Below are 458,869 nucleotides of genomic sequence, written 5' to 3'. Positions count from 1 at the left end.
TGCCGGTGGGCATGGCCTTTGCCTTCCTCGGAGTCCAGTTGGCGGTGTTCGGCGTCTACATGGGTGCTTCCTTCGCTCCCAACCACAAGGGCATGCCGATCCTCCCCAAGGACTCCAAGGTGGACTTCCTCTCCCGCCAGGTCCTCACGTCCCGCAACATCAAGGGCAAGGGCATGAACACGCTGATGGGCGGGCTCAACTACCAGATTGAGCACCACCTGTTCCCGAACATGCCCCGCCCGCACCTGGCGCGCGCCTCGGAGATCGTCAAGGCATACTGCGCCGAGCACAAGATTCCGTACACCGAAACGTCCCTGACGCAGTCCTACGGGATTGTTGTGCGGTACCTGAACACGGTGGGCCTTTCGGCGAGGGATCCCTTTGACTGCCCCATGACTTCACAGTTCCGGCGCTGATCTGCAGCCGGCAGAAACCGGCAGTGCTGTCTTCGGACGGTGCTGCCGGTTTTCTTTTTGTCTGTTCCCGCCCCGACCAGCCGCACGGCCGGGTGCTTCGGCGGGCGACAGCAGCCGGCGGCCGTGTCTGACAGACTGGAGCCATGTCGTCTACACCCTCAGACCCGTCAGCCAGCCCCTCCGCGTCCGCCGGTGCTGCTCCTTCCGTCAAAGAGCAGGCCAGCCACATTGGCATGCGTCTGGAAGATGCCCTTCACAGTTACCGCGAAGGCAGGGCCCGCAAACGCGGTGAAATCCAAACCGTCCTGCCGTTCACCGGATATGGAACCACCGAGTGGGTCCGTGTCCTGGGACGGGTCATCCTCGCCAAGCCGGGTTATGCCTCGCCCGATGAGAATTCGGCCGGTGCCAAAGCGATCCGTGACGGCATCCGCGGCTGGCGCAACTTCATGAGCCCGCCCATCAATAAGGCGTCGGTCACGGTGGAAATCGGCGATGAGTGCTATCCCGTGACCGCTGACCGCGGGGGTGTCATCGACGTCGTAATTCCCGTGCAGCTGACGCCGGGCTGGACCACCGTGACGCTGCGCTCGGAAGACTCCGAAGCCGCCGCCGCGCCCGTCTACATTGTGGAGCCGTCCGCCCGGGTGGGTGTGGTGTCCGATATTGACGACACCGTCATGGTGACCGCCCTGCCGCGGCCGTTCCTGGCGGCATGGAACACTTTCGTGCTGGATGAGCATGCGCGCACGCCCACTCCGGGAATGGCTGTGATGATGGACCGGCTGTCCCGGGAAAATCCCGGCAGCCCGGTGCTGTACCTGTCCACCGGCGCGTGGAACGTGGCAGCGACGCTGACCCGATTCATCACCCGCAACCTCTATCCGGCCGGTCCGCTGCTGCTGACCGACTGGGGTCCCACCCGGGACCGCTGGTTCCGCAGCGGACCGGAGCATAAGAAGACGCAGCTGGAGCGGTTGGCGAAGGAGTTCCCGCAGATCAAATGGCTGCTGATCGGGGATAACGGCCAACACGACGAAGCGATCTATGCTGAATTCGCCAAACGGCATCCGGAGAATGTCCGGGCCATCGCCATCCGCCAGCTTTCAGCCGGGGAGGCCGTCCTGGCCGGCGGCCGCTCGCCGTCGCGGTCGGGCGAGCGGCCGGCCGAGATTCCCTGGATCTACGCTCCGGACGGTGCAGGCATGACCCGGCAGCTGGCGGAGCTGGGCTTGCTGCCCGAGGCCGGTTAGCCGCTGGTGGGAACCGGCGGCGCTGTCTTCATCCGCTCGCTGCCGGAGACCGTCAGGGCCCAGGTTGCCAGTCCAGCGGCTAGGGCTGGTCTTCTTCGGTTCTAATCGTGCGCAGAACCCGGCGCATACTCATCGCCAGGGATGCCGTGACGTCCACGGGACTGTCCGGGGACGCCGCGGTGTTCATATCGGTCTGGAGCTTGAGCACCGCATCCCGTGCTGCTGAGTATTCCTCGCTGTCCGCGTCCCAGTTTTCCACGGCGTCTCCGCAGGCCAGCATGGCCTCGGAAAGCTGTTCGGAGAGCTGATCGGGCACCGGCATGTCCTTCGGACTGGTCCAGATGGCGGTGGCAAGGACTTCCGTCATGTCCTCCACGTACAGGGTGACGCGCTCCATGGCACGCAGTGCCCGGTAATCAGCATCCAGGTCGTGGTTGTGGCGGCGGCTGCGCAGGTTGCCGTGGCGGCTGCTGTCCGCCAGCTGGACGGACTCCCGCACCTCCCTGCTGAAGGAGATGAGTTCTGTGCGCCTGTTGGACCAGTCCTCGTGTTTCGGCGGCCAGGACTCGGAGATGGCCTGGCCCATGTCCTTGAGCTGGCGCGCCAGCGACAGGCGCAGCGAGGCAAGACCGTCCACGGCGCCGCTGAGATGCAGCGGAGGGAAGACGACGGCGTTGATGGTCAGGCCCACCACAACCCCCACCAGCATCTGCACGGTGTAGCCCAGGGAGTAGCCGTCCGGATCGTCAATCCCAACCACCAGCACAAACAGGGCAGCCATGGGCAGATAGTCCCGGCCCGCACCCAGCTTGGGGATGCCTGCGAGCAGGACTCCGAAGCCGACAACCAGGGCGATGGTCCAAGTGGTGGGGCTGCCCAAGAGTAGGCCCGCCAGGGCCAGCCCAATGCCCGCAACGAGCCCTGCCAGGGTTTGAAGGCCTGCCTTTACCGAACCTGAGATGGTGGGGTACATGCTGACCAGGGCGCCCAACGGAGCGTAGTACGGGTACTGCGCGGCGACACCGGGCACGAAGGGTGCAACGGTCCAGGCGATTGCCACGGCCATGGCAGCTTTGATGGCCAGCTGGACACGGGTGTACCGCAGTATGCCGGCGAAACGCGTCGGGAGGGCAGTGAGCGAGGTTCCCCGCAGCAACTGGCCGGTTCGGCGAAAGAGGTTTCCGGTAGAGGGCATCAGCTCAGTATGGACCGAGCCCCGCCCGCGAGCCGATTTCAGCAACGCAGATCACACAGGCGCCGGTGCCGGTTCGGTTCAGAGTCCCGCCGCCGTTCGCGGCGCGATGCTCTGGGTCCTCAGTACTTCGGCCAGCTGATGCAGGAACAGCCGGACTTGCGGGTTTTCCTGTTCATTGATGAGCAGCGCGAAGATGCTGCGGGCAAGACGGATTTCGGGCACATCCAGAACCACCACGTCGTCGTGCCGGTTGAGCATCGCCAGCTCCGGGACCAGTGCCGCTCCGAGTCCTGCGGCGGCCATCTCCAGGCTTGCGTTGAAGTCATCGCAGTACGCAGCGACGCGGGGATGCAGATTGCAGCTGGCGAAAAGCCGTTCAATGACCAGGGCATCGGGCGTCCCCGGGTGGTGCATGATCCATGGCATGTCCGAGAGCTGCTCGGCGGAGACCTGTGATCCCTCCCGGATACCCCAGGCACGGGGGAGGACCACCCGGAAGTCGTCGTCGCCGAGCCACTGCCGGCTCATCGTGGAGGGCCAGGCCAACCCGCCCTGCCCCACCTGGTAGATGAGTGCGACGTCGAGCTCGCCTCCGGTGCGCAGTCCCTGAATGGTCTGGCCCGGTTCAGCGACGTGGATTTTGAGGTTGATGCCCAAATCCTGCCAGCCGGGGGAACGGATCAGGCGGGGCAGGGCAAAGGTGGCGAGGCTGGGAAAGATGCCCAGGCGCAGCTCGTGGCTGGTTCCTGCCTCAGCCCGGGCCGAGGCTGCCATTAGCGCTTCCATATCGGTGAGAACCTTGGCTGCGTGGCGGGCCATGACGACGGCGGCCTCCGTGGGCACCGCCGTTCGGGCCGAACGTTCGAACAGGCGGGTGCCGGTGGCGCGCTCCAGCGCCGACATCTGCTGGGAAACGGCAGAAGCGGTGTATCCGAGCCGGAGGGCGGCGGCGGCAAAGGACCCCACCCGGATGACTTCCAGGAGGGTCTTGAGGTGGATCGGGTTTACCACTGGTGCCGCCTTTCAGGGCCAGGGCGCGGCTACGGGGGATGCCGCCGTCGACCACTTTATCCGCGCCGGACGCGACACGCCGTCGTACCGCGACACGCGATGAAATTGTGGCCTTCGCTACGCCGCCTAAACTGTGCGTTCGCTCTGCACAGGCTGTGGAGAACCCTCGGCCCTCCGGCGGGAATTCACGGAATTTTCCTGCCAGCCCTGTGCATTAGCTGTGGACGACGGGCCGGGGGAATGACATACTTGTAATACATCATCTTGGGGTTCCCGCTGGAGCTGCGCACTAGATGTAGTGTCTGGATGTAGTATCAATGGACAGACTTCAAGGCTTCACATAGGGGAGACCAACCATGACCGTTACGGTTTACACCAAACCTTCCTGCGTTCAGTGCAACGCTACCTACCGGGCGCTGGACAAGAAGGGCATCACGTACCAGATCGTGGATATGTCCCAGGATGCCGAGGCCCTGGAACGGGTCCGCGCACTGGGCTACATGCAGGCTCCCGTCGTCGTTACCGAGCAGGATTCCTGGTCAGGTTTCCGGCCGGACAAGATCGACGCGCTGGCTCAGGCATCGGTAACCTCGGTCGCCTAAAACGGCTTCCGCAGCACCCGCACCACACCGCAATACCCGCACCGTCAGGAGCGCAGGAACCATGTCACTGGGGATAGCAGACCGCACCGGGCTTGGCCCGGAAGTGGGATCCGCAGCAGATGAGCATCCGATGACCGATGCGCCCCTGATTTTCTTTTCATCGGCATCCGGTTACACCGGGCGCTTCGTCGAAAAACTGGACACGCAGGCGGGAAGAATCCCGCTGCACACCTCCGAACCCACCCTGCTGGCCCAGCGGCCTTTTGTCCTGCTGCTGCCCACCTACGGGGGCACCGCGGCGCAGCCCGGTGCAGCAGCACGCGGCGCCGTTCCCAAGCAGGTCATCAAGTTCCTTAACAACGAACGCAACCGCTCCCTGATTCGGGGAGTCATCGGCGCCGGAAACACAAACTTCGGGGAATCCTATTGCCTGGCGGCGGACATCGTCTCCGTGAAGTGCAGGGTCCCCGTTCTCTATAGATTTGAACTCATGGGCACGTCCGACGACGTCGCCAAAGTTAACGAAGGATTGGAAGAGTTTTGGACGCATCAGTCGCAGAAGCCGGCATGACGGACTCCAAGGAGCTCCCCGCGGCCTATAAGGACCTCGGTTACCACGAGCTCAACGCCATGTTGAACCTGTACGGCAAGAACGGCGAGATCCAGTTCGACGCCGACCGCGCTGCTGCGCGCCAGTACTTCCTTGAGCACGTGAACAACAACACCGTGTTCTTCCATGACCTGGAAGAGAAGCTGGAATACCTGGTCAAGAACGAGTACTACGAGAAGGAAACTCTCGACCAGTACTCCATGAACTTCATCAAGGACCTGTACCAGCGCGCCTACAAGAAGAAGTTCCGCTTCGAAACCTTCCTCGGTGCCTTCAAGTTCTACACCTCGTACACGCTGAAGACCTTTGACGGCAAGCGTTACCTGGAGCGATACGAAGACCGTGTGTGCATGGTTGCCCTGCACCTGGCCCGCGGCGACGAGAAGCTTGCCACCCAGATGGTGGACGAAATCATCGGCGGCCGCTTCCAGCCGGCCACCCCCACCTTCCTGAACGCCGGCAAGGCCCAGCGCGGCGAGCTCGTTTCCTGCTTCCTGCTGCGCATCGAAGACAACATGGAGTCGATCGGCCGTTCCATCAACTCCGCCCTGCAGCTGTCCAAGCGCGGCGGCGGCGTGGCCTTCGCCCTGACGAACATCCGCGAAGTCGGCGCGCCGATCAAGCAGATCGAGAACCAGTCCTCCGGCGTCATCCCCGTTATGAAGCTCCTCGAAGACAGCTTCTCCTACGCCAACCAGCTCGGCGCCCGCCAGGGTGCCGGTGCCGTATACCTGCACGCCCACCACCCGGACATCAACCGGTTCCTGGACACCAAGCGGGAAAACGCCGACGAGAAGATCCGCATCAAGACCCTCTCCCTCGGCGTCGTCGTTCCCGACATCACCTTTGAGCTGGCCAAGCGCGACGAGGACATGTACCTGTTCTCCCCGTACGACGTCGAAAAGGTCTACGGCGTGCCGTTCTCCGACATCTCGGTCACCGAGAAGTACTACGAGATGGTGGACGACGCCCGGATCAAGAAGACCAAGATCAAGGCCCGCGAGTTCTTCCAGACCCTGGCGGAAATCCAGTTCGAGTCCGGCTACCCGTACATCATGTTCGAGGACACGGTGAACCGGGAAAACCCGATCGACGGCAAGATCATCATGTCCAACCTGTGCTCCGAGATCCTCCAGGTTTCCGAGCCCACCACGTACAACGATGACCTGTCCTACGCCGAGACCGGCAAGGACATTTCCTGCAACCTCGGTTCGCTGAACATCGCCAAGACGATGGATTCCCCGGACTTCGGCCAGACCATCGAGACGTCCATCCGCGCCCTGACCGCTGTGTCGGACATGAGCCACATCGGTTCCGTACCGTCCATCGCCAAGGGCAACGACGCCTCGCACGCCATCGGCCTGGGCCAGATGAACCTGCACGGCTACCTGGCACGGGAGCGGGTGTACTACGGCTCCGAAGAGGGCATCGACTTCACGAACATCTACTTCTACTCCGTGGTCTACCACGCGGTGCGGGCCTCGAACCTGCTCTCGATCGAGACCGGCCGCAAGTTTGCCGGCTTCGAGCGCTCCAAGTACGCCACCGGAGAGTTCTTCGACAAGTATGTGAACCAGGAGTGGGTCCCGAAGACGGAGCGCGTGCGCGAACTGTTCCAGGGCATCCACATTCCCACCCAGGAAGACTGGGCTGCGCTGCGGGCTTCGGTCATGGAGCACGGCATCTACAACCAGAACCTGCAGGCTGTGCCGCCCACGGGTTCCATCTCCTACATCAACAACTCGACCTCCTCCATCCACCCGGTGGCCGCGAAGATCGAGATCCGCAAGGAAGGCAAGCTGGGGCGCGTTTACTACCCGGCTCCGTACCTGACGAACGACAACCTGGAGTACTACCAGGATGCGTACGAAATCGGCTACGAGAAGATCATCGACACCTACGCTGCTGCCACGCAGCACGTGGACCAGGGCCTGTCCCTGACGCTGTTCTTCAAGGACACCGCCACCACGCGTGACATCAATAAGGCGCAGATCTACGCATGGCGCAAGGGCATCAAGACCATTTACTACATCCGCCTGCGCCAGCTCGCGCTTGAGGGCACTGAGGTTGAGGGTTGCGTCAGCTGCATGCTGTAGCGTTTCCGCCTGCTGTGACTGCCTAACCCCTCGCACTCTTTTCAAGACAAGGAATCATTCATGACCGAGAAGCTGAAGCTGATCGACAGCGTCCAAGCGATCAACTGGAACAAGATCCAGGACGATAAGGACGTGGAAGTCTGGAACCGCCTGGTCAACAACTTTTGGCTGCCGGAAAAGGTGCCGCTGTCCAACGACGTGCAGTCGTGGAACACGCTTACCCCGGAAGAGCAGCAGCTGACCATGCGCGTGTTCACCGGCCTGACCCTGCTGGACACCATGCAGGCCACTGTTGGCGCCGTCTCCCTGATCCCCGATGCGCTCACCCCGCACGAGGAAGCGGTTTACACGAACATTGCGTTCATGGAATCCGTACACGCCAAGAGCTACTCCTCGATCTTCTCCACCCTGTGCTCGACCAAGGAGATCGACGAGGCCTTCCGCTGGTCCACCGAGAACGAGAACCTGCAGAAGAAGGCACACATCGTCACGGATTACTACCGCGGCGATGACCCCCTGAAGCGCAAGGTGGCCTCCACACTGCTGGAGTCCTTCCTCTTCTACTCCGGCTTCTACCTGCCGATGTACTGGTCCTCGCGGGCCAAGCTGACAAACACGGCAGACCTGATCCGCCTGATCATCCGCGATGAAGCCGTACACGGCTATTACATCGGCTACAAGTTCCAGAAGGGCCTGGAAGGCGCCTCCGAGGAGCGCAAGGCTGAGATCAAGGACTACACGTTCGAGCTGCTTTTCGAGCTGTACGAAAACGAAGTCCAGTACACGCATGACCTGTACGACGGCGTCGGCCTGGCCGAAGACGTCAAGAAGTTCCTGCACTACAACGCCAACAAGGCACTGATGAACCTGGGCTACGAAGCCATGTTCCCGTCCACCGTGACGGACGTGAACCCGGCCATCCTGTCCGCACTCTCCCCGAACGCGGATGAGAACCACGACTTCTTCTCCGGGTCCGGTTCCTCCTACGTGATCGGCAAGGCCGTGAACACGGAAGACGACGACTGGGACTTCTAGTCTTTATGTAAATGTGCACCATTACAGCAGCATCGGACCCACAGGTCCGGTGCTGCTGTCTTTAATGCCGAGCCGCAAACGGCCAACTTGCGAAGTGCGCACCCCGGATGGAGGAACTACTGGTCTTTTATGCTGGCCCGGGATTCCCAAAACTGCTAGCCTCGGGCTCGGTCACGGGGAATGAAGACTTCGATGTGCACGGATCCCAACGAGAAATGGACACCCATGTCGGTGGAAAGAATGTCGCTGTTTGCTCAGGGCGACAACGGTGGTGGCGGCAACATGATTCTTTTCGCGGCACTTATTGCAGTGGTGCTGCTGGTTGTCTTTATCTGGAAGTCTTTCAAACCGAAGAGGACGCCGGATGGTATGGCAGAGCCTCAGGAGAAGCCCAGACCGACGTCAAGGATGAAACAGACCATGACTGCTGAGGAAGTTGCCTCCAAGCGGTTCCAGCCGGTGAAACTCGGGGAGGGATACGACGGGCTGGAGGTTAATGCCTTCCTTGACAGAATAGTTCGGGAATTCCAGCGGCTCCAGGACGAAAACGAACGCCTGCACCTGAAGAAGGCGAACCCACTGAGCGAACCTGTCACTATTACCGAACCCATTCTCACGGCAAAACAGGTGGTCTTACACGACTTCCCTCCCAACAAACTCCGCGGAGGTTATTCGCCGGACGAGGTTGACGACTTTCTCGACCAGGTTGTTATTGGGCTCAGGCAGTGGACCTCTGAGAATGAGGAGCTCCGGGCCGAGCTGGCCGGAAACATAAGCCCGGCATGACCGACAACAACTCGGCCGGCCGCATTGAGCCGCCGCTGGCCGGGACCGAAGCGGAAACCCTTGCCGGTTCCCTGGACCGGCAGCGGGCAACTTTCGCATGGAAAACAGCGGGTCTGGATGCCGAAGCACTGGCCGTGAAACTGGGCTCCTCTGCCATCACACTCGGTGGGCTGCTCAAGCATCTGGCCGGGGTGGAGGATATCTACTTCTCCTGGCGGCTGTGGGGCCGGGACCCTGGTGCTCCGTGGAACACCGTGGACTGGGAGAACGATCGAGACTGGGACTGGCACACTGCCGCCAACGACAGTCCCGAGGATCTCTACCGCCTGTGGAACGATGCCGCAGCGCGTTCCCGAATAAGCCTTGCCGAGGCGCTGGACAACGGAGGGCTCGACCAGTTGCTGCCGGCGGCTGGCGGGGAGGTGGGGAGCCTCCGCCGGATGCTGATTGACCTGATCGAGGAGTATGCCCGCCATGTGGGGCACGCAGATCTGATCAGAGAGTCGATTGACGGGCTGGTGGGGGAGGACCCTCCGACCGAAACGTAAAGTCCGGCGCTAGGGCAACCGGCCGGGGCGGAGCATCGAGGGCACATGCGCCTGGGCGGGATCCAGCGGAACAGGACTGATCAGCTGCGCCGGACCCCGCTGGAGGATTCCGCTGGTCAGTGGCCGGCAGCGCAGGCCGCCCCGGCCACGCATCGCCTTGTGTGCGCCGGGGGCCAGGACCGTATCCATCCAGGCACAGGGGTGTGCATGCCGGCCTCCATGGACGTCAACGCTGCCGGCGGCTGATCTGAGCGTGAAGTCCTGCCCGATAAGAGGTGCGAGTTCAGCGCCGCGGAGCACCACGTTGCGGCGGGGGAGCAACGGATCGAACTGATCAGCGCCGAGGTCCGCGGCGATGGCCTCCAGGGACTCGACGGCGAACAGGGTGACGGCAGCATCCATGTGGGCCGCCTTGCCGAAAAACCGGTCACCCACAATTCCCTTCCCCGCTACTACCTCCACCCGCTCGGCATCGGTGGTGGCGACGTCGGCTGCACCGTCCCGGGCGCGGCCGAAATAAGCGTGGGCGCCGGAGACGAGCAGGTGGAGGATCTCGACGTCGTACTCGTAGCTCATGCTCTCTACGTTAACCGTCCATGAGTCGCATGACGTGTCGAGCTAGTCGCACGCAGCTCGCTTACCGATGCGAATTCGAGGGACGTTGACCCGGGCTGAGACCAGGTTCATCCTTGAGGGAGATCTTCCGTAGAGGGGGGAGCAACGTCGTGGATGATGGTTCCTCGTGGGAGCTAGCTATCGCTTTTCTGCCCGCGTTAATGACTGCAGGCCTGACAACGGCTGGGTTCTGGTTCTCTGAGCGACGCAAGGATAAGGACGCTGTACAACAAAGAATGAAAGCGATCTCCGAAGAGCGAAATCGCGTTTTGTACTTGCGGACGTGGCTTGAGACCTATGGCTTAGTCGTTGAAGCCGATAACGACAACGACGGGGCCTCTAGTGTGCGCCGCGAGGTTTCCAGAGATTTGGTGGACTCCCGCGACCGCCTGTCTCATGCCCTCCAGCCAAGGCTAACCAATGAGCAGACTCCATCTGTGAGTTACCGAGCTTTGAGAAGGGCGTTACTTCTGCCTCTGAAAAGTCCAAGTGCCCGTGCATTTCGGTGGGGATACTGGCTCTTCTTAGCGCTCAGCGTCCTCTTCACCTTGGCGATTGTGACAAGTGGATACGAATCGAGTGATGGCACTCCAGCCGGGCCTGCGACTGTCTTGGCCACCGGCTTTGTCATGTTCTCAATGTTTTTTGCAATTGCCTTGATCTTCCGCGCAATGGCGGCATGGTTGGACCGGCGTTACATGGTTCGAAAGAAAGAGAGACTCGGCTCGCAGTTCCACGTTGGAGCGAGCAATCTTGACTTCCCAATCACGTTCAACTCCGCTGCCTACCGATATGGGCCATAGCATTCGACTGTGAGCACTCAGTTTGCCCACGTACTCCGCCAGGAGCAGGGGGCTGGGCTTTCAGTGAGTGATACCTGCAAGGAATGCTTAGCGCGGGTCCTGTCGCTACAGGGGAGTGAGGCGGTCCCGCAGGTTCATGGTGGTGTTCCAGCTGCGGATGGTCATGGACTTGTACAGCGGCGATGCAATGACCGCGCTCAACCGGCTCTTGGTTAGTTCAGCACTGAGGCGCTGTGAATAGATGACGCCGTCGCCCGGCCAGACCCGGTCCACGCCTTCCCGCGGTCGAAACGCCGTCATGGCCGTTTCCGCATCGATGCCCATCAGGAAAATGGCGTCGGAGTGGTACTTCTCCGGCTGCTCACCGAACCCCTCCGGCCTGGAATCGATCACGCTGTGCAGCTGGTCGGGACTGAGCACCAGCACCTTGATGAGGTCATCATCCAGGTCGAAGTTCTCCACCAGAGCCGCCTCAACTTCCCTTCCCACTTGTTCCGGGGAATCGGGTGAGGCAAGCAGGACGTTGCCGCTCGCAATATACGTGGACACCTGCTGGTATCCCATATCCTCAAGATGCTCCCGCAACGGTTTCATGGGGATCTTGTTCCTGCCGCCCACGTTGATGCCGCGCAGCAGGGCCAGATAGGAATTCATTTCACGTCCCCGTCCCCTTCGCTTGGTGCAGCCGGTCCGTCGGCAACAGAATGTCGATGGACGTGGTCATATCGGCGGCCTTGGCGATGGCACCGGAAGCAGTGAAAGCCACGGACACCCCGTCACGCCGGACTTCCCGGATGAGGACCGGTACCTGTTCGCCGTCGAGATCGAGCCACCAATCCTCCACGAACATCGCCAGGCCGAGGTCATCCAGGAGATTCTCGGCCTCCTCCAGTTCCAACGCCTCCGCCCGCTGCCGGTGCAACAGATCAAACGGTATGAAGCCACCAGCATCTGTCATATGGATGTACCCCACATGCTCGCCGTCACCGGAGCGGCGGTGATCAAAGGTATTGTCCGGCGGGAGTTGCTGCAGCATGCAAGGACACTAACACCGCTGCTGGCCGGGGAACATCGGTCCGAGTCGCTGCCACACACGGCACGGCCGTTATGGAACAGTCGGGAGTGGAGGTAGGGATGCCACGACAGCGCGCCAGGTTATTGAGGACTGTGATCGTCTGCGTCTTTCTCGGCCTGCTGATCTATCTATTCTGGCCCGGCTCCAAGGAGCTCCCGGCCCAGTCAGCGCAGCCCGCTGCGGCCGCCGTGCTGGACTTCGATTCCCCGGACAGCACGCTGGTTGTAGTTAATAAGAAGCGCCCGGTGCCTGCGGACCACGCTCCGCAGGACCTTGCCGACGCCGGCGGCGTGCCGCTGCGGGCCGAGGCTGCAGGGGCCTACCGGGAAATGGCCGCGGAAGCGGGCGCCGCCGGAGTTCCCATGTCCGCGGTGAGCGGCTTTCGGACCGGAGCAGAGCAGGACCAGCTGTACGTCTCCTACACGGAGAACTTTGGGCCGGAGGCAGCCGACGCCATTTCGGCCCGTCCCGGGTACAGCGAGCATCAGACGGGGCTGGCAATCGACATCGCCAACCCGGACGGAACCTGCGCCCTGGAATCCTGCTTCGCCGAAACCTTGGCGGGTTCGTGGGCAGCCGCCAATGCCCAGCACTACGGCTTCATCATCCGTTATCCGGCAGGAGCCGAGCACATCACCGGGTACGCCCATGAACCGTGGCATCTGCGGTACGTGGGGACGGAACATGCCCGGACAATGCACGACGCCGGCACCACCTTGGAAGAATATCTGGGACTTCCTGCCGCGCCGGGTTACTGACCTTCGTCCTTGGCGCCGTTGAACCGCTCCAAAGCGGCGGCGAAATCCCGAAGCTCGGCTTCGCTCCACCCGTCCAGACGGTTCCGCACGGCCTCACGGTGAATGGCCAGGGACCGCTTAAGCCGGTCTGCTCCCTCCTCCGTCACGGACAAGGCCCGGCCGCGGCGCGGCTGGCTGTCACTGTCGCCCTCAACCACCAGGCCAAGTTCCGACAGGGCGTGGATCTGGCGCGAGACGGTGGAGCGGTTCAGTGAGAAGGCGGAAGCAATATCCGTGGCGCGGCACCCGGGGTTGCCGCCGATGAAGGCCAGGAGGGACTGTTCGACCTGCGTCAGCGGGGCGTTGATCCGCCGTGATCGGGCCACGGCCCGCCGGTAGATCGCATCGATCTGGTCGTAGACGCTTCCCACTGCAATGTCCCTGGATCTGTCCTGTTGTGCCACTCCTCCAACTTACCTTCTGGGAAGGATGACACGCCGCGGTATCGAAGTGATGTTGCACTATGCAACAATGGAACGTTGCATAGTGCAACTTACGGAAGTCTCCGTCCTGTTTCCTGAAAGGTCCCATGCCTGACCCGTTCCTTACCGCACCGTCACCTGAATCAGTCCGTCCGGAGCCCATCGTGCAACCAACCCGGCCCGGGCGCGGGGGTTCCGTTCCTGGGGTTTCCTTCTGGAAGTCCCTGGGAATGCACCTTCTGATTCCGTTCTTCCTTGCCGCGGGAATGGGACTGGCCTATCTGGGCGCGTTCCATGAGCCCGAACCCAACCATCTGTCCCTCGGAATCATCGGTACCGGGACTTCGGCGGAGGTTTTCGCCCAGCAGCTCAATGACGCGGAGCCCGGGCGTCTCGATACCCGGGTGGTGGCCGACGCCGAAACGGCCCGCCAGCTGATGGTCGACCGCGAAATCTCCGCGGCCTACGAGCCCGGCGACGCTGAGGCGACGCTGTACGTTGCGTCAGCGGCCTCCGCGACGACGGCGGAGGTGGCCAAGAAGATTTTCCAGCCCGTCGCTTTTGACCAGCATCTGCCGTTGGACATCGTTGATGTGGTACCCACCAACGAACATGATCCGACCTCCCAGGGGCTGTTTTTCCTGCTCGTCGGGCTGAGCGTCGGAGCATACTCGAGTGCGGTGGCAATCTCCGCCGTTGCCGGACAGGTCTCCGTTCCATGGCGGGCCGCCGCCGTCGTCGGCAGCTCTGCGGTGATTGCGGGGATGGGCGTGATCATCGCCGGCCCCATTTACGGGATCCTGGAAAACGGGCTCTGGAGCATGTGGCTGTTGTCCTGGCTCTATGTCACCACGATTGCACTGCTGGGCGTCGCCCTGCATCCGGTGCTGCGGAAATGGACCACGCCCACCCTCACGATGCTGTTTGTCATGCTCAACTTCACCAGCAGCGGCGGCATTTTTACGTCGGAAACACTGCCGCCGTTCTTCGCCGCGCTGGGGACGTTCTGGAACGGTGCGGCCTGGCTGCACGCCGCGCAAAGCATGGTGTATTTCCCGGGCCAGCCGTTCGGCATTGACGGGCTAAAGCTGGCACTGTGGCTGGTTGCTGCCGGAGTCCTGCTGGTCCTGACTCATCGGTGGAGCGTGCGGAGGATCCGCTTGTCCGATGAACGCGCACGGGTGCGGGAAGAGGAAGGCATCGTAGCTGCCTAGTTCTGGTCCGGACGGCCCTCTCCCGAAACGCCGCCGCGGGTGCTGCCGCTCAGAGGCCGGACCAGGTGAACCTGCCGCCGAGCAGCGTTGCCGAAACCGGCATGGTGCGCAGCTGCTCACCGGGCGTGGTCAGGGGATTCATCTCGGTGACGGCAAGGTCGGCCGCCTCGCCCACCCGCACCCCCGACCGGCCGCAGGCGCTCGCGGCCAGGGCAACCTCCGCCGGCACGCACTGCTCGGGATGCCACGGCTCCCGGCCGTCCCGGCTCCGGCTGACCGCTGAGGCCAGCGCAAACCAGGGATCCAGGGGAGCCACCGGGGCATCGGAACCCAGCCGCAGGTTTGCCCCGGCACGGTGCAGGGAGGCCAGCGCGAACGCCCGCTCGGTGCGTCCGGGCCAGAACTTATCGGCCACATCCCGGTCATCCATGGCGTGCTCGGGCTGGACGCTGGCGGCCAGGCCCAGCTCCTCGAAACGGGCAAAGTCCGTCTCCCGCACCAGCTGTGCGTGCTCGATCACACCGGTCATGCCCAGCTTTTCGAAGATATCCAGGACCTCCGTGTTGGCCCGGTCGCCGATGGCGTGAATTGCGGCACCGATACCGGCGTCGCGCGCGGCAGCCATAAGCATCCGCAGCTCATGCATCGGGACTGTGTTTTGGCCGCAGGAGTGCTTCCGGCCCGCGGGGAGCCCCGGATACGGGTCCCAGCACCAGGCTGTGCGGGTGTTCAGTGACCCGTCCACGATGACCTTGAGCGGACCCATGGTGATGAGCCCGCACTCGTCCAGCACGTCGCCGGTTTTCACTCCGAGTTCGATGGCGCCGGCCAGCCGGTCCGGCCACACCGAGACCTCAACCCGCAACGCATCAACACCGTGACGGACGCGCTCAGGCCAGAGCTGCAGGTTGTCGGCGTTTTCAAAGTCCACAATGCCGACGACGCCGCGGCGGGCTGCCGCTTCAGCGGCCCGCCGGCAGGCCTCGAACGAGATGGTGTCCGGATCCTCAAGTTTCTCCAGTGTCCGGAAGCACTCCGCTTCCCGGACCAGGCCGCCGTCGGCCCCTGTGATGCCCAGAGTGCGGACTGCCGCCGTGTTGACCCAGAGACAGTGCAGGTCAGCGCTGATCAGGACCACCGGCGTCGTGCCTGAGGCGGCGTCCAGGCCGGCGCATGTTGGGCTGTCCGGCCAGAGGGCATCGCGGAAACCGAAGCCCACCAGGGGTTCCCCGGCGGATCCGGTCGGAATGGCTGCTGCCACCAGTGCAAGGACATCCGCGGCGCTGCCGCTGCCCGTCAGGTCCAGCCGCTGCTGCCGGATCACCCACTGGGTGAAGTGAACGTGGTTGTCCCACAGGCCGGGGAGAACAAAGCGTCCGTCGAGGTCGTGGACCTCATCAGTGCCCCGCCCCGGTGCAGTTCCCCGCGCCGGACGAATGGCCGCGATGCGTCCGGCGTGCAGCGCGACATCGTGCAGTCCCGGGAGGGAAGGAAACGAAGCGTTCCTCAGCAGGATGCTGTGCGGGTCCATGAGTGTCCTTTGTGGATGCAGGGCGTTCATTGGCTGGACGGGCGGGTTCCCGGCAGCTTGTCAGCCAAGGGTTTCGGCGTTGATCTGCCGCATTCGCACGGCCAGCGGCGGATTGGCGTAGGGTCCCGGCCGCTCCAAGTGGTCGATGACGCTCCGGACTGTTTCGGGGCTCTTGCCCTGGCTCATCTTGTCTTTGCCCTCCATCCGGGTGACCCGCAACCGGAAACCGACGGTGCCGTGGACAATGCGGCGGGCATACTCGATGTTCTCGCTGGTTGCGTGCAGCAGATGCGGCTCGGGCAGCGGCTCTTCGAAGTGTTCCACCAACCGGTCCAGAACTGCCAGGTTTTCGGCATCCGACAGGATTTCCGGCGTGCCCCAGAGATGGGCGACGGCGAAGTTCCAGGTGGGGACGCCGGGACCGCCGTCGTACCAGCCGGGGGAGATGTAGCCGTGGGGACCCTGGATGATCGCCAGCATTTCGTGCCGCCCCAGCTCGTGTATCTCCTCGTCGGGCCGGCCAACATGGCTGAGCAGGACTATCCCCTCGGCGTCCTCGTCCAACAGGACCGGATAGTGGGAGGCGACCAGTCCTCGGCCGTCCACCTGGCTGATGAAAGTGCACCAGGGATTGCTGCGGACCAGGTCCTTGATGGCCTCTGCATCATCAAGTGCATAGCTGGGGTTGTCTCTCATCGGTCCTTCCTTAGCGCGTGCCGCGTTCGGGCCACCCTAACAGGAGGCTGAACAGGCCGTGGCTGCGCACCGGCGTCGACACGTGCATACTTCGTTTATGACGGCTCAGACCCCCGTACCGGAACTGTGGCGCAGCCTGGCACCGTTGCTTCCGGATGATTTTGAACCAGCTGGCCGGACCGGAGTGCGGTGGTGGTGGGCGGGCCCGCTCGACGTCGAAGGCCTCGGGTTAGGGGCGCTGCAGGCGCTCGCAACTGCGGTCTCCGCTTACGCGTCTTCCGCCGGCCGCCGGGACCAGGTTGGTTTTGCGTCCGACGGCGCAGCGGCGTCATTTGCTTCATTTGCCCACCTGCGCGTCAACGGCGATCCGGTCAGGGGATTCGCTCCGCTTTCCGGGTTCCGGCGCAGCGCCGACGGCTGGGTTCGGCTGCACGCCAATTATCCGCACCATGAACGTGCCCTGCTGGCGGCTCTGAATATCAGCAGGCCTGAGGAGGTGGACGCCGAGGTGCGCCGGCGCACCTCGGCGGATGTGGAGGAAGCGGTCACGGAACACGGAGGTCTGGCCGCGGCGGTGCGCACCCCTGAACAGTGGGCAGCCTCCGAGCCGGGGCGCGCCGTACTCCACGAACCCTGGCTCCGGTTGAACCTCGAAGCAGTGGAGGCGGCATCCCTGCCGAGCGGCCGCGGCGGCATCCTGGCGGGACTGCGCGTTCTGGACCTGACCCGGGTCATTGCCGGCCCGTCGGGCAGCCGGATCCTCGGCTCACTGGGTGCTGACGTGTTGCGCGTGGATCCGCCGGCCTTCCCGGAACTGGAGGACCAGTATGTGGACACCGGGTTCTCCAAACGCAGCGCCGTCGCGGACTTTGGCGACCCGGACGCCTACCGGAGGCTGCGCGCGCTGCTGGAGAGGGCCGACGTCGTCCTCACCGCCTACCGTTCAAGGGCGCTGTCCCGCTTCGGGCTCGAGGCAGCGACGCTGCGTGCCGATCATCCCGGGCTGGCGGTGGTCTCGCTGGACGCCTGGGGGGACCGCGGCGGGTGGGCCGGCCGGCGCGGTTTTGACAGCATTGTGCAGGCTGCCGCGGGTATCTCCCACCTCTACGGGAGCACGGGCGGGGACGGCCAGTGGCGCCCGGGTGCACTTCCGGTGCAGGTTCTGGACTACGCCACCGGGCTGGGGATGTCTGCCGCCGCCGTCGCCCTGGTGGCTGCCCGTGCACGTGGACTGAGCGGATCCGCTCATTTGTCGTTGGCGCGGACGGCTCTGGAACTGATGCGGTTCCCCGGCCCGCCGCCCGGCACCGAGCCGGTGGTGCTCGAGCCGGTGCTGCGCGGCTGCCGGAGCGACTACGGTGACCTGATCTACGTGCCCCCGCCGCTGCTGATCAACGGAGCACAGCTTGAGTACCGTTGGCCACCGCCGCGTTACGGCAGCGCCGCATTGGTTTGGAATGGATCGGACCGAGTGGATTGAGGCCGGGCGCTAACCAGCCACGCGTGCGCGCTGCGCGGTGTCGACGGCGGCTACCACACCGCCGTCGACCAGCAGGTCCATGCCGGTGAGGAAACTGGCATCGTGTCCCAGCAGGAAAGCCGCCGCGTTGGCGATGTCTGCCGGTGTGCCCACGCGCTTGGTGCCCGAGCCTTCGATCATGGCCCGCATCTGGGCACCCGATTCACCGGCGAGTTCCTGCTGGCCCATGGGCGTGGAAATGACGCCGGGGCTGATGCTGTTAACCCGTGCCCCGCGGGCGCCCCAGGCAAGGCTGGCGGCCTGCACCCGCACCTGGTTGGCGCGTTTGGCGATGCCGTAGGCGTATCCGGGGTTGTCGATGCCGGCGAGGAACGGGACCAGAAGCAGATCATCCGTCGGCACTGCGGCAAGGCTGGCCAGAACGTCAGCAGGAATCTGGCCGCCCACCATGTACGCCGACATGCTGGAGATGAAGACGCCGGAGCCTCCCGGGGCAATGACCTTCTGGAATTCGTCCAGGACCACCGCGGTACCAAACAGGTCAACCTTCCAGATGGCCTCCACCGGCGCTTGGACGGGAGAAAGCCCCGCGGTATGCACGACGCCGGTGACCGTTCCCAGTTCCGCGGCCGTTGCCGCCAGCGCCGCCACGGAATCGCGGGAGGAAACGTCCACCCGCTGGGAAACGACGTCGTACCCGTCCCCCAGCGCGGTGGAAACGACAGTCTCCAATAGGGATTCGTCAAAATCGGCCAACAGGACCTTGCGGCCGGCGCCCGAACGGCGCAGGACGGCCTGTCCCATGCCGCCCATTCCAACAATTACCAGTACGTCCGTTGCCATGATGCTCCAATGCCCATCGGATTCCGGCAGGGGAGCCTGCCGGATAATTCTGACAGTACCCGCTGATGTGCAGCAGGTGGCTGGTTTCCCCAAAGGCCAACACCTCAGTGCTGACCGGGAAACATTCTGCGGCAGAGGTTATTCGGATGGCGGCTCCGGCTGCCAAGGCAATGAACTTCAAAAATGTGAGTATGTAACGATTTACCTGCAAAGTACTCTAGTCGGCCCGTGCAACCTGACGTCCGGAATTATCTTGGCCTACCGTAATAGCAGGCTCCGGGAATCAATCCCCTCGCCGCGACAAACGGTGAATCAGTTCTCCATTCCCATCATTTCCCGGGAGAGGCGGCTGCATCGGGGACCGGAACAGCCGAACGGCAAGGCTGGGGGGCTGTGCAGTGCGGCAAAACGGTAATCGAAAACCTTTGTGGTTTTTCACATCTGCGTAATGCGCGGGAACACCAACAACACCATCCAGGAAATAAATGAAAACGACGACGCTTTCCACAGGCCTCACATCGGCAGCGCTGGCAGCCTTGCTGGCCGTCACCTGCTTGGCGGGTCCGGCCGCGGCTGCCGTCCCCGCCATGGGCACTGACATGCCTGCCTCCAGCCTCAGTGAGGCCGAGCAAGCCAAAATCATTGGTGAGAACGGTGCACGGATGGGCCAGGGTATCCACCGCCTCACCGTGTCCGGCGATGCCCAGCTGCCGGCCCCCTATGAGATGCTCGAAACGCCCGGAGCCGGCGACCCTTCGGCGTCGGATCCCGAGGCGGGGACATCGTCGCCTACCGGATCCGAACCGCAGACTGCTGCGCCTGACACTGCTGCTCCTGACGCGGCCGAACCCCTGGGCGGAAACTGGCGTCCCCCAGGAATCCAGGGCATGGATGTCTCCAGCCACCAGGGCAACGTCGATTGGAACCGTGCCTGGGCTCAGGGAGCCCGGTTTGCCTACGCAAAGGCCACCGAGGGAACGAGCTACAAGAACCCGAACTTCAACCAGCAGTACGGCGGATCGTACAACGTGGGTATGGTCCGCGGCGCCTACCACTTTGCGCTGCCCAGTGTGTCTTCAGCTGTTGATCAGGCCAACTACTTCGTCAACAACGGCGGAGGCTGGTCAGCGGACGGAAAGACACTTCCGCCCCTCCTGGACATCGAGTACAACCCCTACGCTTCCCTGGGGAATACCTGTTACAACATGAGCGCAACCCAGATGGTCAATTGGATCAAGGCGTTCTCCAACCAGGTGAAGGCCCGCACCGGCCGCACCCCGATGATTTATACGACCACCGACTGGTGGTCACGGTGCACCGGCAACAGTGCGGCCTTCGGGGACAACCCCCTGCATATTGCCAGCTACAACGAGGTGGGCGCCGGTCCGCTCCCGGCGAGCTGGAGTTACTACAGTGTGTGGCAGTACAGCAGCACCGGACCGTTTGTGGGGGATTCAAACGTTTGGAACGGGACTCAAGCCGCATTGACCGCTTTCGCCCGGAACGCGCCTGCCGCGGCGGGACCGTTCAAGGATGTACCGGCCAATTCACAATTCGCCAAGGACATTACCTGGCTTAGGGATGCCCGGATTACCACGGGATACGCGGACGGGACCTACCGTCCCCTGGAACCGGTCAGCCGCGAAGCCATGGCAGCCTTCCTGTACCGGGTTGAGGGCAGACCCGCCTACACCCCGCCGGCCCAGTCCAAGTTCAAGGACATCGCGGGAAGCGAGTTCTACAAGGAGATCAACTGGCTTCGTGCAAAGGGCGTGGCCACCGGCTGGAACGGCACCCAGTTCGGACCGAAACTAGCCATCAACCGGGACGCCATGGCCGCCTTCCTCTACCGGTTGGCGGGAAGCCCCGCCTACAGTGCTCCGCGGGTCTCGCCGTTCAAGGATGTTGCGGTCAGCAACATGTATTACAAGGAGATCAGCTGGCTAGCCGCCACCGGGATCTCCACCGGCTGGAGCGACGGAACTTTCCGTCCCTACGAACCGATTAAGCGTGATGCAATGGCGGCTTTCCTGCATCGCTACGACACCAAGTTCTAGACCGCTCCGCACGGCACCCGGCGGAGGGCCGCTTCATGCACCGTTCGCCGGGTACCGGGTGCCGGATGCCGGGTGCCGCCGAGGGGTGACGTAATGAACTCCGGATCGGTCACCCGGGGTCTGCGGCGCCGATACGATTTAACGCATGAACATTGAACTGCGGATCCCGCCGAAACTGGGACGGGAGCTGGAGGAGCTGGCTGAAGAACAGGGGGTTCCCGTGGAAACCCTCATGATTAACGGAGCCCGGCTGCTCCTGGAACACCGCAACCGCCGGAATCACCTCGCCTAACCGCATTCCAATAACCAGCGGACAGGGTTTCCGGCATTCCTGCCTTCCGGCTGGGACAATAGATTCCAGCGGATTCTTGCGGCATCAAACGCTGAAGTGTCGGACGATAAATCCGGCAAATCCATTTATCGTCCGGACGATGGACTAATATCGCAGCGTGCCGCTACGATAAACCCAATCATGAAAAAGAATACCTCCTTCCGGACTGCTGCCGTCCGTGTCATCTGTGCCTTAGCCCTTGCGTCCGTTGCCGTTCCGGGAAGTGCTGCAGCCGCTGCGCATCCGGCGCGCGGAACTGTTGCCGTACCGGCGGTTGAGGTGCAGCAGCCGGAGGTTCCCGACATTCCTCCCGTGGCTCCGGATACCCCGAAACCTGACCCCGGTCTTCTGTCTCCCGAAGCGGCTCAGGCATCCGTCGATGCGGCGGCCGCTGCGGCCGGAGTATCCGGCGCGGGTGCAGCCGTTCCGGATGCCTCAGCGGAAGCGGTCCGGAGCGACGCCTTCGCTTCAGCGGTGTTTGACCTGATGAACGCCAAGCGCCGGGCGGCGGGGGTTCCCGCACTGATCTGGAACCAGCAGATCGCTGACGGTTCCCAGGGCTGGGCGAACCATTTGCGGGTTGCCACAGCAGATCCGAACTTTGACTGGAACGGCATTCACCGCCCCGATGCCGGCCTGTCCGTCATTCCTTCCGGCGCCAACTGGTACGGGGAAATCATCGCGTTCAACTTTTCAGCGGCGTCCGTGGTGGATTGGTGGATGAATTCTCCAGCCCACCGGGCTGCGATGCTGGATCCGCGGGAGACGCATGCCGGGGTGGGCTACGTAGTGCCCACCAGCGGACCGTACAAGGGATGGCATCTGGTGGTCTCCAACCTGGCCGGTTACCCCAAGGCCGCTCCGCCGGCTCCGGTGTCTCCCTTCAGCGATCTGCAGAGCGGACAACAATTCCTGTCCGAGATGAACTGGATGCACGCCAAGCGCGTCTCCACCGGGTGGACGGAAAAGAACGGGACCAAGACATACCGTCCTTTTGAAGCGGTGTCCCGGGAAGCAATGGCGGCTTTTATGTATCGGCTTTCCGGTTCACCCGCATACACGCCGCCGAAGAAATCCCCCTTCGCGGATGTTAAAACTTCGCATCCTTATTACAAAGAAATAGCGTGGTTGTCGGCCAAGAAAATATCGACGGGCTGGAAGCAGAAAAACGGCACACAAATATTCCGTCCCGGTATTCCGGTGTCCAGGGACGCCATGGCCGCCTTCCTGTACCGGCTGAAGGGGTCTCCAAAATACACGGCGCCCAAAACATCGCCTTTCACCGACGTTACGAAATCCCACCAGTTCTACAAGGAAATCTCCTGGCTCGCGGCCAACGGGGTATCCACCGGCTGGCCCGCCGCAGGCGGCGCTTCGGAGTACCGGCCAGGACAAACCATCGCCCGGGACGCCATGGCCGCATTCATGAAACGCTGGGCTTCCTAGCACGTTCTGCGGTGCAGGAACCTTTCGGATCAGCCCGCCGCGGCGGCCAGCTGGTCCGAAAGGGCCATGAATCCCGGGTCAATCTTCTGTTCCGCGGGGTGGGCGTCGTACCAGGCGAGGATTTCCGCCGCACCCTGGACGAAGGGGATTTGGGCGGCGAACCCCGGTACCAGCGACTTGATCTTGGTGTTGTCGAAGATGACCGAGTGGGACTTGTCGCCCAGCAGGCCCGGCCCGCGTCCGGGATCGTGGGCGGCAATGGTGTCCGACGAGACATGCACCAGCCGCGGTTCGGGCACACCCGCCGCCGCCGCCAGAATCCGGTAAATCTCATTCCACGGCAGGAACTCATCCGAGGTGATGGTGTAGCTGTCGCCCACGGCCGCGGGCCGGCCGAGCAGGCCGGTGAACGCACGCGCAAAGTCGCGGCTGTGTGTCAGGGTCCACAAGGAGGTGCCGTCCCCGTGGACGAGGACGGGCAGCCCCGCCCGCATCCGGTGCAGGTCCGTCCATCCTCCCGTGAGCGGAATCATGGTTTGGTCGTAGGTGTGGGAGGGGCGGACCACGGTTCCGGGAAAACCCTCGTCCCGGTAAGCGGCAGTGAGCAGTTCCTCGCAGGCAATCTTGTCCCGCGAGTACTGCCAGAAGGGATTGCGCAGGGGAGTGGACTCCAGGATGGGCAGCCGGGCCGGTGGTTTCTGATAGGCCGAGGCTGAGCTGATGAACACATACTGGCCGGTGCGGCCGCGGAAGAGCTCCATGCTCGCCGCCAGCTGCTCCGGAACAAACGAGATGAAGTCCGCAACGGCGTCGAACTCGCGGCCGGACAGGACTTCGGCAGCCGCCCTCGGATCACGGATGTCCGCGTGCAGAACCTCGGTTCCGGCGGGAGCCGGCCGCGAGGTTGAGGCTCCGCGGTTGAGGAGGGTGACCCGGTGGCCCAGTTCAGCCGCATGCCCGGCCACGGCGGAGCTGATGACCCCGGTTCCGCCGATGAGAAGAATGTCCATGTGTGCTCCCTGCTCGGATCCAACGGCTGCCGGAGCCCAGTCTACGGAGTCTCGGTTTCTGCGCCACCGGTGCGCTCGCCAAGGCCCGTCTTTCGGCCGCCGCTGGTGCGCCGGGTGACGGCTGATGCCCACACCCACGTGGCGCGCCGGATGCCTGCGTCAGTCCACAGCACCTGGACCGCCTTGGCATTCCAGGTGCAGGCTTCGCCCTTGACCCGCTCGGCGGAGCTGGGAAACCGGATCCAGGCCCAGACAGGAATCCCCGGCACCGACGTGGCGGCGGGGTGGTGTTCGAAGTCCAGCTCTTCGGGGGTGAGTTCAATCGGCTCCGCTCGCCGGGCGTAGCGGGCGGCGATCCGGGCTGCCGCATCCTGATCCATACTTAAAAGTAGAACACATATTCGAATAAGGCCTGCTCTGGAGTTCTCCGCTGCGGCGGGCACAATGGGAGCATGTGCGGACGATATGTGATGGCCAAGGCAACATCTGACCTGGTGGCAGCCTTCGCCGCGGAGCAGGCTGTGGGGGAGGACATCGCTCCGTCCTGGAATGTGGCCCCCACCGACAATGTGCGCATCGTCACCGAGCGTTTCCACCGCAGGGGAGAGCACGACGACGACGGCCGGCCTGCCGTGGTCCGCCGGCTGGCCACGGCCAAGTGGGGTCTGGTGCCGGTATGGGCGAAGGATCCGAAAATCGGATCCCGGATGATCAATGCCCGCCGGGAAACGGTGCTGGAAAAGCCGGCGTTCCGCAAAGCCGCCGTGAAGCGCCGGGCGCTGGTGCCGGCCGACGGCTACTACGAATGGGAAAAGTCCGGCAAGACCAAAATCCCCACGTACCTGTATTCGCCGTCCGAGGATCCGCTGGCCTTTGCCGGTCTGTATGAGTTTTGGCCTGATCCTTCCCTGCCCGAAGACCATGAACACAAATGGCTGCTGAGCTTCACCATCATCACCACCGAAGCCAGCGATGCACTGGGCCATATTCATGACCGCACACCGCTGATCGTGCCCCCGGACCTCTACTCGGACTGGCTGGACCCGGAACTGACGGAAACCACGGGTGTGCAGCAGCTGCTGGATGCCATCCCGGAACCGGTGCTGACCCCGCGGGTGGTGTCCAGCCAGGTCAACTCGGTGCGCAACAACGGGCCGGAGCTGATCCTCCCGGCGCAGGAGGCATAGCGGGCGAAAGACGAGTCCATTGAATCTTCCGCCCGCTTGCCCTTCACCAGGCGTAGTCCTCCGGCGCGGTGCGGTGGCCGGGGAAAATGGTGTCGAGCTTGGCGAGCGCCTCGGCGTCGAGCTCCGTGTCCAGCGCCTTGAGTGCGTCGTCGAGCTGTGCCTGAATCCGCGGACCGACAATTGGGGCTGTGACGGCGGGCTGGTGCAGCAGCCAGGCCAGGGCCAGGACGCCGGGGGCAACACCGAGCTCGTCGGCGAAGTCCTCGTACTGGACCAGCGCTTCCCGGTGGGTTTCCAGCGCTTCCTTCGCCCGTCCCTCCGTGCGCCGGCCACCCTCCCCGGTCTTCTTGATCACGCCGCCGAGCAGGCCGCCTTCCAGCGGCGACCACGGCAGCAGTCCCAGACCGTACTGCTGTGCCGCCGGGATCACTTCCAGCTCCACGGCACGGGTGATGAGGTTGTAGATGCTCTGTTCACTGACCAGCCCGGTGAAATTCCGGCGCTGGGCAGCCTCCTGGGCGCGGGCGATGTGCCAGCCGGCAAAGTTTGAACTGCCGTTGTAGATGATCTTGCCCTGCTGCACCGCCACGTCCATGGCCTGCCAGATCTCGTCCCAGGGAGTGTTCCGGTCAATGTGGTGGAACTGGTAGAGGTCAATGTAGTCGGTTTGCAGCCGTTTCAGGCTGGCATCCAGGGCCCTGCGGATATTCAGTGCCGACAGGAACGTGTCATTGGGGCGTTCACTCATGGATCCGTACAGCTTGGTGGCAATGACCGTATCCTCGCGCCTGCCGCCGCCCTTGGCGAACCAGCGGCCCACAATTTCTTCGGTCCAGCCCTTCTTGTCCCAGCCGTAGACGTTGGCGGTATCAAAAAAGTTGATGCCTGCCTCCCGTGCGGAGTCCATGATGGCATGGGCGTCCGCTTCCTCGGTCTTGGGCCCGAAGTTCATGGTGCCCAGGCACAGGCGGGAGACACTGAGGCCGGAACGGCCCAGGTGGGTGTACTGCATGGAGGAATCCTCACGTAGTGGACGGCTGAGCACCGGCCCCGGGCAGCGGGACCGCGGATGCAGGACCCATTCTGCTCGTCCGGGCACTCCCGGGCTAGGGGTATCCAACAGTTCCCGCGGGAAATAGGGTGGAGGCCAAACGCACTGAAAGGCACTCAATGACGCATGAACATGTCCCGGGACTGGATCTGAACAATGGAGTCCGTATTCCGCAGCTGGGCTACGGAGTCTTCCAGATTCCCCCGGAGAGCACCCAGGAAGCCGTGGAAAGTGCCCTCGAAGCCGGCTACCGCCACATCGACACGGCAGCCGGTTACAAAAACGAAGCAGCGGTGGGAGCCGCCGTCGCAGCGTCCGGGATTGCCCGCGAGGATCTCTTCATCACCACCAAGCTCCGCAACGGGGACCAGGGCCGGGCACGTGCCGCGTTCGAGGACAGCAGGGAAGCGCTGGGCCTTGAGCACGTGGATCTGTACCTGATCCACTGGCCGGTTCCCTCGCAGGGGCTGTACCTGCAGGCCTGGCAGGACCTGGAGCAGATCTACGCCGACGGGCTGGCGCGCGCCATCGGCGTTTCCAACTTCCTGCCGGAGCACCTGGACGAACTCACCCAGGCCGCAGACGTCCCGCCCGCCGTCAACCAGATCGAGCTGCACCCCACCTTCCAGCAGCGGGCGCTCGCGGATGCGTCCCGCCGCCACGGCATGGCGGTTGAGGCGTACAGCCCGCTGGGGCAGAGCCGGGATCTGACGACCAGCGCTGTAGTTGATATTGCGCGGCGCCACGATGCAACACCGGCCCAGGTGGTGCTGGCCTGGCACCTGGCCTCCGGGAACATCGCCATCCCCAAAACGGCCACTCCGGAGCGGATGCGGGAAAACCTCGCCGCCGTGAGCCTGGAGCTCGCTCCCCGCGACATGGAACAGATCAACGAGCTCGACGCCGGCTCAAGGATCGGCGCTGACCCCGCCACCGCCGCCTTCAGCCAGTACTGACTCAGGCACCCCGGAGCCGCCGCTGATGTAGCCTGAGACACAAACCTGAACCACAAGGAGGGCACATCTGTGGCCGAGTCGTATTACCGCGCCCTGGGCGAGGAAACCTTTGAATCCACCATCCATACGCAGGGCGCCTGGAATGAGCACGAGCAGCACATGGCACCCGTGGCCGGCCTGCTGGCCCACGCGCTGGAAACCTGCAGTCCGCGTCCGGACATGCGCGTGGCACGGATCAGCTACGACATTCTCGGCGTCATCCCACGCGGCACCTTCGACGTGCGGACCAAGGTCCTGCGCCCGGGGCGCACCATTGAACTGCTGGAAGCGGAACTGATTGCCGGCGGTCGGGCGGCGGTGCGGGCCACTGCCTGGCGTCTGGCCCTGGGATCCACCGGCGAAGTGGCGGCCCTGGAGGACGCTCCCATGCCCGGGCCGGACGGCCTTGAAGAAGCCCGCGGAATGACCGAGTGGCCGGGTGAGTTCATCGGATCACTGGACTTCCGTGCCGTGCCGGGCCTGCGCCCGGGCCGGGGCCAGGTGTGGATCCGCACGCCCTACTCCATGCTGGAGGGGGAAACGACGTCGGACCTGGCGCGGATGGTGGGCCTGGTGGACACCGCCAACGGCATCGCGGCCCGGGTGCCGCCGGGCGGGGACAGCTACATGTTTCCCAACGTAGACCTGCAGATCCACCTTCACCGGACGCCCCGGGGGGAGTGGCTGGGGCTGGACACCCGGGTCACGTTTGGAACCGACGGCATCGGACTGACCTCCTCCGTGCTGCACGATGAGCAGGGGCCATTCGGCCGCAGCGAGCAGATCCTGACCGTGCGCCGGCTCGGCGGGCAGGCTTAGGAACCGTGTCCGCTGACACCTTCCTCTCCACCGGCGGAGCCGCTGCTTCAGAGCCGCTCACCGTGGTGCGACAGGAACAGAGCCTGGGTGCGGCGGCGGATCTGCACTTCGCGCTCGGAATGCTGGACTCAGCCAAGCGGGGGGAACTGGGGCCGACGCTCCGCCTCTACCGTCCCCGCCCCACCGTGGCGCTGGGCCAGCGTGACGCCCGCCTTCCGGGGTTCGATGACGCCGTGCGGGCCTGCCGTGCGCAGGGATTTGAGCCGCTGGTGCGCAAGGCCGGAGGGCGTGCAGCGGCCTACCATCAGGGCTGCCTCGTGGTGGACCACGTGGAGCCCGGGACCAATGCAGTGGCAGGCTCCCGGGCACGGTTTGCCGCCTTCGGTGACATGTATGCCTCGGTGCTGCGGCGGGCAGGTGCTGATGCCGCAGTGGGTGAGATTCCCGGAGAATACTGTCCGGGCGAGTTCACTGTCCACGGCACCACGGCCGGCGGTCGGAAGATCAAGCTCGTCGGCACGGCGCAGCGTGTGGTCTCCGGTGCCTGGCTCTTTTCCTCGGTGTTTGTGGTGCAGGATGCCGCGCCCCTGCGGCGGGTACTGGACGAGTGTTACGCGGCACTGGGCCTGGACTGGAACCCGGACACGGCCGGCGCCGCGGAGGACACCGGCACCGTTGACCTGGAAGGTGTCGAAGCGGCCCTGATCGAGGCATATGCTGCCCGCACTTCGCTGGGCTTTGGCGATTTCGACACGGTGGCACGGTCCCTGCAGCCCGCCGCCGCGGTGTCCGGCGCCACTGTAAGCCAGCGATCCCTGCTGTGATCAGTAAGCTGGGTGATGGATCTGCACGTGAGAAACGAAGGAGAGACGTTGGCAAAGAACAGCATTGAAAATACGGCACTGAGGCTGAGGGCAGTTTTGGAGGTCCTGGCAGCGGAAGATCCCTCCGCCGAGCGCCGGATCAGCAGGGGAGAAGTCCTCTCTGCCGCCGTGACCCGGGTGCCCTTGACCGGCAGCGAGGCGGAACTGCTGGCCAGCGGGTCGGCACGCGGAGAACGTGCCCTGTCCAACGCCAGCAGCAAACTGGTCAAAGCCGGCTGGATCACCAAGGAAGGCCGGGCCGGCTGGAGCATCACCGCCTCCGGCCGCCGGGCACTTCAGGATTTCCCGGATACCGCCGATCTGCTGGCTGCCATGAACGGCAAGGCTCCGGCCGCCGCACCGCCCGCAGCGTCCGCTGACGTGGAGGAAGTCATTGAAGGAGCGCTGCAGGAAGCTGCGGCAGTTCCCGGAATTCCACCGGAACACCACGGTGCCCACGAGGGGGCCGAACTGCCCGAACCCTCCTTTCCGCAGCCGGACGCCGTCGTTATTGCCGGCAACATGGGCAGCGCCCTGGGCCGGGCGGACTGGGACCCCGCCGGTCTGCAGCTCACTTTTGACCGCAGTGACGAGCTCTGGAAGCTCACTGCGGACCTGCCCGCGGGCCACTACGAATACAAAGTGGCGCTGGACGGATCCTGGGACGAAAACTACGGACAGCACGGACACCGGGACGGCGCCAACATGAACATGGTGCACGACGGCGGCCCGCTGACGTTCCTGTACGACCATGCAACGCACACGGTGGTCACCAAACCGGACGTCAGCGCCTAATCAGGTACCAGCCTGATCGGGTACTAACCGTCCGCCGGTTCCGGCGAGAGCCCGTGCCGGTCCAGGAACCCCAGCACGGCTTCGGCCAGAATCTGCCACCCGTGGTCGATCACCAGGGAATGGCCGCTGCCTTCCAGTTCCGCGTACTCGGTGACTGACGCCGAGGAACGGTAGCGGCGCGCAGCTGCCCGGACCACCGAGGCCGGAACCACGCGGTCACGGCCTGCACCCACCAGCAGCAGCGGACCCCTGGCCGCGGCGGTGTCCACCCGGACCGCCGTGCGCGGATTAAGGTTCGCCGCCGCGGCCTGGAACAGCGGCCGTCCCGGTGCCGGCATCACACAGGTGGCGTGCAGGTCATAGGATTCGCGTTCGGAAACGGCATTGGCGAAGTTCCGGCGGAAGCGCTGCGGGGTTTGGCGGACGATTGTGTGGACGTTCCGCGGGTTCCGCAGCACAGGCAACAGGGACGCCAGCTGGACAGGCGGCAACCGCAGGACACCCCGGAACTGAACGGGAGCAACCGCAACTGCCCCTGCTGCCAGCCCGCGGGCCAAAAGCTGCTGGGCCAGCAGCCCGCCAAAGGAGTGGCCCACCAGCACCGGAGGGCGGGGCAGCCTCCTGATGAGTCCCTCATAATGGCTCAGGGCTTCGGCCACTCCGGTTCCGGCCATCGGTTCCGGAAAGGCATTGGCGGCAGGAAGGCTATCGGGTTCGCCCGGCCAGCCCGGAGCCCATGGCGCATAACCGTGCTCCTGAAAGAGCTCCAGCCAGGGGTCCCAGCTGGTGGAGTGGAGCCACAGTCCGTGGATGAACACCACGGGGGTGCGGTCCTCGAACTCCGGGGCGTCCGAATCCAGGGCAGCGAAGGGAATGGGCGGGCTCCCCACTGGGGTCATGGTCAGGGCTCCTCGCATCGGCGGTAATCCGGTCCGCAGGCTGGGTGGTAACTGGTAAGTCTGCCATTGCCGGGTTTCCCGGCGGTAGGTGTCAGGGAACGATTCTCCGGACCGGATCGATGAGAAAGCCCGCTGGCTCGCGGACCCACCACACCCCGTCGGCCCGGCGTTCCGCAGCCGTGGAAAAACGGTAGCGGTACACCCGCGCACGCACCCACCGGGGAGGTGCGCCGGCAAAGGGATCGGTGCGCAGCAGGGCCAGGGTGCGGCGGTCGCCGTCGAGCAGTCTCTGCAGCAGCACGGGAAACCAGGATCCGCCGGAAGCACCCAGCGCCAAAAACCACATCAGCCAGTCCAGCCTCAGATGGTACGGAGCGAACTGGCGGGGCATCCTGCCCGGATCGCCGGGCTTCCCCTTGAATTCGTACTCCCGCCACTGGGCATCGGGACCCGGCTCGTCCAGTGTCCCCTCGATGACCACCTCGTTGCGGGACCGGGTGATGCTGCCGAACGCGCCGTACGCGTTGGACAGGTGCCAGCGGTTGAAACTGGCGTTCATCAGCTGGTTTTTGCTGAACAGATTCCGCAGCGGCTCCCACGCCCAATAGAGCATCAGCAACGTCACAGCCAGCACGACGACGGCGAACCAGACAGGGGTTGCCTCAGCGGGCGGGGTGCTGAAGGCGGCTCCGGGCAGCAGCGCCTGGAGGTTCGAATCTGCGACTGCGCTGAAGGCGAGCAGGACGGTGAGCACGTTCAGCCAGGCGAAGTTGCCGGAAAGGATGAGCCACAGCTGGGTGATGATGACGATGAGCGCCGCAACTCCGGCCACCGGCTGCGGAAAGAACAGGAAAAAGGGCACCACCAGCTGCGCGAAGTGGTTGCCGAGCACTTCGGCCTTGTGCAGCGGTTTGGGCAGGTGGTGGAAGTACCAGCTGGCCGGGTTGGGCATCGGCTGCGTCTCGTGGTGGTAATACAGTGCGGTCAGATCCCGCCACACCCGGTCCCCGCGCATCTTTATCAGTCCGGCGCCGAATTCCAGCCGGAACACCAGCCAGCGGAAGAGGAAAAGAATCGTGACCGGGGGAGCCACCTCGTTGGAACCCAGGAACGCGGCCAGGAAGCCGGCCTCAAGAAGCAGCGATTCCCAGCCGAAGCCGTAAAACGTCTGGCCGATGTTCACGATGGACAGGTACAGCCCGAACAGCAGCAGGAAGGCCAGCATCGGCAGCCACGGCGGTCCGCTCTGCGGCAGCCCGGCCACCAGCAGGGCTGCGACCGCGGCGCCGGTCCAGGCCACCGCCAGCAGGAAACGGTCCGAATAATGCCAGCGGAACAGGGTGGGAATGCGGCGTCCGGCGGTCCGGGCCAGATACCGCGGTGCCGGCAGCAGTCCGTGTTCACCCAGCAGTGCCGGGAACTGGTTGGCGGCGGAGATGAAGGCGATCAGGTAGACGGCGGCGATGCCGCGCTGGAGCACCTGGCGTGCAAACTCGTATCCTTCGGCGTTGAGAAGATCCATGGCACGTCAGCCGTTGCGCTCAGAGGGCGGCGTTCGTTGGACGATGCGGTACACCGTGCTGCGGGCGACCTTGAAGAGTTCGGCAATCTCGGTGGTGGTGTGTTGTCCCGCGTTATACAGGGAGACCACGTGTGCTTCCTGCGCTTTGGAGAGTTTGGGCTGCTTGCCGCGAAGCCGGCCCTTTGCCTTGGCGATTTGCATGCCTTCCCGGGTTCGGGCCCGTATAAGGTCGGATTCGAACTCGGCAACCATGGCCAGGACGTTGAACAGCAGGCGGCCCACGGGGTCCGACGGATCATGGATGGATCCGCCGATACTCAGCTTCACATTCTTTTTCGTGAGTTCTTCGAGGATGTCCCGGGCATCGGGCAGAGAGCGGGCGAGGCGGTCCAGCTTGGTGATGACAAAGGTGTCCCCGTCACGGACCGCAGCCAGGGCCTGACGCAGTCCTGGCCGGTCACGGTTGGTGCCGGTCAGCCCATGGTCGGTATAGATCAGGTCCTCGGGGACACCGAGAGCTGCGAGCTGGTTCTGCTGAACAGTGAGGTCCTGCTCGCTGGTGGAGACGCGGGCATAACCGACAGTGTGGGCGCTCATGGATCCGAATGTAGCGGTTGCGCTACCTTCACCGGGAATACGAGTGGGCGGGGTATACGCGAATTCGCAGGTCAAACAGGTATATGGACATTCCGGGACAGGTAAGTTAGGGCGGATGCGCCCTGGTGGGGGACCGGCTTGCGGGCCTCAAGCACGGATGTGATCAGGCACCTCTTGTATCGCTGCCTTGACACAAGGCTTTGCCTTCCGTTTGTATTGTCGTCAAGATACAAGCAGTCCTAGGAGGACATTCCATGGGGTCGATGGCGGTAGTGTTAGCGGTTGCTGTAGCAGCCTTGCTCGGAGCCGGCTTGTGGGTTCTCGTCCGACGAGCCATCCGGGGCTCCCAAGTGACACTCGTACCTGTTCCTGCATCTGCATCCGGGGACCGTGACCATGCTCCGGTATACCGCAGCGAGGTGCGGGCATCACTGACAGCTTTACTCATCGGGGTGTCCGCCACTGTCCTGACGTGGCAGGTCGGCATTTGGTGGCCGCAGGGGTACGGGCTCCCATACGCTCTCGCCGCGTCAGTAGGCGCTCTCGCAGGACTCATCACTTACAACCTGCATCGAAGGACACTCTGGGACTCACCTCCAGGGGAGCGGACTCATGCGGAGCTCACACCCAGGGGGCCCGCCTCGTTTGCCCGTCAGTGGGTATTCGCCCTTCCACTTGCTACGGCACTCACCCTCATTCTCGGACTGGTACTCACCGGGTTGTACTCATCGACCGACGAAAACGGGCTGCATCGCATCTACCAGCGCCGCGGGCTCTCAGGCTGGGGTATCGAGGACGGACTGGTAGTGGACGTGCAGTACAACCTGTCCTCGACTGGTCCTTTCCCCGGCTGGTACTACGGCGTCCCCGTCATGATCAGCACGGTCCTGCTGATCATCGTCGTGTACTGGTCGCTACGCCGCATCGCCGCCGCAGCCAGACCGACCTCACCGGGTCTTTTCCACGTGGATACGACTCTCAGATCACTAAGAACCGTGTTCGTCATGGCCACCTCCAGTGCAGCCCTCGCTTTCCAAGTCGCAGGACTCCTGGCCGTAACCGGCAACGTCTTACGGGTCAGTCACCTCGACGCAGTCCCTACTGCCGATACCTTCGCAACTGCTAACACGGTCCCGGTCGAGCCTGGGCACACACTCGCACTGATTGCGATCTTGTCCTCCCTGGCCGTCGCCGTGGCCGCGGTTATCCTCCTCATCAAAGCTCTTACCGTAGTAGCGGACCTTTGGTCCGCTGAAAGAACAGCACGCGCCTCTAACCATGGGCCAGAGCGATGATCAGCATCGACTCCTCATCATCAGTGTCCCCTGTGGAGCAAATCCGTTCCCAAATAGCCGCTCGGATCCGCGCCGGCCAGTTAGCCGCCGACACACGGCTGCCCCCGGTCCGCCAGCTCGCCGCTGACCTTCGAGTAGCACCAGGATCCGTGGCAAAGGCCTACAAAGAACTCGAGAAAGCAGGGCTCATCCGCACCAAGCGGGCAGCAGGCACCCGGGTCAACCCCGGTCACACCAGCACAGAACCCCTCATCAAAACAGTTGGAGACCTTGCTCATCGGGCAATCCAAGAAGGACTCAGCCTTCGAGAGACACAAGACCTTCTCGCCCATGCCTGGACACAGCTACACCAGGAACCCAGTTCACGCCCGAACCCAGACGACCCACCTACCCCATCGCGGTAAGAAAAGCGCCCGTTGAGGGATCCCTAAAACAGAAATCCTGACGTGCGTCGTCCGACGCTGCTAGGCGTCGCGACGAACGACCGGCGCCGGGCAGTCGGACATGCATTAACCACTTGCAGTGTCCATAATTGTCCTCATTGGACCCGGTAAGCACTGATCCTCGACCGTTGTATTGGTCGCTCCGTGTATTTGCAACCCATCAGCGCTCTTTTGTGAAATCTTTGTCCGGAACGTTGGGACACTAGAAACGCTGATCGAGTGTCGTCAAAAGGCTGCTTAGGTATCGAACATTTTGGCTGTCGTCTCCGAGTGTGTGCGACGCCTTCAAAGGCCAGCAGCATTAGGACGTTGGTAGGCCAGCACTCATTTCAAGAATCTATAAGAGTGATCGGCTGGGCTGTTCTCTAAATTAGTCAACCGTACGTCGACCGTACCCGAAAGAGATTATGACAGGGCAATGAGTACCCCATTTCGAGACGTTAGCGGAAAAAGATGGTCATGTGTGGCTCTGGTGCCCGCGCAACTTCATATATTATCGTGTGACGAGGACTGCTAATTAGGTTGCGCGGGCGTTAATATTCGTTTAGACAGCTCTGCAACTGACAGTCCCGAAAAAATTCTTTGTAATGCTGTCTTTGGGGGAAATATGCATGAAGTTACTGTTGCGGTCGTTGATGACCACAGACTTTTTCGCGAGGGGCTTACCGCCCTGCTCTCTGCGGATGCGAGGATTGGAGTAGGAGGGAGCGGTACGGACGGGTTTGATGCAATGAAGCTTGCCGGGAACCCGTTGCTGGACGTGATGCTTCTTGGAACGGAGGTAGGGGGAATTTCCGTCCTCGATGTGATGACCGAGATAGCTCGGTTGGCACCTAATTTGAAGGTCATTATTCTTGCGAAAAGTTCCGAGCTGACCCTTATGGGGGAGCTGCTACAGAGAGGGGCATCCGGATACTTCGTCAAGAACGTTGAAATTGAAGAGATCACCGCGGCGATAATTGCAGCTAGTAGGGGGATGGACGGATTCGTTAGTTTGAAGATTCCTCGCAGCGAGTTCCTCTTCACATACAACGCGGTTCCGGCCTCTACAGCGGAGCTAGTTTCTCTACTCTCACAGCGTGAAGAAGAAATTCTCGCGTTGGTCGCGAAAGCGCAGTCAAACGCTCAGATTGGGCGTGAATTATTCATCGCGGAAGCAACTGTGAAACGTCACCTTTCGAACATCTTTCGGAAGCTTGGAGCCGTTTCCAGGATGGATGCAGTACAAAAGATATCACCGTCGAAGGACAGAAAGTTTGGCTTCAACGAACTGAAGACGGGCAAAGTATCCGAGGCGACTAAAGATTCTTCGGCGCAGGCATATGAGATGGCCCTTCAGCAAACGTTTTTATCGTCCGGGCCGTGACAACGATAAAACAAAGCCCACACAGGACGCCATAAAGTGAGAAGAAATTTTCCGCAAACACCAGCATCCAGACAGAAACCAAGGTTTGCACGACGGCTAGAGATGCTGCTGCATATGCGAGGACGCGGCGTCCGGGGGATGGAGCAGCGGGTGGTGTGTCGCCGTCGTGGTCTTTAGTAAGTTGTTGCCCCGAAATAACCATCAGCTGAACTGCGTATACCAGAAAAACGCCACCTAAGATGAGGCAAATCAAAAGAGCCGGCTCGGTTGAAGTGAAGTAGCCCACGATTATGGCGCCTACTAGAGCCCCTACGAGCGGTTCGTTTCCCATGGTGATTCCCTTTCAACGTGCTTGGAGGGTGCTGGGTCTCCAGCACCCTCCAAGACTACGTCAGCTTAGTTGCCGCCAACATATGAGGTGTGGCTGTTGGCTGAGACTGAGAGCCACAATTCTGGATTCTGAGTCTGTAGTCCATTCCAGGATTTGTACCTCGCTGCCGCATATGCCGTTGCTGGGTTACCGGTTTTGGCCACCACATGCAAGGTGGGAAAGGTAATGGAACCATACTTGGAACTAGAGCTTGCCCCCCAGACCGAAATAATGTTCCCGTAGCCACCAGAATAGCGCTCAAATGTAGCCTTGTACGCCATACTGATTGTGCCGTTGCTGATGTTTACACTGCAGTTCGACCAGTTACCCCAGCCAGATCCGCCGGTGACAGAGCATCCGTCAATGCTCCTGATGGAAATGACGCCTGGCTTAACCTCGGCAGGTTTTTCCACCTCCGAAACATTTATAGAACCATCAGCGAAAGTCTCGATAGTAGTGATCGCTTTGGCGGACTCGTTTGTAGTTGTTTTGACTGGAGTTTCACCCTCCATTGCGTCATAGCTGCCTTCTGTTTCGAGCTTCTCGATCAGCAGGTCCTGGGTAGGTTCACTGATACCGTACTGGTCGAACCAGCTGCGGAGGCTAGATTCATCCTCCGACATAGCCGCATGTGCGGGTGCTCCTGCTAGGAGCGCTCCAACGACCAGTGGTACGACGGCCAATGACTTCAGCCTAAACAGTCTTTTCGTCATGTCTGACATGTTTTCCCCGTTAGTTGTAGTTACGGCTGGACCAGGCGCTGTCTCCGCCGACGTTCAGGTAGGCATACCCGGTGTAGGAGTTAAGACCGCCGTACGCGTCGAACTGGGCGCCAATCTGTGCCTGAGCAGGCGAGCCCGATTCGGTGCGGCGGATGATTGAAAGGTTCGCGGCGGATGCGGATCCCCAGCTCGACGATGCACTTGCATTACCTACCCAACTGATGTAATCTGCCGCACCATTGACCATGGTGTAATTTGCCCGAAACTGCAGGTGGAGATAGCCGTTGGACTCCTTGATCAAACAATTGGACCGGCTTGCGTAGCCGCTTCCGCTCACGGCAGTGCAACCGCTTATGGACCTTGGAGAAATGCCGTTCGGATTCTGAGCTTGTTCTCTTTCCGAGACGCTTATTGAACCGTCGGGGTAAGTCGAAATAATGGTGATAAACCCCCCGGCCGTTTTCTCTTCTTCAGTGAGGGGCGCCATATCAGCCTTCATGGAATCGAGCATTTTGCCACTCAGCAACTTCGCATGCAAGCGATCCTGCGTCTGCTCCGAAACGCCATGCTTGTCAAACCAAGAAGAAATTTCCTCCCGATCTTCAGCGGACGCGGCTTGGGCTGGCTGAATTGCCCCGAGACTAAGTAGTGCTCCTGCCACAATGCAGGTCAGTGCCTTCTTGAATTTCATGCGTTTTCCCATCTGAGGACGAGGCTGCTCTGGAACAGAAATACCGTTCCTTGTCAGCGGGGGATACCCTCTAAACATCTCAAGTTGAAGCCATGCAAAAGTCAACGGAAATTTAGGTCAGTGGAAAAAGCTGCATCGAAGGTGGTTCTTTGGTGCAAATGATATGAGAGGAAAGTTGTAGCCGGAACTACTTGTGGATGTGCCAGATGTCCCTCACAACCTCACCAGTTTGGACAGTTGGACCCACCCGGCTCCCGTTCTGGCAATCGCACCGGCCATCGAAAAAGGCGCGCCAATGACGGGCGTAAAGATAGGAGCTTCCCTCGACAAATCGGGATCGCCGCCGCGAACCCTCTTTGTGGGGACCGCGGTCGGCGAATGGCCGAACTCGATGACCGGAACTGGATGGCGTCGAGGCCCTGAATCCTGTTCTGGGCACCAAAACAACCAGATTTCTCAGTCAGGCCAAAAACCGGTTGCTGTCAGCCGCCACAGGTTCCCGACCGAATACGCGTGCTCCTGGTCAGGGCTCATTGGGCTGGTCAGACCCATCTAGAAGGCGTCGGGATGTAGCGCCCTTTCATAGCTCGATGACTTGGTTGCAGCGAGACTTAATGTGCCTATGGGGCTGGCTCGCTCATACTTATAACTTGTGATTCAGGACATCCCATGGGGAAATATTTGCAGCAATAGAGTCACTCCGACCGTGACTGTGATTGCCACGGTGGTAGAGCTTGTCGTGACTCTCGGTCAGCTGACTGCTGGAGGAAGACTCCCAAAAGAAACTGAGTTCTGGAAGCAAGAGTTTGTCGACGCTGAACTCGCTCATGACAAAGTCGTGTATCAGAGTCTTCACCGTCTCGCGATGGGGAAGCTCATCGCAAGAAGCGCTGTACCCCTTCGACGTATAGCAATGGCTTTAGGAGCGCTTGTGCCTGGCCAGTTCCTTCTCATACTTGGAAGCCAACAGCTGGTGCTCCACCCAGGTGTTGCAGCTAATGGATGGTTCGGCGCCTGGAACAGCTGCCCAGCGATGAGGCCGCATTGGGGCTCTTGGCCTGGGCGGCTTCGCGGATTATGACCCCCAGAAGCTGGCCGGGATTGCTAGAGCTGCACTGGAGCAAAATGGCGGCTACGCCATGGAGGGCTTCTTGCGGGGTACCCGCTAGGGGATCGGCTTGCGGAAGTCTTACGCTCTCAGCGCTGACCTCCTCTAGCTATTGTTGGCGCATGGAAATTATTCCCGTCGTCGACACAATTCAGTGCTGCAGCGCTTGAAGGAACCCCCCGACCAGCGCCCGTAAGCCGATCCTTCACCGTCCCGCAGGGGGATCCCTCAGCGCGTTTTGGGCCGTCGTGCATTGGTGATCGTTCCCAAGAGACAGGGAAGGCTGATTACTAGACCGATGAGTCCTGCACCAAATACAGACCATAAGGAGTTGAAGTTGCCTGTCAAGTTATTTTCATCAGCCGCAATGCCCGCATTCCAGAGAGCAACCCCGCTACTCACCAGCAGTGCGATGCTCACCGCTAGAGCGAGCATCCAGACTGCTACTGATTTCTTGATCACGCTGACCCCCAAAGCCTTAGTGGAAACTGTTCGATGCTAACTGGCTGAACCTGCGGGCCAGGTGTGAAACAGCACAGAGCATACATCAGCGCCCGCAGGCCGATCCGCTAAGCACTGGGTGAAGCTGTTCTACAGCGCCTGCAGCAGCCGGATGGGGGCCTATGCAAAGATGACTCCATGACACCCGATCAACCTGTTTTCCTCGTTCCGAGCCGCTACTCCGAATGGACGGGAATGGCGGCTGAAATGATGGACAAGATCCGTCAACAGGTCCACGGTGTCCACCTGGAGCACATTGGTTCCACTGCCGTTCCTGACCTTCCTGCAAAGGATGTTGTGGACATTCTTGTTGGTGTCGAAGCAGATAGAGTCAGCAGCGTGTCACGGCATCTCGCCACGATCGGGTTCGATCTTGAAGGTGAACGCGATCGCCATTGTTGGCTTAGTCATCCTTCCAGATCATCCCGTTCCTACATTGTTCATGTAGTGGAATTCGAAAGCCTGCCGTGGTGCAGGCGCATTAGCTTTCGTGATCTACTCAGGTCCGACGAAAGCGCCCGTACTGAATACCTTCATACCAAGGTCCGCGCAGCGGAAGCAGCAAGAAACTGGGATGACTACACGCAGTCCAAGACCTCTGTTGTTTCCAACTTGCTGTCTGGTAGTGCCTCCGAGAAAAGCTAATTACTCAATCAACACAGCTGTTCCGGGAAGAAATGACCACGTTGATCCTGCGGACGACGAGGGCGGAGCGGTGGAGGATCCGCTTAGGGATTTGCTCTGTTGCGACTGAATCACGTTCTCCGGCCATCGGTCACGTGCCGCCACCTGGATGTCTACCGTGTAAAGCATGCGCATATCTGAGACTGTCCATGCAGAAAACCGATACACCGTCGATTCACCGTTCTATCGCGTCAACTTCTGGGAACAAGCATCACCGCCGCGCGGCTGGATGCTCGATGCCTACATCCTGAGTGAAGTCGAGGATCTGACGGAGGTGTACCAGTGGATAGAAGAAAACGCTCGTGGACGTCGATTTGAGCTCTTCGTTGAGATGCAGGAGGAGCCCCTGGGTCCTTTCACCAGTCCGCGTACGAGTGACCTTATCCGGCTGCTCGGAAGGAATCCCAACGTCGGAGAATCTGTCCATATCGCCACCTTCGTCCCGATCTGAGGAGACGTTGCGGTCAACCACTCGCACCGGTCATCGCGCACGCTGAGGGATCCTTCACCGCGCCAGCTCAGACGCTCCAGGCACGGCAGTTCCCATGGGTCGCATGTTTCTGACCTGTCTCCCCCTGCTCAGATGTGGTCTATGCAATTACGAACCGAACTCCCACTACCCGCGAGCCGAAAAAAAGAGGACCGCTCCAGCACCGATCATGAAGAACATGCCTATCGTTGCCAAACCCAGAGTGGACGCCCTTGAGGGTGGATTCTCCTTGCGAACTCTGACCTGAATCAGAGCGAGAGCTCCAAAGCCGAGTGCGACGATCACCAACACAATGAACACCGGACTCATAGACATCTTCCTGGCTTGAGTTTCATTTCATCACGCCCGCGAGCGAGAGAATTATCATTGCCCCACCCATCGCCATTCCACCGAACAGGGGCAAAATCAGGTTTGCCTTTGTTCGCTCCGCATCGGATGTGAGCTTCTCGGCTGCCCTACGACCTATGATCATGCTGGAGTTTACATCAACGGTTTTGGTAAGGGCGTCTCGTTTGATGTATCCAAAAATGCACGCAGTCAGAATCAGTAGGCCGATAATTAATCCTGGCCAGGATATTTCCATGTAATACTCCAATTGCTTATCGTCTGATAGTTGCTTAGTCAAAATGTGTATGGAGTACCTGCACTGCACCTCACACATATCCCGGACTCGGCTCGGTCTCTGCTGCGATAGAACCTGAACTGTCTGTTGAACGTCCAATGTAACTGCCTGCGCCGTATTTGGCGCCGACTCCCACAACTCGATCCCTCAGTGGTCGTCCAGTGACGAGTAGTTTCGAGTGATTGCGGCAACTTGCAAGCTCGGCTCTGTGTGGAGCCTGATCCAATGCAGAGGTTTCTTCGGCGATAGACACAACGTAATGTGCGGACAACAACGTCAGAGCTGCAGGCCTCGTCGGGAGGAAATCGTGTTCAAGCGGGGGAAACGTCGTTTCGTCTTCCTACTTGCTGCCATTGCGGCGGGGATTGGAGGCGTTGTGGAAATATTCTCGCGGTCGGGCACCTGTACTGAATTTGTTGCCGTGGCGGGTGAATGCAGTTTTGGGCCCGCGCTGTCCACCATCATTGTGGCGGTACTTCTTTGGGGCCTGGCGGTATCGCTTGTCTACATATGGTGGAGCGACGATCGGCGAGCATGAAGGCGAGCCCTGGAAAGTGGTGAGTGCCGAGACGAGCCGGTGACGCGTCCGGTCAGGGGTGGTTCCTCGGACGCTCTGGCGTCCGACTGGGATCCCTTAACGCCACATCTACTGGCTGCCCTCGATCGCAGCCCATAGGGGCAATACTCCCTAGAGGTTTCATACCTACGGCTAGTCATGAGTGCCTCTAGGTATGAAAGGTGCGCGTCTACGGCTCGCGGGCTGCGCCCCACCCGTACGGTAAATCTATGAATAACCACCGCTTGGCCTTAGACCGTTTTGTCTCGCCCGTTGTGGGGCTTGTTTTCACCGTGTTAAGCCTTTTGTCATACCTATCGTCCGGCGCCGAGGGGGCGTCTCTTTTTCTCCTCGTATTCTCCGGAATTCTGTTGGGCATGACCGTTGCGGCGGCATCACGCTTCCCACGGGCTGCCCTGTGCGTCGTGGTGGGTTTCTTGGTGGTGCAGTTGGGTTTTCCGTTTGGTTTGTCTGCGGCCAGTGACTGGCTTGTTTATCTCACGCCAGCGGTTGTGGTGTTTTTCGCTGCTACGAATCCGTCATCCCGTGTGCGACTGCAGGCTCTGGGCGCAACCCTAGTGCTGGTGATCGTGTCAGCTTTACTCTACGGAATGAGGCTTCAGCAGGCGGGCAGGCAGTTTCTATTCATGACCGAGGCGGGGAGTCGTTCCCAGGGAGACATCGTCCTTTTCTGGGCATACCTGGCATTGGAGTTTTCAATTCTATTGGTGGGTGCATGGCTAATAGGTTTTGCCGTCAGGATGACGATCGAGCGGTTCACCCTGATGCGCGAGCGAACTCAGACGACGGAGGCGGCTAGACAAGCGGAGCTGCAGCTTGCTGTCGCTGGGGAAAAGAACCGTATATCCCGGGAGCTGCACGACGTACTGGCCCACTCATTGGCAGTTATTGCAGCACAGGCGGACGGTACCCGGTATTTGAACAAGGACCAGCCACCGATGGTTACAGAAGCATTGGAGAACATTTCCGACGCAGCCAGGGCAGCGCTTATCGACGCTCAGCGTGTCATCGAGAACGTGTCCATCAGCGCGGATCTTGAGGCTCCGGAGATGATGGATGTTGATGCCTTGATCGACCAAATGCGTCAGGGTCACCTTAGTATCGACCGGACCGATATGGGTGCGCCTCAAGCTTTGACCCGGGACCAGGAGCTCACCGTATACCGGATTGCACAGGAATCGCTGACGAATGCGCTCAAGCACGCAGGGTTCGGGAGCACAGTAACCCTTCGGTTCAACTGGGATGGCCCGGGGATGACCCTGCACATTACTTCGACACCCGATGCTGCAGCCACTTCAAGCACCGCGCCCGAAGTCGCCGGCAGCGGCCGCGGTATCCGCGGTCTGCGCGACCGAGCCGAATCGACCGGAGGATGGCTAACCGCGGAGGCCGATGGTCACTCATTCGTCACAACCGCGTTCATTCCTTATCTGACGGCCAACGCCGTAACAGCTGGCCATCGCTCGAAGAATCTCGACTCATGACGGAATTCCAACTGCCCACCATCATCGGAGTGGCGATCGTCGATGACCAGACACTATTCAGGGCAGGGCTGCGAATGCTCATCCAATCCCAAGATGACATGCGGTTCCTAGGGGAAGCGGAAGACGGCGAGACCGCGATGACACTGGCCAAGGAAGTACGCCCAGACATCATGCTCATGGACGTCCGCATGCCGATCCCGCCACGGACGCAGGAGCGTCAGGTGACCTTTGATCCACCACAGGCTACGGGACGCACTTAAGGAAGGTGGGCTGGGGATGCCGTAACCGATGGCTAGACTGTCGCCATGAAGATTGGGAAACCTGCGGAACGGCGATATGAAAGAGTATCGCTTAGCAGGTCCCGTTACGTCGCTGGCCTGCTGACTCTTTTTGCCTTGGCTGGATGTTCGCCGAAGAGTGCTCCAATGCCGCCGGACGGACATGTCTTTCTGACTGTTGTAGTTCTGGAAAATAGTGGGTCTTCTGTCGTGCCGGACTGTCAGGTACAGCTAGAACCCTTATTTGGTGAGCCAGCCACAGTAACGGCGTCATCTGGAACTTCGGACCAAAACGGCCGTGTTGAGTTTGTGCAACCGCATGGGTTGTACGAAATATCCACACAGTGCCCTGGGACGAGTCCGAGTGGCCCTGACCTAGCTGATCTGGAAGGCCCAGGGATCACGTATGCGGACTATCAGGTCATCGCAGGCATTCCCCATCAATGACAATGCCCTGCCAACTTCTAGGGGTCGGCTTGAACTTTGACCGCTCAAACATGAGGGAGCAACGCAGGGCACCCGCTGAAGGATCCTCATTCGACCCAAGACGCCGAGGGGCAGCTCTTCATTACCGATCAAGATCGAGCTGTTTGGTGAACATCAGGGTCGTGTTGTCGTCCAGAGCCACGGTTCGACCGGCTGAGACCGGCTGGTTTGCATACATCACGCCGCGCCCGTCCGGCAGGTAGCCGCGGCGTACATAGATTCGCTGGGCCGCTCCGTAGTCCGCATACAGCCCGACGCCGAGGCCGACCGTGGGCGAGCGTCGCGCCGCTATGCGCTCGAGATAATCCAGTAAGTTCGTCGCGACCCCTAACCTGCGGTACCGCTGGAGCACGTTGAGATCGGAGACCTCTGGTATGCACTGCTCGGTAAACGGTGGATACTTCGAACCGTTCTTCATCGGAATTACCCGGAGCGGCGAGTGGAAGTCTTGCGACGGCCCGGATACCGACTGGGAGAAAGGCAATGGCAAGGCTGTTGTATTGTCCCCGGATCGAAGTCACCGGGGACTGCTTGTTTTGGACCAGGGGAAGTACGAGTCCATTGATGTGGACGTGGTGTTTCCCGTCCTGCACGGCAGGCAGGGTGAGGACGGCGCGATGCAGGGTTTGCTGGAACTCACCGGCATCCCTTATGTGGGATGTGACGTCCTACGCCGTGGCCGGAAGTGCAGGGATTGCCACGCCCGGTTTCTGGGTTGTCCTACCGCAAAGCAGCATTGATCCGGACCGGTTTACCTACCCCGTCTTTGTGAAGCCGGCCCGTTCGGGCTCCTCCTTCGGAGTCAGCAAGGTGTCGGATAAGGAAGAACTGCTCAGCGCTGTGGAAACAGCGCGGCAGTATGACTCGAAGGTCCTCATCGAAGAGTCCGTCGTCGGCAGCGAAGTGGGATGTGCCATCCTGGGTGGCAAAATGGACTTGACGGCCGGCGAGGTGGATCGGATTGCCCTGTCCCACGGGTTCTTCAGGATCCACCAAGAAACTGAGCCTGAACGCGGTTCGGACAATTCAAAGGCTATTGTTCCCGCAGACATCACGCCGGAATCCCGTGCACTGGTCCAGGCGACCGCAAAGGCCGTATACCGAGCGCTGGGATGCACCGGGCTGGCACGCGTGGACCTGTTCCTTAAGGAGGACGGAAGCGTGGTTCTCAACGAGGTCAACACCTTGCCGGGGATGACCTCATTCAGTCGCTATCCGCGAATGATGGCGGCGGCAGGACCGCCGCTGACCGAAGTCATTGACCGGGTCATTTCGTCGGCCTTGGCAGGGGAAAAACGATGAAGGGTGACTTCGTTTTCGTTGATGAGTGTGTTCCAGGAGTCCGCTGGGATGCCAAATACGCCACATCGGACAACTTCACCGGCAAACCGGTGGAGGGATATCTGGCCAACCGGATTGTCGGGACCAGGGCTTTGTGCTCAGCGCTGGAAAGCGTGCGGCAACGGGCTGCATCCCGCGGTTTCGGGTTGCTGCTGTGGGACGGCTACCGCCCGCAGCGCGCCGTGGATTCGTTCCTGCACTGGGCGAAACAACCAGAGGACGGCGCAACTAAACGCCGCCACTATCCAAATATTTCCCGAGCGGAAATGTTCGAAAGAGGATACGTAGCCTCCAAGTCCGGCCACAGCCGGGGCAGCACCGTCGATTTGACCCTGTATGACCTGGTTACCGGTGACCTCGTTCCCATGGGCGGCGGCCACGACTTGATGGATGAAATTTCGCATCACGGAGCGCCCGGCATCACCCGGGCCGAGACCGGCAACCGCCACACGCTGCGTTCGCTCATGGAGGCCTGCGGTTTCAGTTCCTACGATTCTGAGTGGTGGCATTACACCCTGAAGAACGAACCCTATCCGGACACTTATTTCGATTTTCCCGTTACGGATCCGCTTCCATCAGACGCCGCAACGGCCAGGGACCTTGTCTTCCAGAATGCATAGGGAACGTTCCGCCAAAGAAAAGGGATTGTCGATGAGTGTTTCGATAGTCGCGCTGCGCCGGCTCGAGCCGGATGCAGTGATCACCGCCCTGGGCACAGTCCGAGGCCTGGACACCCGGCTGATCCCGGGACGTGGATACCCGCTTGAGTTGATTCCGCCCGTGCCCCTGCCGCGGCAGATCAACAGTGAGCTGCTCAGGGTGCCGGTCCGGCTGTGAACAGCGGTCCGTGCGGCGGAGAAAGTGCTCGCCGAAGTGCAGGCCGACGTCGTCGTCGGTTTTGGCGGCTACGTTGCGCTGCCTGCCTACCTGGCCGCCCGGAAACAGAAGGTGAGGATTGTGGTGCACGAAGCCAATGCCCGTCCGGGAATCACGAACAGGGTCGGTGCGCGGCTCACGGCCAACGTGCTTACCGCATCGGCCGGAGTCGGCCTCGCACACGGCGTGCCGGTCGGCATTCCGCTCCGACCGGAAATTGCCCACCTCGACCGCACCCGGATGCGCCACCGAGCCTGTGCCGATGAATCCCTCGCGGGCATTAGTGACCCGGACAGCGGCGGCACCGGGGCGGCGTACCGGCAGCTGCCTTTCGTTGAACATATGGAACTGGCCTACGCTGCGGCGGACTTTGTTCTCTGCCGATCCGGAGCGATGACGTGTGCCGAATTGTCGGCAGTGGGGCTGCCGGCACTATACGTTCCGTTGCCGCTGCGCGGGGGCGAGCAACACCTCAACGCGGAGGCTATTGTGCGGGCCGGCGGCGGCCTGCTCGTCAGCGACGAGCAGCTCAGCGTGGAATGGATCTCCAGGACCCTGCTGCCGTGTCTGCTCGATCCGGCACGGCGAGCGGGAATGTCAGCTGCCGCGCTGAGGATGGCCAGGCCGGACGCCGACGTCGTCATCGCCCGGCACTGGCTGGCGGTCGCCCGTAACCGCCGGCCGGTGCCGGACGTGAAGCTGGACTCTGAGTAGAACTGCTTACCGGTCCACCGGGTATAGAGCTGCCGAAAGATCCGCTCTCCCGCCAGCACCCATACCTTGTATCGCACCGGGCCGACCGGCAGGTCCCAGCAGCCAACATAATCCGTCACCGTCTTGTTGAAGCTGGTCTTGAACAGCCCCAGGCCATAGTGGGGATGGGAGGTGTCCTTCAGCCGGTCCGACGGCGGTGTGCCGCAGAAGTCGTACAGTCACCCCCATGGCCTTGACCTCATTGATGGCAGTCCAACCCCGAAGAGGCTGATAGGAGAGAGGATGCGCTCTTCGTGTTCGCGCCGTCGTAACCGTCTTTCCACCGCTCGAGGAGCCGGTGGAGACCCGATTTATCGTCGGCTTATGCACCCGGGGACGTTGTCGGCGCGGAACCAAGAATCGCTTCTTGGTTTGAGCTGGTGCTCCGGTGTCCGAGTGTCGTCATCAGTAGGATCACACCCAGCACGGCGCCCCATACGGTGAGGGTATCGAAGGCGAGGCGCTCGGTAATGCCAAGGCCCAGTGAAATCGATGGCCCACCGCTGATCGCATCGATGAAGAGGACAAAGCCGGCTATCGAGAGTGTGACACTCGCCAAGGTCAGGGCTGACGCCCATCGTGCTGCCGTGCTGCCTTTAAGCGCGAAGACGAGGAAGGCCATTCCGATCCACTGCATCAGGGCCTGGGCAAGGGCCACGGCGTCATGAGCCTCCGGGTAAACATCCCAGGCTAGGAAACCGACCAGCATCACAAGCACACCTCCCGCTGCGACGAATGACATCGCGGTTTTCCCCGTCCGCTGCCGAGGCCAGGCCGACCACAGAAGGACGGCTCCGACAGCCATTAATGCTCCGTTGGCAACCGTGGAACCGTTGGCCAGCAGATGGCCGGGGGAGCAGATGTAACGCTCAACGCGCGTGCCGGCGTCGAACGTCCTGCAAGCGGTCACGCCGAGATCGCTGATGAAATTTGAGGACCAGGAGTACGGGTTCGGCCACTGCGCCGCCGCAATTACCTGAGCCGGAAAGGTCAGCAGGCACAGAGTCCACAGCGCGGCGCCCCAACGAAGTCGTGTCATGCCCCCGAGCATACAATACGAACGTATGGTTTGGTTCGGAGTAATCTCAAACCATGACTTCGGCGGGCGCGCAGCGCATTCTTACGGCTGTGCAGGACATTCTGGTTGAGCGGGGCCTTGAAGAGGTGACGATCCGCAACGTCGCTGCAGCCGCCGGCCTCTCGATAGGTGCCGTACAGCATCACCATAAGACGAAAGACGATTTGATCATGGCGGCCATGAACGAGGTCTCCAGGAACTTCATCGAGCGGGTGGGCTCCGCAGTGCACCCGGAGGCATCAGCGCGGCAGAATCTGGACGCAGTGTGCAGGATTCTCGGGGGAGTGGACGACGAATCCCGGACCGCTTCGGTCATTTGGTTGTCCTACGCCTCGAAGGCGACAACCAGCAGCGCAGTTGCCAGCGCCCATCAGGAATCCTGGCGCCTTATGGAAGAAGGCCTGACAACTCTGCTCCGGCAATGGAACCCAGACCTCACCCGGGATGACACCGCCATGCTCATGGCACTGCTCGATGGCCTAGCCATTGCCAGGGTAACCGAGACCGACCGAATGACATCCGAGCGGGCTCAGCGACTCATCGACCAATACCTCAACAGGCTCGAACCTCGGTCCCGCTAAAGGATAGGTCAGCGTGCGCCTAGCTATATGTTTGGTGAGCCCAGGAGGGCCAAGAATCGGCGTCCGTGTCTAAATCGATTCCTTGCAAGCGGATAAGGCAAACTTCGCCCGGAGATCGTGTGCTTGCCCAGAGGCTGTGCGATCGGCCTCTGGCGCGGGTGGGTATCCAAGTGAGCACCTCGTGAAGGTCTGCTCCTGACAGTTCCCACTCTTCCTTGTTCCCGCCGTCGTTCGCCCAGAAGTACACCCTGTAGGTCGGATCATCGACCTGCGTGGTCTGATCCCGTGGATCAATGAGTTCTGCTCGCATCTACCGACCGTACTCCGAGACGCAGCACCTTGGCGTAGCGAAAGCCCATCATTCTGCGGGACACCAGCTGACCGGGTCGGGTTATCGGGTCTTATGAAAGATGGCTTCTGATTCCACGGGCTTGAACCCAAGATCGGTATTGATAGATCGCATCCATGTGTTCTGGTCGTCGTTGCTTGTCCTCACGCGGCTTACTGCTCCGAGCTTCTTCGCCTCGTACAGCGATGCCAGTTTCACCGCAGCTCCCAATCCGTGGCCGCGATGTTCCCGAAGGACGAGGGTCCCCTCGATGTCCGCCGGCCGCTCATCGGTCGCAGCGTTTACGAGGCAAGTCCAGGCCGCCACGTCGTCGTTCTCGGTCACCGCAATTGACTCCACTGCCGCTGATCCCTGTGCGACCCACCTGTCGATCTCACTCGCGTATTCTGCTGGCGACACGGCAGTCTCGCTCCATCCGAGTTGACCACTGGGAGCTTCCGCGTCCACCAGACCTTTGATCTGACCTACCTGCTCGCGGTATCGGACGGGCACCCCATTGAGGTGTGTGGAGATGGTGTAGCCCTCTACTGCTGGAATCGGAGGCAGATCCGCGGCTTGAAGGTCCAACTCGACGACCGTCTCGGTCGTCGCGACCGTGTAGCCGAGCGGGTTGAGGAACCGCTTCGCAAGGGCAGCGATATTCTCCACTGTCGGCCGGTAAGCACTGGTGACGAACCGTGTGGTTGTTGACGGGGAGTCAGCTTCAGCGGCAACTATCAGGGCACTACCGATGCCGTTGTCCTGGTACTCCGGGTGCACCCAGATGAAAATCCACGTCGTCTCCGGTTCGTCTTCGGAGGTCATGCCCGCAACAAACCCCTGCAACGTCGAGCCGTCCCATGCCCCAAGGAGGCGCTTGCCCCAACCGTCCTCAGCACGCCACCCGAGGATGCGGGCATCTAAACCCCGACCTACCCAATCAGGCCGCGACTTGAGGTTCGCTGCACGCTCAACCTCATACGCGTCTGCCAGTGCTTGGTTATCGGCAAGATCTAAACGGTGAATAATCACACGTGCCAACCTAACGTGGAAAGGTGAAACAGGAGCACAACTGGAATGCCTTTGATCAATCCGTGCACCAATCATATGGAAAGGTGGAACCCACCTATACTTAGGTGTTTGCGGGCGAGCACGTCCAGTGAGGGACCGGCTTACGGGACAGTCACAGAAGTCCACACAGAACGACGATTTCGGGGCGGTTATGCCCAGGCAACAAAACACTAGGTCCAAATTCTGGCGGAAGCGGGCCTCAGCTCGCAGCCGGCGTCTTGTAGTGTTCTCGATACTCGCTAAAAAGACGGTCAGCGTATTTCCGTGTAAATCGGGTCAAGGAGTAGCAGGTCTCCGCCAGTGTTGTAGTCGGCGACTTTTGCAATGATATGGAGGTTGTCGCCTTCACGGATAGTGTCAGGGATCCTTGAGCCGGTGAGATTTAGGTCAGAGACTATGTTGACGTCGTTGAACTGAAAAGAGGGACCACGAGAATCGTTGAAATCACCGGCATAAATCAAGATATCATATCTTGTCTTGTACGTGCCATGATTCCCCATTTTGGCTATGTTTCCATCGAACTCAATGGTTCTGCCCTCATATTTTTCGACAAACTCTTTGCCCAGGTCGAAGGGATCACCAGTAGATAGAAGTGCTGCAAGATCGCTGTTATTTGCTACTGTCAGAGATTCCATTTCTGCGTCTTGGCTGGAGGGCGGTTCGGCAGAAACGGAACTCGTCTCGGAGGCAGTCGCAGTCGCGGACTCTGAAGGCTTGTCAGGATCTGCCTTGAACGAGTGATACGAAATGACTATTTCCGCATCCTTGGGGAAATTGTCGTCTGTAGTGAAAATAGAGTCCCGGTTAACGGAAATCGTTTCCACCGAACCCTCTTTGGTTATCCAACCAGTGATCAAGTCGTCCAGTGCTTTCGGCTCGACGTTGGTGAAGCCGGCCTTTGTTAGATCATCGACTACCTCTTCGTAGCCGTTGCCTTCGAATTCTTTTGACGACGAAGGCATGTTAAGCATATTGGCCGGGTCAGTCGAATTCCCGCAGGCTGATGTCAGTACCAGCAGTGCCACCGTGAGCGTGCCGGTAAGAAAGCGTTTGACCATTTCAGAAGACCCCTCGAGAATTCGATTCTTGCTCGGCGCGCCGAGCGACGCCCGCCGTCGTGGCGCTTGCTCAATATATATCCCATGACTACGCCGAACACCTTATCCGAGACTTGTGGCCCAGCGACATTAGCTAACAATAACTCGATCCGATGGGCGTGTTTTCCTCTGGCCACGTTATGCGGAGTGTCGTAGACCCTGAGATCGTGGGCTTGGCTTGGGTTTTCAAACGCTCGTGAACCAACTGAACTTAAAATACGGAAAATTACGACGGAACATGTGCTGCCGCCGCCCATGCACAGACCCGGCTTCTCAGCCGGCGAACCCTGTCCGCAGGAGGTTCCACAGTGGGGACCCGGCTATCCGACACTGCCCACTACGAGCAGAGCCGTCTCCTGCTGACTCCTTCTGGATTTAAGGAATGGGAAAAATCCCCCAGCAAGTAGGCTTCAAATATGCCAAACTTTGACGTTGTGATTTTCGATTGGAGCGGCACATTGGTGCACGACCCCAGTCATGAAGAGCGTTTGACCTTATCCTTTGAAAAGCTCGGTCGTATAAATGTTCACGGGATAGATGGTGTGTGTGAATCTGTGCGACGTTGGGAGAAGGATCCTGAGGTAGTCGCCGCGCAAGTTGGTTCCGATACAAGCGCCAGTAGGTACTACGAAGCAGAGTCACTGTATTTCCAACGGGCAGGGCTGGATCAGGAACTTGCAGAGGTCTTACGGCACGCTGACGAGTGGCCGGAAACCGGCCAATGTATCCCGATGCACTTGGAACGCTCCGAAATTTGAAGGAGCAAGGGTGTCGTGTTCAAGTCCTCAGCGACATCCGCCCGCTTTTACTGGATCAAGGGGCGGGCGAGTTTATAGATGCGCCCCGTTAGTGTGGACGCGACCTCCCCCCACTTTGTACTTGAATCCGCGATGCGACCCAACAAATCCCAGGCGTTCATAAAAGCGGTGCGCGTCGTGCCGTGCCTCATCAGAGGTGAGCTGCACGAGATCAGCCTCGATCATGGGTGCTGCTGTGCCGGTAACCCAGTACATCATCGCGGATCCCACCCCGGTTGATCTGCTGTCACTTCGCACTCGAACTGCCTCGACAAGAAGCCGAGTTGCACCGCGTCTTGCCATTCCAGGAATACGGGTCAGCTGCATGGTCGCCAGAAGCTCGTCCTCATCGTCGACGACAACGATGATCTCGTTGGATAGATCTTCGATGATCGCCGTCAGAGCAGAAAGGTATGCGGGAGCATCAGAGTTCAAAGCCTTGTCACCTCTACCCGTGCTAATCGGATCATCGGCGAGTAGAAGCATGAGTGCTTCGAGATCATCTTCGGAAGCTCTCCGCAGAGTGAAATCCCGGCCCTTAGCACTCAGGGTGACTGGCAAGTTCAAGGTTCTGATCATCCTCGTAGTGTGCCAGTACCAATCCGACAACCTGTCCGCACACGGATCCCCAGGGCGTCGTGGCGAGAGACGGAGTTACGCCCAATTAGTGAGAGCAATCAGCTGGGCCGCCACCTCTGACGGTTGGAGCTGGCCGGTACCGATCCGGTGCACGGAGGCCGGAGCTTCCTAATCGAGCAGGTTCGCCATAAAGGTACTATGACCGAGCAGAGCGGGGTCGATTGCTCCGTGATTTCGGCGCTCCAACCGTGGACAAGCGTATTCGTCGCTGCTGCGCAGCAGAACCGCCGTGACGAGTGGATCATCATCGCCCAGAGCTGCCACCAAGCTGGACAGTGTGAGGACGGCCGCCGTATTGGTGTAGATGAGTCGGTGGTAACCCAGTGATCGGTAGGCGGTCCACATCGCGGCCAGGTTCTGCTCGGCGAGGCTGTCAGCGGGAAATGCCACGTGTGGTGCGGGATGGGCTAGGTCGAGGTAATCGCCCTCGATGACGGCGTGCTGGATGTCGTGTCCAATGAGTTGTTCGTGCAGGGCCAATGCAGCGGTGGACTTGCCGACGCCGGAACGGCCGCTGATGAAACGGACGTGGGAGCGCATTCGCCTAACTGTTCTATCCGATGCCTCGCAAATGCAAGGACCGTCCGATCTAGGATCGGCCTACGGGCGCAACGTTTAGGCATGTCAAGTGTGCTGCCGAGTCTTGCGCCCTCGTGCCTGCTATTCAATCCCCATGCATACTGTCGCGTTACGGCTCCGCCTCACGGCGGGGGATAGACGTCTCAAAGGCTGCTCGGTGAGATGGCTTCCTCTATCGGAACGCATGGACGTGCTCTTGCTCTCACACGGTCTCATTCCCTTTGAACCTTGGCGCCAATAGGGTGACATCATGACACTCAAATTAGACATGGTCACCATCAACACCACAGACGCCGAACCGCTCGCTCGCTGGTGGGCCGAGCAGACCAATGCGGAGATCACCCAAACCAACGGGGGTTGGTTCGTGGTCCTCGAGGGCGGTGGGCTGCCAGTGATGCTGGCTTTCCAGAAGGTTGACGACCAGTCCGTCGCAAAAAACAGCATCCATCTCGATCTGGCTGCTCCCGACCTCGACGCCGAGGTCGATCGCTTGCTCACTGCCGGGGCCACCCTCATTGAGCGCCGGGGCGACGAAAGCTTTCGGTGGGTCACGCTCGCTGACCCTCAGGGCAACGAGTTCGACGTAGCCGAGCACGTCTGAGTGCTATAGGCCCGGTCCGCGTCGGTCATCGCATCAGACACCGCAACCCCACTTCGTGCCTCGGCTGGTAACGGCACAAGGTGAATCTTTAGCGGATGTATGTATTCAGTCGAACCTGATGAAGGCTCGGGCCGGTCCTCCTTGGAACTCCTCGGTCTGGGTTTAGCCGAGCGATTCCTAGAACGCTTTCAGCTTCGGCTCGTCATCGGTGATTAGTCGTTCAGTGATGACTCGTCCTATACCTCGTCTGTGATGCGACGGCCGGACGTGGATGCCAGGGATCTGGGCCAAGTCGCTGAACAGTCAGGACGGTAGCGGGACCCGGCTGCGTGCAGCGAATCTATGGGAGTCAACCGCCGCTGTCTGGTCTGCCCTGCGGCCATTGAGTGGAATACCGCAGTCGTATGTGACGTGACCGCGCGCCTCAAGCCGGTCGGCCCATTCACATCGCCAGGAAGACGACCGTTACGGGCGCACGATGATGTGCGGACGGAAACGATGTGGTCTTCGTTTTGGCCTCCGCCGAACTTCTGTGCTTATATATCAATCATGGATACATCGTTGATTGATACTCTGCCATTGTGCGGGCATGGCTCGTAGCTCGGGTTTTGAGAGCGGAGATCTCGCTGACGCTGCGCTGCACGTCCTGCTCGCCCTGGTCAAGCCGCGTCATGGCTATGCCGTGATGCAGTTCCTTGAGCAGGAGAGTAGGGGGGCCATCACGCTCGGGCCCGCCTCGCTTTACACGACGCTCAAAAAGCTCGTCGGGGCTGGCCTCATCGAGGAACTCGATGGCGATGATTCTCGGCGCGTCTATCACCTTAATGCGAAGGGCCACGAGGTCCTGGTCCGCAACATCCAACGCCGTCGCCAGTTGCTGGCCATGGCCGACCACATCATGGAGGAAGCTTGACCACCACCAGCAGGATGGGCAGTGGCCTGGCCTTCAGTCCCGAAAAGGACCTGGCTATGTTCGCGGAAATGGCACTGCAGGGAAAACACCTGAACGGTGTAGCGAAGCTGGGTCACGGATGGAGCTTCGTCGACGGAGCTCCCGAAGAGGCTGTCTTCGACCTAGCCTATGAAAGCAGTCCGTCGCCGGACTACTTCGACATCTTCCAAGCGGCTGGCTGGGCACCCGTCCTCTCGCTGGGAGACGCGCACATTTTCAAGGCAGTGCCGGGAACGGCGCCGGTTCACACGGGCTTCGAGTCACGGCGAGACGAACTTACCCGAAATCGAGATCGCTACCTTCGCTACAGTGCGATCACCCTGATTGCCTTCCTGCTCTTCGGTCTGGGAATCCGTGCGGCATCGTGGAATGAATGGGCAGAACTGGTTCTGTTGGCGGTGTTTATATTGCCCGTCGTCTACACCGTCATTCCTCTGGTCGGGTACTGGCATAATCTCAACAAGCTGAATCACTCGAGCTGATCACCCAGGTTCGATTGATCATTCCGCTCGACTGAGGAACGGGCTGTTGTGACGGCTCTGACCGACTGACACGGCTCTGACCGACAATTGTCAGTTTCGACCGGGGCTCGGTAGTGTCTGGTTCATGCTGTGCTGCTGAGCCTTTCCCCGGACAGCGCGGCGACCTACACCGCAGGGCCCCGTCCCGCTTATTGATCGTTGAGCGCACCAAGGAAGGATTGGACACTGCTCGCAGCCGTGGCAGGTCCAGCGGGAGGAAGCCGGGGATGAGCCGCACACGGATCATCCAGGCACGACATGATCGAGGCCAGCACTCACACGAACAAGCAGATTGCGCAGACGTTCAACGTCTGACGCGCCACGCTGTACCGGAGCTTAGCTGAGACATCAGAAGGCCGGTTGAACTAGATCAGCTCAAAACCCGAATGAGTTGTGAGGTTCTGGGTCAGTTCTGAACATCCGGGAAAGTTTCTCAATGGACGAGGTTTGATCGGAGCGAATCCGCCCCGCAGCGGCGAGCAGCTGAGCCGACATTCCACCTAAGTAGAGGGCACCGAGGGCTTGAATGTCGAGCGTGAGATCCGGTGCATCGTTGGTACGCACGCAGGAGGCACCGGTAACGTCAGCTTCTAGACGCCAAGTGCCGACATTATTAGGAACCATCTCGTCGGTTTGGACGGAAAAAGCTATGGTATCGGGCGTGGAATAAGTGCGGGCTGCTAATGCGGCGGGAACGTCCAGTATGCGCATCCAAAGGTTGTCTGACTGTCGAGTGATACGCATTGCACGAGGGTTTCTCAACATCTGGCGAAGGGGTTCATCGCGCGGACGTGAATGCGCAACGACTTTGCGTGTCAGGTCGAAGTCAAGAAGGAGATGCCACAGCGCCCTATAAGCACTGGGATTGGTGGCTTCGAGGGCTTCAACGACTAGCGTGCCAACATCATCAACCGTGCGGGACCAAGGCAACTTGAAGTTGGCAATACCGTCCACCGTTCCGGTGCTATCCCGGTGCACGAGATAGCGAAGAGGGCTATCGGTTCCGGATGCCGTGTCAGAGAGTCCGTTCCATCTGCCTGGCTGAGCTGATAGCTCGCCCACCCGAGAGTGACGTACACGCTCATGTAGCACGGGCCATATCGCGCGCGCTTCTGATGCGCCGATGAGTTCGAGTGAACCGATGGTGTCCTCTAAAGGGAAAAGTTCTGCTTGTGAGCGTTCAATCTCCCACCGGGTGCGGTACGTCGCGGGGGAGAATCCGAATCTTCCATAGATGCTGCCTTCACTGGCGCTGAGCATCGAGATTGGTTCGCCCCGTTCGATTGCAGCGTCGAACATGGTCTGCATCATCTTTCGAAGCAGGCCCCGCCTGCGGTGTGTAGCGAGGACTCCTGTACCAGTTACTCCTGCCATGGGTAGCTGAAGTGAACCAGGTACCGTGACCTCAAACGAGAGCATCGCGGAGGCGCCGACCAGTCGCCCGTCAGCAAACGCAGCTACCGGATGAAAGTTCTGGTTCTTCTCGCTACTGTCGGCCCACGCTTCCAATTGTTCAGCAGTGGCGGGCTGACGAGGCTGAGGCCAGGGTTCGCTGCCACCGTGCCATGCCGCTGGCGCTGCTTCCCAGCTAGGAAGCCCATTCCCGCTTGGAAGTGCTTTGTAGTAGTTGGACATTTCGGCACGAGAGGGAGGGCGAACGTTGATCTGCATTTAGTCAGCTAACCAGACTGTCTCCCACGCCGACGGTAACCTCGTTCAACGCTGAGTAAGCGTCCCGCTCGAGGATCCCTACAGCGGTTAGGCTGCGGACATGACTGCATGGAGCCGCCACTGTTTTGGGTCTCGATTGTGTTCGGGGTGGGCACGATGATGCTCGCTGAGAAGCTGCCGGAGTAGTGCGGGCCGGTGTCGATCCTCGCCATGGTCCTTGCTGTTTCTGCTTTCCTAACGTGCTCCGTTCTGGAGTATCGACGTCGGAGCGCAGCAGGCGGCACTTTGGAGCAGCAGCTTTGCCCCTAACTTCTCTCTTCGGACGAGGCAGTGCAACCCGGCGTCGATGCGCTCGGTGTTCGCTGAGGGACCGTGTAACGGCGCAGCATCGATGCTGGTTGTTGGGTCAATACACGCAGGTACGATAACTGCTGTGGTGAATGACGAGACAGCCTCAGTTAGCTTGGTTCCTGTCGACGACGTCGTGCTCCGACAGTTGGTCCGCGCGGCAGTTACTGATGCAACGGCTGATGAAGTGACGCCTCCGCTGACACCTGGCCCGTCGTGGACTGTGGCACGAGTGGATTGGCTGCGGGCCTACCACCAACGCTGTCGTGACGGATTGACTGGAGCTGCCGGCGGGCCACATGGGCTGTAGTCGTCAACCAGAACATCGTTGGTTCAGTCCGTCTGAAAAAAACGGGTGTAGAAGGGGCGCTGGAAACAGGAATTTGGCTCATCCGCAAGACGCGCGGTCAAGGCATCGGGAGGATGGCAATCGCCGAAGTGCTGCGCAAAGCTCGCTTATTGGGAGCACATGAAGTGCAAGCAAAGACCACCGCGCGTAATACAGCAGCCCAGAGAGTGTTACGTAGCCTCTCCTTCAACATCACAACCCCCGTCGATGGAAGCGAAATTATGGGTTCATTCACGATTCGCCCTGCACCTCAACACTGATCTGTGAGCTGCAGCGGTTTGTGGCCTGGTTTTTGCAGCGGTTTGTGGCCGACCAGTCTCCGTGAGCCTATTGGTGTCCGGGCAGTCTCAATCATGTCGTGGGTACTTGCCGCCTACTAAGGTGAAGACATGCCAACGTCCTGGACGAGTTTCGAAACGAACAGTACTGATGAGTGGTGGGACGTCGTGGATGCCGAAGGGTCTCCGACGGGTAGAACCTATCGCAGGGGCGCAGCGAACTGGCCGTCCGGGTTTTTTCATTTGATCGTCGCAGTTTGTATCCAGCGTGAGGATGGAGCTGTCCTCCTTACCCAACGTGCAGCAACTAAGGAATCTCCCTTCGGATGGGAGTTCCCCGGTGGAAGCGCTCTCAGCGGTGAGACAAGTCGTCAGGCGGGGATTCGAGAACTGGGGGAGGAGACGGGGGTAGAGATTCCGCCGTCCGCGCTGACGCCGATTGATCGATTTGCTGAAGCAGCAGCTCTTCTTGATTTCTATACTGCCCACGCGCCGGCGAACACCGAATTGAGATTGCAGCAGAGCGAAGTCATGGCCGCCGAGTGGGTGTCGCTTGAGGAAGTCGGCCGCCGGCTGTGTGCGGGCCTCATGGCTGACCCCTGGTCCGCCCGCCTCGACGCGCTCTGGCCGCTTGCGAGGCAGGCACTGCGTATCGTCCGGTGACGGATACCCAAATGACGACGGTCTTCCATATCTGCACGGCCAGAAGGTGGCAGTGCCCAAGAGGAGTAATCGAACCGTTATATCTCTTTGTGACGAATATATAGATTGTCTGAGTATCGTTCCTTCCATGAGTAAGCACGAAATGCGCGAGCCCACCTTCCTGGTCCTCTCAGCGCTGGCCGATGGCCCCAAGCACGGTTACGCGCTCATCGCCGAAACTAAGGAGCTCTCCGGCGGCAGGGTAAAACTTCAGCCCGGAACGCTCTACGGTGTTCTGGACCGGTTACGCGATGAAGCCCTGGTGGAAGTCTCCGGAGAGGAGATTGTTGACGGGCGTGCCCGCCGTTACTACCGGATCACGGACGAAGGGGCCACGACATTAGGACGCGAAGCAGACCGGCTGGCAGCCAACGCACGACAGGCCATGTCAAAGCTCAGGCTCCGCGCGGCAGTTGCCGGCGCATGAACACTTCCGCTTCCGAATTGGAGACCACCTATCAGCGGGCCCTGTCCGCTTATCCCCGGCGTTGGCGGGAGGAACAGGGCGACGAGTTCATCGGGGTGCTGCTTGACGTGGCTCGGAGCGAACATCGAAGCGCTCCGACCGCCTCCGAGCTGCTGAATATTGTTGGCAGCGGTCTAATAGCCCGCGCCATGCACCTGCTCGGCCGGGTCAGCCGAACGCGCCGGAGCGTTCTGGCCTTCACCGCCACCGTTCTGACCTTCTATCTCGCTGTCACCATGATGCTGCTGGGAGAGTGGGGCCCCTGGGTTCGTCCCGGTACGCTGCGCTGGCGGCCCACCGGGCAGGGATTCACGGAACAGGCTCTTTCCCTCGGCCCGTTCACCACCGGCGCTTCCCTGATTTATCTGCTACTCATAGCGGCATTTTTATGCACTTTGCTGCAGCGGACAGCGCTGCGCCGGTCCTTGTTCTTAAGCGCGGCTGCTGGCGCTCCACTGGTCAGTCTGGCAGGCCAACTGACAGGTACTCTGGCGCCGCCGCTGCATACGATGCTGACCCTTAGCTTTCTGGCCATTGTCGCGTTGGTCGGTACTCCGCCGGCCACACGCCCAGGCCGGGTACTGCTTGCTGCCGCCGCGGTGTGTTTCACCTCCGCAGGGACAGCTTTGGCCGTTTTTCGACTCTCCGGAGAGCAAGCCCTCTTCTTCTACAACCCGTTGAGCGTCGCTCCGGTGGATGCCCACACTCTGACACTGGCCGCCGCCGCATCAATGCTGGTCGTAGTCGTGCTGCTGCTGAGCACCACCAGACAGCTGCCGTGGACCACCATAGTGGTTGTCATGTTCGCTCCAGCGATAGCGTTCCTGTGGAGCGGACCCTTGGCTGGGTATGCTCCGGTGCTGCCCCCTGGCCAGAGCGGCCTCTGGCAGTGGAACACGCCGCTGCTTATCTCCGCTTTGAGCGCGGGAGCGATTACCGCTTTGATCCTGCGACCCTTCAAGAAGAAGACGCTCCGCCCAGCCTAATCCTGCAGCAGCAGCTCTCTTTTCTCCTGTAGTACTTCACGGCCATGCCTGACAGGCATCTCCGGCACTGAACGACACCCAAAAACCAGTCTCACAAAGGACCCTCATGCACCGGAACTCTATGCTCCCCACATCTTTGCAAGCCGTGATCCGAGATGCCGGACGGTCCATGGCAACTGTTCCCGGTGCCGGCAACCGACGGCACCGCGGACTCTACGCGGCTGCGTTGTTCACTGCAGCGGCAGCGCTCGGCGGCTGCGCGGCGGAAACGGCTGTGGGCCCTGCCGAAGCTGGTGCTGATGCCTATGACATTTACCTCGCGGAGGAGGTGGACACCATCGAATTTGGGCAGGATGTCCTGCGTTTTCATTGCCTTGTGGACAACGGGTACAGGGAGTTCGAAGCATTCGTTCCGAAAAGCCCGACGGAGCGCGCCCGTCAGGACGCAGATCAGATCACCACGGACAATGCCTTTTTCGCCAGCGAACAGGACGCCATGACCCGGGGGCTGCGGGAGGAATCGGCCGGCCCGGCTCCCGCCAAGGTCATCGGTCATGACAGTTCCTTAGGCGCCATCAGTGAGGCGTGCGATGCCACCGCGTGGGATGCGCTCGGCCCGGATGCCCATCAAATCCATCTGGAGTACAGGCAGCTCGGCAACGCATTCGGGGCACTTGGCACGGCCCTTTCGGAAGACTTGGTCCGGTTGCAGAACACCGTGGCCCAGTGCCTCGTCGATGCCGGCGAACCGGTAACCGTCGCGCAGGACCAGCTCTTCGGTATTCGGCCGGACATCGAACTTGGACAGCCGGTGGTGTCCCCGGAACGAAGCGGCCCCAAACAGACCCGGGGCGTGGAGATCATTCCGGGCGACGTCGAGGTGGCCTACGTTCCGACACCGGCTGAGTCGGATCTGGCCGTGAAGTACTACGAGTGCTCCCGGCAGACAGGTGCCCGCGAGGAATTCGAGACTCTGCTGAGCGAAGCAAAGACAGAAATTGTTGCCGAACACGAAGCTGAGTTGGGCGAGCTCAATCCGAAAATCCAGGAGTTGGCGCGGAAGGCAGCTGATCTCAGTGGCCGCTGAACCCGGAACGGCCCGGCCCCACCGAAAGTACCGTCGAGGCACCGTAGCCCTCGCGTTGTGTGTGGCCACACTGATCCTGGGAGCGGCAGGCGGAACCTTCCTGGTCGCACCACAGCTCAAAACGGCCGAACAGGCGGCCGCCGATGCCCTGCCCCCGCCGGCACGGCCGGTCACTGCGTCAGTGGAACAGCGGGTACTGACCGAGGAGACGGTGCTGCGAGGCATCATCAGCTCCGGCGACAGCACCCCTGTCGTGCCCTCCGCCGCGCTGGCGGCAACTTCTCCGGTAATCACAGCTGTCCCGGTTACCGCCGGTAGCAGCATCAGCCCGGGGACAACGGTATTGGAGGCCAACGGCGAACCGGTGTTTGCCATGGACTGGAATTTCGCTCCCTACCGGAACATTACCGGCGGCAGCCGGGGTCCGGACGTCGTTCAGCTGCAGAACACCTTGGCTGATCTCGGTTACGCCACCTCGTTGAACGGGGTTCTGGATCCCCTCACCCAGAGCGGTCTGAGCATGTTTTATACCGACCGCGGCTACACCGCGCCCGTTGCCGGAACCGACAACGCCCTCGCGGCGTCCGGGTCAGGAGCGAAGATATCGGGCACCGCAGTGCCGGATGTCGTCGCGGATCCGGATACCTCGGCGCCATCCTCTGGAGGGGCTTCCCTTCCGGCTGCCAGCGTTGTCCTGATTCCGTCCGGACTGCACACCGTGACACAGGTACTGCCCGGCGTCGGGTCATATCTCGCCGAACCCGCACAGCCGCTGTTGCGCCTGAACGCCGGCGCGAACATCGCCGTCGCCGTCTTGGACGCCGGAACTGCGGCGACCTATGCCGCCGGCGACGAGGCAGTGTTGACAGACTCACGGGACGACACCGAGCATCCCCTTGAAGTTTCCTCGGTCGGCACTGAACCGATGGAAGTGCCAGGCGTTGGCAACGGGATCAAGGTGGTCTTCAGCTTCAGCGGCACCGCTCCGGCCCCAACTCCCGAGGGAAGCACCCTGCTGATCCGCGTGACCCTGGCAGGGGATCCAGAACCGGTCGTGGCAGTACCAGTGACCGCTCTTTATGCCCGCAGCGACGGAACCTCATTTGTCACCGTCGCTGCAGACCCGCAGGCCGGTACGGATTCCCTGGATGTGACAGTGACTCCCGGCCGCGATATCGGGGGCTGGGTCGCAATTGCTGCCGAAAACGCTGAATCCCTGCCTGTGGGCAGCATCGTCGTGGTGGGTATGACCCATGAGCAGTGACCTGGTTGCTGAGCAACCGGTGCTGGAAGTCCGGGACGCCTCAAAGACCTTTGGGAACGGCCCCGCCGCGGTCACCGCCCTCCGTGCCGCCAGCTTCACTGTCTACCGCGGCGACTATCTGGCCCTCGTGGGACCGTCCGGCTCGGGAAAGTCCACGTTGCTGAATCTGCTGGGGTTGCTGGATTCCCCCAGTACCGGTTCCTACCGGGTGGAAGGGATCGAAACCACGACGGCGGCCAACCCCGACATTCTTTCCCTGCGCGGGCACAAGTTCGGTTTCGTCTTCCAATCCTTCCATCTGCTCGACGGCCGCAGCGCCTTGGAGAACGTGGAGCTGGGCATGTTCTTCACCGGGCACAGCCGGGCCGAGCGGCGGGACCTCGCGGCGCAGGCACTGCACCGCTTCGGACTTGACCGGCGCATGCATGCAGATCCCCGGGAACTCTCCGGCGGGGAACGCCAACGGGTGGCCATCGCCCGTGCCGTCGCCAAGCAGCCCAGCGTGCTGTTTTGTGACGAACCGACCGGCAACCTGGACAGTCGTAACACCGGGGTGATCTGCGATCTGCTTGAGGAACTTAACGCCTCCGGTCTGACCATCCTGACGGTCACCCATGACGATTTTCTGGCTAGGCAGGCCCCACGGAGGCTGGACGTGCATGACGGTGTTGTCAGCGAGCTGGACCAATGACCGGATCCAGAAACAAGGCCTTGCCGGCAACCCGGCTTCGCACCGCCGACCTGCTCACTGAAGCCTGGCGGTCCATTGCACGAACGCCTTGGCGGTCCATGCTCACCGCAGTGGGAACCCTGCTCAGCGCGGCGGCGTTCGTCGCGACGCTGGGCATCTCCGGAACTATCAACCAGCAGGTGTCGGCCACTTTTGACCTCCGCCGAGCCACCACCGTGACGGTGGAAGCCGGCAACGGCCAGCGCGCTGGCCTCGAGACTGACTCCTTCCTGCCGGAATGGGCCGAACCACAACGGCTGGACCATGCCAGAATGCTCAGCGGCGTTACCGCGGCCGGTGTGCGCCTTGGCATTGACGGACACACCATTGCCCGGGGACCCAACACTTTCGACACTGCTGAGCCCGTTCCGCTTATCGCCCTGGATGACGGCGCACTGGCGGCCATGGATCCGCGCGTCGTCCTGGGACGCAGTTTCGATGCAGGCCATCAGCAGCGCGGTGACCACGTCATTATGCTGGCGGCCGGCACAGCCGAGAGGCTTCGGGTAGCCCGCACCGGCGTTGCTGTATACGTGGGCGGACGAGCGTACACCGTGACGGGGATTTATGATGACGTGGCTCGCGGCCCCGACGCTTTGGCGGCAGCTCTGGTCCCTCTGTCTTTGGCACCGGAACTCGCAGTCGAGGGAGCGCAGCGGCCTCAGGCAGTGGTCGCGACCCTTCCGGGAGCGGCCGCCCAGGTGGGGGCGCAGATTGCTTTGGCTCTGCAGCCAAATGCACCGGAAACACTGGCGGTTGTAGCACCGCCGGATCCAAAAACCCTGCGCCAGGAGGTTGAGGGCGGGGTCACCCAGCTGAGCCTGCTGGTGAGCGTCATTGCTTTGGTGGTCGGAGCGGTGTCCATTGGAAATGCGGCAATGGCTGGCATTGCCCAGCGGACTGGGGAGATTGGGCTCCGGCAGGCACTCGGCGCACGGCGCAGGGACATATTCGCTCAACTCCTTGGTGAGACAACCGCTCTTGGCCTGCTGGGCGGGGCTGCCGGGGCGGGGGTCGGCATCCTCGTCACCGTTGCTGTGAGTTTGTCCAACCGGTGGCAGCCGATCCTGGATCTGCGACTGGCTGTGGCTGCCGTAGCAGCCGGGGCTTTAGCGGGGGCCTTGGCAGGGTTCTGGCCTGCTCTCACTGCAACACGCATTCCGCCCGCCCAGGCTCTGAACCGGTAACGCCGGAACGTCCAAGACCTGGGACGTTGGTCGGCACTGCACTCCTCCCTGCGGGAGGTATCGCGGTGAAGGATCCACCAGGGTGCAGGGTGCAGGGAGCCCAGGCCCAGGGTGATCTACTGTCAGAGCGAATGGGTGAATTACTCGAAGACACCGCAACTGGAAGGGGTTCTGGTATGGATCTAACGAAGTACGGTCATGCTTGTGTTCAGCTCACAGAGGGCGCAACTACGATCGTGATCGATCCGGGTGCTTTGACCCCGGAGCCCGAAGCCTGCCATGGCGCCGAGGCAGTACTAATTACTCATGAGCATTTCGACCACCTCGATCAAGGCATCCTTGAAGCCGCTGTAGCGGCCAGGTCAGATTTGCGGATTGTTACATGTGCAGGCGTTGCCCAGAAGCTAGAGGCATCCAAGCGCGTTCGAGAGCATGTGGAAGTGATGGAGGACGGCCAAACGGTCTCCATCGGTGACTTTGAGATAGCAGCCGTTGGATCATTGCATGCTTACAGCCACCCTGACGCTAGCCCTGTGAACAACATCGGGTTCCTCATCAATGACACAGTTCTGCACCCCGGAGACGCGCTGACGGATGTTCCCGCACCCGTCCTTCTGGCTCCCGGGCAAGCTCCCTGGCTGACAGTTCCTGCCCTGGTCGAGTACATCCGTACACGGCAACGGGATCATGTGTATGCAATTCATGACGGGTTGCTCAACCATTGGGGGCTGCAAGTATTGGACTCCGTCCTCGATATCGAAGCCCGACGTGCCGGACTTGATATCAGACGCCTCCTCGTCGGCGAAACCGTTCATCTCTGACCTCGAATTAGAACTCCCGACCGAGACATCGCTCGTGGTCGTGGTCCCATGAGCCCAACCGGGGAAGGCAGAGCTACCAATCTCCAGCCAACCCCGCTGCTCCCGGCTGGAACTGTCCACGACCCACCCGGGGCGGTAGAAACTGAGGTGGAAGCACCAACCGTCGCAGCGACTGATCCTCCCACCTTTGCGAAGACGACACCTGCATCCACGCTGGCGGTGGTCTGACGCGAAGCGTTGGCGGCATCTCACGGCTTGGTGGGGGCGGCCAAAGCCGGCACCCCGGGTGCGATGAGCAGTGCGCCGGCAGCTAGCGACGAGGTGAGGACTGTACGGAATACTTGCGACATTTCAGAGCCCTCGTATGGCCTGGAAGTGGCGTGGAGTCTAGGCAAGCTCGCCGTAAACAGTGAGGGTGTATTCGGTATCTTCAGGGACTTCAACGCGTAAGCTCACGATTGGGCCGTTGTTGAACGGAATGGTTCCATGATTGAAAAAGCCCGGGCCGCAGGTATCGCTACCGTACGAGTACTGCTCAGCATCGGTTTCTGTTCCTGCTCGAACTTCGTAAGGTGCGTCATTTGCGCACGTCACAAATATGGTTATGTTGCTGTACACGGATGTAGCTAACTCAGCGAAATCTTGTGTACCTATTCCTGAATACTGACCGACAAGTTCAGAGGCCCGAACGACGGCCGTGTTCTGTCGGGGTATTCCTCGTAATATTCAACGGGGTCAGTAATAAGAATGTTTGACTCAGAAGGGTTGGATTCAGAGTCTGCTGCTGACTGAGCGATAGCGGGAGTTGGTGCATCGTCAGCCTCGTCGATGTTGGCGCCGCTGCATGACACAAGTCCCATTGATAAGCCCCCCACGATTGTCAAGCCCATCAACAGTGAGGTACTGTCCGCTTCTGCGACTAACTTTTTCCCGACCGGCCGTTTCAGCACATCAACTCCATCTGAATTCCTACTAGTAGAACCTTCCGTTTATTTCGGAATTATTCCAACTAGGGGAGGATCGGCAGGAAGGCCAACCCGATTAAGGATTTTTTTTACTTTTCTATCTCGCGGCAAAATATCAAACGTATTGGTATTTATAAAGTGACTATTGAATTACGGCCCTGGATACTCGGAGATGCTCCCACCCTTTGCACCGTGTACCAGGAAGATACAGATCTCCACGTGCAGTTCGGGGGTGCAAACCTCTCCACGCTCGAACTCGCGCGTCATCACATCAGTGAGCAGCTTCCCTTCAGTGAATCATTCTGCAATTGGGCGATCAGCGTTGACGGCGTTGCGGTAGGCAACGTCGGCCTCTCAGCGATCGACCGATGCCATAGGACTGCCTGGGTGTTCTACTGGCTTGCCTCCGCAGCTCGAGGAAACGGGTATGCCTCCCGCGCACTTGCGACCGTCGCAGACAAAGCCTTTGAGGACGGTCTCTTCCGTCTTGAGCTAGGACATCGCGTCAATAATCGGGCATCCTGCACAGTAGCTACCCGGGCCGGGTTCATCATCGAAGGACTTGAGCGACAGAAGCTGCAGTACGGAACTGAGCGATTCGACGTCGAGACCCACGCCCGACTCCAGACCGACCCACGGCCAGAAACGGAACCCATCCCGACTGCCCGCTGAACGCTGCCTGACTGGGACGACGACGGGTGTCAGCAGTCGTATCGCTCTAGAGAAAGCGTTGCTTACTCAACTTGCTCCGCATCGTCGTTGGAGTAGCGATACTCATAGCGAAGGCTTCTGATCTGTCGGATCGCCATAAAGGCCAGAAGGGGCCCGAGAATAATTGCTACAACGGCTACGACAGTTGCTTGATTCGAGGGTTTCCAGAAGGCGAGAAACACCAAGGCGACAGTGAGCCCGCTGTAAGCCATGGCTTGCAGCGTCCACCAAATAGTGCCACGACGTACCGTCGGATGGGCTCGTTCATTCATGTCATCTCCAACTTATGGTGAAGCCTCACAGTTGAGGCTTTCGATCTCGAGCTTAGTCTTAGTAAACGCAGACTCAATTGCTTTCAGCATCGAGCGATGAAGGATCCTTTACCAGGAATCCTCAGCGGGCGGAGTACGATCTCAGGTATGAATGCTTGCGTTGTCCTGCGAAGGCGCCGACATGAATAATGATGCAGTTGATTTCCTCGCCATCTTGATTCCGCTTGTCTTAGTTCTTCTGATAATTGCGTTCGTACTTTGGAGCAACCGGAACAGAAGAACAGAGCGGAAGGCGGGCGAGCCCTGGATTCGAATAATTCGAGATAAACCTGACGAGAGTCCAAACACACGTCCCCGCTAGTACTTTGTTGCGCCATCGATGAGGTCAGTGCAGCTCCGTCTTTGGCTGTCCAACCGAACACGATGTGGCGGTGGGGGACCCTCAATGCGCATGGCCGATCCCATCATCCCGGGTACGCCAGCTTGGGCTTGCCGACGGTAGGCAGGCACACTGAAAGCAAAAGCTAGTTACTTTACGAACGGAACTCCGCGTATGAAGAACTGGAAAGCGCCGACCAGGATCCTTCTCTTATTCGGAATCTGCCTCGCTGTATTTTTCGTGCTGCGCTTCCTCGTACCAACCGAGTACTCACTACTGGTTCTTGGCATTCCTGGAGCTATTTTTGTCAGTTACATGGCGAATCTTGGTGCGAACATGGTCCGCAATCCACCACCTCCGCCCGGCAAGTCTGATGATGTAACAAGGGTGGACCCGCAGTAAGTCCCGAGACGGAGTTCCCTCGACGGATCCGCTTACGGATAAAAACCGTGCCTCTTATTCTCGGTTACGCTCAAGGAATGTACTCCGAACTGAATCCGCAGGTAATCGTGCTGAACGGAGGCTCGAGCTCTGGAAAGTCGTCAATCAGTCGAGCTCTTCAGGAAATGCTTCCAGGCCTGTGGCTGACATTCGGTGTTGACACGTTTATTGAGGCACTTCCCAACCGTGGTGATAGTCCACGGGCGGGAATTACTTACGTACACGACGGCACGATCACCTTTAGTGCTGCGCACCGTGCTCTGGAGCTCAGTTGGTACACGGGGCTGAGCAGTATGGCCAGGGCGGGGGCGCACTTGATTCTTGATGAGGTAATGCTCTCCGGCGGAACCGGACAGGAGCGTATACAGTCGACGTTTGCCGGCGTGAGCATGGTGTGGGTGGGAGTGCGCTGTGCTCCTGAGGTTGCCGCGTCCCGAGAAGCACAACGGCCCGATCGGGCGGAAGGAATGGGACGGGCACAGGCTCTGAGCGTGCACAACGGAGTGATCTACGACTTTGAGGTCAGCACCACAAATCGCTCGACTGAAGACTGCGCGCGCGACGTCGCAGGCTGGCTCGCGCTATCAGCGGGCCTTGAATAGGCCCGCAGAGACTGAGGTCAGTCTATTTCCTCGAAAGAGAAGACTTCAGTGGTCATGCCAATGCGAACCGTGAGCCAGCGCAGGCTTTGGGCGCCCTCTCCGATTTCGAAATTAAACCGTGAACCCGGTGTCAGCTCTGATTCCAAGGCTTCGTTGTTGGACTCATCAACGCCTCTGATCAACAGCAGCTGGCTACAGTCTGAGGTTTTGATGGTCACTCCCCAAAATGACGGGGTCTTTGAACTTCCATGTTCATATCTTCCATCCGCCTCGGTGACGGTGCATGCAATCAATGCCCGATGACTGTCACTGCTGTCCCAGGCGGCGATCGTGAGGGGACCAGCAACGAGCAGCAGGCCCAGAAAAACGACACCGAGGATCACCGTCCGGAGAAACCAGACCTTCCCCCGTCCCAGCACCGGAGGCTTGCCCGTTGGATGATGCCGACCAGCGTGCCCGGCTGACGGTGAATTGTTCATTTCATTTTCCCGGTTGGTGTTCCGAAGCGCGGAGTTCGCTCTCGGGATGGTGAGCCTGCAGGGGATTCTGTTGGGTTCATGTTCAGTATCCTTCCAGACGGGATGCGGTCAGCGGGCCATAGTCGCTGCAATCAGAGACCGGCTGGTAAACCGTTTCTTGCGAGAGCATGACGCCAAGTGAGCCCCCGAATCCAGTTGCTAGAACCTGTGCATTTGTGAGCTGTATCCATCAGCAGATCCAACTGATGCTCTCCTCACCATGTGATGAGTTTGTTTTCCTGCTGGCCATCGCTCCGCCACATCCGCGGCGGCATAATCAGTTGGACGTCGTGCCGCATGGCTATCTCGTTCGGGCCGGCCTCAAGTCGCAGTGCTGAATACCGACACCGCGTACTAGGTAGCTCGACGTGCACCTCTGCGGTCGGCAGGACCATGTCACCGGATACGAGGACGGGTGGAAACTCCGAGACCACTACGCCCGGGGGACGTACGCGATCCTTGATGCCGCCGGCCACAACGCCCATCTCAAGCGCCCGGATCTTACTGCAGCACTGATAAAAGATTGGCTCGCCCGCGTTACGGCTCCGTCTCACAGCGGGGATAGACGTCTCAAAAGCTGCTCAGCGAGATGGCTTCCTCTATCGGAACGCATGGACGTGCTCTTGCTCTCACACTGTTTCGTTCCCTTTGAATCCTGGCGCCAATAGGGTGACGTCATGACACTCAAATTAGGCATGGTCACGATCAACACCACAGACGCCGAACCGCTCGCTCGCTGGTGGGCCGAGCAGACCAATGCGGAGATCACCCAGACCAACGGGGGTTGGTTCGTGGTCCTCGAGGGCGGTGGGCTGCCGGTGATGCTGGCTTTCCAGAAGGTTGACGACCAGTCCGTCGCAAAGAACAGCATCCATCTCGATCTGGCTGCTCCCGACCTCGACGCCGAGGTCGATCGCTTGCTCACTGCCGGGGCGACCCTCGTCGAGCGCCGGGGCGAGAAAAGCTTTCGGTGGGTCACGCTCGCTGACCCTCAGGGCAACGAGTTTGACGTAGCCGAGCAGGCCTGAATGCTATAGGCCCGGTCGGCGTCGGTCAGGCTCGTCTCGGCACGCCCATTGCCCGGCCTCATGCTCGCCGATCGTCGCTCCACCAGACGTAGAGAAGCCACACCGCCAAGCCCCAAAGGAGTACCACCAAGATGATGGTGGACGGCGACGGCCCAAGACTGCATTCACCCGCCACGGCAACAAAGTCAGTACAGGTTCCCGACCGCCAGAACATCGCCACAACGCCTGCAATCGACGCTGCAATGGCAGCAAGTAGCCAGTTGAAACGACGTTTCCCCCGCTTGATCACGATTTCCTCCCGACGAGGCCTGCCGCTCTGACCTTGCTGTCCGCACACTACGTTGTGCCCGCCGCAGGGTCCACGCAGTCGACCTTGCATGTTTCCGAGATCGCTCGAAAGTAGTCGTTCTAGATAACCACCGAGAGACCGGCTTACGGGCAGGACCGGGGCCGTGACCAGTAGGATCAAGCGGTAAATATGGCCGAGAAAAGTTAAGGTGCCGTGAAAGGTTTGGGTCATGCGTGTTGAGCTAACTAGATTCCGTGTTCAGGCTGGGAAACAGGAAGAGGTAGCTGAATGGATGGAGTTCTTGCGGTCGCATATGGAGGCTGTGCAGGAGACCCTCGAGCCAGAGCAAATGTACGTGGAAACGATCTTCTCGGAGACTCTCGACGGCATCGACTATCTCTATTGGTACAGCGTGCGGGGCGAGGGCGGTACTGACCTTTATGAGTCTTCGCACTGGCTTGATGCCAAACATATCGAGTTCTGGAAGTCCTGCATTGATCCTGCTTTTACTCCTGTCGACCTCACTGCGCAGGTGACGATGATGCCCGCCCGTGTCATCGACTCCATGCATCCGCTGCCGCAGAACCAATCTCCTGGGTCCTTACCAAAGCGGAAACACTGAGCGTATGAGCCGTTCGCAGGCCTGCGTCTCGCTGGAGGATCCATGCCGGACAAGCGGATATCCCAAGCGGTCGCTTCTATGAATCGTGAGAACATCACTGAGTGATCGACGACACTACGCTCCAACTGCCGCCCCTGTATGAGTCCCTGACCTGGCTCACCCCGCTTTCCGAGGAACGTGCCGCACACCTTGTAGCGTTCTTGTCCGACCCGGCGCCGGCTGAGGTTCTGGACATGGGGTGCGGATGGGGTGAACTGCTGCTTCGGGTTTTGACGTCCGCCCCGCAGGCACGGGGACGAGGAGTGGACAGTGCTTCGGCATCCATCGAACGGGCGAGGCAACAGGCATTGACTCGTGGGCTGCTCAACAGGGTGACGTTTGATTTGATGCCCGGGGTAGAAGCTCAGGATCGCCCCGCAGACGCTGTCATCTGTGTCGGCGCGAGCCAGATCTGGGGGCCGCCGGTAGAGGACGCGCAGCCGCTCGACTACGCCGCAGCCCTGCGCGCCCTTCGAGCTCTGGTGCTCCCCGGCGGCCGACTCGTCTACGGCGAGGCGATATGGTCAGCCCCACCTCATCCGGCTGCTACGGCCCCTCTGGCGGGACGTGATGACGAGTACCTGACAGCTGATGCGTTACGCGAGCAGATCAGCGGCGCTGGTTTCGAGGTGGTGGATGCCGACCACGCCAGCGTTCAGGAGTGGGACGTCTTCGAGGCCGGATATCGCGACAGGTTCACCCGTTGGCTGGAAGCACATGATGCCCACCATCCCGCCGCTGGGCAGGTCCGTCGGCAATATGAGGAACAACGCGCTGCATATGAAGAGGGCTACCGAGGCGTACTCGGGATGGCGTATTTCTGCCTAAGGGGGTAGGAGTCCGGGTCGTCCGCCTCAGATAGCTCCCGACGGCAGTTGTAGCATCGTAGCTTCCGAGCGGCACCTGGGCATTCAATCCGTTGAAATGCAATTCTTCAGCTGCCCTTCAAAACCGGCACTGAACACAATTGTGTTTCTGCAGCTTCCCCTCACCGGAGCGGTCGAGCATTGAAACGAAAATATGGCACCGGTACTGAGATTTCCAAAAAGAGCTGGCATGGTAATCCCGGTCCGGGCAAATACAGAATTGTCGTTAGGATTGGCAGGTTCGCTCCCAAGTACCCGGATTGAGTCAATGAGCCGCAAAAGCAATCAGCTGGTCCGACCCCGTAACAGGCCGGACTTCGGCTTGCCTTGGATCCCTGTTTTTCTCGGAATTACCTCCCTCCTTATTGGAATCACCGGACTCGTGGTGACCACGCTGCAACCGGCCTCCGAGGTCAAGATCATTGTTGAAGGCCAGCAACCCTGGAATATCTCTCAGGAAACGGTCGAAGCGGCGCTTGATGAACCGGTTGCTTCCTGGCGGCCGCTCACCCTCGTGGTCACCGACCGGACATTGAGCCTTGAGGAACAGCAGGGGAACCTTGAACCGGGCACCGATATCCTGCTGAGCACCCGGCTCCCGGAACCCAACAAGGAACGTGCCCCCTACGACACGGTCAGGCAGATACAGGCCGTCGGCAAGGTGGGAATCCGTCCGGTCTTCGATGACCCGGACCAAAACCTTGTCGCAGGCCAGGACATCCACGATGCCTACCAGACCAACGTAGGGCTGGGCCACGGGCCGCTGGCCGTGGTGGCCGCGGCGCAGGAAGCCTCCCTGGAACTCTCCGACCGGTCTGACCAATCATTCTGGCCATGGCTCCTGGGTACCGTTCTGGGTCTGCTGCTGACGGCGTTCGCCATGTCAAAGGCTCTGAAGCGCCGCTCCCTGTGGGAAGCCCGCTTCCGTCGGCTTACCGCCGCTCAACGTCGTCTAGCCGGGGTGGTCCTGGATCTTGAAGCTCTGGAAGTCACCTACCGTGCCGTCGATCCGGAACAACGCCCGCCGGGGTTCACCGAAGCGTGGACCAAGGTGCGCGATGCGTCTTTAGACTTGGCCCGCACCGAGAAAGAAGTTGTTGCGGCTGTGCGCGGGCGCAGCAGCGGCATGACGGCGCGGACCGCCAAAAAGGTGGAAAAGTTCGAAACCCAGGTCTCGGACTTGGTGGCAGCAGCCGACGCTGTGATGGAGGCCGGCACCGTCATTGGAGATTTCGGCAGTGGTGAAACTACTTTTCAGCGACTGGGCGCACCGCTGGCATTCGCCGCCAGGGAACTGTTGACGCGTCTGCGCGCTGCCCCGGCCAGCGCCGTCGAGCCCCAAATGATCACCAGCCTCGAATCTGCGCTGGACTCACTGCTTGAGGCCGGTGCCGGCACGGCGGGCGGCACCGAGCCGGCTGTGCATACCTGGGAACGGGCGGAGCGCGGACTCAAACGCCAAGCGCAGACCCTCTCCCGAATGTTGCGCCATATGCTGCCCCGGCGCAGGCTGCGCCGCATGCCGGCGCGTCCCGTCGTGGTCCCGCGGCCCACCGAAGACCTGAGCGTGTTGCGCACGAGCCTCGGCCTGGCCCCCCAGGGGTCCCGCCGTTCCCTGGATGCGCTGGATGCAGCAAACGCCATGGCCCGCGAAGTTTTCGGCAGGCTACCTGAATTCGATGATGCTCAGGAAGAGGCACAGACACGGCGCAGGCTCCCGGCGAATCCCAAGCTCCGCAAGGGCATCGGCCTGGGTGTCAAGGTGCTGGCCGGGCTCGTTGCGGGGTTCGTTGCGCTCCTCCTGAGTTTGACGGCCATGTTCAGTATCGATGATGCTTCCGGAACCTTGCCGACCGGATCCAGGCCTTTGGAGGCGTTGCGCTTTGAGCCGGACGCCGGCGGGTTTGATGTGGAAAAGATCCGCCGCGACGTAGAAGACAATTTCATGGAAGACCTGGAAGTGATGGTGGTTGCCGGAGACGCGGAGGACGACCTGCTGCTCAGTATGGATTATGCGGTGAATGCCCGGAAGTACGACCCTGAGGATCCCATGGCGAGCTCGCGCGTCGACGCCAACCATCTGCTGGAAACCATGTGGAAGCTCAAGGCCCAATACCCCCACTTGGTTGACGAGAGCACCGGAGAACTGCTCCCCGGGCAAGCGGTGGTGCCCGTATATTTCTTCGATAACGGGTACACGACGGTGCCAGCGTGGTTGACTTCGGAGGTCTATTACGCAGATGCCCGCCGGATGGGTCGATTCAACTGGGATACCAGCGAATTCTTCATTAGTAAGCCCGAGGAAGCGGTGTCCGAATCTCTGGAGCAAATCTCCAAAGCCCAGCAGTGGAACGGCTACACGTGGCAGATTCGTGACTCGGACCCCCTGTTGCTGCTCCTGTTCCCGATCATGGGGATTGTCCTGTTCATCGGTTACCAGGTGCTGCGCTACGGCGGCAGCATGTCCATGCGTCTGGGCCGCTTCGGCAAGGACGCTGCCAGGTTGCGCACCGTCCGTAAGGATCTGGAGGCATTGACCATGGGGCTGGACGATTCGCGGCTCAACGCGGTGTTAATGTTCGATCGCGGGTCGGCACCGCTGGCGGCCGATAGTGACCAACGGCTTTTCGAAAGTGCGTTGGCCGTGGCTTGGCGGATGGCCGAGGAACTCGCGTCCCGCCCGTTGGCCCAGCGCCTCGGTCCGGATTACACGGATCAGATCCGCAGGTTCGAATACCTGGTCTCGGTGCTCTCGGTGCGCGATACCGATGTTGCCTGGCGCGCCCAAGCCCTGCTCGATGCCGAACGCGAGGCGTAGAACGGAACTAAGCCCGATCCTCTGCGTCCGGACGAGCACAGTTGATATCCCGGCCCGAAACCAAGGTTTGCGGGCGGCCTGTAGCGTGTAGGCCATGAAGAATCTACCGCTGTCGCTCACACTTGCCGCTTTCTCGGGTGTGCTCACCCTGAAAAGCCCGGCTGACTTCTCCCCGGGGATGCGCCGCGCCTACGTCCTCGCCCCCGGCGCCGCCCTTGGCATCATCGCAGCCGCTGCCCTGCGGAGGGGCGTCAAGAAAGGGCGGAAGTTGGCTGCTGCCGGGCGAGTCGACCTCGTCACCCCGGCCGTTGCCGGCTCCAACGACGACGACGACGGCAGCACCGCACCTGTCCCTTCCTATGTGCGCGCAGATGTAGGCGCGGCGCGGGTTCCGGCTTGGACCTTGACCTCACTGGCGGCGACGGTGGGCGTTGCCGTGAGCGGGTTCCTGGCACTGAGCCTGGTGCTGGACAAGCGGATCGAAACGTGGTTGGTCCGGCGCGGGGTGGCACGGCCGCGCCTGGTGATGGCGGTCGTCACTGCCGCGAGCTCCCTGGTCCTGGACCAGGTGGCGGATTCCAAGGATTCCGGGGGCGCCCGCCAGTAGACCCGCCGGATGGTGTCCCTGACCGGGCGAGGCTGAACCGCACAGGGCTTAGTTCAGCGATCAACTGAGGATTCGGATGACGACTTCCTGAGTCGATCCAGAATCCAGGCTGGGGTCATGGCCATAGGTAGTCAGGTGACTGGCCCGTTCGACGCGGTGCCGGGTGGATCTGCTTCAGAGGATCCGGGTGCCGCTGCTCGGAGCTTCGCCCAGTGGGCCAGCCGTTCGGCAATGGCCCGCTCGTACCCGCGCGCGGTGGGTTGGTAGAAGGTTTCCCTTGGCATGCCGTCGGGGAAATAGTTCGCACCGGAGAATCCGGTCTCCGTGTCGGGGTCGTACTGGTAGCCGTCGCCGTAGCCGAGGTCTTTCATCAGCCGTGTCGGGGCATTCAGGATGTGCGCCGGCGGCGTCAATGACCCGGTTCGTTTCGCCGCAGCACGCGCCTTGCTGAAGCCGCGGTACACGCCGATGGACTTCGGTGCGGTGGCGAGGTAGACGACGGCCTGCGCGATGGCGAGTTCGCCTTCGGGCGAGCCGAGGCGTTCATACACGTCCCAGGCTGCGAGGGCCTGTTGCACGGCCTGCGGGTCGGCCATGCCAACATCTTCGTTCGCGAACCGGGTGATGCGGCGGGCAATGAACAGGGGGTCCTCACCGCCGTCGAGCATCCGCGCCACCCAGTACAGCGCCGCGTCCGGGTCCGAACCCCGCATGGCCTTGTGCAGGGCGGAGATCAGGTTGTAATGACCTTCCTGCCCCTTGTCATATAGCGGTGCCCGTTTCTGCACCGCCGCAGCAAGCGCCGCCGTGTCCACGGGTGCAGGAAGGGCATGGATCTGTTCGATCATGTTCAGCAGATAGCGGCCGTCACCGTCCGCCATCGCAACCAGCGCCTGCCGGGCATCATCTGTCAGCGGCAGGGGCGCGCCGAGGAGATCCTCTGCCCGGTCGATGAGGGTCTCCAGCGCGGCGTCGTCGAGGCGTTTCAACACGAAGACCTGGGTTCGGGAAAGGAGCGCCCCGTTGAGCTCAAAGCTCGGGTTTTCCGTCGTCGCACCGACGAGGACGATGGTGCCGTCTTCGACATAAGGCAGGAACGAGTCCTGCTGGGCACGGTTGAACCGGTGAATCTCATCGACGAACAGCATCGTGCCCTGGCCGACCTCACGCCGGCGCTGCGCCGCGGAGAACACCTTGCGGAGGTCAGCGACGCCGGAGAAGGTGGCGGAGAGCGGTTCGAACGCCAGATCCGTCTGCTCGGCGAGGAGCCTGGCGATCGTGGTCTTCCCGCACCCCGGGGGACCCCACAAGACCATGGACACAAGCCGGTGCGCATCCACCATCCGGCCGATCGGAGCATCCGGTGCGAGCAGGTGGTCCTGCCCGACGACGTCGCGCAGGGTGCGGGGCCGAAGCCGGTCGGCCAGGGGCCGGGAGGCGTCGTCGGCCTCGAACAGGGATGGTGTGTCGTTCACGAGCGCTCCGGTTTCAGGCCACCTGCGAGGTCGTAGGAGGTGTAGATGAGGTCCTCGATCAGCTCCGGCGTGATCCCGGCCCCGGGGCCAATGGAGATCCAGTGCTGCTTGTCGAGGTAATGCCCGGGGACGATCGTCGCGTGGTCGCGGCGGAGTGCGTCACCGTAAGGCGGGTCGATCTTCACAGTGATGATCTGCAGATCAGGGTCGTCCTCGGTGACGATGAGAAAGACCTTGCCGCGCACTTTCCACACGTCCAGATGCGGGGTGAACGGACGGCCGCGGCTCACATCGTTAAGCGATGCCGCTGTGTCGCGGGCAATCTGCTGCAGCCGCGCTCCGGAGAGCGTCATCGCTTGTCCCGCACGTTGAAGACCTCCTTGTCAGGCCTGAACGGATGCGTCCAGAGGCGGATTGAACCTGATACGTAACGAGTGTACGCACGCCCGGTCGTCGAGCAGGGACCCAGTGATGGCGCCGCACCCTGGAGTGAAGCCGCTACCCCAAACTGCCTTCTGCCGAGCGGCCGCGGCGGTACTCAAGAACGGAGCAGGTTAGGAACCCAGCTGCAGCCAGGACCATGCAAAGGAGCGACGCCGGCCCCCACCATTCCGGCAGCTGTTCAGCCAGCAGCACCGCGCCCACACCGAAAACGATCGAGGCAGCGAACAGGCGGCGGCTCCAAGCAGTCATATGCACAGCCTAACCGCAGCATCTTCTGGTCTTGCCATTCTCCGGCGATCGGGGGACAACCAAGAGAAAGTCTCCGCTCTGGCTAGACTCGGGGCCATGACAGCTTCCGTTCTACTGCAGCCGCTAGCCGGTGCCACACAAGGAATCCGGGTGACGTGATGGCACTGCCTCATGGACAACTGGGCTCGTCCACGATGGGTCTGGTGGCGGGTCTCGGACTTGCAGTCGCCGGCTGGTTCGCCATCGGACCCGATCACCTCGTCTACGCGTTTGTTGTCCAGGGCGCCTTACTCTTCATGGCGCTCCTGACTGGTCCGGTACTGGTGGACGTTGCCCGCCAGCGCTACCGGGTCAGACCATTCGAGCCACGGATTTACACCCTGCTGGGAGCGGAGGCATTCCGGCGCTTGCTCGGCGTCGTCGGCTGGAACAGGATCATTATGCAGATGCGTCGGACAGAGCAAGGAGCGTCAGGAACAGCCCGCTTCCTTCGAGGGACCGAGCAGTCCGAAACCGGTCACATTCTCGGCTTCTCCGCTACCGCAGTACTGGCCATCATGGCCGTGGCGACATCACACCCTGGAGGTGCTGCACAGATTCTGTTGATCGGGGTGATCCTGCACTTGTATCCCGTCATGATCCAGCGCATCACCCGCTTCAGAATCACGAACCGTCGAACCAACATCAAGGAAGGCGGACGCTGAAGGATTAATCCGTGGCCGCATGCACAGCGGATTTACGTCGGATGAATTGGGTTACTCAGCGGCTACGGTCACTTCTCGACCGAGGATCATTGTTATGAGGTCGTCCAGAGTTCCGTGGCACTTCTCCAATTCAGGGAGGTGGTAGAACGTGCTGGTGGTCCCGGGGTCATCTATGACTCCGGCCGGGGAATGCAGGATTATTCTTCTGCCTTGAGCAATCGCGACGCCAAGCTCAACATGCGTGCCCCGAAGATTTCTGCCTCCTGGTTGTCTACAGTCACTCACATGGATTTCATGGATATTGACGGGGCAAAGATAGCGTTCAGGGTCACGGGTTCCGGTCCTGCCTTGCTTGCACCGGAATGTAACTACACGTGGTTTCCCGAGTTGGTGGAACTGATGGCGCGTCGATTCACCGTCATCATTGCCTCGCCCCGCGACTTCGGAGCCAGCACGCGAACTCGTGGACCATACAATCCTGACCGCTGGGCCAGCGACTTGCGCCAAGTGGCTCTAAACCTGGGGTTTCCACGCTTCCTGTTTTTCGGTTATTCGTTCACTGGTGCATTCGGCCCTTGGCTGGCACAGCGGTTAGCCGAGCATGGGTCTGTAGTGGCCGTTGCCGCGGGTGGTTTCCCCCTGCTTGGAGACTACGGAATCACTTCCCGCGACGTTGATGTGCAGATGGCGGAAATGGAGCAGGACGAGTCCCTCTGGGCGCAGATTGATCACAGGTTCGATCCTGTGGCGGGTGCCATTTTCTACCGTGAGCTCGCCAGCCTAGCCCCGAATTCCCTGATTGATAGTGCTCCCAGTCCGCTCTATTGCTTCTGGGGCGACCAGGATCATGATGCTGTCGGGATGGTCCTGCCTCATGATGAGTTGGCCGACGGTTTGAGTCGGCGGGGTGTCCCGTGGAAGCAGTATCCAGGGTACGACCACGAGGGCCTCAACGGTGAGTTGCAGGTTGCATGGCCAGATGTCGAGACATGGCTCCTGGAACAGGCCGGCGAACAGGGCCTTTGAAGGGGTGGGCAGCTGGTTGACACCCGCCCACCCGGAAAACCAAGATTCGTCCCATGACAATCCGAGTACACAGCGAACCCAACTGCGGCAACGCACCTCGCCACGAGATCACCCGCCGCTTCGCTGTTGCCCTCGCAAGCATCGACGCAACAGATCTCGAATCGTTGCTCTCTCCCGACGCGGAGTGGGACGTTCTCGGAAGAACGGTATGCCGCGGTCTACCTGCCATTCTTGAGGCTGTTGCGTTGACTACTGCGATGGTTACTAAGATTCGGACCTATCACGCTTCTTCAAACTAACGATCCTTACCTCGGACGCCGGCTGCATCGTGGTGACCACGAGTCCAGTGATTCCGATAACCAAGGTGACAACCCCGAGAAAGATAGGAATCCAAGGCCGACCGACCAAAACTACGTGCCTGGTCACCAACCTTCCTCACATGAACTGTTAGACAGAATAAGTGAAGTCGCGTGCCGCGCAATGAGAATATGACGGCCGAGCCCGAATTAGTGTGACAAGGATGGCCCACAGTGACAGACTCTCGACTGTCAGTCCGCTGATAATGCGGGACCTCAGCAGTTGTCTCGATGAAGACCGGGAGTAAAACATGTCACCAACACCGAGCGATGCAACGCTTGAGGAAATTACCAGGCTGATCAATTTTGAGACAGTCAGCCGGGACAGCAACCTTCCGCTGATCGAGTATGTGGGTGAGCGCCTCAAAGCCCTGGGCATCGAATCCAAGCTGGTTCACGATGCAACCGGTCAGAAGGCAAATTTGCTCGCCACCATTCCTGCGGGCGACGGCACACGGACCGGTGGCATTGTGCTTTCCGGACACACCGATGTTGTGCCCGTCGACGGACAGGACTGGGGCTCTGACCCTTTCACCCCTGAAATACGTGATGGCAAGCTTTATGCCCGCGGCGCCTGTGACATGAAATCCTTTGTTGGCGTGGTGATGGCCAAACTCGACTCCATCGTTGCTGCCGAACTCAGCGAACCCATCCATCTGGCCTTCTCCTACGATGAGGAAGTTGGCTGCATCGGTGCGGTTGGCCTGGTAGAGGCCATCACGGCCGAGGGTCTGAAGCCGCGCGGTGCCATTGTGGGGGAGCCAACCTCGATGCGCGTGGTGCGGGGGCACAAATCGGTCAATGTCATCAAGGTGGATTTTCACGGTATTGCAGCACATTCCTCACTGACCCCGCAGGGAGTCAATGCGATTGCTGCCGCCGCCGATTTTGCGGCCTTTGTTGATGCCAAGGCTGAGAAGTTCGCCGGTGCCGGTGCGTCTGATGAAGCCTTCATTGTCCCCTACACCACTGCCACTGTGAACCAAATTCAGGGCGGTATCGCGGTAAACACCATACCGGCAGCATGCACGCTTCACTTTGAATTCCGTTCCATTGCGGATGATGACCCGGTGGAACTCATTGAAGAATTCCGTGCCGAAGCGCTGCGCATTGAGGCGCTCATGAAGGAGCGGAACCCAAAAGCCCGCGTTGATTTCACGGTGCTGGCCCAGACACCGGGGCTTGATACTCCCGAGGAGGACTCCATAGTCTCCCTGGCATCCGAACTGGGTGGAACGCCAAGCCCGGATAAGGTGACCTACGGTACCGAGGCGGGACTGTTCTCGAATGCGGGCATTCCCACGGTAGTTTGCGGCCCCGGCGACATTGCCCAGGCTCATGCACCTGACGAATTCATCGCACTGGAGCAGATTGCCGCGTGCGAATCATTCATCGACAACCTTGTGGAAGCACTCACCGCACAGTCTGCCAACCCTCAGCCCACGCCCACCGGGAGCCTCTCATGAGCGCAGCGTCAACGATAACTCCGAAGCAATTCAAAGATGCTAAGAAGGCGGTGATCAGCAGCTCGATTGGTGCCGCCCTTGAATGGTTCGACATCATCGTCTACGCAACCTTTGCAACCGTCATTGCCAAGAACTTCTTCCCGGATTCGGACCCGGTGTTCGCACTGATTCTCACCTTTGCCACTTTTGCGATTTCCTACCTGATCCGCCCTCTGGGCGGCCTGGTGCTCGGTAGTTACGCGGACCGCAAGGGGCGCAAGAGTGCACTCTCACTGACCCTGCTGCTGATGATGGTCGGCACGTTGATCATGGCAGTGGCGCCCACCTACGCCCAGGTTGGCATGTGGGGCGGGGTAATTATCCTACTCTCACGCCTCATCCAGGGTTTCTCCGCAGGCGGCGAATTTGGCACTGCAACTGCATTTCTGATCGAGACGGCACCGCACAAGAAAGCGTTTTATTCGTCTTGGCAGGTGGCAAGCCAGGGCGCCTCAATGCTGCTGGCCTCAGCCTTTGGCTTCGCGCTGACTGAAGGACTCTCCGAAGAGGCGCTGAACAGCTGGGGCTGGCGTGTGCCGTTTTTCGTCGGCCTGCTTATTGGTCCGGTGGGACTCTACATCCGCGCCAGGCTTTCGGAGACCGAGGATTTCATTCACAGTGAAAAGGAATCTTCTCCGGTCAAGACCTTGATCGTGAACCATTATGGGCGCCTGCTTGCCGGTTCAGCTGTCATTGGTGTGGCGACAATCTCCGTTTACATGATTCTCTACATGCCCACATTTGCCGTGACAAACCTGGAAATCCCGGCAACTGCGGCATACCTCGGCGGCGTGGTTGCCGGCATTGTTACCCTCGTGGGCGTGCCGTTTGTTGGTCACCTCGCGGACCGGGTGGGACCCGCAAAGGTGATGACTTATGCGGCAATCGGTGCGCTGCTCCTGGCTTGGCCGCTTTTCCAGCTCTTGGTCACCAATCCAACGGTGCCAACACTTGTCATGGTTATCGGCATACTCGGCGTGATCATGGCGTTCTACTTTGGACCGCTTCCTGCCTTGCTCTCCTCGATGTTCCCGGCAGCGATTCGGGGAACCGGGCTGGCAGTCACCTATAACGTTGGTGTGACGTTGCTGGGGGGTATTGCACCGCTGGTGCTGACCTGGCTGTTGAGTGTCACCGGGTCGTTGAGCGCACCGGGGTTTTACTACATGGCCATCGCGGTGATTTCCCTCGTTGGCTTGTACTTCGTGAGAACACGTTACGGCCGGCCCTAAGCCTCAACGATTGGTTCACTTCCAATCCCCCGGAAGGCCCCGTCTCTCTGCCAATTAGCAGAGACACGGGGCCTTTGCCATGGGGTTACAAAGCTATGACGCTGCAGCTCAGCGGGCGTCCACTCGCTCCTGGTGTTTGCGTCCGGCCCGGGCCGCGAGGAACAACAGGGAACCGATCACTACATACACGGCGGCGCTGAGCCAGATGGTCGCGGATTGCTGCGTGAGGAGTGCGATGCTCGCAATGATCGCGAGGACCGGCAGGATGCGGGGGGCGGTGAAGTGGTCGTGGTCGACCTTGTCCTTTTTGAGGACGAGGACGCTGACGTTGGCAGAAAGGAACACCAGGAGCAGGAGCAGCACCGTGGTTTCCGCCAAAGTGGCGACATTTCCGGTGAGGGTAAGGACGATCGTCAAACCGGCAATGACCACGATGGAGACCCAGGGAGTGCGGCGGCCGGGCAGCACGCGGCTGAAGGCACGGGGGAGCAGCTCGGCTTCGGCTAATCCGTAGCCGACACGGCTGGCCATCACCATGAACAGCAGCGCACCGTTGGAAATGGCGATCAGAGCGATAATGCTGAAGACTCCCGGCGGGATTCCGACGCCGCTGGCGGAGACAACATCGAGCAGAGGTCCGGTGGATTCGGCCAGATCAGCCGGCGGCAGGACGATGACCGCCCCGACGGCGATGAGGAGATAGACGACCCCGGCGGTGCTGATGGCGCCGAACAAGGCGCGGGGGTAGGCCTTGGACGGGTTGCGTACTTCCTCGGCCATGTTGGCTGCGGCCTCGAAACCGAGGAAAGAGAAGAAGGCGACGATCGATGCGGCGAAGGCGCCTTGGAGGGGCGGTACGTCCGGTGCGAACTCAAGGAGGCGGGACGGGTCTCCGTTGCCGGAGGTGAAGACGATGGCGGCGACAACGATGACGATGACGAGACCGGTTACCTCGATGATGGAGGCGACGAGGTTCGCCCCGAGGGACTCCCGGACGCCGCGAAGGTTGATCAGGGTCAGCAGGATGATGAACACGATTGCCGCGGGGGCGGCCGGAACATCGATGATCGCTGTCAAATAATCGCCCGCGAAAGCGTTAGCAAGGGCAGCGGCTGTGGTGATTCCTGAGGCCATCATCAGGAAGCCGACGAGGAATGACACATAGGGGATGCCGAAAGCCCGGTCGGCGTAACGCGCGGCACCGCCGGCGTGGGGATATTTGGTGATCAGCTCCGCGTACGTCGCGGCGGTGAGCAGAGCAACGACCAGCGCAATCAGCAGGGGTATCCAGATCGCGCCGCCGACATCGGCGGCCATGGTACCCACCAGGGTGTAAATGCCGGCGCCGAGGGTGTCGCCCACAATAAACGCGAACAGCAGCGGCGCACCAATTGCCCGCTTCAGCCCGGTTGGTGCTTTGGAGGTGGCTGTGCCGGTATCTTTCGTCATTGGACTATTGGAGTCCGCTTGCCGCCCGATGGCAACTACTTGGCCGAAATTCAGAATGTGGGTAGTTAGCGCTGGTAGGGGGCGGACTAATTCAAGCCGTTCTTACCCTTGTGTTGTTCGTCCGCGCCGGAGCTGGCTGACGCCTACTACCGAGCGGGCGTTGCAGGCGACCCGGAGGCGCACAGTATCCCCGCCGATCCAACATCGTCGCCGTCGGCAACCCTGCCCGTGTCATCCGCACGAGTGGATAGTTCTGCGTCCTGACACTACGCCTCCTGATCAGGGAGCTGCGCGATGAGGTTCTGCATTTTCTTCCGGCGGCGGGGAGTCCATATCGGGTACCAGGCTGCCGCCACGGTGAAGAACACCGTGGCAGCCACCCAGAACCACGGATGGTCAGGGTTGTCGATAATGAGAAAAACACCTAACCCGGCGAAACCAATGAACACGAGCATTCCGAGCCAGGCCATAAGGCGCTCGTGCCGAATTGCCTTTGTCAGTTCCGGAAGCCATTGCTCCGCCCTTGCACCTTCCGGAAGTTCGCCGGAGGACAGGGCTGTCCGGAAGTTGGTGGCCGTGGGCCAGCCCGCAGGCTTCCGGCGCTCTCGCGCCCGCTGCCATTTCACAAACCAGAGGATGAAGGCGCTGAGGGCAATGCCCGTGACAGCAGTGAAGGCGATGCGCCCCGGTTCCAGGATCTCTCCTGTGAGGTAGTCCATGCCGAGCAGGACAACCGTGTAGAGAACTGCGATGAGGAGGAAGAGGCCCCAGCTTGGCAGCCGGCGCAATTTCCTGATCAGGAAGCCTTCCGTGTGCTGTGGTGCTGTGGGGTTCTTGGTGCCGGGGCTGGATCCGCCCGGACTCGCGGCACCTTTGGAGCTGTTCACTTGATGAGCCTAAACGGTGCAGCGGGCGATACGGGCCAGGCACGGGACCGCTGCTTCCGCGCGCCGGGGCTGATGCCTCCTCGGAAGGAAACACCAGCCCCGCAGAACAGCAGGTTAGTGCCCGCGGGCGATCCATTCCTCCAGGTGCGGTGCCTCCGCACCGATGGTGGTGGAGTCGCCGTGACCGGTCAGCACCCGGGTCTCCGACGGCAGGGTCAGGAGGCGTTCGCGGATGGACTTGATGATGGTGGGGAAGTCGCTGTAGGAGCGCCCCGTGGCTCCGGGGCCGCCGCTGAACAGCGTGTCACCGCTGAACACCACCGGTGAACCGTCGCCGGGTGCATCGGCAGCCAGCAGGAAGCACACGGAGCCGGGGGAGTGCCCCGGCGTGTGGATGGCCTGCAGGGTAATGCCGGCCACCTCGAAGATGTCGCCGTCCTCGATGTCGTCGTCGGGTCCCTCATCCGGGAACACGGCGTCCCAGAGCATCCGGTCCGCAGCGTGCAGGAACACGGGAGCGCTGAAGCGGTCCCGTGCCTCGCCCACGGCGCGGATGTGGTCATCGTGTCCGTGCGTGAGCAGGATCCCCTGGACCTCGCGGTCGCCGACGGCGGCAGCCACGGCGTCGACGTCGTGGGCCGGGTCAATGATGATCACCTGCGCGTCGTCACCGACGATCCACACGTTGTTGTCCACGTCCCAGGTGCCGCCGTCCAGCGAGAAGGTGCCGGAGGTGACAACCTTGTCGATGTTCGCGCCCATCTAGAGGACCACCACCGAACGCAGGACCTTACCGTCGTGCATCTTGGTGAAGGCTTCCTCGATGTCTTTCAGGCCGATGCGCTCGGACACAAAGGCGTCCAGGTCCAGGCGGCCCAGCTTGTACTGCTCCACCAGCATCGGGAAGTCGCGCGAGGGCAGGCAGTCGCCGTACCAGGAGGACTTCAGTGATCCGCCGCGGCCAAAGACGTCTGCCAGCGGCAGTTCGATTTTCATTTCCGGGTTGGGCACGCCCACCAGGACAACGCGTCCGGCGAGGTCGCGTGCGTAGAACGCCTGCTTGTAGGTTTCGGGGCGGCCGACGGCGTCAATCACCACGTCTGCGCCGTTGCCTCCGGTGAGGGCGCGGATGGCCTCGACCGGGTCTTCTTCCTTGGAGTTGATGACGTGTGTGGCGCCCTGGGCCTTGGCCAGTTCCAGCTTCTTCGCGTCAATGTCCACCGCGATGATGGTGGTGGCTCCGGCCAGCTGTGCCCCGGCAACAGCGGCAATGCCCACGCCGCCGCAGCCGATCACGGCTACGGACTCGCCGCGCTTGACCTCTCCGGTGTTGATGGCGGCGCCGATGCCGGCCATGATGCCGCAGCCGAGCAGGCCCACCGCTGCGGCGTCGACGTCGTCGTCCACCTTGGTGCACTGGCCGGCGGCCACGAGGGTCTTCTCCGCGAAGGCGCCGATGCCCAGGGCAGCGGTGAGCTCGGTGCCGTCCTCCAGGGTCATCTTCTGGGTGGCGTTATGGGTGTTGAAGCAGTACTGCGGCTCGCCTTTGCGGCAGGCCCGGCACTCACCGCAGACGGCACGCCAGTTCAGGACCACGCGGTCACCGGGGGCAACCTCGGTGACGTCGGGGCCGACGGCGGAAACCACGCCGGTGGCTTCGTGGCCGAGCAGGAACGGGTAATCGTCGTTGATAGCGCCCTGCTTGTAATGCAGGTCGGTATGGCAGACGCCGCAGGTGAGGATGTCCACCAGGGCTTCTCCGGGGCCGGGATCCGGAACCAGAATGGTCTCCAGTGAAACGGGGGCGTTCTTTTCCTTGACGACTACGGCCTGAACCTTATGAACCATGAGTGCTGCCTCTCGGGGGTGTCCGGGCGGGACGCCGATGTCCGGCGCTCCGCATCCATCCTATGAAGCGGGACGGATGTGCGCGAAGTTGACGTGAGTGAATGAATCAGTGAAGAAGGACAGACCCTGCGGCCGGGTCCCGGCACTTGAATCACATAACCGGTGACCTTACCGCGAAAGCGGCCGCCGGGCCTGCGTATTGAGAACTGGCGCCGCGGGGTTTGCCGGAATTCGTTGTACAGGTAACGGGGTTTGCCGCACTCCGTTGTACAGGTAACGGGCATAAATGCCGCTTTTGGCCCCATTACCTGTACTACGGACCGGCTGGGCGACGTTTTGGCCCCGGGAGGACTAGACGCCCAGGCGGGCCTTGACCTCTGCGGCGGACGGGTTGGTGGCCGATGAGCCGTCCGGGAAGATCACTGTGGGCACGGTCTGGTTGCCGCCGTTGATTTCTGCCACGAGTTCGGCGGTGCCGTCCACGTTCTCAATGTTCACCTCGTTGTAGCCGATGCCCGCTGCGTCCAGCTGGGACTTCAGGCGGCGGCAGTAACCGCACCAGGAAGTGGAGAACATAGTGATGGAACCGGCGTCGGGGGTGAATGCTTCTGCTGTGGCGGCCATGAAAGGCTCCTTTTGTGTGCGCGGGAACAGGGGACTGCACCGTACAACCTCGGGGGCGCTTGTTCAATTCCCGCGGGCGGCCGGACGGACTGGCAGACTGGAAACATGTGCGGACGTTACGTAATGGCGAAGACGACGGCGGACCTGGTCGCTGAGGCCGAGGCCGAGGCCGATGCGTTCCTGGAGCTGCGCTCGTCCTGGAACGTGGCGCCGACGTCGGACGTGCCGGTGGTGCTGGAACGGTTTGTCGGCGAGCGGCAGCAGGGGCGCCGCCGGGTGCGCCAGGTGCATGTGGCGCGGTGGGGACTGGTGCCGGGCTGGGCGAAGGACGCTTCGGCCGGGGTGCGCGCCTTCAACGCGCGCAGCGAAACGGTGCTGGAGAAGCCGACCTTCCGCGATGCCGTTGTCTCGCGCCGCTGCGCGGTGCCGGTGCAGGGCTATTACGAGTGGAAAACCGGGCCCGGAAAAACCAAGCGACCCTATTATGTGCAGCGTGCGGACGGGGCGCTGACCTTTTTTGCCGGACTCTACGAATGGTGGCGCGACCCGGCGAAAGCACCCGGCGAGCCGGGCAGCTGGCTGCTCTCGACGTCCATCCTCACTGCTGCCGCTCCGGATCCGGCAGAGATCCGCAGCGCCGGGCAGCCGGACGTGCTCGCGGAACTGGGGAAGCTGCACGACCGTATGCCGGTTCCGCTTTCCCGGCAGTCCATGCCCGCGTGGCTGGATCCGGCTGCGCCGGACGCGGCGGCACTGGTTCACCGGATTGTTGCACAGGCGCACGGTGAGGCCGCACGCTGGACACTGCGGGAAGTGGGACCGGCGGTGGGAAGCATCCGCAACGACGGGCCGGAGCTGCTCGCTGCCCCCGCCCCTGAAGCGACTGAGCCGGCCCTGTTCTAGCCGGTCAGATTGCTCTAGCCGGTCAGATCGGAGAGGGCAACCTGCGCCGGATCGGTGTCAATGGGGTCGATGACCTCGAGAGTGACGTGGCCGTTCGCCTCGATGCGCAGGCCCGGGTTGTGGCACACTTCCCAGCGGTAGCCGTCTGGATCGGTGAAGTAACCGGAGTAGCCGCCCCAGCTCATCTGGGTTCCCGGTGCCGTGACCGACCCTCCGGCTGCAGCAGCTTCGGCCAGGACTGCGTCCACTTCCGCCGCTGAACCCACGTTGTGGCCCAAGGTGACGGGAGCGGCGGCCGCCTCACCCATGGGACCGGCTTCGGCTGCCAGATGGTCCCGCCGGAAGAACGCCAGCAGCAGCCCCGGGCCCACCTGATAAAAGATGACCTCTTCAGGGACGTGCTGGACCGCCTCCCAGCCAAGCCGGGAAGAATAAAACGCGTAGGTTACCTCGAGATCCCGCACGCCTGCGGTGATCACGGACAAAGAAGGTTTCACCCTCCTGATCTTGCCACTGCCTGCCCGAAAAGTTTGTGTCTTACGTGTGTGACTTTCCGGGCGATCTGCGGGCCGGAAGGGCTCAGGGCACCCGGAAGCGTTGACCATGCCGGGGTGCGAGGCTGTCATGGGTTTATGGCACGGAATTCTCCACCACCACGTCGCCCGGCCGGAAGTCACGAGCCGGATGGCGCAGACGATAAGGCATCGGCGAACCGGACGCGGAAACGCACCGGGTGGGCCCGCTTCCTGATTCCGGTGGTGCTGATTGTGGTCTGGTTCGGGGTCGGAGGCATTGGCGGCCCCTACTTCGGCAAGATCAGCGAAGTGGCCGACAACAACCAAACGTCGTATCTGCCCGCCAGTTCGGCATCCACCCAGGTGGCTGAGCTGCAGAAGAAGTTCACGGACAGCGATGCGATTCCCGCCGTCGTCGTCTATGTGAACGACGGCGGCCTGACCGGCGCGGACCGGACTTTCATTACCGATCGGGCGTCGGAGCTTTCAAAGGTGAGCGGCGTGGCCGGCGGAGTCTCCCCGCCGCAGTTCTCCACCGACGGCAAGGCAGCGGAAATCTTTGTTCCGGTGCAGGACAATGACAGCGCCTCGGCCACCGTTGAGGACCTGAGCAGCGTGGTGCGCGGGGGCATCCCGCCGGGCCTGGACAGCTACGTCACCGGACCGGCCGGACAGCTGGCGGATATCACCGAGGCCTTCGGCGGCATTGACACGTCGCTGGTGCTGGTGGCGGCGCTGGCGGTGCTGGTGATCCTCGTAGTGGTCTACCGTTCACCGCTGCTGCCGTTCCTGGTCCTGCTGACCTCCATCCTTGCCCTGTCAGCTGCGATCCTGGTGGTCTTCTATCTGGCCAAAGCCGGAACGCTCACCCTGAACGGCCAGGTGCAGGGAATCCTGTTCATCCTGGGCATCGGCGCCGCCACGGATTATTCCCTGCTCTATGTCTCCCGGTACCGGGAATCCCTGCGGGACCATGAGGGCCGGTGGGACGCTACCAAGGCGGCACTGAAGGGAACCTTCGAGCCGGTGCTGGCGTCTGCGGCTACGGTAACGGCCGGCCTGCTCTGTCTGCTGCTTAGCGACCTGAACTCAAATAAGGCGTTGGGCCCGGTGGCTGCCATCGGCATCGGCTTTGCGTTCCTGGCAGCCATGACGCTGCTGCCGGCACTGCTGATGTTGACCGGGAGGGCGGCCTTCTGGCCGCGCCGGCCCGCCTTCGGGTCCGAGCATCCGGACCGGGACGGGAACTCTCCCAAAGGGTTCTGGCCGCGCGTGGCCCGGACCGTCAAGGCTCATCCGCGCCGTACGTGGGTGATTCCCACGCTGGTGCTCCTGATTGCGGCGTCAGGCCTGCTGCAGCTGCGGGCTTCCGGGGTGCCGCAGAGCGATTTTGTGCTGGGGCAAACCGCCACCAAGGAAGGCCAGCAGGTCCTGGGCGAGCACTTTCCCTCCGGCTCGGGCAGTCCGGCGCTGATTGTGGCTCCGGAAGGGGAACTGGACACCGTGGCCCGTGCAGTCCTGGAGGTTCAGGGCGTGGATGCCCTGGCCGTGGATGCTACGGGCACCCCGGCCGGAACGCTTCCGGTGACGGCCGACGGCGTACAGGCCTCGCCCGTCCCGGGAACCTCAGGTGCGCCCAAGGTGGTGGACGGGAAAGTCCTGCTGGAGGCCACGCTGAAGGATGCCGCGGAGTCCGATGCCGCCGAACAGGCGGTAACCGCCATGAGGGATAAAGTGGCCGGGATCGGCGATGTCCTGGTGGGCGGGGTGACGGCCACGACCATCGACACCAACGCGGCGGCCGCCCATGACCGGAACCTGATCATTCCGGTGGTCCTGGTGGTGATCCTGTTCCTGCTGATGCTCCTGCTGCGGGCGCTGCTGGCCCCGTTCCTGCTGATCCTGACGGTCCTGCTGTCCTTCGGAGCGACCATGGGCGTCTCCGCCCTGGTGTTCAACCACGTCTTCCGCTTCCCGGGGGCAGATCCGGCCGTTCCGCTGTTCGGCTTTATCTTCCTCGTGGCTCTGGGCGTGGACTACAACATCTTCCTGATGACCCGCGTCCGGGAAGAGAGCATCATTCACGGCACCAGGGAAGGAGTGGTCCGCGGGCTGCTGATTACCGGCAGCGTCATTACCAGTGCCGGCATTGTCCTGGCGGCGACCTTCGCCGCCCTGGGCGTGATCCCGGTGCTCTTCCTGGCACAGCTGGCCTTTATTGTCGCCTTCGGGGTCCTGCTGGACACCCTGGTGGTGCGTTCGCTGCTGGTACCCGCCCTGTCCTACGACATCGGGCGCAGAATCTGGTGGCCTTCCAAACTCTCCCGGGTGGCACCGGGACATCACAGGAAGGCAGTTCCCGGTCATGCCGGGTCCGCCGGACAGTGGCCTCCGGAGAACCCGGGAGCCCCAGCCAGCTAATCTATTGTCATGGAAAGCCTTGATCACCAACGATCCATGACCTCCCAGCTGGACGATGTCCGCACCGCCATCGATGAAATCGACGAGGAAATCGTGGCGCTGATCTGGCGCCGGGAGCGGCTGGTGCGCCTCGCCGGTTCCCTCAAGGACAACGACGCCGAAGTCAAAGCTCCCGCGCGCGTCGAGGAGGTCCTCGAGCATGTCCGAACCACAGCACAAGCCCAGGATGGTGACCCCACAGTGGTGGAGGCCACGTACCGGGCCATGATTGATGCCTTCATCGACTACGAGCTCAAAGTGCGGCATGAAGCGCAGACGCAGGCCAAACTGGATGCCTTTTCCCGCAGCTAGCTGACGGGCGGGATGCCGGATTGCAGGTGTGGGGTACGGTACTCACACGTCATAGGTGCCCCGCACCGGGACAGCAGCCAGGGGGAGAAGCAGATATGGACCAGGAACAGACCGCACCGGAACAATGGCGGACCATCGCTGCTGCGCTCGCGGATGAGCGCCGGCTGCGGCTCTATGCGCGGATAGTCACGGCTGCCGAGCGGGGTGCACCCCTTGACGGCCAGGACCTGGACCCCAAGGAACGCAAATCGCTGGCCGTACTGCAAAAGGCCGGCCTGGTTACCTCCGGCGCGTGCGATGTCCATCCCGCAGGCGGTGTGTTTGCCCGGTTGCTGGCCAGCGGCAAGGAAGCACCGGATACCTCGGTGCGCAGGTTCCTTGTGAACGGAAAAATCTCTTCGTATCCCCGGCGGCAGGCCGACCGGCTGGAGTTGCTCCACTACGTTGCCGGCCACGTCTTCGAATCCGTTCCGGCACCCCCGGGAGAGGTTCCCGTCCTGACCGAAAGGGAGATCACCGGCCGCCTGGTCGGTTATTCCACCGATCCCGCCGCCGTTCGCCGCTACCTGGTGGATGAGGGGATCGTCCTGCGCAATCCGGAGGGATCGCGTTACTGGCTGGCAAGTCCGCGCCCGGCGGACGGCATGGAATTTGCTTAGTGCAACTTGCTGCTACGAGGTTCCCTCTTCAAGGATCGACACGATGGAGAAGAGCGTAAAGCAGATGGCTCCGAGTCCAACCAGCACGTGCGCGCCGACAAAGAACGCCGGCTGGGTGTCTGCGGCTTCAAAGAGGAACGCGGCGAAGAACAGACAGGTCAGGGCTGTTCCGATGGGCATGAGCGGGATGCGGTTGGCCAGGGCAAACGTGCGGCGCCAAACGAGGGCCAGCAGCAGCACTTTCGACAGGATGCTGAAGCAGATCAGTCCGAGGCCGATCAGCACACACCCCGGAGCCAGCCGATAGGGCTCGCTGGAGCTGAACAGCACGAATAGTCCGAGCACTGCGTTGACCGTGCCCGCGGCCGCGACCAGCCAGGCCCAGGCGAAACGCTCGCCGTCGCTGAAGGCGTTGCGCACCTGGCGCACGATGCTCGCGACAAGGGCGATCAGCGCCGTGCAGATCGCTGAAAGACCGATCAGAACGTGGCCGGCAACGAACCCGGGAGTGTCTCCGCGTACCAACAGTCCGGTCGCAAGACAGAAGCCGACGACGGCGGCCGCCGCCGGAACCGTGATCATGACGGCGCCGACGGTGCGGGAGTGGGCGCCCTCCGGCGGGCCGTCCAGAGGATTGAGCAACTGTGCTGACTGGATCAGCGTGAACTTTGTGGATGCGGCGGCAACGGTGCTGACGCACGCCGCGACCAGGCCAACGCCAATCACAACGAAGCCCGCCGTGAGGTTCTGCGCGGTGTTGTCCCGGTTGGCCAGAACGATGCCCCAAATGACGGCGGCGGCGGCAACCACATAGCCGGAGAGCGGCAGGACGATTCCCCAGACGCGTCCGTAGCGGTCGATGAGCTGTCTGATGATGGTGGCCGCCGTCGTGAACAGTGCATAACAGATGGCGGTCAGCCCCACGTTGACGTGTCCTGCGACAAAGTGATCGGCATCGTCCCGCCCGGCCAGGATGTAGAGGCCGTAGGACAGGCAAACAGCGCCCATCAGAAGCGGTATGGCGCGAAAAATGATGCTGATGGTGTGGTTCATGGCCTGCCCCGAGAGAATTGGCGGATCCCGTGCGGTTTCTTTCATCGCCGGTCGGCGGTAGTGCCAGTTTGCGCCTGCGGCACGGGCGGAACAACGCCGGAAGGCCCAAGGAGCGCCACTGGCCGTGCAACGTGCCGCCCGCCGCACGGACCGTTGACTTGGCAGGATGCCGGGCGTCGAATGGAAAGTGCTGTCTGGTCCGGCACTATTCAGGACGAACTCCCAAGGAGCGTCAATGGCCGCCAAATTTACCGCCCACGGCGCAGAAGCCACCCACCCCGTATCGCGCGCGGCCACCGATCTGGGTTCACCGGCATCGTCCCATCTGCTGGCCTCCCCACCCGCTGCGCCAAACGCACCCGCCAGCGCAACTCCCCGGGGCCGGCGCGGCGGACCGCCCGCCGGCCCCGGCGACGGTGCTCCGGCACCGCACGCGCGGCGGCAAACAGGGCTGGTCTTCGCCGGGTTGATCCTGGCCGTGCTGATTTCGGCCCTGGACCAGACCATTGTGTCGACGGCGCTGCCCACCATTGTGGGAGACCTCCAGGGCCTGGACCACCTGTCCTGGGTGATTACGGCCTATCTGCTCACCTCCACCATCGGACTGCCGATCTACGGCAAACTCGGCGACCTGCTGGGACGCAAGAACATCTTCGTCTTTGCCATTGCGGTGTTCCTGGCCGGCTCCGCCCTGTCCGGGCAGGCGCACAGCATGACCGAGCTGATCACCTACCGGGCCATCCAGGGGGTGGGCGGCGGCGGGCTGATCATCGGCGCACAGGCCATCATCGGTGACATTGTCTCCGCCCGCGACCGCGGCCGGTACATGGGGCTGATCGGTGCCGCCTTCGGGCTGGCATCGGTGAGCGGCCCGCTGCTGGGAGGCTATTTAACCGAGTACTGGTCCTGGCGGTGGATTTTCTACATCAACCTTCCGCTGGGCCTGATCGCACTGGCCGTGATCATCACCTCCCTGCACCTGCCGAACAGGCCCGGACCCCGTCCTCCACTGGACTACGTGGGCGCCGTCCTTCTGGCCGTCATCAGCGCCGCGCTGGTGATGCTGACCAGCTGGGGCGGAACCACCTATGCCTGGACGTCCCCGACCATCCTCTGGCTGGGAGCAGCCGCCGCCGCCGGCATTGCAGTCTTCATCCCCGTGGAACTGCGTACCGCTGAGCCGATTCTGCCGCTGCAGCTCTTCCGTAACCGGAATTTCCTCGTCTGCACCCTGGTGGGCCTGTCCGTGGGGCTGGCCATGTTCGGCAGCATTTCCTACCTGCCCACCTTCCTGCAGATGGTCAACGGCGCCTCAGCCACCATGTCCGGACTGATGATGCTGCCCATGACCGCCGGCGTGCTGATTACCTCGATCGGCACCGGGCAGCTGATTTCCCGTACCGGAAAGTACAAGATCTATCCCATCCTCGGCGCGGCCGTGATGATCATTGGGCTGTTGCTGCTCTCCCGGATTTCCAACACCACGCCCTACTGGTTCACGGCGCTGGGCATGTTTGTTCTGGGTCTGGGCATCGGAGCACTGATGCAGAACCTGGTGCTGATCGTGCAGAACAGCGTCCCCGCGCAGAACATGGGCACCGGCGTATCCTCCGCCAACTATTTCCGGCAGATGGGAGGTTCGCTGGGGATCGCGGTGTTCGGCTCCTTCTTTATCAAGCGGCTGAATGACCAGGTGGGGGACGCCCCCGCCCAGGCTGCGGGTGTGCTCCGCAACGGAGTGAACTCGATCAGTCCGTCCGAACTGAAAATGCTGCCCGCGCCGGTGCGGGACTTTATTGCCCAGGCCTTCGGGGATGCCCTGCCGCCAATTTTCCTGCTCGGCATTCCGGCGTTGGGCGCCGGCCTGATCATGACCCTGTTCATCAAACAGATTCCGCTGTCCGAGACCGCGCGGGTGCACCTCGGAGATGCGGAGCAGGAACCAACCGCCAAGTAAGCGTTAACCGGCATCAGGCACCACCGGCTAGGAGACCGCACCACATGTCCCACAAAGCACTTTCACCACGGATCGCCGCGAGCCCGGCAGCATTGGTTCCCGGCAATCCGGGGCCTGCGCCGGGTACGCAGCTGCAGGGTACGCGAAAGCACGGACGGCACCGGGAGGAGGCCGCGCCGGCGGCGATGCCCAAACGGAACCTGTCCCTGGTCTTCACCGGGCTGGTGCTGTCCGTGCTGCTGGCAGCCCTGGACCAGACCATCGTGGCGACAGCGCTGCCCACCATTGTGGGGGACCTGAACGGGCTCGAGCACCTGTCCTGGGTGGTCACTGCCTACATCCTGGCAGCAACCATCGGCCTGCCGATCTACGGAAAACTCGGCGACCTGTTTGGCCGCAAGAGCATCTTCATTTTCGCCATTGTGGTGTTCCTGGTCGGCTCCATGCTGTCCGGGCTGGCGCAGGACATGGGTCAGCTGATCGGCTTCCGTGCACTGCAGGGCCTCGGCGGCGGCGGACTGATGATCGGCGCGCAGGCCATCCTGGGAGACCTCGTCTCTCCGCGCGAGCGCGGCAAGTACATGGGACTGATCGGAGCAGCCTTTGGAATTGCCTCCGTGTGCGGACCGCTGCTGGGCGGCTGGATCACCGATGCCTGGTCCTGGCGGTGGGTCTTCTACATCAACCTGCCCATCGGAGCGGTGGCGCTCGCCGTCGTCGTCACCTCCCTGCACCTGGCCAAACCCCAGGGAGCCCGCCCGCGGCTGGACTACGCCGGCGCTGCCTTGCTGGCCGTTGCGAGCGCCGCCCTGATCATGCTCACCACGTGGGCGGGCACCACCTATGCCTGGTCAAGTCCGCAGATCCTGGCTCTGGCCGCATTGACCCTGGCTGCGGGTGCGGCATTTGTGCGGGTGGAGCTGAAGTCCCGGGAGCCGATCATGCCGCTGGGCCTGTTCCGCAACCGGAACTTCCTGCTGCCCGTGCTGGTGGGCATCTCCGTGGGCATCGCCATGTTCTCCACCATTTCCTACCTGCCCACCTTCCTGCAGATGGTCAACCGGGCCACTGCCACCGAATCCGGACTGATGATGCTGCCGATGATGGGCGGGCTGCTGCTCACCTCCATCGGCACCGGCCAGCTGATTTCCCGCACGGGAAAGTACAAGATCTATCCGATCCTGGGCTGCGCGGTGATCATTGCGGGGCTGGTGCTGCTGTCCCGGATTTCCGACACCACGCCGTACAGCTTCACGGCGCTGGGGATGCTGGTGATGGGCCTGGGCATTGGAATGCTGATGCAGAACCTGGTGCTGATTGTGCAGAACAGCGTCCCCGGCAGGGACATGGGGGCTGCAATTTCCGCGGCGAACTATTTCCGGCAGATCGGTGCCTCTTTTGGCATTGCGCTGTTCGGCTCCATCTTCATCCACCGCCTGGGCAATGAGATTGCCGCGGCGCCGCAGGGGGCGGGGGCAGCGGTGGGCGGGGACATCAATTCCCTGAGCCCGGCGACGCTGCGCGGTCTGCCGGCGCCGGTGCAGGATTTCATCGGCGCGGCCTTTGGACACGCGCTGCCGCCGATCTTCCTGCTCAGTGTGCCCATTGTCGCAGTAGCCCTGGTGCTGTGCCTGTTTATCCGGGAGACGCCGCTGTCCACCGAGGTCCGGACGGAAGCGGGGGAGGAAGCTTAGGGGCGTCCGCGGAGGAATCCGGCGGCGGGAGTGCCGATTGTCAGATGATGGCCGTACACTGGAAACTGTTAGAACATATGTTCGAATTAGTTGCTGTCCACAAACCAATTTTGGCCGCCGCGACGGCTTGGGTGCGGGCACGCCTGCGGCTGGGAGGAAGCTGGAATGGGTGTCTTCAGTGAGGCGGTAGAGGTGGTGTGCTCACCCGCCGGCCAGCCGCTTCGGCTTGTCTGGAGCGGCCGCACCTACAAGGTGGCAGCGGATCCCGTGCGCTGGTATGAGCGCCGGAACTGGTGGGATGAGGAAGCCCGGGCGGAACGCGGGCGCGGTCCGGGGCTGGTGGATTCAGAGATCTGGCGGGTACAGGCCCGGCTGACCCCGCGTTCGCCGCTGCGCACCCTGGATCTCTCGCATGACATCAGCTCCGGCCGCTGGCGCCTGATCCGTATCCATGACGCCCTGCGGGAAAGCGCCTAGGAACTGCCGGATATGAGCTTCACCCATCTGCATGCCGCCACCGCCTTCAGCGCCCACTACGGAGTGTCCTGGCCGGAGGAAATGGCGCAGGCCGCTGCGGCCGACGGTGCAGACGCGCTCGCCTGCACCGACCGTGACGGGCTGTTCGGAACGGTCAAGCACCTGCGCGCCTGCATGGACGCCGGCGTTGATCCGATTGTGGGGGTGGATCTGGCGGTGCTGGGGGAGCCGGATGCTTCCGGTGCCCGGCCGGTCACCGGAAGAGTTGTGGTCCTGGCCCGCGGCCGTCGGCAGGGGGCCGGCTACCGCGCGCTGTGCCGGCTGATTTCCGATGCACACGCCGGCACCTCAGCGTCCGCGGCACGCAAGGGCAGCAAACCGGTGGGGGTGACCATGGCGCAGCTGGCGTCACGGGCAGCGGGCGACGACGGCGGTGAGGGCTCCGGTGCCCGCGGCCCCGGAACCGGCGGTGACACTAATCACGAGCCGCTCCTGACCGTCCTGGTGGGACCGCATTCCGACGTCGGCACCGCCATGCGCAGCCGCAGCTACGCCGTCGCCCGCACACTCTTTCGCCGCTGGCAGGAGACGCTGCCGCGCGCATCACTGGCCGTGGAGGTGGTGGCCCACCTCAGCGCCCCGGGGACCAACCTCAGCCTGGCCCACGCCGTGCGCATGCTCCGCCTGGCGGATGAAATGCAACTGCCGGCCATCCTCACCAACGCTGTGCGTTACGTGGATGCCGACGGCGCCGCCACCGCCGACGTCCTGGACGCAGCCCGGGCGCTGACCTCCATGGGGCGGCTTCCGGATTTGCAGCCCAACGGACAGGGCTGGCTGAAGAGCGCCGCGCAGATGAAGTCCCTTGCCCGCGAGATCAGCAACGAGGCGGGCTACGGAACCGCCGGGGCAGCCCGGATGCTCCGGGACACCGAGGCGCTCGCCGATGCCTGCCGGATGGATCCGGTGCTGGACATGGGGTGGAAGCAGCCGGTGGTTCCGGAGGCCTCGGTGATCGGCATCAACAACGAACCCATGGCCGAGCTGGTAAGCCGCTGCGAAGCCGGCATCGGCCGCCGGTTCCCCGCCCAGGATCCGGCCTCCGAAGCCCGGCTGCGCAACCGGCTGGCCCATGAACTGGGCATCATTGAACGGCTCGGGTTCGCCTCCTACTTCCTGACTGTCGCCGAGGTTTCCGCCATGATCACCGGCATGGGCGTGCGTGCCGCTGCCCGGGGCTCGGGAGCCTCCTCACTGGTGAACTATCTGCTGGGCATCAGCCACGTGAACCCGTTGGCCCATGACCTGATTTTTGAACGGTTCCTCTCCCGGGACCGTTCCACACTTCCGGACATCGACATAGACGTTGAAAGTGCCCAGCGGCACAACGTCTATCACCGCATCTTTGAACGCTTCGGCGCCGAACGGGTCACTCTGATGAGCATGCAGAACGGTTACCGGGCGCGCGGAGCGGTGCGCGACGCCGGCATGGCCCTGGGCCTGGCCGAAGAGGACATTGGCGCCGTGGCCAAACAGCTGTGGCGCTTCTCCGCCCGCAAGTTCCGTGAAGCGCTCGCGGAAAAGCCCGAGCTGCGGGACATCGCCGAACGGGTCCAGGGCAACCGCCAACTGGATTTGCTGGTGGACCTGACCGAACGCCTGGACCGGCTGCCCCGGCACATTTCCATGCATCCGTGCGGCGTGATCCTGGGGGACACCTCGCTGCTGGACCGCACACCGGTGCAACCCTCCGGCCTGGGCCTGCCCATGTCCCAGTTCGACAAACACGACATGGATCCCATGGGCATGCTCAAACTCGATGTGCTGGGCGTGCGGATGCAAAGCGCCATGGCCTACGCGCTGCAGGAAGTGCGCAGGCTGCATCCCACCAAGGAGGACACCGTCCGCGCCGGTGCACACCCCGTCGGACCTGCGGGGCGGGGTCCCGACTATGTGCTGGCGGACGGCTCCATTGACCTCGACGCCGTGCCCCTGGACGACCCGGCCACGTATGACCTGATCTGCAGCACCTACACGCTGGGATGCTTCCAGATCGAATCCCCGGGCCAGCGGGAACTGATCGGCAAGCTCGCCCCGCGGGAGTTCAATGATTTGATCATCGACATTTCGCTGTTCCGGCCCGGACCCATGAAATCCGACATGGTGCGCCCGTTCCTGGAACACCGGCACGGCTGGTCCCCGGAGGTGTATCCGCACGAAGCCCTGCGGCCGGTCCTGGCGGAAACGCACGGGGTGACGGTGTTCCATGAACAGGTGCTGCGCACCTTTGACGTGTTCACCGGCTGCGGATTGGCCAAGGCCGACGAACTGCGCCGGCTGCTGGGCAACGAGGATGCCGAAAAGTCAGTGGAAGACTTCTTCCGCACCGAAGCAGCCAAGCGGGGCTACGGCGCCGAAGTCATCGACAAGGTCTGGGGCACGCTGAAGGCCTTCGGCAGCTTCGGCTTCTGCAAGGCGCACGGGGCAGCCTTCGCGGTGCCCACCTACCAGTCCGCGTGGCTGAAGACCCACCACCCCGAAGCCTTCCTGGCGGGGATCTTCGAACACGATCCGGGCATGTATCCGCGCCGCCTGCTGGTGGCGGAGGCCCGGCGGATGGGGATCCCCATCCTGCCGCTGGACATCAACCGCAGCGGCGCGCAGTACCGGGTGGAACGGGTGCCGGCGGTTCCGGCAACACCCGGGCATCCGGCCCGGCCTTCGAAGCTGGGCATCCGGCTGAGCCTGGCCGGGATCTACGGATTGTCGGCGGCAGAGCTGCGGCGCATCACCGCCGGCCAGCCCTACGATTCCCTGGCCGACCTGCGCGCACGCGCCAGAGTGGGGCGGGCTACGCTGATGCGCCTGGCCTCCCTGGGAGCTTTCGATTCGCTGGCCCGGGAGACCGGAACCGGCGCCTCCCGCGCTGATCTGCTGCACCATCTGGACACCGCGCCGCCGCGGCCGGCCCCGCGGAAATACGATCCCATTCCCGGACAGCTGGCGCTGCCGCTGGGCGACACCGAACTAGAGAACCTGCGGCCGGAACTGCCCGAACCGACGCTGCGCGAGAAGGTGCGCACGGAACTTGATCTGCTGTCCGTGGACGTCAGCGCCCACCTCATCGACAGTTACGGTCCGCTGCTGGCCGAACTGGGCGTCACCAAGGCCCGCGACCTGATCGGTCTGCGGAACGGCTCCGAGGTGCTCGTGGCCGGCATCCGGGTGGCCACCCAAACGCCGCCCATGCGCGGCGGCCGCCGGGTGGTGTTCATCAGCCTCGACGACGGCACCGGGTGCGTTGACTGCACGTTCTTCACCGAGGCACAGGAGAAAACCGGTCCGCTCCTTTTCGGCACCGAGCTGATGCTGATCCGGGGGCTGACCCGCCGCACAGGGGAGCGCGGCATGAGCCTGCAGGCCCTGGAAGCATGGAACCTGGCGGACACTGCCTCGCTTCCGCTGCCCCGTCCCCAGCGCGGCAGGTTGGTAGGGCCCAACTCCAGCGGATAACATCAAAGGGGCGCAGAAAAGAGCCGGCCGTGTCCAGGCCGTGCCGCAGACGCCATACAACGAAATCTAGGAGACAACCGTGTCAGTGCCAGAGAAGTTCACCCTCATCGTCAACGACGAGGAGACCACGGTGGATACTGGCACCACAGGTGCACAGCTGTTCTTCGACCGCCGCGACGTCGTCGTCATGCGCGTGGACGGTGTCCTGAAGGATCTGGACACGGAGCTTGTCCCGGGCTCCGCCGTTGAAGCCGTGACCATCGACTCCGAAGACGGACTGAACGTGCTGCGCCACTCCACCGCCCATGTCATGGCCCAGGCCGTGCAGCAGCTGCGTCCGGACGCCAAGCTCGGCATTGGCCCGTACATCAAGGACGGTTTCTACTTCGACTTCGACGTTGCCGAGCCGTTCACCCCCGAGGACCTGAAGACCCTCGAGAAGATGATGCAGAAGATCATCAACTCGAACCAGAAATTTGTCCGCCGCGTGGTGAGTGAAGAAGAAGCCCGCGAAGCCATGGCCAACGAGCCGTACAAGCTGGAACTGCTGGGCAAAAAGGACGGCGCAGACGAAGCCGGCGAGGGCGCGAACATCGAGGTCGGCGCCGGTGAAATCACCATCTACGACAACGTGGACCGCAAGTCCGGCGACGTCATCTGGTGCGACCTGTGCCGCGGCCCGCACCTGCCGAACACCAAGCTGATCTCCAACGCCTTTGCGCTGACCCGTTCCTCCGCCGCCTACTGGCTCGGCGACCAGAAGAACCAGCAGCTGCAGCGCATCTACGGCACCGCCTGGCCCACCAAGGACGCCCTGAAGGCGTACCAGGAACGCCTGGCCGAGGCCGAGCGCCGCGACCACCGCAAGCTGGGCACCGAACTGGACCTGTTCTCCTTCCCGGATGAACTGGGCTCCGGCCTGCCGGTGTTCCACCCCAAGGGCGGCATCATCCGCAAGGCCATGGAGGACTACTCCCGCCAGCGGCACACCGAAGCCGGCTACGAGTTCGTCTACACCCCGCACATCACCAAGGGCCACCTGTACGAGGTCTCCGGCCACCTGGACTGGTACCGCGACGGGATGTTCCCTCCCATGCACGTGGACGAGGTCACCGACCCGGAGACCGGCGAGGTCACCAAGCCCGGCCAGGACTACTACCTGAAGCCGATGAACTGCCCCATGCACAACCTGATCTTCCGCTCCCGCGGACGGTCCTACCGCGAGCTGCCGCTGCGGCTGTTCGAATTCGGTTCCGTGTACCGCTACGAAAAGTCCGGCGTGATCCACGGCCTGACGCGCGTGCGCGGCATGACCCAGGACGACGCCCACATCTACTGCACCCGCGAGCAGATGAAGGACGAGCTGACCACCACCCTGAACTTCGTCCTGGACCTGCTCAAGGACTACGGCCTGGATGACTTCTACCTGGAACTGTCCACCAAGGATCCGGAGAAGTACGTCGGCTCCGACGACGTGTGGGAGGAAGCCACCCGCACCCTGGCCGAGGTGGCCGAAGAATCCGGCCTGGACCTGGTCCCGGATCCGGGCGGAGCCGCTTTCTACGGCCCCAAGATCTCCGTCCAGGCCCGCGACGCCATTGGCCGCACCTGGCAGATGTCCACCATCCAGCTGGACTTCAACCTGCCCGAACGCTTCGAGCTCGAGTACCAGGCCGCCGACGGCACCCGCCAGCGTCCGGTCATGATCCACCGCGCCCTGTTCGGTTCCGTGGAACGCTTCATGGCAGTGCTGACCGAGCACTACGCCGGCGCGTTCCCGGCCTGGCTGGCACCGGTTCAGGTGGTTGGCATCCCCGTGGCCGAGGCGTTCAACGACTACATGTTCGACGTCGTCGACAAGCTCAAGGCCGCCGGCATCCGCGCCCAGGTGGACACCGGAACCGACCGCTTCCCGAAGAAGATCCGCACCGCCTCCAAGGATAAGATTCCATTTGTCCTGATTGCCGGCGGCGACGACGCCGATGCCGGAGCAGTGTCCTTCCGCTTCCGCGACGGCAGCCAGGACAACGGCGTGCCCGTGGAAGAGGCCGTCAAGCGGATTGTCGAAGCCGTACGGAACCGGGACAAGTAGGACGGCGGCGGCAGGAGTGCAGATGGAAAACAGCAGCCAGGACGACGGCGGCAGTCCCTATCCCGGGGATGCCGCAGTCACCGACTCATTCGAGCTTGCAGGCGTGCCGGATTCATTTGCACGCCTGTGGACGCCGCACCGCCTGGCGTACATCAAGGGCGGGCAGGAACAGGTCTCCTCGGAGCACAACTGCCCGTTCTGTGCCGCGCCTGGCCGCTCCGACGAGGAATCACTGATTGTCCACCGCGGCAAGTATGCCTTTGTGATCCTCAACCTGTTTCCGTACAACGCCGGGCACCTGCTCGTCTGCCCGTACCGGCACGTGCCGGATTACACGGACATTGATGAGCGGGAAACGGCCGAGATTGCGTCGCTGACCCAGACCGCCATGCGCGTGCTGCGGAAAGTCTCCAACCCCAGCGGCTTCAACCTGGGCATGAACCAGGGCGTCACCGGGGGAGCGGGTATCGCCGCCCACCTGCACCAGCACATTGTGCCGCGCTGGGGCGGGGACGGAAACTTCCTGCCGATCATCGCGCAGACGAAGGCCATCACCCAGACGCTGGGCGACGTCCGGCAGCAGGTGGCCGACGCCTGGCCGGCCAGCGGCTCCGGCCAGGACAGCGAGGACTGATCCGTGCTCAATAAATACGCGCGGGGATTCTTCACTGCCGTTTTCACCCCGCTGGCCAGCTGGCTGCTGCGCCGCGGGATCACACCGGACATGGTCACCATCGCCGGAACGCTGGGCGTGATGATCGGCGGGCTGGTGTTCTACCCGCTGGGACAGTTGTTCTGGGGAACCCTGTTCATTACCGCGTTCATCTTTTCCGACGTCATCGACGGCATCATGGCCCGCCAGCAGGCACGGACCGGAAAATGGGGCGGATTCCTGGACTCAACCCTGGACCGCTTCGCCGACGGCGCCCTGTTTGCCGGGGTAAGCATCTGGTTCTTCACCGGCGGCAACAACGACGCCATCGGCATCGCCGCCATCATTGCCCTGGTGCTGGGCATGCTGGTTTCCTACATCCGGGCCAAAGCGGAGTCACTGGGATTCAACGCCAACGTGGGCATTGCCGAGCGCGCGGAACGACTAGTCTCCCTGCTGGTGGCCACCGGCCTGGTGGGTCTGGGCGTTCCCGAAATCCTGCTGCTGGTGGTCCTGATGCTCCTCTGCGCAGCCAGCTGCGTCACCATTGCCCAGCGGATGCTGGCAGTTCGGCGGCAGGCGCTGCCCAAGGCCGGATAGTCACAGCATTCTCCTCAGCAAAACAGGCAATTCCCAGCGGCCCGTCACCGGAAGCAATCCGGCGGCGGGCCGTCTGCTTAACGGGACGTTGAAAGCCTAGGCTTGGGGCAGCAGCGATCGCTGCATTGGTTTTTCGCGAAGGTGAGAAGTTCCATGAACATTCCAGAGCCCCAGGGCATGCCCGTGCCTGTTTCCGCGTCCGGTTCCCTGTCTCCGGTCACCGGCAGCAGCCGGGTCAAGCGCGGCATCGCCGAAATGCTCAAAGGCGGTGTGATCATGGATGTGGTCACCGCCGAACAGGCACGCATTGCCGAAGACGCCGGCGCCGTGGCCGTCATGGCACTGGAGCGCGTGCCTGCCGATATCCGCGCGCAGGGCGGTGTCTCCCGGATGAGCGATCCGGACATGATCGACAGCATCATCGACACCGTCTCCATTCCCGTCATGGCCAAGGCCCGCATCGGGCACTTTGTGGAGGCCCAGGTCCTGCAGTCCCTCGGTGTCGACTACATCGACGAATCCGAGGTCCTGACCCCGGCCGACTACGCCAACCACATCGACAAATGGAAATTCACGGTTCCCTTTGTCTGCGGCGCCACGAACCTCGGCGAAGCCCTGCGGCGGATCAACGAGGGCGCGGCCATGATCCGGTCCAAAGGCGAGGCCGGAACGGGAGACGTTTCCAATGCCACCATGCACATGCGCACCATCCGCTCCGAGATTGCCCGGCTGTCCTCGCTGCCCGAGGACGAACTGTACGTCGCGGCCAAGGAACTGCAGGCCCCCTATGAGCTCGTCAAAGAGGTGGCCGCGGCCGGCAAACTCCCGGTGGTGCTGTTTACGGCCGGCGGCATAGCCACTCCCGCTGATGCCGCCATGATGATGCAGCTGGGCGCGGACGGCGTGTTTGTGGGTTCGGGCATCTTCAAGTCCGGCAACCCCGCACAGCGTGCGGCAGCCATCGTCAAGGCCACCACCTTCTTCGACGACGCCGATGAGGTCGCCAAGGCCTCGCGCGGACTCGGTGAGGCCATGGTGGGCATCAACGTGGACGAGATCCCGCAGCCGCACCGCCTGGCCGAACGCGGCTGGTAGCCGGCCGAGCCCAGCGGGCTACCGGCCGGGTGACGCCCGGCTGGTAGCCCGCTTAGCGCAGGTCCAGGAACAGGTATTGTCCGCGGCCGATCAGTTCGAATCCCCGGGCTGCGCACAGTTCGGCGCCTCCCGGTGCAGCGTTAATGGCCAGCCGGTCGGCGCCGGCAGCGGCCGCCACTGCAGCCGCGCGGCTCAGCAGGGCCGTACCGTAGCCGCTGCGCCGGCTGGAAGGTCCAACGGACAAACCGAAAATTCCGGCCAGGGATCCTTTGCGGGGTTTCCGTGCCGGTGCCGCGGGAATGCCGGGCCTGCCGGTGATGGGATCCGGCGTGTTGGACGGCTGGTCGGCGGCGGTCGGATCGTACACCCAGGCACGGCCCGTCACCTTCCCGTCACCCCGTGTGGTCAGGTGCCAGGCGGTGCGCGGGTGGGTACGGCCGGCAGTGAGCTCGTCGGCGTCGGGCCCGGTGACCTCAGGAGGATCCGGGTCCAGGGCCGCCGCGGCCGCGCTGTACTGCTGCGGCGCGGACACCGGGGCGCTCATCCACAGCGGCTGCGGACCCCTGCGGAAACCGAACGCCTCCAAAGGTGCGTAGCTTGCCGCGTTGTTCATCCATACGGAAACGCTTTGGGCACCGAGCCGCATGCCCTCGGCCAGGCCGGGACGAATGCCGGCCGGTGAAATCCGCTGCGGATACAGCAGCACCAGCTGCCGCCTCGCCGGCAGCCACGCCCATTCCGACTCATGGGTGGAGAAGGTACGGCCGCGGGTGACGCCGGCCAGGTTCCTCAGCCAGTCCTGATGCAGCTCCTGGCAGGCGGCAATGGTGACCATGGCGGATCAGGCCAGGCCGCGGCGGTGCAGCAGCGGCTCAATGGCTGCTTCCCGGCCCCTGAAGTTCCGGAAGGACTGCAGCGGATCAATGCTGTTGCCCCGGGCGAGCAGTTCGCGGCGGAACCGGTCCCCGTTCTCCCGTGTCAGTCCGCCGTTTTCCTTGAACCACTCCACGGTGTCAGCGTCCAGCACTTCGCTCCAGATGTACGCGTAGTAGGAGGCCGCGTAGCCGCCGGCGAAAATGTGCTTGAAGTAGCCGGACCGGTAACGCGGGGGCACCAAATCCAGGGCGACGCCGGCACGTTCCAAAGCCTCGGCCTCGAACGCTTCGGGGTCCTGCACTGTTTCTCCCGGCGCCAGCTCGTGCCAGGCAAGATCAAGCAGCGTGGCACCCAGGTACTCCGTGGTGCCGAAGCCTTCACCCCAGGTGGAGGCTGCCTCGATCCTGTCGATGGCGTCCTGGGGGAGCGGCTCGCCGGTGGCGTAATGCTTGGCGAAGTTCGCCACGACCTCGGGCCACAGCATCCACATCTCGTTTACCTGGGAGGGATACTCCACGAAGTCACGGGGAACGGCGGTGCCGGAGAACTGCGGGTAGGTGACATCCGAGAAGAGGCCGTGCAGGGCGTGGCCAAATTCGTGGAAAGCTGTCACCACTTCGTCGAAGGAGAGCAGGGTTGGCTCTCCGGCGGCCGGCTTGGCGATGTTGAGGTTGTTGATGACCACGGAGGCGGTTCCCAGCAGCGAGGACTGGTGCACGAGCGAGTTCATCCACGCACCGCCGGCCTTGGTGTCCCGGGTGTAATAGTCACCCAGGAACAATCCCAGCCCTGAACCGTCCTCGTTTTTGACTTCCCAGACCCGGACGTCCGGGTGGTAGCCGGCCAGGTCCGGGCGTTCGGTGAAGGTCACGCCGTACAGACGGTTGGCAGCGTAGAAAACGCCGTCCTTCAGGACCCGTTCCAGCTCGAAGTAGGGCCGCAGCGCCGCGCGGTCCACACTGAACTTTTCGCGCCGCACCTGCTCGGAGTAGTAGGACCAGTCCCAGGCCTGCAGGTCCTCGACGCCGTCCCGGGCCGCAGCCTCGCGCAGCAGTTCCGCCTCGGCCTGTGCATTGCGGACCGCGGGCGGGGCCAGCTTCCCGAGCATTGCGTGGATGGCCTCCAGGGACGGAGCCGTCTGGTTGTCGGTGGCGAACTCGGCGTGGTTTGCGAATCCCAGGAGCTCAGCCCGCTCGGCACGCAGCGCCGCCATTTCGCCGGCAATCCCCAGCGTATTCTCGCTGTTGTTCCGGAAACCGCGGTTCAGGGAAGCCTCGAGGAGGCGCCGGCGGGTGTCCCGGTTGGTGAGGGAAGCCAGCGCCGGCTGCGAGGTCGGCAGAACCAGGGATAGCAGGTACTTTTCCTTGCCTGCCCCGGCCCAGCCTGCCTCAGCGGCGGCCGCTGCCGCTGAGGCGATATCGTCGTCGGACAAGCCGTCCAGTTCAGCTGCGTCAGTCACCAGCAGCGCCGATTCGTTGGTGTCCTTCAGCAGTTTCTGCGCATATTCGGTGCCCAGCACTGACAGCCGGGCATTCAGCTTTCGCATGCGCGCCTGTCCTTCGTCGTCGAGCTGGGCTCCGGCGCGGATGAAGCTGCGGCGGTACTCGGATACCAAACGGGCGGATTCCTCATCCAATCCGTCGGTGGAGACGGCACTGACCCGTTCGAAGAGGGCCTTGTTGAGATAGATGCTGTCCTCGTGCTCAGCCAGCTGCGGCCCGACCTCCTGCTGGATCGCCTGGATCTGCTCGGTTGCATCCGCCGCCGCGAACGTGAAGAAAACGTAGGCCGTGCGGGCCAGCGTCTGACCGGCGCGCTCCATTGCCGCGATGGTGTTCTCAAAATCCGGGGTGTCGCTGTTTGCCGCTATGGCGTCGATTTCCATGAGGTTTTCCTCGAAGCCGGCCTTGAAGGCGGGGAGGAAATCATCGGGAGTGATCTGCTCAAACGGCGGGAGCTGGTAGGGCAGGGTGCTGGTGTGCAGGAAAGGGTTACTCATAAGCGTCAAGACTCGCACACGCTCAGTGACGCGAACAACAGAAACGCCGTCGTACGCTTGGCGGGACTGCGCGGGGCGGTCTTTGGGCTGAATGTGTCACACGGGGGAGCACTTTATGGGTATGCGCAGCATCGGATTTGGGTTGGTCGCCGGAGCAAAGGGCCGAGCAGCTGCCAGGGGTAAAGCCGCTGCTGCACTGCTCCTGCTTGCCGCTGCAGCCGGCTGTGCACCGGCGGCACCGTCTCCGGACACAGACGCACCGGCATCCAATTCCGCGTCGAGTTCCGCACCGGACCCGTCTGCCGCCTCGGCCTCGGCAACTGCCTCCGATCCCGGTTCATCCGGAACAGCTGCCGGCGCCGTTCCTACTCCCACCCCCGGACTGGGGGAGGAGTGCGCGGCGGTGCGGTGCTTCTCGATGATGGTGGCCGGAGATTTGCTGGTGCATCCGCAGCTCTGGACCCAGGCCGGCGCCGACGCCGCGGTCTCCGGGAAGATGCCGCTTGACTTTACACCGCTGCTCGAAGGCAAGCGGGCCTACCTGGACTCGGCGGATCTGGGTATCTGCCACATGGAAACACCCGTCGCAGAAGCGGACGGTCCCTACACCGGGTATCCGCTGTTCAATGTTCCGCCGCAGATCCTGACTGCGGCCAGGGACGTGGGCTATGACGCCTGCACCACCGCCAGCAACCACACCGTGGACGCCGGAACCGCCGGACTCAACCGGACCCTCGGCGTACTGGACTCGCTGGGCCTGCCGCACACCGGCTCGTATGCCTCGGAGGCGGACGCTGCGAAGCCCTTCATCCTGCAAACTCCCGCCGCCAAGGTTTCCGTTGTGGAGGCCACCTACGGATTGAACGGCATGATCGCGGACTTTGACTGGCAGGTGGACCTGCTGGATCCTGCGGTGATGATCGCCAAAGCCAAGGCCGCCCGGGCCGCCGGTGCCGACGTCGTGGTGGGAGCGGTGCACGCCGGGGACGAATACGCCTCCGTTCCCAATGCGCAGCAGGTGGAGGTGGCCCATGCCCTGGCTGACAGCGGAGAGTTCGATTTCATTTACGGCCATCACAGCCACTCCGTGCTGCCGATCGAAAACTACAACGGAACCTGGATTGCCTATGGCCTGGGCAACTCCGTCACCGAGCTGTCGCCCTGGTATGACGTCAACAATGAGGGCTTGATCCTGCGCGCCCAGTTCGGACAGGACGACGACGGCGCCTGGTCCGTCACTGACCTGGCGTGGGCTCCGTCCGTGATCGTCCGGGACCCCTACCGCTGGTGCTCCGTCGCCGCCGACCTGCCCCAGGGGGCCTGCGCAACTCCCGAACACCAGGCTGCGGTGCGGGCCCGGACCATCGGCGTGGTCGAATCCATGGGTGCTGCCGACGCCGGCGCCCATGAATGGCTGGTCTCCACGGATCCGGCGCGCTGACTCTTTCTGGAGGGCAGCAACCCGAAGATCCCTTTCCGAATTCTTCGTGCAGATGGCGGGCCTAAAATCCTATCTCTGGATTTCTTCGTGCAGATAATGCGCCCAAGAGCGCGCCTCCAGATTCCTTCGTGCAGTTGACGGGCCCAAAGGGGCGGAATCCGCTGGTTTGAGCCCGTTATCTGCACGGAGGATTGAGGCAAGCCCCGTTATCTGCACGAAGGATCCGGGCAGCAGATCGGGCTAGGGTTGGCAAGATTGGGGAGGGCTGCCGGCAGGTACGCACCTGCCGGAGGCAGATTCGCCGGGTACTCCGACGGCGGGTAGGCTCCGTGGCATGAACACAACCCGTGAGTACCGCCCGGCCTTCTTCATTATTGGTGCAGCATTGCTCGGAGCGCTGGCCGTAATCCTGACGCCGGGACTGTTCGAGGATTTCGGGACCGCTAGGCTCGTGGCCGTCCTGGCACTGACTGCAGGTGCAGTGTGTCTGGCGGTCGCAGCCGTGCGGCTCCGGCGCGCCGGCACGGAGTAGAGGAAGTGCGGCGCTGGTTCCAGGCTCGGTTCTACCGGGGGCGCTGCGAGGCGTGCTGCCGGGCCAGCTCCGAGAGCTTCGCCAGCTCCGCCAGATCCTTGGCTGACGACGGCCGCGGCTCAAAGGAACCGAACTTGCGGATCACGGCCTGCTGAAGCAGGAAGTCGGCAATGGCAGGGTTCTTGGGCAGCAGGGAGCCGTGCAGGTAGCTGGCCACCACGTTGCGGTAGCGGGCACCCTCCCAGTTGTCCTTGGAGTTGTTGCCTTCGCCCTTGCGGACCTCGGCCAGCGGACGTACGCCCGAACCCAGGAACGTCTGGCCGGAGTGGTTCTCGTAGCCGTGGATTTCGCCGAATTCCTCGCTCACCGACAGCACATTGCCGATCAGCCGTTCGGTGCCGCCGTGGGTTTCCAGATCCAGCAGCCCGATGCCCGGAATCACGGTCCCGGTGTGGGTCTTGAAGAAGTTGCCGAACAGCTGGTAAAGCCCGCAGATGGCGAGCATCGGCAGGTCGTCTTCGGCCATGGCGCGCAGGGTCGGGGCAATCGCCTGCAGATCGTCCTGGATGACCACCTGCCCGCTGTCCTGTCCGCCGCCGCCCACCAGCAGGTCCACGTCCGACGGGAACTCGTCGCCCACGTTGTATTCCAGGACGTTGGCAGTGTAGCCGTGCCATTTCAGGCGCTGCTTCAGGACCAGGACGTTGCCCCAGTCGCCGTAGATGTTCATCTCCCGCGGGTACAGCTGCAGGATGTTGATGGTCCGGTCTTCTCCGGCCGCGGGGTTGTGCGCCTCGCTCATGAGACCACCTCTACTGTCGTGATCTTGGAAAGTTCGCGCCGAACGGCCAGCATGGCCGTGTACGTGCAGAAAATGCGCATGGGGGAGGACCCGGAGGACCCGATGAACTTCTTCAGTGCACCGGTGATGTCCGGATCAATGGCGGCCACCGGCACGTCGTCGTACTTCAGCCGCAGCGCCATGTCATAGGCGCGCACGCCGGTGACCATGTCCACGCCGTTCTCGGCAAGGGTCTCGAAATCCACGTCCCACAGCCAGGACATGTCCCGGCCGTCGGCGTAATTGTCGTTGATCGCGATCATGGTCGAGTAGCCGTGGGCCGCGAAGGACTTCAAGCCCAGCCGGAAACCGCTGGGGTTCTTCACCAGCACCAGTTCCAGCGGCTGGCCGTTGACCACCAGCGACTCGCCGCGGCCAAACGCAGGTTCCACGTTGGACAGGGCGGTGAACAGCGCCTCCGAATTGGCCTGCGGGCCGGCGATCACGCGGGCCAGCGCCAGCGCGGCGGCGGCGTTGAAGATGTTGTAGACCCCGCGCAGCTTCAGTCCGGTGGTCACCACCGTGTTGTCCACGCGGAAGTCCGCGTCGGTTTCGGCCACGCGCTCCAGCACGACGTCGGCGGGCAGCACAGCTGCCGCGGCTTCGGCCGAGGAGCCGCGCATCTCGTCGTCGTTCGGGAAGGTGCTGCGCAGGGACTCGTGGAGGCCGAAGTAGCGGACCTCCTGCTTGTCCAGGGAGCCAGCGATGCCGGCCACGCGCGGGTCTTCGCGGTTCAGGACCACGGTGCCGGAGGTGGCCTTGGCAATGGCCTCCAGCAGACGGGTGGTCTTGTCGATCTCGCCGAAGCGGTCCAGCTGGTCCCGCAGGACGTTCAACAGCAGTGAATAACGCGGCTGGATCAGCTTCACGAAGTGCACGGCATGCGCTTCATCAAGTTCCAGGACGGCGACGTCGGCATCCAGGCGTCCGCGCCAGTCCACCTCGCCGAGCAGGGCCGCGGCGACACCGCGGGTGAAGTTGCTGCCCGTGCGGTTGGTAAAGACCTTCAGGCCCTGGCTTTCGAGCAGCTCCACCACCATTTTGGTGGTGGTGGTTTTGCCGTTGGTGCCGGACACCACCGCAACACCGAGCGGAAGGTCAGCCAGCGTGCGGCGGATGAAATCGGGGTCGATTTTCTCCACCACCAGGCCGGGCAGTGCGGAGCCGCCGCCGCGCAGTTTGGAGGCACTGCGGACCAGCTTGCCTGTCAGGACGGAGAAAGAACTCATGGTTTATGAATATATCGCAAGGAGCTCCGCGGACCTTCTTCCCGTTGCCCTCCGCCGGGGCATTTGAACCGTAGACTGGCCCGATGACAAGCGAAGGTTCCCTGCGGGTGGGTGTGCTGGCGCTGCAGGGCGGGGTCCGCGAGCATGCGGCTGCACTGGCAGCTGCGGGAGCCACTGCGGTTCCGGTTCGTCGTCCCGGGGAACTGGACGGGCTCCACGGGCTGGTGCTGCCCGGCGGCGAGTCCACCACCATCGACAAACTGATGCGGACCTTCGGTGTTTACGGCCCGCTGCAGGAACGGATCCGTAACGGGTTTCCGGTCTACGGCTCCTGCGCGGGAATGATCCTGCTCGCAGACCGCATATCGGATCCGGCCCGCAGCGGAACCGGCGAACCGCAGCAGACTCTGGGCGGGCTGGACATGGACGTGCGCCGCAACGCGTTTGGCCGCCAGCGGGAGTCCTTCGAAACCCTGCTGGATTTCAAGGGCCTGGAACGCCTGCCGTCTGCAAATGGAGCCCTTTCCGTGCCTCCGGTGCACGCTGTTTTTATCCGTGCGCCCTGGGTGGAAAAGACCGGTAATTCCGTCGAGGTCCTGGCCCAGGTTCCTCCGCAGAGGCATGGTCATGCGTCCGCTGAGGAATTCGTCGCTAGAATTGTGGCAGTGCGTTCTGGAAACCTGCTGGCCACCTCGTTCCATCCGGAGGTAACGGGGGAGAGCCGGATCCATGAACTTTTTATCCAGATCATCAGAGGAGAAGCGTAGATGTCGGGCCACTCTAAATGGGCAACCACCAAGCACAAGAAGGCCGTCATTGACGCCAAGCGTGCAAAGTCGTTTGCCAAGCTGATCAAGAACATCGAAGTTGCGGCCCGCGCGGGCGGCGCCGACATGGCCGGCAACCCCGGCCTGGAACTCGCGGTGTCCAAGGCCAAGAAGACCTCTGTGCCCATCGACAACATCAACCGCGCCGTCAAGCGCGGTGCCGGCCTGCTCGGTGAAGCCGTCGATTACCAGACCATCATGTACGAGGGCTACGGCCCGCAGGGCACCGCCCTGCTGATCGAGTGCCTCACGGACAACAAGAACCGTGCGGCCTCCGAGGTGCGCCTGGCCGTGACCCGCAACGGCGGCAACATGGGAGACCCCGGATCGGTGGCCTACATGTTCACCCGCAAGGGCGTTGTCACGCTGCCCAAGAAGGACCTCACCGAGGACGATCTGCTGATGGCCGTGCTGGACGCCGGCGCTGACGAGGTCAAGGAATCCGGCGAGAACTTCGAGATCATCTCCGAAGCCGCGGACCTGCGTGCCGTTGTTGCCGCGCTCGAAGAAGCCGGCATCGAGTACGACACGGACGAGGCCGAGTTCCTGCCCTCCATGCACGTGGAGCTCGACGCAGACAACGCGCGGAAGTTCCTCAAGCTCGTGGACGCCGTGGAGGATCTTGACGACGTACAGAATGTCTACTCCAACGCGGACATCTCCGCCGAGGTCTTTGCCCAGCTCGAAGACGACTGAGCCGTAGGTGAGCCTGCGCGTCCTGGGTGTTGACCCGGGCCTGACCCGGTGCGGGCTGGGCGTGGTCGACGTCGAACGCAACCGCCGCGCCACCCTGGTGGCCGTCGGAGTGGTCGGCACCGAGGCGGGAACCGCCCTGGACGGCAGGCTGCTGGTCATCTCCGACGCCATTGACCTGTGGCTGGACACCCATAAACCGGATGTTCTGGCCGTGGAACGCGTCTTTAGCCAGCTCAATGTCAGCACGGTCATGGGCACCGCCCAGGCCTCCGGCGTCGTTATTGCGGCGGCGGCCCGACGCGGAATTCCTGTGGCCCTGCACACGCCCACCGAGGTTAAGGCAGCGGTCACGGGGTCCGGTTCGGCCAACAAGGACGCGGTGGGGAAGATGGTCACCAAGATCCTGCGGCTGGACGCCCCGCCCAAGCCCGCCGACGCCGCAGATGCCCTGGCGCTGGCCATCACCCACGCCTGGCGGCGCTCGGTGGCCGGTCCGGGGCAGACGACGGCGGGATCGGCGTCCGGGGCGCGGGCCGTTGTGAGGCCGCCGACCGGCGGGCTGACACCGGCCCAGCGGCTCTGGGCCGAGGCGGAGGCACGTGCCCGGCGCTGAGCACAGCGCGCCGGAACCGGGATCAGCGCCGGCACACAGTAGGCTATTCGTAGATATGTTCTACACAGCCCCTGGAGTTTTGTCATGATCGCATCCCTGCGCGGGACAGTAACGCACGTTGGCCTGCATTCGGCGGTGATCGACGTCCACGGCATGGGCATGCTGGTCCAGGCCACGCCGCAAACGCTGAGCTCCCTGCATGTGGGGCGCGAAGCCCTGGTGCAGACCGCCATGATTGTCCGCGAGGACTCCATGACCCTCTACGGTTTCACCGACGCGGACCAGCGCGAAGTCTTCGAAACGCTGCTCAGCGTCAGCGGCGTTGGCCCGCGCATCGCCCTCGCCGTCCTGGCGGTCCACACCCCCGAAGCCATTCGCGTGGCCGCTTCCACCGGCGATGACAAGGCCTTCAGCAAGGTCTCCGGCATCGGGCCCAAGGGCGCCCGCCGGATTGTGCTGGAGCTCGCCGACAAGCTTGTGCCGCTGGGAACGGCCGACAGCCCGGCGGCAGCACGCTGGCAGGATCAGGTCCTGGCCGCCATGACCGGGCTGGGCTGGTCGGAGAAGGACGCCAACGCTGCCATCGACGCCGCCGTCGCTGAAGCTCCGGACGTTGCCGCCGGCGGGAACGTGGGCGAAATCCTGAAACTGACGCTCCGCCGGCTGGGCACCGACGGCGCCCGGGCGCGTGCTCCCCGCCAGCAGGTGAGCTGACGTGTCCATCCTGCCCGGCGACGGACTGGTTGCCCCCACCGGCGACCCGGATGACAAGGCCATCGAGGCCGCCCTGCGGCCCAAGAACCTGGATGACTTCGTGGGCCAGAAGCGCGTGCGCGAGCAGCTCTCCCTGGTGCTGGAGGCATCCCGGCTGCGCGGCCGCAGTGCCGACCATGTGCTGCTGTCCGGACCGCCCGGACTGGGCAAGACCACCCTGTCCATGATCATCGCCGCCGAAATGAACGCGCCGCTGCGCATTTCCTCCGGCCCGGCCATCCAGCACGCCGGAGACCTTGCCGCCATCCTGTCCTCCCTCACTGAGGGGGAGGTGTTGTTCCTCGACGAAATCCACCGGATGTCCCGGCCCGCCGAAGAAATGCTCTACATGGCCATGGAAGATTTCCGCGTGGACATCATCGTGGGCAAGGGTGCCGGAGCCACCGCCATTCCGCTGGACCTGCCGCCCTTTACCCTCGTGGGAGCCACCACCCGAGCGGGGCTCCTGCCGGGTCCGCTGCGGGACCGCTTCGGCTTCACCGGACACCTGGAGTTCTATTCCACTGACGAACTGGAACTGGTCCTGCGCCGCTCCGCCATGCTGATGGACATGAAGGTCAACTCCGCCGGGTTCGCCGAAGTGGCCGGGCGTTCCCGCGGCACTCCCCGAATTGCCAACCGACTGCTGCGCCGGGTGCGGGACTGGGCGCTGGTGCACGGTGTGGACCAGATCGACGCCCGGACGGCCGGAGCCGCCCTGGACATGTATGAGGTGGACGCCCGCGGACTGGACCGGCTGGACCGGTCAGTGCTGCGCGCGCTCGTCACCAAGTTCAACGGCGGCCCGGTGGGCCTGTCCACCCTGGCCATCGCCGTCGGCGAAGAACCGGAAACGGTGGAAACCGTCGCCGAGCCGTATCTGGTGCGCGAAGGCCTGCTTGGGCGGACACCGCGTGGCCGGGTGGCAACCCGTGCCGCCTGGGAGCACCTCGGCCTGGAGATGCCTGAAAATGTTGCAGCGAACCTGCCGGAGAACATGTTCTCCGGACCCGGGACCAATACGTCCGCGGAAGCCGGGGCCGAAGAGTCCTAGCGGGCAGGCCGCAGCGGATGCGCTCTGTGCCAGGACCGGTTGAGGATACCGGCCGGGGGAGCGAAAATGCAGTACAGGGAGAAACTTTTCCGCCGCTGCGGACGTTTTACCTCTAGACTGGTCATTCGTTGACCCGGGCTTCCCGCCCTGCGATATCTGCACACCATCTCCACAACAGAAACGGAACCACTCTGTGTTCTTAAACGTCATGGCCCAAACCACCGCCGATCAGAACGCCGGAGGTTTCAGCTTCAGCAGCCTCCTGCTGCCCATCCTGCTGGCCCTGTTCATCTTCATGATGTTCCGCAAGCAGAAGAAGACGCAGCAGACGGTTCAGCAGCAGCGGACCCAGATGGTTCCCGGAACCGAAGTGATGACCCAGTTCGGACTGTTCGGCACCATCCTGTCGATCAACTCCGAGGAGAACAAAGCGGTCCTGGAGCTTTCCCCGGGCAACACCGCCACCGTTCACCTGCAGGCACTGACCAAGGTTGTCACCACGGAGCCCGCCGTTGAGGAGGAAGCTCCCGTAGTTCCCGACGACGCTTCATCGCTCACGGCTGCGGACCAGGCCGACGACGCCCCCCGCACCGCTGACCCGGTTCGCCGCGACGACTCGGCTGCGCATCCCGATGAGACGCCCGAGGAAACACTCGAACGCCTGAACCGCGAAAACAAAAAAGAGAACTAGACTCTCCACGGGCCTGCGGATGAAGACTCTCCGCGGGCCCCTCCGGAGTCAACCTTGCCTCCGGTGTGTCTCACCCTAGAAGGACTATCCTCTATGCCTCGTACCGGCCCCGGCTCGGCCGCTAAAAAGACGCTCCTCTGGTTGGGCGTCATTTTTGCTGCTCTGGCCCTTTTACTCGGCGGCGGTTCCATGTGGAGCAACGCCAGCTGGACCCCCAAACTTGCCCTTGACCTCGAGGGCGGCACCGAAATGATCCTGGCACCCCAGGTTCAGGGCGGTGCCGACATCACCCAGGAACAGCTGGACCAGGCCGTGGAAATCATCCGCCAGCGCGTGGACGGCAGCGGTGTGTCCGAGGCAGAGATCACCACGCAGTCCGGACGCAACGTTGTGGTCTCACTTCCCGGCGTTCCCTCGGCTGAGACACGCCAGCTGATCCAGGCATCGGCGCAGATGGAGTTCCGCCCGGTGCTCGCAATTGCAGCCGGCACCCCCGTTGAAACACCGCTTCCGGATGAGCAGCTGCCCAAGCCCGCCGGCGAGCCGGCCAACGCGTCTGACGACAACTGGATCACCCCCGAGCTGTACCGTGAATTCGAAAGCACGGACTGCACGGATCCGGCCACGCTGGAAGCGTCCACGGAAGCGGCCCCGGCCGACCAGCCGCTGATCACCTGCGAACCGGGCACCGGAGCCAAGTACATCCTCGGCCCGGTGGAAGTTCCCGGCTCCAACATCGCCAATGCCACCTTCGGCCTGTCCACCAGCAGCCAGGGCGCCTCGATCAACGAGTGGGGCGTGAACATCGAGTTCAACGGTGAGGGCACCGAAGTTTTCAAGGGCGTAACTGAGCGTCTCTTTGCCTTCCAGCAGGGTGACCCGCACAACCAGTTCGCCATTGTGCTGGACGGCCAGGTCATCTCCGCGCCTACGGTGCAGGGCGTCATCACCGACGGAAAGCCCCGCATCACCGGCAACTTCACGCAGGAGTCAGCAAAGGCGCTGTCCGAGCAGCTGAAGTACGGTGCGCTGCCGATCAGCTTCGACATCCAGAGCGAACAGCAGGTCTCGGCCACCCTGGGCGCCGACCAGCTCAAGATGGGGCTCATCGCGGGCATCATCGGCCTGGCCCTGGTGGCGGTGTACTCGCTGTTCCAGTACCGTGCCCTGGGCTTCGTCACCATCATCTCCCTGGTGGTTGCCGGTCTCCTGACCTACCTCGCCATCTGCCTGCTCGGCTGGTCGCAGAACTACCGGCTCTCCCTGGCCGGCGTGGCCGGTCTGATCGTGGCCATTGGCCAGACGGCCGACTCCTTCATCGTCTACTTCGAGCGAATACGTGATGAACTGCGCGACGGGCGCGGGCTCGTCTCCGCCGTCGACAACGGCTGGAAGCGTGCCAAGCGCACCGTGCTGGCGTCCAAGGCAGTGAACGTGCTCGCCGCCGTCGTGCTCTATTTCGTAGCCGTGGGCAATGTCCGTGGATTCGCGTTCACCCTGGGCCTGACCGCGATTGCCGACCTCATTGTGGTGTTCATGTTCACGCATCCCACCATGGTGCTGCTGGCCCGCACGAAGTTCTTCGGCGAAGGCCATAAGTGGTCCGGCTTGGACACCACCCGCCTGGGTGCCGTGCCGCTGTACCGCGGTGCCGGCCGCATCCGCGAACCCGGGACAGTTCCGGTCCGCACCAAGAACAAGGCTGCTTCCAAGGAAGCGGAACGCCGGATGACTATTGCCGAGCGACGGGCAGCCGAAAAACAGGAATCAATGGCCGGATCCGGCCCCAGCACAGAGAAGGAGGGCTAGGAATGAGCAAGCTCCCCCGCTTTGCCACTTTCGGCAATGAGCTTTACACCGGCAAGCGCTCCTACCCGTTTGTGCCCAAGGCCAAGCTCTGGTTCCTGATTGCGGCAGTGGCCGTCATCATTTCCATCCTCATCCCGGTTGCCAAGGGCGGCTTCAACCTCGGCATCGATTTCCGCGGCGGCTCCGAATTCACCGTGTCGGGTGCGGCCAACACCGACATCTCCGCGGGAGAAGAAGCCGTTGGCGAGGTGGCCAGCGAGGCGCGCATCACCAACATTGCACCCGGCACCGTGCGGGTGCAGACCGAGCAGCTCAGCGATGACCAGACCCTTGAAATCAAGGACAACCTGGCACAGGCCTATGACGTTGAAGAAGACCAGGTGACGTCCACGTTCATCGGCCCCACCTGGGGCCAGGACGTGAGCCGGCAGGCATTGATCGGGCTCATCGTCTTCGTGGCCCTGGCTGCAGTGCTGATGGCCCTGTACTTCCGCACCTGGAAGATGTCCCTGGCTGCCATCACTGCGCTGCTGGTGGTCATGGTGACCACAGCCGGCCTGTACTCACTCAGCGGCTTCGAAGTCACGCCGTCGGCCATCATCGGCTTCCTGACGGTGCTCAGCTACTCCCTGTATGACACGGTGGTGGTTTTCGACAAGGTCCGGGAAAACACCAAGAACCTGGACAAGAGCACCAAGCGCACCTTCATGGAACAGGTGAACCTGGCCGTGAACCAAACCCTGGTCCGGTCTATCAACACTTCGGTGGTGGCAGTCCTTCCGGTGGCATCCGTACTGTTCATCGGTGCGTTCCTGCTGGGAGCCGGAACGCTCAAGGATCTATCCCTCGCGCTGTTCATCGGCATCATCCTGGGCACCGTGGCAACCGTGTTCATTGCGGCCCCGATGTACGCCTGGCTGCGCCGGAACGAGCCGGAGATTGTCCGGCAGGCCAAACGCGTCAAGGAACGCCGTGCGCAGGAAGCCAAGGAAGCTGCTGCGACAGCAGTTCCGGCCGGCGCCACGGAGGTCTCCACCGGGCGCTAACGCTGCCGGGGCGCTGCGGGGAAAGCTGCCGCAATCGGCAAAAGACCTCCGGAACGGTGCATTCCTTGATTGGTGCACCGCCCCGGAGGTCTTCTGTATACAGGGGCACGTCGGGGCATCCCCGGTGGTACGGCGAGCTGTATGCACAGGCATAGACTTGAACCGAAGACTATTTCGCTTAGCTTGCGCCGTGACTTGGGGGAACGGCAGCGCATAAAGTGGAAAAGGTCGATAAACGTCTCAGAGAGGGCAGCAGTGGGCGAGAGCGAGAAACCGGCCGACAAGGCGGGTGTAGACGGAGCCACGGGAACACCTGTAAAGGCTAATCCCGCTGCCCGGGTTCCTGCTGCTGCGCCGCAGCTGGCCCAGTCATCCCGCACCGGACAGCCGCCCAAGCCCGCATTGACGCCCAATCCCGCTCCCCGCGCAGACGGAAAGGCAACCGACGCAGTGCCTGCCGGAGCCGGAGCAGGCGGCCCCAAGCCTGTGCCCGCGCGTCCCTCGCCCGGCCGCAGAACGTCTACGAGAGCCCGGCTGGCCCGGCTGGCAGGCCGTGGCAGCTCCGGCTACTCACCCATGCTGGAGCCGCTGCTTCGCACCGTTCGGGTTAATAACCCCAAAGAGGACCTGGACCTGATCCAGCGGGCGTACCTGGTTGCCGAGCGCAGCCATGAGGGACAGAAGCGCAAGAGCGGCGATCCCTACATCACGCACCCGGTGGCAGTGGCCACCATCCTCGCGGAGCTGGGCATGACCGGCACCACGCTGGCTGCGGCCCTTCTGCATGACACCGTCGAGGACACCAGCTACACCCTGGATGAGCTGCGCCGCGAGTTCGGCCCGGAAGTGGCCATGCTGGTGGACGGCGTCACCAAGCTGGACAAGGTCACTTTCGGTGATGCGGCCCAGTCCGAAACGGTGCGCAAAATGGTGGTCGCCATGGCCAAGGACATCCGCGTCCTGGTCATCAAACTGGCCGACAGGCTGCATAACGCCCGCACCTGGCGTTTCGTGTCGCAGGAGTCCTCCGCCCGGAAGGCCCGCGAGACACTGGAAATTTTCGCCCCGCTGGCCCACCGGCTGGGCATGAACACCATCAAGTGGGAGCTGGAAGACCTGTCCTTCGCGGCCCTGCACCCGAAGGTGTATGACGAAATTGTGCGTATGGTCGGGGACCGCACCCCCGAGCGGGAAAAGTATTTGTCCACCGTTCGGACGCAGATCGCCGATGACCTGCACGCGGTGAAGATCAAGGCCACCATCACCGGCCGGCCCAAGCACTACTACTCGATCTACCAGAAGATGATCGTTCGCGGCAAAGACTTCGACGACATCCATGACCTGATGGGCGTGCGGGTCCTCGTGGACTCCGTGCGTGACTGCTACGCCACCCTGGGCGCCCTGCATGCGCGGTGGAACCCGCTGCCCGGGCGGTTCAAAGATTACATCGCCATGCCGAAGTTCAACATGTACCAGTCACTGCACACCACGGTGATCGGTCCCGGCGGCAAGCCCGTGGAAATCCAGATCCGCACCCATGACATGCACCGGCGCGCAGAATACGGCGTGGCTGCGCACTGGAAGTACAAGGACGGCTCCAAGACACCCGTCGGCGCCGACAACAATGACATGGGCTGGCTGCGTTCCCTGGTTGACTGGCAGCAGGAAACCTCCGATCCGGATGAATTCCTGGATTCGCTGCGCTTCGAAATCAACGCCCGTGAGGTTTTCGTCTTCACGCCCAAGGGCGAGGTCATGGCCCTGCCGGCGGGATCCACCCCGGTGGACTTTGCCTATGCCGTGCATACCGAAGTGGGTCACCGGACCATTGGCGCCCGCGTCAACGGCAAACTGGTGCCGCTGAACAGCGAGCTCGAACACGGCGACTGGGTGGAGATCTTCACCTCCAAGGCCGAAGGTGCCGGTCCAAGCCAGGACTGGCAGGGGTTCGTCAAGAGTCCGCGTGCCCGGAACAAGATCCGGCAGTGGTTCACCAAGGAACGCCGTGAAGAGGCGATCGACAAGGGCAAGGACCTGCTGACCCGGGGGATGCGCAAGCAGAACCTCCCGCTGCAGCGCCTGATGACCCACGACGCGCTGGTGACCGTGGCGCAGGAACTGCACCACCAGGACATTTCGGCACTGTATGCCGCCGTCGGGGACGGACACACCTCCGCGCAGAACGTGATCGAACACCTGGTTGCCTTGATGGGCGGTCATCAGGGGGCCGAAGAGGACCTGGCGGAAACACCGGTTTCCACCGCGGCCCGCCGGCCCAAGTTCACCGACTCGGGCGTGACCGTGCGCGGAGTCGGAGACGTGTGGGTCAAGCTGGCCCGGTGCTGTACCCCGGTGCCGCCGGATCCCATCATCGGCTTCGTCACCCGCGGTTCGGGCGTGTCGGTGCACCGCAGCGACTGCCGCAACGTGTCGGAACTCCGGGACCAGCCGGACCGCATTGTGCCGGTGGAATGGGCGCCCACCCAGTCTTCGGTCTTCCTGGTGGAGATCCAGGTGGAGGCGCTGGACCGCAAGAGCCTGCTGTCCGACGTCACCCGGGTACTGTCGGAAAACCACGTGAACATCCTCTCGGCCAGCGTGAACACCTCGAGTGACCGCGTTGCCATGTCAAAATTTGTCTTTGAGATGGGCGATCCGAAATACCTCGACCACATTCTCAGCGCGGTGCGGAAGATCGACGGCGTGTTCGACGTCTACCGCACCACGGGCTCCCGGCGGCGCGTCTGATCCTCCGGTCCTGCCGGGGGAGCCTGGTCCCGCTGCGCCTGGTCGATCGCGAGGTCCACGCGGCGCAGGGCTGCTGATTTTCCCGGCTGCCGGGGGCCGGATTCCACCGCGCCGCGGACCGCTGCCAGGGGACAGCGAAGCACCGGATTCGCGGCGATCGCCAGCAGTGCCTGAACGGCCTCCTCTTCCGGGCCGTGCCTGGCCAGATCCGAGGCAGTGCGCAGGGGAGTGGTGACGGTGATGCCGGCAATCTCCATGCCGTCTTCACTGTCCAGATGCACCTCGTGCAGCACGGCGGCGCTGAACGGCGGCAGGGCCGTGGTGCGGCTGCGGTGGTCAACCAGCAGCTGGAGCCGCCGGGGAGCAGGCGCACAACCATAAATCCAGGCTGCAGTGAACCGTCCCAGCATGATTTTCCCGCGGAGCCGGGCGGGCAGGGCATGGGCGGCAGCCAGTGCCCGGCACACCGGGTCCGGTTCAATGTCCCAGCGCACGTAGTTGTCCGCATAAAGCCAGCGCAACAATCCGTCGCGCTCCATGGCCTGCAGTTCGACACTGGAAAAAGAACCGCCCGCAAAGAACAGGGCACCACCGGTGGATGTGAAGGCCGGCAGTACCCCGGGACAGGGAAACAGGGTTGCGGGCATGCGCCCACCTTCGCCGACCCGCGGACAAAACAGAAGGCCCGGCGTCTGCGTTGTGGACAACGCTGCCGCCGGGCCTTCGAAGGTGTTGAAGCTACTAGGAGAAGTCCTGCGCTGACTTCTGCAGCATGGCCAGCCACTGCTGGCGGGCTTCCAGGGCTTCACGGGCGTCGGCGATCTTCTTCGCGTTGCCGTTCTTCTCTGCCGTGGCCAGGTCTTCCTGGAGGGAAGCGATGGTGGCCTCGAGCTGGCTCAGGGCGCTGTTGGTACGGGCCTTGGTTTCCGGATTGCTCCGCTGCCAGTGCTCGTCCTCGGCGGCCTTGACGGCTTCCTCGATGCGGCGGATACCGGCTTCCATCCGTCCCATGTCGGCCCGGGGAACCTTTCCGGCCTCTTCCCAGCGGTCGCGGATGGAGTTCAGTGCCTTCCGGGCCGCGGTGAGGTCGCGCACCGGAAGGATGCCCTGGGCTTCCTTCAGCAGTTCTTCCTTCACCGCGAGGTTGGCGGCGAACTCTTCGTCGATGACCTCGTTGGCTGCCTGACGGGCGGCAAAGAAGGTGTCCTGCGCGGCGCGGAAACGGGCCCACAGGGCATCGTCATCCTTGCGGCTGGCACGCTTGGATGCTTTCCACTCATCCATCAGCTGCCGGTATTCAGCGGCCGTGTTGCCCCAGTCGGTGGACGTTGCAAGCTCCTCGGCACGGGCAATCAGCGCTTCCTTGGCACGCTTGGCCGCGGTGTTCTCACTGTCCAGCTGGGAGAAGTAAGCCCGGCGGTGACGGTCAAAAACGGTGCGGGCGGACCGGAAACGCTTCCACAGGCTGTCTTCGTTGCTGCGGCCGAGCCGGGGACCGTTCTTCTGGGCCGTCTTCCACGCTTCGAAGAGCTCATTCATCCGGTTGCTGCTGGTCTTCCACTGGATCGTGGCCGGATCCTTGGCAGCAATCTCCTCAGCCTCAGCCACAATGGCCTCGCGGGCGGCGAGCTCGCGCGCCCGAACGGCCTCGGCTTCGGCCCGTTCAGCGGCTTCGGCTTCCTTGATGCTGTTGCGAAGGGTTTCGATCCGGGCGTCGAGAGCCAGGACGTCACCCACCATCTTGCGTTCAGCGACCTGCTCGCCAAGGTGCTTCAGGGTCTTCAGCATGTCCGTGGCAGGAGCCTTGGCCTGCACCCGTGCCTCCAGCAGCGCAAGCTGGCTGGCGACGTCGTCGTACTTGCGCACGAAGTAGGCCAGCGCTTCATCGCGGCTGGCATCCGGATACTGGCCCACCGGGAATTCTTCCCCTTCGACAATCAGGAAGACGTGGCCGTCCTCCTCGACGCGGGCGAAGCGGGCAGCCTCCTCCAGCGACGTGGAGTGGACCGAAGGTGCGGCGATGACCGGCTTGGGGGTTACCGAGGGGCCCGCTGCAGGCGCCGGGTGCCGTGCTGCAAAAGCTGCCGGGCTGGGCGTTGCGGGCCGTGGGGTTTCGGGAGCCTCCGGAGTAGTCCCGGAAACTGTTTCGTCGGATTTCTGACTGTCTGTCACCGCTAAAAGTCTTTCACTCGAGGTTTGGCAGTGCGGAGCCCGCGCTGCCATTTACTTCAGGGTAAACGAGTCTATCGTCACCGGGGTTTTCGGCGTTCCGTCCTGGACTTCAGCGCCTTCCTTCACAGCTCCCTGCGCGGCAACCGCTTCCAAAACATCCAGGCCTGAGGTTAGCTTACCCATGATCGTGTAGCCGCCCGTATCCTGCGGGATAAGCGAGTCTTTGTAAACGATGAAGAACTGCGTGCCGTTGCTGTCCGTGGAGGCGCCCCGGGCCACCGCAATCGAACCCGCCGGATACACTCCGTCCGCCGGCGTATTCTCCACCGGACCCCACTGGTACGCCGGATCTCCGGCTCCGTCACCGTTCACGGAGCCGCACTGCAGCACGCCCATGGTCTCACCCGTGGTGAGGCGGTGGCACGTTTTACCGGCAAAGAAACCGGACTCCGCCAGGGAAGAAAACACTGCGACGGCCTGCGGTGCGACATTGCCGTCCAGCTCCACGCCCAGGTCCCCGGCACTGGTGGACAGCGTTCCGGAGAAAACCTTTCCCTCCGCAGCGGACTTGTCCGGGACAGGGCCGGGGACGGCACCGTTTGTTTCGGCAGCCGCAGCCTGCTGCTCAATGAGCCGGGTCTCCTCCGGCGTCGGATTCGAAGAAAACCAGGCCACCTGCAGGGCCAGGGCCAGCGCCAGTGCCAGGACACCGGCCGTGCCGGCAAAAAGGTTGTCACGTTTCCGGCGCTTGGCCTGACGCTGCGCCAGATCCCGTTTAGCCTGCATCCGGGCAATGCGCCGGCGGGTTTCACGGTCCTGTCGGGGAGCGGCCACTGTGTCTCCTGGGGTCTTGGACTGGCATGGACGGCAGGACGACGGCGTCCTGCCGGGGCGGTGCAGGTCCCTCCGGTTCGCCTTGGCGCGCGCGGACAACCTAAAATGAGTGCCGCACATAGTTTAGGCATGCCGTCAGGCGATTTCCCTGCAGCAGACTGCCCATATCCCCAGAAGGAGCTCGCCCCGCATGGCACGCAAGGCCTCACTGTCAGGTTTCCCCGAATGGCTGCCGCAGGAGCGTCTGGTTGAACTCCATGTGCTGGACGTCCTGCGGCGCACCTTTGAACTGCACGGTTTCACCAATATCGAGACACGGGCGGTGGAAACCGTTGGACAGCTGCTGCGCAAGGGCGAAATCGACAAGGAAGTCTACGCGCTGAGCCGGCTGCAGGCCGATGAAGGTGAATCCTCCGGCAAGGAGGACCCCAACCAGCTGGCGCTTCATTTTGACCTGACCGTCCCCTTCGCCCGCTACGTGGTGGAAAACGCCGGGCACCTGGCATTCCCGTTCCGGCGGTACCAGATTCAGAAGGTTTGGCGCGGAGAGCGCCCGCAGGAGGGCCGCGCCCGCGAATTCACGCAGGCGGACATTGACGTGGTGGGCGACGGCGACCTGCCCTTCCGGTACGACGTCGAGCTGGCGCTGGTCATCGCCGAGGCGCTGGGCGCGCTGCCCATCCCGGACTTCCTGATCCGGGTGAACAACCGCAAGCTGGCCGAGGGCTTCTACCGGGGAATCGGGCTGGAGGACACCGCCGGGGTGCTGCGCAGCATCGACAAGCTGGAAAAGATCGGTGCCGCACGGGTTGCGGAGCTGCTGCAGGAAGAACTCGGTGCCACCGCTGAGCAGGCCGACGCCGCCCTGAAGCTGGCATCCATCCGCACCGGGGACATGTCCTTCGTGGACCAGGTCCGCGCCCTCGGCGTAACCAATGAGCTGCTTGAAGAAGGTTTGGACGAGCTGTCCCAGGTCATCGCCGAAGCCGTCAAGCGTGCTCCGGGACGCGTGGTGGCGGACCTGAGCATTGCCCGGGGCCTGGACTATTACACAGGCACCGTCTACGAAACCGTCCTGGTGGGACACGAGTCCCTGGGCTCAATCTGCTCCGGCGGACGTTACGATGCCCTGGCCTCCAAGGGAAACCGGAAGTTCCCCGGCGTCGGGCTCTCCATTGGCGTGACCCGCCTGGTGATGCGCATCCTGAGCCAGGAGTTTGCCGCAGCGAACCGCAGTGTTCCCACCGCCGTCCTGGTGGCCCTGACCAATGACGAGTCCTGGTCCGCCGCGCAGGACATCGCCGGAAACCTGCGGGCCCGCGGCATCCCCGTGGAAGTGGCAGCCAAGGCGGAGAAGTTCGGCAAGCAGATCAAGTATGCGGACCGCCGCGGCATCCCGTTTGTCTGGTTCACGTCCGAGGACGGCAGCCATGAGGTCAAGGACATCCGCTCCGGCGAACAGGTCCCTGCCGATCCGCAGACCTGGACACCGCCGGCCGAGGACCTGTTTGTCCAGGTAACCCCCGCCTAGCGTCCCTGGTGTCCGCGTCCGCCGGCCCATTCCGGGCTCGCGGCTGTCTCCCTATGGTTGGCCGTCTCCCCGTATTTGGCTGTCTCGCGGTACGCGATGGCGGCCTGTACGCGGGAGGCCACACCGAGCTTGGCCAGTACCCGGGAGACGTGGGTCTTCACCGTGGTTTCGGCAATGCCCAGCCGTCGGGTGATCTGCTGGTTGGACAGTCCCTCGCCCAGGCAGGCCAGGACCACTTCCTCGCGGGCGGTCAGCGGCTCGGTCAGCCGCCCCGGGGCAGGTGCCGGTAAGCCGGGGGCAGCTGCCGGGGGCTGTCCCTGTACAAACGCCGCAATCACCGTGCGGGTAACCGCGGGGGAGAGGACGCTGTCGCCGTCGGCCACACTGGCGACCGCACGGACCAGTTCAGCCGGCTCCACCGACTTCAGCAGGAACCCTGCAGCGCCGGCCCGCAGGGCTGCGTGCACGTAGTCGTCAATGTCGAAGGTGGTCAGCACCAGCACGGCGGACAGCGCCTGGCCGGTGATCTCAGCGGTCGCCGCTATGCCGTCCATTCCCGGCATGCGCAGGTCCATGAGAACGACGTCGGGGCGCAGCGCCCGTGCCATCCGCACCGCCGCCGCGCCGTCGGCGGCCTCGCCCACCACCGTAAAGCCGCCCAGCGACTCCAGGATCATGCGCAGACCGGCGCGGATGGCTGAGTGGTCATCCGCCAGCAGGACGGTAACCGGGTTGTTTGCGCTCAATGGATCTCCTGGGTCAGGGGCCGGGCCCGGCTTTCCACCGGCAGCTGCGCCTGCACCAGCCATTCGGCGCCGTTTTTCTCTGTTTCGGTCATTCCCGCACTGAAACTGCCCTCGAGCTGCCCGGCACGAAGCGACATGTTCCGCAGTCCGGCGCCGTTGCCGGCGCGGCAGGGATCGGCAGTGGCTGCCTGCTTCGACGACGCGTCTTCTTGAGACGCATCCGCCGGTGACATATCCGCCGCTGACACATCCGCAGCGGGCAGGGCGTTGCGGATACTAATGTCCAGGAACCCGCCGGCCTCCCGTACCCGGACGGTGACAGGACAACCGGGTGCGTGCCGGACGGCGTTGGAGAGTGCCTCCTGCACGATCCGGTAACAGGTGCTGCCCACAAGCACCGGGACTTTGAGGTCCGGCTCCAGGTCCAGTTCCACCGGGTTGCCGGACAGCCGGGCCGAGGCAGCCAGCGCCGCCAGCTGGTCCAGTCCGCCGGCCGCCGTATCCGCCGCAGGGGAGTCCGGTCCGCCGTCGGCCTCAAGCAGGTCGATCAGGGACCGCATTTCCTGCAGCGCCTGCACGCTTTCCGTGCGCACCTGGGCGAGCACACGGCGGTCCACATCAGGGTCGCCGGCGGCCAGGGCGGCAGCCGATTGCAGCGCCACGGCGGAAAGGTGTCCGGCAATCGCATCATGGAGTTCACGGGCCATGGCGCTGCGCTCCGCGGCGACAGCCACCCGAAGGTTCAGTTCAGCCAGTTCTTCGGTGCGCTCGGCACGCAGGCGCTCGGTCTCCGCCCGCTGCCGTTCCTGTTCCGCGCGGTCGCTTTGCCGCCGGACTGAACCTGCCCACCAAAGCGGAATGAGGCAGATGAGTACGGCCTGAAGCAGCCCGAAAAGAACCGCCGGCCAGCCCCCGTAGCTCAACCCCACCAGCACCGGCAGGATCACGACGCCGGCCACCGCCGCAGTTTGTACGCCCCGGCTGACGCGCGGCGAGCCAAAGAGGATGCCGGCGTAGAAGAGTTCAAACAACAGCAGATAGGTGATGATGCCGCCGCCCAGCAGGATGCTGGCTACAACGGCGGTGCCGGTAATTGCCAGCATCGCCGGGACGCTTCGCCGGCGGAACACCAGACCGGCACACCCGAGCAGCAGGACCGGCGCCCAGGCCCAGCCCGGAACGCGGGGCAGCGGCGGCAGCAGGTCCGCGCCGTTGATGCCAATGAACACAAGGACGGAGCCGCCCACAAGGTATCCAACGGCAGAGGCGACACCGGACTCCCAGACCCCGTCCAGGGAATAGCGGTTGTTGGGTGCGGGCATGACTCCAGAGTAGCCACCGGGGCGGCCCGCGGCGCCCGCCTGCTGAGGACAATCCTCCGAAAGGATGACGGGTCCCGGATGCGGTGGCACCAAAAGCCGACGACGGCGGCGTGACCTGCGGGTTTAGCTGTAGCCATGGATTTCTTGGTATATCTCATCATCGGCTGTGAAATTGGCTTCTGGGTTCTTCTCGCTGCGGGGCTCTGCACCCGTTATCTGCTGCACCAAAAGCGTCTGGGACTGGCACTGCTGGCCAGTGTCCCGCTCCTGGATGTGGTGCTTCTGACCGCGGCCGGAGCAGACCTGGCCCGGGGCGGCAGTGCCGGGAGCACCCACGGGCTGGCTGCGTTCTATCTGGGCTTCAGTGTGGCGTTTGGCCATACCCTGATCCGCTGGGCCGATGTCCGGTTCGCGCACCGGTTCGCCGGCGGCCCGCCCCCGGTCAAACCTGCCAAGGGCACCGCGCCCTACCGGCGCGGGCTCTGGATTGAATACGGACGAGTGCTGATCGCGATGGGCATTGCGGTTGCCGTGCTGCTGGGCATGATCGCGTTCCTGGCCGCCCCCGGCGAGACCGGCGAACTGTGGGCCTGGGTGAAGCGGGCGGGTCTGGTGGCCGGAATCTGGCTGGTGGCCGGTCCGGTCTACGGGATGTTCGAACAACCGGCAAAGGTCCTGCCGGCGCAGCCCGGGGCGTCGGCCCGGACGTAGGCAGCCGTGCGGGATGCCGGTATCGCCTAGGCTTAAAGCATGTCCACTGCACCAACCGAAGCCCTGCTGCCCTGTGCCGAACTGCACCTGCACATTGAAGGAACCCTGGAACCGGAGCTGATTTTCGAATTGGCTGCCCGGAACGGAATTTCACTTCCCTACGCAGATCTTCAGGAGCTGCGCAGCCGGTATGAGTTCACCGACCTGCAGACCTTCCTGGACCTTTACTACGCCAACATGGAGGTGCTGCGGACCGAAGCGGACTTCGCCGACATGACCCGCGCCTACCTGCGGCGGGCCGCCGCGGCGGGGGTGCGGCACGTGGAAATGATGGTTGACCCCCAGGCGCACCTGCTCCGCGGGGTTCCGCTGACGGACTGCATCAACGGAGTGGCGTCAGTCCTGGCCACCAGCCTGGAGGAGTTCGGCATCTCCACCGAACTGATTGCCGCGTTCCTGCGGGACCGGCCGGCCGCCGAAGCGGAAGAGGTCCTCGAGCAGCTGATCGCTTCCAACGCTCCGATCGTGGGCATCGGACTGGACTCCGCGGAAACTGGCAATCCGCCGGAAGGCTTCGTGGACCTGTACCGGACGGCCCGGGACGCCGGCCTCAAATGCGTGGCCCACGCCGGCGAAGAAGGGCCGTCGCACTACATTGAACAGGCACTGGACTTGCTGCTGGTGGACCGGATCGACCACGGGCTGCGCTGCCTGGACGATCCAGGCCTGGTGGACCGTCTGGTACGGGACAGGATTCCGCTGACAATCTGCCCGCTGTCCAACGTGCGGCTGCGTTCCGTGGATACCCTCGCCGATCATCCGCTGCCGCAGATGCTGGCGGCCGGCCTGAACGTTTCAGTGAACTCCGACGATCCGGCCTACTTCGGCGGCTACGTGGATGACAATTTCGCTCTGCTGCGGGACACCTTCAACCTGACCGCTGACCAGCTTGCGGAGCTGGCCGTCAATTCCGTGGAGGCATCGTTTGCGCGCCCGGCCCGGCGTGCAGAGCTGCTGGAGATGATTAGCACCTGGCGTGCGGCGCAGGACTAGCGCCGGTCAGGACGGGGAGGCGATATTCCGTCCGTCGGGGGCGCAGCCCCGGATCGGCGGAAGGTCAGCCGCACCACCAGTCCAAACACCAGCACGATCAACATCAGCACAATCGCCAGCGGCGGCAGACTCAGCGCTGTGACGAGGGCACCGGCCAGGCCCGCAAGGTTCACGGCCCGCGGCGTGTACCAGCGCCGGTGCTCCAGCGAATAACCGCACAGATTGGTGATGGCCGCGTGGAGCAGCAGGGCAAAGCAGGCCAGGCCAAGCAACGTGCCCAGACTGATGGTCAATACCAGGACGACGACGGCGGCACCCGCGGCCGCAACCGCCGGCCACGGAACGGAACGCTTCCGGCCGGCGTGTGCAAATACCCGGGGGAGGTCTCCGTCGCCGGCCATCGCGGCAGCGGTGCGGGCGCTTCCTTCTACGAGGACCCAGACCCCGCACAGGCTCGCGGCGCCGGCCGCAATCGCCACGGCACCGGTGCCGATGCCCAGCCCCACAGCAGCCACCGGCTCGCGCAGCGGAGTTACTGATGCCGCCAGGCCTGCCGGACCCTGAAACCACGTGATGAGGGACAGGGCAACCAGCAGGTACAGGAGAAGGGCCACGATGATGGATGCCGGAATGGCCCGGGGCAGGTTGCGTTCCGGTGCGCGGACCCGAAAGCCTCCGGCAGCGAGGCGGGCGTATCCGGCAAACGCAAAAAAGGCGAAGGCCGCACCCCGGAGCAACCCGGTGGTCGACTCCGCCTCCTCCAGCACGCCCGGCTGCGGCGGCGGTCCGCCGGCCTCGTTGAAGGCGACCACCACGCCGAAACCCAGCACGCCGATCACGAAAGCCAGCACAAAACGGATGACCCAGGTGCTGCGCTGCAGTCCGAACAAATTGAGGGCAGTCGCCGCCAGCGCCGCTCCCGCGGCTGCGGGGCGGGCCTGATCCGGAACCACATACAAGCCGAAGGTCAGGGCCAGCACCGCGGCCGAAGTCACCAGTGCGCACACCATGGTCCATCCGGTAAAGAATCCCATATATGGCCCCAGCAGGACCCTCGCCGCTGAACGCGCGGTTCCGCCGGCATTGCGGTGACCGCTGATGCGCAGTCCGGCACTGAGCAGGAAGGTTGATGCTGCGGTGCAGTAGGCCACGAGGGCGGCGAGGGCGAGGGAGGCCGCCAGGGCGAATCCGGCAGCGTTCGCGACCGGGGGCAGGACCACAAAAATCCCGCCGCCCACCATGCAGCCGATGCCCACGGTGGTGGCATCAAATCCGCCCAGCGGGAGTTTCGCTCCTGAGCTTCCGGACACGTGCCGCTCCGTTCAGTCGGGCCCGGGCGGTGCTGCGCCCGCACCGGGCTGCGCAGCGGTGCCCTTGGCAGGGAAAGGATGTGAACACCGGTAAACTCATGAAGAGACCTTGTATTCACAATGAGCGGGAACAGTGGTTTCCGCAAGCAATCTTGAAAGGACTGCTGTGCTGCGCACTCATGCCCTTGGTTCCCTGAGGGCCGAGCATATTGGACAGACCGTCACCCTCGCTGGCTGGGTGGCCCGACGCCGGGACCACGGCGGCGTTGCCTTCCTTGACCTCCGTGATGCCTCCGGAGTGGCCCAGGTGGTGGTCCGCGAAGAGGACGTCTTCCACGGACTGCGCAACGAATACGTTCTTCAGATCACCGGCACCGTGCAGAAGCGTCCGGAGGGCAACGAAAACCCCTCACTGGCCACCGGTGAAGTGGAAATCATCGCTGATGATGTGGTGGTCCTGAACACGTCCGACCCGCTGCCGTTCCAGATTGACGAGCACGTGGAGGTTGGTGAGGAAGCCCGCCTGAAGCACCGCTACCTGGACCTGCGCCGTCCCACTCCCGCACGGAACATGCGCCTGCGTTCCGAAGCCAACCGTGTGGCCCGCAACCTCTTGCATGACGAGGGCTACGTGGAAATTGAGACCCCCACGCTGACGCGTTCCACCCCCGAGGGTGCCCGTGACTTCGTGGTTCCCGCACGTCTGGCTCCGGGTTCCTGGTACGCCCTGCCCCAGTCCCCGCAGCTCTTCAAGCAGCTGCTGCAGGTCGGCGGTTTCGAAAAGTACTACCAGATTGCCCGCTGCTACCGCGACGAAGACTTCCGTGCGGACCGTCAGCCGGAGTTCACCCAGCTGGACATCGAGGCAAGCTTCGTCGAGGAAGACGACATCATCGCGCTGGGTGAATCCGTGGTGAAGGCGTTGTGGAAGCTGATCGACGTCGACATCACCACTCCGATCCCACGCATGACGTACGCGGACGCCATGGCCCGCTACGGTTCCGACAAGCCGGACCTGCGCTTCGGCCTGGAGCTGACGGACCTGACGGAATTCTTCAAGGACACGACCTTCCGCGTGTTCCAGGCTCCCTACGTGGGCGCCGTCGTTATGCCCGGCGGTGCCTCGCAGCCCCGCCGCACGCTGGATGCCTGGCAGGAATGGGCCAAGCAGCGCGGCGCCAAGGGACTGGCCTACGTGCTGATCCAGGAAGACGGCACGCTGACCGGACCCGTCGCCAAGAACCTCACCGACTTTGAGCGCGAAAACCTCGCGGAAAAGGTTGGCGCCAAGCCCGGAGACTGCATCTTCTTCGGTGCCGGCGAGACAACCGAAGCCCGTGCCCTGCTCGGCGCAGCACGCGTGGAAATCGGCCACCGCACCGGCCTGATCAACCCCAACGACTGGGCCTTTGTCTGGGTTGTTGACGCCCCCATGTTCGAGCCGGCTTCCGCCGCCGTCGCCGCCGGTGACGTGGCAGTGGGCGGAGGAGCCTGGACGGCCGTGCACCACGCCTTCACCTCCCCGAAGCCAGAGTTCATGGACACCTTTGACACGGATCCCGCGTCGGCGCTGGCCTACGCCTATGACATTGTCTGCAACGGCAACGAAATTGGCGGCGGCTCCATCCGTATCCACCAGCGCGACGTGCAGGAACGCGTCTTCAAGGTCATGGGCCTGTCGCAGGAGGACGCACAGGAGAAGTTCGGCTTCCTGCTTGAGGGCTTCAAGTACGGCGCACCGCCCCACGGCGGCATCGCCTTCGGCTGGGACCGCGTGGTTGCCCTGCTGTCCGGCAGCGAGTCCATCCGCGACGTCATTGCCTTCCCGAAGTCCGGCGGCGGCTATGACCCGCTGACCCAGGCACCGGCTCCGATCACTGCTCAGCAGCGCAAGGAAGCCGGCGTGGACTTCAAGCCGGAGAAGAAGGCTGAGGCCAAGCAGGACGACGCCAAGAAGGACTAGGTCTTTCGCAAGATTCCAGAATGATCAAAGTGCCCGGCCGCTGATGCGGCCGGGCACTTTCATATTTCGACTTCATATTTCGACGCACCGGTAATTCTCGGTGATTTATTCCGACAGCCTTTTTTTAGCCCGGAGCGGGTGCCGTAGTTGCGGGCCCCATGGAAGTTTCGGGCGCCGTTGTGGGGACCGGCAAATTGTAGACAACAAGCCAGTAATCTCCGTCCGGCCCGTCCACTGTGATGGATGCCGGGGTTTGGTCCGGTGTGACGATGTGTTCGAAAGACGTCAGGACCGGCCAATTGCAGTTGTTGCTGCTGGAAGCGGTCACTGGGTTTGAGTCAGTATCCAGAACCTCGATGCTGTAGTCCCCGGGCTGGTTGCAGGTGAGGTACACGCTGAAGCTGGTCCCAGGTTCCATCGCGGGCAGATCGAAGGCGCTCCTCCCGGTGCCGGGTTCCTCGAGCACGAGGCTGGCGTTGAGAGGGCGTCCCTGGGGATTTTGCTGGAAGTAGCTCTCGAGACTGATGGGATTGTCCGCCCGGAACAGTGCCAGCATGGCGGGGTCGTTCGGGGCAGGAGGCTCCGTGCTTCCCGGGGGCAGTTCCACGCCGATGCTGCTCCGGCTGGACGTACGGGCTGAGGGGGAGGCCGTGGCGGTCTCCTCAGCAGTGGACGACGATGTGGCTGGTTTCGAGGAGGCGGCCTCGGGCTCCTCCTGGGCGCTGCACCCTGTCAGCACCAGGCCCAGCACCGCTGCGGGAAACAGGGCCTTCTGCATAAACGGCAAATCCGACGCTCTGCCCGGCCTTGCCTTAGTCCGTGATGGTCCATTGGCATTTCTGTTTCTGGTCATCTCCGCTACTTCCTTCCGAAGTAATCCGAAGAACGATAGTGGACCCGGATCCGTATGTAAAGGATTGGTAACGGACGGCTGCTGTCATAAACCCGTGGAAACAATTCCCGGCTCAGTATTTCCGGTGCCGACACATTTTTCCGGTCAGGCGAATTCGGGAACACCCAGACGGCGAAACGCTGAACCGTGGAATATCAGGGGCTCGTGGGCATCCTCGTGTGAGGCATGGCCGTGCACTCGTAGCAGCACCACCTGATGGTCCCCGGCCGGAACCTCATTTTCCACAGAGCACTCAAGCCAGAGGGCGGCCCGGTCCAGGAACAATGATCCGGACTCATCCGTGTGCAGATCCAGTCCGGCGAAGCGGTCTCCGGCCCTGGACGCAATCTGTTTGCAGACGCCCTCGTGATCAGAACCCAGAATCGACACGCCGATCCGGGCCGAGCCCCGCAGCACCGGCCACGTGCGGGACGTGTTCTGCACGGCAAACATCACCAGCGGCGGATCCATGGAAACGCCCACCGTGAAGGAAGAAGCAACCAGGCCCTGCGGCTCGCCGTCAATGACCGCGCACAGGGCGGCAACGCCGGACGGAAAACGGGAGAACGCCCGCCGCAATGCAGCGGGTTGAAGGTCGGTCAAAAGTGCCATGCTCAAAAGATCCTCTGCCTCAGGCGCCCGGCAACCCGATACGTCGGTAGCGAAGCGCGGTACTTGCCGGGCCGGTTGGAAACCGGGCGGCCGAATCGTCACCTGGAGCACCCCGCTACGGCGAGAGGGTTGCCGTCCAGCCGGCCAGGGCCCGTGGCTGGAACTCTTGATTCCTGCTCCAACGTAGGCCGGGCAGTTCCGGGACACAAACCCCCGCCACAGTTCGTAAACTCCGCTTCATAAAAGTCATGGGAATGAAGGGATACAGTGTGAAGAATGAGACAGCGGTGGTTTAAGCAGGTGGACGTTTTCGGCAGCGAACCGTATTTGGGCAACCCGCTGGCGGTGGTGCTCGAAGCGGAAGGGCTGACGGATGCCGAGATGGCCTCCTTTGCCCGGTGGACCAACCTTTCCGAGACCACCTTCGTCCTGCCGCCCACTGTGGACGGGGCCGATTACCGGGTCCGGATCTTCACCCCGGGCGGGGAGATTCCCTTCGCCGGACACCCTACGCTGGGCACATGCCACGCCTGGCTGGAGACCGGGGCCAAGCGCCGGTACCCCGACGTCGTCGTACAGGAATGCGGCATAGGACTCGTGACGCTGCACGCCAATGCCGGGATCGCGGCGTTTGCCGCTCCGCCCCTGCTGCGCTCCGGTGAGCTGGAGGACGATGTCCTGGACCAGGCCCGGAAGGCACTGGGCCTGGAACCGGAGCAAATCCTCGCCTCCAACTGGATCGACAACGGACCCGGCTGGCTGGGACTGCTGCTCCCGGACGCCGCAACCGTCCTGGCGCTGAACCCGAATCCCGTGATCATGGGCAACCTGCGCGTGGGCGTCATTGGCGCGCAGCCGGCGGACGCGGAAACAGACTTTGAAGTGCGCGCCTTCGTACCGGGTCTCGGTATTGCAGAGGATCCGGTCACCGGCAGCCTCAACGCCGGACTCGCCCAGTGGCTGATCGGAGCCTCATTGGCACCGGAACGCTACGTCGTCACCCAGGGCACTGCCGTCCAGCGCTCCGGCCGGGTCCGGGTCTTCACCCGGGACCGCAAAATCTGGGTGGGCGGTTCCACGGTCACCTGCATTGACGGCACCGTCACGCTGTAAACCGGGCACCATGTTCACCCTAAACTCGCTCACACTTCCGGTTATCGGTGCGCCCATGGCCGGAGGGCCTTCCACCCCGGAGCTGGCTGCCGCAGTGGGGGAGACCGGCGGGCTCGGCTTCCTGGCCGCCGGTTACAAGAGCGCCGGATCCGTGGCGGACCAGATCAGCCAGCTGCGCAGGCTGAGCGGCCGGCCCTTTGGCCTGAACCTCTTCGTTCCGGATGCTGCCAACACCTACCCGGTTGCCGCGCAGGATCAGGCGGCGGGGAAGGCCGCAGCCCAGGCCCGGAGAATCGAAGCGGCACGGACCTTCCGTAAGCACCTGGTCGCAGCAGCAGGACAGGCTCCCGCCGGAACCACAGTCCCCGAACCCGGGATGCCGGACCCCAGCGACGACGACGCCTGGCAGGCCAAGCTGGAACTGGTCCTGCGGGAGCGGGTCCCGGTAGTGTCCTTCACCTTCGGATTGCCGGAACCGGCGGTCTTTGCCGAGCTCGCCGCGCAGGGAATCTGCAGCATGGTGACGGTCACTGATGTCGGCGAGGCACGCGCGGCGGCAGCTGCCGGAGCGAACATCCTGTGCGTGCAGGGCCCGGAAGCCGGCGGACACCGGGGAACCCTGGACAGCGGGAAGGTCCCCGGGGAGGTGGCGCTGACGGACCTGCTGGACCAGGTTCGAGAAGCCTGCCCGCTCCCGTTGGTAGCCGCGGGAGGGATTTCCACCCCGGAGGACGCGTCCGCAGCTCTGGCCGCCGGGGCAGGTGCCGTCCAAGTGGGAACACTGCTGCTGCTCAGCGACGAAGCCGGGACCAGCAAGGTACACCGCGGCGGGTTGATGGATGCCGTGCAGGGGCGCAGGGATCCTGACACTTCGCTGACCCGGGCTTTCTCCGGCCGTCCGGCGAGGGGGCTGATCAATGACTTCATGCGTGCCTATCCGGATGCCCCGGACGCTTACCCGTACATCAACCACATCACCGGCCCGCTCCGGGCCGACGCCGCGGCGGCAGGCAATCCGGAAGGAGTCAGCCTGTGGGCCGGCACAGGGTTCCGGCATGCCGCTGAAGGTCCGGCGCCGGTGATCCTCCGTCGCCTGTTCGGGCTGGCCGACTGAGGCCGGGCCCGTCGCGGGACAGCACGGGGTTTGGTATCAGAACGGGTCAGGGCACCGTAATTCGGATGAAAACGGAGCAGGCATCCTTAGCAGCCTGAGCCAGCACCGCCAGTTTGGGGTCCTGAACATCGAGCGGACGCAGCCGGGTCAGGTTGCTCCACCGCGCGAAAATCTTCTGCCGCGCCAGCACCTCGGTCAGCTGACGGTCTCCGCCGAACACCAGATACTCCGGCCGATGTTCGGTGAAAATGCGGGCGGCCTGCTCGGCTGCGGTCTCCACCAGCGCGTCGGCCTGATTGGCCCGACGCCGCGCAAAACGCTGCTGCGATCCGCCGCCCGCGGCAGTGCGCGACTGCACATAGCGGTTGCCGGTTTTGGACGCGAGCAGCCGGCCCTCCCGGGCAACACCCGCGGCGTATCCGCCGCGGCGCAGCAGCACAATCCCGAGCGTCCGCGACTGGCCGGCCAAGGAGACCAGACGTTCGACGTCGTCGCCCCCTCTCCCCGGACGTCCGTCGTCAGGCCACGGCGCCAACAGGTCGGCTTCGGTGCCGTTGGCGGCGGACACATGAAGGCCTCCGTGTTCGGGGGTGATGTCCAGCGGTCCGGCCCCGGCGGCCAGACGGTCCAGCCAGCCCGGCAGCCGCTGCGCGGAAACGAAGGTGTTGCGTGTGGCAGGCATATCCGGATTCTCCTGGTGAAACTGCCCACGGAAGGCGGACAGCAGCCGGCATCCGCCGGGCAAACTCCTACGCTACGGCACGAGTAGCCTAGTGAGGTGAGTGATTTGTTCAGCAGCGACAGCGACAGCGACACCTCCGACACGGACGGCGACGGCGCGGGATTCGGTGCCGGCACGGACGACGGCGCCCCCAAGCGTCCGCGCAGCCCGTTGGCGGTGCGGATGCGGCCGCGCACCCTTGATGAAGTAGTGGGCCAGCAGCATCTGCTCGGGCCGGGATCTCCGCTGCGCACTTTGGCTGAGTCCGCCGATGACCGCGGTCCGGCCGGTCCGTCTTCGGTCATGCTGTGGGGTCCTCCCGGAACCGGGAAAACCACCCTGGCCCATGTGGTGGCACGCGGCTCCGGCCGAAAGTTCGTCGAGCTCTCCGCCATCACCGCAGGCGTGAAAGACGTACGGCGCGTCATGGAAGAGGCCCTCACCAACCGGGACCTGCACCGCATCACCACCGTATTGTTCCTGGACGAGATTCACCGGTTCAACAAGGCCCAGCAGGACGCGCTGCTGCCCGGGGTGGAAAACCGCTGGGTGGTCCTCGTGGCGGCCACCACGGAGAACCCCTCCTTCTCCGTCGTGTCGCCCCTGCTGTCCCGGTCCCTGCTCCTAACCCTGAAACCGCTCACCGAAGAGGACATTGCCGCACTGCTGCAGCGGGCCGTGACGGATGAGCGGGGCCTGGCCGGCCGGGTCCGCCTCAGCGACGAAGCCCTGGAGCATCTGGTGCGCCTGGCTGCCGGGGACGCCCGCCGCGGCCTGACCGCGCTGGAAGCTGCCGCCGGCGTCGCCTACTCCGAACGCACCGAGGGTGAGGACGTCCCCGAGGTCACCCTGAGCGACGCAGAGAAAGCACTGGATGTGGCGGCCCTGCGCTATGACCGCGCCGGAGACCAGCACTATGACGTCACCAGTGCCTTCATCAAATCCCTGCGCGGCTCCGATGTGGACGCCGCCCTGCACTACCTGGCCAAGATGCTGGAAGCGGGGGAGGACCCGCGCTTTATTTCACGCCGGCTGATGATTTCCGCGGCCGAAGACGTGGGCATGGCGGATCCCACCGCGCTGCAGACCGCCGTCGCCGCCGCCCAGGCAGTGCAGATGATCGGCATGCCGGAGGGCCGGATCATCCTGGCCGAAGCCGTGGTGCACATTGCCACCGCGCCCAAATCCAATGCCGCGTACAACGGGATCAACGCGGCCATAGCCGACGTGCGCGCCGGCCGGGGGCAGGGCATCCCGGCGCATCTGCGGGACGCGCACTACCCGGGCGCAAAGCAGCTCGGGCACGGCAAAGGCTACATTTACTCCCACGACGAACCGCACGGCGTAGCCCGGCAGCAGTACCCGCCGGATGACCTGGTGGGCCGGAACTACTACGAGCCGACGGCCAACGGGGTTGAACGCGACATTGCGGCCCGGCTTCAGCGGCTGCGGGGCATCGTTCGCGGAACGTAAAAACGGCGGCTTCGGCTGGCCGGGCCGGGGAACGGTGCGTCCGCGTCCCCGTGCTAGCATTGATGGTTGACTGGCAAGTGCGACGCCGAACCCCCTTTCCGCTTTTACCGGCGGAAAGTTGTGCCCGGCGCCGTGTCTGTAGCAGAAGGCAGCGGTTGGCCCGAGCTCTCCCTAATGGAGGCCAGTACTTACGTATCAGTCATCTCGGTATCCCGGTGCAAACCAGGGCTGCGGTGGCCAAACCGCCAAAACAGTGAAAGGTGAACGTGGCTAACAACACACGTGCACGCCGTCAGGCCCGCGCTTCGCGCGCCCTCGGCATTGCTTTGACCCCCAAGGCAGCCAAGTACTTCGAGCGTCGTCCTTACCCCCCGGGTGAGCACGGCCGCGCACGCCGCAAGCAGGACAGCGACTACGCTGTACGTCTGCGCGAAAAGCAGCGTCTGCGCGCCCAGTACGGCATCCGCGAAGCACAGATGACCCGTGTCTTCGAGGAAGCCCGCCGCACCGCCGGTCTGACCGGTGAAAACCTGATCGAGCTGCTCGAGATGCGTCTTGACGCCCTCGTGCTGCGCGCCGGCTTTGCCCGCACGATCGCCCAGGCCCGCCAGCTTGTTGTGCACCGCCACATCATGGTTGACGGCGCCCGCGTGGACCGCCCGTCGTTCCGCGTTTCCGAAGGCCAGCTCATCCATGTGCACCAGCGCAGCGAGACCATGACGCCGTTCCAGGTTGCCGCTGCCGGCGCCCACCGCGACGTCCTGCCCGCCGTTCCGGGTTACCTGGATGTTTCCCTGGACAAGCTGCAGGCACGCCTTGTGCGTCGCCCGAAGCGCTCGGAAGTTCCCGTGACCTGCGAAGAGCAGCTCGTCGTGGAATACTACGCACGCTAATTTCGAGTCTTCTCGAATTTTCTGGACAGCCCGCGGCCCCGTGCCGCGGGCTGTTCGGTTAACCGGCCCCTTTCGGCGGCTGTTCCCCCTCAGGAATCAGTAAGTCCCGCCGGGGACAAGTAAGTGCTGCGGCCTTGAAGTGGGTAAGGTACATAGCGGAAGTTTTTAGTTTTCAATCCAAGAGGAGAACCATGTCGGGTGGAGATATTGCCGGTCTGATTGCGGCCGGTGTGTTTGCGGTGCTGGTGGTGCTGCTGGCCGTCCCGATCTGGAAGCTCGGCAAGGTGTTTGATGAGCTGCGCGGTGCAATCCGCACCATCAGCGACGAAACCACGCCGCTGATCGAAGAAGTCACCACCACCGTGTCCACCACCAACCTGCAGCTGCAGAAGGTGGACGGCATTTCCTCCAACGTCTCGGATGCCACAGCCAACATCTCTGCGCTGTCCTCCCTGGTTGCTGCCACCGTGGGATCGCCGCTGATCAAGGTGTCAGCCTTCAGCTACGGCGTCCGTTCGGCCCTTTCCTCACGCGGCGCCAAGAGCCGCGGCCGCCGCAGCCGCTAACCAGCCACCAGCACAGGAGCAAAGAGAATGATCAAGCGAGTCTTTTGGATGTCCATCGGTGTCACCATCGGGGTCATCGCTGTCCGCCGCCTCTCGGACGCCAAGAACACCCTGGGTCCGGCCGGACTCAACCGGGCCGTCGGCACCGCTGCCGACGCCCTGCAGAACTTCGCCGATGCGTTCCGTGAAGGCATGACTGAACGCGAAGGTGACCTCCGCACCGCCCTGGGCATGGAAACCGGCGACACCGTTGCCGACACCATGGCCGCCGTGCGCCGCTGATCCACTACTGGCCAGCACCGTCTGGCACTGCCTGCGCGCAGCTCAAAGCTGCGCACGCCTGAATTACCGGAAGGGTAAAAAGCACCATGAAGTCCCACGAGATTGCACGCCGCTGGCTGGATTTTTTCAGCAAAAAGGGCCACACGGTGGTTCCCTCCGCGTCGCTCGTCACCAATGATCCGTCGCTGCTGTTCACCGTGGCCGGCATGGTGCCCTTCATTCCGTACCTGACTGCACGCGAAAAGCCCCCGTACAGCCGGGCCACCAGCGTGCAGAAGTGCATCCGCACCGCGGACATCGAAGAAGTGGGCAAGACCGCACGCCACGGCACCTTTTTCCAGATGGCCGGCAACTTCTCCTTCGGCGACTACTTCAAGGAAGACGCCATCACCTTCGCGTGGGAGCTGCTGACCTCCGACGTCGAGAAGGGCGGCTTCGGCCTGGACCCCGAGCGTCTCTGGGTCACCGTCTATGAGGACGGCGACGAGCGCGACGACGAAGCGCGCGCCATCTGGCGCGACAAGATCGGCATCCCGAACGAGCGCATCATCGGCACCGGCAAGGCCGACAACTACTGGAACACCGGACAGGCCGGCCCCGGCGGTCCCTGCTCCGAGATCTACTACGACCGCGGCCCGGCTTACGGCCTCGAGGGCGGCCCCGCCGTCGACGAAACCCGCTACATCGAGATCTGGAACCTGGTCTTCATGCAGTATCAGCTCTCCGCTGTGCGCTCCAAGACGGACTTTGACGTTGCCGGCGAACTGCCGCAGAAGAACATCGACACCGGTCTCGGACTCGAGCGCCTCGCCATGATCCTGCAGGGCGTGGAGAACATGTACGAGACCGACCAGGTCCGCCCCGTCCTGGACAAGGCAGCCGAACTCTCCGGCAAGACCTACACCTCCGCCGAAGACCCCTCGGACCCGCACCACGCCGACGACGTCAAGCTGCGCGTCGTAGCGGACCACGTACGTTCCGCGCTGATGCTCATCTCCGACGGCGTCAGCCCCTCCAACGAAGGCCGCGGCTACGTGCTGCGCCGCTTGATCCGCCGTGCCGTGCGCAGCATGCGCCTGCTGGGAGTGGAAACCGCCGTCCTGCCCGAGCTGCTGCCCGTCTCCCGGGATGCCATGAAGGGCACCTACCCCGAAGTGGAAACGGACTTTGCGCGCATCAGCCGCATTGCCTACGCCGAGGAAAAGGCCTTCCTGCGCACCATCGCCTCCGGCACCGAGCGCTTGGAGGAAGCGGTCAAGATTTCGCAGGCCGCCAACAAGCCGCTGTCCGGCGAAGACGCCTTCACCCTGCACGACACCTACGGTTTCCCGATCGACCTGACGCTGGAAATGGCCGAGGAAGCCGGGCTGAAGGTGGACGAGGCCGGATTCCGTTCCCTCATGCAGGAACAGCGCCAGCGGGCCCAGGCGGACGCCCGCGGCAAGAAGCACGGCCACGACGACGTCTCGGTGTTCAACGAACTCCTCGCCGCCGGACAAACTGTTTTCACCGGCTATGACGAGCTGACCAGCGAATCCTCGGTCCGCGGCATCATCTCCGCAGGCTCACGGGTACCGTACGCCGGCCAGGGCACTGAAATCTCCCTGGTCCTCAACGAGACCCCGTTCTACGCCGAAGCCGGCGGCCAGGCCGCCGACACGGGCCTCATCACCGGAGACGGCTTTGTCCTCGAGGTGCAGGACGTCCAGCGCCCGGTCAAGGGACTGAGCGTGCACAAGGCCATTGTCCGCGAAGGCGAAATTGCCGAAGGCGCCAACGTCCTCGCCGCCGTCGACGCCCAGCGCCGCCATGAAGCCGAGCAGGCGCACTCCGGCACGCACATTGTGCACGCCGCTCTGCACCAGATCCTCGGCCCGGAGGCCCTGCAGCGCGGTTCCTTCAACAAGGCCGGCTACCTGCGCTTCGACTTCTCCTGGGGTGAAGGACTCTCCGACGCCGCGAAGTCCGAAATCGAAGAAGTGTCCAACCTCGCGATCCGCAGCAACTACCAGGTTGAGACCAAGATCATGTCCCTCGCCGAGGCCAAGGCCCTGGGCGCCACCGCACTGTTCGGTGAAGCCTACGGCGACACCGTGCGTGTGGTGGAAATGAACGGCGACTGGTCCCGCGAACTCTGCGGCGGCACCCACGTGGCCTCGACGTCGCGTATCGGCAGCCTCACCCTCCTGGGCGAGCAGTCCGTAGGATCCGGCAACCGCCGCGTGGAAGCCTTTGTGGGCATGGATGCCTTCCGCCACCTCGCCGCCGAGCGCGCCCTGGTGAACGAGCTCTCCGAAATGCTCAAGGTGCCCTCCGCCCAGCTGCCGGACCGGCTGGCTGCCACCCTGGCCAAGCTGAAGTCCACTGAGAAGGAACTGGAACGGCTGCGCCGCGAGCAGCTGGCTGCTTCCGCCGCCGCACTGGTCTCCACCGCGGTCGACGTCGACGGCGTCCGTGTCCTGATTCACGACGCCGGCACCGGGGCAGGTGCCGATGACCTTCGCACCCTGGCGCTGGACCTGAGGTCCCGGCTCGGCAGCGGTGCTGCCGTCGTTGCCGTTGCCGGAGTCTCCAACTCCCGCCCCGTGGTGATTGTTGCCACCAACGAGGAGGCCCGCGCAGCCGGAGTGAAGGCAGGCGCCCTGGTCAAGACAGCCGCCGGCATCCTCGGCGGCGGCGGGGGCGGCAAGGACGATGTAGCGCAGGGCGGCGGTTCCGACGCTTCCAAGCTGGATGCTGCACTCACCGCCGTCAAGGCAGCCGTAGCCAACCGGGGCTAAAAATGGCACCGCAGGATTATCCCCGGGGAGTCAAGCTCGGGGTGGATGTCGGCCAGGTCCGGGTGGGCCTGGCCGTCAGCGACCCGGACGGAACGCTGGCTATGCCGGTGAAGACGCTCAAACGGGATGCAAAGAAGAACAGCGATATTCGGGTTGTTGTCCGCGAGGCGGCCGACCGCGGCGCAGTACAGGTGTTTGTGGGCCTTCCGCGAAGCATGAGGGGCACCGACACCGCGTCCACCGTGATGGCACGGGATTACGCTCAGGCGCTGCTCACCGAGCTGGAGCGCAGCGGACTGGCCGTTCCCGTGTCCCTGGTGGATGAGCGGCTCACCACGGTGTCTGCCCACCGCTCTCTGCATGAAGCTGGCTTGAACAGCAGGGAACACCGTAGAGTGGTTGATCAAGCAGCCGCTGTAGCAATTCTGCAGCACGCCATTGACATGCAGCGTTCCCTTGAACGCGATGTGGGGGAGCCGGTCACAATCTGCCGGCAGGAGCGCCATCTTGGCGCGCTGCCGGCCCCGACACAGGAGCCAACTATTTCCCAGGACAACTTGCGCGGAAACGGGTCTGCGCTGTGAGCCACAGGTATCCGGACTATCCAGCCATGGGCACGGAACCGGAGTATGAACCCACCGCACACCACGAGACGGGCTACGTGCCGGAATCGGAGGTCCCTGTGGCCGTCCTCTTCGCTGAAGAGTCCGAGACCCGCAGGAGCCGCCGCCCGTCACGTGAAAAGCAGCGCCGCAGGCGCCGCCGCACCATTGTCATGCTGGTCGTCCTGGTGTTCTTTGCCGGTGTGGTCTTCGGCCTCACCCTGTTCCTGCGGGATCTGCTGGGCATGAACGAGATCAAGGATTACGAAGGGGCCGGAACCGGCAGCGTTAGCTTTACCGTTGCCGAAGGCGACGGTCCGATGGTCATTGGAAACAAGCTGGAGGCCGCAGACATCGTTGCCACCTCCAAGGAGTTTGTCGGTACCTTCCAGACGGAGTCTGACGGCCGGGAAATCCAGCCCGGTTCCTATGAGATGAAGCAGCAGATGTCCTCTTCCGCAGCACTTGAAGCCCTGCTGGGCGAGCAGGGTGCAGCAGTGCACTACGCCGCAGTGGCCCGTGACCTGCGTCAGGGTGAAGTCTTTGAAATCCTCAGCACTTCGACCGGCATCCCCCTGGCCGAATTCGAAGCGCTGGCGAAAAACCCGCAGGCTTTCGGCCTCCCCGCCGAGGCCGTGAGCCTGGAAGGCTACCTGCACCCGGGCGAATACCGCTTCCCGCTGGACCAGGATGCAACTTCGATTGTCACCGAAATGGTGAACAACACGTTCACCACACTGGAGGACGCCGGCATCACCGATCCGGCCGAGCAGTACCGGATCCTGACCAAGGCCAGCATCATCCAGGCCGAAGCCGGCGAAGCCGACTACGCCAAGGTTGCCGGTGCCATTCAGAACCGGCTGCGGGAAGACAATGTGGAAACCTCGGGGCTGATCCAGTCCGATGCGACGGTGACCTATGGTTTGAACCGCAAGAGCTACGACCTCACGCCCGAGGAAAAGGCCGACAAGTCCAACCCGTACAACACGTACGCCAACCCGGGGCTGCCCGTAGGGCCGATCGGGTCCCCGAGCACGGAGGCCGTCGAGGCGGCCGCCAACCCCGCCGACGTGCCGTTCTACTACTGGGTCACTGTCAACCTGGACACCGGCCAGACAGAGTTCTCCTCCACGCTGGCCGAGCACGCCAAGTACGTAGCCGAATACCAGGAATGGTGCGCCACGCAGAAGCCGGGCAGGTGCGGGTAGTTGACGCACACCGCCCGGCGGGCCGCCGTCCTCGGGCATCCGGTCGGTCATTCAAAATCGCCGCTCCTGCACCGCGCAGCCTACGAATATCTGGGCTTCCGCTGTACGTATGACGCCGTGGATGTTCCCGAAGAACACGCCGCCGCTTTCGCGGCAGCGCTTCGGGAGGACAAGCCGGCGGACCCGCAGTGGGCCGGGCTGTCCGTAACGATGCCGCTGAAGGCGGCACTGCTGCCCGCCATGGATCGGCTGACCCCCATGGCCTCGGCCCTGGGGGTGCTGAACACCGTCACCTTCGAGTACACGGATGACGGTGTTCAGCTGACCGGGCACAACACCGATGTCGCCGGAATCGTGCGTGCCCTGCAGCATGCCGGTTCCCGGCCCCGGCCCCGGATCGCTGTCCTGGGTGCCGGCGGCACCGCCTGCGCGGCGGTAGCCGCCGCCGGGCAGCTCGACGCCGCCGAGGTCAGGGTCTATGCGCGGAGTTTCCGCAAGTCGGCAGACGGTACGGCCGGCGTCCAGGCGGCCGGCAGCCGCACCGGTACGCCCGTTGCCCTCCACCCCTGGGAAGAGGCGGCAGCTGCCTGCGCAGCCGCCGACGTCGTCATCTCCACGCTGCCCCCGCGGGCTGCCGATTCGCTGGCGGACGCGGTTGCCGCACAAGCGGGGGACCGGACCGGATCCGTGCTCCTGGACGTGGCCTATGATCCCTGGCCCAGCCGCATCGCGCAGGCCTGGGATGAGGCCGGCGGACGGATTGTTCCGGGTCAGGAGATGCTGCTGTACCAGGCGGTGGAACAGGTTCGGCTTTTCACCGGTGACAAGTTCCGCGATGAAGCCGCCGTCATAAACGTGATGTGTGACGCAGTGGGAGCACCGCGGCGCTGAACGCACGCACCGGACATGGCAGTATTGAAGGCATGTTGCGATGGTTGACCGCCGGTGAGTCCCATGGACCTGCGCTGGTAGGAATAGTTGAGGGCGTCCCCGCGGGCGTCGAAGTCGATAGCTCCATGATCCAGGAGGCGCTGGCGCGCCGGCGGCTGGGTTACGGCCGCGGCGCCCGGATGAAGTTTGAACAGGACCAGGTGCGCCTTCTCGGCGGAGTACGCCACGGCCTCACCCAGGGCGGACCCGTGGCCATTGAAGTGGGCAACACCGAATGGCCCAAATGGCAGCAGGTCATGTCCCCGGATCCGGTGGACCCCGCACTGCTGGCCGAGCAGGCCCGCAACGCCCCGCTGACCCGCCCGCGCCCCGGCCACGCAGACTTCACCGGCATGCAGAAGTACGGTTTCGATGAAGCCCGTCCCGTGCTGGAGCGGGCCAGCGCCCGGGAAACGGCCGCGCGTGTGGCGCTGGGCGCCGTCGCTTCCTCCTTCCTGAAATCCCTGGGCATTGAACTGGTCTCCCACACCGTGAGCATTGCCGGTGTTGCCAGCCCCGAAGGCTCTGCGCTGCCCGAACCCGCCGACGTTGCCGCACTGGATGCCGACCCGCTGCGCTGCTTCGACGCGGAAACCTCGGCGGCCATGGTTGCCGAAGTCGATGCCGCCCACAAGGACGGCGAAACCCTCGGCGGCGTGGTGGAAGTTCTGGCGTACGGACTGCCGCCCGGGCTGGGCAGCTACGTGCACTGGGACCGGCGCCTGGACGCCCGCATCGCCGGAGCCCTGATGGGCATCCAGGCCATCAAGGGCGTCGAGATCGGCGACGGCTTCCTCACGGCTGCGCGCCGCGGGTCAGCTGCCCATGACGAAATCCTGCAGGACGAAAACGGGCGGGTCATCCGCTCCGGTAACCGCGCCGGCGGCATCGAAGGCGGCATGAGCATCGGCGAGGTCCTGCGCGTCCGCGCGGCCATGAAGCCGATTGCCACCGTGCCGCACGCCCTGCAGACCGTTGACGTCAGCACCGGCGAACCGGCACGTGCCCACCACCAGCGCTCCGATGTATGTGCCGTTCCGGCAGCAGGCGTGGTGGCCGAGGCCATGGTGGCGCTCGTGCTCGCAGAAGCCGTGACGGAGAAGTTCGGCGGGGACTCGGTGGCCGAAACGGCCCGGAACCTGCGGACCTACCTCGAGAACATTCCGAGCGCCCTGGAATCGGCTGGCACCAGTGTCCGGCAGTCCTGACCGCTCTGCCCTTTCCAACTCTGCCGGTTCAAGGACCGCCGGCCGGCTGAAACCTGCGGCGCATATTGTCCTGATCGGGTTCATGGCGGCAGGAAAGTCGGTGGTGGGGCGTGAGCTGGCTGCCCGGCACCGGCTGAAATTCACGGATACGGACCAGCTGGTGGCGGACTCGCACGGTCCGATTCCGGAAATCTTTGCGGCGCGCGGCGAGTGCGGATTCCGCGAACTTGAAGCCCGCAGCGTCGCCGCAGCGCTGGCGGACAAGACTCCCGGCGTCATTTCGCTGGGCGGAGGCGCGGTGCTGGACACCGGCACCCAGCAGCTGCTGCGCCGCGCCACCGTAGTGTTTTTGGACACGGACCTGGAAACGGTCCTGCCCCGCATTATCCGTTCCGGAAACCGCCCGATGCTCGCCGGAGATCCCGTGCGCCGCTGGGAGGAACTGGCGAAAACCCGCCGTCCGGTCTACGAATCCCTGGCCGACTTCACCATCGACACCCGGGGACTTGCCGTCCCGGCCGTTATCGACCGGCTGACAACCATCCTCAATGAAGGAGCTTAATCACATGGCCTCCGATCCCACCGTTATCCCGGTGACCGGCGAAAGCCCCGCAAGCAATTACGACGTCGTCATCGGCAACGGTCTGCTCGACCGCCTCCCGGCCATGCTGGGGGAGCGGGTGCGCCGGGTACTGGTCATCCACCCGCGGGCCCTGCGCGCCACCGGAGACACGGTGCGGGACGAACTTGCCGCCACCGGCCTGACTGCCGTGACCGCCGAGATCCCCGACGCCGAAGAGGGCAAGCACATCCAGGTGGCTTCGTTCTGCTGGCAGGTACTGGGCCAGAACGACTTCACCCGTTCGGACGCCATTGTTGCGGTGGGCGGCGGCGCTGTCACCGATCTGGCCGGCTTTGTGGCAGCCACCTGGCTGCGCGGCATCAAGGTGGTGCATATCCCCACGTCCCTGCTGGGCATGGTGGACGCGGCAGTGGGCGGCAAAACCGCCATCAACACTGCCGAGGGCAAGAACCTCGTGGGATCCTTCCACCCGCCCGCAGGTGTGCTCGCGGACCTGGATGCGCTGGCCACCCTGCCCAAAAACGAGCTCCTCAGCGGCATGGCCGAGGTCATCAAATGCGGTTTCATCGCAGACCCCGCCATCCTGGACCTCGTGGAGGGAAATCCGGACGCCGTGGGCGACGGCGCCTCCGACGTGGTGCGCGAACTCGTGGAGCGTTCCGTTGCGGTCAAGGCTGAAATTGTCTCTGCCGACCTGCGCGAAGCCGGACGCCGTGAGTTCCTGAACTACGGCCACACCCTGGGCCACTCCATCGAACTGGCCGAACGCTACCAGTGGCGCCACGGCGCCGCAGTCTCCGTGGGACTGGTCTTCGCCGCCGAACTGGGCCGGACTGTCGGCAGGCTCGACGACGCCACCGCGGACCGGCACAAAACGATTCTCGAGTCCCTGGGACTGCCTGTCACGTACCGGAAGGACCGCTGGTCGGCTCTGCTGGACGGCATGCGGCGGGACAAGAAGTCCCGCGGCGACCTGCTGCGGTTTGTGGTCCTGGACGGGCTGGCCAAGCCCTCCATGCTGGAAGTTCCGGACACCTCGCTGCTGTTTGCCGCGTACCAGGAGATCGCTTCCGAGCCGCAGGGCGGGATCCGGCTCAGCCTGTAGGTCTCCGGAGCGGGTAGAATGGTCGACGGACTTAAAACGAAACCTGGCGAATCAACGAAAGAGAAACTGTGGCGACGACCAACGACATCAAGAACGGCACCGTGCTGAAGCTTGAAGGCAACCTTTGGAGCATCATCGAGTTCCAGCACGTGAAGCCGGGCAAGGGTGGTGCGTTTGTCCGTACCAAGATGCGTAACGTGCGTTCAGGCAAGGTAGTGGACAAGACCTTCAACGCCGGCATCAAGATCGAAACGGCCACCGTTGACCGCCGGGATTACCAGTACCTGTACCAGGACGGCGAAGACTACGTCTTCATGGACACCTCGGATTACGATCAGCTGACCGTGCCGGGCACCATCGTGGGCGACAATGCCAACTTCATGCTCGAATCCATGATGGTGACCATCGCCATCCACGAGGGTTCCCCGCTGTACATCGAGCTGCCCCCGTCCGTGGTCCTAGAAATCACGTACACGGAACCGGGCCTGCAGGGTGACCGCTCCACCGGCGGCACCAAGCCCGCCACCGTGGAAACCGGTTACGAGATCCAGGTTCCGCTGTTCCTGGAACAGGGCACCAAGGTAAAGGTAGACACCCGCACCGGCGATTATTTGGGACGCGTTAACGAGTGAGTGCACGCACTAAGGCCCGCACCCGGGCACTGGAAGTTCTGTTTGAAGCTGAACAGCGTTCAGCATCGGCTTTTGACATGATCAAGGCCCGCAGGGAACAGACCGATCAGACGATCAACCCCTACACCATGGATTTGGTGGAGGGTGTGGTCTCCATGCAGGAGACCATCGACGAGTTCCTGAGCACCTATTCTCAGGGCTGGCCGCTGGAACGGATGCCGTCCGTGGACCGCATCATCCTGCGCATCGGCGCCTGGGAACTGCTGTACAACGACGACGTGCCGGACAAGGTGGCGATCAGCGAAGCCGTTGAGCTTGCCAAGACCCTGTCCACGGACGAGTCACCGTCCTTCGTCAACGGACTGCTGAGCCGGCTTCACCAGCTGAAGCCCTCGCTGCTGGCCTAAACCGCCGGCAACAAACAGCTCCTGCAGGGCGCTGTGACAGCAACAGCCCGCCGCGGCCTCCCCTAGGGGTGAGCCGTGGCGGGCTTTTTGCTGCCGTCGGCGGCGCGGTTCCTGCCTGTTAGACCAGCCCCCGGGCCGTACCGGCCGAGCGGGCCAGCATCATTGACCGGGTGCGGGTGATGTCCTGCAGCAGGGTCCGCTCGGTTGCCTGGTTGGCGGCCACATCGCGGCCGGCAGCAATCTGCTGGCGGGTCAGTGCAAGGCGCGTGGCCTCGGCAATGAAGGTCTTCATGATGCGGCGGGCTCCAAACCTGCCCGCCCAAGCCATCGCCTGGTGCCTGCCGGCGCGGGTGGAGAGCATCAGCACCTCCTGGGGCGTGAACCAGCCCGCGGCTGCATACTCGCCCAGCCGCTGCCGGGTGAGCCGCTGCTCGGCACGGCGCAGCAGGAGGACTCCCGTGACGGCCAGCCCAAACAGCGGCACCTGCAGCAGGAAGTAGAAGGCGAAGAAATCTCCCGAGACCAGTGCCGTGCCGCCGTTCCAGAACATGTGGCCCACGATGGCGGCCAAAAGGCCCAGGAAAAAGGCGCCAGCGATCCGGGCGGTGCCGCCGCGCCGGACAGCGAACCCCAGGGCCAGTCCGATGGCGGAGGTGAACAATACGTGCGCAAAGGGGGAGAACAGCCCCCGAAGCACAAAGACAAACCCCAGCTGCGCTCCGAACCCGCCGCTGGTGATCAGCGCCGACCCGAAGTACAGAATGTTTTCGGTGAAGGCAAAACCCGCTGCCACCGTTCCTGCATACACCACGCCGTCCACCGGCCCGTCAAAATGGCTGCGCCGCACAAACACCAGAATCAGCACGCCCAGTCCCTTGGCGATTTCCTCCACGACCGGAGCTTCGAGGACAGGGCCGATAAACTCCGGTGCGAACCCGGGCAGGAGCGCGTAGAACAGCCGGGCTACGTAGGGGCCCGCAAGCAGGGCGATGCCCACTGACACTCCGGCGCCCCAGAGGAATGCAAACAGCAGTGCCGAGCGCGGTTCCGGCTCCCACCGGTCCACCCAGCGCAGCCCCAGCAGACAAATTCCCAGGGGTACCAGCGCCAGGATGCCGCAGAGCGCAAAGGCGGCAGTACCCAGCTGCCACCACAGGAACCAGGCAACCGCCAGCAGTGCCACCGACGCGCCCACGGTCAGCAGGACGGTGACGGCGGTTCCCTTGCCTGTCTTCGGCGGCGCGGACCACAGCGGCTGCACGGGCACCGGTCCGGCACCCGGCGGTTTCACCTTGGCAGGCTGCAGGAAACCAGCCTGCGGGGTCACCGGAACCCGGTCCCGGGCGGGGAAGTCCTCGGGGCCGCGGCTGGTCATAAAGTTGCGCCTGTCATATGCCAACCATAAAAGGAAAAGTTCCCGCAGTGGCGACATTCGGCGTGGATAGGGGGGTCGCCGGAGCCTCTCGCCGAGCACAGGCGCCCTGCCGGGTCCGCTGCGGCGGCCGTAACAGACGGAGACACACTGAGTGCCCTCCCCGCCCACCGTGATAGCTTGATCAGGCATTCACCCTTTAAATTCCGTCCTGTGAGGCGGGGAAGGAGGAGGCAGAATATGGACTTGTCCAACCCGCCGGGCGCATCCGCACCCGCACGCACCGTTCTGGCTTCAGCTGATATTGACCGCGCGCTTACCCGGATTGCACATGAAATCCTGGAAGCCAACAAAGGCGCCGCAGACCTCGTCTTAATGGGGATCCCGCGCCGGGGCTACCCGCTCGCCCGCCGGCTCGCCGCTCGAATCGCCGCCGCGGATCCGTCAGTGGATCCCGCCGCCATCGTAGGGCAGCTTGACGTCACCATGTTCCGTGACGATCTGGCCCGCCAACCCACCCGCACCCCGCACGCCACCGAAGTTCCGCTCTCCGGAATCGATGACAAAGTGGTGGTCCTCGTTGATGACGTCCTCTATTCCGGCCGCACCATCCGCGCCGCGCTGGACGCCCTCACGGACCTCGGAAGGCCCCGCATTGTCCGGCTCGCCGTCCTTGTGGACCGGGGCCACCGCGAACTGCCCATCCGCGCGGACCACGTGGGCAAGAACCTGCCCACTGCCTCCACGGAGAAGGTCCGCGTGCACCTGCACGAAACCGATTCCCCGGCCGTAGACGAAGTGGTTATCGAGGGCACCCTGTGAAGCACCTGCTCTCTACCCGGGACCTCAGCCGCACCGACGCCCTGGCCATCCTCGACACCGCTGAACAAATGGCGGCTGTCTCCCAGCGCGAGGTCAAGAAACTGCCCGTGCTGCGCGGACGCACGGTGGTGAATCTGTTCTTCGAAGATTCCACCCGCACCCGCATCTCCTTTGAAGCCGCGGCAAAGCGCCTTTCCGCCGATGTCATCAACTTCTCCGCGAAGGGATCCTCCGTCTCCAAGGGTGAATCCCTGAAAGACACTGCACAGACCCTCGCCGCCATCGGTGCCGACGCCGTCGTGATCCGCCACGGTTCCTCCGGCGCGCCGGCCCGCCTGGCCGGCTCCGGATGGATTGACGCCGCCGTGCTGAACGCCGGCGACGGCACGCATGAGCACCCCACCCAGGCCCTGCTGGACGCGTTCACCATGCGCCGGCACTGGGCGCGGCTGCACGGGACGGCGTCCACAGGCACCGACCTCACCGGGATGCACGTGGTCATTGTGGGCGATGTGCTGCACTCCCGGGTTGCCCGCTCCGATCTGTGGCTGCTGCGCACCCTGGGCGCATCGGTGACGCTGGTGGCTCCGCCCACGCTGCTGCCGTTCGGCGTCGAATCCTGGCCGTGCGAGATCAGCTATGACCTGGACGAGGCCCTGGAAACCGGCCCCGACGCAGTCATGATGCTGCGTGTCCAGGGCGAACGCATGAACTCCGCGTTTTTCCCCTCCGTCCGCGAGTACTCGCGGCGCTGGGGGTTTGACGACGTCCGGCTCGGCCGCCTGGACACCCTCGGCCTGACGGACACCATCCTCCTGCACCCGGGCCCGATGAACCGCGGCCTGGAGATCTCCTCCCGAGCAGCCGATTCGCCGCGGGCCACCATCCTGGAACAGGTCAGCAACGGCGTGTCCGTGCGCATGGCCGCCCTCTACCTTCTGCTGGCCGGGGAGAACACCCCCGCCGCTCCCGCCACCCTGGAGAACGCATAGTGACAACGCCCCCCGAACCGAAAACATATCTGATCCGCAACGCTTCCCTGCTCGGCAGGGAAACCGCCGATCTTCTGATCTCCAACGGCCTGATCTCCGCCGTCGGACCCGCTCTCGAAGCGCCGGAAGGCGCCGTCGTCATTGAGGCCGAAGGCCTGATTGCACTGCCCGGCATGGTTGACCTGCACACCCACCTGCGTGAGCCCGGCCGCGAAGACGCCGAAACCGTCGAAACCGGCACCCGGGCCGCCGCTCTTGGCGGATTTACCGCCGTCCACGCGATGGCCAACTCCAATCCGGTGGCGGACACCGCCGGCGTGGTGGAGCAGGTCTGGAGCCTGGGCCGCCGGTCCGGCTGGGTGGATGTGCGTCCGGTGGGCGCCGTGACCGTGGGCCTGGAGGGGGAGCGGCTGGCCGAGCTTGGCGCCATGGCCGACTCCCGCGCACGGGTCCGCGTCTTTTCCGATGACGGCAAGTGCGTCTCGGATCCGGTGCTGATGCGCCGCGCGCTGGAATACGTGAAAGCGTTCGACGGCGTCATCGCCCAGCACGCGCAGGAGCCCCGCCTGACCGAGGGTGCGCAGATGAACGAGGGTGAGGTCAGCGCCGTCCTGGGGCTGGCCGGCTGGCCCGCCGTGGCGGAGGAGTCCATCATTGCCCGCGACGTGCTGCTGGCCCGTCACACCGGCTCCCGGCTGCACGTCTGCCACGTCTCCACCGCCGGTTCCGTGGAGATCATCCGCTGGGCCAAGGAGCGCGGCATCAAGGTCACCGCCGAAGCAACCCCGCACCACCTGCTGCTCACCGACGACCTGGTCCGCAGCTATGACCCGGTGTACAAGGTCAACCCGCCGCTGCGCACTGCAGCCGACGTCGAGGCACTGCGCCGTGGCCTGGCCGACGGCACCATCGACATCGTGGGCACCGACCACGCCCCGCACCCCTCCGAACACAAGGAATGCGAGTGGGCGCAGGCCGCCATGGGCATGACGGGGCTGGAAACCGCACTCTCCGTGGTCCAGCACGCCATGATCGAGACCGGACTGATGGACTGGGAAGGCTTCGCCCGCGTGACTTCCCTCACTCCTGCTGCCATCGGCGGCGTGCAAACCCAGGGCCGGCCGCTGGCAGCCGGGGAACCGGCCAACGTCATATTGGTGGACCCGTCTGCGCGACGCACCGTGGACCCTTCTAAGATGGCTTCAAAGGGACGCAACTCACCGTTTGCCGGGCTGGAACTGCCCGGCGTTGTGCAGGCAACCTTCTTCGCCGGCCACCCTACGGTCCTGAATGCCGACCTCAACACACCTCACCCCGTTTCCGCAGAGGAGTCCGCATGGATCGCGTGATATTTGCCCTGGGCACGCTTGCCCTGATCCTGGTGCTCCTGGGTCTTTTCGCCTGGAGCTGGCGCGGACGCCAGCAGCGCCAGCAAAACGTGCAGCGGCCGGTGCCGATGCCCGACGGCCTCGAAGTTCCCCGGTTCCAGGCACTGGGCCAGTACGTCTGCACCACCACAGCAGGGGACTGGCTGGACCGGATCGCCGTCTACGGCCTGGGCGTGAAGTCCAACGCCACCGCCGCCGTCTTCGATGAAGGCGTGCTGCTGGTGCGCAGCGGCGCTCCCGACGTCTGGATTCCGCGAGAGGACCTCGAAGGGGTCCGCCTGGAACGGGGCATGGCCGGAAAATTCGTGGAAAAGGAAGGCCTGGTCATCATCACCTGGAAGCTGGGTTCCGCCTCCGTGGACACGGGCTTCCGCAACCGCACCCCCGAAGAGAAGACACCGCTGGTATCAGCGATCACCGAACTCCTGCCGGCTGAGCCGTCAGAAACAAGCGAGGAACAACTGTGACCGTCCCCACCACCTCATCCACCGCAGCTGTCCTGATGCTTGAAGACGGCCGCACCTTCCGCGGCCGCAGCTACGGCGCCGAGGGAACGGCCCTGGGCGAGGCCGTCTTTGCCACCGGCATGACCGGCTACCAGGAAACCATCACCGACCCCTCCTATGCCCGCCAGCTCGTGGTGCAGACCGCACCGCACATCGGCAACACCGGAGTAAACACCGACGACGCCGAATCACGGCGCATCTGGGTGGCCGGCTACATTGTGCGTGACGCGGCCCGCCGCCCGTCCAACTGGCGCTCCGAGCGCACCCTGGACGAGGAACTCAGCGCCCAGGGCGTCGTCGGCATCTCCGGCGTGGACACCCGCGCCGTCACCCGCCACCTGCGTGAGCGCGGCGCGATGAAGGCCGGGATCTTCTCCGGCGCCGATGCCTCCCGCCCCGACGCCGAACTGCTCGCCGACGTTCGAGGACAGGAGTCCATGGCTGGCGCCCGCCTCGCCGAGGAAGTCAGCGTGGAAGCCGCCTACGTCATTGAGCCGAAGGACCACGGATGGCAGGGGGAGCCCCGCTTTACCGTGGCCGCCCTGGATCTGGGCATCAAGTCCATGACTCCGGTCCGCTTCGCCGAGCGCGGCGTCCGGGTCCACGTCCTGCCCGCGTCTGCAACCCTCCCGGATGTGCAGGCTCTCAATCCCGACGGCGTGTTCATGTCCAACGGCCCCGGCGACCCGGCGACGGCAGATGACCAGGTTCAGCTGCTCCGCGACGTCCTGGACACCGGGACGCCCTTCTTCGGTATCTGCTTCGGCAACCAGATCCTGGGCCGCGCCCTGGGCTTTGGCACCTACAAGCTGCCTTACGGACACCGCGGCATCAACCAGCCCGTCCTGGACCGCCGCACCGGCAAGGTGGAAATCACCAGCCAGAACCACGGTTTCGCCGTTGACGCGCCGCTGGACGGTCCCGTCACCGCGCCGGAATCCCGGTTCGGCAAGGTTGAAGTCAGCCACGTGTCACTGAATGACAACGTGGTGGAAGGCCTCGCCTGCCTGGACATCCCCGCCTTCTCGGTCCAGTACCACCCCGAAGCCGCTGCCGGACCGCACGACTCCGCCTACCTCTTCGACCGCTTCGTCGACCTCATGGCCTCCAGCAAGAACAAGGAATCCCGCTAATGCCCCGCAGAACCGATCTCAAGTCCGTCCTGGTGATCGGCTCCGGCCCGATCGTCATTGGCCAGGCCGCCGAATTCGACTACTCCGGCACGCAGGCACTGCGCGTGCTGAAGGAGGAAGGCCTGCGGGTCATCCTGGTCAACTCCAACCCGGCCACCATCATGACCGACCCGGAGTTCGCCGACGCCACGTACGTTGAGCCCATCACGCCCGAGGTCGTTGAGAAGATCATCGCCAAGGAACGCCCCGATGCCGTGCTGCCCACCCTTGGCGGGCAGACGGCGCTGAACACCGCCATTGCCCTGGACAAGAACGGTGTGCTGGAGAAGTACAACGTGGAGCTGATCGGCGCCAACATTGCCGCCATCGAACTCGGTGAGGACCGCGAGAAGTTCAAGGGCGTCGTGGAGCGCTGCGGCGCTGAATCGGCCGAGTCGATCATTGTGCACAGCATGGATGAAGCCTTCGCTGCCGCGGAGAAGCTGGGCTACCCGATGGTGGTCCGCCCCTCCTTCACCATGGGCGGTCTTGGCTCCGGCCTGGCCTACAACGCCGAAGACCTGCGCCGCATCGCAGGTGCCGGCATCCAGTACAGCCCGACCTCCGAGGTACTGCTCGAAGAGAGCATCCTCGGCTGGAAGGAATACGAGCTGGAGATGATGCGGGACAAGAATGACAACGTGGTGGTCGTCTGCTCCATCGAGAACTTCGATCCGGTGGGCGTACACACGGGTGATTCGATTACGGTGGCCCCGGCCATGACGCTGACCGACCGCGAATACCAGAAGCTGCGCGACATCGCGATTGCCGTGATCCGCGAGGTTGGCGTGGACACCGGCGGCTGCAACATCCAGTTCGCCATCGAACCGGACACCGGCCGCGTCGTCGTCATTGAAATGAACCCGCGCGTCTCCCGTTCCTCGGCCCTGGCCTCCAAGGCCACCGGTTTCGCCATCGCGAAGATCGCCACCAAGCTCTCGCTCGGCTACACCCTGGACGAGATCCCGAACGACATCACGAAGAAGACCCCGGCCTCCTTCGAGCCCACTCTGGACTACGTGGTGGTGAAGGTTCCGCGCTTCGCGTTCGAGAAGTTCCCGGCCGCGGATCCCACCCTGACCACCACCATGAAGTCCGTGGGTGAAGCGATGGCCATTGGCCGCAACTTCACCGAGGCACTGCAAAAGGCGCTGCGCTCCCTGGAGCAGAAGGGCGCCTCGCTGTCCTTCGCTCCGGTTGCCGCCGACGCCGTCCCCGGACTCATCGAGGCCGCCAAGCGGCCCACCACGGACCGGCTCAAGCAGGTCCAGCAGGCACTGCTGGGCGGCGCCACCGTGGAGGACCTCTACGAAGCCACCGGCATTGATCCCTGGTACCTGGACCAGCTGCAGCTGATCAACGAGGTGGCCGCGGAAATCTCCGGTGCGGGCACCGTCAACGAGGAAATCCTGCGCCTGGCCAAGCGGCACGGGTTCTCCGACGAACAGATCGGCGCCCTGACCAACACGCCCGAAGCCGTCATCCGCGGTGTCCGGCATGCGCTGAACATCCGCCCGGTCTACAAGACGGTGGACACCTGCGCCGCTGAATTCGCTGCCTACACGCCGTACCACTACTCCTCCTATGACGAGGAGGATGAGGTGGCGCAGCATAAGAAGCCGTCCATCATCATCCTGGGCTCCGGACCCAACCGGATTGGACAGGGCATCGAGTTTGACTACTCCTGCGTCCACGCCACCATGGCGCTGCGCGAAGCGGGCCACGAGACGGTCATGATCAACTGCAACCCGGAGACGGTGTCCACGGACTATGACATCTCCGACCGCCTCTACTTTGAGCCGCTCACCCTCGAGGACGTCCTGGAGGTCATCGCCGCGGAGCAGCGCACCGGGGGAGTCCTCGGCGTGTTCGTCCAGCTTGGCGGGCAGACGCCGCTGAAGCTGGCCCAGTCCCTGGCGGACGCCGGCGTGCCGATCCTGGGCACCTCACCCGAAGCCATTGACCTGGCCGAACACCGCGGCGCCTTCCAGCGCGTGCTGGATGAGGGCGGCCTGATCGCCCCGAAGAACGGCACCGCAGTCTCCTTTGACGATGCCAAGAAGATTGCCGACGAGATTGGCTACCCCGTGCTGGTGCGCCCGTCCTACGTGCTGGGCGGCCGTGGCATGGAGATCGTCTATGACGAGGCGAACCTCTCGCGTTACATCACCAATGCCACGGAAATCACCCCGGACCATCCGGTGCTGGTGGACCGGTTCCTGGAAGACGCCATCGAGATCGACGTCGACGCCCTCTTTGACGGCACCGACCTGTACGTGGGCGGCATCATGGAACACATCGAGGAGGCCGGCATCCATTCCGGCGACTCCGCCTGTGTCCTGCCTCCGATCACCCTGGGCACCGACGTCGTTGACCGCGTCCGTGAAGCCACCCGCATCATCGCCGCCGGCGTGGGCGTGCGCGGGCTGATCAACATCCAGTTCGCCCTCGCCTCGGACGTGCTGTACGTCATCGAAGCGAACCCGCGGGCCTCGCGGACCGTGCCGTTTGTCTCCAAGGCCACCGGCGTGCAGCTGGCCAAGGCCGCTGCCCTGATCGGCACCGGCCAGAGCATTGCCGAGCTGCGCGCGGCCGGCAAGCTGTCCGCCGTCGGCGACGGATCGGTGCTGCCGCTGGACGCTCCGGTGGCCGTGAAGGAAGCAGTGCTGCCCTTCAGCCGGTTCCGGACCCCCGAGGGCACCGTGGTGGATTCCCTGCTCGGCCCGGAAATGCGCTCCACCGGCGAGGTCATGGGCATCGACAAGTACTTTGACACGGCCTTCGCCAAGTCCCAGGCGGCCGCCAACTCGGCACTGCCGACAGAGGGCAAGATTTTCGTCTCCGTGGCGAACCGCGATAAGCGCTCCATCATCATGCCCGTGAAGCTGATGGTGGACCTCGGATTCGAGATCCTGTCCACCGGCGGCACCGCCGAAGTCCTGCGCCGCAACGGCATCACCGCCACCACGGTGCGCAAGGTCAGCGAAGGCACCGGCCCGAACGGTGAGGGCACAGTCGCGGACCTGATCACCGCCGGAGAAATCCACCTGGTGGTCAACACGCCCTCCGGCGGCCAGGCACGCGGTGACGGCTACGAAATCCGTGCCGCCGCCACCTCCATCGGCTGCCCGGTGGTCACCACGGTCTCCGAATTCGGCGCTGCCGTGCAGGCCATCGAGGCCATGCGTTCCTACGAGTGGGACGTCACGTCGCTGCAGGAACACGCTGCCAAGCTGAAGGCTTCATCGGGTGTCTGAACACATGCCTGAGCCGGCAGCCGACGCGGTGCCTGCCCCGGCGCGCCCGTCGTTCGGGGCGCGCCTGCAGGAGGCCATGGACACCCGCGGGCAGCTGTGCGTTGGCATTGACCCGCATCCGGGCCTGCTGGCTGCCTGGGGCTTGAACGACGACGCCGCCGCCCTGGAGCGCTTCTCCCTCACCGTCCTGGAGGCGGTGGAGGAGCAGGCCGCGGCCGTGAAGCCTCAGGTGGCCCTCTTTGAACGGCACGGATCCGCCGGCCTGGCCGCCCTGGAACGGGTGCTGGCCGCCTGCTCCGACGCCGGCGTGCTCAGCATTGCCGACGCCAAGCGCGGGGACATCGGCTCCACGATGGCTGCCTACGCAGACGCCTGGCTGCGGGACGGGTCAGCCCTGGCGGCGGACGCGCTCACCGTCAGCCCGTACCTGGGGTTCGAGTCGCTGCGCCCGGCCCTTGATCTTGCACAGGCCTCGGGGCGCGGTGTGTTTGTCCTGGGACTGACCTCCAACCCCGAAGGGGCCTCGGTCCAGCACGTGGGCGGGGACCACTCCGTGGCAGCAGGGATTGTGGACGCCGCGGCGGCTGAAAACAGCCGCGAGCTGGGGCGGGCGGCCGCAGCCGGTGCAAGCCGGCAGCTGGGCTCCACCGGCCTGGTGATCGGAGCTACCGTGGGGACGGCCCTGACCGAGCTGGGCATCCACCTCGCCGCTGCCCACACGCCCGTCCTTGCCCCGGGTCTGGGCGCCCAGGGGGCCACCGGGGCGGACCTTCGGGCCACGTTCGGCGCGGCCTATCCCAACGTGCTGGCAACCTCAAGCCGGGACATTCTGAAGGCCGGTCCCTCGCCGGCGGCACTGAGGGGCGCCGCCCGGCAGACCCTGGCGGGGCTGGCCGGCTAAGGATCGGGTAGCGCGGCGCATTGCAATTACGGTTCGGTTACGGATAGGTTCGTTCCGTACCCCCATACACCAGCACCGCCCCAGCACCGCAGCTGCGTTACGTGCCGCCGTGCCGGGCCAGTCCTTGCCCGGGAGGGTCTTTTGAACCTCAAGCCACTGACAGACGATGAACGCACCAGGGCCAGGGAGAAGGCGACAGCCGCCAGGTCCGTCCGGGCCGACATCAAAGCCAAGATCAAGACCGGTGAAATGTCCGTGGAAGAGGTCATTTTGTCCCGCTCCTCGGAGGAAGCCGTGGGCCGGCTGAAGGTCGTGGATCTGCTCCGGGCACTGCCTGGCGTTGGAGAGCGCCGCGCAGCTGGAATAATGACTACCGTGGGTATTGCCCCGACCCGGAGAGTACGCGGTCTGGGCGTCCACCAGCGCAAGGCGCTGATAGAACTTTTGGCAACCGACTAGGCCGCTCCCGCTGCGGCCGCACCGTCGGGGCCGAATCACATCGAGAGTAAAGAAGGTCCTCAGTGTCGCAACCGCGGCTGACAGTTCTTGCAGGTCCAACCGCAGTTGGCAAAGGCACAGTCTCCACGTTTATCCGGGACAACTACCCGGAGGTGTGGCTGTCTGTTTCCGCCACCACGCGCGCCCCGCGCCCGGGAGAAGAAAACGGTGTCCACTACTTCTTCGTCTCCGCCGACGAGTTCGATTCGATGGTGGAAAAGGGCGAAATGCTGGAGTGGGCCGTCGTCCACGGCCGGAACCGTTACGGCACGCTGCGCAGCACGGTAGAGTCGGCCATGGCCGAGGGCCGGTCCGTGCTCCTGGAGATTGATTTGCAGGGCGCCCGGCAGGTTAAAGCGTCAATGCCTGAGGCGAATTTCGTGTTCCTGGCGCCGCCGTCGTGGGATGAAATGGTCCGACGGCTGGTGGGGCGGGGCACCGAAACACCCGAAGAGCAGCAGCAACGGCTGGAAACAGCTAAACTGGAGCTTGCTGCCGAGCCCGAGTTCGATCACACCGTGGTAAATGATGACGTACAGCGGGCAGCAGCTGAGCTTGTATCACTCATGGGAATCAGTCCGCGCCAGAGCTGACTAACCGCCACATCCCGTATCAAGAATTTTGGAGAATTTGTGTCTACTGCTTCTGAAGGCATCATCAACCCGCCGATCGACGACCTGCTGAACGTAGCCGACTCGAAGTACGCACTGGTCATCTACGGCGCCAAGCGCGCCCGCCAGATCAATGCCTACTACTCGCAGCTGCACGAAGGCCTGTTCGAGTATGTCGGCCCGCTCGTGGAAACCAAGCTGAACGAGAAGCCGCTTTCCATCGCCCTGCGTGAAATCAACGAGGGCATGCTGGTCAGCCGCCCCGTGGAATCCGCAGAGTAGATTCGCCGGCAAATAACAACAGCTGACCCGCGCGGTCAGGGTCAGGAGCAGCAGCGGTGCGCATAGTTATGGGTGTGGGCGGCGGGATCGCCGCCTACAAGTCCGCGTCGCTGCTGCGTCTTTTCACTGAGGCCGGACACAACGTCTCGGTTATTCCCACTGAAGCCTCCAAGAGGTTCGTGGGAGTGGCCACTTGGGAAGCGCTGTCCGGCAACACTGTCTCCAGTTCGGTGTTCGACGAGGTGGAGAAGGTCAACCACGTCCGGCTCGGCCATGAGGCGGACCTCATTGTGGTGGCTCCCGCCACCGCGGACCTGCTGGCCCGTGCCGCGTCCGGGCAGGCCGATGACCTGCTCACCAACACGTTGCTCATGGCTCGGGGACCGGTTCTTTTTGCTCCTGCCATGCACACGGAAATGTGGGCCCACCCGGCGACCCGCGCCAACGTGCAAACCCTGCGCAGCAGGGGAGTGCTGGTTATGGAACCCGGCGTGGGACGGCTGACCGGCACGGATTCCGGTGCCGGCCGGCTACCCGACCCCGAAGACATTTTCGCCGCGGCCATTGCTGCGGCAACCCCGCCGGAGGATCCTGCGGCCCTGCCCGGCCCGCTGCACGGCAAGACCGTCACGGTCACCGCCGGCGGTACCCGCGAGCCCCTGGATCCGGTCCGGTTCCTGGGCAACCGATCCTCGGGGAAGCAGGGAGCCGCACTGGCCCGTGCGGCCCTCGATGCAGGAGCCCGCGTCCGCTTCATTGCCGCCCACATGGACGTTCCCGCCCCCGACGGCGTAGAGCTCACCCGCGTGGAGACAGCACTGGAGCTCCGGGAGGCGGTGCACGCCGCCGCTGTGGACTCGGACGTACTGATTATGGCTGCGGCGGTGGCGGACTTCCGCCCCGACACCCAGTCCAACACCAAGATCAAAAAGCGCGACGACGGCGCTGATCCGGTGATCACCCTGGTCCGTAACCCGGATATTCTCGCCGAAGCCGTGCAGCAGCGCAGTAAAGCCGCCGCGGGAACGGCCCGGCCGGCCCTCATTGTGGGCTTTGCCGCTGAAACCGGTGACGGCTCCGCTGACGTTTTGGACTACGGCCGGCAGAAACTCAAGCGCAAGGGCTGTGACCTGCTGGTACTCAACCGGGTTGGCACCTCCCTGGTGTTCGGCCAGGACAGCACGGAAGTGACCTTGCTTTCACCGCAGGATTCAGAGTCCGTCCCGCCGCCCAGCTACACGGGCACTAAAACCGACGTTGCGCAGCGGATTATCGGCCGCATCGAACAGGAACTGGAAGCAGCTCTTTCCGTCCGCTGACTTCAGCCCCCGACGGCGGGAACGGCCATGGCCGGCATAAGTCACACCAATCCATCAAAGCCCAATTCCGGCAACCCGGCCCGGACCAAGTAGAGTAAATGTCGTGACTTTCCCAGATACTTCAGCACTTTCGGCTGCCCGCGACGGGCTGCGCCTCTTCACCTCGGAATCCGTCACTGAGGGTCATCCGGACAAAATCTGTGACCAGATCAGTGACGCGATCCTGGACGGCCTGCTCAAGGTGGACCCCGAATCCCGTGTGGCGGTGGAGACGCTGGTCACCACCGGCCTGGTCCATGTGGCCGGCGAGGTCACCACCGAAGGCTACGTCGAGATCCCCCAGCTCGTGCGGGATACCATCCTGGGCATCGGCTACGACTCTTCGGCCAACGGCTTTGACGGCGCCCGCTGCGGCGTGTCCGTCTCCATCGGCCAGCAGTCACCCGAAATTGCTTCCCGGGTTTTCAACTCCGTGGAAAACCGGGCCGGGACCGGAGATCCCCTGGATGCTCAGGGCGCCGGCGACCAGGGCATCATGTTCGGCTATGCCTCTGATGAAACCTCAGTCCTCATGCCCACGCCCATCTGGCTGGCACACCGGCTCTCCGAGCGTCTGACAGCCGTCCGCAAGGACGGCACACTGGGTTACCTTCGTCCGGACGGCAAAACCCAGGTCACCATCGGTTACGACGGCGACCGCCCGGTTTCCGTGGATTCCGTGGTGATCTCCTCGCAGCACGCGGCCGACGTCGAGCTGGAGCAGTTGCGTGCCGACCTGGCCACCCACGTCATCAAGCCCGTCCTGGCAGGCACCGACCTGGACACGTCCCGGGTCAATCACATCGTCAACCCGGGCGGTACCTTCGTTATCGGCGGCCCGGTGGGCGATGCAGGCCTGACCGGCCGAAAGATCATCGTGGACACCTACGGCGGCTTTGCCCGCCACGGCGGCGGTGCCTTCAGCGGCAAGGATCCGTCGAAGGTTGACCGTTCCGCAGCCTATGCCATGCGCTGGGTGGCAAAAAACGTTGTTGCCGCTGGACTGGCCCGCCGTGCGGAAATCCAGGTTGCCTACGCCATCGGCATGGCACACCCGGTGGGCATCTACGTGGAGACGTTCGGCACCGAAACTGTGGATCCGGTGCGCATTGCGCAGGCCATTGAGGAAGTGTTCGATCTCCGCCCGCTGGGCATCATCAACGCCCTGGACCTGAAGCGCCCGATCTACCAGAAGACCGCCGCCAACGGCCACTTCGGCCGTGAAGACGACGAATTCACCTGGGAGCGCAAGGACCGGGCCGGAGACCTCCGCAGCTACTTCAACGCCTAAGCGGACCTATGCCCCGGGAACCGGACAGCGACAACGGCCAGTTGTCCCTGCTGCACGGCTTCGTGTCGCCGGCCCGGAGCCTCGGGACGCAGCCTGCGGCGCCTGCACTGCCGGTGGCACGGGTCCTGCTGGACTCGCCGCTGCCGCACCTGGACCGCCCGTTCGATTATTTGGTGCCTGCGGACCTGGACAAAGACGCAGTGCCCGGCGCCCGGGTCAAGGTGCGGTTCGGCGGTCAGGAACTGGCCGGTTTCATTACCGAACGCACGGCACAGGCCGACACCTCGGCCCGGCTGGTTGCGCTGGGGAAAGTCGTGTCGCCGCAGCCGGTCCTGGCCCCGCAGATCCTGAGGCTGGCCGAGGCCGTGGCGGCCCGCTACTCCGGTACCGTGCATGACGTGCTCCGCGTGGCCATCCCGCCGCGTGCGGCGCGGGTGGACAAGGAATTCACTGTGCAGGCCCGGGAAGCGGCCGCGTCTGATGAGGATGCAGCCTTCGGTCCGGAAGGCTCCGGCCCCAATCCCTGGGCGCGTTATCCGCACGGACCGCGGTTCCTGACGCATCTGGCGGCCGGACACAGTCCCCGGGCAGTGCTCTCCTCCCTGGGCGGGTTTGGACCCGGAGCCTGGCCGGAGGAAATTGCGGCCGCCGTGTCATCAACCCTGTTGTCCGGCCGGGGCGCCGTCGTCGTGGTTCCCGATGCCAAGGATCTTGCCCGGCTGGAAAAAGCGCTGGCCGCCCGCATCGGTGCGGACGCCTATGTGCGGCTGACCGCCGACGACGGGGCCACGCCCCGGTACCGTTCCTTTTTGAAGGTCCTGCATGGAGACGTGCAGGTGGTGATCGGTACCCGTTCCGCTGCTTATGCGCCGGTGCGCAACCTGGGGCTGGCGGTGATTTGGGACGACGCCGATGACCTCCACGCCGAGCAGCGTGCACCGTACCAGCACGTGCGTGATGTCCTGCTGCTTCGCGCCGCCGAGGAAGACACCGCACTTTTGGTGGCCTCGCATTCGCGCAGCACTGAAGCCCAGCGGCTCGTGGCCAGCGGCTGGGCCGCCAGCATCACTGCCGAACGCAGTACAGTCCGATCGCTGGCACCACGCGTGGTCAGCACAGCCGATTCCTTCAATATGGAGCGCGACCCGCTGGCGGCCCGCGCCCGGATTCCCCACGCGGCATGGAAGGCGGCACAGGACGGACTGACCCGCGGTCCGGTGCTGGTGCAGGTGGCCCGCAGTGGTTTTTCTCCTGCGTTGTCCTGTCAGGAGTGCAGGGAGCCGGCACGCTGCCGGGCCTGCGCCGGTCCGTTGGGACTGGCCAGCCGCAACGGCATTCCGGCGTGCCGCTGGTGCGGGCGGCCGGAACCGGTGTGGAGCTGCGGCAACTGCGGGGGAACCCAGCTGCGCGGTTCTGCTGCGGGAGCGGGGCGTACTGCCGAGGAGCTCGGCCGGGCCTTCCCCTCCGTGACAGTCATATCCTCCGCGGGGGACCATGTTCGGGCCGAGGTGCCCGATGCTCCGGCGCTGGTGGTGGCGACGCCGGGTGCCGAGCCCGTGGCTGCCGGCGGCTATGCGGCCGCCGTTCTGCTGGACGGCAACGCAATGATGTCCCGGGAATCGCTGCGGGCAGGCGAGGAGACGCTGCGCCGCTGGTTCAGCGCCGCAGCACTGGTCCGTCCTGCCGGAGACAAGGGCCTGGTGGTGGTCACTGCCGATGACACCGCCACCGTGGGCCACCTGCTGCGCTGGGATCCGGCCGGAGCCGCTGAACGCGAGCTGGAACTGCGCCGGGAACTGGGCCTGCCGCCGGCCGTGCGGTACGCCGAGCTCACCGGGTCCCGTGAGGCGCTCACGGCTTTTGTTCCCCGCCTGGACCTGCCGGCGGAAACCCGGGTGGTGGGGCCGGCGCCGCTGGAGGACCCGCCGGGACCGGCTCCGGTCCACCGCGACGGCCAGCTGGGCGGCTCAGGCGGCCGCTACCGGACCCTGCTGTTCTTCTCCTATGCCGCTGCCCCGTCCGTGACTGCAGCCCTGCGGGCCACCAAGGCCGCCGTCTCAGCGAAGAGGACCGGCGACCCCGTGTACGTGCGGGTGGATGGAACGGACGTCCTCTAACCGGAGCCGTACCGGACGGGGATCTTCCGCCGCGGGCGGTCCGGATCGACCGGCAGCAGGACATTGAGGACGCCGCAGGTGTAGTGCGCGCTGATGCCTGCAGCCTTGACGTTGTCGCCCAGCAGGATGTGCCGTTCAATCAGACCGCGGCGGCGGTCCCGGACCAGCCACTTCGCTCCGGAAAAATCTCCGAGGGTGCGGTGACCCCGAAGGGTGAGGAGCTGTCCATCCACATCGAGGGTCAGCGATCCGGGGTCCAGCCCCGGAAGGTCGGCGTGCAGGATGTAGTGGTCATCTTCGCGGTACAGATCCACCGCCATTCCCGCTTCCATTTCCCCCAGCGGATCGCCCCGCCCCACCATGCCTATCAACTCCCTTACGGTGCCTTTTTGCCCACGCCTGACACCAGCTGCTGCCGGAATACCAGTAGTTTAGGGCGGGGGAAGGCGGGTAAAAAAATCGGCGCTGTGCCTTCCCGGGTGTCTTCCCTTTGCGCCTTCCCCCGTGCTGACACCTCAGGCTGTGCGGCGGCGCAGGGTGACGGCGCCCAGGACAACAAAGACCACCGCAAAGGCGGCCAGGATACCGATTTCACGGATGACTTCCGCCGTGGAGCCGCTGCCGTCGGCGACAAGGTTCAGTGCCTCCACGGCGTGCGACAGCGGAAGCCAGTCGGACACCGCTTCCAGGACCGCCGGCATCCGGTCCCGGGGGATGAAGATCCCGCCCAGCAGGATCTGGGGAAACACCAGGGCGGGCATGAACTGGATGACCTGAAACTCGGTACCGGCGAAGGCGCTGACGAACAGGCCCAGGGTGGCACCGAGTACCGCATCGGCCACCGCCACCGTGACCAGCAACCAGAGGCTTCCTTCGACGTCGAGCCCGCAGACCAAGACGGCGAAGGCGGAGGCAATCAGGGATTGGACCATGCCCAGCAGCCCGAAGGCGAGCGTGTAGCCGGCGATGAAATCGAACTTCCCCAGCGGCAGCGTCATGAGGCGTTCCAGGGTGCCGGAGCGGCGTTCCCGCAGGGTCGTGATGCTGGTGACCAGGAACATCACGATGAAGGGGAACAGCCCCAGCAGTGCCGGTCCCAGGTCGCCAAACACGCCGGTGTCTTCGAAAATCCAGGCCAGCAGGCCAATCAACAGGCTCGGCACCAGCAGCAGCAGGATCACCGTCCGTGGGTCGTGGCGGATCTGCGTCAGCACCCGTGCCGCCGTGGCCAGTGCCAGAGGCGGTTTCATGTCGCTCCCAAGAGGGTGAGGAAGGCTGTGTCGGCATCCGGGGCGCCGGTGCGTTCCAATAGCTCCGCCGGCGTCAGGTCGGCCAGCAGCCGCCCCTCATGCAGCAGGAGGATCCGGCCGCACCGATTGGCCTCGTCCATCACATGGCTGCTCACCAGGAGGCTCACGCCGCGGGAAGCCAGCGTGGCGAAGAGGTTCCACAGGTCCCGGCGCAGGACCGGATCCAGTCCCACCGTGGGTTCGTCGAGGATCAGCAGCTCCGGGGTGCCCAGCAGGGCAACGGCCAGCGAGACCCGGCGGTGCTGGCCGCCGCTGAGGCTGCCGGCCAGCTGTCCGGCCTGCCCGCCCAGATCGGTTTCCTGAAGCACCCGTTCCGGGTCAGTGGCCGGGGCTCCCAGGATCCGGGCGAAGTAGCGCAGGTTTTCCAGGACGCTCAGATCGTCGTAGACGCCGGCTCCTTGGGCCAGGTAGCCGACTCTGCGTCGCAGGTCCGGGCTGCCGGCGGGGGAACCGAGTACCTGGACGGTGCCTTCTGTGATCCTTTGGGTGCCCACCACAGCCCGCATAAAGGTGGTTTTGCCACTGCCGCTGGGCCCTAAAAGCCCTACGACCTGCCCCCGGGGAACCGCCACGGTCAGGCCATTCAGTGCTGTGGTTCCGCCGCGCTTCACCAGGAGTCCGGTCGACCGGATGGCAGGGCTGTCGATCGGTGCACCCGCTGGCGGAGGCAGCGGGTCTGTCGGATGTGGAGGCGGCATGTGGCCGACTCTGCCCCCGGCGCCGGATACAGTCAACGGGCCGGGGCATCCTGCAGACATCCGGGCGGAAACAGCAGCCCATCCAAAAACAGCACCGCATTCGGTTGTGCACAACTCAGTTGTGAGCTAGGTTGGGCCGATGAGTGATTCCCTCCACCGGCAGGTCTGCTTTTCCCTGTACTCGGCATCCCGGGCAGCCACTGCGGTGTACCGGCCGCTGCTGGATCAGCTGGGCCTGACCTACCCGCAATACCTGGTGCTGACGGTGCTGTGGGAAAAGGACGGCAGCAGTGTCAGAGAGCTGGGCCGGTCCCTGGAACTGGATTCCGGCACGCTCTCACCCCTGCTCAAACGGCTGGAAGCCGCCGGGCTGGTGGTGCGGAAACGCTCGACCGCCGACGAACGCCGGGTCGACATCCACCTGACGGAAAACGGCCGTGCCCTGCAGGCCCAAGCACTGGACCTGCCGCAGCGGGTGGCTGAAGCCGCGGGACTGGAACCGGAAGAGCTGCAGGCACTGCAGGAAACGCTTGCCAAAGTCACGCGGGCCCTGCGGGACGCCGCCCACTGACGGACAGGTTCACTGCAGCCTGAGATTTCCCCATACCCCACGGACCTCCGGGTCCCGAACAGGAAGGCATTTTCATGACCGACTACCCCCAGACCAGTCGCGAAATCCAGCTGGCATCCCGCCCCGAGGGCTGGCCCGCGGACGAGAATTTCCGGCTCGCCGAGGTGCCCGTGCCCAAGCTGGAAGACGGCCAGGTCCTGGTGCGCAACCTGTACATGTCCGTGGATCCCTACATGCGCGGCCGCATGAACGATGTGAAGTCCTACGTGCCTCCCTTCCAGATCGACGCCCCGCTCGAGGGCGGTGCCATTGGCGAGGTGGTGGAGTCCCGTTCCGAGGGACACCGGCCCGGCGACAAAGTTCTGCACGGCCTCGGCTGGCGGGACTACGCCGTCCTGGACGGCAAGCGTGCCCGCGTCATCGACGCAGAGGCGGCCCCCGCGTCTGCTTACCTGGGCGTGCTGGGCATGACCGGCCTGACGGCATATGCAGGGCTGACCAAGGTTGCAGAGTTCAAGGAAGGCGACGTCGTCTTCGTCTCCGGCGCCGCCGGCGCCGTCGGATCCCTGGTGGGCCAGATTGCCAAGGCTATGGGCGCCAAGAAGGTCATCGGCAGCGCCGGATCAGCCGAAAAGGTGCAGCGCCTGCTGGATCTGGGTTTCGATGAGGCCTTCAACTACCACGACGGGCCCGTCAAGGAGTCACTGAAAAAGGCAGCCGGCGCAGACGGCATCGATGTCTACTTCGACAACGTGGGCGGCGAGCACCTTGAAGCTGCCATTGCGGTGATGAATAAGTACGGCCGGATTGCCATGTGCGGTGCCATTTCCCAGTACAACACCACAGACGCTCCCACCGGCCCGCGCAACCTCGCCCTGGCCATCGGCAAGGAACTGACGCTGCGCGGGTTCATCGTCGGAAGCTACAACCAGTACGCCGACGAGTTTGCCGAACTGATGTCGGGTTGGCTCAACGACGGCAAGGTCAGCTACGACGAGACCTTCGTGGACGGACTGGAGAACGCTCCTCAGGCCTTTATTGACCTGATGAAGGGCGCCAACAAGGGCAAAATGATCGTGACCCTGCAGGCCTAATCTGCTGCCGTAGCCAAACCCCCGGTACCAGCGGGAAGGGGCGGGACTTTCGGGTTCCGCCCCTTCCCTTTTTCTGTGCCCCGGACACGTGCGGGTGCCTGGGCCCTGCACCGACGGCGGCCGTGCCCGGCGGTTGCCGACTCGGATTAATCTTTAAAGCGGGAATTCAGCTATGGAAAGGAGCCCTATGACCGACGTCAAACCCGCCCAAGGCCGGAAGCCCGGCACAGTGACCATCGTTACCGGTTCCATCCTGGGTCTCCTGGTCATAGTCGCAATGTTCTTCAGCGTCACCGCCGGACTGGGACTGCTGGCCTTCTCCGGCCTGCTCACCGGCCTGTACGTCCTCATCACCGGCCGGCGGTCCTGGGCACGGATCCCTGCCGGACGGCGCGGCGGAGCCATCGCGGTGGCCGCATCGATCGTCACCCTGATCGTGGCCGGCACCCTTGCTCCCGCCGCAGAGCTGGAGGAGACTTCGCCGATTTCTGAACCGGGACCTGTGTCATCGCCGTCGGCTTCCGCCGCACCGACCCCGGCCCGAACATCTGAACCGACGCCGACTCCTGAAACTGAACCGACTCCTGAAACTGAACCAGCCCCTGAGGCCGTGCCAGAATCCGAACCGGAGACTGAAGCGGCGGCGCCTGCAGCGGCCGGCACCGCCCTGGCCCAGCTGGACACCATCCCGATCAAGGGCCGGGCACCGAAGACCGGTTACGACCGGGACCTGTTTGGGCCCGCGTGGAAGGACGTTGACCGCAACGGCTGCGACCAGCGCAACGATATCCTCCGGCGCGACCTGGAATCGGTGAGCCTCAAGCCGGGGACGAACAACTGTGTTGTCGCCTCCGGCACCCTGCTGGATCCGTTCACGGGGTCGGTGATCAGCTTCGTGCGCGGGGAAGGTACTTCCAATGCCGTCCAGATCGACCATGTGGTGGCTCTCTCCGACGCCTGGCAGAAGGGGGCCCAGCAGATGGCACAAAACCAGCGGGAGGCATTCGCCAATGACCCGCTGAATCTTCTCGCCGTGGACGGCCCCTCCAACAGTGCCAAAGGTGACGGTGACGCTGCAACGTGGCTTCCACCGAACAAGGGATTCCGTTGTGAGTACGTGGCCCTTCAGACTGCAGTGAAAGCCAAATACGGGCTGTGGATGACCCAGGCCGAATCCGATGCGATCCGCGGGATCCTCACCTCATCGTGCCCTGACCAGCCGGTTCCTGCCGACGGCGGTGTCATCGTCGCACCGGAACCTGCTCCCGCGCCAGTGCAGGTCCCCGCAGAAGCCCCCGCACCTGATTCAGCCCCCGCACCAGATCCGGTGCCGGCCGCCCCGGAGGATGTCCACTATGAGAACTGCGATGCCGTGAAGGCTGCCGGTGCTGCACCGATTCAGGCAGGCGACCCGGGGTGGCAGCCAAAGTTTGACCGCGACGGCGACGGGGTCGGCTGCGAGTATTGACCGGTTCAGGCAGGTAAGCCGCCGAGCGGACTACCTGCCTGAACGGCCTGCTTGATGCTGCCGGACGGCCTCCTGTGCTGCTTCCACAAGCTGCACGGCAGAGGTGTCCCACGAATACTCCGCGGCGCGCCGCAGTCCGGCCTCCGAGACCTGCCGCCAGCGCCGCGGATCCGCCAGCGTGAGCACTGCATCCGCAAACTCCTTGGGGCTGTCCGGATCCGCCAGCAGGGCTGCCCCGCCCGAAACTTCACGGAAGATCGGGATGTCGCTGGCCACCACGGGCGTTCCCAGTGCCATCGCCTCGATCATCGGCAGCCCGTACCCTTCGGCCCGGGACAGCGTCACCAGTGCGGTGGAGGTGCGCAGCATGTCCTCGTATTCCTCGTCGCTGACCCCGTTGTGGAACACGACGTCGGTCCCCGGCGGCACGAGTGCTTCGAGCTCACGGCGCCGTTCCGGGGTGATCCGGCTCAGCAGGTGCAGCGTGTAGCCGGGCAGGTGCTCCATGCCGCGGATCACGGTTTCCACGTTCTTGTAGGGCATGAAGGACCCCATGTAGAGCAGGCACTTCGCCGGGGCTTCCGCGGGATCCCGGACAAGGGCACCGGGCTGGGGAGCGTTGCCGACAATGCGGACCGGACGCCGGGTGAGCCGATGGCGCATCATCAGGGCACGGGTGGTTTCGCTGATGGTGGCGACGACGTCGGCCCGGTTCAGCAGCAGCCGCTGCGGCCAGTACGCGAGGTGGTACAGCCGCCACAGTGCCCGCACCGGCAGCGGCAGGAAACCGGGCGGCGTCGGATTCGAATAGTAGATCAGGTCATGCAGGGTCAGGATCAGCGGATACTGCCGTCCCCAGCTGCCCATGGTCTGCATGGGAGACACGACGACGTCGGGGCTGTACCGGTTCACGCGCAGGGCCACCAGGAGCTCGGCGGGGGAGAGCGGGCTGTTGATCTTCACCCAGGGCAGGTCCGGCAGCAGGGCCAGCTGCCGTTCGTCGGAAATCAGCATCAGTACAGAGGCGTGCCGGGACACGGCTTCGATCAGGGAAGCGCCGTAGCGGCTGATTCCGTCATGGTGATCGATGCGGGTGAAACGGGCATCCACGGCTATGCGCAGTGTCATGCGTGTCTCCGGAGCAGGAAATCGGAAATCAGCCGTGCCGCTTCGGCCGGCGCTTCGTAGTGGACCAGGTGGCCAACGCCGGGAAGGACGTGCAGCTCGGCATCGGGAATCAGCACGGCCAACCGCTCCTGTCCGGCCACGGAGCCGAGGTCATCGCGCTCCGCGGCGATCAGGAGGACGGGCATGGCCAGCTGTTCGGCGCTGTCCCGGACGGTCGTGGAGATGGAGGCACGGAAGGCATCCAGGACCACGTCACGGTTGGCGAAGGCACTGAAGTAGGCGGCGTGCTGTCCGTGGATCCAGCGGCGCAGCGCAGGGTCCCGGGTTTTGGCCATGAAGATGCTCATGCCCCGGACAATGGCCGGGTGCTGCAGCAGGGCCATGCCCAGAGACTCGGGCAGGCGGGCAGCGGCCAGATAATAAAGTTCGGCGGCTTTGCTGGTGATGCCTTTGGGGCCTTCCAGTGCCGGTTCGCAGATGGGATTGACCAGGACCAGTTCACTCAGCAGCTCCGGGTGATCCGCGGCCACCCGGGACGCGATGATGGAGCCGAAGGAATGTCCCAGCAAAACCGTATCCGGGCCGAGGCCTAGCATCTCGGAGGACAGCAAAGCGGCAACAAAGCCGGCGTACGCCCCGACGTCGTGCGTTCCCGGCAGCGGCTGCCCGAATCCGAAGCCCGGCAGATCGGGCACCAGGATCCGGTGTTGGGGAAGTGCCTCCACCACGCGCAGCAGGCCGTGATGGTCGCCGCGGAACCCGTGGACCATGAAGATCGGGGAACCCGAGGGGTGGCCGGGGACTGCCGGAAAGTCCCAGCAGCGCTGGAGGGTGCCGTCCACCGCAATGGTGCGGACATCCGCGCTGCGCGTCAGCCTGATGTCTGCCACCTGCCTGTCCCGTGGTGCTGTGTGCATTAGTTGACCTTGTCCGGATGGGATCCGGAGCGCTGGTTCCGGTCCAAACCGGTGATGGCAGTCTGCTGCTCGGGCGTCAATTCGAACGAAAAGACGTCCAGATTCTCTGCGATGCGCTCGGCGGAACTGGCCTTGGGAATGGCGATATTCCCTTGTTCAATATGCCAGCGCAGGATCACGCGGGCGGGCGAGACTCCCAGATCTGCGGCGATGGAGGTGATGACCGGATCCGCGAGGACGGCACCGCGGCCCAGCGGGCTCCAGGCAACGGTGCGGATGCCCAGCTCCTGGTGCAGCTTGGTCAGCGGACGCTGCTGCAGCCAGGGGTGCAGTTCCACTTGGTTGACGGCAGGGACCACGTCGGTGGCGTCCATCAGCTGCTGCAGGTGGTCCGGCTGGAAGTTGGACACCCCGATGGCGCGAACCCGGCCGGAGCGGTACAGCTCCTCCAAAGCCCGATACGTGTCAATGAACAACCCCCGCTCGGGGCAGGGCCAGTGGATGAGGTACAGGTCGAGGGTGTCCAGACCAAGGCGTGCCATGGTGGCGTCGAAGGCACGCAGGGTGGAGTCGTAACCCTGGTCCGTGTTCCAGACTTTTGACGTGAGAAATATCTCATTACGGTTGACATTCTCGTCTGCGATAAAGTCCCGTACCGCCTCGCCAACGCCCTCTTCATTGCCGTACAACGCCGCCGTATCGATGTGGCGGTATCCGGTGCCGAGGGCCAGAGTGACAAGATCCGCCGCGTCAGGAGCGGGTACCTTGTAGGTGCCGAAGCCCACCTGATCCATGCGGACGCCGTTGTTGAGGTTGAGTTTGGGTGCCGGTTCCATGCACAAGACTCTACCGAGGATGACGGTTGCCGAGTGAATTCAGCCCGAGTACGGTTGGCCGGTAAGTCTGAGCAAACGGAAACGTTCTGTCTCCGTGCACTGCCTCCTTCTCTGGTGGATGCGGTGTTGGGGGAAACGCTGGAACGCACTAATGCAGAACAGCAATAATTCGCAAATGCGACGGCGGCACTGCCGCCGGCTGTGGGTCCACCCGGGGAGGGAGTCATGGCACAGTTGAGACAGGCCAGCGGGCAATCGGCTGGTTCGAGAAAATTCGAAGGATGGAGAAGTCAATGGTGACTCTCGGTGAGGTATTCCTCAGTGAGTTTGCGGGAACGGCAATGCTAATCCTGCTTGGTTGTGGTGTGGTCGCGAACGTGGCCCTGCGCAAGACGAAGGGCAATGGCGGAGGGACCCTCATGGTCAACTTCGGCTGGGGCCTCGGTGTGTTTGCGGGTGTGTTCGTGGCGGTTCAATCAGGCGCGCATCTGAACCCGGCAGTGACGATGGGTCTGCTTTTCAACGGTTCAGACCTGGCACCCGGAGTGGAGACCAGCTTTGCCTCCGTGATGGTCTACCTGGTCGCGCAGCTGCTTGGCGCAATGCTGGGTGCCGTGCTGGCCTGGCTGGCGTACAAGAAACAGTTCGATGACGAACCCGATGCAGAGAACATCCTGGGCGTGTTCTCCACCGGCCCGACCATCCGCTCCTACGGCTGGAACGTCGTGACGGAAGTTATCGGCACGTTCGTGCTGGTGTTCGTCATCCTCGCCTTCGGCGGAACCCCCAACGAGCTCGGCCCGCTGGCCGTGGGTCTCCTGGTGGTTGCCATCGGTGCTTCGCTTGGCGGCCCCACCGGCTATGCCATCAACCCTGCGCGTGACCTCGGCCCCCGCATCGTCCACGCGCTGCTGCCCATTCCCAACAAGGGCAAGAGCGACTGGGCTTACGCATGGGTGCCGGTTGTCGGGCCCATCATCGGCGGGTCGCTGGCCGGCATTGTCTTCAACGGCATTCCGATGCCTGTTGTCTAAGGCTTTCCCCCGGGCGGACTGTTCCCGCCGCATCCCTGTACGTCCCCCTGTAAAAGGAGCGAAACATGCCTGACCAGAGTTACATCATTGCGATTGACCAGGGCACCACCAGCAGCCGTGCGATCGTTTTTGACCATGACGGCAACATTGTCTCTACCGGCCAGAAGGAACACGAGCAGATCTTCCCCCGCGCCGGCTGGGTGGAGCATGATCCCGAGGAAATCTGGACCAACGTCCGCGAAGTCGTCGGTACCGCACTGTCCAAGGCGAACCTGACGCGGCACGACATCGCCGCCGTCGGCATTACCAACCAGCGCGAAACGGCCGTGGTCTGGGACAAGACCACAGGCAAGCCGGTCTACAACGCCATTGTCTGGCAGGACACCCGCACGCAGCCAACGGTGAACGAGCTGGCCAAGGACGGCGGCCTGGACCGGTACAAGGACCGCGTTGGCCTGCCGCTGGCCACGTACTTCTCGGGCACCAAGATCAAGTGGATCCTGGACAACGTTGAGGGTGCACGGGAACGTGCCGAAGCCGGCGACCTGCTCTTCGGCAACACCGACTCCTGGATTGTCTGGAACCTTACCGGCGGAACCGACGGCGGCGTGCACATCACCGACGTCACCAACGCCTCGCGCACGCTGTTCATGAACCTGGACAGCCTGACCTGGAACGAAGACATTCTCAAGGACTTCGGTGTTCCGCTGTCGATGATGCCGGAGATCAAGTCCTCTTCCGAGGTCTACGGCACCGTCCACACCTCGCAGCTGCTGCGCGAAACCCCGGTTGCCGGCATCCTCGGCGACCAGCAGGCCGCCACGTTCGGCCAGGCCGCCTTTGGCCAGGGTGCTGCCAAGAACACCTACGGCACCGGCTGCTTCCTCATCTTCAACACCGGTGAGGAAATTGTCCGTTCCGAGAACGGCCTGATCACCACCGTGGCCTACCAGATCGGCGATTCCAAGCCGGTGTACGCACTGGAAGGCTCCATTGCGGTCACCGGGTCACTGGTTCAGTGGCTGCGCGACAACCTGGGCATGATCCAGAGCGCCCCGGAGATTGAGCGCCTGGCCAACGAGGTCACCGATAACGGCGGCGTCTACATTGTTCCGGCCTTCTCCGGACTCTTCGCTCCGCACTGGCGCTCCGACGCGCGCGGCGCGATTGTCGGGCTGACCCGCTTCGTGAACAAGAACCACATCGCCCGTGCGGCCTTGGAAGCCACGGCTTTCCAGACGCGCGAGGTGCTCGACGCCGTCAACGCCGACTCCGGCGTTCCGCTCACCGAACTGCGCGTGGACGGCGGCATGGTGGCCAACGAGGCACTCATGCAGTTCCAGGCCGACATCCTCGGCGTGGACGTGGTTCGCCCCAAGATCGTGGAGACGACAGCCCTGGGTGCTGCTTACGCGGCAGGCCTGGCAGTGGGCTACTGGAACGACACCGACGAGCTCGAGACCAAGTGGGCCGAAGACAAGCGCTGGACTCCCCAGATGGAAGACAGCGAACGCCAGCGTCAGATGCGACTGTGGTCCAAGGCCGTCACGCGGACCTTCGACTGGGTTGACGACGACGTGCTGTAACCAGCACTCGGCCTCTTCGGACGGCACCTGGACGTCTGAAGACGACAAGTGAGGATTGGGCCCCGGCGGGCAAACGCCGGGGCCCTTTTCATGCCTCAAGGGATCTGCAGCCGGCCGGTGAGGCGGTTTGACCCACTGTGAACACTTCGGTAGCGTTCCAGCAGCATCAAAGGTGATGCAGGTCACGAAAGCAGGCGCGGGTATTGGAATTTTCCACAACAGCAGGGGACGGGGCATTGCCGGTCGCTGTCATCGGATCCGGGCCGAGCGGACTGGCCGCCATGCGGGCGCTCTCACGCCGGGGGCTGGATTTTGTCGGCTTTGAGCAGTTCACCGATGTGGGCGGGCTGTGGAACATTGATAACCCGGCGAGCACGGTCTACGAGTCGGCACATCTCATTTCTTCGAAGTCCACTACCGCTTTTGCGGAGTATCCGATGCCGGCCGGCACGCCGGACTATCCCGGCCACAGCCATTTGCGGAAATATTTCAGCGGGTACGCGGAAACTTTCGGCCTGTACCGCCACATCCGCTTCTCCACCCGGATAACGGACGCGGTAACGACCGACGACGGGTGGCAGCTGACCTGGCAGGACGGGCAGGGTGCCGGCAGCGGCAGGTTCAGTGCCGTCATCGTCGCCACCGGCACCCTGCACACCCCGGCCATTCCCCGGTTTCCCGGCAACTTCTCCGGCGAGATCCGCCACTCGGCACAGTACAAGAAGGCCACCGATCTTGCCGGAAAACGCGTGCTGATCGTGGGTGCCGGAAACAGCGGCTGCGACATAGCGGTGGACGCCGTGCACCACGCAGCCTCGGTGGACATCAGCGTGCGCCGCGGCTATTACTTTGTGCCGAAATACGTGTTTGGCCGACCCACCGACACCCTCAACCAGGGCAAACCCCTGCCGCGGCCGTTGAAGCAATTCATCGACAAACGGCTGCTGCGCATGTTTACCGGCGACCCACACCGCTTTGGCTTTCCGGCGCCGGACCATCGAATCTATGAGTCGCATCCTGTGGTCAACTCGCTGATCCTGCACCATCTGGGCCATGGCGACCTGCAGGTGAAGGCGGATATCAGCCGCTTCGAGGGCAGCACCGTGCATTTCCGTGACGGCAGTGCCGGGGACTATGACCTCATTCTGCTGGCCACCGGCTACGTGTTGGATTATCCGTTCCTGCGGCCGGAGCTGCTGGGAGGGAACGGGCCGTCCCCGGATCTTTATCTCAACATCTTCAGCCGCGAGGCGAAAAACCTGATGGTGGTGGGCATGGTGGAAGCTTCCGGCCTCGGCTGGGAGGGCCGGTACCGCCAGGCCGAGCTGGTGGCTGCGTATCTCGCTGCGCAGCGGGACGCGCCCGAGATTGCAGGGGCCTTCCGCAGCACCATCAACGGCCCCTCACCGGACGTCACCGGCGGCTACCGCTACCACGGTACTGACCGGGGGAGCCACTACGTCAACAAAGACGCTTACCGGGCAGAGCTCGCGGCCCATCTGGCCCGGCTTGCCGGCCCGGCCGCCGCTTCCGGCGTTTCTGAGCCCGCACTGGCGGAGGCGCGGCGCTGATGCCCATCGACGACGTCGTGCTGAACTTTTCTCCCGGCTCGCTGGTGACCCTGAACGTGGTCCTGGCCGTCATCATCCTCGGGATCGCACTGGAGGTCCGGCCCTCGGACTTCCGCACCGTGCTACGCAGCCCGAAAGCGGTGGTGCTGGGCATCGCGGCACAGTATCTGCTGCTGCCGGCGGTAACGGTTGGCATAGCTCTGGCCCTGCAGGTCCCGGCCTCCATTGCGCTTGGAATGATCCTGGTGGCCTGCTGTCCGCCGGGCGGAATTTCCAACGTCCTCACCCACCGGGCACACGGCGACGTCGCGCTCTCAGCGTCCATGACAGCGGTGTCCAACCTCGTGGCCATCATCGTGATGCCCCTGAACGTGGCCTTCTGGGCGGCGCTGAGCCCCTCCACGGCCTCGCTGATGCGCGACTTCTCCCTGGACCGCGGCGGGATGCTGATTCAGGTGCTGCTGATTATCGGAGTTCCCTTTGCCGTGGGTATGCCCCTGGCCCGCCGCTTTCCGGGAATCATTAACCGGCTCCGGCCCTGGGTGCAGCGGATCGGGCTGGTAGCACTCCTGGCCTTTATCGTTGCCGGGACGGCGAGCAATCTGGGCCCGCTGCGCGAACATCTGGGCACTATCTTCCTGGTGGTGCTGCTGCATGACGCCATTGCGCTGGCGGTGGGCTACTTCAGTGCCGCGGCCGTCCGGCTGGATGAAGCCAGCCGGCGGGCCGTCACCTTTGAGGTGGGTGCCCGCAACACCGGGCTGGGACTCGGGCTGACCCTGACGTTTTTCTCCGGCCTGGGCGGCATGGCCATGGTCGCAGCGTGGTGGGGAATCTGGGACATCCTGGCCGGACTGCTGCTGGCCGCGTGGTGGAGGCGGCGGGATGCCCGGCGTGCCGCTGCAGGGGAACCCCGGGAGGCTTCACTGTGAACCGGGTCTGCGTAACCGGCGGCAATGGATTCCTGGGCAGCGCCGTCGTTGCCCGGCTCGCAGCGGACCCCGGGATCAGCTCCATCCTGAGCCTGGACATCCGCGAACCCGCCGCAGAGCGCCGGCTCGAGGGCGTCGAGTACGCGCTGGCCGATGTCTGCTCGCCGGACGTCGGCCGGCTGCTGAAGGCTCACCGCATCGACACCGTGGTTCATCTGGCGGCCATCGTGAACCCGGGCAGGGACACCAGCAGGGAACAGGAGTTCCAGGTGGACGTGGTGGGATCCCGGAATGTCCTGGCGGCCTGTATCTCCGCCGGGGTTCAGCATGTGGTCATCTCCTCCTCGGGGGCTGCCTACGGTTACCACGCGGACAACGCACCCTGGCTCAGCGAAGGGCATCCGCTGCGCGGCAATGACGAGTTCGCCTATTCCCGGCACAAACGTCTGGTGGAAGAAGAGCTGGCCCGGCTCCGCAGCGATCATCCCGAACTAAAACAGACCATCTTCCGGATCGGCACCATCCTGGGGGAGCGGGTACAAAACCAGATCACCGCCCTGTTTGATGCGCCCCGGCTGCTGCGGGTGGCCGGCAGCGACTCGCCGTTTGTCTTCATCTGGGACGAGGACGTCGCTGACGCCATGGTGCAGGCCGTCCTCACCGGCCGCAGCGGGATCTACAACGTGGCAGGCGACGGCGCGCTGACGGTCCGCGAGATTGCTTCGCTCATGGGAAAGCGGACCATCAGCGTGCCGGCCCCGTTGCTGGCCGCCGGGCTGTGGCTGGGACACAAGCTGAAGCTGACCGTGCACGGACCGGAACAGCTCCGTTTCCTGCGCTACCGGCCGGTTTTGGACAATACGGCACTCAAGAATGAGTTCGGCTTTACGCCCTCGCGCACCAGCAGGGAGGCCTTTCTGGAGTTCCGGGCCGCGAGGGAGGCTGCTGCGGCGGACGTGACGGCAGGCTAGAAGTAGCTCACCCCGTTGGTCTTGAACGGCAGCCCCAGCCCGCCGGCCACCTCGGCCAGAACCTCGGGGCAGAAGAAGTACCACTTCAGTTCCGCGATGAGCGGCGCACCGTGGGCAGCGCGCACGCGCAGGACATCCGCCACCACCCCGGGAGCCTCCGGCGTTTCCTTCGGCCGCTCCCACAGCAGGATGATGTCCTCACCGCCGAAGTGATGGACAGTTGCCCGGTAAAGTTCGGCGGCGTCCGCGCCGAACGTGTGGGTCATGGACCCGGTGCGGATCTGTTCGTGTCCGGTTTCGCTGACATTGCCGATGACCTCGGACCGCCCGCCCGCCAGGAAGAGGTCCACCATGGCATCAATGTCATAGGCGTTGAAGGCCTCCGCCAGCCGGCGCAGCAGCAGTGCGTGTTCCGCCGGCTGCACGGCGCCGGTTTCAGTCCCCGGATTTACGGAAGAAGATGCGCCCAAATCCGAACCGCTGCGGGTTGCCTGGAGGGTGGTGCGCCCGCGGTGCAGGGCAGACTTCACGGCGCCCGGAGTTGTCTCCAGCATGCCGGCGATCTCGGCCAGGGAATAGGAGAACACATCCTTGAGGACCACGCATGCCCGCTCCCGCGGGGGCAGGAGGTGCAGCAACTGACGGAGGGCAGACTCTACGTCCAGGTTTGCCAGGGGATCAGGAGCGGTCTCGTCCGGGAGTTCAGGGGCGGAATCGGTCCACTCCAGAGCCACCCGGCTGCTGCGGCGCAGTGAATCTATCCAGGTGTTCGTGGCAATCCGAACCAGCCACGCCTCAGTATTGAGGATGGGTTCGTGCCGCTGCGAGGCTTCCGCCAGGGCTTTGGTCAGTGTTTCCTGCAGCAAATCCTCCGCATCCCATACCGTGGGGGTCAAGCTGCGGCAGTATGCGTACACGGAGCCCCTCACAGGCTCCAGCGCCAGCAGGAAATCACGGCGGGCGCGGCGCAAATCATTTCGATTATCAGCCAAAGCCGGTGTCTCCGCTGCTGTGCGGACATTGCGTACCGCTGCCGTTCCCGCCTCAAGTGCCATTGACATTTCCCCTCGTTTTCCCCGCCGTCGGCGGTGCCTGATCAAAAGCATGACACTGCGCCATGTCCTTGCCCGGTAGACGCACGGGCACGCCAAAAAGATACGGAAACCGTGAAAACTATCCCGAATGCGGCAGAATCGCCGGATGGAACTGCACACGCCCCGCCTGCTCCTGCGCCCTTACCGGGAGGCGGATTTGTCGGCTGTGCACGGCTTTGCGTCCGACCGGCGGCTGACCGAATACGTTGAATGGGGCCCCAATACCCTGCAGGACAGCCGCGACTTCCTCGCAGCGTGTCGGGCGGAGGGGCAGCAGGATCCGCGGCGGGCCCACACCTTTGCGGTGACCGCGCCCGACGGCGGTGAAGGACCGGGGAGCGGGCCGTTCGGCTCCGTGGGGCTGACACTGGACAACGCCGGCACCGGCGAGGTTGGCTATGTCATCGCCGCAGACCGCTGGGGCTGCGGCTACGCGACCGAGGCCGCGTCCGCCGTCGTGCACTTTGGTTTTACAGTGCTGGGGCTGGACCGCATCCGCGCCACCTGCCGGCCGGGCAACGCCGCTTCGTCCCGGGTGCTGGAGAAAACCGGAATGGTGCTGGAAGCCCGCCTGTCCGCGCACAAGCTGATCCGCGGCAAGTGGGAGGATTCGCTGCTGTATGCGATCAGTCCGTCATAAGGCTGTGGCGCGGCTGCCGCAAAGAGGCGGCTGTTGTAAAGTGGAAAGATGAACGCTTTCCTCCTTCTTAGGTAGCCGCGCACCGTCCGTGCGCGGCCCAGCCCCTTGCCTGCCGAGGGGCTTTTGTGTGTCTGGGGGAGAGCGTGACGAAACTTGAGTTTAAGCGGCGGGACCGGCACGGACCGGCAACCGCGGATCAACAGGATTTCTTTGAGGACAGAGGCGACAACAGTGAGTACGCAGTCACAGACGGATGAGTCTGAAGAGGCCGTATACAGTTTTGCGGACATTGAGCAGAAGTGGCCGGCGGTCTGGGACGAGCTGGGTGTCTTTCAGCCCGCCGACGACGGTTCCAAGGAACGCCGCTATGTCCTGGACATGTTCCCGTACCCCTCCGGTGACCTGCACATGGGCCACGCCGAAGCGTTTGCCATGGGCGACGTCGTCGCGCGCTACTGGCGCCAGCTCGGCTACGACGTGCTGCACCCGATCGGCTGGGACTCCTTCGGCCTGCCTGCAGAGAACGCCGCGATCAAGAACAACGCGCACCCCAGCGACTGGACCTACCGCAACATCGACACGCAGGCCGCGTCGTTCAAGCGCTACGCCATCAGTGTGGACTGGTCGCGCCGGCTCCAGACCTCGGACCCTGAGTACTACCGCTGGACGCAGTGGCTGTTCAAGCGTTTCTACGAGCGGGGCCTGGCCTACCGCAAGAACTCCCCGGTCAACTGGTGCCCGAAGGACCAGACCGTGCTGGCCAACGAGCAGGTTGTCAACGGAGCCTGTGAGCGCTGCGGCACCCAGGTCACCAAGAAGTCGCTGAACCAGTGGTACTTCAAGATCACCGACTACGCCGACCGGCTGCTGGATGACATGGAGCAGCTCAAGGGCCACTGGCCCGAGCGTGTGCTGGCCATGCAGAAAAACTGGATCGGCCGTTCCGAAGGCGCGCATGTCCGGTTCACCATCGAGGCCGACGGCGACAAGCCGGCCGAGCAGGTCACCGTCTTCACCACCCGCCCGGACACCCTGGCCGGAGCGACGTTCTTTGTCGTCGCAGCCGACGCTCCGCTGGCAGTTGAGCTGACCACCGACGAGAACATGGACGCCCTGCTGGATTACCGCGAGCAGGTCAAGGCCCTCTCGGACATCGAGCGCCAGTCCACCGAGCGCACCAAGACCGGCGTCTTCACCGGCCGCTACGCCATTAACCCGCTCAACGGTGAGAAGCTGCCCGTCTGGGCCGCCGACTACGTGCTGGCCGACTACGGCACCGGCGCCATCATGGCCGTGCCCGCGCATGACCAGCGCGACCTGGACTTCGCCAAGACCTTTGACCTGCCGGTCAAGGCTGTCCTGGACACCGGCGAAGAGGATCCGGCAGAGACCGGCATCGCCACCACCGGCGAAGGCACCCTCATCAACTCCGGCAAGCTGGACGGCCTGCCGAAGTCCGAAGCCATTCCCGCCGCCATTGAAATGCTCGAGGAACAGGGCACCGGCGAGAAGTTCGTGAACTTCCGCCTGCGCGACTGGCTGCTGTCCCGCCAGCGCTTCTGGGGCACGCCCATCCCGATCATCCACTGCGAGAAGTGCGGCGAGGTTCCGGTTCCCGATGACCAGCTGCCCGTCACTCTGCCCACCGGGCTGAAGGGCGAGGCGCTGGCACCCAAGGGCACGTCTCCGCTGGCTTCCGCCGAGGACTGGGTCAACGTCTCCTGCCCCAACTGCGACGGCCCGGCCAAGCGCGACACCGACACCATGGACACCTTCGTGGACTCCTCCTGGTACTTCATGCGCTTTGTTTCCCCGCACTACACCGACGGACCGTTCGATCCGGAGGCCGCGAAGAACTGGATGCCGGTCGGCCAGTACGTGGGCGGCGTGGAGCACGCCATCCTGCACCTGCTGTACGCGCGCTTCTTCACCAAGGTGGTCCATGACATGGGCCTGCTGGAAGCCAGCGAACCGTTCAGCTCGCTGCTGAACCAGGGCCAGGTCCTGAACGGCGGCAAGGCTATGTCCAAGTCGCTGGGCAACGGCGTGGACCTGGGCCAGCAGCTGGACAAGTACGGCGTGGACGCGGTGCGCCTGACCATGATCTTCGCTTCCCCGCCGGAGGACGACGTCGACTGGGCGGACGTTTCGCCGTCGGGCTCCGCGAAGTTCCTGGCCCGCGCCTGGCGCCTGGGCCAGGGTGTCACCAGCGAACCCGGCGTCGACTTCGCCAAGGGCGACAAGAAGCTGCGCGCGCTGACGCACCGAACGGTTGCCGATGCGGCCGAACTGCTGGAGAACAACAAGTTCAACGTGGTGGTGGCCCGGACCATGGAACTGGTCAACGCCACCCGCAAGGCGATCGACTCCGGCGTCGGCGGAGCGGACCCGGCCGTCCGCGAAGCCGCCGAGACCGTGGCGATCATCCTGAGCCTGTTCGCCCCGTACACCGCCGAGGACCTGTGGGCACTGCTGGGCCGTCCGGCCTCCGTGGCGAACGCCGGCTGGCCGGCCGTGGACGAAACCCTGCTGGTCCAGGACACGGTCACCGCCGTCGTCCAGGTGCAGGGCAAGGTCCGCGACCGCCTGGAGGTGCCCGCCGACATCAGCGAGGAGGATCTGCGCGAACTGGCGCTGGCCTCGGACGCCGTGCAGAAAACGCTCGACGGCCGCGGCATCCGCACCGTGATCGTGCGCGCTCCGAAACTCGTGAACATCGTTCCGGCGTAGGCTGGCCCTCACGACAGAACACCGTGCACGCTGATTCGGGGACCTATGAACGTGGACTGGCTGGACAAGCTGTCCGCGCGCGCTAAACGGGGGCGGCTTCGGGAAACCGGGACCGCCCCCGCACCCCGGGTCGGCGTGGTCACAGACTCCGCCGCTGCGCTGCCGGAAAGCTGGGCTCAGTCCGCCGAGGTCACCGACCTGGTGCGCGTGGTGTCCATGCCGGTCATGATCGGCGACCAGATTTACAGCGAGGGCACCGACCGCATGATCGGCGCCCTCGCGCTGGCTCTGGCTCAGGGGTCCGACGTGCGGACCTCCCGTCCCGCTCCGGGGCAGTTCGAGGCCGCCTATGCAGAGCTGGCTGCGGCGGGCTGTTCGTCGATTGTCTCGCTGCATCTCTCCGGCGAATTGTCCGGAACCGTGGATTCCGCCCGACTGGCGGCCCGGACCGCTGCCGTTCCCGTGACCGTCATCGACACGGCCAGTGTGGCGATGGGCGTGGGTTTCGCCGTCGCCGCCGCTGCGGAAACGGCGCGCGACGGCGGAACAGCGGCGGCCGTGGCCGATGCGGCACGCGCAGCGGCGAAGTCCGCCAGCATACTTTTCTACGTTCCCAGCCTGGAGCAGCTGCGCCGCGGCGGCAGGATCAGCGCCGCCGCCGGCTGGTTCGGCACCCTGTTTGCGGTCAAACCCATCCTGGTGGTGCGTGAGGGCAAGGTGGTTCCGCTGGAACGGGTGCGGTCCGCGCCCCGTGCGCTGGCCCGGCTCACCGAACTGGTCCGGCAAAACATCACCGCCCGCACCGGCCGGGTGCGGGTGGCCGTGCATCACTTCGGCAATGAAGTGGAGGCCGAGCGTCTGGCCGGAACCATCGCGGAGGCCGCCCCCGACGTCGAACTGATGATCTGCTCGCTGCCCGCCGTGCTGGCAGCCCATGCCGGACTGGGGGTGCTGGCCGTGGCGGTCTCCGGTGATTCCGGAGCGGCACCGCAGGTGCAGGTTTCCGGGCCGGAGGCCGGACCCGGAAGCAGCTAGGCCTACACGTGGTTGCTCCCGCCGCCGTCCTATGTTTAGGTGAAGCACTGGTTGGACCAAATGCATTCCCTGGAGGAAAAGTGGCGGGAACAGAGACATCGAGTCTGTATCGGCGAACATTGCGCATAGGAATCATCCTGGGCGCGGTCGGCCTTCTCGTACTGGTGCTCACTGACCCGTTCATTCGGAACTTCGGTGCGCTCAACTTCAACGGTGAGAACGGGTTCTTCGTGGTTTTGACCCAAGTATATTTACACGCCCCCCAAGTTTGTCTCACTTTTTCGGCTGCTTTGATCTCCGCGGCATTGGTGATGCGCCACATTGATGCCGCGAAGGTCAATGCCGCTCCATCAGGGCGGCACCAGCCGTCCGACGATTTTGGTGCCTGAAGGGTATCTGTGCCTCAGACGCGGGCCTGGACAAGATTTGCGAACGGCAGTTTGCCGTAAGCCTGCAGGAACTGCGCGTGGTATGCCGCCAGCGCCGGATTGAGCTGTTCAGCCGGCAGCTCCTTCCATGCCAGGAGAAGGTCTTCCGAGTCCGCCAGCTGCCAGATCAGCCGGCCGTCCCAGTGTCCCGGCGGCAAGCCGTTTCCGAAGTCCACAAATTCAGAGATCTGGCGCCGGAGCCCGCGGTTGCCCTTGCTGCCGGGGCTGGCTTTTCCAATAAACAGTATGTCCGCTTCCGGCACCCATTCAGCGGCGAGCTTGTCCTTGGGCAGAGAAGGGTTTTTCTTTTTGAAGACGCCGGCCGTGCTTGTGCGGAGGAACCGTGGTTCAAAGCCCTGCGGCCTCACAACAGCGAAGAGTCCCTGCCGCTGCGGGATCCGATTGATGTCCAGGGTGTTCACGGACCGGAATCCGGTGAACCCGTCGGTCTGGAGGGACTTCTTATTCAACGGGTTCGGGCTCCTGGATAGGGGTGGGGGCGTACGCAGGCCCGGAGATCGGGTAATGCGCACCGTCAATCTTACCGGGCCGCTCCTTGGACAGACAGCAAGCGAACAGTGGCCGCTGGTGCAATAGGCGGTAGATTATTTCAAGCATCATCCGGGGTGGAAATGCTCCCGCTCCCCGGACACACGAACGATAGGCAGATCAAGGATGTCCCTGGAGGCCGCTCTCAACATAGCCATGACCCTGGCAATTGCAGCACTTGCCTGGTGGGCGCGGAGGTACCCCAACCGGGCCAAGGATTATCCGGAGCGGGTGAGGATGCCTAAGTTCATTGCCTTTATAGGGTGGCTGTTTGTTGTAGTGGGGCTTCTTATGGGGATATGGGCCTTTACCTGGCCCGAAGGCCCGCTCGGTGCCCGAATCGCTTCGGCGGCGATTGTTGCCGGTGGAATCGGTTTCATCGCCATGTACCGCAATTTCTACATCGTGACTGGACCCTATGAGGTGGTTTTCCGCAGTGTGCTCGGTAACGAGCAGGTCATTCGCTACCGGGAGATCGTGCATTACAGCGTGGCTCCTTTGAGAGGTCAGCAATTCCTGGACGTGAGGTCCGTTCACGGAGTGAAGCTCAGCATGAACATCAGCGCCTACGATCTGAGGCCCCTGTTGCAGGCCATTGATTATCGCCAGGCCACGGGTCGCTGGCCCGTCCCTGTTGATGCTCCGATTTCGGAATCTCCCTCAGCGACGGACCTGCGGTAGCCCGCCTGATGTCCCTGCACAGGGAGTTCGGATGTGACGGAACAGCCCTTGTTCTACACACATCCCGGACTCTTTCATCGGCAGGTTCCGGCGCCGCTCTAGCTTGGGCGGTATGGCAGAACACCGCTGGGACACGGCATCCTCCACCGCAACGCGAACGCCCCGGCGGCGCTGGCTCATGTCCTTGCGCGGTGCTGTCCTTGCCGTCTGTCTGCTGATCGGCCTCACGGCAGGCGTCACCGTGCTTCGTGGCGGTGGAACAAATGTGGAGGTCGGCAGCGTCGAGCTGGCTGAGGGAGGAGCGGACTCCACCGCGCATCCTGAGTCGGGAAGCGATGAAGGCCCTGAGCCAGAAGGGCCAGGTGTTGCCGGGGGACACGGCACGGACGGTAGTGTCGCTGACCGGACCGACGGCGGTCCGGGGTCAAGGACCACCCCACCAGGCACTTCGGATCCTGCTGCGCCACCCTCGGTCCTGATTGTCCATGTGGCCGGAGCCGTGGTCCGTCCGGGCGTGGTGCAGGTTCCCTCCGGCAGCCGGGCCGGTGACGCAGTGGATGCCGCGGGAGGAACGGCAACCGACGCCGATCTTGCCGCGGTGAACCTGGCGGCTCCACTGCAGGACGGAATGATGGTGGTTGTTCCCCGCATTGGAGAAAACGCGGGAACTCCGCCGCCGGCGTCGGGCATGGGTGGGGCGGGTGCGCCGGAAAGCGGGCAGGGCGCCGGCGGAACCGGTGCCGGCGGGCCAGGCGGCACCGGGGGAGCAAACAATTCAGGAGCTTTGATCAACATCAACTCCGCCTCATTGCAGGAACTTGATTCCCTGCCCCGGGTTGGACCCGTGATTGCACAGCGGATCATTGATTGGCGCGAGGAGCACGGCAGCTTCTCCCGGCCTGAGGATCTGGATGCGGTTCCCGGCATTGGTGAAGCCATGATGGCCGCTCTGCTGCCGCTCATTACCGTCTGACAGCGGCTTCATGATGGATGGCAAAGGCTCCGCCGATGCGCCAAAGTCCAGTGACGACGTGGTCCGGGTGCAGGGCGTGGATGGTTTCCACGAGGGCCGGAGGGTTCGGGTCAGCGGCTGGCACCGGTACACGGCCGCCGCGCTTCGGGGGGACGTCCAGCCTCACGGCACGGATCCACCGGAGCCTCCCGGTCCGTGGCGCCCTGAGGCACCTCGGGTTCCTGCGGTGGTTTCGCGCGGCCACTTCCGTCCCAGTGTCAGCAGGGTTGTCCAGCGGATTCGTGCCCTGGTGCCGGAAAGGCCTGCTGATGCACGAATCCATCCCCTGCTGGAGTTCCGGCTGGTGCCGGTAGCCGCCGCGGCATGGGCGGGGGCGTTCCTCGCAGTGCGCCTCCCTGGCCATGAAGCAAGAGTGCTCGGGGCGGTGCTGGCTCTGGTATCGATCGTGCTTCTGGTCCTGGTTCCGGTGCTGCGGCGGACAGGAAGCCGCAGCGGGATATTTGTCCGGGCTGTTGCCGTTCCCGCCGCTGCTGCAGCACTGGTCTGCGTTGGCGCCGGCACCCTGACCGCGGAACGGACGGCCGGGCCAATCGCTTCAGCCATTTCTGAAGGCAGGACGGTCACGGGCGAGTTTCGTGCGTCCACGGATGCCCGGGCCGTGGCGGCCGATCGCTTCAGCGGCGATTCCCGGTACATTACCGAGGCAGTACTTCAGCAGGCCACCAGCGACGGTCAGAGGTTCTCCGCTGCCGCAACAGTCTTGGTGATCGGCGGCAGCGGCTACTCGGACATTCAGCTCGGAGACCACTTCGCTGCGGCCGGATCGCTGCAGGCCACGGATCCCGGTGAGCGTTCAGTGGCCCTGCTGTACGCAAACGGCCAGCCTGAGGTGGAAGCCGCCGGCGGGTGGTACGGCGAAACGGCACGTATACGCCGAACCTTCTCAGCTGCGGCGGCTGAACACGCCGGGCTTACGGGCAGGGACGCAGCAGGTCTCTTGCCCGGGATGGTCCTGGGGGACCGCAGCACGCTGGACGACGCGCTGGAAACAGCCATGAAAAACACCGGACTCACTCACATAACAGCTGTTTCAGGAGCCAACTGCGGTTACTTATTGGCGTTCGTCTTCCTGATGGCGCGGGCTGTCAGACTGCCGCGGGGCTGGGCCGCCGCGGCCGGAGTAGCGGCGCTGCTGGGCTTCGTGCTGGTGGTACGCCCGGATGCCAGTGTCCTGAGAGCTGCGGTCATGGGTAGCCTGGGGACCATCGCCGTCTTGTCCGGACGGGGAAAGCTGCCGGCAGCTCTGCTCTGCCTTTCCATTACGGTCCTGCTGGCGGTGGATCCCTGGCTCAGCGGAAGCTACGCCTTCATCCTCTCGGTGCTGGCAACATCCGGGTTGATCCTGTTGGGTCCGCGGCTGACGGAACTATTGGCCAGACGGCTTCCCTGGCCGCTGGCAGCCGCCCTGGCCGTGCCGATGGCGGCACAGTTTTTCTGTTCACCGGTCCTGGTGCTCCTGCAGCCGCAGGTTCCGGCGTTTTCCCTGCCTGCGAATGTAGCCGTGGCGCCCGTCGTGCCGCTGGTGACTGTGGTCGGAATGCTGGCTGCCGTTGTAGCGGCCACGGTACCGGTTGCGGCCGGACCGTTCGTGCTGATTTCCGGTGCAGGTGCGGCTTGGACGGCAGGCATGGCCCGCTTCTTCGACGGGCTTCCCGGTTCACTGGTGCCGTGGCCATCCGGCGTTGCGGGCGTGATCCTGATGGTGCTGGCTGCCGGCACCGGTGTCTGGCTCCTGTGGCGCTTTGGGCCGTCGCCGGAGTCAATGCAGTCGGCCCGCTCTGCATCGGCCCGCTCTGCATCGGCCCGCTCTGCACCGGTCCGCTCTGGACCTGTGCGGCCACGCCGACACCTGGCTCTCGCTGCAGCACTGTTGCTACTACCAGCCGGCGCTGCCGCCGTTTGGACCCAGCTGCGCCCAGGACCTGCGCCCACTGGATGGATGGCCGCTGCCTGTGATGTGGGTCAGGGCGACGGACTGGTCGTGAGGACGGCAGCACATCGTGCCGTGGTGATCGACGCCGGACCCGATCCGGATTCCATGGATAACTGCTTGAAGCGGTTGCAGGTGGAAACCGTGGACCTTTTCATCCTGTCCCATGCCCATTTGGACCACTACGGAGGAGCCGAAGGTGTGCTGCGGGGCAGGGAGGTGAACCACGTCGCCTATTCGACGGCTGAAGCGGATCTTCCCGAACCCCTGCGGACACTGCTCTCAGACTCCGGAGCCGAACTGACCCGGATGACCGAGGGCATGACCTCTCAAGCCGGCGCCGTGGAATGGGAAGTGCTGTGGCCACCCGCCCGGGGTAGACAGGCTAGTGAAAACGACGCGAGCTCCGTGATCCTGATGACAGTGGGGCCGACGGTGGAACCTGGACGGGACGTGCCGGAGGGACACGGTTTCACAATGCTGCTTACCGGGGATATTGAGGAGGATGCGTCCGGTGCCCTGCTGTCCCGGCATGCCTGGCTGCGCGACGCCGGAGTGGATGTCCTGAAAGTGCCCCACCACGGAGCCCGCAACGGCGGTACCGGGCTGATCGAGGAACTGAATCCGCGCCTGGCCCTGATCTCCGTTGGCGCCGACAATGAGTACGGTCATCCGGCAGCGGAAATTTTGGAAGTTCTGCAACGGTCCGGAACCGCCGTCGTGCGAACAGATGAACTTGGCTCCATCAGTCTGGAGACGGACGGATCGTCGTTGACATGGGATCGCGTGGACGGGCGTTGAGTCGTTGCAGCGACTCAGCCCTAAAGGTGCCGGCGGGAGCTGGCAGGTAATGTTGGAGTGTTCCCAAACGTCATTTCCGCTTGTTCCCATCCCAGGAGTTTGTTCACTGTGAATCCGGCCGTTCCGTCCAGTAAGCGCAGTGCCGCGAAGTCCACCGGCAAGTCCGCGGGAAAGATTGTCTCCTGGCGTGAGGTGGAACCCGCCCCGGTGGTACTGCTCAGCGGCCCGGAAGATTATCTGGCCGGCCGCGCCATGGAGCGGATCCGCGCTACCCTGCGCCAGGACCAGCCGGACACGGAAATCGTTCGCCTGGACGCGGCAACCTATGCCGCCGGCGAACTGATGCTGCATTCAAGCCCGTCGCTCTTCGGTGAGGCCAAACTCATCGAGGCCTCGAATCTTGCCGCCATGAACGATGAGTTCCTGACCGACACGCTCGCGTATCTCACGGACACCGCACCCGACACGGTGCTGGTGCTCAGCCACGGGGGCGGCAACCGCGGCAAGAAGCTCCTGGATGCGGTCAAGGCCGCCGGAGCTCCAGTGGTGGAGTGCCAGCCGTTCAAGAAGGACGCCGAGAAGCTGGACTTTGTGGCCCAGGAATTCAAAGCCGCCCGACGTCGGATCGACCCGGCAGCCTCCCGCGCCCTGGTTGCCGCAGTGGGCTCCAAACTGGCGGATCTGGCGGCAGCCTGCCGGCAGTTGATCAACGACGCATCCGGCGAGATCAGCGAAGAACTCGTGGAGAAGTACTACGGCGGCCGGGTGGAGGCCACCGCCTTCAAGGTGGCCGATGCAGCGCTGGCCGGACGCGGGGGACAGGCACTGTCCATGCTGCGCCACGCCCTGGATACCGGCGTCGATCCCGTTCCCCTGGTGGGCGCGCTGGCCATGAAGGTGCGGGCCGTGGCCAAGGTGGCGAACCTGCGCGGCTCCTCGGCGTCCATGGCGAAGGAACTGGGCATGGCGCCGTGGCAGGTGGACCAGGCGCGGCGCGACGCCCAGCACTGGTCGCAGGAATCCCTCATCAAAGCCGTTCAGGTGCTGGCTGAAGCTGATGCACAGGTCAAGGGGGCCGGACGCGATCCCGTATACGCCGTCGAACACGCCGTGACAGTCATCTCGCTCGCTGCCGCCGGACGCTGACCGGCCCCGGCGAAAGCCGGGACCCCTGCCACTGGCTAAGGCCCGCCGCTTAAAGCAGTCTGGCCGGCCCCCGAAGGGACCGGCCAGACCGATAAGACTAATGCAAGAACAACGCCTTAGAGCGCGTTGACCTTCTTGGAGATGGCCGACTTGCGGTTGGCAGCATTGTTCTTGTGGATAACACCCTTGCTGACAGCCTTGTCCAGCTTGCGGCTGGCAGTGGCCACTGCTGCGACTGCTGCATCCTTGTCGCTGGCCTTCAGGGCAGCGTCAACGGAGCGGATTGCGGTCTTCAGCTCGGACTTCACCGAGTTGTTACGCATGCGCGCCTTCTCGTTGGTGAGGATGCGCTTCTTCTGGGACTTAATATTGGCCACTTATATAAACTCTCTTTGTATTGCGGACTTGGTCGGTGAGGGAATTTCAGCCCAGACATTGACTGAGCGGCGTGGGGATACCGTAATGGCGCCTGAACTGAAGTGCCCGTCGACCTGCGCGGACACACAGCAATAAATGTTAGCAGAACTTGGGCCCGAAGGCCCATTGGCCGGGACAAGCGGCCGACGGCGGGGCTTTCCCCCGGTGCGAGGCCCGGCTCAGCGGGGTACAGGCAATCAGTTCCGGGCAGTAAAGCGTGAGGAGACGCGCTGAAACGCTGCGGCGGACATAATCGATCCCTGCCGCCTTACCGCAGCCGGATCCAGCTGCAGCACGCGGTCCAGCTTGACCTCGCTCGGCCGGCCCTGGCTGTCCCAGGGCCCGGTGCCAACATCCACGTAGTCCGGATCGGACTCCCGGCCGTTGTTGCGGTCCCGGGTGGTCATCATCAGGGCGAGCAGCCGCGAGCCGGTGCGGCCAATCAACAGCACCGGACGGTCCTTGCCCTGGGAATAGTCGTCCTCATAGGGAACCCATGCCCACACCACTTCGCCCGGATCGGGGGATCCGTCCGGCGACGGGGCGTAAACGGGAGTGACCTTGCCCCGGTAGTCGCCCGGGTAGGCAGATGAGTTGGACGCCGGTTTCGGTGCTGGAGACTTCTGAACCGGCGGTTTCCGGGCCGGCGACTTCTTCGCTGCCGGCTTCGGAGCGGCGGTCTTGTTTCGGGTGTTGGACGAACCGGGGTTGGAACGGCCCGGCTTGGTCGAGGTTCCGGTACCCGCCGAGGGGCGCGTCAGCAGGCGGATGGCCGAGCGGGCCAGGGAAAGAAGGGAGCGGTTGGAGAAGGACATGAGCCCACGCTATTACGTTCTGCGGTTCCAGCGCGGGCTGGCATTCGTGGGAGACTGTTAATTCAGCAGTTAAACCACCAGGAAAAACGATGAACCGCGCCTTGTCCGGTTCCGGCACGCGGCCTGCGCCGCAGCCGCCGTGAAGTCCTGTGAACAGTAAAGGAACCGCCACAGTGTCACCTATGGCCCGCTTCTCACCGGTGCCTGCCGCGACGGATCCGGCGATCATCAGAAACTTCTGCATCATCGCCCACATCGACCACGGCAAGTCCACCCTGGCCGACCGCATGCTTCAGTCCACCGGCGTCGTCGAGCACCGGAACATGAAGGCCCAGTACCTGGACCGCATGGACATTGAGCGCGAACGCGGCATCACCATCAAGTCGCAGGCCGTGCGCATGCCGTGGGAGGTCGACGGCGAGTCCTACGCGCTGAACATGATCGACACCCCCGGCCACGTGGACTTCACGTACGAGGTATCCCGTTCCCTGGCCGCGTGCGAAGGCGCCGTGCTGCTCGTGGACGCTGCCCAGGGCATCGAGGCCCAGACCCTCGCGAACCTGTACCTGGCCATGGAAAACGACCTCACCATCATTCCGGTCCTCAACAAGATTGACCTCCCGGCAGCGCAGCCGGAAAAGTACGCCGAGGAACTGGCAAAGCTGATCGGCGGCGATCCGGCGGACGTCCTGAGGGTCTCCGGCAAGACCGGTGTTGGCGTCGAAGCCCTGCTGGACCAGATCGTCCGCGAGATTCCGGCACCGCAGGGTGACCCCAATGCTCCCGCCCGTGCCATGATCTTCGACTCCGTCTATGACACCTACCGCGGCGTGGTCACCTATGTCCGCGTGATCGACGGCTCGCTGTCTCCGCGTGAACGCATCCAGATGATGTCCACCCGGGCCAGCCATGAACTCCTCGAAATCGGTGTCAGCTCGCCGGAACCCACCCCGTCCAAGGGCCTGGGCGTCGGCGAGGTGGGCTACCTGATCACGGGCGTGAAGGACGTGCGGCTGTCCAAGGTTGGCGACACCGTCACCAACCTGGCCAAGCCTGCCGCTGAATCACTGCCCGGTTACGCCGACCCCAAGCCCATGGTGTTCTCCGGGCTGTACCCGATCGACGGCGCCGACTATCCGGTGCTGCGCGACGCGCTGGAAAAGCTGATGCTCAACGATGCCGCGCTGGTCTACGAACCCGAGACATCGGCGGCGCTGGGCTTCGGCTTCCGCGTGGGCTTCCTGGGCCTGCTGCACCTGGAAATCACGCGTGAACGGCTCGAACGCGAGTACAACCTGGACCTGATCTCCACTGCGCCCAACGTGGAGTACGAGGTGACGCTCGAGGACAAGAAGGTCGTCACCGTCACCAACCCCAGCGAGTACCCCGAAGGCAAGATCAAAGAGGTCCGCGAGCCGATGGTATCGGCCACGATCCTGGCCCCCAACGAATTTGTCGGCGCCATCATGGAACTGTGCCAGGCCCGCCGCGGCGTCCTGGGCGGCATGGACTACCTCTCCGAGGACCGGGTGGAAATCCGGTACCGCCTCCCGCTGGCCGAGATTGTTTTCGACTTCTTCGACATCCTCAAGTCCAAGACCCGCGGCTACGCCTCGCTGGACTGGAAGGCCGACGGCGAACAGGTGGCCGACCTGGTCAAGGTGGACATCCTGCTCCAGGGCGAACAGGTGGACGCCTTCAGCTCCATCACGCACAAGGACAAGGCCTACTCCTACGGCGTGATGATGACCGGCAAGCTGCGCGAGCTCATTCCGCGCCAGCAGTTCGAGGTCCCCATCCAGGCTGCCATCGGCTCCCGGATCATTGCCCGCGAATCCATCCGCGCCATCCGCAAGGACGTGCTCGCCAAGTGCTACGGCGGTGACATCAGCCGTAAGCGCAAGCTGCTGGAAAAGCAGAAGGAAGGCAAGAAGCGCATGAAGATGGTGGGCCGCGTGGAAGTTCCGCAGGAAGCCTTCGTGGCAGCACTTTCCTCCGACGAGTCCAAGGACAAAGCCAAGAAGTGACACCCAGCGCACTACCCCTCGGAGACCCGGCACCCGCCGACGGTCTCCTGCCCGCCCAGGCAGCGGACGGAGCGGCGGACCGGAATTTTGGTCTGTATGTCCACATCCCGTTCTGTTCCGTCCGCTGCGGCTACTGCGACTTCAACACCTATACCGCCACGGAGCTGGGCGGCGGTGCTTCGCAGGCGGCCTACGGCGGCACTGCGGAGCAGGAAGTCCGGTTCGCTGCGCGCGCACTTACGGCCTCCGGACTGCCGCACCGTCCGCTGAAGACGGTGTTCTTTGGCGGCGGTACGCCCACGCTCCTGCCCGCGGAGGACCTGACGGGCATCCTGAAGACGGCCATTGATGCCTGGGGGCTGGAACCGGGCGCGGAGGTCACCACGGAAGCCAACCCGGACTCGGTGACCCCGCAGTCCCTGCAGCTGCTGGCTGACGCCGGGTTCACCCGCGTGTCTTTCGGCATGCAGTCCGCCGTGCCGCACGTGCTGGCAGTGCTGGACCGCACCCACACGCCGTCGCGCGTTCCGGAGGCAGTGAAGTGGGCGCGCGACGCCGGACTGAACGTGAGCGTTGACCTGATTTACGGCACGCCGGGGGAGTCCCTGGAGGACTGGAAGGTTTCGGTCAACGAGGCGCTGAGCTACGAGCCGGACCATATCTCCGCCTACGCCCTCATCATCGAAGAGGGCACGAAACTGGCCGCACGCATGCGCCGCGGTGAAGTGCCGCCGATCGACGACGACGACCACGCGGACAAATACCTCGTGGCCGACGAGCTGATGACGGCGGCCGGACTGTCCTGGTACGAGGTCAGCAACTGGGCGCGTACACCCGCGGACCAGTGCCGGCACAACCTGGCCTACTGGCGCAGCGACGACTGGTGGGGCATCGGCCCGGGCGCCCATTCCCACGCCGGCGGCGTGCGCTGGTGGAACGCCAAGCATCCCACCGCCTACGCCCAGCGGATCGCCGCGGGGGAGTCACCCGCCGTCGGACGCGAAACCCTGGACGCAGAAACCCGGTACGTGGAAGATGTCATGCTGCGCACCCGCCTGGCTGAAGGCCTGGAACTGTCCCGGCTCAAGGATTCGGGCCGGCTCGCCGTGGCGGGTTTGATGGCCGACGGTTTGGTGGACGCGAAGGCCGCCCTGACCGGCCGCGTGCTGCTGACGACCAAGGGTCGCCTGCTGGCGGACGCCGTCGTCCGCCGCCTGCTTCCGGACTAGGTCCTGCTGCCGGACTGATCCAGTCCCGGCCTTACTGGATGCGGCGCAGGTTCAGCGGGTAGCGGTAAGGCCGTCCGCGGTTGCATTCAATGCCGGCGACCACTGAGGAAACCGCGATGGCAACCCACAGCAGGGCGTTCAGGATGGCGAAGACCCAGCCGATCACCGGAATGAAGGACAGCAGCCAGGCGACCATGGCGATGATGGTGGGAGGAAGCGTGAAGTTCAGCGCTTCCTTGGATTCCTGCGCCGTGAACGGGCCGCGGTCGCGGAATACCAGGTAGATGATCATCGAGGGGATGAAGCCCAGAATGCCGCCGAAGTGCGCCATGGTTGCCCACTGGCGGTCCTCTGAAGCGGTGAGGGGCAGCGCGTTGGCCGGTGCGCCCTGATAGGGGGGACGCTGGGCCGCACCCCGGTCGTCGGGGCGGTGCTGGTCATTTTGACGGATGTTCGACACTGCTGTTTCCTTTTGACTCTGGACGCCTGGCCCGGTGCGCCGGTGCGGACTGGGGCCGTCCGGCTGCTGCATATCTCATCTAGGTTACTGGCTGGAGGAGCTCCAGCCCGCAACGGCACGGCGGTGGAGCCGCTAAGGGACGGTCAGGAAGTCGATAACTTCCTCCACCCGCCCCAGCAGCGACGGCTCCAAATCGGCATATGAACTGACGCTGCCCAGCAGTTTCTTCCAGCCCATGGCAACGTCGGTGTGGTCCCGGTGCGGCCAGCCCAGGCCTTTCAGAATGCCCGTTTTCCAGTCCTCGTGGCGGGGCACCACGGGCCAGGCTGCCAGGCCGATGGTCTGCGGCTTGATGGCCTGCCACACGTCCACGTACGGGTGGCCCACAATCAGCACGTTCCCGCGGGCACCCGGAACGGCCATGGCTTCGGCAGCTATCCGGGACTCCTTGGACCCGGACACCAGATGGTCCACCAGGATGCCCAGCCGGCGTCCGGGGCCCGGGCTGAAATCCTTTACAGCGGAGGCAAGATCATCCACGCCGTGCAGGGGCTCGACGACGATGCCCTCCACGCGCAGATCATCACCCCACACCTTTTCCACCAGTTCCGCGTCGTGCTTTCCCTCCACCCAGATGCGGCTGGCCCTCGCGGTGCGCGCCCGGACGTTGTCCACCCGGACAGAGCCCGACGCCGTCCGCCGGGACACCGGGGCCGCAGCCTTGACGGCCGGAACCACCTCCACGGGCTCCCCGTCCAAAAGGAATCCGAAGCCCAGCTCGAAGGACTTCGTCTTGCCGCGCCGGTCCTCCAGGACCATCAGGTGCAGGCCGCCGGACTTCTCGACGCGCACCACGGCACCAACCCAGCCGCTGTGCACGTCTTCAAGTACGAGCCCGATCTCGGCGCCGACTTTGGGCAATACCCGCCGGGCCGGGGCGCTAATGTCCTGCGGGCCCCACGAAAAATTCGACACGGGTGTATCCCTCACTCTGATTGCGGTTGGTTCCTGCGCGGATTCGGCACGTGCGGGCACGGGCTCCTCAATGCTAGCAACGCCGCCGATCCGTATTAGACTTAGCACTTGGGCAGGGTGAGTGCTAACCAGCCCGGCGCCAATCCGCATGCCTGTTCGGAACCGCTGTCAGGACACTCAGCACCGGCAGGACATCAGCAAGGGAGGGAAAACCATGAGTGAACCACGCAGACTCGAGGTGCTCCGGGCCATTGTTGAGGATTACGTGCATTCGCGCGAACCCGTTGGATCCAAAGCACTGGTGGAACGCCACCAGCTGGGAGTGTCCAGCGCCACCATTCGAAATGACATGGCGGCCCTTGAAGAAGAGGGCCTGATTGTCGCACCTCACACTTCCGCCGGACGCATCCCCACCGACAAGGGTTACCGCCTTTTCGTGGACCGGATTTCAGACGTCAAACCATTGTCCGCCGCCGAGCGCAAGGCCATCCAGACCCTGCTCGAGGGTGCAGAGGATCTCGATGACGTCATGGAACGGACCGTCCGGCTGCTCTCGCAGCTAACCAACCAGGTGGCTGTGGTGCAGTATCCGCATCTCGGCAACGCCAAGGTCCGCCACATCGAATTTGTCCTGCTGGCGCCGGCCCAGGTGCTGGTGGTCCTGATTTCCACCACCGGACGGGTGGAGCAGCGTGTCATCACGGTTCCGGACCAGGTGACCGAGCCGGACCTGCTGGAGCTGCGGCAGCATTTCCTGTCCGCACTCAGCGGCACGCCGCTGACCCGGATAACCGGACAACTGGCCGACTGCCTCGTCCAGGTTCCCGCCCCGAAGAGGCGGAATGCCGCGGCGCTGGCGCACTGTCTGGAGCAGCTGGCCGGAATCAACCGGGAAGACCGCATGGTCATGGCCGGCACCGCCAATCTGGCCCGTTCCACAGTAGACTTTCCACTGACGATAGGCCCCATCCTGGAGGCACTTGAGGAACAAGTCGTCATGCTTCGGTTGTTGTCGGAAATGGAGCAGGACGCCAGAGGTGTCTCGGTGCGGATTGGACGGGAGAACCCGCATGGATCCCTTTCAGAGGCATCAGTCGTAGCCACCGGTTACGGACCCGATTCTTCGGCAAAGGTGGGGGTGCTCGGACCAACCCGCATGGACTACCCCAACACCATGGCCACAGTGCGCGCCGTGGCCCGTTATCTTTCCCGAATACTGAACAACTAAAAAACGTTAGACGAATACAGCAGCATTACGCCGGTTGCCGCCGCCCGCGGGCGACAGCAGCCGGTGGACGCCTCCGGACGGAGGGCGGCGCGGTAACAACGCGGATACTGCCAATTACAGGAAGCGATGTGCACGAGTGAGCGATCACTACCAGGTCCTGGGTGTCGGACGCGACGCCACGGGCGAAGAAATCAAGAAGGCGTACCGGAAGCTTGCCCGCAAGCTTCACCCGGACGTTAACTCTGCTCCCGGAGCGCAGGACGAGTTCAAAGCCGTCACCCACGCCTATGAGGTGCTCGCGGACCCGCAGAAACGCCGCATCTATGACACCACCGGCAACGAGAACGGCAACGACAACGGCTTTGGCGGCGGCGCCGGCTTCGGTGGCCAGAACTTCGGCTTCCAGGACATCTTCGACACCTTCTTTGGCGGCGGCGGAGGCGGCGGCCGGGGACCGGCTTCACGGACGCGCCGCGGCCAGGATGCCCTCATCAATGTGCGCATCGATCTGAAGGATGCCGTCTTCGGCACCAACAAGAAGATCGAGGTCGACACCGCGGTCACCTGCCCCACCTGCGACGGAAGCTGCTGCCAGCCGGGAACCTCACCCCGGACCTGCGACATTTGCCACGGATCCGGCCAGGTACAGCGTGCCGTGCGCTCCATTCTCGGCCAGGTTATGACCAGCGCGCCGTGCGGGTCCTGCCAGGGCTACGGAACCGTTATCCCGGACCCTTGCCACGAGTGCGCCGGCGAAGGCCGCGTGCGCAGCCGCCGTACCCTGAACATCAAGATTCCCGCCGGTGTAGCCACCGGCACCCGCATCCAGCTGGGCGGACAGGGTGAAGCCGGTACGGCCGGCGGACCCCAGGGCGACCTGTACGTGGAAATCCGGGTAAATGCCGATCCTACGTTTGTCCGCGAAGGCGATGACCTGCACGCCACACTGACCGTGCCCATGACGGCGGCGGCGCTTGGGTCCTCCATCAACTTCGAGACGTTCGACGGCGACCGGGAGATTGCGGTTAAGGCCGGCACTCAGTCCGGTGAAGTCACTACCCTCAAGGGACTTGGCGTGACCCATCTGCGCGGCTACGGCAGGGGAGACCTGCTGGTCCACCTGCACGTGGAAACCCCGCAGAAGCTGGATGCGGAGCAGGAAGAACTGCTGCGCAAGCTGGCGCAGCTGCGCGGTGAGGAATATGCCGAGGGTCGTCTGGCCGGCAGCGGCACCGGCGTCTTTGCCCGGCTGCGGGACCGCCTGGGCAACCACTGACATGACCAACCCGATCTTCTTCGGTGACCCGGATGCCGTCCGGGCCGCCGGGGCCGGTTCCCTTTTTGTCCTCGAAGGGGCTGAAGCCCACCACGCAGTTGCCGTGAAACGCCTGGCGCCCGGGGAACCGGTGGATATCGTGGACGGGTTCGGGCGCCGGCTCACGGGTACGGTTGCCGCTGCCGGGCCGTCCCGGCTGGAGGTTGCGGTGGAGTCCGTCACCGAGGAAAACGAAGCGGCAGATACGCTGCTGCTGGTTCAGGCCCTCGCCAAGGGGGGCCGGGACGAGCAGGCCGTTGAGGCAGCCACCGAGCTGGGCGTGCAGGCGGTGATTCCGTGGCAGTCCGAGCGGAGCATCGTGCGCTGGCGTGCCGACAAAGCTGCCAAGGGGCAATTGAAGTGGCAGGGCATCCTCACGGCGGCGGCCAAGCAGTCCCGCCGGTCCCAGATCCCGGTAGCCGAAGAAGTGCTCGATACCAAGGCGCTGGTGCGCAGGCTGGCGGATGTTGACCTGGTGCTTTTGCTTCATGAAGAGGCCGACGGCGCGCTGGTACCGGCGGTGGAGCAGGCACGGCGCCGCTGCGGCGGCCGGCCGCTGAGCATTGCCGTGGTGGTGGGACCCGAAGGGGGAATCAGCGGCGCTGAAGTTGAGCTGCTGCGTTCCGAAGGGGCCGTGGCGGTCCGGTTGGGGCAGCACGTTCTTCGTTCATCCACCGCAGGTCCGGCGGCGCTGGCCGTCCTGAATTACGCGCTCGGACGCTGGTAAAGCCGGGCTAATTCACGTCGGAATACACGGTGACGCGTTTGGAGTCCTCATCGGCCCGTTCAGCCCCGTGGAAAACGCTTACGCTGTATTCGCCCGGCGCCAGATCAACGCTGAAACTGTAGAGGGATGTGCCGCCGGTGGGTGCCTCCAGTTCGGCATAACCGGTCTGGACGGCATCCTCGGCTGGCCGGCCGTCAACAATCGGCTCGACACGCCAGGACACCTGGCCGCCTTCCGACACTGCGGTTCCGTGAACCCGCAGCGAAGGGCCGGTTCCGTCCCCCTGCTGCGGATCAATGATCCAGATCGGGGCCATCAGTGAAGCATCCCGCTGGAGCTGCCCTTCCAGGCGCTCATGCCCGAATGCCCGGTAACCTGCTTTGCCGTCCACCAGAAGGACCACTGAGGGCTCATACTTCACCGTGGTAAGCCCGGCGTTTGAAGCCGCAGCGGTTGCCGTATACACGAGCTGCTGGACGGCGCGGTGCGCCATGCCGGCATCGAGGGAAGTCTTGAAAGCGTCCGAGGAGATATCAACCGTGATCACGTTCTTGCCGGATATTGAGGCTGTGACGCTGCCGGCTTTGCTCCAGGGATTGAAGTAATCCGGATCAGCCGGTTTGTCGGACGTCATGGCAACTACAGCCTCGACTATCGGATCACCGCTCGTTTCGCTGGGCTGGAACTCCCGGTAGAGGTGAACATTTGAACCGTTCACTCCGAGCCAGTAGACCGGAAGGCGTCCCGGCGCCGGCTTTCCTTCCGAAGGAGCCGTAACGCTCAGCGGGGCGGACACGGAACCTGCAGCCTCGTCAAAGGGCGTAGGCATGGAGGTGGTGGGGGTGGCTGCGACTACGCCGCAGCCACTGAGGAGGAGCGAAGATGCTGCGAGCAGGCCCAGGGCGATCCGGCGGTGCGGCAGGCGCCGTTGCGGTGCTTCATGCAATTTTCTGTCCTCCTTTCGCTGAACGGTCATCCCCAGCTTGGCACATGCGAAAGGCCGGATTTGCGCTCTTAACCGTCCTGCGACCGGACTGAGACCCGATTGAGACCCGGCGTCCGGAGCGCCGGCCGTGTTGTCGGCCGCCCGCCGCGGCCGCATCCGGCACAGGCGGACAAAACGGCTCACCGGCTGGAGCAGACGGTGAGCCGTGGTATCAAGTAATATTGAAGTGCCTGTCTTAACTTGCCGAGCTCCCGATTGCCGGTCCCATAACTTGTTAGGCCGGGGCACCACACCAAGCACAAAACAACTCACTCTTCAAAAGGGGCGATGAAAGGCCTGGGAAGGCCGAATATATGACTGAATCCTCAGGAATTGGCACCATCGGACTGGATCGCCAGACCATCATCTTTGATTCCACGGAACACATGGTCCAGTCTCTGGGTGCCAACGACGAGGCGCTCAAGATCATTGAGTCCGCTTACCCGGAGGCCAATCTTCACGTCCGCGGCAACGAGCTTTCCATCTCGGGACCCGCTGCTGTTGTTGAACTGACCCTCCGTCTCGTCAACGAAGTTCGGATCCTGGCACGGAGCCAGACCAAGGTCACGCCCCAGTTGCTGGAGCAGTTGATCACCATGCTCCGGGACCAGAGCGCCCAGCGCCCGGCGGAAGTCCTGACGCAGAACATCCTCTCCACCCGCGGCCGCACCATCCGTCCCAAGACGCTGAACCAAAAGAACTATGTGGACGCGATTGATGAAAACACCATTGTGTTTGGAATCGGACCGGCGGGCACCGGCAAAACTTACCTGGCCATGGCAAAGGCCGTGCAGGCGCTGCAGCAGAAGGAAGTCAACAGGATTATCCTGACCCGCCCGGCTGTCGAAGCCGGCGAACGGCTTGGCTTCCTGCCCGGAACGCTGAGCGACAAGATCGATCCGTACCTGCGTCCCCTGTATGACGCCCTGCACGACATGATGGACCCGGATTCCATTCCCAGGCTGATGGCTGCCGGAACCATCGAAGTTGCGCCCCTGGCCTATATGCGCGGACGCACGCTCAATGATGCCTTCATCATTTTGGATGAAGCCCAGAACACCACGCCGGAGCAGATGAAGATGTTCCTGACCCGCCTGGGCTTCGGCTCCAAGATGGTGGTAACGGGAGACGTGACCCAGGTGGACCTGCCCGGCGGCACTGCCTCCGGCCTGCGCATCGTCCACGACATCCTCGGCGACATTGATGACGTTGCGTTCTCGGAACTGCATGCCTCGGACGTAGTCCGGCATTCCCTCGTGAGCAGCATTGTTACCGCTTACAGCGAATGGGACGAATCCCGGCGCGCGTCGTCAGCGGGCCCTGCCCGCGGAGCCGCAGCAGGACGGGGTCCGGCCAAGTGAGCATCGAAGTCAACAACGAATCCGCCGTCGAGGTGGACGAAGAGGAACTGTCCCGGCTGGGACGTTACCTCCTGGAAAGCCTGTACGTGCATCCGGAAGCGGACCTGTCCATCATCCTGGTGGACGAGGAAGCCATGGAGAAGCTGCACATCGAGTGGATGGACATTCCCGGCGCCACCGACGTGCTGTCCTTCCCCATGGATGAGCTGCGTCCCGGGGTTCCGGGACGTCCGACACCTGCCGGGGTTCTGGGCGACATTGTGCTGTGCCCGCAGGTAGCCGCCGTGCAGGCAAAAACAGCAGGCCACGGCATGCAGGAAGAGCTGCTGCTGCTGACCACTCACGGTGTGCTGCACCTGCTCGGGTACGACCATGCGGAACCCGAAGAGGAAAAGGAAATGTTCGGCCTCCAGCGTGAGCTTTTGTCCTCCTATCTGGGCCGTGAGGCTCCGAAGGAGACGCGCAGTTGAGCGTTGCCCTGCTGATTTTCATGGCCGTGGCCTTCATGGTCCTGGCCGGCTTGCTCACTGCCGCGGAATCCGCCTACGGATACCTTCCGCGGCATGAAGCCGAAGCACTGCTGCAGGGCAAGGCGGGCAAACCGCTGCGCCGGATCCTGCAGCACCCGGTGGCGCACATGCATGCGCTCCGGTTCTGGCGCGTCTGGTTCGAAATGGCCACCGCTGTCACGGTGGCCACCCTGTTCCAGATGCTCCTGGACAACATCTGGCTGGCAGGGCTGCTGGCCACCGTGGTTATGGCAGCCATCGGTTTTGTTCTGGTGGGAGTCTCTCCCCGCCAGATCGGCCGCAAGCACGTTACCGCCGTCGTTGTCCTTACCGCCGGGCTGGTGCGTTTCCTCCGGGTTGTCCTGGGCCCGGTTCCCGGATGGCTCGTACGGCTGGGCACCGCCGTTGCTCCCGGCACACAGGGGCCGGACGCCGCGTTCTTCACCGAAGAGGAATTCCGCGAGCTGCTGGACCGCGCCTCGGAGGCGGACATGATCGAGAACACCGAAGCGGAGCTGATCCATTCGGTCTTCGAACTCGGTGACACCAAGGTCCGTTCGGTGATGGTGCCGCGCACCGACATGGTGTGCATTGAGGCCGGTTCCACCCTGCGCCAGGCCATGTCACTGTTCCTGCGCTCGGGGTACTCCCGCGTACCGGTGATCGAGGACAGCGCAGATCAGATTGTGGGCATCCTTTATCTCAAGGATGTGGCGGCGCAGATGCATTCCGGTTCGGGGGAGCCGGGGCAGCACCGCGTGGAGGATTTTGCCCGCGGCGTCCGCTACGTACCGGAGTCCAAGGCGGTCAGCGAACTGCTGCAGGAGCTGCAGCGTGAGTCCACCCATGTGGCGGTGGTTATCGATGAGTACGGCGGCACCGCCGGCCTGGTCACGCTCGAGGACCTGATTGAAGAAATCGTGGGCGAGATCGTGGACGAGTATGATTCCGAACGGCCTGAAATTGAAAACCTCGGCGGCGGCCGCTACCGCGTGAGCTCCCGTGCCGGCATCGATGACCTCGGCGAGCTGTTCGACGTCGACCTCGAGGACGATGAAGTGGACACCGTGGGAGGTCTGCTGGCCAAGGCGCTGGGCCGCGTGCCCATTGTGGGCAGCGAAGTGGTGGTTGACGGCATTGTCCTGCACGCCGAGCGCCTGGAAGGGCGCCGCAACCGGGTGTCCCACATCATCGCCTGGAAACAGCCCGACGACGCCGATCCAGAAACACATTCCGACGACGGCAGGGCCTCATCCCGCGTCTCCTCAACAGAATTGGTACCACGTAATGACTGATCCACAGTTCCGCGCCGGCTTTGTCTCCCTGGTGGGCCGGCCCAATGCCGGCAAGTCCACCCTGACCAATGCCCTGGTGGGCCAGAAGGTTGCCATCACTTCGGCGAAGCCGCAGACCACCCGCCACACGATCCGCGGCATTGTGCACCGCGAGCATTCCCAGCTGATCCTGGTGGACACCCCCGGCCTGCACCGCCCCCGCACGCTGCTGGGCAAGCGCCTGAATGACCTCGTGGCGGACACCTTGGCCGAAGTGGATGCCATTGGGTTCTGCCTGCCGGCCAACGAAGCCGTGGGTCCGGGCGACCGCTACATTGCCAAGCAGCTGGCGGCGCTGAAGAATAAGCCCGTCGTGGCATTGGTCACCAAGACGGACCTGGTGGACCGGGCCGCCCTGGCCAAGCAGCTGATGTCCGTTACCGCACTGGGCAACGAGGTCCTGGGCGAAGCAGGATGGGCTGACGTGGTGCCCGTATCCGCCGCTGACGGTTTCCAGGTGGACACTGTGGCCGAAGTGCTTGCCGGCTACATGCCGTCGTCTCCGCCGCTTTACCCGGACGGGGAACTCACCGATGAGCCTGAGGCCGTGATGGTTGCCGAGCTCATCCGTGAGGCTGCCCTGGAAGGCGTACGGGATGAGCTTCCCCACTCGCTGGCCGTGGTGGTGGACGAGATCGTTCCGCGTGAGGGGCGTCCGGATGACAATCCGCTGCTGGACGTCAGGGTAAATCTGTACGTTGAGCGGTCCTCGCAGAAGGCCATCATTATTGGCAAGGGCGGCGCCCGGCTCCGGGAAGTCGGCACCAATGCACGCGTGGCCATCGAGGCACTGCTGGGTACGCGGATTTATCTGGACCTGCACGTGAAAATTGCCAAGGACTGGCAGCGGGACCCCAAGCAACTGGTAAAACTTGGCTTCTAGCTCCACCGTGCGGCGGCACCCCTGGAGATGATTCTCAGGGGCGCCGCGTACACTTTGAACTGCCGCGGGCGCAGATGCAACTGCCGGCACCACCGATTGAACTGCTGAACGCGAATTATTGAAGGGGACCGGCTCATGTCATCTCGCCGTGCCGATACAGGTGCCGGGCCCTCCGGGAACTCAGCTTTTGGCCTCTCTCCGGCAGCCGCTCCGGGCGGCCGGCATCTGGGCCGCCGAAGCGTCGGGCACCCGGTGCTGCGGACGATCGCCCTGGTGCTTTCGCTGACGCTGGTCTCCGGGCTGGTGTTCGTGGCCGTGCAGGCCATCCGGCTGCAGCAGAACTTCGAGACCCGTCCGCTGAACCTCGGCTCGAATCAGGAATCCGCCCTCCCGGTGGACGCCAACACCGATCCGCTGCAGATCCTGGTCCTGGGCACGGACAACCGCGAAGGACAGGACAGCAACAATTCCGACGTCATGATGCTGGTCAACATGGCCGCCGACCGGTCCCATGTCACAGTGGTGAGCTTCCCGCGTGACCTGCTGGTGCCGTTGCCGGAATGCCTGGACCCGGAAACCGGCGACGTCTACCCGGCCATGGAGTTGGGCCAGCTCAACGGAGCCCTGGGCAACGGCGGGCCGGGGTGCACCGTCGCCGCCATCAACGAGCTCACCGGGCTGAGCGTGGACCACTTTATGATGGCGGACTTCAACGCGGTCAAGGAACTGTCCAACACCCTGGGCGGCGTGGAGGTCTGCGTAAACCAGCCCGTGGAGGATGAACTGTCCGGGCTGAGCCTTCCCGCCGGCGTCAGCAGCGTCAAAGGTGACCAGGCGCTTGCCTTCCTGCGCACCCGCCACGGCTTTGGCAACGGCGGCGACGAGGGCCGCATCCGCGCCCAGCAGAGCTTCCTGGCCTCCATGGTGCGCAAGGTCAACGAAGAAGGCACGCTGAACAACCTTCCCAAGCTTTACTCCATTGCTGAAACCGTCACCCGCAACCTGACGGTGGACAAGGAACTGACCGAAGTTTCCTCGCTCATCGCCCTGGCCGGACGGCTGAAGGATGTTGACCTGGACCGCGTCGCGTTCGTGACGGCGCCGGTGGTTCCCTATGAATACGACAACAACCGCCTGGTCCTGGATGAAGCCGCGGCCACGCCGCTGTTCAAAGCCCTGGTGCAGGACCGGGACATCACCGAGCCCACTCCGGAGCCGGCCCCGGAAAGTCCCTCTGATGAGGGAACGGTTCCTCCGGAAGCGCCGGAGGAACCGGCTGTCATTGACCCCGCGGCCGTTCCGGTCACCATTCTGGACGCCACCGGGAAGAGCGGCGACGCCGGCAGCCGCGACCAGGAACTCGCCGCCTACCTGCTCTCTGAGGGATACGCCCAGGCATCCGCGGGGGGACAGACGGCTGTCTCCAGTCCCGCCACCCAGGTTTTCTACGGACCCGGATATCAGGAAATGGCGGAGCAGGTGGCTGCCGCTCTGGGCATCCCGGCTGTCCAGGTTGTTGCCAGCAATCTGGTCATTGGCGTGAGTGTTCAGGTTGGTGAGGACTTCGCCGCCGGAAACACCATGCCCAGTGCCGGCGATGTGGGCGGCCTGTCCGGACAGACCGCCGCCCAGGTTACGTGCCAGACCGCATTCGGCAATTAATAATTGGGTTGGCCCCTGCTGCGCTGTTAGGGTGGTCACGTGCGCGCAGAGCTCCTTCTCCTTAGCTGCCGCGGCGAGGCCATATCCAACGTATAGGCCGACCCCTCGCTGCGGAGTTTGTGTTGCCCGGCCGCTCTTCTGAACTCCTAGAAAAGGCCCCACAGACATGCGAAATGCACAGCAGCCCTCGGGAATGCCCGTCTCCAAATACGTTCCGTATCAGGAACAGGTCAGCTTTGAGCTGCCTGACCGCACGTGGCCGGACAAGCTCATTACCAAAGCCCCGCGCTGGTGCGCCGTGGACCTGCGGGACGGCAACCAGGCCCTGATCGACCCGATGAGCCCGGAACGCAAACACAAGATGTTCGACCTCCTGGTGGAAATGGGCTACAAGGAGATCGAGGTGGGCTTTCCGTCCGCTTCCCAGCTGGACTATGACTTTGTCCGCCAGCTGATTGAGGGGGACCGTATCCCCGATGACGTCACCATCCAGGTCCTGACCCAGTCCCGGGAACACCTGATCGAGCGCACCTATGATTCCCTTGAGGGTGCGGACCGGGCGATCGTCCACCTGTACAACTCAACCTCGATCCTGCAGCGCAAAGTGGTGTTCAACACCGATCAGGACGGGATCGTGGACATAGCGCTCACCGGTGCCCGGTTGTGCAAAAAGTATGAAGAGCAGCTGCGCGGCATCGACGTCACTTACGAATACTCGCCCGAGTCCTACACCGGAACCGAACTGGACTTCGCCCTGCGCATCTCCAACGCCGTCGCCGAAGTCCTGGAGGCGTCCCCGGACCGGCAGATGATCCTGAACCTGCCGGCCACCGTGGAAATGGCCACGCCCAACGTGTACGCCGATTCCATCGAGTGGATGCACCGCAACCTGGCGAACCGCGACTCCATCATCCTGTCCCTGCATCCGCACAATGACCGGGGCACAGGGGTGGCGGCCGCCGAACTGGGATATCTGGCCGGCGCCGACCGCATCGAAGGTTGCCTCTTCGGCAACGGAGAGCGCACCGGCAACGTGGATCTGGTGACGCTGGGCATGAACATGTTCAGCCAGGGCATCGACCCTGAGATCGATTTCTCCAACATCGACCACGTGCGCCGCACCGTCGAGTACTGCAACCAGCTGCCCGTCCCCGAGCGTTCCCCCTACGGCGGAGACCTGGTCTTCACCGCCTTCTCCGGTTCACATCAGGACGCCATCAAAAAGGGCTTCGAGGCTATGGAAAAGGATGCTGCCGCCGCGGGCACCACGGTGGACGGCATTCCCTGGGCGGTGCCGTACCTGCCGATCGATCCCAAGGACATTGGCCGCACCTACGAGGCCGTGATCCGGGTGAACAGCCAGTCCGGCAAGGGCGGCGTGGCGTACCTGCTCAAGAACGAGCACAATATGGACCTGCCCCGCCGTGCGCAGATCGAATTTTCGGGAGTGGTCCAGCGCCGCACCGACACCGCCGGAGGCGAGATTACCGGCGCCGAGTTGTGGAAGGTGTTCCAGGATGAGTACCTGCCCTCCACCCCGGAGTCCGACGGCGAACCCTGGGGACACTACGCCCTCTCGTCGGTCAACGCGGACACGGCGGAGGACGGCACCTTCAAGATGACGGCCGTGCTGATGAACGGGGAAGTGCAGCAGAAGCGCACGGCTTCCGGCACCGGCCCGATCGCCGCCCTGCTGGAAATCCTCGGTGAGGACGGCATCGACGTGCGGTTGCTGGATTACACCGAGCATGCCCTGTCCGCCAGCGGCAATGCCGCGGCAGCGGCCTACGTGGAACTGGCTGTGGGGGAGCGGGTGCTCTGGGGCGTCGGCATCGACGCGAACACCACCATGTCTGCGCTCAAGGCAGTGATCTCGGCCGTGAACCGGGCCATCCGCGACCGGGCCTGACACAGAGCGTGCTGCTGCGGCGCGCCGGAGCCGTGGGCCCGGGTGCGCCGCAGCAGCACCAAACCGTGGGAAAATAGGGTTCGTGGCAGGAAAATCATTTGCATCCCGGACATACCGGGACGAGGGTGTCATCCTGCGCACCCACAAACTGGGCGAAGCGGACCGGATCCTGGTGCTGCTCACCCGCGGCCACGGGCAGGTGCGCGCCGTGGCAAAGGGCGTGCGGCGGACCTCAAGCAAGTTCGGTGCCCGGCTGGAACCGTTCATGGTGGCGGACCTGCAGCTGTCTTCCGGGCGGAACCTGGATATCGTGACGCAGGCCACCACGCTGGGCGCCTACGGGCACGGCATCGTCTCTGACTATGCGCGCTACACTGCCGCTGCGGCCATCGCCGAAACTGCCGAGCGGCTGACCGACGTCGACGGCGAGTCCGCCAACGCCCACTACCACCTGGTCATCGGTGCCCTGGCGGCGCTGAACCGCGGCGCCCACGCTCCGGAGCTGATCCTGGACTCCTACCTGCTGCGGGCCCTGGCCACGGCCGGCTGGGCGCCGAGCTTCACCGTCTGCGCCCGCTGCGGTGGCCCTGGCCCGCACACGGCATTCTCCGCTGCCCTGGGCGGCGCCGTCTGCTCGGCCTGCCGTCCGCCCGGATCGGCCTCCCCCTCACCCGACACCATGGTGCTGCTGGCAGCCCTGCTCTCCGGAGACTGGCCAACCGCCGATGCCGCCGGACAGCAGGCGCGGCGCGAATCCGCCGGCCTCGTCGGCGGATACCTTCAATGGCACCTGGAACGGGTCGTCAAATCCCTTCAACATGTGGAGCGTGTCTGAACGTGCGTTCGAAGTCCCAAGCACCGGTGCGTCCCGCACCGCACCCCTCCGGTGCGGTGCCGCCGTCCGTGCCCGCCGATTTGGTGCCCCGGCACGTGGCAATCGTGATGGACGGCAACGGACGCTGGGCCAACCAGCGCGGACTGCCGCGAACGGAAGGACACCGGGCAGGCGAGGCTGCCCTGCTGGATGTGATGGCCGGCGCCGTGGAAATGGGCATCCGGCACGTATCCGTTTACGCCTTCTCCACCGAGAACTGGAAACGGTCCCCGGAAGAGGTCCGCTTCCTCATGGGCTTCAGCCGCGACGTGCTGCGCCGGCAGCGGGACCAGCTCAGCGAATGGGGCGTGCGGATCCGCTGGTCCGGGCGTCGGCCCCGCCTGTGGCAGTCCGTGGTGAAGGAACTGGAAATCGCCGAAGAAGCCACCAAAGACAACACGGTGTGCACCCTGAACATGTGTGTCAACTACGGCGGCCGGGCCGAAATCACCGACGCGGTGTCAGCAATTGCGGCCGACGTGGCGCGCGGGAAACTGCGCCCCGGCTCGATCACGGAAAAGACCATCCAGAAGTATCTGGATGAACCTGATCTGCCGGATGTGGATCTGTTCCTGCGGACCTCAGGCGAGCAGCGGCTGTCCAACTTCATGCTCTGGCAGTCCGCCTACGCGGAGATGGTATTCATGGACACCCTGTGGCCGGATGTGGACCGCCGCACTCTGTGGGAAGCAGTGGAAATCTACGCCCGGCGGGACCGGCGCTACGGCGGAGCCGTGGATCAGGCCGCTCCGGCCTAGGGCTCTACCGGCGGCGGTCCGGCGGGGACAGGAGCACAAAGCCCCGTGCCCATTGCTCGATCTTCCCGTAGACTCGCCGACGCACCGGCAGCGAAGAGAGCAGCACATCGTGCAGGGCGTTGTCGAACCGGCAGACGGTAACCTGCGGCCCCAGCAGCAGGCCCCGCTGAACCATGAGGGTTACGTCCAGGACACTGTCCGAGGTTTTCATGGCCTCATTCCAGGAGACGGCCACCGTGGAGGTGGCGGAGGCCAGAAGCAGGATCGGAACCCTGATATCCAGCCCCCGCGCCACCTGGGCATGCCCGTTGAGTACCGCACTGATCCAGCCGGCCCGGATCGGCCAGCTGGAGGGCGGCCTCAGCTGCGGATCCAGGTCCCATTCGCCGTCGCCCTGGCGGCTGATGCTGCGCCAGTAATTGGTGAGCTCGGGAACCTTCAGCCGAGCCTTGGGCCGCAGGCGCGCCAGCGGTTCCAGCAGCCCGGCGGTGGCAGTGCGCACGATCCACGAACCCCGCAGCTCCAACCAGGGGCTGTTCAGGATCAGTGCTTCAATGCGGCCGGGGTTCCGGTGGGCCCAGAGTGAGGCCACCAGTCCGCCGGTGGAGTGGGCCATCAGGCTGATCCGCACCGGGGTGTCCGCTTCCCGGCGGGACCGTATGTGCTCGGTCAGGGCGGCCATTGCCGCCTCAATGTCGGCGTCGTACTCCTGCAGGTCCGTGATGTACCCCTCGGACTGGCCCGGACGAAGACTGCGGCCGTACTTGCGCAAATCCAGTGCGTAGAACGCCACCCCCAGTCCGGCCCAAAAGTCCGCCAGCTCGGTCTGGAAAAAGTAGTCGGTCCACCCGTGGATGTACAGGACGGCCTGCACCGGTTCGGCCGGAACGGGGGCATGCAGCCGGCGCAGGAGTTCCCGTGCCCGGCCGCCGAAGGTGGGCGGAGGCGGCGGCTCAGGCGTATGGGAGATCAGGGTGGCGACGACGGGACCCTCTTCGTCTTCGCCAAGGTCCAGGGGCAGGCATTGGAAGCCGTTCCCGAGGAAGTCCGGTCTCCACTGCGCATCCATCCCTCCATCTTCCTATATCTGCAGGCGGGTGCGTCATCGTCCATCCGGCGCTGACCCGGAATTTGGCACGGGGACCCCGCAGTGGAAGCATGAAATCATGCGCGTTTATCCCGCCTTCTTCCGTGTTGTTTTCTCCGGCATGGATCCTGAAAAGGCCCACAAAATCGGTTTTGACCTCATCAAGGCGGCAGCTCTGACTCCCGCCGGACCGGTAATGCGCCGCTTCATGCGGCCGTCCCCGAAGCTTCGAGTACGGGCTCTGGGACTCGATTTCCCGTCACCCTTCGGTTTGGCCGCAGGTTTCGACAAAGAGGGCTCGGGTATTGTTCCGCTGACCAACATGGGGTTTGGCCACGTGGAAATCGGGACGGTAACCGGCCGCGCGCAGCCGGGCAACCCGAAGCCCCGGCTCTTCCGGCTGGTCGAAGATCGGGCCGTCATCAACCGGATGGGCTTCAACAATGACGGCGCCGCCGCTGTCGCTCCGCGCGTGGCGCGTGCCCGTCGCATGCTGGAGCGGGCCTGGGGCCAAAACCGGCCAGTCATCGGCGTCAATATCGGCAAGACCAAAACCGTGGACCTGGCCGACGCGGTGGACGATTACCTGACAAGCACGCGGGAACTTGCTCCCCAGGCCGATTACCTGGTGGTCAACGTTTCCTCGCCCAATACGCCGGGGCTTCGCCTGCTGCAGAACATTGATTCCCTGCGCCCCCTGCTTTCCGCCGTCTCCGAGACCGCTGACGCCGCCGCCGGCCGGCACGTTCCCCTGCTGGTGAAGATCGCGCCCGACCTCACCGACGAGGATATCGACGACGTTGCCCGGCTGGCCTTGGACCTCGGCCTCGACGGCGTGGTTGCCACCAACACCACCGTCACCCGCGAGAATCTGGTGACGGACCCGCATAAGGTCATGGACTGTGGAGTGGGCGGGCTGAGCGGTGCTCCGCTGCGCCGCCGGTCCCTTGAAGTCCTTCAGCGGCTGCACGCCGCCCTCGGCCCCAACGGTCCGGTGATCATCTCCGTGGGCGGAGTCGAAACAGCAGCGGATGTACGGGAGCGCCTGGCTGCGGGGGCCACCCTGGTGCAGGGCTACACCGCGTTCCTCTATGAGGGGCCGTTCTGGGCAGCCAGGATCAACCGGCAGCTGGCCCGCACAGGGAAGTAATACACAAAAGGAAGGGCTGCTTCCCGGAGTACCGGGGAAGCAACCCTTCCTTTATGTCGTTGAGTCCTGAGGAGCAGCCAAGCTAGACCGGCTCGCAGAACCTCAGTTAAGCGGGCTTTTCGCCGCGCTTGACCTGCGGCTTCGGAAGGCGGAAGCGGCGCAGCTGCAGGGCGCGGGAGACGCCGTACCAGACGTCACCGGAATTGGGGCTGCCGAACTTCTCGGTGAGGCGCCGGCGGATGATCGCCCGCAGGATGAAGCTGTCGAGGATGACGGCCAGGATCAATACCCAGAAGGCCAGCATGACAATGCTCTGCACGGTGAGGTTCTGGATGAAGCTGACCACCACAAAGACAAGGGCGGCGATCATGACAAACTCACCCAGGTTCCAGCGGGAGTCCACCACGTCGCGGATAAACCGGCGCTGGGGTCCCTTGTCACGCAGCGGAAGGTAACGCTCGTCGCCGGTGTCGAGGGCGGCGCGGGTCTTCAGCCGTTCCTCGCGCATCGCTTCACGGCTGGCATTTTTCGCCGCCTTGCGGTCTGTGGGGACCAGCGGGCGCTGGCGCGCTGCAACCTGGTCCCGGCGCTTGGGGGTGGGAACTCCCTTCCCCGCGGCCGTGCGGGCTGAGCTGGTCTGGGCTGCCGCAGCAGCCTGGTCCACAGTTTCCTGCGCGGTGGGCGCTTCATTCTTTCGTCCGAACACCCCTCTAGGATACCTTGACGCCGGCCTTCAGCGGCCGGGTTCGGAACCGGTTCACAGTCCCTATGCTGACCCGGCAGGGGCGCATGTACTGTTTTGTTATGACTTTGATACCAGAAACCCCTTCGCCGTCAGTGGATGTGGATGCTCTGCGCTCCGCCGTGGAAGCTGATTTCCCCCGCACGGTTGAGCAGCTCAAGTCCCTCGTCTCGATCCCCGGCATCGCGTGGGACTCCTTTGACCCGGAACGCCTGAACGAAAGCGCCGAGGCCGTGGCCGCTCTGATCCGCGGGGCAGGACTCACCGATGTGCAGATCCTGCGGGTGGACAATAACGGCAAACCAGGTGGCCCCGCTGTTGTCGCCCGCCGCCCGGCCCGGGACGGGAAGCCGACAGTCCTGCTCTACGCACACCACGACGTCCAGCCTCCCGGGGACCTGTCCCTGTGGGAGACGGAGCCGTTTGTCGCCACCGAGCGCAACGGACGGCTCTACGGGCGCGGGGCCGCCGATGACAAAGCCGGCATCATGGCTCACGTTGGTGCCCTCCGCGCGCTGGATACGGTGCTGGGGGAGGACTCCGGTGTCGGCATCACCCTCTTTATCGAGGGTGAGGAAGAAGCAGGTTCTCCCACGTTCCGCGATTTCCTCGAAACCTACCGCGATCTGCTCGAAGCAGACGTCATTGTGGTGGCGGACTCCGGCAACTGGAAAGTGGGCGTCCCGGCGTTGACCACCAGCCTGCGCGGACTGGTGGACGGCACGGTGGAGGTCCAGGTTTTGGACCATGCCGTGCACTCGGGCATGTTCGGCGGGCCGGTGCTGGATGCGCCCACGCTGCTGGCGCGCCTGATTTCCACTTTCCACAACGACGCCGGTGACGTCGCCATTGAGGGCCTTGCGTCCTCCGATACCGCCGCCGTGGAATATGCCGAGGCGGACTTCCGCGAGGATTCCTCGGTGCTCGACGGCGTGCAGCTGGCCGGTACCGGGTCCATCGCGTCCCGGCTGTGGACCAAGCCGGCGCTGTCCATCATCGGCATCGACGTTCCGTCCGTGGACATGTCCTCGAACACCATTCAGCCCAAGGCACGGGCCAAGTTCAGCCTTCGCCTGGCGCCGGGGCAGAATCCGGCGGAGGCCATGAGCGCCGTCGAACGCCACGTTCAGTCACACGCGCCGTTCGGAGCGAAGGTCACCTTCATCCCGGGGGAGCAGGGGCAGGCGTTCGCCACAGACACCTCTGCTCCGGCGGCACGCACCGCCCTGTGGGCACTGCGCGAAGCCTGGGGCGGCGTCGAGCCGGTGGAATCGGGCATGGGCGGCTCCATTCCCTTCATTGCCGACCTGACGGAGCTGTTCCCCTCGGCGCAGATCCTGATTACCGGCGTCGAGGACCCGGATTCGCGTGCCCACAGCGCCAACGAGTCACTGGACCTGGGTGATTTCCGTAACGCCGTGCTCGCCGAAGCACTGCTGCTGGCCAGCCTCGGTCAGGCATCGAAGTCCTAACCTTCTCTTTTGAAAACGCCGCCGCGTCCGGGCATGGAAATCTTTTCGTGCCCGGACGCGTTGCGTCTGGGTGTAAGCACCGACGTACCATGGAGAAGGACCTGGCCCGGAGCCTTCGGGGGAGCAACTGCCCTCCCGTGCACGGTCCACGTGAGGAAAGAGAGAAGCAATGAGCACTTCCACCAGCGAAACCGGCACCAGCGTGGATGCGGCAGCCGCTCCCGAAGCAGAGCTGCCCACCCACGAAGTTGCACTCTCCGATGTTGCTGCGGGAAAGGTCCGCAGCCTCCTGGAGCAGGAAGGCCGGACCGACCTGCGGCTTCGCGTGGCCGTTCAGCCCGGCGGCTGCTCCGGCCTGATCTACCAGCTCTACTTTGACGAGCGTGTCCTGGACGGCGACGCTGTCCGCGACTTCGACGGCGTAGAGGTCATCGTGGACAAGATGAGCGTTCCGTACCTGTCCGGCGCCTCGATCGACTTCGAGGACACCATTTCCAAGCAGGGGTTCACCATCGATAACCCCAACGCAGGCGGCTCGTGCGCCTGCGGAGACTCGTTCCACTAAGCTGCGTCCCGTGGCCCCGTTTCACTGACGGGGCCGTGCGGCTGTTGGCCGTAACACACGGTATTTTGCCAAGGACGCGGTGCGGTCTGTCACTGGATGGCCACGCGTGCGGGTAAGCTCTACACGTAGTAGTAAAACTGATCGTGCGCAGCTGGGGGATTCGTCTGTCCGCTGTGCCGCACTTGCACGTAACAAGAGGAAGGGCCGTCTGTGAGTTCGCAGGACCGAACCAGCAGCCGACGCGCCAGGATCTTTAAGATCTCAGCCGTAACGTCGGCCGGCGCGTTGTTTTTATCGGGTTGTTCAGCAGAAGCCCAACGGGGATGGTTGCCCACGGAGCGCGACACTACCAACCACACCGGCCGGATCATGGACCTTTGGGTCAATTCATGGATCGCGGCACTGGCGGTTGGTGTGCTCACCTGGGCGCTGATTCTCTGGTGCATCATTGCCTACCGGCGCAGGAAGAATGAAACCGGCTACCCGCGGCAGCTCAGCTACAACCTGCCCCTGGAGATCTTCTACACGGCCATTCCGCTGTTCATGGTCCTGGTGCTGTTCTACTTCACGGATCAGGACATCCGCGCCATCAGTGAGCGCGTTGATGACCCCGACGTCGTTGTGGACGTCCGTGGAAAGCAATGGTCCTGGGACTTCAACTACGTCACCGAGGACAAGTACGACCTCAACGTCCAGGTGAACCTGGACGGCCAGGAGAAGGCAGAGTCGGAAATGCCGACCCTGTACCTGCCGGTTAACCAGACCGTTGAGCTCCAGCTGAACTCCCGCGACGTGCAGCACTCCTTCTGGGTTCCCGCCTTCCTGCAGAAGATGGACCTTTACCCGGGACGGACGAACTACATCAACATCACTCCCGGCATCGAGGGCACTTACGAAGGCAAGTGCGCCGAACTCTGCGGCGAGTACCACTCGGAAATGCTTTTCAACGTCAAGGTAGTTTCGGAAGCCGAATATGACGCGTATGTGGCTAGCCTGCCCGACGGTCAGGTCGGTTCCGAGTACGACCGCGTGTACAACTCAGAATCAAGCGAAGTAAGGAGGTAGGAGGAAGCTGTGACTACTCTCGAATACACTTCGGAAGAAACTCAGGTTGCACCGCGCGTCGTCCCCGTCTCCAAGGGGCGCATTATTGTCAGCTGGATCACTTCCACTGACCACAAGACCATCGGGTACATGTACCTGATCGCATCATTCATTTTCTTCTGTCTCGCAGGCGTGATGGCTCTGGTCATCCGTGCCGAGCTGTTTGAACCCGGCATGCAGATTGTGCAGACCAAGGAACAGTACAACCAGCTGTTCACCATGCACGGCACGGTCATGCTGCTGATGTTCGCCACACCGCTGTTCTCCGGCTTCGCCAACGTCATGATGCCGCTGCAGATCGGGGCTCCCGACGTCGCGTTCCCCCGACTGAATGCCCTGGCTTTCTGGTTCTTCCTCTTCGGCAGCACCATTGCCGTTGCCGGCTTCATCACTCCGCAGGGTGCCGCCTCCTTCGGCTGGTTCGCCTATGCGCCGCTGTCCAACACCACGTTCTCGCCGGGGGTCGGCGGGGATCTATGGGTGTTCGGCCTGGCTCTGTCAGGTTTCGGAACCATCCTGGGTGCGGTCAACTTCATCACCACCATCATTTGCATGCGTGCCCCGGGCATGACCATGTGGCGCATGCCGATCTTCACCTGGAACACGCTGGTTACGGCCATCCTGGTCCTCATGGCGTTCCCGCCCCTGGCAGCTGCACTGTTCGCACTGGGTGCGGACCGGCGGTTCGGAGCACACATCTTTGACCCCGAGCGCGGCGGTGCCATCCTGTGGCAGCACCTGTTCTGGTTCTTCGGCCACCCCGAGGTCTACATCATCGCCCTGCCGTTCTTCGGCATTGTCTCGGAGATCTTCCCGGTCTTCAGCCGCAAGCCGATCTTCGGCTACAAGGGCCTTGTCTACGCAACGATCGCCATCGCTGCCCTGTCCGTCACCGTGTGGGCCCACCACATGTACGTCACCGGCGCCGTCATGCTTCCGTTCTTCGCGTTCATGACCATGTTGATTGCGGTGCCTACGGGCGTGAAGTTCTTCAACTGGATCGGCACGATGTGGCGGGGATCCATCACGTTCGAGACGCCCATGCTGTGGAGCATCGGCTTCCTCATCACGTTCCTCTTCGGCGGCCTGACGGGCATCATCCTGTCCTCGCCGCCGCTGGACTACCAGGTCTCTGACACCTACTTTGTGGTGGCACACTTCCACTACGTGATCTTCGGAACCGTTGTGTTCGCCATGTTCGCCGGCTTCTACTTCTGGTGGCCCAAGTGGACCGGAAAGATGCTCAACGAGCGTCTGGGCAAGATCCACTTCTGGATGCTGTTTGTTGGCTTCCACGCCACGTTCCTGATCCAGCACTGGCTGGGCGTCATCGGCATGCCGCGCCGCTACGCCGATTACCTGGTGGAAGACAACTTCACGCTGATGAACCAGTTCTCCACCTACGGCTCCTTCCTGCTGGGTGCGTCCATGATTCCGTTCTTCTGGAACGTCTACATCACCTGGCGCCACGGCAAGAAGGTTGAAGTTGATGACCCGTGGGGCTTCGGCGGATCGCTCGAGTGGGCCACGTCCTGCCCGCCGCCGCGCCACAACTTCACCTCCCTGCCCCGGATCCGTTCGGAACGTCCCGCACTGGACCTGCACCACCCTGAACTGCAGCAGACCGTGACCGATGATTCGGCCGCCGGCAAGGTTCTGGGCGCTGCTGATCGTAAGGAGAAGGCCAAGTGAAGGTAGAGACCAAGCTCTTCGCCTATATGGCACCGTTCTTCCTCGTGGTGGGCGTTGTCTACGGCTACATGGTCGAGTGGATGGAACCCGTGGGCTACCTGGCCCTGTTCCTGACCGCGGGCATGTCCGCCATGATTGCCTTCTACATCGGTTTCACCGGCAAGCGCGTCGGCCCCCGTCCGGAAGACCGGCTCGACGCCGAGATTCATGAGGGTTCCGGCGAGCAGGGTTTCTTCAGCCCCTGGAGCTGGTGGCCGCTGCTGCTCGGCCTGTCCGCCGCAGGCGGTTTCCTGGGCATGGCAGTTGGCTGGTGGGTCCTGTTCATCAGTGCAGGCCTGGCGCTCATCGCGCTGGTCGGCTGGGTGTACGAGTACAGCCGCGGTGCCCACGCCCACTAGGGCTTTGCACCACAACATAACTGCATAGAACTAGGTACAAAGGGTCCGCAGGAAACTGCGGGCCCTTTGTCGTGCGCCCGGGCGGCGGTGCTCGGGGTGCCGGGCGGAGTCCGGCCCGGGACACGAAGGCCCGGGGATCCGGCTATTCTTGGAGGAGCACCAGCACGAAGGGAAGGGACCGCATGCGCGTCGGAACGGACTCCGGGACCGGGCAAAGATGACGGAGCAGGCCCTGCGCGGAATGCAGGAGACTATCGACGCCGGAACAGGCGTGGCCAAGCATCTGCAGCTGCAGAGCATCCTGCGGCGTTTTGTGGAAGAGCAGGCGACGGCGGGTGCAGCGATTCCGTCAGAGCGTTTGCTTGCAGACCACTTTGGTGTGGCCCGGATGACGGTGCGGCAGGCCATCGATGCTCTGGTGGCGGATGAGGTTCTGGAACGGGTGGTTGGTCTTGGCACCTTTGTTGCCCGCCCCAAGCTGGACCTGCAGGTTAAGCTCACGTCCTACAGCGAGGAGATGGCCCGCCGCGGCATGGTTCCCGACGCGCGTGTCCTCAGCTTCGAGCAGGTGGGCGCATCCCGTCTGGTGGCGCGTGAGCTCCAGATCGATCCGGGCCAGCCGGTTGTCCGCTTCCGCCGGCAGCTGCTCGCCGACGGCGAGCCCATGAGTGTTGATGAGAACTTCATCCCGGCTGTCCATGTTCCGGGAATGCTTGACGAGGAGCCGCCCACCTCCCTCTACAGGGTGCTGAGTGAACGCTACGGAATGGTGATGGAGTGGGGAGAGGACACCATCGAAGCGACTGCTGCTTCGGCTTCCACCGCGCGGCTGCTCAATGTTGAGCTCGGCGCGCCCCTGCTGAAGATTCAGCGCCATGCCTACGTGTCCCGGACCATGGTGGACTATTCCGTCTCCTACTACCGCGCTGACCGCTACAAGCTCTGGGTGCCCCTGCAGCGGCCTGGAATGCGTACACCCCGCTCCTACCATCCGCACCGGCACCAAGGCTCCTGAGGGCCCTGTAACCGGGTTCCTGCTCCTGTTCCTGCCCTCCGCAGCCAGTCGCAGAGGGCAGCGGGCCGGAACCCCAATGACCAACACCAGCCAGAAAGGCTACCTACATGAGCATCACCGTGATGTACCGGCGCGACAACAAGGGGGTTCTGCACTTCCGCGAAGCGATGTATGACGAGGATTCCCAGGAGTTCATGCTCAACCAGGGCAAGGTTGGATTCATGGGATCAGGCAGCGCCACTGCCGGAGTCGACGAAGCCGCTGCCGACGCTAAGTTCGCCGCCTTTGCAGCTAAGTCAGCCGAACTGGGCTATGCGGAAATTCCCGCTGAGGAACAGTTCTGGGTTGTTGCACAATACGCGCTCAAGTCCGCCGAGGGCACGGAACGCGACCGGTATCTCGAGTACAAGGCCCGGACCGCACTGGCGTCCTACTTTTCCTGGCGTGGACTGGGCACGGTGGAGGAGAGCGAGTTCACTGCCGGAAAACTGAACATATTCTGTCTCGTCCCGGACGTGCCCAAGGCGGTCAAGGGCATGCTGGTGGTGCTTCGGGACGCCAATCTGGACTTCACCAAGCTGGGGATCGGTTCCGCCCCGGTTGCCGAACCGTCTGCGTTCAAGCGCAGGCACCCGCTTCCGGCAAAGAGCCCGTTCACTCTGGACTAATAACTTACGCTGGATTAAAGACAGACAAGCTTGAGGGGAGGTCCCCGGCAGATGCCGGGAACCTCCCCTCAAGCTTTTGCAGCGGTAACCGGACAAGAGCCGGGGCCACAAGACAAAAGGAGCCGGCCAGCATTTGCTGGCCGGCTCCTTTAGCCGTACTGGGTATCAGTGCTCAGGACTACCGATTCGTGATGGAATTCTGGTCTTCCTCAGCCGCTTCAACTTCAGCGGGTGATTCGTGATGGTGCGCATCTTCGAGCTCGCGCGGTGTGACGGGAGCAACGCGGTCTTCGAAGAAGAACCTTGACAGGCGGCCGCGCAGCTTCTCCTTGCCCGAGACCTTGCCGCGGGCGTCCGGCTGGGCCGGAATCGCTTCGGGGGAGTCAAAGTCAACGAGCTTGTAGCGCTTGAACTCGTCCACAGGTTCGTGAACCTCGATGTATTCACCGTGCGGCAGACGGACAATGCGTCCGCTTTCCACACCGTGGAGAACGATCTCGCGGTCCTTGCGCTGCAGCGCCAGGGCGATGCGTCGAGCCACGGCGAAACCGATCAGCGGTCCGAAGATCACCAGGAAGCGCAGCCAGTACGTCACATCGTTCAGTGACACGTGGAAGTGCGTGGCGATGAGGTCGGAGCTGGCGGCAGCCCACATGGTGCAGTAGAAGATGATGCCGGCAACGCCGACGCCGGTGCGGAACGGAGCGTTGCGCGGACGGTCCAGCAGGTTGTGGACGCGCTTGTCCTTGGTCAGCCAGGCTTCGATCCACGGCCAGGTGAACAGCAGCGTGAAGACGATGCCTGCCGGTACCAGCGCCGGGAAGAGAACGTTGAAGGACAGGGTGTTGGTGCCCCACGGGAACGGAATGTTCCACTCCATCGGGATGTTCCCAATCCAGCCCGGCATCAGGCGCAGTGCGCCGTCAACCCAGCCGATGTACCAGTCAGGCTGGGTACCGGCGGAAACGGGGGAGGGATCGTAGGGGCCGTAGTTCCAGATCGGGTTGATCGTGAACAGGCCGGCGATGATGGCGATGATGCCGAAGACGATGAAGAAGAATCCACCGGCCTTTGCAGCGTAAACCGGACCAACCGGGTAGCCCACTACGTTCATGTTCGTACGGCCGGGGCCGCGGAACTGAGTGTGCTTGTGGATGACAACCATGAACAGGTGGATGGCAATCATCAGCAGGATCAGGGCGGGAACCAGCAGGATATGGAGCATGTACAGGCGGCCGATGATGTCGGTGCCCGGGAACTCCCCTCCGAAGAGGAAGAAGCTGATGTACGTGCCAACCACCGGCACCGACTTGATGACGCCGTCGATGATGCGCAGGCCGTTGCCGGACAGCAGGTCATCGGGGAGGGAGTAACCGGTGAAGCCTGCAGCCAGGGAGAGGATCAGCAGGACACCGCCCACCACCCAGTTCAGCTCGCGGGGCTTGCGGAATGCGCCGGTGAAGAACACGCGGAGCATGTGCACGGAGACGGCGGCTACGAAGAGCAGTGCCGACCAGTGGTGCACCTGGCGCATGAAGAGGCCGCCGCGGATATCAAAGGAGATATTCAGCGAGGACTCGTAGGCCACGGACATCTCAACGCCCTGCAGCGGAACATAGCTTCCGTGGTAGTGCGTTTCGGCCATGGACGGGTCGAAGAAGAACGTCAGGAAGGTGCCCGAGAGCAGCAGGATGACGAAGCAGTACAGCGCAACTTCACCGAACATGAAGGACCAGTGATCCGGGAAGACCTTGCGGCCGAACTCCTTGACCATGGCCGAACCGCTGACGCGGGAGTCGACGAAGTTGGTGACGCGGCCAAGACGGGTCTTGGGCTCATAGGGGGTAGCGGAGGGAACACTCATGGTTTAGCCACGCTCCCAGTAGCTCGGTCCAACGGGTTCATGGAAATCGCTGGTGGCGATCAGGTAACCGTCTTCATCGACTGCGATGGGCAGCTGCGGAAGCGGGTGAACGGCCGGTCCGAAAATGACCTTGCATTCCTGCGTGAGGTCAAAGGTGGACTGGTGGCAGGGGCACAGCAGGTGGTGGGTGTGCTGTTCGTACAGCGCCACCGGGCAGCCAACGTGGGTGCAGATCTTGGAGTAGGCGACAATGCCGTCCACGTTCCAGTCTTCGCGTCCGGGGGAGGGGTTGAGCGATTCCGGGTCCAGGCGCATGAGCAGGACAACAGCCTTGGCCTTTTCCTCCAGCTTGTGCTCGGATTCGTTCAGGCCCTCGGGAATGACGTGGAAGGCCGAACCCAGGGTTACGTCCGAAGCCTTGATCCGGGTTCCGCTGGGATCGCGCGTCAGGTGCACGCCGTCGGCCCACATCGTGTGCCGCAGGGTGTCTCCGGGCAACGGGCCGAGGTCGCGGAAGACCGCGATGGCCGGAAGCGGTGCCAGGACCATTGCGCCCAGAAGCGTGTTGCGGATCAGCGGACGGCGCTTGATGCCCGTTTCCTCGATGATGTCGCCCACCATCTTCTCGGCAATAACACGGTCTTCCTCGGGACGGATTTCATGCCGTTCCTCGGTGACTTCGTGGTCCGGCATGAGCGTCTTGGCCCAGTGCACAATACCGACGCCGATACCCAGCATGGCGAAGGCGGTACCCAGCCCCAGGAGCAGGTTCTGCACCCGGATGTCGGCAATGGTGTGGCCGCCTTCGAGCTTGATGCCGAAGTACCCGATGAAAAACACGAGCGTACCGATGATGGAGATGACGAACAGTGCCGCCACCTGCTTTTCGGCGCGCTTCTCAGCCTGGGGATTCGTATCGGCCAGGCGAGGACGGTGCGGAGGAAGACCGGGATTCCGGAACTTCTCTTCGCCGTCCTGGCCAGCCGTAGCGACGGTGCCCGAGGTGTTCGGACTGCCGTGACTATGGTCGCCCATGATCCCCCTCATCCTTCTCTTGAAACTGCATTTATAGACCTATGTGTAACTGTGATGTCACCCCGGGGGGTGAGCGCGGGTGATGTCTAGGAAGACCGGGAGGTCAACCAAATGGTGAAAGCAATGACGAGGCCGAGGCCTGCCGTCCAGATGAACAGGCCTTCGGAAACCGGACCCAGCGAGCCGAGTTCGGCACCGCCCGGGGAGCCGTTGGCTTCGATGTTCTTCAGGAAGGCGATGATGCTCTGCTTGTCCTCGGGGGAGACGTTGGCGTCGTTGAAGACGGGCATGTTCTGCGGGCCTGTGACCATGGCCTCGTAGATGTGCTTCTCCGAGACGCCCTCCAGGGAGGGAGCGAACTTGCCCTGCGTCAGGGCACCGCCGGCGCCTGCTGCGTTGTGGCACATGGCGCAGTTGACGCGGAACAGCTCGCCGCCCTCGGCAGCGTTGCCACCGGCTGCGTCGACGGTTTCAGCGTCCGGCACGGCAGGACCGGCACCGAGGCTTGCCACGTAAGCGGCAAGCTGGCTGGTCTGTTCTTCAGTGAACTGAACGGGCTTCTGCTGTGCCTGCGGGCCCTGCATGGCCATGGGCATACGGCCGGTGCCGACCTGGAAGTCGACGGATGCGGCTCCCACGCCGATGAGCGAGGGACCGTTGGCGGATCCCGATGCGTCCATGCCGTGGCAGGTGGCGCAGTTGGCGATGAAGAGCTTCTCGCCCTGGTCTTCGTCATCGGCCGTGTAGGCGGTGCTGGCAGCCTGGGCCTCATTGGCCCCGCTGACAGCTGCGTAGAGCCCACCCGTAACGAGGAGTCCCAGCAGCAGCAGCGCAACTGCTGCTAGGGGATGACGTCGCCTTTGCGATAGTGCCTTCACTTGGTGGTTCCTAACTTGTGTGGTCTTTGGTGTGCTGGTGCCACTGTGGATTTCTTTGGTAATTGCCGACTCAAGCAGGTGTTACTTGAGGAAGTAGATGATGACGAACAGGGCAATCCAGACTACGTCCACGAAGTGCCAGTAGTACGAGGTCACGATCGCGGAGGTGGCTTCAAAGTGTCCAAAACGCTTCGCTGCGTAGGCACGTCCGATGATGAACAGGAACGCGATGAGTCCACCGGCGACGTGGAGGCCGTGGAAGCCCGTGGTCAGGTAGAACGAGGAACCGTAGGAGTTCGAGGAGATCGACACCCCTTCGGTAACGAGCATCGCGTATTCGTAAGCCTGGACGGACACGAAGACTGCACCCATGAGGAAGGTGAGGAGGAACCACTCGACCATGCCCCAGCGGGAAACTTGGAAGAGTCCTCCCGTGCGGCGCGGCTGAAGACGTTCTGCGGCAAAGACGCCGAACTGGCAGGTAACGGAACTAAGAACAAGGATCACCGTGTTCGCCAACGCAAACGGAACGTTGAGCTTCTCGGTCTCCATGGCCCACAGATCGCTCGAAGTGGAGCGAAGGGTGAAATACATGGCGAAGAGAGCGGCGAAAAACATCAGTTCGCTGGCCAGCCACACTACGGTTCCGACGGAAACCATATTGGGGCGGTTCAGCGTGGGGTGAGCCGGGGTACTGGGGGCATGGGTCGCTGTTGTCACATAGACATTATGGACGTAAAACTCTCCAGTTCTCCAACAGATATAGACGGTCGGCGCGTCAAAATAGTGCCGAAACCCCGCGGATCCCAGTAACGGCGCGGAAGTGGCTCGTCAGAAACAAATCCGCTTTTTCTACGATTCGTAGATAACCTAGGGGATGTGACTACGAATCCGAGCTCCGAACACACTTGGCCGATGCTCATCAACGCCCTGATTTTGCGTCAGGATCTGCGCACTGAGCAGACGCGATGGGCAATGAATTCCATCATGGCCGGCGAAGCCTCGGACGCCCAGATGGCAGGCTTCCTGGTGGCCCTGCGGTCCAAGGGGGAGACGGTTCAGGAACTGACCGGCCTGGTGGAGGCCATGCTGGAGAACTCCCGTCCCATCGATATTCCGGGGGAGACCCTGGACATCGTGGGCACGGGAGGTGACCGGCACAACACAGTGAATATCTCCTCCATGGCAGCCCTCGTCTGCGCCGGGGCCGGAGCGAAAGTGGTCAAGCACGGCAACCGGGCAGCGTCGTCGTCGTCGGGCTCCGCTGACGTCATAGAGGCACTCGGGGTGCGCCTGGACCTCCCCGTAGACCGGGTGGCGGAGGCAGCGGCCACGGCCGGCATCACCTTCTGTTTCGCTCAGGTCTTCCATCCGTCCATGCGGCACGCAGCTGTGCCGAGGCGGGAAATGGGTGTGTCCACTGCCTTCAACTTCATGGGACCGCTCACCAACCCGTCCCGCCCCGCCGCTTCCGCGATCGGGGTGGCCGATGCTCGGCTGGCACCCCTGATGGCCGGAGTCCTGGCGGCCCGCGGAGTTCGCGCCCTCGTCTTCCGCGGGGATGACGGCCTGGATGAAATGACGACGACGGGCGCCTCCACCGTCTGGGAAGTCCGTAACGGGGCCGTAGAGGTGTCAACGGTGGATCCCCTGGACCTCGGGATCCCCCGGGCGACTCTGGGCGATCTGCGGGGCGGGGATGCTTCCGCGAACGCCGCAGTGGTGCGCAGTGTGCTGGCCGGTGACAAGGGGCCGGTCCGTGACGCCGTTGTCCTCAACGCCGGTGCCGCGCTGGTTGCACTGGACCCGCAGGCGGACGCGGGCCTGCCGGAACGTTTGGCGGAGGGGATCCGCCGTGCAGAAAAGGCGATCGACTCCGGTGCTGCCCAGGCGGCTCTTGACCGTTGGATTGAGGTCACCCAGTAGTACCGGGGGAAGAAAAACCTGGTTTCTATTCAGCCGTTTTGGTCCCGCCGGGTGCGTCGGTTTTCGCGTCCGAAATCTGCCCCCATAACGACAGATATGGTGCCCGACATCATCCGAGAAAGGCCCTTACCCACCCTGGCCGGGGGAGGTAAGGGCCTTATGAATTGTTATGAAATCGTGTTCCGCCTGCCGCTATTTTGTGATATGCAACGCGGAATCAGGCGATGTCAGCTATCGAATCCCAGGGAAAAAGCGGCGTCCAAATCGTGCTTGGAGTACGCGCGGAAAGCGATCTGGGTGGTTGTGCCGATGACGCCGTTGACCTTGGAGAGCCGGTTGGCGATCGCGTCGGCGAGATCCTCGTGGCGGCGTACCCGGGCGATGGCGATGAGGTCCCATTCGCCGGTGACTGAGTAGACCTCACTGATGCCTTCGATCTCCGAGATCTCCTCGGCACACTCGGGGATGCGGGCGGAGTCAGTCTGGATGAGGACAAAAGCGGTGATCATGGTGAGCCTTTCGAAAATGCTGGCTGGGGTGGAGGCTGATGCTTCGGTGCTGGAGGCCGCACTACTGCGAGCCTATCGGAAGCACCGGCGCTTGCTGCAGGAAGAAGCAGCGGGTCAGCGCTTCCTACGGGCCCACAGATGCGCGGCCGCGCGCGGAATCAGCAGGAAGGCGCCGAGGACGCACAGTGTCACGACGGCGAAGCTCAGGGCGACGCCGCCGCCGAAAAGCGCCCGCACACCGAGTCCGGCAACCACGGTGATGAGCCACAGGGCGACACCTGCCGGCCACAGCGACGCCGGGGAGTTCCAGCGGGCCAGGAGTACCCAGCCGGCCAGACAGGCTGCCAGGAACGGAGAGGCGGTGACGAGGATGCCGGCCGGATCCAGCCCGTGCTCGTGGGTGTCCCGTCCCAGCGCCGCGAACAGGATGATGAGTACGACGTCGAGGGCTAGAATCACTGTCCTGCTGCTGTGGCCGCTGCTGCGGCCGGTGCGGGACGGGGACTCAGCGGCAGAGGTGCCGGGGGAGGCGGTGTTGGTCCCGGTGCGGGGGTCATTCATGGCTGCTGCTCTCCGGCATCTTCGCTGCGGTGCTGCCGGACGTAGGGTTCCAGGAGCTCGGTGACGCGTGCATTCACGGCCTGCTGCGGTGTGCCTGACTCCAGCTGCTTGGTGGCTGTGTGAACAATGCCGTTGATCAGTTCCGCCGTGGCCGCCGGGTCCTCGGCGCCCAGCTCGCGGAGCGTGCCGACCAGCGGATCCAGAAGTTGTGAATGCATGATGGCGCTTTGGGTGTTTAGTTCCTCACTGGGCGCCACGGCGGCCAGTGCATTGCCCACGGCATGCTCGCCTTCGGCAACCAGGGCAATATTGGTCAGGACGTAGGCGAGAATGCGGTCGGCCGGTTCGGGCTGGGCACGCATGGCTTCTTCCACCCGCTGTGCCCAGCGGGGAAAGACATCCAGGACAAGTGCATGCAGGAGGTCCTGCCTGGACTTGTAGTACTGGTAGGCACTGGGGCGGGCGAGGCCCGCCAGCGCGGCCACATCGGCCATGCTGGGAGCCTCACCCGTTCGTGCCAGCAGAGTGCGTGCCGCATCAAGAAGCGCCCGTTGCTGGGCCGCACGGTGTTCTGCGACCGTGGGGGCGGTTATGCGGGGCACATGCTCTCCTGTTACTTGCTGTGTTTGATATCTAGCTGATGAGCCGTCCGTCAACCATCTCCACCACGCGGTGGCAGTGGTGGAGAACGTCATGATCGTGCGTCACCATAACTGTAGCAACGCCGCGCTCAGCGGTTTCGCGGGCCAGCAGCGCTACGACCTCCTGGCTGCGGCGCCGGTCCAGGGCAGCCGTGGGTTCGTCCACCAGCAGCAGCGGCGGACGGGTCACGAGGGCCCGGGCAATTCCCACGCGCTGGCGTTCACCGCCGGAGAGCTGGTCGGGCCGGCTCTTGAGCTTGTGGTCCATTCCAACTGCTGCGAGCAGCTCCCGCGGGTCGAAGCTCTTCTTGCCGAACGCCATCCGGTGCACCAGTTCCAGCTGCTCACCGGCCGTCAGCGCCGGAATCAGGTTCCCGGACTGAAAGACAAAGCCGATGTTACGCAGCCGGAAGCGGGCGCGGGCAGCACTGTTCAGCGTTGCGAGGTCTGTTCCGTTGATGGAGATGGTTCCGGCGTCGGGGCTGGTGAGAGCGCCGGCCGCGGCGAGAAGGCTCGACTTGCCGGCTCCGGAGGGTCCGACGACGGCGACAAGCTCGCCCGGGCGAACCGTGAGGGAGACCTTATCCAGGGCCTGTACGGTGGCGTCACCGTCGCCGAGGGCCAGGCTGGCTCCCTCGATCACCAGCCCCAGGGCAGTGTCCGTGATTGGTTCGGTCGTTGTATTCATCGCTGTCCTCCCAGAGCAGCCAGGGGGTCAACCCGGGAAATTCGAATGATGGCGGCGGCGGCGCCGATCAGTCCCAGCAGGATGGTCAGAGCCGTGGCGAGGCCAATGGGGCCGGCTTCCAGGGCGAACGGCATGGCAGTGCCGGACAACCCGGCACCCATGCCGAGGCCAAGCAGCACGCCGGCGGCGGTGAAGCCAACCAGGACGATGGCAGCTTGGGCCAGACCGTCGCGCAGCAGGTAGCCGGTTGAGGCGCCGATGGCACGCAGGACGGCCAGTTCGTGCTTCCGCTGAACGGTCCACACGGTGAAGAAGGCTCCGACAACGAGTGCGCAGATGGCGTACAGGAAAACCTGGATCATCTGCAGGGTCAGGGTTTCTGCACTGTAGCCGGGGGACGCGTTGAAGGATTCCTTCAGGGTGGACGTGACGGTTCCGGCAGCTTCGTCACCTGCAGCGAAGTCAATATCGGCACCGTCCTCGGCGAGCAGCGCCACGGTGCTGGCCGTGTTGAATGACGTATCGGCGGTGTCGGCCTCCGAGGGTGCCCCGGGGGCCGCATCGCCGCCGGCAATGTACTGCCAGGTGCTGAGGGGAAGGTAGGCAACGGTCACGTGCCCGAAGGTGGCCTGATCGGCTGTGTAGCCAACCACGGTCAGCTCCGTGCCGATCCGCTCCAGGGTGACAACGGAGCCCAGCTCCAGCCCTTCATCGGCTCCCGTTGGGGAGACAACAATCTCGTTCGGCGCGGACACCGCGCGTCCCTCACCGATTTCCGGCGCGAGGAAGGCATCGGAATCAACACCGAAGAGGGAAAGGTCAACCTGGGTGCCGTCACCGGTGGTGCCGTTCATCATGGAAGCACCCATCAGTGTGACATCCGCAATGCCGGGCTGGCTGCGCCATGCTTCGGCCTGGGACTCATCGACGACGCTTCGCGAGAACGCGTTGTCGGTCTTGGTGCCTTCATTGAAAGCGAAAGCTGTGGCGGGCATGGACTTGAGCCCGGAGACGCCGTCATTGACGAGACCGGAGGACAGGCCGGACAGCAGGACCATCAGGATGGCGATGAGGGCAATGACGCCGCCCATCAGGCCAAACCGGGCCCTGGCGAAGCGCAGTTCACGCAGCGCTAAAAACATGGGAATCTCCGTGGGTTGTGGATACATATGCCAACACTGTGTCAGCATCATGCCAACATCGTGTCAGAAAATTGCTGTGGAGGGCAAGTTTGGGCCCGGCTCTCTTGTGATGGAACTTCACAGGGGGCGCGTCCCCCTCCGCTCTGGCCTGGACGCCGCCCTTCTGCTGTTCTTGAAGGATGCCTCAGCACCTGCACCAGGCCTGGCACCGTTTGGCGCATTCACGGCTGCTGAGGTGGGCGGCCGCTGTACTGGCTGTCGTGCTGGTAGTCGAATACATCGTCCTGCCGCAGCTGGCTGGATCGGGGAATATTGTTTCCGCCGTCCTGGGATTGCCGGTCATCCTTGTTCTTCTCGCCGTACTCCTGGAGACGGGATCACTGGCCAGCTACAGCTGGCTCACCCGCGAGGTACTGCCGGGAGAGGAGCGTCCGGGATTCTTCACCCTGTTCCGCATTGATCTCGCAGACCTGGCCGTCAACCACACCGTTCCCGGCGGCGGGACGACGTCGGCGGCCGCCCGCTTCCGCCTGCTTACCCGGTGCGGAGTGCAGTCAGAAAACGCGCTGAGCGCCGCGACCGTCCAGGTGGTTGGAGCCAATCTGGTGCTGGCCGGTCTGTTCAGTGCGGGACTGCTGACGGTTCACAGCACCTCTGCGGCAGGACGCTATCTCAGTACTGCCGGGGCCGTGGTCCTGGTGCTGCTGGTGTTGTCCGTGGCCGTGCTCACGGTGCTGGACCGGCATTTGGACGGAGCTGTCCGCATCGCAAGCAGTGCGGCCCGAACCATTAGGGTGATTTCTCCCGCCTCAGCCGAGCAGTTTGTGCGGACGATCGCTGCCGAGGTTCAGATGTTCCGCGGGGACCCGCGCAGGTTCGCGGCAGCGGTGGTCCTCGCCGCGCTGCGTTATGTGCTCGACGCTGCGTGCCTCTGGGTTTTCCTCGCCGCCTACGGGCACGTCCTTCATCCCGCAGAACTGCTGCTGGCCTATTCGCTCGCCAACCTGGTGGCCCTGGCGCCGCTCACCCCGGGCGGCCTCGGGTTGGTGGAGGGAGTGCTGGTGCCCATGCTCGTGGCCTTCGGCGCGCCGGACCATGCTGCCGTCCTCGGAGTGCTGTCCTGGCGGCTGGTGCAGTTCTGGCTGCCGATCCCTGCGGGGGGCCTTGCGTACCTGTCCCTGCGGCTGGGCATCCTGCGCCGCAAGCAAAAGCAGCCCCGGAACAAGAGTTCCGGGGCTGCTTCGACGGTTGTCCGACAGAAGTAACAGCCGGTCAGGGGGTACCTGCTACGCGCCCCAGATGTCGTCTCCGCGCAGCGTGGCGTCTGCGCCGCCGTCGGTGTAAATGGTCTGACCCGTGGTGTGCGTGTTCTCTTCGCTGGTCAGCCAGGCGAGCAGGCGTGCAATGACAATGGGATCGGAATGCCCGTTCAGCGGCATGGGGACTGAGGAGTCCACCATTTCGCGTCCCTCGGGGGTGGACAGCAGTTCCTTGGTCATTGCCGAGAGTACGGTGCCCGGGGCTACGGCGTTCAGGGGGATGCCGGCGCCGGCCCAGGTGTCGGTGACGCTTGCGCGGCGAACCCAGCGGCTGAGTGCCCGCTTGGAGGAGGGGTAGTTGAGGTATCCAACGCGGGGACCCTGCTCGGCGAGGGCTGCACCGATTTCCAGCGCGCGGGCCTCGTCGCCTGCCAGCATTGCGTCAACGAGCTCGGGGGAGTTGGGCTGGAGTGACGCCATGGAACTGACGACGGCCGCCCGCGGCGCATCGCTCTTGGCCAGCGTGGGGGCCAGCATTTCGAGGAATTCGGTAACTCCGAAGAAGTTGACGGCAACCGTGATGGGCGCGGGTGCAGAGATGCCTGCACAGGCAATGACTGCATCCACCTTGCCGCCGGCGAGCTCCACAGCCTTGTCAACCGCTGTGCGGCGGCCTTCGGCAGTGCTCAGGTCCGCTTCGACCTCAGCACCGCGAAGATCCACTCCCACAACGGTGTTGCCGCGTTCGCGCAGCAGTTCGGCTGTAGCGGCGCCGATTCCCGATCCTGATCCAGTGACTATGTATGTGCGTGCCATGACTCCAGATTACGCCAGCGGCACGTGCGGTTTTGACTGACGTGATTTGTGCACCAATCGCCTGAAACCCAGGTCAGCGGGCGGCGCTGACTAGTGCAGTTCACTCTGCCAGCCGGGTGGAACTTTTTCAGCGGGCCCGGGCACGCTCTGGCTCAGCGGATGGCTTAGCGGCGGCGCGAGCTCCGGGCCCGCAAAGACGGAACTGGTCCGGTAATCCCAGAACCAGTCTTCCCCGGGTTCATAGCTGCGGATCACCGGATGGCCGGTTGACTGCTCGTGGCCGGTGGCATGCTGTCCCGGAGAGTTGTCGCAGCAGCCGATATGGCCGCATTCGGCACACCGGCGCAGGTGGAACCACCAGCCCCCGTCCGCACTGCATTCCACGCAGCCCGGCCCGGACGGCGGCACTGAAACGTTGATGCCGGATGAGTCGTACATAGGTGCTCACTCCTCGGCGGCCACCCCCGTTCTCCAACGGTAGCCAAGCCGGTGCGCGGGTAACAGAGGCCAGCCCCCGCCACGACCCGTCAGTCGTCCGGCAGTCCCACCATCCGGGCGCTTTCTGCCCACAGCCGGGCGGACAGGGCTGCGTCGTAAGCGTCCTTATTGGCGGTGGAGATTTTGCACTTGTAGTAATACTTGCCGGGCTGCCAGTCCTGTCCCGGGTCCGCAGTGGCCAGCCACACCAGCGTGTCTGCGCCCTGCTCGGGGGAAATCAAAAAACGGTTGAGGACCGTCCGGTACACCAGGCGCATCATTGTGGTGGATTCAGCGGCGAAAGATGTTGCCACCGCGCCGGGATGAAAGGCCGCGGTTGAAATGCCCCGGGCGCGGTACCGGTCATCCAGCTCCCGGGTGAACAGGATGTTGGCCAGCTTCGCGTTTCCGTACGCGCGGTTGGGCGTGTAGTTTCGGCGGGACTCCAGATCGTTGATATCGAAACGGGCGAAGATGCTGTTGGCCGCGCTGGACGTGTTGACGACGGTTGCCTGTGATTCCGTCAGCCGGTCCAGCAGCAGATTGGTGAGCAGGAACGGGGCCAGATGATTCACCTGCAGTGTCTTTTCGTGGCCGTCCTCGGTTTCTTCACGCCGGCCCATGATGCCGCCGGCATTATTGGCGAGGACGTCGATGCGCGGATAGCGCTCCAGCAGTGTGGCAGCCAAGGCGCGAACGTCGTCGAGCCGGGCGAAATCCGCCAAGTAATAGTCGGCGCCGCCCAGATCCCGGGCTACGGCGGCGGTCTTCTCCGGCGACCGGCCGACGACGACGACCCGGTTGCCTAAGCTGTGCAGGCTGCGGGCTGCTGCGGCACCGATGCCGTCGCTTGCCCCGGTGATGACGATGGTTCGCTCTGGCACAGGGTGGCCTTTCGGCAGAGGAGGAATCGTGCGAAGACTTTCCCAGTATGGCAATGCACGGGGGATGAGCCAATGAACCAAGTCGCCGTATTGCGGTAGCTGGTGTCACCCGTTCGCGGTCAGTGCCTCTGTTGGGTCTGCGGCGTTGGCTCCAGGAGGCGGCGGGCCGCGGCAACGGCAGCTTTTCGGCGCCGGTCCCGTGATTTGCCGGACCCTTCCGGCTTTCCCGTGAAGAGGGTTTCAGGTGACTGTGCCCACGCCGTGGCCAGGGAGAAGAGCAAAACCATTAACTCGTCCGGGTCCCAGGCCGGATCGATGAGGCCTTGTTTCTGGGCGCTGACGATGTCTTCGTTGCGGGGGCCTGGTCGGCCGCACGGTGTCGGCGGGAGCAGGTTGGGCTCCTCTTCAAGCCGTGCCCAGTCCAGCATGCGCAGGTGCTCGGGTTCTTCCACGGCGTGGTCAAACATTGCGCCGACGAACCCCGGCAAGTCTGTGGCGTCCCTCGAAACCTGATCCGTAGTTTCCTGCAGGTTGTCCTTCAGCACAGCGGCAAAGAGCGAGCGTTTGTCGCCGAAGTAGGCATAGAGGCGCTCCTTGCTGGCTTTGGCCTCCGCGGCTATCCGGTCGACACGTGCGCCGGCCAGTCCATACCGGGCAAACTCAGTGCGTGCTGCAGCCATGATTCTGGCCCGTGTTGCTTCGCCGTCGCTTCTCATGCCTGTAGTCTAGCTAAGCCAACCAACCAGTTCGTTTTGAATGAGGATTTCCCGTACATGGACCGCACCACCCCCGCCGGATCGCCTCCGGCCGTTGACCACTCGGCGCATCCGCACCGCTGGCTCCTCTTGTCTGTTCTCGCCCTGGCCCAGCTGATGGTGGTCCTTGACGGGACAATCGTTAACATCGCCCTGCCGGACGCCCAGTTGGATCTCGGCATGTCCGACGGCGACCGGACCTGGGTAGTCACCATTTACGCCCTGGCCTTCGGGTCCCTGCTGCTTCTTGGTGGACGCATCGCGGACTACTGGGGCCGCAAGCGCACCTTCATGGTGGGCATGTTTGGGTTTGCCCTTGCCTCAGCGCTGGGCGGCTTTGCTTCCAGTACTGAAATGCTGCTCGCCGCCCGTGGCCTGCAGGGTGCGTTTGCTGCACTCCTGGCACCGGCGTCGCTGGCAATTCTGACCATCACGTTCCCGTCGGGCAAGGACCGTATCAAAGCCTTCGCCGTGTACGGCGCGATTGGCGGCGGCGGTGCAGCCATCGGCCTGCTGCTTGGCGGCGTCCTGACGCAGTACGCTTCCTGGACCTGGTGCCTGCTCGTGAACGTGCCTATCGCCGTCGTCGCCATGGCTGCCGGTCTGCCTTTGATCCGTGAGAGCAAGGCCCACGGCAACACGCGCTACGACCTTCCCGGCGCCATCCTCGTCGTTGTCGGACTCGCCTCGCTGGTCTACGGTTTCGCCCAGGCTGAAAACGGTTGGGCGCGGGTGGAAACCATCGGTTTCCTGGCAGCCGGCGCCGTCGTTCTCGCTGCCTTCGTATTTGTGGAATCCAAGGTATCCAACCCGCTGCTTCCCCTGCGTGTGCTGGCCAACCGGGTCCGCGGCGGTGCTTTCCTGATTTCGGCCCTGACCGGCGCTGCCCTGTTGGGCGGAATTCTCTTCCTCGTCTTCTACTTCCAGATTGTCCTGGGTTACTCGCCGCTGAAGTCCGGACTTGCGTCGCTTCCGATGACGCTCGCTATCACCGCTGGTGCAGGCGTGCTGTCCAAGTTCCTGCCCCGCACGGGTGTCCGCCTGCCGATGACGGTGGGGCCTGTGGTTGGCGCTGTCGGCCTCTTCTGGTTGTCCTTCATTACTGTGGAGGGCAACTACGCCCTGGAGGTCCTGCCCGGGCTGATTCTTCTGGGCTTCGGCCTGGCGATGATTTTTGTTCCGCTGCAGAACGTTGCGCTCGCCGGGATTGACGAGCACGACGCCGGCGTTGCCAGTGCCGCTGTTTCCGCCACGCAGCAGATTGGCGGTTCCATTGGCACGGCCCTGTTCACGGCTATCTATACCGCCGCCATGACGGCGTACCTCAGCAGCAACGAGGTGCTCCCCGGAGCCCAGGCCGGTGCCTTGGTCAGCGGATATTCGGCGGCATTCATGTGGGCAGGTGCGGCGATTCTTCTGGCCGCACCGATTGGCTTCTTTATGATCCGTCCGGCCAAGGAGGACCTGCTGAAGGTTCCTGCCGTGGCTCACGCGGGCTGACGGGTTTCGAAGCTTTCTGACTCTCAGGCATGAAGCGTGGACCGGCTCCTGGTTATTCAGGGGGTGGTCCACGCTTTTGTGCTGGTTCGGTTGGCTGTGCTGGGATCGAGGCCTTCAATGACCCAGATGTGCATCCTCTGGCGACTGCTCCGCAGGTAAGCGCTCCCTTTCCCAAGTAGTTCTTCCGAAAAGACGGGTATCTTGAGCTCTCGAAAGTCTCTGTTTTGGGCGTTTTTGGGGCTGTTTTCGGGACGGAAATGTCGGTGGCAGGTGAAAGCCTGAAGTCATGGATCAGAACGGATCTTTTCGACGCGGTGGCACTGGTGAAGCATCCGGTGCCGGGCAGGTTGCCGGCCCGAGCCTGTCGATTTACAACGCTGAGCCGGACAGTGCCCCGAGGTATCCCGAAACCGCTCACATGGACCCGGCCTACCGGGACGGGCTTACCGGTTCGTTGGTCCTGCAGGGTGCGGAGGCCCTGACCCAGGACGAAACCAGTGTGGTGTTGTCCCGGTTGGATGCGTTGGTGCGGTGGGCGCAGGCCCAGCAGGCCAAGGTGCTGCACCGGATGGAAACCCTCTTCCGTGACGAGCTCCTCGAAGATGTTGGCCGGGAGGATCCGGCCCTGACCTTCAGCCTGGCCGCGGAGGAAGCCGCAGCCATCCTGCACCTGCCCACGAACACCGCGAAGATGCTGATGAGTGAGGCGGGACGGTTATGCACCACCCATACCGCAACGCTGGCCCGGCTGGAGGACGGGGCCCTGGGTTACGGGCATGTGCAGACGGTGCTGGACCAGTCCCAAAACGTCCCAGAACCCGAGCTGGCCGGCTTCGAAACGGTGTTGCTGGAGGCTGCTGGTGCGGGGCAGACGTCGTCCCAGTTCCGGGTGAAGGCCAGAAGGTTGCGGGAGGGCCGGTATCCGGAGACCGTTCCGGTCCGGCACCAGAGTGCTTTTGAACGGCGGCGGGTGTGTTTGGTGCCGGAGGAGGACGGGATGTCGTGGTTGTCGGCGTTGTTGCCGGCTGCGAGGGCGCAGCTGGTTTATACGCAGCTGACCACGGCGGCGCGGGGTGAGCAGGGGGCGGGGGATCCGCGGGGAGTGGATCAGTTGCGGGCGGACATTCTGGCTGACCTGCTCGACGGTGATCCTGACGCCAGTGATACCGGTGGATTAGATAGCGGTGGCCGAGACAGCGGTGACTCCCACCGCGTGGAGGCCGGCGGCCGCGACACCAAGGATAACCAGGCCCGGGCACGTGCCCGGGCCCGCACCGAAATCCTGGTCCTGATCACCGCCGAGACCCTGTTCGGTGCTGACGAACAGCCTGCCGAACTGCACGGATACGGGCCGATCAGCCCCGAAACTGCCCGCCGTTTGGCCCGGCAGGCAGCCCACTGGACTCCGGTGGAACGAAACCCGGACACTGACGAGATCCTGCGGGTCGGGCGGCGGCGGAAAGTTCCTGCCGGGCTGCAGCGCTGGCTGCGGGCACGCGACGGGACCTGCCGGTTCCCGGGATGCCGGACCAACGCCGTCATCGCCGAAATAGATCACACTAAACCGTGGTCCCACGGCGGGAGCACCGATCATGACAACCTGGAGCATCTCTGCAAGCGGCATCACATGTTCAAGTCCCGGGGTTTTTGGAAAGCCCACCAACGCAGTCCCGGGATTATTGAGTGGACCTCGCCGGGCGGCCGGACCTACCGCACCGATCCGCACCTCATCCTGGCCGCAGGACTGAGCACGAGGCTTAGCACCGGACCAGACGGGGGACCAGATGGGAAAGCCGCGGGACCCGCTGTAATCGGACGGTCGTCTCAGGGATCGGCCGCGGACCCGGACCCAGCGGACTACGGCGACGACCCGCCACCCTTCTAGACCTGGTTACACCCTTCCAGACCGGATTAGCTTCCGACTAAACCCCGGTAATTACCGGCGAACTGATTAGCGGAACCCGCCGTCACTGGTGAGCACCTGTCCCACCATCCACCGCCCCTCGTCGCTGACCAGCCAAGCGATGAGGCGGGCGGGGTCATCCGGTTCACCGAAGCGGCCGCCGGGAAACCGCGAAAGGACCTCGGCAACGACTTCCGGGGAACGGTCGGCGGTCTCAAGGTCCAGATAGCCTGTGTTCACCGGGCCGGGGTTCCCGGTGTTAAGGACAATTCCCCGGCGGATCAGGTCCGCTGCCACCGATGGGGTGATCCCCGCCAGAGCGGCTTTGGACGTTGCGTAGGCAATCTCGTCCTCCATGATCCCGCCGTTGATCTGCCCCGACGTCATCCAGATAACCCGCCCTCCGGGGCGCCCGTCGTGCTGCCGGGCAAACCCGCAGGTGGCCAGGAGGGTTGAGCGGGTATTGACCTGCCAGTGGGCATCGAGCTTCTCGGCTGTCATCTCCGCCAGCGCTCCGTCACCGCCGCTGCGCGCATGGTTGCAGATCAGTATGTCCAGATGTCCCAGGGCAGCGGCAGCGTTTCGAATGAGCTGTTCCGCACCGCCGGCATCCGCCAAATCGATGCTGGTGTGCTCCAGTTGCGCCCCGTCGGTGAGGAAGCCCTGCAGCGCGCCGACGACGTCGTCAATCGAGTCTGCGCCCCATGGCTGGTCCGCATCGTGCGGGGAATAGTGCGCCAGATAAAGGCTCGCGCCCATCCGTGCCAGTCGGGTCGCTACGGCAAAGCCGATCCCTCGTCGCCGGCTGACCCCGGTGATGACTGCCGTGCGGCCAGCCAGCGGAAGGGGTGTCTTCAAGTGTTCAGCAGGCATCTAGGAGGGACGGCTCTCCGGGGTATGGGTCTTTGCGGGATCACGCTCGGCAAGTGAGCCCACGGCGTCGTCTATGCGGGCCAGGACATCGGGTTTAAGTTCCACTCCCGCCGCCTGGACATTCGAGGTGACCTGCTCCGGCCGGGAGGCGCCGATGATAGCGGCAGCCACGTTCGGATTCTGCAGCACCCAGGCGACAGCCAGCTGGCCCATCGTCAGGCCGGCTTCATCGGCAATCGGCTGCAGTTTCTGCACACCGGCCAGCACGTCGTCGTTCATCCACCGGCTAATCATCTTCGCGCCGCCCTTGGAGTCCGTGGCACGGCTGCCTTCGGGCAGGTCCGCTCCCGGCTTGTACTTGCCGCTGAGGACACCCTGGGCCATGGGGGAGAAGACAATCTGTGAAATACCCAGCTCTTCCGACGCCGGAACCACCTCTGCCTCGATGACCCGCCACAGCATGTTGTACTGCGGCTGATTCGAGATCAGGGAGAATCCCAGGTCCTTGGCGAGTGCCTGTCCGGCACGGAGCTGCTCGGCGTTCCACTCGCTGACACCGATGTACAGGGCTTTGCCCTGCCGTACGACGTCGGCGAAGGCCTGCATGGTTTCCTCCAGGGGCGTCTCCGAGTCATAGCGGTGCGCCTGGTACAGGTCGACATAGTCCGTCTGCAGCCGCCGCAGGGAACCATTGATGGATTCCATGATGTGTTTGCGGGACAGGCCGGAATCGTTGTGTCCGGCAGGACCAGTGGGCCAGTACACCTTCGTCAGGATCTCCAGCGATTCCCGGCGCTCATTCTTCAGGGCGGCACCCAGGACTGCCTCCGCGGCTGTGTTGGCATAGGTATCAGCGGTGTCGAAGGTGCTGATCCCGGCTTCCAGTGCGGCACGGACACACTCGGTGGCGATGTCGTTCTCCACCTGGGAGCCGTGGGTCAGCCAGTTTCCGTAGATGATTTCGGAGATCTTGAGCCCGCTGTTGCCGAGGTACCTGTGTTCCATGGAGGTGCGCTTCCTTCTACCGGTTATCGAGTGTGATCCGTCTCACGCCACCACAGTACCCAGTCCCGTGTGCTGATCGCGCAACTGGCGCTTGACGATTTTGCCGCTGGGGTTTTTGGGCAGCGACTCGGCTATAACCACGTATTTGGGTGTTTTGTAACCGGCCAGCAGGCTGCGGGTGTGCGCCATGACCTCTTCGGGCATCATCTCAACGCCCGGCCGCGGAACCACCACTGCGGCGACAGCTTCCACCCAGTGCGGATGGGGGACCCCAAACACTGCAGCTTCGGCAACACCGTCGAGCAGATAAATGGCCTCCTCCACCTCGCGGCTGGCCACGTTCTCTCCGCCGGACTTGATCATGTCCTTCTTGCGGTCCACCACGCTCAGGTAGCCTTCGTCGTCGAAATACCCCAGATCACCCGAATGGAACCAGCCGTTGGCGAAAGCCTCGGCGGTCCGCTCAGGATCGCGGTAATAGCCCAGGGTGGCGTGCGGGCTGCGGTGTACGATCTCGCCGACCGTGCCGGCCGGCACAGGCCGGTCCTCATCATCCACCACGGCAGTCTCCACGTTCAGCGACGGCCGGCCCGCTGACCCGGCATGGGCCAGCTGGTCCTCCGGACCGAGGATGGTGGCCACCGGCGCCATTTCCGTCTGGCCGTAGAAGTTCCAGAACCGCACGTCCGGCAGACGCTCCTGCAGCTCCTTCAACACCTGTACGGGCATAGCGGATGCGCCGTAGTAGCCCTTGCGCAGAGAGGACAGGTCGGCTGTGTCGAACCGCGGCGAGCGCAGCAGGGAAATCCAAACCGTCGGGGGAGCGAAGAATTTAGTGACCTTTTCCTGTTCAATGGTTGCCAGGATGGCCGCCGGGTCGGGTGCCGGAAGGATGATGCTGGTGGCACCGAGATAGATGTCCGGTGCCAGGAAACAGTCCAGCTGGGCGCAGTGATACAGCGGGAGCGTGTGCAGATCAACGTCGTCGGAACTCATGTTGCCGTCAACCACCGCGGAGACGTACTCCCACATCAGCGACCGGCTGGACATGAGAGCCCCCTTGGGCCGTGACTCCGTGCCCGAGGTGTACATCAGCCGCACCGGATCATCATCCGCCACCAGGGGAGGCTCCGTTGTCCCGCCGTCGAAGTCGAACCAATCCTGCACATCCTCCCAGCCAGCCGGCACCGGACCGCTGCAGATGCTGGAACGGACAACGACGACGTCGGTTTCCGCCGCTTTCATGGCGGCTTCGGCAACCGGAACCAGCGCGTCCTGGACCACAAATGCGGTGGCACCGCTGTGATCCAGCACGTAGGCCACCTCGTCGGGTCCGAGCATGAAGTTGATCGGCACCAGGACCACACCGGCGCGGGCGGTGGCAAAGGCCAGCGCCGCAAACTGCCACGTATTGCGGGAGAGCAGGGCCAGCCGGTCTCCCGGTGCGATTCCGTGGGCCTGCAGGGCGGAAGCTGCCGCGGCTACCGCCCGCTCGAAGTCCGCGAAGGTGAGACGGGTGGTGCCGTCAACGACGGCGGTCCGGGTGGGAAAGCGCTGAGCGCTTCGTCGGGGAAGATCCCCCAGCGTCTGGCTGCGGGACAGTGAAAGAAGCGGACTGACGGACACGCGGTACCCCCATAATCGACTGCTTGCCGCGTCAGCACCAATGCGCATCAGCGGACCTGTTGGCCCACATTCTGTCCCAGCGGGCGGCGGAGGGGAAGATGTTGACCTGCCCCGTTAGACTGGCACGCAGCCGGATGACCGACCACGCACGAGGAGACCTGCCGCATGACCTACCGCCATCTCACGCTCGAGTACGACGGCGCGCTGGCGCGGCTGACGCTGAACCGCCCGGACCAGGCGAATGCCCTAGGCCTGGTCCTGGCTGAGGAACTTTGCGCGGCGCTCGCGGAGGCGGAAACCCGCACGGACTGCCATGTCCTGCTGCTGCAGGGCAACGGCCGGTTTTTCTGCGCCGGAGGTGATGTGGCAGCAATGGCTGCAGCCGCGGATCAGGGCGGTTTCCTGAAGGAGCTGGCCGGCAAGCTGCATGAAGCAGTCCTGGCGCTGGCCAAGTCCCGCCTGATCAGCATCGCGGTGGTGAACGGACCTGCAGCCGGTGCGGGTCTGGGCCTGGCGCTGAACTCGGATTTCGTTCTTGCCTCGCCGCGGGCCCGGTTCCTGAGCGCCTATGCCGGGGTGGGACTGACGCCTGACTGCGGGGTGTCCTATTTGCTGCCCGAACTGGCGGGCCCGCGACGCGCAGCCGAAATGTGTCTCACGGGTAGGGTGGCCAATCACGCCGATGCCCTCGAGTGGGGTCTGATCAACGAAGTGGCGGCCGCGGAGGACCTTGCCCGCAGGGCACAGGAGCTGGGACAGCAACTGGCGGCGGGAGCCGTTGCCGTGCTCGGCCCCACCAAGCGGCTGCTGCGTGCGCGGAGCCTGGCAGCCTATGAGGCCCACCTGCAGGAGGAAGCTGAAACGATCGCGTCGATGGCGGGTTCAGTGGACACCCGGGAGCGGCTCGCTGCTTTTGCCGCACGATCCAACAGCTAGAACTGAGTGCCAGCTAGAACTGACTGACGGCTAGAACTGACTGCGGCACCCCGGGTTTTCTGGGGTGCCGCAAGTCAGAGTTCAGGAGGCTCAGGCCTTCTGGACCGTAATGGACCATTCCGCCGGACCGATCTTGGAGAAATCGGTGACCGGGTAGTTGTTTTCAGCGGCCCAGCGCGGAATGGCGTCGGTGGCCTGGGTGCAGTCAAAGTTGATCACCAGTTCGTCACCCGCTGCCAGGGTGGTCATGGCGTCCTTGGCTTCGACGAGGGGGAAGGGGCAGACCTGTCCGTTGGTTTCGAGGGTTACCTGTGCCATGGGGGTGTTTCCTTTCGGGAGCCGCCGGTTTATGGGCGGGACGGTTGTTGTCGGGGGTGTTAGTTACCTGACTAGCTGTGCGCTGCGGCGCGGGCGGGAACCTTGGCCGGACCGGATCCGGAGGAGGGGCGGCGGTTCATAATGGTGAGCCGTGCCCCCAGCCCGGTGCCCAAAATCATGAACACCAGTGCCGTCCAGCCCTGGAAGCTGAACTGTGCGGTCTCGACCATGGCGTTGCCGATGGTGCACCCGCCTGCCAGTGCAGCTCCGATCCCCATGAGGGCACCGCCGCTCAGGCTCTTCACCACTGTTGCGGCGTCGGGAACCCGGATGCGGAACTCTCCGCTGCCCTTGGCCGCGATGTAGGAGCCGAGAAGAATGCCGGCAACCAGGAGTACGCCCCAGTCCACCAGTTCGGGATCTCCCGTAACCAGGTAGTTGACCGCGTTGGAGGACGGTGTGGTGATCCCCAGCCCGGCCTCCCGGCCGGTGGCCCAGCTCAGCGGCCACGCGGCAATGGCGATCAGGCCAATAACCACTGCGGTGGCAAAGGCATTCCAGGGCTTTTCAAACAATAGATGTGCCAGTCCGGTTTTTGATGCCGGCGGTGCGGCCATCTTGAACCGCGGCTTGTTCAGGTGGTGGCGCACCGCCAGTGCGACCCCGGCCACCAGAAGGGCCACAAAGACCCATGGCGAGACGTTGAGCACCGAATAGAAGTTGCTTTGTTCAACGGTCACGGAGCGCATGGAGGTATTGAAGCCTGAAAGCGGTCCCGTCTTCATGACGGCGGCAAAGAGCGCATACGTGATGAGCGCGAGCCAGCTCCCCACCAGTCCTTCACCGGCACGGTAATACGTTCCGGTGGCACAGCCGCCGGCAAGAATAATGGCGAATCCGAAAATGAAACCGCCAACAATGGTGGCCAGCCACGGGAATGGGCCGGAAGCGAGGGTAATGACGCCGGCGGCGTCCAGGGCGAAAACGCCTACACTCTGGACCGCCACCACCACAAGAAAGGCGGTCAGCCAGCGCGTGTTGCGCGTGACCCAGACGTCGCGGAAGGCGCCGGTGACGCAAAAGCGCCCGCGCTGCATGACAAAGCCCAGGGCCATGCCGACAAGAAGGCCGGAGATAAGCATGGGGGTACTCCTTTGGCGGGGGAGGTGAATCCAGCGGGATGAATTCCAGCTGGGTTCATGGGGGTGCGGGAGAACTGCCCGCAGCTTCGCAACGCTAGGCCCCGCGGCAGGGGCATGCCAAGGATCATGGCGCCGGGTGAACGCGCATGAAGCCCCGTGACGGGGCGGGAATAAAGAGCTGATATCGGACGTTTGAGGGCCGCACTCAACGGCGGCGGCGCAGCGGGATTCCGGGAGTAACAGCCGGTTCGGGAATTCTTGCAGACACTGCCCGTGGTGGTCTAACTATGACGCTGTCCGCAATGGAAAGTCCGCTAAGAACCGCCGCAGCAGAGGTGTCCGGAAGAAAGAGTCCTTGGAACCCCTAGTAATTACTAGGGAGTCCAAGTATGTTGGGCGTCACGGCACCAATGAAGGGCGGACCATGTTCGAACTGACGCAGGACCAGCAGGCCATTAGGGATATGGTTCGGGAATTCGCTTCCGACGCCCTCGCGCCAAACGCGGCGAAATGGGATGAAACAAAGCATTTCCCGGTGGACGTGCTGGCCCAGGCCGGAGAACTTGGCATGGGTGCCATCTATGCAGCAGAGGAATACGGCGGCTCCGGTCTTTCCCGGTCGGATGCCGTGCTGATTTTCGAAGAACTCTCCAAAGCGGATCCCTCCATTGCCGCCTATATTTCCATCCACAACATGGTGGTGTGGATGATCGACACCTTCGGCAATGCGGACCAGCGTGCCCGGTGGGTTCCGGAGCTGGCGTCCATGCAGTCGCTGGGAAGCTACTGCCTGACGGAACCCGGGGCGGGTTCGGATGCGGCTGCGCTCGCCACCAAGGCTGAACGCGACGGCGACGAGTATGTCCTCAACGGCGTCAAACAGTTCATTTCCGGGGCCGGATCCTCCAGTTATTACATCGTCATGGCCCGCACCAGCGGTGCAGGTCCGCGCGGCATCAGCGCCATCGTAGTGCCGGCTGACACGCCGGGGCTTTCCTTTGGGCCGTCCGAACGCAAGATGGGCTGGAATGCGCAGCCCACCGCACAGGTGATCTTCACCGATCTGCGGGTGCCGGTAGCCAACCGCCTCGGTGAAGAGGGCTCCGGTTTCGGCATTGCCATGAAAGGCCTGAACGGCGGACGCCTCAACATGGGAGCGTGCTCTCTGGGCGGAGCGCAGGCCGCGCTGGACAAAACCGTGGCTTATCTGAAGGAGCGCACGGCTTTCGGCAAACCGCTCATCGAACAGTCGTCCCTCATGTTCCGTCTGGCGGATATGGAAATGGATCTGCAGACTGCACGCACCATGCTGTGGCGGGGTGCCGATGCACTGGACCGGGGTACTGACGACGTCGTTAAGCTCTGTGCCATTGCCAAACGGGTGGCCACTGACAATGCGTTCAAAGTCGCCAATGAAGCGCTGCAGCTGCACGGCGGTTACGGCTACCTCTCCGAGTACGGCCTGGAGAAAATTGTCCGGGACCTGCGGGTCCACCAAATACTGGAAGGTTCCAACGAGATCATGCAGCTCATTGTCGGGCGAACACTGGCGGAGGCCTGAAATGACCGAAGCACCCAATACACCTGAAACGCCCGAGCCTGAGGTCCGTCTCGAACGCCGCGGGCATCTCGGACACATCATCCTGAACCGCCCCAAGGCAATCAACGCGCTCACGGCCAATATGGTCTCCCTGATCGGGGAAGCACTGGACGCCTGGGAGCACGACGACGGCGTGGCCACCGTCCTGCTGTCCGGTGCCGGAGAGCGCGGGCTCTGCGCCGGCGGTGACATTGTGGCCCTGTACCGTGATGCCGGCAACGGCGGCAGGGAGTCAGCAGACTTCTGGGCCGAGGAGTACGAACTCAACGCCCGGATCAGCAGTTACCCCAAGCCGTACGTGGCTCTGATGGACGGCATTGTGCTGGGCGGCGGCGTCGGCGTTTCCGCGCATGCCCGGCACCGGGTTGTCACTGAACGCACCAAAGTGGGTATGCCGGAAACGGGAATCGGCTTTGTTCCCGACGTCGGAGGCACCTACCTGCTGTCCCGGGCACCCGGCGAGCTGGGCACTCACGCCGCCCTCACCGCCGGAACCATGACCGGAGCCGACGCCCTGCTGTTGGGTCTGGCGGATGTTTATGTGGACAGCTCCCGGCTTGGGGAACTGTCCGCTGAGCTGGAGCACCGGCAGGCAGATGAAGTCCTGCAGGACTTTGCGCAGGAGGCACCGGAGCCGCCCCTGGCGGCAGCCCGGGAATGGATTGACGAGTGCTTCGCCCACGACGATGTGGAGACCATCATTGATGCGCTGCTCCGCTCGGAGTCCGGGGACGCGAACGCGGCGGCCGCCGTCGTGCTGACAAAGTCCCCGTCGGCGCTCAAGGTAACGCTGCAGTCACTGCGCCGGGCGCGGGATCTTCCGGATCTGCGCAGCGTGCTGGAGCAGGAATACCGCGTTTCGCTCCATGCCCTAACCGCGCCGGACTTCGCTGAGGGCGTCCGGGCCCAGGTCATCGACAAGGACCGCAGCCCGCAGTGGATGCCGGCCACACTGGCGGAGGTGAGGCAGGGGCACGTCGATTCCTATTTTGCTCCGCTCGACGGCCGTCCCGACCTGTGGGAGCACCGGAAGGCCCATGGAACCAACGACACAGTGACCAGCAACGACAAAGCGATCAGCACCGACGAATTGATCAGCCAGGAGCAGCGATGACGGACGAGCAGGCTACGCAGACGCACGAGCAGGGAATGCAGATAGGTTTTATCGGGCTGGGCAACATGGGTGGCCCCATGGCCGCCAATCTGGTTGCCGCCGGTTATTCCGTCACCGGATATGACCCGGTTCCGGCCGCAGCGCAGAAGGCCGCCGCAGCCGGGGTTCGAATGGCTGCCTCCGCTGACGAAGCGGTGACCGGCGCCGGCATCGTCATCACCATGCTGCCCACGGGAACGCATGTGCTCAATGCCCTGTCAGGAGACGGCGACATGCTGGGTCTGCTCGCGGCAGCAGCTCCCGATGCCCTGTTCCTGGAATGCTCGACCATTTCGGTGGACGACGCCACCACGGCCCACGCCCTGATGCTGGAGACCGGCCACCGCGGACTGGACGCCCCGGTGTCCGGCGGAGTGGTAGGTGCCGAGGCCGGAACCCTGACGTTCATGGTGGGCGGCGCGGAGGAGGACTTTGCCGCCGCGCTGCCCCTGCTCGAGGTGATGGGCGGGCGCGTGGTCCACTGCGGCGGGCCGGGAGCCGGCCAGGCAGCCAAGATCTGCAACAACATGATCCTGGGCGTGTCCATGATTGCCGTCAGCGAAGCGTTTGTCCTGGGCGAAGAGCTTGGCCTGACGCATCAGGCACTGTTTGATGTTGCCTCGGCGGCATCCGGCCAGTGCTGGGCGCTGACCACCAACTGCCCGGTTCCCGGTCCGGTTCCGGCCAGCCCGGCCAACCGGGATTACCGGCCCGGGTTCGCCGCGGCCCTGATGGCCAAGGACCTGGGTCTCGCCGCAGATGCGCTGGACTCCACGGGTGTCCGCGCCGAACTGGGCCGGAGAGCCGGGGAGATTTTCCGGGAGCTTACGGAATCCGGCAGCGGGGGAGAAGACTTTTCCGCCGTCATCAAAACCATTCGTGCAGGATCCGGTGGCACGAACAGCACCGGTGACGCTAACAGCACCGGTGACATTAACAGCGATACCGCCGGCCAGCAGCCGGCAGAACAGAGCGGAGCAGTATGAGCGAGTACGAAAACATCCTCCTGGAGCGCAGCGGACGGGTCGGCATCATTACCCTGAACCGGCCCAAGGCGCTGAACGCCCTGAACTTCGGGATGATGCAGGACGTGGTGTCGGCCGCGACGGAGCTGGACAATGATCCTGACGTCGGCGCCATTGTCATCACCGGATCCGAACGGGCTTTTGCCGCCGGCGCCGACATTAAGGAAATGTCCGAGAAGACCTACATGGACATGTACCTGGGGAACTGGTTCCGTGGCTGGGACACCCTGGCTGCCGTACGCACCCCGGTGATTGCCGCCGTCGCCGGCCATGCGCTGGGTGGCGGCTGTGAACTGGCGCTGCTGTGCGACTTCATCATTGCCGCGGATACGGCCAAGTTTGGCCAGCCCGAAATCAAGCTCGGCGTTATCCCCGGCATCGGCGGATCGCAGCGGTTGACCCGTGCGGTGGGCAAGGCCAAGGCCATGGAAATGATCCTCACGGGTCGGACCATCGGTGCCGAAGAGGCCGAACGCGCAGGCCTGGTCTCCCGTGTTGTGCCGGCCGCTGACCTGCTCGACGACGCCCGCTCCACCGCCGAGACGATCGCTTCCATGTCCGCTCCCGTGGCCATGCTCGGCAAGGAACTGGTGAATGCCGCCTTTGAAACCAGCCTGGACTCCGGCATCCGTCTGGAGCGCCGGGTGTTCCATTCCGTCTTTGCCCTGGAAGACCAGAAAGAAGGCATGGCGGCGTTCATTGAGAAGCGCAAGCCGGACTTCAAGCACCGCTAATAAGCACCGCTAAACAAGCACCGCCAGTTTCCCCGCCCATCCCACTCGAGAACGAGGCATCATGACCCAGCTCAACATTCCGTCGGATTCGGCGGCCGAAGCTCACGAGACTTCGGACTACAGCTCGTTTCTGTCCGGCGTCGACCAGCCCATGTGGATCGGCGGGGAACCAGTGGAAGCCGTCTCCGGCTCCTGGCGGGACGTGATGAACCCCGCCAAGCGGGAAACCGTGATTGCACGGGTTCCCGCGGCTGGTCCCGAGGATGTTGACCGTGCGGTGAGCGCCGCGCGGGAAGCATTTCCGGGCTGGCGCAACCTCCACTTCACCGCCCGGGCGCGGGCGCTGTCACTGATCGCGGATGACATCGAGGCGCGGGCGGAAGACTTCGCCCGCCTCACGGCCCTGGACACCGGCAACGCCCTGCGCACCCAGGCCCGTCCGGAGGTCACCACTCTGGTGGCATTGTTCCGCTACTTTTCCGGCATCGCCGGTGAGGTTAAGGGCGTGACGCTGCCGGCCGGGGACGGCCAGCTGCAGTACACGCGGCTGGAACCGCTGGGCGTCGTAGCCTGTATCCTGCCGTGGAACTCCCCGCTGATGATTGCCGGATTCAAGCTGCCCGCTGCCTTGGCGGCCGGAAACACGGTCATCCTGAAAGCTGCCGACGACGCGCCGCTCACCATCCTGCTGCTGGCCGAAATCTGTTCCCGGCACCTTCCGGCCGGAACCGTCAACGCCATCACCGGCCGCGGAAGCGTCATTGGCGCGGCCCTGGCCGAGCATCCGGGCGTGGACAAGGTCTCCTTCACGGGTTCCACCGAGGTGGGCCGCGGCGTCGCCCGCACCGCCGGTGAACGGCTGGCCCACGTGTCCCTGGAGCTGGGCGGAAAGAACCCGTCGATCGTCTTTCCGGATGCCGTGGACGAGGACCTCATTGACGGACTGCTCCTGGCCTCGCGCTTCACCCGACAGGGGCAAAGCTGCACGGCCGGGTCCCGGCTGTTCCTGCACGAGGACATCTACGACGAGGTCCTGGAACGGCTCACTGTGAAGCTGGGCGCCCTGGTGGTGGGCAACCCGCTGGATGAGGCCACGGACATGGGCGCCATCATCAACAACAGCCAGTTCTCCTCCATCAGCGGCTACCTCGACGACGGCCGCAGCTCCATGAAGACCCTGCTGGGCGGCAATGTTCCCACGGAGGGGCCGCTCACGGAGGGCTACTTCCACCTGCCCACCGTCTTTGGCGGGGGGCGCAACGATTTCCGTCTCGCACAGGAAGAGATTTTCGGACCGGTGCTGGTCGCCATTCCATGGCGGGATACGGAGGACGTGATCCGGATGGCGAATGATTCCCACTACGGGCTCGCTGCCTATGTCTGGTCGCACAACCTGGACAATGCCCTGAACACCGCCCACCGGGTCGACGCCGGCTGGGTACAGGTCAACCAGGGCGGCGGCCAGGTGGTGGGTCAGTCCTATGGCGGCTACAAGCAAAGCGGCATCGGCCGCGAAGTGTCGCTGGAGGGCATGTTGGCAGGGTTTACCCAGACCAAGCAGATCAACGTTAAGCTGCGCGGCTGAGGCGTTGGGGAACAGGCTGGGAACTCCATGAGCAAAGGCACCCTGCAGGTCACGATGGACGGTCCGGTGGCCACGGTCAGCATGTCCAATCCGGGCCGCCGCAACGCCCTGACCTCGCGCATGTGGCGGCAGTTCGCCGGCGTGCTCGCCCCGCTGGCGGAGGATCCCGCCGTCAAGACGGTGATTATTCGCGGCGGCGGAGAAGATTTCTCTGCCGGTGCGGATATTTCCGATCTGAAGGCCATCCTGCACAATCCGGACAATGGACTGCACGACGGCGGTGATGTCACGGCGGGGGAGGAGGCGATTGCCGCGTTCCCCAAGCCGGTCATTGCCGCCGTGGACGGCTATTGCCTGGGCGGAGCCTGGCAGGTGGCCGGAGCGTGCGATTTCCGGCTGGCCTCGGACCGGGCCGTTTTTGGCATCACACCGGCCAAGATCGGCATTGTTTATCCGCTCTCCGGGATCGAGCGTCTGGTCCGGCTGGCCGGTCCCGGCGCCGCCAAGTACCTGTTGTTCAGCGGCGACTTTGTCCCGGCCGAACAGGCGCTGCGGCTGGGCCTGGTGGAGCGGGTTATTCCGCAGGCCGATTTTTGGACCGACGTCGCCTCCTTTGCGCACCGTCTGGCCGGCCGATCCCAGCTCTCCCTGCAGGCGATGAAGGAACTGGTGGACATTATCGCGGTCCCCGGCAGTCGGAACGCGCTGGAGGAGGCCAGCAACCGCTGGCAGGAGCACATGGCAGCGGCACCGGATCCGGTCATTGGTGTCCGCGCCTTCCTGGCCAAGGAAGAACCGGTGTTCACCTGGACCGGTCCGGGCCGCGCCTCATCAACTATCACAGCCGGCACCCCCAAAGACGAGGAAGAAGCACGATGAACCAGAACAGCGCCACCACTACGTTCCGTACCGCACGCGACGAGCTGCTGGCCTTGTCCGGCAGCTATGAAAAGGCCGTGGAATCCTTTTCCTGGCCGCGGCTGGAGGGGCCGTTCAACTGGGCTGTGGACTGGTTCGACTCCATGGCCCGCGGCAACGCCGCCTGTGCCCTGTGGATTGTGGAAGAGGACGGATCGGAGCAGAAGTACACCTTCGATGACATGGTTCGCCGCTCCGACCAGGTAGCCGCCTGGCTCTCGGCCCAGGGTGTCGAGCAGGGCGACCCCGTGATGCTGATGCTGGGCAACCAGGTGGAGCTGTGGGAGACCATGCTCGCGGCCATGAAGCTGGGTGCCGTCATCATGCCAACGGCCTCCGCTGCCGGAAGCACGGACCTCGCGGACCGGATCAGCCGCGGAGGAGCGCGCTGGGTGATCGCCAATGCGGGCGATGCAGCGAAGTTCGACGACGTGCCCGGCTCCTACAAGAGAATCCTGGTGGGCGGAGGGGACGCCGCGCCGCTGCACAGCGGATGGCTGGACTACGCGCAGGCCTACGCCGCCGAGCCGGTCCCGCTGGAAACTGTCACCGATGCCGCGGATCCGCTGCTGTTCTACTTCACCTCCGGCACCACCAGCCGGCCGAAGCTGGTGGAGCATACCCAGGTGTCCTATCCGGTGGGGCATCTGTCCACCATGTACTTTCTGGGATTGCAGCCGGGGGACGTGCACCTGAACATCAGCTCCCCGGGCTGGGCCAAGCACGCCTGGAGCAGTTTCTTTGCCCCGTGGAACGCCGAGGCCACGATCTTCATCTACAACTACGCACGGTTCCGTCCGGCGGCGCTGCTGGAACAGATGCACCGGGCCGGGGTGACGAGCCTGTGCGCGCCGCCTACGGTTTGGCGGATGATGATTCAATCCAGCCTCGGGGAACGTCCGGAACACCTGCGTGAACTCATCGGTGCCGGCGAGCCGCTGAACCCGGAGGTGATTTCCAAAGTGCAGTCGGCCTGGGGGCTTTCCATCCGGGACGGGTTCGGCCAAACCGAAACCACCGCCCTGGTGGGAAACACTCCGGGCGCCGAGCTGCACCCGGGCTCCATGGGCCGTCCGCTGCCCGGCGTTCCGGTGGTCCTCATCGATCCCGCAACGGGCCGGGCCGCAGACGAGGGTGAAATCTGCCTGGACCTTGCCGGTACGCCGTTGAACCTCATGACCGGTTACCGGGGCGACCCTGAACGCACCCAAGCAGCCATGGAGGGCGGCTATTTTCATACCGGAGACATGGCGGTCCGGAACCCGGAGGGCTACATCACCTATGTAGGGCGCACCGACGACGTGTTCAAAGCCTCGGATTACAAGATCAGCCCGTTTGAACTCGAAAGCGTCCTGATTGAGCATCCTGCGGTGGCCGAGGCCGCCGTCGTTCCTGCTCCCGACGAACTGCGCCTGGCGGTGCCGAAGGCTTACGTTGCGCTCGCCGACGGATGGGAGCCGAACCGGGACACAGCTTTGGCGATCCTTGGGTATGCCCGCGAACATTTGGCTCCGTACCTGCGGGTCCGGCGGCTGGAATTCCATGAGCTGCCCAAAACCATGTCCGGAAAGATCCGACGGGTTCAGCTGCGCGCCCTGGAGAGCGACGGCGGCGCCGTGCGGACCGGGATCGAGTACCGGGATGACGAGTTCCCGGAGCTGCGCGGGTGATACCGAAACCTCTGGTCCAGGACCCCATAGCCGAGGCCCGGCGACACTGGGAGGAACACGGGTGGAGTGACGCCGCCACCGGCATGGCGGCAGTGACTGCTGTCATGCGCACTTCCCAGATCCTGCTGACCCGGGTTGAAAGTGTCCTTAAGCCGTTTGGCCTGTCCTTCTCCCGCTTCGAATTGCTGGCGCTCCTGAGTTTCACTGCCACCGGAGCGCTGCCGATGGCGAAGGCAGGGGCAAGACTGCAGGTGCATCCGACGTCGGTCACCAATGCCGTGGACCGTTTGGAGCAGGCGGGGCTGGCTGCACGGCGCCCGCACCCGTCCGACGGGCGGACCGTGCTCGTGGAAATCACTCCCGCCGGCAGGGAACTTGTGCCCAGGGCCGCTTCGGCGCTGAACCAGGAGGTGTTTTCCCGTCCGGGGTTCGGCCAGGAGGACCTGACAGCACTGACGGAGATCCTGACCCGGTTCCGGCGCCAGGCAGGAGATTTCGATGAGTCCGCAGGCGAGGGCCAAACGGCAGTTCCGTAATGGCCGGGGCCATTGCGCCCGGGCCACGGGTAGTGTCGTGTTATCCAAGGAAAGGACCTGCCCGTGGTCTCTATCGCCTGGCTCCGCGACGACCTGCGCACTGCGGACAACCCGGCGCTGCTGGCTGCAGTCCATGGCGGCGGCGCGGCAGCCCTCTATGTTCTGGATGAGGAGTCACCGGGCATCCGTCCGCTGGGGGCCGCCGCGAAGTGGTGGCTGCACCACGCATTAAAGACCCTGCGGGAAGACCTTGAGGCCCTGGGCATTCCGCTGGTGCTGCTGCGGGGCCCGGCGGGCAGAGTTGTTCCCGCGTTCGTGCAGGAGGCTGGTGCGGAGCGGATCTTCTGGAACCGGCGCTACGGCGGGCCGGAGCGGGAGGTGGACACCGCGGTCAAGGAGTGGGCCGCGGGTGCGGATGTGCAGGCGGAGAGCTTCCAGGCGTCGCTGCTGCACGAACCCTGGACCGTGCGGACGGGCGGCGGCGGACCCTACCGGGTCTTCACCCCGTTCTGGCGGACCGTCTCCGCAATGGATTTCCGGGCACCCCTCTCGGCGCCGGAGAGAGCCGCTGCTCCACCGGCCATCCCTGCCGGCGAGAACCTGGCGGACTGGAACCTGCTGCCGCTGCATCCGGACTGGGCTGCAGGACTGGCGGAAGCCTGGACCCCCGGTGAGGAAGCCGGCCTGTCCGCCCTCAGCGACTTCCTGGCCGGCCCGGTGCAGGATTACGACGACGGCCGCGACCGCCCGGCGAAGCCCGGCACCAGCAGGCTTTCCCCGTACCTGCGGTGGGGGCATGTGAGTCCGTTCCAGGTCTGGCACGAACTGTCGCGCGTCCGCGGGAACGGACCCGGCCCCGATGTGTTCGGCACCGAGATCGGCTGGCGCGAGTTCTGCTGGCACCAGCTCTTCCACAACCCGGATCTGGCGACCAAAAACCTGCGGCCCGCCTTCGACGGGTTTCCCTGGGAACATCCGGAGGGCTCCGGACCGCAGACGCCGGCGATCCTGCGCGGGAAGGGTGTGCCGGCGCCGTCGGAGTCCCGGCCGGATGAATTGGATGCCCTCGATGCCCTTGACGCGTGGAAGGCCGGCAGAACAGGGATTCCACTGGTCGACGCCGGCCAGCGGCAGCTGTGGAGCATGGGCTGGATGCACAACCGGGTGCGGATGGTGGCTGCCAGCTTCCTGATCAAGAACCTGGGCATCCATTGGCGGGTGGGCGAGGAATGGTTCTGGGAGACACTGGTGGACGCAGACCCGGCGAGCAATCCCGCCAACTGGCAGTGGGTCGCAGGCTCCGGCGCGGACGCAGCTCCGTTCTTCCGGATCTTCAATCCGCAAACGCAGGCGAAGCGCTTTGATCCCGACGGCGCCTACATCGCCCGCTGGGTGCCTGACGCACTGACACCCGCCTATCCCGAGCCGCTCGTGGACCTTAAAGAGTCCCGCCGGCACGCGCTCGAGGCGTACGAGAGCATTCGCTGAGCGGCTGCACAGCGGGCGGGATCTCAGCTGTCAGCGCGTTCTCAGCTGTCAGCGCGCGGGCCCTCGGCGGCGTAGCAGGCCCACTCGGCGAGGGAGGCTTGTATCACCATGTACCTGTCGTCGAAAGTATCAGCGCGGTAGTCGTCGGAGAGATTGTGATCCAGGGCTACTCGGAAAGCTGCGGCATAGTCGGCGGTGGGGCCGATCACGAAGCTGCGGTCGGGGCCGCTGCGGACGACTGCCCAGCGGGTGTCCGGTGCGGCCGCGGCCGCTGCGGCAGTGTCGTAGTAGTCCACAGCCAAGCCGAAGTGCCCGTCCCACTCAACCTCCTGCAGTGACACCTCGCCCGGCGGCTGCTCTTCCTCAATGGCAGGCCGCCAGTCCACGACGCTCCGTTCGTCGTCGAGCACCAGCGTGAGGCGGGGCCGGGCGGGAAGATCGGAACTGACAGGCACTGCGAGGGCCAGGGACCGGGGCCGGATGTTGTCCGGCTGGGTGCGAAACGTTCCGGCGGCGGTGTGCAGGAGATAGGTCGTTGCGCCGTGCTCCGAAGGCTCGCCGTAGTCAATGCGGCGCAGTGTGGTGGTGAGGTCCAATGGCTCCTAACTTTCATACGAATCCGGGCTTCTTCTACCAATTTTACCGGGCCGGGCGTGGACTGAAAGAAGGTGTTGATCACACAGGGATGCCAAAGAGGCCCCGAAATACCCCAGAGCAGGGGTTTTCGGGGCCTCTGAATACTCGGCTGTAAGCCTAAACCTGGCCCTGGCCGGGAGTGCCGGCCGGATGGGGCTGAAGGATCTGGACATCCATGTCTTGCGCCATCTTGCCCTCAAGGGCAGCGGTCAGGGCCTGGAAGGCAGGGCTTGTCGAGTGGGCCTGCAGATCTTCGGGGCTGGCCCACTTTTCGATCATCACCAGGCGGTCGGGTCCCTCGTTGAGGCTGTAGACCTCGCAGCCGGCATCCTCGGCGTGGACGCGTGCGATCACGTCTTCCAAAGTCGCAATCACGTCATCCCGAAACTCAGGCTTCGGCACCATCGTGGCAACTACAACAAGACTCATGAGTTTTGCTCCTTCAAAGCGTCAAGGGCGGCGTCGACCGGAACCGAACCGTTGTTGAATTCGATAGTCTGCCCGATGGTGGCGGGACGGTCCAGCACGGCAGCGGCGACCAGCGCCACATCCTCGCGGGAGACCTGGGTGCCCTCGACGCCGGGGCCGGTTTCGATCTTTCCCGTGCCCGGATCCATGGTCAGGGCGCTCGGTCCGAGAATGGTCCAATCCAGTCCGCTGCCGCGAAGGTATTCATCGGCCGCAGCCTTGGCATCGGCATAGGCATAGAACCCGTCATCTTCGGGAACACCGTGATCGGGTCCGGCGCCGAAGTAGGACACCATGACGTAGCGCGAAACACCGGCAGCCTTGGCTGCGTCCATGGAGCGGATGGCGGCGTCGCGGTCCACAGCATAGGTGCGTTCAGCCGTTCCGCCGCCTGCGCCGGCAGACCACACCACGGCGTCCTGGCCGGCGAGCTTCTGCGCAATTTCGTCAGTGGAGAGATTCTCGACATCGGCGACGACGGCGGTGGCTCCGGTGGCTTCGACGTCGGCCGTGTGATCGGGATTTCGGAACAGCGAGGTGACCTGGTGGCCGTTGGCGCTCAGGTCCCTGGCGAGATGCAGGGCAACCTTGCCGTGGCCTCCGATGATGGCAATGCGTGACATGGTGAGTCCTTTCATGGGGATCAGTGTCGGTGCCCACCATAAGCACGCTGATGGTTCTCATGCATAGTTGTTCCGCTATGCGCGGAGCCTTCCGGGAACAGCGGTGAGGCGGGAATAAAACGGCGCGGTAGCGATGCGCAGCGCCGGCCGCAGTTGATGTCCCGTCAGACCGGAAGATCCCGCAGCAGGCCGCCGAGCCGCACCAGTTCCATCGGAATATGCTCGGTCAGGCTGAGCCCGACGATATCCGCCACTGCGGCGGCGTCGGCAACCAGGCTAACGAGCTCGGACATCCGCATCCCGTCAGTGTCCTGGCCCACCGAACCGGTGAAGTCACGGCGGTCAATGACATCCAGGTCAATGTGGATGGCCAACTGCTGTGCGCCGGTTCCGGCAATCCATTCGAGTACCTGGCGGTTGTCGCGGGGAGTGCTCGTAATGCCAACAGTTTGGATGCCCAGGCGTTCCTTAACCGCAATGCCCTCGCTGTCCCAGTGCCGAAGGCCGACCTGCAGAATGTTTGCCGGCGGTATCAGCGCCGGCAGTTCAGCGATAATTCCGGCATCTCCCTCACCCGCCAGGGTCGCCAGCGCCATGGAACGGAATCCGGTGTAGGAATCGCCCGGGACTCCGGTATCGGAATGGGCATCGATCCACAGCACCGCAAGGCTGTCACCGTAAACGGAGGCCAAGTGGCTGAAGGGAGCCACACTGACCGAACACTCGCCGCCGAAGGTCACCACCGACGTCGGTTCCGCGTCGCGCAGAATCTTCAGTGCCTCCATCAGCTGGCGGACCACTGCGTCGCGCGCGTAGATGCCGTCGACTGTTGCCAGCGCCTCGTCGGTGGTGTCCGTGCTGACGGGCACATATGCAGTGGCCCCGTCATGGTCCGGAGCCATCAGTTCCAGGAGGGCCGGACCAAGGTTGAAGGACAACTGGGTGTCGTGCGCGTCCACCCCCGGATGCAACTGGTGGGTGGCGGGCCCGGAGGCGCCCTGCCACTGCGGAAAGATCAGGCGCAATGCGCCGGGACCGGTGGGAGAGGTCGAGTTCATGGGCCAAACTTACGCCGGACCGGTGCCCCGGATAAGGGTACGGCGACGGGTGGGCAGGCAACACGGCAAATTTCACCGCCGAAAAACCGGCGGCCGCAAACAAAATAGGATGGAGGTATGACTGCAACACTCGTAGCCCGGGATCTGTCCGGCGGCTACGCACACCGCACCCTTTTCTCGCATCTGAATCTGACTGTCGCGCCGGGCGACGTCGTGGGCGTGGTGGGTTCCAACGGCGCCGGAAAATCCACCCTCCTTCGCCTGCTTGCCGGTGCAGCGGAACCCCTGGCCGGCAGCGTGTCCACTGCTCCCGCCGACGCCTTTATCGGCTGGCTGCCCCAGGAGCACGAGCGCGTGGAAGGTGAGACCGTGGCCGGTTACATTGCGCGCCGCACCGGTGCCGCGGCAGCCACGGCAGCGATGGAAGCCACGGCTGAGGGCCTCGGATCCGGAGCCAAAGGGGCCGACGACGCTTACGCCGTCGCGCTGGACCACTGGCTGGCCAGCGGTGCCGCGGACCTCGAGGACCGGATTCCCGCTGTTCTGGCCGAGCTGGGACTGGACGTGGGCGCAGAGGCGCTGATGACATCGCTGTCCGGCGGTCAGGCGGCCCGGGTGGCGCTCGCTGCCCTGCTGCTGAGCCGGTTCGACATTGTGCTGCTGGATGAGCCCACCAATGACCTGGACCTGGCCGGGCTGGCACGGCTGGAGGAATTTGTTCAGGGTTTGCGCGGCGGCGTGGTCCTCGTCTCGCATGACCGGGAATTCCTTGCACGCTGCGTGACCACGGTGGTGGAACTCGACCTGGCGCAGAACAAGGTGGCGGTGTACGACGGCGGTTACGACGCCTTTTTGGAGGAGCGGAGCGTTGCGCGCCGGCATGCCCGCGAGGCGTATGAGGAATTCGCTGACAAGAAAGCGGATTTGGTGTCGCGTGCCCGCACGACCCGGGAATGGAGTTCCCAGGGTGTCCGCAATGCCATGAAGAAATCTCCGGACAATGACAAGATCCGGCGCCGGGCGTCGATGGAATCCTCCGAAAAGCAGGCGCAGAAAGTGCGGCAGATGGAATCCCGGATTGCGCGCCTGGATGAGGTGGAGGAGCCGCGGAAGGAATGGCAGCTGCAGTTCACCATCGGATCAGCTCCGAGGTCCAGCTCCGTCGTCGCAACCTTGAACAACGCGGTGGTGCAGCGCGGATCATTCACGCTGGGACCGGTTTCGGTCCAGATCAATGCCGGGGAACGGATCGGCATCACCGGTCCCAACGGCGCCGGAAAATCCACGCTGCTGGCGCTGCTGCTGGGACGCCTGGAACCTACCGAAGGCAGTTCGTCGCTGGGGTCGTCAGTGGCCGTGGGGGAGATAGACCAGGCCCGAGGGCAGCTGGACCATGCAATGGCGCTGGGAGACGCTTTTGAGGCGGCCGTTCCGGAAATGAACAGCGCCGAGGTCCGCACCCTGCTGGCCAAGTTTGGGCTCAAGGCCGATCAGGTGACCAGCCGGGTGGACTCCCTGTCCCCGGGTGAGCGGACCCGGGCGTCGCTGGCACTGCTGCAGGCGCGCGGGGTGAACCTGCTGGTGCTCGACGAGCCGACCAACCACTTGGATCTGCCGGCCATCGAGCAGCTGGAAGAGGCCTTGGAGAGTTACGAGGGAGCCCTGCTGCTGGTGTCCCATGACCGGCGGATGCTGGAAAATGTCCGGCTCGATGCCCGCTGGAATGTGGGCGGAGGTTCCGTCACTATTCAGTGAGGATGTCCTGAGTTCCGGCGCACGGCCGGAATGTGGTAATAATTACCGACAGTTTGTTTCTTGCCTGCCCCTCATTGAATGCGCTGCATTGGATGCGGCTTAATTGCGTGGTCTCGGTTTTTAGTCTCGGTCTTTTTTGGGGGAGTAGTCATCATGGCTTCACTGCAGCAACTGCGTGGAAGGACCGACCGGTGAAGGGCCTGCGCGTCATGGACGTGCCCGTCCTGCTGAGTGTCTGGATCCTGTGCGTCACGACCGACTGGTCAACCGGCACCAAAGCCGCCCTCAACGTAGCTGCGGTGGCCCTTTTGTGCCTGAAGGAGATTCTGGTGCATCGCCGGTTGCAGCGCGTTGCCGCCGCCACGGTGCAGCCGGCTAGGGTGCGTTCGCGCGAACTGGCCTTCGCCGCCGCCTAGCTGCGTACCGCTGGCTCTTGCGGTGCAGGGAGTAGTCTCAGTAGCCCCGGCATCTGGCCGGGTGAAACTTGGGAGTACGCATGAGCAGCACATTCACGGACAGCTCGCTGAGGACCCTGGGGGTCATTGCGACCTCACGCAAGACCGATGAACGGCGCCTTCCGCTGCATCCGCGCCATCTGGAACGGATCGACGCCGATCTGCGGGCCCGGATCATCCTTGAACAGGGCTACGGTGAGCGGTTTGGCATCGGTGATGATCAGCTGGCTCCCCTTGTGGGCGGGATGGCTCCGCGCGGTGAGGTCATAGCCGCGTCGGATGTGGTCCTGCTGCCCAAGCCGCAGGCGCAGGACCTGCGCGAACTTTCCGACGGTCAGGTGCTGTGGGGCTGGCCTCACTGTGTCCAGGACAGCGTCATCACCCAGCTGGCCGTGGACAAGTCGCTGACCCTCATCGCGTTCGAGGCCATGAATCACTGGAACTCGGACGGCGGATTCGGACTCCACGTATTCCACAAGAACAACGAGCTGGCGGGCTACAGCTCGGTCCTTCACGCCCTCGGACTTGCCGGGTCTACGGGCGACTACGGCCGGCGGCTCAGCGCCGCGGTCATCGGTTTCGGTGCCACTGCCCGAGGCGCCGTCACGGCCCTGAACGCCCTGGGAATCCATGACGTTCAGGTGCTCACCAACCGGGACACTGCCGCCGTGGGCTCGCCCATCCATTCCGCGCGGATCTCACGCTTTGAGCGCGACGCCGACCTGCCCCACCTCAGCCACGTCATTACTGACGACGGCCGCGAACCGCTGGCACCGTACCTCGCCGGGTTCGACCTGGTGGTCAACTGCACTCTGCAGGACCCCAACGCCCCTCTGACCTATCTGCAGGAAGACGACCTGGCTGCTTTTGCCCCGGGCAGCATGATCATTGATGTTTCCTGCGACGAAGGCATGGGCTTCTCCTGGGCCAAGCCCACCAGCTTTGCCGACCCCGTCTTCGAGGTGGGCAATGCCGTCCGGTACTACGCCGTGGATCACAGTCCGTCCCACCTGTGGGACTCGGCGACGTGGGAAATCAGCGAGGCAGTGCTTCCTTTCCTCCGCACGGTAATGTCCGGGCCTGACTCCTGGGATGAGGAGTCGAGCGTGCGGCGTGCGATTGAAATTCGGAATGGGCGGATCCTGAATCCGGCGGTCCTAGCATTCCAAGGCCGTTCGGCGGAGTATCCCCACGGGGTGCTGCCCACGGTATGAACCGGGACCCGGTGCCAAAAACCGGGTCCGGCCGGCGGTTTCATCACGGGCCGCAGACGAGTTGACGGTGATCGAAGCTCCGATGAGGCTCGTGTCTAGGACACGCGCGCCGTCGGGGTCTATGGTTCTAGGGCCGCACCGTGACCGCCGACCGGAATCGAGCAGCTCATGACCACTGACCTTAAATCCCTGCTGATCCCTACGGACAACGGCCTGGTCCGAGGAATTGTGGCCAACGGAGTGCGGACCTGGCGCGGCATCCCCTATGCTGCGCCGCCGGTGGGAGCGCTGCGGCTGAGGTCACCGCAGCGGGCGGCCGGGTGGAACGGGGTCTTGGACGGCAGCGCCTTCGGGGCAGCGCCGCCGCAGTCCCGGAACCCGTCCCTGACCGGCTCCAGAAGGCGGGCACCGATGGACGAGGACTGCCTGACACTCAACATCTCGGCGCCCCTGGAACCGGCCGCGGACCAACTTCCCGTGCTGGTGTACTTTTACGGCGGCGCCTTCAGCTCCGGGTCCTCCACCGTAAAAACCTACCGCGGTTCCCATCTGGTCCGGACTGGCGAAGCGCTCTACGTATCTCTGAACTACCGGATCGGCGCCCTGGGCTTCACGGATTTCAGCTCCTTCTCGACCGCCCAACGGACGTTCGACTCAAACCTCGGTCTGCGGGACCAGGTGGCTGCGCTGGAATGGGTTCGGGACAACATTGCGAACTTTGGCGGCGATCCGGGAAATGTGACCATCTTCGGCGAATCCGCCGGCGGCATCTCGGTGACGTCGCTCATGTGCATTCCGGCCGCCCGAGGCCTGTTCCACAAGGCCTACGCCCAGAGCCCGGCGCCCTCCAGCGCGTACTCCCCGGAGCTCCACGCCTCCTGGGCACGGGATTTGCTGAAGATCCTCAAGGTGCCCCTGTCTGACGCCGCCGAAGCCCTGACCGTCCTACCGGCCGCCGCCCTGGTACAGGCAACCAACCGGCTGACGTCCAAAATAGGCCCGGCCGACAAGCCGGGATCGCTGAGTGTGTCACCGGTGATTGACGGGGAATTCCTGCCGGAACATCCCTTTGACGCCTTCATGAAGGGCAAGTCTGCTCCGGTGCCGCTTGTACTGGGAACGATGGCGCAGGAAGGGGCACTGTTCGCCAAAGTGGTGGACATCCTTCCTTCAACTCCGGACCGCATCGAAAAAATGTTCGCGGGCACCGACCCGGCGGCGCAGTCGCGCGTGCTGGCCGCTTATCCGGGTTATCCGTCCAAACAGCGGTCGGTGGAAATCAGCGGTGACCTCGTCTTTTGGTATCCGTCCACTGTGGTGGCCGAGTCCCACTCCCTGGTGGCTCCAACCTGGTCTTACCGGTATGACTTCGCCACGCCCATGATGAACCTGCTGGGTTTCGGTGCGACCCACGCCATGGATGTCCCCGTGATGTTCGGTGAGACCCGCGAGCCCATTACGCGGGCCCTGTCCCTGCTCGGCGGGGCAGCGGCCCTGAAGGAACTCTCGGCACGGTTCCAGGGAACCCTGCTGAGCCTGGCGAAGACGGGCGATCCGGGGCCGGACTGGCCGCCCTACGAGCCTGTGGAGCGGCAGACCCGGATCTTCGACCGTGAAGACCGGATTGAATCCGATCCCTTTCCGGAGCGTCGCCGTGCCTGGGCAGGCTACCGCGGGTATTTGTGATGGAGTCCGCAGACTCCCTGTGGGAGTCTTAACCCAGCTTTAGTCCCATCCTCAATCCACCGCAGTGTGCATAAGGAGAGTTGGCAGCATGAGTGAACATTACGACGTCGTTATCCTGGGAGCCGGTCCCGGCGGTTATGTGGCGGCGATCCGTGCCGCCCAACTGGGCCTGAGCGTGGCAGTGGTGGAGGAGAAGTACTGGGGCGGAGTATGCCTGAACGTGGGATGCATTCCCTCCAAGGCGCTGCTTCGCAATGCCGAACTGGCCCAGATCTTCACGAACCAGGCGAAAACGTTCGGCATGAGCGGTGACGTCAGCTTCGATTTCGGTGCTGCGTTCGACCGCAGCCGGCAGGTGGCGGACGGGCGGGTCAAGGGTGTCCACTTCCTGATGAAGAAGAACAAGATCACCGAATATGACGGGCACGGGGTGTTCACCGATGACCACACCGTGGAGGTCTCCCTGTCCAAGGGCGGCTCCGAGACCATTACCTTCGACAATGCCATCATTGCCACCGGAACCTATGTGCGCCTGCTGCCCGGCGTCGAGCTCTCGGACAACGTGGTGACGTACGAGGCGCAGATCATGGACCGGGACCTGCCGAAAAAGATGGTGATTGTCGGCGCGGGCGCCATCGGCATGGAGTTTGGCTATGTGCTGCGCAGCTACGGGGTGGACGTCACGATCATCGAGTTCCTGGACCGGGCGCTGCCCAACGAGGATGCAGACGTGTCCAAGGAAATCACCAAGCAGTATAAGAAGCTGGGGATACCGATCCTGACCTCCACCAAGGTGGAAACGGTGACCGACAACGGTTCCTCGGTGACCGTGACCTACAAGGACAAGAACGGCAAGGACGGTTCCATCGAAGCGGACCGGGTGATGCTCTCCATCGGGTTTGCGCCGCGGACGGAGGGTTACGGCCTGGAAAAGACCGGTGTGCAGCTTACCGACCGCGGGGCCATCGCCATTGACGAATTCATGCGGACCAACGTTGCGCACATTTACGCCATCGGCGATGTGACAGCCAAGCTGCAGCTGGCCCACGTGGCCGAGGCCATGGGGGTGGTGGCGGCGGAAACCATCGGCAAAGCGGAAACCATGCCGCTGGGGGATTACCGCATGATGCCCCGGGCCACGTTCTGCCAGCCGCAGGTGGCCAGCTTCGGACTCACCGAGCAGCAGGCACGCGATGAGGGCCATGACGTGGTGGTGAGCACCTTCCCGTTCACGGCCAACGGCAAGGCCCACGGTCTGGGCGAGCCGGTCGGCTTCGTGAAACTGGTGGCGGACAAAGAGCATCTCGAGCTGCTTGGCGGACACCTGATCGGACCGGATGTGTCCGAGCTTCTGCCCGAACTGACACTGGCGCAGAAATGGGACCTGACCGCTTATGAGCTGGCGCGGAATGTGCACACACACCCCACGCTGAGCGAGGCACTGCAGGAGGCGTTCCACGGCCTGACCGGGCACATGATCAACTTTTGACGCAGTGCAAAGAGCCGGTGGATCCCGGCCGGGATGAGGGTGGCGGGTTCACGGTGTTGACTCTGCGGCGCGGCCGGACAACCCTTTGGATAGGGGTGGACCGGGCGGGAAAGCGTCATGAGGACCGGCAGGATTGTCATGTTCGTCATCGGCTGTTTGCTGATGCTTATTGGGCTGGGACTGGCGGTGGGAGCCGCCGCTGTCGGGATATTCAACGCAGGCCAGGGCGATGACCGCTACCTCTCCGTTCCCGAGGAGGTCTACGAGGTTGACTCGTACGCCCTGATCGTGCCGGACCTTGAAGTCAACGGGGTGCGCTCGGATGATCAGGTGGCAACCCTGCTGGTGCAGGGAGAGCCAACTCAGTCCGGCCAGGAACTCTTTATCGGTATTGGCCCGAGTGATGAGGTGGACCGTTACCTCCTTGACGTGAAGTACAGCGAGCTGCAGGAAGTGGATTTCCGTCCGTTCCGCGCCGAGTACGAGGAGGTGAACGGAACCCGGGCTCCTGCGCCTCCGGTTGAGCAGGCCTTTTGGGCGGCGGCATCCAGCGGCACCGGTGAGCAGTCACTGGAATGGAACCTGGACGAAGGTGACTGGTCCGCAGTGGTGATGAATGCTGACGGGAGCCGGCCGGTCTCAGCGGAGCTTCAAGTGGGTGCACGCTCCGAATTGCTCCAGCCGGTCACCTGGATCCTGCTGATCTCCAGCATCGTCTTCCTCGTAGCTGGAATTGCCCTCGTGGTGATCGGATCATCGGGGCTGCGCCGCCGCCCGGTCGGGCCGGGTGCTGTAGGGGAGCAACCTGGTGTGCCGGGGCAACTTGGAGGGCCGGGGCAACCTGTTCAGACGCCGGGTACCCCGCAGACCTACGGCCAGATGCAGGACCGCTACGGGCAGGGGCAGCAACCGGGCTCCGGGTACCGCCCTGTCAGGCCCGGCGGGGCCACCGCGGTGGGAGCATCCGGAATTGCCTCTGCAGGAGCAGCGTTCGCAGGCGCATCAGGGGGCGCGGCGGCAAGGGTTGGCGTGCGCGATCCGGGACTGACCGGTCCTCGCTATCCGGTGCGGCTCTACGGAGAAATCGATCCGAACCTCTCGCGCTGGATGTGGCTGGTCAAATGGTTCCTGGCAATCCCGCACTACATTGTGCTGTTCTTCCTATGGATAGCTTTCTTTGTGTCCACCGTGGTTGCCGGTTTTGCCATCCTGTTCACCGGCCGGTACCCGCACGGACTGTTTGACTTCAACGTGGGCGTGGTGCGCTGGAGCTGGCGGGTAACGTTCTATGCCACCCGTGTCCTGGGCACCGACCGGTATCCGCCGTTCACGCTGGACCGTACGGACTATCCGGCGGACTTCAGTGTTGACTACCCCCGGCAGCTCTCCCGCTGGCTGGTGCTGGTGAAGTGGTGGCTCCTCGTTATACCGCAGGCACTGGTAGTCGGTGCGTTCTCTGAAGCAGCAATTGTCGTCAACAGGTTCTATGTTTCCGGAGGGCAGGAAACCGAAAACTGGACCGGGATGGTTCCGGGCGGCATGTGGACCGATGCCTGGGAGAACGGGTGGGAGAGCGCCCCCGATGTGGTGAGCAGCCAGGGGTTATCTCTGCTGGCGCTGCTGGTCCTCATTGCGGCGGTCATCCTGCTGTTCCGCGGCAGCTATCCGAGGCACCTCTTTGACCTCGTTATGGGACTGAACCGCTGGTCCTACCGGGTGCTGGCCTATGCTGCGCTGATGCGGGACGAGTATCCGCCCTTCCGCCTGGATCAGGGTCCTGCCGACCGCAGGGACGAGGCCGCAGGACTGGGCAGGCCGGACCTGGAACCGGGAACGACGACGGGAACGGGACGCCCTAGCCGCGACTAGTCCTCTGCGCGGGCCGGGACTATTCGCCGGAGGTTCCGAGGACGCAGAACTCATTGCCCTCGGGGTCGGCCAGCACTGTCCAGGTGACGTCCGGATCCTGGCCGACGTCCGCCCGAACGGCGCCCAGGTCCAGCAGCCGCCGGACTTCTTCGGAGCCCTTGGAGCCCGTGGCCCGCAGGTCCAGGTGCAGACGGTTCTTCACTGTCTTGTGCTCCGGCACGGTCAGGATATCGATTGGCGGACCGTCACCATCCCTGGGGACCAGACTAATGACGCCCTCTTCTTCCTCGTCAACCCGGTAGTTCAGTGCCTGGATCCAGAACTCGGCCAGACGGCGGGGATCCACGGAGTCAAGGGCAATCTGGGCAAAGGAAAGGGTCATGGAGGGCTCCCGGCCGGAGGATCTTCGCTGTGATAAGCCAAGTTGGTTTTGGAGCCTGAAACTAACACCGGGTCCGTGTCCGGTCAACATGGAGGACTGCAGCCGTGCACCGGAAACCCTCCCGACGGCGGGGTGTTTTCAGTCACCGGGTTCCCAGGGGAACGGCGCAGCGCCGGGGCGGGAGCGAAACACCGGCGTGACGGGTGTGACGGCCGTCCGTCTGCGCGGTCACAGCCGTCCGCCTAAGCCCGCCGGGCCTCGCTAACCTTGAAATATGGATCTCCAGAATATCAACTTCAATACCCGGAAATGGGTCCGTCCGGAAGACCTGAACGCCAACGGCACACTGTTCGGCGGCAGCCTTCTGCGATGGATCGATGAAGAAGCAACAATTTACGCCATCCTGCAGATGGGCAACGGTCGAGTCGTCACCAAATTCATGTCGGAGATCAACTTCGTCAGCTCCGCCCAGCAGGGCGACTTGATCGAAATGGGTTTGCGGGCCACCAAATTTGGCCGCACGTCACTGACCATGCGGGCCGAGGTGCGCAACATGGTGACCCGTCGCAGCATCCTGACGATCGACCGGATTGTTTTCGTGAACCTTGGCGCGGACGGCAATCCCGCCCCGCACGGGTATACGGAGATCACCTACGACCGGGACCGGCTGCCCGCCGAGCACCTCCCCGTCGCCGTCGCCGTCGACGCCTAGGGACCGCAGGACCCGGCAGCGACCGTTTTGCTGCACCGGGCTCCCTTTGCGCCGTCCGCGGGAGCCGCAGGAGCATCCCCCGTGGGATACTCGACCCAGCAGCACTTGCCCTTGGATGCAAGGTGCGGCTGCGGCCGTGGACCGGGCCAGTACCCTTCCGGGCCGCGGCTGACGCCGCTCGGAACGGAGCCTTAATGCCGGATCCCGTACAACATCTCAGCGCTGAATCCCTGATTGGCGACTGGCTTGACCACCCCACGGGGCGCACCGTCTTGATCGACCTGCTGGCCCGCCGCAGTCCGGATGCACGGGCACTGTATGCGATCCGCATGCTGCCGCTTTCCACCTTGGCGACGCTCAGCAACGGCGTCATCACTACGGAACATCTGGACCTCATGGTGGAAGCGGCCAACCGGCTCATCGATCAGCCGTCGGTTCATCCGGCAACGGCCCACCTCTTTCCGTCTGCTCCGCCCCCGGCGCCCAACGATTGGCGCGAGCCTTTGGTCGAAGGCCGTTTTGACGGCAAGACGGTGGTGGTGACCGGTGCCGGGTCGGGGATTGGACGCGCAACCGCGTTGAGGGTCGCCCGTGAAGGCGGACGCGTGCTGGCCGTCGATCTCAGCACCCTTCGGATGGAAGCATTGCTGGAACGCAATCAGGACCTGGACGTCAGCGGCGTCGTAGCTGACATCTCCACCCAATCCGGTGTCGACAAGATTGCGGCGGAGGTCGGAAACCGGCTGGATGGACTCGCCATCGTAGCGGGAATCGCCGACGACATGGTTGCGCTGCATGAGGTGGAGGACGAGCTGTGGGAGAGCGTTTTCCGCATCAACGTGGACGGACCGTTCCGTTTGTCGCGTGCGCTGATTCCGGTGATGCTTTCCCGGGGGAGCGGGTCCATCATCAACGTCTCCTCCCAGGCAGGGCTCCGCGGTTCGATCGCGGGAGCTGCCTACACCGCCTCCAAACATGCCGTCATTGGGCTGACCCGCAGCGCGGCCTTCATATACAGCCCGCGCGGCATCAGGGTCAACGCGGTCATCCCCCGGCCCACCAAGGTTGCGCTTGAGTCCAATTACGGCTCACTGGGCGGCGCCGGGCCGGTTCCGTCACTGTCGCTGACGTCCCCCGACATCGAGTCTGCGCAAATCGCCTCGCCCATGACTTATCTGCTGAGCGACGACGCCGCCAACGTTACCGGCGCCATCCTCCCGGCGGACGAAGGCTGGGGCATCGCCTAAATGCTGGTGGAGCCGGGCACATCACTGTGCGCCGCGGGTGCCCTGCAGCCAACCTTCCAGCTGCTTCAGCAGATCGGGCGTTACGGGGCTGCCGGGGAACCGTGCCATCCGGTTCAGCGGCATATTGCCCACCAGTGCCAGGGAAGCAGCCAGACCCCCGGTGTTATCCATGCCGCCCGTGTTGTCCTGACCGGCAGCATCCATCCCCGCCATGGCCGCGGCGGTTAGGGCGGACACCAGTTCCGCAGCCGCGGCAGGGTTCGCCAGCCACTCCTGAATGGAGGAGGCCGTGCTCAGCGAAGGCTCGGGAACGGTTCCGTCGAGGGCGGCAACCCCGGCCAGCCGGAGGTCACGGGAGGACGCCCCCACCTCAATGCGGTACTCGCCGGCGTCGGCAACCCACGACATGCTCTCCGAATCGAAACGCGACAGCGCGCGGGCATCGAGGGAAAACCTCAGCCGGCGGGATTCACCCGGACCCAGGTGCACTTTTTCGAACCCGCGCAGTTCCCGCCGCGGACGCAGCGGACGCTGCTGGGCGCCGTCGTCATCCGGAGCGCCCACGTACAGCTGCACCACGTCGCTGCCGGCGCGGCCGCCCGTATTGGTGACCGTCAGTTCCACGTGCACTTCCTGGTCTGCGCCGGCACCGGTGCTGCGGATATCCAGGTCCGTGTAGCCGAAACTGGTGTAGGAGAGCCCGTGCCCAAAGGGGAAAGCCACTTCCAGGCGCCGGGTGTCGTACCAGCGATAGCCCACCAGCACCCCTTCGCCGTACCGTACGGCGCCGTTTTCGCCCGGGTAGTTGCCGTAAGCGGCGGTGTCCTCCAATCGGACGGGAATCGTTTCGGCCAGCCGTCCGCCGGGGTCCGCCCGTCCAAGCAGGACGTCGGCCAGCGCCGACCCGCCCGCTTCGCCCGGAAGCCAGGCTTCCAGGAGGGCGGGAACACGATCTGCCCAGGCCGTGGTCACCACCCCGCCGTTGGAGAGCACCACCACGGTCCGCGGATTCGCCTGAAGAACGGCGGCGAGCAGCTCGAGCTGCTCGTCGGGCAGGTCCAGAGTGGTGCGGTCATAACCTTCGGACTCCGCCTCGTCGGGCAGCCCCAGGAAGACGACGGCGGTAACGGCTGCCGCGGCGGCCGCCGCGGCCGTTTCGATCAAGTCGACCGGCCCGGCCCCGGGCTGGCTCAGGAGAGTTGCTTCGGACTCCGGAGCCGGACTGGCGGGGAGGGCGTATCCGGGTTCAAACAAGAGCTCGGGCAGATCCTGCTGCAGGGCGTCGAGCGGACTGACAAGGCGGACCGGATTCACCTTGGAGGAACCGCTTCCCTGGTACCGGGGGGTGCGGGCCAGCTCGCCAATAACGGCCACGGCGCCGTCGGTCTGCAACGGAAGGATACTGCCCTCATTCTTGAGCAGGACCATCGACGCCGCTGCCGCCCGCCGCGCCAGGTCGTGACTGGCCGCATACACCGCTGCGCCGCTGCCGGCTGTCCCCGCTGTGTCGGCTGTGCCGCTGCCTGATCGGGGCGGTACGCGGTCCACGAGGCGCAGGATCCGGGCAGCCGCAGCGTCAATCTGTTCCTCCGTGACCATTCCCGCGTCCAGCCCGGCGGTGATTTCCCGGGCACCCAAGCCGCCGCTGGAGGGCATCTCCAGGTCCAGTCCGGCAGCGAGCGCGGCCGCACGGTTGGTCACGGCACCCCAGTCCGACATTACGGCTCCCTCATAGCCCCAAGTTCCGCGCAGCATCTCCCCGAGCAGCCACGGGCTCTCGGCGGCGTGCAGTCCGTTGATTTTGTTGTAGGCAGCCATGATGGTCCACGGTTCCGCCGTACGCACCACAATCTCGAACGCACGCAGGTAAATCTCATGCAGGGTTCGCTGGTCAACCACTGCATCCACCCGCATCCGATCCGCCTCCTGGTTGTTGGCGGCGAAATGCTTGGGACTCGTCCCCACCCCGGCGGCTTGGACCGCCCTCGTCCACGCCGCCCCCAGCTCCCCGGCCAGCAGCGGATCCTCCGAAAAATACTCAAAATTGCGGCCGCACAGGGGAGTGCGCTTGATGTTGAGCCCCGGGCCCAGCAGGACATCCACGCCTTGGAGCCGGGCCTCGCGTGCGACGGCGGTGCCAAGTTCAGTGAGCAGGCTCCGGTCCCAGGAGCAGGCGGTGGCACATTCTGCGGGAAAGCAGGTGGCCGGAAAGGACTCACCGAGCCCCAGGACGGCTTCGCCGGACGGCCTCCGGACGCCGTGCGGACCGTCGGAGAGCACCAGGGGGCGGATTCCATGGTTGGGCAGGGCAACGGTTTCCCAGAACCCCGCTCCGGACAGAAGTGCGATCTTGTCCTCCAGGCTCAGGTCCCGGAGTGCGGCTGGTATATCCACGAACGTCTCCCTCATCGGTGGGTTCCGAGTCTAAGCGCGTGCCCCCGGCTGTGAAAGGGCAGGTGCACCCTGTTAGGACCTCCCTGCCCGGCCGTAGGGTTTCAGATACGGTTGCAGTGTTCCACGGCCTGCCTCCGGGACGGGAGCCCACGCATGAAGACCCACCTCGACCGCTACCGCCAGATCGCCGAAATCCTGTACCGCAACGGGTTTGGCTACCTTGTCGCTGCCTCGGGCCTGGAAAACCGGCTGCCCTTCCGGCGCAGGCCGCAACCTTCAGACCGGCCGCCGGGCGCGGCAAACGCCCCGGAATACCTGCGCCGGGCGCTGGAGGAGCTGGGTCCCACCTTTGTGAAGATGGGGCAACTGCTGTCCACCCGGCAGGACCTGCTGCCGCCCAGGTACCAGCAGGAACTGGCCAAGCTGCAGGACAAAGCCGAGCCTGTGCCCTGGGATCAGATCCAGCCGGTGCTGCAGGCGGAACTGGGCTCGGACACGATGGAAAGGTTCTCCGCCTTCGACACCGCGCCGCTGGCCAGTGCCTCCATTGGGCAGGTCTACGCTGCCCGGCTGCGCAGCGGCGCCGACGTGGTGGTGAAGATCCGCCGTCCGGGTGTGGAAGAGGAAGTGAATGAGGACCTGGATATCCTCCTGGGTTTGGCCGGCTATGCGGGAAGGCACTGGGAAGCGGCTCGCGACTACGACGTCAAGGGTTTGATGGAGGAGTTCGCCGAGACCCTCCGTGAGGAGCTGGACTACCAGCAGGAAGCCCGCAACACCAACCGTTTTGCCCTGAACTTCCAGGACAGTGCGTCTGTCCACATTCCCAAGGTGTATGCCGATTTCAGCACATCCAAGGTCCTGACCCAGCAGCGCCTGTACGGACTAAAGGTTACGGACACCGCCGCCATCGATGCCGCCGGGATTGACCGCAGGGCGCTCGCCGCCGACGCCGCCGCCGCGGAAATGAAGATGGTCTTCGAGGACGGTTTCTTCCATGCAGATCCCCATCCGGGGAATATCTTCGTGGAAAAAGGCGGACGGATCGGACTGATTGACTTCGGAATGGTGGGGGAGGTGGATGACAGGCTGCGCTCCCAGCTCTCGGCGCTCTTTGTCGCGGTGCTTCGCAAAGATGCGGAGCGGATGGCCTCGGCACTGATCCGGATGTGCCCAACGTCCCGCCGCGTGGACCGGATCCAGCTCCGCCTGGACCTCCAGCAGCTGATACGCCTCTATGACGGGAGGACACTCGGAAACGCGCCCGTGGGCCGGATCATCAACGCGGCAATGGGCATCATTCGCAACCACCACCTGCAGCTGCCCCGGGAAATGGCGCTCCTGCTGCGCATGCTGATCATGACCGAGGGCATGGGGGAGGTGCTGGATCCGGACTTCAGCATGGGTGAGACCCTGGCCCCGTACGCCCGGCGGATGACCATGCGCCAGATGAATCCGGTAACCTTTGTCCGGCGTCTGGGACAGGCCGGTGCCGAGACGCTGGAGCTCAGCGCGGAGCTCCCCGATCAGGTGCGTCGGCTGCTGACGACACTGGACTTTGAAGGCCTGGAGATCCATTTACGGGCTGAAGAGCTCGCGCCGCTGGTGGTGCGTCTGGAGAAGGTGGGGAACCGGATGGTTGCTGCCATTTTTGCGGCGGCCTTCATCCGCGGGGTGGGCGAATTGGCGTTGGGGGACGCTGAGCGCTGGAAGTCCTGGCAGGCCCCGTTGATGACTGCCGGCCTTGCCTCCACCGGTGCCCTGGGCGGTTATCTGGCCTGGACCGCACGGAAGCAGCGGATGGGGAGGTACTAGCGGCTGGCGGGAGCCATCCTCAAGGATGGCTCCCGACGCGGTGTTCAGATCCAGCCGCGGCATGTGCTCATTACGCCTTTGGAGTGCTCCTGGCCATACCCAATTCCGCCGTCGGCGTCCGATACGTCTCCTTTGCCGTCAGGGCCGATACCGAAGCGATGATGCTGATCGCCGCGGTGAACAGGCTGATGACCACCCAGCCGCCCGGCTCCAGTCCGCCCAGTGCTGCCACGATGGACGGTGCGAAGCCGGCCATCAGGAAGCCCAGCTGGGTGCCGATTGCCAGCCCGGAGAAACGGACCTTGGCACTGAACATTTCGGCGTAGAAGGACGGCCACACCGCGTTGGCGGCAGCGTAGCCGCAGGAGAACACTGCCACGGACAGTGCGAACTGCAGCAGCGTGTTTCCCGATTCCATCGACAACAGATAGAACGGCATCACCGCAGCGGACGAGAGGGCACCGTAGATGAACACGGGCTTGCGCCCGATCCGGTCAGCCAGCATGCCGAAAAGCGGCTGCGTCCCCAGCGCGACAACGTTTCCGGCTACCACAAGCCAGAGGGTGATGCTTGCGTCGACGTCGCCCACCTCGGTGCCGTACTTGATGGCCAGCGTGCCGTACACGGTGGACACCGCTGCAATGAAGGCACAGCAGATGACGCGCAGTACATCGCGCCAGTGGTCGGCCAGCAGGTCACCGACGGGGAGCCGGGAGATTTCATTGTTGGCCTTCGCTGCGGCGAAGGTGGGGGTTTCATGCAGCGACCGGCGGATGAAGTAGGTCACCACGACCACCACGGCGCTGAGCCAGAACGGAATGCGCCATCCGATGCCGTACTTGATGTCATCCGGCAGGGCCAGCACCGGGATGAAGACCAGCGCGGCAAGAATCTGCCCGCCCTGGGTTCCGGTGAGCGTCCAGGAGGTGAAGAAGGAACGGCGGTTATCCGGTGCATGTTCAAGTGTCAGTGAGCTGGCTCCGGCCTGTTCTCCGGCGGCGGACAGGCCTTGCATCAGCCGGCACACCACCAGCAGGGCCGGAGCCCACCAGCCGATGACCTCGAAGCTGGGAAGACAGCCGATCAGGAAGGTCGACGCTCCCATCAGGACCAGGGTGAACATGAGGACTTTCTGGCGGCCCACCCGGTCACCGAAGTGGCCGAGCACCACTGCGCCCACCGGGCGGGCAACGTAGGCGAAGCCGAAGGTTGCCAGCGACATGATCGATGCCTGCGTGCCGGAGTCCGGAAAGAACACATAGGGGAAGATCAGGGCCGCGGCGGATCCGAAGATGAAAAAGTCGTAGTACTCAACGGCGCTGCCCATGAAGCTGGCTGCCGCCGCCTTTTTGGGCGTCTTGGTGTGGACTTTGTCCGCTGGGACAGTCTCAGTCATGGGGGTCTCCTGTGGAGGGTGTGCTGCAGGAATGAGTAAACGGAACAGTGTGCGCTATCCGCACATGTGTGCATATTTCGAACAGTTCAAGTAATGTAGCTCACAGTTGCAGGCATCGGCAACGTTTTTACGCCGCAGTATTACGCCCAGCCGGCGCGGGAAGCCCCGCCCCGCACCGCGAAAGGACGCGCTTCGTGAGTAATCCATCGGAGTCTTTTTTGGTTGGCCTCATTGGCGAGGGCGTTACGCCGTCCCTCTCGCCGCCCATGCACGAGCATGCCGCCGACCGGCTGGGGCTGCGGTATCTCTACCGGCCCGTGGATTTATCGGTACTCGGGCAAGGGGAGGGTATCGAAGCCGCGTTGAAGTCCCTGCTGCACGGCGGACGCGATCTGGGCTTCAACGCCTTCAACATCACCCACCCGTGCAAGCAGCTCGTCCTGCGCTGCCTGGACGAGGTGTCCGACGACGCCGCCCGGCTGGGCGCCGTGAACACCGTCCTGATCCGGGACGGAAAATTCATCGGACACAATACTGACTTCTCCGGATTCGCGTCCGCACTGGCAACGGGTCTTCCTGACGCGGTCCTGGACCGCGTGGTGCAGCTGGGCGTGGGCGGCGCAGGCTCCGCCGTCGCGTATGCCCTGCTCAAGGCGGGCACCAAACACCTGACCCTGATCGACGTCGAGTACTCCCGTGCTGCCGAACGCGCCGAGGCACTGGGCCGGCTCTTTCCCGGCCAGACCGTGGCCGCGGCGGACAGTGCGGATCTTCCTGCCGTGCTGGTTGAAGCGGACGGCTTCATGCATGCCACTCCGGTGGGAATGCACTCCCACCCCGGGCTGCCCCTGGACCCGGAACTGCTGTCACCCCGGCAATGGGTTGCCGACGTCGTCTACCGCCCGCTGGAGACGGAACTGGTCCGGGCCGCCCGTGCGCGGGGCTGCGCCGTGCTGGACGGCGGCAATATGGCCGTGGGCCAGGCTGTGGACGCGTTTGAACTGATTACCGGCATCCGGCCGGATCCGGACCTGATGCGCGCAGACTTCCTGGATCTGATCGAGCGCGGACTGTAAGGGAGGGGCACTGTGCGTACGTCCATTGCAACGGTGTGCCTAAGCGGCACGCTGGAAGAAAAAATGAGGGCTTGTGCGGCCGCCGGGTTCGACGGTATCGAGATTTTTGAGCAGGACCTTCTCGTGTCGCCGCACAGTCCGGAGGATATCCGGGCTCTGGCGGCCAGCCTCGGCCTAAGCCTGGATCTGTACCAGCCGTTTCGGGACTTTGAAGGCGTCAGTGAAGATCTCCTGGAGGCGAACCTCTACCGTGCGGAGGCCAAATTCTCGCTGATGAACCGCCTGGGTGCGGACACGATGCTGGTGTGCAGCAACGTGGCCACCGCCAGCATTGACGACGACGGCGTTGCTGCCTCCCAGCTGCGCAGGCTGGGGGAGGTTGCCGCAGGGTACGGAATCCGGCTCGCGTATGAAGCGCTGGCCTGGGGACGGTACGTGAATGACTACGAGCACGCCCAGCGGATTGTCGACCTGGCGGATCACCCCAATGTGGGAACCTGCCTGGACAGCTTCCACATCCTTTCCCGCGGTGCGGACCCGTCCGGAATTGAAAAAATCCCGGCTGAGAAAATCTTCTTCGTCCAGCTGGCAGACGCCCCGGAGCTGTCCCTCGACGTGCTGTCCTGGAGCCGGCATTACCGGGTATTTCCCGGCGAGGGCGCCTTTGACCTGACGGCCTTTATGGTGCATCTGGTCCGCAGCGGCTACAACGGACCGGTGTCATTGGAGGTTTTCAACGATGTCTTTCGGCAGACTTCCGAGGACCGCACTGCTGTGGACGCCATGCGCTCGCTGATCTGGCTGGAAGAGCGGACTTCCGTGCGCCTCGCGGAGCAGAACCAGCTTTCAGGGAACGACGCCGGCTCACGCAGGTATCCCATGGACCTCGCCACCCTCCCTGCCGTGGCCGAGCCAACCGGTTTCAATTTCGCCGAGGTGCTGGCGGAGGACCCCGGTGACGTGGAAGGGATGCTGTTCCAACTGGGTTTCAGCTGTGTGGGCACCCACCGTACAAAGCCGGTCCGGCTGTGGAGTGCCGGCGGGGCGCGGGTGATTATCAACCAGCAGCAGGCGCGCGGCCTGGCTCCCGCGATTTCCGCGCTGGGACTTGATGTTCAAGATCCACCGGCTGCGGCTTCGCGGGCCGTGCAGCTGAAAGCGCAGCCGGTCAGCAGGCGCAGCCAGGCTGACGAAGCCGTCCTGCAAGCCGTGTCGGCTCCGGATTCCACTGAAATTTTCCTGTGTGAGGCCACCGGGGACGGAACAGTTGCATGGGCGGAGGAGTTTGGATCCGACGGCGTCATCGAAGGTGAGCCGCTGATCACGCACATCGACCACATCAACCTCTCCCAGCCCTGGCAGCACTTCGACGAGGCTGTGCTGTTCTACGAGTCCACCCTTTCCCTGGTGCCACGCGCGTCACAGGAAGTTCCGAGCCCCATGGGCCTGGTTCGCAGCCAGGTGATGTGCAGCAGCGACGGGGCTGTCCGGCTGGCCCTGAACATCGCACCGATGGCACTGGAACAGTCGGGTTCCCGCGGCGGTCCGGAGTATCCGCAGCATGTGGCCTTTGGCTGCAGCGACGTGGTCGCGTTGGCGCGGCAGGCGCGGCAGCGGGGGCTGGATTTCCTGCCGGTCCCGGACAACTATTACGAGGATCTCCAGGCACGGTTCCGGTTGGACGCGGCACTGCTGGAAAACCTCCAGTCCTTGAATCTGTTGTATGACAGGGACGAGGACGGTGAATTCCTGCATTTCTACACAGCAACGGTGGGAAACGTGTTCTTCGAGGTGGTGGAGCGCCGGTCGCAGTATGACGGCTATGGGGCGCCCAACGCCCCGGTGCGGCTGGCCTCGCAGTATCAGCGGGCGCGCAGCGGCAGCCGGGACGGCGCCAGCTAGGATGGGCAAAATGGGGGCTGAAGACGGATACTACGTAAAGTCGACGGAGAAGACCCTCGCGGTGCTGAGTTCTTTTACGCCCGAGCACCCGAGGTTGAGCGTTAGCGCAGTGGCGGCGGCAACGGACTTGAGCCGGGCCGCGGCCCGGCGTTTCCTGCTGACCCTCCGTGACCTGGGATACCTGCGCAGCGACGGCACCATGTTCGAACTGGCACCGCGTTCCCTGGACATTGGCTCAGCCTTCCTGGCAACACTGACCCTGCCATCGGTCGCGGAGCCCCATTTGAAGGCTCTCGCCGCGGATCTGGGGGAAACCACGTCCCTCTGTGTGCTCGACGGCATGCACGTGGTCTACGTGGCACGCTTTACGGCGCCCCGGCTGGTTCACGTCTCCGTAAACGTGGGCACAAGGTTTCCCGCATGGGCGACGTCCATGGGGCGCGTCCTGATCGCTGCACTTGAACCGGACGAGCGTGAAGCCCATCTGGCCGCCGTCGAATTCCAGCCATTTACTCCGCACTCCGTCTCCGGTCCGGCAGAGCTGCGCGCGGAGGTGGAACTCGCCGGCCGCCGGGGATGGTCCCGGGTCACCGACGAACTGGAAGGGGGCCTGCGCGGGGTGGCCGTGCCGGTGTCCCGCGCGGGCAAAGTAGTGGCGGCCGCCAACGTGTCCCTGCAGACCCATCGGGATCCCGACGAGTCCTTGGAGGAAACGGTTATTCCACAGTTGAGGTCGGCCGCGGAACGGATCACGGCCGACCTCAACTTTCGCTAACTGCTCGCTGCTTATTACTGGGCGTCGCCTTATTGCTCGGCGTAGTCCGTCGAGTTGTAAATGTTCAGGTTCAGGGCCGCAGCCACCTGCGCCACGGCTTTCTGCCCCCGGACACTGTTGCCCACCGGATCCAGCGGGGGAGAGAAGGCAGCTATTGCCAGGGTTCCCGGCATGACGGCAAGAATTCCCCCGCCCACGCCGCTCTTGCTCGGAAGGCCCACCTTGTAGGCCCAGTCCCCGGAGGACGTGTACATTCCCTCCATGGTCATTTCCGCCAGGATCGGCGGCACCAGGGACGCATCGAACACCTGCTTTCCCGTGACCGGGTTTCGCCCCCTGGCAGCCACGGTGGCCCCCATTGCCGCCAAATCCCTGGTCGTCACCAACGTGGAGCACTGCCGGGTGTACACCTCGCACGCTTCCATTGGATCCGAGTACATCGTTCCGCCTGAGTACAGCAGCCACGCAATGGCGCGGTTGTGGAAGTTGGTGGACTGCTCGGAGTCATTGACGGCGTCACTGAGCTTGATTTTCCGGCCGGCAAAAGCACTCTGCATGTCCAGGATTTTCTCCCACCGATCATCCGGGGACTCTGCCGGGATCAGTGACACGGTGGACATGGCCCCCGCATTCACCAGCGGCGAAACCGGCTTGTTGTCGTGCATCGCCACAGCCATCACCGAGTTGAACGGCTCGCCGGTGGGATCGGCACCCACTTTGTCATGGAATTCCCGCAGCCCCACGTCCTGCATTGCCAGGGTCATGGAAAACACCTTGGAAATGGATTCCAGCGCAAATTCGAATCCGGTGTCACCGGCTTCGAACACGTCGCCGTCGGCCGTCACCACGCACACGCCGAACAGGGACGGGTCCACGGACGCCAAATATGGAATGTAACTGGCGTTGGCACCGCCGGTGTCCTTGGCATGGTCCGAGTACGCCGTTTGAACGGCCTGGGTGATAGCTGATTTGTCCGGCATCATAGGGCTGCGCTCCCTCCCACGGCGGGCCCGGGCCGGGGCCTAATCGGTGGTTTGCCGGTGCCGCCGGTCCCGCCCGGCTGAGCCGCGGAGTCACCCGCTGCTGTTCCGGTTGCCGGTCCGGCTGCGGCGTCCGAACCGGATGACGCCGATGTGCCCGCGAGTGCCTGTTCGACAAGCACCGAAGTCGGAACGGAGGACTTGGACACCGTGCCGGGGTGGGTGTGTTCGATTTGCCACGTGAACGGCTCGAAGTTGCTCTCAGGATCCCGCCAGTGCGGCTTGCGCAGAGCGTAAATCACCAGCGGCAGGATCACGAACACCGCTGCTCCTCCCACCAGGATGCCCACGTACACAGCGGGCGATCCGACGGAGATCTGGTCCGGGGGAATGAAGCTGAAGATAAAGGCCACCAGGGACCCCAGGAATCCGAGACCGCCAATAAGCCACATGCCAACGTTCCCGCCCGGAACCCGGTAGGGGCGCGGCCGGTTCGGCTGGCTGAACCTCAGGTAAATGGCGCCGGCGAACATCAGCAGGTACATGATCAGATAAAGAATCACCGTGAGCTGGCTCAGGATCTGATACGCGGCCTGCACTGACGGAAGAACAACGTAGATGAAGCCCAGTCCGGTAACAGCGAAGGCCTGGAAGAACAGGATGTGGGTACCCATGCCGTGCTTGTTGGTGTGCTGCCAGAAGCGGGGCAGGTAACCTGCCCTTGCGACGGTGAGCAAGCCCGTTGAGGGGCCAGCCACCCACGTGACTACGCCGGCCAGTACACCGATCAGAAGCATGACTGCGACAATCGGGCCCGCCCATCCAATTCCGGCCCACTCGAACATGTCGTTGTAGGACGTGAGCAGGCTTTGGGTCAGGTTGATATCCGCCTGGGGAACCACAAACGCAATGGCGAGCGTGCCCAGGACAAAGATGATGACCGTTCCGGCCGCCGCAATGAGCACAGCAATCGGATAATCGCGGGTTGGATTCTTGACTTCCTTTACGTGGATGGCGTTCATCTCCATGCCCGCATAGAACAGGAAAATGCTCGCCGCCAGCACCACGTTGGAGAAGTTGGAGAAATCAGGGATGAGCTCTCCCCAGCCCATCTGGATCTGCGGGGTGTTGCCCGCGAAGTAATAGGAAAATCCAAGAACGATGAGGATGATCGCCGGAATGATGGTGCCGACGATCCCGCCCCACTGGCTGACCTTGGAGAAGGCCGCTGCTCCGCGGAAGGCAATGAACGTAGCGAGCCAGTACACCACCAGCACCACGGCCAGGACAAAGACTTTGTTGCCTGCCAGCTGCGCGTCTATGTTCTGGTTCTCCCCGGTATAGGCCAGTGACACCGCACCAAAGGTCAACACGGTGGGGAACCAGATGGTGACTTCGATGAACAGCATGAACATGGCCAGGAAGGCCCAGCGCGGCCCGAAGGCCTCACCGACCCAGCGGAAGACACCGCCGGTCTCCGGCCAACCTGTTGCCAGCTCTGCGGCCACCAGGGATACCGGAATCAGGAACACCACGGCAGCGAGCACGTAGTAGAAGATGGAGCTCAGTCCGTATTCCGCCTCCGAGGGCAGGCCCCGGAGGCTGACCACCGCCACGATGTTCATGACGGCCAGGGCGCCAATGGTAATGGTCGCGGCCTGCTTGGATTTTTTCGATGTCTGAGTCGGCGTAGGTGTCTTGGGGCCGGATGCGCCCGAACCCGCCGCTGATGAACCGCTCGATGCAGTGGGATCACTCATTGCACTCACCTCCCGAGGCTAGTGATGGAAGCCAGGCTGTGCTGACTCCTGCGGCATCGGCGATTCAAGCCGATCGAGGTACTCGGTTTCCTTCCGGATGTCTTCCAGGAGACTGTCCGCCAGATCCATGCTGAGGCCGTTGCGGACGACGATCCGCTCTACTGTCAGCTTCTCCAGGTTGCTGGGCATGGGATAAGCCGGCACCAGCCACCCTCTGGTTCGCAGCCGTTCGGCCAGGTCATACAGGGTCCACTTGTCCGTGTGGCCCTCTTTGAGCCGCCAGGCAAACACCGGGATGTCCGTGCCGTCGTTCCACAACTCGAACGGTCCCATTTCACTGATGCCGGAGGACAGATAGACCGCAACGTCCTGGCAGGCCTGCTGGATCTTGGCGTACCCCTCGCGCCCCAGCCGCAGGAACAAATAGAACTGCAGGACGACCTGGGCTCCGGGCCGCGAAAAGTTCAGGGCGAACGTGGGCATGTCTCCGCCCAGATAGCTCACATAGAAGATCAGGTCCTCGGGCAGCCACTGGCGTTCGCGCCACACCACCCAGCCGAGTCCCGGGTACACAAGCCCGTACTTATGGCCCGAGGTGCTGATGGAGTGGACCCGGTCGATCTTGAAGTCCCACTCAAGATCCTGCTGGATGAACGGGGCGATCATTCCGCCTGATGCTGCGTCCACATGAATGTTGATGTCCAGTCCCGTCGAGGCCTGGATATCGTCGAGCTTCGCGGCGATCTGCTTTACCGGTTCATACATGCCGGTGTAGGTGACGCCCATGATGGCAACCACACCAATGGTGTTTTCATCGACGTACTTTTCCAGTTCGAAGCCGTCCAGGCACTTGTGCTCTTCGCTGATGGGCACCAGCCGGGCCTCGACGTCGAAATAGTTGCAGAACTTCTCCCAGCAGACCTGGACTGCCGAACTCATGACCAGGTTGGGTTTGTCCGTTGGCTTCCCGTCCGCCCTGCGGGCGCTCTGCCACAGCCGCTTGAGCGCGAGTCCGCCCAGCATGCAGGCCTCCGAGGAACCCACAGTGGAGGTGCCGATGGTTCCTTCGGGGTCCGGCGAGTGCCACAGGTCGGCAAGAATCTTCCAGCAGTTCTGCTCAATCTGGGCGGTCTGCGGATACTCGTCCTTGTCAATCATGTTTTTGTCGTATGTCTCGGCGTACAGCCTGTTGGCGTGGTCGTCCATCCAGGTGCTTACGAACGTAGCCAGATTCAGCCGGGCGTTTCCGTCCAGCATGGTTTCGTCATGAACAATTTGATATGCCGTTTCCGGCATCATCTGTCCGTCGGCCAGCTTGGTTTTCAGTGCAATGGTGTCTTCACCCGGACGGGCGAAGAGCGGATTAACCGACAGGGTGTTTTTGTCCCGTTTTTGTGCCATGGGTTGTGACCTTTCATCGGCGATGCCGAGACCGGCACCGGGCCGCAGTGAACGGCAGCCAGGAATATCTCAAGGGGCGCGCATCAAAAACACTACGTGCGGCAAAATGGCCACACCAGCCCCCACGGGGTCCCTGCCGCCGGGACGGAGCAAACAGATGTTGTTCCGGTGCTTCAGACGCCCGGACGGCCTCGGATGGTTGAGCGGGCGAGCGTGCCGCGCGTAGCGTGTGAACCGCACAGCGTGTTCCACAGACCGAGCTTTATCTCGCATCATCAGAGCTGCAAGGAGATTTCCCATGGCTGGACTAGCGCGGCGTGACCGGTTTGAACTGCCCGAACCAGTGCGCAAATTCTTCGAGGGCGATTGGGAGGTGCCGGCGTTTCCCGTGGAGGAATACCGGGACGGTTCCAGCATGGTGGTGAAGGCCGAACTGCCCAACATCGACCCGGACAAGGACCTGGACGTTTCCGTCAGTGACGGTGTGCTGCACATCAAGGGCGAGCGCCGCGAAGAGTCCGAACACAAGGACAAGAACGGTTACCGCAGCGAATTCCGTTACGGCTCCTTCACGCGCGACATTCCCCTGCCCGCCGGATCCAGCCAGGACAACGTCACTGCGTCCTACAACGACGGCGTCCTGGAGGTTCGGGTGCCGGTGCCTGAGGTTGGGTCTTCATCCACCAAGGTGCCCATCTCCCGCGGCTAGCAGCACTCCGATGAGCAACGCGCCATCGGAGCGGACCGGCACCGGCAACGGGGGCAGCAGGCGGAAATTTCCGGACTGGGTGGTCATCGCCACCCTGGGATGCGGCGGAATCGCCGTGTCCCTGGAGAAGACGGCGGTGGTGCCGCTGCTTCCGGAGTACCCGCGAATCTTCGGTGTGACCAGCGACGACGTGTCCTGGCTCGTGACTGTCACCCTTCTCACGGCCGCAGTGGCGACACCCATTGTTTCGAAACTGGCCGACATGTTCGGCAAAAAAAGGATGCTGCTGATCGCCATGGCCATGATGGTCGTTGGCGCCTTCACCGCATCCGTCGGCGGGACATTTTTCTGGGCACTGGTGGGACGTGCTCTCCAGGGCTTTGCCGGAGCGGTGATCCCGGTGGGAATCAGCATCCTGCGCGACGCGCTGCCACAGCAAAAAATTGCCGGGGCTGTGTCCCTCATGAGTGCCAGTTTCGGCATCGGCAGCGCCCTGGGACTGCCCCTGTCGGGATTCATCTACGAAAACCTGGGCTGGCAGGCGACCTTTTGGGTCGTGGGCCTTATCGCGGTGGTGATCTTTGCCGCCGTCGTGGTTTTTGTACCGGAGTCCCGGGTCCGCACGCCCGGCCGCTTTGACTATGAGGGTGCACTGCTTCTCTCGGGTGCCATGACGGCGCTGCTGCTGGCGATCAGCAAGGGCGGTGTCTGGGGCTGGACCAGTGACGCAATCCTCGGATTGTTTGCTGCCGCCGCAGTGCTCCTGGCGTTCTGGTTTCCCCTGGAGCTGCGCAAGGGGCAGCCGCTGGTGGATTTGCGGACATCGGCGCGGCGTCCGGTGCTGCTGACGAACGCGGCGACCGTCCTGGTGGGATTCTCCATGTATGCCAACATGCTGGTCACAACCCAGCAGCTGCAGCTGTCCAAGGAGAGCGGATTCGGTTTCGGGCTGAGCGTGCTGGTGGCCGGGCTCACCATGATCCCCGCCGGCCTGGCCATGGTGGCGGCTGCGCCGCTGTCCGCCTTTGTCACCAATACCTTCGGTGCGAAATCCACCATGGTCCTGGGCTGTGCCGTCATGGCGGCGGGTTACATGTCACGGGTGGTACTTGTCCACACCGTCACGGGCATCATTATCGGCGCCGTGATCATTTCCGTCGGAACCGCCGTAGCCATGGCAGCCATGCCAACTCTCATCATGAGCAACGTTCCGCTCACTGACACCGCAGCAGCGAACGGCGTGAATACTCTGCTGAGGTCGGTGGGTACCTCAACCTGCAGTGCTGCCGTTGCCACCATTCTTGTTTCCATCACGATCAGAGTGGACGGCACCGTCTTTCCGGGGGTGGACGCTTTCCGGGCAATCTTCGCGATGGCCGGGTGTGCCGCGCTGCTGGCCACGGGCATCTCCTGCTTCATTCCCCGCTCCGTGCGCCGGGAGGCAACACACCCGGCGCTGCATGCGGAGCCCGGCCAGGTCCAGCCGCCCCCGGTGGACGCCAAGCAGGAGATTATGGTTACCGGAACTTTGTTGGCCGACGACGGCCGTACCCCGGTTCCCGGCGGCGTGGTCCTGGCCACGGACCGCCGGGGCCAGCAGGTGGACTGGGACCGGGCGGACGACCGCGGGCGCTACGCCGTCGTGCTCCCGGGAGACGGCCAGTACCTCCTCATCGCGACCCAGCACCAGTGGCGGCCCGTTTCAGAGACCCTCACCTTTCCCGGAGTTCCGCACAGCCATGACATCCGGTTCAAGGCACGGCTAACCCTTACCGGAAAGATCACCCACGACAACCGTCCGGTGGAGGGGGCCCTGGTGGTCCTTGTACGGCCGTCGGAGGGAGAAACAGTTGCCGTGCATTCAGACAACGCCGGCAACTACGAGCTGCCGCTTCCCCGTCCCGGAACGTACATCCTGACCGTCGTGGAGCCGGACGGTGCCACCTCCCACACGCGCCGGGTCATCCTCCCGGCGCCCAACACCCTGATTGACGTGGAACTCGGCACAGCGCCGCCCACTACAGGGCTGCGGATCTAGGGGGTGTGTCCAGGGGTGCCTGCCGGTCTGGGCACACCTGTTCGAGACCAAACACACACCCCGGCTTTTGTGTCCCTGGTTGGTTCAGAGCATAGGATCTATCTGGCATATTCTGGGTGCTGGTCCCCTCGGGGACAGTGCGCCCGCACATCAGGAGCGTTTCGGCGCACACCGGAGATATGCTGCCGCCGCGGTCTGCAGTATCGAAGGCCCCGGATGCGGCCGCGAATGTTTTGACGGACTTCTATTTCCTTCTTATTTTTCAGTTAGGGTACCTGGTGGACCTCACCCTCATGGTGGCGCTGGTGATTGCGCTCGCATTATTTTTCGACTTCACCAACGGCTTTCACGACACAGCCAACGCAATGGCAACCCCCATTGCCACCGGCGCAATCAAGCCAAAGACCGCCGTAGCCCTGGCGGCGGTGCTGAACCTCGTGGGGGCTTTCCTGTCCACAGAGGTAGCCAAGACCATTTCCGGCGGCATCATCCGCGAAGGCGACGGCGGCATCCAAATCACCCCGGTCATGATCTTCGCCGGTCTGCTTGGCGCCGTGATCTGGAACCTCATCACCTGGCTGCTGGGTCTTCCTTCCAGCTCCTCCCACGCTCTCTTCGGCGGTCTGATCGGCGCGGCGGTTGTGGGTGCGGGTTTTGGCGCCGTGGACTATTCCGTGCTGATGTCCAAGGTCATCCTGCCGGCGTTCATCGCACCGGCAATTGCGCTGTCCGTAGCGTATTTGGCCACCAAGCTGGCCTACTCCATCACGCGGCGGCATGATCCGGATTCCGGCGACAAGCTGCCCCGCAAGCGCGGCGGTTTCCGCTACGCACAGATCTTCTCCTCCTCTCTCGTGGCCCTGGCGCACGGCACCAACGATGCTCAGAAGACCATGGGCGTGATCACGCTGGTACTGATCTCCGGCGGTTTCCAGACGGTTGGAACCGGCCCGGTGCTGTGGGTGGTTGCAGCCTGTGCCTTCGCCATCGCCGCAGGCACCTATGCCGGCGGCTGGCGGATCATCCGCACCATGGGCACCGGCCTGACGGACGTCAAACCGGCTCAGGGATTTGCGGCCGAGACCAGCACGGCGGCAGCGATCCTGGCGTCGACTCATCTGGGCATGGCCCTGTCCACCACACAGGTCGCCTCGGGTTCGGTGATTGGATCCGGCCTTGGACGCAAGGGTGCCGAGGTCCGCTGGGGTACGGCGCGCAGGATTGCCGGCGGCTGGCTGCTCACCCTCCCGGCCGCTGCTGTCATGGGAGCTGCGGCTGCAGCGGTGGCCGGTACGGGAATGGTCGGCGTAACCATTGACGGCATCCTGGGCCTGGCCATCATCCTGTTCATCTTCCTCTGGTCCCGCCGCAACCGGGTGGGCCATGACAATGCCGTGAGCAACATCGACAATGCCGGCGGTGCTGTGCGCATCAAGAAGGGCAAGTCCCGCTCCGGGAGCTCGGTTTCCCCCGGGGCACCGGAAGCATCCGCCCGACCCATGGATAAGGAACACTCCAAATGAGCATCGACTGGCTTGCCTACCTTGTGGTGGCCCTGGTCACCCTTGTGGCGACACTCCTCGTCGTCGGGCTGTATTCAACCGGCGTACGCCTTTATGCAATCTCATCCGATGCCCGGCCCAGCCCCGCAGCCCAGGGCAGGCTCGTGCTGGTCAAGGCCGGCGCGTACGCGTGCTTTGCACTGTGCGGGGCGGCTGTGCTGTTCGGCGTTTACCTGATTGTCCCGGCTCTGCACTTCTAGCGGGAGGGCCGCCGCCTAGCGCTAACCGGAAAACACTAAAGCCCGGCGACGGCGGCCACTGAGGTGGCCGTCGTCGCCGGGCTTTTCCGTGCTTGTTTCCGGTGCCCCTACAGCTGCCCCCGGACCTTAGACGGCGTCAGCGTAGGCGGGGTAGTCCGTGTAGCCGGCAGCGCCGTCAGTGTAGAAGGTGCGCGGGTCAGGGGTGTTCAGGGGCAGGTCTTCCTGCCAGCGGCGCACCAGGTCCGGGTTCGCGATTGCGGGCCGGCCCACCACCACGCCGTCGCACAGGTCGTCCTCCATCATGCCAATGGCTTCTTCCCGGGTCGTGATGACGCCAAAGCCCGAGTTCAGGAGGACCGGGCCGCCGAAGCTGCGGCGCAGTGCCTGAACCATGATGTCCGAGGGGTCCTGGTGCAGGATGCTCAGGAACGCCGGCTTCAGGGGTGCAATGCCCTCCACCAGGGCGGTGTACGTTGCCAGGACCTCTGCCGGGTTGGTTTCCAGTGCACCCTGGACGTTATGCTCCGGAGAAATCCGAATGCCGGTGCGGTCAGCGCCGATGGCCTCAGCCACGGCCCGGTAGACCTCTACGACAAACCGCGCACGGTTCTCGGGAGTTCCGCCGTAGCTGTCGGTGCGCTGGTTGGACTCCGCAGACAGGAATTCATGGAGCAGGTAACCGTTGGCGCCGTGCAGTTCGACGCCGTCGAACCCTGCCTTCATGGCCGCCGCCGAACCGGCAACGAATTCGTCGATGACACCCGGCAGTTCGGCCTCGGTAAGGGCATGGGGCACAGGGAAGGGCTGCTTGCCGTCGTAGGTGCGGGTGACGCCGTCAATCGCGATGGCGCTGGGAGCCACCACCTCGCGGCCGCCGTTGGTTCCCGGGTGGGTCACCCGGCCGGCATGCATGACCTGGGCAACAATGCGCCCTCCGGCAGCGTGGACGGCATCCGTAACGTTCTTCCAGCCGGCAATCTGCTCATCCGTCACCAGGCCGGGCTGACCCGTGAAGCCCTGTCCTGCGAACGAGGGATAAGTTCCCTCGCTGACGATCAGGCCCAGGGAAGCACGCTGGCTGTAGTGCTCGGCCATCAGGGCTGTGGGTACGCCGTCGCGGCCGCTGCGCGTCCGTGTCAGCGGCGCCATGATCAGGCGGTTGGGCAGTTCAATGCCGCCGAGGGTCAACGGTGAAAAAAGGTTCACAAAAAAGTCTTTCTGTAGATCGCGCCGCAGTTGCCCAGTGGCAGGTCCCGGCGCTGGTGGTTCGCGCTGCTCTCCAGTAGGTCCCAACCGGCGGGCAGGGTGAGGTATTCCTCAGCTCGATTCTGCGGGATTCAGCTGGGCCGAGGCGGAGGACCGCGCCGGGGCCTGTGCTTGCGGAGCCGCGCGGCTAGCATGGGCCGCATGGCCGGAACTATCTACTATGTTGCAGCGTCGCAGGATGGATTCATCGCGCAGGCGCCGGGCCCGGGGGAATGGCTCCGGGCGTTTGGGGATGGCCCGGAGGCTGAGGCGCACGACTCAGAATTCCTCGCCGCTGCCGGTGCGGTAGCGATGGGAGCTGAAACCTACCGCTCTTTCGTGGCGGCTCCCGGGTCCTGGCCGTTCGGAAGCATTCCTGTGTGGGTCTTTACCCATCACGAGTTTCCGGGGATTTCCGGGGCGGATATTACTTTTGTACGCGGCGATGTTGCTGAATTCCATCCGGACATCCTGCACGACGCCGGCCAGAGGGACGTGGTGTTGACCGGGGGTGGAAACCTGGCGGGGCAGTTTCTGGATTCCGGGCTGGTGGATGAAATGGTGGTCACCGTTTTGCCTGTTTCCCAAGGGAGCGGTCTCCGGCTGACGCACGTGGTGGAAGGTATTGATCCTGCCGGTGTGAAGGAGCGTTCCTTGGGGAGCGCAGTGCTGCAGCGGCGATATGATCTGCGCCGGTAGGTGAGTCTTGGTGAGTCTGGTGAGGCGGCGTGGCTGCACTACGCCCGCAAGACCGGGGCTTTCCCCTAATTCGAGTAGATCACCAGTAACTCTGTAAGCAATTATCCCTGTTTAGCGTCGTTGTGGACCAATAGAATAGTACGTATGTTCGATAAACGACGGGTTGTAGCTCAGGATGCGTCTATCCGTACCTGGATGGAAGAGCTGGCCAAAGTTGCAGCAGGGCCGGCAGAAGCGGACGGCCCGGCATGCCCTGCGGGGCCGGAGTTGATTGACCAGATCCGCGCGTTGGAAGAACTCAAAGCTGCAGCGTCGGCCGCCCAGGCGCGGGCCGCTGCCCTCGTCGAGTCTGCGGTACGCCGCAGCCAAGCGGACGCCGGAGTTCAAAAGGAGCAGTTGGGTAAAGGCATCGGGGCTCAAATTGGCTTCGCCCGACGGGAATCACCGCACCGGGGAACCCAGCTGCTTGGTTTGGCCCGCATCCTGACCAAGGAAATGCCGAAGACCCTGCAGGCCCTGTCCGGGGGATTCGTCAGCGAATGGCGGGCAACGATCCTTGTCAGGGAAACCGCATGCCTCACACTTGCGGACCGGCAACGGATCGATGACATGCTGGCGGGGAATCCGGCAGAACTCGAAGCGCTGGGGGACAGACAGCTGATCGCGCGGATTAAGGGCCTTGCCTACGGGATGGATCCGGCGTCAGTGGTGAACCGGGCTGCCAAGGCCGCCTCGGAGCGTTTTGTGTCCTGCCGTCCGGCTCCGGACACCATGACCTATCTGACCGGACTGCTGCCTGTCGCCCAGGGGGTGGAGGTCTTCGCCACGCTTGCACGGGAGGCGGACCGGCTGCGGGCGGCGGGGGATTCGCGGGGCCGCGGCCAAATCATGGCTGACACGCTTGTGGAGCGCATCACCGGGCGGTCCAAGGCAGGTGATGTGCGGGTGGAGGTACAGCTGGTCATGACGGATCAGACGCTGCTGGCCGGCGCTGCCGAGCCGGCTGTCCTTCCCGGGTATGGGGTAATCCCGGCACAGTTTGCCCGTGATCTGGTCCGGCGGAAGCTCGAAGCATCGGGCAGCAACGACGGCTCCCGCAACTCCGGCAGTTCCGGCAACACGGCAACGGAGGTGTGGCTGCGGCGGCTGTTTACGGCTCCGTCCACCGGCCAGCTGGTCGACATGGATTCGAAGGCGCGGCTGGTTCCGGCAGGACTGGCGCGCTTCATAGCCGCACGGGACCAAAACTGCCGGATGCCGTGGTGCGGGGCGCCCATCCGGCACTTCGACCACATCAAACCCTGGCACGTTGGCGGCACAACCACCGCCAACAACGTGCAGGGATTGTGCGAGGCCTGCAATCACGCCAAAGAGGCGCCGGGTTGGGCCTGCTCGGTATCGGACGGTGAGCTCGGTGCCGCCCATACCGTTGAAACCGTCACGCCCCCGGGTCACCGCTACAGATCAGCAGCGCCTGCTCCTCCCGGAGTTCGGGTGGCGTGACCGAGCGGCGGGGGCGTCTCAGCGGACGTCGCGGATCATGTTCGTGATGCGCGCAGTGCTCAGGCGGCGGCCCTCTTCGTCGGTCATGACCACTTCATGCGTCACCAGGGTGCCACCCAGATGAATGGCGGTTGCGGTACCCGTGACGGTGCCCGACGCGATGGCGCGGTGATGGGTGGCTCCGATTTCGATACCGAGGGCCTGCCGCCCGGGGCCCGCGTGCAGCGCTGCACCGAAAGAACCCAGAGTCTCGGCCAGCACCAGATGGGCGCCGCCGTGCAGAATCCCGGCCACCTGCTCGTTGCCGGCCACGGGCATGGTGGCCACCAGCCGCTCAGCACTCATTTCCAAAAAACGGATACCCATCTTCACGACCAGGGGTCCGACTCCGTTGGCACTCAGCCAGCTGTGCATTTCAGGCGGGACTCCCGCCTCGTTCAACTGATCGGTGTACTCGTTGGCTGGCTCGGCCGGTGCGCCGGCGCCCGGCGTGAAAATGTCGCTCATGCCAACTAGGCTTACACCTGTGAGTGAATCTACCAAACTGGCCGATATCCAAGCCGAAACCCCTGCTGAAACCGTTCTTGAACAGACCCCCGCATCTAGTGACGCGGCCGTCCAGGAAACGCTCGGAACCGTTTCTGCCGGGGGACACAGCAGGCTGTTGGTGATCGACGGCCACTCGATGGCCTTCCGCGCCTTCTACGCCCTGCCGGCGGAGAACTTCTCCACTGACACCGGGCAGCACACCAACGCCGTGTACGGGTTCACCTCCATGCTCATCAACCTCATCAAGGAGGAGAAGCCCACCCACGTGGCGGTGGCCTTCGACCTCGACACCCCCACCTTCCGTTCCGAGGAGTACACGGAATACAAAGGTGGACGCAACAAGACTCCCGAGGAGTTCCACGGCCAGATAGACCTGATCATCAAGGTCATGGAAGCCATGCGCATCCCCACCCTTTCCATGGACGGCTACGAGGCAGACGACATCCTGGCCACGCTGGCGGAAAAGGCCTCGGCCCGGAACTGGGACGTCATGGTGGTGTCCGGAGACCGCGACGCCTTCCAGCTTGTGGATGACCGCGTCACCGTTTTCTATCCCAAGAAGGGTGTCTCCGACCTGCCGCGCATGGACGCTGCCGCAGTCGAGGCAAAGTACCTGGTCCCGCCGGACAAATATTCGGACCTCGCTGCCCTGGTGGGGGAATCCGCCGATAACCTTCCCGGCGTGCCCGGGGTGGGCCCCAAGACCGCTGCCAAGTGGATCAAGCAGTACGGCGGACTCGAGGGCATTCTCGAAAACCTGGACAGCATTAAGGGCAAAGTGGGGGACTCCCTCCGCGCCAACATTGAGGACGTCAAGCGCAACCGCCGCCTGAACCGCCTGCTGCGGGATCTGGACCTGCCGGTGGACCTGGACGCCATGGCGGCGCAGCGTCCCGACCGCGAAGCCATCGAAGACCTTTTTGATGCCCTGCAGTTCAACGCGCTCCGCAAGCGCCTCTTCGACGTTTACGGCGAGGAGGAGACGGCCTCCGCCGGGAACGAGCTGCTGCCTCCGGAGCACGTGGTGATCACGGATGCTCCCGCACTGAAGGCGTGGATCGACTCCACCAACCAGGCCAAGACCGCCGTGCAGCTGGTCACCGAGGGTGCGGCGGCAGGGCGCGACGTCGTCGGACTGGCTTTGGTTACCGCCAATGCGGCCGCTTATATCCCGCTCACGGAGATCGACGCCGACGCTGAGCAGGTGCTTGCCGGCTGGCTGGCGGATCTGGATGCCCCCAAGGTGGTCCACGATTTCAAGGAGAGCTACAAGGCACTGGCCGCGCGCGGACTGCATCTGGCCGGAGAGGTGGATGACACCGCCATTTCCGGTTACCTGATCCAGCCGGACCGCCGCAGCTATGACCTGGCGGACCTGAGCCAGCACCACCTGCGGATGTCCCTGACTCCGTCCGCTCCCGGAACCAACCAGCTCCAGCTGCAGCTTGAGGAAGAAGACGTTGCGTCGCCGGCCGTTATGCAGGCCTTTGCGGCGCTGCAGCTGAGCGAGCACTTTGCGGGACAGCTGGTGGACCGCGGCGCCAACCAGCTCCTGGGCGGACTGGAACTGCCGCTGTCCGAGGTGCTGGCCGAAATGGAGCTGGCCGGCATCGCAGTGTCCACCGAAAAACTGGACCGGCTGCTGGACGATTTCAGCGCCACCATCGCGCAGGCCAGCAGCGAAGCGTTCAGCATCATCGGCAAGGAAATCAACCTCGGTTCGCCCAAGCAGCTGCAGGTGGTGCTCTTCGATGAACTCGGACTGCCCAAGACCAAAAAGATCAAGACCGGCTACTCCACCGATGCTGATGCCCTCTCCGATCTGATTATCAAGACCGGCGGACATCCGTTCCTGGCCAACCTGATGGCCTACCGCGACGCTACTAAGCTGCGCCAGACCGTCGAGGGCCTGCGGAAGGCCGTGTCCGACGACGGACGTGTGCACACCACGTATGTCCAAACTGCGGCCGCCACCGGACGGCTGTCCTCCACCAACCCGAACCTGCAGAACATTCCCATCCGGTCCGAAGAAGGCCGCCGGATTCGGGAAGTCTTCACCGTGGGTGAGGGGTATGAAACCCTCCTCACCGCCGATTACTCCCAGGTGGAAATGCGCATCATGGCGCACCTGTCCGGTGATGAAGGGCTGATCGCAGCGTTCCAGGCGGGGGAGGACCTGCACCGTTTTGTCGGCTCGCACATCTTCGGGGTCCCGCCGGAGGAAGTGACCAGCGCCATGCGCTCCAAGGTCAAGGCCATGTCCTATGGCCTGGTCTACGGGTTGAGCTCCTTCGGCCTGTCCAAGCAGCTCGCCATTCCAGTGGATGAAGCCCGCACCCTGATGCGCGACTACTTCAGCCGGTTCGGGGCGGTGCGCGACTACCTGCGCGGCGTCGTCGAGCAGGCCCGCAAGGACGGCTTCACCTCCACCATTGAGGGCCGCCGGCGTTACCTGCCGGACCTCTCCAGCGACAACCGGCAGCTGCGCGAAATGGCGGAACGCGCCGCACTGAACGCACCCATCCAGGGCTCTGCCGCGGACATCATCAAGAAAGCCATGCTCGGAGTCGACACGGAGCTAAAGACCCAAGGCCTGAAGTCCCGCATGCTGCTGCAGGTCCATGATGAACTGGTGCTCGAAGTGGCCCCCGGCGAACGGGACGCCGTGGAAAAGCTGGTCCGGGAGCAGATGGGCTCGGCAGCGGACCTGTCCGTTCCGCTGGACGTATCCGTGGGCGTCGGCGTCAGCTGGCACGAGGCGGGCCACTAAAGCGCACCAAGCGCGAACTCAACTGGCGAACTCAACTGGGGGAACAATGAAGCAGGATGCGGCAGTGGCCAGTGGCTTGAGCAGCGGGTTGCGGACAACTTCCTTTGCACCGGAGAACGACGACGCGCGAACCGCCAACTGGCTCGAGGCGGTCAACCTGGGGTTCCATGAACAACGGGGCGATCCCAAGCACCTCCCCGCAGAGGTGGACGCCTGTCAGCGGGACGGCCGCATCCTGACCGCCGTCTATGACGACACGGCCCCGGACTCCGCCTTGGACCCGGCCGTACCGGTGGCTACCTACGCCACCATGGTCAATTCCCTGAACGTGGGCGGCGGGCGGCTGTTGCCGGCGCATCTGGTCACGGCCGTGACGGTGCGGCCGACGCACCGCCGCCGCGGAATCCTCCGCAGCATGATCACCAGCGATCTGCAGCGGGCAAAGGAAGCGGGGCTGGCGCTGGCCGGGCTTACGGCCTCCGAGGCGACCATCTACGGCCGCTTCGGGTTCGGAGCTGCCACCTCCACGGCGGAGATCAGGATGGATACCCGCGGCGGCCTGGGCTTCACCTCTGGCACCACGGGCAGCATTGCTGTGGCGGACAGTGCCAAGCTGCGGTTCCTGGCTCCGGACATCTACCGTGCCCACTTGGAACGGACGAACGGTGCCATGGGGCGCCAGCACCGCTACTGGATGCGTGCTTCCGCCGCCTGGAGCGAAGAAAGCTTCGAGCCGGACAAGGCTTTGCGCGGTGTTCTTCATTACAACGCCAACGGCGTCCCGGACGGCTACGCCGCCTACAAGTCCCTGGGCTGGCGGACCGAGCCGCACACAGTAAAGGTCACTGATCTGGTGGCGGCAAGCGACGACGCCTACCGTGAACTCTGGCGCTATCTTGGCTCCATGGACCTGGTGGACCGGCTGACCTTTGATGCGGCACCCGTCGCCGATCCGCTGCCCTGGATGCTGGCGGACCGCCGCCGCTACCAGGTCACCAGCGTGGACGACGTCCTGTGGCTGCGCATCCTGGACACCAGGGCAGCCCTTGAATCCCGGCACTACACAGGGGCGGGCTCCGTGGTCCTCACGGTCCGGGATCCGCTGGGAATGGCCGACGGCGTATGGCGGCTGGACGTCGACGGCGGAAACGCGATGGCCAGTCCGGTGGAGGCCGGATCCGCTCCCGCGGGCGCCGCCGCCGAAATTGACGTTGCTGCCCTGGGATCCCTCTATCTGGGCGGTGTCAGCGCCCCCACGCTGGCGGCAGCGGGCGGAATACGGGGCAGTCAGGCGGCGTTGGAAGTCCTTGATGCTCTTTTCACTGCCGGTCCCGCACCGTACTGCAGCACCCATTTCTAGCCCGGAACGCGACTACTTCCTATAAAGTGGTCCTGGTGCTTTGACCTGAGTTGCAGGCTGCGGCTAGACTGATCTGGCGCGTAATTGCGCAGTAAGTTACCAATTCTGTCCATCTCCGGACAAACAAGCACTGTCTTGAGGCAGGCCTGAACGGCTGCTCTGAGTTCGGTGGGAGCGCATCCGGAATACAAAACAACTTCCACATCGGAGTCCCAACTACATGACCATCACCACCACCGAGAAGTCCGGTACCCCGCAGGTCGCCATCAACGACATCGGTACTGCCGAGGACTTCCTCGCCGCCATTGACGCAACGATCAAGTACTTCAACGACGGCGATCTCGTCGAAGGTACCGTCGTCAAGGTTGACCGCGACGAGGTCCTGCTCGACATCGGTTACAAGACCGAGGGTGTCATCCCTTCCCGTGAGCTCTCCATCAAGCACGACGTTGATCCCGGAGACGTTGTCTCTGTTGGCGATCAGGTCGAAGCTTTGGTTCTCACCAAGGAAGACAAAGAAGGCCGCCTGATTCTCTCCAAGAAGCGCGCACAGTACGAGCGCGCCTGGGGCGACATCGAGAAGGTCAAGGAAGAAGACGGCGTCGTTACCGGTACCGTCATCGAGGTTGTCAAGGGTGGCCTCATCCTGGACATCGGCCTGCGCGGCTTCCTGCCGGCCTCCCTCGTCGAGATGCGTCGTGTCCGCGACCTGGCTCCGTACATCGGCCAGCAGATCGAAGCCAAGATCATCGAACTGGACAAGAACCGCAACAACGTTGTTCTGTCCCGCCGTGCCTGGCTCGAGCAGACGCAGTCCGAGGTTCGCTCCACGTTCCTCAACAAGCTGGAAAAGGGCCAGGTTCGTCCGGGCGTTGTTTCCTCCATCGTCAACTTCGGTGCATTCGTGGACCTGGGCGGCGTAGACGGTCTCGTCCACGTTTCCGAGCTGTCCTGGAAGCACATCGACCACCCCTCCGAGGTCGTTGAAGTTGGCCAGGAAGTCACCGTTGAGGTTCTGGAAGTTGACCTCGACCGCGAGCGTGTCTCCCTGTCGCTGAAGGCTACGCAGGAAGATCCGTGGCAGACCTTCGCCCGCACCCACGCCCTGGGCCAGGTTGTGCCGGGTAAGGTCACCAAGCTGGTTCCGTTCGGTGCGTTCGTTCGCGTCGAAGACGGCATCGAAGGCCTGGTCCACATCTCCGAGCTGGCAGTCCGCCACGTAGAGCTGGCCGAGCAGGTTGTTTCCGTTGGAGACGAACTGTTCGTCAAGGTCATCGACATCGACCTCGAGCGTCGCCGCATCAGCCTGTCGCTGAAGCAGGCCAACGAGGGCGTAGACCCCGAAGGCACCGAGTTCGACCCGGCTCTGTACGGCATGGCCGCAGAGTACGACGAAGCCGGCAACTACAAGTACCCGGAGGGCTTCGACCCCGAGTCCAACGAATGGCTCGAAGGCTACGAGACCCAGCGTGCCGCTTGGGAGCAGCAGTACGCTGACGCCCAGGCTCGCTGGGAAGCCCACAAGAAGCAGGTTGCACAGCACGCTTCCGAGGACATCGCAGCTGCTTCGGAGACTTCCGAATCCGGCACCACGAGCTACTCCTCCGAGCCGGCTGTTGCTGAGACGGGCGCCGGCACGCTGGCTTCCGACGAAGCACTTGCCGCTCTGCGCGAGAAGCTCACGGGCAACTAATTTCCCTCGGTTGAACTAACCGGTTGAAATAGCTCAAAAAAAGCAGGCCCCCACTTCGGTGGGGGCCTGCTTTTGCGTTCAGGAACTACTGCCGTGCGTCGTTGGCGTAGCTCAGGCCCAGCTGGGCCCGCACGCCGTCGAGCAGTTCCATGGTCCGCAGGGTGTCCGCAAGGGGCATGGTGGGGCTCTCGGTCAGGCCCTGCTGGATGCAGCGGGTGACCTCACGCAGCTGATACGTATAGCCGGTGCCCGCGCGTTCAAATGACTCCACCCGCACACCGGCGGGTCCACTCACGTGCAGCTCGCTCGGGTTATAGAGGTCTCCGCCGCCCGTCCTCAGCCATCCGCCGCTGCAGGCGATGGTGGCACTGCCCGGGCCCGAGGCCACCAGCGAGGACGTGAGCTGGGCGTGGCGACCGTCGTCGTAACGCAGCGTCAGGGCGTTCTGGATGTCCACGCCGTGCTCGTTGAGGATTCCGGACGCTTCAACGCCATCAGGCCAGCCCAGAGCCCCCAGAGCCCAGGTGAGGGTGTAGACGGACAGATCCAGCAGTGCTCCGCCGCCGGCTGCGGGGTCCCATATCCTGGCGGCCGGATCCGCCGGCGCAGGGAAGCCCAGATCGGCCTGCACCCAGGACGGCGCTCCGATCTCGCCGGAGGCCAAGATGTCCCAGGCTCGGTTTGCACTGGGCAGGAACCGCGTCCAGAGTGCTTCCATGAGGAACAGATTCCGGTCCCGGGCGATCGTGATCAGCTCCGCTGCTTCAGCAGCGTTGACAGTGAGTGGCTTCTCGCACAGTACGTGCTTGCCGTGTTCGAGGGCGCTCCTGGCAACCTCATAATGCTGGGCGTGCGGAGTGGCAATGTAAACGACGTCGACCGCCGGGTCGGCGAACATCTGTTCAAAACCGGAGGGGCCGCCGTCGGCGTCGGAGTACGAGGTGTGAAAGCCGAACCGGTCCGCGAACTCGGCTGCGCGGTGCCCGCTGCGCGAACTCACCGCATGCAGGACTGAATCCTCAAGCAGGGATAGGTCGGCGGTAACCTTACCGGCAATGCTGCCCGTGGCTACCACCGCCCATTTCAGCGGGGCGCCGGTGGAGGCCAGGGGAGAGGCAGCCCCCTCCTGCGCGCAGGGGGGACGGACAATGCGCCGGCCCGCAGTGACAGGAGTGGCGGTGGGAAAGGACAAAGGATCAGCTCCTACGCGGATTCGCGGACAACCAGGGACGTGGGCAGGCGGTGGATGCGTTCAGCAGCCCGCCCTTCAATCAGTTCCACCAGGAGCTCGGCCATTTTCTCCCCGAGTGCCGCGATTGGATGATGGATGGTGGTCAGCGCCGGGCTGAGGCTCGTGGCGTAATAGTCGTCATCGAAGCCGACGACGGCGATGTCTTCCGGAATGCGGAGCCCGCGTTCCTTGATGACGGAGTATGCACCGGCTGCCATCTGGTCATTGGCTGCGAAGAGCGCGTCCAGCGGCTTTTCGCGTCCCAGCAGCCGCCGCATGGCGGCCGCCCCGGAAGTGACGGTGAAGTCACCGGTCTCCACCAGCGCGTCATCCAGTCCTGCTTGTTGCACAGTGGTCCGCCATCCCGCCAGCCGATCCACACCGGGAGGCATGTCCTGCGGCCCCGCGATGGTGGCAATGTGGCGCCGTCCGCTTTCCACCAGCCGTGCAGTGGCGGCAGCGGCCCCTTCCTCGTTGTCCACCTCCACGAAGTAGCTGTCCTTGGCGTTGATCAGCGGCCGCCCTGCAAACACCAGCGGCAGTGACCCGTTCAGGTGTGCCCAGGAATGGTCGCCGGTGTGGTGGGACACCACCAGGACGCCGTCCACGTTCCCGCCCATAAGATAGCGCCGGGTCTTTTCCGGGTTGGCTTCCGAGGACGTGACCATGTTGAGCATGTAGTCGGTGGTGTTCAGATACCGGGCCACACCCTCCACGACCGTTGCGAAGAACGGATCGGCGAAAACCTTGGACGTAGACTCCGGGACGAGCAGGGTCACCGTGTAGGTGCGGCGGCTGGCAAGGGTCCTTGCCGCACGGTTGGGCACGTAATTGAGCGTGCGCACTGCCTTTTCAACGGAACTGGCCAGTTGCGGGTCAACCGACGGGGCGCCGTTGACCACACGGGACACCGTGGCCCTGGAGACACCGGCCAGGGCCGCCACCATTTCCAGGGTGGGAGCAGGTGTGGCCTGGCCGGATTCAGCACTCAATGGTCTTCTCCAGATGTGTTCTCCCTCTGCAGGGGTTTGTCCGCGGCGGTTTGTCCATCTTAGGTCGGCTTAGACCACAGGCGCCACGGACCGCGTGGCGCGGGACCCGGAGCGCGCGGCTGCAATGTGCCGGCTGTAGGCGCGGCCGCTGTCCTTGACGGTGCGGGCCTGGGTGTCATAGTCCACCCGCACAATCCCAAAACGCTTGCTGTAGCCCCAGGACCATTCGAAGTTGTCCAGCAGGGACCAGACAAAGTAGCCCCGGACATCCGCCCCTGCCTCGACGGCCCGGCCGACGGCGGCAATGTGGTCCAGGATGTACTGCGTGCGTTCTTCATCGGGAACACTTCCGTCCGCAAGAACGGCGTCGTCGTAAGCCGCGCCGTTTTCGGTGACGTACAGCGGCGGCAGCGTTGGGTATTCCTCGCCCAAACGGACCAGCAGCTTGCGGAGCCCGTCGGGGTTGACCTCCCAGTCCATCGCGGTGCGGGGCAGCCCGCGGCTCGGGAAGGTGATGTGTTCGGCACCGATCCACGGTGATGCCGGCTGCCGGCCGGAGCCGCCTGAATGGCCGTCGCCTCCCGTGGTGTCCGGATGGCCGCTGATCAGGTCATCGTGGTAGTGGTTGACGCCCAGGAAATCGATGGGAGCGCCGATGACCTCCATGTCACCCGGAAAAATCACGTCATGCAGCCCAAACGGTTCAAGGTCCCGCAGGGAGTCCTCCGGGTAGGCGCCGCGCAGGATCGGGTCCAGGAAAATGCGGTTTTGCAGGGAGTCGAAGAGCCGGGCGGCTTCGAGGTCCACGGGATCGGAGGCGTCCCTGGGGATGGCATTGCTCAGGTTGAGGGTGATGCCCAGCTGCTGCGCACCCCGGTCACGCAGATGAGTGACGGCGAGTCCGTGGGCAAGATGCTGGTGATGCACCGCAGCGACGGCTGCCCGGGGCTCCTGCCTCCCGGGTGCATGCACGCCGGAGCCGTAACCCAGCAGCGAAGAGCAGAACGGCTCATTGAAGGTGGTCCAGTGCTGCACCCGGTCGCCCAGGGCCGAATAGACATCATCTGCGTACTCCAGGAAGCGGTGGGCCGTGTCGCGGTTGGCCCAGCCGCCTGCCTCCTCCAGTTCCTGCGGCAGGTCCCAGTGGTAGAGGGTGAGCCAGGGGAGGATGCCGGCCTCCAGGAGCTCATCCACCAGGCGGGAATAGAAGTCCAGACCCCGGGCATTGGTGCTTCGGCCGCCGGGGCGTACCCGGGCCCAGCTGGTGGAGAACCGGTAGGAGTCCAGTCCAAGATCCTTCATCAGGGCAACGTCTGCCGGCATGCGGTGGTAGTGGTCAACGGCCGTCTCGGGGGTGTCTCCGTTCAAGGTGTTTCCCGGCGTGCGGGCAAAGGCGTCCCAAACTGAGTCTTCTTTGCCGTCCGTCCAGGCAGCGCCTTCAATCTGGGCTGCAGCTGTGGCTGATCCCCAGATGAAGCCGTCCGGCCAGTTGTTCCCCGAGGGTGTTGTGTTGGTCATTAGCCCTTCACTGCTCCTTGCATGATTCCGGAAATAAGTTGTTTGCCCGCGGCCACAAAAAGGACCAGCAGGGGTATGGTCGCCAGGACCGCGCCGGTCAGTACCACCGAGTAGTCCACGTAGCGGGCTGACGACAGCTGGCTTAGTGCGGTCTGGAGCGTCGGATTGCCGGCGTTGAGAACCAGCAGCGGCCAGAGGAAGTCGGTCCAGGCCATCATGAACGTGAACAGGCTCAGGATGGCCATGGCCGGCTTGGCTGCCGGCAGTGCGACATGCCAGAAGGTTCTGATCATGTTGGCGCCGTCCATGCGTGCCGATTCGATCAGCTCGTCAGGGATCACGTCCACCAGATACTGGCGCATGAAGAACACGCCGAAGGCCGTGACGAGGCTGGGGATAATCACCGCACCGATTTCACCGGTCCAGCCGAGGGTGCGCATCACCATGAACAGCGGAATAATGCCCAGCTGGGTGGGGATGGCCATCGTGGCCACCACCGCCACCATGAGGACGGTGTTTCCGCGGAACCGCAGCTTGGCGAAGGCATAGCCGGCCAGCGTGGAGAACGTCACCACCGAGACGGTGATGATCGTGGAGATCAGGATGCTGTTCCAGAGCGCCGTCCAAAACGGGATGGTGTCAAAGACTTCTGAGACGTTGTTCCAGAAGTTACCGCCCGGCAGCAGCGGGGGCCAGTCCAGTCCGAGGGCTTCATTGGTTCGGCTGCCGACGACGACAGACCACCACAGCGGATAGGCGGAACCCAGGAAGAACGCCAGAAGCAGTCCGTAGGTCAGATAGCCGGGCTTCAGTCCGTTGCCGAAAATGCGCTGGCGGAGCGGACGCCGGGCACGCCGGCTGGAAACCGGGGTGCCTGTCCGGGCGGTGCCCTTTTCGAGGAGGCTCATTTGCGTTTCCCTTCGGCGCGGCGCTGGGCCCGGTTGCGGGGCTTCTTGGTATCAGCGGACGCAATCTTCTTTGAGATGGAAAAGTTGATGAGTCCGATGATCACGATGATCAGAAAGAGCAGCCAGGCAATCGCGGAGGCTTTGCCGAAGTTGTTCCGCTGGAAGCCCATCTCCCAGAGATAGAGCACGGTGGTTTGGAAGTTGCGCTGCGGACCGCCCGGATCGGTCGGATCAAAGAGCCGCGGTTCCGCGAAGATCTGCAGGCCGCCAATGGTGGACGTGATGATGACAAAGATCATGGTTGGCCGGATGCTCGGCAGCGTAATGCTGAAGAAGCGCCTGAAGGCACCGGCTCCGTCAATCGCGGCCGACTCATAGATATCGCGGGGAACAGCCTGCATGGCTGCCAGGAGAATCAGCGCGTTGTAGCCGGTCCACCGCCAGTTGACCATGGTGGCGATCGCGATGTGGCTCGGGAGGGTATCGGTTCGCCACATAATCGGGTCAATGCCAAAGTTGCCCAGCAGATTGTTGATCAGGCCCGGGTCCTCGCCGAACATGTTGGTGAAAATCACCGCGACGGCCACGGGGGTAACAACGTAGGGGAGGAGGATGCTCATGCGCCAGAACGTCTTGGCCCGCAGGTTCTGGTCAAGCACCGCCGCGATGAACAGGGCACCGATGAGCTGCGGAATAGCGGAAAGCAGGAAGATGCTCATCGTGTTCCCCAGCGAATTCCAGAAGAACCTGTCCTGGAGGACGTTGGTGAAGTTTGCCAGCCCAACGAACTCGCCCTGGCCCTTGAGCAGGTGCCAGTCATGCAGCGACACCCAGAACGTGTAAACCAGCGGGAAGAGGCCCACCAGCGCAAAGAGCAGGAAGAAGGGGGAGATGTACAGGTAGGGGGAGAATTTCAGGTCCCAGGCGCTGAGGCGGTGCCTGAACGGGGACACGGCCCTGGTCGGCGGCGCCGCGGGCGCGGGGCGTTTGAGAGTTACGGTCATGACGATTCTCGCAGTCCGTCTGGGGGGCCTCCGGCAGTGCCGGAGGCCCCGCTCGACTAGTTGCTAGTTGTTGACTACGAGCTCGTTCAGGAGCTTCATGGCCTCGTTCCAGGAGCCTTCCCCGTCAGTGGTGCCTGCATCAAGCTGGCCCAGTGCGGCGCTGAAGACTTTGTCCTGGATAACTGAGTCCTCCGGACCCTTGAACTGCGCTGTGACACCCTCCGCGCGTGATGCGAGGATTGCGCCGGTGGGTGCGTTGTTGAACAGCTCATTGGGCGCTGCCTCTTCGGCAAGCTGCTTTTGGGCCTCCACGGTGCTGGGGAAGTTGTTTGCCGCTGCAGACTGCTTCACCTGCTGCTCCGGGGCCGTCAGCCAGGCAGCCAGCTTCGCGGCTTCCTCCTTGTGCTCGGAAGTCTCCGGAACGGAGAGGAAGGCGCCACCCCAGTTTGAGGCTCCGCCGGGGAAGACATCAGCGAAGTCCCATCCGGCCTCCGCGCCTGCTCCTGCGGATTCCATCTGGGTTTGAATGGTGCCCAGCATCCAGCCCGGGCAGACGAAGGTTGCGAAGGATCCGTCAGCGAAAGCCTTGCCCTTGCCCCAGTCCCACTTCTTCTCGTTGGCGGACAGTCCGGCCTCCGTCCCTGCGGCGAGCTGCATGAACTGTTCCTTCATGGCGGCGTTGTCTTCGATGTTCAGCTCACCGTCGGCAGTGTAGTAGCCCTCCTCCATCTGGTTCACCATGGAGTTCCACACGAAGCCCGACTGGTCGTACCAGGCCAGGCCGGTCTTGTCGTGATACTGCTGGCCAATTTCGAAGTACTTGTCCCAGGTGGCGTCGTCACCGCCGAACAGTTCAGCCACCGCCTCACGGTCGCTGGGGAGCCCGGCGGCCTCGAAGAGCTTGCCGTTGTAGCAGAGGCCCTGGGGGCCAATGTCGGTGCCGTAGCCAATGACGCGGCCCTCGGAATCGGTGCCCTGCTTGAACTTCCAATCGACCCAGTTGTCCTTGATGTCTTCGGCCCCGTATTCATTGAGGTCCACGAACTGGTCGGACACTTCCATGATGGAACCGAGCCAGCCTTCTTCAATGGCAACCACGTCGCTTAGACCGGACCCGGCGGACAACTTTGTGAAGGCATCGGTCCGCGCGTTCTCGCCGCGGTCGATGTTGTTGGGGTTGATTTTGATGCCGGGGTTGGCGTCTTCGTATTCGGCGTACAGGTCGTCGTAGCCGAAGGTGCCGAACGTCGTAACGCTCAGCTCGATGGGATTCTCGGCGCTTGCCGCTTCCTGGTCGCCGCCGCCGCCGCAGCCTGAGGCGAGCAGCGCCACAGCAGCGGCCCCTGCAATTGCCGCTGCGGGAAATCGGAAATTCTTCACGGTCACTCCTTTGTGTTCGGATAGAGCAGTGCAATCCCGGAACAGCGGACCGTGCCTCTTATCTGGGCAGGCTTGATCAACGGAAGCGGGATGGAGAAGGCATAAAAGGCTGGAACAGAGTTCTGCGCTCCGGGCCATCACACTTGGCTGAGAGAGCGCTCTCTTGACGTTCGCTTCACTCTAGGAGTGATATGGATCACTGTCAAGAGAGCGCTCTCTGGAGTTTTTTTCGGGGGGCGAGTGGCCAGGTCAACGCTGCGGCTGATTCCAGGGGCGCTGTAAAACGTCGTTCCCCGAACTGTCGGCGGTGCGTTGGACCGGGGGATACCGTTCCCGGTTCGCTGCCCGTGGCGGTGTCTGGCGTGTCCTTTAATCTAGAGTCCCGTCAGGGCTTCCTTCACTATGGACAGAACTTCGGCGTCCAGGTCCCGGAGTACGAAATTAGTGTCAGTGGTGGCGTAGGACGCGGCACCTTGCCAGTCTGACTTCACCGGTACTCCGTCAATGCACCAGAACGTATTCCCTTCGTGTCCGTCGATCTCCAAGAGAATTTTTAGGGCGCCTCGCGGGCCCCGGGGGGTCTGAATGGTTTCGTATCCATTGCGGACGAAAGAGGCCGAGGCTGCCGTCGAAGGATTGTCTTCATGGAACTGGCGGAACTCTCGTGTGTGAGCGGTGGTGGACAGAAAGTCCGTCAGCACCAGATGCGCGGCATAGCTGGGGATCGGGGTGCGGGCGTCTCGTTGTGGCGCCGGCTCCGAAGCCCGGACTTCGACGTTGGTGTTCTGGAGATGATCGACGTACCTGTAGGCGGTCCAGTTGAACACATTGGTGGTGAAGCGGGTTTCCTGAAACAGGTGGACGACGGGTCCGCCTTGGGCCCTGAAGGCAAGCGTTGTCTGAATCCGGTCTTCTGACATATGGCGGATTAGTGCACCGATCTTGGTGCCGCCTTCATGAAAGGAGTTGATTTCCGTTGTTGTCATGGACGCAAAGTAGCAGGAGGTGTCGCATGGAGGGCCAGGGGCCAAGGCCGTGGCGCTGTCTTGGTCCCTGCTGAAGTAATCGCGTTGACTCCATCGGGAAGATATAGATTACGAAGTGTTCACGGAAATGCTGAAGCTTTGAATCGGGTGGCCTCATATGAGATTTTTGCGAGAAAACCCCGGTTTTTCAGTGCTGTGGGCGATCAACTTCGCTTCCTCCATGGTGGGTTGGTCGATGGGAATTGCCCTCAGTGTCCATATCTATCAGCTGACCGGGTCAGCCCTGTGGACCGCCGTGTTCGCCGCCACTCCTGCGATAGCAGGACTTGTCTTTGGCCATGTGGCCGGAACGGTGGCGGATCGCTGGAATCCGCTTCGGGTGGTGCAACTCACCCTAGCGTTGCGGGTCGTCGTTTTGATGGGTTTGTTCGTGGTTGCTGAAGCGCCGGTGGGGTTGGCACTTCTGGTCTTCCTGCAAGCCGTCATCCAACAGATTTATCGACCAGCAGAACAGGTGCTGATCGCTGATTTTGTGTCGGCCGATAACCTTCCTCAGGCCAATGGCCTCAATTCGTTTGCATCGAATGCTACTCGGCTTGTTGCTCCGGCGCTTGGTGGCTTCATTATGGTTCTCGCAGGGTTTAGCGGGACCGCACTCGGCTTGACTGTCTTCATGACATGTTCGGCTATCTTGAGCTTTACACTGGGTCGCTGGTACCGTCCGAAGCCGCCGCGGGATGACAACGAGGTGTCCGACGGCACAGTGCCCAGGGGTATAAAGCCAGTCGGCACCTACCTAAAACTGTTGCGTCGCAATCCCCGGGTGAGGGGTTTAGTTCTTCTCCAAATCCTCGACGCCGTCAAAGAAGGGCCGCTCACCGCTCTGTTTCCCGTCCTAATGCTGGGGGTAGTGGGCGCCACTGCTAGTGAAATGGGACTGGCCAGCAGTGCTTTCGCTGTTTCGGCCGTCTTGGCAGGTCCGCTGATGGGAACAGTCATCAAGCGGCTTGGCTATCACGTGCCGGTTGTCGCCGGAGCGGCCGTGGCTCAAAGCCTGATCGTCATTCTGGTGATCTGGCCCTCCTTCCCGATGGCACTCATTGTATTTTTTCTATCCGGGCTGCCTTTCACGGTGTCCTGGGTGGGGAGCCAGACCTGGCTATTGTTGACGGCGCCGTTAGCTATGAGGGGTCGCGTTATTGGTACGAGTGGAGCTATCTACTCGGGTGTTTCTTTAACCACGATGCTGGGCAGCGGTGCTCTGGCTGACATCGTGGGTGTCCAGTGGGTGATAGGGGCCGCCGCAGCTGTCGCTGTCCTTGGTCTCATTCCCGTCCACCTCCTGCTGCGGTCCGAGGTGAGCGCTATGGACGCCGGTGTCGTTCCGTAAACGCAGAATTGATTGTCGTGCCACCGAGCCCGCGGCCTCATCTCTTATGCGACCAGAAAGAAGTAAAAGGAAAGATGGAGGGCGAGATTCAGATGAAGAGTTTTCAACGCCAGGCGTAGCGATGCGAGGACGAATCCGAGAGCAAGGATCGACAGGCTCGGTAGGACGTTAACGGGCGCGAAGCTTTGCGGAAGGAACACTGCGTGGCCGAGCCAGAACATGACCGCACTGGCGACGAGCACGCCCCCTGGCGGCAGCCGTTCCCGCAGATAGCACTGCAGCAACCCGAAGGTGAGGTAGTTCTGCCAGAACACGGAGATAATCATCCAGAACATGTACAACGCCACTGGTGCCTCCAGCTCGTAGCGAAACGGCACCGTGAAGGCCAGCCCGAGCGGCAGCGCGTACAGCCACCTCGACCACGAGCGTGCAAAGAGGTCCCGGTTGTACCGGGGATGTGCGAGCAGCAGGACGATGACGATGATGAGCGCGAAGATCGTCTCAATGAGTATGGACACGTCCGGATCTGTGGTGAATAGTTTGCCGGCACCGTTGGCAAGAAGCCCTGGCGTGAGATACCAAAGGCCAAGCCATATTGCAGGCACCAGAACGAGCGTCGTCCAAGACGGATGAGTTCGGGTGCTGGAGATCGTAGTACCCGTTTTTTGTGGCACAGTCACGACGGAAACCTGGAAGTCATGGGCACACCCTATCGGCCTGGGAATTCTTGGCCAGCGCGTATGGATATCAATCCGATAAACCAGCCACACCCGGGCCGGCCGGTAATGGAGGCAGTTGTCCTGAATAGAATCAAAGCCATTGAAAGGGTGGGATATGCGTGGTCACGAAACAAGATTCCACATCTACTCGCGGCGTTACCTCTCGACGATTGAAGATGCTGGACAACCGGTCCGCCCCACCCTGCCGATCATGTCGGACTGCGAAGCTGATCAGGTCACGGCGCTTGACCAGGGACGGGGGATTCGGCATCCCTTCCGGATTGCCGCCGTACCGCTTTTCTACATACGCCCCTTTGCTTCTCCGCAGACGTGAACCTGATCGCCTCACTGTTTCCCGCGTTGCGGGAGGACCCCACTACTGATGGTGATGTCCTGGTCGGCCCGATCTTTTCGCGTCCAGCTCTTGAACTACCAGCCGTGGCACACGAAAGATCGTCAGCGCGGCCCCTCGTATACGTCGCGATGGGATCCTCCGGATCACCCCGGATCTTGGCTTCGGTCCTGCGGCAGCTTTCATCAGCTCCCGTAGACGTACTGGTTGCCGGCGGCGTCGGTCTCTCGAACGATGATCGGAGATCGTTAGGCGCAAACATCCATCTCGAGTCCACCGTCCCGGCTCATCTACTGGCCGGCCGCATTGACGCCTCGATCACACATGGTGGGGAGGGAACGGTTCAGGCCGCGTGCCTTTCGGGCGTCCCCTTCGCGGGGACCGCAATGCCAGCGTCCGGTACGGCAACGCACTGCGCTTCACCGAAGCCGATGTCCGCAAAGGCCGTGTTAGAGACATCCTGAACGAGTTGCTAACCAGCAAACCTCTTCGAAACCGAGCACAAGAACTGGGAGTGCTAATGCGCGAGCTTGATGGCCCTGCCCGGGCCGTCGACGCTATAGAGAGGCATTTGGAAACTGATGCGGAGGTCAAGAACGTCAGCGCAGGGTAAGGCCGGCGAGTGCGGATGGCGCAACAGGACGTGCCGGCTCCTCCGGATTCGTCCGGCCGCCGATAAACGTCAGCGGCGCGTACTGACCGTGACAGTGAACTTCGGGTTGCGTGCCACCTCGCGGGTGGGGCCGACCAGCCGGGTCAGGGCGGACTTGTAGGTCAGATGGCTGTTCCACACGGCCCACAGTTCTCCGCCCGGCGCGAGCACCCGACCGGCGTCGGCAAAGAGCTTCAAAGCGATCCCGGCATGCACGCTGGCGCCAATGTGGAACGGCGGGTTCAGCACGATCAGCTCCGCTGAGCGGTCCGGCATCCCGGACAAAGCATCATCCCGGCGAACCTCCACCCGGTCCGCAACGCGGTTGGCGGCCATGGTTGCTGTTGCGGAGGCGACGGCGGCCGCCGACTGATCCGTCGCGATGACCCGCAGAGACGGACGGGTCAGTGCCAGATAGGCGGCGATGGCACCGGTGCCGCAGCCCAGATCCACCGCCGTCTGCGCCTGCCGCGCACCGGCCAGGTGCGGCAGCAGGAACCGCGTGCCAATGTCCAGCGCTGCTCCGGCGAAGGCCGCACCGTGGGCCCTCAGCTCCAGCGGGGCCGGCAGCCCGACGTCGTGCCGCTGGGCCAGCGGAAAACGGTTGGCCGGCTGCACCGCGGCAGGCAGCGGACCGGACACCGTCAGTACCCGGGACTTCTGCCGCGCCAGGCCCGCCGTCACCGAGCCGAACCAGCGCCCCAGCACGCCGTTCATGGCCGTGGTCATGTGCTTGAGTCTGCCGCCGGCGTACACCACCACGTCCGGGGCGGCGTACGCGGCGATCAATGCGGCAATCTCCTCCAGGGCGTCCAGCGAACGCGGCAGGCGCAGCAGCACCGTCCGCGCCCCTGTCAGCAGTTCCGCGCCCAGCGGCAGGGACCGGTAGGCATCTCCCAGTCCGGCAGCGCGGGCGTTGCGCCCCAGCGCCAGCTCGCCCGAGTAAGGATCCTGATGAACCCGCAGGCCGTGCACGCCGTGCAGGGCAGCCGCCCCAAGGGTCAGTGCACCATACCCATCCCCAATGACGACGACGGCGCTTCCGTTTTCGCGCAGCCGCTCCGCCGCTGTGTCCAGGAGCAGGCGGTCGGCGGAGTCGTGGGCCTGCAGGTTCTCCGCCTCGACATCGGGCCGGCGGCTCAGCGACTCGAAGGAAAAGTCCGGTTCCTCGGGGAGCAGCCGGGCGGGGTCGTGCGTCACAGGTCGATCCATTCTGTTCTCAGGTGTTCGGGGGTGCTGCTGCCGGCGGTGAAGGTTGCGAGGCGCTCGGAAAAGAGGTCGATGCTGCCCGGGGTGTCCGGCAACGCCACGGTAATGGTGGCCCCCGAGGCGCCGTACTCCGTGCCGCTGACGCTGATCCCGGCGTTGCGCAGGTCATTCTCCAGCCGCCCGGCCTCGGCATGTCCCGCCGGCACCGCGTAGAGCTGCATCCGGCGGCGGCGGAGCAGGGGAGCGGAGGCCAGGGCGGAGGAAACGGACTCGGAATAGGCGCGTATCAGGCCGCCGGCGCCCAGCAGGATTCCGCCGAAATAGCGGACGGTCACCGCCGTGATGTCACTGAGGTCCGTGGCTCCGCCAAACGTTTCCCGCTTCGTCAGGGCTTCCAGCATGGGAAGGCCTGCGGTGCCGGAGGGCTCGCCGTCGTCATTGGAACGCTGAACTTCACGTCCCGGCCCGAGCACAAAGGCACTGCAGTGGTGGCGGGCGTCATGGAACTCACGGCGCAGCTCGGCGACCAGCGCGCGGGCCTGTTCTTCGGTTTCGGTGCGGCGCAGCACCGTGATGAAACGTGAGCGCTTAATCTCGAGTTCGGAGCGGTGCTCCCCGGCGATGGTGGTGTAGCGCCCCGCCGCCGCGTCGATGTCACTCACCCCAACAGTTTAGGCGCTGTTCAGTTCAAACGCTGCGCAGCAGGCTCCGCCCGCCTTCGGCGCCCGGTGCTGTGACACGGTAGCCTTGGGCGCATGCTGAGAGTAGGACTGACCGGCGGGATCGCCGCTGGAAAATCATTGGCCGCACGTACGCTGCGCGAGCTTGGTGCCCTGGTCATCGACGCCGATGCCCTGGCACGCGAAGTGGTGGAGCCGGGCACCGAGGGGCTCGCCGCCGTCGTCGAGGCCTTTGGGCCGGGCATCCTGGACGGCGAAGGCCGTCTGGACCGGCCCGCGCTGGCGGCGGTGGTCTTTCGTGATGAGGCCAGGCGGGAAACCCTCAACGGCATTGTCCATCCCCGGGTGCGTGCACGGGCGGCTGAGCTGGAACGCGAAGCCGAGCCGGAGACCATCGTGGTTCATGACATGCCGCTGCTGGTGGAAACCGGACAGCACCGAAGCTTCGACTTTGTGCTGGTGATCGACGCGCCGGAGGAGGAACGGATCCGGCGGATGGCGGCGGACCGAGGCATGAGTGAGGAAGCGGCGCGGGCGCGGATCGCTGCGCAGGCTTCAGCTCAAGAGCGTGCCGCGGCGGCCGACGTCGTGCTCGTCAATGAGGGAACTGCCCATGAGCTCGTTGAAGCGGTGCGGCAGCTGTGGGAGACCCGGCTGCTGCCGCTGAACGACGAGCTGCTTCGGGCCGCGCGCTGACGCTCTCCGGCTGCCCGGAGGTGTTCAGCCCTCAGCTAACCGGGAGTCCTGCGGACGCGTCCTGACCGCAGTGCGGAGTAGCTTTTAATCATGAGTCTTGCGCAGGACATCAAGAGAGTCGTCGCCCCCTTTGAAGTAATCAGCGATTACTCGCCCGCGGGCGACCAGCCCACCGCCATCAAGGAACTCGCCGAGCGGATCAAGGCCGGCGAAAAGGATGTGGTCCTCCTCGGTGCCACCGGTACCGGTAAGAGCGCGACGGCGGCCTGGCTGGTGGAGCAGGTCCAGCGGCCCACGCTCATCATGGTCCAGAACAAGACCCTCGCCGCGCAGCTGGCCAACGAGTTTCGTGAACTGCTGCCCAACAACGCGGTGGAGTACTTCGTCTCCTACTACGACTACTACCAGCCCGAAGCCTACGTTCCGCAGACGGACACTTTTATTGAGAAGGACTCCTCCATCAACGAGGAAGTGGAACGGCTGCGGCACTCCGCCACCAACGCGCTGCTGACCCGCCGCGACGTCATTGTGGTGGCCACCGTGTCCTGCATCTACGGCTTGGGAACCCCTGAAGAGTACATCGAAGCCATGGTCACGCTGCGCAAGGGCCAGCAGATGAACCGCGATGACCTGCTGCGCCGGTTCGTCAATATGCAGTACGCCCGCAACGACATGGACTTCCACCGCGGCACGTTCCGGGTCCGCGGCGACACCGTCGAGATCATTCCGATGTACGAGGAAAACGCACTGCGGATCGAGTTCTTCGGCGACGAGATTGAGAACATCTACACCCTCCACCCGCTCACGGGAGACGTCATTCGTGAGGAAACGGAAATGTACGTCTTCCCGGCGTCGCACTACGTGGCCGGCGAGGACCGGATGCACCGGGCCATCCGCCAGATTGAGGACGAGCTGCAGGTGCGGCTGGCCGAGCTGGAGTCGCAGAACAAGCTGGTTGAGGCGCAGCGGCTGCGGATGCGCACCACCTACGATCTGGAAATGATGCAGCAGATGGGCTTCTGCAACGGCATCGAAAACTACTCCCGGCACATTGACGGCCGCGGTCCCGGCACCGCCCCGCACTGCCTGCTGGACTACTTCCCCGATGACTTCCTGCTGGTCGTGGATGAGTCCCACGTGACCATTCCGCAGATCGGCGCCATGTATGAAGGGGACATGTCCCGCAAGCGGACCCTGGTGGACCACGGCTTCCGGCTGCCGTCAGCCATGGACAACCGGCCGCTGAAATGGGATGAGTTCCTGGAGCGCATCGGCCAGACCGTCTATATGTCCGCCACACCGGGCAAATACGAGCTGTCCAAGTCGGATGGTTTCGTTGAGCAGATTATCCGTCCCACCGGTCTGGTGGATCCGCAGGTGATCGTGAAGCCCAGCAAGGGCCAGATTGATGATCTGCTGGGGGAGATCCGCACCCGGACTGAGCGCAACGAGCGCGTGCTGGTCACCACGCTGACCAAGCGGATGGCCGAGGACCTGACGGGTTACCTGATGGAGCACGGGGTCAAGGTGGAATACCTGCACTCCGACGTCGATACCCTGCGCCGCGTGGAGCTGTTGCGTGAACTGCGGATGGGCACCTTCGACGTACTGGTGGGCATTAACCTGCTGCGTGAAGGTTTGGACCTTCCCGAAGTGTCGCTGGTGTCCATCCTCGACGCCGACAAGGAAGGCTTCCTGCGTTCCTCCACCTCGCTGATCCAGACCATCGGCCGTGCCGCCCGCAACGTCTCCGGCGAGGTGCACATGTACGCGGACCGGATCACCGATTCCATGGCGAAGGCCATCGATGAAACGAACCGCCGCCGTGCCATCCAGGTGAAGTACAACGAGGACCACGGGGTGGACCCCCAGCCGCTGCGCAAGAAGATCGCGGACATTACGGACTCCCTGGCCCGCGAGGACGCTGACACCAGGGCACTGCTGGCTGAGGCGGCCGACAAGAAGAACCGCAAGACCACCGGCAAGGGCAAGGGCGGCATCCGGAAGGACGGTTTGGCGGCTGCTCCCGCGGAGGATCTGGCCGGGCTGATCGCATCCATGACCGAGCAGATGCACGCCGCCGCAGCGGAACTGCAGTTTGAACTGGCGGCACGGCTTCGCGATGAAGTGGGTGATCTCAAGAAGGAGCTGCGCCAGATGCAGAACGCCGGGCACGCCTAAAAAGGATAGAGGTGCCGCGCCTCAGCGAGCTTCACCCCGGTGAAAGTGTCCAGATTGGTGCGAAGAGTCGTGCTCCCCGGGGGAACCGCGCCTGCCGGCGAAGCCGGGGTGTCAAGGGCCCAGCCGCTTCCCAATCGGGTCAGCGACGTGTGTTTCACGTCGTAGTATCCCTCGCGGGCGGCATAGGCGATCCCGGGTGAGCCACCTGCCGATGCGAGCAGGTGGAAGTGGAACCGGGTGGTGAGCCAAGACTGGTCCGGCCCCGCCGGGATGCCTTCTTCCCACACCCGTGTGAAGGGAAAGAAATTCTCTTCGGCAATCAGATCGGAAAGCTGATCGTACGCGGGCCGGTCAACCCCCGGGATGGCCTCCAAGTAGTTGACCTGTCTGCCCTGGGACAGGGCGGCCTGGACCTGAAGACGGACGGCAGCCACTATCTGGCTGAACCGGCCGGCGTCAATCATGTCGCTTTGGATGCAGACATTCGTGGCTGCCGGACTGCGGGCGGGCCGCTGGGCATCAGCACGTATACCGAGGAAAGCATCATCGAGGCCGATGTTCAGCGAATAGGCCTCCGCGCTTTCGGCGTCGCGCACCGTTACGTGGTCAAATCCCTGAAAAAGCCCGGCGGCTTCCTGAGGGGTGCCAATCAGAGGCATCAGGCCCTGCCCGGTCGCATACAGCCTGGCGCCCGTCAGTTCCTTAACGGCTTTCATGCCGCTGACCAGAGCTGCGTGGTGCGGCCACACGCCATTGACATAACCTCCGCCGAGCAGATGCAGGGAGCTTGCCTGCCGCAGCCTCACCAGGCCCATGTCGTAGTTGGGTGAACCAAGGCGGTGCACCAGGTGATGGACCCGCCGGCCTACTTCGGCGGGTGGAAGTCCGTCTGAGTCGCGGACAGCACGCCAGAGGGTGTCGGTGATACGCAACCCCGGGTGCAGGCCTTCAAACAGCAAAGAGGCCGCACCCGGTTGGGGGCAGTCCAGCCACACAACGGCGTCGGGGGCGTTCACGGCCAGGAACCGAAGCCAGGAGGCTGTAATGAACTCATCACCGAAGTTGGGGTTTCCAGCGGTGCCCACCAAATAGTGTTCAGACCCAGTGCTCATGCCATCAACGTAGCGCCACCTGGGCCGGGAATGCCGGATTGCCCGCCGCTGAGTCCGGTTTTCAAACGGGTGCAACCGGCAGGTGCTGCGGTAGACTTCTTGGGCGGCGCAGGGGAGTATCCTTTGTCGCTGTACCCGTCAGCACGCGGGGCGTCATCGTCCCGCCGGGTGCAGCGGGCATTCGCAGCAGATGATTTCTGCGGATGCCGGAGAGACCTGCGTTTAGTGTCGTGCCCGAAAGGTTTTCCAAATGCCCGAGTTACCCGTTGTCTTTGAGGTCGGCACCTTTGTCGTCCTCGGACTTGTCCTGCTCTTTGATCTCCTGCTGGTGGTCAAGCGCCCCCACGAGCCGTCCATGAAAGAAGCCGGCCTGTGGGTCGGGTTCTACGTTGGGCTCGCGCTGCTGTTCGCCGGGGCCATGTTCGTGTTCACCGGACCCGAGTACGGCAGTCAGTTTGTTGCGGGGTGGGTTACTGAATACAGCCTGAGCATCGACAACCTCTTCGTTTTCATCATCATCATGGCGCGCTTCTCGGTACCCCGTAAGTACCAGCAGGAAGTGCTGATGTTCGGCATCATTATTGCCCTGATCCTGCGCGGCATCTTCATCATCATTGGTGCGGCAGTCATTGAGAACTTCAGCTGGGTCTTCTTCATCTTTGGTGCCTTCCTGCTCTGGACCGCCTACAAGCAGGCCACCGACAACGGTGAGGACGAGGACGAAGGCAGCGACAATAAGCTGATCTCCAAACTGCGCAATGTCCTGCCCATGACCGAGAAGTTCGATCAGGGCAAGATCCGCACCGTGGTGGACGGCAAAAAGGTCTTCACCCCCATGCTGATCGTGTTCATCACGATCGGTGTCACCGACCTGATGTTTGCCGTCGACTCCATTCCGGCCATCTTTGGCCTGACCCAGAGCGCCTTCATTGTGTTCACCGCCAACATCTTTGCGCTCATGGGCCTGCGCCAGCTGTACTTCCTGCTGGGCGGCCTGATGGACCGGCTGATCTACCTCAAGCACGGCCTGTCCGTCATCCTGGCGTTCATCGGCGTGAAGCTGATCCTGCATGCCCTGCACGTCAATGAGCTGCCGTTCATCAACGGCGGCGAGCACGTTGGCTGGGCGCCGGAAATCCCCACCTTCGTCTCCCTGGCCGTCATTCTCGGCACCATTGTGATTGCCACGGTGGCGTCGCTGCTCAGCCCCAAGGCGAAGGCGGTCCAGGCCGTTGCCACGCTGGAGAACGCACTGAAGGTGTACCGGAATCTCGGCGAAGATGCCCCGCATGAGGAGCGTGTGGAAGCCTACGACAAGGTGGCCGAAAGCTACCGCACCGCCACCACCGTCGCCAAAAACCGCGACGACGTCGACCTGCCGGAGATCACGGATGAGGCCCGCGCTGAATTCCGGGCCAGCAACCCGCGTCTCCAGGGTCCCCGCGCCGACGGCGAAGCTACCCCGGCCGACCAGACCGACAAGTAGGATCTCCCAGACGGCAAAGCGCCGCTCTTCCTTGAAGGAAGGGCGGCGCTTTGCCGTGTTCCGGAGGGCTGTGGCAGGTCAGCCGGCCTGAGACGATTCGCCCCGCACCATGGCCAGGAGCCGGTTGAAGATGCCCTCGCCGTCGTCGGCAATGCCGTCGTGGTGGAAGTCGGCGCTTTCCCAGACCTGCAGACCCCGCACCGCAGCGGCAGTCTCAAGGGACAGGTCCCGGTCCACATAGATGTCGTCCGTGTAGACGGCGGCGGCCACGGGCACGGTGTTCCGGGCCAGCTGGGCGGTGTCATACAGTGCGGGCCAGTTGTCTTTGGCTGCCAGCAGCTCAGCAGGCTCCTGTAACGGCGCCAGGGCCGGATCTTCGTCGAAGTACCAGGGGTAGACCATCTCGCCGGTGTAAAGGGGCTCTGCCGCGTCCGGCTGGAATTCGGGGAAATCCTTCAATACCCGCTCCGCGGCCCAGCCGGTGGCTTGGCCCTGGCCGTAGATGGATTCGTGCATCAGCGCATACAACGGGTTGGAGGACCGGCTGACCAGAGCATGGACGGACTCCAGGAACGTATCCGAGAGCCGGTCCCCGTCGGGCGTGGACACAAAGGCTTCCTGCAGCAGAAGGTGCAGGCCGTCCATCCGGGTGTTGCCGCCCAGGAAGGAGCCGATCATCTGGAAGCGCCGCACGGTCAGCCGCTCACCCGAGGGCAGGTACTCCGGGACGTTCTCCAGATGGCGGGCGATCCGCGTAGTGATGCCGCGGTCCTGCGGATATTTCGCGAAATACTCTGCGTTGCGGGCCGCTACACGGGAAAACGTCGCCTGGTAGACACGGTCCGCAGGACCGGTCAACGGAGCCAGGCCACCGGTGATCAGCGACTCGCGCAGCCCGTGCGGAGCAAAGGACAGGTACGTCAGCGTGCAGAAGCCGCCGTAGCTCTGCCCGTATGTGGTCCAGGGCCCCGAGCCCAGCGCTGCGCGGATCAGTTCGGCGTCGGCCACGATCGAGTCCGCCCGGAAATGTGTCAGATAATCCGCCTGGGCGGCTGCATCCCCGCGCAGGGCAAGGGTCTGCCGGTTGGCGGGAGTGGACAGGCCGGTTCCGCGCTGGTCCAGCATCAGGATGCGGAAGTGCTTGGACGCTGCCTTGGTCCAGCCGCTGAAGGACAGGAGCCGGGAGCCCTTTCCTCCGGGACCGCCCTGCAGGTACAGCAGCCACGGCAGCTGCTCCGCCTCAGCCTGCGGCAGTTCGGCGTCGGAGTACTCGCGGGCAAAAACGGTGATGGTTTCGCCGTCGGGCGCCGAATGATCCAGCGGAACGGTGAAATGATGATCTGTGACGCGCATGCCGCGTACCCCGTAGGGTGCCGAAGCCGTGTGGGGAACGCTCATGCGGCAGCACCGCCAAACGTGGTCAGGGCGTCACCGGTGAGCCGGAACGTGGTCCACTCATCCTGCGGGACCGCACCGAGCGACTTGTAGAACCGGATGGACGGCTCGTTCCAGTTCAGCACGCACCACTCCACCCGCGCGTAGCCCCGCTCGACGGCGATTTCGGCCAGAGTGCGCAGCAGAGCCTTGCCATAGCCCTTGCCCCGCGCCTCGGGCCGGACGTACAGGTCCTCCAGGTAGATGCCGTGCACGCCCTCCCAGGTGGAGTAGTTCAGGAACCACAGGGCAAAGCCCTGCACAGCTCCGGAATCCACTGCCACGTGGGCAAAGATGGCCGGGTTCTCTCCGAAGAGGTTCTGCTCCAGCGCCTGAACGGTGTTCTTGACGGCGTGCGGCTCTTTTTCATAGATCGCCAGGTCATGGATGAGTTCAAGGATGACCGGGACATCTTCCGGGCGGGCGGGGCGAATCTGCATGCCCTCCAGCCTAGTCCAGCCGGCCCGCCGTCATGACCTTGATGACGGGGGAGCCTGCCTCGTCCGAGGCCGCCAGATCCACCTCGGCCGTGATCCCCCAGTCCAGGTGGTTGGCCGGATCCTTGAAGATCTGCCGGACCTCCCATTTGCCGGGCAGCTCCTTGATGATCAGCAGGTTAGGTCCGCGGCCGTCGGGGCCGTCGTCAATGTCCTCGTGCTCCTCGAAGTACGCGTCCAGCACATCCGCCCAGCGGTCGGCATCCCAGCCGGAACCGCCGTCGAGCTCGCCCAGGGCGCGGTCATCCTCGTCCGCGAACAGCTTCACCCGCTGGAACATTTCATTGCGGACCATGACGCGGAACGCGCGCACATTGGCGGTGAGCTTATCCGGAACCGGCGGCAGGACCGGCTCGTCGCCGGCATCGGGGTTGATGCCGTTGGTGAGCTCTTCCCATTCGTCCAGCAGCGAGGAGTCGGTCTGGCGGACCAGTTCACCGAGCCACTCGATGATGTCCTCCAGGTCCTCGCGCAGCCGCTCCGGGGGAACGGTGTGCAGCAGGGCCTTGTAGGTGTCTGAGAGGTAGCGCAGCAGCACGCCTTCGGAGCGGGCCAGGGAGTAGAACTGTACGTATTCGCCGAAGCTCATGGCGCGTTCGTACATGTCGCGGACAATCGACTTGGGGCTGAGCTCGAATTCGCCCAGCCACGGGGCGCCGGACCGGTACACCTCGAAGGACTGCTCCAGCAGCTCGGCCAGCGGCTGCGGATAGGTGACCTCTTCGAGCAGGGCCATGCGCTCGTCGTACTCGATACCCTGGGACTTCATGGCCGCGATGGCCTCGCCGCGGGCCTTCTTCTCCTGGGCCGAGAGCACCTGCCGGGGCTTTTCCATGATCGCTTCGATCACGGACACCACGTCCAGGGCGTAGGACGGGCTGTCAGGGTCCAGGATCTCCAGGGAGGCCATGGCAAACGGGGACAGCGGCTGGTTCAGGGCGAAGTTCGGCTGCAGGTGCACCTTCAGGCGGACGGTGCGGCCGTCGGCGTCGGGCTCAGGGAGGACTTCCACAATGCCGGCGGTCTTCAGCTCCCGGTAGATGCTCAGGGCCTTCTTCATCAGCGCCAGCTGCGAGGACCGGGTCTCATGGTTGTGCGTGAGCAGCTTCTTGGCCGCGGCGAAGGGATCCCCCGGACGCTCCAGCAGGTTCAGCAGCATGGAGTGGGTGATGTTGAAGCTGGAGGTCAGCGGTTCAGGCGTGCCGTCCACGAGCTTCTCGAAGGTGGGCTTGCCCCAGGATACAAATCCGGCCTGCGGTTTCTTCTTCACCACCTGGCGCAGCTTCTTCTGGTCATCACCGAACTTGGCGTGCGCCTTGGCCATGGCCTTCACGTTTTCGATCACGTGTTCCGGCGCCTGCACGACGACGGTGCCCGCCGTGTCGTAGCCGGCCCGCCCGGCGCGTCCTGCGATCTGGTGGAACTCGCGGACCTTCAGCGGACGGGTGCGGGTGCCGTCGTACTTGGACAGGGCAGTGATCAGCACGGTGCGGATGGGTACGTTGATGCCCACCCCCAGGGTGTCGGTGCCGCAGATGACCTTCAGGAGCCCGGCCTGCGCCAGCTGTTCCACCAGGCGGCGGTACTTGGGCAGCATGCCGGCGTGGTGGACGCCGATGCCGTGGCGGACCAGCCGGTTCAGGGTCTTGCCGAAGCCGGGGGCGAAGCGGAAGCCCGCAATGAGCTCGGCGATCTTGTCCTTTTCCTCGCGGGTGCAGACGTTGATGCTCATCAGCGCCTGGGCCCGGTCGATGGCCTCGATCTGGGAGAAGTGCACCACGTAAACCGGCACCTGCTTGGTGGCCAGCAGTTCCTCGAGGGATTCCTGGACCGGGGTTTCCACGTAGTAGTAGTGCAGGGGAATGGGCCGCTGCACCGAGGAGACGGTAACGGTGTCCCGGTTGGTGAGCTCGCTGAGTTCGTTGGCGATCCGGGTCATGTCGCCCAGGGTCGCGGACATCAGCAGGAACTGCGCCTGGGGCAGCTCCAGCAGCGGCACCTGCCAGGCCCAGCCGCGCTGCGGATCGGAGTAGAAGTGGAACTCGTCCATGATGACGGTGCCCAGGTCCGCATCCGGTCCTTCGCGCAGGGCGATGTTCGCCAGGATTTCCGCCGTGCAGCAGATGATCGGGGCGTCCTTGTTCACCGAGGAGTCGCCGGTGACCATGCCGACGTTCTCGGCCCCGAAGATCTCGCACAGGGCGAAGAACTTCTCGGACACCAGCGCCTTGATGGGGGCGGTGTAGTAGCTGCGCTCGTCGTGCGCCATGGCGTGGAAGTGGGCGGCGATGGCGACCATCGACTTGCCGGAGCCGGTGGGGGTGGCGAGGATGACGTTGTTGCCCGTCACCAGTTCCATCACGGCTTCGTCCTGCGCCGGGTACAGCGACATGCCCCGGCTCTCGACCCACTCCAGGAAGGAGGTGTAGGTCTCATCGGGGTCGATGGTGCGGGTGCTGGAGGGGCCGGAGGCAAGCTGTTCAAGAAGTTTCATGTCCATACCAGAGTATCGGGCGCGGCTGTGCGCCGCGGACCGCCACCGCATGACCCGAGATGAAGGCTTCCCGCTGCCGGCCCAAGCCCCTTTGTTAGGCTCGGCGCCATGAAATGGGATCCCCGAAAATACACACAGTTCTCCTCGCACCGCGACCGCCCCTTTTTTGATTTGACCGCGCGCATCCAGGCCGACGCGCCGCGCCGCGTCGTCGACCTCGGCTGCGGACCCGGCACCCTGACGGCGGCGCTCGCCGCCCGCTGGCCCGATGCCCGGGTCACCGGCGTCGATTCCTCCGCTGAAATGGTGGAGCAGGCGGGCGCCCTGGAGGGCGCTCCCGCGAATCTGGAATTTGTCCGCGGGGGCATCGAGGAATGGGAACCGCAGCCCGGAACCGATGTGGTGGTCTCCAACGCTGCCCTGCAGTGGGTCCCCGGCCACCAGGACCTGATGCGCCGCTGGGCCAAACAGCTCGACGCCGGCGCCTGGCTGGCCGTGCAGGTTCCCGGCAACTTCGGGGCCCCGTCACACTCCCTGATGCGTGAACTCGCCGCGAGCGCTGCCTGGTCGGACAAACTGGACGGTGTCCTGCGCCATGCCGACGCCGTGGATGAACCGGAGGATTACCTTGGCCTGCTGACCGAGGCGGGATTTGACGCCGACGTTTGGGAGACCAGCTACTCCCAGGTCCTGCAGGGTGAGGACCCGGTGCTCGAATGGGTGCGCGGAACAGCCCTGCGGCCGGTTATCGCAGCTTTGGACCCGGAGGACTTCGGGCGGTTCGAAGCCGAGTATGCCGCCCTGCTGCGGGAGGCCTATCCGCAGCACGCCTGGGGTACCGTCTTTCCGTTCCGCCGGATCTTCATGGTGGGCCGGAAACAGGGCTAGGACGGGGACTGTCCCGGCTGCCGCCGTGCAGCCTTCATCAGCGGCGTGTTCAGGTTGTCGATCTGTTCATTGGCGTGCGCCCGGTCCCCGGCACCGCCGCGCTGATAGTGCCGCGCCAGGTACAGCGCACCACCCAGGGCGGTGAGCAGGAAGCCGGTGATCAGGGCGGCCGGGTCCAGGGACGGCAGCTGGCTCGCTGCTGCCAGGACCGCGAGGATCGGAATGACCGGACCCAGCGGGAGCCTGGCTCCCTCGCCCGGCCATTTGCGGAACCCCAGCACAGCGGCCGCAACGCTCACGACAATCATGGCCACGATGGCCGCCACGTTGGCGATCGAGACCACGAAGGTGGTGTCATTGAGCAGCACCAGGAGAACGGTGATGACACCCAGCAACAGCACGCTCACATAGGGGTGGCCGTTGCGGGTCTGGCGGCCGAGCGCGGGCGGCACATCCCCGCGGGCCACCATCCGCAGCATGATTTCCGAAGCGCCGAGCACATTCGCGTTGGCGCCGGACAGGGTGGACAGGCACGCCGCGAAGGCCACCAGCACGCCGCCCCAGGTACCCATCACGATTTCTGCGGCCTGGGAGACACCGGTGGCCGTAAAGACCGTGACTCCGCTGGCCACCATGGCCAGGGCCGTGCCCAGATAGATGATTCCGGACACCAGCAGGGTGAGCAGGATGGCACGGGGCACCGTTTTGCGCGGATTCTTCACCGAGCCGGCCATATTCGTGATGACGTTGAAGCCGGTGTACGCGGTGAACAACAGCGCTGCCGCCGAAAAGACGCCGCCGGTGCCCTGCGGCAGCGGCCGGTCAACCTTTTCCGGAGTCAGTTCCGTCAGGCCCCAGACGGCAAACAGCACGAGCAGCGCGAGTTTGATGCCCACGATCCAGGTTTCCGCCTTGGCGACCAGCGACGTCGGCCCCAGATTAAGTGCCGTGACCAGGACGGTGGCAACCAGCCCGAGGGTCAGGGCGCCGATGGCCGGCAGGAAATACTCGCTGAGGTAATCACCGAAGGAGTCAACGAGGTAGGCGACGATCGTGGCTCCGTTGAGGTAGAACGCCCACATCACCACAAAGCGCCAAAACGGACTCAGGATGTCCCCAACGGGCCCGTAACCGGATTCCCCGTCCTTCGCCCGCGTGGAGACCACAATGAAGGACAGTGCACACAGGGCCATGACAATGCCCGCAATGACATAGCTCAGAACCGCTCCGGAACCGGCCAGGTTGATCGCCGTTCCGGACAGGGTGAAAACGCCGCCGCCCACCGTGGTGCCGACACCGAACGCCACGCAGGCAACCAGCCCGATTTGAGGTTTGACGGCGGCTGAAGGACCGGAAGCGGACGACGACGGTACTGTGGCCACGGTTTTCCCGCTCTCATCGGTCTCCGAAAGGTCCCTTGTTGAGCGTAAAACCCTCAATCAGCAGGGGTCAACGGAGCAGGCGCTGCAGACCTGCTACCAGCCGCGTTCCTTCCATTCCGGCAGGTGCGGCCGCTCTGCGCCCAGTGTTGTTCCTGCCCCGTGGCCAGGGTGGACGATGGTGTCATCCGGGAGCTGTTCGAACACGCGTTCGACTACGTCTGCATAGAGCGATGCGAAACGTTCCGGATCCTGCTGGGTGTTGCCCAATCCCCCGGGAAAGAGGGAATCGCCGGTAAACAGATGCGCCGGGCCGGCAGGATCGCGGTAGAGCAGGGCCACTGAACCGGGGGTATGGCCGCGGAGCTTGATGGCCTCAAGCTCGAACCCCCCGGGCCCGCCGATGTGCAGGGTATCCCCGTCCACGAGCAGCATGTTGGTGGGCACCTCGATATCCGGCGCATCTTCACGGCCGGCGGCGGTGCGTGCTCCGGTGGCCTGCACGGCTTCAGCGAGCGCCCGTACATGGTCCCAGTGGCTGTGAGTGGTGACTATCAGCTCCACCTTTGCGGGAACAGCGGCGTCTGCGGCCGCTTCGGACAGCAGCTCCCGGATGGCCGGAAAGTCAGCTGCGGCGTCGATGAGGACCTGCGCCCCCGTGTCCCTGTCCGTGAGGACGTACACGTTGTTGTCCATGCTGGACACGGACCGGCTGCGGATGGTGACGTTCTTCAAATCAAACATGCCGCCAGTCTAGTTCCGCGCTCGCGGATGTTGACCCCACAGTCCCAGGCAGAAAGTCTTGTCTGTCCGGGAAGGCGGGCGTACGTTCAAAGGGTGCCGGGAACCCCTCCGGCCGGTTCCTGGAGGAAGCGTGCTCCTAAGGCTTGTCCGGCAAAACCTGGCGCCCTACAAAGGTGCCGTTGCCGCCGTCGTCGTCCTGCAGTTCCTGCAAACCGCCGCCACACTGTTCCTGCCCACCCTGAACGCCGGCATCATTGACCGCGGCGTGGTCCCCGCCAACACCGGCGTGATCCTGGATCTGGGCGGCTGGATGCTCGTGATCACGGCAGGCCAGGTGGTCTGTGCCGTGGCCGCCACGTACTTTGCGTCCCGGGTGGCCATGAGTGTGGGCCGCAACATCAGGGATGAGCTGTTCACCACGGTGGAGTCCTTCTCCTCGCGGGAAGTGGGGGTGTTTGGCGCCCCTTCCCTGATCACCCGCACCACCAATGACGTCCAGCAGGTGCAGATGGCGCTGCTGATGACGTTCACGGTGATGGTGTCCGCGCCGATCATGGGCATTGGCGGAGTGCTGCTGGCATTGAACCAGGATGTGGCCCTGTCCGGGATCCTGCTGCTGATCCTGCCGGTGCTCTTTGCGGTCATCGGACTGGTGCTGCGCCGGCTGATTCCGCTGTTCCGGCGGGCGCAGAAGCAGATTGACCGCGTCAACTCGGTGCTCCGGGAGCAGATCATGGGGGTGGCGGTGATCCGGGCCTTCGTTCGCGAGCGCACCGAGGAAGCCCGCTTCGACACCGCCAACGCGGATCTGACCGGAACCCAGCTGCGGACCGCCCAGTACATGGCGCTGTTGTTTCCGGCAGCCATGCTGGTGGCCAACCTGGCATCCGTGGCAGTGGTCTGGTTCGGCGCCTACCGGATTGACGCCGGCCAGATGCAGATCGGTGCCCTGACCGCGTTCATCGCCTACATCATGCAAATCCTGATGGCCGTCATGATGTCCATGTTCATGATCATGATGCTGCCGCGGGCCGCCGTCTGCGCCGAACGGATCTACGAGGTCCTGGACACGGAAAGCACGGTGCACGACGCCGATGCCGCCGCGCCGCTGGTGTACGACGGCGGCACCCTGGACTTCAGGGAGGTGGGCTACACCTACCCGGGGGCCGAGGCTCCGGTGCTGCAGGACATCAGCTTTACGGCACAGTCCGGACAAACCACGGCCATCATCGGATCCACCGGAGCGGGCAAGTCCACCCTCCTGAACCTGGTGCCGCGGCTGCTGGATGCCACCTCCGGGGGGATCTACATCGACGGACAGGACATTGAGGCGGTCACGCTGCACTCCCTGCGCAGCGGCATAGGCCTGGTGCCGCAGAAGGCCTACCTTTTCTCCGGCACGATTGCTTCGAATCTGCGCTTTGGACGCCCTGACGCCACGGATGCCGAGCTCTGGGAAGCGCTGGAGATTGCCCAGGCTGCGGAATTTGTCCGCGATTCCGAGGGGGCGCTGGAGCACCGGGTGGAGCAGGGCGGCGGCAACTTCTCCGGAGGGCAGCGCCAGCGCCTGGCCATTGCCCGCGCCCTGGTGGTGCGGCCGGCCATCTACCTCTTCGATGACAGCTTCTCCGCACTGGACTTTGCCACCGACGCCCGGCTGCGTGCCGCCCTGAAACAGCGGACCCGGAATTCCACGGTGCTGATCGTGGCGCAGCGTATCAACACCATTGCCGACGCCGCGCGCATTGTTGTCCTTGACGAGGGGCGCGTTGCCGGCCAGGGGACGCATGAGGAGCTGCTGGAGACCTCTTCCACCTACCGGGAGATTGTTGAATCCCAGCTGACGGCGGAGGAGGTGCAGTGAGCGGGATGCGCGCCGGACACGGACCGGGCGCCCGCGGTCCGGCTGCCAAACCTCTGAACTTCCGGTCCAGCGTCCGGAGGATCCTGGCCCTGATGAGCCCGGACCGGATGCGGGTGGCACTGGTGATGGTGGCCGCCGTCGTTTCCGTGGCGCTCGCCGTCACCGCGCCCCGGATCCTGGGGGAGGCGACCAACGTCATCTTTGACGGCGTGATCGGCGCCGGACTGCAGCCGGGAATCAGCAAGGCCGATCAGGTGCAGGCCCTGCGCGACTCCGGGGAGGATCAACTGGCGGACATGCTCGCCGCCATGGATGTGGTGCCCGGCCAGGGACTGGATTTCGGGCGGCTCGGGATGCTGGTGCTGGGGGTGCTGGCGATCTATCTTGCGGCGTTCTTCTTCGGCTGGCTGCAGGCACGCGTCACCGCACGGGTGGTGCAGGGGGCCATGTACCGGCTGCGGAAGGAGGTGGACGGCAAGCTGTTCCGGCTTCCCATGTCCCACTTCCAGCGCGAATCACGCGGCGACGTGCTCAGCCGCGTCACCAATGACATCGACAACCTGGCGCAGACGCTTTCCCAGACACTGACCCAGATCATCACCTCCGCGCTCACCATCGTGGGGGTGCTGGGCATGATGTTGTGGCTCTCCCCGCTGCTGGCACTGATAGCCGTGATCACGGTGCCGGTGTCCGCGGTTGTGACCGTACTTATCGCCAGGCGCTCGCAGGCGCAGTTCATGCAGCAGTGGAAGTCCACGGGGGAGGTCAACGGGTATATCGAGGAAATGTTCAGCGCGCAGGACGTGGTGAAGGCCTTTGGCCAGCAGGAACGCGTGGTGGAGGGATTCCGGCCCGCCAATGAGACCCTCTACCGCTCGTCCTTCAAGGCACAGTTCGTTTCCGGCATCATCATGCCCACCATGCAGTTCATCTCCAACCTGAACTATGTGGCGGTGGCCGTGGTCGGCGGTCTCCTGGTGGCCAACGGGCGCCTGTCCATCGGGGGAGTGCAGGCCTTCATCCAGTACAGCCGGCAGTTCTCCCAGCCCCTGGGGCAGATCGGCTCGCTGATCAACATGCTGCAGTCAGGTGTTGCCTCAGCCGAACGTGTGTTCGAACTTTTGGATGAGAAGGAACAGGATCCGGACCCCAGGGATGCGCTGACCCTCCAGGATGTGCAGGGCCGCGTAGCTTTTGAGCACGTGGATTTCAGCTACTCCCCGGAAGCTCCCCTGATCCGGGACCTGTCCTTTACTGCAGAGCCCGGGCAGACCGTGGCGATTGTCGGTCCCACGGGGGCTGGCAAGACCACCCTGGTCAACCTGCTGATGCGCTTCTACGAGGTGGACTCCGGCAGGATCACCATCGACGGTACGGATATTGCACGCATGCGGCGCGACGACGTGCGGCAGCTGATCGGCATGGTGCTCCAGGATGCGTGGCTGTTCGAGGGGACCATTAGGGAGAACCTGGCCTACGGGGCTCCCGGCGCGACCGACGAACAGATAGTCGAGGCGGCCCGCGCCACCCATGTGGACCACTTTGTGCGTTCGCTGCCCGAAGGGTATGACACGGTCCTGGGATACGACGGCGGTTCACTGAGCCAGGGACAGCGGCAGCTGATCACCATCGCGCGGGCCTGGCTGGCGAACCCGTCCATCCTGATACTGGACGAGGCAACCAGTTCCGTGGATACCCGAACCGAGATCTCCATCCGGCTGGCAATGAATGCCCTGCGGGAGGCGCGGACCAGTTTCGTGATCGCCCACCGGCTCTCAACCATCCGGGACGCGGACGTCATCCTGGTGGTGCGGCACGGCGAGATTGTGGAACAGGGAACGCATGACGCACTGCTGGCAGCCGAGGGGTTCTATGCCCAGCTGTACCGCTCCCAGTTTGCCGGGACGGAAACCGTCGCCGAAGGTGCGGGCGACGGGGCGGGGCCGCTGTGACCCGCCTGCCTGCCGGGGCGGCTCTGCCGTGGCAAAATGGAACAGGCATCCATTCCCCAACCTGAAGGCGGTCCCGTGAGCGACGACGTCCTGTCCTGGGTCCGCATCGACGCGGCAAGCTCGGTTCCTCCCTTTGAGCAGCTGAGGGTCCAGATTCTCGACGCTGCCAATGACGGAAGGCTCCCCGTCGGAACCCGGCTGCCCCCCGTGCGGGCGCTCGCCGCCCGGATGGGCCTGGCCGTAAACACCGTCGCCCGGGCCTACCGCGAACTGGAGCAGGCCGAGGTGGTGACCACGCGCTCGCGGGCCGGAACCGTCATCGCTGCGGCCGGAGACAACGGCAAGCGGCGGGTGGCCGAAGCCGCCCGGATCTTCGCGGACTCGGTCCGTGCCAACGGGATGGATCCGAAGGAAGCAGTGACTTACGTCGAGACGGCTCTTCGCCTGCGGTGAAACCGCGGCCTCGAATACTTCTTCGAACCTAACGGTGAACTACAGTGGAAAATGTGTCTACAGCTACCTCTTTGATGGCCGATAATGCCAATGAGCCGCACAGCGGCAACGATCTCTCCCGCCTGATCGTCAAGGGCGCACGGGAGCACAACCTGCAGAACGTGGATCTGGATTTGCCGCGTGACGCGATGATTGTCTTTACCGGGCTTTCCGGTTCCGGAAAGTCTTCTTTGGCCTTTGACACCATCTTTGCCGAGGGGCAGCGCCGCTACGTCGAATCCCTGTCCTCCTACGCGCGGATGTTCCTGGGTCAGGTGGACAAGCCGGATGTGGACTTCATCGAAGGACTGTCCCCGGCGGTGTCCATCGACCAGAAGTCCACCTCCAAGAACCCGCGGTCCACGGTTGGCACCATTACCGAAATCTACGACTACATGCGGCTGCTCTGGGCGCGCGTGGGCACTCCGTTCTGTCCGGTCTGCGGCGAGCCCGTTTCCCGCCAGACGCCGCAGCAGATCGTCGACCAGCTGCTGGAGCTCGAAGAGGGCACCCGCTTCCAGATCCTTGCTCCGGTGGTGCGCGGCCGCAAGGGCGAGTTTGTGGACCTGTTCAAGGAGCTCGCCGCCAAGGGTTACTCCCGGGCCAAGGTCGACGGCGAGCAGATCCAGCTGTCCGATCCGCCCAAGCTCGGCAAGCAGTACAAACACACCATCGAAGTGGTGGTGGACCGGCTGGTCGCCAAGGACGGCATCCGGCAGCGCCTGACCGACTCGGTGGAGACGGCCCTCGCGCTGGCCGACGGCAGGATCCTGGCCGACTTCGTGGACATTGACGAAAAGAGCGACGAACGGGTCCGGGCTTTCTCCGAGCACCTGGCCTGCCCCAACGAGCATCCGCTGGCCATCGATGAGATTGAACCCCGGTCCTTCTCCTTCAACAACCCCTTCGGCGCCTGCCCGGTTTGCACCGGTATCGGCAGCCGGCTCGAAGTTGACGAAGACCTGGTCATCCCGAACCCGAACCTCAGCCTCGCCGCCGGAGCCGTGGCGCCGTGGGCGCTGGGCAACGCCACCCTGGAGTACTGGAACCGGCTGCTGGCCGGCCTGGCCAAGGAGCTGGGCTTCTCCATGGACGTGCCGTGGAAGAAGCTTCCGGCCAAGGCGCGCGAAGCCATTCTGAACGGCAAGGACCACAAAGTGGTGGTCCAGTATAAGAACCGCTTTGGGCGTGAGCGGAAGTACAGCACCGGCTTTGAAGGGGTTATCCAGTACATCCACCGCAAGCACCTCGAAACCGAGTCGGACAGTGCCCGTGACCGGTATGAGGAATACATGCGGGAAATTGCCTGCCCCGCCTGCGGAGGAGCGCGGCTGAATCCCGCTTCGCTGTCCGTGCTCATCAACGGCAAGAACATTGCCGAGGCGGGCAACCTTCCCCTGCGGGATGCCGCGGCGTTCTTCGAGGGCCTGGAATTGACGGCCCGCGAGGCGAAGATCGGTGACCAGGTCCTGAAGGAAATCCTGGCCCGCCTGACCTTCCTGCTCGACGTCGGGCTCGAGTACCTGAGCCTGGACCGGCCGGCGGCCACGCTCTCCGGCGGCGAGGCTCAGCGTATCCGGCTGGCCACCCAGATCGGTTCGGGGCTGGTGGGTGTCCTGTATGTCCTGGACGAGCCGTCCATCGGCCTGCACCAGAAGGACAACCGCCGTCTGATCGAAACACTGGCCCGCCTGCGGAACCTGGGCAACACCCTGATTGTGGTGGAGCACGATGAAGACACCATCCACGAAGCGGACTGGGTGGTGGACATCGGACCGGGTGCCGGTGAGCGCGGCGGCGAAGTGGTCCACTCCGGATCCCTGGAGGGCCTGCTCAAGAACGAGCGCTCCCTGACCGGCGCCTACCTGTCCGGACGGCGGAAGATCGAGATTCCGGCCAAGCGGCGCAAGGTGGACAAGTCCCGGCAGCTGAAGATTGTGGGTGCCCGGGAAAACAACCTGCGCAACATCGACGTCAGCATTCCGCTGGGCGTCTTCACAGCGGTGACCGGCGTCAGCGGCTCCGGCAAGTCCACCCTGATCAACGACATCCTGTACAAGACGCTGGCGGCCAAGCTCAACGGAGCCAAGCACGTTGCAGGCCGGCACACGCGTATTGACGGGCTGGAGAACCTGGACAAGGTCATCCACGTGGACCAGAGCCCGATCGGCCGCACGCCGCGGTCCAACCCGGCCACCTACACCGGCGTCTGGGACCACATCCGGAAGCTCTTCGCGGAGACTACGGAGTCCAAGGTCCGCGGCTACCTCCCCGGCCGGTTCTCCTTCAACGTGAAGGGCGGCCGCTGCGAGGCCTGCCACGGCGACGGCACCCTGAAGATCGAAATGAACTTCCTGCCGGATGTCTACGTGCCCTGCGAGGTCTGCCACGGCGGCCGGTTCAACCGCGAAACCCTTGAGGTGCATTACAAGGGCAAGAACATCGCCGAAGTGCTGAACATGTCGATCGAGGACGCCGCGGAATTCTTCGCCGCCTTCTCTCCGATTGCCCGGCACCTGAACACCCTGGTGGACGTTGGGCTGGGCTACGTGCGGCTCGGCCAGCCGGCCACCACCCTCTCCGGCGGTGAAGCACAGCGCGTCAAGCTCGCTGCGGAACTGCAGAAGCGGTCCAACGGGCGCAGCGTCTACGTGTTGGACGAGCCCACCACCGGCCTGCACTTCGAGGATGTCCGCAAGCTGCTGCTGGTCCTGCAGGGCCTGGTGGACAAGGGCAACACGGTCATCACCATCGAGCACAACCTGGACGTCATCAAGAGCGCCGACTGGCTCATCGACATGGGTCCGGAGGGCGGCAACGGCGGCGGGCAGGTCATAGCGCAGGGAACGCCGGAAAAGGTGGCCAAGTCCGAGGTCAGCCATACCGGCAGGTTCCTCGCGGAAATGTTCGCCAAGCAGAACTGACCGGCATACTTTCCTTTTCGGAAAGAGCGGAAGGAAAAAAGGTATTCCCTGCGGGGAATGCCTTTTTTCGTACCGGGGAGTAGGTGTGGGAAACTGTCCCGGTGAAAGAATCCCGGCCATTAGTGCTTTTTGACCTTGACGGAACCCTCGTGGATCCGGCCGGCAGCATCACCGGCGGCATCAGCGCCGCCCTTGCGGCCGGCGGACTTCCCGTTCCGGCAGCCGGGGACCTGGAGCGCATGGTAGGCCCGGCGCTGGTCGTTTCCCTCCGCGACATTGCCGGTGTTCCCGAAGAACGCCTGGCCGAGGTTATTGCCCGCTACCGGGCGGGCTACCAGTCCGAGGGGATGGCGCAGAGCCGCCCCTATCCCGGGATCCGCAGCGTCCTGGAACAGCTGCGGGCATCCGGTTACCTGCTGGCCGTTGCCACGCAGAAACCTGAACCGCTTGCCGTTGAACTCCTTCGGGTACAGGGGCTTCTGGATCTCTTTGATTCCGTGCACGGCTCACCGGCCGATGAGCAGGCCGCGGCCGGCCTGGACGGTAAGCGGACGATCATCCGTGCCGCACTGATCCGCCACGCCGGGACATTCGACAGTGCCGTCATGGTGGGGGACCGGATGCACGATGTCCACGGTGCCGCTGACAACGCCCTGGACTGCATCGGTGTGGCCTGGGGCTTCGCCGGGGCTGGTGAGCTGGAAGCGGAAGGTGCTGCCGCCGTCGTGCACTCTGCCGGTGAACTGCTGACAGAGCTGGAGCGCTTCCGTGCGCAGGAAGGGACCTGCGCACATGGGAGTCTATGACCTCACCCGGGCGTCCACCCGCGGACTGATTGCCTCACTGTGCCGGCCCACCGTGATTGGCCTGGAAAACGTGCCGGCAACGGGCCCCTTCATTGTCGCCGCCAACCATTTGTCCTTTTTGGACAGTGTCCTTACGCAGGCCCTGATGCCCCGGCCCGTGGCCTTCTTCGCCAAGGCTGAATACTTCACCGGAACGGGCGTCAAGGGCGCCGCCATGCGCACCTTCTTTGAAGGCGTGGGCTCCATTCCCGTGGAGCGCGGCCAGCAGGCAGCGTCAGTGGCAGCCCTGAAGACCCTGCTGGACCGCCTCGAGGACGGCTCCGGGATTGGCATCTATCCGGAGGGCACCCGGTCACGGGACGGACTGCTGTACCGCGGACGCACCGGCGTTGGCTGGCTGGCCCTGACCTCCGGAGCACCCGTGGTGCCCGTGGGGCTCATCGGCACTGAAAACCTGCAGCCGGCCGGCAAGAAGTGGATCAAGCCGCAGCACTTCACCATGAAGGTGGGAAGGCCGCTCTACTTCTCCAAGACCGGGCCGGACCATGCCCTGCCCGCCCGCCGGCAGGCGACGGACCGGGTCATGGACGCGATTGCGGAACTCAGCGGGCAGGAGCGCGCCGGCAGTTACAACCAGAACAAGCCTGAGGGATAGCCCCCAGTTCAGCGGGCCGCGAAAAGGGCGGGTCCGGCGCGGAGCGGTCCCTGGGGCGACCGTAGGATGGAACAGTGGCAGATCCAGCAACATACCGGCCGAAAACAGGGGAAATCCCCACCGCTCCAGGCGTTTACCGTTTCCGTGACGAACACGGCCGGGTCATCTATGTAGGCAAGGCCAAGAACCTCCGCTCCCGCTTGAACTCCTACTTTGCCAATCCCCGCGGTTTGCTGCCCAAGACCCGGGCCATGGTCCACACCGCTGCCAGCGTGGAATGGACGGTGGTGGGCACCGAGCTTGAGGCTTTGCAGCTCGAGTACACCTGGATCAAGGAATTCAACCCCCGGTTCAACATCATGTTCCGGGATGACAAGTCCTATCCCTACCTCGCCGTCACCATGGGGGAGAAGTATCCCCGGGCCCAGGTCATGCGCGGTGACCGGCGGAAGGACACCCGCTACTTCGGGCCTTTTTATCCCGCCAAGGCCATCCGCGAAACCCTGGACACCCTGCTGCGGGTTTTCCCTGTCCGCACCTGCAGCTCCGGCGTCTTCAAGCGTGCCGAGCGCACGGGACGGCCCTGCCTGCTCGGGTACATCGACAAGTGCTCGGCGCCGTGCGTTGGCCGGATCAGTGCCGAGGACCACCGTCAGCTGGCTGCGGAGTTGTGCGACTTCATGTCCGGTGAGGGCAAACGCTTCATCTCTTCCCTGGAAAAGGAGATGCAGGCCGCCGTTGCCGAACTGGACTATGAAACCGCGGCCCGGCTCCGGGACGATATTTCCGCCCTGCGGAAGGTCTTTGAACGCAACAACGTGGTGCTCAGTGAAGACACGGATGCGGATATTTTTGCCCTGGAGGAAGACGAGCTTGAGGCTTCGGCCCAGGTGTTCCACGTCCGCGGCGGACGCATCCGCGGCCAGCGCGGCTGGGTCGTGGAAAAGGTGGAAGACAATGACACCGCCGACTTGGTGGAACACCTGATTCAGCAGGTCTACGGCGAGGCGAATTCCACCGACCGCATTCCGCGCCAGGTCCTGGTGCCGGTGCTGCCGCCCAACTCCGATGAGCTGGCCGAGTGGCTGGGCGGGCTGCGGGGGGCAAAGGTGGACATCCGGGTTCCGCAGCGCGGGGACAAGAAGGCCCTGATGGAAACCGTGGCCCGCAACGCCTCGGATGCGCTGCGGCTGCACAAGAGCCGCCGCGCCGGAGACATCACCACGCGGTCGGCGGCCCTGCAGGAGCTGCAGGAGGCACTGGATTTGCCGGTGGCCCTGCTGCGCATCGAGTGCTACGACATTTCGCACGTCTCCGGCACCAATGTGGTGGCGTCCATGGTGGTTGCCGAGGACGGACTTCCGAAAAAGTCGGACTACCGCAAATTCTCCATCACCGGCGACGCCGCACGGGATGACACCTCGGCGATGTACAACGTCATCTCCCGCCGGTTCCGCAATTACCTCGCCGAGAACGCGGACCCCGCAGCGGATCCGGATGCCCGGCCCGAAGTGCCGGCCGGCCTGCCCGCCGACCGCGCCGGAACAGATGTGCAGCCCCTGACGGACACCCTCACCGCGGCGCCGAAAGGCAAGTTCGCCTATCCGCCCAACCTGGTGGTGGTCGACGGCGGCCAGCCCCAGGTAGCCGCGGCTTCACGGGCGCTGGCGGACCTGGGCATCACGGATATCTATGTGGTGGGCCTGGCCAAGCGTCTTGAGGAGGTCTGGCTGCCGGACAGCGATTTTCCGGTCATTCTGCCGCGCGCCTCCGAAGCGCTTTTCCTGCTCCAGCGCATCCGTGACGAAGCGCACCGCTTTGCCATCACGTTCCACCGGCAGAAACGGGCCAAGTCCATGACGGCGTCGCTGCTGGACGAGATTTCCGGGCTGGGGCCGGCCAAACGCACCGCACTGCTCAAGGAATTTGGTTCGGTCAAGAAACTCCGGGCTGCCTCCGTTGAGGACCTGCAGCGTGTTCCCGGAATCGGCCCGGCACTTGCCGCATCGGTGCACGCGCAGCTCACTGCGAAGACCGCCGAGGCGGACGCACCGGCCATCAACATGACCACCGGCGAAATACTGGAAACTTAGCTAGGCTGGGTCATTGGCTTATTCCCCGGCTGCAGCCGGAAAACCAGTAAGGAACAGGACAACGGAAATGATGGAACAGGACGCGCTGACCCCGGTCAAGCCCGCCGAATCGGAGCTGCTGGTGGTTACCGGCATGTCCGGTGCCGGACGCAGCACGGCCGCCAATGCACTCGAGGACCATGGCTGGTATGTGGTGGAGAACCTGCCGCCGCTGATGCTGGGAACCCTGACCGAGCTTGTTTCCCGCATGCCGCATTCCATTCCCAAGCTGGCCGTGGTCATAGATGTCCGCAGCAAGGAATTGTTCCAGGACATCAGGGAAGCCCTGAGCGGGCTTCGCGCCGCCGGTGTTTCTTACCGGCTGCTTTTCCTCGATGCCGAGGATGACACCCTGGTCCGCCGCTTCGAGCAGGGGCGCCGCCCCCACCCGCTGCAGGAAAACGGCAGCATCCTCGACGGCATTGCGGCCGAGCGCGAGGTGCTGAAGGAGCTGCGGGCCTCTTCCGACGTCATCGTCGACACTTCCAAGCTCAACGTGCATGCCCTTGCCACCACGATCACCGAACTCTTCACCGAATCCGGTCCGATTGTGCTGCGCCTGAACGTCATGAGCTTCGGTTTCAAGTACGGCCTCCCCGTGGACGCCAACTACGTGGCCGATGTACGGTTCATCCCCAATCCGCACTGGGTTCCGCAGCTGCGGCCCCACACGGGTCTGGATACCGACGTGCGGGACTACGTCCTTGGTGCCCACGGCACGCGTGACTTCCTGGACCGCTATGTGGAGGCACTCGAACCGGTCATCGACGGATACCGCCGGGAGAACAAGCACTATGCCACCATCGCCGTGGGCTGCACCGGCGGCAAGCACCGCTCCGTTGCCGTGACTGAGGAACTGGCCAAGCGCCTCGCCCAGCTGCCGCACGTCACCGTCAGCGCCCACCACCGTGATCTCGGGCGCGAGTAGATGAACTTCCTGACCGGATCCCTGCCCATCGTTCCCCAGCCCGCAGCGGACCGGGGAACGGGCGGACAGGATTCCCGGGCCGTCGTGGCCCTGGGCGGCGGACACGGGCTGTCTGCCTCGCTTTCCGCGCTTCGCCTGCTGACCACCGACTTGACAGCGATTGTCACAGTGGCCGACGACGGCGGATCCTCCGGCCGCCTGCGCGAAGAGCTGGGCGTCCTCCCGCCGGGAGACCTGCGCATGGCCCTTGCCGCCCTGTGCGATGACACGGACTGGGGCCGCACCTGGCGCGATGTCATGCAGCACCGCTTCCAGTCCCGGCCCGGCGTGACCGGTTCGCTGGACAACCATGCCCTGGGCAACCTCCTGATCGTGACCCTGTGGGAGCTTCTGGGGGACCCGGTGGCCGGCCTGCAGTGGGCCGGAGCGTTGCTGGGGGCCCGTGGCCAGGTCCTTCCCATGTCCACTGAGCCCCTCACCATTGAAGGCGACGTTCAGCGCCGCCCGGAACACGGCGGACGGTTGGAACTGGTCACCGGGCAGGCCCGGCTTGCCGCTGCCGGTGTCCGGGGAAAGGTCAGCGAAGTTCGGCTGACCCCGGCGGATGCTCCGGCCTGTCCGGAAGCCCTGGCGGCCATCGAACGGGCGGATTGGATCATCCTGGGTCCGGGGTCCTGGTACACCTCCGTACTTCCGCATTTGATGCTGCCGGACCTGCGGAACGCGCTGTGCCGCAGCAGCGCCAAGGTGTGCCTGACCATGAACCTCAGCAATGAAACCAAGGAAACAACGGGCATGTCGGCGCTGGACCATCTGGCGGAAATCCGGCGGTACGCCCCGGAACTCAAGGTCGATGCTGTGCTGGCGGATCCCGGCGTGATCGAGGATCCGGACGCCTTCAGCGACGCTGTCGCCGGCATGGGCGGACGGCCTGTCTTCGGTAAGGTGGGGTCTGCGACGGGGCGGCCGATCCATGATCCGCTGCGCCTGGCAACCGCGTACCACGATATCTTTGGGGAGAACTAGGAGTGTATTTGTGGCGTTGACCGCAGCAGTAAAAGAGGAACTTTCACGTCTGGACGTGAAAAAGTCCTCCGTCCGCAAAGCGGAAGTATCGGCCTTGCTGCGATTCGCCGGAGGACTGCACATCATCTCCGGCCGCATTGTGATTGAAGCAGAAGTGGACCTGGCGTCCACGGCCCGGCGGCTTCGGGCCGCCATTGCCGAGGTGTACGGGCACGCCGCGGACATCATTGTCGTGTCCGGAGGGGGCCTGCGCCGCGGCAACCGGTACGTGGTGCGCGTGGTCAAGGACGGTGAATCCCTGGCCCGCCAGACCGGCCTCCTGGACGCCCGCGGGCGCCCCGTCCGGGGCCTGCCCTCCGTGGTGGTCAACGGCTCCGCAGCCGACGCCGAGGCTGTATGGCGCGGTGCGTTCCTGGCCCACGGTTCACTGACCGAGCCGGGCCGCTCCTCCTCCCTGGAAGTCACCTGTCCCGGCCCCGAGGCGGCACTGGCGCTGGTGGGCGCTGCCCGCCGGATCGGCATCGCCGCCAAGGCGCGGGAAGTCCGCGGCATCGACCGGGTCGTGATCCGCGACGGCGACACCATTGCCGCCCTGCTCACCCGCATGGGCGCCCACGACGCCCTGATGGTGTGGGAAGAGCGCCGCATGCGCAAGGAAGTCCGGGCCACGGCAAACCGGCTGGCAAACTTCGACGACGCCAACCTGCGCCGCTCGGCGCAGGCTGCCGTTGCCGCCGGTGCCCGGGTGGACCGGGCGCTGGACATCCTGGGCGATGACGTTCCGGATCATCTGCGCTATGCCGGGGAGCTGCGCGTGGCGCACAAGCAGGCGTCCCTGGACGAACTGGGACACCTGGCTGATCCACCCATGACCAAGGACGCCATCGCCGGCCGGATCCGCCGCCTGCTGGCCATGGCCGATAAGCGGGCAGCTGAATTGGGCATACCCGGCACTGAGGCCAATGTGACTCCTGAGATGCTTGACGAGTAGCGTGAAGCATAAGATGGGCTAAGCATGCTGCCCATTGGCGGCGCTCAAAGTTTCCGGGCGGAAAACCCTGTCCGGATAACCGATCCGACTTTTATTGGAGGATTTTTGTGAACGAATACACACTGCCGGAACTTCCCTACGATTACGCCGCGCTGGAGCCCAACATCTCCGCCCGCATCATGGAGCTTCACCACGACAAGCACCACGCGACGTACGTTGCCGGAGCCAACACGGCGCTGGCGCAGATGGCTGAAGCGCGTGAAAAGGGCGACTTCGCAACCATCCCGAAGCTTTCCAAGGACCTGGCTTTCCACGTTGGCGGCCACGTCAACCACAGCATCTTCTGGAACAACCTCTCTCCCGAGGGCGGCGACAAGCCGGTCGGCGAACTCGCAGCAGCCATTGACGATTTCTTCGGCTCCTTCGACGCGTTCCGCGGCCAGTTCACCGCTGCCGCAACCTCGCTTCAGGGTTCCGGCTGGGCCCTGCTGGCCTATGAGCCGCTTGGCAAGAACCTCGTCATCGAGCAGCTCTACGACCAGCAGGGCAACGTCCCGGTTGGTACCATCCCGCTGCTGATGCTGGACATGTGGGAGCATGCCTTCTACCTCGACTACGTCAACGTGAAGGCAGACTACGTCAAGGCTTTCTGGAACATCGTTAACTGGGCAGATGTCGCCACACGGTTCGATGCCGCCCGCAACGGTGCCCACTCGCTGGTGCTCCCCGCGTAATTCTGGTCTCCGGACGCTTTTCTGCCTCCGTACCGGTTCGCTCAGGGGACCCGGCGCGTAGGATGATTTCGAGGGTTCCCGCCCCGCCGTACGGCTCGGCGGGAACCTCTTGGAGTCACCGGGAAGGTGTTCGCCGTTCGTCCCAGGATTGTTCAGGCAACCCGTTCCCGCCCGACCAGTGGCCTACGCACACAGGGGTCACGCTTCTTCGGTACACCGCAATCAAGGAGACAGAAAAGTGACTACTCGTGTTGGAATCAACGGCTTCGGACGCATCGGTCGAAACTACTTCCGCGCAGCACTGGAGCAGAACGCCGACCTCGACATCGTGGCCGTCAACGACCTCACCAGCCCCGAAACCCTTGCCCACCTCCTGAAGTACGACTCCGTGACCGGCCGCATCGGTACTGATGTGGAAGTGCAGGGCGGAGACCTGGTTGTTGGCGGAAAAACCATCAAGGTCCTCGCCGAGCGGGACCCCTCAAACCTCCCGTGGAAGGACCTTGGGGTTGACATCGTCATCGAGTCCACCGGGTTCTTCACCAAAGCCGAGGACGCCAAGAAGCACCTCGACGCCGGAGCCAAGAAGGTCCTGATTTCCGCTCCGGGCAAGGGAGCGGACCGCACCATCGTCATGGGTGTGAATGACAGCGAATACAATCCGGCCACCGACAACATCGTGTCCAACGCTTCCTGCACCACCAACTGCCTGGCACCGCTGGCCAAGGTCATCAACGACGCGTTCGGCATAGAACGCGGGCTCATGACCACCGTCCACGCCTACACCGCGGACCAGAACCTCCAGGACGGCCCGCACCGGGACCTTCGCAGGGCCCGTGCCGCGGCGCTGAACATCGTGCCCACAACCACCGGTGCCGCCAAGGCAATCGGCCTCGTCATCCCGGAACTCGACGGTAAGCTGGACGGCTTTGCCCTCCGGGTGCCGGTTCCCACCGGGTCCGTCACCGACCTCACGGTGACCCTCGCGAAGGAAGCCAGCGTCGAGCAGATCAACGAGGCGTACAAGGCTGCCAGCGACGGCGCCCTGAACGGCTACCTCCGGTACACCGATGAGCCGCTGGTGTCCTCGGACATCGTGACGGATCCGGCCTCCTGCATCTTCGATTCGGGGCTGACCCGCGTCATGGGCAACGAGGTCAAGGTGGTCGGCTGGTATGACAACGAGTGGGGTTACTCCTGCCGCATGGTGGACCTGACCAAGCTGGTTGCCTCCAAGCTGTAAGGCCGCCTCCGGCACTGCCGGCTGCCCTGCAAAGCCCACACAAGCCCCCAATGCCCGCAAGGGACGTAAAGGTAGACATGACAGTCAAGACTCTTGAGGAACTGATCAACGACGGCGTCGATGGTCGGTATGTGCTGGTCCGCTCGGACCTGAATGTGCCGCTGGACAACGGCACTGTGGCCGACGACGGACGCATCCGTGCGTCCATCCCGACCCTTCAGAAACTGGTGGAACACGGCGCCAAGGTGATCGTCATGGCGCACCTGGGACGGCCCAAGGGCACACCGGATGAAAAGTACTCGCTGCAGCCCGCCGCGGATCGGCTGGACGAGCTCGCACCGTTCTCGGTCGAGTTCGCCGCCGACGTGGTGGGGGAGAGTGCGCATGCGCTGGCGGGTTCCCTGGCAGCCGGCTCAGTCCTGGTGCTGCAGAACATCCGCTTCGATCCGCGCGAAACGTCCAAGAACGACGACGAGAGACTGGCCCTCGCACGTGAACTGGCCGGGCTCACCGGAGACAACGGCGCCTACGTTGACGATGCCTTCGGTGCCGTACACCGCAAGCACGCCAGTGTGTACGACATTGCGGAGATCCTCCCCGCGTACGAGGGCGACCTGGTGCACACCGAGGTCGAGGTGCTCAAACGGCTTACCGAAAACCCCGAGCAGCCCTACGTCGTCGTTCTCGGCGGTTCAAAGGTTTCGGACAAACTGGCCGTCATCGAGAACCTCATGGAACGCGCCGACTACCTGCTGGTTGGCGGCGGAATGGTCTTTACCTTCCTGGCCGCCCAGGGCTACAACGTCGGGGCGTCGCTGCTGGAGTCGGACCAGATCGAGAAGGTCAAGGGTTACCTCAGCCGCGCCAAGGAGGTCGGCTGCGAGTTTGTGCTTCCCACCGACATCGTGGTGGCGGACAAGTTCGCTGCTGACGCCGACGTCGACGTGGTTCCTGCCGATGCGATGGAGAGCAGCCGGTTTGGTGCCTCCGGCATCGGCCTGGACATCGGCCCGGATTCAGCCGCGGCCTTCGCCGAGAAGATCGGTTCGGGCCGGACCATTTTCTGGAACGGCCCCATGGGCGTGTTCGAGTTTGATGCGTTTGCCAACGGCACCCGCACGGTTGCGCAGGCGCTGAAAGACTCCTCCGGTTTTTCCGTGGTTGGCGGCGGCGACTCCGCGTCGGCTGTCCGGAAGCTTGGCTTCAGCGACAGCGACTTCGGGCACATCTCCACCGGCGGCGGCGCTTCCCTGGAGTACCTGGAAGGCAAGAAACTGCCGGGCCTGACGGTCCTGAACCAGTAAGACCCCTGTGCGGGTCGCTGCCAGCCGGCGGCGGCCCGCACTCCCATGTCCGCTTTCCGCCAGGCAGCGGCATGTTGACCCCCAAGCCATTTGATGAAGAATATTTGAAACCGGAGCGATGATGACTACCTCGACCAATGGCAAGTTTGATCGGACACCGCTGATCGCGGGCAACTGGAAGATGAACATGGACCATGTCCAGGGCATCACCCTGCTGCAGAAGCTTGCCTGGACCCTCAAGGATGCACAGCACGACTACCACCGTGTGGAGGTGGCAATTTTCCCGCCGTTCACCGACCTCCGCAGCGTCCAGACACTGATCAAGGGTGACAAGCTGGAGATCGAATACGGTGCACAGGATCTGTCGCCCAAGGACTCCGGCGCCTACACCGGAGACATTTCCGGCCAGTTCCTGTCCAAGCTGGGCTGCAAGTACGTCCTGGTGGGCCACAGTGAACGCCGGACCGTGCACGGGGAATCCGATGAGCTGCTCAACGAAAAGCTCAAGGCTGCGTACCGCAATGAAGTCATTCCGGTGCTCTGCGTCGGTGAGGGACTGGAAATCCGCCAGTCCGGCCAGCACGTGGCGCACACCCTGGAACAGGTCCGACAGGATCTCGCCGGTCTTGACGCCGAACAGGTTTCCGCACTGGTCATTGCCTATGAACCCATCTGGGCCATTGGCACGGGTGAGGTTGCCGGCCCCGCAGACGCCCAGGAAATGTGCTCGGCCATCCGCGCCGAGATCGCCAACCTGTACGACGATGCCGTAGCCGCCAAGACCCGGTTGCTGTACGGCGGGTCCGTCAAAGCACAGAATGCGGCGAGCATTCTGAAGGAACGCGACGTGGACGGTGTGCTTGTTGGCGGCGCCAGTTTGGATGTGACCGAATTTGCTAATATTGTCAGGTTCGAACAACATCTGGTGACCGACTGATTTGCAGCTGACCTGCACCGCAGTGCACGTCTCCAATCCATGAGTCACCCCCGAAAGGCCGTACGTGGAAATTCTGAAGATTGTCCTGCTGGTTCTTCTTGCCATCACCAGCCTGCTGCTGACGTTGCTCATCCTGCTTCATAAGGGACGCGGCGGCGGTATGTCGGACATGTTCGGCGGCGGCATGACCTCCAGCATGGGCTCATCAGGGGTTGCCGAACGCAACCTGAACCGCTTCACCGTGGCCCTCGGATTGTCCTGGGGCCTGGTCATCATCGCCCTGGGCCTGATCCAGCGCTTTTCCGGCGAAGCCTGAGTACTCCACCGCCCCTGGCGGGCAGGACTAAACCACAGAAGCCCCGAAGATCCGTCAGGATCTCCGGGGCTTCTCTTTGCCCGGCGGGGAAACTAGTCCGCTGCGGCCGCGCCGGTGCCTTCCGGGTCCAGCAGCCGGTCAGGCAGCTGTGAGGCCGCTGCCTGGTCTATCAGCCAGCGGGTCTTGGTGCGCCCGCGCGCGCCCGCGGCCGGAACCTGGACCAGGCCGGCGCCGGCCAGCGCCAGGCCCACGGCTCCGGCTTTGTCCTCGCCTGCAACGGTAAGCCAGACTTCTTCGGCAGTGTTGATGGCTTCCATGGTCAGTGACACGCGTTCAGCCGGGGGCTTGGGCGCGTTGGATACCGGCACCACGGTTTCACCCGTGGTCCGCACACCGGCCATTTCGGGAAACAGCGATGCAATATGGGCGTCGGGGCCCACACCGAGCAGGAGCACATCGAAGCGGGGGAGCCGGGGATCGTTCGATTCGAACCCCGGAGCAAGCTCCTCGTGTGCCGCCTCATTCGCGAGCATCCGGGCATAGGCCAGGGCGGCTTCTTCGACGCTGGACACCTCGTCGGCAGCCGGTACGGGATGAACCCGGGCGGGATCAACGGGCAGTCGTGAGAGCAGGGCCTCCGCGGCCTGGGTGGCATTGCGGTCGGGGGAGTCAGCGGCAAGGAACCGCTCATCACCCCACCAAAAATTTACCCGGGACCAGTCCACGGCCGAGCGCGCGGGCGCCGTGGAGACGGCATCGAGCACGGCGATGCCCACCGTTCCGCCGGTGAGCACCACGGTGGCGGTCCCGCGCCGGCTCTGCACGTCCACGAGCTTGGTGATCAGCCGGCCTGCGGTGGCTGCGGTGAGGGCCTGCACGTCCGGGTGAATGCTCACGCCGTTGGGAGAATGCATCATGCGGTTGCCCCTTCTTGGGACAGGCAGGCTGCCAGTCCCTGTGTCAGTACTTCGCCGTAGACTTCGTCAGGATCGAGCCGGCGGAGTTCCTCCGCCAGGCAGTCGCGCAGGTTTCGGCGCGGCAGTGATATCTGCTGCTCCGGCTGGCCCGGCTGGGTCAGATACGCGGTGATTTGGTCCGGACGGAACAGTTCCACGTTACCGCCGTCACGCTCGAAGACTACTGAACCGATGCCGGTGCCCGGTTCACCCTCAATGATTTTTACGGAAACCTTCAATGCGTGCTTGAGCCAGGCAGCGAGCAGGAAGGTGCTTGCTGAGTCGGATGCTCCTGCCACGGTCACTGCAGTGACGGGATCAGCGCCGGCTTCATCGAGCACCGCTGCCAGCTGGATCCGCCAATTCGTCAGCCGGGTCCAGCTGAGGTCGGTGTCGCCGTCGGCATACGCCTGGCCAAGCGCCAGCAGCGCCCGCTTGGGGTCCGGCTCGGTTGCGGCGTCGGTAATGCGGCGGTGGGCGATGCAGCCCAGGGGCGTCTGTGCGGGATCCCCGGGTACCCCGTGGGGCCACCACACCACAATGGGAGCGTCCGGCAGGAGGAGGGCAGAGACGAGCGATACGCTCTCCCCGGCGAGTTCACCGTGGCGGTAAAGGACAATCACCTCTGAAGCGCCTGCGTCGCCGCCCACGCGGATCTCGGCGTCCAGCCGGGTCTGGTCGGCGGGGGACCCGCCGGCCAGCACGATGATGCGGCAGGGGTGCTCCCGGCTGGCCTCGTTGGCCGCGGCGATGGCTTCCTCCACGAAATCGGGTTCGGTGTCCACCACCAGCGTCAGGACGCGTCCGAGGGTGACCACCCCGCCCTTTTCCCGCATGGCCACAATCTCTTTGGATACCTTGGACGTTGTTGTGTCCGGCAGATCTACAATCACGGCCTTCTCCAGGTCCTTCCGTCTTGGGCGAGCAGTTCATCGGCGGAGTCGGGTCCCCAGCTTCCTGGGGCATAGGGCTCGGGCTGGGTGCCGAGGGAGGCCCAGTACTCTTCGAACGGATCAACGATCTTCCAGGACAGTTCCACTTCCTGGTGCCGCGGGAACAGCGGAGGCTCACCCAGCAGGACGTCCAGGATCAGCCGTTCGTAGGCTTCCGGACTGGACTCCGTGAAGGAATGGCCGTAGCCGAAATCCATGGACACGTCCCGGACTTCCATCTGCGTGCCGGGAACCTTGGAACCGAACCGGATGGTGGCGCCCTCATCGGGCTGCACCCGGATCACTACGGCGTTCTGGCCGAAGTCATGATCATTGTGGTCGCGGAAAAGGAGGTTGGGTGCGCGTTTGAACACCACGGCAATTTCCGTAACCCGGCGGCCCAGACGCTTGCCTGCCCGGAGGTAGAACGGAACTCCGGCCCAGCGGCGGGTATTAATGTCCACCCGGATGGCGGCGAAGGTCTCGGTGGTGGAATCCGGGTTGAAGCCCTCTTCCTCCAGGAAGCCGGTGACCCTTTCGCCACCCTGCCAGCCGCCGGTGTATTGTCCGCGCGCGGAGTGCTTGGACAGGTCCTCGGGGAGCCGGACGGCGGCGAGCACCTTTTCCTTCTCGGCGCGCAAATGATCGGCGTTGAAGGAGATGGGCTCTTCCATGGCCGTGAGTGCCAGCAGCTGCAGCAGGTGGTTCTGGATGACGTCGCGGGCTGCACCCACGCCGTCGTAGTACCCGGCGCGGCCGCCGATGCCGATGTCTTCGGCCATGGTGATCTGGACATGGTCTACGAAGTTCGCGTTCCAGATCGGCTCGAACAACTGGTTGGCAAAGCGCAGAGCCAAGATGTTCTGGACCGTTTCCTTGCCCAGGTAATGATCGATGCGGAACACGGAATCAGCGGGGAAAACGGATTCCACCACGTTGTTCAGCTCGCGGGCGGACTGCAGGTCATGCCCGAACGGCTTCTCGATGACCACGCGGCGCCACTTGCCCTCCGATGTTTCGGCCAGGCCGTGCTTGGAGAGCTGCTGGCAGACCTGCTCGAAGGACTTCGGCGGAACGGAGAGATAGAACGCGTGGTTGCCGCGGGTTCCGCGCTCGGTGTCCAGGGCCTCCAGAGTGTCCTTGAGCTTGGCGAAGGCCTCATCACTGTCGAAACCGCCCTCAACGAAGCGGATCCCCTCAGCCAGCTGTTTCCAGACGTTCTCATTGAAGTCGGTCCGGGCATGGCTCTGTACCGATTCCTTCACCTGGGCGGCGAATTCCTCGTCGCTCCAGGGCCGGCGGCCGAAGCCCACCAATGAGAAGCTGGGCGGGAGCAGGCCGCGGTTGGCGAGGTCGTAGACGGCCGGAATGAGCTTCTTCCGGGCCAGGTCCCCGGTGACACCGAAGATCACCAGGGAGGACGGTCCGGCGATGCGGGACAACCGGCGGTCCCGGGGGTCCCGCAGCGGATTGGCGGGACCCGTCTTTTCGTCGGCCGGCATCTAGCTGTGCCCGCCTTCCGAAACCAGGTTCCGAACGGCTGCTTCGAGTTCCCCCACGCCCTGTTTCCGGTCCAGGAAGTTCAGGCGCAGCACCGGCCGGCCCTGATCCGCGAGGACGGAGGCATCTCCGGCCGCCTGGGCGGTGATCAGCTCGCCGAACGTGAACGGGCGGCAGGGAATGGAAAGGTCCTCCTGCGGCGTACCGGTGATCTGCAGGTAGGCCCCCTGGGCGGGTCCGCCCTTGTGGAACTGGCCGGTGGAGTGCAGGAAGCGCGGTCCCCAGCCAAACGTCACCGGCCGGCCGGTGGCCGCGGCGAGCCCGGGGCGAATGGACGCCAGCCCTGACTGCAGGTTCCGGTCCAGATATGCCTGGATACTGAGGTAGCCGTCGGGTCCGAGCTGCCCGAGCAGGGCCGCCAGGGCTTCGGGAAGCGTGCCGGCGCTGCCAAGGAGTTCGGACGGGCCGCGGACTTCCACAGCTCCGTCCACAAAGCTTGGTTCCGTGGGTTCCGGACGGGAGTCCAGCATGCCGCGGGCTGCCTTCTTGGCCGCCTCGACGTCGGGCTGGTCAAAAGGATTGATGGCCAGCAGGCGGCCTGCCACGGCGGTGGCAAATTCCCACAGGATGATCTGTCCGCCGAGGGAACCGGCCACGACAACCTGGTCGCCTTCCGGTTCCGCATCCGTGTCCACGGCCACCAGGCGTGCGGTGAGGACATCGGGCGCGCCGGAGGTGATCTCGGGCGCGCCGGGCTCGACGACGACGGGCAGCAGTCCGGTGCCGAGCTTTCCGGTCGATTCCGCGATGAGCTGCTCGGCCCAGTCGGGGAAGCCGACCAGTCCGGAGCCTTCGTCCACAATGACAACCTTGTTGCGCAGCGGGTCGGTGCCGCCCAGGGCGGCACCGAGCTGCAGGCCGATGTTGTCCGCAGCGTTGTCGCTGAGGATTTCCAGTGCATCTTCGGCGTCGTCCAGCAGGGCTTCAATGTCAGCGCCGGCCAGGCCGGAGGGAACCAGTCCAAAGGCGGTGAGGGCCGAGTAGCGGCCGCCCACGTTGGGGTCGGCGTTGAAGACGGCGCGGTAGCCTGCTTCGCGCGCGGCTCCGTCCAGGGGCGAACCCGGGTCGGTAACGACGACGATTCGGGACTTGGCATCAATCCCCGCGTCGGTGAAGGCCTGCTCAAAGACGCGGCGCTGGGAATCGGTTTCCACCGTGGAGCCGGACTTGGAGGAGACCACGATGACGGTCTCCTCCAGCCCGGTAGCCAGGGCGGCGCGGACGACGTCGGGGTCCGTGGAGTCCAGGACCGTCAGGTCCACGCCCGCGGTGCGGGTAATGACCTCCGGGGCCAGGGAAGAACCGCCCATACCGGCGAGGACCACGCGGGTCACTCCCTCGGCGGCCAGTTCTTCCCGAAGCCCGCGGATCTGTCCAACGAGCGGCCGGGAGGCCTCGGAGGGATTCAGCCAGCCAAGGCGGATGGAAGCCTCCGCTTCTGCGTCGGGTCCCCACAGTGTGGGGTCCTGGGCGAGGAGGCGGGCGGCCACGTCATCACGTACCAGGGCAGGTACGTTTTTTTCGACGGCGGCCAGCGCGGCCCCGGCTGCTTCGAAGGACAGTGTGGTCATTTTTCCTATGCCTCTTTCGCGGTATCCAGTGCGGTCTGAACGGTCTCCAGCAGCTCTCCCCAGCTGACCACGAACTTGTCCAGGCCTTCGGTTTCCAGCTGCTCAACGACGTCGTTGTAGGAGATGCCGAGACCGTCCAGTGCATCAAGGACGGCGTTGGATTCCTCATAGGTGCCGGTGATGGTGTCGCCGGTGACCTCGCCGTGGTCGGCAGTGGCGTTCAGGGTCTTCTCCGGCATGGTGTTGACCGTGTGCGGTGCAACCAGGCCGGTGACGTACAGGGTGTCCGGCAGCGCCGGGTCCTTGACGCCGGTGGAAGCCCAGAGCGGGCGCTGGGCATTGGCTCCGGCCGCTGCCAGGACCTGCCAGCGCTCGGAGGCGAACTGCTCCTCGAAGACCTGGTAGGCCAGGCGGGCGTTGGCCAGGCCGGCCTTGCCCTTCAGTGCCTTGGCTTCATCGGTGCCGGCGGCGTCCAGGCGCTTGTCGATCTCTGCATCCACGCGGGAGACAAAGAAGGATGCCACGGAGTGGATCTTGGACACGTCGTGTCCGTTTTCCTTGGCCTGCTCAATGCCCATCATGTAAGCGTTGATGACCTCGCGGTAGCGCTCCAGCGAGAAGATCAGCGTGACGTTCACGCTGATGCCCGCGGCCAGGGTCGCGGAGATGGCCGGCAGGCCTTCCTTGGTGGCCGGGATCTTGATCAGCACGTTGTAGCGGCCAACCTTGTCGAACAGTTCCTTGGCTTCCCGGATGGTGCCCTCGGTGTCGCGGGACAGACGGGGATCAACTTCGATGGACACGCGGCCGTCCACGCCGTGCGTGGCTTCAGCCACGGGGGCAAAGACATCGCACGCCTGAAGGACATCGTCGGTGGTGATCTCGAAAACGGCCTTGTCCACGTCGGCGCCGGAGCGTGAGAGCTGCTGAACCTGCGCGGCATAGGACTCACCGTTGGCCAGGGCAGCGGCGAAGATGCTCGGGTTCGTGGTGACGCCAACGACGTTCTTGTTTTCGATCAGGTCCTTGAGGGATCCCGAGACGATGCGTTCGCGGGACAGGTCGTCCAGCCAGATGGATACGCCGGCTTCAGAAAGCTGTGCGGTGGGTGTGGAAGTCATAAATTGTCTCCTTGTAACTGAAATTACTTCTGGTCGCCGGTTTCGGTGGACTGCTCGCCTGACGGTGCAGCAGAAGTGCCCGACGGCGGGGTGTCCGTGCCGTTTGCGGCTGCCAGCGAATCGCGTGCTGCTTCGGCAACGGCCTCGGCGGTGATGCCGAACTCGCGGTAGAGGGTCTTGTAGTCGGCGGATGCACCGAAGTGCTCAAGGGAGACGCTGCGTCCGGCATCGCCCACGAGTTCACGCCAGCCCTGGGCAATTCCGGCTTCCACCGAAACGCGGGCCTTAATGTCCTTGGGGATGACCGACTCGCGGTACTGCGCATCCTGCCTGTTGAACCACTCGATGCTGGGCATGGAAACCACCCGGGCCGCGATTCCCTCGGCTGCGAGGGCTTCACGGGCCTCGACGGCCAGCTGAACCTCGGAACCGGTGCCGATCAGGATGACGTCCGGGGTAACAACGGAGCCGTCGCGGACCGCTTCGGCCAGGACGTAGCCGCCGCGGGACACGCCCTCGGCAGAGCCGAAGGACTCAGCAGTGGCGCCGCCGTCGCCGCGCTGGTACGTGGGAATGTTCTGGCGGGTCAGCACGATGCCGGCGGGGTTCTCCGTGTTTTCCAGAATGGTCTTCCAGGCCACGGCCACTTCGTTGGCATCGCCCGGGCGGACCACGTCGAGTCCGGGAATGGCACGCAGCGAAGCGAGCTGTTCCACCGGCTGGTGGGTGGGGCCGTCCTCGCCCAGGCCGATGGAGTCATGCGTCCACACGTAGATGGAGGGCACGCCCATCAGGGCACCCAGGCGGATGGCCGGACGCTGGTAGTCACTGAAGATCAGGAACGTTCCGGAGAAGGCACGGGTGTTGCTGTGCATGGTGATCCCGTTGACGATCGCCGCAGCGGCGTGTTCGCGGATACCGAAGTGCAGGACCCGGCCATACGGGTTGCCGGACCAGGCGTTGGTCTGCTTGCCGGCCGGGATGAAGGACGGGGAGCCCTCGATGGTGGTGTTGTTGGACTCGGCAAGGTCGGCCGAGCCGCCCCACAGTTCGGGCAGTACCGGGCCGATGGCCGAGAGTACCTTGCCGGATGCGGCGCGGGTGGACATGTCCTTGCCGGCCTCAAACTCGGGCAGCGATTTTTCCCAGCCCTCGGGAAGCGTGCCGTTGCTGATGCGCTCCAGGAGAGCGGCGCCGTCGGGGTTCGAAGCCTTCCAGGCCTCAAAGCGCTCCTCCCACTCACGGCGCGCTTCGGAGCCGCGGGAGACGGCCTGGCGTGCATGTTCCAGAACGGCGGGGTCGACGTCGAAGGACTTCTCCGGATCAAAGCCCAGGGCTTCCTTCAGCGCGGCAACTTCATCCTTGCCCAGGGCGGAGCCGTGGATCTTGCCCGTGTTCTGTTTGTTCGGCGACGGCCAGCCGATGATGGTCCGCAGTGAAATGATGGACGGCTTGCTGGTTTCAGCCTTGGCCGCCAGCAGAGCGTTGTACAGCTCGGCAACGTCTTCCACGTATTCGCCGGTCTTGGTCCAGTCCACCCGCTGGGTGTGCCAGCCGTAAGCTTCGTAGCGCTTCAGGACATCTTCGGTGAAGGAGATGTCGGTGTCGTCTTCAATGGAGATGTGGTTCTCGTCGTAGATGACGACCAGGTTGCCGAGCTCCTGGTGGCCGGCCAGCGAGGAGGCCTCAGCCGTGACACCTTCCTGCATGTCGCCGTCGGAGGCGATGACCCATGTGGTGTGGTCGAACGGGCTTTCGCCCTGCGCGGCATCGGCGTCGAGCAGGCCGCGGAGGCGGCGCTGGGCGAACGCGAAGCCTACGGAGGAAGCCAGGCCCTGACCCAGCGGACCCGTGGTGATTTCGACGCCGGCCGTGTGGCGGTACTCGGGGTGGCCCGGGGTCTTGGAACCCCAGGTGCGCAGTGCCTCGAGGTCTCCGATCTCCAGGCCGTAACCCGAAAGGAAGAGCTGGATGTAGAGCGTCAGCGAGGTGTGCCCGGGGGAGAGGATGAAACGGTCCCTGCCGGTCCACTGGGGATCCGAGGGATCGTGGCGCATCAGTTTCTGGAACAGCAGGTACGCTGCCGGCGCCAGGCTCATGGCCGTTCCCGGGTGTCCGTTGCCGACCTTCTCGACGGCGTCCGCGGCCAGGACTCGGGCGGTGTCCACCGCCTTCCGGTCCAGATCTGTCCAGGTCAGTTCTTGCTCTTCCATATGTGGCACGTTTACCGGGCCCCTCTCTCACTACAGTTGACCGGCGCCCAAGACGCCGGAGACTCCTGGTTGCACTGGTTATCCAGCGCAGCCGGTTCCTTAACCACAACAACAGGACGTGGAGTAGAATCCTTACCGCAATCGGGAAAATTCTTTGTTCCCACGGTCCCGCTCGGTGCTGTCCGGCGGCTATTAGGCAGCCGCGGGAAAGGTCCGCTCCAACCTTATCCCGTAGGCGGTGGCAATGGGCGTATCGTTTCTTCCAGTGGGACTTCGGGCCGCTTTATACAGTGCCGCGGGGTACCGCATCGCAGGGCTTCGTTTTCTACAGCCGATAGAGGCTATGATGATGGTGGACTTTTCCGGCCCAGATTGGATGATGTGATCGCCCCGTGACAACGCAGCAAGCCCCCGCCGACCTGCCGGTGTATACCGGCAAGATGACGGCAGGACGTAAGCTCCGGGCCTACGTGGCACTCACCAAGCCCCGGGTCATCGAATTGCTGCTGGTTACAACGCTGCCCACCATGATCTTTGCCGAGCGGGGACTGCCGGGCCTGTGGCTCGTGGTCTTTACCATGGTTGGCGGTGCCCTTGCAGCCGGCAGCGCCGGTGCGTTCAACTGCTACATTGACCGGGACATGGACAAGCTGATGAAGCGGACCAAGAACCGTCCGCTGGTTACCGGCGAAGTGTCCCCGCGCGAGGCTCTCGTGTTCGCCTGGGTCCTGGGCGTTGTTTCCATCGCCCTGCTCTGGTTCGGCGCCAACCCGCTGACCGGCCTCCTGGGCCTGGGCGCGATCCTGCTCTACGTGGTCTTCTACACGCTGATCCTCAAGCGCCGCACCACCCAAAACATTGTGTGGGGCGGCATTGCCGGCTGCATGCCGGTCCTGATCGCCTGGGCCGCGGTCACCAACAAGGTGGAATGGCCTGCGGTCATCCTCTTCCTGATCATTTTCCTGTGGACGCCGCCGCACTACTGGCCGCTGTCCATGAAGTACGGCGAGGACTACCGCAACGCGTCGGTGCCGATGCTCGGTGCCGTTGCCGGAGCCAAGCTGGTCTCGGTGCAGGTTGTCCTCTACGCCTACGCCACGGTGGCCTGCTCGCTCCTGCTCATCCCGGCGGGAGGCGCCGGGTGGGTCTACACCCTGGCAGCTGTGCTGTCCGGTGTCTGGTTCCTGGCCGAGACCCACCGCCTGCACAACCGGGCACAGCATGAGACTGTCACGGACAAGACCGCCATGAAGGTCTTTCACGGCTCCATCAGCTACCTGACCATCCTGTTCCTGGCGCTGGCCATCGACCCGTTTGTGGGCGGCCCGCTGCTGTAGGACCTGTCTAGACGGTCAGTCGCAACAAGACGTACCAGGAAGGGCCGGAGGTTTACGCCTCCGGCCCTTCCTGTGTCTGCCGGCAGTGACGTTCCTGGATCCTGAGCCGTCCCGCGGCAAGCCACTCCGGCCCGCCGAGTGTCCGGCTAAGGCCCTTTCCCTCGGTCGAGTGACCCGTTGATGCCGTTTCCCCGCGGGGATTGCGGCAGGGCCTCTACAGTCGGTCCCAGCCACCCGACGAAAAGGAAAGCAAGAGGCCCCGTTGGACAAAAAACGGGCCGGATTCCGAAGAATCCGGCCCGTTCAGGCTTCGGCGCACATGGCCGAGAAGTCTCTCGGCGCGCGGTTCCCGCCCCGCAGAGGTTTAGCCCCGGCGGGAAGCGGCGGCTCCGGCAGGCCGGGCAGCCGGATCAGTGCCGGGAACCTGCCGCGAGAAGCCGGTGAAGACCACGTGGGCGGCTGCAGCGGTAAGCAGCGAGGCGCCCAGCATGTGCAGTCCCACCAGCACAATCGGCAGGTGCAGGAAGTGCTGGGTGTAACCAATAACGGCCTGGATCAGGACCACAACGGTCAGCAGCAGCAGCGAGGAGCGCAGCCGTCCGTCGGTTGCGTGGCGGTACACCAGGTAGAGGGCCACGGCAAGGGCAAAAACGAGCAGATAGACCGGCACCACGTGCAGGCGGGTCATAAGATCCGGATCCAGCCCGTTGCGGGCCGCTCCGTGGTCTCCGGCGTGCGGTCCGGAGCCGGTAACGACGACGCCGAGCAGCACGGACAGTGCCGACGCAATTCCCAGGGCCCCGAGCAGCGGACGCAGGGAGCGCGTTGCCAGCGGGCCGTTGGTGGTACCCAGCTGATGCGGCGACAGCCAGGCGCGGTTCACGAGGACCGTGGCCAGCACAATGAGGACCATCGAGACGATGAAGTGGCCTCCCACGATCCACGGATTGAGTCCGGTCCACACCGTGATACCGCCCAGCAGTGCCTGGGCGGGGATTCCGGCCAGCAGCGCCACTGACAGTTTGAACAGGTCACGGCGTTCGGCCCGGATTTTCCAAACGCTGAACACCATGCCAAACGCAATGGCAGCCAGCACGAAGGTCAGGAGCCGGTTACCGAACTCGATAATCCCGTGGATGCCCATTTCCGGGGTGGTGGTCAGGGAATCCGGTGTGCAGAGCGGCCATTCCGGGCAGCCCAGCCCGGAGGCTGTCAGGCGCACGGCGCCGCCGGTGACGACGATGCCGATGTTGGCAACCAGTGATGCAACGGCAAGGCCGCGTACCCACTTGTTCGTAGCAGGCAGGTTCTCCGCGGGCGGCGAAGGGACGACGGGCGATGAGGCTCGGCCGGAAGATGTGGATGACACGGAATTCAGCTCCATTTGAACCAGCGGACAGCAGCAAGGCCACCCAGGATTGTCCACGCCAGAAGAATCAGCGTGGCGGGGATATTAAAAGAAGAGTCGATGAGTGCGGAGCGCATGGCTTCACCCAGCGCGGCGGAGGGCAGGATCTCCACGAAGGGCTGCATGATGTCGGGCAAATTGCCGGCGGGGATAATGATGCCGCCCACGGCGGCCAGCAGGATCCACAGCAGGTTGGTGACCGCCAAGGTGGCTTCGGGCCGGGCGGTGCCGGCCACGAGCAGGCCCAGCGCCGTGAAGGCCGCAGCGCCGATCAGCAGTGACACGAGGCCCACCGGGATCCCGGTCCAGGACGGTTCCCAGCCGAGGAACGCGGCGACGATGCTCACGACCACCACTTGGATGGCCAGGACGGCGACGACGGCGATTCCCTTGCCGGCGATGAGTCCGGCCTTGCCCAGCGGGGTGGTGGACAGGAACCGCAGGACGCCGTAGCGGCGGTCAAAGCCGGTGGCGATTCCCTGCCCCGTGAACGCGGTGGACATCGCGCACAGAGCCAGGATTCCCGGCGTCGCCATGTTGACGCGCGAGGTGCCGTAACCGTCCAGGACCGGAGTCACGGACAGGGCGATCAATGCCATCAGCGGCAGGAAGACGGCCAGGATCAGCTGCTCACCGTTGCGAAGCATGGTGATGGCTTCGTAGCGCCCCTGGTTCAGGATGCGTACGGGCAGGGAGGCGGGGGCGCTCATCGGATTTCCCTTCCGGACAGGTCGAGGAAGACGTCTTCCAGGGAACGGGATGCCATATGGATTGCGGACGGAAGGATGCCGCCGTGTGCCCACCATGCGGAGAGTGCCGCAATATCACCGGGCGTGATGGCTCCGCGCACTGTGTAGTGTCCGGGCGGGGATTCCCTGATCACCAGATGGGGGAGACCGACGGCGGCCAGATCCAGTCCCGGTGCGGCGTCGAAGGTCAGGAGCCGCTGGTCGGCCAGTTCGTCGGTCTGCGCCGTGAGTTCGGCCACGGTGCCCTGCGCCACCGTCTTGCCCGCATCAATGATGTAGACGTAGTCGGCGAGCTTCTGAGCGTCGTCCATCAGATGGGTGGTGAGGATAATTCCCAGGCCGTCGTCACGCAGCTCGGAGATGAGGTCAAAGACAATCTGCCGGGACTGCGGATCAAGGCCGGCGCTCGGTTCATCCAGGAACAGTACTTCGGGGCGGCCGATCAGCGCGGCGGCCATCGCCAGCCGCTGCTTCTGCCCGCCGGAGAGCCGGCGGATGTTGGAGTTGGCGAAGCTGCCGATGCCGAGCCGGGTCACCAGCTCATCCACAGGGCGGGGATCCGCGTACATGGAGGCGATGTGGTGCAGGAGGGGGACCGGACGGGCGGACGGGGGGAGGCCGCCGTCCTGCAGCATGACACCCACCCTGCTGCGCAGCTCAGCTCCCGCTCCGTAGGGGTCCTGCCCCAAGAGGCGCACTTCGCCGCCATTGATGGGCTGCAGGCCCTGGGCGCACTCCAAAGTAGTGGTTTTGCCGGCGCCGTTGGCACCGAGCAGGGCAGTGACGGAACCGCGGCGGGCGGAAAAATCGACGCCGGCCAGTACCCGGATCATCTTGCCGTCGAGACCGGCTACCGGGCCGCAGTCCTTGATCAGGCCTTTTATGGTCAGGCAGGGTTCATCGTTGGGCACCGTCATATTCTACGTTAGGTAGTACAGGGCAGTGCACCCGGGCCGGCGATCTCCGGGCCTCGGCAGGCGGTGGGTAGCCTGTCCTTACTGGCAGGCAGGAACAAATTACGTCATGCTTGTGTTGTGTATTCTGTGAGTAACTCTGAGCCGAAGGCAGTCGCCAAGCCGGCAGCAGCCCGCGAAGCGGAGGAACGCACCCGGGACCGTGTCCTGGGCGCGGTGCTGGAGCATGGCCCGGTGAGCGCAGCGGAGCTGGGCGAACGGCTCGGGTTCACCCCCGCAGCAGTCCGCCGGCACCTTGATGCGCTTTCCGCAAAGGGACTGATCGAAGTCAAGCGAGTGAACAATCCCTCGTCGGGTGCAGGGCGGCCGGCGCGCCGGTACGTTCTGAGCAAGCAGGGTCAGGCGTATCTGGGCAACGATTACCTGGACATCGCCACCGAAGCCCTGCGCCAGCTCGGCCTCGCAGCCGGGCCGGAGGCGATAGAGAAGTTCGCCGCCGAACGTTTCGACCGGATGGAAGAACGCTACCGTCCGGTCGTGGAAGCGGCCGGTCCCGCCGTTCAGGATAAGGCCGAAGCATTGGCAGCAGAGCTGACCAAGGACGGGTTTGTCGGCTCGACCACTCTGATCGGGACGGCGAAGCAGCCCAGCACACTGCTCAGCGTCCAGCTGTGCCAGGGGCACTGCCCCATTCAGGGACTGGCGAGTTCCTACACGGTCTTCTGCGACAAGGAAACCGAAGTTTTTGCCCGGCTGCTGGACGTGGATGTCCGTAGACTTTCCACGCTTTCCCGCGGCGGGCATGTTTGTACGACCCACATACCCGTGGGCCGCACCAGGTCCGAGGCGCACGTCCCCGTGCACGCCGAAACCAATAAGTCCACATCCATTCATCAGCAAGAAAGGCCGTGATGACGGATCAAGCAACCCAGAAGTCAACGGCGCCCGCCGCGGTGCCGGATTCTGTGATTTCAGACATCCTGGAGAAAAACCCTGAGCTCGAGGGCATCGGTACCTACGAATACGGATGGGCCGACTCCGACGTCGCGGGTTCAAACGCCCGCCGCGGGCTCAGCGAGGAAGTTGTCCGGGACATCTCGGCAAAGAAGAACGAACCCCAGTGGATGCTGGACCTTCGCCTGAAGGGCCTGAAGTACTTCGACCGGAAGCCCATGCCCACCTGGGGTGCAGACCTCTCCGGCATCGACTTCGACAACATCAAGTACTTCGTGCGCTCCACCGAGAAGCAGGCCAACACCTGGGAAGACCTCCCCGAGGACATCCGCAACACGTATGAGAAGCTCGGCATCCCCGAAGCTGAGCGCGGCCGCCTGGTTTCCGGCGTCGCAGCGCAGTACGAGTCCGAGGTTGTCTACCACCAGCTCCGCGAGGACCTGGAACGCCAGGGCGTCATCTTCCTGGACACCGACACCGCCCTGAAGGAACACCCGGAAATGTTCCAGGAGTACTTCGGCACTGTCATCCCGGTCGGCGACAACAAGTTCGGCTCCCTGAACACGGCCGTGTGGTCCGGCGGCTCCTTCGTCTACGTCCCCAAGGGCGTCCACGTGGAAATCCCGCTGCAGGCCTACTTCCGCATCAACACGGAAAACATGGGCCAGTTTGAGCGCACCCTGATCATTGCGGACGAGGATTCCTACGTCCACTACATCGAGGGCTGCACGGCACCGATCTACACCTCGGACTCGCTGCACTCGGCCGTCGTCGAAATCATCGTGAAGAAGGGCGCCCGCGTCCGCTACACGACCATCCAGAACTGGTCCAACAACGTGTACAACCTGGTGACAAAGCGCGCCATTGCACACGAGGGCGCCACCATGGAGTGGATCGACGGCAACATCGGTTCCAAGGTCACCATGAAGTACCCGGCCGTCTACCTGGTTGGCGAGCATGCCAAGGGTGAGACCCTGTCCATCGCTTTCGCCGGCGAGGGCCAGCACCAGGACACCGGATCCAAGATGGTCCACATTGCACCGAACACCAAGAGCTCCATTATTTCCAAGTCCGTGGCCCGCGGCGGCGGCCGTGCTGCCTACCGCGGCCTGGTCCAGGTCCGCGAAGGCGCCAAGCACTCGGCCAACACCGTGCGCTGCGACGCCCTGCTGGTGGACACCATCTCCCGCTCGGACACGTACCCGTACGTGGACATCCGCGAAGATGACGTCACCATGGGCCACGAAGCCACTGTTTCCCGCGTCAGCGAGGAGCAGCTGTTCTACCTCATGTCCCGCGGCCTTCCCGAGGACGAGGCAATGGCAATGATCGTGCGCGGCTTTATTGAGCCGATTGCGCGTGAACTGCCGATGGAATACGCCCTTGAACTCAACCGCCTCATCGAACTCCAGATGGAAGGAGCCGTCGGTTAATGTCGAAGCTTAACGACGTCGTCGAAAACGTGACCGAAAAGGTCAGCAATGCAGTAGAGGAAGTCAAAGCCAGGATTGGCGCCCCCTCAGGGGACAGCCGTGTCCGGATTGACGGATTCACCGAAGAGGGCGAGAACCTCTCTCCGCTGAATGAATCTTCCTCGGTTCTTGGCGGCGACAGCAGCAAGTCCCACAGCCACGGCGCAGGGGCAGGCATTCCGGACAGCTCACGCGCCGGACGCCTGACCTCCTACAACCGGGCCGACTTCGGCAAACTGACCGGACGTGAAGAGGACTGGCGGTTCACCCCGCTCAAGCGCCTTCGCGGCCTGCACACTGCCGAACTCACGGGCACCGCCCCCGAGGTTGCCGTGGTGGCTCCCGACGGTGTCCGGGTGGAGAACGTCGCCCGCACCGATGCCCGCATCGGGTCCGCCGGCATCCCCGAGGATCTGGTGGCAGCAGCAGCTTGGGAAGCCTTCACCGAGGCCACCGCTGTGACCATCCCCGCCGAGACCGTCGTTGACGGCAGCGTCACGCTGACCATGACCGGTGCCGGCAAGGACCCCGCAGCCCAGCACGTGGTCATTACCGCGGAGAAGTTCTCCAAGGCAGTGGTCGTGCTTGACCACAAGGGATCGGCAACGCTGTCCCAGAACGTGGAAATCGTCGTCGAAGACGGTGCTGAACTGACCGTTGTGTCGGTTCAGGACTGGGATGACGACGCCGTTCACGCTTCTGCGCAGTACGCCCGGATTGGACGTGACGCGAAGTTCAAGCACGTCGTCATCAGCCTCGGCGGTGACTTGGTGCGTGTCACTCCGTCCTCAAAGTTCACTGCCACCGGCGGCGATGTCCAGATGTTCGGCCTGTACTACGCCGACGCCGGCCAGCACCTGGAACAGCGGCTGTTCGTGGACCACGCAGTGCCGAACTGCAAGTCCCGCGTCATGTACAAGGGCGCCCTGCAGGGCCGCGATGCGCACACCGTCTGGGTGGGTGACGTCCTGATCCGCAAGGAGGCAGAAGGCACCGACACATACGAGGTCAACCGCAACCTGCTGCTCACCGACGGCGGCCGCGCGGACTCCGTACCGAACCTGGAAATCGAAACCGGCCTGATCGAGGGCGCCGGCCATGCCAGCGCCACCGGCCGTTTCGATGACGAGCACCTGTTCTACCTGATGGCCCGCGGCATCCCCGAGGATGTTGCCCGCCGCCTGGTGGTTCGCGGGTTCCTCAACGAGATCATCCAGCAGATCAAGGTTCCGGCACTGGAAGAGCGCCTCACCGAGGCCGTCGAGCGCGAGCTCGCAGCAGTCGAGAGCTAGCACCCGGTTCCCCGAAAGCCGTGCGGCTCCCGGGGAACCGAAGCTGCACCCACACTTTTTGAAGCTTAAATACGCACCAGAGCGTGCAAAGGAGAAAGCGTAACTCGTATGTCTACTCTTGAGATCAAGGATCTTCACGTCAGCATTGAGACCGAACAGGGTGTCAAGAAGCAGATCCTGAAGGGCGTCAGCCTGACCATCAACACCGGTGAGACGCACGCCATCATGGGCCCCAACGGCTCCGGCAAGTCCACCCTGGCCTCCACCATTGCCGGGCACCCCCGCTACATCGTGGACAGCGGCTCCATCACGCTCGACGGCGAAGATGTCCTGTCCATGAGCGTGGACGAGCGCGCCCGCGCCGGCCTGTTCCTGGCCATGCAGTACCCGGTAGAGGTTCCCGGCGTCACCATGACCAACTTCCTGCGCACCGCCAAGACCGCGCTCGACGGCGAAGCACCCTCCCTGCGCCACTGGACCAAGGACGTCAAGGCTGCCATGAGCCAGCTGCGCATCGACGCCGACTTTGCGTCGCGCAACGTCAACGAAGGCTTCTCCGGCGGTGAGAAGAAGCGCGTCGAGATCCTCCAGCTCGAGCTCTTCCGCCCGAAGTTCGCCATCCTCGACGAGACGGACTCCGGCCTGGACGTTGACGCCCTGAAGGTTGTCTCCGAAGGCGTCAACCGCGAACACTCCAAGGGCGAAATGGGCACGCTGCTCATCACGCACTACACGCGGATCCTGCGCTACATCAAGCCGGACTTCGTCCACGTCTTCGTTGACGGCCGGATTGCCGAGCAGGGCGGCCCGGAACTGGCCGACCGTTTGGAAGAAGAAGGCTACGACCGCTTCACCGGCGCCAACGCCACGGCGGCCACCGCCACTGCCAACGCCCTGAAGGCCTAGGCACCACCCTGACCGATACAACTGCACAGGAGCAGATGATGAGTGAGCCGAACCTGGCCCAGACGTCCCTGGAGGACATCGAAGAGGCCCTGAAGGACGTCATCGACCCCGAGCTGGGCGTGAACGTCGTTGACCTGGGGCTGCTCTACGGCCTGCGGTACGCGGACGACGGCGCCCTACTGATCGACATGACGCTGACCACCGCGGCCTGCCCGCTCACCGATGTCATCGAAGAGCAGGTTGGCCAGGCACTGGACGGCGTTGTGGACGACTGGCGGCTGAGCTGGGTCTGGATGCCGCCGTGGGGTCCCGAGAAGATCACGGACGACGGCCGCGACCAGATGCGCGCGCTGGGCTTCAACATCTAGAGAACTGCGCCAAAGAGCAGGGCCGCTTTCCCGGGGACGGGGGAGCGGCCCTGCTCTTTTTTGCGGCCCGGGGATGCTAGCGTCTGCGCCAGAGGACAAACGCGACAATCCGCCAGGGGACCACATGAACACTGCTCCGCATTTTCACGACGACTACATGGCAGCCTGGAACGAGGCAATGGCTTCCGGGGACAGCGGACCCATCGAGTCATTTCTGGCACCGGATTACCACGGCTGGCTGGGACACGCTGCGGCCACGGCTCATCCGTTTGACGGCGAAGCGGCGCGGAAGGGTTTCCGGGACACCGTTTCCGGGATGCGCGGCAGCACCGTGCATGCGGGGTTCCGGACCATAGCTTCCCGGGGACCGGATGAGGCCGTCGTCTGCTATGAAATGACCTACCGCAGCGGCAGCGCGGTCACCGGCAGGGCCCTGCTAATGGAATCCTGGGAGCGGACGGACGATCGGTGGACGCTCCGCCGGGACTTTACTGAGGTCAATATCGGAGACCCGGCCGGGCAGCCGTGACACCCTTGTCCCGCTCCGGAACCTGGTATTTGTTCGACTACGGCATGGTCATATCCACCGAGCCGGAGCCGGGAGACTGGGCTGCGCTGGAACGGGAAACCGGGCTGCAGCAGCTGGCGCCGGCTTCGAGTTCTTACTGGGCGTACCGGGAGGATTACGACGCCGGCACCCATACTCCCGCGCAATACTGGGCCCGGGTGCTGGGCACAGCGGTGAGCGCAGAACAGCTCAGGGTGCTGGAGGACCTGGACGCCGCCCAGTGGTCTCACCTGAATGCGGACACCATGGCCGTGCTGGAGACCCTGTCGAGCGAAGGCGCGCAGCTGGCGCTGCTCTCCAACATGCCGGCCGGGATGTCCGCCCGGTACCTTCGGGAAGCGGCGTGGCCTGCCCACTTCGCGCACACCTTTTTCAGCGGACCGCTGGGAATGATCAAGCCTGACCGCCGGATCTTCGCGCATGTCCTGGACAAGCTGGGAGCGGCCCCGGCGGACGTTGTCTTCATTGATGACAACGTCCGCAACATCGAGGCGGCCCGGGCGCTGGGTCTGCACACGGTGCGTTTCAACCCCGGAACCGACCTGCGGCAGGAACTGGCCCGGTTCCGTGAAAGGTCCAACCGAAGAGACGGCTAGGGGTTGTCCAGATCCGGGGCGCTGAACGTGTCGCAGGAGGCGATGCTGCCGCCGTCGTAACCCTGCATGAACCAGGCCTGCCGCTGGTCGCCGGAGCCGTGCGTCCAGCTCTCCGGATTCACCTGGCCGGTGGCCTTGGACTGGATCCGGTCATCGCCGATGGCGGAGGCGGCAGAGAGCGCGTCCTGCACATCCGTTGCCGTCAGCTCCGCCAGGAAGGGCTCGGTGCTGCCCGGGGCCGGCACCGAAGCGGCATTGCCCGCCCACAGCCCCGCATAGCAGTCCGCCTGCAGCTCGGTCCGCACCGCGGCAGAATCAGCACCGCGCGGATCGGATGCCGAGGCGCCCAGGACGCCGGTCAGGTTCTGGATGTGGTGCCCAAACTCATGGGCCACCACGTACTCCTGCGCCAGCGGGCCGCCGGAGGCACCATACTGAGCCACGAGTTCGTCGAAGAATGCAGTGTCATAGTAGGTCTGCTCATCAGCGGGGCAGTAGAAGGGGCCCACTGCGCTGGTCGCGGACCCGCACCCGGTGTCGGTGCGTCCGCTAAAGAGCGCAACACCCGGTTCGGAGTAGGAAAGCCCCTCCGCAGCCAGGGCCGGACCCCAGAAGCTGTCCAGGCTCTCGGCTGTTCCCACAATCCGGCAGTCGAGGCGTTCGTTCGCGTCGGCTCCGTCCAGGCATTCGGAGATGCTCTCGGAATAACCGGAGCCCGCTCCGGCGGGGCTGCCGCCGTCGCTGAGGCCGAGACCGTCCACCACATCCGAGCCGAAGATCAGCGACAGGATGAGGATGAGTCCTCCGCCGAGCCCGCCGCCTACAGCAATACCTTTGCCTTTGCCCCGCCGGTCGCTGACACGGGAGGAGTCCAATCGTGCATTTTCGTTAAAACTCATGCTCCGATTATCCCCGACCCTCAGCATGCTTGCGTTCAGGCACCGGAGGATCGGCTGCCTCCCCGATGCCGCGGGCGGCCAGGGCGTCGCCTGTTTGCTGGGCGTAGGCAACGGCCCTGATCACCACGGGAACGGTGAGGGCACGCGGGTTGCGCTCCAGGCCGCGCGCCATGGCAGAGTGGCGAACATCCCGGGCCGAGCCAAGCAGGAACGGAATACTGCGCAGCATGAGGGCCAGCGTCAGTCCGAAACGCTCCGGATCTGCTCCAAGGAAGCGGAACGGCCCCGCCAGCGCCACGAGTCCGTCCAGAAGGTCCTGCAGGGGAGTGGTGAGGGTCAACAGCCGGGCGGCAGCCACGCAGGCCACAATGTTTCCCACCACCAGCAGTGCCGCGGCGGCACCGTTGGACCACACTTGGAAAGCGCCCAGCAGCAGCAGGACCGGCCACATCAGCTTCAGGGGACGCCACGATTCCGGGAGCAGCCGCGCCGCGGCATACGCTCCGAGGACCAGCAGGAGAGCCGCCCCCAGCACCGGCAGCGAACGAAAGGCGAGCACAACCGCGGACAGCACGACGACGGCGGCAGCCTTCAGGCCCAGCGGCGCCCGGTGCACGGGGGAGCGTCCGGCCCGGTAGGCGCCGAGCAGGTGAGCCGAACCCCTCACTGCGGCCTCCTCACGGCGTGCCCCGCACGGCCGGTCCGCTGCCGGAACCCAGCGCCAGCGCACGGTAGGCGGCCAGCGCAGGCCCGGGGGCGCCGTCGAACACGATCCTGCCGTCCTCAACTACCAGGATCCGTTCCGCATCTGCGGCGAAGTCCAGGTCATGGGTTGTGTAGATGATCTGCTGCGGCAACCCGGAAAGGATCCGGCGGAGCGCGGCGGTATTGCGCAGGTCCAGCAGCGTGCTGGGTTCATCAGCTATCAGGACATCCGGTTCAACGGCCAGCACTGACGCCAGCGCCATGAGCTGGCGTTCCCCGCCGGAGAGGTCATAGATGCTCCGGTCCGCCAGGCCCAGCAGTCCGAAGGCGGCCAACCTGTCTTCTGCCGCAGCTCGCCGCTCCGACCGCTTACGGATGGACGCGCGCAGCGAGAGTTCGACGTCGTCGCGCCCTGTTGGCATGACCAGCTGGGAGAGGGGATCCGTGAAAACAAACCCCACCCGCCGGCGGACCCGGCTGCCCTGGCACACCGTATCCAGGCCGTCCACGGTTACCGTCCCGGTGTCCGGAGTCAGCAGTCCGTTGAGCAGTTTCAGAAGAGTCGATTTTCCGGAGCCGTTGGCGCCGATGACGGCGATCCGGGACTCGTCCAGATCCAGGTTCACGGGGTGCAGGATCGGACCGGGGGTGCTGGCGGCAGCAGGGTCGCCGGTGTTGGGTGTGGACGACGGGTCGGGGGAGCGGAGCACTGAAACGTCCCGCAGGCGGATCTGAACCATCAGCGGCTCTTTGTTGCCAGTCGGGGGAAGGCCGTGAAGACACTGACTCCCACGGCTGCCGCGAGCAGGTTCTTGAGCACATCGCCGGGCCAGAAAGCTATGTCAGCGGCCAGTGCCGCCGGGAATCCGAGCTTCGCATTGAGCATCAGGCCGGCGATGCCCAACGGGTGCACACAGATGAAACTGGCGGCCATGGCGGAGGCGAAAAGGAGTGGAAAACGCGCCCGGCGGCTACGGCGCAGGGCAGCCCGGGACAGCAGTCCCACTACGAAGGCTGCGGGCACAAAGGCCAGCAGGTACCCGGCGGAGGGGCCGGCCAGCACGCCCAGGCCGCCGCTGAAGCCGCTGAAGACGGGCAATCCGGCCAGGCCGGCGGCCAGGAACAAGGCAACGGCAGCAGCTCCGCGGGCAGGTCCCAGAATGATGCCGGCGAGCATAACGGCCAGTGTCTGGAGGGTAATGGGAACCCCGGCGCCCAGGGGTACTCCGGGAAGCAGCGAGAACGAGGCGACCAGCGCAGCAAAAACGGCAATAAGGGACAGGTCCGCAGTATTCCAGGGGCGGCGGGGGAGCCGCCCCCGCCGGGAAGGTGCCACAGCATCAGCGGAGGAAGTGCTCATCTGGTCTCGTTTCGTAGGACGTCTACAAGTGGGTTCGGCGTTATGCCTCGGCATCGCCGCATCCCTGTTGACCCTAACCGCGCGGCGCTGTAATTCCTTTGGAGGTTTTCTACAAAGTGTCGATCGGCGGTAGACTGGAAAGGCTGCGATCGCAGCACGAGTACTATCCCCGAACCCCCTCGAAAGGTCCACTGAGTGATTTCCGTATCTAATCTCGAGCTCCGTGCCGGCGCACGTTTGCTCATGGAAGCGGTTTCATTCCGTGTGGACAAAGGCGACAAGATCGGATTGGTGGGCCGCAACGGCGCGGGCAAAACCACTCTGACCAAGGTTCTCGCAGGGGAAGCGCTGCCGGCAGCAGGGCATGTGAAGCGTTCCGGCGAGATTGGCTACCTGCCCCAGGATCCGCGCACGCCGGACATGGAACAGCTCGGGCGGGACCGTATCCTGTCCGCCCGCGGGCTGGACAAGGTCTCCGCACAGTTGAAGAAGTGCCAGGATGAAATGGCCAGCGATGACCCCAAAATCTCGCAGAAGGCCATGAACCGCTATGACCGGCTGGAGGCCGAGTTCCTTTCCGCCGGCGGATATGCCGCGGAGTCTGAAGCGGCAACCATCACCGCCAACCTTGCCCTGCCGGACCGGTTGCTGAACCAGCCCCTGAGCACCCTTTCCGGTGGCCAGCGCCGCCGCGTGGAGCTGGCCCGGATCCTGTATTCGGATGCCGAAACCATGCTCCTCGATGAGCCCACCAACCACCTCGATGCCGACTCCATCTCCTGGCTGCGTGAGTTCCTGAAGAACCACACCGGCGGGTTGATCGTGATCAGCCACGACACCGCGCTGCTGGAAGCAACGGTCAACAAGGTCTTCAGCCTGGATGCCAACCGCGCCACGATCGATATCTACAACATGGACTGGAAGCGCTACAAGATCCAGCGCGAAACGGATGAGCGCGCCCGTAAGCGTGAGCGCGCCAACACCGAGAAGAAGGCCGGCATCCTGCTGGCCCAGGCCAACAAGATGAAGGCCCGCGCCTCGGGTGCATCCGCCGCGCAGAGCATGCTTAAGCGCGTGGACCGCCTCATGGGCGGACTCGACGCCGTCCGCGCCACGGACCGCGTAGCCGCCCTGCGTTTCCCGGACCCGGCACCGTGCGGCAAGACGCCCATGATGGCCGAAGGCCTGAGCAAGAGCTACGGTTCGCTGGAGATCTTTACCGACGTGGATCTGGCCATCGACCGCGGATCCAAGGTGGTCATCCTGGGCCTGAACGGTGCGGGTAAGACAACGCTGCTGCGCATGCTTGCCGGTGTCGACACTCCGGACACCGGAAAGATCATCCCGGGCCACGGTCTGAAGGTGGGCTATTACGCCCAGGAGCACGAAACCCTGGATACGGAACGGACCGTGCTGGAGAACATGCGCTCCTCCGCGCCGGACATGGATGATGCCGAAGTGCGCAGCGTGCTGGGTTCCTTCATGTTCAGCGGCGACGACGTCGACAAGAAGGCCGGCGTGCTCTCCGGTGGTGAAAAAACCCGCCTCGCGCTGGCCACCATTGTTGCTTCGTCTGCCAATGTCCTGCTGCTCGACGAGCCCACCAACAACCTTGACCCCGCCTCCCGCGCGGAGATCCTCGGTGCCCTGAGCAGCTATTCAGGCGCTGTGGTGATGGTGAGCCACGATGAGGGTGCCGTGGCGGCGCTTAATCCAGAGCGTGTTGTCCTGCTGCCGGACGGCGACGAGGACCACTGGAACGAAGACTATCTGGACCTGGTGACGCTGGCCTAAGGCGGCCGGACTTCGCGGCGCCAAGCAGAAACGGCTCCGCCAATCCGGATGAAGGCCCCCCGTGCGCACGGCGCGTGGGGGGCCTTCGCTTTTTGTGCCCTATGGTCCCATCCTCGTGAAGACAAGTATCCATTGCCATAAAGAGATATAAGAATTTCTGGATAAGTCGCTCTGAACGCTTTCCTACTTACCAAAGGTGTACCTGCCAGGACACTCATCAGAGCCTGCAGATCTTCAAAGCAGGGGAGTGCCCCCACGCAAACAGGGGGTTTCAGCCTGGGGACCGCTATCGGGACCTGAGCGGCGTCCGGGCCTAGTCCGGTGTGGCTGTGGGGGTCCGAAAGTGGGTGCGGAGATCCGTAAGCGGGTGCGGAGCCGCTGGGGGAGTGCGTCTTGGGCCAGCCGGTTGACGTCCGGTACGCCGAGCCGGCGATTCCCCACGCAGGCGGAACACCATATCCGCACATGCGGTGACCGGCGCGGTTCCCTGAGTCCCCTCATCATTCGTTATCCATTTATATCCACTTATATAAAATGATCTGGATATTGCGCTAGGATGGGTGGCATGGACAGTGCCTCAAACCCGTACTCACCAGGAGCCGGACGCCGGCCTTTCGAGCTGGCCGGCAGAACAGCCTTGATCAACGATTTTGGCCTCCTGATTTCGCGTGCGGCTGCGGGGCGTACGGACCGGGGGATAGTGCTGCACGGTTTGCACGGAGTGGGAAAGACCGTGCTGCTCACTGAGTTCCGGCGGCGGGCGGAAGATGCCGGTTTCCTCGTGGTTTCTCTCGAGGGAAGGGATGCCGAAGGCGGTCCCAAAGCCATCCGTGCCAAGCTCGCCAGAGGGCTGCTGCAGGCGGGGCGCAAGGCCAATTCCCGCAGGGCAACACCGGCCCTCGCAGCTGCGCTGGGAACCATCGCCTCATTTGCTGCCGGGCTGCAGGTCAGCGGGATCGATGTTGGGGTAGGGGCACGGCACGGGCGGGGCGACTCGGGGGCCTTCGCCGTCGACCTGGAAGAAACAGTGGAGGACACTGCCGTTGCCCTGGCTGAACGGAAATCGGCACTGATCCTGGTAGTGGATGAAATGCAGAACCTGGACGCGGGCCTGTTGTCGGCTTTGCTCGGCGCGCAGCACCAGGCCAGCCAGCGGGACTGGCCTTTCTATCTGGTGGCAGCCGGCCTGCCGAACCTTCCGTCAGTCCTGAACCAGTCCCAGCGGTATGCCGAAGGATTGTTCACCTATCGCCGGGTTGGTGCATTGGACCGTGAAGACTCGGCCACTGCCCTCACTGCGCCGGCAGCTGAACAGGGCGTCTCCTACGATCCGGAGGCACTGGATCTGCTGCTCAATGCGGCCGGCGGATATCCGTATTTCCTGCAGGAGTATGGTTCGGCTGCTTGGGAGTCAGCGCCGCACCAGCGGATCAGCCCTGATGATGCCAGGGTGGCAGTCGAAATTGGCCGGGCACAGCTGGACCAGGGCTTCTTTCCCCTGCGCTGGCGCAGGTCGACCAAGGCCGAGCGGGAGTTCCTGAGGCTCATGGCGGTGGACGGGGAAGGCGGTTCCGGGACGGCAACGCTGGCAGCCCGGGCAGGAAAGAAAATGACGTCCATGACCATGACCCGGGGATCACTCATACGCAAGGGCATCATCTATGCGCCCTCACTGGGTCAGGTCTCTTTTACTGTGCCGGGAATGGCAGACTACGTGCGGCGGGTTACTGCTTAGCCGTGATGCCTGCAGGCCGCGCCTTTGGGTGCAGGCAGCCGTTTCAGTAAGCTGGAGGTTTTGGGGCGGACCCCGGTTTTGTCCGCACCACGCTCGGCACCGAAGGACGGCACGCTATTTCTTCCTCATCCATGAATCCCTTTCGCCGCTCGTTGGCTGCAGGCGCCTTGTCTGTGGGGCTTATCCTGAGCGGCTGCGCAGGAGAACCTTCACCGTCCGAAGGGACAGGCGCTCCGGACATTCCGGCGGTCAGCCTGCAGCAGGCAGGTGCTCTGCGGGGCGTGTTTGACGGGGGAGCCGGCCCGGCTTCATTGGCCGCCAGCAGTGCCTTCTATGCCTCCAGTCCTGCTGTGGTGGTCCTGGGAGCGGGTGCCCCTGCCGCCGCGGGGCAGGCTTCCGCCGCAGCAGTGGGACTGGGCGTTCCGCTGCTGGTGGTCGAACCGGGGAATGAACAGCAGGTTGCCGATGAACTGGAGCGGTTGGAGGCTGAATCGGTGGTCCTCTACGGGGCACCGGAAGGGGAGTGGGCTGCCGCCCTGGGAGAGCGGACAGAAATCCCCGGCCCCGCAGACGCCGCTGGATTCCGGTCGTTGCTGGGCCTCGAGGCAGTCCCCGCCGAAGCGGCGCCGCTGGTTGCCGCTGTTGCAGCCATGGACCGCGGTGCGCAGCTTCCGGTTCCCGGCCTGGAGGCGGCAGTACCGAAAGAAACCACTGCTTCGAATACAGCTTCCGCGGACCAGCAGGACAACGGCCCGGTTCAGGAGCTGCCGGAGTTTGAGGCAGCCGGCGCCGGGACGGATGCTATTGTGCTGGCAACGGAGGACCCGGCGTCGGCGGCGGCAGTTGCCACGGCACGTGCCGCAGGTGCCGAGGTGCGAATGGTGGAGACCGCGGATCCCCGTGCGGACCCGGGCGTCATCGAGGTTTTGCGCAGCCACCGCGACGGCGGAATCTACGCTGCCGGCAACGGCTTCGGCGGCGCAGAGACCTTCGCCGCGCACAGCGACGTGGCACTGAATGCGCCGGAGCTGCCAGGCGGCGGACAGACGGTGTTCCCCGGCAGGCGGATGGTGGCGCTCTACGGGCATCCCAGCGGCGGCAGTCTGGGAGTCCTGGGGGAGCAGGGGCTGGAGGAATCCATCCGGCTGGCCCGGGAAACCGCAGCGCAATACCAGCCCTACAGTGATGAACCCGTGGTGCCTGCCCTCGAAATCATCACGACCGTTGCCAGTTCCGAGCCCGGTGCCGACGGTGATTTCTCCGAGGAAACCGCCGTGGACGTCCTGCTCCCGTGGATCGAAGCCGCCCGTGACGCCGGCGTCTACGTGATCCTTGATCTGCAGCCGGGCCACAGCACGTTCCTCAACCAGGCCCTCCGGTATGAAGAACTGCTGAAGTTCCCGCATGTGGGCCTGGCCTTGGACTCCGAGTGGCGGCTTGCCCCGGGGCAGCGTCATCTGGAACAGATCGGATCCGTGGATGCCGCGGAGGTCAATGAGGTGTCCGCCTGGCTCGCAGACCTGACGCGGGAGAATGTCCTGCCGCAAAAGCTCTTCATGCTGCACCAGTTCAACTTATCGATGATCCGCAATCGGGATCAGCTCGAGGTCAGCCACAGCGAACTGGCGGTCAGCCTTCACGCTGACGGGCATGGAACACCGGGCCAGAAGCTGGACACCTGGAATGCGCTGCGGAACGGGCTGCAGCCTGAGATCTGGCCGGGATGGAAGAACTTTTACGACGAGGACACTCCTACCCTGACTCCGGAGCAGACCTTCACGCAGATCGATCCCAAGCCCTGGTTCATCTCCTACCAGTAGGGAACTAGTAGCCCTGCGCGTCCAGCAGGGCGTCCTCTTCATCTTCCTGGGTGCTGCCGCGCTGCCTGCGCGGACGGCGGGGGCGGCTCGGGGCGGGGTGGGCGGCGATCATTTCGTCGTCGTCCTCCTCTTCCCACTCATCTTCATCGCCGTAGCGCAGGTTCAGCGCTTCCTGGCGGGCGGCATAGCCGAGCCCGACAAACAGCATGACACCGAACGCGAACCACTGCATGGCGTAGGAAAGATGCGGGCCCTCATCCACTGACGGCTTGGGGGCAGCTTCCGGAACGATGTCGGGGCGCGGGTCCTCGCTGGCCATCAGGCCATAGGCTCCCTGCTCCAGTTCGTACCCCACTTCATCCTGGTACTGGGTCAAATTGATGGACGCCAGCTGCCCTTCGGGAGCACCTCGGCTCACGTCCGGTTCAGCGGGCTTGATGCGCGCGACGACGGTTACCTCGCCGCCGGGAGCAGCCGGCACGGCGTCGGGCTTGCCCGCTTCGTCATTGCCGATCGGCAGCCAGCCGCGGTTGATCACCACCGCGGTGCCGTCGGAGAGTTTCAGCGGAACCACCACTTCGTATCCGGCGCGTCCGCTGAGCGGCCGGTTCCGGACAATGCGCTGGTTTTCTGTGTCATAGACCCCGGTCATGGAAACCGGCAGCCATTCTTTGGCCGGGTCATAATCCTCGAAGAGGCCGGCGGCGTCCTCGAACGGCACCGGGGCGGCGTCGTAGTTGTTGACCACGTTGCCGATGTCTTCCCGGATGGCGTCGCGCCGGTCAAGCTGCCACATCCCCAGGGATGAACATGCCACGGAGAGCAGGGCGGTCAGGGCAAACCAGCCCAGCCAGCGGCCGGAGAGGAGGAAACGGTACATCTAGTCGGTCCTGCTTCCGGTGTCCGTGGGAGCAGGTGCATCGGCCAGGGGCAGTGTCTGCTTCCAGAGGTCGCGGGTCTGCAGGTAGTCCTCGAGCCAGCCGCGGTGATCGCTGCATGCGAGCCAGATCTTCCGCCGTTCCGGGGTATGGATCCGCGGGTTGTTCCACAGCAGCTGCCACTGGGCGGCCTCACGGCACCCCTTCCGGGAGCAGACGGCGGGAGAGCCGGCGCCGGGATCCGATGGTGCGGCTCCGGGCCGGACAGCCCCGGTGGTCCGGGCCAGTTGGTCAAGAAGGTTCATGCTGAAGGTGGTGCCTTATCGTCGTGGGGGTCAGCAGGAGGCTCGTCGTCGGCGAGCTCGCCGTGCAGCACTGCGGTTTCGGGAGAGTCATTCGGATCGGGCTCGCCGGGTTGCCGGACGCGGGGTGCTTCTATTGCGGGCGAGGGGAGCGCATCGATCATGGACTCAGATGCGGTCATGTTGCGCGTATCGGATCCTCCGTTCGCAATGATCACGGCGAAATACGGAAGGACGACGGCGCCGGCGATTACCACCCACAGCATCCACCCGTGGACGACAAATAAGAGGAACAGGCAGACCAGCCGGATGCCCATGGACACCGAATACTTGATCATGCGTGCGCGCATCTCATCGGTGTGCGCCGTGCGGGCGTCTGTGATCCGGGGGATCTGACCGCCGCGGCTGGATTCCTTGTTCATCACTCTCCCAAACAGATTGTCCCATTGTCGCACCCGTAGCTGTGATGTTGAAGTCGGAACCAGCCCGGCTAGGATCGATTCCTGTCACCCCCACACTCTCAGCGGAGGAATATCTGTGCAGAACAACACCCAGCCGTCCACCGGCCGCAGCGTCCTGGTTACCGGCGGAAACCGCGGAATCGGGCTGGCCATAGCCCAGGCATTCGTTGCCAACGGCGACCAGGTGGCGATCACCTACCGCAGCGGAGACGTGCCGGAGGGCATGCTCGGCGTCAAGGCGGATGTGACCGACATGGCATCGGTGGATGCCGCATTCTCCGAGGTCGAAGCAGCGCACGGGCCCGTGGAAGTGCTGGTGGCCAATGCCGGCATCACCCGCGACACCCTGCTCCTGCGGATGAGCGAGGACGATTTCACCGACGTCGTGGACACCAACCTCACCGGGGCATTCCGGGTCATCAAGCGGGCGTCCAAGGGCATGATCAAGCTGCGCCGCGGGCGGGTTGTCCTGATCTCTTCCGTGGTGGGGCTGTACGGCTCGCCCGGCCAGATCAACTACGCGGCTTCCAAATCCGGTCTGATCGGCATTGCCCGGTCGCTGACCAGGGAGCTGGGCTCCCGGAACATCACCGCCAACGTGGTGGCACCGGGGTTCATCAACACTGACATGACCCGGGCTCTGCCCGAGGACACGCAGAAGAACTATCTCTCCTCCATCCCGGCCAACCGGTTCGCTGAACCCGAAGAGGTTGCCGGTGTGGTGCGCTGGATTGCCAGCCCCGAAGCCGCCTACATTTCCGGCGCTGTCATCCCCGTTGACGGAGGTCTGGGAATGGGTCACTAAAGCTCCGGCCGGGATTCCTTGGAGGTTTCCACCACTTCGCGGATCGCCGCCGGCTGGCAGGATGGGAGAAGTTGCGCATCATCTTTGTTCAGTTTCGACAAAACCTCTCACAAAGGAGCACCCATGGGCCTGCTGGACGGCAAAGCCGCCATCGTCACCGGATCCTCACGCGGCATCGGAGCGGAGGTGGCCAAGTACCTGGCCGCCGAAGGGGCCGGCGTGGTGGTCAACTACCGCCAGAAGGCCCCCCGGGCCAATAAGGTTGTCACCGGTATTGAAAACGACGGCGGCCGCGCCGTCGCCGTTGGCGCCGATCTGACTTCCCCCGAGGGCCCGGCCGCCCTGGTTGCCGCCGCCACGGAGAACTTCGGCGGCCTGGACGTGCTGGTGCTGAACGCCTCCGGCGGAATGGAAACCGGCGTTGAGGAGGACTACGCGCTGAAGCTCAACCGCGACGCGCAGGTCAACATGCTCAACGCCGCCCTGGACGTCATGCCCGCGGGATCCCGCGTGGTTTTCGTCACCAGCCACCAGGCGCACTTCATTAACTCCGTTCCCACCATGCCCGAATACGAGCCGGTGGCCCGCAGCAAGCGCGCAGGCGAGGACGCCCTGCGCGAGCTTCTGCCGCAGCTCGAGGAGAAGGGCATCACCCTGGTGGTGGTCTCCGGGGACATGATCGAAGGGACCGTAACCGCCACCCTCCTGGACCGCGCCAACCCCGGAGCGATTGAGGCACGCCGGGTGGAAGCCGGCCGGCTCTACTCTGTGCAGGAGTTCGGCGCCGAGGTGGCCCGCATGGCCACAGCGGACGTGCCCTCGGGACACACCGAATACGTGGGCGGCGCCGACTACCTCGGCGCCGGCCAAGTGTCCTAGCTTTCCCGGGTTCCGGGCAAGAAGAGAGCTCCTAGAGCTTTACAAAGTGCTGCACCACGTCCAGATTGGGCAGGTTCAGCACGGCATCCGCGGCGGCCTGCACTGCCGGTTTGGCGTTGAACGCCACTCCCAGTGCGGCCGCCGCCAGCATGTCCAGGTCATTGGCGCCGTCACCCACCGCAATGGTGTGGCGCTGTTCAATGCCCAGTGCCGCTGCCCAGGTGCGCAGGGACTCGGCCTTGACCGCGCGGTCCACCACGGCGCCTTCCACGGTGCCGGTCAGCACGCCGTCGGCAATGCCCAGAAGGTTGGCTTTGGCGCAGGTCAGCTGCAGGCGTTCGGCCAGCGGGTCAAGGACCTGGCTGAAGCCTCCCGACACCACGGCCACCGCGTGTCCGGCAGCCAGGAATTCCTTGACCAGCGCCTCCGCACCGTCGGACAGCTCAATGCGGGCGCCCACTTCCGAGATGACGGACTCCGGCAGCCCCGCCAGCGCCCTGACACGCTGATGCAGGCTCTGGGCGAAGTCCAGTTCTCCGCGCATCGCCGCTTCAGTGACGGCGGCAACCTCGGCTTCGCGGCCCGCGTGGGCGGCCAGCAGCTCGATAACTTCCTGCTTGATCAGGGTGGAATCCACGTCCATGACCAGCAGCTTCCGCGCCGGCTCCAGCAGGGATGAGGGCACGACGGCGCTGGCGGCCCCCTGCGCATCAGCGCCAAGTACCGCTGCGGCTGCGGTGACCGCCATCCGCAAAGTTTCGATACTGCCGTCGTACTCCACCAGCAGCTTGGTGACGGCATAACCGTCCCCCGGGGCATTCTCCAGTTCCAGGATGCGGCCGCCAGCTACACCTACGGCACGCTGAACGGCAGCGAGATAGGCGTCACCCAGTTCCCGACCGTAGCTGACAACACTGTATTCGGGAGCGGCACTGTTTTCTGGGGAGTTGGGAGCGGGCATTGCGTATCCGTTTCTGCAGGCGGGGCTGGAACTGCGGGGCACGCGTTTAGCCATCGGCCCTTTCTTTAGCCTAATGTCTAGTGCTATGAGTGATGTTCTTGAATTTGCTGCCGTAAGTGTCGTCCGCGGCGGCAAGACCCTGTTGGATGCAGTTGACTGGCAGGTCAAGGAGGGGGAGCGCTGGGTCATCATGGGCCCCAACGGCGCCGGCAAGACCACTCTGCTGCAGATCGCCGGCGGACGCATGCACCCCACCCGCGGTGTCGCCGGAATCCTTGAGGAAGTCCTCGGAACCGTTGATGTCTTTGAACTCCGGCCCCGGATCGGCCTGGCATCAGCCGCCCTTGCGAACCAGATCCCGGAACACGAAACCGTCCTCAACGTGGTGCTGACCGCCTCCTACGGCATGACCGGCCGGTGGCGGGAGAAGTACGAAAAGCTGGACGAGCGCCGGGCCTTCCGCCTGCTCCATGACTGGGGCATGTCCACCTTCATGAACCGTAATTTTTCCTCCCTGAGCGAGGGGGAACGCAAGCGCGTGCAGATTGCCCGCGCCCTGATGACCGATCCCGAACTCCTGCTGCTGGACGAGCCGGCTGCCGGGCTGGACCTCGCCGGCCGGGAAGACCTGGTTGCACGGCTGTCCGAGCTGGCCGCAGATGAAGAGGCGCCGGCCATGGTGCTTGTGACCCACCACCTTGAAGAGGTGCCCCCGGGTTTCACCCACGCGCTGCTGCTGCGCGACGGCGGCGTTGTGGCCTCGGGTCCCATCGGGGATGTCTTCACCGAGACGAATCTCAGCACCGCCTTTGATTTGCCGCTGAACGTGCAGCACGACGGCGGCCGCTGGTCCGCCACCGCCCGCCGCTGACCTTCGCACAGCACGCACCTTTTTTGTGGACATTTTTCATGATGCCGTAGTCTTCGTTGCCGGTTTGTGGGCGGGGACGATCAATGCCGTGGTCGGGTCGGGAACGCTCGTCACCTTTCCCGTGCTGGTGGCGCTGGGTTATGCCCCGGTTGCCGCCACCATTTCCAACGCGATGGGACTCATCGCCGGAAACATTGCAGGTTCCTGGGGCTACCGCCGGGAACTGGCCGGACTCAAGTCCATCCTCCTGAAGCTCCTGCCCGCCTCAGTGCTGGGAGGAATCACTGGAGCTGCGCTGCTGCTGCACCTGCCGGAGAGTGTCTTCGGCACCGTGGCGCCCTACCTGATCGTGGTGGCGCTGCTGTTTGTCATCTTCCAGCCGAAACTGCAGTCCTGGGTCCGCCGGCGGGCGGATGCCTCACCAACCGCGCAACAGCCCAGGCGCCAGAGCATCATCCTGGTCATCCTGATCTACTTGGCGGGCGTGTACGGCGGCTACTTCGTGGCGGCGCAGGGAATCCTGCTGGTGGGCATCCTGGGCATCTTCCTGCGCGGCAGCATCCAGAACGCCAACGCCATGAAGAACATCCTGGTCCTTGGCGTGAACATTGTTGCTGCCGTCTCCTATCTGCTGTTTGCCTTCGACCGGATCGTGTGGCCCGTAGTGGGGCTCATTGCGGTGGGTTCGCTGATTGGCGGGTTCCTGGGAGCTGCCGTCGGCCGCAGGCTGTCCCCGGTGGTGCTGCGGACCGTCATCGTGCTGCTGGGTCTGCTCGCCTTGTGGAATATGGTGTTCTAAGTGACCCTTCACTATCTGAAATCAGCAGCCGATCCGCGTGTGGCCGACTACACCGGCCTCACCGACACCGCCCTGCGCCGCCGCCGGGAACCTGAAGAAGGCATGTATATTGCCGAATCCTCCAAGGTGCTTCGCCGGGCACTGGACGCAGGACACCGGCCGCGCTCCTTTTTCCTCGCCGAGAAGTGGATTCCGGACCTCCAGGACCTCCTGGACCGGTACCCCGAGGTGCCTGCCTACGTGGGAACCGCGGACGTCCTGGAGGAAATCACCGGGTTCCATCTGCATCGCGGTGCACTGGCAGCCATGGAACGGCCGGCGCCGCTGGAGCTGGAGCCCCTGCTGGCGGGAGCCCGCCGGGTGGCTGTGCTGGAAGACATTGTGGACCACACCAACATCGGGGCGATCTTCCGGTCTGCCGCGGCGCTGGGCGTGGACGCCGTACTGGTCAGCCCCCGCTGCGCGGACCCGCTGTACCGGCGGGCAATCCGGGTCAGCATGGGGACCGTGTTCCAGGTGCCGTGGGTGCGCCTGACACAGTGGCCCGGCCAGTTGGAAGTCCTCCGGAAGGCCGGTTTCGTCACTGCTGCGCTGGCGCTGGCTGAGGACTCCCTGACCCTGGACGAGCTCAGCTCGCGCCGCGATGAGCGCCTCGCCCTGGTGCTTGGAACCGAAGGGGACGGCCTCGCCGCGGGGACCCTTTCCGCCGTGGACCTTACCGTCCGCATTCCGATGAGCGGGGGCGTGGATTCCCTGAACGTCGCCGCCGCCAGCGCCGTGGCCTTCTGGGAATGCCGGGCCCGGCCCCAGCGGTAAGATTTTTGGTCCGTTCCGCACGCTTTGGCTCCTACTCTTACCCTCTGCCGTTGATGGTGGAACACTGGGCGGTGTTCACAACCCAGGAAGGGCTCTTGTATGAAGAGCGGACCCTTGCAGGACCCCGGCAGCCGGGCGGGCTTAGGCCTGCCTGCCGCTGTCCGGGCGTCTCGTCCGGGCGCTGTCGTGTTCCTGGTGGCTGCTGCATTGACCGTCACGGCATGCGGGCCTACCGCGGATCAGGCACGGGCCAGGGAAGTGGTGTCAGCCTCGCCCGCTGCTCCCGTGCCAACTCAGAGCCGCACCGCTGCGCCCGCGCCCGTCATGACCGAGACCCCCGCCGCAGCGCCCACCCCGGAGCCGCTCAAAGTGGGGGTTGCCGGCAGCCAAGTCGGCATGTCCCAGCCGGTCCAGGATGCCTGCCAGTTTCTGCTGCGTCGTGATGAGGCACGGATGCCTGCCGGTGAAGCAGGAGATTGTGTGCGGGCGGCTATGACTGCCGGCGGGGGTGGAACCCAAACCCTCACGACGTCGTCGAGCTGGATACCGCAGGGGACGCACACCGTGGACTTCACCACGGCGCCGGAGTTCTCCCTCACCCTGGAGAGCCCGGACACGGGCCTGGTGGTCACGTCGGGAGCCGGCGGAGGAAGCGTGGACACCGGCGGCGGCAGTGTCAGCGCCAAGGCAACGGGAACACCCGAGGAGGCCTATGCGGCGGTGCTGGCCCACGCTGCGGAGCTCACCGTGAATCCGGACCGCGTCGCCGAAATGCTTGACGGCACCGAATCCGTCGAGGTGGATTACGCTGCTGTCCTTGACGGCGCGGTCCGCACCAAAATCAGCGGCTACCGTTCTGTGGACCCTGCCTCGGATGACATGATGCCCACCGCGGTAACGCTGTGGCTTGACGACTGGTACCGCCCGGTGCGGTTTGAACTCACCGGGCAGACCCGCGGCATCGCTTCAAGCATCACCGCGGTCAACAGCGCCTGGGCGTCGTAGGCACCGCCCGCCCGCAGGCTTTAACCCGCAGCCCCGAATGCGGTATGCTGAATTGCTGATCCCTGTACATGCGCTTCGTTGTGCAGTGCGGGGGCATTCCAAGCTTTCAACCACCAGTGCCTGGCAAAATCCAGGCACCAAAAGAAGGTAATACATTGAAGTCTGATATCCACCCCAAGTACGGCCCGGTTGTTTTCCGCGATCTCGCGTCCGACACCTCGTTCCTGACCAACTCCACGGCTACGTCCGCCAAGACGATCGAGTGGGAAGACGGCAACACCTACCCCCTCATCGAGGTGGAAATCTCCTCCGCGTCGCACCCGTTCTACACGGGCAAGCAGCGCATCATGGACTCCGCCGGCCGTGTCGAGCGCTTCAACGCACGCTTCAAGGGCTTCGGCGGCAAGAAGTAATTCGTTCGTAACGAACAGCACAGGTTCTAGACTGAGAAGACCCGCCCGGCATTTCCGGGCGGGTCTTTTTACATGCGGAGAAGGAAACCCAAATGAGCAGCAGGGAACAGGACAGCGGCCGACTGCACGGAGAGTTCAAGGTAGTTGGCGGAAAACTCGTGGTGGTGGACCTGGAGGTCCGTGACGGAAAACTGGCAGACGTCTCGCTCAGCGGGGACTTCTTCCTGGAACCCGATGATGCTCTGGCCGACATCAATGCGGCTTTGGAAGGACTCCCGGCTGACGCAACCGGAGCAGATATTGCCGCAGCGGTCCGGGCAAACCTTCCCGCCGAAGCGGTCCTGTTTGGCTTCTCCCCGGAGGCCATCGCCACCGCCGTCCGCCGGGCCCTGGCCAAGGCCACGGGCTGGAATGATCATCAGTGGGAAATCATCGGCCCCACACCGCTGCCCACCGCCATGCACGTGGCCATGGACGAGGTGCTGGCCGAAGAAGTGGGATCCGGAAAACGGAACCCCACGCTGCGGTTCTGGGAATGGGAGACGCCGTCCGTGGTGATCGGCAGCTTCCAGTCGCTGCGCAACGAAGTGGATCCGCAGGGCGCCCGGAAGCACGGGGTAACGGTGGTTCGCCGCATTTCCGGCGGCGGGGCCATGTTCATGGAACACGGCAATGCCATCACCTATTCGATCTATGTTCCGCAGTCCCTGGTGGACGGACTCAGCTTTGCCGAGTCCTATCCCTTCCTGGACGCCTGGGTGATGGAATCGCTGGAAAAACTTGGCATCAAGGCCTGGTATCAGCCGCTCAATGACATCGCCACGGATCAGGGCAAGATAGGCGGGGCAGCCCAGAAGCGCTTCAGCAGCGGCGGCATGCTGCACCACGTGACCATGTCCTATGACATCGATGCCGACAAGATGCTTGAAGTCCTGCGGATCGGCAAGGAAAAACTGTCTGACAAGGGCACCACCAGTGCCAAGAAACGGGTTGACCCGCTCCGCCGCCAGACCGGACTGACCCGGGAGGAGATCATCAAGACGATGATGGAGACCTTCACCGCGCGCTACGGTGCTGTGCCGGCCGGCATCACCGACGAGGAGATGGCCCTCGCCGAGAAGAAGGTTGCTGACAAGTTCGGCACGGATGAATGGCTCAACCGCGTTCCCTGACCAGCTTGCGGTCATCGTGCCGGTGGACTCACCGGCACGATGATGCTGCTGTCGCCGATGCTGTCCCTGCCCTAGACTGCCGAGCATGGAAAAAAAGTCTCTCACCGCATTGGCGCGGAACCAGCTGCAGATTGCCGGCGAAGCTTCCAGCGGCCGCAGCGCCCAGACCGTTTACGGCGGACATGAACACGTGCTTCGGCAAACAATCATCGCCCTGAACGCCGGATTTGTTCTGGACGAGCACGATAATCCCGGTGAAGCGACCATTCACGTGCTCAAAGGGCGTGTTCGGCTGCTCGCCGAAGGTCACTCCTGGGAAGGATCCGCCGGGGACCTGTTGATAGTGCCCCAGGCACGGCACTCCCTGGAGGCGGTGGAAGACTCAGCGGTGCTGCTGACCGTAGCCAAGCTGGACCGCTGAGCCCTCTGCCGCCTGCCTGTCTATCTGCCGGCGGCCTGGGCCCGCAGCGCCCGCAGCAACTGGTCCTGCTGCTCGATAATGATCCGGCGCAGGGCAGCCGGTGCCTGAGGGTTGGCTTCGAGCCAGTCCATGCTCGCCACCAGGACAGGATGATCGGCGGGAACCATGTGCTCAGGCAAATCCTGCGCCCCGGGGAAGAGACCGGTAACCACCCGGCTGGCCTGCCCGATGCTGCGTGAGCTCCAGACCAGGGTGAGGGAAGCAAAGTAATCCGCGGAGAAGGCGGACAGCATCTCAATGCTGCCGATTGTGAATCCCTCAATGGTGGCCGAGAGCAGCTGGTTGGACAGCTCGTCTGAATGCACGGCGTCCTGCCAGGCGGCTGCCTTGACCGCGGGCTCGGGGAAGGCGGCCGCCGCAGTGGTGTAGCCCACCCGGCCCGATGCCGTGGTGTCCCGCTCCAGTTCCGCTTCCAGCTCAGCGCGGGTGGCATTTGAGGTGGCGGCCAGCGCCTGCCACAGCAGCCATCGCAGGTCCGAGTCCACAGTGAGGCCCGGTACGGTGGCCGTTCCCTGCAGGAGGCCGCGCAGCAGCTCCGTGTGGGCGTCGCTGTGGCGGCCCAGCATGGCGGCGTTGCGGGCCCAGACCAGCTGGCGGTCGCTTCCGGGCTCCGCCTGCTGAAGCTGGTCAACCACCAGCGAGTAGAGCACGTCGCGCAGGTCGCTGCGGTCCTCTGCCGGGGCATACCGCTCCACGGCGAACCGGGAGTTGTCCAAGAGGACCTGCAGCACACCGGAGCCCGTCTCGGCCGGGGCGGCATGCACGATGAGCCGAAGATAGTCGCGGGCACTGATAATCCCGTCCCGGACGCCGTTCCACAGGGCAGAGAAGCACACCGCGCGGGCCAGCGGGTCAGGGATCCGGCCCAGGTTCTGCATCAGGACCTGCAGCGAATCGGAGTCGAAACGGACCTTGGCGTAGGTGAGGTCCTCGTCATTGAGCAGCAGCAGTGCGGGCCGCGGCTTGCCCAGAAGCTCGGGTACCACGGTACGGGGACCGTCGACGTCGATTTCCACGCTCCCGGTGCGCACCAGCGCACCCGCAGCATCCGGGTTATACAGACCAATCCGCAGGCGGTGCGGCCGCGGAACCTGTTCCCCGCTGACGGGATCGGGTGCGTTCTGGACGATCGTGAGGGAAGTGATGACGCCGTCGTCGTCCGTTTCCACCTCCGTGGTCAGCAGCGGCACCCCTGCCGTCTGCAGCCACCGCCGCGACCAGGCACCCATGTCGCGGCCTGAAGCAACAGTCAGGGCACTGAGCAGGTCCGAGAGTGTGGTGTTGCCGTAGGCATGGTCACGGAAGTAGCCGCGCGCTGCATTGATAAACGCATCGAAGCCCACGTAGGCCACCAGCTGCTTGAGGACGGAGGCACCCTTGGCATACGTGATGCCGTCGAAGTTCTGCTTGGCCGCTTCCAAGTCGGTGATGTCCGCGACGATTGGGTGCGTGGTGGGCAGCTGGTCCTGGGTGTACGCCCAGGCCTTGCGCCGGTTGGCGAAACTGACCCACGAGTTGGTAAACCCGGTTGCCTGGTCCACGGCCAGGGCGCCCATGTAATCGGCGAAGGACTCCTTCAGCCACAGGTCGTCCCACCACTTCATGGTCACCAGGTCACCGAACCACATGTGCGCCATCTCGTGCAGGATGGTGTTGGCCCGCGCCTCGTACTGCGCTTCGGTGGCTTTGGACCGGAAGACGTATGACTCCGTGAACGTCACCAGGCCGGGGTTCTCCATGGCACCGAGGTTGTACTCGGGGACGAAGGCCTGATCGTACTTGCCGAACGGGTAGGGGTAGGCAAACAGCTCGTGGAAGTACGCCAGCCCCTGTTTGGTGATCTCGAAGATGTTCTGCGGGTCAAAATGTTCGGCCAGTGAGGACCGGCAGTAGGCGCCCAGGGGAATGTCGAGGACGGAACCGTCCGGCAGGGTGGTGGACCAGGCGTCCTCTGCTTTGAAGTACGGTCCGGCCAGGACCGTGGTGATGTAGGTGGAAATGCGCTGGGTGGGGGCAAAATCCCAGCGGCTGAAGCCGCCGTCGAGCTCCGTGCGGTTGGTTTCCACACCGTTCGAAGCAACTTCCCAGGCCGACGGCGCAGTGACGTGGAACGTGAACCTGCCCTTGAGGTCCGGCTGCTCGAAGTTGGCGAACACCCGCCGGGCGTCGGCCGGCTCGTACTGCGTGTACAGATAGGTGCGGCCGTCGGCCGGATCCGTGAACCGGTGCATCCCTTCACCGCTGCGGCTGTACAGGGCGGTGCCCTCCACCGTGACCGTGTTTTCGAGCTCCAGTCCCGGCAGGTGGACACGGGTGCCGTCGACGGCAGAGTCCAGCGGCAGTTCCCGGCCGTTCAGGACAACCGAGTGGACACCACCGTGGATGAAGTCCAGGAAGGTGGCGGCCCCCGGCTCGGCGCAGCGGAAGGTAACGGTGCTGCGGGAGCGGAAGCCCCCGGTTTCCGGATCTTCCGCGCTGCTCAGGTCAAGATCGACATCGTAGGCGTCAACGGATATGAGGGCTGAGCGGGCGGCGGCTTCGTCACGACGCAGATTTTGGTTCGACACATGTTCATTCAATCACTTCCCGTCCTTTGCTGTGGGCCGGCCCTGCGGTCCCGGCGTTCCGGCCGCCTGACATCCGGTCCATGACGGCGAAGAAGGACAGTGAGGCCAGCAGGATGAAGTATGGCGTGTAGAGGTACAGGAAGCGGGCCCGGCCTTCTGACAGGAGCAGGAACACAAGCAGCCCAAGCAGTGCAATGCGCAGTGCAGAGACCTCCGGCAGCATAAGGGTTGGCGTGCGGAGGAACAGGGGCACCGCCACCAGCCCCAGGACGATGAACCACGTTCCCTGCCACAGCGCAAAGAGCCATGGAAAACCCGGATTCCCGTAACCGAAGACGTCCTGGATGCTCCGGTCAGCGGGGTTGTCGGACACAAAATCGTCGCCGTCCAGGACTCCTTCGCCCCAGGCAAAGAAGGAGCCGTCCCCGGTGATCCACAACAGCTTGTTGTTGAGGAATGAAACATAGCCGCCCGGGCCCATGGCGGCGACCCGATCCGCATAGGCGTCCAGCCCGTGCTGGAACTTCTCGCGCGGATCACCCGCGGATGCGGTGCTGCGGACGTCGGCTTCGTTGTAGCTCCCGTACAGAGGGCCGTATTTCCCCGGCACAAGGTGCGCCCCCACCTTCAGGAAGTGGGTGGGCGGAAGGGCGTTCGGGTTGGCTTCAACATCGAAGCCCACGGCCGTTCCCTGCTGCTCAACGGCGGTAATGAGCCGGTGCCCGGCAAAGAAGCTGCCGGCCACCACTGCAGCGCCGAGGAGGAGGATGCCGGCCCCGCGATCCCGGCCGCGCAGTGCCGGGGAACAGGCAGCAGTGATACCGGCTGCCAGCAGACAGATGAGCACGGTCGGCTTGATCCCGTAGCCGACGGCGCCGGCCGTCCCGGCGAGGACCCACAGCGGTATTCGTACTGCAAGGCGCCGGGCCCGCTGCGCGGCCAGCAGCAGGCACAGAATGAGGACGGGAAACAACAGCCCTGCGGTGTCTGAGTAGAAGACACCCAGCCACGGGGAGAGCAGAACAAAGATGGTGGAGGGCAGCAGCGTAAAGGCGGCAACGGCTCGCCCGCCGAGCATGCGCGCCGCCGCATACGTCAGTGCGATTCCGGCGAAGAGGACGACGGCGTTCAAAAAGGCGGCAGCCATTTCCAAGTTGGTGACGCCGAGGGAGGTGACGAGGCTGAACCAGGACGCCAGCAGCAGGGTCAGTAGGATGTTGTTGGGATTCAGTGAAAAGTAGCCGGAATCAATGCTCTCCCGCGTCCCCAGGGCCAAACCGGCAGCCGAGGTGTAAATGGCGCGGGCATCCCAATCGGCGGGCAGCCGCACGGCATAGGCCAGCCGAACCTGCAGGGCGAATAGCCCCGCCCACAGCGCTGCCGACGCCAGTCTGGACAACAGCCGGTGCCGAAGCAGGGCCGGCTGGAGAGTCCGCAGGGCAAAGTACAGTCCGGTCATGAGCAGAAGCACTGCTCCGGCGGCGGCGAGCGCCCACGGTGTTTTGTACTGGAAGAACCCGTAGTGCGGAAACATGAGGTTGCCCGCCAGGCACCAGAGGATTATTGCGCAGAACGCCAGTCCGGCCGCTGCCGGAAGCAAGCCGTAGCTCAGGCTCTTGATGCTGCCGGTGGCGGTGATACCCCTCATGGATACCCCCCTAGGCCAACCTCATCCTGCGCAGCTGCGGAATCAACTGATGGAAACAGTAAGGGGAACCGGAGACAGGCGGCAAGGCTCTGCGCTTGCCGCGGGGTCACGGGGCAAGGATCACGGCGAGACCAAGCCCCAGGGCACCGATGAGGAACCAGGAGGCGAGCGCCGCTGAGAGTGCCCTGGCACCGGAGGCAAACAGCGCCCGGAAGCGGACCGCCGCACCCAGCGCAAACAGCGCCGCCGCAAACAGGATCTCCTGGGCCAGCGCAGCCGCCTCCAGGACGCCCTCCGGAACCACACCCGTGGTGCGCAGGACAATCAGTGCCAGGAACCCGGCGACAAACAGGGGAAGCAGGGGAGGGCGCTTTCCGGGCCTGTCATCCGTTCCCTCCGTGTCCGGGCGCCGAATGAGCCCCGCCGCGGCGGTCAGCGGTGCCAGCAGGACCACGCGGGCGAGCTTGACGACGACGGCGGCCGCGAGTGCCGACGTGCCGGCGGTCTGGGCTGTGGCCACCACCTGTCCAACGTCGTGGACGGAAGCGCCGGCCCAGATGCCGAAGGTCTCGGCAGACAGGCTCATCAGCGTTCCCAGCAGCGGCAGGACCCCGATGGCCAGTGTTCCGCACAGCGTGACCAGTGCTATCGGCACCACGGTGTCCTCCGGTCTCACCCTGCGGGCAGCAGCCACGGCTCCGATGGCGGACACCCCGCAGATGGAGAAACCAGAGGCGATCAGCAGCGGCTCCGCGCCCGGCAGGCGGAAAGCCCGGCAAACCGCATACGTGCCGGCAAAGGCCGCCCCCACCAGTGCAACGATCAGGAGCAGCGCGGCCCAGCCAAGGCCCGCAATGTCCACCAGCGACACTTTGAGCCCCAGCAGCACGATGCCCGTGCGCATAAACTTCCGTGCGGCCAGGGACAGTCCCGGTTTGAGCGGCCCCGCCACCGCTGAGGACACGCCGGGCAGGTTGGCGGCCACCAGCCCGAGTACCACAGCTGCGGTCAGTACCGGCAGCCCGGGAAGAACCAGATGCACCAGGTATGCCGGGACAACGGCGGCGGCAGCAATCAGGACTCCGGGCAGGACGGTTGTCCGGGCAGCAGAGGAGGCTGCAGGGGAAGGGGAGGCATTCACGGTTCCACCCTGCCGCAGAAGACGGTGCCGGCCAAACGGTGCCGGCAGCCGGTGGTGTTTGGCCGGCCCCGGGGCAGCTAACAGTGATGGGGGATTCCCGCCTGTGTGGCCTTTGTTACAGTGAAATACACCCCCTAGTTTTAGAGGCAACACATGGCTGACCAGCAACAAACAGCAGAACACCCCTGGACGCGGACACCCGAACAGGCGGCAGCGGAGCTGGAGGTCTCGCCGGCCGAAGGTCTCACCGTCGAGGAGGTCCGGCAGCGTCGGCTCCGTTACGGGCCCAATGAGCTGGCGGCAGGCCAGAGAATTCCCGCCTGGCAGAAAATCCTTAGGCTGTTGGCGGACCGGCTGATTCTGGTCCTGATTGCCGCAGCGGTGATCAGCGCCGTCGTCTCCCGGGAATGGGAAACACCGGTGGTCATCCTGGTGGTCATTGCCCTGAACACCACCCTGAACTACGTCCAGGAGCAGCGCGCGGAGAACAGCCTGGAAGCGCTGCGCAGCACGTCGGTCTCCATTGCCACCGTCCGCCGGGGCGGCGTTCCGGTGGATGTCCCGCGCACCGAACTGGTGCCCGGCGACGTGGTGCTCCTGGAGGCAGGGGACACGGTCCCTGCCGACGGGCGGCTTCTGGAGGCAGTTCGCCTGCAGGTGGCGGAAGCAGCGCTGACCGGTGAATCCCAGCCGGTCAACAAGTCCGCCGCGGTCCTGTCCGATCCGGAGCTGCCGGTGGCCGACCGCACCAACATGCTGTACATGGACACCGACATCAGCCGGGGCCGGGCTGTGCTGCTCGTTACCGGGACGGGAATGAACACCCAAATCGGACGGATCGCGCATCTGCTCGGTTCCACGGCCGAAGAAAAGACCACCCTTCAGCGCAGCATTGACCAGCTGGCACGGCTGCTGACCTATGTGGCGCTGATTGTGGTGGCGGTGGTGTTCGTCCTGGGCCTGCTGCGCGGTGACAGCTGGCAAACCCTGTTCCTGACTGCGGTCTCGCTGGCGGTGGCGACCATCCCCGAGGGGCTGACCGCCGTCGTCGCCTTCACCCTGGCGATGGGCGCCTCCCGCCTGGCTGCGCGGGGAGCCATCATCAAGCAGCTGTCGGCTGTGGAGACCCTGGGCAGCACCTCCCAAATCTGCACTGACAAGACCGGAACCCTGACCCTGAACGAGATGACGGTGCGGTCCCTGTATACGGCCTCCGGCCGCACGTTCCGGGTCTCCGGCTCCGGGTATTCCACGGAAGGCGCGGTGCTTAGCGCCGACGGGCGTCCGGCGCCGGCATTGTCGGTGGCTTTCCTTGGCTTCGCGCTGTGCAATGACGCCTCAGTGCGCGACGGCGTACTCACCGGTGATCCCACTGAAGGGGCGCTGGTGGTCCTGGCAGAGAAGGGAGGCATCGACGCCGAAGGGGCGCGTGCATCGCATCCCCGCATCGCGGAGGTTCCCTTTGATTCGGACTATAAGTTCATGGCCACGTTCAATCGGCGGCCGGCGGATGAGGAAGCCGGGCATGGTCCGGGACCGGCCCACGACGTTTTCTGTTACGCCAAGGGGGCACCCGGGGTGCTCCTGGAACGATCACAGTTCGTGGCCACTGCCGACGGCAGGCGTCCGCTCCTGCCCGAGGACCGCCGGCGCATCAGCGACGAAGTCACAGCTTTCGCTGAACGGGGTCTGCGCACCATGGCTGTTGCCGGACGGCCGGTGGACGAGCCTCTGCCGGCGGATCCGGACGAGCTCCGGGACAGCGTGGCCGACCTGACCCTTTATGCAGTGGTGGGCATCATGGACCCGCCGCGCAGCGAGGCCGCCGAAGCCATTGCGCGTGCCCACGAGGCGGGAATCAGCGTGCACATGATCACGGGGGACCACCTGATCACCGCCTCGGCGATCGCGCGTGACCTGGGCATCGGCGGAGAAGCCGTGTCAGGTTCCGCACTGGACAAGCTCGACGACAAGCAGCTTGAACAGCGCGCTCCGGGATACGGGGTGCTGGCGCGTGTGTCTCCGGAGCATAAGATCCGGATGGTCCAGGCGTTGCAGGCCGACGGTGCCGTGGTTGCCATGACCGGTGACGGCGTGAACGACGCCCCTGCGCTCAAACGCGCGGACATCGGTATTGCCATGGGCATCACGGGGACCGATGTGTCCAAGGGCGCGGCGAAGATGATCCTGACGGATGACAACTTCGCCACCATTGTGGCCGCGGTGCAGGAGGGCCGGGGGATCTATGCCAACATCATCAAGTTCGTCCGGTTCCAGCTCACCACCGCTTGGGGGTTCGTGCTCATCTTCCTGGCGGCCGCAGCCTTTTCGCTGGCCGGCGGAGCGCCCTTCACGGCGCTGCAAATCCTTTGGGTCAACATCATCATGGACGGACCGCCCGCCCTGGCCCTGGGCGTGGATCCGGCAGATCCGGATCTCATGAAGCAACGGCCCAGGCCTGCCCGGGAGCCGCTGCTGACCGGACGGCGGATCCTGCAGATCCTGACCATGGGTCTGGTCATGGCCGCGGGCACCTGCACCGTCCTGTACCTGGCCCCGCAGATGTACCCGGAGAGCGCGGGGGATCCGCTCTTCGCCACCACGCTGGCCTTCACGACGTTCGTGTTCTACCAGGCGTTCAACCTGCTCAACGTAAGGTCAGCGAACGGAAGCGTGTTCGCCTGGCAAACCTTCACCAACCGGGCCATCTGGGTGTCGCTGGCCGGCGTCGTCGTCCTGCAGGTCCTGGTGGTCCAGCTGGGGGTGCTGCAGGGGCTCTTCGACACCACGGGTCTCACCTCGGGGCAGTGGTTCCTGGCAGTTGGCGTGGGTTCCACCGTGCTGTGGATCTCGGAGATCCGGAAGGCGATCTCCCGCTTCCGGGAACGGGAGAGCCTTCCGGCGTAGTTCGGCCTACCAGGGCGAGGGCTTGTAGTCCTTCAGGAAAACACCGTACTGGTCCTCGCCTGCCTCACCCATGACAATCGGGTCATACACGCGGGCCGCACCGTCCACGAGGTCCAGGGGAGCGTGGAAGCCCTCCTCGGCCAGGCGCACCTTGGTGGGATGCGGACGCTCATCGGTAATCCAGCCGGTGTCCACGGCGGTCATCAGGATGCCGTCCGTTTCCAGCATTTCCCCGGCGCTGGTGCGTGTGAGCATGTTCAGTGAGGCCTTGGCCATGTTGGTGTGCGGATGGCCCGGACCCTTGTAGCGGCGGCTGAACTGGCCTTCCATGGCGGAGACGTTGACGATGTACTTGCGGCGTGCGGGGGATGCTGCCATCGCCGGACGCAGCCGGTTGACCAGCAGGAACGGGGCAGTGACGTTGCAGAGCTGGACTTCCAGCATTTCCAGCGGTTCCACCTGGTCCACCACCTGGGTCCAGGAGTTGATCGGCGCGGTGTCCGGGACCAGGCCGCCGGCGTCAATTGCCGTTCCGGCGTTCAGTTTCTCCAGCGAGGAGGAGCCCGCGGTCAGCGCCAGTGACGTGACGGCGTCGCCGGCCAGCACCGGATGCTCGGCAATCGATCCGGCAAGGGCGGTGGGGTGCGCGTTGTAGGTGTTCCCGAAGGTGACCAGCTCCGGCATAACGGCGGATTCCGGCAGTGCCTCGAGCTCAGCGTCCATCAGCGGCTGGTAGGCGTTGGAGGACCGGCGCACCGTCTGGGCGGCGTTGTTGATCAGGATGTCCAGGGGGCCGGCGTCGGCCACGGATTCGGCCAGCGAGATGACCTGCGCCGGATCACGCAGGTCAATGCCCACGATCTTCAGCCGGTGCAGCCAGTCCGCCGAGTCTTCCATGGCAGCGAAACGCCGTGCGGCGTCCTTCGGGAACCGGGTGGTAATGGTGGTGTGCGCACCGTCGCGCAGCAGCCGCAGGGCGATGTACATGCCGATCTTGGCACGGCCCCCGGTCAGGAGGGCGCGTTTGCCGGTCAGATCGGTGGTGGCGTCGCGCTTGGCGTGGCTGAAGGCGGCGCACTCCGGGCAGAGCTGGTGGTAGAAAGCGTCCACCACGGTGTAGGGCTGCTTGCAGATGTAGCAGTTGCGGGGCTTGAGCAGCGTGCCGGCAGACGGGCCGTGGGCCGAGGTCTTCAGCTGGGCGCCGCGGGTCTCGTCGTCGATCCGGTCGGAGGCGCCGGTGGCCGTCAGGGCGACAACAGCGCGGTCCGCCTCTGCGACGGCGCTGCGCTTCTCCAGCTTCTTGTGCTTCTTGACGGACTTGAACATCTTGGCGGTGGCGCGTCGGACGGCAACGTAGTCCGGATCTTCCTCATCCAGGACATGGATGGAGGACAGGACCCGCAGGCAGGCGGCAAGGTCTTCGGGGCTCAGGTCGGGGGTGCTCATGAGAATCGTTTCTGCTGTGAATCGGCGCCGGCGGTGGACACGGCGAAGGCATACGTGATGCCATCCGACCTTACAACGAAACGCCGCGGCACCCCGTATCGGGGGTGCCGCGGCGGTCGAACATCACAACGTGCGAGCCCGTCTGCGTCCGGCTGTCCGGACGGACCTACGCCGGTGCTGCCTCGGGTTCAGGCTCGGGAAGGGTGACCTTTTGTCCCTTGCTAAGCACTGTCAGCCCGGACTCGGTGACGGTGAAGCCGCGCGCCAGGTCAAGATCGCGGTCGACGCCGATGGTGGCTCCCGGCGGAACCTGCACGTTCTTGTCGATGATGGCACGGCGGATCACGGCACCCTCACCCACCTGCACGTTGTCCATCAGCACCGAGTCGGCCACCACTGCGTTGGTGGACACATAAACGTCCTGCGCCAGCACGGATCCGGTGACGGTTCCGCCGGAAATGACGGTGCCGTCGGAAACGATCGAGTCAATGGCGGTGCCGGCCTGGTCGGAGGCACTGCGCACAAACTTGGCCGGCGGGGAGATGCTCTGCCGGGTGTAGATGGGCCACTGCAAGTTGTAGAGGTTGAACGCCGGCAGGGGAGAAATCAGGTCCATGTTGGCGTCGTAGTAGGAGTCCAGCGTGCCGACGTCGCGCCAGTACTGGTGATCGCTGCCCGTCGACCCGGGGATGATGTTGTGCGAGAAATCGTAGACGGCGGCGTCGTTGCGTTCCACGAAGTAGGGAATGATGTCCCCGCCCATGTCGTGCTTGGTGATCAGGCGTTCGGCGTCAACCTTGAGGGCCTCCACCAGCGCATCGGTGTTGAAGACGTAGTTGCCCATCGAGGCCAGGAACATGTCCGGATCATCCGGAAGCCCGGGAGTGGTAGCCGGTTTCTCGACGAAGGCACCGATCATGCCGGGGCGTTCAGGGTCAGTCTCGATCACGCCGAACTGGTCCGCCAGGTGCAGCGGCTGCCGGACGGCGGCGACGCTGACCGAGGCGCCGGATTGAATGTGGGCCTCCACCATCTGCGAGAAGTCCATCCGGTACACGTGATCTGCGCCGATTACCACCACAATGTCCGGCTGTGCGTCGTCGATCAGGTTCATGGACTGATAGATCGCGTTGGCGCTTCCCAGGAACCAGCTCTTGCCCACGCGCTGCTGTGCAGGCACTGACGCCACATAGTTCCGCAGCTGGGTGGAGAGCCGCCAGGTCTCCGAAATGTGCCGGTCCAGACTGTGTGATTTGTACTGGGTCAGGACCACGATCTGCAGGTAGCCCGAGTTCACCAGGTTGGACAGTGCGAAGTCGATGAGCCGGTACCGCCCGGCAAACGGAACTGCGGGTTTTGCCCGGTCCGCGGTTAGGGGCATCAGGCGTTTGCCTTCCCCACCAGCAAGGACAACGGCCAGGACCTTCTTTGGCGCCATTTTGTTATTCCCCTGTTTCCGTTACTCGTATATCTGTTGCAGCATGTGACGAATTACTGCGGCGCTGCGCCCCGCGGTTGTAAGTCTGCTGTTCTTCAGACTAGATCACTGCCGCGCCGGTGCACTACGTTGGTTTAGTGCGAGTAGATATTGTGTCCAAGGAATTCCCGCCCGAAATCTATGGCGGAGCGGGTGTCCACGTTGCTGAGTTGAGCCGTGTGCTCGCTGAGTACGTTGATCTTCATGTGCATTGTTTCGGAGCCCCGAGGGCTGCTGATTACCACGGTGCATCCGTAACGGCCTACGGCGTTCCGGCCGGGCTGGACGCCTCTAACCCGGCCGTTCAGACGCTGGGCACCGACCTGGAAATCCTCCAGGGACTTGAGGGTGCGGACCTGGTCCACTCCCATACCTGGTACGCCAATATGGCGGGGCATCTGGGTTCCCTCCTGTACGGCATTCCCCACGTACTCAGCGCCCACAGCCTGGAGCCGCTGCGTCCCTGGAAAGCCGAGCAGCTTGGCGGCGGCTATGCGCTGTCCTCCTGGGTCGAGAAGACCGCGTACGACGCCGCAGCCGCCATTATTGCCGTGTCTGAAGGCATGCGGCAGGACATCCTGCGCAGCTATCCCGAGGTGGATCCGGCGAAGGTGCGCGTGGTGCACAACGGGATCGACGTCGAACTCTGGCACCCTGACGCTGATCCCGTGGGGATTTCGGCCCTGGGTATTGATCCGGAGCGTCCGAGCGTCGTGTTCGTTGGCCGCAACACGCGCCAGAAGGGGCTGCCGTATCTCCTGCGGGCCGCCGCGCTGCTGCCCCCCGAGGTCCAGCTCGTGCTCTGCCTGGGCGCTGCCGACACTCCCGAACTTGCCGCAGAAACAGCCGTGCTGATTGAGGCACTGCGGGAAAAGCGCAGCGGCATTGTCGTCATCGAGCGGATGCTTCCGCGCGATGAACTGATCAAGGTCCTCAGTTCGGCCACGGTGTTTGCGTGCCCGTCCATTTATGAACCGCTGGGGATCGTCAACCTGGAGGCCATGGCTTGTGGAACCGCCGTCGTTGCCAGCGCCACGGGCGGAATCCCGGAAGTAGTCGATCATGGAGTCACCGGCCTGCTGGTACCCATTGAGCAGGTCACTGACGGCACCGGAATTCCGCTGGATCCCGAGACTTTTGTCCGAGATTTTGCCGCCGCGCTTACCGAGGTGGTGACGGATCCGGACCGGGCCCGGGCAATGGGGGAGGCAGGACGGCGCCGCGCCACGGACCACTTCTCCTGGGAGTCCATCGCCAAGTCCACGCTGGACGTCTACCGTTCAGTACTGCCTGCAGCAACGGGGCAAGTGTAGGCAAAGCGCCGGAGACCCGAACCGCTGTGCGGTTCGGGCCTCCAGTGTCCTACAGGTGGTCCGGCAACAATTGCCGGAGTGAAAGTTAGCGCTTGGCCTTGGCCGCCTGCTTCTTTCGCTGGATCAGGATCTTCTCATCCACCGGAGCGGCGCCGCTGGCGCGCAGCAGCCGCTGGTACTCCATGGCCTCGTCCTGGCGTGCCTTCTCTTCTCCGGATGCGATCTTGGACCGCAGGTGTTCCGGACCGTAGCCAAAGGAATCGACCAGATCCACGGCATGCGGGCGGATCTTGGCCAGGAGGCGGTTGATGTACGGGCCCAAGGTGCGGGCACGCTGGGCCGACAGGCGCCCGTTCATCAGGTACCAGCCGAGGTTCTTCTCGATCAGGGACAGGCCGAACAGGTCGCGGACCCAGGTCATGACCTGGCGGGTTCCGGCGTCTTCAATCCGCTCCAGGCCACGGGTGAATGCCTCCCACTGCAGCAGTTCCGCATGCGCATGGGCTGCTTCGATCAGCGCGTGCTGGTTGGCGTTGAATACTGCGGCGCCCTTGTCCTTCGGCAGTCCCCGGGCCGCCTTCAGGGCGCCGGCAACCTCTGCCACCATGGTGCCGACGCGGTCGGTCAGCAGGTCGCGCTGGGTCTTGGGGTCACGGAGGGCAACGGCGGACTTCTTCTCGGATCCGGTGTCAGCGAAGGCCTGCACAATCTGGCGCAGTCCGGTGCGGTGCATCGTGCGGTCTGTTGCCTGTCCGACGGCGTAGCGGGCCAGTACGCCGAAGTCTGCGCCGACAAATTCCTTGGCATAGTCGGCCAGGAGGCGCTTGGCGACCAGCTGGAGCAGGACGGTGTTGTCGCCTTCGAACGTCGCGTAGATGTCCAGGTCCGCGCGCAGTGCGGTGAAGCGGTTTTCGGACAGGAAGCCTGCGCCGCCGGTGGCCTCGCGGCATTCCTGCAGGGTGTCCAGGGCATGCCAAGTGGACAGGGACTTCAGGGCAGCCGCGAGGGTCTCCAGGTCCTGGCGGTCTTCGTCGGTGTCGTGTGCACCGGAGAAGACGTCGTCGAACTTCTGCAGCAGTTCGTCATGGGCGAAGGAAGCGGCGAACGTGGTGGCCAGCCGGGGGAGCAGGCGGCGCTGGTGCTGCTGGTAGTCCATCAGCACCTCTTCCCTGATGTCCGAGGAGCCGTTGAACTGGCGGCGTTCCGTTCCGTACTGGATGGCGGTTTTGAGTGCCATCTTGCTGGCGGCCACAGCGGCGCCGTCCAGGGATACCCGCCCCTGGACCAGGGTGCCGATCATGGTGAAGAACCGGCGGCCGGGGCTTTCGATGGAGGACGTGTAGGTGCCGTCCGCTGCGACGTCGCCGTACTTGTTGAGCAGGTTGGTGCGGGGGATGCGGACATTGGAGAAGTGCAGCCGGCCGTTGTCGATGCCGTTCAGGCCGCCCTTGACGCCGTCGTCCTCGCCGCCCACGCCGGGAAGGAAGCCGTTGTCGTCGCGCAGTTCGACGTAGAACGCGTGGACACCGTGGTCAACGCCCTTGGTGATCAGGTGTGCGAAGACCACGGCGGCCTTGCCGTAGACCGCACCGTTGCCGATGTAATCCTTCCACGCGGCACGGAAGGGGGTGTTGATGATGAATTCTTCTTTTTCAACGTCATATTCCGCTGTGGTGGCGATGCTGGCAACGTCGGAACCGTGGCCGGTCTCCGTCATGGCGAAGCAGCCGGGGATCTCCAGGCTCATGATGCCCGGCAGCCACTTCTCATGGTGCTCCCGGTGGCCCAGGTGCAGGACGGCGGAGCCGAAGAGGCCCCACTGCACGCCCGCCTTGATCTGCAGGGACGGATCGGCCACCACGAGTTCTGCGAAACCGGCAACGTTGCCGCCGTGATTGTCCTCGCCGCCCACATACTTCGGGAATGCGCGGTGCACGGCCTTGGTGTCGACCAGCACCTTCAGCTGCGTCATGACCCGTTCGCGGTGTTCCGTGTGGCTCAGGCCCGCAGGGGTGTGCAGTTCATCGCGGCCTGCGAGCTCACGGGCCTGGAGCCGAATGTCGGCCCACTTGCCCAGCAGGGCGCGGCTCAGCGCGTCCACGTCGACGACGGCGCTGTCATCGTCGCGTACGGAACTCGCGGGGATCGGGCGTGCGGACTTGGAGACTGTCTGCGTCATTGCGTGTCCTTCTGGTTGGTTGTCGTGCCGGGGGAGGTGATGCTGGGGATGTTGGTGCGGGTCACGGCGGTCCCTGCTCGTAGCCGATGCCGTCAAAGAGCCAGGCCGTCAGCTGCTCGGTCATCTGGGCCTCGGTGGGCTTTCCCGGTCCGGGGGGAGTTGCCAGCCAGCGTTCTCCGGCGGCGCGGACCATGCCCAGTGCCGCCGTCGGCCAGAATCCGGCAGCAATGCCGAGCTCGGGTGCGGACGATCTGCCGGGAGAGGCGCCATTGGAGCGGCTGTCCAGATAGGCGCGCAAAGCACGTTCCATCATTTCCGTGATGGCTTCGAAGAAGGAGGTGAGGCTGTCGGAGAAGCGCGGCCCTGCGCTGCCCGAAGCCTCAGCGGTGCCGCCCGTGACAAACGCGTACACGTTGGGAGAGGTCTGGGCCATCTGGAGGTAGGCGGAAACCATGGCCTGCAGGCCGGCCCGGGGCGAATCCGCCGTGCGGCCTGCGGCGAGGATCTTGTCCTGCATCTGGGAAAGGACAACCTCGCCCATTGCCTGCTGCAGGCCCGCCTTGTCGCCGAAGTAGCGGTAGTAGACGGACTTGGATGTTCCGGAGGCGGCCGCAATCTCCTCCATGGAGGCTCCGGCACCCAGGGCATGAACGGCACGCCTGGCTGCTTTGATCAGCTCACGGCGACGTTCGGCCCGGTGCGCCTCCCAGCGCAGCGACCGGCCATCCGACGGTGCGGGGGGAGGGGGATCTTGTAGAGCGGTGTTCACGATACTCAGCGTATCAGGTACGCTGGGTTGCAGTAACTCCCCTCACACTTAGCTGCATTTTCCAAGGAGACAACACCATGGCTGTCCAGCCCCAGGCCGAACCCGCCGCAACCGGCGGGAACACCCCTGCCCCCGCCGTGCGAAAAGCCGTCGTCATTGGCGGAAACCGCATCCCCTTTGCCCGCTCCGGCGGGAAGTACACCTACAGCTCGAACCAGGACATGCTCACGGCAGCCCTCGACGGATTGGTTGCGCGCTTTGGCCTGCAGGGTGAGCGGATCGGCGAAGTGGCCGCCGGTGCCGTCCTGAAGCATTCCCGGGACTTCAACCTCACCCGCGAAGCGGTTCTGGGCTCGGCACTGTCGCCGGAAACCCCCGCGTATGACGTCCAGCAGGCCTGCGCCACCGGGCTTGAGACAGTGGTCAGCCTGGCCAACAAGATCAAGCTGGGACAGCTGAATTCCGCCATTGCCGGCGGCGTCGACTCCGCTTCGGATGCTCCCATTGCCGTCAGCGAAGGCCTGCGGCGGGCGCTGCTGGACCTGTCGCGTGCCCGCACCACCAAGCAGAAGCTGGCCGCCGTCGCGAAGATCCGCCCCAAGGACCTCTCCCCGAATGCACCCTCCACGGGCGAGCCGCGCACCGGACTGTCCATGGGTGAGCACCAGGCGCTGACCACCGCGCAGTGGAAAATCACCCGCGAAGCACAGGACGAGCTGGCGTACAACAGCCACCGCAACATGGCCGCAGCCTATGACCGCGGATTCTTCGATGACCTGGTGACTCCCTACCGCGGCCTGTCCCGGGATGCCAACCTGCGCCCGGACACCACCATGGAGAAACTGGCCAAGCTGAAGCCGGCCTTCGGCAAGTCCCTGGGCGATGAAGCCACCATGACCGCCGGCAACTCCACCCCGCTGACCGACGGCGCCTCCGTGGTGCTGCTGGGCTCCGAGGACTACGCCCGCGAACATGACCTGCCCATGCTGGCCAACATTGTTGACGCCGAAGCCGGCGCCGTGGACTTTGTGCACGGCAAGGACGGGCTGCTGATGGCTCCGGCCTTTGCCGTGCCGCGCCTGCTGGCCCGCCACAACCTGACCTTCGATGACTTCGATTTCTTCGAAATCCACGAAGCCTTCGCCGGCACCGTGCTCTCCACTCTTGCAGCATGGGAAGACGACGAGTTCTGCCGCACCCGCCTTGGCCTGGAAGGGCCGCTCGGCAGCATCGACCGCAGCAAGCTCAACGTCAACGGCTCATCCCTGGCCGCAGGCCACCCGTTCGCCGCCACCGGCGGGCGCATCGTCGCCTCCCTGGCGAAGATGCTGCACGAAAAGGGATCCGGCCGCGGCCTGATTTCCATCTGCGCTGCCGGCGGACAGGGCCTCGTCGCGATCCTGGAGGCGCGCTAACCATGACTGATACCTACCTCAAACTGGTCAACACCGGTTTCACCCGGGACCTGTCCAAGAAGCTCGGCCTGCCCCGCCCGGCCATCCTGCGCCGCTTCGACCCGTCCAAGCCGCTGGTGCCGGGACCTGTTCTGGTGCTGGGCAAGGGTGAAACCGCCGACGACCTGTCCCAGCTGCTGCTCTCCTGGGACCAGGATGTCCGCCGCCATGCCACGCCGAAGGAAAAGCTCGGCGCCATCCTGATCGTGCTGGACGACGCCGCCTCACCCACCGATCTTGGCGAGCCGGTGCTGGCTGCCGGTGCGGCGCTGCGTGACCTCGCACCGGGCGGGCGTGTGGTCACCGTTTCCCGGCCGGCAGCCGAGGCGCAGAATCCCGCCGCGGCCGCTGCCCGCCAGGGCGTCGACGGCACCCTGCGCTCCATCGCCCACGAACTGCGCGGCGGTGCCACCGCCAACGGCATCGTGCTGGCCAACGGCGTTCAGGCAACGGCGCCGTCCGTGGCAGCCGCACTGCGTTTCCTCCTCTCCGGCAAGAGCGCCTACGTCAGCGGTCAGTTCATCACCGTCGGGTCCGACGCCGGTAAGCTGCCCTCCGACTGGAACGCACCGCTGGCCGGCAAGGTCGCCGTCGTGACCGGAGCCGCCCGCGGCATCGGCGCAGCAATCGCCAGGGTCCTGCACCGGGACGGCGCAAAGGTCATCGTGGTGGACGTACCGGCCGCCGGTGAGCAGCTGGCGAAGGTCGCCAACGAGATTGGCGGCACCGCCCTGCAGGTGGACATCACCCGCGAGGACGCCGCGGACCGCATCCTCGCCCACGCCGCAGAGCGTTACGGCCACCTGGACATCGTCATCCACAACGCCGGGATCACCCGGGACAAGCTGCTGGCCAACATGGATGAGGCCCGCTGGGGCTCCGTCATCGCCGTGAACATTGCCTCGCAGCTGCGCATGAACGAGACCCTGCTGGCCTCGGACCGCTTCAGCCCGGAGGGGCGGATCGTGTCGCTGGCCTCCACCAGCGGCATCGCCGGTAACCGCGGCCAGACCAACTACGCCGCTTCCAAGGGCGGCGTCATCGGAATGGTCCGGGCCACGGCACCGTTGCTGGCACCGCGCGGCGGATCCATCAACGCCGTCGCGCCGGGCTTCATCGAGACCGACATGACTGCAGCCATCCCGGCCCTCACCCGGCAGGTTGCCCGCCGGCTGAGCAGCCTGCAGCAGGGCGGCCTGCCCGTGGACGTGGCGGAAACCATCGCGTTCCTCGCCTCGGATTCGGCGGCGGGAGTCAACGGCCAGGTGGTCCGGGTGTGCGGACAGAATATGGTGGGCGCATGAGCACGACGACGCTGAATGAGATTCCCGCCCTCGGGAAGCTGTATGCGGGCGCCGTGGGCAGTGCAGCGAAGTCACGCCTGTCGTCGGCCAAGGGGTCCAGCGTCCTGCCGTCCGACCGGCATGAGGTGCGCGGCGCCGTCGTCGATCTGGCCAAGCTGACGGATTTCCAGCGGCTTGTCCTGCACAGTGCCACTGACTACCTGCCCACCGGCTACGTGCACACGTTCGCGTTCCCTGTGGCCATGTCCCTGATGGCCCGGGAGGATTTCCCGCTGCCGCTGCTGGGCATGGTGCACCTGCGGAACCAGGTACAGCATTTCCGCCCCATTCACTACACCGAACCCCTGACGGTCACGGCCTGGGCTGAAAACCTGGCCGGGCACCGGGCAGGCACCCAGGTGGAGCTGATCGCCGAGGTCAGCGCCACCGAATCCGGTGACGTGGTGTGGCACGGACGGTCCACCTACCTGGCCAAGGGTGTTTTCCTGCCCCGGTTTGACCGGCAGGAAGCTCGGGCCAACCGCCCGGAATTCGTGCCCCCGCAGCCCACAGCCGTGTGGCGGCTTGGCGCGGACGCCGGACGCAACTATGCAGGAGTGTCGGGAGACTTCAACCCCATCCATCTGAGCCGCCTGTCGGCGAAGGCCCTGGGTATGAAGCGGTCCCTGGCCCACGGGATGTATCTTGCCTCCCGGGTGGTCGCTGACACCGTGCAGAACCGGGAGGAGCCGTACGAGTGGAGCATCGACTTCGAATCCCCGGTGTTCCTGCCGGCAACCGTCTCGCTCTCCATCCAGGACGCGGAGGCGGAGGGCCGGTACGCGGGTTCCACCTTCGTGGGGTGGAACAACCGCTCCCGCCGCCGCCACTTCCACGGATCCGTCCAGCCGCTTGCGGCTTCCGGCGCGGTCCAGAACCCGTAGTTTTGCTAAGGTGCGCTCATGACTGAACCGGATCTGCTGCTCATCGCCGCCAAAGAACTCGATGCTGCGGACCCGCTGGCCGGCTTCCGGGACCGCTTCCTGGAAGCCGACGGGGTGAGTTCCTACTTGGACGGCAACTCCCTGGGCCGGCCGCTTCGTGCCACTGCGGAACACCTCCAGGACTTTGTCCGGGAGCAGTGGGGCGGACGGCTGATCCGCGGCTGGGATGAGCAGTGGCTGGACCTGCCTGCCCGGATAGGCGACGAACTGGGGGCAACGGCACTCGGGGCCGCTGCCGGGCAGTGCATCGTGGCAGATTCGACCACCGTTCTGCTCTACAAACTGGGCCGGGCCGCGGTGGCCGCCCGGCCCGGGCGCACCGAAATTGTCCTGGACGCCGACAACTTTCCCACCGACCGGTACGTCATGGAGGGCATTGCGCGCGAGTGCGGGCTGACCCTTCGCTGGGTTGCCACGGATTACGACGGCGGTGTCACGGCGGAGGCGGTGGCGGCGGCTGTGGGGCCAAAAACCGCACTGGCCGTCTTCAGCCACGTGGCCTACCGTTCCGGGTACCTGGCCGACGCCGGTGCCATCACGGCGGTGGTCCATGCGGCCGGGGGACTGGTGCTCTGGGACCTGTGCCATTCAGCAGGTGCCGTGCCCGCACAGCTGGACGCCTGGAATGTGGACTACGCTGTGGGCTGCAGCTACAAGTACCTCAACGGGGGCCCCGGTGCTCCCGCGTGGGCCTACGTGGCGTCGCGGCACCAGGCGGACTTCCAGCAACCCATCCAGGGCTGGCTCGGCAGCGCCGATCCGTTCGGCATGGCGCAGGGATATCAACCCGCCGCCGGTATCCGCAGGCTTGTCTCCGGCACTCCGCCCGTGCTGGGCATGCTGCCGATGCGGGACATGATTGCACTCATTGCCGAAGCAGGCATCGGAGCAGTGCGCGCAAAATCGGTGGCCCTGACAGAGTACGCACTGACGGCCGTAGACGCTCTGCTCGCCCCGCACGGCGTCGTCGTTGCCTCTCCCCGGGACGCGGCGCAGCGCGGCAGTCATATCACCATTGACCATCCGGCGTTCAAAGCTGTTACTGCAGCTCTTTGGGAGCAGGGCATCATCCCGGATTACCGTAATCCGTCGGGCATCAGGCTGGGACTGTCTCCGCTGTCCACCTCGTTTGAGGAGACCTTCACCGGCATTTCCGCGGTGCTGGCTGAACTGCGCCGCTAGGCCCAAACAGAATCGAATTGACAACCGGGTCCTTTCGGGCGCCATAATGTTAGCGCTCACAAATGTGATCCACTTCTCATTCTGTTCCGGGAGGCGGAAAAGCGAAACCGCTTCGACCATCCGGCAGATTCCCCCGTTAGACAGAGACGTCCATCGAAAGGGCTCCTTCGTGAAAATCCGTAAACTACTTCTTAGCGTGACGGCCGGAATCCTTGCCGTTTCCGTAGCCGGCTGCGGCTCCGGATCGGGCCGCGGCGGCGCTGACTCCGGCGCCGAATCAGGTGACAATGCCGGTGCGCTGGTGGGCATCGCGATGCCCACCAAGACCTCCGAGCGCTGGATCAAGGACGGCGACTCCATTCAGGCCTCCCTTGAGGACCTGGGCTATGAAACCACCCTGGAATATGCCGATGACGACATTCCCACCCAGGTCCAGCAGGTCTCCAACATGATCACCAAGGGAGCCAAGGTCCTGGTGATCGCCGCCATCGACGGCACCGCCCTCAGCGACCAGCTGGACAATGCCGCAGCCGCCGGCATCAAGGTCATCGCCTATGACCGCCTGATCACCGGCAACGAGAACGTGGACTACTACACCACCTTCGACAACTACACCGTGGGCGTGCAGCAGGCTACGTCGCTGCTGACCGGCTTGGGGATCCTCGACGCCGAAGGCAAGGACACCGGCGCCACCGAGCCCAAGAACATTGAGCTCTTCGCCGGCAGCCCCGATGACAACAACGCCAACTTCTTCTACGACGGCGCCATGGACACCCTGCAGCCCTACATCGACAAGGGCACGCTGGTGGTCAAGAGCGGCCAGACCGGCTTCACCCAGATCGCCACACTGCGCTGGGATCCCGCCACGGCACAGAAGCGCATGCAGAACCTGATTGCCAGCACCTACTCCGGCGGCGAAAAAGTGGACGGCGTCCTTTCCCCGTATGACGGCATTTCCCTGGGCATCATTTCCGCCCTGACCGGATCCGGCTACGCGCCGGATGCCCTGCCCGTCATTACCGGCCAGGACGCCGAAGCAGCCTCGGTGAAGTCGATCATGGACAACCAGCAGTACTCCACGATCTTCAAGGACACCCGCACCCTCGGCGAGCAGGCCGTGGCCATGGTCGACGACGTGCTCAAGGGCGAAGACCCCGAGGTCAATGACACCGAGACGTACGACAACAAGGTCAAGATTGTTCCGACCTTCCTGCTGGACCCGGTGGTGGTCACCAAAGACAACTACCAGGAAGTCCTCGTGGACAGCGGCTACTACGAAGCCTCAGACCTGCAGTAATCCCGACCACCACGGTGCCGGGGGCGGCAGCAAAAGCTTCCGCCCCCGGCATCCGCCGGCAAGGACACGAACGTGAACGAGAACATTCTTTCCATGCGGGGAATTACCAAGACCTTCCCCGGGGTCAAGGCACTGCAGGAGGTCTCCCTGGACGTGCGTCAAGGGCAGGTGCATGCCATCTGCGGTGAAAACGGGGCCGGCAAGTCCACCCTGATGAAGGTGCTCTCCGGGGTCTATCCCGCAGGAACCTATGAGGGAGAAATCCTTCTGGAAGGCAACCTGCAGGAATACCGGGACATTAAGGATTCCGAAGCGGCCGGCGTGGTCATCATCCACCAGGAGCTGGCGCTCAGCCCCTTCCTGTCCATTGCGGAGAACATCTACCTGGGCAACGAACAGTCCAAGGGCGGCTTCATCGACTGGCACCGCACCAATCTGGAGGCAGCCAAACTCCTGGAGCGGGTGGGGCTCTCCGAGAACCCTGCCACCCGGATCCAGGACATCGGCGTGGGCAAGCAGCAGTTGGTGGAAATCGCCAAAGCCCTGTCCAAGCGGGTGAAGCTGCTGATCCTGGATGAGCCAACCGCTGCCCTGAATGACGAAGACTCCGAACATCTGCTGGGCCTGATCAAGGGCCTGCGCGAAGACGGAATCACCTGCATCATCATCAGCCACAAGCTCAACGAGATTAAGGCCATCGCCGACGCCGTGACCATCATCCGCGACGGCCGCACCATCGAAACCCTGGACATGCACGAGGACGACGTGTCCGAGGAACGCATCATCCGCGGCATGGTGGGCCGGGACCTGGACAGCAGATATCCGGAACATGTTTCAGTCATCGGCGAAGAAGTGCTCCGCGTCGAGGACTGGACGGTGCACCATCCGCTGGACCGCACCCGCCGGGTGGTTTCCGAGGCAAACATCTACGTTCGGGCCGGCGAAATTGTCGGCATTGCCGGTCTGATGGGCGCAGGGCGCACGGAACTTGCCATGAGTGTTTTCGGGCACAGCTACGGACACAACATCAGCGGCCGCGTATATAAGAACGGCCGCGAAATCACGATGAAGAACGTTGGCCAGGCCATCCGGCACGGACTTGCCTACGCCACCGAGGACCGCAAACGCTACGGCTTGAACCTCATCGAGGACATCAAGCGCAACATCTCCATGTCCGGACTGGACAAACTGGCGAGCCGCGGCTGGGTGGATCCGTACCGGGAACATCTGACGGCGGACAAATACCGCACCAGCATGAACATCAAGGCACCCTCGGTGACCGCACTGACGGGCAAGCTCTCGGGCGGGAACCAGCAGAAGGTGGTCCTGTCCAAGTGGATCCACACTGATCCGGACGTCCTGATCCTCGATGAGCCCACCCGCGGCATCGATGTGGGGGCAAAGTACGAGATTTACACCATCATCAATGAGCTGGCAGACCAGGGAAAAGCCGTCATCGTCATTTCCTCGGAGCTGCCGGAGCTGCTGGGTATCTGCGACCGCATCTATACCCTGGCCGAAGGCCGGATCACTGCTGACGTCCCGCGCGAAAAGGCCAGTGCCGAATACCTCATGCAGTACATGACCCGCGACGCCAGGATTCCTGCCGCCGCGACAGACAAGGAAAGCGAATGAGCACTCTTACCGACCAGGGATCGTCCACCGGTGTTCCGGCCCCGAAGGGGAAACCGCAGGGAATTGTCGGTTCAGCCCTGAACTACCTGACCGGGCAGCTTCGCCAGGTCGGTCTGTTCATCGCGCTGATCGCCATCATCATCTTTTTCCAGATCGCCACCAACGGGATCACGCTGGCACCGATCAACGTTTCCAACCTCATCATCCAGAACAGCTACATCCTGATTCTGGCCGTGGGCATGGTGCTGGTCATCATCGCCGGGCACATTGACCTGTCCGTTGGATCGGTGGTCGCCTTCACCGGTGCCGCCGCCGGCGTCATGATCACCCAGTGGGGACTTCCCTGGTGGCTGGCCGCCATCCTGTGCCTGGTCCTTGGCGCCGCCGTCGGAGCATGGCAGGGCTTTTGGATTGCGTACTTCGGCATTCCGGCCTTCATTGTGACCCTGGCCGGCATGCTCACGTTTCGTGGGCTGACGCAGATCGTCCTGCAGAACAAGCAGATCTCGCCGTTCCCGGACCAGTTCCGGGATCTGGGCAGCGGATTCCTCCCCGACCTCGGGGGCGGAACGAGCTTCCTGGAGCCGCTGACCGTCATCATCGGCGTGCTCTCCGCCGCGGCCCTGGTTGGCTCAGGCATCCGCCAGCGGATGATCCGCCGCCGCCACCAGCTGGTGGACGAGCCGATGCTCTGGTTCGCCGCAAAGTTGACGCTGACCGCGGCCATGGTCCTCTTCATCACCTACCTGCTGGCCAGCTACCGCGGGACGCCCATCGTGCTGGTGATTCTGGGCCTGCTGACGGTTGGCTATTCGGCCGTCATGAACCGCAGCGTCTGGGGCCGCCACATCTACGCCATGGGCGGGAACCTGCACGCTGCTGAACTTTCCGGCATCAACACCAAGCGGACCACCTTCACAGTGTTCATCAACATGGGCGTGCTGGCTGCGCTGGCCGGCCTGGTCTTCACCGCCCAGCTGAACCTCGCCAGCCCGAAGGCCGGAGAGGGATTCGAGCTGGATGCCATTGCGGCAGTGTTCATCGGCGGCGCCGCAGTCACCGGCGGCATCGGCCGGGTCACCGGTGCGATCATCGGCGGCCTGATCATCGGAATCCTGAACAACGGCATGTCCATCATGGGCGTTGGAACCGAATATCAGCAGCTCATCAAGGGCCTGGTGCTCCTGGCTGCTGTTGCCTTTGATGTGTTCAACAAGCGCCGCGGATCGGCCTCCATCACGTAGGAGCGCAGCGACCCCGGAGCATGTCTCCAGATACGGCTGTGGCCGGCACCCGAAACCTTGGGTGCCGGCCACAGCCGTATCCCGCCGGGGAACCGGCGGGATACGCAAAAGGATCCTAGTGGTGAGCCTTGACCGCCAGGACCGGGCAGTCGGACTGCAGCAGCACCCGCTGGGCGGTGCTTCCGAGCAGCATCTTGCCCACCGGTGTGCGGCGGCGCAGGCCCAGGACGATCAGCTCCACCTGCGGATCTTCAGCCGCTTTGAGGATTTCCTCGGCCGGGTCGTAGTCGCCCACGGGGTGAACCAGCCGGAAATCCGCCCCGGCGGCGCGCAGCTCTTTTTCAAGCTGTTCGACGGCGGCCTGATTGGCTTCCTCCTGCTCCTGGTGGTGCAGACCGTGCCGGGGGGAACCCACGTTCACGATCACCAGGGTGGTGGACTGCGCCGCGGCTTCGCGGCGTGCAGCCTCAAGGGCAGCGGCGCCCTCCGGGGTGGGAAGAAAACCGACAACAATACTCATGATGCTCCTGACGTAGGGACGTAAACGGGCGGAAGTGCCTAGCCGCGGATTTCTTCGGCATCGGTGAACCGGGTCTTCTTGGCACGCACGGCCCGGTTCCAGAACCAGGTCAGGACCCAGAGCAGCAGGCCCAGGACCAGCAGCAGGCCGGCGATCTGGTACTCGATCGGATCCTGGGCCCAGGGACCGAGGAGGAAGGCACAGGTGAAAACGCCCACGTACGGAAGGAAGCCGGGGGAACGGAAGTGCTTGCCTTCGTGCGGAGTACGGCGCAGCACCAGGCAGGCAATATTCACCACGGTGAAGACGGCCAGCAGCAGCAGGGCGGTGGTGCCGCCCAGCGCGGTGACGGTTTCCTTGCCCATGAAGTTGGTGACAAGGATGATCAGTCCCAGGGCGATGGCGGTGGTGAAGAGGATCGAGGCCCACGGGGTGCGGCGGCCCGGAAGGACCTTGGAAAGGGAACGGGGGAGGACGTCCTGCTTGGCCATGCCGTAAAGCAGGCGGCTGGCCATCAGCATGTTGATCAGCGCAGTATTGGCCACCGCGAAGATCGACAGGAACGGATAGATAACGTCCACCGGCAGGTTGGGGGCGCCGGCACGAACAACTTCCAGCAGCGGCGTTGCGCTGGCGGAGAGCTGGCCCACGGGAACAATGGCGACGGCGGCAATGGAGACCAGCAGATACACGACCAGGGTGATTCCCAGTCCGGTCAGCATGACCTTCGGGAAGATCTTCGCGGGGTCGCGCGTCTCCTCGGCCATGTTGACGCTGTCTTCAAAACCGACCATGGAGAAGAAAGCCAGGGAGGTGGCCGCCGTGAGGGCAAGGAAAACGCTCTTGTTGCCTTCGGTTTCAAAGACCATGACCCGCGAGAAGTCGACGTTGCCCTGCCCCATGGCCCAGAAGCCAATCAGGATCACGATGAGAAGGCCGGTGAGTTCGATGATGGTCAGAACCACATTGAACTTAATGCTCTCTCCGACACCGCGCAGGTTGATCAGGGCGAGCACAAGCATGAAGATGACTGCCACCCAAGTGACGCCGGTCTGACCCCAGTCGAGATTAAACCCGACAATGAAGTTCTCGGCCAGGAACTTGGCGGCGGTGGATGCCGACGTGATGCCTGAACTCAGGACCGCAAAGGTCACGAGGAAGGTCACGAAATGAATTCCAAAGGCTTTGTGCGCATAAAGCGCGGCACCGGCTGCCTGCGGGAATTTGGTGACGAGCTCAAGATAGGAGAGAGCAGTAATCGTGGCGACGAAGAAGGCCACCAGAATGGGAGCCCAGGCGGCGCCGCCAATCTCGCCGGCCACCTGGCCGGTCAGGGCGTAAACACCGGTTCCAAGAATGTCGCCGACGATGAACAGCAGCAGGAGCTTGGTTCCCATCACCCGCTTGAGTTCGGGCGCTCCCGAGTCGTTTTTTGTTTCGGCCATGACGGCTTTCCTGCTTTCTGGATATCTGCATCTGCGGTCCGGGCCTAGCCGGAATGGGGCTCACTGCCCGTGCCCGGTATTCTCTGCGCTTCAGAGCGGCATAGCAATGTTACGGGAAATGACTGAGGCCCGCGTAACCGAAGTCGACCAAAGCCCGCCCGGGAGGAAGGTTAGTCAGCTTCCTTTGAATCGGGAATGACGCGGACAGCCACAATGCGCCGGCGGGAAAGGCTAAGCACCTCCAGCTCGCACCCCGGCGCCCCGACCACATCTCCGGGCCTGGCAATCCGGCCCAGTCTTTCCATAATGTACCCGCCGACCGTTTCATATTGTCCTTCCGGAAGGGCGAAGCCGGTCAGCCGCTCGAACTCCTGCAGGATCAAAGCGCCGTCAACCACCAGATCGCCGCGGATCCGACGGTGCCTGTCCTCGGGGTCCCGCAGGGTGTCGTACTCGTCGTAGATCTCCCCGACCAGCTCTTCCACCAGATCCTCCAGCGTGACGATGCCGTCCGTGCCGCCGTACTCATCCGCCACCACGGCGATGTGGCTGCCGTCCCGCCGCATGCGGGACAGCGAGGGGACAACCGGCGCGGTGCCCGGAAGGAAAAGGATGGGGCGGGCAATGTCCCCGAGCGTGCGCGGCCCACCCAAACCGTTGCCGCCGTCGTCCTCCCGCAGGAGGTCCCGCACATGGATGAAGCCGACGACGTCGTCCGGTGAGTCCCTGATGACCGGGTACCTCGAGTAGGGGAGCACATGCACGATGGCCCGGGCCTCGGCCACCGTCAGCTCGGCGGAAAGGAACTTCACTTCGGGACGGGGACGCATGACCTCCTGCAGCAGCCGGTCGCCGGCGCCGAAAACGTCGGAGAGGATGCGCCGGCTGTCCTCTGCAAGGACGGGGCTGGCTGCCACCATGTCCCACAGCTCCTGGGAGGTGATCGGGGGCGTCTTGACTTTGGGATCGCCGCCGAGGACCCGGACCACGGCATCCGTCGATACTGAGAGCAGCTTGATGACGGGCCGCATGATGACGGCGAAGACATTCAGGGGAGGGGCGAGGAGACGGGTGAAGCGCTCGGCGTTCTGCATGGCCAGCCGCTTGGGCACCAGCTCACCCAGGACCAGGGACAGGTAAGCCACGGCCAGGGTCAGCAGGATGAAGGCGGCGGCGTCCGCTGCGGCCGGTGCAAAACCCAGCCCCCGCAGTGCCGGTGCCAGCGCGGGAGCAAGGGCGGAAGCTCCGTAGGCGGCGGAGAAAAACCCCGAGAGGGTCACGCCAATCTGGATGGATGACAGGAACAGGTTGGGGTTGCGGGCCAGCTCGGCGATCTTCCTGCCGCCGGCCCCGGATGATTCGATGCGGCTGATCTGGCTCTCCCGCAGCGAGACCAGCGCCATCTCGGTTCCGGCGAAAACTCCTCCCAGCAGGACGAAGAACACGACGAGCAGCAGGTTGAAGAGCGTTGCGCCATCCATAGACCCGAGGGTACCGGCGCCGTGCCGCCGCTGACAGGGAAGAACAGCTGCGCACGATGCACAGGGGAAGATGTGTTCAACGTCACGGATAACTAATCCTGTGTTTGATCCAAGGCAACAAAAAACCCCGGAATCCAAAGGATTCCGGGGTTTTGATTGTGCGCGGAGGGGGACTTGAACCCCCACCCTCGTTAGAGGACTAGCACCTCAAGCTAGCGCGTCTGCCATTCCGCCACCCGCGCTTGGGTGTTTGCCGCAAGCTCTTTAGTCGTTCAAAAGCTGCGGAAGCAACGGGAAAAACTCTAACACGGTTTTAGCCGCAACCGTAAATCGGCGCTGGTCAGGCACTCGGTGGCTAGGCTGGGCACCAATCACTTCGAAGGAGAAACATGTCTGAGTCCACTGCGTCTGAGTCCGCCGCGCGCCCAACAACCGCCGAAGATGAAGTCACCCGGATCTGCCAGGAGCTTATCCGCTTTGACACCTCCAACTTCGGGGACGGCTCAGGTCCGGGGGAGCGTGCCGCCGCCGAGTACACCGCAGGACTGATCGAGGAAGTCGGCCTGCACGCGGACCTCTTTGAGTCCGCTCCGGGCCGTGCCTCGGTGGTCACCCGGATGGAAGGCAGCGATTCCTCTTTGCCCGCCCTCGTGGTGCACGGCCACTTGGACGTGGTGCCGGCGCAGAAACAGGACTGGTCGGTTGATCCGTTCAGCGGCGAAGAACGCGACGGTCTGATCTGGGGCCGCGGCGCCGTGGACATGAAGGACATGGACGCCATGATCCTGTCGGTGATGCGCCAGATGGCCCGTTCGGGCGCCAAGCCCCGGCGGGACCTCATCTTCGCGTTTTTCGCTGACGAGGAGGCCGGCGGCCAGTACGGTGCGGGCTGGGCGGTGGAGAACCGCAGGGAACTGTTCGACGGCGCCACGGAGGCCGTCTCGGAGGTTGGCGGCTTCTCCGCCACCATCGGGGGCAAACGCACCTACCTGCTGCAGACCGCGGAGAAGGGCATCTCCTGGCTGCGTCTGGCTGCCCACGGGCGGGCCGGACACGGCTCCCAGATCAACACCGACAACGCCGTCACCCGGCTGGCCCGCGCCGTCGCCACCATCGGCGAGTACCCCTGGCCCATCGAGCTCACTGACACCACCCGTGCCTTCCTGGACGGCGTGACCGAGCTCACCGGCGTCGAATTCGATCCGCAGAACCCCGAGCGGCTGCTGGCGGAACTGGGCACCGTGGCCCGTTTCGTGGGTGCCACCCTGCAGAACACTTCCAACCCCTCGGTGCTCAAGGCCGGCTACAAGCACAACGTCATTCCCGGCAGCGCCGAAGCGCTCATCGATGTGCGGACCCTTCCCGGTCAGGAGGAGCAGGTCTTGGCGATCATCAAGGACCTCGCCGGCCCGGGGATCGACGTCAGCTACGAGCACAAGGACGTATCCCTGGAGGTTCCGTTCAAGGGAAACCTGGTGGATTCGATGATCGGCGCGCTGCAGGCCGAAGATCCGGGTGCCCCCGTGCTCCCGTACACGCTCTCCGGAGGCACCGACAACAAGTCGCTCAGCCGCCTGGGCATCACCGGATACGGTTTTGCGCCGCTGAGGCTGCCGGAGGACCTGGACTTCACCGGCATGTTCCACGGTGTGGACGAAAGGGTGCCGGTCGATTCCCTGAAGTTCGGGACCAGGGTCCTGTCCCGGCTGCTCACCAGTTACTAGCCTTTCCTCCTGAAAGGATCCAGTGCATGAACGTCGAAAACATCCTGACCCCCGACCTCCTGGAACGGCTGCGTGGACGCGCTGCCGGTTATGACCGGGACAACAGCTTCTTCACCGAGGACCTCGAAGACCTGCGCCGCGCCGGCTACTTGTCCCTCTTCACCCCGCAGGAGGCAGGCGGCGCAGGATTCACGATTGGCCAGGTAGTCCAAAGCCAGCGGCTGCTGGCCACCGCAGCCCCCGCCACGGCGCTGGCCGTCAACATGCACCTCGTCTGGTGCGGCGTGGCCCACCTGCTGGCCCTGCGCGGGGACGATTCCCTGGCGTTTATCCTCGAGGACGCCGCCCGGGGCGAGCTGTACGCCTTCGGCATCTCGGAACCGGGCAATCCTGCCGTCCTGTTCGATTCCAAGACGGCTGCCGTTCCGCAGGGGGACGGGTCCTATGCGTTCACCGGGACCAAGATCTTCACCAGCCTCTCGCCGGCGTGGACAAGGCTGGGTATTTTCGGCCGTGACGACTCAGTGCCCCAGGAACCCCGGCTCGTTTTCGGGTTCGCCCCGCGCGGCACTGAGGGCATCATCGTCAAGGATGACTGGAACACCATGGGCATGCGGGCCAGCCAGTCCTGCACCACCGTCCTGGATCACGCGGTCCTGTCCAAGGGTCAGCTGGTCCGCAGCACCCCGGTGGGACCGCACTCGGATGCCTTCGTCTTTGGCATCTTCGCCCTCTTTGAAACCCTGCTGTCCGCCGTCTACACCGGCATCGGCGACCGCGCCGTCGAACTGGCGGTGGAAGCAGCACAGCAGCGGACGACGGCGGGAGGCGGCACCGGGGCCCACGACCCGCACACCCGCTGGAAAGTTGCGGATGCGGCGATTCGGATGGACGGGATCCATCCGCAGCTGGAAACGATGGCCCGTGATTTGGAAGAGGGCGCCGACCACGGAAGCCTGTGGTTTCCAAAACTGTCCTCGCTGAAGTACCGGGCCACCGAAACAGCACGGTTGGTGGTGGAAACGGCTGTCCGCGTGGCCGGGGGCAGGAGCTATTCCCGGGGTGCTGAACTGGAGCGCCTCTACCGTGACGTGCTTGCGGGCATGTTCCACCCCTCAAGCGAGGATTCTGTGCATGCGTCGGTAGCCAATGCCTGGCTGGGGCCGCTGCCGGACTAGTCCAGTGTCCGGGGTAATTCCGGCCGCTGCGCTGCAGCGGGGTCCGAATCAGGCAGTGCGGCGGACCCGCATGATCCGGCGGCGCAGCCAGAAACGGCGAGCTCCGCCGCGATAGATGCAGCTGCGCTGGAGCTCCCATTTGCCGTACTCGGCATGTTCGGTGATGATCCGGCGTGCCTCGGAGAGGGAATCTCCGGGGTTCACCGACACCACGAGGTACTCATAGTCCCGGATATTTTCGTTTGGCCGGCGGACGCTGGGCCGAAGAATTTGTTCTCGCATTTCCCTCCAATTTTGCTCACTTTACCGCTAACGTCTAGGGCATGAGCATAGATCCGCATGTTGCGCTCCAATCCCTCGTGGCCGCACTCGAAGAACATCTGACGGCGGCCTCGCAGCGCCGGGGAGACAAGGACCCGGTGGTGGAAGCGGCCTATCTGGCTGTCGCGGATGCCTTCGAGGTCTATGAAGAAGTCCTCTATGACGCCTACGGCGAGGTCACGCCGCTTGAGATCTATGAAGATGACGACGAGGATTTTGACGCCGATATGGATGCCGACGCGGAGTTCGTCAACGATCCCCGCGACGCGGGGGAACGCTCCTCCGGTGCGCAGCCGGGAGGGTAGCGGGTTCGGGCGCCAACTGACGGTGCCCTAGAGTATTCCCTTGTGAATTGGTTTGAAGCACTCTTCCTCGGTCTCATTCAGGGTCTTACTGAATTTCTCCCCATCTCCTCCAGCGCCCATCTGCGGATTGTGGGCGAGCTGCTGCCCGGCGCGCAGGATCCGGGGGCGGCCTTTACGGCCATCACGCAGCTCGGCACGGAGACGGCCGTGGCGGTGTACTTCTGGAAAGACATTGTCCGGATCGTCAAGTCCTGGTTCGGGTCGCTGACCGGACGTGTTCCGCGCAATGATCCGGATGCCCGCATGGGCTGGCTGATCATCATCGGAACGCTGCCCATCGTTATCCTCGGGCTTCTGTTCCAGGACCAGATCGAGAGCACCTTCCGCAGTCTGTGGATCGTCGCCACCATGCTGATTGTCTTCGGCATCATCCTGGCGATCGCGGACGCCGTGGGGAAGCAGCAGCGCCGTCTGGACCAGCTCACCTACAAGCACGGCATCCTTTACGGGCTCGCGCAGGCCATGGCGCTGATCCCCGGCGTCAGCCGTTCCGGCGGAACCATCACAGCAGGGCTGTTCATGGGCTACACCCGCGAGGCTGCCGCCCGGTATGCGTTCCTGCTGGCCATTCCTGCAGTCTTCGGCAGCGGCCTTTTCCAGTTGGCCAAGTCGCTGGATGAGCCGATGGTGTACGGCGGGTGGGAGACTGCCGGAGCCACCCTTGTTGCCTTCATCGTGGGATTCATCATCATCGGGTGGTTCCTGCGCTACGTTTCCAGCCGCAGCTACAGCCTCTTTGTCTGGTACCGCATCCTTCTCGGCGTGGTTATTTACATCCTGCTGGGTCTGGGTGTGCTGACTGCCTAGGAAGGGAAAGTAGAGTTGTCCCTGTGATTGCCTGGAAAAACTTCCCCCTGCCCGTCCTGCCCGGAAAATCGCCGGACCTGGTTCTCCACGACACCGCCCTGGACAGCGCCGTTCCGGTGCGCACCGACGGTGAGGCCAGTCTCTATGTCTGCGGCATCACCCCCTATGACGCCACCCACATGGGACATGCTTCGACCTACGTAGCCTTTGACCTGCTGAACCGGCAGTGGCGGGACGCAGGCAATACGGTCCGCTACGTGCAGAATGTCACGGACGTTGATGATCCGCTGCTGGAACGAGCCAACGCCAAAGGCCTGGACTGGCGGGAACTGGCCCTCGAGCAGACCCAGCTCTTCCGAGACGACATGGAAGCACTGAACGTCCTGGCTCCGGATCACTACATCGGCGCGGTGGAAGCCATTGACTGGATTGTGCCGGCAGTGGAGGATCTGCTTCGCCGCGGCCTTGCCTACCGTGTTCCCGGGGATGGCACCAACCCCGCCGGCGACGTCTACTTTTCCGTCGATGCGGCCTCGGAAATGGACCCGGAGGATCCAGTGGCCTGGCATCTGGGCAGCGTTTCCGGCCTCAACCCCGAACAGATGCTCCCGATCTTTGCCGAACGCGGCGGCGATCCCCTGCGCGCCGGCAAGCGCAATGCGCTGGACCCGCTGCTGTGGCGCGTGAAGCGGGCCGGCGAACCCTTCTGGGACGGCGCAACGCTGGGGGAGGGGCGCCCCGGCTGGCACATTGAGTGTTCAGTCATCGCCCAGCGTTTCCTGCCGGCTCCGTTCACCGTTCAGGCCGGCGGCTCGGATCTGGTCTTCCCTCACCATGAGATGAGCGCCGGCCACGCCTACGCCTGCAGCGGAAGCCCGCTGGCCCGCCATTACGCGCACGCCGGCATGGTGGGCCTGGACGGCGAGAAGATGAGCAAGTCCCTAGGCAACCTGGTACTGGTTTCCCAGCTGCGGAGCCAGGGCACTGATCCGGCTGCCATCCGTGCAGTCCTGCTCAGCCACCACTACCGCACCGATTGGTTCTGGACGGATGATCAGCTGACCAGTGCCGAGCAGCGCCTTTCCCGCTGGCGCAGCGCGCTGCCCAATACCAGCCGCGCCGAAGCCGAGCAGATGCTCACTGAGGTGCGCACGGCAATGGCCCGGGATCTCGATGCACCTGCCGCTTTGGCCGCAGTGGACGCGTGGGCGGTCATGGTCGCCGAGAGCGGCCGGGCGAACACCGTGACCGCAGACGGCGCCGAACTGGCTGCTTCCACGCTGGACGCCCTGCTGGGTATTCGGCTCTAGCCCGGGGCAGAGCCCCTAGTCGCGCCGGCGGCGTTTGAGATAGCGCTCAAACTCGCGGGCAATCGACTCGCCGCTGGCTTCCGGAAGCTCCGCCGTGTCCTTCGCTTCTTCCAGCTGGCGCACATAGGCGGCGATTTCCGGATCCTCGGTGGCCAGTTCGTCCACGCCCCGCTCCCAGGCATCGGCTTCATCGGTCAGCAGCGCCGTGTCCAGGGGTGCCTGAAGCAGTTCCTCGATGCGGTGCAGCAGGGACAGCTGCGCCTTGGGCGAGGGGGAGTGCCCCACATAGTGGGGCACTGCCGCCCACAGGGACACAGCGGGAATGTCGGCCAGCCCGGCCATTTCCGCCAGCACCCCAACGATCCCGATGGGCCCCTCATAGTGGGAAGACTCCACCTTGAGTTCCTCGCGCAGGTCACTGTCTTCGCAGGTCACCGTCACGGGAATCGGGCGGGTGTGCGGCACGTCGGCCAGCAGCGCGCCGGCAAGAAGGATGCAGTCGACTTCCAGTTCCTTCGCCAGCGCAATCAGCTCTGCGGTGTAAGCCCGCCACTTGTAGGAAGGTTCAACACCGGAAACAAAGATCACGTCCAGATTGCTGTTCGGAACCTCGGCCTTGGAAATGCGGGTGCTTGGCCATTTGATCCGTTTCTCGCCGGACGCCAGCCGCTCAATCACCGGCCGGGTGAACTGGAAATCGTAGTACTCATCCGCGTTCAGGCTGGCGATCTTCTCGCTTTGCCAAAACATGCTCAGGAACTTCACGGCGTCGCTGGCAGCTTCGCCGGCATCGTTCCAGCCCTCAAAGGCCGCCAGCATGACGGTGGTGCGCTCTTGGGAGCCGCCGTAAAAGTCCTGGAGGCCTACGGGCGGGGTTTCGTCGGTATTGCTCACAGACTCACCATATGTCCGGCGCGCTGTGTTGTCAGGACCGCGGGCAGCCCTTCGCCGAGAGCAAAGTAAACCCGTCAGCCGCCGCCCCTTAGACTGGGATGCATGTCTTCTTCTGTTCCCAATGCCCTGCAGATTGATCCCCGGTACGCCCCGCTCCAGGCGGTGCTGTGGGATATGGACGGCACGATCGTGGACACGGAACCGTATTGGATCCAGGCGGAGAAGGATCTCGTTGCCGAGTACGGCGGCTCATGGACGGATTCCGACGCCGAATCAATGGTCGGCCAGGCCTTGACCTACGGTGCCGGGATGCTGCAGAACGCAGGCGTTCCCCTGACGATCCGGGAGATCATTGACCGGCTTATTTCGCAGGTGACGGTGAAAGTCCGCACCCAGATCCCCTGGCGTCCCGGGGCCCGCGAACTGCTTGCCGAACTTCGCGAAGGCGGTATTCCGTGCGTCATGGTGACCATGTCGGAGCCCGTGCTGGCCAATGAGGTGTGTCGCCAGCTGCCTGCCGGGACCTTCGAGTTCCTGGTCACGGGAGACATGGTCCAGCAGGGAAAGCCCCATCCGGAGCCCTACGAGCTGGCCTTCGACCGTCTTTCGGAGCTGGTCCCCGATCTGGTGAAGAACCGTGTGGTTGCGATCGAGGACTCCCTTCCGGGGGTCACCTCCGCCGGCGCGGCGGGCCTGGTGACGCTCGGTGTTCCCCATTTTCTTCCGCTGCCCCCGGACGAGGGCCGGCATGAATGGGAAACACTGGCCGGCAGGACAGCTGCGGATCTGGCCTCGCTGGTGACCTCGGCGCCGGCAGGGGCAACGCGTTGAGCACTACCCCCGGAGCCGGTACACCGGCGCCCGTGCGGAACGGGATACCCCTGGGACGGATCGCCGGGGTGCCCGTCTACCTGGCCTACTCCTGGTTCATTATTGCCGCCTTTATCGTGGTGTTTTTCGGCCCGCTGGTCCGGCGAAGCTTTCCGTACCTCGGTGTTGGCGCCTACGGGGTTGCGCTGGGATACGCCCTGCTGCTGCTGGTCTCCGTGCTCATTCACGAGCTGGCCCACGCCGTCCTCGCCCGGAGGTACCGCTGGCCGACGACAAAAATCGTGCTGACCCTCTGGGGAGGGCATACCCAGTTCGGCAGCGTGCAGACAACGCCTGGGCGGTCCCTGCTGGTGGCTTTGGCGGGACCCGCGGCCAACTTCGTGCTGGCCGGCGCAGGCTGGCTTCTCCTGGTTGCGGTGCCGCTGAATCCGGTGGCAGCGCTGCTGGCCCAGATTTTTGTGTGGGCAAACCTGCTGGTGGCCGTGTTCAACGTGCTGCCCGGCCTTCCCCTGGACGGCGGCCGGATCGTGGAATCGGCGGTATGGAAGGCCACAGGTTCCCAGGACCGGGGCACCGTGGCCGCCGGCTATGCGGGACGAATCATCGCAGCCCTGCTGGCTGCCGCCGTCGTCATTCCGCCCTACCTGCGCGGCGAAGCGCCGGACCTGCAGCTGATCCTGCTCACCGCGCTGATTTCTTCCTTCCTCTGGATGGGTGCCGGAGCCAGCATCCAGAACGCCCGCGTCCGCCTGCGGCTGCCCCAGGTCAGCGCAGGCGCCCTCATGAGCCCCGCGGTTTCGCTGCCCGCCGGCTCGACCGTGTCCAGCGCCCGGTCCCTGCTGACGGCGAATCCGCACGCGGCCCTGGTCATCACTGCCGTCACGGGGCAGCCCTGGGCCGTCGCGGACCGCGGAGCACTCGCGCTGGTGCCGGACAACCTGGCGGCGAGCACACCGGTGGACGCCGCAGCCCGCCCCCTGGCTCCCGGAGCCTATGTGCCGGTGGTCGCTGCCGGTTCAGAACTGGTGGAGTACCTCGCTAAACTTCAGGGCAGTGAGTATGCCGTCATAGACCACGACGGCTCCGTGATTGGGCTCCTGACCCAGGCGGTTGTCCTGGACGCCATATCGGCCAAGCCCGGACGGCGGCAGCGTCCGCCGGCATCCCCGCGGTAAATTTCCGCCCCCCCTTTTTCTTCACAGACCAGCAACACCCGATCCAAAGGAACGTTACCCATGAACTCGGAAACTCCGGGCCAGACTGCCGCTACAGCACCCCACGGCGCCGACAACCGCCGGGGGCCGCTGCGTCCGGGGGAGCGCGTCCAGCTCACCGACGAAAAGGGCCGGCACAGCACCATCACCCTGACCGAGGGCGGCGCTTTCCACACCCACCGCGGGTTCCTGCCCCATGACACGATCATCGGCAAGCCCGAAGGCACGATCGTCACCAACACCACGGGCCAGCAGTACCAGGTGCTGCGCCCCCTGCTGTCGGACTTCGTCCTCTCGATGCCCCGCGGTGCCGCCGTGGTTTATCCGAAGGACGCCGGCCAGATTGTCACCATGGCCGACATTTATCCCGGCGCCCGCGTGGTGGAGGCCGGCGTGGGCTCCGGCGCGCTGAGCATCTCCCTGCTGCGTGCCGTGGGAGATTACGGCTCGCTTCATTCCTTTGAACGGCGCGAAGAGTTCGCGGATATCGCACGGGGAAACGTGGAAACCTTCTTCGGGGGCCCGCACCCCGCCTGGAACATCACCCTGGGTGACTTCCAGGAAGAGGTTGTCCGCACCGAAGAGCCCGGCAGCGTTGACCGGGTGGTTCTTGACATGCTGGCTCCGTGGGAGTGCACCGACGCCGTAGCCACCGTCCTGGCACCGGGAGGCGTCTGGATTTCCTACGTAGCCACTGTCACGCAGCTGTCCCGCACCGCCGAGGCAATCCGCGCCGACGGCCGGTTCACCGAGCCCGACGGCTGGGAATCCATGGTCCGCGGCTGGCACCTGGAAGGGCTGGCCGTTCGTCCGGACCACCGCATGGTGGCACACACCGGATTCCTGCTGACCGCCCGGCGTCTGGCCGAAGGCGCCACCGGACTGGTGGCCAAGCGCCGCGCATCCAAAACCAACTTCAGCGAAGAGGACCTCAACGCATGGACGCCCGCTGCAGTTGGCGAGAGGGAAGTCTCGGCCCACAAGCTGCGCCGCGCTGCCCGTGACGCCAGTTCCAAGGTGCAGCGCGGGGCCCTGGAAAACGCCGAAAAGTACAACGCGGATCAGGACGGTACGCCGGAAACGCCCTAGCCGCAATCGGGCCGGTGGATAACTGCCGGCCCGACAAACACAAGAGGTGCCAACCGGTGTTTTGCCTCCGTTGCTGGGTTATCGTCAGAGGCTAGAGTCCCTGCGCAACGTGAAGGTGGTCGTAAGCATGGTTGGAGCAGATAACAACGTTGAATCCGGGGCTGAAGATCCGCGCGGATACCTCGGCGGAACAGGCGGCCCCGGGATCGACGCCCAGCAGGCCGCCGTGCTTCGGGAGAAGCTGCGGAACGTGGACCGGCAGCTGGCAGCCCTTACCCACAACAATGCCCGCTTGGTGGCGATGCTGGAGACGGCAAAGTCAGAGATCATCCGGTTGAAGGACGCCCTCGAGAAAGAGGGCGCCACGCCCTTTAGCTTCGCGACCGTCATCTCGGTGAACCACCGGGCACCGGCCAGCAGGGGCAAAACCACAACTGCGGCAGTCCAGGACAGTCTGGACATCATTCAGTCCGGACGCAAGCTCCGCGTTTCGGTCAGCCCGCTGCTGGACATGGACCAGATTGTTCCCGGGCAGGAAGTTCTCCTGAACGAGTCGCTGGTCGCCGTCGCTTCGCTGGGCTTCGAGCGCAGCGGCGAGCTGTTCACCGTCAAGGAGCTGCTGGGCACCGACCGCTGCCTGGTCATCGGCCGGGCCGACGACGAACGTGTGGTCCGCCTCAACGGTCCGCTGGTAGCCGAGAAAGTTCGGGTGGGAGACGCCCTCACCGTCGATACACGAATCGGCTACGCCTTGGAGAAGATCCCCCGCAGCGAGGTGGAAAACCTGGTCCTGGAAGAAGTTCCGGACATCTCCTACTCGGATATCGGCGGCCTGGGACCCCAGATTGAGCAGATCCGTGACGCCGTCGAGCTGCCCTTCCTGCATCCGGACCTGTACCGGGAGCACGGCCTCAAGGCACCCAAGGGCATCCTGCTGTACGGCCCTCCCGGCTGCGGCAAAACCCTCATCGCCAAGGCGGTGGCCCACTCGCTGGCCGCCCGGGTCATGGAGCAGACCGGATCCCTGGGAACCCGCAGCTACTTCCTGAACATCAAGGGCCCGGAGCTGCTGGACAAGTACGTGGGGGAGACCGAGCGGCACATCCGGCTGATTTTCGCCCGCGCCCGTGAAAAGGCCTCCGGCGGAAGCCCCGTTGTGGTGTTCTTTGACGAGATGGACTCGCTCTTCCGTACCCGCGGAACCGGTATTTCCTCCGATGTTGAAACCACCATCGTTCCCCAGCTGCTCTCGGAGATCGACGGCGTGGAGAAATTGGAAAACGTCATTGTCATCGGCGCCTCCAACCGCGAGGACATGATCGATCCGGCCATCCTGCGTCCGGGCCGGCTGGACGTGAAGATCAAGATCCTGCGCCCGGATGCCGAGGGCGCGGCGGAGATCTTCGCCAAGTACCTGACGCCGGACCTGCCCCTGCACCGGGACGACCTCGCCGAAAACGGGTACGACCCGGAAATGACGGTCCGGGAAATGATCCGCCGGACCGTGGAAAAGATGTATGCGGAGGACAAGTCCAACGAATACCTGGAAGTCACCTACGCCAACGGTGACACCGAAATGCTGTACTTCAAGGACTTCAATTCCGGTGCCGTGATTCAAAACGTCGTGGACCGGGCCAAGAAGTACGCCATCAAGGACCTGCTGATGCTGCACCAGCGCGGCCTGCGGATCGATCATCTGATGCGTGCCGTGGTGGATGAATTCCGTGAGCACGAGGACATGCCCAACACCACCAACCCGGACGACTGGGCACGCATCTCCGGCAAGAAAGGCGAGCGCATCACCTACATCCGCACCATCATCCAGGGCAAGGCCGGGCAGGAACCCGGGCGCACCATCGAAACAACCGCCAACCCCGGGCAGTATCTATGAGCGTGCGCCGCGTCATGGGCACGGAAACCGAGTACGGTGTGCTGGCGCCCGGGATGCCCGCGGCCAACGCCACCGTCCTGTCCAGCCAGATCGTCAATGCCTATGCAGCTTCGCGCCGGAGCGGGATGGGCAATTTCAGCGGCACCCGGTGGGATTACACGGACGAGGCACCGCTGAATGACGCGCGGGGATTTGCCGTGCCGCGGACGGCAGCGGATCCGACCCAGCTGACCGATGCTCCGCCGGTGCTGGACGCGGAACAGATTGCCATGGAGGGCGGCGGTCCGGCCGCCCTCTACGGGGAGCAAACCACGGACAACCCGGTCTTGATGAACATGGTGCTGGGCAACGGTGCACGCCTCTACGTAGACCACGCGCATCCGGAATACTCCTCCCCGGAAGTAACCACTCCGCGCGATGCGGTCCTGTGGGACAAAGCCGGGGACGCCGTCGTACTGGCAGCGGTGCGGTATATTGCCGCCGCACCCGGGTTCTCGCCCGTAAACCTGTATAAGAACAACACCGACAGCAAGGGGGCCTCTTACGGGTCCCACGAAAACTATCTGGTTCCGCGCAGTGTCCCCTTCACCGACCTGGTCCGCGGCCTGGTGCCTTTCTTTGTCAGCCGCCAGGTCATTGTCGGGTCCGGCCGGGTGGGGATAGGGACCAACAACCAGCGCCAGGGCTACCAGCTGAGCCAGCGGGCGGATTTCTTTGAGGCGGAGGTGGGACTGGAAACCACCATCCGCCGGCCCATTGTGAACACCCGCGATGAACCCCATGCCGTGGCGGAAAAGTACCGGCGGCTGCATGTCATTATCGGCGACGCAAACCTCAGCGAGGTATCCACGCTGCTGAAGGTGGGAACCACGTCCATTGTCCTGTCCATGATTGAGGCGGGCACTGCGCCGGAAGTGGAGCTGCGGGATCCGGTGGGCGCGCTGCAGGCTATCAGCCACGATCCGAGCCTTGAGCGGCTGGTGGAGCTCAAGGACGGGCGCATGGTCTCCGGCCTCGACCTTCAGGAGATTTATCTGGAGGCTGCGGCGCGGCACTGCCGCAGCGCAGGGACGGACCCGGCCACGGAGGACATCCTTACCCGCTGGACGTCCCTGGTTGGAACGCTGAAGCGCGATCCCCTGGAGGCCGCAGCGTCTGTGGACTGGGTGGCAAAACTGAAACTGCTCCAGGCGTACCGCAACCGGGACTCCCTCGCCTGGTCCGATGCCCGGCTGCATCTGGTGGATTTGCAGTATTCGGACATCCGTCCGGAGAAGGGGCTGTACCACCGGCTCGCCGCCCGCGGTCAAATGGAGCGCATCCTGACCGACCAGGAGATTGCACGGGCTGTCAACGAGCCGCCCGATGACACGCGGGCCTACTTCCGGGGAAACTGTGTTAGCCGCTTCCCTCAGCAGGTGGTGGGGGCCAGCTGGGATTCGATCATCTTCGAGCTCCCCTCGCGCCGGCGCCTGCAGCGCATCCCCACGCGTGAACCCCTCAAGGGAACCCGTGCCCTGACGGGTGAATTGTTTGAAGCTTCCGTGGATGCGGAGGACTTTGTCACTCGACTCCTGTCCGGTCCGGAACATAGCGTGGCACCATAGGCACTAGCAGTTGGGTTCCGATTGTCAGGACCCGTCACAGGGCTGGACTCCGGCCAAGGAAGGCAGGCATCATGGCAACCCAGGACCGCAGGAACACCGAAGGACGCACCGGGGAAGAGGAACTGGAAGAGACGCCTCCTCCCGAAGCCGGCCCGGAAGCGGGCGCGTCAGCGCAGACCGAAGGTGTCGACGACCTTTTGGACGAGATTGACGGCGTGTTGGAAAACAATGCCGAGGAATTTGTCCGTGGCTTCATCCAGAAGGGCGGACAGTAGCGGATGACCCCTCAGGACCCCGCGTCAGCGGTTCACGGGGCGGCGCCGCCGTCCTTCAGCGATCATCTCGCCCGCCACCACCCTGAGCTTCTGCCGTCATCCCGCCGGCTGGGCCCGGCTTCTGCAGCGTCAACGTCTGCGGCCGCACCGCAGGCCACCACCATTGTGGCCCTGACCTATGCGGGCGGGGTGCTGATGGCCGGCGACCGGCGGGCAACCATGGGAAACATGATTGCCAGCCGACACATCAAGAAGGTTTTTCCGGCGGACAACTACTCAGTGGTCGGCATTGCCGGAACGGCCGGACTGGCCATCGACATGATCCGGCTGTTCCAGGTGGAACTGGAGCACTACGACAAAATCGAAGGAACGCCCATGAGCCTGGACGGCAAGTCCAACCGGCTCGCGGCCATGGTGCGCTCCAACCTGCCCCTGGCGCTTCAGGGGCTTGCGGTGGTGCCGCTGTTTGCAGGTTATGACACCGAACGCCACCTCGGCCGGCTCTTTTCCTACGATGTCACGGGTGGGCGTTACGAGGAGTACGAACACCACAGCGTGGGTTCCGGATCGGTGTTTGCGCGCGGAGCACTCAAGAAGCTCTGGAAGCCGGGGCTGGACGAGGAGCAGGCGGTGGCCGTGGCAGTGGAAGCCCTCTATGACGCGGCCGACGACGACTCCGCCACCGGCGGCCCGGACCTCGTGCGGCAGCTGTGGCCTGTGGTGTACGTGGTCAACAGCGCCGGTGCCAGGGAAATCCCGGAACGAGAACTGCACATAACGGCCCAGGAACTGGTTAGCCGCCGGTCCGCAGCAGGATTGGAGGGCTGACCATGACACAGCAGTTCTATGTATCTCCCGAACAACTGATGAAGGACCGGGCGGACTTTGCCCGCAAAGGCATCGCCAGGGGACGCTCCGTGGTGGTGCTGACCTGCCGTGACGGCATCGCGCTGGTCGCGGAGAACCCCTCGCCGTCGCTGCACAAACTCGGGGAAATCTACGATCGGATCGGGTTCGCCGCAGTCGGCAAATACAACGAGTTTGAGAGCCTGCGCCAGGCCGGTGTCCGCTACGCCGATGTACGCGGCTATTCCTACTCGCGCGATGACGTTTCGGCCCGCGGCCTAGCCAGCGTCTATGCCCAGAGCCTGGGATCCGTCTTCACGACGGAAGGAAAGCCGTTCGAAGTGGAACTGGCTGTGGCCGAAGTGGGTGCCGAACCGTACCAGGACCACCTCTACCGGCTGACGTTCGACGGCTCGATAGCCGATGAAAGCAACTACGTGGTCATGGGCGGTCAGGCCGACGTCGTCAATGAGGCACTGGCCCGGTCCTGGAACCAGGACACCGGTTTTCCCGACGCCATCCGCACGGCCGTTGGCGCCCTCTCCGCCACCCGCGCCCCTGCAGAGGCTCCGGGGACCGCCAACGGATCCTCCGGTTACGGAAACCCCGGCAGCGCTGCCGACGCCGGAGCTGCCCCGGAGCGCCTCGGGGCAGGGCTGCTGGAAGTGGCTGTCCTGGATCGCAATCCGATGTCCTCACGGGGAACGGTCCGGGCATTCCGGAGAATCAACACCGTAGAGCTGGACCGTTTGCTGTCCGGCCCGGAGGGAGACTGATGGACCGCAGGATCTTTGGGATTGAAACCGAGTTTGGAATTGCCTACTCGGGTCCTGACTCCCGTCCGCTCTCACCCGAGGAAGTGGCACGTTATCTGTTCCGGAAAGTGGTCAGCTGGGGGCGCTCCTCCAACGTATTCCTGACCAACGGTTCGCGGCTCTACCTCGACGTCGGGTCCCATCCGGAGTACGCCACCGCTGAATGCGATGACCTCGCCCAGCTCGTGGCGCATGACCGGGCCGGTGAGTTGATTCTGGACGACCTCGTCGATGAGGCAGAGGACCGGCTGCGGGCCGAGGGGTTCAACGGCAGCGTCTACCTGTTCAAGAACAACACTGACTCTGCGGGGAACTCTTACGGAAGCCACGAGAATTACCTGATTCCGCGGCGCCTGGAATTCTCCCGCCTGGCGGACATTCTTATCCCGTTCCTGGTCACCCGGCAGCTGCTGGTCGGCGCGGGCAAGGTGCTCAAGACGCAATCCGGGTCCCTGTATGCCTTCTCCCAGCGCGCGGACCACATTTGGGAGGGCGTGTCCTCCGCCACCACCCGGTCCCGTCCCATCATCAACACCCGCGACGAACCGCACGCCGACGCCGAGCATTACCGCAGGCTGCATGTTATCGCGGGGGACTCCAACATGTCGGAGACCACTACGCTGCTGAAGGTCGGTTCCGTGGACCTCATGCTCCGCGTCATCGAAGCGGGGACGGTGATGCGTGATTTACGCCTGGAGAATCCCATCCGCAGCATCCGGGAGATATCCCACGACCTGACCGGTTCACTGCCGCTGAAGCTTGCCAACGGGTCAACCATGACCGCCCTTGAGCTGCAGCGCATTTTTCTGGCCAAGGCACAGGACTTCGTGGCGGCCAACGGGGCCCACAACCGCCACGTTCCCCGGGTGCTGGATCTGTGGGAACGGACCCTGGATGCCATTGAGTCACAGGACACCTCCGGTATTGACACGGAAATTGACTGGGCTATCAAGAAGAAGCTTGTCGACCGGTACGCAGAACGCGATTCGCTGGAGCTGTCCTCTTCGCGGCTGGCGCAGCTGGACCTGACCTACCATGACATTTCCCGGCGCCGCGGACTCTTCTATCTCCTTCAGTCCCGCGGGGAAACGGCACGGGTGGTGGAGGACAGCGACGTCAAGGAAGCCGTGGATATTCCGCCCCAGAGCACCCGGGCCAAGCTGCGCGGTGATTTTGTCCGCCGGGCCAAGGCTGCCAACCGTGACTTCACGGTCGACTGGGTGCATTTGAAGCTGAATGACCGGGCGCAGCAGACGGTCCTGTGCAAGGATCCGTTCGCTGCAGTGGATGAGCGGGTGGAAGCCCTCCTGGCTACGCTCTAAGGCAGCGCACAGGGAGAAACGTTAGTCTTATCTCGACTGTCCGCGCCCAAAAATCCGGCTCCGCCGGAAAATCGCGGGCCCCATCTGTCCACCACTGAAAGAAGTAGTGTGCGAAAAGTACTAGCCGTAAGTTTGTCCGCCCTGCTTTTCCTGTCCGCCTGCGGCACAGAGGAAGAGCAAAAATCCGCCGGACAGGCCGGAGTGTTTGACTCCGTGAAGGTCAAGGTCGAAGACGCGGAGACGGTTCCCGAAGTGGAGTTCGATGCTCCGCTGGACATCACCGAAAGTGCCGCCAAGGTTGTTCACACCGGTGACGGCGAAGAAGTAGCCGACGGCCAGAGCATCACCTTCAAGTTTGTGGCGCTGAACGCCGAAGATGCGAGCGTGCTGGGGGACACCTACTCACAGGCGGCCTCCACGCTGCCGGTCAATGACATGCTGAAGGAACAGGACCCGGTGCTCTACGAGGTCCTTCTGGGAGCCAAGGTTGGCTCCCAGATTGCCTACGCCTTCCCTGACGCCCAGGCCCAGGCCAGCGGTGCCGAGGACGCAGAGGAGCAGCCCACCCAGGTGATGGTGCTCAACGTCCTGAGCACCCAGGACACCGTTCCGATGCTGGACAAGGACGAGGCGGCCGCCCGAAACGCGGACGGCACGCTCCTGATGAGCCAGGATGAAGTTGCTGCCCTTGAAGGGGACGGCAAGCTCCCCAAGGTGACCTTCGGTGACGACGGCGTTCCCGCCGTGGAGATCCCCGAGGACGCCGTGGAACCTGAAAAGCTCATCGTGAAGGTGCTCGAAGAAGGCGAGGGCGCTGCCCTGACCGAGACCAGCACCGTCAAGGCCAATTACCTGGGCGTTGGCCTCCGGGACGGCGAGACCTTCGATTCCAGTTACGAGCAGGGCGAGGCAATCGAATTCCCGCTGGACGGCGTCATTTCCGGGTGGACCTACGGCCTGTCCGGCCAGAAGGCCGGCGCCAAGGTGCTGCTGGTCATCCCGACAGAGCTCGCCTACGGCGATCCGGCCCAGAACGGCCCGTCCGGCCCGCTGGTGTTTGTCGTGGACATCGAGGAAGTCAAGTAGCGTTAGTAGCTGAACACAGCATCAACGCGGGAAACCGCCGCAGCGAGGAGCACCATGTCATTTGGAAAGCGTGAATACGACCGCCAGAAGCCGGAGATTGATTTTCCGGACCACGAGGCACCCACTGATCTCCTGATCGAAGACATCGTGGTGGGCGACGGCCGCGAGGCCAAGGCCGGAGACACCGTCTCCACCCACTACGTGGGAGTTGCCTTTTCCACGGGCGAGGAATTCGACGCCTCGTGGAACCGCGGCACCCCGCTGGACTTCAAGGTAGGAGTCGGCCAGGTCATCCAGGGCTGGGACCAGGGCCTGCTGGGCATGAAGGTCGGCGGCCGCCGCCGGTTGGAAATCCCCGCCTCCATGGCGTACGGAGACCGCGGTGCCGGTTCGGCCGTGGCACCCGGAGAGTCCCTGATCTTCGTGGTTGACCTGCTGGGCGTCCGCTAATCCGGAACCCCGTCTCGAGGCGGGCCGGCAGCTGCACTGCAGCTGCCGGCCCGCCTTTTTGGTTCCCGCACTTCTGCATCCGGAACCCTGTGCGGTCCGCATCGTTCAGCGGAGCGCGGTAGATTGGCTTCCGTGTCCGCCAACAGAACCGAACGCCTCCTTAACCTCGTGATTGCCCTGCTGTCCACCCGCCGGGGCTTCACGAAGCACGAACTTTTCGAAGAGATTGAGCTGTACAGCGAAGCGCCGTCCACCGCTGCCCGTGAAAAACTCTTCGACCGGGACAAGGCCTTCCTGCGTGAGCAGGGCATCCCCGTGGAGTCCTACAGCGAGGAAACGCTCTACGACCAGGACAATTCGGTCCGCCGCTACCGCATACGTGCCGATCAGTACCGCCTCCCCGGAGTACGTTTCACACCCGAAGAATCAGCGGTCCTTGCCCTGGCCGCCGGCATGTGGGAGCAGGCCTCCCTGGGGTCAGCGGCGGCACGGGCCCTGCGCAAGCTCCAGGCCCGCGGAGTGGAGGCCGGAGATGCTGCCGCCAGTGTGCTGCAGCCCCGGATCCGTACCAACGATCCGCATTTTGAGACGGTCTGGAAAGCCACCGTCACCCGTACGCCCATATCGTTTGGCTACCGCCCGGCGGACCGCATCCGCAGTGCCGTCGATACCCCAACGAAGCCCGTCCGGCGACGCAGCACCGTGCGCCATCTGCAGCCGTGGGGGATGGGCAGCCGGTTTGGGCACTGGTACGTCGTGGGATGGGATCTGGACCGGAAAGCCGAGCGTTTCTTTCGGCTCTCCCGCATGAGCGCACCGGTTACGCTCGGCGAAGGCAGTTATCAGGTTCCCGAAAGCTTCAGCATTGATGCGTCCCTGGCCTCGCTGGACTCGGTTTTTGCACCGGTTACGGCTGTGATCCGGGTCCGGGAGGGAGCGGCGGCGGAACTGCGCCTGCGGGCCGGCGCGGAACCGGCACCTGCGGAGCAGGCCGGCTGGGAGGAACTGACGCTGACGGTCCCCGACCTGGATGCACTGGCGGCTGACACAGCGGCTCTGGGAGCCCGGGCCGTTGCCGTCCACCCGCCCGAATTCCGTTCAGCTGTTGCTGAACTGCTTCGTCTGGCACTGGATGCACAGACCAAGCCCGTTCCTGCGTTCACCCTGGCCCGGCGCGCTCCCGCGCCGGCGGCCAGTTCAACGGCCGCGCAGAGCCATCTGACCCGTCTGCTGGATCTGGTGCCCTACGTGCTGGGGAATCAGGGCGCGGATCTGGAAGACACCGCACGCCGCTTTGGCGTCAGCCCGGCACAGCTGGCCACCGACCTGAACCTTCTCTTCGTGAGCGGTCCGCGCCATTACCCCAACGGGCTCATGGACGTGAACTTCGAAAACGGCTCCATTTTCATCGACAATGCCGACGACCTGTCCGAACCTGTCCGACTGGGCATGGATGAAGCGGCAGCGCTGATGGTGGGGCTGGAAACGCTGGCGGCCCTGCCCGGCGTCGGTGAGTCCCCGGCGCTGGCCAGCGCCCTGGAAAAACTGAGCGTTGCCGCGGGGGAGTCCGCTCAGGCCGGCAGCACCGTTGCCGCGCGCCTGGCCGAGCCCGACGGCAGCGCAGCGGTCCTGAATACCCTGCAGCAGGCCATTGCCGGCCACCGGCAGTTGGACCTGCGGTACCTTGTGCCCAGCCGGGACGAAGTGACGGACCGCACCGTGGATCCGCGCCGGCTCTTCTCCGTGAACGATCTCTGGTATCTGGAGGCGTGGTGCCACCGATCCGAAGGCGTGCGGAACTTCCGGGTGGACCGGATCCACCGGGTAACCGACAGCGGCCCGGCGTCCTGGCAGGCTCCGGCTGCCGACGCAGCCTTTCCGTCCGGCCTTTTCCGGCCTGGAGCGGAGGACGTCCTGGTCACCCTGATCACCGGGCCTTCCGCCAGTTGGGTGGAAAGCGCGTACGACGCCGTCCGGCGCGCCGATTTGCCCCGCGGCCGCAGTGCCGTGGAACTGCGGGTGGGCAACACCCGGTGGATACCGGGGTTCATCGCCCGGCAGGGAGGCAGCGTGGCTGTTGCCGCACCTCAGGAACTGCGCAGCGAAACCGCCGGGTGGCTGCGGGCGGCTCTGGAGAATTACGGGACGGACCCGCAGGGCAGGTAGCCCGTGGGTGACGTAGGGCCGGGAATGCCGGGGCTTGGGGTTTCCGGCACTATGCTGGAACTATGCCTTGGTGGTCCTGGATTTTGATATGGGCGGCGCTGTTCGTCGCCGCTGCAGCCTTTTACGCCCTGGTTGGCTGGCGGATTTTCCGCAAACTGATGGCCACGCTGCGTGAAGCGGAGGGTGCCGTCTCGGCATTGGGGGTTGCAGTGCCCGCAGCGGTGGTGCCCGTGGCGGGAACGCCGGAGCAGGAACTTGGCATCTTCGATGATCCCATCCGTGCCAAGGCCCGCTACGAAGAAGGAAAAGAGTCGCGGAGGACCGGGCGCCGGGAGCGCCGGGTTGCCCGTCGCCTCGCCAACGGCCAGCCCCGCGCCCTGCGGGACTTCCCAGACCTCTGACGTAAACTGTCTCAAAACGAAAGGACACCGGCATGAACATTCAAGGCTGGCACATTGCAATTCTGGTCGTTCTGGCCATCCTTCTCTTCGGTGCGCCCAAGCTCCCAGGCCTGGCACGCAGCGTGGGGCAGTCCCTGCGAATCTTCAAGTCCGAAGTCCGTCAGATGCAGGATGAAAACAAGTCCGGCTCCACTTCCGAGGACCCGGTGGAGGGCCGTATCGTCAACAACCCTTCGGCCACCGGCACCCCTGCCAGCCCGGTTCCGCCGGCCACCCCCGGCACGCCCGCCAACCCGGCGACCGATCAGCGCCCTGCGGGTAACCCGCCCACCAGCCTGTAACGGCCGTGGCGCTGACCAAAGGGCGCAAAGCCAACCCGGAAGGGCGGATGGCCCTCAAGGAGCATCTGCGTGAGGCCCGCAACCGCCTGTTCAAATCCGGCATCGCCGTGGTTTTGGGCACAGTGGCAGGTTTCTTCCTGTACATGCCGGCGTTCAACGCGCTCACCCGGCCGGTCCTGGACGTAGGCAACGAAGACGGGCGGTTTGCCACGATCAACTTCGAAGGGGTGGCAACGCCCTTCGACCAGATGATCCAGGTATCCGTCTTCCTCGGGCTGCTGATGTCCTGCCCGGTATGGCTTTACCAGCTGTGGGCGTTCATTACGCCGGGACTGAAGACCAAGGAACGCCGCATGGCGCTGGGCTTCATGGCTGCGTCCGTTCCCCTGTTCCTGGGCGGCGTGGCGCTGGCCTGGATCCTTCTGCCCAGTGCCATCGAGGTGCTCACCGGCTTCACCCCCGAGGGCAGCGCCAACGTGATCACAGCCAGTGTTTACCTGGCTTTCGTGCTTCGGCTCCTGCTGGCGTTTGGCATTGCATTCCTCATTCCCGTGGTGCTGGTGGGCCTGAACATGACCGGCATCCTGCCCGGCAAGCTCATCGTCAAGTACTGGCGGATCACCATCTTCCTGATCTGCGTCTTCGCTGCCATGGCGGCTCCGGGCGGCGACGCCCTCACCATGTTCTACATGGCTGCACCGCTGCTGCTGCTCTTTGGGCTGGCCGTTGGGATCTGCCTCATCAATGACAAGCGCCGTGCCAAAAGGAACGCTGCCCGCGAGGCGGCCGTCAGCGCCTCCGTCGACACAGCAACACCGCTGGAAAACCTCTAGCACGGCTCAGCCGGGAACAGCAGGCAAGCGATTTCAGCCCAAGGCGGAGCGGGAGCTCTATGGCGCCGCAGCGGCCGTGCAGAGTCTAGTCTGGAAACATGACTTCCCCGTCGGAGCGGTACCTGGCCGCGAAAGAACGTTCCGAGCACTCCAAGACCCGTTTGGCAGTCTTTGAGCAGCAGCTTGGCTTTGACCTTGATCCCTTCCAATCAGAGGCCTGCCGGTCCGTCGAATCCGGCCGCGGTGTCCTGGTTGCCGCGCCGACCGGCGCCGGAAAAACCGTGGTGGGGGAGTTCGCCGTCTACATGGCCCTTGAACGCGGGCTGAAGGCGTTTTACACCACCCCGATCAAGGCCTTGAGCAACCAGAAATACCTCGAGCTGTCCGCGTCCTACGGATCCGAGCGCGTGGGACTGCTCACCGGGGACACCAGCATCAATCCCGATGCCGACGTCGTCGTCATGACCACCGAGGTCCTGCGCAACATGCTGTACTCCAATTCGTCCACACTGGATGAGCTGGGCTACGTGGTGATGGATGAGGTGCACTATCTGGCCGACAGGTTCCGCGGCGCGGTGTGGGAAGAGGTCATCATCCACCTAAGTTCGGACGTGCAGCTGGTGTCGCTGAGCGCCACGGTCTCGAACGCCGAGGAATTCGGCGCGTGGCTGGACACTGTCCGGGGGGACACCGACGTCGTGGTCTCCGAACACCGGCCCGTTCCGCTGTGGCAGCACGTCATGGTGGGCCGGGACATCATGGACCTCTTCGAAGCCGATGTCTCCTTCGACGAGGCTGCGGAACCCGAGCAGCCCGCCGGCGTCCAGGAACGGTACCGGGTGAACCCCGAACTGCTGGAGCTAGCCCGCGCCGAATCCCGGATCAACCAGCGCGGCCACGGCGGACACTGGGGAGGCTCGCGCGGTTCCTCACGCAACGGCCACCGCGACGCCTCCCGGCGCGGTCACTCCGGTCCGCCCATCAGCAGGATTCCGAAGGCTTCCCGTCCCGCGGTGATTTCCCAGCTGGACAAACGCGGACTGCTTCCGGCCATCACCTTCATCTTTTCCCGCAACGGCTGCGAAGGTGCAGTGCGCCAGTGCGTCGATTCCGGCCTTTGGCTGACCAGCGAACCGGAACGGACCGCCATTGCACGCATTGTGGACGAAGCCAGCCAGGACATCCCCGAGGATGACTTGGAAGTCCTGGGATTCTGGACCTGGCGGGAAGGCCTGATCCGCGGATTTGCCGCCCACCACGCCGGCATGCTGCCCACCTTCAAGGAGGTGGTGGAACGGCTGTTTACCGCCGGGCTGGTCCGGGCCGTGTTTGCCACTGAAACCCTCGCCCTCGGCATCAATATGCCGGCCCGCACCGTTGTCCTGGAGAAGCTGGACAAGTTCAACGGCGAAGCCCATGTGGACATCACGGCGGGGGAGTACACCCAGCTCACGGGACGTGCCGGCCGCCGCGGCATCGACGTCGAAGGCCACGCCGTGGTGCTGTGGCAGCCCGGTACCGATCCGGCCGCCGTCGCCGGCCTGGCCTCCAGGCGGACCTATCCGCTGAACTCCAGCTTCCGCCCCACCTACAACATGAGTATCAACTTGATGGCCCAGTTCGGGCGGGAACGGTCCCGGGAAATCCTGGAATCCTCCTTCGCCCAGTTCCAGGCCGACCGCTCCGTGGTGGGACTGGCCAAGCAGGTCCGCTCCCGGGAGGAATCCCTGGCCGGATATGAAAAGGCCATGACCTGCCACCTGGGCGATTTCACGGAGTACGCAGCCCTGCGCCGGGAACTGTCCGACCTCGAGACACAGGCCTCAAAGACACGGGCCCGCGACCGCCGCTCCGCCGTGGCAGCATCCCTGGACGGGCTGGTGCCGGGCGACGTCATTCTGATTCCCGGCGGCCGGAACTCCGGCTACGCCGTGGTGCTGCCGCAGGAGTCCTCACCAGGCCGCGAGGCACGAACCACAGTCCTGACCGAGGACAAGCAGGTCCGCCGAATCACCGCGCAGGAACTGGAAGGCGCGGTGGAAACGGTGTCACACATCCGAATTCCCAAATCCTTCAACTCACGGGTGACGAAGGACCGCCGGGACCTGGCATCCTCGGTCCGCAACGCCCTGCATGAGCACCGTCCGCCGCGGGCTTCCACCAAGCGCGGCGGAGCCCTCCACGTTGGGGGCGCCAACCGGCAGGAACAGGCCATCACCGAGCTGCGCCGGAAAATGCGGGCACATCCCTGCCACGGCTGCAGCGACCGGGAGAACCATGCACGCTGGGCCGAACGCTGGTGGAAACTGCGCCGCGAAACGGACAATTTGGTGGGCCAGATCCGCGGCCGCACCAACACCATCGCCAAGACCTTTGACCGTGTGTGCGATGTGCTGGGCCGGTACGGATATGTGGCTCCGGACGAAACCGGGCGCGTGGTGGTGACGCCGAACGGACAGAAGCTGCGCCGCATCTACGGCGAGAAGGACCTGCTGATAGCCCTGTCGCTGCAAAACGGGGCCTTTAACGACGTCGACGCGGCCGAGCTGGCAGCACTGGCCACCGCGCTGGTGTACCAGGCAAAGCGGGAAGAGCGGGGGCTGCGTCCGAAGCTGCCCAGCATTTCTCTCGAGGTTGCCATGGATGTCATCATTCGCCAGTGGTCCCAGCTGACCGACCTGGAAGAGTCCGAACGGCTGCCCCAAACCGGTGAGCCGGACCTCGGCCTGGTGTGGCCCATGTACAAGTGGGCCAAGGGAAAGCACCTTCAGCTGGCCCTGAACGGCACCGAACTTGCTGCCGGAGACTTTGTCCGGTGGACCAAACAGGTGATTGACCTGCTCGACCAAATGGCCAAGGTGCCGGACCTGCCCGCAGGCCTGCGCCGGCGCTGCATTGACGCCATCGGGCTGATCCGCCGCGGCGTGGTCGCCTATTCGGCGGTCAGCGAGTAAACCCGATCCTCCCGCCCGCCGGCTTCCCCGGCGGGCACCCCTCCTCAACCGCGTCCGTTGCCGGTGTGAGGCAGAATAGTCCAGCACTACAGAAAACAGGTAAGTCCTTGAATGCCAATCCCGCCCCCAGCAGCCCGAAGCTGACGTTGTACCGCAACGGATCCGTCTACAGCGCCGCGGACCCGTTTGCCACAGCAATGCTGGTGGAAGGAGACACCGTCGCCTGGGTTGGATCCGAGCAGGCCGCCGCCTCGCTGCAGGACAGCCGCATGGACGTGGTTGATCTGGGCGGCGCACTCATCACGCCGGGTTTCGTGGACGCACATGCGCACATCACCGAAACCGGTGCAGCGCTCTCATCGCTTGACCTGACGAACGCAGCCTCGCTCACCGAGCTCCTGGACCTGGTGGCCCAGGCGGCAGCCGGCACTGAAGGGCTGATCGTGGGTTACGGATGGGACGAGTCGTCCTGGCCCGAACGCAGAGTCCCCACCGCCGCAGAACTTGATGCCGCTTCGGGGTCCCGCCCCGTGTACCTTGCACGCACGGATGTGCACTGTGCCGTGGTTTCGGGAACCCTCGCAGCCGCGCTGAACCTGGCCGCTCACGACGGGTGGGACAACGGCTTTGTGGTGCGTGCAGCACACACCCTGGCCCGGACCGCGTCCCGCTCCCTGGATCTCGCCCAGCGCTCCCGCTACCAGCAGGCTGCGCTGAAGCATGCCGCCGCGCACGGCATCATCGCCGTCACCGAGATGGCAGCCCCGCATATTTCCCCGGTGGAAGACCTGCGCCAGTTGATGGGGTTGGACGGATCGCTCGGTGCCGGCCCGCTGCCCGAGGTGCTGCCTTACTGGGGGCAGCTCGTCCAGTCCGAGTCAGAATTGGCCGAGGTCACGGCACCCTTCGAAGGCAGGCTGCGCGGCCTCGCCGGAGACCTGAACATGGACGGCTCCATCGGCGCCCGGACAGCAGCGCTGCGGACGCCCTACACGGATGCACCCGAGACCAGCGGCACCCTGTACCTGACCGCCGAACAGGCCGGACGCCATTTGGAGCTGGCAACCCGGGCAGGATTGCAGGGCGGTTTTCACGTTATCGGAGACGCCGGCCTGGACACGGTCCTTGCCGGGCTCCGAATCGCCGCGGAAGCTGTGGGGGAGGAGCGGATCCGCGCGTCCCACCACCGGTTGGAGCATGTGGAGATGGCCGACGACGCCGCCATCGCCGAGATGGTTCGCTACGGGGTCATTGCCAGCATGCAGCCGGGCTTCGATGCCGCCTGGGGCAGCAGCGGCGGACTCTATGAGCAGCGGCTGGGGGAGCGCAGCAGCACCATGAACCGGTTTGCGTCTCTGCTCTCTGCCGGCGTCCTGGTCGCCCTGGGCTCCGACGGTCCGGTTATGCCGCTGGATCCCTGGTCTGCTGTCCGGGCTGCAGTTTTCCATTCCAATGCAGCGGAACGCATTTCCTCACGTGCCGCCTTCATCGGTCACACCCGGGCGGGATGGCGTGCCGCAGGATCGGGGAACTTCATGCTGGGGCAGCTGGCACCGGGCGCCCCCGCCTCCTATGCCGTGTGGGAGGTTGAAGAATTGATGGTCCAGACCCCTGAAGGCAAGGGTGCGGCGTGGAGCACTGATCCCCGAGCGGGAACCCCGCTGCTGCCGGCCCTGGATACGGCTCACCAGCCGCGCTGCCTGCTGACCGTGCACAACGGCACAGAACTCTACCGGTCAGTAGGTTTTTAGGATCTGCTTGCCGCAATCGACTCGGCGGCTCGCCCGCGTGACCTGCACTAACAAGTAAGAGCCCTAGTCAGAGGCTTGTTGACACATTCGTGACAACACGTAGGCTAGGGGAATCGCGGCGGGCCCTCGGGAAACTGAACCCGCCGTGCGCGCAAAATAATGCGTGCGAAGTGTTGAGCACTGCAGGTACAGAGTGCGCATCAGGGGCAGTTTCAGCCGTCAGTAGAAAACAGTTCCGGCCTCGGCCGGTTCTGGCCCGAAGGCGGATGAGGCTGCCCCTCTGCGTGCACCGGGGCAGGGTATGTGACCGGCACTGCACCGGCATTTGCAAGGGCGGGGCACGCGGGACCCATATACTGGGAAGTCTTGTCGGGGTAAGAACCCCAGTGGCTGCGTTCTTCGCGGCCTGTCCCCAATGAAAGGCAACCTGAGTGCGCGTCCTGACCATCATCCCGACCTACAACGAAATCGAGTCGCTTCCCAAGACGCTTCAGCGGCTGCGGCTGGCGGTGCCGGATTCGGATGTGCTGATCGCGGACGATAACAGCCCCGACGGCACCGGCGCCTATGCGGACGAGATTGCCGCCAAGGACCCCCAGGTGCACGTTCTGCACCGGAAGGGCAAAGAGGGGCTCGGCGCCGCGTACATCGCCGGCTTCCGGTGGGGTCTGGAGCGGGACTACGACATCCTCGTTGAAATGGACGCCGACGGATCGCACAAGCCCGAGCAACTGCCGTTGCTGCTGGCTGCTGCGGAAAGCGGCGCTGACCTGGTGATCGGTTCACGCTGGGTGCCGGGCGGCTCCGTCGTCAACTGGCCCCTGCACCGCAAGATCCTGTCCCGGGGCGGAAGCACCTATTCGCGCCTCATGCTGGGAATCGGAGTCCGCGACATCACGGCAGGTTTCCGGGCGTTTCGACGAACCACGCTGGAGAAGCTGGACCTCAGCGCCGTGGAGTCCGTGGGCTACGGCTTCCAGGTGGACATGACCTTCCGTGTCGCCCGGCTGGGACTTCGGATCCAGGAAGTTCCGATCACGTTTGTGGAGCGTGAATTCGGTGCGTCCAAGATGAGCGGCAACATCGTCTTTGAAGCCATCGCCAATGTCACGAAGTGGGGACTCGGCGCCCGCTGGAACAAGCTGACGCGCCGCGGCTAGGACCGGCTGATAACAGAAGAGGGAGGGCGGTTGCCTTACGGCAACCGCCCTCCCTCTTCTGTTAGGTCCGCACCAGCGGGCCGTGACCTTACTTCGAGGCTGAAGTGCGCTCTCCGCGCCGCTCCCGAAGGATGGTCAGACGATCCTGGAGAATCGTTTCCAGTTCCTCAATGCTGCGCCGTTCCAGCAGCATGTCCCAGTGGGTGCGAACCGGCTTGTCATTGCTGGTGTCCGGCTTCTCGCCGTCTACCAGGAGGGCTTCCTTACCGGTCTTGGATACCCATACCGGGGGAACGTCGGCCTCGGCGGCGAACGTCACGAATACCCGTTCGCCGTCCTCGCAGCGGTATTCCACCCGCTGGCGGGGAGCCGGCTCTACGCCGGATTCAGTCTCCATGCTCTGCGCGCCAAGGCGCATACCCCGCAGGCTGCGATCGCTCATCTTTTCTCCCTCTTCAGTCCGAAGGATCCCGGAGGATCCATCTGTAGTGCTGTTGGTACCGTTCCGCCCCGGTACCGTCAAAAGTTTGTGCCGCACGCCGGCTTGGACGCGTTCGGAGCGTTCGAACCGATGTGCCGTCCCGAAGGCGGCCCACTGGAGTCAACGCGGATGACGTGCGGAATGTTCCGTCACGTTGTCCGCGGGGTGTCTCCAGAGGCGGGCCAAAGGGAAGACCCCGGCAAACAACCAATTATACCGGGCGCCGGCGCTTTGCCGTAACCGCCTGGTTAGAGAGCGGCGTCGGGGGAGTCAGCAAGGGTGGGAGAGGCCGGAGAGGTTGCAGCGACCGGAGCCGTCTTGGCGGCTGCCGTGCCGTCACCGGCGGGAGCAGTGTGTCCGGTGCCGTTCGACGTCCCGTTCGACGAGCCGTTGGCAGAGAAGCTGTCCGGCACATAATTACCCAGAGCACTGCCCACGCCCTTGAGCGCTTCACCCAGCTCGCTGGGAATGATCCACATCTTGTTGGAGGTTCCCTCAGCCAGCTTCGGCAGAGTCTGCAGGTACTGGTAGGCCAGGAGCTTCTGGTCCGGGTTCCCCTTATGGATGGCCTCGAAAACCTTGGCGATAGCCTGTGATTCACCGTCGGCCCGGAGGATATCAGCCTTGGCATCACCTTCGGCGGCAAGGATGGCTGCCTGCCGGCGGCCTTCCGCGTTCAGGATCTGTGCCTGCTTGGTACCTTCGGCCGTCAGAATGGTGGCACGGCGTTCACGCTCGGCGCGCATCTGCTTTTCCATGGAGTCCTGGATCGACAGGGGCGGTTCAATGGCCTTGAGCTCAACACGGGAAACACGGATGCCCCAGCGGCCGGTCGCCTCGTCGAGGACGCCGCGCAGCTGGCCGTTGATGCGGTCACGCGAGGTCAGCGCCTCTTCCAGGTTCAGGCCGCCGACGACGTTGCGCAGTGTGGTGGTGGTGAGCTGCTCGACAGCGTGGATGTAGTTGGCAATCTCGTAGGTGGCGGCGCGCGGATCGGTGACCTGGAAGTAGACGACGGTGTCGATGGACACCACCAGGCTGTCTTCAGTGATTACCTGCTGCGGCGGGAAGGAGACGACCTGTTCGCGGAGGTCCAGCAGCGGCAGCAGCCGGTCCACGAACGGAATGAGGATGGTTAGGCCCGGGTTTAGCGTCCGCTGGTACTTTCCCAGCCGTTCAACAACGCCGGCGCGTGCCTGCGGAATGATCTTGACCGATTTCACCAGGATGACCAGGACAAAAATTATCAGGACAGCCAGAATGATGATGAGGCCGGTTGCTCCGGAACTCATATTCCCCCTTCAGGTTTTGGCCTGCCCGTACGGGCAGGCCTGGTTTTCTGTCGGCGGCATCTGCCGCCGGAATCTTTAGTTGCTTGTGCCTTAGCGCTGGACTCCGGGGTCTTCTGTTGATTCCCCGTCGGAACTGGTGTCGGTGGCATGCGCACCGCCGGGAGCAGCCACGACGACGGCGGTGGCTCCGTCAATGCGGGTCACCAGCGCCGGTGCGCCGGCAGTGAGGCTGGAACCGTCCGGAGTGCGGGCTGTCCAGATGTCGCCGCCGATCTTGACCGTCCCTGCGGACCCGGACACGGTTTCAAGGGTGACCGCGGGCTCGCCGATGAGCCGGTCGATGTTGGACCGCCGGTCCTTGGGGCCGCGTTCCAGATGTTTCAGCGCTATGGGCCGGACAAGGACGATCATCAGCAGCGCCACAATGCAGAAAACCACCACCTGCAGGAACAGGGGCGCACCAAATACGGCTGCCATCATGGCGGCGAGGGCGCCCACGGACAGCATGGCGAAGAGCAGGTCCAGCGTCAGCGTTTCAATGGCGGCCAGGGCCAGGAAAAGTACCAGCCAAACGGCCCAGCCGTAGTCGAGCATCCATTGGTATACGTCCTGCATGTCAGTCCCCTTCGGCTCCGCCGGATGCGGTACAGCGGCGGTTGGAGTGTACGGGCGGTGTTGCCCATTGTGCCTGATGCGGCCGGATTAAGTCCGGTGGACACCGTTTGATGGGTATAACGTTTGGGTGCCGCTTTCCGTGTCAGCCATCATAGTGCCGCAGCACGGGGGTGTCAGGCGGCGCGGAACAGTTGCAGTGAGAAGGAAGCAGTCACCGGGATGGATTCCGGGAGTTCCGCCAAATTGTTCCTGAGCAAGTCCCGGTCCAGGTGCCGGGCCGAAGGCCCCATGAGGGCCACATTGCGAATGTCCGCCGCGCTGAGGTCCATGGAGTATGTGCAGTGCCGGGTCTGCTCCGCCCGGAAGTGGTCCTTGACCGCCGCCGCTACCCGGGTCTCCTTCTCGTCGCCGATGTCCAGCATCCCGGCCAAACTGCGAATTTCCTGCAGATGCTCCGGCTGCGGCGTGACAACCGCCAGGATCCCGTTCCCGGCCAGGACGCGGCGGAACTCCGGGACATTGCGCGGTGCAAACACATTAAGGACTGCATCCACTGACGCGTCACCGAGCGGAAGAGGGCGCCACACGTCCCAGACAAGGCAGGTGGCCGCCGGCAGCGCCCGGGCTGCACGGCGAAGGGCGAACTTTGAGATGTCCAGTGCCACTGCAGCTGTGCCGGGAAGGGCCTGGCTCACAGTGCCGAGGTAGTAGCCTGTGCCGGCGCCGGCATCGAGGACTGTCCGTGCACCCGGAACCGCATCCGCAACCATTCGGGCTAATTCCTGCGCCATGGGGCGGTAGTGGGCCGCTGCAAGGAAATCCACCCGCGCCTGCACCATTTCTGCTGTATCGGCAGCGAATTTTGTGCCGCTGCCTGTCAGCAGGTTGAAGTAGCCCTGGCGTGCGGCGTCGTAGCGGTGCCCGCCGGGACAGGTGAGGCTATGTTCCTGGTCCGTCTCCGCAGAAGACAGCGGCCCGCGGCAGACCGGGCACAGCAGCAGGGAAGGCGTTGCAGAAGGCATCCCTCTATCTTAGGTGCGGTCCGGGACGTGCTGACCTCACGTCCGGGACCGGCATCGGTAGTAGGCTCAAGCGCGTGAAACCATGTGATCTGGATCTCCTGACCTCCGTCTCTGCTCCTACCAATCATCCGGACGGCACGCACGCCGTGGTGTCTGCCACCAGACCCGATTTCGCGGCCGACGCCTACGTGGGCCAACTCTGGTCTGTGCCTCTGGGCGGCGGAGGCACGCCGCGGCGCCTGACCAGAGGTTTTTCCGACACCCAGCCGCAGTTTTCACCCGACGGGAATATGCTCGCTTTCCTGCGTTCGGCCCCCGGGAGCAAGCCGCAGGTCTTCACGGTTCCGGCGGCGGGAGGTGAGCCTGTGCAGCTTACCGATGCCAAAATGGGCGTGACCTGGTTCCGCTTTTCCCCGAATTCCGCCCAGATGGTGTTCACCTCAAGGGTACCCGTTCACGGCAGGTACGGAACGGTCGACGGCGTCGCCGCAGGCGCGGAGGATCCGCGCCTGATCAGCAGCTTCAAATACCGGGCAAACGGTGCCGGCTACACAGTGGACAAACGGATGCAGGCTTTTCTGCTCGACGTGCCGGCACTGGATGCCGAGCCGTGGATTGAGCCTGCGGGGCGGGTGAAGGAATCCCTCGGCGAGAATGCCGCTGCCGGCCGGTTCCCTGTTGCCCGGCAACTCACGAACGCCGAAGCCGATACTTCCGCACCTGTTTTCTCGGCAGACGGCAAGCGCATTCTGTTTACCTCGTCGCTTCATGACACCGCTGATGAGGACCTGGTATCCGACGTCTACTCCCTCGAACTGTCCGGCGGAGAGCCGGAACGTCTCACCAATCCGGGCGGTGCAGCCTCTCTGGGTGCCACGTCCCCGACACCGAGCGACGACGGTGAATGGCTGTTCTTCCTGGCCTCGGAGCTTTCCGCGTCCGGCACTGATTTCGTGGCCCGCAACACCTCGCTGTACGTCATGCCGTCGGACGGTTCGGCACCTGCCCGCCGGCTCACCGAGCCGGAGGGCATCGACTTGGCGGAGGGCGGCATCGTTCCCGCCGGGGGTTCAGCGGTTCTGGTTTTCAACCGAACCCGGGGCAGCGTGGAGCTGCTGCGGGTTGATGCCCAAGGCGAACAGGAAGTGCTTGTTACCGGTCCCCGCGTAATCCAGGGCGCAGCGGCAGCTGCAGGCGCCGTCGTCGTCAGCTATGCCGATGCGCGGACCATGGGAGACGCGGCCGTGCTGGACACGGGAGGGCTCCGGACACTGACGGATTTCTCCGCACCGCTGCGTTCGCAAACACGGCTGGCGCCTCTGGCGGAGCAGACGCATCCGTCCCGGGACGGTTACCCGGTACACGGCTGGGTGGCCCTGCCCGAAGGCCCCGGCCCGCATCCGGTGCTGCTGAACATCCACGGCGGACCGTTCGCCCAGTTTGACTGTGCCTACTTCGACGAAGCGCAGGCCTACGCAGCCGCCGGTTACGCGGTGGTCCAGTGCAACCCGCGCGGATCGGCCGGGTACGGGCAGGAACACGGCCGGGTGATCAAGGAAGCCATGGGAACCGTGGACTTGGATGACGTCCTGTCCTTCCTGGAAGGGGTGCTCCGGGACCATCCGGAACTGGACAGTGAACGGTTGGGAGTGATGGGCGGATCCTACGGCGGCTACCTCAGCGCATGGACCATCGCCAATGACCACAGGTTCACCGCCGCCATTGTGGAACGCGGGTTCCTGGATCCGCTGTCCTTCATCGGCTCTGCCGATATTGGATGGTTCTTCAGTGCCGCCTACACCGGCGGGGACCCTGCCAAAGTCCTGGCGCAAAGCCCGATGGCCCGGGTGGGAGACGTCCGGACGCCCACCCTGGTCATCCATTCAGAAGAGGATTTGCGCTGTCCGGTGGAGCAGGCACAGCGTTATTACACGGCATTGAAGCAGCACGGGGTTACCACGGAACTGTTGCTGTTTCCGGGCGAGAACCACGAGCTCTCCCGTGCAGGAACTCCCTGGCACCGGAAGCAGCGTTTTGAGCACATCCTGCGCTGGTGGGCGCAGTGGCTGCCGACGCCGGGGAACCCGGAGGAGCCGGGGAAGCCGGGGGAGGAGCCGGCCGGACCGGCGGACGCCGTCGGGCTCTAGACGCGCCTAGAAACCCAACCCGCGCCGGGCCTCGTCGATGGAGGGCGAGGCCCAGCGGCGCAGGTATTCCGCGTTGCTGCACAATGAGCGGGTCAGGACCTTGTCGACATACACCGTGCCGCCCAGATGGTCCGTTTCATGCTGAACAATCCGTGCCTGCCACCCCTGGAAGGTCCGTTCCACGGAAGCCCCGCCGGTATCGGTGTATTGCAGGGAAACGGACCGGAACCGCGGAACAACGCCCTGGTAGCCGTTGAAGGACAGACAGCCCTCGTAAAACTCAACGGTTTCGGGCCCGGCCGGTTGGTAGGCCGGATTGATAATCGTGAAGAAGGCCAGGGGGAGACGTTCACGCAGATCGGTGAGCTCGGGATCCTCGAAGGTGTCTTCCAGCACTGCCACCTGCAGCGGGATGCCCAGCTGCGGGGCGGCAAGGCCCACCCCGGGGGCAGCATGCATAACCCGGCGCATCAGAGAAATGAAGGCAGCCAGTTCACCGTCGTCGAGCTGGCCGTCGTAGGGGAGCGCGGGCTGTCGAAGGGCAGGATGGCCCAACTGTACGATCGGCGGCAGATCCGTTTCCAGCAGGGGCAGGACAAGATCGCGGATGAGTGAAGTTTCTGTGGGCACCGCCCCATCCTAGTTGCTTCCACCATTCTCACGGCGGCAGTGCCCCGGTAAGCTCGGGCCACCATGACAGAACAGCAGCCATATCAAGTCCTGGCGGTTCTCCCCGGCTTCGAGCTGCGGAACTACCCAGCCCACCTGGTGGCACAGGTAACAGTCCATTCGTCTATCGAAGCGGCGGGCAACACTGCGTTCCGATACCTGTTCGGGTACATCAGCGGGAAGAATCGGTCCAACCCTTCGGATCCGTCGCAGGACCCCGCGATTCATCCGATGCCGGTGAAGATCCCCATGACCGCGCCGGTGGTATTGCATCCTCAGACCCTGGACGAGACATACACCGTGGCCTTTGTGCTTCCGGAAACTCTGTCCACTGATACGGCCCCTGACCCGGATGATCCCGCAGTGACCATTGTCGCGATGCCGGAAAGCCGGGGAGCGGCAGCCTCGTTTTCGGGCCGATGGACGTCACGCAACTATCTGGACCACGCCGCGGCACTGGGGGAGGTGGTCAGTGCTGCGGGTTTGACTCCGCTGGGGCTGCCGCGCTTCGCCCTGTTTGACCCGCCGTACAGGCCGTGGTTCCTACGCCGGAACGAAGTGGTCCAAACCGTGGAGTGAACACGGACCGCGGCGGGCAAAAAAATACCCGGTTTGGATGCCACGGCAACACCGTAGACTTCCAAACCGGGCCAGATGCGGAAGGGTTAGCCTTCGCAGTCCACGCAGTACTTGTCGCCGTTCTTTTCCTTGGCGATCTGTGAGCGGTGGCGTACCAGGAAGCAGGACATGCAGGTGAACTCGTCAGCCTGTGCCGGGACAACCTTGATGAGCAGTTCTTCGCCGGACAAATCCGCACCGGGAAGTTCGAAACCGTCGATGGCATCCGTTTCGTCAGCGACGTCGCGAACGGCCGTCATGGCGCCGCCGCGCTGCTGTGCTTTCAGCCCTTCAAGGGAGTCGCTTGGACGGTCTTCTTCCTTGACGCGCGGAGCATCGTAATCAGTAGCCATTTGTTGTGCTTTTCTCCTGAAATTTGGGGGGTTAGGCGTAGATCATATAGCGATGAGGGTTGATTTCACCAACTGGGAATGAAAACGGCCATGATAGGCCCTACAGCGCCCCGGGGGAAGTGACCTGTACCCTATTTTTTTGCTCAGTCACCGCTGTGCTGCCTGCGTAGGTTTCGTCGTTTGCTCCGGGGTTTCACCCGGTCGTCAACGGAAATCGCAGGGGATCGGCAGGGGATCCGCACTGGGAGCCTTGCCGTAGTTATGTCATCCGGCACCTGGCAGTCCTGGCAGTCCTGGCAGAACTTCAGTGTTATGACAAGCTGCGGCGGGCGCGCTTCCGCGGCTCGCTGCCGCTCGAGGCGTTATGTCAACAAGAATCCAGGGCGCCGGACCGGGAGTCAGTTCGCCGTGGCACGTTATGTCAACTCATGCGGGTGTGCGGGTGGGCGGTGCAGCAGTCCTGCAGGAAGTGACCCGTATGTGCAGATTCGGAGCAGGAACTGGAGAGCTCAAGGCCGTTGGCGACTCCGAGGATGAGTCTGGGGCGTAGCCGAAGGTCTCGGCTACGGGTGCAGATGGTGCCTTTTCAGTAATGCAGGAAACTGGTCTGCAGCCCCTCTCGGGCGACTCTGATCTAACGCCGATAATCTACATTATGTAAAGTAACGCTGAGAAGGAGCTCCCCCGCACCGCCTGAGCCGGTACCTTCGCAGCTGGAACTCAGCCCAGCGCAGCGGTCGACGGCAAACGCTGCGGCAAGCTCCGGAAACTTTTCTTCCGGCGTCGATATCCCGGGGTGCCGTTCGACGGCATAGTAGAAGGCGCACACCGCGGCTTCATGATGAAGAAGGAGTCAGCCGTGAAATACATGCTCATCATGCGTTCCACTGACGCAGCACAGGAAGCCTATAAGGATCTGCCCTTCGAGGAAGTCATCAACCGGATGGGTGCCTACAACGAATCGATGATCAACGCCGGGGTCCTGCTCGCCGGAGAAGGCCTGGCCGACGTGGCACAGGATCCGGACAACTCGTTCGTCGTCGATTTCTCGGAGGATCCCCCGCTGGTTACCGACGGCCCCTACGGCGAAACCCACGAGCTGTTCAACGGGTTCTGGATCCTGCAGGTGTCCTCCAAAGACGAAGCGGCCGAATGGGCGAGGCGATGCCCGCTGGGTGCCGGCTCCAAGCTGGAGGTTCGCCGGGTAACTGAGGCCGAAGATTTCGCCGCGTTCGCCGATAACGAGTACATCCAAAAGGAAGAAGGATGGCGCGAAGAAGAGGCGAAACTGCGCGCGGAGAACGCGTAGCCGCCAAACCGAGATCCTCCGTGGTTCAGGACGAGGTCCTGAGGGCGGCGGTCCCCCGCCGTATCGAGGCGCTGTGGCGCATCGAAGGCCCCCGGATTGTCGCAGCCCTGGCACGGGTCACCGGCGACATCGGCTTTGCCGAAGACATGGCACAGGAAGCCGTTGCGGATGCGCTCGAGCAGTGGCCCGCAACAGGCGTGCCCCGGAATCCGGCTGCCTGGCTCACAGCGGTGGCCAAACGCAGGGCTATCGACAGCTGGCGGCGGGCTGAACGGTTGGACGCGCGGTACCGCCAGCTGGCGCAGGAAGTAAAGGACGACGTCGTCGTGGACTGGGATCCCGTCCCCGACGACGTCCTCCGGCTGGTCTTTTCCGCCTGCCATCCAGTCCTCCCCCGTGAGGCGCAGATTGCCTTGACGCTTCGTGTGGTGGGCGGGTTGTCCACCGCGGACATTGCCAGGCTTTTCGTTCTCCCCGTGGCGACGGTGCAGCAGCGCATTGTTCGGGCCAAAAGGACCTTGGCGGCCGCCAAAGTTCCGTTTGAGGTTCCCGAGCCCCGCGAGTGGGCGCCGAGGCTGGCCGGCGTGCTCCGGGTGATCTACCTGATGTTCACCGAAGGGTACTCGGCAACATCCGGCAACCAATGGATACGGCGAGACCTGGCGGGCGAAGCGCTGCGGCTGGGTCGTGTCCTGGCGCGGCTGGTGCCGCGGGAGCCGGAGGCGCACGCGCTCGTTGCACTGATGGAGTTCCAGGCCTCCCGGTTTGCTGCCCGGACCCGGGGTGACGGTACGCCGATCCTGCTGGCGGATCAGGATCGGAGCCGCTGGAACCGCGGCCAGATTGAACGCGGACGCGAAGCGCTGGCATGCGCGGATGCGCTTGGTCATGGACGGGGAAACTATGCGCTGCAGGCAGCCATCGCCCAGTGCCACTGTGATGCGGTGAGGATTGATGACACGGATTGGGAGCAGATTGTGCTGCTGTATGAGGCTCTCGGTCGGCTGGCGCCCAGCCCGGTGGTGGAATTGAACCGGGCGGTGGCGGTCTCGATGGCGACCGGCCCGGCAACCGCGCTGGCGATTGTGGACCGCCTCGTCTCGCAGGGAGCACTGCGGGGCTCCCATTTGCTGCCCAGTGTGCGCGGCGAGCTGCTGGTCCGGCTCGGGCGCCCGGATGAAGCCCGCGCCGAATTTGCGGCCTCCGCAGCGTTGGCGGGGAATGCCCGGGAGCGGGAGTTGCTGTTGCGCCGGGCGGCAGAATGAACGGCCGGCACTCCCCTGCCTGAGTCCACTGCTTGTATCCGCAAGTGTTACTAGGCGGCCTTTCCCCGTTCCCGGAGCACGGCTGCCCGCACCTGTGCCGGGTCTACTCCCAGTGAAGCGATCGTTCGCGCCGCCAGCCCGGAGTCCTCGGCAATCAGCCCCAGCAGGATGTGCTCAACGGTAATCGCCTTATCGTTCAACGCGATCGCTTGGCGCAGTGAATGCTCCAAGGCTCCCTTGGCTGACGCGGTGAAGGGGATATGGCCGGCACTGCTGCGGCCCGGGAACCGGAAGCGCCGGCGCTGCGGCCGGTCCAGAGCTCCGGCCCCGAAGCTGGCTTCCACGCGTTTTCGGACCGCGTACAGGTCGACGCCGATGGCCTCCAATGCCTGCGCGTCAGCGGCACCGAGTCCTTGGGTGCGCTGTGCCACGGCATCACTCTCGATGCCGAGCTGGTGCAGGACCCGGGCGGCGGGATTGTCGCCGCCGGCCAAGATGCCGAGCAGGAGATGGTCTGCCGTTATTTCGCGGGCCTCCAGCTTCCTTGCCTGTTCCTGCGCTTCAATGACAATTGTGCGTGCGTCCTGGGTAAACCGTTCAAACATCGCTGCCTCCCCTGTCCTTGGAGCGGCCAAGCCGCCCGGCATGCTTTTTGTGCACTGCCTGCTTTGATACCCCGACGACGGCGGCAATTTCCGCCCACGACCAACCCAGACGCCGGGCATTCTCCACTTGGAGATCCTCAAGCTGTTCCACGAGGCGCCGCAGAGCCGCCACTGCGCGCAATCCCACGGCAGGATCACGGCTGGTGCCGTCACTGATCAGTTCGTCCCGTGTGGCCATATCGTCAACATAAGCTGACGCGCCGCCATCGTCAACCCTTGTTGCCAAAGAAGGTCAAAATAACCGGCCCGGGCACCGATGGCGAAACTCACCATACTCACATAAACTCACAGCATGCCGGAAACGGAAACTCACAAGACTCATACAAACTCACAGGGAGCCCCGCTGATGGAGAATCCCTTCCGCCCATCGGCGGGGGCAACACCCCCGCAAATCCTGGGCCGCGCAGGCGTGCTCGACGAGTTCGAGTACGGACTCCGCCTGGGGTCCGGCGCTCCGGGATTATTGACGATTTTCACCGGGGCCCGCGGAATCGGCAAGACGGTCATGCTCGGCGCCGCCCACGACGTAGCCCGGGAAAACGGTTGGGCCGTGATTTCCGAGACTGCCACCACCGGTTTCATGGGCCGGATCGGCGAATCCATGCGAGGCATCGCTGAGGAACTGGGATCCGGGCCGGTGAATCGCAAAATCACCGCAATCGCTGCCGCCGGCTTCAGCATCACCACCCAACTTCCGCCGGAGCGCCAGGTGGCGTGGCGAACAATGGGCGAGGAACTCCTGAAGCTCTTGGATGACCACGGCACCGGGCTGATCATCACGGTGGATGAGATCCATGCTGCTGACCGCGGCGAACTTGCCCAGCTGGCCGCCAGCGTCCAGCACTTCATCCAGGACCGGCTTCCCATAGGTCTAGTCTTTGCCGGGCTTCCGGCTGCCGTGTCCGATCTGCTCAACGAAGGTGTGGCCACGTTCCTCCGCCGTGCCGACAAGATAGATCTTCACGCAGCCGCGGTCCGTGAAGTGGAGGAGTCCTTCGCCGCCACCTTCTCCCACGCATCCATCAAGGTCTCCCCCGGCCTCGTGCGCCAGGCAGCCGAAGCCACCGGCGGGTATCCCTTCCTGATTCAGCTCGTTGGTTATTTTCTCTGGCGCGAAGCCGAAGGCAACCAGGGCAGCCTCACCTCGGAGGCTGTCGACCGGGCCATTGCGGCAGCCAACCGCCGCAATGTGCGGACGGTCATCGAAGCCGCCCTTGCCGCCGCCTCCCCTAAGGACCTGGACTTCCTTGCGGCCATGGCAGAGGATGACGGACCGTCCCTGGCCGGAGACATTGGCCGCCGTATCGGGGCCAAGACAAATCTCGTGGCAAACTACCGCTCCCGGCTCTTGGCGGCCGGACTCATAGAATCCGCCGGACACGGCAAGGTTACCTTTGCCATTCCAGGCCTCCGCCAGCATCTCCGGTCTCAGCCGGGACGACCTTGAGAAACTAGAAACAGGTATACGACCGGTAGACACACACCGTCTGACGGTGCCCTGCATCACTAAAATAGAACGTATGTACTACTCCCCAGCTCTCAGTGATGGCCGCAGGGAACTAGCCTCTGCCCCGAGAAGTTCGACCGTAGCCACCGGATCAGCATCCGGGGGTCCATGTGTTAGCGCGGCCCGTGTCGAGAACACCGCTCCGCGTGACCAGCTGGAGGTGTTGGAGGCTGCTGAGCGTGCCCGGTTGATTGATGAGATTCGGTTGCTGGAGGAACTGAAGTCCGCGGCTGCGGCGGCGCAGGCTCGGGCTGCGGCGGCGTTTGATGCCTCGACCCGCCGTGCCCAGGTCCGGGCGGGATTGGCGGCGGAGGAGTTGGGCCGGGGTGTGGGCGCGCAGGTGGGGTTGGCCCGCCGGGAGTCCCCGCACCGGGGCAACCGGTTGCTGGGCTTGGCGAAGATCCTGACCGCGGAAATGCCGTGCACCCTGCACGCTTTGAGTGTGGGGGTGCTCAGCGAGTGGTGGGCGACATTGTTGGTGCGGGAGACGGCGTGCCTGTCCCGCCAGGACCGGGGCCGGGTGGACGAGGTCGTGGCCGGGAACCTGGCGGGGTTGGAGGCCCTGGGTGATCGGGCGTTGATCGCGAGGGTGAGGTCGGTGGCGTACAGGTTGGATCCGCAGTCGGTGGTGAACCGAGCGGCGAAGGCGGTCGAGGGCCGGTATGTGTCGTGTCGTCCGGCGCCGGACACGATGACGTATTTGACGGGGTTGTTGCCGGTGGCCCAGGGGGTGGGGGTGTTCGCGGCGTTGTCGCGGGAAGCTGACCGGTTGCGTGCTGCCGGGGATTGCCGGGGCCGGGGTCAGATTATGGCCGATACGTTGGTGGAGCGGGTCACGGGGCAGGCGCGGGCGGAGGATGTGCGGGTGGAGGTGCAGTTGATCATGACGGACCGGGCGTTGCTGGCCGGGGTGCTGCCCGCGGGTGTCATGGATTCCGGTGCCATGGATGCCGGTGCTGCGGGCGCCGGTGTTCCTGTTGCCGGTGTTCCTGATGGTTCAGGGTCGGCGGTGTTGGCGGGGTACGGGGTGGTGCCGGCGCAGTGGGCGCGGGACCTGATCCGCGGCAGCGGGCCGGACACTGGGTCGGGTTCCGGATCATCATCCGCCGCGGTTGACCTTCATGGTGCTGAAGGAACATTGTCGGGGTGGGGCAGGCCGCGGGTGCGGCCGGATCCGCGGACCGAGGTGTGGCTGCGGCGGTTGTATGCGGTTCCCGGGTCGGGGCGGTTGGTGGCGATGGATTCGAAGGCACGGTTGGTGCCGAAGGGTTTGGCACGGTTTATCGCTGCTAGGGACCGGGTGTGCCGGATGTCGTGGTGTGGTGCTCCGATCCGGCATTTTGACCATGTTGTGCCGGTTCGTGAGGGTGGCTTGACGTCGGCGGAGAATGTTCAGGGTTTGTGTGAGGCCTGCAATCAGGCCAAGGAAGCACCCGGCTGGACCGCCCGAACCACGCAGGACATCGCGGACCACACGCCGGATGGCAGGCACACGGTGGTCACCACGACCCCAACGGGGCATTCATATAGTTCAACCGCACCACCATTGTGCTGAACTGCACCACGGGGGCCCCGTTACAGGCATCCCGCAGAACGCAGGCATACCGCAGAACGCCAGCATCCGGACAGTACGCGAGCGCCGAACGCCGGCAGTCTGACTCCTCGCCCGCTCTCCGTGTTCTGGGTAGGGTGTGAGCCATGGCAGAACCAATGACCGTTCTTCCGCGCCCATGGGAGCAGGCCGTCGACTATGTCCGCAGCCGAACAGCAGGACCTCCGCTTGATCTATCCCTGGATGTAACCATCCACTTCCATCCTGATTCTCCGGTCAATGACGTCTCCCTGCTGGAACGCCTGGTGAAGGATGGTCTCTACCGGTCGCAGTTTGAAACCGGCACGGGAAACGGCGGGCTCACGGCATGGCCAGGCGGCGAGCGCTGGCGCTGGGAACAGCGCATGTTCGGCGGAGCTTATGACAGCGCCCCGGCAGCCGAGCGGCCCAAATACGGTTCGCTCAATTACCGCAGGCTCCCCGTGGGTGGATCCGTTCGGTTCGGCTCCTCCCATTTCCGGCTCAAGCACTCGGAATACGGGCGGCTGACCTTCTGCTTCCCGGACAGCAGCACCGAGCCGGAGCATTTTGGAACGATGGACCGGATGCCGTTGGTTGGTATGGCGGCACAGTACTCAGAGGAGTCCGGGCTTGATGTGCTGGACGACCACATCGAAGCGCACATCCACGGCCCGCTGCAGCTCAACAGTCATATTGCAGCGCTGGTACTGGACCCCTCCTACCGCGGCACGGTGGTCGAGGTTGCTGCCCGCAGGCTGCCGTGTCCCGTCGAGTGGCACGAGGGCTTTCGCCTCAGTAGCGATGAACTGGCACGGCACGCGGACTATCGGGGCCGGAATATCGTATCCGCCGGCCAAAGCATCGCTGAAGACGGATGGCTTGATCCCCGCATTATCGGGCAGGCCGTCAGGGATCGGCGCTTTGACCGGCAGACACTGAAGCAGATCTGGCACTGCGTAGCGAGGTTCGGGTACAACTGGGGTGCCGCTGGCATACCCTCACCCCCTCAGCAGAACGACTAGAACAGATGTTCGAATCATCCGTACCTAGGAACCGGAGACTGCCTCCATTCCCCCGGACAGGGAAAGCGCGACGGCAGGTGGACGCTCACATGTGCTGTTGATCGGCAGTGCGGTTCCGGCTTCTGCGGAAGCAAGGACCGCTTCCATGACCTCGAGAACGTGGAAGCCCATTTCCCCGCTGGCACGAGGCAGTTCCCCGGCCGGCGTTCGGGCCAGGTCCTGTAGGCCAATCCCCCGCGACGCGTCCTGGTAACCGGCGGATACGGGCACCACCTCCCATTCCTCGCCGTCGAGCCGGCGCAGTTGGACTTCCCCGTTGAACCGGTTGGGATCAGGCACCACCAGTGATCCGGTTTCTCCGTGGACCTCAATGTTGGCGGCCCGGGTGGCCACCGCGTCAAAACTCATGACCAGCGTGGACAGCGCACCGGAGGCATGGATCAGCACCCCCGTTACGTGCGTGGGAGTGCTGACCGGAATCTCTTCCCCCGTGCGCGGGCCGGAACCAATGACCCGGGTACTGCGCGTGCTGCTGGAGGCACCGACGACGGAGGTCACCGGACCGAGCAGCGTCACCAGCGCGGAGACATAGTAGGGACCCATGTCCAGCAAGGGTCCTCCACCGGGAACGTAGTAGAAGTCAGGGTTCGGGTGCCACCGCTCATGCCCCGGTGTCACCATGGTGGCGGTCGCCGAGATCGGCTTGCCGATCAGCCCGTCGTCAATGGCCTTGCGTGCAGTCTGGGTTCCCGTGCCGAGCACAGTATCCGGGGCTGATCCCAGGATCACGCCGGCTGCTGCCGCCGCTGCCAGCATCGACTGCCCCTCTGCGGTGCCTGCAGCCAATGGCTTCTCGCCATACACGTGTTTGCCAGCCGCAATGGCTTTAAGCGCAACTTCTGCATGGGCTGCCGGAATGGTGAGGTTCAAGACCAGGTCAACGGCGTCGTCGGACAGCAGTTCGTCCACAGTCAGGGCCCGGACCCCGGGGTGGGCTGCGGCTACGGCCTGTGCGCGGTCCATATCGAGGTCCGCAACAGCCGTCAGGGTGACAGCGTCCAACCGCGGAAAGGTCTCCAGGTACGCTGCGCTGATATTTCCGCAACCCACCATGCCAATCCTCATCGGAGCTGCACCTGTTGAATCGTTGGTTAGCGGCTGGCCCACAGCATGCCCCTCTCAATGATGGTTGAGACGCTCGGATCCTGCAGGACCTCCACCGAGTGTCCCGGAGTCGCCACGAAGATCCTGCCCTCGCCCCACTGCCGCGTCCACACTGCCGGGCAGGTCACCGGGCGATGCCAGGCATCCCATTCCCGTGCCGGAAGCGTGGTGGTGGCGAGGACATCGATGTAGTCGTCGGTAAGCACCCAGTACTGCTCGGTGCGCAGGCTGAAATCGGAGAGCCCGGCGGTAATGGGATGGTCAGCTGCTGCCGGCAGCATGTTCACCGTGTAGTCGATGAAGTTGTCCGACGCGTCGCCTATGCGCTCGTCCGGATGCTTGCCGGGGTGGCAGGCGAACTGTCCGCCGATCAGGTGAAGGTAATCCGAGCTGTTGCGGTAGGAATCGGCAATGCCGCCGTGCCAGCCGGCCATCCCGGTCCCGGCCTCGATAGCGGCTCGCAGCCCTTCGAACTCCTCCCGCTCAATGGTGTTCATGGTGTTGCATTGGACGATGAGGTCCACGCCGGCCATGTAAGAGGCGTCGGCGTAGATCTTGGGGGATTCCTCAATCCGGATGTCGAATCCGCTGTCCCTGAGGTGCGGCATGAAAAGCTCGGTGGCTTCAACGGGCTGATGTCCGTCCCAGCCGCCCCGGACAACCAGGGCCTGACGTGTGGTGCTCATGGAAAATCGTCCTTTACTTGGTTGCAAAAGCTGAATCGAAGGCGGCGTCCGGCGGAGTGATCTGTGCGAGGGATTTCACCAGTGCCAGGGCGGATGGGCCGCCCACCAAACGGTCCATGCCGGCGTCCTCCCATTCCACGCTCGTCGGGCCGGTATAGCCGATGGCGTTGAGCATGCGGAAAATGCGCTCCCACGGAACATCACCGTGTCCTGCCGTGACAAAATCCCATCCCCGGCGTGGATCACCCCACGGCAGATGTGACCCCAGCCGGCCGTTGCGGCCATCCAGTTGTTTCACCGACTCCTTGACATGCACGTGATAGATCCGGTCACGGAAGTCGTAAAGGAAAGCTGCCGGATCAAGGTCCTGCCAGATGAAATGGGAGGGATCGAAGTTCAGCCCGAAGCCTTCCCGGTGGCCGATGGCTTCCAGGGTCCGGTGCGCCGTCCAGTAGTCGTAGGCAATCTCTGACGGGTGGACCTCGAGGGCAAAACGGACGCCCACCTCATCAAAAACGTCAATGATGGGATTCCAGCGGTCGGCAAAGTCCTGATAACCGCGATCGATCATGCCCTCGGGCACCGGCGGGAACATTGCCACCGTCTTCCAGATGGCCGATCCGGTGAAGCCCGTCACCGTTTTTACTCCGAGGCGGGCTGCGGCCCGTGCGGTCATCTTGAGTTCTTCAGCGGCGCGGGTGCGCACGCCTTCCGGCTCCCCGTCGCCCCAGACCCGGGCCGAAACAATTCCCTGGTGCCGTTCATCAATCGGATCGTCACAGACGGCCTGTCCGTTGAGGTGGTTCGAAATGGCATGGACCGAAAGATTGTTGCGCTTGAGGATGTCGAGCCGGTCCTGCAGGTATTCGTCATCCTCCACCGCCCGCCAAACATCCAGGTGGTCCCCCCAGCAGGCGATTTCAAGGCCGTCAAAACCCCACTCGCCCGCCAGCCGGGCAACTTCTTCGAACGGAAGGTCGGCCCACTGGCCGGTGAACAGCGTGATGGGGCGGGTCATCGGATCTCCTCTGTCGTAGTTTTCAGGGCGGCTCCGGCGGATGAGTGCGCGGTTGCGTCCACCGGCGTCCAGCGGCTGTCATCAGCCGCACTTTCCTCGACGGCTGCGAGTACCCGCTGCACCTGGAGGGCATCGGCGAACGACGGCGCGGGCTGTGTACCGGCGGCGAGCGCCGCCACCAGGTCCGCCGCCTGATGTGTGAAACCGTGCTCATAACCCAACCCGTGGCCGGTGGGCCACCAATTGCCGACGTAGGGGTGCTCCGGCTCCGTGACCATGATGCGGTGGAAACCCTGTTCTCCCGGGCGGTCGGTTCCGTCGTAGAACTGGAGGAAGTTCATGTCCTCAAAATCGAAGGCCAGGGAACCCTGCGATCCGTTCACTTCCAGGCGCATGGCATTCTTTCGGCCCAGGGCCGCGCGGGTGGCCTCGAAGACGCCGATGGGTCCGCCGTCGAAACGGGCGGTGAAGATGGCGGCGTCATCCACGCTCACGTCCCCCATGGGCTGGTCCTCTCCGGCGGCACCGTGCCCGCCAAGCCCAACGAAGTCCCCGCCCACCGGACGGCGCCGGGTGAAGGTCTCCAGCAGGGCGGAGACCCCGGTGATCTGCTGCCCGGTGACAAACTGCGCCGCGTCAATGATGTGCGCGCCAATGTCGCCCAGTGCGCCGGATCCCGACACCTCCCGGTCCAGCCGCCAGGTCAGCGGCGCGTTTTCATCGCTGAGCCAGTCCTGGAGGTACTGCGCCCGCACCTGGCGGATCTTCCCCAGCCGGCCGTCGTCGACCATCCGCTTCGCCAGTGCCAGTGCCGGTGTGCGCCGGTACGAATACCCGCACATGGCAAAGACCCCGTTGCGTGCCGCCTCCTGTGCTGCAGCCGCCATCTCCTCGGCTTCTGCCACCGTGTTGGCGAGCGGTTTCTCGCACAATACGTGTTTCCCCGCGCGCAGGGCGGCAACCGCAATCTCGGCATGGGTGTTACCGGGCGAGCAGATGTCGATCAGGTCGATGTCATCCCGTTCGATGAGCGCCCGCCAATCAGTTTCCGTGGAAGCCCAGCCCATACGTGCTGCGGCTTCCTCCACAGCGGCGGCGTTTCGTCCGGCCACAGCCGTGAGCTGAGGTGTCAGCGGCAGATCGAAGAAACGGTGGGCAGTGCGCCATGCATGTGAATGGGCAGCACCCATAAAGGCGTAGCCAACCATTCCGATCCGGAGCGGGGCAGGTTCTGCCTTGGTCATAGAGGTTCCTTTCAGTTACTTGCTGAACCCTGCGGTCAGCCCGCTCAGCAGTTGTCGGCGTCCAACAATGTAGAGCACCAGGATGGGCAGAGTGGTGAGGACCACGGAGGCCAGCACCGCGGGGATGTTGACGCTGTACTCGCCTTGGAAGCTCCACAGCGCCAGCGGCAGGACGCGCAGGTCCGGGCTCTGCGTGAGGATCAGCGGGAGCAGGAAGCCGTTCCACACGCCCAGGGCGTTGTAGATGCTCACGGTGACAATGGCAGGTTTGGTCAGTGGCAGGGCAAGGCGCCACATGGTCTGCCACTCGCTGCAGCCGTCCAGCCGCATGGATTCGAACAGCTCATTCGGCACGTCGCGGATGAAATTGGACAGGATTAGCACGGTCAGTGGAATGGCGAAGGCGATGGATGGCAGCACCAGAGCCAGGAGGCTGTCGTAGAGGTTCAGCCGGATGATCATCAGGTAGATCGGAATGATCGTGGCCTGGAGTGGAATGGCCAGGCCCATCAGGAACATTCCGTTGGCAAGACGCAGGAACCGGCCGTTGCCCCGCACGATCGCGAAAGACGCCATGAACGCCACGGCGACCGTGGGGATGACGGCTCCGATGGTGATGATGGCACTGTTCATGAAGTACTTGGCGAAGTCCGCCTCCAGCACCATCCGGTAGTTCTCCAGGGTGGGAGACGTCGGAATAGCCAGGGGGTTTTGGGCGAAGTAGCCGGCCGAGGTTTTCAGGCTGGTGATCACCACGTAATAAACCGGGATGATGATGATCGCCAGCCAGATCCAGCCGGCCAGTCCGCCGGCATAGTTCAGTTTCCGCCAGCGCCGCCCCTTACCCGGGGATGAGGGGGCACGGGCCGGTACGGGAGACTCCGGCTTGGTTGCAGTTGCAGTCATCTCACATGCCTTCCAATTGGCTGCCGCTGGAGTCCTTGCCACCGAGGCGCTGCAGGGCCAGTGCCAGTCCCAGCCCGATGAGCACCAGGATTACGGCGAGGACACTCGCCGGGCCCATGAGGTTGGCACGGAACCCGGTGAGGTACATGTCAAGGGCCAGGATGCGGGTGGAGTTGCCCGGTCCCCCCGCCGTCAGCACGAAGATGAGGTCGAAGTAGGTCAGGGACCCCACCACCATCAGCGTCGATGACGTGATGATGGTGTACTTCAGCTGGGGAAGGGTGATGTGGAGGAACTGCTTGATCTTCCCGGCACCGTCGATTTCCGCGGCCTCGTACAACGACTTCGGAATCTGCCGCACTCCGCCTTGGTAGATGAGTGTGTGGAAGGGGACGAACTGCCACGCGATGACGAAGATGACCACCAGCAGCACCAGCTGCGGGTGTCCCAGCCAGTCCTGGGCCAGGAAGGGCAGCTTGAGGCCCACCGCCAGGCCGAAATTCGGATCCAGCAGGGCCTTGAAGGCAATGGCGATGGCCGCGGAGGACAGCAGCAGGGGCAGGAAGTACAGGACGGCCAGGAGTGCCCGGTATTTTTGGCTTCCGGCGGTGAAGACGCCGAGCAGGATGCTCAGCGGTGTTTGGACCAGCCAGGAGACGATCATGATGAAGAACGTCAGCCGGAGGGAGTTGTGCATCACGGGGTCGCCCAGGACCGAAAGCCAGTTGCCGATGCCGGCGAGGGAGATCGCGCCGATGCCGTCCCAGTTGGCGAAGCTGAGCACAAAGACGCCCACCAGGGGAACAACGGCGAAGACCACAAAGAAGAACATTGCCGGCAGCACCATCCACCACAACGTGCCGGTCTTGCCCGTCCCGTTGTTCCGCCCAGTATTCCCGGATTTGCCGGCCACGGCGGGGACCGCGGCCGGCGGAACCGCTGCGATCATTTGCCCAGAGTCGCATTCATGTTGGAAGCGAACTGCTCAGGGGTGATCGACAGCAGGAACAGCTGATCGATGTTGCTCAGCAGCGCTTCCGCCGCGGTGGGGCTCAGCGCCTGGTCCCAGGACTGCTGGAAATTTGGAGCGTTTTTGGTCAGCTCGTATTCGAAGCTCAGGAACTCCTTGTCCTCTGACTCGTTCAGCTTCTCCTCGATGCCGGTCACAATCGGAACCGAGCCGGACTTGATGTAGGAGTCGATCTCCTCGTCGGTGAGAAGGCCGTCCTTGAAGAACTTCTTGGCCGTCTCCTTATCGGTGTCGCTGGCCTTGGAGGAGATGGACTGGTAGCCGGCGGGGTTGCCGACCGTGTTTTTCGGATCGCCCTTGCCGCCCTCCACTGTAGGGAAGTTGACCCAACCGAGCTTTCCGCCCTCCACGAAGCCGGCGCCGTCGTTCTTCATGCCGCCGTAGGTCCAGCCGCCGTGCAGCATCATGGCGGCCTTGTTCGTGTACAGCAGTGCCTGGTCGGCGTTGCTGTCGGCGGTGATGGAGGTAAAGCCCTTGATGAAGCCGTTGGCCTTGACCAGGTCCTGGATCATGGTGGTGGCCTGTGTGGCGGCCGGGTGTGACCAGGCGTCGGGCTCGCCGTTGTAGATGGCGGTGAAGACCTCGGGGCCACCCACCCGGTCGTACAGGTATTCGAGCCACATCATGGAGGTCCAACGTGATTGCCCGCCCAAGGACAGCGGTGCCACGCCCATGTCATTGAATGTTTTGGTCAAAGCCATAAGGTCATCCCAGGTGGCGGGCGGCTCGGCACCGGCCTGATCGAAGAGTTCCTTGTTGTAGTAAAAGATGATCGGCGTGACGGTCTGCGTGGGGATGGCGTAGATCTTGCCGTCCACGGTGGCGGCGCCGAACGTGGATTCCAGCAGCCGCCCCTTGACCTCCGGGTTCTCGTCGAACCACGCGGTGAGATCCTCGACCTGCCCGGCCTCGGCATAGGTGCGCAGCGTTCCGCCGCCCCAACCATGGATGATCGTGGGCGCCTGTCCGGCTCCGATGGCGGTTTTGATCTTGGTCTTGTAAGCGTCGTTCTGGAAGAAGGTCGGTTTGATCTGTGAGTCCGGATTGGCCTTGTTGAAGGCGTCGATGGTCGCCTGGCGGATGTCCTCGTTGGGCTGGCCGCTCAGCGCCCAAATACTGGCTCCGCCCGAGGACGTATCCCCGGGTCCGGATGAACCGCAGGCCGTGAGCGTGTAGGCGGCGATGGGCACCAGCGCCGCCAGCGAAAGGAAGGACCGGCGTGATGCTAGCTTCTGTTCCATTCTTATCTCCATTGAAAAGAGCCGCGTCGCTGCGGCGGCGGATTAGTCCTGCACGCACCGCGAGCGAAAACTTTCGAAACTTTTGTGGTGCTCCCTGCGCGTTGCCCAGTAAGCTACTGTGATCTTCATCACTCGTCAAGAGGTTCTTTATCCCTTACTCCTGCGCTCTTGACACGTATGAGGACTTTCAATCAGTCTTCTGAGGTCGAAAACTTTCGCAAAGGAGCGCCACCGTGAACCGGGTCCATGCCGAGAAACCCACACTGGCCCAGGTGGCCGAACTGGCCGGAGTCTCCGTTCCGACCGTTTCCAAGGTCATTTACGGCCGTGATGACGTAGCCGGGCCCACCCGGGAACGGGTGCAGGCAGCGCTGGGCAGGCTGGGCTATGAGTCGCCCGTCCAACGCCGGCTGCGCAGCAGTGCCCCGGGTCTGGTGGACCTGGTCTTTGACGGGCTCAACACTTCCTACTCGCTGGCCGTCCTGACGGGCATCACCAGCGCAGCTTCAACCGAGAACGTCGAGGTGGTTCTCAGCACGGTCACCCCGGGGAAACTCAAAAGCACCGACCACCGTCAGTGGTCCTCCCGAATGGCTGACTCGGGGCGCCGCGGACTCATTCTCGTAACGTCCGAGGTCACCACTGGCCAGCTGGATGCCTTTGCAAGGCGCAACATTCCCGTGGTGGTGATAGATCCCCTGAATCCCCCGCCGTCCGGATTCGTCAGCATCGGAGCTACCAACTGGGCGGGAGGAAAAGCGGCCGCCGAACACCTGATTGAACTTGGACACCGGCGCATCGCCTACGTGGGTGGCCCCGACGCTGCCGAGTGCAGCGTTGCCCGGCTGCACGGTTACTTGGCCGCACTGCGAGCGCACGGGGTCGATGTCCCGGACGAGTACATTGTCAGCGGCACCTTCAACCGCGAATCCGGTGTCAGCGGTGCCGCCCAACTGCTGTCGCTTCCCGAACCGCCCACCGCCATTTTTGCCGCCAGCGACCTCACAGCCCTCGGTGTGCTGGATGAGGCGCGCCGCCGCGGCATCCGGGTTCCGGAGGATCTCAGTCTGGTGGGGTTTGACGGAACCGACCTCACCGAACAGTCCGTTCCGCGGCTGACATCAGTGAGCCAACCGCTGCAGGAGATGGGACGATCTGCGCTGCGCAGCGTCCTGCGCCTGGCCAACGGCGAAGAGCTGGAATCGTCCCACGTTGAACTTGCCACCTCACTGGTGGTGCGGGATTCCACCGCTCCCCCGGCCCGGAGCAACCCTTGACGGCTGTAAGCGCCGGCAGGCAGGGTGGGAAATCCATCAGCAAGCTTGCGAAGGGGAAACGATGCGCTCCGTGGTGTACCGCGGGCCGTACAAGGTCCGTGTCGAAGAAAAGGACATTCCTGCCATTGAGCACCCGAACGATGCCATTGTCCGGGTAACGGTCGCGGCCATTTGCGGGTCCGACCTGCACCTTTACCACGGGATGATGCCCGATACCCGGGTGGGAACCACGTTTGGGCACGAGTTTGTGGGGGTAGTTCATGCCGTTGGCCCCTCCGTGCGGAACCTGAGCGTGGGTGACCGCGTCATGGTCCCGTTCAACATCTACTGCGGCACCTGCTATTTCTGTTCGCGGGGCCTGTACTCCAACTGCCACAACGTGAATCCCAACGCGACGGCGGTGGGCGGCATCTACGGTTACTCCCATACCTGCGGCGGGTACGACGGCGGACAGGCCGAGTTTGTCCGTGTTCCGTTTGCCGATGTCGGTCCCAGCATCATTCCGGAGTGGATGGACGAGGAAGACGCAGTACTGCTAACCGATGCCCTGGCCACAGGCTACTTCGGTGCACAGCTGGGCGGGATCGGCGAAGGTGACACCGTCATCGTGTTCGGCGCCGGACCGGTGGGGCTGTTCGCCGCCCAGTCCTCCTGGCTGATGGGAGCCGGCCGCGTCATCGTCGTCGACCACCTCGAGTACCGGCTGGAGAAGGCCCGTTCCTTTGCACACGCCGAAACCTACAACTTTGCCGAGTATGACGACATCGTGGTGGAGATGAAGAAGGCGACGGACTACCTTGGCGCAGACGTGGTGATTGACGCCGCGGGTGCGGAGGCGGACGGAAGTATCCTGCAGAACGTCACCGCTTCCCAGCTGAAGCTGCAGGGCGGGTCTCCGGTGGCTCTGAACTGGGCCATTGACTCCGTACGGAAGGCCGGCACCGTGTCAGTCGTGGGAGCCTACGGTCCGATATTCAGTGCCGTAAAGTTCGGAGACGCCCTGAACAAGGGACTCACCCTGAGGATGAACCAGTGTCCGGCCAAGAGGCAGTGGCCGCGCCTGTTTGAGCACATCCGCAACGGTTACCTCAAGCCCAGTGACATCATCACGCACCGCATACCCCTGGAACACATAGCCGAGGGTTACCACATGTTCTCGGCCAAGCTGGATAACTGCA

General features: G+C 64.0%; 420 protein-coding genes, 1 tRNA gene, 3 pseudogenes and 1 riboswitch (2 of these 425 running past the window's edge). Of the genes and pseudogenes, 265 read left to right on the top strand and 159 right to left on the bottom strand.

The window, feature by feature from the left end; genetic code table 11:
- Together CXQ89_RS11425 and CXQ89_RS11420 are read left to right on the top strand one after the other, a co-directional pair.
- A protein-coding gene (locus tag CXQ89_RS11425) for an acyl-CoA desaturase (protein WP_104053929.1) crosses the window boundary here: on the top strand, window positions 1-416 show its end. It extends 667 nt beyond the left edge of the window; 416 of the gene's 1,083 nt are visible here — the last part of the coding sequence; the start codon falls outside the window, past its left edge; the stop codon is at window positions 414-416.
- Window positions 417-559: 143 nt separating this feature from the next.
- A complete protein-coding gene (locus CXQ89_RS11420; protein ID WP_104053930.1) occupies window positions 560-1,669 on the top strand; it encodes a phosphatase domain-containing protein in 1,110 nt (369 codons plus the stop codon).
- A gap of 79 nt (window positions 1,670-1,748) precedes the next feature.
- Here CXQ89_RS11420 and CXQ89_RS11415 read toward each other — a convergent pair whose 3' ends face one another.
- Together CXQ89_RS11415 and CXQ89_RS11410 are read right to left on the bottom strand one after the other, a co-directional pair.
- Window positions 1,749-2,864 carry an aromatic acid exporter family protein gene (locus tag CXQ89_RS11415; protein WP_146067239.1) on the bottom strand — a complete coding sequence of 372 codons (1,116 nt, stop codon included), beginning with the start codon at window positions 2,862-2,864 and terminating at the stop codon, window positions 1,749-1,751.
- A gap of 78 nt (window positions 2,865-2,942) precedes the next feature.
- A complete protein-coding gene (locus CXQ89_RS11410) occupies window positions 2,943-3,875 on the bottom strand; it encodes a LysR family transcriptional regulator (protein ID WP_104161293.1) in 933 nt (310 codons plus the stop codon).
- Between the two features lie 356 nt (window positions 3,876-4,231).
- Between CXQ89_RS11410 and nrdH the strand changes: the two genes are divergently transcribed.
- From nrdH to CXQ89_RS11380, 6 genes are all read left to right on the top strand, one after another.
- Complete coding sequence (gene nrdH, locus CXQ89_RS11405; protein ID WP_104053933.1) at window positions 4,232-4,477, top strand: glutaredoxin-like protein NrdH; 246 nt, start codon at window positions 4,232-4,234, stop codon at window positions 4,475-4,477.
- Between the two features lie 61 nt (window positions 4,478-4,538).
- Window positions 4,539-5,048 carry a class Ib ribonucleoside-diphosphate reductase assembly flavoprotein NrdI gene (nrdI, locus tag CXQ89_RS11400; RefSeq protein WP_104161292.1) on the top strand — a complete coding sequence of 170 codons (510 nt, stop codon included), beginning with the start codon at window positions 4,539-4,541 and terminating at the stop codon, window positions 5,046-5,048.
- The gene (gene nrdE / locus CXQ89_RS11395) at window positions 5,045-7,183 is read left to right on the top strand and encodes a class 1b ribonucleoside-diphosphate reductase subunit alpha (protein ID WP_104053935.1); all 2,139 of its coding nucleotides are present in this window, start codon (window positions 5,045-5,047) and stop codon (window positions 7,181-7,183) included. Before nrdI ends, nrdE begins: the two co-directional genes overlap by 4 nt.
- Before the next feature lie 60 nt (window positions 7,184-7,243).
- Window positions 7,244-8,218 (top strand): class 1b ribonucleoside-diphosphate reductase subunit beta, encoded by a 975-nt coding sequence (nrdF, locus tag CXQ89_RS11390; RefSeq protein WP_104053936.1) that lies wholly within the window; start codon window positions 7,244-7,246, stop codon window positions 8,216-8,218.
- 180 nt (window positions 8,219-8,398) lie between these two features.
- Entirely contained in the window at window positions 8,399-9,004 is a 606-nt protein-coding gene (locus CXQ89_RS11385; protein ID WP_104161291.1) for a DivIVA domain-containing protein, read from the top strand.
- Window positions 9,001-9,552 carry a DinB family protein gene (locus tag CXQ89_RS11380; RefSeq protein WP_104053938.1) on the top strand — a complete coding sequence of 184 codons (552 nt, stop codon included), beginning with the start codon at window positions 9,001-9,003 and terminating at the stop codon, window positions 9,550-9,552. Before CXQ89_RS11385 ends, CXQ89_RS11380 begins: the two co-directional genes overlap by 4 nt.
- A gap of 9 nt (window positions 9,553-9,561) precedes the next feature.
- Here the strand turns inward: CXQ89_RS11380 and CXQ89_RS11375 are convergent, their stop codons facing one another.
- On the bottom strand, window positions 9,562-10,128 hold the full coding sequence (locus CXQ89_RS11375; RefSeq protein WP_104053939.1) for an MOSC domain-containing protein: 567 nt from the start codon (window positions 10,126-10,128) through the stop codon (window positions 9,562-9,564).
- A 149-nt stretch (window positions 10,129-10,277) separates the two neighbouring features.
- Here CXQ89_RS11375 and CXQ89_RS11370 point away from each other — a divergent pair, with 149 nt between their 5' ends.
- Entirely contained in the window at window positions 10,278-10,970 is a 693-nt protein-coding gene (locus CXQ89_RS11370) for a hypothetical protein (RefSeq protein WP_104053940.1), read from the top strand.
- 105 nt (window positions 10,971-11,075) lie between these two features.
- Here CXQ89_RS11370 and CXQ89_RS11365 read toward each other — a convergent pair whose 3' ends face one another.
- Together CXQ89_RS11365 and CXQ89_RS11360 are read right to left on the bottom strand one after the other, a co-directional pair.
- Window positions 11,076-11,624 carry a DUF1697 domain-containing protein gene (locus CXQ89_RS11365; protein ID WP_104161289.1) on the bottom strand — a complete coding sequence of 183 codons (549 nt, stop codon included), beginning with the start codon at window positions 11,622-11,624 and terminating at the stop codon, window positions 11,076-11,078.
- Between the two features lies 1 nt (window position 11,625).
- Complete coding sequence (locus CXQ89_RS11360; RefSeq protein WP_104053942.1) at window positions 11,626-12,006, bottom strand: serine/threonine protein phosphatase; 381 nt, start codon at window positions 12,004-12,006, stop codon at window positions 11,626-11,628.
- 98 nt (window positions 12,007-12,104) lie between these two features.
- On the opposite strand from CXQ89_RS11360, the gene CXQ89_RS11355 reads away from it, so the two are divergent.
- Window positions 12,105-12,803 carry a D-alanyl-D-alanine carboxypeptidase family protein gene (locus tag CXQ89_RS11355; RefSeq protein ID WP_181032300.1) on the top strand — a complete coding sequence of 233 codons (699 nt, stop codon included), beginning with the start codon at window positions 12,105-12,107 and terminating at the stop codon, window positions 12,801-12,803.
- Here CXQ89_RS11355 and CXQ89_RS11350 read toward each other — a convergent pair.
- On the bottom strand, window positions 12,797-13,246 hold the full coding sequence (locus CXQ89_RS11350) for a MarR family winged helix-turn-helix transcriptional regulator (RefSeq protein WP_104161287.1): 450 nt from the start codon (window positions 13,244-13,246) through the stop codon (window positions 12,797-12,799). The genes CXQ89_RS11355 and CXQ89_RS11350 overlap by 7 nt on opposite strands.
- Window positions 13,247-13,494: 248 nt before the next feature.
- On the opposite strand from CXQ89_RS11350, the gene CXQ89_RS11345 reads away from it, so the two are divergent.
- Entirely contained in the window at window positions 13,495-14,478 is a 984-nt protein-coding gene (locus CXQ89_RS11345) for a hypothetical protein (RefSeq protein WP_104161286.1), read from the top strand.
- A gap of 49 nt (window positions 14,479-14,527) precedes the next feature.
- Here CXQ89_RS11345 and CXQ89_RS11340 read toward each other — a convergent pair whose 3' ends face one another.
- Both CXQ89_RS11340 and CXQ89_RS11335 read right to left on the bottom strand, forming a co-directional pair.
- Window positions 14,528-16,009 carry an amidohydrolase gene (locus CXQ89_RS11340; protein ID WP_104161285.1) on the bottom strand — a complete coding sequence of 494 codons (1,482 nt, stop codon included), beginning with the start codon at window positions 16,007-16,009 and terminating at the stop codon, window positions 14,528-14,530.
- A gap of 60 nt (window positions 16,010-16,069) precedes the next feature.
- Entirely contained in the window at window positions 16,070-16,705 is a 636-nt protein-coding gene (locus tag CXQ89_RS11335) for an FMN-binding negative transcriptional regulator (RefSeq protein WP_104161284.1), read from the bottom strand.
- 97 nt (window positions 16,706-16,802) lie between these two features.
- Here CXQ89_RS11335 and CXQ89_RS11330 point away from each other — a divergent pair, with 97 nt between their 5' ends.
- The gene (locus tag CXQ89_RS11330) at window positions 16,803-18,185 is read left to right on the top strand and encodes a CoA transferase (RefSeq protein ID WP_104161283.1); all 1,383 of its coding nucleotides are present in this window, start codon (window positions 16,803-16,805) and stop codon (window positions 18,183-18,185) included.
- 9 nt (window positions 18,186-18,194) lie between these two features.
- On the opposite strand, the gene CXQ89_RS11325 is transcribed toward CXQ89_RS11330, so the two are convergent.
- Window positions 18,195-19,028, bottom strand: coding sequence for an SDR family oxidoreductase (locus tag CXQ89_RS11325; RefSeq protein ID WP_104161282.1), 834 nt, complete (start codon window positions 19,026-19,028; stop codon window positions 18,195-18,197).
- A 485-nt stretch (window positions 19,029-19,513) separates the two neighbouring features.
- Between CXQ89_RS11325 and CXQ89_RS18875 the strand changes: the two genes are divergently transcribed.
- The 3 genes from CXQ89_RS18875 (at window position 19,514) to CXQ89_RS18870 (ending at window position 22,862) form a co-directional block, all read left to right on the top strand.
- The gene (locus tag CXQ89_RS18875; protein WP_258060048.1) at window positions 19,514-21,085 is read left to right on the top strand and encodes a GH25 family lysozyme; all 1,572 of its coding nucleotides are present in this window, start codon (window positions 19,514-19,516) and stop codon (window positions 21,083-21,085) included.
- Between the two features lie 145 nt (window positions 21,086-21,230).
- Window positions 21,231-21,377: a hypothetical protein gene (locus tag CXQ89_RS18355; RefSeq protein WP_181032299.1), complete on the top strand. Its 147-nt coding sequence runs from the start codon at window positions 21,231-21,233 to the stop codon at window positions 21,375-21,377.
- A 180-nt stretch (window positions 21,378-21,557) separates the two neighbouring features.
- Window positions 21,558-22,862 (top strand): S-layer homology domain-containing protein, encoded by a 1,305-nt coding sequence (locus tag CXQ89_RS18870; protein ID WP_237686894.1) that lies wholly within the window; start codon window positions 21,558-21,560, stop codon window positions 22,860-22,862.
- A gap of 29 nt (window positions 22,863-22,891) precedes the next feature.
- On the opposite strand, the gene CXQ89_RS11310 is transcribed toward CXQ89_RS18870, so the two are convergent.
- Together CXQ89_RS11310 and CXQ89_RS11305 are read right to left on the bottom strand one after the other, a co-directional pair.
- Window positions 22,892-23,872 (bottom strand): SDR family oxidoreductase, encoded by a 981-nt coding sequence (locus CXQ89_RS11310; RefSeq protein WP_104161281.1) that lies wholly within the window; start codon window positions 23,870-23,872, stop codon window positions 22,892-22,894.
- A gap of 41 nt (window positions 23,873-23,913) precedes the next feature.
- Window positions 23,914-24,252 (bottom strand): hypothetical protein, encoded by a 339-nt coding sequence (locus CXQ89_RS11305; protein WP_104053951.1) that lies wholly within the window; start codon window positions 24,250-24,252, stop codon window positions 23,914-23,916.
- Between the two features lie 72 nt (window positions 24,253-24,324).
- Here CXQ89_RS11305 and CXQ89_RS11300 point away from each other — a divergent pair, with 72 nt between their 5' ends.
- A complete protein-coding gene (locus tag CXQ89_RS11300) occupies window positions 24,325-25,059 on the top strand; it encodes an SOS response-associated peptidase (protein ID WP_104161280.1) in 735 nt (244 codons plus the stop codon).
- Window positions 25,060-25,102: 43 nt separating this feature from the next.
- On the opposite strand, the gene CXQ89_RS11295 is transcribed toward CXQ89_RS11300, so the two are convergent.
- Window positions 25,103-26,071 (bottom strand): aldo/keto reductase, encoded by a 969-nt coding sequence (locus CXQ89_RS11295; RefSeq protein ID WP_104161279.1) that lies wholly within the window; start codon window positions 26,069-26,071, stop codon window positions 25,103-25,105.
- A gap of 158 nt (window positions 26,072-26,229) precedes the next feature.
- On the opposite strand from CXQ89_RS11295, the gene CXQ89_RS11290 reads away from it, so the two are divergent.
- The 4 genes from CXQ89_RS11290 to CXQ89_RS11275 all read left to right on the top strand — a co-directional run bounded on the left by CXQ89_RS11290 (window position 26,230) and on the right by CXQ89_RS11275 (window position 29,582).
- Window positions 26,230-27,066, top strand: coding sequence for an aldo/keto reductase (locus tag CXQ89_RS11290; protein WP_104103860.1), 837 nt, complete (start codon window positions 26,230-26,232; stop codon window positions 27,064-27,066).
- A 69-nt stretch (window positions 27,067-27,135) separates the two neighbouring features.
- Complete coding sequence (locus CXQ89_RS11285; protein ID WP_104103859.1) at window positions 27,136-27,924, top strand: thioesterase family protein; 789 nt, start codon at window positions 27,136-27,138, stop codon at window positions 27,922-27,924.
- Window positions 27,925-27,929: 5 nt separating this feature from the next.
- On the top strand, window positions 27,930-28,748 hold the full coding sequence (locus tag CXQ89_RS11280; protein WP_104161278.1) for a lipoate--protein ligase family protein: 819 nt from the start codon (window positions 27,930-27,932) through the stop codon (window positions 28,746-28,748).
- A 48-nt stretch (window positions 28,749-28,796) separates the two neighbouring features.
- Window positions 28,797-29,582, top strand: a complete 786-nt coding sequence (locus CXQ89_RS11275) for a winged helix-turn-helix domain-containing protein (protein WP_258060047.1) — start codon at window positions 28,797-28,799, stop codon at window positions 29,580-29,582.
- Between the two features lie 23 nt (window positions 29,583-29,605).
- On the opposite strand, the gene CXQ89_RS11270 is transcribed toward CXQ89_RS11275, so the two are convergent.
- From CXQ89_RS11270 to CXQ89_RS11260, 3 genes are all read right to left on the bottom strand, one after another.
- On the bottom strand, window positions 29,606-30,481 hold the full coding sequence (locus CXQ89_RS11270; RefSeq protein ID WP_104161276.1) for an alpha/beta hydrolase: 876 nt from the start codon (window positions 30,479-30,481) through the stop codon (window positions 29,606-29,608).
- A gap of 91 nt (window positions 30,482-30,572) precedes the next feature.
- Window positions 30,573-32,003, bottom strand: a complete 1,431-nt coding sequence (locus tag CXQ89_RS11265; protein WP_104161275.1) for a lipase maturation factor family protein — start codon at window positions 32,001-32,003, stop codon at window positions 30,573-30,575.
- A gap of 6 nt (window positions 32,004-32,009) precedes the next feature.
- Window positions 32,010-32,600 carry a recombinase family protein gene (locus CXQ89_RS11260; RefSeq protein WP_104161274.1) on the bottom strand — a complete coding sequence of 197 codons (591 nt, stop codon included), beginning with the start codon at window positions 32,598-32,600 and terminating at the stop codon, window positions 32,010-32,012.
- A 350-nt stretch (window positions 32,601-32,950) separates the two neighbouring features.
- On the opposite strand from CXQ89_RS11260, the gene CXQ89_RS11255 reads away from it, so the two are divergent.
- The 3 genes from CXQ89_RS11255 to CXQ89_RS11245 all read left to right on the top strand — a co-directional run bounded on the left by CXQ89_RS11255 (window position 32,951) and on the right by CXQ89_RS11245 (window position 35,704).
- Entirely contained in the window at window positions 32,951-33,895 is a 945-nt protein-coding gene (locus CXQ89_RS11255; protein ID WP_146067238.1) for a hypothetical protein, read from the top strand.
- Window positions 33,892-34,299, top strand: a complete 408-nt coding sequence (locus CXQ89_RS11250) for a GntR family transcriptional regulator (protein ID WP_104161272.1) — start codon at window positions 33,892-33,894, stop codon at window positions 34,297-34,299. The genes CXQ89_RS11255 and CXQ89_RS11250 overlap by 4 nt, the downstream gene beginning before the upstream one ends.
- 646 nt (window positions 34,300-34,945) lie before the next feature.
- The gene (locus CXQ89_RS11245) at window positions 34,946-35,704 is read left to right on the top strand and encodes a response regulator transcription factor (protein WP_104161271.1); all 759 of its coding nucleotides are present in this window, start codon (window positions 34,946-34,948) and stop codon (window positions 35,702-35,704) included.
- Between the two features lie 396 nt (window positions 35,705-36,100).
- On the opposite strand, the gene CXQ89_RS18190 is transcribed toward CXQ89_RS11245, so the two are convergent.
- The 3 genes from CXQ89_RS18190 to CXQ89_RS18180 form a co-directional block, all read right to left on the bottom strand.
- Entirely contained in the window at window positions 36,101-36,757 is a 657-nt protein-coding gene (locus tag CXQ89_RS18190; protein ID WP_146067237.1) for a hypothetical protein, read from the bottom strand.
- A gap of 49 nt (window positions 36,758-36,806) precedes the next feature.
- Entirely contained in the window at window positions 36,807-37,487 is a 681-nt protein-coding gene (locus CXQ89_RS18185) for a hypothetical protein (RefSeq protein ID WP_146067236.1), read from the bottom strand.
- 1,336 nt (window positions 37,488-38,823) lie between these two features.
- Complete coding sequence (locus CXQ89_RS18180) at window positions 38,824-39,057, bottom strand: hypothetical protein (protein ID WP_146067235.1); 234 nt, start codon at window positions 39,055-39,057, stop codon at window positions 38,824-38,826.
- Between the two features lie 177 nt (window positions 39,058-39,234).
- On the opposite strand from CXQ89_RS18180, the gene CXQ89_RS11235 reads away from it, so the two are divergent.
- Both CXQ89_RS11235 and CXQ89_RS11230 read left to right on the top strand, forming a co-directional pair.
- Window positions 39,235-39,741 carry a GrpB family protein gene (locus tag CXQ89_RS11235; protein WP_104161269.1) on the top strand — a complete coding sequence of 169 codons (507 nt, stop codon included), beginning with the start codon at window positions 39,235-39,237 and terminating at the stop codon, window positions 39,739-39,741.
- 166 nt (window positions 39,742-39,907) lie between these two features.
- Window positions 39,908-40,231: a hypothetical protein gene (locus CXQ89_RS11230; RefSeq protein ID WP_181032298.1), complete on the top strand. Its 324-nt coding sequence runs from the start codon at window positions 39,908-39,910 to the stop codon at window positions 40,229-40,231.
- 370 nt (window positions 40,232-40,601) lie between these two features.
- Here the strand turns inward: CXQ89_RS11230 and CXQ89_RS18175 are convergent, their stop codons facing one another.
- Complete coding sequence (locus CXQ89_RS18175) at window positions 40,602-40,853, bottom strand: hypothetical protein (RefSeq protein WP_146067234.1); 252 nt, start codon at window positions 40,851-40,853, stop codon at window positions 40,602-40,604.
- 825 nt (window positions 40,854-41,678) lie between these two features.
- Between CXQ89_RS18175 and CXQ89_RS11215 the strand changes: the two genes are divergently transcribed.
- On the top strand, window positions 41,679-42,953 hold the full coding sequence (locus CXQ89_RS11215; protein WP_104161265.1) for a sensor histidine kinase: 1,275 nt from the start codon (window positions 41,679-41,681) through the stop codon (window positions 42,951-42,953).
- On the top strand, window positions 42,950-43,213 hold the full coding sequence (locus CXQ89_RS11210) for a response regulator transcription factor (RefSeq protein WP_104161264.1): 264 nt from the start codon (window positions 42,950-42,952) through the stop codon (window positions 43,211-43,213). The genes CXQ89_RS11215 and CXQ89_RS11210 overlap by 4 nt, the downstream gene beginning before the upstream one ends.
- Before the next feature lie 586 nt (window positions 43,214-43,799).
- Here CXQ89_RS11210 and CXQ89_RS11205 read toward each other — a convergent pair.
- Window positions 43,800-44,135, bottom strand: coding sequence for an N-acetyltransferase (locus CXQ89_RS11205; protein ID WP_181032332.1), 336 nt, complete (start codon window positions 44,133-44,135; stop codon window positions 43,800-43,802).
- Between CXQ89_RS11205 and CXQ89_RS18605 the strand changes: the two are divergent.
- The 5 genes and pseudogenes from CXQ89_RS18605 to CXQ89_RS11190 all read left to right on the top strand — a co-directional run.
- Window positions 44,119-45,019: pseudogene (locus tag CXQ89_RS18605) on the top strand (ATP-grasp domain-containing protein); the annotation flags it as partial. The gene CXQ89_RS11205 and the pseudogene CXQ89_RS18605 overlap by 17 nt on opposite strands.
- Window positions 45,016-45,678 (top strand): D-Ala-D-Ala dipeptidase VanX, encoded by a 663-nt coding sequence (vanX, locus tag CXQ89_RS11195; RefSeq protein ID WP_104161262.1) that lies wholly within the window; start codon window positions 45,016-45,018, stop codon window positions 45,676-45,678. The pseudogene CXQ89_RS18605 and the gene vanX, both read left to right, overlap by 4 nt.
- A gap of 31 nt (window positions 45,679-45,709) precedes the next feature.
- Window positions 45,710-45,895, top strand: a complete 186-nt coding sequence (locus CXQ89_RS18600; protein WP_219815592.1) for a hypothetical protein — start codon at window positions 45,710-45,712, stop codon at window positions 45,893-45,895.
- Between the two features lie 15 nt (window positions 45,896-45,910).
- A pseudogene (locus tag CXQ89_RS18865) lies at window positions 45,911-46,075 on the top strand (glycosyltransferase); the annotation flags it as partial.
- Window positions 46,076-46,174: 99 nt separating this feature from the next.
- Window positions 46,175-46,648, top strand: a complete 474-nt coding sequence (locus tag CXQ89_RS11190; protein ID WP_258060081.1) for a glycosyltransferase — start codon at window positions 46,175-46,177, stop codon at window positions 46,646-46,648.
- 361 nt (window positions 46,649-47,009) lie between these two features.
- Here CXQ89_RS11190 and CXQ89_RS11180 read toward each other — a convergent pair whose 3' ends face one another.
- Window positions 47,010-47,726 carry a DUF998 domain-containing protein gene (locus CXQ89_RS11180; RefSeq protein WP_181032297.1) on the bottom strand — a complete coding sequence of 239 codons (717 nt, stop codon included), beginning with the start codon at window positions 47,724-47,726 and terminating at the stop codon, window positions 47,010-47,012.
- A 53-nt stretch (window positions 47,727-47,779) separates the two neighbouring features.
- On the opposite strand from CXQ89_RS11180, the gene CXQ89_RS11175 reads away from it, so the two are divergent.
- Entirely contained in the window at window positions 47,780-48,346 is a 567-nt protein-coding gene (locus tag CXQ89_RS11175) for a TetR/AcrR family transcriptional regulator (protein WP_104161260.1), read from the top strand.
- Between the two features lie 391 nt (window positions 48,347-48,737).
- Here CXQ89_RS11175 and CXQ89_RS11170 read toward each other — a convergent pair whose 3' ends face one another.
- Together CXQ89_RS11170 and CXQ89_RS11165 are read right to left on the bottom strand one after the other, a co-directional pair.
- Window positions 48,738-49,781 (bottom strand): GNAT family N-acetyltransferase, encoded by a 1,044-nt coding sequence (locus tag CXQ89_RS11170; protein ID WP_104161259.1) that lies wholly within the window; start codon window positions 49,779-49,781, stop codon window positions 48,738-48,740.
- Window positions 49,782-49,996: 215 nt separating this feature from the next.
- Entirely contained in the window at window positions 49,997-50,803 is an 807-nt protein-coding gene (locus tag CXQ89_RS11165; RefSeq protein WP_104161258.1) for a DUF4839 domain-containing protein, read from the bottom strand.
- A gap of 455 nt (window positions 50,804-51,258) precedes the next feature.
- Between CXQ89_RS11165 and CXQ89_RS18170 the strand changes: the two genes are divergently transcribed.
- On the top strand, window positions 51,259-51,600 hold the full coding sequence (locus CXQ89_RS18170; RefSeq protein WP_146067233.1) for a hypothetical protein: 342 nt from the start codon (window positions 51,259-51,261) through the stop codon (window positions 51,598-51,600).
- Window positions 51,601-51,672: 72 nt separating this feature from the next.
- Here the strand turns inward: CXQ89_RS18170 and CXQ89_RS11160 are convergent, their stop codons facing one another.
- On the bottom strand, window positions 51,673-52,218 hold the full coding sequence (locus tag CXQ89_RS11160) for a GNAT family N-acetyltransferase (RefSeq protein ID WP_104161257.1): 546 nt from the start codon (window positions 52,216-52,218) through the stop codon (window positions 51,673-51,675).
- 168 nt (window positions 52,219-52,386) lie between these two features.
- Window positions 52,387-52,818, bottom strand: coding sequence for an ATPase (locus tag CXQ89_RS11155; RefSeq protein ID WP_237686889.1), 432 nt, complete (start codon window positions 52,816-52,818; stop codon window positions 52,387-52,389).
- A 289-nt stretch (window positions 52,819-53,107) separates the two neighbouring features.
- Here CXQ89_RS11155 and CXQ89_RS11150 point away from each other — a divergent pair, with 289 nt between their 5' ends.
- The 3 genes from CXQ89_RS11150 to CXQ89_RS11140 all read left to right on the top strand — a co-directional run bounded on the left by CXQ89_RS11150 (window position 53,108) and on the right by CXQ89_RS11140 (window position 54,892).
- The gene (locus CXQ89_RS11150) at window positions 53,108-53,458 is read left to right on the top strand and encodes a VOC family protein (protein ID WP_104161256.1); all 351 of its coding nucleotides are present in this window, start codon (window positions 53,108-53,110) and stop codon (window positions 53,456-53,458) included.
- 589 nt (window positions 53,459-54,047) lie between these two features.
- Entirely contained in the window at window positions 54,048-54,371 is a 324-nt protein-coding gene (locus CXQ89_RS11145; protein WP_104161255.1) for a PadR family transcriptional regulator, read from the top strand.
- Window positions 54,368-54,892 (top strand): DUF2812 domain-containing protein, encoded by a 525-nt coding sequence (locus CXQ89_RS11140; RefSeq protein ID WP_207347042.1) that lies wholly within the window; start codon window positions 54,368-54,370, stop codon window positions 54,890-54,892. The genes CXQ89_RS11145 and CXQ89_RS11140 overlap by 4 nt, the downstream gene beginning before the upstream one ends.
- Before the next feature lie 414 nt (window positions 54,893-55,306).
- On the opposite strand, the gene CXQ89_RS11135 is transcribed toward CXQ89_RS11140, so the two are convergent.
- A complete protein-coding gene (locus CXQ89_RS11135) occupies window positions 55,307-56,602 on the bottom strand; it encodes a GNAT family N-acetyltransferase (protein ID WP_104161254.1) in 1,296 nt (431 codons plus the stop codon).
- A 621-nt stretch (window positions 56,603-57,223) separates the two neighbouring features.
- On the opposite strand from CXQ89_RS11135, the gene CXQ89_RS19110 reads away from it, so the two are divergent.
- From CXQ89_RS19110 to CXQ89_RS11090, 9 genes are all read left to right on the top strand, one after another.
- Window positions 57,224-57,559, top strand: coding sequence for a GNAT family N-acetyltransferase (locus tag CXQ89_RS19110; RefSeq protein WP_219815605.1), 336 nt, complete (start codon window positions 57,224-57,226; stop codon window positions 57,557-57,559).
- A 129-nt stretch (window positions 57,560-57,688) separates the two neighbouring features.
- Entirely contained in the window at window positions 57,689-58,240 is a 552-nt protein-coding gene (locus CXQ89_RS11125) for an NUDIX domain-containing protein (RefSeq protein WP_104161253.1), read from the top strand.
- A gap of 127 nt (window positions 58,241-58,367) precedes the next feature.
- Entirely contained in the window at window positions 58,368-58,706 is a 339-nt protein-coding gene (locus CXQ89_RS11120; RefSeq protein ID WP_104053971.1) for a PadR family transcriptional regulator, read from the top strand.
- Window positions 58,703-59,731 (top strand): hypothetical protein, encoded by a 1,029-nt coding sequence (locus CXQ89_RS11115; RefSeq protein ID WP_104161252.1) that lies wholly within the window; start codon window positions 58,703-58,705, stop codon window positions 59,729-59,731. Before CXQ89_RS11120 ends, CXQ89_RS11115 begins: the two co-directional genes overlap by 4 nt.
- Before the next feature lie 169 nt (window positions 59,732-59,900).
- Window positions 59,901-60,818 (top strand): hypothetical protein, encoded by a 918-nt coding sequence (locus CXQ89_RS11110; RefSeq protein ID WP_146067232.1) that lies wholly within the window; start codon window positions 59,901-59,903, stop codon window positions 60,816-60,818.
- On the top strand, window positions 60,808-62,082 hold the full coding sequence (locus CXQ89_RS11105; protein WP_146067231.1) for a peptidoglycan-binding protein: 1,275 nt from the start codon (window positions 60,808-60,810) through the stop codon (window positions 62,080-62,082). Before CXQ89_RS11110 ends, CXQ89_RS11105 begins: the two co-directional genes overlap by 11 nt.
- Complete coding sequence (locus CXQ89_RS11100; RefSeq protein ID WP_104053975.1) at window positions 62,072-62,773, top strand: ABC transporter ATP-binding protein; 702 nt, start codon at window positions 62,072-62,074, stop codon at window positions 62,771-62,773. The genes CXQ89_RS11105 and CXQ89_RS11100 overlap by 11 nt, the downstream gene beginning before the upstream one ends.
- Window positions 62,770-63,999: an ABC transporter permease gene (locus CXQ89_RS11095; protein WP_104161249.1), complete on the top strand. Its 1,230-nt coding sequence runs from the start codon at window positions 62,770-62,772 to the stop codon at window positions 63,997-63,999. The genes CXQ89_RS11100 and CXQ89_RS11095 overlap by 4 nt, the downstream gene beginning before the upstream one ends.
- 176 nt (window positions 64,000-64,175) lie before the next feature.
- Window positions 64,176-64,820: an MBL fold metallo-hydrolase gene (locus CXQ89_RS11090; RefSeq protein WP_104053977.1), complete on the top strand. Its 645-nt coding sequence runs from the start codon at window positions 64,176-64,178 to the stop codon at window positions 64,818-64,820.
- A 387-nt stretch (window positions 64,821-65,207) separates the two neighbouring features.
- Here CXQ89_RS11090 and CXQ89_RS18165 read toward each other — a convergent pair whose 3' ends face one another.
- Entirely contained in the window at window positions 65,208-65,438 is a 231-nt protein-coding gene (locus tag CXQ89_RS18165) for a hypothetical protein (protein WP_146067230.1), read from the bottom strand.
- Between the two features lie 485 nt (window positions 65,439-65,923).
- On the opposite strand from CXQ89_RS18165, the gene CXQ89_RS11085 reads away from it, so the two are divergent.
- On the top strand, window positions 65,924-66,457 hold the full coding sequence (locus tag CXQ89_RS11085) for a GNAT family N-acetyltransferase (protein ID WP_104161248.1): 534 nt from the start codon (window positions 65,924-65,926) through the stop codon (window positions 66,455-66,457).
- A gap of 62 nt (window positions 66,458-66,519) precedes the next feature.
- Here the strand turns inward: CXQ89_RS11085 and CXQ89_RS11080 are convergent, their stop codons facing one another.
- Window positions 66,520-66,768 (bottom strand): hypothetical protein, encoded by a 249-nt coding sequence (locus CXQ89_RS11080; protein WP_104096790.1) that lies wholly within the window; start codon window positions 66,766-66,768, stop codon window positions 66,520-66,522.
- An 858-nt stretch (window positions 66,769-67,626) separates the two neighbouring features.
- Between CXQ89_RS11080 and CXQ89_RS11075 the strand changes: the two genes are divergently transcribed.
- On the top strand, window positions 67,627-68,190 hold the full coding sequence (locus CXQ89_RS11075) for a chloramphenicol phosphotransferase CPT family protein (protein WP_104053980.1): 564 nt from the start codon (window positions 67,627-67,629) through the stop codon (window positions 68,188-68,190).
- Window positions 68,191-68,207: 17 nt separating this feature from the next.
- Here the strand turns inward: CXQ89_RS11075 and CXQ89_RS18160 are convergent, their stop codons facing one another.
- Window positions 68,208-68,669, bottom strand: a complete 462-nt coding sequence (locus CXQ89_RS18160; protein ID WP_104053981.1) for a hypothetical protein — start codon at window positions 68,667-68,669, stop codon at window positions 68,208-68,210.
- 716 nt (window positions 68,670-69,385) lie between these two features.
- On the opposite strand from CXQ89_RS18160, the gene CXQ89_RS11060 reads away from it, so the two are divergent.
- The 5 genes from CXQ89_RS11060 to CXQ89_RS11040 all read left to right on the top strand — a co-directional run bounded on the left by CXQ89_RS11060 (window position 69,386) and on the right by CXQ89_RS11040 (window position 74,977).
- Window positions 69,386-69,736, top strand: coding sequence for a VOC family protein (locus CXQ89_RS11060; protein WP_104053982.1), 351 nt, complete (start codon window positions 69,386-69,388; stop codon window positions 69,734-69,736).
- 518 nt (window positions 69,737-70,254) lie between these two features.
- Entirely contained in the window at window positions 70,255-70,647 is a 393-nt protein-coding gene (locus CXQ89_RS11055) for a DUF6176 family protein (protein ID WP_104053983.1), read from the top strand.
- 101 nt (window positions 70,648-70,748) lie between these two features.
- The gene (locus CXQ89_RS11050) at window positions 70,749-71,522 is read left to right on the top strand and encodes a cyclopropane-fatty-acyl-phospholipid synthase family protein (RefSeq protein ID WP_104053984.1); all 774 of its coding nucleotides are present in this window, start codon (window positions 70,749-70,751) and stop codon (window positions 71,520-71,522) included.
- A gap of 352 nt (window positions 71,523-71,874) precedes the next feature.
- Window positions 71,875-74,370 carry a hypothetical protein gene (locus tag CXQ89_RS11045; RefSeq protein WP_146067229.1) on the top strand — a complete coding sequence of 832 codons (2,496 nt, stop codon included), beginning with the start codon at window positions 71,875-71,877 and terminating at the stop codon, window positions 74,368-74,370.
- Between the two features lie 94 nt (window positions 74,371-74,464).
- A complete protein-coding gene (locus tag CXQ89_RS11040) occupies window positions 74,465-74,977 on the top strand; it encodes a hypothetical protein (RefSeq protein ID WP_104053986.1) in 513 nt (170 codons plus the stop codon).
- Window positions 74,978-75,108: 131 nt separating this feature from the next.
- Here the strand turns inward: CXQ89_RS11040 and CXQ89_RS11035 are convergent, their stop codons facing one another.
- From CXQ89_RS11035 to CXQ89_RS11025, 3 genes are all read right to left on the bottom strand, one after another.
- Window positions 75,109-76,452 carry a replication-associated recombination protein A gene (locus CXQ89_RS11035; protein ID WP_104161245.1) on the bottom strand — a complete coding sequence of 448 codons (1,344 nt, stop codon included), beginning with the start codon at window positions 76,450-76,452 and terminating at the stop codon, window positions 75,109-75,111.
- Window positions 76,449-76,805 carry an MmcQ/YjbR family DNA-binding protein gene (locus CXQ89_RS11030; RefSeq protein ID WP_104053988.1) on the bottom strand — a complete coding sequence of 119 codons (357 nt, stop codon included), beginning with the start codon at window positions 76,803-76,805 and terminating at the stop codon, window positions 76,449-76,451. Before CXQ89_RS11030 ends, CXQ89_RS11035 begins: the two co-directional genes overlap by 4 nt.
- Window positions 76,806-76,950: 145 nt before the next feature.
- Window positions 76,951-77,145: a hypothetical protein gene (locus CXQ89_RS11025; protein ID WP_104053989.1), complete on the bottom strand. Its 195-nt coding sequence runs from the start codon at window positions 77,143-77,145 to the stop codon at window positions 76,951-76,953.
- Between the two features lie 158 nt (window positions 77,146-77,303).
- Between CXQ89_RS11025 and CXQ89_RS11020 the strand changes: the two genes are divergently transcribed.
- From CXQ89_RS11020 to CXQ89_RS11005, 4 genes are all read left to right on the top strand, one after another.
- Window positions 77,304-77,849 (top strand): hypothetical protein, encoded by a 546-nt coding sequence (locus CXQ89_RS11020; protein WP_104053990.1) that lies wholly within the window; start codon window positions 77,304-77,306, stop codon window positions 77,847-77,849.
- A gap of 210 nt (window positions 77,850-78,059) precedes the next feature.
- Window positions 78,060-78,875 (top strand): alpha/beta fold hydrolase, encoded by an 816-nt coding sequence (locus CXQ89_RS11015; RefSeq protein ID WP_146067227.1) that lies wholly within the window; start codon window positions 78,060-78,062, stop codon window positions 78,873-78,875.
- A 607-nt stretch (window positions 78,876-79,482) separates the two neighbouring features.
- Entirely contained in the window at window positions 79,483-80,697 is a 1,215-nt protein-coding gene (gene argE, locus CXQ89_RS11010; protein ID WP_104053992.1) for an acetylornithine deacetylase, read from the top strand.
- The gene (locus CXQ89_RS11005) at window positions 80,694-81,968 is read left to right on the top strand and encodes an MFS transporter (RefSeq protein WP_104053993.1); all 1,275 of its coding nucleotides are present in this window, start codon (window positions 80,694-80,696) and stop codon (window positions 81,966-81,968) included. The genes argE and CXQ89_RS11005 overlap by 4 nt, the downstream gene beginning before the upstream one ends.
- Before the next feature lie 108 nt (window positions 81,969-82,076).
- Here CXQ89_RS11005 and CXQ89_RS11000 read toward each other — a convergent pair whose 3' ends face one another.
- The 5 genes from CXQ89_RS11000 to CXQ89_RS10980 form a co-directional block, all read right to left on the bottom strand.
- The gene (locus CXQ89_RS11000; protein WP_104161243.1) at window positions 82,077-83,417 is read right to left on the bottom strand and encodes an APC family permease; all 1,341 of its coding nucleotides are present in this window, start codon (window positions 83,415-83,417) and stop codon (window positions 82,077-82,079) included.
- Between the two features lie 266 nt (window positions 83,418-83,683).
- Entirely contained in the window at window positions 83,684-84,304 is a 621-nt protein-coding gene (locus tag CXQ89_RS10995) for a hypothetical protein (RefSeq protein WP_104161242.1), read from the bottom strand.
- A 114-nt stretch (window positions 84,305-84,418) separates the two neighbouring features.
- Window positions 84,419-85,066: an MBL fold metallo-hydrolase gene (locus tag CXQ89_RS10990; RefSeq protein WP_104161241.1), complete on the bottom strand. Its 648-nt coding sequence runs from the start codon at window positions 85,064-85,066 to the stop codon at window positions 84,419-84,421.
- Window positions 85,067-86,152: an S-(hydroxymethyl)mycothiol dehydrogenase gene (locus CXQ89_RS10985; RefSeq protein WP_104053997.1), complete on the bottom strand. Its 1,086-nt coding sequence runs from the start codon at window positions 86,150-86,152 to the stop codon at window positions 85,067-85,069.
- 351 nt (window positions 86,153-86,503) lie between these two features.
- A complete protein-coding gene (locus CXQ89_RS10980) occupies window positions 86,504-86,776 on the bottom strand; it encodes a mycoredoxin (RefSeq protein ID WP_104053998.1) in 273 nt (90 codons plus the stop codon).
- Window positions 86,777-86,881: 105 nt separating this feature from the next.
- On the opposite strand from CXQ89_RS10980, the gene CXQ89_RS10975 reads away from it, so the two are divergent.
- Complete coding sequence (locus CXQ89_RS10975) at window positions 86,882-87,679, top strand: SOS response-associated peptidase (protein WP_104161240.1); 798 nt, start codon at window positions 86,882-86,884, stop codon at window positions 87,677-87,679.
- A gap of 14 nt (window positions 87,680-87,693) precedes the next feature.
- Here the strand turns inward: CXQ89_RS10975 and CXQ89_RS10970 are convergent, their stop codons facing one another.
- Window positions 87,694-88,176: a VOC family protein gene (locus CXQ89_RS10970; RefSeq protein ID WP_104161239.1), complete on the bottom strand. Its 483-nt coding sequence runs from the start codon at window positions 88,174-88,176 to the stop codon at window positions 87,694-87,696.
- A gap of 135 nt (window positions 88,177-88,311) precedes the next feature.
- On the opposite strand from CXQ89_RS10970, the gene CXQ89_RS10965 reads away from it, so the two are divergent.
- The 3 genes from CXQ89_RS10965 to CXQ89_RS10955 all read left to right on the top strand — a co-directional run bounded on the left by CXQ89_RS10965 (window position 88,312) and on the right by CXQ89_RS10955 (window position 91,625).
- On the top strand, window positions 88,312-90,615 hold the full coding sequence (locus tag CXQ89_RS10965) for an efflux RND transporter permease subunit (protein ID WP_104161238.1): 2,304 nt from the start codon (window positions 88,312-88,314) through the stop codon (window positions 90,613-90,615).
- 9 nt (window positions 90,616-90,624) lie between these two features.
- Complete coding sequence (locus CXQ89_RS10960) at window positions 90,625-90,966, top strand: chorismate mutase (RefSeq protein ID WP_104161237.1); 342 nt, start codon at window positions 90,625-90,627, stop codon at window positions 90,964-90,966.
- Between the two features lie 95 nt (window positions 90,967-91,061).
- The gene (locus CXQ89_RS10955; RefSeq protein ID WP_104161236.1) at window positions 91,062-91,625 is read left to right on the top strand and encodes a DUF2087 domain-containing protein; all 564 of its coding nucleotides are present in this window, start codon (window positions 91,062-91,064) and stop codon (window positions 91,623-91,625) included.
- 12 nt (window positions 91,626-91,637) lie between these two features.
- On the opposite strand, the gene CXQ89_RS10950 is transcribed toward CXQ89_RS10955, so the two are convergent.
- Window positions 91,638-92,723 (bottom strand): DUF2776 family protein, encoded by a 1,086-nt coding sequence (locus tag CXQ89_RS10950; protein ID WP_219815590.1) that lies wholly within the window; start codon window positions 92,721-92,723, stop codon window positions 91,638-91,640.
- Window positions 92,724-92,913: 190 nt separating this feature from the next.
- Here CXQ89_RS10950 and CXQ89_RS10945 point away from each other — a divergent pair, with 190 nt between their 5' ends.
- The 8 genes from CXQ89_RS10945 to pdxS all read left to right on the top strand — a co-directional run bounded on the left by CXQ89_RS10945 (window position 92,914) and on the right by pdxS (window position 104,758).
- Window positions 92,914-94,635 (top strand): MDR family MFS transporter, encoded by a 1,722-nt coding sequence (locus tag CXQ89_RS10945; protein ID WP_104161235.1) that lies wholly within the window; start codon window positions 92,914-92,916, stop codon window positions 94,633-94,635.
- A 44-nt stretch (window positions 94,636-94,679) separates the two neighbouring features.
- Window positions 94,680-96,329 (top strand): MDR family MFS transporter, encoded by a 1,650-nt coding sequence (locus tag CXQ89_RS10940; RefSeq protein WP_104161234.1) that lies wholly within the window; start codon window positions 94,680-94,682, stop codon window positions 96,327-96,329.
- 165 nt (window positions 96,330-96,494) lie between these two features.
- Window positions 96,495-96,806: a DUF6504 family protein gene (locus CXQ89_RS10935; RefSeq protein ID WP_104054007.1), complete on the top strand. Its 312-nt coding sequence runs from the start codon at window positions 96,495-96,497 to the stop codon at window positions 96,804-96,806.
- Window positions 96,807-96,818: 12 nt separating this feature from the next.
- The gene (locus CXQ89_RS10930; protein WP_104161233.1) at window positions 96,819-100,319 is read left to right on the top strand and encodes a DNA polymerase III subunit alpha; all 3,501 of its coding nucleotides are present in this window, start codon (window positions 96,819-96,821) and stop codon (window positions 100,317-100,319) included.
- A 79-nt stretch (window positions 100,320-100,398) separates the two neighbouring features.
- Window positions 100,399-102,411: a threonine--tRNA ligase gene (gene thrS, locus CXQ89_RS10925; RefSeq protein WP_104054009.1), complete on the top strand. Its 2,013-nt coding sequence runs from the start codon at window positions 100,399-100,401 to the stop codon at window positions 102,409-102,411.
- Window positions 102,412-102,433: 22 nt separating this feature from the next.
- Window positions 102,434-103,045, top strand: coding sequence for an HIT domain-containing protein (locus tag CXQ89_RS10920; RefSeq protein WP_104161232.1), 612 nt, complete (start codon window positions 102,434-102,436; stop codon window positions 103,043-103,045).
- A 3-nt stretch (window positions 103,046-103,048) separates the two neighbouring features.
- Window positions 103,049-103,663 carry a phosphatidylinositol phosphate synthase gene (gene pgsA, locus CXQ89_RS10915; protein ID WP_104161231.1) on the top strand — a complete coding sequence of 205 codons (615 nt, stop codon included), beginning with the start codon at window positions 103,049-103,051 and terminating at the stop codon, window positions 103,661-103,663.
- A 177-nt stretch (window positions 103,664-103,840) separates the two neighbouring features.
- Window positions 103,841-104,758 (top strand): pyridoxal 5'-phosphate synthase lyase subunit PdxS, encoded by a 918-nt coding sequence (pdxS, locus tag CXQ89_RS10910; RefSeq protein WP_104161450.1) that lies wholly within the window; start codon window positions 103,841-103,843, stop codon window positions 104,756-104,758.
- A gap of 52 nt (window positions 104,759-104,810) precedes the next feature.
- Here pdxS and CXQ89_RS10905 read toward each other — a convergent pair whose 3' ends face one another.
- Both CXQ89_RS10905 and CXQ89_RS10900 read right to left on the bottom strand, forming a co-directional pair.
- Window positions 104,811-105,593: a GNAT family N-acetyltransferase gene (locus tag CXQ89_RS10905; protein ID WP_104161230.1), complete on the bottom strand. Its 783-nt coding sequence runs from the start codon at window positions 105,591-105,593 to the stop codon at window positions 104,811-104,813.
- A gap of 6 nt (window positions 105,594-105,599) precedes the next feature.
- A complete protein-coding gene (locus tag CXQ89_RS10900) occupies window positions 105,600-107,633 on the bottom strand; it encodes a M3 family metallopeptidase (protein ID WP_104161229.1) in 2,034 nt (677 codons plus the stop codon).
- A gap of 121 nt (window positions 107,634-107,754) precedes the next feature.
- Between CXQ89_RS10900 and CXQ89_RS10895 the strand changes: the two genes are divergently transcribed.
- Both CXQ89_RS10895 and CXQ89_RS10890 read left to right on the top strand, forming a co-directional pair.
- The gene (locus CXQ89_RS10895) at window positions 107,755-109,074 is read left to right on the top strand and encodes a CapA family protein (RefSeq protein ID WP_104161449.1); all 1,320 of its coding nucleotides are present in this window, start codon (window positions 107,755-107,757) and stop codon (window positions 109,072-109,074) included.
- Window positions 109,075-109,408: 334 nt separating this feature from the next.
- Window positions 109,409-109,606 carry a hypothetical protein gene (locus CXQ89_RS10890; RefSeq protein ID WP_104161228.1) on the top strand — a complete coding sequence of 66 codons (198 nt, stop codon included), beginning with the start codon at window positions 109,409-109,411 and terminating at the stop codon, window positions 109,604-109,606.
- A gap of 31 nt (window positions 109,607-109,637) precedes the next feature.
- Here the strand turns inward: CXQ89_RS10890 and CXQ89_RS10885 are convergent, their stop codons facing one another.
- Together CXQ89_RS10885 and CXQ89_RS10880 are read right to left on the bottom strand one after the other, a co-directional pair.
- Window positions 109,638-110,408, bottom strand: a complete 771-nt coding sequence (locus CXQ89_RS10885) for a type 1 glutamine amidotransferase (protein WP_104161227.1) — start codon at window positions 110,406-110,408, stop codon at window positions 109,638-109,640.
- Complete coding sequence (locus tag CXQ89_RS10880; RefSeq protein WP_104161226.1) at window positions 110,405-111,676, bottom strand: Mur ligase family protein; 1,272 nt, start codon at window positions 111,674-111,676, stop codon at window positions 110,405-110,407. Before CXQ89_RS10880 ends, CXQ89_RS10885 begins: the two co-directional genes overlap by 4 nt.
- Before the next feature lie 83 nt (window positions 111,677-111,759).
- Here CXQ89_RS10880 and pdxT point away from each other — a divergent pair, with 83 nt between their 5' ends.
- The 9 genes from pdxT (at window position 111,760) to CXQ89_RS10835 (ending at window position 121,913) form a co-directional block, all read left to right on the top strand.
- The gene (gene pdxT / locus CXQ89_RS10875) at window positions 111,760-112,443 is read left to right on the top strand and encodes a pyridoxal 5'-phosphate synthase glutaminase subunit PdxT (protein ID WP_104103802.1); all 684 of its coding nucleotides are present in this window, start codon (window positions 111,760-111,762) and stop codon (window positions 112,441-112,443) included.
- Window positions 112,444-113,199 (top strand): YebC/PmpR family DNA-binding transcriptional regulator, encoded by a 756-nt coding sequence (locus CXQ89_RS10870; RefSeq protein WP_104054019.1) that lies wholly within the window; start codon window positions 112,444-112,446, stop codon window positions 113,197-113,199. It begins immediately after the preceding gene.
- A 7-nt stretch (window positions 113,200-113,206) separates the two neighbouring features.
- Window positions 113,207-113,812, top strand: a complete 606-nt coding sequence (gene ruvC, locus CXQ89_RS10865) for a crossover junction endodeoxyribonuclease RuvC (RefSeq protein ID WP_104161225.1) — start codon at window positions 113,207-113,209, stop codon at window positions 113,810-113,812.
- 84 nt (window positions 113,813-113,896) lie between these two features.
- Window positions 113,897-114,526: a Holliday junction branch migration protein RuvA gene (gene ruvA / locus CXQ89_RS10860; RefSeq protein ID WP_104161224.1), complete on the top strand. Its 630-nt coding sequence runs from the start codon at window positions 113,897-113,899 to the stop codon at window positions 114,524-114,526.
- A gap of 10 nt (window positions 114,527-114,536) precedes the next feature.
- Entirely contained in the window at window positions 114,537-115,619 is a 1,083-nt protein-coding gene (ruvB, locus tag CXQ89_RS10855; RefSeq protein WP_104054792.1) for a Holliday junction branch migration DNA helicase RuvB, read from the top strand.
- Between the two features lie 193 nt (window positions 115,620-115,812).
- Window positions 115,813-116,310, top strand: a complete 498-nt coding sequence (yajC, locus tag CXQ89_RS10850; RefSeq protein ID WP_372434133.1) for a preprotein translocase subunit YajC — start codon at window positions 115,813-115,815, stop codon at window positions 116,308-116,310.
- A 93-nt stretch (window positions 116,311-116,403) separates the two neighbouring features.
- Window positions 116,404-118,119, top strand: a complete 1,716-nt coding sequence (gene secD, locus CXQ89_RS10845; protein ID WP_104054023.1) for a protein translocase subunit SecD — start codon at window positions 116,404-116,406, stop codon at window positions 118,117-118,119.
- Between the two features lie 2 nt (window positions 118,120-118,121).
- Window positions 118,122-119,165 carry a protein translocase subunit SecF gene (secF, locus tag CXQ89_RS10840; protein ID WP_104161223.1) on the top strand — a complete coding sequence of 348 codons (1,044 nt, stop codon included), beginning with the start codon at window positions 118,122-118,124 and terminating at the stop codon, window positions 119,163-119,165.
- 576 nt (window positions 119,166-119,741) lie between these two features.
- Window positions 119,742-121,913: a bifunctional (p)ppGpp synthetase/guanosine-3',5'-bis(diphosphate) 3'-pyrophosphohydrolase gene (locus CXQ89_RS10835; RefSeq protein WP_237685334.1), complete on the top strand. Its 2,172-nt coding sequence runs from the start codon at window positions 119,742-119,744 to the stop codon at window positions 121,911-121,913.
- On the opposite strand, the gene CXQ89_RS10830 is transcribed toward CXQ89_RS10835, so the two are convergent.
- The 3 genes from CXQ89_RS10830 to CXQ89_RS10820 all read right to left on the bottom strand — a co-directional run bounded on the left by CXQ89_RS10830 (window position 121,880) and on the right by CXQ89_RS10820 (window position 124,919).
- The gene (locus tag CXQ89_RS10830) at window positions 121,880-122,560 is read right to left on the bottom strand and encodes a hypothetical protein (protein ID WP_104161222.1); all 681 of its coding nucleotides are present in this window, start codon (window positions 122,558-122,560) and stop codon (window positions 121,880-121,882) included. The two genes, CXQ89_RS10835 and CXQ89_RS10830, sit on opposite strands and share 34 nt — an antisense overlap.
- Before the next feature lie 94 nt (window positions 122,561-122,654).
- Window positions 122,655-124,136: a DUF349 domain-containing protein gene (locus CXQ89_RS10825; protein WP_104054026.1), complete on the bottom strand. Its 1,482-nt coding sequence runs from the start codon at window positions 124,134-124,136 to the stop codon at window positions 122,655-122,657.
- Window positions 124,137-124,919 (bottom strand): peptidylprolyl isomerase, encoded by a 783-nt coding sequence (locus CXQ89_RS10820; RefSeq protein ID WP_258060037.1) that lies wholly within the window; start codon window positions 124,917-124,919, stop codon window positions 124,137-124,139. It lies immediately after the preceding gene.
- Between the two features lie 190 nt (window positions 124,920-125,109).
- Here CXQ89_RS10820 and hisS point away from each other — a divergent pair, with 190 nt between their 5' ends.
- Window positions 125,110-126,450 carry a histidine--tRNA ligase gene (gene hisS, locus CXQ89_RS10815; protein ID WP_104054028.1) on the top strand — a complete coding sequence of 447 codons (1,341 nt, stop codon included), beginning with the start codon at window positions 125,110-125,112 and terminating at the stop codon, window positions 126,448-126,450.
- Here the strand turns inward: hisS and CXQ89_RS10810 are convergent.
- Window positions 126,447-127,196, bottom strand: a complete 750-nt coding sequence (locus CXQ89_RS10810) for a response regulator transcription factor (RefSeq protein ID WP_258060035.1) — start codon at window positions 127,194-127,196, stop codon at window positions 126,447-126,449. The genes hisS and CXQ89_RS10810 overlap by 4 nt on opposite strands.
- Complete coding sequence (locus tag CXQ89_RS10805; RefSeq protein ID WP_104161220.1) at window positions 127,193-128,518, bottom strand: histidine kinase; 1,326 nt, start codon at window positions 128,516-128,518, stop codon at window positions 127,193-127,195. The genes CXQ89_RS10810 and CXQ89_RS10805 overlap by 4 nt, the downstream gene beginning before the upstream one ends.
- 135 nt (window positions 128,519-128,653) lie before the next feature.
- Here CXQ89_RS10805 and CXQ89_RS10800 point away from each other — a divergent pair, with 135 nt between their 5' ends.
- Both CXQ89_RS10800 and CXQ89_RS10795 read left to right on the top strand, forming a co-directional pair.
- On the top strand, window positions 128,654-129,229 hold the full coding sequence (locus CXQ89_RS10800) for a hypothetical protein (RefSeq protein WP_104161219.1): 576 nt from the start codon (window positions 128,654-128,656) through the stop codon (window positions 129,227-129,229).
- Window positions 129,230-129,268: 39 nt separating this feature from the next.
- The gene (locus CXQ89_RS10795; RefSeq protein WP_104161218.1) at window positions 129,269-130,282 is read left to right on the top strand and encodes an adenosine deaminase; all 1,014 of its coding nucleotides are present in this window, start codon (window positions 129,269-129,271) and stop codon (window positions 130,280-130,282) included.
- Here CXQ89_RS10795 and CXQ89_RS10790 read toward each other — a convergent pair.
- Window positions 130,279-131,592 (bottom strand): APC family permease, encoded by a 1,314-nt coding sequence (locus tag CXQ89_RS10790; protein ID WP_104161217.1) that lies wholly within the window; start codon window positions 131,590-131,592, stop codon window positions 130,279-130,281. The two genes, CXQ89_RS10795 and CXQ89_RS10790, sit on opposite strands and share 4 nt — an antisense overlap.
- 166 nt (window positions 131,593-131,758) lie before the next feature.
- Between CXQ89_RS10790 and aspS the strand changes: the two genes are divergently transcribed.
- Window positions 131,759-133,555, top strand: coding sequence for an aspartate--tRNA ligase (aspS, locus tag CXQ89_RS10785; RefSeq protein ID WP_104161447.1), 1,797 nt, complete (start codon window positions 131,759-131,761; stop codon window positions 133,553-133,555).
- A 124-nt stretch (window positions 133,556-133,679) separates the two neighbouring features.
- Here aspS and CXQ89_RS10780 read toward each other — a convergent pair whose 3' ends face one another.
- Complete coding sequence (locus CXQ89_RS10780) at window positions 133,680-134,333, bottom strand: hypothetical protein (protein WP_104161216.1); 654 nt, start codon at window positions 134,331-134,333, stop codon at window positions 133,680-133,682.
- A gap of 219 nt (window positions 134,334-134,552) precedes the next feature.
- Entirely contained in the window at window positions 134,553-135,059 is a 507-nt protein-coding gene (locus tag CXQ89_RS10775; RefSeq protein ID WP_104161215.1) for a flavin reductase family protein, read from the bottom strand.
- 54 nt (window positions 135,060-135,113) lie between these two features.
- Window positions 135,114-135,231, bottom strand: a riboswitch (SAM riboswitch).
- Between the two features lie 104 nt (window positions 135,232-135,335).
- Between CXQ89_RS10775 and CXQ89_RS10770 the strand changes: the two genes are divergently transcribed.
- Window positions 135,336-136,172 (top strand): PhzF family phenazine biosynthesis protein, encoded by an 837-nt coding sequence (locus tag CXQ89_RS10770; RefSeq protein ID WP_104161214.1) that lies wholly within the window; start codon window positions 135,336-135,338, stop codon window positions 136,170-136,172.
- Window positions 136,173-136,182: 10 nt separating this feature from the next.
- Window positions 136,183-137,286, top strand: coding sequence for a nitronate monooxygenase (locus CXQ89_RS10765; RefSeq protein WP_104161213.1), 1,104 nt, complete (start codon window positions 136,183-136,185; stop codon window positions 137,284-137,286).
- Between the two features lie 46 nt (window positions 137,287-137,332).
- On the opposite strand, the gene CXQ89_RS10760 is transcribed toward CXQ89_RS10765, so the two are convergent.
- On the bottom strand, window positions 137,333-137,968 hold the full coding sequence (locus CXQ89_RS10760) for an acVLRF1 family peptidyl-tRNA hydrolase (protein ID WP_104161212.1): 636 nt from the start codon (window positions 137,966-137,968) through the stop codon (window positions 137,333-137,335).
- A gap of 96 nt (window positions 137,969-138,064) precedes the next feature.
- Between CXQ89_RS10760 and CXQ89_RS10755 the strand changes: the two genes are divergently transcribed.
- The 13 genes from CXQ89_RS10755 to nusB all read left to right on the top strand — a co-directional run bounded on the left by CXQ89_RS10755 (window position 138,065) and on the right by nusB (window position 150,676).
- The gene (locus CXQ89_RS10755; protein ID WP_237688581.1) at window positions 138,065-139,480 is read left to right on the top strand and encodes a replication-associated recombination protein A; all 1,416 of its coding nucleotides are present in this window, start codon (window positions 138,065-138,067) and stop codon (window positions 139,478-139,480) included.
- Window positions 139,481-139,746: 266 nt separating this feature from the next.
- Window positions 139,747-140,373: a 30S ribosomal protein S4 gene (rpsD, locus tag CXQ89_RS10750; protein WP_104054795.1), complete on the top strand. Its 627-nt coding sequence runs from the start codon at window positions 139,747-139,749 to the stop codon at window positions 140,371-140,373.
- Window positions 140,374-140,564: 191 nt separating this feature from the next.
- The gene (locus CXQ89_RS10745) at window positions 140,565-140,939 is read left to right on the top strand and encodes a DUF948 domain-containing protein (protein ID WP_104054040.1); all 375 of its coding nucleotides are present in this window, start codon (window positions 140,565-140,567) and stop codon (window positions 140,937-140,939) included.
- A gap of 27 nt (window positions 140,940-140,966) precedes the next feature.
- On the top strand, window positions 140,967-141,221 hold the full coding sequence (locus CXQ89_RS10740; RefSeq protein WP_237685176.1) for a hypothetical protein: 255 nt from the start codon (window positions 140,967-140,969) through the stop codon (window positions 141,219-141,221).
- 86 nt (window positions 141,222-141,307) lie between these two features.
- Window positions 141,308-144,001, top strand: a complete 2,694-nt coding sequence (gene alaS / locus CXQ89_RS10735; protein WP_104161211.1) for an alanine--tRNA ligase — start codon at window positions 141,308-141,310, stop codon at window positions 143,999-144,001.
- Window positions 144,002-144,003: 2 nt separating this feature from the next.
- Window positions 144,004-144,585, top strand: coding sequence for a Holliday junction resolvase RuvX (gene ruvX / locus CXQ89_RS10730; protein WP_104161210.1), 582 nt, complete (start codon window positions 144,004-144,006; stop codon window positions 144,583-144,585).
- A 26-nt stretch (window positions 144,586-144,611) separates the two neighbouring features.
- The gene (gene mltG, locus CXQ89_RS10725) at window positions 144,612-145,811 is read left to right on the top strand and encodes an endolytic transglycosylase MltG (RefSeq protein ID WP_181032295.1); all 1,200 of its coding nucleotides are present in this window, start codon (window positions 144,612-144,614) and stop codon (window positions 145,809-145,811) included.
- Entirely contained in the window at window positions 145,812-146,702 is an 891-nt protein-coding gene (locus tag CXQ89_RS10720; protein WP_104161208.1) for a shikimate dehydrogenase, read from the top strand.
- 32 nt (window positions 146,703-146,734) lie between these two features.
- Window positions 146,735-147,949: a chorismate synthase gene (gene aroC / locus CXQ89_RS10715; protein WP_104161207.1), complete on the top strand. Its 1,215-nt coding sequence runs from the start codon at window positions 146,735-146,737 to the stop codon at window positions 147,947-147,949.
- Window positions 147,933-148,511, top strand: coding sequence for a shikimate kinase (locus tag CXQ89_RS10710; RefSeq protein ID WP_237688580.1), 579 nt, complete (start codon window positions 147,933-147,935; stop codon window positions 148,509-148,511). Before aroC ends, CXQ89_RS10710 begins: the two co-directional genes overlap by 17 nt.
- Window positions 148,512-148,515: 4 nt before the next feature.
- Window positions 148,516-149,637: a 3-dehydroquinate synthase gene (gene aroB / locus CXQ89_RS10705; RefSeq protein WP_104103784.1), complete on the top strand. Its 1,122-nt coding sequence runs from the start codon at window positions 148,516-148,518 to the stop codon at window positions 149,635-149,637.
- A gap of 68 nt (window positions 149,638-149,705) precedes the next feature.
- A complete protein-coding gene (gene efp, locus CXQ89_RS10700) occupies window positions 149,706-150,269 on the top strand; it encodes an elongation factor P (RefSeq protein WP_104054047.1) in 564 nt (187 codons plus the stop codon).
- The gene (nusB, locus tag CXQ89_RS10695; RefSeq protein ID WP_104054048.1) at window positions 150,266-150,676 is read left to right on the top strand and encodes a transcription antitermination factor NusB; all 411 of its coding nucleotides are present in this window, start codon (window positions 150,266-150,268) and stop codon (window positions 150,674-150,676) included. The genes efp and nusB overlap by 4 nt, the downstream gene beginning before the upstream one ends.
- A 118-nt stretch (window positions 150,677-150,794) precedes the next feature.
- Here the strand turns inward: nusB and CXQ89_RS10690 are convergent, their stop codons facing one another.
- Window positions 150,795-152,051, bottom strand: a complete 1,257-nt coding sequence (locus tag CXQ89_RS10690) for a PrsW family intramembrane metalloprotease (protein ID WP_181032294.1) — start codon at window positions 152,049-152,051, stop codon at window positions 150,795-150,797.
- Between the two features lie 237 nt (window positions 152,052-152,288).
- On the opposite strand from CXQ89_RS10690, the gene pyrR reads away from it, so the two are divergent.
- From pyrR to CXQ89_RS10625, 13 genes are all read left to right on the top strand, one after another.
- A complete protein-coding gene (gene pyrR, locus CXQ89_RS10685; protein WP_104054050.1) occupies window positions 152,289-152,870 on the top strand; it encodes a bifunctional pyr operon transcriptional regulator/uracil phosphoribosyltransferase PyrR in 582 nt (193 codons plus the stop codon).
- A complete protein-coding gene (locus tag CXQ89_RS10680) occupies window positions 152,867-153,862 on the top strand; it encodes an aspartate carbamoyltransferase catalytic subunit (protein ID WP_104054051.1) in 996 nt (331 codons plus the stop codon). Before pyrR ends, CXQ89_RS10680 begins: the two co-directional genes overlap by 4 nt.
- Window positions 153,862-155,211 carry a dihydroorotase gene (locus tag CXQ89_RS10675; protein ID WP_104054052.1) on the top strand — a complete coding sequence of 450 codons (1,350 nt, stop codon included), beginning with the start codon at window positions 153,862-153,864 and terminating at the stop codon, window positions 155,209-155,211. The genes CXQ89_RS10680 and CXQ89_RS10675 overlap by 1 nt, the downstream gene beginning before the upstream one ends.
- Entirely contained in the window at window positions 155,199-155,717 is a 519-nt protein-coding gene (locus tag CXQ89_RS10670) for a hypothetical protein (protein WP_104054053.1), read from the top strand. Before CXQ89_RS10675 ends, CXQ89_RS10670 begins: the two co-directional genes overlap by 13 nt.
- Window positions 155,718-155,752: 35 nt before the next feature.
- Window positions 155,753-156,889: a glutamine-hydrolyzing carbamoyl-phosphate synthase small subunit gene (gene carA, locus CXQ89_RS10665; RefSeq protein ID WP_104054798.1), complete on the top strand. Its 1,137-nt coding sequence runs from the start codon at window positions 155,753-155,755 to the stop codon at window positions 156,887-156,889.
- Entirely contained in the window at window positions 156,889-160,185 is a 3,297-nt protein-coding gene (gene carB, locus CXQ89_RS10660; protein ID WP_104161205.1) for a carbamoyl-phosphate synthase large subunit, read from the top strand. Before carA ends, carB begins: the two co-directional genes overlap by 1 nt.
- A gap of 4 nt (window positions 160,186-160,189) precedes the next feature.
- Window positions 160,190-161,086: an orotidine-5'-phosphate decarboxylase gene (gene pyrF, locus CXQ89_RS10655; protein ID WP_104161446.1), complete on the top strand. Its 897-nt coding sequence runs from the start codon at window positions 160,190-160,192 to the stop codon at window positions 161,084-161,086.
- Window positions 161,087-161,227: 141 nt separating this feature from the next.
- Window positions 161,228-161,545, top strand: coding sequence for an integration host factor, actinobacterial type (gene mihF / locus CXQ89_RS10650; protein ID WP_104054055.1), 318 nt, complete (start codon window positions 161,228-161,230; stop codon window positions 161,543-161,545).
- 62 nt (window positions 161,546-161,607) lie between these two features.
- Window positions 161,608-162,177 carry a guanylate kinase gene (gene gmk / locus CXQ89_RS10645; protein WP_104054056.1) on the top strand — a complete coding sequence of 190 codons (570 nt, stop codon included), beginning with the start codon at window positions 161,608-161,610 and terminating at the stop codon, window positions 162,175-162,177.
- A 39-nt stretch (window positions 162,178-162,216) separates the two neighbouring features.
- Window positions 162,217-162,477, top strand: a complete 261-nt coding sequence (gene rpoZ / locus CXQ89_RS10640; RefSeq protein ID WP_104054057.1) for a DNA-directed RNA polymerase subunit omega — start codon at window positions 162,217-162,219, stop codon at window positions 162,475-162,477.
- 56 nt (window positions 162,478-162,533) lie between these two features.
- Entirely contained in the window at window positions 162,534-163,796 is a 1,263-nt protein-coding gene (coaBC, locus tag CXQ89_RS10635) for a bifunctional phosphopantothenoylcysteine decarboxylase/phosphopantothenate--cysteine ligase CoaBC (protein ID WP_104161204.1), read from the top strand.
- A 103-nt stretch (window positions 163,797-163,899) separates the two neighbouring features.
- On the top strand, window positions 163,900-165,126 hold the full coding sequence (gene metK, locus CXQ89_RS10630; protein ID WP_104054059.1) for a methionine adenosyltransferase: 1,227 nt from the start codon (window positions 163,900-163,902) through the stop codon (window positions 165,124-165,126).
- A gap of 8 nt (window positions 165,127-165,134) precedes the next feature.
- Window positions 165,135-167,243: a primosomal protein N' gene (locus CXQ89_RS10625; protein WP_104054060.1), complete on the top strand. Its 2,109-nt coding sequence runs from the start codon at window positions 165,135-165,137 to the stop codon at window positions 167,241-167,243.
- Here the strand turns inward: CXQ89_RS10625 and CXQ89_RS10620 are convergent.
- From CXQ89_RS10620 to CXQ89_RS10610, 3 genes are all read right to left on the bottom strand, one after another.
- The gene (locus CXQ89_RS10620; protein ID WP_104054061.1) at window positions 167,240-167,605 is read right to left on the bottom strand and encodes an Hsp20/alpha crystallin family protein; all 366 of its coding nucleotides are present in this window, start codon (window positions 167,603-167,605) and stop codon (window positions 167,240-167,242) included. The genes CXQ89_RS10625 and CXQ89_RS10620 overlap by 4 nt on opposite strands.
- A 153-nt stretch (window positions 167,606-167,758) precedes the next feature.
- Window positions 167,759-168,493: an ABC transporter permease gene (locus tag CXQ89_RS10615; protein ID WP_104054062.1), complete on the bottom strand. Its 735-nt coding sequence runs from the start codon at window positions 168,491-168,493 to the stop codon at window positions 167,759-167,761.
- On the bottom strand, window positions 168,490-169,251 hold the full coding sequence (locus CXQ89_RS10610; RefSeq protein WP_104054063.1) for an ABC transporter ATP-binding protein: 762 nt from the start codon (window positions 169,249-169,251) through the stop codon (window positions 168,490-168,492). The genes CXQ89_RS10615 and CXQ89_RS10610 overlap by 4 nt, the downstream gene beginning before the upstream one ends.
- Before the next feature lie 139 nt (window positions 169,252-169,390).
- On the opposite strand from CXQ89_RS10610, the gene CXQ89_RS10605 reads away from it, so the two are divergent.
- From CXQ89_RS10605 to CXQ89_RS10595, 3 genes are all read left to right on the top strand, one after another.
- Window positions 169,391-169,822: a MarR family winged helix-turn-helix transcriptional regulator gene (locus CXQ89_RS10605; protein ID WP_104054064.1), complete on the top strand. Its 432-nt coding sequence runs from the start codon at window positions 169,391-169,393 to the stop codon at window positions 169,820-169,822.
- A gap of 74 nt (window positions 169,823-169,896) precedes the next feature.
- Entirely contained in the window at window positions 169,897-170,916 is a 1,020-nt protein-coding gene (locus CXQ89_RS10600) for an NADP-dependent oxidoreductase (protein ID WP_104161203.1), read from the top strand.
- Between the two features lie 187 nt (window positions 170,917-171,103).
- Complete coding sequence (locus CXQ89_RS10595; protein ID WP_258060032.1) at window positions 171,104-172,384, top strand: DUF1524 domain-containing protein; 1,281 nt, start codon at window positions 171,104-171,106, stop codon at window positions 172,382-172,384.
- A gap of 30 nt (window positions 172,385-172,414) precedes the next feature.
- Here the strand turns inward: CXQ89_RS10595 and CXQ89_RS10590 are convergent, their stop codons facing one another.
- From CXQ89_RS10590 to CXQ89_RS10580, 3 genes are read right to left on the bottom strand one after another with little or no spacing between them, the layout of a single operon-like run.
- Entirely contained in the window at window positions 172,415-173,506 is a 1,092-nt protein-coding gene (locus tag CXQ89_RS10590; protein WP_104161444.1) for a glycosyltransferase family 1 protein, read from the bottom strand.
- A gap of 2 nt (window positions 173,507-173,508) precedes the next feature.
- Entirely contained in the window at window positions 173,509-174,429 is a 921-nt protein-coding gene (locus tag CXQ89_RS10585; protein ID WP_104161202.1) for an alpha/beta fold hydrolase, read from the bottom strand.
- Window positions 174,429-175,265, bottom strand: a complete 837-nt coding sequence (locus tag CXQ89_RS10580) for an aldo/keto reductase (protein ID WP_104161201.1) — start codon at window positions 175,263-175,265, stop codon at window positions 174,429-174,431. The genes CXQ89_RS10585 and CXQ89_RS10580 overlap by 1 nt, the downstream gene beginning before the upstream one ends.
- A 296-nt stretch (window positions 175,266-175,561) precedes the next feature.
- On the opposite strand from CXQ89_RS10580, the gene CXQ89_RS10575 reads away from it, so the two are divergent.
- The 5 genes from CXQ89_RS10575 to CXQ89_RS10555 all read left to right on the top strand — a co-directional run bounded on the left by CXQ89_RS10575 (window position 175,562) and on the right by CXQ89_RS10555 (window position 181,359).
- Window positions 175,562-176,299: an MIP/aquaporin family protein gene (locus CXQ89_RS10575; protein WP_104054802.1), complete on the top strand. Its 738-nt coding sequence runs from the start codon at window positions 175,562-175,564 to the stop codon at window positions 176,297-176,299.
- A 65-nt stretch (window positions 176,300-176,364) separates the two neighbouring features.
- Window positions 176,365-177,885 (top strand): glycerol kinase GlpK, encoded by a 1,521-nt coding sequence (gene glpK, locus CXQ89_RS10570; protein ID WP_104161200.1) that lies wholly within the window; start codon window positions 176,365-176,367, stop codon window positions 177,883-177,885.
- A gap of 203 nt (window positions 177,886-178,088) precedes the next feature.
- Window positions 178,089-179,456: an NAD(P)/FAD-dependent oxidoreductase gene (locus tag CXQ89_RS10565; RefSeq protein ID WP_258060031.1), complete on the top strand. Its 1,368-nt coding sequence runs from the start codon at window positions 178,089-178,091 to the stop codon at window positions 179,454-179,456.
- Window positions 179,456-180,388: a bile acid:sodium symporter family protein gene (locus tag CXQ89_RS10560; RefSeq protein WP_104161199.1), complete on the top strand. Its 933-nt coding sequence runs from the start codon at window positions 179,456-179,458 to the stop codon at window positions 180,386-180,388. The genes CXQ89_RS10565 and CXQ89_RS10560 overlap by 1 nt, the downstream gene beginning before the upstream one ends.
- Complete coding sequence (locus CXQ89_RS10555) at window positions 180,385-181,359, top strand: SDR family oxidoreductase (RefSeq protein WP_104161198.1); 975 nt, start codon at window positions 180,385-180,387, stop codon at window positions 181,357-181,359. Before CXQ89_RS10560 ends, CXQ89_RS10555 begins: the two co-directional genes overlap by 4 nt.
- On the opposite strand, the gene CXQ89_RS10550 is transcribed toward CXQ89_RS10555, so the two are convergent.
- Entirely contained in the window at window positions 181,356-182,414 is a 1,059-nt protein-coding gene (locus CXQ89_RS10550) for an RNA polymerase sigma factor (protein WP_181032293.1), read from the bottom strand. The two genes, CXQ89_RS10555 and CXQ89_RS10550, sit on opposite strands and share 4 nt — an antisense overlap.
- Window positions 182,415-182,559: 145 nt before the next feature.
- On the opposite strand from CXQ89_RS10550, the gene CXQ89_RS10545 reads away from it, so the two are divergent.
- The 4 genes from CXQ89_RS10545 to CXQ89_RS10530 all read left to right on the top strand — a co-directional run bounded on the left by CXQ89_RS10545 (window position 182,560) and on the right by CXQ89_RS10530 (window position 187,247).
- Window positions 182,560-183,093, top strand: coding sequence for a GNAT family N-acetyltransferase (locus CXQ89_RS10545; RefSeq protein WP_181032292.1), 534 nt, complete (start codon window positions 182,560-182,562; stop codon window positions 183,091-183,093).
- Between the two features lie 231 nt (window positions 183,094-183,324).
- Window positions 183,325-185,823 (top strand): leucine--tRNA ligase, encoded by a 2,499-nt coding sequence (gene leuS / locus CXQ89_RS10540; RefSeq protein ID WP_374952979.1) that lies wholly within the window; start codon window positions 183,325-183,327, stop codon window positions 185,821-185,823.
- 45 nt (window positions 185,824-185,868) lie between these two features.
- Window positions 185,869-186,858 carry a DegV family protein gene (locus CXQ89_RS10535; RefSeq protein ID WP_104161195.1) on the top strand — a complete coding sequence of 330 codons (990 nt, stop codon included), beginning with the start codon at window positions 185,869-185,871 and terminating at the stop codon, window positions 186,856-186,858.
- 80 nt (window positions 186,859-186,938) lie between these two features.
- Window positions 186,939-187,247 (top strand): hypothetical protein, encoded by a 309-nt coding sequence (locus CXQ89_RS10530; protein WP_146067226.1) that lies wholly within the window; start codon window positions 186,939-186,941, stop codon window positions 187,245-187,247.
- Between the two features lie 14 nt (window positions 187,248-187,261).
- Here the strand turns inward: CXQ89_RS10530 and CXQ89_RS10525 are convergent, their stop codons facing one another.
- Window positions 187,262-187,756 (bottom strand): hypothetical protein, encoded by a 495-nt coding sequence (locus CXQ89_RS10525; RefSeq protein ID WP_104161193.1) that lies wholly within the window; start codon window positions 187,754-187,756, stop codon window positions 187,262-187,264.
- Between the two features lie 235 nt (window positions 187,757-187,991).
- Here CXQ89_RS10525 and CXQ89_RS10520 point away from each other — a divergent pair, with 235 nt between their 5' ends.
- From CXQ89_RS10520 to holA, 4 genes are all read left to right on the top strand, one after another.
- Complete coding sequence (locus tag CXQ89_RS10520; RefSeq protein WP_258060030.1) at window positions 187,992-188,516, top strand: hypothetical protein; 525 nt, start codon at window positions 187,992-187,994, stop codon at window positions 188,514-188,516.
- Between the two features lie 112 nt (window positions 188,517-188,628).
- Window positions 188,629-189,489 (top strand): helix-hairpin-helix domain-containing protein, encoded by an 861-nt coding sequence (locus CXQ89_RS10515; protein WP_104161192.1) that lies wholly within the window; start codon window positions 188,629-188,631, stop codon window positions 189,487-189,489.
- A gap of 10 nt (window positions 189,490-189,499) precedes the next feature.
- Window positions 189,500-192,280: a ComEC/Rec2 family competence protein gene (locus CXQ89_RS10510; protein WP_104161191.1), complete on the top strand. Its 2,781-nt coding sequence runs from the start codon at window positions 189,500-189,502 to the stop codon at window positions 192,278-192,280.
- Between the two features lie 108 nt (window positions 192,281-192,388).
- The gene (gene holA / locus CXQ89_RS10505) at window positions 192,389-193,426 is read left to right on the top strand and encodes a DNA polymerase III subunit delta (protein ID WP_372434130.1); all 1,038 of its coding nucleotides are present in this window, start codon (window positions 192,389-192,391) and stop codon (window positions 193,424-193,426) included.
- A gap of 116 nt (window positions 193,427-193,542) precedes the next feature.
- On the opposite strand, the gene rpsT is transcribed toward holA, so the two are convergent.
- Window positions 193,543-193,803: a 30S ribosomal protein S20 gene (rpsT, locus tag CXQ89_RS10500; protein WP_104054078.1), complete on the bottom strand. Its 261-nt coding sequence runs from the start codon at window positions 193,801-193,803 to the stop codon at window positions 193,543-193,545.
- A 237-nt stretch (window positions 193,804-194,040) separates the two neighbouring features.
- On the bottom strand, window positions 194,041-194,658 hold the full coding sequence (locus tag CXQ89_RS10495) for a type II toxin-antitoxin system PemK/MazF family toxin (protein WP_104161190.1): 618 nt from the start codon (window positions 194,656-194,658) through the stop codon (window positions 194,041-194,043).
- 173 nt (window positions 194,659-194,831) lie between these two features.
- On the opposite strand from CXQ89_RS10495, the gene lepA reads away from it, so the two are divergent.
- Window positions 194,832-196,685: a translation elongation factor 4 gene (gene lepA, locus CXQ89_RS10490; RefSeq protein WP_181032291.1), complete on the top strand. Its 1,854-nt coding sequence runs from the start codon at window positions 194,832-194,834 to the stop codon at window positions 196,683-196,685.
- Window positions 196,682-197,914, top strand: a complete 1,233-nt coding sequence (hemW, locus tag CXQ89_RS10485; RefSeq protein ID WP_104161189.1) for a radical SAM family heme chaperone HemW — start codon at window positions 196,682-196,684, stop codon at window positions 197,912-197,914. Before lepA ends, hemW begins: the two co-directional genes overlap by 4 nt.
- A gap of 31 nt (window positions 197,915-197,945) precedes the next feature.
- Here hemW and CXQ89_RS10480 read toward each other — a convergent pair whose 3' ends face one another.
- Window positions 197,946-198,365, bottom strand: a complete 420-nt coding sequence (locus tag CXQ89_RS10480) for a DUF4870 domain-containing protein (protein ID WP_258060080.1) — start codon at window positions 198,363-198,365, stop codon at window positions 197,946-197,948.
- Window positions 198,366-198,506: 141 nt separating this feature from the next.
- On the bottom strand, window positions 198,507-199,349 hold the full coding sequence (locus CXQ89_RS10475; protein WP_104054083.1) for a DUF3097 domain-containing protein: 843 nt from the start codon (window positions 199,347-199,349) through the stop codon (window positions 198,507-198,509).
- Between the two features lie 214 nt (window positions 199,350-199,563).
- On the opposite strand from CXQ89_RS10475, the gene hrcA reads away from it, so the two are divergent.
- From hrcA to CXQ89_RS10460, 3 genes are all read left to right on the top strand, one after another.
- Window positions 199,564-200,577, top strand: a complete 1,014-nt coding sequence (gene hrcA / locus CXQ89_RS10470; RefSeq protein ID WP_104103747.1) for a heat-inducible transcriptional repressor HrcA — start codon at window positions 199,564-199,566, stop codon at window positions 200,575-200,577.
- A gap of 136 nt (window positions 200,578-200,713) precedes the next feature.
- The gene (dnaJ, locus tag CXQ89_RS10465) at window positions 200,714-201,853 is read left to right on the top strand and encodes a molecular chaperone DnaJ (protein ID WP_104054085.1); all 1,140 of its coding nucleotides are present in this window, start codon (window positions 200,714-200,716) and stop codon (window positions 201,851-201,853) included.
- A 1-nt stretch (window position 201,854) separates the two neighbouring features.
- Complete coding sequence (locus tag CXQ89_RS10460; RefSeq protein ID WP_104161188.1) at window positions 201,855-202,619, top strand: 16S rRNA (uracil(1498)-N(3))-methyltransferase; 765 nt, start codon at window positions 201,855-201,857, stop codon at window positions 202,617-202,619.
- Window positions 202,620-202,626: 7 nt separating this feature from the next.
- Here CXQ89_RS10460 and CXQ89_RS10455 read toward each other — a convergent pair whose 3' ends face one another.
- On the bottom strand, window positions 202,627-203,565 hold the full coding sequence (locus tag CXQ89_RS10455) for a GerMN domain-containing protein (protein WP_181032290.1): 939 nt from the start codon (window positions 203,563-203,565) through the stop codon (window positions 202,627-202,629).
- A gap of 353 nt (window positions 203,566-203,918) precedes the next feature.
- Between CXQ89_RS10455 and CXQ89_RS10450 the strand changes: the two genes are divergently transcribed.
- The 8 genes from CXQ89_RS10450 (at window position 203,919) to CXQ89_RS10415 (ending at window position 212,894) form a co-directional block, all read left to right on the top strand.
- Window positions 203,919-204,965, top strand: a complete 1,047-nt coding sequence (locus tag CXQ89_RS10450; RefSeq protein WP_104054088.1) for a PhoH family protein — start codon at window positions 203,919-203,921, stop codon at window positions 204,963-204,965.
- Window positions 204,962-205,435, top strand: a complete 474-nt coding sequence (ybeY, locus tag CXQ89_RS10445; RefSeq protein WP_104054089.1) for an rRNA maturation RNase YbeY — start codon at window positions 204,962-204,964, stop codon at window positions 205,433-205,435. Before CXQ89_RS10450 ends, ybeY begins: the two co-directional genes overlap by 4 nt.
- Complete coding sequence (locus CXQ89_RS10440; RefSeq protein ID WP_104054090.1) at window positions 205,432-206,769, top strand: hemolysin family protein; 1,338 nt, start codon at window positions 205,432-205,434, stop codon at window positions 206,767-206,769. The genes ybeY and CXQ89_RS10440 overlap by 4 nt, the downstream gene beginning before the upstream one ends.
- Complete coding sequence (era, locus tag CXQ89_RS10435; RefSeq protein ID WP_104054091.1) at window positions 206,762-207,691, top strand: GTPase Era; 930 nt, start codon at window positions 206,762-206,764, stop codon at window positions 207,689-207,691. The genes CXQ89_RS10440 and era overlap by 8 nt, the downstream gene beginning before the upstream one ends.
- Before the next feature lie 135 nt (window positions 207,692-207,826).
- Window positions 207,827-209,353, top strand: coding sequence for an LCP family protein (locus CXQ89_RS10430; protein ID WP_104161186.1), 1,527 nt, complete (start codon window positions 207,827-207,829; stop codon window positions 209,351-209,353).
- A 166-nt stretch (window positions 209,354-209,519) separates the two neighbouring features.
- The gene (leuA, locus tag CXQ89_RS10425) at window positions 209,520-211,262 is read left to right on the top strand and encodes a 2-isopropylmalate synthase (RefSeq protein WP_104054093.1); all 1,743 of its coding nucleotides are present in this window, start codon (window positions 209,520-209,522) and stop codon (window positions 211,260-211,262) included.
- A gap of 82 nt (window positions 211,263-211,344) precedes the next feature.
- Window positions 211,345-212,097: a DNA repair protein RecO gene (recO, locus tag CXQ89_RS10420; RefSeq protein ID WP_104161185.1), complete on the top strand. Its 753-nt coding sequence runs from the start codon at window positions 211,345-211,347 to the stop codon at window positions 212,095-212,097.
- Between the two features lie 2 nt (window positions 212,098-212,099).
- A complete protein-coding gene (locus CXQ89_RS10415; RefSeq protein ID WP_237688578.1) occupies window positions 212,100-212,894 on the top strand; it encodes an isoprenyl transferase in 795 nt (264 codons plus the stop codon).
- Window positions 212,895-212,898: 4 nt separating this feature from the next.
- Here CXQ89_RS10415 and CXQ89_RS10410 read toward each other — a convergent pair whose 3' ends face one another.
- Entirely contained in the window at window positions 212,899-213,963 is a 1,065-nt protein-coding gene (locus tag CXQ89_RS10410; RefSeq protein ID WP_104161184.1) for an alpha/beta hydrolase, read from the bottom strand.
- Window positions 213,964-214,060: 97 nt separating this feature from the next.
- Here CXQ89_RS10410 and CXQ89_RS10405 point away from each other — a divergent pair, with 97 nt between their 5' ends.
- Window positions 214,061-215,131, top strand: a complete 1,071-nt coding sequence (locus CXQ89_RS10405) for a quinone-dependent dihydroorotate dehydrogenase (RefSeq protein WP_104161183.1) — start codon at window positions 214,061-214,063, stop codon at window positions 215,129-215,131.
- A gap of 106 nt (window positions 215,132-215,237) precedes the next feature.
- On the opposite strand, the gene CXQ89_RS10400 is transcribed toward CXQ89_RS10405, so the two are convergent.
- Window positions 215,238-215,837: a DUF3043 domain-containing protein gene (locus CXQ89_RS10400; protein WP_104054098.1), complete on the bottom strand. Its 600-nt coding sequence runs from the start codon at window positions 215,835-215,837 to the stop codon at window positions 215,238-215,240.
- Between the two features lie 98 nt (window positions 215,838-215,935).
- On the opposite strand from CXQ89_RS10400, the gene CXQ89_RS10395 reads away from it, so the two are divergent.
- From CXQ89_RS10395 to CXQ89_RS10365, 7 genes are all read left to right on the top strand, one after another.
- Entirely contained in the window at window positions 215,936-217,345 is a 1,410-nt protein-coding gene (locus tag CXQ89_RS10395; protein WP_258060029.1) for a dipeptidase, read from the top strand.
- Window positions 217,346-217,514: 169 nt separating this feature from the next.
- The gene (locus CXQ89_RS10390) at window positions 217,515-217,910 is read left to right on the top strand and encodes an iron-sulfur cluster assembly accessory protein (protein ID WP_104054099.1); all 396 of its coding nucleotides are present in this window, start codon (window positions 217,515-217,517) and stop codon (window positions 217,908-217,910) included.
- 210 nt (window positions 217,911-218,120) lie between these two features.
- Window positions 218,121-218,975: a cytochrome c oxidase subunit II gene (coxB, locus tag CXQ89_RS10385; protein WP_104054100.1), complete on the top strand. Its 855-nt coding sequence runs from the start codon at window positions 218,121-218,123 to the stop codon at window positions 218,973-218,975.
- A gap of 9 nt (window positions 218,976-218,984) precedes the next feature.
- Window positions 218,985-220,706: a cytochrome c oxidase subunit I gene (gene ctaD / locus CXQ89_RS10380; RefSeq protein WP_104161182.1), complete on the top strand. Its 1,722-nt coding sequence runs from the start codon at window positions 218,985-218,987 to the stop codon at window positions 220,704-220,706.
- Window positions 220,703-221,104 (top strand): cytochrome c oxidase subunit 4, encoded by a 402-nt coding sequence (locus CXQ89_RS10375; RefSeq protein WP_104054102.1) that lies wholly within the window; start codon window positions 220,703-220,705, stop codon window positions 221,102-221,104. The genes ctaD and CXQ89_RS10375 overlap by 4 nt, the downstream gene beginning before the upstream one ends.
- Before the next feature lie 241 nt (window positions 221,105-221,345).
- Window positions 221,346-222,119, top strand: coding sequence for a GntR family transcriptional regulator (locus CXQ89_RS10370; protein ID WP_237686922.1), 774 nt, complete (start codon window positions 221,346-221,348; stop codon window positions 222,117-222,119).
- A gap of 107 nt (window positions 222,120-222,226) precedes the next feature.
- Complete coding sequence (locus tag CXQ89_RS10365) at window positions 222,227-222,787, top strand: hypothetical protein (protein ID WP_104054103.1); 561 nt, start codon at window positions 222,227-222,229, stop codon at window positions 222,785-222,787.
- Window positions 222,788-222,965: 178 nt separating this feature from the next.
- Here CXQ89_RS10365 and CXQ89_RS10360 read toward each other — a convergent pair whose 3' ends face one another.
- The 4 genes from CXQ89_RS10360 to CXQ89_RS10345 form a co-directional block, all read right to left on the bottom strand.
- Window positions 222,966-224,651, bottom strand: a complete 1,686-nt coding sequence (locus tag CXQ89_RS10360; protein WP_104054104.1) for a ubiquinol-cytochrome c reductase cytochrome b subunit — start codon at window positions 224,649-224,651, stop codon at window positions 222,966-222,968.
- Between the two features lie 3 nt (window positions 224,652-224,654).
- Entirely contained in the window at window positions 224,655-225,686 is a 1,032-nt protein-coding gene (locus CXQ89_RS10355) for a ubiquinol-cytochrome c reductase iron-sulfur subunit (protein WP_104054105.1), read from the bottom strand.
- Between the two features lie 86 nt (window positions 225,687-225,772).
- On the bottom strand, window positions 225,773-226,564 hold the full coding sequence (locus CXQ89_RS10350; RefSeq protein WP_104054106.1) for a cytochrome c: 792 nt from the start codon (window positions 226,562-226,564) through the stop codon (window positions 225,773-225,775).
- 81 nt (window positions 226,565-226,645) lie between these two features.
- Window positions 226,646-227,284 carry a heme-copper oxidase subunit III gene (locus tag CXQ89_RS10345; protein ID WP_104054107.1) on the bottom strand — a complete coding sequence of 213 codons (639 nt, stop codon included), beginning with the start codon at window positions 227,282-227,284 and terminating at the stop codon, window positions 226,646-226,648.
- A gap of 195 nt (window positions 227,285-227,479) precedes the next feature.
- On the opposite strand from CXQ89_RS10345, the gene trpD reads away from it, so the two are divergent.
- Complete coding sequence (gene trpD, locus CXQ89_RS10340; RefSeq protein WP_181032327.1) at window positions 227,480-228,490, top strand: anthranilate phosphoribosyltransferase; 1,011 nt, start codon at window positions 227,480-227,482, stop codon at window positions 228,488-228,490.
- Window positions 228,491-228,717: 227 nt separating this feature from the next.
- Here trpD and CXQ89_RS10335 read toward each other — a convergent pair whose 3' ends face one another.
- The 5 genes from CXQ89_RS10335 to CXQ89_RS10315 form a co-directional block, all read right to left on the bottom strand.
- Window positions 228,718-228,999 (bottom strand): Lrp/AsnC family transcriptional regulator, encoded by a 282-nt coding sequence (locus CXQ89_RS10335; protein WP_104054109.1) that lies wholly within the window; start codon window positions 228,997-228,999, stop codon window positions 228,718-228,720.
- A gap of 114 nt (window positions 229,000-229,113) precedes the next feature.
- Entirely contained in the window at window positions 229,114-229,560 is a 447-nt protein-coding gene (locus CXQ89_RS10330; protein ID WP_104161180.1) for a DUF3054 domain-containing protein, read from the bottom strand.
- The gene (locus CXQ89_RS10325) at window positions 229,557-230,162 is read right to left on the bottom strand and encodes a TetR/AcrR family transcriptional regulator (protein ID WP_104054111.1); all 606 of its coding nucleotides are present in this window, start codon (window positions 230,160-230,162) and stop codon (window positions 229,557-229,559) included. Before CXQ89_RS10325 ends, CXQ89_RS10330 begins: the two co-directional genes overlap by 4 nt.
- 31 nt (window positions 230,163-230,193) lie before the next feature.
- Entirely contained in the window at window positions 230,194-230,889 is a 696-nt protein-coding gene (locus CXQ89_RS10320) for an ABC transporter ATP-binding protein (RefSeq protein WP_104161179.1), read from the bottom strand.
- Complete coding sequence (locus tag CXQ89_RS10315) at window positions 230,886-232,031, bottom strand: ABC transporter permease (protein ID WP_104054113.1); 1,146 nt, start codon at window positions 232,029-232,031, stop codon at window positions 230,886-230,888. Before CXQ89_RS10315 ends, CXQ89_RS10320 begins: the two co-directional genes overlap by 4 nt.
- A gap of 179 nt (window positions 232,032-232,210) precedes the next feature.
- Here CXQ89_RS10315 and CXQ89_RS10310 point away from each other — a divergent pair, with 179 nt between their 5' ends.
- Entirely contained in the window at window positions 232,211-233,296 is a 1,086-nt protein-coding gene (locus tag CXQ89_RS10310; RefSeq protein ID WP_104054114.1) for a lysylphosphatidylglycerol synthase transmembrane domain-containing protein, read from the top strand.
- Window positions 233,297-233,317: 21 nt separating this feature from the next.
- Here CXQ89_RS10310 and CXQ89_RS10305 read toward each other — a convergent pair whose 3' ends face one another.
- The 4 genes from CXQ89_RS10305 to CXQ89_RS10290 all read right to left on the bottom strand — a co-directional run bounded on the left by CXQ89_RS10305 (window position 233,318) and on the right by CXQ89_RS10290 (window position 236,183).
- A complete protein-coding gene (locus CXQ89_RS10305) occupies window positions 233,318-234,106 on the bottom strand; it encodes an SDR family oxidoreductase (protein WP_104054115.1) in 789 nt (262 codons plus the stop codon).
- Between the two features lie 90 nt (window positions 234,107-234,196).
- Entirely contained in the window at window positions 234,197-234,544 is a 348-nt protein-coding gene (locus CXQ89_RS10300) for a UBP-type zinc finger domain-containing protein (protein WP_104161178.1), read from the bottom strand.
- Window positions 234,545-234,633: 89 nt separating this feature from the next.
- Entirely contained in the window at window positions 234,634-235,467 is an 834-nt protein-coding gene (locus CXQ89_RS10295; RefSeq protein WP_104161177.1) for an SDR family NAD(P)-dependent oxidoreductase, read from the bottom strand.
- Window positions 235,468-235,586: 119 nt separating this feature from the next.
- Entirely contained in the window at window positions 235,587-236,183 is a 597-nt protein-coding gene (locus CXQ89_RS10290) for a TetR family transcriptional regulator (RefSeq protein ID WP_104054118.1), read from the bottom strand.
- Between the two features lie 57 nt (window positions 236,184-236,240).
- On the opposite strand from CXQ89_RS10290, the gene CXQ89_RS10285 reads away from it, so the two are divergent.
- Window positions 236,241-237,722, top strand: coding sequence for an MFS transporter (locus tag CXQ89_RS10285; protein WP_104161176.1), 1,482 nt, complete (start codon window positions 236,241-236,243; stop codon window positions 237,720-237,722).
- 286 nt (window positions 237,723-238,008) lie between these two features.
- A complete protein-coding gene (locus CXQ89_RS10280) occupies window positions 238,009-239,607 on the top strand; it encodes an HNH endonuclease signature motif containing protein (RefSeq protein WP_104161175.1) in 1,599 nt (532 codons plus the stop codon).
- A gap of 66 nt (window positions 239,608-239,673) precedes the next feature.
- Here CXQ89_RS10280 and CXQ89_RS10275 read toward each other — a convergent pair whose 3' ends face one another.
- The 3 genes from CXQ89_RS10275 to CXQ89_RS10265 are packed head-to-tail and all read right to left on the bottom strand — an operon-like array spanning window position 239,674 to window position 243,129.
- Window positions 239,674-240,483 (bottom strand): SDR family oxidoreductase, encoded by an 810-nt coding sequence (locus CXQ89_RS10275; RefSeq protein ID WP_308471682.1) that lies wholly within the window; start codon window positions 240,481-240,483, stop codon window positions 239,674-239,676.
- Between the two features lie 15 nt (window positions 240,484-240,498).
- On the bottom strand, window positions 240,499-241,503 hold the full coding sequence (locus CXQ89_RS10270; protein WP_104161173.1) for an aldo/keto reductase family protein: 1,005 nt from the start codon (window positions 241,501-241,503) through the stop codon (window positions 240,499-240,501).
- Between the two features lie 42 nt (window positions 241,504-241,545).
- Complete coding sequence (locus tag CXQ89_RS10265; protein WP_258060028.1) at window positions 241,546-243,129, bottom strand: fatty acyl-CoA synthetase; 1,584 nt, start codon at window positions 243,127-243,129, stop codon at window positions 241,546-241,548.
- Window positions 243,130-243,294: 165 nt separating this feature from the next.
- On the opposite strand from CXQ89_RS10265, the gene CXQ89_RS10260 reads away from it, so the two are divergent.
- Window positions 243,295-244,065, top strand: a complete 771-nt coding sequence (locus CXQ89_RS10260) for an enoyl-CoA hydratase/isomerase family protein (protein ID WP_104161171.1) — start codon at window positions 243,295-243,297, stop codon at window positions 244,063-244,065.
- 90 nt (window positions 244,066-244,155) lie between these two features.
- Here the strand turns inward: CXQ89_RS10260 and CXQ89_RS10255 are convergent, their stop codons facing one another.
- Together CXQ89_RS10255 and CXQ89_RS10250 are read right to left on the bottom strand one after the other, a co-directional pair.
- Window positions 244,156-244,383, bottom strand: coding sequence for a sulfurtransferase TusA family protein (locus CXQ89_RS10255; RefSeq protein WP_104054125.1), 228 nt, complete (start codon window positions 244,381-244,383; stop codon window positions 244,156-244,158).
- Window positions 244,384-244,454: 71 nt separating this feature from the next.
- A complete protein-coding gene (locus CXQ89_RS10250; protein WP_104054126.1) occupies window positions 244,455-245,525 on the bottom strand; it encodes a YeeE/YedE family protein in 1,071 nt (356 codons plus the stop codon).
- A 424-nt stretch (window positions 245,526-245,949) separates the two neighbouring features.
- On the opposite strand from CXQ89_RS10250, the gene CXQ89_RS10245 reads away from it, so the two are divergent.
- The 9 genes from CXQ89_RS10245 to CXQ89_RS10205 all read left to right on the top strand — a co-directional run bounded on the left by CXQ89_RS10245 (window position 245,950) and on the right by CXQ89_RS10205 (window position 256,234).
- Window positions 245,950-247,086, top strand: a complete 1,137-nt coding sequence (locus tag CXQ89_RS10245) for an acyl-CoA dehydrogenase family protein (protein WP_104161170.1) — start codon at window positions 245,950-245,952, stop codon at window positions 247,084-247,086.
- A 1-nt stretch (window position 247,087) separates the two neighbouring features.
- Window positions 247,088-248,239 carry an enoyl-CoA hydratase/isomerase family protein gene (locus tag CXQ89_RS10240; RefSeq protein ID WP_104161169.1) on the top strand — a complete coding sequence of 384 codons (1,152 nt, stop codon included), beginning with the start codon at window positions 247,088-247,090 and terminating at the stop codon, window positions 248,237-248,239.
- Window positions 248,236-249,264, top strand: coding sequence for a 3-hydroxyisobutyrate dehydrogenase (gene mmsB / locus CXQ89_RS10235; protein ID WP_104161168.1), 1,029 nt, complete (start codon window positions 248,236-248,238; stop codon window positions 249,262-249,264). Before CXQ89_RS10240 ends, mmsB (CXQ89_RS10235) begins: the two co-directional genes overlap by 4 nt.
- Window positions 249,261-250,037 (top strand): enoyl-CoA hydratase, encoded by a 777-nt coding sequence (locus CXQ89_RS10230; protein WP_104054130.1) that lies wholly within the window; start codon window positions 249,261-249,263, stop codon window positions 250,035-250,037. The genes mmsB (CXQ89_RS10235) and CXQ89_RS10230 overlap by 4 nt, the downstream gene beginning before the upstream one ends.
- Before the next feature lie 61 nt (window positions 250,038-250,098).
- Window positions 250,099-251,622 carry an aldehyde dehydrogenase family protein gene (locus CXQ89_RS10225; protein WP_104161167.1) on the top strand — a complete coding sequence of 508 codons (1,524 nt, stop codon included), beginning with the start codon at window positions 250,099-250,101 and terminating at the stop codon, window positions 251,620-251,622.
- Between the two features lie 27 nt (window positions 251,623-251,649).
- Entirely contained in the window at window positions 251,650-252,501 is an 852-nt protein-coding gene (locus CXQ89_RS10220; protein ID WP_104161166.1) for an enoyl-CoA hydratase/isomerase family protein, read from the top strand.
- Complete coding sequence (locus tag CXQ89_RS10215; RefSeq protein ID WP_104161165.1) at window positions 252,498-254,210, top strand: AMP-binding protein; 1,713 nt, start codon at window positions 252,498-252,500, stop codon at window positions 254,208-254,210. Before CXQ89_RS10220 ends, CXQ89_RS10215 begins: the two co-directional genes overlap by 4 nt.
- Window positions 254,210-254,746 (top strand): MarR family winged helix-turn-helix transcriptional regulator, encoded by a 537-nt coding sequence (locus CXQ89_RS10210; RefSeq protein ID WP_181032326.1) that lies wholly within the window; start codon window positions 254,210-254,212, stop codon window positions 254,744-254,746. Before CXQ89_RS10215 ends, CXQ89_RS10210 begins: the two co-directional genes overlap by 1 nt.
- A gap of 63 nt (window positions 254,747-254,809) precedes the next feature.
- Window positions 254,810-256,234: a cryptochrome/photolyase family protein gene (locus tag CXQ89_RS10205; RefSeq protein WP_374952978.1), complete on the top strand. Its 1,425-nt coding sequence runs from the start codon at window positions 254,810-254,812 to the stop codon at window positions 256,232-256,234.
- Window positions 256,235-256,275: 41 nt separating this feature from the next.
- Here the strand turns inward: CXQ89_RS10205 and CXQ89_RS10200 are convergent, their stop codons facing one another.
- From CXQ89_RS10200 to CXQ89_RS10185, 4 genes are all read right to left on the bottom strand, one after another.
- On the bottom strand, window positions 256,276-256,830 hold the full coding sequence (locus tag CXQ89_RS10200) for a hypothetical protein (RefSeq protein ID WP_104054136.1): 555 nt from the start codon (window positions 256,828-256,830) through the stop codon (window positions 256,276-256,278).
- 157 nt (window positions 256,831-256,987) lie between these two features.
- Window positions 256,988-257,299 (bottom strand): putative quinol monooxygenase, encoded by a 312-nt coding sequence (locus CXQ89_RS10195; RefSeq protein WP_104054137.1) that lies wholly within the window; start codon window positions 257,297-257,299, stop codon window positions 256,988-256,990.
- The gene (locus CXQ89_RS10190) at window positions 257,296-257,961 is read right to left on the bottom strand and encodes an SDR family oxidoreductase (RefSeq protein ID WP_104054138.1); all 666 of its coding nucleotides are present in this window, start codon (window positions 257,959-257,961) and stop codon (window positions 257,296-257,298) included. The genes CXQ89_RS10195 and CXQ89_RS10190 overlap by 4 nt, the downstream gene beginning before the upstream one ends.
- Before the next feature lie 164 nt (window positions 257,962-258,125).
- On the bottom strand, window positions 258,126-259,019 hold the full coding sequence (locus tag CXQ89_RS10185) for an arginase family protein (RefSeq protein WP_104161163.1): 894 nt from the start codon (window positions 259,017-259,019) through the stop codon (window positions 258,126-258,128).
- Between the two features lie 117 nt (window positions 259,020-259,136).
- Here CXQ89_RS10185 and CXQ89_RS10180 point away from each other — a divergent pair, with 117 nt between their 5' ends.
- From CXQ89_RS10180 to CXQ89_RS10155, 6 genes are all read left to right on the top strand, one after another.
- Window positions 259,137-260,774, top strand: a complete 1,638-nt coding sequence (locus CXQ89_RS10180; RefSeq protein WP_104161162.1) for an ABC-F family ATP-binding cassette domain-containing protein — start codon at window positions 259,137-259,139, stop codon at window positions 260,772-260,774.
- Between the two features lie 191 nt (window positions 260,775-260,965).
- On the top strand, window positions 260,966-261,190 hold the full coding sequence (locus tag CXQ89_RS10175) for a hypothetical protein (RefSeq protein ID WP_104161161.1): 225 nt from the start codon (window positions 260,966-260,968) through the stop codon (window positions 261,188-261,190).
- 80 nt (window positions 261,191-261,270) lie between these two features.
- Complete coding sequence (locus tag CXQ89_RS10170; RefSeq protein WP_104161160.1) at window positions 261,271-262,443, top strand: N(5)-(carboxyethyl)ornithine synthase; 1,173 nt, start codon at window positions 261,271-261,273, stop codon at window positions 262,441-262,443.
- Between the two features lie 168 nt (window positions 262,444-262,611).
- The gene (locus CXQ89_RS10165; RefSeq protein WP_104161159.1) at window positions 262,612-264,129 is read left to right on the top strand and encodes a carboxylesterase/lipase family protein; all 1,518 of its coding nucleotides are present in this window, start codon (window positions 262,612-262,614) and stop codon (window positions 264,127-264,129) included.
- Between the two features lie 88 nt (window positions 264,130-264,217).
- Window positions 264,218-265,618 carry a dihydrolipoyl dehydrogenase gene (lpdA, locus tag CXQ89_RS10160; protein ID WP_104161158.1) on the top strand — a complete coding sequence of 467 codons (1,401 nt, stop codon included), beginning with the start codon at window positions 264,218-264,220 and terminating at the stop codon, window positions 265,616-265,618.
- Between the two features lie 117 nt (window positions 265,619-265,735).
- Window positions 265,736-267,487: a DUF4389 domain-containing protein gene (locus CXQ89_RS10155; RefSeq protein WP_104161157.1), complete on the top strand. Its 1,752-nt coding sequence runs from the start codon at window positions 265,736-265,738 to the stop codon at window positions 267,485-267,487.
- A gap of 19 nt (window positions 267,488-267,506) precedes the next feature.
- On the opposite strand, the gene CXQ89_RS10150 is transcribed toward CXQ89_RS10155, so the two are convergent.
- Window positions 267,507-267,869 (bottom strand): VOC family protein, encoded by a 363-nt coding sequence (locus CXQ89_RS10150; RefSeq protein ID WP_104161156.1) that lies wholly within the window; start codon window positions 267,867-267,869, stop codon window positions 267,507-267,509.
- 274 nt (window positions 267,870-268,143) lie between these two features.
- Here CXQ89_RS10150 and CXQ89_RS10145 point away from each other — a divergent pair, with 274 nt between their 5' ends.
- Together CXQ89_RS10145 and CXQ89_RS10140 are read left to right on the top strand one after the other, a co-directional pair.
- Window positions 268,144-268,581, top strand: coding sequence for an acyl-CoA thioesterase (locus tag CXQ89_RS10145; protein WP_104161155.1), 438 nt, complete (start codon window positions 268,144-268,146; stop codon window positions 268,579-268,581).
- 194 nt (window positions 268,582-268,775) lie between these two features.
- Complete coding sequence (locus tag CXQ89_RS10140) at window positions 268,776-269,828, top strand: SDR family NAD(P)-dependent oxidoreductase (protein WP_104161154.1); 1,053 nt, start codon at window positions 268,776-268,778, stop codon at window positions 269,826-269,828.
- Window positions 269,829-269,849: 21 nt separating this feature from the next.
- Here the strand turns inward: CXQ89_RS10140 and CXQ89_RS10135 are convergent, their stop codons facing one another.
- On the bottom strand, window positions 269,850-272,222 hold the full coding sequence (locus CXQ89_RS10135) for a glycoside hydrolase family 3 C-terminal domain-containing protein (protein ID WP_258060026.1): 2,373 nt from the start codon (window positions 272,220-272,222) through the stop codon (window positions 269,850-269,852).
- Between the two features lie 153 nt (window positions 272,223-272,375).
- On the opposite strand from CXQ89_RS10135, the gene CXQ89_RS10130 reads away from it, so the two are divergent.
- A complete protein-coding gene (locus CXQ89_RS10130) occupies window positions 272,376-274,037 on the top strand; it encodes an AarF/ABC1/UbiB kinase family protein (RefSeq protein WP_104054150.1) in 1,662 nt (553 codons plus the stop codon).
- 70 nt (window positions 274,038-274,107) lie between these two features.
- Here CXQ89_RS10130 and CXQ89_RS10125 read toward each other — a convergent pair whose 3' ends face one another.
- Entirely contained in the window at window positions 274,108-275,433 is a 1,326-nt protein-coding gene (locus CXQ89_RS10125) for an MFS transporter (protein ID WP_104161152.1), read from the bottom strand.
- 194 nt (window positions 275,434-275,627) lie between these two features.
- Here CXQ89_RS10125 and CXQ89_RS10120 point away from each other — a divergent pair, with 194 nt between their 5' ends.
- From CXQ89_RS10120 to CXQ89_RS10110, 3 genes are read left to right on the top strand one after another with little or no spacing between them, the layout of a single operon-like run.
- A complete protein-coding gene (locus CXQ89_RS10120) occupies window positions 275,628-276,509 on the top strand; it encodes a shikimate dehydrogenase (protein WP_104161151.1) in 882 nt (293 codons plus the stop codon).
- A gap of 12 nt (window positions 276,510-276,521) precedes the next feature.
- Window positions 276,522-278,411, top strand: coding sequence for a bifunctional sugar phosphate isomerase/epimerase/4-hydroxyphenylpyruvate dioxygenase family protein (locus CXQ89_RS10115; RefSeq protein WP_104161150.1), 1,890 nt, complete (start codon window positions 276,522-276,524; stop codon window positions 278,409-278,411).
- A 10-nt stretch (window positions 278,412-278,421) separates the two neighbouring features.
- Window positions 278,422-279,186 (top strand): IclR family transcriptional regulator C-terminal domain-containing protein, encoded by a 765-nt coding sequence (locus CXQ89_RS10110; RefSeq protein WP_104161440.1) that lies wholly within the window; start codon window positions 278,422-278,424, stop codon window positions 279,184-279,186.
- Window positions 279,187-279,215: 29 nt separating this feature from the next.
- Here the strand turns inward: CXQ89_RS10110 and glsA are convergent, their stop codons facing one another.
- From glsA to CXQ89_RS10095, 3 genes are read right to left on the bottom strand one after another with little or no spacing between them, the layout of a single operon-like run.
- Window positions 279,216-280,169 carry a glutaminase A gene (gene glsA / locus CXQ89_RS10105; protein ID WP_104161149.1) on the bottom strand — a complete coding sequence of 318 codons (954 nt, stop codon included), beginning with the start codon at window positions 280,167-280,169 and terminating at the stop codon, window positions 279,216-279,218.
- Window positions 280,166-281,926, bottom strand: coding sequence for a putative glutamine/gamma-aminobutyrate antiporter GadC (gene gadC, locus CXQ89_RS10100; RefSeq protein ID WP_104054155.1), 1,761 nt, complete (start codon window positions 281,924-281,926; stop codon window positions 280,166-280,168). The genes glsA and gadC overlap by 4 nt, the downstream gene beginning before the upstream one ends.
- A gap of 18 nt (window positions 281,927-281,944) precedes the next feature.
- Entirely contained in the window at window positions 281,945-283,327 is a 1,383-nt protein-coding gene (locus tag CXQ89_RS10095; RefSeq protein WP_104054156.1) for a glutamate decarboxylase, read from the bottom strand.
- 298 nt (window positions 283,328-283,625) lie between these two features.
- Here CXQ89_RS10095 and CXQ89_RS10090 point away from each other — a divergent pair, with 298 nt between their 5' ends.
- The 4 genes from CXQ89_RS10090 to CXQ89_RS10075 all read left to right on the top strand — a co-directional run bounded on the left by CXQ89_RS10090 (window position 283,626) and on the right by CXQ89_RS10075 (window position 287,836).
- The gene (locus CXQ89_RS10090; RefSeq protein ID WP_104054157.1) at window positions 283,626-284,036 is read left to right on the top strand and encodes an Hsp20/alpha crystallin family protein; all 411 of its coding nucleotides are present in this window, start codon (window positions 283,626-283,628) and stop codon (window positions 284,034-284,036) included.
- A gap of 10 nt (window positions 284,037-284,046) precedes the next feature.
- Window positions 284,047-286,074: an MFS transporter gene (locus tag CXQ89_RS10085; protein WP_104161148.1), complete on the top strand. Its 2,028-nt coding sequence runs from the start codon at window positions 284,047-284,049 to the stop codon at window positions 286,072-286,074.
- A 278-nt stretch (window positions 286,075-286,352) separates the two neighbouring features.
- Entirely contained in the window at window positions 286,353-287,597 is a 1,245-nt protein-coding gene (locus CXQ89_RS10080; protein ID WP_104054810.1) for an inorganic phosphate transporter, read from the top strand.
- Window positions 287,594-287,836: a hypothetical protein gene (locus CXQ89_RS10075; protein ID WP_181032289.1), complete on the top strand. Its 243-nt coding sequence runs from the start codon at window positions 287,594-287,596 to the stop codon at window positions 287,834-287,836. Before CXQ89_RS10080 ends, CXQ89_RS10075 begins: the two co-directional genes overlap by 4 nt.
- A gap of 126 nt (window positions 287,837-287,962) precedes the next feature.
- On the opposite strand, the gene CXQ89_RS10070 is transcribed toward CXQ89_RS10075, so the two are convergent.
- Window positions 287,963-289,042 carry an alkene reductase gene (locus CXQ89_RS10070; RefSeq protein ID WP_104054159.1) on the bottom strand — a complete coding sequence of 360 codons (1,080 nt, stop codon included), beginning with the start codon at window positions 289,040-289,042 and terminating at the stop codon, window positions 287,963-287,965.
- Between the two features lie 201 nt (window positions 289,043-289,243).
- On the opposite strand from CXQ89_RS10070, the gene CXQ89_RS10065 reads away from it, so the two are divergent.
- Both CXQ89_RS10065 and CXQ89_RS18855 read left to right on the top strand, forming a co-directional pair.
- On the top strand, window positions 289,244-289,780 hold the full coding sequence (locus CXQ89_RS10065) for a dihydrofolate reductase family protein (protein WP_181032288.1): 537 nt from the start codon (window positions 289,244-289,246) through the stop codon (window positions 289,778-289,780).
- A 144-nt stretch (window positions 289,781-289,924) separates the two neighbouring features.
- On the top strand, window positions 289,925-291,283 hold the full coding sequence (locus tag CXQ89_RS18855; RefSeq protein WP_104161146.1) for an HNH endonuclease signature motif containing protein: 1,359 nt from the start codon (window positions 289,925-289,927) through the stop codon (window positions 291,281-291,283).
- A gap of 18 nt (window positions 291,284-291,301) precedes the next feature.
- Here the strand turns inward: CXQ89_RS18855 and CXQ89_RS10055 are convergent, their stop codons facing one another.
- Window positions 291,302-291,790: a hotdog fold thioesterase gene (locus tag CXQ89_RS10055; protein ID WP_104161145.1), complete on the bottom strand. Its 489-nt coding sequence runs from the start codon at window positions 291,788-291,790 to the stop codon at window positions 291,302-291,304.
- 178 nt (window positions 291,791-291,968) lie between these two features.
- Between CXQ89_RS10055 and polA the strand changes: the two genes are divergently transcribed.
- From polA to rpsA, 3 genes are all read left to right on the top strand, one after another.
- On the top strand, window positions 291,969-294,602 hold the full coding sequence (gene polA / locus CXQ89_RS10050; protein ID WP_258060079.1) for a DNA polymerase I: 2,634 nt from the start codon (window positions 291,969-291,971) through the stop codon (window positions 294,600-294,602).
- A gap of 64 nt (window positions 294,603-294,666) precedes the next feature.
- Window positions 294,667-295,962 carry a GNAT family N-acetyltransferase gene (locus tag CXQ89_RS10045; RefSeq protein ID WP_181032287.1) on the top strand — a complete coding sequence of 432 codons (1,296 nt, stop codon included), beginning with the start codon at window positions 294,667-294,669 and terminating at the stop codon, window positions 295,960-295,962.
- 220 nt (window positions 295,963-296,182) lie between these two features.
- Entirely contained in the window at window positions 296,183-297,655 is a 1,473-nt protein-coding gene (gene rpsA / locus CXQ89_RS10040) for a 30S ribosomal protein S1 (protein ID WP_104054165.1), read from the top strand.
- Between the two features lie 85 nt (window positions 297,656-297,740).
- On the opposite strand, the gene CXQ89_RS10035 is transcribed toward rpsA, so the two are convergent.
- The 7 genes from CXQ89_RS10035 to CXQ89_RS10005 form a co-directional block, all read right to left on the bottom strand.
- Entirely contained in the window at window positions 297,741-298,847 is a 1,107-nt protein-coding gene (locus tag CXQ89_RS10035; RefSeq protein ID WP_374952977.1) for a Gfo/Idh/MocA family protein, read from the bottom strand.
- A gap of 11 nt (window positions 298,848-298,858) precedes the next feature.
- Window positions 298,859-299,833: a LacI family DNA-binding transcriptional regulator gene (locus CXQ89_RS10030; protein ID WP_104054813.1), complete on the bottom strand. Its 975-nt coding sequence runs from the start codon at window positions 299,831-299,833 to the stop codon at window positions 298,859-298,861.
- A 114-nt stretch (window positions 299,834-299,947) separates the two neighbouring features.
- Window positions 299,948-301,396, bottom strand: a complete 1,449-nt coding sequence (locus tag CXQ89_RS10025; RefSeq protein ID WP_104161142.1) for a GH1 family beta-glucosidase — start codon at window positions 301,394-301,396, stop codon at window positions 299,948-299,950.
- On the bottom strand, window positions 301,396-302,304 hold the full coding sequence (locus tag CXQ89_RS10020) for a carbohydrate ABC transporter permease (RefSeq protein ID WP_104054167.1): 909 nt from the start codon (window positions 302,302-302,304) through the stop codon (window positions 301,396-301,398). Before CXQ89_RS10020 ends, CXQ89_RS10025 begins: the two co-directional genes overlap by 1 nt.
- Complete coding sequence (locus CXQ89_RS10015) at window positions 302,301-303,308, bottom strand: carbohydrate ABC transporter permease (protein WP_104161141.1); 1,008 nt, start codon at window positions 303,306-303,308, stop codon at window positions 302,301-302,303. Before CXQ89_RS10015 ends, CXQ89_RS10020 begins: the two co-directional genes overlap by 4 nt.
- Window positions 303,309-303,371: 63 nt before the next feature.
- On the bottom strand, window positions 303,372-304,688 hold the full coding sequence (locus tag CXQ89_RS10010; protein WP_237688575.1) for an ABC transporter substrate-binding protein: 1,317 nt from the start codon (window positions 304,686-304,688) through the stop codon (window positions 303,372-303,374).
- 374 nt (window positions 304,689-305,062) lie between these two features.
- On the bottom strand, window positions 305,063-305,674 hold the full coding sequence (locus tag CXQ89_RS10005) for a hypothetical protein (RefSeq protein WP_104161139.1): 612 nt from the start codon (window positions 305,672-305,674) through the stop codon (window positions 305,063-305,065).
- Between the two features lie 166 nt (window positions 305,675-305,840).
- Here CXQ89_RS10005 and CXQ89_RS10000 point away from each other — a divergent pair, with 166 nt between their 5' ends.
- Window positions 305,841-307,064 carry an MFS transporter gene (locus CXQ89_RS10000; RefSeq protein WP_219815589.1) on the top strand — a complete coding sequence of 408 codons (1,224 nt, stop codon included), beginning with the start codon at window positions 305,841-305,843 and terminating at the stop codon, window positions 307,062-307,064.
- Between the two features lie 44 nt (window positions 307,065-307,108).
- Here CXQ89_RS10000 and CXQ89_RS09995 read toward each other — a convergent pair whose 3' ends face one another.
- From CXQ89_RS09995 to CXQ89_RS09985, 3 genes are all read right to left on the bottom strand, one after another.
- Window positions 307,109-307,744, bottom strand: coding sequence for a hypothetical protein (locus CXQ89_RS09995; RefSeq protein ID WP_146067224.1), 636 nt, complete (start codon window positions 307,742-307,744; stop codon window positions 307,109-307,111).
- 1,073 nt (window positions 307,745-308,817) lie between these two features.
- Window positions 308,818-309,999, bottom strand: coding sequence for a methyltransferase (locus tag CXQ89_RS09990; RefSeq protein ID WP_104161136.1), 1,182 nt, complete (start codon window positions 309,997-309,999; stop codon window positions 308,818-308,820).
- A complete protein-coding gene (locus CXQ89_RS09985) occupies window positions 309,984-310,658 on the bottom strand; it encodes a YigZ family protein (protein WP_104161135.1) in 675 nt (224 codons plus the stop codon). The genes CXQ89_RS09990 and CXQ89_RS09985 overlap by 16 nt, the downstream gene beginning before the upstream one ends.
- Window positions 310,659-310,751: 93 nt before the next feature.
- Here CXQ89_RS09985 and coaE point away from each other — a divergent pair, with 93 nt between their 5' ends.
- Entirely contained in the window at window positions 310,752-311,372 is a 621-nt protein-coding gene (coaE, locus tag CXQ89_RS09980; protein WP_104161134.1) for a dephospho-CoA kinase, read from the top strand.
- A gap of 90 nt (window positions 311,373-311,462) precedes the next feature.
- Complete coding sequence (uvrB, locus tag CXQ89_RS09975; RefSeq protein ID WP_104103668.1) at window positions 311,463-313,553, top strand: excinuclease ABC subunit UvrB; 2,091 nt, start codon at window positions 311,463-311,465, stop codon at window positions 313,551-313,553.
- On the opposite strand, the gene CXQ89_RS09970 is transcribed toward uvrB, so the two are convergent.
- Complete coding sequence (locus tag CXQ89_RS09970) at window positions 313,550-314,665, bottom strand: polysaccharide pyruvyl transferase family protein (protein ID WP_104161133.1); 1,116 nt, start codon at window positions 314,663-314,665, stop codon at window positions 313,550-313,552. The two genes, uvrB and CXQ89_RS09970, sit on opposite strands and share 4 nt — an antisense overlap.
- Window positions 314,666-314,915: 250 nt before the next feature.
- On the opposite strand from CXQ89_RS09970, the gene CXQ89_RS09965 reads away from it, so the two are divergent.
- Window positions 314,916-316,151, top strand: a complete 1,236-nt coding sequence (locus CXQ89_RS09965) for a TerC family protein (protein WP_237685163.1) — start codon at window positions 314,916-314,918, stop codon at window positions 316,149-316,151.
- A gap of 78 nt (window positions 316,152-316,229) precedes the next feature.
- Here CXQ89_RS09965 and CXQ89_RS09960 read toward each other — a convergent pair whose 3' ends face one another.
- Genes CXQ89_RS09960 through CXQ89_RS09950 form a run of 3 tightly spaced genes read right to left on the bottom strand, consistent with a single transcriptional unit; the run spans window position 316,230 to window position 320,576 of the window.
- Window positions 316,230-317,549 (bottom strand): alpha/beta fold hydrolase, encoded by a 1,320-nt coding sequence (locus tag CXQ89_RS09960; RefSeq protein ID WP_104161132.1) that lies wholly within the window; start codon window positions 317,547-317,549, stop codon window positions 316,230-316,232.
- The gene (locus CXQ89_RS09955; RefSeq protein WP_104054178.1) at window positions 317,546-318,025 is read right to left on the bottom strand and encodes a GNAT family N-acetyltransferase; all 480 of its coding nucleotides are present in this window, start codon (window positions 318,023-318,025) and stop codon (window positions 317,546-317,548) included. Before CXQ89_RS09955 ends, CXQ89_RS09960 begins: the two co-directional genes overlap by 4 nt.
- Window positions 318,026-318,035: 10 nt before the next feature.
- Window positions 318,036-320,576 (bottom strand): RNA helicase, encoded by a 2,541-nt coding sequence (locus tag CXQ89_RS09950; RefSeq protein WP_104054179.1) that lies wholly within the window; start codon window positions 320,574-320,576, stop codon window positions 318,036-318,038.
- A 108-nt stretch (window positions 320,577-320,684) separates the two neighbouring features.
- On the opposite strand from CXQ89_RS09950, the gene CXQ89_RS09945 reads away from it, so the two are divergent.
- Window positions 320,685-321,464: a trans-aconitate 2-methyltransferase gene (locus CXQ89_RS09945; protein ID WP_104161131.1), complete on the top strand. Its 780-nt coding sequence runs from the start codon at window positions 320,685-320,687 to the stop codon at window positions 321,462-321,464.
- Here the strand turns inward: CXQ89_RS09945 and CXQ89_RS09940 are convergent.
- Window positions 321,461-322,846 carry an APC family permease gene (locus tag CXQ89_RS09940; RefSeq protein WP_181032286.1) on the bottom strand — a complete coding sequence of 462 codons (1,386 nt, stop codon included), beginning with the start codon at window positions 322,844-322,846 and terminating at the stop codon, window positions 321,461-321,463. The genes CXQ89_RS09945 and CXQ89_RS09940 overlap by 4 nt on opposite strands.
- 93 nt (window positions 322,847-322,939) lie before the next feature.
- Window positions 322,940-323,587, bottom strand: a complete 648-nt coding sequence (locus CXQ89_RS09935) for an MBL fold metallo-hydrolase (RefSeq protein ID WP_104161129.1) — start codon at window positions 323,585-323,587, stop codon at window positions 322,940-322,942.
- Between the two features lie 130 nt (window positions 323,588-323,717).
- Here CXQ89_RS09935 and CXQ89_RS09930 point away from each other — a divergent pair, with 130 nt between their 5' ends.
- The 15 genes from CXQ89_RS09930 (at window position 323,718) to secG (ending at window position 341,891) form a co-directional block, all read left to right on the top strand.
- Window positions 323,718-325,451 (top strand): ABC transporter ATP-binding protein, encoded by a 1,734-nt coding sequence (locus CXQ89_RS09930; RefSeq protein ID WP_104161128.1) that lies wholly within the window; start codon window positions 323,718-323,720, stop codon window positions 325,449-325,451.
- Between the two features lie 5 nt (window positions 325,452-325,456).
- Window positions 325,457-327,403: an ABC transporter ATP-binding protein gene (locus tag CXQ89_RS09925; protein ID WP_104161127.1), complete on the top strand. Its 1,947-nt coding sequence runs from the start codon at window positions 325,457-325,459 to the stop codon at window positions 327,401-327,403.
- Window positions 327,404-327,478: 75 nt separating this feature from the next.
- Window positions 327,479-327,856 carry a GntR family transcriptional regulator gene (locus CXQ89_RS09920; protein ID WP_237688574.1) on the top strand — a complete coding sequence of 126 codons (378 nt, stop codon included), beginning with the start codon at window positions 327,479-327,481 and terminating at the stop codon, window positions 327,854-327,856.
- A gap of 74 nt (window positions 327,857-327,930) precedes the next feature.
- On the top strand, window positions 327,931-330,819 hold the full coding sequence (gene uvrA / locus CXQ89_RS09915; RefSeq protein ID WP_104054185.1) for an excinuclease ABC subunit UvrA: 2,889 nt from the start codon (window positions 327,931-327,933) through the stop codon (window positions 330,817-330,819).
- A 122-nt stretch (window positions 330,820-330,941) separates the two neighbouring features.
- Window positions 330,942-331,625 (top strand): HAD hydrolase-like protein, encoded by a 684-nt coding sequence (locus tag CXQ89_RS09910; RefSeq protein WP_104054186.1) that lies wholly within the window; start codon window positions 330,942-330,944, stop codon window positions 331,623-331,625.
- A complete protein-coding gene (locus CXQ89_RS09905; protein WP_104054187.1) occupies window positions 331,612-332,280 on the top strand; it encodes a 1-acyl-sn-glycerol-3-phosphate acyltransferase in 669 nt (222 codons plus the stop codon). The genes CXQ89_RS09910 and CXQ89_RS09905 overlap by 14 nt, the downstream gene beginning before the upstream one ends.
- Window positions 332,281-332,354: 74 nt before the next feature.
- On the top strand, window positions 332,355-334,373 hold the full coding sequence (gene uvrC, locus CXQ89_RS09900) for an excinuclease ABC subunit UvrC (protein ID WP_104161126.1): 2,019 nt from the start codon (window positions 332,355-332,357) through the stop codon (window positions 334,371-334,373).
- Between the two features lie 67 nt (window positions 334,374-334,440).
- Entirely contained in the window at window positions 334,441-335,340 is a 900-nt protein-coding gene (gene rapZ, locus CXQ89_RS09895) for an RNase adapter RapZ (RefSeq protein ID WP_104054189.1), read from the top strand.
- The gene (gene yvcK, locus CXQ89_RS09890; protein WP_104054190.1) at window positions 335,341-336,366 is read left to right on the top strand and encodes a gluconeogenesis factor YvcK family protein; all 1,026 of its coding nucleotides are present in this window, start codon (window positions 335,341-335,343) and stop codon (window positions 336,364-336,366) included.
- A 10-nt stretch (window positions 336,367-336,376) separates the two neighbouring features.
- A complete protein-coding gene (gene whiA / locus CXQ89_RS09885; protein ID WP_104054191.1) occupies window positions 336,377-337,357 on the top strand; it encodes a DNA-binding protein WhiA in 981 nt (326 codons plus the stop codon).
- A 107-nt stretch (window positions 337,358-337,464) separates the two neighbouring features.
- Window positions 337,465-338,091, top strand: coding sequence for a superoxide dismutase (locus CXQ89_RS09880; RefSeq protein WP_104054192.1), 627 nt, complete (start codon window positions 337,465-337,467; stop codon window positions 338,089-338,091).
- 238 nt (window positions 338,092-338,329) lie between these two features.
- On the top strand, window positions 338,330-339,334 hold the full coding sequence (gap, locus tag CXQ89_RS09875; protein WP_104161125.1) for a type I glyceraldehyde-3-phosphate dehydrogenase: 1,005 nt from the start codon (window positions 338,330-338,332) through the stop codon (window positions 339,332-339,334).
- A 77-nt stretch (window positions 339,335-339,411) separates the two neighbouring features.
- Window positions 339,412-340,638: a phosphoglycerate kinase gene (locus CXQ89_RS09870; RefSeq protein WP_104161124.1), complete on the top strand. Its 1,227-nt coding sequence runs from the start codon at window positions 339,412-339,414 to the stop codon at window positions 340,636-340,638.
- 121 nt (window positions 340,639-340,759) lie between these two features.
- Entirely contained in the window at window positions 340,760-341,575 is an 816-nt protein-coding gene (gene tpiA, locus CXQ89_RS09865; protein WP_104054815.1) for a triose-phosphate isomerase, read from the top strand.
- Window positions 341,576-341,639: 64 nt separating this feature from the next.
- The gene (secG, locus tag CXQ89_RS09860; RefSeq protein ID WP_104054195.1) at window positions 341,640-341,891 is read left to right on the top strand and encodes a preprotein translocase subunit SecG; all 252 of its coding nucleotides are present in this window, start codon (window positions 341,640-341,642) and stop codon (window positions 341,889-341,891) included.
- A gap of 92 nt (window positions 341,892-341,983) precedes the next feature.
- Here secG and pgl read toward each other — a convergent pair whose 3' ends face one another.
- Genes pgl through tkt form a run of 6 tightly spaced genes read right to left on the bottom strand, consistent with a single transcriptional unit; the run spans window position 341,984 to window position 350,244 of the window.
- Window positions 341,984-342,805: a 6-phosphogluconolactonase gene (pgl, locus tag CXQ89_RS09855; protein WP_104054816.1), complete on the bottom strand. Its 822-nt coding sequence runs from the start codon at window positions 342,803-342,805 to the stop codon at window positions 341,984-341,986.
- Complete coding sequence (locus CXQ89_RS09850) at window positions 342,805-343,740, bottom strand: glucose-6-phosphate dehydrogenase assembly protein OpcA (RefSeq protein ID WP_104161123.1); 936 nt, start codon at window positions 343,738-343,740, stop codon at window positions 342,805-342,807. Before CXQ89_RS09850 ends, pgl begins: the two co-directional genes overlap by 1 nt.
- Window positions 343,737-345,281 carry a glucose-6-phosphate dehydrogenase gene (zwf, locus tag CXQ89_RS09845; RefSeq protein WP_104054197.1) on the bottom strand — a complete coding sequence of 515 codons (1,545 nt, stop codon included), beginning with the start codon at window positions 345,279-345,281 and terminating at the stop codon, window positions 343,737-343,739. The genes CXQ89_RS09850 and zwf overlap by 4 nt, the downstream gene beginning before the upstream one ends.
- Window positions 345,282-346,910, bottom strand: coding sequence for a glucose-6-phosphate isomerase (locus CXQ89_RS09840; RefSeq protein ID WP_104161122.1), 1,629 nt, complete (start codon window positions 346,908-346,910; stop codon window positions 345,282-345,284).
- 5 nt (window positions 346,911-346,915) lie between these two features.
- Complete coding sequence (tal, locus tag CXQ89_RS09835; RefSeq protein WP_104161121.1) at window positions 346,916-348,031, bottom strand: transaldolase; 1,116 nt, start codon at window positions 348,029-348,031, stop codon at window positions 346,916-346,918.
- Window positions 348,032-348,054: 23 nt separating this feature from the next.
- Window positions 348,055-350,244: a transketolase gene (gene tkt / locus CXQ89_RS09830; protein ID WP_104161120.1), complete on the bottom strand. Its 2,190-nt coding sequence runs from the start codon at window positions 350,242-350,244 to the stop codon at window positions 348,055-348,057.
- A 440-nt stretch (window positions 350,245-350,684) separates the two neighbouring features.
- Between tkt and CXQ89_RS09825 the strand changes: the two genes are divergently transcribed.
- The gene (locus CXQ89_RS09825) at window positions 350,685-351,581 is read left to right on the top strand and encodes a heme o synthase (RefSeq protein WP_104104088.1); all 897 of its coding nucleotides are present in this window, start codon (window positions 350,685-350,687) and stop codon (window positions 351,579-351,581) included.
- Window positions 351,582-351,945: 364 nt separating this feature from the next.
- Here CXQ89_RS09825 and CXQ89_RS09820 read toward each other — a convergent pair whose 3' ends face one another.
- Genes CXQ89_RS09820 through CXQ89_RS09810 form a run of 3 tightly spaced genes read right to left on the bottom strand, consistent with a single transcriptional unit; the run spans window position 351,946 to window position 354,655 of the window.
- Complete coding sequence (locus CXQ89_RS09820) at window positions 351,946-352,950, bottom strand: heme A synthase (RefSeq protein WP_258060022.1); 1,005 nt, start codon at window positions 352,948-352,950, stop codon at window positions 351,946-351,948.
- A 5-nt stretch (window positions 352,951-352,955) separates the two neighbouring features.
- A complete protein-coding gene (locus tag CXQ89_RS09815; RefSeq protein ID WP_104161118.1) occupies window positions 352,956-353,699 on the bottom strand; it encodes an ABC transporter permease in 744 nt (247 codons plus the stop codon).
- Entirely contained in the window at window positions 353,696-354,655 is a 960-nt protein-coding gene (locus CXQ89_RS09810) for an ABC transporter ATP-binding protein (RefSeq protein WP_104161117.1), read from the bottom strand. The genes CXQ89_RS09815 and CXQ89_RS09810 overlap by 4 nt, the downstream gene beginning before the upstream one ends.
- Window positions 354,656-354,772: 117 nt before the next feature.
- Between CXQ89_RS09810 and CXQ89_RS09805 the strand changes: the two genes are divergently transcribed.
- The 7 genes from CXQ89_RS09805 to CXQ89_RS09775 all read left to right on the top strand — a co-directional run bounded on the left by CXQ89_RS09805 (window position 354,773) and on the right by CXQ89_RS09775 (window position 360,808).
- Window positions 354,773-355,564 (top strand): metalloregulator ArsR/SmtB family transcription factor, encoded by a 792-nt coding sequence (locus CXQ89_RS09805; protein ID WP_181032285.1) that lies wholly within the window; start codon window positions 354,773-354,775, stop codon window positions 355,562-355,564.
- The gene (gene sufB / locus CXQ89_RS09800) at window positions 355,564-357,039 is read left to right on the top strand and encodes a Fe-S cluster assembly protein SufB (protein WP_104054204.1); all 1,476 of its coding nucleotides are present in this window, start codon (window positions 355,564-355,566) and stop codon (window positions 357,037-357,039) included. Before CXQ89_RS09805 ends, sufB begins: the two co-directional genes overlap by 1 nt.
- Entirely contained in the window at window positions 357,039-358,370 is a 1,332-nt protein-coding gene (gene sufD, locus CXQ89_RS09795) for a Fe-S cluster assembly protein SufD (protein WP_104054205.1), read from the top strand. The genes sufB and sufD overlap by 1 nt, the downstream gene beginning before the upstream one ends.
- 108 nt (window positions 358,371-358,478) lie before the next feature.
- The gene (gene sufC, locus CXQ89_RS09790; protein WP_104054206.1) at window positions 358,479-359,276 is read left to right on the top strand and encodes a Fe-S cluster assembly ATPase SufC; all 798 of its coding nucleotides are present in this window, start codon (window positions 358,479-358,481) and stop codon (window positions 359,274-359,276) included.
- A gap of 38 nt (window positions 359,277-359,314) precedes the next feature.
- Window positions 359,315-359,644 carry a metal-sulfur cluster assembly factor gene (locus CXQ89_RS09785; RefSeq protein WP_104054819.1) on the top strand — a complete coding sequence of 110 codons (330 nt, stop codon included), beginning with the start codon at window positions 359,315-359,317 and terminating at the stop codon, window positions 359,642-359,644.
- A gap of 124 nt (window positions 359,645-359,768) precedes the next feature.
- A complete protein-coding gene (locus CXQ89_RS09780; protein ID WP_181032284.1) occupies window positions 359,769-360,173 on the top strand; it encodes a nuclear transport factor 2 family protein in 405 nt (134 codons plus the stop codon).
- Window positions 360,170-360,808, top strand: coding sequence for an HAD family phosphatase (locus CXQ89_RS09775; RefSeq protein WP_258060021.1), 639 nt, complete (start codon window positions 360,170-360,172; stop codon window positions 360,806-360,808). Before CXQ89_RS09780 ends, CXQ89_RS09775 begins: the two co-directional genes overlap by 4 nt.
- On the opposite strand, the gene CXQ89_RS09770 is transcribed toward CXQ89_RS09775, so the two are convergent.
- The 4 genes from CXQ89_RS09770 to CXQ89_RS09755 are packed head-to-tail and all read right to left on the bottom strand — an operon-like array spanning window position 360,805 to window position 363,772.
- On the bottom strand, window positions 360,805-361,707 hold the full coding sequence (locus CXQ89_RS09770) for a neutral zinc metallopeptidase (RefSeq protein WP_104161115.1): 903 nt from the start codon (window positions 361,705-361,707) through the stop codon (window positions 360,805-360,807). The two genes, CXQ89_RS09775 and CXQ89_RS09770, sit on opposite strands and share 4 nt — an antisense overlap.
- Window positions 361,708-361,714: 7 nt before the next feature.
- The gene (locus CXQ89_RS09765; protein WP_104161114.1) at window positions 361,715-362,374 is read right to left on the bottom strand and encodes an energy-coupling factor transporter transmembrane component T; all 660 of its coding nucleotides are present in this window, start codon (window positions 362,372-362,374) and stop codon (window positions 361,715-361,717) included.
- Between the two features lie 10 nt (window positions 362,375-362,384).
- On the bottom strand, window positions 362,385-363,152 hold the full coding sequence (locus CXQ89_RS09760; protein WP_104161113.1) for an energy-coupling factor ABC transporter ATP-binding protein: 768 nt from the start codon (window positions 363,150-363,152) through the stop codon (window positions 362,385-362,387).
- Window positions 363,152-363,772 carry a biotin transporter BioY gene (locus CXQ89_RS09755; RefSeq protein WP_104161112.1) on the bottom strand — a complete coding sequence of 207 codons (621 nt, stop codon included), beginning with the start codon at window positions 363,770-363,772 and terminating at the stop codon, window positions 363,152-363,154. The genes CXQ89_RS09760 and CXQ89_RS09755 overlap by 1 nt, the downstream gene beginning before the upstream one ends.
- Window positions 363,773-363,967: 195 nt before the next feature.
- Here CXQ89_RS09755 and CXQ89_RS09750 point away from each other — a divergent pair, with 195 nt between their 5' ends.
- The 3 genes from CXQ89_RS09750 (at window position 363,968) to CXQ89_RS09740 (ending at window position 369,121) form a co-directional block, all read left to right on the top strand.
- On the top strand, window positions 363,968-365,566 hold the full coding sequence (locus CXQ89_RS09750) for an ABC-F family ATP-binding cassette domain-containing protein (RefSeq protein ID WP_104161111.1): 1,599 nt from the start codon (window positions 363,968-363,970) through the stop codon (window positions 365,564-365,566).
- A 565-nt stretch (window positions 365,567-366,131) separates the two neighbouring features.
- A complete protein-coding gene (locus CXQ89_RS09745; RefSeq protein ID WP_104161110.1) occupies window positions 366,132-367,301 on the top strand; it encodes an ATP-binding protein in 1,170 nt (389 codons plus the stop codon).
- A 131-nt stretch (window positions 367,302-367,432) separates the two neighbouring features.
- Complete coding sequence (locus CXQ89_RS09740) at window positions 367,433-369,121, top strand: hypothetical protein (RefSeq protein WP_104161109.1); 1,689 nt, start codon at window positions 367,433-367,435, stop codon at window positions 369,119-369,121.
- A gap of 4 nt (window positions 369,122-369,125) precedes the next feature.
- On the opposite strand, the gene CXQ89_RS09735 is transcribed toward CXQ89_RS09740, so the two are convergent.
- The 3 genes from CXQ89_RS09735 to CXQ89_RS09725 are packed head-to-tail and all read right to left on the bottom strand — an operon-like array spanning window position 369,126 to window position 370,723.
- Window positions 369,126-370,001 carry an SURF1 family protein gene (locus CXQ89_RS09735; protein WP_104054214.1) on the bottom strand — a complete coding sequence of 292 codons (876 nt, stop codon included), beginning with the start codon at window positions 369,999-370,001 and terminating at the stop codon, window positions 369,126-369,128.
- On the bottom strand, window positions 370,002-370,304 hold the full coding sequence (locus CXQ89_RS09730; protein ID WP_104161108.1) for a hypothetical protein: 303 nt from the start codon (window positions 370,302-370,304) through the stop codon (window positions 370,002-370,004).
- The gene (locus tag CXQ89_RS09725) at window positions 370,301-370,723 is read right to left on the bottom strand and encodes a DUF3099 domain-containing protein (RefSeq protein ID WP_237685161.1); all 423 of its coding nucleotides are present in this window, start codon (window positions 370,721-370,723) and stop codon (window positions 370,301-370,303) included. The genes CXQ89_RS09730 and CXQ89_RS09725 overlap by 4 nt, the downstream gene beginning before the upstream one ends.
- Window positions 370,724-370,838: 115 nt before the next feature.
- On the opposite strand from CXQ89_RS09725, the gene CXQ89_RS09720 reads away from it, so the two are divergent.
- Together CXQ89_RS09720 and CXQ89_RS09715 are read left to right on the top strand one after the other, a co-directional pair.
- Window positions 370,839-371,567 carry a beta-ketoacyl-ACP reductase gene (locus CXQ89_RS09720; RefSeq protein ID WP_104161107.1) on the top strand — a complete coding sequence of 243 codons (729 nt, stop codon included), beginning with the start codon at window positions 370,839-370,841 and terminating at the stop codon, window positions 371,565-371,567.
- A 123-nt stretch (window positions 371,568-371,690) separates the two neighbouring features.
- Complete coding sequence (locus CXQ89_RS09715) at window positions 371,691-372,446, top strand: SDR family oxidoreductase (protein WP_104054217.1); 756 nt, start codon at window positions 371,691-371,693, stop codon at window positions 372,444-372,446.
- A 31-nt stretch (window positions 372,447-372,477) separates the two neighbouring features.
- On the opposite strand, the gene serB is transcribed toward CXQ89_RS09715, so the two are convergent.
- Window positions 372,478-373,407, bottom strand: coding sequence for a phosphoserine phosphatase SerB (gene serB, locus CXQ89_RS09710; RefSeq protein ID WP_104161106.1), 930 nt, complete (start codon window positions 373,405-373,407; stop codon window positions 372,478-372,480).
- 85 nt (window positions 373,408-373,492) lie between these two features.
- Between serB and CXQ89_RS09705 the strand changes: the two genes are divergently transcribed.
- The 7 genes from CXQ89_RS09705 (at window position 373,493) to CXQ89_RS09675 (ending at window position 378,904) form a co-directional block, all read left to right on the top strand.
- Window positions 373,493-374,278: an ABC transporter ATP-binding protein gene (locus CXQ89_RS09705; RefSeq protein ID WP_104054219.1), complete on the top strand. Its 786-nt coding sequence runs from the start codon at window positions 373,493-373,495 to the stop codon at window positions 374,276-374,278.
- A 25-nt stretch (window positions 374,279-374,303) separates the two neighbouring features.
- Entirely contained in the window at window positions 374,304-375,077 is a 774-nt protein-coding gene (locus CXQ89_RS09700) for a sulfite exporter TauE/SafE family protein (protein ID WP_104161105.1), read from the top strand.
- Complete coding sequence (locus tag CXQ89_RS09695; RefSeq protein WP_104054221.1) at window positions 375,078-375,893, top strand: RNA methyltransferase; 816 nt, start codon at window positions 375,078-375,080, stop codon at window positions 375,891-375,893. It abuts the gene before it with no gap.
- Between the two features lie 99 nt (window positions 375,894-375,992).
- Window positions 375,993-376,898: a hypothetical protein gene (locus tag CXQ89_RS09690; protein ID WP_104161104.1), complete on the top strand. Its 906-nt coding sequence runs from the start codon at window positions 375,993-375,995 to the stop codon at window positions 376,896-376,898.
- Between the two features lie 155 nt (window positions 376,899-377,053).
- Window positions 377,054-377,311 carry a type B 50S ribosomal protein L31 gene (locus CXQ89_RS09685; RefSeq protein WP_104054223.1) on the top strand — a complete coding sequence of 86 codons (258 nt, stop codon included), beginning with the start codon at window positions 377,054-377,056 and terminating at the stop codon, window positions 377,309-377,311.
- A gap of 92 nt (window positions 377,312-377,403) precedes the next feature.
- Window positions 377,404-378,483, top strand: coding sequence for a lipoate--protein ligase family protein (locus tag CXQ89_RS09680; protein WP_104054224.1), 1,080 nt, complete (start codon window positions 377,404-377,406; stop codon window positions 378,481-378,483).
- Window positions 378,484-378,568: 85 nt separating this feature from the next.
- Window positions 378,569-378,904 (top strand): cupin domain-containing protein, encoded by a 336-nt coding sequence (locus CXQ89_RS09675; RefSeq protein ID WP_104054225.1) that lies wholly within the window; start codon window positions 378,569-378,571, stop codon window positions 378,902-378,904.
- A 20-nt stretch (window positions 378,905-378,924) separates the two neighbouring features.
- Here the strand turns inward: CXQ89_RS09675 and pepN are convergent, their stop codons facing one another.
- From pepN to CXQ89_RS09660, 3 genes are all read right to left on the bottom strand, one after another.
- A complete protein-coding gene (pepN, locus tag CXQ89_RS09670) occupies window positions 378,925-381,531 on the bottom strand; it encodes an aminopeptidase N (protein WP_104161103.1) in 2,607 nt (868 codons plus the stop codon).
- Window positions 381,532-381,535: 4 nt separating this feature from the next.
- Entirely contained in the window at window positions 381,536-383,179 is a 1,644-nt protein-coding gene (locus CXQ89_RS09665) for a hypothetical protein (RefSeq protein WP_104161102.1), read from the bottom strand.
- Between the two features lie 106 nt (window positions 383,180-383,285).
- A complete protein-coding gene (locus CXQ89_RS09660) occupies window positions 383,286-384,320 on the bottom strand; it encodes a YeiH family protein (RefSeq protein WP_258060019.1) in 1,035 nt (344 codons plus the stop codon).
- Between the two features lie 153 nt (window positions 384,321-384,473).
- On the opposite strand from CXQ89_RS09660, the gene CXQ89_RS09655 reads away from it, so the two are divergent.
- Complete coding sequence (locus tag CXQ89_RS09655) at window positions 384,474-387,227, top strand: cation-translocating P-type ATPase (protein ID WP_104161101.1); 2,754 nt, start codon at window positions 384,474-384,476, stop codon at window positions 387,225-387,227.
- A gap of 6 nt (window positions 387,228-387,233) precedes the next feature.
- Here the strand turns inward: CXQ89_RS09655 and CXQ89_RS09650 are convergent, their stop codons facing one another.
- Both CXQ89_RS09650 and glgC read right to left on the bottom strand, forming a co-directional pair.
- Entirely contained in the window at window positions 387,234-388,673 is a 1,440-nt protein-coding gene (locus CXQ89_RS09650) for an SDR family oxidoreductase (protein ID WP_104054228.1), read from the bottom strand.
- Between the two features lie 190 nt (window positions 388,674-388,863).
- A pseudogene (gene glgC, locus CXQ89_RS09645) lies at window positions 388,864-390,111 on the bottom strand (glucose-1-phosphate adenylyltransferase); the annotation flags it as partial.
- Window positions 390,112-390,248: 137 nt separating this feature from the next.
- Between glgC and glgA the strand changes: the two are divergent.
- A complete protein-coding gene (glgA, locus tag CXQ89_RS09640; RefSeq protein WP_104161100.1) occupies window positions 390,249-391,463 on the top strand; it encodes a glycogen synthase in 1,215 nt (404 codons plus the stop codon).
- Window positions 391,464-391,548: 85 nt separating this feature from the next.
- Here the strand turns inward: glgA and CXQ89_RS09635 are convergent, their stop codons facing one another.
- A complete protein-coding gene (locus tag CXQ89_RS09635) occupies window positions 391,549-393,642 on the bottom strand; it encodes an acyl-CoA dehydrogenase (RefSeq protein ID WP_104161099.1) in 2,094 nt (697 codons plus the stop codon).
- 61 nt (window positions 393,643-393,703) lie between these two features.
- Entirely contained in the window at window positions 393,704-394,411 is a 708-nt protein-coding gene (locus CXQ89_RS09630; protein WP_258060017.1) for a TetR/AcrR family transcriptional regulator, read from the bottom strand.
- Between the two features lie 77 nt (window positions 394,412-394,488).
- On the opposite strand from CXQ89_RS09630, the gene CXQ89_RS09625 reads away from it, so the two are divergent.
- From CXQ89_RS09625 to mmsB (CXQ89_RS09595), 7 genes are all read left to right on the top strand, one after another.
- On the top strand, window positions 394,489-395,826 hold the full coding sequence (locus CXQ89_RS09625; RefSeq protein WP_104054233.1) for an acetyl-CoA C-acetyltransferase: 1,338 nt from the start codon (window positions 394,489-394,491) through the stop codon (window positions 395,824-395,826).
- A gap of 2 nt (window positions 395,827-395,828) precedes the next feature.
- Complete coding sequence (locus CXQ89_RS09620) at window positions 395,829-397,169, top strand: 3-oxoacyl-ACP reductase (RefSeq protein ID WP_104161097.1); 1,341 nt, start codon at window positions 395,829-395,831, stop codon at window positions 397,167-397,169.
- A 242-nt stretch (window positions 397,170-397,411) separates the two neighbouring features.
- The gene (locus tag CXQ89_RS09615; RefSeq protein WP_374952983.1) at window positions 397,412-398,092 is read left to right on the top strand and encodes a MaoC family dehydratase; all 681 of its coding nucleotides are present in this window, start codon (window positions 397,412-397,414) and stop codon (window positions 398,090-398,092) included.
- A gap of 18 nt (window positions 398,093-398,110) precedes the next feature.
- Window positions 398,111-399,334: a kynureninase gene (locus tag CXQ89_RS09610; RefSeq protein WP_104054236.1), complete on the top strand. Its 1,224-nt coding sequence runs from the start codon at window positions 398,111-398,113 to the stop codon at window positions 399,332-399,334.
- Between the two features lie 196 nt (window positions 399,335-399,530).
- Window positions 399,531-400,631 carry a multiple monosaccharide ABC transporter substrate-binding protein gene (gene chvE / locus CXQ89_RS09605; RefSeq protein WP_258060016.1) on the top strand — a complete coding sequence of 367 codons (1,101 nt, stop codon included), beginning with the start codon at window positions 399,531-399,533 and terminating at the stop codon, window positions 400,629-400,631.
- A 93-nt stretch (window positions 400,632-400,724) separates the two neighbouring features.
- A complete protein-coding gene (gene mmsA / locus CXQ89_RS09600) occupies window positions 400,725-402,266 on the top strand; it encodes a multiple monosaccharide ABC transporter ATP-binding protein (protein ID WP_374952982.1) in 1,542 nt (513 codons plus the stop codon).
- Entirely contained in the window at window positions 402,263-403,510 is a 1,248-nt protein-coding gene (mmsB, locus tag CXQ89_RS09595; protein ID WP_104054238.1) for a multiple monosaccharide ABC transporter permease, read from the top strand. Before mmsA ends, mmsB (CXQ89_RS09595) begins: the two co-directional genes overlap by 4 nt.
- 115 nt (window positions 403,511-403,625) lie before the next feature.
- On the opposite strand, the gene CXQ89_RS09590 is transcribed toward mmsB (CXQ89_RS09595), so the two are convergent.
- The 4 genes from CXQ89_RS09590 to CXQ89_RS09575 form a co-directional block, all read right to left on the bottom strand.
- On the bottom strand, window positions 403,626-404,030 hold the full coding sequence (locus tag CXQ89_RS09590) for a universal stress protein (RefSeq protein ID WP_104054239.1): 405 nt from the start codon (window positions 404,028-404,030) through the stop codon (window positions 403,626-403,628).
- A 38-nt stretch (window positions 404,031-404,068) separates the two neighbouring features.
- On the bottom strand, window positions 404,069-405,475 hold the full coding sequence (locus CXQ89_RS09585) for an APC family permease (protein ID WP_104054240.1): 1,407 nt from the start codon (window positions 405,473-405,475) through the stop codon (window positions 404,069-404,071).
- Window positions 405,476-405,645: 170 nt separating this feature from the next.
- Window positions 405,646-406,956: a hemolysin family protein gene (locus tag CXQ89_RS09580; protein WP_104161093.1), complete on the bottom strand. Its 1,311-nt coding sequence runs from the start codon at window positions 406,954-406,956 to the stop codon at window positions 405,646-405,648.
- Window positions 406,957-407,115: 159 nt separating this feature from the next.
- Window positions 407,116-407,198: transfer RNA gene (locus tag CXQ89_RS09575), tRNA-Leu, on the bottom strand.
- Window positions 407,199-407,345: 147 nt separating this feature from the next.
- On the opposite strand from CXQ89_RS09575, the gene CXQ89_RS09570 reads away from it, so the two are divergent.
- Window positions 407,346-408,680, top strand: a complete 1,335-nt coding sequence (locus CXQ89_RS09570; protein WP_104161092.1) for a M20/M25/M40 family metallo-hydrolase — start codon at window positions 407,346-407,348, stop codon at window positions 408,678-408,680.
- Window positions 408,681-408,706: 26 nt separating this feature from the next.
- Window positions 408,707-409,858 carry an acyl-CoA dehydrogenase family protein gene (locus CXQ89_RS09565; protein ID WP_104161091.1) on the top strand — a complete coding sequence of 384 codons (1,152 nt, stop codon included), beginning with the start codon at window positions 408,707-408,709 and terminating at the stop codon, window positions 409,856-409,858.
- Window positions 409,859-409,906: 48 nt separating this feature from the next.
- Here the strand turns inward: CXQ89_RS09565 and CXQ89_RS09560 are convergent, their stop codons facing one another.
- Complete coding sequence (locus CXQ89_RS09560) at window positions 409,907-410,140, bottom strand: DUF5703 family protein (RefSeq protein WP_104054244.1); 234 nt, start codon at window positions 410,138-410,140, stop codon at window positions 409,907-409,909.
- A 41-nt stretch (window positions 410,141-410,181) separates the two neighbouring features.
- On the opposite strand from CXQ89_RS09560, the gene CXQ89_RS09555 reads away from it, so the two are divergent.
- From CXQ89_RS09555 to mshC, 3 genes are read left to right on the top strand one after another with little or no spacing between them, the layout of a single operon-like run.
- Complete coding sequence (locus tag CXQ89_RS09555; RefSeq protein ID WP_104054245.1) at window positions 410,182-410,484, top strand: hypothetical protein; 303 nt, start codon at window positions 410,182-410,184, stop codon at window positions 410,482-410,484.
- A gap of 42 nt (window positions 410,485-410,526) precedes the next feature.
- Complete coding sequence (locus CXQ89_RS09550; RefSeq protein WP_104161090.1) at window positions 410,527-411,351, top strand: undecaprenyl-diphosphate phosphatase; 825 nt, start codon at window positions 410,527-410,529, stop codon at window positions 411,349-411,351.
- 23 nt (window positions 411,352-411,374) lie between these two features.
- On the top strand, window positions 411,375-412,661 hold the full coding sequence (mshC, locus tag CXQ89_RS09545) for a cysteine--1-D-myo-inosityl 2-amino-2-deoxy-alpha-D-glucopyranoside ligase (protein ID WP_104161089.1): 1,287 nt from the start codon (window positions 411,375-411,377) through the stop codon (window positions 412,659-412,661).
- 15 nt (window positions 412,662-412,676) lie between these two features.
- Here mshC and CXQ89_RS09540 read toward each other — a convergent pair whose 3' ends face one another.
- A complete protein-coding gene (locus tag CXQ89_RS09540; protein WP_237688569.1) occupies window positions 412,677-413,555 on the bottom strand; it encodes a PAC2 family protein in 879 nt (292 codons plus the stop codon).
- Between the two features lie 102 nt (window positions 413,556-413,657).
- Here CXQ89_RS09540 and CXQ89_RS09535 point away from each other — a divergent pair, with 102 nt between their 5' ends.
- The 18 genes from CXQ89_RS09535 (at window position 413,658) to CXQ89_RS09450 (ending at window position 434,587) form a co-directional block, all read left to right on the top strand.
- Window positions 413,658-414,386, top strand: coding sequence for an HAD family phosphatase (locus CXQ89_RS09535; protein WP_104161088.1), 729 nt, complete (start codon window positions 413,658-413,660; stop codon window positions 414,384-414,386).
- Complete coding sequence (locus CXQ89_RS09530) at window positions 414,383-415,561, top strand: site-2 protease family protein (RefSeq protein ID WP_258060012.1); 1,179 nt, start codon at window positions 414,383-414,385, stop codon at window positions 415,559-415,561. The genes CXQ89_RS09535 and CXQ89_RS09530 overlap by 4 nt, the downstream gene beginning before the upstream one ends.
- A 60-nt stretch (window positions 415,562-415,621) precedes the next feature.
- Window positions 415,622-416,689: a tRNA (adenine-N1)-methyltransferase gene (locus tag CXQ89_RS09525; RefSeq protein WP_104054250.1), complete on the top strand. Its 1,068-nt coding sequence runs from the start codon at window positions 415,622-415,624 to the stop codon at window positions 416,687-416,689.
- A gap of 127 nt (window positions 416,690-416,816) precedes the next feature.
- Window positions 416,817-418,580 (top strand): proteasome ATPase, encoded by a 1,764-nt coding sequence (gene arc, locus CXQ89_RS09520; protein WP_104054251.1) that lies wholly within the window; start codon window positions 416,817-416,819, stop codon window positions 418,578-418,580.
- Window positions 418,577-420,187 carry a depupylase/deamidase Dop gene (dop, locus tag CXQ89_RS09515; RefSeq protein WP_308470493.1) on the top strand — a complete coding sequence of 537 codons (1,611 nt, stop codon included), beginning with the start codon at window positions 418,577-418,579 and terminating at the stop codon, window positions 420,185-420,187. Before arc ends, dop begins: the two co-directional genes overlap by 4 nt.
- 71 nt (window positions 420,188-420,258) lie before the next feature.
- The gene (locus CXQ89_RS09510) at window positions 420,259-420,462 is read left to right on the top strand and encodes a ubiquitin-like protein Pup (protein ID WP_104161086.1); all 204 of its coding nucleotides are present in this window, start codon (window positions 420,259-420,261) and stop codon (window positions 420,460-420,462) included.
- Window positions 420,463-420,465: 3 nt separating this feature from the next.
- A complete protein-coding gene (prcB, locus tag CXQ89_RS09505) occupies window positions 420,466-421,290 on the top strand; it encodes a proteasome subunit beta (RefSeq protein ID WP_104054253.1) in 825 nt (274 codons plus the stop codon).
- Window positions 421,291-421,292: 2 nt separating this feature from the next.
- A complete protein-coding gene (prcA, locus tag CXQ89_RS09500) occupies window positions 421,293-422,084 on the top strand; it encodes a proteasome subunit alpha (protein ID WP_104161085.1) in 792 nt (263 codons plus the stop codon).
- Window positions 422,084-423,445 carry a Pup--protein ligase gene (gene pafA, locus CXQ89_RS09495; RefSeq protein WP_104054255.1) on the top strand — a complete coding sequence of 454 codons (1,362 nt, stop codon included), beginning with the start codon at window positions 422,084-422,086 and terminating at the stop codon, window positions 423,443-423,445. The genes prcA and pafA overlap by 1 nt, the downstream gene beginning before the upstream one ends.
- Window positions 423,446-423,553: 108 nt before the next feature.
- Window positions 423,554-424,531: an FKBP-type peptidyl-prolyl cis-trans isomerase gene (locus tag CXQ89_RS09490; protein WP_146067222.1), complete on the top strand. Its 978-nt coding sequence runs from the start codon at window positions 423,554-423,556 to the stop codon at window positions 424,529-424,531.
- A gap of 54 nt (window positions 424,532-424,585) precedes the next feature.
- Window positions 424,586-424,981 carry an FKBP-type peptidyl-prolyl cis-trans isomerase gene (locus tag CXQ89_RS09485; protein WP_104054257.1) on the top strand — a complete coding sequence of 132 codons (396 nt, stop codon included), beginning with the start codon at window positions 424,586-424,588 and terminating at the stop codon, window positions 424,979-424,981.
- Window positions 424,982-425,113: 132 nt separating this feature from the next.
- Window positions 425,114-427,147, top strand: a complete 2,034-nt coding sequence (locus CXQ89_RS09480) for a YafY family protein (protein WP_146067221.1) — start codon at window positions 425,114-425,116, stop codon at window positions 427,145-427,147.
- Window positions 427,148-427,209: 62 nt separating this feature from the next.
- Window positions 427,210-427,548 carry a hypothetical protein gene (locus CXQ89_RS09475; protein WP_104161083.1) on the top strand — a complete coding sequence of 113 codons (339 nt, stop codon included), beginning with the start codon at window positions 427,210-427,212 and terminating at the stop codon, window positions 427,546-427,548.
- Window positions 427,549-427,580: 32 nt separating this feature from the next.
- Entirely contained in the window at window positions 427,581-427,889 is a 309-nt protein-coding gene (gene tatA / locus CXQ89_RS09470) for a Sec-independent protein translocase subunit TatA (protein WP_104054260.1), read from the top strand.
- 5 nt (window positions 427,890-427,894) lie between these two features.
- Complete coding sequence (tatC, locus tag CXQ89_RS09465; RefSeq protein WP_104161082.1) at window positions 427,895-428,722, top strand: twin-arginine translocase subunit TatC; 828 nt, start codon at window positions 427,895-427,897, stop codon at window positions 428,720-428,722.
- A gap of 98 nt (window positions 428,723-428,820) precedes the next feature.
- The gene (locus CXQ89_RS09460; protein WP_104161081.1) at window positions 428,821-431,676 is read left to right on the top strand and encodes an RNA helicase; all 2,856 of its coding nucleotides are present in this window, start codon (window positions 428,821-428,823) and stop codon (window positions 431,674-431,676) included.
- Between the two features lie 107 nt (window positions 431,677-431,783).
- Complete coding sequence (locus tag CXQ89_RS09455; protein WP_258060008.1) at window positions 431,784-433,427, top strand: amidohydrolase; 1,644 nt, start codon at window positions 431,784-431,786, stop codon at window positions 433,425-433,427.
- A gap of 431 nt (window positions 433,428-433,858) precedes the next feature.
- Entirely contained in the window at window positions 433,859-434,587 is a 729-nt protein-coding gene (locus tag CXQ89_RS09450) for a polyprenol monophosphomannose synthase (protein ID WP_104161080.1), read from the top strand.
- Window positions 434,588-434,675: 88 nt separating this feature from the next.
- Here CXQ89_RS09450 and CXQ89_RS09445 read toward each other — a convergent pair whose 3' ends face one another.
- The 4 genes from CXQ89_RS09445 to CXQ89_RS09430 all read right to left on the bottom strand — a co-directional run bounded on the left by CXQ89_RS09445 (window position 434,676) and on the right by CXQ89_RS09430 (window position 437,997).
- Entirely contained in the window at window positions 434,676-435,029 is a 354-nt protein-coding gene (locus CXQ89_RS09445) for an RNA polymerase-binding protein RbpA (protein ID WP_104054264.1), read from the bottom strand.
- Window positions 435,030-435,316: 287 nt separating this feature from the next.
- On the bottom strand, window positions 435,317-436,360 hold the full coding sequence (locus CXQ89_RS09440) for an SPFH domain-containing protein (protein WP_104161079.1): 1,044 nt from the start codon (window positions 436,358-436,360) through the stop codon (window positions 435,317-435,319).
- Between the two features lie 90 nt (window positions 436,361-436,450).
- Window positions 436,451-436,975 (bottom strand): NfeD family protein, encoded by a 525-nt coding sequence (locus CXQ89_RS09435; RefSeq protein ID WP_104161078.1) that lies wholly within the window; start codon window positions 436,973-436,975, stop codon window positions 436,451-436,453.
- 173 nt (window positions 436,976-437,148) lie between these two features.
- Complete coding sequence (locus CXQ89_RS09430; RefSeq protein ID WP_104161077.1) at window positions 437,149-437,997, bottom strand: putative RNA methyltransferase; 849 nt, start codon at window positions 437,995-437,997, stop codon at window positions 437,149-437,151.
- Between the two features lie 74 nt (window positions 437,998-438,071).
- Between CXQ89_RS09430 and CXQ89_RS09425 the strand changes: the two genes are divergently transcribed.
- Window positions 438,072-440,144, top strand: coding sequence for a S9 family peptidase (locus CXQ89_RS09425; RefSeq protein WP_104161076.1), 2,073 nt, complete (start codon window positions 438,072-438,074; stop codon window positions 440,142-440,144).
- Window positions 440,145-440,150: 6 nt separating this feature from the next.
- On the opposite strand, the gene CXQ89_RS09420 is transcribed toward CXQ89_RS09425, so the two are convergent.
- Window positions 440,151-440,774 carry a peptide deformylase gene (locus CXQ89_RS09420; protein ID WP_104054269.1) on the bottom strand — a complete coding sequence of 208 codons (624 nt, stop codon included), beginning with the start codon at window positions 440,772-440,774 and terminating at the stop codon, window positions 440,151-440,153.
- A gap of 63 nt (window positions 440,775-440,837) precedes the next feature.
- Between CXQ89_RS09420 and CXQ89_RS09415 the strand changes: the two genes are divergently transcribed.
- Window positions 440,838-441,392 (top strand): heme-binding protein, encoded by a 555-nt coding sequence (locus tag CXQ89_RS09415; protein ID WP_104161075.1) that lies wholly within the window; start codon window positions 440,838-440,840, stop codon window positions 441,390-441,392.
- A gap of 86 nt (window positions 441,393-441,478) precedes the next feature.
- On the opposite strand, the gene CXQ89_RS09410 is transcribed toward CXQ89_RS09415, so the two are convergent.
- Window positions 441,479-441,784 (bottom strand): DUF4193 domain-containing protein, encoded by a 306-nt coding sequence (locus CXQ89_RS09410; protein ID WP_104054271.1) that lies wholly within the window; start codon window positions 441,782-441,784, stop codon window positions 441,479-441,481.
- Between the two features lie 859 nt (window positions 441,785-442,643).
- Here CXQ89_RS09410 and CXQ89_RS09405 point away from each other — a divergent pair.
- Entirely contained in the window at window positions 442,644-443,093 is a 450-nt protein-coding gene (locus tag CXQ89_RS09405) for a YciI family protein (protein WP_104104080.1), read from the top strand.
- The gene (locus tag CXQ89_RS09400; RefSeq protein ID WP_104161074.1) at window positions 443,051-444,358 is read left to right on the top strand and encodes an RNA polymerase sigma factor; all 1,308 of its coding nucleotides are present in this window, start codon (window positions 443,051-443,053) and stop codon (window positions 444,356-444,358) included. Before CXQ89_RS09405 ends, CXQ89_RS09400 begins: the two co-directional genes overlap by 43 nt.
- Window positions 444,359-444,408: 50 nt before the next feature.
- Here CXQ89_RS09400 and CXQ89_RS09395 read toward each other — a convergent pair whose 3' ends face one another.
- Window positions 444,409-444,963, bottom strand: coding sequence for a Clp protease N-terminal domain-containing protein (locus CXQ89_RS09395; protein WP_104054273.1), 555 nt, complete (start codon window positions 444,961-444,963; stop codon window positions 444,409-444,411).
- Window positions 444,956-445,201, bottom strand: a complete 246-nt coding sequence (locus tag CXQ89_RS09390) for a hypothetical protein (protein ID WP_104103576.1) — start codon at window positions 445,199-445,201, stop codon at window positions 444,956-444,958. Before CXQ89_RS09390 ends, CXQ89_RS09395 begins: the two co-directional genes overlap by 8 nt.
- A gap of 168 nt (window positions 445,202-445,369) precedes the next feature.
- Between CXQ89_RS09390 and CXQ89_RS09385 the strand changes: the two genes are divergently transcribed.
- The 3 genes from CXQ89_RS09385 to CXQ89_RS09370 all read left to right on the top strand — a co-directional run bounded on the left by CXQ89_RS09385 (window position 445,370) and on the right by CXQ89_RS09370 (window position 449,125).
- Window positions 445,370-446,470, top strand: coding sequence for an ATP-binding protein (locus CXQ89_RS09385; protein WP_104161073.1), 1,101 nt, complete (start codon window positions 445,370-445,372; stop codon window positions 446,468-446,470).
- A 247-nt stretch (window positions 446,471-446,717) separates the two neighbouring features.
- Window positions 446,718-448,085 (top strand): HNH endonuclease signature motif containing protein, encoded by a 1,368-nt coding sequence (locus CXQ89_RS18850; RefSeq protein ID WP_258060005.1) that lies wholly within the window; start codon window positions 446,718-446,720, stop codon window positions 448,083-448,085.
- Between the two features lie 143 nt (window positions 448,086-448,228).
- Window positions 448,229-449,125 carry a DUF3626 domain-containing protein gene (locus CXQ89_RS09370; protein ID WP_104161072.1) on the top strand — a complete coding sequence of 299 codons (897 nt, stop codon included), beginning with the start codon at window positions 448,229-448,231 and terminating at the stop codon, window positions 449,123-449,125.
- A 24-nt stretch (window positions 449,126-449,149) separates the two neighbouring features.
- On the opposite strand, the gene CXQ89_RS09365 is transcribed toward CXQ89_RS09370, so the two are convergent.
- The 7 genes from CXQ89_RS09365 to CXQ89_RS09335 form a co-directional block, all read right to left on the bottom strand.
- A complete protein-coding gene (locus tag CXQ89_RS09365; protein WP_258060002.1) occupies window positions 449,150-450,238 on the bottom strand; it encodes a Gfo/Idh/MocA family protein in 1,089 nt (362 codons plus the stop codon).
- A 38-nt stretch (window positions 450,239-450,276) separates the two neighbouring features.
- The gene (locus CXQ89_RS09360) at window positions 450,277-450,975 is read right to left on the bottom strand and encodes a ThuA domain-containing protein (RefSeq protein WP_104161070.1); all 699 of its coding nucleotides are present in this window, start codon (window positions 450,973-450,975) and stop codon (window positions 450,277-450,279) included.
- Between the two features lie 13 nt (window positions 450,976-450,988).
- Entirely contained in the window at window positions 450,989-451,993 is a 1,005-nt protein-coding gene (locus CXQ89_RS09355) for a sugar phosphate isomerase/epimerase (protein WP_104161069.1), read from the bottom strand.
- Complete coding sequence (locus tag CXQ89_RS09350; RefSeq protein ID WP_104161068.1) at window positions 451,990-453,237, bottom strand: Gfo/Idh/MocA family protein; 1,248 nt, start codon at window positions 453,235-453,237, stop codon at window positions 451,990-451,992. Before CXQ89_RS09350 ends, CXQ89_RS09355 begins: the two co-directional genes overlap by 4 nt.
- 15 nt (window positions 453,238-453,252) lie before the next feature.
- Window positions 453,253-454,143 (bottom strand): carbohydrate ABC transporter permease, encoded by an 891-nt coding sequence (locus tag CXQ89_RS09345; RefSeq protein ID WP_104161067.1) that lies wholly within the window; start codon window positions 454,141-454,143, stop codon window positions 453,253-453,255.
- Between the two features lies 1 nt (window position 454,144).
- The gene (locus CXQ89_RS09340) at window positions 454,145-454,990 is read right to left on the bottom strand and encodes a carbohydrate ABC transporter permease (RefSeq protein WP_237686871.1); all 846 of its coding nucleotides are present in this window, start codon (window positions 454,988-454,990) and stop codon (window positions 454,145-454,147) included.
- Window positions 454,991-455,088: 98 nt separating this feature from the next.
- On the bottom strand, window positions 455,089-456,414 hold the full coding sequence (locus CXQ89_RS09335) for an ABC transporter substrate-binding protein (protein ID WP_104161065.1): 1,326 nt from the start codon (window positions 456,412-456,414) through the stop codon (window positions 455,089-455,091).
- 233 nt (window positions 456,415-456,647) lie between these two features.
- Between CXQ89_RS09335 and CXQ89_RS09330 the strand changes: the two genes are divergently transcribed.
- Window positions 456,648-457,691 (top strand): LacI family DNA-binding transcriptional regulator, encoded by a 1,044-nt coding sequence (locus CXQ89_RS09330; RefSeq protein WP_104161064.1) that lies wholly within the window; start codon window positions 456,648-456,650, stop codon window positions 457,689-457,691.
- Window positions 457,692-457,752: 61 nt separating this feature from the next.
- On the top strand, window positions 457,753-458,869 hold the 5' portion of the coding sequence (locus tag CXQ89_RS09325; RefSeq protein ID WP_104161063.1) for a zinc-dependent alcohol dehydrogenase. 32 nt of this gene lie beyond the right edge of the window; 1,117 of the gene's 1,149 nt are visible here — the first part of the coding sequence; it begins with the start codon at window positions 457,753-457,755; its stop codon lies beyond the right edge, outside the window.

The organism is Arthrobacter sp. ZGTC212 (assembly GCF_002929255.1).
Taxonomy (GTDB): Bacteria; Actinomycetota; Actinomycetes; order Actinomycetales; family Micrococcaceae; genus Arthrobacter_B; species Arthrobacter_B sunyaminii.
This window is presented reverse-complemented; position numbering and strand designations above follow the sequence as displayed.

What these genes read in the sequence shown, in the direction of transcription:
- CXQ89_RS11420 (WP_104053930.1), top strand. Translation starts at nt 560, where the DNA reads ATGTCGTCTACACCCTCAGACCCGTCAGCCAGCCCCTCCGCGTCCGCC.
- CXQ89_RS11415 (WP_146067239.1), bottom strand. Translation starts at nt 2,864, where the DNA reads ATGCCCTCTACCGGAAACCTCTTTCGCCGAACCGGCCAGTTGCTGCGG.
- nrdH (WP_104053933.1), top strand. Translation starts at nt 4,232, where the DNA reads ATGACCGTTACGGTTTACACCAAACCTTCCTGCGTTCAGTGCAACGCT.
- nrdI (WP_104161292.1), top strand. Translation starts at nt 4,539, where the DNA reads ATGTCACTGGGGATAGCAGACCGCACCGGGCTTGGCCCGGAAGTGGGA.
- nrdE (WP_104053935.1), top strand. Translation starts at nt 5,045, where the DNA reads ATGACGGACTCCAAGGAGCTCCCCGCGGCCTATAAGGACCTCGGTTAC.
- nrdF (WP_104053936.1), top strand. Translation starts at nt 7,244, where the DNA reads ATGACCGAGAAGCTGAAGCTGATCGACAGCGTCCAAGCGATCAACTGG.
- CXQ89_RS11385 (WP_104161291.1), top strand. Translation starts at nt 8,399, where the DNA reads ATGAAGACTTCGATGTGCACGGATCCCAACGAGAAATGGACACCCATG.
- CXQ89_RS11380 (WP_104053938.1), top strand. Translation starts at nt 9,001, where the DNA reads ATGACCGACAACAACTCGGCCGGCCGCATTGAGCCGCCGCTGGCCGGG.
- CXQ89_RS11375 (WP_104053939.1), bottom strand. Translation starts at nt 10,128, where the DNA reads ATGAGCTACGAGTACGACGTCGAGATCCTCCACCTGCTCGTCTCCGGC.
- CXQ89_RS11365 (WP_104161289.1), bottom strand. Translation starts at nt 11,624, where the DNA reads ATGAATTCCTATCTGGCCCTGCTGCGCGGCATCAACGTGGGCGGCAGG.
- CXQ89_RS11360 (WP_104053942.1), bottom strand. Translation starts at nt 12,006, where the DNA reads ATGCTGCAGCAACTCCCGCCGGACAATACCTTTGATCACCGCCGCTCC.
- CXQ89_RS11355 (WP_181032300.1), top strand. Translation starts at nt 12,105, where the DNA reads ATGCCACGACAGCGCGCCAGGTTATTGAGGACTGTGATCGTCTGCGTC.
- CXQ89_RS11345 (WP_104161286.1), top strand. Translation starts at nt 13,495, where the DNA reads ATGCACCTTCTGATTCCGTTCTTCCTTGCCGCGGGAATGGGACTGGCC.
- CXQ89_RS11340 (WP_104161285.1), bottom strand. Translation starts at nt 16,009, where the DNA reads ATGGACCCGCACAGCATCCTGCTGAGGAACGCTTCGTTTCCTTCCCTC.
- CXQ89_RS11335 (WP_104161284.1), bottom strand. Translation starts at nt 16,705, where the DNA reads ATGAGAGACAACCCCAGCTATGCACTTGATGATGCAGAGGCCATCAAG.
- CXQ89_RS11330 (WP_104161283.1), top strand. Translation starts at nt 16,803, where the DNA reads ATGACGGCTCAGACCCCCGTACCGGAACTGTGGCGCAGCCTGGCACCG.
- CXQ89_RS11325 (WP_104161282.1), bottom strand. Translation starts at nt 19,028, where the DNA reads ATGGCAACGGACGTACTGGTAATTGTTGGAATGGGCGGCATGGGACAG.
- CXQ89_RS18875 (WP_258060048.1), top strand. Translation starts at nt 19,514, where the DNA reads ATGAAAACGACGACGCTTTCCACAGGCCTCACATCGGCAGCGCTGGCA.
- CXQ89_RS18355 (WP_181032299.1), top strand. Translation starts at nt 21,231, where the DNA reads ATGAACATTGAACTGCGGATCCCGCCGAAACTGGGACGGGAGCTGGAG.
- CXQ89_RS18870 (WP_237686894.1), top strand. Translation starts at nt 21,558, where the DNA reads ATGAAAAAGAATACCTCCTTCCGGACTGCTGCCGTCCGTGTCATCTGT.
- CXQ89_RS11310 (WP_104161281.1), bottom strand. Translation starts at nt 23,872, where the DNA reads ATGGACATTCTTCTCATCGGCGGAACCGGGGTCATCAGCTCCGCCGTG.
- CXQ89_RS11305 (WP_104053951.1), bottom strand. Translation starts at nt 24,252, where the DNA reads ATGGATCAGGATGCGGCAGCCCGGATCGCCGCCCGCTACGCCCGGCGA.
- CXQ89_RS11300 (WP_104161280.1), top strand. Translation starts at nt 24,325, where the DNA reads ATGTGCGGACGATATGTGATGGCCAAGGCAACATCTGACCTGGTGGCA.
- CXQ89_RS11295 (WP_104161279.1), bottom strand. Translation starts at nt 26,071, where the DNA reads ATGCAGTACACCCACCTGGGCCGTTCCGGCCTCAGTGTCTCCCGCCTG.
- CXQ89_RS11290 (WP_104103860.1), top strand. Translation starts at nt 26,230, where the DNA reads ATGACGCATGAACATGTCCCGGGACTGGATCTGAACAATGGAGTCCGT.
- CXQ89_RS11270 (WP_104161276.1), bottom strand. Translation starts at nt 30,481, where the DNA reads ATGACCCCAGTGGGGAGCCCGCCCATTCCCTTCGCTGCCCTGGATTCG.
- CXQ89_RS11265 (WP_104161275.1), bottom strand. Translation starts at nt 32,003, where the DNA reads ATGGATCTTCTCAACGCCGAAGGATACGAGTTTGCACGCCAGGTGCTC.
- CXQ89_RS11260 (WP_104161274.1), bottom strand. Translation starts at nt 32,600, where the DNA reads ATGAGCGCCCACACTGTCGGTTATGCCCGCGTCTCCACCAGCGAGCAG.
- CXQ89_RS11250 (WP_104161272.1), top strand. Translation starts at nt 33,892, where the DNA reads ATGATCAGCATCGACTCCTCATCATCAGTGTCCCCTGTGGAGCAAATC.
- CXQ89_RS11245 (WP_104161271.1), top strand. Translation starts at nt 34,946, where the DNA reads ATGCATGAAGTTACTGTTGCGGTCGTTGATGACCACAGACTTTTTCGC.
- CXQ89_RS18185 (WP_146067236.1), bottom strand. Translation starts at nt 37,487, where the DNA reads ATGAAATTCAAGAAGGCACTGACCTGCATTGTGGCAGGAGCACTACTT.
- CXQ89_RS11235 (WP_104161269.1), top strand. Translation starts at nt 39,235, where the DNA reads ATGACACCCGATCAACCTGTTTTCCTCGTTCCGAGCCGCTACTCCGAA.
- CXQ89_RS11230 (WP_181032298.1), top strand. Translation starts at nt 39,908, where the DNA reads ATGCGCATATCTGAGACTGTCCATGCAGAAAACCGATACACCGTCGAT.
- CXQ89_RS18175 (WP_146067234.1), bottom strand. Translation starts at nt 40,853, where the DNA reads ATGGAAATATCCTGGCCAGGATTAATTATCGGCCTACTGATTCTGACT.
- CXQ89_RS11215 (WP_104161265.1), top strand. Translation starts at nt 41,679, where the DNA reads ATGAATAACCACCGCTTGGCCTTAGACCGTTTTGTCTCGCCCGTTGTG.
- CXQ89_RS11210 (WP_104161264.1), top strand. Translation starts at nt 42,950, where the DNA reads ATGACGGAATTCCAACTGCCCACCATCATCGGAGTGGCGATCGTCGAT.
- CXQ89_RS11205 (WP_181032332.1), bottom strand. Translation starts at nt 44,135, where the DNA reads ATGAAGAACGGTTCGAAGTATCCACCGTTTACCGAGCAGTGCATACCA.
- vanX (WP_104161262.1), top strand. Translation starts at nt 45,016, where the DNA reads ATGAAGGGTGACTTCGTTTTCGTTGATGAGTGTGTTCCAGGAGTCCGC.
- CXQ89_RS18600 (WP_219815592.1), top strand. Translation starts at nt 45,710, where the DNA reads ATGAGTGTTTCGATAGTCGCGCTGCGCCGGCTCGAGCCGGATGCAGTG.
- CXQ89_RS11190 (WP_258060081.1), top strand. Translation starts at nt 46,175, where the DNA reads ATGCGCCACCGAGCCTGTGCCGATGAATCCCTCGCGGGCATTAGTGAC.
- CXQ89_RS11180 (WP_181032297.1), bottom strand. Translation starts at nt 47,726, where the DNA reads ATGACACGACTTCGTTGGGGCGCCGCGCTGTGGACTCTGTGCCTGCTG.
- CXQ89_RS11175 (WP_104161260.1), top strand. Translation starts at nt 47,780, where the DNA reads ATGACTTCGGCGGGCGCGCAGCGCATTCTTACGGCTGTGCAGGACATT.
- CXQ89_RS11170 (WP_104161259.1), bottom strand. Translation starts at nt 49,781, where the DNA reads ATGATTGGTGCACGGATTGATCAAAGGCATTCCAGTTGTGCTCCTGTT.
- CXQ89_RS11165 (WP_104161258.1), bottom strand. Translation starts at nt 50,803, where the DNA reads ATGGTCAAACGCTTTCTTACCGGCACGCTCACGGTGGCACTGCTGGTA.
- CXQ89_RS18170 (WP_146067233.1), top strand. Translation starts at nt 51,259, where the DNA reads ATGCCAAACTTTGACGTTGTGATTTTCGATTGGAGCGGCACATTGGTG.
- CXQ89_RS11160 (WP_104161257.1), bottom strand. Translation starts at nt 52,218, where the DNA reads ATGATCAGAACCTTGAACTTGCCAGTCACCCTGAGTGCTAAGGGCCGG.
- CXQ89_RS11155 (WP_237686889.1), bottom strand. Translation starts at nt 52,818, where the DNA reads ATGCGCTCCCACGTCCGTTTCATCAGCGGCCGTTCCGGCGTCGGCAAG.
- CXQ89_RS11150 (WP_104161256.1), top strand. Translation starts at nt 53,108, where the DNA reads ATGACACTCAAATTAGACATGGTCACCATCAACACCACAGACGCCGAA.
- CXQ89_RS11145 (WP_104161255.1), top strand. Translation starts at nt 54,048, where the DNA reads ATGGCTCGTAGCTCGGGTTTTGAGAGCGGAGATCTCGCTGACGCTGCG.
- CXQ89_RS11135 (WP_104161254.1), bottom strand. Translation starts at nt 56,602, where the DNA reads ATGCAGATCAACGTTCGCCCTCCCTCTCGTGCCGAAATGTCCAACTAC.
- CXQ89_RS11125 (WP_104161253.1), top strand. Translation starts at nt 57,689, where the DNA reads ATGCCAACGTCCTGGACGAGTTTCGAAACGAACAGTACTGATGAGTGG.
- CXQ89_RS11120 (WP_104053971.1), top strand. Translation starts at nt 58,368, where the DNA reads ATGAGTAAGCACGAAATGCGCGAGCCCACCTTCCTGGTCCTCTCAGCG.
- CXQ89_RS11115 (WP_104161252.1), top strand. Translation starts at nt 58,703, where the DNA reads ATGAACACTTCCGCTTCCGAATTGGAGACCACCTATCAGCGGGCCCTG.
- CXQ89_RS11110 (WP_146067232.1), top strand. Translation starts at nt 59,901, where the DNA reads ATGGCAACTGTTCCCGGTGCCGGCAACCGACGGCACCGCGGACTCTAC.
- CXQ89_RS11100 (WP_104053975.1), top strand. Translation starts at nt 62,072, where the DNA reads ATGAGCAGTGACCTGGTTGCTGAGCAACCGGTGCTGGAAGTCCGGGAC.
- CXQ89_RS11095 (WP_104161249.1), top strand. Translation starts at nt 62,770, where the DNA reads ATGACCGGATCCAGAAACAAGGCCTTGCCGGCAACCCGGCTTCGCACC.
- CXQ89_RS11090 (WP_104053977.1), top strand. Translation starts at nt 64,176, where the DNA reads ATGGATCTAACGAAGTACGGTCATGCTTGTGTTCAGCTCACAGAGGGC.
- CXQ89_RS11080 (WP_104096790.1), bottom strand. Translation starts at nt 66,768, where the DNA reads ATGAATGAACGAGCCCATCCGACGGTACGTCGTGGCACTATTTGGTGG.
- CXQ89_RS11075 (WP_104053980.1), top strand. Translation starts at nt 67,627, where the DNA reads ATGTACTCCGAACTGAATCCGCAGGTAATCGTGCTGAACGGAGGCTCG.
- CXQ89_RS18160 (WP_104053981.1), bottom strand. Translation starts at nt 68,669, where the DNA reads ATGAACAATTCACCGTCAGCCGGGCACGCTGGTCGGCATCATCCAACG.
- CXQ89_RS11060 (WP_104053982.1), top strand. Translation starts at nt 69,386, where the DNA reads ATGACACTCAAATTAGGCATGGTCACGATCAACACCACAGACGCCGAA.
- CXQ89_RS11055 (WP_104053983.1), top strand. Translation starts at nt 70,255, where the DNA reads ATGCGTGTTGAGCTAACTAGATTCCGTGTTCAGGCTGGGAAACAGGAA.
- CXQ89_RS11040 (WP_104053986.1), top strand. Translation starts at nt 74,465, where the DNA reads ATGAAGAATCTACCGCTGTCGCTCACACTTGCCGCTTTCTCGGGTGTG.
- CXQ89_RS11030 (WP_104053988.1), bottom strand. Translation starts at nt 76,805, where the DNA reads ATGACGCTCTCCGGAGCGCGGCTGCAGCAGATTGCCCGCGACACAGCG.
- CXQ89_RS11025 (WP_104053989.1), bottom strand. Translation starts at nt 77,145, where the DNA reads ATGACTGCTTGGAGCCGCCGCCTGTTCGCTGCCTCGATCGTTTTCGGT.
- CXQ89_RS11020 (WP_104053990.1), top strand. Translation starts at nt 77,304, where the DNA reads ATGGCACTGCCTCATGGACAACTGGGCTCGTCCACGATGGGTCTGGTG.
- argE (WP_104053992.1), top strand. Translation starts at nt 79,483, where the DNA reads ATGTCACCAACACCGAGCGATGCAACGCTTGAGGAAATTACCAGGCTG.
- CXQ89_RS11005 (WP_104053993.1), top strand. Translation starts at nt 80,694, where the DNA reads ATGAGCGCAGCGTCAACGATAACTCCGAAGCAATTCAAAGATGCTAAG.
- CXQ89_RS11000 (WP_104161243.1), bottom strand. Translation starts at nt 83,417, where the DNA reads ATGACGAAAGATACCGGCACAGCCACCTCCAAAGCACCAACCGGGCTG.
- CXQ89_RS10990 (WP_104161241.1), bottom strand. Translation starts at nt 85,066, where the DNA reads ATGGGCGCGAACATCGACAAGGTTGTCACCTCCGGCACCTTCTCGCTG.
- CXQ89_RS10985 (WP_104053997.1), bottom strand. Translation starts at nt 86,152, where the DNA reads ATGGTTCATAAGGTTCAGGCCGTAGTCGTCAAGGAAAAGAACGCCCCC.
- CXQ89_RS10980 (WP_104053998.1), bottom strand. Translation starts at nt 86,776, where the DNA reads ATGGCCGCCACAGCAGAAGCATTCACCCCCGACGCCGGTTCCATCACT.
- CXQ89_RS10975 (WP_104161240.1), top strand. Translation starts at nt 86,882, where the DNA reads ATGTGCGGACGTTACGTAATGGCGAAGACGACGGCGGACCTGGTCGCT.
- CXQ89_RS10965 (WP_104161238.1), top strand. Translation starts at nt 88,312, where the DNA reads ATGGCACGGAATTCTCCACCACCACGTCGCCCGGCCGGAAGTCACGAG.
- CXQ89_RS10960 (WP_104161237.1), top strand. Translation starts at nt 90,625, where the DNA reads ATGGAAAGCCTTGATCACCAACGATCCATGACCTCCCAGCTGGACGAT.
- CXQ89_RS10955 (WP_104161236.1), top strand. Translation starts at nt 91,062, where the DNA reads ATGGACCAGGAACAGACCGCACCGGAACAATGGCGGACCATCGCTGCT.
- CXQ89_RS10950 (WP_219815590.1), bottom strand. Translation starts at nt 92,723, where the DNA reads ATGAAAGAAACCGCACGGGATCCGCCAATTCTCTCGGGGCAGGCCATG.
- CXQ89_RS10945 (WP_104161235.1), top strand. Translation starts at nt 92,914, where the DNA reads ATGGCCGCCAAATTTACCGCCCACGGCGCAGAAGCCACCCACCCCGTA.
- CXQ89_RS10940 (WP_104161234.1), top strand. Translation starts at nt 94,680, where the DNA reads ATGTCCCACAAAGCACTTTCACCACGGATCGCCGCGAGCCCGGCAGCA.
- CXQ89_RS10935 (WP_104054007.1), top strand. Translation starts at nt 96,495, where the DNA reads ATGGGTGTCTTCAGTGAGGCGGTAGAGGTGGTGTGCTCACCCGCCGGC.
- CXQ89_RS10930 (WP_104161233.1), top strand. Translation starts at nt 96,819, where the DNA reads ATGAGCTTCACCCATCTGCATGCCGCCACCGCCTTCAGCGCCCACTAC.
- CXQ89_RS10920 (WP_104161232.1), top strand. Translation starts at nt 102,434, where the DNA reads ATGGAAAACAGCAGCCAGGACGACGGCGGCAGTCCCTATCCCGGGGAT.
- pdxS (WP_104161450.1), top strand. Translation starts at nt 103,841, where the DNA reads ATGCCCGTGCCTGTTTCCGCGTCCGGTTCCCTGTCTCCGGTCACCGGC.
- CXQ89_RS10905 (WP_104161230.1), bottom strand. Translation starts at nt 105,593, where the DNA reads ATGGTCACCATTGCCGCCTGCCAGGAGCTGCATCAGGACTGGCTGAGG.
- CXQ89_RS10900 (WP_104161229.1), bottom strand. Translation starts at nt 107,633, where the DNA reads ATGAGTAACCCTTTCCTGCACACCAGCACCCTGCCCTACCAGCTCCCG.
- CXQ89_RS10895 (WP_104161449.1), top strand. Translation starts at nt 107,755, where the DNA reads ATGCGCAGCATCGGATTTGGGTTGGTCGCCGGAGCAAAGGGCCGAGCA.
- CXQ89_RS10890 (WP_104161228.1), top strand. Translation starts at nt 109,409, where the DNA reads ATGAACACAACCCGTGAGTACCGCCCGGCCTTCTTCATTATTGGTGCA.
- CXQ89_RS10885 (WP_104161227.1), bottom strand. Translation starts at nt 110,408, where the DNA reads ATGAGCGAGGCGCACAACCCCGCGGCCGGAGAAGACCGGACCATCAAC.
- CXQ89_RS10880 (WP_104161226.1), bottom strand. Translation starts at nt 111,676, where the DNA reads ATGAGTTCTTTCTCCGTCCTGACAGGCAAGCTGGTCCGCAGTGCCTCC.
- pdxT (WP_104103802.1), top strand. Translation starts at nt 111,760, where the DNA reads ATGACAAGCGAAGGTTCCCTGCGGGTGGGTGTGCTGGCGCTGCAGGGC.
- CXQ89_RS10870 (WP_104054019.1), top strand. Translation starts at nt 112,444, where the DNA reads ATGTCGGGCCACTCTAAATGGGCAACCACCAAGCACAAGAAGGCCGTC.
- ruvA (WP_104161224.1), top strand. Translation starts at nt 113,897, where the DNA reads ATGATCGCATCCCTGCGCGGGACAGTAACGCACGTTGGCCTGCATTCG.
- secD (WP_104054023.1), top strand. Translation starts at nt 116,404, where the DNA reads ATGCCTCGTACCGGCCCCGGCTCGGCCGCTAAAAAGACGCTCCTCTGG.
- secF (WP_104161223.1), top strand. Translation starts at nt 118,122, where the DNA reads ATGAGCAAGCTCCCCCGCTTTGCCACTTTCGGCAATGAGCTTTACACC.
- CXQ89_RS10835 (WP_237685334.1), top strand. Translation starts at nt 119,742, where the DNA reads ATGCTGGAGCCGCTGCTTCGCACCGTTCGGGTTAATAACCCCAAAGAG.
- CXQ89_RS10830 (WP_104161222.1), bottom strand. Translation starts at nt 122,560, where the DNA reads ATGCCCGCAACCCTGTTTCCCTGTCCCGGGGTACTGCCGGCCTTCACA.
- CXQ89_RS10825 (WP_104054026.1), bottom strand. Translation starts at nt 124,136, where the DNA reads ATGGCAGCGCGGGCTCCGCACTGCCAAACCTCGAGTGAAAGACTTTTA.
- hisS (WP_104054028.1), top strand. Translation starts at nt 125,110, where the DNA reads ATGGCACGCAAGGCCTCACTGTCAGGTTTCCCCGAATGGCTGCCGCAG.
- CXQ89_RS10805 (WP_104161220.1), bottom strand. Translation starts at nt 128,518, where the DNA reads ATGCCCGCACCCAACAACCGCTATTCCCTGGACGGGGTCTGGGAGTCC.
- CXQ89_RS10800 (WP_104161219.1), top strand. Translation starts at nt 128,654, where the DNA reads ATGGATTTCTTGGTATATCTCATCATCGGCTGTGAAATTGGCTTCTGG.
- CXQ89_RS10795 (WP_104161218.1), top strand. Translation starts at nt 129,269, where the DNA reads ATGTCCACTGCACCAACCGAAGCCCTGCTGCCCTGTGCCGAACTGCAC.
- CXQ89_RS10780 (WP_104161216.1), bottom strand. Translation starts at nt 134,333, where the DNA reads ATGCAGAAGGCCCTGTTTCCCGCAGCGGTGCTGGGCCTGGTGCTGACA.
- CXQ89_RS10775 (WP_104161215.1), bottom strand. Translation starts at nt 135,059, where the DNA reads ATGGCACTTTTGACCGACCTTCAACCCGCTGCATTGCGGCGGGCGTTC.
- CXQ89_RS10770 (WP_104161214.1), top strand. Translation starts at nt 135,336, where the DNA reads ATGAGACAGCGGTGGTTTAAGCAGGTGGACGTTTTCGGCAGCGAACCG.
- CXQ89_RS10765 (WP_104161213.1), top strand. Translation starts at nt 136,183, where the DNA reads ATGTTCACCCTAAACTCGCTCACACTTCCGGTTATCGGTGCGCCCATG.
- CXQ89_RS10760 (WP_104161212.1), bottom strand. Translation starts at nt 137,968, where the DNA reads ATGCCTGCCACACGCAACACCTTCGTTTCCGCGCAGCGGCTGCCGGGC.
- CXQ89_RS10745 (WP_104054040.1), top strand. Translation starts at nt 140,565, where the DNA reads ATGTCGGGTGGAGATATTGCCGGTCTGATTGCGGCCGGTGTGTTTGCG.
- CXQ89_RS10740 (WP_237685176.1), top strand. Translation starts at nt 140,967, where the DNA reads ATGATCAAGCGAGTCTTTTGGATGTCCATCGGTGTCACCATCGGGGTC.
- alaS (WP_104161211.1), top strand. Translation starts at nt 141,308, where the DNA reads ATGAAGTCCCACGAGATTGCACGCCGCTGGCTGGATTTTTTCAGCAAA.
- ruvX (WP_104161210.1), top strand. Translation starts at nt 144,004, where the DNA reads ATGGCACCGCAGGATTATCCCCGGGGAGTCAAGCTCGGGGTGGATGTC.
- mltG (WP_181032295.1), top strand. Translation starts at nt 144,612, where the DNA reads ATGGGCACGGAACCGGAGTATGAACCCACCGCACACCACGAGACGGGC.
- aroC (WP_104161207.1), top strand. Translation starts at nt 146,735, where the DNA reads ATGTTGCGATGGTTGACCGCCGGTGAGTCCCATGGACCTGCGCTGGTA.
- aroB (WP_104103784.1), top strand. Translation starts at nt 148,516, where the DNA reads ATGGCCTCCGATCCCACCGTTATCCCGGTGACCGGCGAAAGCCCCGCA.
- CXQ89_RS10690 (WP_181032294.1), bottom strand. Translation starts at nt 152,051, where the DNA reads ATGACCAGCCGCGGCCCCGAGGACTTCCCCGCCCGGGACCGGGTTCCG.
- pyrR (WP_104054050.1), top strand. Translation starts at nt 152,289, where the DNA reads ATGGACTTGTCCAACCCGCCGGGCGCATCCGCACCCGCACGCACCGTT.
- CXQ89_RS10670 (WP_104054053.1), top strand. Translation starts at nt 155,199, where the DNA reads ATGGATCGCGTGATATTTGCCCTGGGCACGCTTGCCCTGATCCTGGTG.
- carA (WP_104054798.1), top strand. Translation starts at nt 155,753, where the DNA reads ATGCTTGAAGACGGCCGCACCTTCCGCGGCCGCAGCTACGGCGCCGAG.
- carB (WP_104161205.1), top strand. Translation starts at nt 156,889, where the DNA reads ATGCCCCGCAGAACCGATCTCAAGTCCGTCCTGGTGATCGGCTCCGGC.
- pyrF (WP_104161446.1), top strand. Translation starts at nt 160,190, where the DNA reads ATGCCTGAGCCGGCAGCCGACGCGGTGCCTGCCCCGGCGCGCCCGTCG.
- CXQ89_RS10625 (WP_104054060.1), top strand. Translation starts at nt 165,135, where the DNA reads ATGCCCCGGGAACCGGACAGCGACAACGGCCAGTTGTCCCTGCTGCAC.
- CXQ89_RS10620 (WP_104054061.1), bottom strand. Translation starts at nt 167,605, where the DNA reads ATGGTGGGGCGGGGCGATCCGCTGGGGGAAATGGAAGCGGGAATGGCG.
- CXQ89_RS10615 (WP_104054062.1), bottom strand. Translation starts at nt 168,493, where the DNA reads ATGAAACCGCCTCTGGCACTGGCCACGGCGGCACGGGTGCTGACGCAG.
- CXQ89_RS10610 (WP_104054063.1), bottom strand. Translation starts at nt 169,251, where the DNA reads ATGCCGCCTCCACATCCGACAGACCCGCTGCCTCCGCCAGCGGGTGCA.
- CXQ89_RS10605 (WP_104054064.1), top strand. Translation starts at nt 169,391, where the DNA reads ATGAGTGATTCCCTCCACCGGCAGGTCTGCTTTTCCCTGTACTCGGCA.
- CXQ89_RS10600 (WP_104161203.1), top strand. Translation starts at nt 169,897, where the DNA reads ATGACCGACTACCCCCAGACCAGTCGCGAAATCCAGCTGGCATCCCGC.
- CXQ89_RS10595 (WP_258060032.1), top strand. Translation starts at nt 171,104, where the DNA reads ATGACCGACGTCAAACCCGCCCAAGGCCGGAAGCCCGGCACAGTGACC.
- CXQ89_RS10585 (WP_104161202.1), bottom strand. Translation starts at nt 174,429, where the DNA reads ATGCACACAGCACCACGGGACAGGCAGGTGGCAGACATCAGGCTGACG.
- CXQ89_RS10580 (WP_104161201.1), bottom strand. Translation starts at nt 175,265, where the DNA reads ATGGAACCGGCACCCAAACTCAACCTCAACAACGGCGTCCGCATGGAT.
- glpK (WP_104161200.1), top strand. Translation starts at nt 176,365, where the DNA reads ATGCCTGACCAGAGTTACATCATTGCGATTGACCAGGGCACCACCAGC.
- CXQ89_RS10560 (WP_104161199.1), top strand. Translation starts at nt 179,456, where the DNA reads ATGCCCATCGACGACGTCGTGCTGAACTTTTCTCCCGGCTCGCTGGTG.
- CXQ89_RS10550 (WP_181032293.1), bottom strand. Translation starts at nt 182,414, where the DNA reads ATGGCACTTGAGGCGGGAACGGCAGCGGTACGCAATGTCCGCACAGCA.
- CXQ89_RS10545 (WP_181032292.1), top strand. Translation starts at nt 182,560, where the DNA reads ATGGAACTGCACACGCCCCGCCTGCTCCTGCGCCCTTACCGGGAGGCG.
- CXQ89_RS10535 (WP_104161195.1), top strand. Translation starts at nt 185,869, where the DNA reads ATGAACGTGGACTGGCTGGACAAGCTGTCCGCGCGCGCTAAACGGGGG.
- CXQ89_RS10520 (WP_258060030.1), top strand. Translation starts at nt 187,992, where the DNA reads ATGACCCTGGCAATTGCAGCACTTGCCTGGTGGGCGCGGAGGTACCCC.
- CXQ89_RS10515 (WP_104161192.1), top strand. Translation starts at nt 188,629, where the DNA reads ATGGCAGAACACCGCTGGGACACGGCATCCTCCACCGCAACGCGAACG.
- CXQ89_RS10510 (WP_104161191.1), top strand. Translation starts at nt 189,500, where the DNA reads ATGATGGATGGCAAAGGCTCCGCCGATGCGCCAAAGTCCAGTGACGAC.
- CXQ89_RS10495 (WP_104161190.1), bottom strand. Translation starts at nt 194,658, where the DNA reads ATGTCCTTCTCCAACCGCTCCCTTCTTTCCCTGGCCCGCTCGGCCATC.
- hrcA (WP_104103747.1), top strand. Translation starts at nt 199,564, where the DNA reads ATGAGTGAACCACGCAGACTCGAGGTGCTCCGGGCCATTGTTGAGGAT.
- CXQ89_RS10460 (WP_104161188.1), top strand. Translation starts at nt 201,855, where the DNA reads ATGACCAACCCGATCTTCTTCGGTGACCCGGATGCCGTCCGGGCCGCC.
- CXQ89_RS10450 (WP_104054088.1), top strand. Translation starts at nt 203,919, where the DNA reads ATGACTGAATCCTCAGGAATTGGCACCATCGGACTGGATCGCCAGACC.
- era (WP_104054091.1), top strand. Translation starts at nt 206,762, where the DNA reads ATGACTGATCCACAGTTCCGCGCCGGCTTTGTCTCCCTGGTGGGCCGG.
- CXQ89_RS10430 (WP_104161186.1), top strand. Translation starts at nt 207,827, where the DNA reads ATGTCATCTCGCCGTGCCGATACAGGTGCCGGGCCCTCCGGGAACTCA.
- leuA (WP_104054093.1), top strand. Translation starts at nt 209,520, where the DNA reads ATGCGAAATGCACAGCAGCCCTCGGGAATGCCCGTCTCCAAATACGTT.
- CXQ89_RS10410 (WP_104161184.1), bottom strand. Translation starts at nt 213,963, where the DNA reads ATGGATGCGCAGTGGAGACCGGACTTCCTCGGGAACGGCTTCCAATGC.
- CXQ89_RS10405 (WP_104161183.1), top strand. Translation starts at nt 214,061, where the DNA reads ATGCGCGTTTATCCCGCCTTCTTCCGTGTTGTTTTCTCCGGCATGGAT.
- CXQ89_RS10395 (WP_258060029.1), top strand. Translation starts at nt 215,936, where the DNA reads ATGACTTTGATACCAGAAACCCCTTCGCCGTCAGTGGATGTGGATGCT.
- CXQ89_RS10390 (WP_104054099.1), top strand. Translation starts at nt 217,515, where the DNA reads ATGAGCACTTCCACCAGCGAAACCGGCACCAGCGTGGATGCGGCAGCC.
- CXQ89_RS10370 (WP_237686922.1), top strand. Translation starts at nt 221,346, where the DNA reads ATGCAGGAGACTATCGACGCCGGAACAGGCGTGGCCAAGCATCTGCAG.
- CXQ89_RS10365 (WP_104054103.1), top strand. Translation starts at nt 222,227, where the DNA reads ATGAGCATCACCGTGATGTACCGGCGCGACAACAAGGGGGTTCTGCAC.
- CXQ89_RS10360 (WP_104054104.1), bottom strand. Translation starts at nt 224,651, where the DNA reads ATGAGTGTTCCCTCCGCTACCCCCTATGAGCCCAAGACCCGTCTTGGC.
- CXQ89_RS10355 (WP_104054105.1), bottom strand. Translation starts at nt 225,686, where the DNA reads ATGGGCGACCATAGTCACGGCAGTCCGAACACCTCGGGCACCGTCGCT.
- trpD (WP_181032327.1), top strand. Translation starts at nt 227,480, where the DNA reads ATGCTCATCAACGCCCTGATTTTGCGTCAGGATCTGCGCACTGAGCAG.
- CXQ89_RS10335 (WP_104054109.1), bottom strand. Translation starts at nt 228,999, where the DNA reads ATGATCACCGCTTTTGTCCTCATCCAGACTGACTCCGCCCGCATCCCC.
- CXQ89_RS10330 (WP_104161180.1), bottom strand. Translation starts at nt 229,560, where the DNA reads ATGAATGACCCCCGCACCGGGACCAACACCGCCTCCCCCGGCACCTCT.
- CXQ89_RS10320 (WP_104161179.1), bottom strand. Translation starts at nt 230,889, where the DNA reads ATGAATACAACGACCGAACCAATCACGGACACTGCCCTGGGGCTGGTG.
- CXQ89_RS10315 (WP_104054113.1), bottom strand. Translation starts at nt 232,031, where the DNA reads ATGTTTTTAGCGCTGCGTGAACTGCGCTTCGCCAGGGCCCGGTTTGGC.
- CXQ89_RS10310 (WP_104054114.1), top strand. Translation starts at nt 232,211, where the DNA reads ATGCCTCAGCACCTGCACCAGGCCTGGCACCGTTTGGCGCATTCACGG.
- CXQ89_RS10305 (WP_104054115.1), bottom strand. Translation starts at nt 234,106, where the DNA reads ATGGCACGCACATACATAGTCACTGGATCAGGATCGGGAATCGGCGCC.
- CXQ89_RS10300 (WP_104161178.1), bottom strand. Translation starts at nt 234,544, where the DNA reads ATGTACGACTCATCCGGCATCAACGTTTCAGTGCCGCCGTCCGGGCCG.
- CXQ89_RS10290 (WP_104054118.1), bottom strand. Translation starts at nt 236,183, where the DNA reads ATGAGAAGCGACGGCGAAGCAACACGGGCCAGAATCATGGCTGCAGCA.
- CXQ89_RS10285 (WP_104161176.1), top strand. Translation starts at nt 236,241, where the DNA reads ATGGACCGCACCACCCCCGCCGGATCGCCTCCGGCCGTTGACCACTCG.
- CXQ89_RS10280 (WP_104161175.1), top strand. Translation starts at nt 238,009, where the DNA reads ATGGATCAGAACGGATCTTTTCGACGCGGTGGCACTGGTGAAGCATCC.
- CXQ89_RS10270 (WP_104161173.1), bottom strand. Translation starts at nt 241,503, where the DNA reads ATGGAACACAGGTACCTCGGCAACAGCGGGCTCAAGATCTCCGAAATC.
- CXQ89_RS10260 (WP_104161171.1), top strand. Translation starts at nt 243,295, where the DNA reads ATGACCTACCGCCATCTCACGCTCGAGTACGACGGCGCGCTGGCGCGG.
- CXQ89_RS10255 (WP_104054125.1), bottom strand. Translation starts at nt 244,383, where the DNA reads ATGGCACAGGTAACCCTCGAAACCAACGGACAGGTCTGCCCCTTCCCC.
- CXQ89_RS10250 (WP_104054126.1), bottom strand. Translation starts at nt 245,525, where the DNA reads ATGCTTATCTCCGGCCTTCTTGTCGGCATGGCCCTGGGCTTTGTCATG.
- CXQ89_RS10245 (WP_104161170.1), top strand. Translation starts at nt 245,950, where the DNA reads ATGTTCGAACTGACGCAGGACCAGCAGGCCATTAGGGATATGGTTCGG.
- CXQ89_RS10240 (WP_104161169.1), top strand. Translation starts at nt 247,088, where the DNA reads ATGACCGAAGCACCCAATACACCTGAAACGCCCGAGCCTGAGGTCCGT.
- mmsB (WP_104161168.1), top strand. Translation starts at nt 248,236, where the DNA reads ATGACGGACGAGCAGGCTACGCAGACGCACGAGCAGGGAATGCAGATA.
- CXQ89_RS10230 (WP_104054130.1), top strand. Translation starts at nt 249,261, where the DNA reads ATGAGCGAGTACGAAAACATCCTCCTGGAGCGCAGCGGACGGGTCGGC.
- CXQ89_RS10225 (WP_104161167.1), top strand. Translation starts at nt 250,099, where the DNA reads ATGACCCAGCTCAACATTCCGTCGGATTCGGCGGCCGAAGCTCACGAG.
- CXQ89_RS10220 (WP_104161166.1), top strand. Translation starts at nt 251,650, where the DNA reads ATGAGCAAAGGCACCCTGCAGGTCACGATGGACGGTCCGGTGGCCACG.
- CXQ89_RS10215 (WP_104161165.1), top strand. Translation starts at nt 252,498, where the DNA reads ATGAACCAGAACAGCGCCACCACTACGTTCCGTACCGCACGCGACGAG.
- CXQ89_RS10195 (WP_104054137.1), bottom strand. Translation starts at nt 257,299, where the DNA reads ATGAGTCTTGTTGTAGTTGCCACGATGGTGCCGAAGCCTGAGTTTCGG.
- CXQ89_RS10190 (WP_104054138.1), bottom strand. Translation starts at nt 257,961, where the DNA reads ATGTCACGCATTGCCATCATCGGAGGCCACGGCAAGGTTGCCCTGCAT.
- CXQ89_RS10185 (WP_104161163.1), bottom strand. Translation starts at nt 259,019, where the DNA reads ATGAACTCGACCTCTCCCACCGGTCCCGGCGCATTGCGCCTGATCTTT.
- CXQ89_RS10180 (WP_104161162.1), top strand. Translation starts at nt 259,137, where the DNA reads ATGACTGCAACACTCGTAGCCCGGGATCTGTCCGGCGGCTACGCACAC.
- CXQ89_RS10170 (WP_104161160.1), top strand. Translation starts at nt 261,271, where the DNA reads ATGAGCAGCACATTCACGGACAGCTCGCTGAGGACCCTGGGGGTCATT.
- CXQ89_RS10165 (WP_104161159.1), top strand. Translation starts at nt 262,612, where the DNA reads ATGACCACTGACCTTAAATCCCTGCTGATCCCTACGGACAACGGCCTG.
- lpdA (WP_104161158.1), top strand. Translation starts at nt 264,218, where the DNA reads ATGAGTGAACATTACGACGTCGTTATCCTGGGAGCCGGTCCCGGCGGT.
- CXQ89_RS10155 (WP_104161157.1), top strand. Translation starts at nt 265,736, where the DNA reads ATGAGGACCGGCAGGATTGTCATGTTCGTCATCGGCTGTTTGCTGATG.
- CXQ89_RS10150 (WP_104161156.1), bottom strand. Translation starts at nt 267,869, where the DNA reads ATGACCCTTTCCTTTGCCCAGATTGCCCTTGACTCCGTGGATCCCCGC.
- CXQ89_RS10145 (WP_104161155.1), top strand. Translation starts at nt 268,144, where the DNA reads ATGGATCTCCAGAATATCAACTTCAATACCCGGAAATGGGTCCGTCCG.
- CXQ89_RS10140 (WP_104161154.1), top strand. Translation starts at nt 268,776, where the DNA reads ATGCCGGATCCCGTACAACATCTCAGCGCTGAATCCCTGATTGGCGAC.
- CXQ89_RS10130 (WP_104054150.1), top strand. Translation starts at nt 272,376, where the DNA reads ATGAAGACCCACCTCGACCGCTACCGCCAGATCGCCGAAATCCTGTAC.
- CXQ89_RS10125 (WP_104161152.1), bottom strand. Translation starts at nt 275,433, where the DNA reads ATGACTGAGACTGTCCCAGCGGACAAAGTCCACACCAAGACGCCCAAA.
- CXQ89_RS10110 (WP_104161440.1), top strand. Translation starts at nt 278,422, where the DNA reads ATGGGGGCTGAAGACGGATACTACGTAAAGTCGACGGAGAAGACCCTC.
- glsA (WP_104161149.1), bottom strand. Translation starts at nt 280,169, where the DNA reads ATGATGCCGGACAAATCAGCTATCACCCAGGCCGTTCAAACGGCGTAC.
- gadC (WP_104054155.1), bottom strand. Translation starts at nt 281,926, where the DNA reads ATGAGTGATCCCACTGCATCGAGCGGTTCATCAGCGGCGGGTTCGGGC.
- CXQ89_RS10095 (WP_104054156.1), bottom strand. Translation starts at nt 283,327, where the DNA reads ATGGCACAAAAACGGGACAAAAACACCCTGTCGGTTAATCCGCTCTTC.
- CXQ89_RS10090 (WP_104054157.1), top strand. Translation starts at nt 283,626, where the DNA reads ATGGCTGGACTAGCGCGGCGTGACCGGTTTGAACTGCCCGAACCAGTG.
- CXQ89_RS10085 (WP_104161148.1), top strand. Translation starts at nt 284,047, where the DNA reads ATGAGCAACGCGCCATCGGAGCGGACCGGCACCGGCAACGGGGGCAGC.
- CXQ89_RS10075 (WP_181032289.1), top strand. Translation starts at nt 287,594, where the DNA reads ATGAGCATCGACTGGCTTGCCTACCTTGTGGTGGCCCTGGTCACCCTT.
- CXQ89_RS10065 (WP_181032288.1), top strand. Translation starts at nt 289,244, where the DNA reads ATGGCCGGAACTATCTACTATGTTGCAGCGTCGCAGGATGGATTCATC.
- CXQ89_RS18855 (WP_104161146.1), top strand. Translation starts at nt 289,925, where the DNA reads ATGTTCGATAAACGACGGGTTGTAGCTCAGGATGCGTCTATCCGTACC.
- CXQ89_RS10055 (WP_104161145.1), bottom strand. Translation starts at nt 291,790, where the DNA reads ATGAGCGACATTTTCACGCCGGGCGCCGGCGCACCGGCCGAGCCAGCC.
- polA (WP_258060079.1), top strand. Translation starts at nt 291,969, where the DNA reads ATGGCCTTCCGCGCCTTCTACGCCCTGCCGGCGGAGAACTTCTCCACT.
- rpsA (WP_104054165.1), top strand. Translation starts at nt 296,183, where the DNA reads ATGACCATCACCACCACCGAGAAGTCCGGTACCCCGCAGGTCGCCATC.
- CXQ89_RS10030 (WP_104054813.1), bottom strand. Translation starts at nt 299,833, where the DNA reads ATGGTGGCGGCCCTGGCCGGTGTCTCCAGGGCCACGGTGTCCCGTGTG.
- CXQ89_RS10025 (WP_104161142.1), bottom strand. Translation starts at nt 301,396, where the DNA reads ATGACCAACACAACACCCTCGGGGAACAACTGGCCGGACGGCTTCATC.
- CXQ89_RS10020 (WP_104054167.1), bottom strand. Translation starts at nt 302,304, where the DNA reads ATGAGCCTCCTCGAAAAGGGCACCGCCCGGACAGGCACCCCGGTTTCC.
- CXQ89_RS10015 (WP_104161141.1), bottom strand. Translation starts at nt 303,308, where the DNA reads ATGACCGTAACTCTCAAACGCCCCGCGCCCGCGGCGCCGCCGACCAGG.
- CXQ89_RS10005 (WP_104161139.1), bottom strand. Translation starts at nt 305,674, where the DNA reads ATGACAACAACGGAAATCAACTCCTTTCATGAAGGCGGCACCAAGATC.
- CXQ89_RS09990 (WP_104161136.1), bottom strand. Translation starts at nt 309,999, where the DNA reads ATGGATCGACCTGTGACGCACGACCCCGCCCGGCTGCTCCCCGAGGAA.
- coaE (WP_104161134.1), top strand. Translation starts at nt 310,752, where the DNA reads ATGCTGAGAGTAGGACTGACCGGCGGGATCGCCGCTGGAAAATCATTG.
- uvrB (WP_104103668.1), top strand. Translation starts at nt 311,463, where the DNA reads ATGAGTCTTGCGCAGGACATCAAGAGAGTCGTCGCCCCCTTTGAAGTA.
- CXQ89_RS09970 (WP_104161133.1), bottom strand. Translation starts at nt 314,665, where the DNA reads ATGAGCACTGGGTCTGAACACTATTTGGTGGGCACCGCTGGAAACCCC.
- CXQ89_RS09965 (WP_237685163.1), top strand. Translation starts at nt 314,916, where the DNA reads ATGCCCGAGTTACCCGTTGTCTTTGAGGTCGGCACCTTTGTCGTCCTC.
- CXQ89_RS09960 (WP_104161132.1), bottom strand. Translation starts at nt 317,549, where the DNA reads ATGAGCGTTCCCCACACGGCTTCGGCACCCTACGGGGTACGCGGCATG.
- CXQ89_RS09955 (WP_104054178.1), bottom strand. Translation starts at nt 318,025, where the DNA reads ATGCAGATTCGCCCCGCCCGCCCGGAAGATGTCCCGGTCATCCTTGAA.
- CXQ89_RS09950 (WP_104054179.1), bottom strand. Translation starts at nt 320,576, where the DNA reads ATGAAACTTCTTGAACAGCTTGCCTCCGGCCCCTCCAGCACCCGCACC.
- CXQ89_RS09945 (WP_104161131.1), top strand. Translation starts at nt 320,685, where the DNA reads ATGAAATGGGATCCCCGAAAATACACACAGTTCTCCTCGCACCGCGAC.
- CXQ89_RS09935 (WP_104161129.1), bottom strand. Translation starts at nt 323,587, where the DNA reads ATGTTTGATTTGAAGAACGTCACCATCCGCAGCCGGTCCGTGTCCAGC.
- CXQ89_RS09925 (WP_104161127.1), top strand. Translation starts at nt 325,457, where the DNA reads ATGCGCGCCGGACACGGACCGGGCGCCCGCGGTCCGGCTGCCAAACCT.
- uvrA (WP_104054185.1), top strand. Translation starts at nt 327,931, where the DNA reads ATGGCCGATAATGCCAATGAGCCGCACAGCGGCAACGATCTCTCCCGC.
- CXQ89_RS09905 (WP_104054187.1), top strand. Translation starts at nt 331,612, where the DNA reads ATGGGAGTCTATGACCTCACCCGGGCGTCCACCCGCGGACTGATTGCC.
- rapZ (WP_104054189.1), top strand. Translation starts at nt 334,441, where the DNA reads ATGATGGAACAGGACGCGCTGACCCCGGTCAAGCCCGCCGAATCGGAG.
- yvcK (WP_104054190.1), top strand. Translation starts at nt 335,341, where the DNA reads ATGAACTTCCTGACCGGATCCCTGCCCATCGTTCCCCAGCCCGCAGCG.
- CXQ89_RS09870 (WP_104161124.1), top strand. Translation starts at nt 339,412, where the DNA reads ATGACAGTCAAGACTCTTGAGGAACTGATCAACGACGGCGTCGATGGT.
- tpiA (WP_104054815.1), top strand. Translation starts at nt 340,760, where the DNA reads ATGACTACCTCGACCAATGGCAAGTTTGATCGGACACCGCTGATCGCG.
- pgl (WP_104054816.1), bottom strand. Translation starts at nt 342,805, where the DNA reads ATGCATTCTCCCAACGGCGTGAGCATTCACCCGGACGTGCAGGCCCTC.
- zwf (WP_104054197.1), bottom strand. Translation starts at nt 345,281, where the DNA reads ATGCCGGCCGACGAAAAGACGGGTCCCGCCAATCCGCTGCGGGACCCC.
- CXQ89_RS09840 (WP_104161122.1), bottom strand. Translation starts at nt 346,910, where the DNA reads ATGACCACACTGTCCTTCGAAGCAGCCGGGGCCGCGCTGGCCGCCGTC.
- tal (WP_104161121.1), bottom strand. Translation starts at nt 348,031, where the DNA reads ATGACTTCCACACCCACCGCACAGCTTTCTGAAGCCGGCGTATCCATC.
- tkt (WP_104161120.1), bottom strand. Translation starts at nt 350,244, where the DNA reads ATGGAAGAGCAAGAACTGACCTGGACAGATCTGGACCGGAAGGCGGTG.
- CXQ89_RS09825 (WP_104104088.1), top strand. Translation starts at nt 350,685, where the DNA reads ATGACGGCAGGACGTAAGCTCCGGGCCTACGTGGCACTCACCAAGCCC.
- CXQ89_RS09815 (WP_104161118.1), bottom strand. Translation starts at nt 353,699, where the DNA reads ATGAGCGCCCCCGCCTCCCTGCCCGTACGCATCCTGAACCAGGGGCGC.
- CXQ89_RS09810 (WP_104161117.1), bottom strand. Translation starts at nt 354,655, where the DNA reads ATGACGGTGCCCAACGATGAACCCTGCCTGACCATAAAAGGCCTGATC.
- sufB (WP_104054204.1), top strand. Translation starts at nt 355,564, where the DNA reads ATGACGGATCAAGCAACCCAGAAGTCAACGGCGCCCGCCGCGGTGCCG.
- sufD (WP_104054205.1), top strand. Translation starts at nt 357,039, where the DNA reads ATGTCGAAGCTTAACGACGTCGTCGAAAACGTGACCGAAAAGGTCAGC.
- sufC (WP_104054206.1), top strand. Translation starts at nt 358,479, where the DNA reads ATGTCTACTCTTGAGATCAAGGATCTTCACGTCAGCATTGAGACCGAA.
- CXQ89_RS09785 (WP_104054819.1), top strand. Translation starts at nt 359,315, where the DNA reads ATGAGTGAGCCGAACCTGGCCCAGACGTCCCTGGAGGACATCGAAGAG.
- CXQ89_RS09780 (WP_181032284.1), top strand. Translation starts at nt 359,769, where the DNA reads ATGAACACTGCTCCGCATTTTCACGACGACTACATGGCAGCCTGGAAC.
- CXQ89_RS09770 (WP_104161115.1), bottom strand. Translation starts at nt 361,707, where the DNA reads ATGAGTTTTAACGAAAATGCACGATTGGACTCCTCCCGTGTCAGCGAC.
- CXQ89_RS09760 (WP_104161113.1), bottom strand. Translation starts at nt 363,152, where the DNA reads ATGGTTCAGATCCGCCTGCGGGACGTTTCAGTGCTCCGCTCCCCCGAC.
- CXQ89_RS09755 (WP_104161112.1), bottom strand. Translation starts at nt 363,772, where the DNA reads ATGAGCACTTCCTCCGCTGATGCTGTGGCACCTTCCCGGCGGGGGCGG.
- CXQ89_RS09745 (WP_104161110.1), top strand. Translation starts at nt 366,132, where the DNA reads ATGGACAGTGCCTCAAACCCGTACTCACCAGGAGCCGGACGCCGGCCT.
- CXQ89_RS09740 (WP_104161109.1), top strand. Translation starts at nt 367,433, where the DNA reads ATGAATCCCTTTCGCCGCTCGTTGGCTGCAGGCGCCTTGTCTGTGGGG.
- CXQ89_RS09735 (WP_104054214.1), bottom strand. Translation starts at nt 370,001, where the DNA reads ATGTACCGTTTCCTCCTCTCCGGCCGCTGGCTGGGCTGGTTTGCCCTG.
- CXQ89_RS09730 (WP_104161108.1), bottom strand. Translation starts at nt 370,304, where the DNA reads ATGAACCTTCTTGACCAACTGGCCCGGACCACCGGGGCTGTCCGGCCC.
- CXQ89_RS09725 (WP_237685161.1), bottom strand. Translation starts at nt 370,723, where the DNA reads ATGAACAAGGAATCCAGCCGCGGCGGTCAGATCCCCCGGATCACAGAC.
- CXQ89_RS09715 (WP_104054217.1), top strand. Translation starts at nt 371,691, where the DNA reads ATGGGCCTGCTGGACGGCAAAGCCGCCATCGTCACCGGATCCTCACGC.
- serB (WP_104161106.1), bottom strand. Translation starts at nt 373,407, where the DNA reads ATGCCCGCTCCCAACTCCCCAGAAAACAGTGCCGCTCCCGAATACAGT.
- CXQ89_RS09705 (WP_104054219.1), top strand. Translation starts at nt 373,493, where the DNA reads ATGAGTGATGTTCTTGAATTTGCTGCCGTAAGTGTCGTCCGCGGCGGC.
- CXQ89_RS09690 (WP_104161104.1), top strand. Translation starts at nt 375,993, where the DNA reads ATGAAGAGCGGACCCTTGCAGGACCCCGGCAGCCGGGCGGGCTTAGGC.
- CXQ89_RS09680 (WP_104054224.1), top strand. Translation starts at nt 377,404, where the DNA reads ATGAGCAGCAGGGAACAGGACAGCGGCCGACTGCACGGAGAGTTCAAG.
- CXQ89_RS09675 (WP_104054225.1), top strand. Translation starts at nt 378,569, where the DNA reads ATGGAAAAAAAGTCTCTCACCGCATTGGCGCGGAACCAGCTGCAGATT.
- CXQ89_RS09665 (WP_104161102.1), bottom strand. Translation starts at nt 383,179, where the DNA reads ATGAGGGGTATCACCGCCACCGGCAGCATCAAGAGCCTGAGCTACGGC.
- CXQ89_RS09655 (WP_104161101.1), top strand. Translation starts at nt 384,474, where the DNA reads ATGGCTGACCAGCAACAAACAGCAGAACACCCCTGGACGCGGACACCC.
- CXQ89_RS09650 (WP_104054228.1), bottom strand. Translation starts at nt 388,673, where the DNA reads ATGAGCACCCCCGACCTGAGCCCCGAAGACCTTGCCGCCTGCCTGCGG.
- CXQ89_RS09635 (WP_104161099.1), bottom strand. Translation starts at nt 393,642, where the DNA reads ATGACGCAGACAGTCTCCAAGTCCGCACGCCCGATCCCCGCGAGTTCC.
- CXQ89_RS09625 (WP_104054233.1), top strand. Translation starts at nt 394,489, where the DNA reads ATGGCTGTCCAGCCCCAGGCCGAACCCGCCGCAACCGGCGGGAACACC.
- CXQ89_RS09620 (WP_104161097.1), top strand. Translation starts at nt 395,829, where the DNA reads ATGACTGATACCTACCTCAAACTGGTCAACACCGGTTTCACCCGGGAC.
- CXQ89_RS09615 (WP_374952983.1), top strand. Translation starts at nt 397,412, where the DNA reads ATGTCCCTGATGGCCCGGGAGGATTTCCCGCTGCCGCTGCTGGGCATG.
- CXQ89_RS09610 (WP_104054236.1), top strand. Translation starts at nt 398,111, where the DNA reads ATGACTGAACCGGATCTGCTGCTCATCGCCGCCAAAGAACTCGATGCT.
- mmsA (WP_374952982.1), top strand. Translation starts at nt 400,725, where the DNA reads ATGCGGGGAATTACCAAGACCTTCCCCGGGGTCAAGGCACTGCAGGAG.
- mmsB (WP_104054238.1), top strand. Translation starts at nt 402,263, where the DNA reads ATGAGCACTCTTACCGACCAGGGATCGTCCACCGGTGTTCCGGCCCCG.
- CXQ89_RS09590 (WP_104054239.1), bottom strand. Translation starts at nt 404,030, where the DNA reads ATGAGTATTGTTGTCGGTTTTCTTCCCACCCCGGAGGGCGCCGCTGCC.
- CXQ89_RS09585 (WP_104054240.1), bottom strand. Translation starts at nt 405,475, where the DNA reads ATGGCCGAAACAAAAAACGACTCGGGAGCGCCCGAACTCAAGCGGGTG.
- CXQ89_RS09580 (WP_104161093.1), bottom strand. Translation starts at nt 406,956, where the DNA reads ATGGATGGCGCAACGCTCTTCAACCTGCTGCTCGTCGTGTTCTTCGTC.
- CXQ89_RS09570 (WP_104161092.1), top strand. Translation starts at nt 407,346, where the DNA reads ATGTCTGAGTCCACTGCGTCTGAGTCCGCCGCGCGCCCAACAACCGCC.
- CXQ89_RS09565 (WP_104161091.1), top strand. Translation starts at nt 408,707, where the DNA reads ATGAACGTCGAAAACATCCTGACCCCCGACCTCCTGGAACGGCTGCGT.
- CXQ89_RS09560 (WP_104054244.1), bottom strand. Translation starts at nt 410,140, where the DNA reads ATGCGAGAACAAATTCTTCGGCCCAGCGTCCGCCGGCCAAACGAAAAT.
- CXQ89_RS09555 (WP_104054245.1), top strand. Translation starts at nt 410,182, where the DNA reads ATGAGCATAGATCCGCATGTTGCGCTCCAATCCCTCGTGGCCGCACTC.
- CXQ89_RS09535 (WP_104161088.1), top strand. Translation starts at nt 413,658, where the DNA reads ATGTCTTCTTCTGTTCCCAATGCCCTGCAGATTGATCCCCGGTACGCC.
- CXQ89_RS09525 (WP_104054250.1), top strand. Translation starts at nt 415,622, where the DNA reads ATGAACTCGGAAACTCCGGGCCAGACTGCCGCTACAGCACCCCACGGC.
- arc (WP_104054251.1), top strand. Translation starts at nt 416,817, where the DNA reads ATGGTTGGAGCAGATAACAACGTTGAATCCGGGGCTGAAGATCCGCGC.
- dop (WP_308470493.1), top strand. Translation starts at nt 418,577, where the DNA reads ATGAGCGTGCGCCGCGTCATGGGCACGGAAACCGAGTACGGTGTGCTG.
- CXQ89_RS09510 (WP_104161086.1), top strand. Translation starts at nt 420,259, where the DNA reads ATGGCAACCCAGGACCGCAGGAACACCGAAGGACGCACCGGGGAAGAG.
- prcB (WP_104054253.1), top strand. Translation starts at nt 420,466, where the DNA reads ATGACCCCTCAGGACCCCGCGTCAGCGGTTCACGGGGCGGCGCCGCCG.
- prcA (WP_104161085.1), top strand. Translation starts at nt 421,293, where the DNA reads ATGACACAGCAGTTCTATGTATCTCCCGAACAACTGATGAAGGACCGG.
- pafA (WP_104054255.1), top strand. Translation starts at nt 422,084, where the DNA reads ATGGACCGCAGGATCTTTGGGATTGAAACCGAGTTTGGAATTGCCTAC.
- CXQ89_RS09485 (WP_104054257.1), top strand. Translation starts at nt 424,586, where the DNA reads ATGTCATTTGGAAAGCGTGAATACGACCGCCAGAAGCCGGAGATTGAT.
- CXQ89_RS09475 (WP_104161083.1), top strand. Translation starts at nt 427,210, where the DNA reads ATGCCTTGGTGGTCCTGGATTTTGATATGGGCGGCGCTGTTCGTCGCC.
- tatA (WP_104054260.1), top strand. Translation starts at nt 427,581, where the DNA reads ATGAACATTCAAGGCTGGCACATTGCAATTCTGGTCGTTCTGGCCATC.
- CXQ89_RS09460 (WP_104161081.1), top strand. Translation starts at nt 428,821, where the DNA reads ATGACTTCCCCGTCGGAGCGGTACCTGGCCGCGAAAGAACGTTCCGAG.
- CXQ89_RS09445 (WP_104054264.1), bottom strand. Translation starts at nt 435,029, where the DNA reads ATGAGCGATCGCAGCCTGCGGGGTATGCGCCTTGGCGCGCAGAGCATG.
- CXQ89_RS09440 (WP_104161079.1), bottom strand. Translation starts at nt 436,360, where the DNA reads ATGAGTTCCGGAGCAACCGGCCTCATCATCATTCTGGCTGTCCTGATA.
- CXQ89_RS09435 (WP_104161078.1), bottom strand. Translation starts at nt 436,975, where the DNA reads ATGCAGGACGTATACCAATGGATGCTCGACTACGGCTGGGCCGTTTGG.
- CXQ89_RS09430 (WP_104161077.1), bottom strand. Translation starts at nt 437,997, where the DNA reads ATGCCTTCTGCAACGCCTTCCCTGCTGCTGTGCCCGGTCTGCCGCGGG.
- CXQ89_RS09415 (WP_104161075.1), top strand. Translation starts at nt 440,838, where the DNA reads ATGACAGAACAGCAGCCATATCAAGTCCTGGCGGTTCTCCCCGGCTTC.
- CXQ89_RS09410 (WP_104054271.1), bottom strand. Translation starts at nt 441,784, where the DNA reads ATGGCTACTGATTACGATGCTCCGCGCGTCAAGGAAGAAGACCGTCCA.
- CXQ89_RS09400 (WP_104161074.1), top strand. Translation starts at nt 443,051, where the DNA reads ATGGCGCGAAGAAGAGGCGAAACTGCGCGCGGAGAACGCGTAGCCGCC.
- CXQ89_RS09395 (WP_104054273.1), bottom strand. Translation starts at nt 444,963, where the DNA reads ATGTTTGAACGGTTTACCCAGGACGCACGCACAATTGTCATTGAAGCG.
- CXQ89_RS09390 (WP_104103576.1), bottom strand. Translation starts at nt 445,201, where the DNA reads ATGGCCACACGGGACGAACTGATCAGTGACGGCACCAGCCGTGATCCT.
- CXQ89_RS09385 (WP_104161073.1), top strand. Translation starts at nt 445,370, where the DNA reads ATGGAGAATCCCTTCCGCCCATCGGCGGGGGCAACACCCCCGCAAATC.
- CXQ89_RS09370 (WP_104161072.1), top strand. Translation starts at nt 448,229, where the DNA reads ATGGCAGAACCAATGACCGTTCTTCCGCGCCCATGGGAGCAGGCCGTC.
- CXQ89_RS09365 (WP_258060002.1), bottom strand. Translation starts at nt 450,238, where the DNA reads ATGGTGGGTTGCGGAAATATCAGCGCAGCGTACCTGGAGACCTTTCCG.
- CXQ89_RS09360 (WP_104161070.1), bottom strand. Translation starts at nt 450,975, where the DNA reads ATGAGCACCACACGTCAGGCCCTGGTTGTCCGGGGCGGCTGGGACGGA.
- CXQ89_RS09355 (WP_104161069.1), bottom strand. Translation starts at nt 451,993, where the DNA reads ATGACCCGCCCCATCACGCTGTTCACCGGCCAGTGGGCCGACCTTCCG.
- CXQ89_RS09350 (WP_104161068.1), bottom strand. Translation starts at nt 453,237, where the DNA reads ATGACCAAGGCAGAACCTGCCCCGCTCCGGATCGGAATGGTTGGCTAC.
- CXQ89_RS09345 (WP_104161067.1), bottom strand. Translation starts at nt 454,143, where the DNA reads ATGACTGCAACTGCAACCAAGCCGGAGTCTCCCGTACCGGCCCGTGCC.
- CXQ89_RS09340 (WP_237686871.1), bottom strand. Translation starts at nt 454,990, where the DNA reads ATGGTGCTGCCGGCAATGTTCTTCTTTGTGGTCTTCGCCGTTGTTCCC.
- CXQ89_RS09335 (WP_104161065.1), bottom strand. Translation starts at nt 456,414, where the DNA reads ATGGAACAGAAGCTAGCATCACGCCGGTCCTTCCTTTCGCTGGCGGCG.